Origin of the sequence: Thalassospira profundimaris (genome assembly GCF_003326675.1) — a bacterium.
Classification (GTDB): domain Bacteria; phylum Pseudomonadota; class Alphaproteobacteria; order Rhodospirillales; family Thalassospiraceae; genus Thalassospira; species Thalassospira aquimaris.
The window spans coordinates 1-335,082 of record NZ_JPWF01000005.1 but is presented as its reverse complement, the minus strand read 5'-3'; the positions used below and the strand labels follow the sequence as shown (position 1 = coordinate 335,082).

General features: G+C 53.4%; 310 protein-coding genes, 1 tRNA gene and 2 riboswitches. Of the genes, 174 read left to right on the top strand and 137 right to left on the bottom strand.

Going from position 1 to position 335,082, the window contains the following annotated elements; translation table 11 throughout:
* Positions 1-108: 108 nt before the first annotated feature.
* A complete protein-coding gene (locus TH19_RS09865) occupies positions 109-1,773 on the bottom strand; it encodes a thiamine pyrophosphate-binding protein (RefSeq protein ID WP_114102153.1) in 1,665 nt (554 codons plus the stop codon).
* 62 nt (positions 1,774-1,835) lie between these two features.
* Positions 1,836-2,534: a FadR/GntR family transcriptional regulator gene (locus TH19_RS09860; protein WP_114102152.1), complete on the bottom strand. Its 699-nt coding sequence runs from the start codon at positions 2,532-2,534 to the stop codon at positions 1,836-1,838.
* Between the two features lie 234 nt (positions 2,535-2,768).
* Here TH19_RS09860 and TH19_RS09855 point away from each other — a divergent pair, with 234 nt between their 5' ends.
* The 5 genes from TH19_RS09855 to TH19_RS09835 all read left to right on the top strand — a co-directional run bounded on the left by TH19_RS09855 (position 2,769) and on the right by TH19_RS09835 (position 7,052).
* Positions 2,769-3,677, top strand: coding sequence for an NAD(P)-dependent oxidoreductase (locus TH19_RS09855; RefSeq protein WP_181846376.1), 909 nt, complete (start codon positions 2,769-2,771; stop codon positions 3,675-3,677).
* 107 nt (positions 3,678-3,784) lie between these two features.
* Positions 3,785-4,786 carry a TRAP transporter substrate-binding protein gene (locus TH19_RS09850; protein WP_114102150.1) on the top strand — a complete coding sequence of 334 codons (1,002 nt, stop codon included), beginning with the start codon at positions 3,785-3,787 and terminating at the stop codon, positions 4,784-4,786.
* 116 nt (positions 4,787-4,902) lie between these two features.
* Positions 4,903-6,195 (top strand): TRAP transporter large permease, encoded by a 1,293-nt coding sequence (locus TH19_RS09845; protein WP_114102149.1) that lies wholly within the window; start codon positions 4,903-4,905, stop codon positions 6,193-6,195.
* Positions 6,195-6,695 carry a TRAP transporter small permease gene (locus tag TH19_RS09840; RefSeq protein ID WP_114102148.1) on the top strand — a complete coding sequence of 167 codons (501 nt, stop codon included), beginning with the start codon at positions 6,195-6,197 and terminating at the stop codon, positions 6,693-6,695. The genes TH19_RS09845 and TH19_RS09840 overlap by 1 nt, the downstream gene beginning before the upstream one ends.
* Before the next feature lie 27 nt (positions 6,696-6,722).
* Positions 6,723-7,052 carry an NIPSNAP family protein gene (locus TH19_RS09835; RefSeq protein ID WP_114102147.1) on the top strand — a complete coding sequence of 110 codons (330 nt, stop codon included), beginning with the start codon at positions 6,723-6,725 and terminating at the stop codon, positions 7,050-7,052.
* Between the two features lie 103 nt (positions 7,053-7,155).
* On the opposite strand, the gene TH19_RS09830 is transcribed toward TH19_RS09835, so the two are convergent.
* The 9 genes from TH19_RS09830 to TH19_RS09790 form a co-directional block, all read right to left on the bottom strand.
* Positions 7,156-8,763, bottom strand: coding sequence for a GMC family oxidoreductase (locus tag TH19_RS09830; RefSeq protein ID WP_114102146.1), 1,608 nt, complete (start codon positions 8,761-8,763; stop codon positions 7,156-7,158).
* 124 nt (positions 8,764-8,887) lie between these two features.
* Entirely contained in the window at positions 8,888-10,408 is a 1,521-nt protein-coding gene (locus TH19_RS09825; protein WP_114102145.1) for an FGGY-family carbohydrate kinase, read from the bottom strand.
* A gap of 4 nt (positions 10,409-10,412) precedes the next feature.
* A complete protein-coding gene (locus TH19_RS09820) occupies positions 10,413-11,261 on the bottom strand; it encodes a class I fructose-bisphosphate aldolase (RefSeq protein ID WP_114102144.1) in 849 nt (282 codons plus the stop codon).
* Positions 11,262-11,298: 37 nt separating this feature from the next.
* Positions 11,299-12,993 carry a glycerol-3-phosphate dehydrogenase/oxidase gene (locus TH19_RS09815; protein WP_114102143.1) on the bottom strand — a complete coding sequence of 565 codons (1,695 nt, stop codon included), beginning with the start codon at positions 12,991-12,993 and terminating at the stop codon, positions 11,299-11,301.
* Between the two features lie 11 nt (positions 12,994-13,004).
* Positions 13,005-14,000, bottom strand: a complete 996-nt coding sequence (locus TH19_RS09810) for an aldo/keto reductase (protein ID WP_114102142.1) — start codon at positions 13,998-14,000, stop codon at positions 13,005-13,007.
* Positions 14,000-14,962: a sugar-binding transcriptional regulator gene (locus TH19_RS09805; protein ID WP_114102141.1), complete on the bottom strand. Its 963-nt coding sequence runs from the start codon at positions 14,960-14,962 to the stop codon at positions 14,000-14,002. Before TH19_RS09805 ends, TH19_RS09810 begins: the two co-directional genes overlap by 1 nt.
* 20 nt (positions 14,963-14,982) lie before the next feature.
* On the bottom strand, positions 14,983-15,942 hold the full coding sequence (locus TH19_RS09800; RefSeq protein ID WP_258547897.1) for an ABC transporter permease: 960 nt from the start codon (positions 15,940-15,942) through the stop codon (positions 14,983-14,985).
* 92 nt (positions 15,943-16,034) lie between these two features.
* Positions 16,035-17,567, bottom strand: coding sequence for a sugar ABC transporter ATP-binding protein (locus tag TH19_RS09795; RefSeq protein WP_114102139.1), 1,533 nt, complete (start codon positions 17,565-17,567; stop codon positions 16,035-16,037).
* A 121-nt stretch (positions 17,568-17,688) separates the two neighbouring features.
* Positions 17,689-18,726 (bottom strand): substrate-binding domain-containing protein, encoded by a 1,038-nt coding sequence (locus tag TH19_RS09790; protein WP_114102138.1) that lies wholly within the window; start codon positions 18,724-18,726, stop codon positions 17,689-17,691.
* A gap of 532 nt (positions 18,727-19,258) precedes the next feature.
* Between TH19_RS09790 and TH19_RS09780 the strand changes: the two genes are divergently transcribed.
* From TH19_RS09780 to TH19_RS09740, 9 genes are read left to right on the top strand one after another with little or no spacing between them, the layout of a single operon-like run.
* Complete coding sequence (locus tag TH19_RS09780; RefSeq protein ID WP_114102136.1) at positions 19,259-19,639, top strand: hypothetical protein; 381 nt, start codon at positions 19,259-19,261, stop codon at positions 19,637-19,639.
* A gap of 4 nt (positions 19,640-19,643) precedes the next feature.
* Positions 19,644-21,911 carry a NosR/NirI family protein gene (locus TH19_RS09775; RefSeq protein WP_114102135.1) on the top strand — a complete coding sequence of 756 codons (2,268 nt, stop codon included), beginning with the start codon at positions 19,644-19,646 and terminating at the stop codon, positions 21,909-21,911.
* A complete protein-coding gene (nosZ, locus tag TH19_RS09770; protein WP_114102134.1) occupies positions 21,911-23,857 on the top strand; it encodes a TAT-dependent nitrous-oxide reductase in 1,947 nt (648 codons plus the stop codon). The genes TH19_RS09775 and nosZ overlap by 1 nt, the downstream gene beginning before the upstream one ends.
* Positions 23,858-23,862: 5 nt before the next feature.
* Positions 23,863-25,200: a nitrous oxide reductase family maturation protein NosD gene (locus tag TH19_RS09765; protein ID WP_114102133.1), complete on the top strand. Its 1,338-nt coding sequence runs from the start codon at positions 23,863-23,865 to the stop codon at positions 25,198-25,200.
* Positions 25,172-26,062 (top strand): ABC transporter ATP-binding protein, encoded by an 891-nt coding sequence (locus tag TH19_RS09760; RefSeq protein WP_114102132.1) that lies wholly within the window; start codon positions 25,172-25,174, stop codon positions 26,060-26,062. The genes TH19_RS09765 and TH19_RS09760 overlap by 29 nt, the downstream gene beginning before the upstream one ends.
* Entirely contained in the window at positions 26,059-26,880 is an 822-nt protein-coding gene (locus TH19_RS09755; protein ID WP_114102131.1) for an ABC transporter permease, read from the top strand. Before TH19_RS09760 ends, TH19_RS09755 begins: the two co-directional genes overlap by 4 nt.
* Positions 26,877-27,479, top strand: coding sequence for a nitrous oxide reductase accessory protein NosL (locus tag TH19_RS09750; protein ID WP_114102198.1), 603 nt, complete (start codon positions 26,877-26,879; stop codon positions 27,477-27,479). The genes TH19_RS09755 and TH19_RS09750 overlap by 4 nt, the downstream gene beginning before the upstream one ends.
* Positions 27,480-27,487: 8 nt before the next feature.
* Positions 27,488-28,420 carry an FAD:protein FMN transferase gene (locus tag TH19_RS09745; RefSeq protein WP_114102197.1) on the top strand — a complete coding sequence of 311 codons (933 nt, stop codon included), beginning with the start codon at positions 27,488-27,490 and terminating at the stop codon, positions 28,418-28,420.
* A gap of 6 nt (positions 28,421-28,426) precedes the next feature.
* Complete coding sequence (locus TH19_RS09740) at positions 28,427-29,608, top strand: NnrS family protein (RefSeq protein ID WP_114102130.1); 1,182 nt, start codon at positions 28,427-28,429, stop codon at positions 29,606-29,608.
* 23 nt (positions 29,609-29,631) lie between these two features.
* Here the strand turns inward: TH19_RS09740 and TH19_RS09735 are convergent, their stop codons facing one another.
* From TH19_RS09735 to TH19_RS09720, 4 genes are all read right to left on the bottom strand, one after another.
* Positions 29,632-30,327, bottom strand: a complete 696-nt coding sequence (locus TH19_RS09735; protein WP_114102129.1) for a Crp/Fnr family transcriptional regulator — start codon at positions 30,325-30,327, stop codon at positions 29,632-29,634.
* On the bottom strand, positions 30,305-31,045 hold the full coding sequence (locus TH19_RS09730; RefSeq protein WP_181846375.1) for a Crp/Fnr family transcriptional regulator: 741 nt from the start codon (positions 31,043-31,045) through the stop codon (positions 30,305-30,307). Before TH19_RS09730 ends, TH19_RS09735 begins: the two co-directional genes overlap by 23 nt.
* Positions 31,046-31,172: 127 nt before the next feature.
* Positions 31,173-31,844: a Crp/Fnr family transcriptional regulator gene (locus tag TH19_RS09725; RefSeq protein ID WP_114102127.1), complete on the bottom strand. Its 672-nt coding sequence runs from the start codon at positions 31,842-31,844 to the stop codon at positions 31,173-31,175.
* Complete coding sequence (locus TH19_RS09720; RefSeq protein WP_147250747.1) at positions 31,826-32,389, bottom strand: hypothetical protein; 564 nt, start codon at positions 32,387-32,389, stop codon at positions 31,826-31,828. Before TH19_RS09720 ends, TH19_RS09725 begins: the two co-directional genes overlap by 19 nt.
* A gap of 9 nt (positions 32,390-32,398) precedes the next feature.
* On the opposite strand from TH19_RS09720, the gene TH19_RS22415 reads away from it, so the two are divergent.
* From TH19_RS22415 to TH19_RS09670, 11 genes are all read left to right on the top strand, one after another.
* The gene (locus tag TH19_RS22415) at positions 32,399-32,599 is read left to right on the top strand and encodes a hypothetical protein (protein ID WP_147250746.1); all 201 of its coding nucleotides are present in this window, start codon (positions 32,399-32,401) and stop codon (positions 32,597-32,599) included.
* A 215-nt stretch (positions 32,600-32,814) separates the two neighbouring features.
* Positions 32,815-34,539: a nitrite reductase gene (locus TH19_RS09715; RefSeq protein WP_114102125.1), complete on the top strand. Its 1,725-nt coding sequence runs from the start codon at positions 32,815-32,817 to the stop codon at positions 34,537-34,539.
* A 73-nt stretch (positions 34,540-34,612) separates the two neighbouring features.
* Positions 34,613-35,440 (top strand): uroporphyrinogen-III C-methyltransferase, encoded by an 828-nt coding sequence (cobA, locus tag TH19_RS09710; protein WP_114102124.1) that lies wholly within the window; start codon positions 34,613-34,615, stop codon positions 35,438-35,440.
* Between the two features lie 4 nt (positions 35,441-35,444).
* The gene (locus TH19_RS09705) at positions 35,445-35,762 is read left to right on the top strand and encodes a c-type cytochrome (protein WP_114102123.1); all 318 of its coding nucleotides are present in this window, start codon (positions 35,445-35,447) and stop codon (positions 35,760-35,762) included.
* Positions 35,762-36,985, top strand: coding sequence for a cytochrome D1 domain-containing protein (locus tag TH19_RS09700; protein WP_258547896.1), 1,224 nt, complete (start codon positions 35,762-35,764; stop codon positions 36,983-36,985). The genes TH19_RS09705 and TH19_RS09700 overlap by 1 nt, the downstream gene beginning before the upstream one ends.
* Before the next feature lie 11 nt (positions 36,986-36,996).
* Positions 36,997-37,458, top strand: coding sequence for an Lrp/AsnC family transcriptional regulator (locus TH19_RS09695; RefSeq protein WP_114102122.1), 462 nt, complete (start codon positions 36,997-36,999; stop codon positions 37,456-37,458).
* Positions 37,449-37,976, top strand: a complete 528-nt coding sequence (gene ahbB, locus TH19_RS09690) for a siroheme decarboxylase subunit beta (protein ID WP_114102121.1) — start codon at positions 37,449-37,451, stop codon at positions 37,974-37,976. The genes TH19_RS09695 and ahbB (TH19_RS09690) overlap by 10 nt, the downstream gene beginning before the upstream one ends.
* A complete protein-coding gene (locus TH19_RS09685; RefSeq protein WP_114102120.1) occupies positions 37,963-38,412 on the top strand; it encodes an Lrp/AsnC family transcriptional regulator in 450 nt (149 codons plus the stop codon). Before ahbB (TH19_RS09690) ends, TH19_RS09685 begins: the two co-directional genes overlap by 14 nt.
* Complete coding sequence (ahbB, locus tag TH19_RS09680; RefSeq protein WP_114102119.1) at positions 38,409-38,933, top strand: siroheme decarboxylase subunit beta; 525 nt, start codon at positions 38,409-38,411, stop codon at positions 38,931-38,933. The genes TH19_RS09685 and ahbB (TH19_RS09680) overlap by 4 nt, the downstream gene beginning before the upstream one ends.
* Entirely contained in the window at positions 38,921-40,174 is a 1,254-nt protein-coding gene (gene nirJ, locus TH19_RS09675; protein ID WP_114102118.1) for a heme d1 biosynthesis radical SAM protein NirJ, read from the top strand. Before ahbB (TH19_RS09680) ends, nirJ begins: the two co-directional genes overlap by 13 nt.
* A complete protein-coding gene (locus TH19_RS09670) occupies positions 40,162-41,769 on the top strand; it encodes a nitrite reductase (protein WP_258547895.1) in 1,608 nt (535 codons plus the stop codon). Before nirJ ends, TH19_RS09670 begins: the two co-directional genes overlap by 13 nt.
* Before the next feature lie 12 nt (positions 41,770-41,781).
* Here the strand turns inward: TH19_RS09670 and TH19_RS09665 are convergent, their stop codons facing one another.
* From TH19_RS09665 to TH19_RS09635, 7 genes are all read right to left on the bottom strand, one after another.
* Positions 41,782-42,141, bottom strand: a complete 360-nt coding sequence (locus tag TH19_RS09665; protein WP_114102116.1) for a cytochrome C oxidase subunit IV family protein — start codon at positions 42,139-42,141, stop codon at positions 41,782-41,784.
* Between the two features lie 6 nt (positions 42,142-42,147).
* Complete coding sequence (locus TH19_RS09660; RefSeq protein ID WP_258547894.1) at positions 42,148-42,741, bottom strand: cytochrome c oxidase subunit 3 family protein; 594 nt, start codon at positions 42,739-42,741, stop codon at positions 42,148-42,150.
* 1 nt (position 42,742) lies between these two features.
* Complete coding sequence (locus TH19_RS09655; protein ID WP_114102115.1) at positions 42,743-44,716, bottom strand: nitric oxide reductase activation protein NorD; 1,974 nt, start codon at positions 44,714-44,716, stop codon at positions 42,743-42,745.
* A 17-nt stretch (positions 44,717-44,733) separates the two neighbouring features.
* On the bottom strand, positions 44,734-45,543 hold the full coding sequence (locus TH19_RS09650; RefSeq protein ID WP_114102114.1) for a CbbQ/NirQ/NorQ/GpvN family protein: 810 nt from the start codon (positions 45,541-45,543) through the stop codon (positions 44,734-44,736).
* Between the two features lie 128 nt (positions 45,544-45,671).
* The gene (locus TH19_RS09645; protein ID WP_114102113.1) at positions 45,672-47,015 is read right to left on the bottom strand and encodes a cbb3-type cytochrome c oxidase subunit I; all 1,344 of its coding nucleotides are present in this window, start codon (positions 47,013-47,015) and stop codon (positions 45,672-45,674) included.
* Positions 47,016-47,041: 26 nt separating this feature from the next.
* Positions 47,042-47,494, bottom strand: coding sequence for a c-type cytochrome (locus tag TH19_RS09640; protein WP_114102112.1), 453 nt, complete (start codon positions 47,492-47,494; stop codon positions 47,042-47,044).
* Between the two features lie 188 nt (positions 47,495-47,682).
* Positions 47,683-48,390 carry a DUF542 domain-containing protein gene (locus TH19_RS09635; protein ID WP_114102111.1) on the bottom strand — a complete coding sequence of 236 codons (708 nt, stop codon included), beginning with the start codon at positions 48,388-48,390 and terminating at the stop codon, positions 47,683-47,685.
* Positions 48,391-48,649: 259 nt separating this feature from the next.
* Here TH19_RS09635 and ubiT point away from each other — a divergent pair, with 259 nt between their 5' ends.
* Genes ubiT through ubiV form a run of 3 tightly spaced genes read left to right on the top strand, consistent with a single transcriptional unit; the run spans position 48,650 to position 51,275 of the window.
* Positions 48,650-49,360 (top strand): ubiquinone anaerobic biosynthesis accessory factor UbiT, encoded by a 711-nt coding sequence (gene ubiT / locus TH19_RS09630; protein ID WP_181846374.1) that lies wholly within the window; start codon positions 48,650-48,652, stop codon positions 49,358-49,360.
* Positions 49,361-49,383: 23 nt separating this feature from the next.
* The gene (gene ubiU, locus TH19_RS09625; RefSeq protein ID WP_114102110.1) at positions 49,384-50,361 is read left to right on the top strand and encodes a ubiquinone anaerobic biosynthesis protein UbiU; all 978 of its coding nucleotides are present in this window, start codon (positions 49,384-49,386) and stop codon (positions 50,359-50,361) included.
* On the top strand, positions 50,358-51,275 hold the full coding sequence (gene ubiV / locus TH19_RS09620; RefSeq protein WP_114102109.1) for a ubiquinone anaerobic biosynthesis protein UbiV: 918 nt from the start codon (positions 50,358-50,360) through the stop codon (positions 51,273-51,275). Before ubiU ends, ubiV begins: the two co-directional genes overlap by 4 nt.
* Positions 51,276-51,657: 382 nt before the next feature.
* On the opposite strand, the gene TH19_RS09615 is transcribed toward ubiV, so the two are convergent.
* The 3 genes from TH19_RS09615 to TH19_RS09600 all read right to left on the bottom strand — a co-directional run bounded on the left by TH19_RS09615 (position 51,658) and on the right by TH19_RS09600 (position 54,471).
* Complete coding sequence (locus TH19_RS09615) at positions 51,658-52,965, bottom strand: hypothetical protein (protein WP_147250745.1); 1,308 nt, start codon at positions 52,963-52,965, stop codon at positions 51,658-51,660.
* A 4-nt stretch (positions 52,966-52,969) separates the two neighbouring features.
* Positions 52,970-53,290 carry a plasmid mobilization protein gene (locus TH19_RS09605; RefSeq protein WP_114102106.1) on the bottom strand — a complete coding sequence of 107 codons (321 nt, stop codon included), beginning with the start codon at positions 53,288-53,290 and terminating at the stop codon, positions 52,970-52,972.
* A 227-nt stretch (positions 53,291-53,517) separates the two neighbouring features.
* Entirely contained in the window at positions 53,518-54,471 is a 954-nt protein-coding gene (locus TH19_RS09600; RefSeq protein ID WP_147250744.1) for a hypothetical protein, read from the bottom strand.
* Positions 54,472-54,574: 103 nt separating this feature from the next.
* Between TH19_RS09600 and TH19_RS23245 the strand changes: the two genes are divergently transcribed.
* Complete coding sequence (locus tag TH19_RS23245; RefSeq protein ID WP_044827109.1) at positions 54,575-54,793, top strand: helix-turn-helix domain-containing protein; 219 nt, start codon at positions 54,575-54,577, stop codon at positions 54,791-54,793.
* A 5-nt stretch (positions 54,794-54,798) separates the two neighbouring features.
* Here the strand turns inward: TH19_RS23245 and TH19_RS09590 are convergent, their stop codons facing one another.
* The 4 genes from TH19_RS09590 to TH19_RS09575 form a co-directional block, all read right to left on the bottom strand.
* Entirely contained in the window at positions 54,799-56,022 is a 1,224-nt protein-coding gene (locus tag TH19_RS09590) for a GIY-YIG nuclease family protein (RefSeq protein WP_181846373.1), read from the bottom strand.
* A 1-nt stretch (position 56,023) separates the two neighbouring features.
* Positions 56,024-58,042, bottom strand: coding sequence for a DEAD/DEAH box helicase (locus TH19_RS09585; protein ID WP_114102103.1), 2,019 nt, complete (start codon positions 58,040-58,042; stop codon positions 56,024-56,026).
* Positions 58,043-60,712, bottom strand: coding sequence for a DNA methyltransferase (locus tag TH19_RS09580; protein WP_114102102.1), 2,670 nt, complete (start codon positions 60,710-60,712; stop codon positions 58,043-58,045).
* 571 nt (positions 60,713-61,283) lie between these two features.
* A complete protein-coding gene (locus tag TH19_RS09575) occupies positions 61,284-62,576 on the bottom strand; it encodes a TetR/AcrR family transcriptional regulator (protein WP_114102101.1) in 1,293 nt (430 codons plus the stop codon).
* A gap of 171 nt (positions 62,577-62,747) precedes the next feature.
* On the opposite strand from TH19_RS09575, the gene TH19_RS23060 reads away from it, so the two are divergent.
* The 4 genes from TH19_RS23060 (at position 62,748) to TH19_RS09555 (ending at position 64,805) form a co-directional block, all read left to right on the top strand.
* On the top strand, positions 62,748-62,870 hold the full coding sequence (locus tag TH19_RS23060) for a hypothetical protein (protein ID WP_258547893.1): 123 nt from the start codon (positions 62,748-62,750) through the stop codon (positions 62,868-62,870).
* Positions 62,871-62,986: 116 nt separating this feature from the next.
* Positions 62,987-63,736 (top strand): hypothetical protein, encoded by a 750-nt coding sequence (locus tag TH19_RS09565; RefSeq protein WP_147250743.1) that lies wholly within the window; start codon positions 62,987-62,989, stop codon positions 63,734-63,736.
* Between the two features lie 49 nt (positions 63,737-63,785).
* Positions 63,786-64,199 (top strand): H-NS histone family protein, encoded by a 414-nt coding sequence (locus tag TH19_RS09560; protein ID WP_114102098.1) that lies wholly within the window; start codon positions 63,786-63,788, stop codon positions 64,197-64,199.
* A gap of 216 nt (positions 64,200-64,415) precedes the next feature.
* Complete coding sequence (locus tag TH19_RS09555; protein WP_114102097.1) at positions 64,416-64,805, top strand: hypothetical protein; 390 nt, start codon at positions 64,416-64,418, stop codon at positions 64,803-64,805.
* Between the two features lie 94 nt (positions 64,806-64,899).
* Here the strand turns inward: TH19_RS09555 and TH19_RS09550 are convergent, their stop codons facing one another.
* From TH19_RS09550 to TH19_RS09540, 3 genes are all read right to left on the bottom strand, one after another.
* Positions 64,900-65,934: an integrase gene (locus TH19_RS09550; RefSeq protein WP_114102096.1), complete on the bottom strand. Its 1,035-nt coding sequence runs from the start codon at positions 65,932-65,934 to the stop codon at positions 64,900-64,902.
* A 149-nt stretch (positions 65,935-66,083) separates the two neighbouring features.
* Positions 66,084-67,760, bottom strand: coding sequence for a site-specific integrase (locus TH19_RS09545; protein ID WP_114102095.1), 1,677 nt, complete (start codon positions 67,758-67,760; stop codon positions 66,084-66,086).
* Between the two features lie 84 nt (positions 67,761-67,844).
* Positions 67,845-67,930: transfer RNA gene (locus tag TH19_RS09540), tRNA-Leu, on the bottom strand.
* A 216-nt stretch (positions 67,931-68,146) separates the two neighbouring features.
* Here TH19_RS09540 and TH19_RS09535 point away from each other — a divergent pair.
* The 4 genes from TH19_RS09535 (at position 68,147) to TH19_RS09520 (ending at position 72,766) form a co-directional block, all read left to right on the top strand.
* The gene (locus TH19_RS09535) at positions 68,147-68,734 is read left to right on the top strand and encodes a YqaA family protein (protein ID WP_114102094.1); all 588 of its coding nucleotides are present in this window, start codon (positions 68,147-68,149) and stop codon (positions 68,732-68,734) included.
* Positions 68,735-68,777: 43 nt separating this feature from the next.
* A complete protein-coding gene (locus tag TH19_RS09530) occupies positions 68,778-69,293 on the top strand; it encodes a disulfide bond formation protein B (protein WP_114102093.1) in 516 nt (171 codons plus the stop codon).
* 254 nt (positions 69,294-69,547) lie between these two features.
* Complete coding sequence (locus TH19_RS09525) at positions 69,548-70,435, top strand: helix-turn-helix domain-containing protein (protein WP_114102092.1); 888 nt, start codon at positions 69,548-69,550, stop codon at positions 70,433-70,435.
* A 168-nt stretch (positions 70,436-70,603) separates the two neighbouring features.
* The gene (locus tag TH19_RS09520; RefSeq protein ID WP_258547892.1) at positions 70,604-72,766 is read left to right on the top strand and encodes a TonB-dependent siderophore receptor; all 2,163 of its coding nucleotides are present in this window, start codon (positions 70,604-70,606) and stop codon (positions 72,764-72,766) included.
* A 90-nt stretch (positions 72,767-72,856) separates the two neighbouring features.
* On the opposite strand, the gene TH19_RS09515 is transcribed toward TH19_RS09520, so the two are convergent.
* Positions 72,857-73,423, bottom strand: a complete 567-nt coding sequence (locus TH19_RS09515) for an HNH endonuclease (RefSeq protein ID WP_114097161.1) — start codon at positions 73,421-73,423, stop codon at positions 72,857-72,859.
* A gap of 370 nt (positions 73,424-73,793) precedes the next feature.
* Complete coding sequence (gene rpmB / locus TH19_RS09510; protein ID WP_008889909.1) at positions 73,794-74,087, bottom strand: 50S ribosomal protein L28; 294 nt, start codon at positions 74,085-74,087, stop codon at positions 73,794-73,796.
* Between the two features lie 486 nt (positions 74,088-74,573).
* Between rpmB and TH19_RS09505 the strand changes: the two genes are divergently transcribed.
* On the top strand, positions 74,574-74,762 hold the full coding sequence (locus tag TH19_RS09505) for a hypothetical protein (protein WP_114102091.1): 189 nt from the start codon (positions 74,574-74,576) through the stop codon (positions 74,760-74,762).
* Between the two features lie 147 nt (positions 74,763-74,909).
* Here the strand turns inward: TH19_RS09505 and TH19_RS09500 are convergent, their stop codons facing one another.
* Both TH19_RS09500 and TH19_RS09495 read right to left on the bottom strand, forming a co-directional pair.
* Entirely contained in the window at positions 74,910-76,991 is a 2,082-nt protein-coding gene (locus TH19_RS09500; protein ID WP_114102090.1) for a putative bifunctional diguanylate cyclase/phosphodiesterase, read from the bottom strand.
* 182 nt (positions 76,992-77,173) lie between these two features.
* The gene (locus TH19_RS09495; RefSeq protein ID WP_114102192.1) at positions 77,174-77,773 is read right to left on the bottom strand and encodes a short chain dehydrogenase; all 600 of its coding nucleotides are present in this window, start codon (positions 77,771-77,773) and stop codon (positions 77,174-77,176) included.
* A gap of 102 nt (positions 77,774-77,875) precedes the next feature.
* On the opposite strand from TH19_RS09495, the gene TH19_RS09490 reads away from it, so the two are divergent.
* On the top strand, positions 77,876-78,796 hold the full coding sequence (locus TH19_RS09490) for a LysR family transcriptional regulator (RefSeq protein WP_114102089.1): 921 nt from the start codon (positions 77,876-77,878) through the stop codon (positions 78,794-78,796).
* A gap of 13 nt (positions 78,797-78,809) precedes the next feature.
* Here the strand turns inward: TH19_RS09490 and gluQRS are convergent, their stop codons facing one another.
* From gluQRS to TH19_RS09470, 4 genes are all read right to left on the bottom strand, one after another.
* A complete protein-coding gene (gluQRS, locus tag TH19_RS09485) occupies positions 78,810-79,649 on the bottom strand; it encodes a tRNA glutamyl-Q(34) synthetase GluQRS (protein ID WP_114102088.1) in 840 nt (279 codons plus the stop codon).
* 18 nt (positions 79,650-79,667) lie between these two features.
* On the bottom strand, positions 79,668-81,593 hold the full coding sequence (cobT, locus tag TH19_RS09480) for a cobaltochelatase subunit CobT (protein WP_114102087.1): 1,926 nt from the start codon (positions 81,591-81,593) through the stop codon (positions 79,668-79,670).
* Between the two features lie 51 nt (positions 81,594-81,644).
* Positions 81,645-82,652, bottom strand: a complete 1,008-nt coding sequence (cobS, locus tag TH19_RS09475; protein ID WP_114102086.1) for a cobaltochelatase subunit CobS — start codon at positions 82,650-82,652, stop codon at positions 81,645-81,647.
* Between the two features lie 211 nt (positions 82,653-82,863).
* Positions 82,864-83,508: a J domain-containing protein gene (locus tag TH19_RS09470; protein WP_114102085.1), complete on the bottom strand. Its 645-nt coding sequence runs from the start codon at positions 83,506-83,508 to the stop codon at positions 82,864-82,866.
* 159 nt (positions 83,509-83,667) lie between these two features.
* Between TH19_RS09470 and TH19_RS09465 the strand changes: the two genes are divergently transcribed.
* From TH19_RS09465 to TH19_RS09455, 3 genes are all read left to right on the top strand, one after another.
* The gene (locus tag TH19_RS09465; protein ID WP_114102084.1) at positions 83,668-83,955 is read left to right on the top strand and encodes a BolA family protein; all 288 of its coding nucleotides are present in this window, start codon (positions 83,668-83,670) and stop codon (positions 83,953-83,955) included.
* Positions 83,956-84,103: 148 nt separating this feature from the next.
* Positions 84,104-85,357: a PQQ-dependent sugar dehydrogenase gene (locus tag TH19_RS09460; RefSeq protein WP_114102191.1), complete on the top strand. Its 1,254-nt coding sequence runs from the start codon at positions 84,104-84,106 to the stop codon at positions 85,355-85,357.
* A gap of 63 nt (positions 85,358-85,420) precedes the next feature.
* A complete protein-coding gene (locus TH19_RS09455) occupies positions 85,421-85,954 on the top strand; it encodes a c-type cytochrome (protein ID WP_220151719.1) in 534 nt (177 codons plus the stop codon).
* Between the two features lie 16 nt (positions 85,955-85,970).
* On the opposite strand, the gene TH19_RS09450 is transcribed toward TH19_RS09455, so the two are convergent.
* The 6 genes from TH19_RS09450 to TH19_RS09425 form a co-directional block, all read right to left on the bottom strand.
* Positions 85,971-87,260, bottom strand: a complete 1,290-nt coding sequence (locus tag TH19_RS09450; RefSeq protein ID WP_258547891.1) for a substrate-binding periplasmic protein — start codon at positions 87,258-87,260, stop codon at positions 85,971-85,973.
* A gap of 197 nt (positions 87,261-87,457) precedes the next feature.
* Positions 87,458-88,039, bottom strand: a complete 582-nt coding sequence (locus TH19_RS09445) for a DUF2889 domain-containing protein (RefSeq protein WP_114102082.1) — start codon at positions 88,037-88,039, stop codon at positions 87,458-87,460.
* A 176-nt stretch (positions 88,040-88,215) separates the two neighbouring features.
* Positions 88,216-88,665 (bottom strand): CBS domain-containing protein, encoded by a 450-nt coding sequence (locus tag TH19_RS09440; RefSeq protein ID WP_114102081.1) that lies wholly within the window; start codon positions 88,663-88,665, stop codon positions 88,216-88,218.
* Positions 88,666-88,875: 210 nt separating this feature from the next.
* A complete protein-coding gene (locus TH19_RS09435) occupies positions 88,876-90,150 on the bottom strand; it encodes an HlyC/CorC family transporter (RefSeq protein ID WP_114102080.1) in 1,275 nt (424 codons plus the stop codon).
* A 165-nt stretch (positions 90,151-90,315) separates the two neighbouring features.
* Positions 90,316-91,467 (bottom strand): 3-dehydroquinate synthase, encoded by a 1,152-nt coding sequence (gene aroB / locus TH19_RS09430; protein ID WP_114102079.1) that lies wholly within the window; start codon positions 91,465-91,467, stop codon positions 90,316-90,318.
* The gene (locus TH19_RS09425) at positions 91,436-92,047 is read right to left on the bottom strand and encodes a shikimate kinase (RefSeq protein ID WP_114102078.1); all 612 of its coding nucleotides are present in this window, start codon (positions 92,045-92,047) and stop codon (positions 91,436-91,438) included. Before TH19_RS09425 ends, aroB begins: the two co-directional genes overlap by 32 nt.
* A 430-nt stretch (positions 92,048-92,477) precedes the next feature.
* Between TH19_RS09425 and TH19_RS22725 the strand changes: the two genes are divergently transcribed.
* The 5 genes from TH19_RS22725 (at position 92,478) to TH19_RS09405 (ending at position 98,177) form a co-directional block, all read left to right on the top strand.
* Positions 92,478-92,615 carry a hypothetical protein gene (locus TH19_RS22725; RefSeq protein ID WP_181846372.1) on the top strand — a complete coding sequence of 46 codons (138 nt, stop codon included), beginning with the start codon at positions 92,478-92,480 and terminating at the stop codon, positions 92,613-92,615.
* 1 nt (position 92,616) lies between these two features.
* Positions 92,617-94,680 (top strand): antifreeze glycopeptide, encoded by a 2,064-nt coding sequence (locus TH19_RS09420; protein ID WP_114102077.1) that lies wholly within the window; start codon positions 92,617-92,619, stop codon positions 94,678-94,680.
* Positions 94,681-94,692: 12 nt separating this feature from the next.
* Complete coding sequence (locus TH19_RS09415; protein WP_114102076.1) at positions 94,693-95,643, top strand: site-specific tyrosine recombinase XerD; 951 nt, start codon at positions 94,693-94,695, stop codon at positions 95,641-95,643.
* Between the two features lie 215 nt (positions 95,644-95,858).
* Positions 95,859-97,697, top strand: a complete 1,839-nt coding sequence (locus TH19_RS09410) for a GGDEF domain-containing protein (RefSeq protein WP_114102075.1) — start codon at positions 95,859-95,861, stop codon at positions 97,695-97,697.
* A 126-nt stretch (positions 97,698-97,823) separates the two neighbouring features.
* On the top strand, positions 97,824-98,177 hold the full coding sequence (locus tag TH19_RS09405) for a hypothetical protein (protein WP_114102074.1): 354 nt from the start codon (positions 97,824-97,826) through the stop codon (positions 98,175-98,177).
* Positions 98,178-98,183: 6 nt separating this feature from the next.
* On the opposite strand, the gene TH19_RS09400 is transcribed toward TH19_RS09405, so the two are convergent.
* From TH19_RS09400 to TH19_RS09380, 5 genes are all read right to left on the bottom strand, one after another.
* Positions 98,184-98,834, bottom strand: a complete 651-nt coding sequence (locus TH19_RS09400) for a GDSL-type esterase/lipase family protein (protein ID WP_114102073.1) — start codon at positions 98,832-98,834, stop codon at positions 98,184-98,186.
* Positions 98,831-100,150, bottom strand: a complete 1,320-nt coding sequence (locus TH19_RS09395) for a CCA tRNA nucleotidyltransferase (RefSeq protein ID WP_114102072.1) — start codon at positions 100,148-100,150, stop codon at positions 98,831-98,833. The genes TH19_RS09400 and TH19_RS09395 overlap by 4 nt, the downstream gene beginning before the upstream one ends.
* A 64-nt stretch (positions 100,151-100,214) precedes the next feature.
* On the bottom strand, positions 100,215-100,502 hold the full coding sequence (locus TH19_RS09390) for a hypothetical protein (RefSeq protein ID WP_114102071.1): 288 nt from the start codon (positions 100,500-100,502) through the stop codon (positions 100,215-100,217).
* Between the two features lie 24 nt (positions 100,503-100,526).
* Entirely contained in the window at positions 100,527-101,171 is a 645-nt protein-coding gene (locus TH19_RS09385; RefSeq protein ID WP_114102070.1) for a CoA pyrophosphatase, read from the bottom strand.
* On the bottom strand, positions 101,168-101,749 hold the full coding sequence (locus tag TH19_RS09380; RefSeq protein WP_114102069.1) for a DUF1285 domain-containing protein: 582 nt from the start codon (positions 101,747-101,749) through the stop codon (positions 101,168-101,170). Before TH19_RS09380 ends, TH19_RS09385 begins: the two co-directional genes overlap by 4 nt.
* 113 nt (positions 101,750-101,862) lie before the next feature.
* Here TH19_RS09380 and TH19_RS09375 point away from each other — a divergent pair, with 113 nt between their 5' ends.
* The 4 genes from TH19_RS09375 to TH19_RS09360 are packed head-to-tail and all read left to right on the top strand — an operon-like array spanning position 101,863 to position 108,640.
* The gene (locus tag TH19_RS09375; RefSeq protein ID WP_114102068.1) at positions 101,863-102,903 is read left to right on the top strand and encodes an AAA family ATPase; all 1,041 of its coding nucleotides are present in this window, start codon (positions 101,863-101,865) and stop codon (positions 102,901-102,903) included.
* Positions 102,904-103,857: a DUF58 domain-containing protein gene (locus TH19_RS09370; RefSeq protein WP_114102067.1), complete on the top strand. Its 954-nt coding sequence runs from the start codon at positions 102,904-102,906 to the stop codon at positions 103,855-103,857.
* Positions 103,854-106,568, top strand: a complete 2,715-nt coding sequence (locus TH19_RS09365; protein WP_114102066.1) for a DUF4159 domain-containing protein — start codon at positions 103,854-103,856, stop codon at positions 106,566-106,568. The genes TH19_RS09370 and TH19_RS09365 overlap by 4 nt, the downstream gene beginning before the upstream one ends.
* On the top strand, positions 106,565-108,640 hold the full coding sequence (locus tag TH19_RS09360) for a hypothetical protein (RefSeq protein WP_114102065.1): 2,076 nt from the start codon (positions 106,565-106,567) through the stop codon (positions 108,638-108,640). Before TH19_RS09365 ends, TH19_RS09360 begins: the two co-directional genes overlap by 4 nt.
* Before the next feature lie 12 nt (positions 108,641-108,652).
* Here TH19_RS09360 and TH19_RS09355 read toward each other — a convergent pair whose 3' ends face one another.
* Positions 108,653-109,618 (bottom strand): LysR family transcriptional regulator, encoded by a 966-nt coding sequence (locus tag TH19_RS09355; protein ID WP_114102190.1) that lies wholly within the window; start codon positions 109,616-109,618, stop codon positions 108,653-108,655.
* Positions 109,619-109,793: 175 nt separating this feature from the next.
* Here TH19_RS09355 and TH19_RS09350 point away from each other — a divergent pair, with 175 nt between their 5' ends.
* Positions 109,794-110,756, top strand: coding sequence for a glutathione S-transferase family protein (locus TH19_RS09350; RefSeq protein ID WP_114102064.1), 963 nt, complete (start codon positions 109,794-109,796; stop codon positions 110,754-110,756).
* Between the two features lie 124 nt (positions 110,757-110,880).
* On the opposite strand, the gene TH19_RS09345 is transcribed toward TH19_RS09350, so the two are convergent.
* From TH19_RS09345 to TH19_RS09305, 9 genes are all read right to left on the bottom strand, one after another.
* Positions 110,881-111,384 carry a F0F1 ATP synthase subunit B family protein gene (locus tag TH19_RS09345; RefSeq protein ID WP_114102063.1) on the bottom strand — a complete coding sequence of 168 codons (504 nt, stop codon included), beginning with the start codon at positions 111,382-111,384 and terminating at the stop codon, positions 110,881-110,883.
* Positions 111,385-111,388: 4 nt separating this feature from the next.
* A complete protein-coding gene (locus TH19_RS09340; protein WP_114102062.1) occupies positions 111,389-111,874 on the bottom strand; it encodes a F0F1 ATP synthase subunit B family protein in 486 nt (161 codons plus the stop codon).
* A 74-nt stretch (positions 111,875-111,948) separates the two neighbouring features.
* The gene (locus TH19_RS09335) at positions 111,949-112,173 is read right to left on the bottom strand and encodes an ATP synthase subunit C family protein (protein WP_033068123.1); all 225 of its coding nucleotides are present in this window, start codon (positions 112,171-112,173) and stop codon (positions 111,949-111,951) included.
* Positions 112,174-112,233: 60 nt separating this feature from the next.
* On the bottom strand, positions 112,234-112,956 hold the full coding sequence (locus tag TH19_RS09330; protein WP_114102061.1) for a F0F1 ATP synthase subunit A: 723 nt from the start codon (positions 112,954-112,956) through the stop codon (positions 112,234-112,236).
* A 34-nt stretch (positions 112,957-112,990) separates the two neighbouring features.
* Positions 112,991-113,344: an AtpZ/AtpI family protein gene (locus TH19_RS23055; protein WP_068519788.1), complete on the bottom strand. Its 354-nt coding sequence runs from the start codon at positions 113,342-113,344 to the stop codon at positions 112,991-112,993.
* Positions 113,345-113,822: 478 nt separating this feature from the next.
* A complete protein-coding gene (locus tag TH19_RS09320) occupies positions 113,823-115,154 on the bottom strand; it encodes a class I SAM-dependent methyltransferase (protein WP_114102060.1) in 1,332 nt (443 codons plus the stop codon).
* A gap of 107 nt (positions 115,155-115,261) precedes the next feature.
* Entirely contained in the window at positions 115,262-118,795 is a 3,534-nt protein-coding gene (gene smc, locus TH19_RS09315; protein ID WP_114102059.1) for a chromosome segregation protein SMC, read from the bottom strand.
* Positions 118,796-118,868: 73 nt separating this feature from the next.
* Entirely contained in the window at positions 118,869-119,465 is a 597-nt protein-coding gene (locus tag TH19_RS09310; protein WP_114102058.1) for a thioredoxin domain-containing protein, read from the bottom strand.
* A gap of 244 nt (positions 119,466-119,709) precedes the next feature.
* The gene (locus TH19_RS09305) at positions 119,710-120,315 is read right to left on the bottom strand and encodes a DUF721 domain-containing protein (protein ID WP_258547888.1); all 606 of its coding nucleotides are present in this window, start codon (positions 120,313-120,315) and stop codon (positions 119,710-119,712) included.
* 92 nt (positions 120,316-120,407) lie between these two features.
* Between TH19_RS09305 and mutY the strand changes: the two genes are divergently transcribed.
* Positions 120,408-121,481 (top strand): A/G-specific adenine glycosylase, encoded by a 1,074-nt coding sequence (mutY, locus tag TH19_RS09300; protein WP_258547887.1) that lies wholly within the window; start codon positions 120,408-120,410, stop codon positions 121,479-121,481.
* Between the two features lie 80 nt (positions 121,482-121,561).
* Here mutY and TH19_RS09295 read toward each other — a convergent pair whose 3' ends face one another.
* A complete protein-coding gene (locus TH19_RS09295) occupies positions 121,562-121,771 on the bottom strand; it encodes a hypothetical protein (protein WP_114102055.1) in 210 nt (69 codons plus the stop codon).
* A gap of 141 nt (positions 121,772-121,912) precedes the next feature.
* Complete coding sequence (locus TH19_RS09290; protein WP_114102054.1) at positions 121,913-123,013, bottom strand: site-specific DNA-methyltransferase; 1,101 nt, start codon at positions 123,011-123,013, stop codon at positions 121,913-121,915.
* A gap of 488 nt (positions 123,014-123,501) precedes the next feature.
* On the opposite strand from TH19_RS09290, the gene TH19_RS09280 reads away from it, so the two are divergent.
* The 8 genes from TH19_RS09280 to TH19_RS09245 all read left to right on the top strand — a co-directional run bounded on the left by TH19_RS09280 (position 123,502) and on the right by TH19_RS09245 (position 132,885).
* Complete coding sequence (locus TH19_RS09280) at positions 123,502-124,506, top strand: BMP family protein (RefSeq protein WP_114102052.1); 1,005 nt, start codon at positions 123,502-123,504, stop codon at positions 124,504-124,506.
* A gap of 232 nt (positions 124,507-124,738) precedes the next feature.
* The gene (locus tag TH19_RS09275) at positions 124,739-126,337 is read left to right on the top strand and encodes an ABC transporter ATP-binding protein (protein ID WP_114102051.1); all 1,599 of its coding nucleotides are present in this window, start codon (positions 124,739-124,741) and stop codon (positions 126,335-126,337) included.
* Positions 126,334-127,401 (top strand): ABC transporter permease, encoded by a 1,068-nt coding sequence (locus TH19_RS09270; RefSeq protein WP_114102050.1) that lies wholly within the window; start codon positions 126,334-126,336, stop codon positions 127,399-127,401. Before TH19_RS09275 ends, TH19_RS09270 begins: the two co-directional genes overlap by 4 nt.
* A gap of 11 nt (positions 127,402-127,412) precedes the next feature.
* On the top strand, positions 127,413-128,354 hold the full coding sequence (locus TH19_RS09265; protein ID WP_114102049.1) for an ABC transporter permease: 942 nt from the start codon (positions 127,413-127,415) through the stop codon (positions 128,352-128,354).
* A gap of 47 nt (positions 128,355-128,401) precedes the next feature.
* On the top strand, positions 128,402-129,691 hold the full coding sequence (locus TH19_RS09260; RefSeq protein ID WP_114102048.1) for an amidohydrolase family protein: 1,290 nt from the start codon (positions 128,402-128,404) through the stop codon (positions 129,689-129,691).
* A gap of 46 nt (positions 129,692-129,737) precedes the next feature.
* Entirely contained in the window at positions 129,738-130,346 is a 609-nt protein-coding gene (locus tag TH19_RS09255; protein WP_114102047.1) for a flavin reductase family protein, read from the top strand.
* Between the two features lie 168 nt (positions 130,347-130,514).
* Positions 130,515-131,816, top strand: a complete 1,302-nt coding sequence (locus tag TH19_RS09250) for an esterase-like activity of phytase family protein (protein WP_114102046.1) — start codon at positions 130,515-130,517, stop codon at positions 131,814-131,816.
* A 97-nt stretch (positions 131,817-131,913) separates the two neighbouring features.
* Positions 131,914-132,885: an SAM-dependent methyltransferase gene (locus tag TH19_RS09245; RefSeq protein WP_181846371.1), complete on the top strand. Its 972-nt coding sequence runs from the start codon at positions 131,914-131,916 to the stop codon at positions 132,883-132,885.
* On the opposite strand, the gene TH19_RS09240 is transcribed toward TH19_RS09245, so the two are convergent.
* The gene (locus tag TH19_RS09240; protein WP_258547886.1) at positions 132,876-133,286 is read right to left on the bottom strand and encodes a GFA family protein; all 411 of its coding nucleotides are present in this window, start codon (positions 133,284-133,286) and stop codon (positions 132,876-132,878) included. The genes TH19_RS09245 and TH19_RS09240 overlap by 10 nt on opposite strands.
* Positions 133,287-133,521: 235 nt before the next feature.
* Between TH19_RS09240 and nadB the strand changes: the two genes are divergently transcribed.
* From nadB to TH19_RS09225, 3 genes are all read left to right on the top strand, one after another.
* Entirely contained in the window at positions 133,522-135,168 is a 1,647-nt protein-coding gene (gene nadB, locus TH19_RS09235; RefSeq protein ID WP_114102045.1) for an L-aspartate oxidase, read from the top strand.
* Between the two features lie 62 nt (positions 135,169-135,230).
* Positions 135,231-135,680 carry an MOSC domain-containing protein gene (locus TH19_RS09230; RefSeq protein WP_114102044.1) on the top strand — a complete coding sequence of 150 codons (450 nt, stop codon included), beginning with the start codon at positions 135,231-135,233 and terminating at the stop codon, positions 135,678-135,680.
* Positions 135,681-135,761: 81 nt separating this feature from the next.
* Complete coding sequence (locus TH19_RS09225) at positions 135,762-136,832, top strand: GAF domain-containing protein (RefSeq protein WP_114102043.1); 1,071 nt, start codon at positions 135,762-135,764, stop codon at positions 136,830-136,832.
* A 6-nt stretch (positions 136,833-136,838) separates the two neighbouring features.
* Here the strand turns inward: TH19_RS09225 and TH19_RS09220 are convergent, their stop codons facing one another.
* Complete coding sequence (locus TH19_RS09220; protein WP_181846370.1) at positions 136,839-137,453, bottom strand: DUF4269 domain-containing protein; 615 nt, start codon at positions 137,451-137,453, stop codon at positions 136,839-136,841.
* A gap of 134 nt (positions 137,454-137,587) precedes the next feature.
* Here TH19_RS09220 and TH19_RS09215 point away from each other — a divergent pair, with 134 nt between their 5' ends.
* On the top strand, positions 137,588-138,544 hold the full coding sequence (locus TH19_RS09215) for an AEC family transporter (RefSeq protein WP_114102041.1): 957 nt from the start codon (positions 137,588-137,590) through the stop codon (positions 138,542-138,544).
* Positions 138,545-138,604: 60 nt separating this feature from the next.
* On the opposite strand, the gene TH19_RS09210 is transcribed toward TH19_RS09215, so the two are convergent.
* Together TH19_RS09210 and TH19_RS09205 are read right to left on the bottom strand one after the other, a co-directional pair.
* The gene (locus TH19_RS09210; protein WP_220151717.1) at positions 138,605-139,711 is read right to left on the bottom strand and encodes a YHYH protein; all 1,107 of its coding nucleotides are present in this window, start codon (positions 139,709-139,711) and stop codon (positions 138,605-138,607) included.
* A gap of 114 nt (positions 139,712-139,825) precedes the next feature.
* Positions 139,826-141,688, bottom strand: a complete 1,863-nt coding sequence (locus tag TH19_RS09205) for an ABCB family ABC transporter ATP-binding protein/permease (protein ID WP_114102186.1) — start codon at positions 141,686-141,688, stop codon at positions 139,826-139,828.
* Between the two features lie 250 nt (positions 141,689-141,938).
* On the opposite strand from TH19_RS09205, the gene TH19_RS09200 reads away from it, so the two are divergent.
* From TH19_RS09200 to TH19_RS09170, 7 genes are all read left to right on the top strand, one after another.
* On the top strand, positions 141,939-143,225 hold the full coding sequence (locus tag TH19_RS09200; protein WP_114102040.1) for a glutamate-5-semialdehyde dehydrogenase: 1,287 nt from the start codon (positions 141,939-141,941) through the stop codon (positions 143,223-143,225).
* On the top strand, positions 143,222-143,830 hold the full coding sequence (locus tag TH19_RS09195; RefSeq protein WP_114102039.1) for a nicotinate-nucleotide adenylyltransferase: 609 nt from the start codon (positions 143,222-143,224) through the stop codon (positions 143,828-143,830). The genes TH19_RS09200 and TH19_RS09195 overlap by 4 nt, the downstream gene beginning before the upstream one ends.
* Positions 143,818-144,276 carry a ribosome silencing factor gene (gene rsfS / locus TH19_RS09190; protein ID WP_258547885.1) on the top strand — a complete coding sequence of 153 codons (459 nt, stop codon included), beginning with the start codon at positions 143,818-143,820 and terminating at the stop codon, positions 144,274-144,276. The genes TH19_RS09195 and rsfS overlap by 13 nt, the downstream gene beginning before the upstream one ends.
* Before the next feature lie 81 nt (positions 144,277-144,357).
* Positions 144,358-144,816 carry a 23S rRNA (pseudouridine(1915)-N(3))-methyltransferase RlmH gene (gene rlmH / locus TH19_RS09185; protein ID WP_114102038.1) on the top strand — a complete coding sequence of 153 codons (459 nt, stop codon included), beginning with the start codon at positions 144,358-144,360 and terminating at the stop codon, positions 144,814-144,816.
* Positions 144,817-145,018: 202 nt separating this feature from the next.
* Positions 145,019-146,791: a methyl-accepting chemotaxis protein gene (locus tag TH19_RS23190; protein WP_114102037.1), complete on the top strand. Its 1,773-nt coding sequence runs from the start codon at positions 145,019-145,021 to the stop codon at positions 146,789-146,791.
* A gap of 201 nt (positions 146,792-146,992) precedes the next feature.
* Positions 146,993-148,705 carry a methyl-accepting chemotaxis protein gene (locus TH19_RS09175; RefSeq protein WP_258547884.1) on the top strand — a complete coding sequence of 571 codons (1,713 nt, stop codon included), beginning with the start codon at positions 146,993-146,995 and terminating at the stop codon, positions 148,703-148,705.
* Between the two features lie 181 nt (positions 148,706-148,886).
* Positions 148,887-149,651, top strand: coding sequence for a DeoR/GlpR family DNA-binding transcription regulator (locus TH19_RS09170; RefSeq protein ID WP_114102036.1), 765 nt, complete (start codon positions 148,887-148,889; stop codon positions 149,649-149,651).
* An 11-nt stretch (positions 149,652-149,662) separates the two neighbouring features.
* Here the strand turns inward: TH19_RS09170 and TH19_RS09165 are convergent, their stop codons facing one another.
* The 3 genes from TH19_RS09165 to TH19_RS22410 all read right to left on the bottom strand — a co-directional run bounded on the left by TH19_RS09165 (position 149,663) and on the right by TH19_RS22410 (position 152,304).
* Complete coding sequence (locus TH19_RS09165; RefSeq protein WP_114102184.1) at positions 149,663-150,997, bottom strand: aspartate aminotransferase family protein; 1,335 nt, start codon at positions 150,995-150,997, stop codon at positions 149,663-149,665.
* Positions 150,997-151,995, bottom strand: a complete 999-nt coding sequence (locus TH19_RS09160; protein ID WP_114102035.1) for a phosphotransferase enzyme family protein — start codon at positions 151,993-151,995, stop codon at positions 150,997-150,999. The genes TH19_RS09165 and TH19_RS09160 overlap by 1 nt, the downstream gene beginning before the upstream one ends.
* Before the next feature lie 120 nt (positions 151,996-152,115).
* Positions 152,116-152,304, bottom strand: a complete 189-nt coding sequence (locus TH19_RS22410; RefSeq protein WP_147250742.1) for a hypothetical protein — start codon at positions 152,302-152,304, stop codon at positions 152,116-152,118.
* Between TH19_RS22410 and fabG the strand changes: the two genes are divergently transcribed.
* Positions 152,303-153,082 carry a 3-oxoacyl-ACP reductase FabG gene (gene fabG, locus TH19_RS09155; protein ID WP_114102183.1) on the top strand — a complete coding sequence of 260 codons (780 nt, stop codon included), beginning with the start codon at positions 152,303-152,305 and terminating at the stop codon, positions 153,080-153,082. The two genes, TH19_RS22410 and fabG, sit on opposite strands and share 2 nt — an antisense overlap.
* Positions 153,083-153,151: 69 nt before the next feature.
* Here the strand turns inward: fabG and TH19_RS09150 are convergent, their stop codons facing one another.
* Positions 153,152-153,691, bottom strand: a complete 540-nt coding sequence (locus tag TH19_RS09150; protein WP_114102034.1) for a dihydrofolate reductase family protein — start codon at positions 153,689-153,691, stop codon at positions 153,152-153,154.
* A 162-nt stretch (positions 153,692-153,853) separates the two neighbouring features.
* Positions 153,854-155,308 (bottom strand): L-serine ammonia-lyase, encoded by a 1,455-nt coding sequence (locus TH19_RS09145; protein WP_258547883.1) that lies wholly within the window; start codon positions 155,306-155,308, stop codon positions 153,854-153,856.
* A 199-nt stretch (positions 155,309-155,507) separates the two neighbouring features.
* Positions 155,508-155,602: riboswitch (glycine riboswitch) on the bottom strand.
* Between the two features lie 287 nt (positions 155,603-155,889).
* Here TH19_RS09145 and gpmI point away from each other — a divergent pair.
* From gpmI to TH19_RS09095, 10 genes are all read left to right on the top strand, one after another.
* Positions 155,890-157,482, top strand: coding sequence for a 2,3-bisphosphoglycerate-independent phosphoglycerate mutase (gene gpmI / locus TH19_RS09140; RefSeq protein WP_114102033.1), 1,593 nt, complete (start codon positions 155,890-155,892; stop codon positions 157,480-157,482).
* Positions 157,460-158,827, top strand: a complete 1,368-nt coding sequence (locus tag TH19_RS09135) for a murein hydrolase activator EnvC family protein (RefSeq protein ID WP_114102032.1) — start codon at positions 157,460-157,462, stop codon at positions 158,825-158,827. Before gpmI ends, TH19_RS09135 begins: the two co-directional genes overlap by 23 nt.
* Complete coding sequence (locus TH19_RS09130; RefSeq protein WP_114102031.1) at positions 158,824-160,125, top strand: S41 family peptidase; 1,302 nt, start codon at positions 158,824-158,826, stop codon at positions 160,123-160,125. The genes TH19_RS09135 and TH19_RS09130 overlap by 4 nt, the downstream gene beginning before the upstream one ends.
* 58 nt (positions 160,126-160,183) lie before the next feature.
* Complete coding sequence (locus TH19_RS09125; RefSeq protein WP_114102030.1) at positions 160,184-161,695, top strand: divergent polysaccharide deacetylase family protein; 1,512 nt, start codon at positions 160,184-160,186, stop codon at positions 161,693-161,695.
* Positions 161,696-161,738: 43 nt separating this feature from the next.
* Positions 161,739-162,284: an RNA pyrophosphohydrolase gene (locus tag TH19_RS09120; RefSeq protein WP_114102029.1), complete on the top strand. Its 546-nt coding sequence runs from the start codon at positions 161,739-161,741 to the stop codon at positions 162,282-162,284.
* Between the two features lie 83 nt (positions 162,285-162,367).
* The gene (locus TH19_RS09115) at positions 162,368-162,556 is read left to right on the top strand and encodes a hypothetical protein (protein WP_114102028.1); all 189 of its coding nucleotides are present in this window, start codon (positions 162,368-162,370) and stop codon (positions 162,554-162,556) included.
* 78 nt (positions 162,557-162,634) lie between these two features.
* Complete coding sequence (locus TH19_RS09110; protein ID WP_114102027.1) at positions 162,635-163,441, top strand: methyltransferase domain-containing protein; 807 nt, start codon at positions 162,635-162,637, stop codon at positions 163,439-163,441.
* Between the two features lie 35 nt (positions 163,442-163,476).
* The gene (locus TH19_RS09105) at positions 163,477-164,313 is read left to right on the top strand and encodes an alpha/beta fold hydrolase (protein WP_114102026.1); all 837 of its coding nucleotides are present in this window, start codon (positions 163,477-163,479) and stop codon (positions 164,311-164,313) included.
* Between the two features lie 163 nt (positions 164,314-164,476).
* A complete protein-coding gene (locus tag TH19_RS09100; RefSeq protein ID WP_114102025.1) occupies positions 164,477-165,151 on the top strand; it encodes a hypothetical protein in 675 nt (224 codons plus the stop codon).
* A 121-nt stretch (positions 165,152-165,272) separates the two neighbouring features.
* A complete protein-coding gene (locus TH19_RS09095; RefSeq protein ID WP_114102024.1) occupies positions 165,273-166,262 on the top strand; it encodes a squalene/phytoene synthase family protein in 990 nt (329 codons plus the stop codon).
* A gap of 81 nt (positions 166,263-166,343) precedes the next feature.
* Here the strand turns inward: TH19_RS09095 and TH19_RS09090 are convergent, their stop codons facing one another.
* The 3 genes from TH19_RS09090 to TH19_RS09080 form a co-directional block, all read right to left on the bottom strand.
* Positions 166,344-167,540, bottom strand: coding sequence for a phosphoglycerate kinase (locus tag TH19_RS09090; protein WP_114102023.1), 1,197 nt, complete (start codon positions 167,538-167,540; stop codon positions 166,344-166,346).
* 189 nt (positions 167,541-167,729) lie between these two features.
* The gene (dapF, locus tag TH19_RS09085) at positions 167,730-168,575 is read right to left on the bottom strand and encodes a diaminopimelate epimerase (protein ID WP_114102022.1); all 846 of its coding nucleotides are present in this window, start codon (positions 168,573-168,575) and stop codon (positions 167,730-167,732) included.
* A gap of 107 nt (positions 168,576-168,682) precedes the next feature.
* Complete coding sequence (locus TH19_RS09080; RefSeq protein WP_114102021.1) at positions 168,683-169,201, bottom strand: hypothetical protein; 519 nt, start codon at positions 169,199-169,201, stop codon at positions 168,683-168,685.
* Between the two features lie 417 nt (positions 169,202-169,618).
* On the opposite strand from TH19_RS09080, the gene ccoN reads away from it, so the two are divergent.
* The 4 genes from ccoN to ccoP are packed head-to-tail and all read left to right on the top strand — an operon-like array spanning position 169,619 to position 172,889.
* Entirely contained in the window at positions 169,619-171,076 is a 1,458-nt protein-coding gene (gene ccoN / locus TH19_RS09075) for a cytochrome-c oxidase, cbb3-type subunit I (RefSeq protein WP_114102020.1), read from the top strand.
* Between the two features lie 14 nt (positions 171,077-171,090).
* On the top strand, positions 171,091-171,822 hold the full coding sequence (gene ccoO / locus TH19_RS09070; protein ID WP_114102019.1) for a cytochrome-c oxidase, cbb3-type subunit II: 732 nt from the start codon (positions 171,091-171,093) through the stop codon (positions 171,820-171,822).
* A gap of 17 nt (positions 171,823-171,839) precedes the next feature.
* Positions 171,840-172,001, top strand: a complete 162-nt coding sequence (locus tag TH19_RS09065) for a cbb3-type cytochrome c oxidase subunit 3 (protein ID WP_114102018.1) — start codon at positions 171,840-171,842, stop codon at positions 171,999-172,001.
* A gap of 15 nt (positions 172,002-172,016) precedes the next feature.
* Positions 172,017-172,889: a cytochrome-c oxidase, cbb3-type subunit III gene (gene ccoP / locus TH19_RS09060; RefSeq protein WP_114102017.1), complete on the top strand. Its 873-nt coding sequence runs from the start codon at positions 172,017-172,019 to the stop codon at positions 172,887-172,889.
* A gap of 100 nt (positions 172,890-172,989) precedes the next feature.
* Here the strand turns inward: ccoP and TH19_RS09055 are convergent, their stop codons facing one another.
* Both TH19_RS09055 and TH19_RS09050 read right to left on the bottom strand, forming a co-directional pair.
* The gene (locus TH19_RS09055) at positions 172,990-173,457 is read right to left on the bottom strand and encodes an SRPBCC family protein (protein WP_114102016.1); all 468 of its coding nucleotides are present in this window, start codon (positions 173,455-173,457) and stop codon (positions 172,990-172,992) included.
* Positions 173,458-173,490: 33 nt separating this feature from the next.
* Positions 173,491-173,835, bottom strand: a complete 345-nt coding sequence (locus tag TH19_RS09050) for an ArsR/SmtB family transcription factor (protein ID WP_114102015.1) — start codon at positions 173,833-173,835, stop codon at positions 173,491-173,493.
* Positions 173,836-174,128: 293 nt separating this feature from the next.
* Between TH19_RS09050 and ccoG the strand changes: the two genes are divergently transcribed.
* From ccoG to rplS, 12 genes are all read left to right on the top strand, one after another.
* Entirely contained in the window at positions 174,129-175,622 is a 1,494-nt protein-coding gene (gene ccoG, locus TH19_RS09045; RefSeq protein ID WP_114102014.1) for a cytochrome c oxidase accessory protein CcoG, read from the top strand.
* A gap of 47 nt (positions 175,623-175,669) precedes the next feature.
* On the top strand, positions 175,670-176,176 hold the full coding sequence (locus tag TH19_RS09040) for a FixH family protein (protein WP_258547882.1): 507 nt from the start codon (positions 175,670-175,672) through the stop codon (positions 176,174-176,176).
* Entirely contained in the window at positions 176,173-178,599 is a 2,427-nt protein-coding gene (locus TH19_RS09035; protein ID WP_114102012.1) for a heavy metal translocating P-type ATPase metal-binding domain-containing protein, read from the top strand. Before TH19_RS09040 ends, TH19_RS09035 begins: the two co-directional genes overlap by 4 nt.
* 4 nt (positions 178,600-178,603) lie before the next feature.
* A complete protein-coding gene (ccoS, locus tag TH19_RS09030) occupies positions 178,604-178,792 on the top strand; it encodes a cbb3-type cytochrome oxidase assembly protein CcoS (RefSeq protein ID WP_114102011.1) in 189 nt (62 codons plus the stop codon).
* A gap of 78 nt (positions 178,793-178,870) precedes the next feature.
* Positions 178,871-179,569 carry a cyclic nucleotide-binding domain-containing protein gene (locus TH19_RS09025; RefSeq protein WP_114102010.1) on the top strand — a complete coding sequence of 233 codons (699 nt, stop codon included), beginning with the start codon at positions 178,871-178,873 and terminating at the stop codon, positions 179,567-179,569.
* Between the two features lie 224 nt (positions 179,570-179,793).
* Positions 179,794-180,636, top strand: coding sequence for a 3-methyl-2-oxobutanoate hydroxymethyltransferase (gene panB / locus TH19_RS09020; protein WP_114102009.1), 843 nt, complete (start codon positions 179,794-179,796; stop codon positions 180,634-180,636).
* Positions 180,637-180,680: 44 nt separating this feature from the next.
* Positions 180,681-181,550, top strand: coding sequence for a pantoate--beta-alanine ligase (panC, locus tag TH19_RS09015; RefSeq protein ID WP_114102008.1), 870 nt, complete (start codon positions 180,681-180,683; stop codon positions 181,548-181,550).
* A gap of 244 nt (positions 181,551-181,794) precedes the next feature.
* Positions 181,795-183,282, top strand: a complete 1,488-nt coding sequence (gene ffh, locus TH19_RS09010) for a signal recognition particle protein (RefSeq protein ID WP_114102007.1) — start codon at positions 181,795-181,797, stop codon at positions 183,280-183,282.
* 147 nt (positions 183,283-183,429) lie between these two features.
* Positions 183,430-183,840, top strand: a complete 411-nt coding sequence (gene rpsP / locus TH19_RS09005; RefSeq protein ID WP_114102006.1) for a 30S ribosomal protein S16 — start codon at positions 183,430-183,432, stop codon at positions 183,838-183,840.
* Between the two features lie 48 nt (positions 183,841-183,888).
* Positions 183,889-184,563, top strand: coding sequence for a ribosome maturation factor RimM (gene rimM / locus TH19_RS09000; RefSeq protein WP_114102005.1), 675 nt, complete (start codon positions 183,889-183,891; stop codon positions 184,561-184,563).
* A 3-nt stretch (positions 184,564-184,566) separates the two neighbouring features.
* On the top strand, positions 184,567-185,283 hold the full coding sequence (gene trmD, locus TH19_RS08995) for a tRNA (guanosine(37)-N1)-methyltransferase TrmD (RefSeq protein ID WP_114102004.1): 717 nt from the start codon (positions 184,567-184,569) through the stop codon (positions 185,281-185,283).
* A 3-nt stretch (positions 185,284-185,286) separates the two neighbouring features.
* Entirely contained in the window at positions 185,287-185,691 is a 405-nt protein-coding gene (gene rplS, locus TH19_RS08990; RefSeq protein ID WP_114102003.1) for a 50S ribosomal protein L19, read from the top strand.
* Positions 185,692-185,790: 99 nt separating this feature from the next.
* Here rplS and tam read toward each other — a convergent pair whose 3' ends face one another.
* Positions 185,791-186,570, bottom strand: coding sequence for a trans-aconitate 2-methyltransferase (gene tam, locus TH19_RS08985; protein WP_114102181.1), 780 nt, complete (start codon positions 186,568-186,570; stop codon positions 185,791-185,793).
* A gap of 654 nt (positions 186,571-187,224) precedes the next feature.
* On the opposite strand from tam, the gene leuC reads away from it, so the two are divergent.
* From leuC to leuB, 4 genes are all read left to right on the top strand, one after another.
* Positions 187,225-188,631: a 3-isopropylmalate dehydratase large subunit gene (leuC, locus tag TH19_RS08980; protein ID WP_114102180.1), complete on the top strand. Its 1,407-nt coding sequence runs from the start codon at positions 187,225-187,227 to the stop codon at positions 188,629-188,631.
* A gap of 11 nt (positions 188,632-188,642) precedes the next feature.
* A complete protein-coding gene (locus tag TH19_RS08975) occupies positions 188,643-188,831 on the top strand; it encodes a hypothetical protein (protein ID WP_114102002.1) in 189 nt (62 codons plus the stop codon).
* Positions 188,832-188,835: 4 nt separating this feature from the next.
* Positions 188,836-189,447, top strand: coding sequence for a 3-isopropylmalate dehydratase small subunit (leuD, locus tag TH19_RS08970; RefSeq protein ID WP_114102001.1), 612 nt, complete (start codon positions 188,836-188,838; stop codon positions 189,445-189,447).
* A 92-nt stretch (positions 189,448-189,539) separates the two neighbouring features.
* Complete coding sequence (gene leuB, locus TH19_RS08965) at positions 189,540-190,643, top strand: 3-isopropylmalate dehydrogenase (protein WP_114102000.1); 1,104 nt, start codon at positions 189,540-189,542, stop codon at positions 190,641-190,643.
* Between the two features lie 39 nt (positions 190,644-190,682).
* On the opposite strand, the gene sigJ is transcribed toward leuB, so the two are convergent.
* The 4 genes from sigJ to TH19_RS08945 all read right to left on the bottom strand — a co-directional run bounded on the left by sigJ (position 190,683) and on the right by TH19_RS08945 (position 194,030).
* Positions 190,683-191,633, bottom strand: coding sequence for an RNA polymerase sigma factor SigJ (sigJ, locus tag TH19_RS08960; protein ID WP_258547881.1), 951 nt, complete (start codon positions 191,631-191,633; stop codon positions 190,683-190,685).
* 100 nt (positions 191,634-191,733) lie between these two features.
* On the bottom strand, positions 191,734-192,168 hold the full coding sequence (locus TH19_RS08955) for a carboxymuconolactone decarboxylase family protein (RefSeq protein ID WP_114101999.1): 435 nt from the start codon (positions 192,166-192,168) through the stop codon (positions 191,734-191,736).
* A 126-nt stretch (positions 192,169-192,294) separates the two neighbouring features.
* Positions 192,295-192,684, bottom strand: a complete 390-nt coding sequence (locus TH19_RS08950) for a hypothetical protein (protein WP_114101998.1) — start codon at positions 192,682-192,684, stop codon at positions 192,295-192,297.
* A gap of 122 nt (positions 192,685-192,806) precedes the next feature.
* A complete protein-coding gene (locus TH19_RS08945; RefSeq protein ID WP_114102178.1) occupies positions 192,807-194,030 on the bottom strand; it encodes an SAM-dependent methyltransferase in 1,224 nt (407 codons plus the stop codon).
* 449 nt (positions 194,031-194,479) lie between these two features.
* Between TH19_RS08945 and TH19_RS08940 the strand changes: the two genes are divergently transcribed.
* From TH19_RS08940 to TH19_RS08905, 8 genes are all read left to right on the top strand, one after another.
* Positions 194,480-195,502 carry an aspartate-semialdehyde dehydrogenase gene (locus tag TH19_RS08940; protein ID WP_114101997.1) on the top strand — a complete coding sequence of 341 codons (1,023 nt, stop codon included), beginning with the start codon at positions 194,480-194,482 and terminating at the stop codon, positions 195,500-195,502.
* Positions 195,503-195,695: 193 nt separating this feature from the next.
* Entirely contained in the window at positions 195,696-196,646 is a 951-nt protein-coding gene (locus TH19_RS08935; RefSeq protein ID WP_114101996.1) for a sugar-binding transcriptional regulator, read from the top strand.
* A gap of 198 nt (positions 196,647-196,844) precedes the next feature.
* Positions 196,845-198,155 carry an ABC transporter substrate-binding protein gene (locus TH19_RS08930; protein ID WP_114101995.1) on the top strand — a complete coding sequence of 437 codons (1,311 nt, stop codon included), beginning with the start codon at positions 196,845-196,847 and terminating at the stop codon, positions 198,153-198,155.
* 154 nt (positions 198,156-198,309) lie between these two features.
* Positions 198,310-199,182, top strand: a complete 873-nt coding sequence (locus TH19_RS08925; protein ID WP_114101994.1) for a carbohydrate ABC transporter permease — start codon at positions 198,310-198,312, stop codon at positions 199,180-199,182.
* 10 nt (positions 199,183-199,192) lie between these two features.
* A complete protein-coding gene (locus TH19_RS08920; RefSeq protein ID WP_114101993.1) occupies positions 199,193-200,023 on the top strand; it encodes a carbohydrate ABC transporter permease in 831 nt (276 codons plus the stop codon).
* A 39-nt stretch (positions 200,024-200,062) separates the two neighbouring features.
* Positions 200,063-201,070, top strand: a complete 1,008-nt coding sequence (locus TH19_RS08915) for an ABC transporter ATP-binding protein (protein ID WP_114101992.1) — start codon at positions 200,063-200,065, stop codon at positions 201,068-201,070.
* Positions 201,071-201,148: 78 nt separating this feature from the next.
* Positions 201,149-201,919 carry an SDR family NAD(P)-dependent oxidoreductase gene (locus tag TH19_RS08910; RefSeq protein WP_114101991.1) on the top strand — a complete coding sequence of 257 codons (771 nt, stop codon included), beginning with the start codon at positions 201,149-201,151 and terminating at the stop codon, positions 201,917-201,919.
* Between the two features lie 407 nt (positions 201,920-202,326).
* Entirely contained in the window at positions 202,327-202,578 is a 252-nt protein-coding gene (locus TH19_RS08905; RefSeq protein ID WP_114101990.1) for a hypothetical protein, read from the top strand.
* A 28-nt stretch (positions 202,579-202,606) separates the two neighbouring features.
* On the opposite strand, the gene TH19_RS08900 is transcribed toward TH19_RS08905, so the two are convergent.
* Positions 202,607-203,866 (bottom strand): winged helix-turn-helix domain-containing protein, encoded by a 1,260-nt coding sequence (locus TH19_RS08900; RefSeq protein WP_114101989.1) that lies wholly within the window; start codon positions 203,864-203,866, stop codon positions 202,607-202,609.
* Between the two features lie 202 nt (positions 203,867-204,068).
* Here TH19_RS08900 and TH19_RS08895 point away from each other — a divergent pair, with 202 nt between their 5' ends.
* The 3 genes from TH19_RS08895 to TH19_RS08885 all read left to right on the top strand — a co-directional run bounded on the left by TH19_RS08895 (position 204,069) and on the right by TH19_RS08885 (position 208,012).
* Positions 204,069-206,027 (top strand): SLC13 family permease, encoded by a 1,959-nt coding sequence (locus tag TH19_RS08895; protein WP_114101988.1) that lies wholly within the window; start codon positions 204,069-204,071, stop codon positions 206,025-206,027.
* 141 nt (positions 206,028-206,168) lie between these two features.
* Entirely contained in the window at positions 206,169-207,176 is a 1,008-nt protein-coding gene (locus TH19_RS08890; RefSeq protein ID WP_147250741.1) for a hypothetical protein, read from the top strand.
* Entirely contained in the window at positions 207,170-208,012 is an 843-nt protein-coding gene (locus TH19_RS08885; RefSeq protein ID WP_114101986.1) for a hypothetical protein, read from the top strand. The genes TH19_RS08890 and TH19_RS08885 overlap by 7 nt, the downstream gene beginning before the upstream one ends.
* A gap of 91 nt (positions 208,013-208,103) precedes the next feature.
* Here the strand turns inward: TH19_RS08885 and folD are convergent, their stop codons facing one another.
* From folD to TH19_RS08870, 3 genes are read right to left on the bottom strand one after another with little or no spacing between them, the layout of a single operon-like run.
* Complete coding sequence (gene folD / locus TH19_RS08880; RefSeq protein WP_114101985.1) at positions 208,104-209,003, bottom strand: bifunctional methylenetetrahydrofolate dehydrogenase/methenyltetrahydrofolate cyclohydrolase FolD; 900 nt, start codon at positions 209,001-209,003, stop codon at positions 208,104-208,106.
* The gene (locus TH19_RS08875) at positions 208,996-209,331 is read right to left on the bottom strand and encodes a DUF167 family protein (protein WP_114101984.1); all 336 of its coding nucleotides are present in this window, start codon (positions 209,329-209,331) and stop codon (positions 208,996-208,998) included. The genes folD and TH19_RS08875 overlap by 8 nt, the downstream gene beginning before the upstream one ends.
* A 16-nt stretch (positions 209,332-209,347) precedes the next feature.
* Complete coding sequence (locus tag TH19_RS08870; protein WP_114101983.1) at positions 209,348-209,644, bottom strand: YggT family protein; 297 nt, start codon at positions 209,642-209,644, stop codon at positions 209,348-209,350.
* 326 nt (positions 209,645-209,970) lie between these two features.
* Here TH19_RS08870 and TH19_RS08865 point away from each other — a divergent pair, with 326 nt between their 5' ends.
* Together TH19_RS08865 and TH19_RS08860 are read left to right on the top strand one after the other, a co-directional pair.
* On the top strand, positions 209,971-210,558 hold the full coding sequence (locus TH19_RS08865; protein WP_114101982.1) for a DNA-3-methyladenine glycosylase I: 588 nt from the start codon (positions 209,971-209,973) through the stop codon (positions 210,556-210,558).
* A 52-nt stretch (positions 210,559-210,610) separates the two neighbouring features.
* Complete coding sequence (locus TH19_RS08860) at positions 210,611-211,780, top strand: glycosyltransferase (RefSeq protein WP_181846369.1); 1,170 nt, start codon at positions 210,611-210,613, stop codon at positions 211,778-211,780.
* Positions 211,781-211,799: 19 nt separating this feature from the next.
* Here the strand turns inward: TH19_RS08860 and TH19_RS08855 are convergent, their stop codons facing one another.
* The 7 genes from TH19_RS08855 to TH19_RS08825 form a co-directional block, all read right to left on the bottom strand.
* Entirely contained in the window at positions 211,800-212,846 is a 1,047-nt protein-coding gene (locus TH19_RS08855; RefSeq protein ID WP_114101980.1) for a LacI family DNA-binding transcriptional regulator, read from the bottom strand.
* Positions 212,847-212,957: 111 nt separating this feature from the next.
* Entirely contained in the window at positions 212,958-213,569 is a 612-nt protein-coding gene (locus TH19_RS08850) for an alpha-ketoglutarate-dependent dioxygenase AlkB family protein (protein WP_114101979.1), read from the bottom strand.
* Between the two features lie 190 nt (positions 213,570-213,759).
* Entirely contained in the window at positions 213,760-214,428 is a 669-nt protein-coding gene (locus TH19_RS08845; protein WP_114101978.1) for a hypothetical protein, read from the bottom strand.
* Positions 214,429-214,543: 115 nt separating this feature from the next.
* A complete protein-coding gene (locus TH19_RS08840) occupies positions 214,544-215,995 on the bottom strand; it encodes an efflux transporter outer membrane subunit (RefSeq protein WP_114101977.1) in 1,452 nt (483 codons plus the stop codon).
* Position 215,996: 1 nt separating this feature from the next.
* A complete protein-coding gene (locus tag TH19_RS08835; protein WP_114101976.1) occupies positions 215,997-219,191 on the bottom strand; it encodes an efflux RND transporter permease subunit in 3,195 nt (1,064 codons plus the stop codon).
* A 2-nt stretch (positions 219,192-219,193) separates the two neighbouring features.
* Positions 219,194-220,360, bottom strand: a complete 1,167-nt coding sequence (locus TH19_RS08830; RefSeq protein ID WP_114101975.1) for an efflux RND transporter periplasmic adaptor subunit — start codon at positions 220,358-220,360, stop codon at positions 219,194-219,196.
* A 338-nt stretch (positions 220,361-220,698) separates the two neighbouring features.
* The gene (locus TH19_RS08825; protein ID WP_114101974.1) at positions 220,699-222,819 is read right to left on the bottom strand and encodes a methyl-accepting chemotaxis protein; all 2,121 of its coding nucleotides are present in this window, start codon (positions 222,817-222,819) and stop codon (positions 220,699-220,701) included.
* Positions 222,820-223,206: 387 nt separating this feature from the next.
* Here TH19_RS08825 and TH19_RS08820 point away from each other — a divergent pair, with 387 nt between their 5' ends.
* Positions 223,207-224,073: an AraC family transcriptional regulator gene (locus TH19_RS08820; RefSeq protein WP_258547880.1), complete on the top strand. Its 867-nt coding sequence runs from the start codon at positions 223,207-223,209 to the stop codon at positions 224,071-224,073.
* Between the two features lie 77 nt (positions 224,074-224,150).
* Here TH19_RS08820 and speB read toward each other — a convergent pair whose 3' ends face one another.
* Positions 224,151-225,203 (bottom strand): agmatinase, encoded by a 1,053-nt coding sequence (speB, locus tag TH19_RS08815; protein WP_114102177.1) that lies wholly within the window; start codon positions 225,201-225,203, stop codon positions 224,151-224,153.
* Positions 225,204-225,502: 299 nt separating this feature from the next.
* Between speB and TH19_RS08810 the strand changes: the two genes are divergently transcribed.
* The 3 genes from TH19_RS08810 to TH19_RS08800 all read left to right on the top strand — a co-directional run bounded on the left by TH19_RS08810 (position 225,503) and on the right by TH19_RS08800 (position 227,696).
* Positions 225,503-226,411 (top strand): LysR family transcriptional regulator, encoded by a 909-nt coding sequence (locus TH19_RS08810; protein ID WP_114102176.1) that lies wholly within the window; start codon positions 225,503-225,505, stop codon positions 226,409-226,411.
* Positions 226,412-226,560: 149 nt separating this feature from the next.
* On the top strand, positions 226,561-227,373 hold the full coding sequence (locus tag TH19_RS08805) for an AzlC family ABC transporter permease (RefSeq protein WP_114102175.1): 813 nt from the start codon (positions 226,561-226,563) through the stop codon (positions 227,371-227,373).
* The gene (locus TH19_RS08800) at positions 227,370-227,696 is read left to right on the top strand and encodes an AzlD family protein (RefSeq protein ID WP_114101972.1); all 327 of its coding nucleotides are present in this window, start codon (positions 227,370-227,372) and stop codon (positions 227,694-227,696) included. Before TH19_RS08805 ends, TH19_RS08800 begins: the two co-directional genes overlap by 4 nt.
* A gap of 12 nt (positions 227,697-227,708) precedes the next feature.
* Here the strand turns inward: TH19_RS08800 and TH19_RS08795 are convergent, their stop codons facing one another.
* The 4 genes from TH19_RS08795 to TH19_RS08780 form a co-directional block, all read right to left on the bottom strand.
* Positions 227,709-228,719, bottom strand: a complete 1,011-nt coding sequence (locus TH19_RS08795) for an acyltransferase family protein (protein WP_181846368.1) — start codon at positions 228,717-228,719, stop codon at positions 227,709-227,711.
* A 35-nt stretch (positions 228,720-228,754) separates the two neighbouring features.
* Complete coding sequence (locus tag TH19_RS08790) at positions 228,755-230,350, bottom strand: peptide chain release factor 3 (RefSeq protein WP_114101970.1); 1,596 nt, start codon at positions 230,348-230,350, stop codon at positions 228,755-228,757.
* Positions 230,351-230,453: 103 nt separating this feature from the next.
* Positions 230,454-231,491 carry a permease gene (locus TH19_RS08785; RefSeq protein ID WP_114102174.1) on the bottom strand — a complete coding sequence of 346 codons (1,038 nt, stop codon included), beginning with the start codon at positions 231,489-231,491 and terminating at the stop codon, positions 230,454-230,456.
* 49 nt (positions 231,492-231,540) lie between these two features.
* A complete protein-coding gene (locus tag TH19_RS08780; RefSeq protein WP_114101969.1) occupies positions 231,541-231,900 on the bottom strand; it encodes an ArsR/SmtB family transcription factor in 360 nt (119 codons plus the stop codon).
* Between the two features lie 137 nt (positions 231,901-232,037).
* On the opposite strand from TH19_RS08780, the gene TH19_RS08775 reads away from it, so the two are divergent.
* The 7 genes from TH19_RS08775 (at position 232,038) to TH19_RS08745 (ending at position 241,485) form a co-directional block, all read left to right on the top strand.
* Entirely contained in the window at positions 232,038-232,409 is a 372-nt protein-coding gene (locus tag TH19_RS08775) for an ArsR/SmtB family transcription factor (RefSeq protein ID WP_404969481.1), read from the top strand.
* Between the two features lie 35 nt (positions 232,410-232,444).
* A complete protein-coding gene (gene arsB / locus TH19_RS08770) occupies positions 232,445-233,479 on the top strand; it encodes an ACR3 family arsenite efflux transporter (RefSeq protein ID WP_114102173.1) in 1,035 nt (344 codons plus the stop codon).
* A gap of 23 nt (positions 233,480-233,502) precedes the next feature.
* Positions 233,503-234,519 carry an ArsJ-associated glyceraldehyde-3-phosphate dehydrogenase gene (locus TH19_RS08765; protein ID WP_114102172.1) on the top strand — a complete coding sequence of 339 codons (1,017 nt, stop codon included), beginning with the start codon at positions 233,503-233,505 and terminating at the stop codon, positions 234,517-234,519.
* 11 nt (positions 234,520-234,530) lie between these two features.
* Positions 234,531-235,757 carry an organoarsenical effux MFS transporter ArsJ gene (gene arsJ, locus TH19_RS08760; RefSeq protein ID WP_114101967.1) on the top strand — a complete coding sequence of 409 codons (1,227 nt, stop codon included), beginning with the start codon at positions 234,531-234,533 and terminating at the stop codon, positions 235,755-235,757.
* A 338-nt stretch (positions 235,758-236,095) separates the two neighbouring features.
* Positions 236,096-236,857 carry a PhoH family protein gene (locus TH19_RS08755; protein ID WP_114101966.1) on the top strand — a complete coding sequence of 254 codons (762 nt, stop codon included), beginning with the start codon at positions 236,096-236,098 and terminating at the stop codon, positions 236,855-236,857.
* A 177-nt stretch (positions 236,858-237,034) separates the two neighbouring features.
* A riboswitch (cobalamin riboswitch) is annotated at positions 237,035-237,260 on the top strand.
* Between the two features lie 106 nt (positions 237,261-237,366).
* Entirely contained in the window at positions 237,367-240,321 is a 2,955-nt protein-coding gene (locus tag TH19_RS08750) for a ribonucleoside-diphosphate reductase subunit alpha (RefSeq protein WP_114101965.1), read from the top strand.
* A 12-nt stretch (positions 240,322-240,333) separates the two neighbouring features.
* Positions 240,334-241,485: a ribonucleotide-diphosphate reductase subunit beta gene (locus TH19_RS08745; RefSeq protein WP_258547878.1), complete on the top strand. Its 1,152-nt coding sequence runs from the start codon at positions 240,334-240,336 to the stop codon at positions 241,483-241,485.
* An 86-nt stretch (positions 241,486-241,571) separates the two neighbouring features.
* Here TH19_RS08745 and TH19_RS08740 read toward each other — a convergent pair whose 3' ends face one another.
* On the bottom strand, positions 241,572-242,591 hold the full coding sequence (locus tag TH19_RS08740) for a cation diffusion facilitator family transporter (RefSeq protein ID WP_114101964.1): 1,020 nt from the start codon (positions 242,589-242,591) through the stop codon (positions 241,572-241,574).
* Positions 242,592-242,796: 205 nt separating this feature from the next.
* On the opposite strand from TH19_RS08740, the gene TH19_RS08735 reads away from it, so the two are divergent.
* From TH19_RS08735 to TH19_RS08720, 4 genes are all read left to right on the top strand, one after another.
* Entirely contained in the window at positions 242,797-244,779 is a 1,983-nt protein-coding gene (locus TH19_RS08735; protein WP_114101963.1) for a heme lyase CcmF/NrfE family subunit, read from the top strand.
* Between the two features lie 22 nt (positions 244,780-244,801).
* The gene (gene ccmI / locus TH19_RS08730; RefSeq protein ID WP_114101962.1) at positions 244,802-246,034 is read left to right on the top strand and encodes a c-type cytochrome biogenesis protein CcmI; all 1,233 of its coding nucleotides are present in this window, start codon (positions 244,802-244,804) and stop codon (positions 246,032-246,034) included.
* Positions 246,035-246,502: 468 nt separating this feature from the next.
* Positions 246,503-246,949 (top strand): response regulator, encoded by a 447-nt coding sequence (locus tag TH19_RS08725; protein ID WP_114102170.1) that lies wholly within the window; start codon positions 246,503-246,505, stop codon positions 246,947-246,949.
* Positions 246,950-246,973: 24 nt separating this feature from the next.
* Positions 246,974-249,565, top strand: a complete 2,592-nt coding sequence (locus TH19_RS08720; RefSeq protein WP_181846367.1) for an ABC transporter permease — start codon at positions 246,974-246,976, stop codon at positions 249,563-249,565.
* Positions 249,566-249,775: 210 nt separating this feature from the next.
* On the opposite strand, the gene atpC is transcribed toward TH19_RS08720, so the two are convergent.
* From atpC to TH19_RS08690, 6 genes are all read right to left on the bottom strand, one after another.
* Positions 249,776-250,180, bottom strand: a complete 405-nt coding sequence (gene atpC, locus TH19_RS08715) for an ATP synthase F1 subunit epsilon (protein WP_114101960.1) — start codon at positions 250,178-250,180, stop codon at positions 249,776-249,778.
* A gap of 41 nt (positions 250,181-250,221) precedes the next feature.
* Positions 250,222-251,640, bottom strand: a complete 1,419-nt coding sequence (gene atpD / locus TH19_RS08710) for a F0F1 ATP synthase subunit beta (RefSeq protein ID WP_114101959.1) — start codon at positions 251,638-251,640, stop codon at positions 250,222-250,224.
* Positions 251,641-251,692: 52 nt separating this feature from the next.
* On the bottom strand, positions 251,693-252,583 hold the full coding sequence (locus TH19_RS08705) for a F0F1 ATP synthase subunit gamma (protein WP_114101958.1): 891 nt from the start codon (positions 252,581-252,583) through the stop codon (positions 251,693-251,695).
* Between the two features lie 30 nt (positions 252,584-252,613).
* The gene (gene atpA / locus TH19_RS08700) at positions 252,614-254,146 is read right to left on the bottom strand and encodes a F0F1 ATP synthase subunit alpha (protein ID WP_114101957.1); all 1,533 of its coding nucleotides are present in this window, start codon (positions 254,144-254,146) and stop codon (positions 252,614-252,616) included.
* A complete protein-coding gene (locus tag TH19_RS08695; RefSeq protein ID WP_114101956.1) occupies positions 254,146-254,703 on the bottom strand; it encodes a F0F1 ATP synthase subunit delta in 558 nt (185 codons plus the stop codon). The genes atpA and TH19_RS08695 overlap by 1 nt, the downstream gene beginning before the upstream one ends.
* A 409-nt stretch (positions 254,704-255,112) precedes the next feature.
* Positions 255,113-255,436, bottom strand: coding sequence for a nucleotide pyrophosphohydrolase (locus TH19_RS08690; RefSeq protein ID WP_258547877.1), 324 nt, complete (start codon positions 255,434-255,436; stop codon positions 255,113-255,115).
* Between the two features lie 65 nt (positions 255,437-255,501).
* Between TH19_RS08690 and TH19_RS08685 the strand changes: the two genes are divergently transcribed.
* Positions 255,502-256,335 (top strand): substrate-binding periplasmic protein, encoded by an 834-nt coding sequence (locus tag TH19_RS08685; RefSeq protein ID WP_114101954.1) that lies wholly within the window; start codon positions 255,502-255,504, stop codon positions 256,333-256,335.
* A gap of 27 nt (positions 256,336-256,362) precedes the next feature.
* Here TH19_RS08685 and TH19_RS08680 read toward each other — a convergent pair whose 3' ends face one another.
* Positions 256,363-258,594, bottom strand: a complete 2,232-nt coding sequence (locus TH19_RS08680) for a primosomal protein N' (protein ID WP_114101953.1) — start codon at positions 258,592-258,594, stop codon at positions 256,363-256,365.
* Between the two features lie 172 nt (positions 258,595-258,766).
* Here TH19_RS08680 and fsa point away from each other — a divergent pair, with 172 nt between their 5' ends.
* From fsa to TH19_RS08650, 6 genes are all read left to right on the top strand, one after another.
* Complete coding sequence (fsa, locus tag TH19_RS08675) at positions 258,767-259,423, top strand: fructose-6-phosphate aldolase (RefSeq protein ID WP_114101952.1); 657 nt, start codon at positions 258,767-258,769, stop codon at positions 259,421-259,423.
* A gap of 126 nt (positions 259,424-259,549) precedes the next feature.
* Entirely contained in the window at positions 259,550-260,239 is a 690-nt protein-coding gene (locus TH19_RS08670) for a DUF484 family protein (protein ID WP_114101951.1), read from the top strand.
* Positions 260,218-261,168, top strand: a complete 951-nt coding sequence (locus tag TH19_RS08665) for a tyrosine recombinase XerC (protein WP_114101950.1) — start codon at positions 260,218-260,220, stop codon at positions 261,166-261,168. Before TH19_RS08670 ends, TH19_RS08665 begins: the two co-directional genes overlap by 22 nt.
* 119 nt (positions 261,169-261,287) lie before the next feature.
* On the top strand, positions 261,288-261,893 hold the full coding sequence (locus TH19_RS08660) for a glutathione S-transferase family protein (protein WP_114101949.1): 606 nt from the start codon (positions 261,288-261,290) through the stop codon (positions 261,891-261,893).
* A 94-nt stretch (positions 261,894-261,987) separates the two neighbouring features.
* A complete protein-coding gene (locus TH19_RS08655; RefSeq protein WP_114101948.1) occupies positions 261,988-262,479 on the top strand; it encodes a class I SAM-dependent methyltransferase in 492 nt (163 codons plus the stop codon).
* 72 nt (positions 262,480-262,551) lie between these two features.
* Complete coding sequence (locus TH19_RS08650; RefSeq protein ID WP_114101947.1) at positions 262,552-263,940, top strand: glutamine synthetase family protein; 1,389 nt, start codon at positions 262,552-262,554, stop codon at positions 263,938-263,940.
* A gap of 13 nt (positions 263,941-263,953) precedes the next feature.
* Here the strand turns inward: TH19_RS08650 and TH19_RS08645 are convergent, their stop codons facing one another.
* Positions 263,954-264,775 (bottom strand): c-type cytochrome, encoded by an 822-nt coding sequence (locus TH19_RS08645; protein ID WP_181846366.1) that lies wholly within the window; start codon positions 264,773-264,775, stop codon positions 263,954-263,956.
* 232 nt (positions 264,776-265,007) lie between these two features.
* Here TH19_RS08645 and nadA point away from each other — a divergent pair, with 232 nt between their 5' ends.
* From nadA to TH19_RS08630, 3 genes are all read left to right on the top strand, one after another.
* Positions 265,008-266,030 (top strand): quinolinate synthase NadA, encoded by a 1,023-nt coding sequence (gene nadA, locus TH19_RS08640; RefSeq protein ID WP_220151716.1) that lies wholly within the window; start codon positions 265,008-265,010, stop codon positions 266,028-266,030.
* A 75-nt stretch (positions 266,031-266,105) separates the two neighbouring features.
* Positions 266,106-266,945 (top strand): carboxylating nicotinate-nucleotide diphosphorylase, encoded by an 840-nt coding sequence (nadC, locus tag TH19_RS08635; protein ID WP_114101945.1) that lies wholly within the window; start codon positions 266,106-266,108, stop codon positions 266,943-266,945.
* Between the two features lie 7 nt (positions 266,946-266,952).
* Entirely contained in the window at positions 266,953-267,369 is a 417-nt protein-coding gene (locus tag TH19_RS08630) for an NUDIX hydrolase (protein ID WP_114102168.1), read from the top strand.
* A gap of 8 nt (positions 267,370-267,377) precedes the next feature.
* On the opposite strand, the gene TH19_RS08625 is transcribed toward TH19_RS08630, so the two are convergent.
* Positions 267,378-269,981, bottom strand: a complete 2,604-nt coding sequence (locus TH19_RS08625) for a DUF3772 domain-containing protein (RefSeq protein ID WP_114102167.1) — start codon at positions 269,979-269,981, stop codon at positions 267,378-267,380.
* Positions 269,982-270,146: 165 nt separating this feature from the next.
* On the opposite strand from TH19_RS08625, the gene TH19_RS08620 reads away from it, so the two are divergent.
* From TH19_RS08620 to TH19_RS08580, 9 genes are all read left to right on the top strand, one after another.
* A complete protein-coding gene (locus TH19_RS08620) occupies positions 270,147-271,136 on the top strand; it encodes a CorA family divalent cation transporter (protein WP_114101944.1) in 990 nt (329 codons plus the stop codon).
* A 130-nt stretch (positions 271,137-271,266) separates the two neighbouring features.
* A complete protein-coding gene (zapE, locus tag TH19_RS08615; protein WP_114101943.1) occupies positions 271,267-272,394 on the top strand; it encodes a cell division protein ZapE in 1,128 nt (375 codons plus the stop codon).
* Positions 272,395-272,972: 578 nt separating this feature from the next.
* On the top strand, positions 272,973-273,923 hold the full coding sequence (gene mdh, locus TH19_RS08610) for a malate dehydrogenase (RefSeq protein ID WP_114097006.1): 951 nt from the start codon (positions 272,973-272,975) through the stop codon (positions 273,921-273,923).
* Positions 273,924-274,065: 142 nt separating this feature from the next.
* On the top strand, positions 274,066-275,295 hold the full coding sequence (gene sucC, locus TH19_RS08605) for an ADP-forming succinate--CoA ligase subunit beta (protein ID WP_228196313.1): 1,230 nt from the start codon (positions 274,066-274,068) through the stop codon (positions 275,293-275,295).
* Positions 275,296-275,297: 2 nt separating this feature from the next.
* On the top strand, positions 275,298-276,173 hold the full coding sequence (sucD, locus tag TH19_RS08600; RefSeq protein ID WP_114101942.1) for a succinate--CoA ligase subunit alpha: 876 nt from the start codon (positions 275,298-275,300) through the stop codon (positions 276,171-276,173).
* A 69-nt stretch (positions 276,174-276,242) separates the two neighbouring features.
* Positions 276,243-279,155, top strand: coding sequence for a 2-oxoglutarate dehydrogenase E1 component (locus TH19_RS08595; RefSeq protein ID WP_114101941.1), 2,913 nt, complete (start codon positions 276,243-276,245; stop codon positions 279,153-279,155).
* Between the two features lie 104 nt (positions 279,156-279,259).
* On the top strand, positions 279,260-280,528 hold the full coding sequence (odhB, locus tag TH19_RS08590) for a 2-oxoglutarate dehydrogenase complex dihydrolipoyllysine-residue succinyltransferase (protein WP_114102166.1): 1,269 nt from the start codon (positions 279,260-279,262) through the stop codon (positions 280,526-280,528).
* Positions 280,529-280,552: 24 nt separating this feature from the next.
* On the top strand, positions 280,553-281,959 hold the full coding sequence (gene lpdA, locus TH19_RS08585; RefSeq protein WP_114101940.1) for a dihydrolipoyl dehydrogenase: 1,407 nt from the start codon (positions 280,553-280,555) through the stop codon (positions 281,957-281,959).
* Between the two features lie 237 nt (positions 281,960-282,196).
* Positions 282,197-282,643 carry a methylglyoxal synthase gene (locus TH19_RS08580; RefSeq protein ID WP_114101939.1) on the top strand — a complete coding sequence of 149 codons (447 nt, stop codon included), beginning with the start codon at positions 282,197-282,199 and terminating at the stop codon, positions 282,641-282,643.
* A 6-nt stretch (positions 282,644-282,649) separates the two neighbouring features.
* On the opposite strand, the gene darG is transcribed toward TH19_RS08580, so the two are convergent.
* Both darG and TH19_RS08570 read right to left on the bottom strand, forming a co-directional pair.
* Entirely contained in the window at positions 282,650-283,690 is a 1,041-nt protein-coding gene (gene darG / locus TH19_RS08575) for a type II toxin-antitoxin system antitoxin DNA ADP-ribosyl glycohydrolase DarG (RefSeq protein WP_114102165.1), read from the bottom strand.
* Positions 283,687-284,355, bottom strand: a complete 669-nt coding sequence (locus TH19_RS08570) for a DUF4433 domain-containing protein (RefSeq protein WP_181846365.1) — start codon at positions 284,353-284,355, stop codon at positions 283,687-283,689. Before TH19_RS08570 ends, darG begins: the two co-directional genes overlap by 4 nt.
* Before the next feature lie 154 nt (positions 284,356-284,509).
* On the opposite strand from TH19_RS08570, the gene TH19_RS08565 reads away from it, so the two are divergent.
* On the top strand, positions 284,510-285,436 hold the full coding sequence (locus TH19_RS08565; RefSeq protein WP_114101937.1) for an AEC family transporter: 927 nt from the start codon (positions 284,510-284,512) through the stop codon (positions 285,434-285,436).
* Here the strand turns inward: TH19_RS08565 and TH19_RS08560 are convergent.
* Positions 285,383-286,171: an RluA family pseudouridine synthase gene (locus TH19_RS08560; RefSeq protein WP_114101936.1), complete on the bottom strand. Its 789-nt coding sequence runs from the start codon at positions 286,169-286,171 to the stop codon at positions 285,383-285,385. The genes TH19_RS08565 and TH19_RS08560 overlap by 54 nt on opposite strands.
* Before the next feature lie 152 nt (positions 286,172-286,323).
* Between TH19_RS08560 and TH19_RS08555 the strand changes: the two genes are divergently transcribed.
* Genes TH19_RS08555 through TH19_RS08545 form a run of 3 tightly spaced genes read left to right on the top strand, consistent with a single transcriptional unit; the run spans position 286,324 to position 288,343 of the window.
* A complete protein-coding gene (locus TH19_RS08555) occupies positions 286,324-287,136 on the top strand; it encodes a DUF6134 family protein (RefSeq protein ID WP_114101935.1) in 813 nt (270 codons plus the stop codon).
* Entirely contained in the window at positions 287,133-287,900 is a 768-nt protein-coding gene (locus TH19_RS08550; RefSeq protein WP_114101934.1) for an SDR family NAD(P)-dependent oxidoreductase, read from the top strand. The genes TH19_RS08555 and TH19_RS08550 overlap by 4 nt, the downstream gene beginning before the upstream one ends.
* On the top strand, positions 287,897-288,343 hold the full coding sequence (locus TH19_RS08545) for a nuclear transport factor 2 family protein (protein ID WP_114101933.1): 447 nt from the start codon (positions 287,897-287,899) through the stop codon (positions 288,341-288,343). The genes TH19_RS08550 and TH19_RS08545 overlap by 4 nt, the downstream gene beginning before the upstream one ends.
* Here the strand turns inward: TH19_RS08545 and TH19_RS08540 are convergent.
* From TH19_RS08540 to TH19_RS08520, 5 genes are all read right to left on the bottom strand, one after another.
* Positions 288,306-288,797 (bottom strand): DUF3833 domain-containing protein, encoded by a 492-nt coding sequence (locus TH19_RS08540; protein WP_258547876.1) that lies wholly within the window; start codon positions 288,795-288,797, stop codon positions 288,306-288,308. The two genes, TH19_RS08545 and TH19_RS08540, sit on opposite strands and share 38 nt — an antisense overlap.
* A 91-nt stretch (positions 288,798-288,888) precedes the next feature.
* Positions 288,889-290,217, bottom strand: a complete 1,329-nt coding sequence (locus TH19_RS08535; RefSeq protein ID WP_114101931.1) for an MFS transporter — start codon at positions 290,215-290,217, stop codon at positions 288,889-288,891.
* A complete protein-coding gene (locus TH19_RS08530; RefSeq protein WP_114101930.1) occupies positions 290,204-291,481 on the bottom strand; it encodes an SAM-dependent methyltransferase in 1,278 nt (425 codons plus the stop codon). Before TH19_RS08530 ends, TH19_RS08535 begins: the two co-directional genes overlap by 14 nt.
* A gap of 5 nt (positions 291,482-291,486) precedes the next feature.
* Positions 291,487-292,323 (bottom strand): DUF1365 domain-containing protein, encoded by an 837-nt coding sequence (locus TH19_RS08525; protein ID WP_114101929.1) that lies wholly within the window; start codon positions 292,321-292,323, stop codon positions 291,487-291,489.
* Positions 292,320-293,663 carry an NAD(P)/FAD-dependent oxidoreductase gene (locus tag TH19_RS08520; RefSeq protein ID WP_114101928.1) on the bottom strand — a complete coding sequence of 448 codons (1,344 nt, stop codon included), beginning with the start codon at positions 293,661-293,663 and terminating at the stop codon, positions 292,320-292,322. Before TH19_RS08520 ends, TH19_RS08525 begins: the two co-directional genes overlap by 4 nt.
* A 214-nt stretch (positions 293,664-293,877) precedes the next feature.
* On the opposite strand from TH19_RS08520, the gene TH19_RS08515 reads away from it, so the two are divergent.
* Both TH19_RS08515 and TH19_RS08510 read left to right on the top strand, forming a co-directional pair.
* The gene (locus TH19_RS08515) at positions 293,878-294,468 is read left to right on the top strand and encodes a sigma-70 family RNA polymerase sigma factor (RefSeq protein WP_258547875.1); all 591 of its coding nucleotides are present in this window, start codon (positions 293,878-293,880) and stop codon (positions 294,466-294,468) included.
* Positions 294,465-295,169 (top strand): ChrR family anti-sigma-E factor, encoded by a 705-nt coding sequence (locus TH19_RS08510; RefSeq protein ID WP_114101927.1) that lies wholly within the window; start codon positions 294,465-294,467, stop codon positions 295,167-295,169. Before TH19_RS08515 ends, TH19_RS08510 begins: the two co-directional genes overlap by 4 nt.
* A 71-nt stretch (positions 295,170-295,240) precedes the next feature.
* Here the strand turns inward: TH19_RS08510 and TH19_RS08505 are convergent, their stop codons facing one another.
* The 3 genes from TH19_RS08505 to TH19_RS08495 form a co-directional block, all read right to left on the bottom strand.
* Complete coding sequence (locus TH19_RS08505; RefSeq protein WP_114101926.1) at positions 295,241-296,128, bottom strand: 23S rRNA (adenine(2030)-N(6))-methyltransferase RlmJ; 888 nt, start codon at positions 296,126-296,128, stop codon at positions 295,241-295,243.
* Positions 296,129-296,134: 6 nt separating this feature from the next.
* Positions 296,135-297,004 carry an rRNA large subunit pseudouridine synthase E gene (locus TH19_RS23040; protein WP_258547874.1) on the bottom strand — a complete coding sequence of 290 codons (870 nt, stop codon included), beginning with the start codon at positions 297,002-297,004 and terminating at the stop codon, positions 296,135-296,137.
* Positions 297,005-297,078: 74 nt separating this feature from the next.
* Positions 297,079-297,813, bottom strand: coding sequence for an SIMPL domain-containing protein (locus TH19_RS08495; RefSeq protein WP_114101925.1), 735 nt, complete (start codon positions 297,811-297,813; stop codon positions 297,079-297,081).
* Positions 297,814-298,087: 274 nt separating this feature from the next.
* Here TH19_RS08495 and TH19_RS08490 point away from each other — a divergent pair, with 274 nt between their 5' ends.
* Positions 298,088-298,765, top strand: coding sequence for a D-lyxose/D-mannose family sugar isomerase (locus tag TH19_RS08490; RefSeq protein WP_114102163.1), 678 nt, complete (start codon positions 298,088-298,090; stop codon positions 298,763-298,765).
* An 89-nt stretch (positions 298,766-298,854) separates the two neighbouring features.
* Here TH19_RS08490 and TH19_RS08485 read toward each other — a convergent pair whose 3' ends face one another.
* A complete protein-coding gene (locus tag TH19_RS08485; protein ID WP_114101924.1) occupies positions 298,855-299,805 on the bottom strand; it encodes a TPR end-of-group domain-containing protein in 951 nt (316 codons plus the stop codon).
* A gap of 183 nt (positions 299,806-299,988) precedes the next feature.
* Between TH19_RS08485 and TH19_RS08480 the strand changes: the two genes are divergently transcribed.
* The 3 genes from TH19_RS08480 (at position 299,989) to TH19_RS08470 (ending at position 302,671) form a co-directional block, all read left to right on the top strand.
* Positions 299,989-301,101: a GGDEF domain-containing protein gene (locus TH19_RS08480; RefSeq protein ID WP_258547873.1), complete on the top strand. Its 1,113-nt coding sequence runs from the start codon at positions 299,989-299,991 to the stop codon at positions 301,099-301,101.
* 72 nt (positions 301,102-301,173) lie between these two features.
* A complete protein-coding gene (locus TH19_RS08475; RefSeq protein ID WP_114101923.1) occupies positions 301,174-302,358 on the top strand; it encodes a BaiN/RdsA family NAD(P)/FAD-dependent oxidoreductase in 1,185 nt (394 codons plus the stop codon).
* A 121-nt stretch (positions 302,359-302,479) separates the two neighbouring features.
* A complete protein-coding gene (locus TH19_RS08470) occupies positions 302,480-302,671 on the top strand; it encodes a PLDc N-terminal domain-containing protein (RefSeq protein WP_114101922.1) in 192 nt (63 codons plus the stop codon).
* A gap of 65 nt (positions 302,672-302,736) precedes the next feature.
* Here the strand turns inward: TH19_RS08470 and TH19_RS08465 are convergent, their stop codons facing one another.
* Both TH19_RS08465 and TH19_RS08460 read right to left on the bottom strand, forming a co-directional pair.
* Positions 302,737-304,503 carry a TRAP transporter permease gene (locus TH19_RS08465; RefSeq protein ID WP_114101921.1) on the bottom strand — a complete coding sequence of 589 codons (1,767 nt, stop codon included), beginning with the start codon at positions 304,501-304,503 and terminating at the stop codon, positions 302,737-302,739.
* Positions 304,504-304,576: 73 nt separating this feature from the next.
* The gene (locus TH19_RS08460; protein ID WP_114102161.1) at positions 304,577-305,539 is read right to left on the bottom strand and encodes a TAXI family TRAP transporter solute-binding subunit; all 963 of its coding nucleotides are present in this window, start codon (positions 305,537-305,539) and stop codon (positions 304,577-304,579) included.
* 431 nt (positions 305,540-305,970) lie between these two features.
* Between TH19_RS08460 and TH19_RS08455 the strand changes: the two genes are divergently transcribed.
* Positions 305,971-307,380 carry an MFS transporter gene (locus tag TH19_RS08455; RefSeq protein WP_114101920.1) on the top strand — a complete coding sequence of 470 codons (1,410 nt, stop codon included), beginning with the start codon at positions 305,971-305,973 and terminating at the stop codon, positions 307,378-307,380.
* Between the two features lie 261 nt (positions 307,381-307,641).
* On the top strand, positions 307,642-309,834 hold the full coding sequence (locus TH19_RS08450; protein ID WP_114101919.1) for a malate synthase G: 2,193 nt from the start codon (positions 307,642-307,644) through the stop codon (positions 309,832-309,834).
* Between the two features lie 104 nt (positions 309,835-309,938).
* On the opposite strand, the gene map is transcribed toward TH19_RS08450, so the two are convergent.
* From map to pcaH, 4 genes are all read right to left on the bottom strand, one after another.
* Positions 309,939-310,688 carry a type I methionyl aminopeptidase gene (gene map, locus TH19_RS08445; protein ID WP_114102160.1) on the bottom strand — a complete coding sequence of 250 codons (750 nt, stop codon included), beginning with the start codon at positions 310,686-310,688 and terminating at the stop codon, positions 309,939-309,941.
* Between the two features lie 111 nt (positions 310,689-310,799).
* The gene (locus TH19_RS08440) at positions 310,800-312,470 is read right to left on the bottom strand and encodes a GGDEF domain-containing protein (RefSeq protein ID WP_114101918.1); all 1,671 of its coding nucleotides are present in this window, start codon (positions 312,468-312,470) and stop codon (positions 310,800-310,802) included.
* 201 nt (positions 312,471-312,671) lie between these two features.
* Complete coding sequence (gene pcaG / locus TH19_RS08435; RefSeq protein ID WP_114101917.1) at positions 312,672-313,301, bottom strand: protocatechuate 3,4-dioxygenase subunit alpha; 630 nt, start codon at positions 313,299-313,301, stop codon at positions 312,672-312,674.
* A gap of 3 nt (positions 313,302-313,304) precedes the next feature.
* Entirely contained in the window at positions 313,305-314,018 is a 714-nt protein-coding gene (gene pcaH, locus TH19_RS08430; protein WP_114101916.1) for a protocatechuate 3,4-dioxygenase subunit beta, read from the bottom strand.
* A gap of 101 nt (positions 314,019-314,119) precedes the next feature.
* Here pcaH and TH19_RS08425 point away from each other — a divergent pair, with 101 nt between their 5' ends.
* On the top strand, positions 314,120-315,073 hold the full coding sequence (locus tag TH19_RS08425) for a LysR family transcriptional regulator (RefSeq protein ID WP_114101915.1): 954 nt from the start codon (positions 314,120-314,122) through the stop codon (positions 315,071-315,073).
* A gap of 10 nt (positions 315,074-315,083) precedes the next feature.
* Entirely contained in the window at positions 315,084-315,719 is a 636-nt protein-coding gene (locus TH19_RS08420) for a trimeric intracellular cation channel family protein (protein ID WP_114101914.1), read from the top strand.
* 119 nt (positions 315,720-315,838) lie between these two features.
* On the opposite strand, the gene phnF is transcribed toward TH19_RS08420, so the two are convergent.
* Complete coding sequence (gene phnF / locus TH19_RS08415; protein ID WP_114102159.1) at positions 315,839-316,552, bottom strand: phosphonate metabolism transcriptional regulator PhnF; 714 nt, start codon at positions 316,550-316,552, stop codon at positions 315,839-315,841.
* Between the two features lie 133 nt (positions 316,553-316,685).
* Here phnF and phnG point away from each other — a divergent pair, with 133 nt between their 5' ends.
* Genes phnG through phnN form a run of 8 tightly spaced genes read left to right on the top strand, consistent with a single transcriptional unit; the run spans position 316,686 to position 323,110 of the window.
* On the top strand, positions 316,686-317,201 hold the full coding sequence (gene phnG / locus TH19_RS08410; protein WP_114101913.1) for a phosphonate C-P lyase system protein PhnG: 516 nt from the start codon (positions 316,686-316,688) through the stop codon (positions 317,199-317,201).
* Positions 317,198-317,806: a phosphonate C-P lyase system protein PhnH gene (phnH, locus tag TH19_RS08405; protein WP_114101912.1), complete on the top strand. Its 609-nt coding sequence runs from the start codon at positions 317,198-317,200 to the stop codon at positions 317,804-317,806. Before phnG ends, phnH begins: the two co-directional genes overlap by 4 nt.
* A 2-nt stretch (positions 317,807-317,808) precedes the next feature.
* Complete coding sequence (locus tag TH19_RS08400) at positions 317,809-318,942, top strand: carbon-phosphorus lyase complex subunit (protein ID WP_114101911.1); 1,134 nt, start codon at positions 317,809-317,811, stop codon at positions 318,940-318,942.
* 4 nt (positions 318,943-318,946) lie between these two features.
* Positions 318,947-319,873, top strand: a complete 927-nt coding sequence (locus tag TH19_RS08395) for an alpha-D-ribose 1-methylphosphonate 5-phosphate C-P-lyase PhnJ (protein WP_114101910.1) — start codon at positions 318,947-318,949, stop codon at positions 319,871-319,873.
* Positions 319,873-320,655 (top strand): phosphonate C-P lyase system protein PhnK, encoded by a 783-nt coding sequence (gene phnK, locus TH19_RS08390; protein ID WP_114101909.1) that lies wholly within the window; start codon positions 319,873-319,875, stop codon positions 320,653-320,655. The genes TH19_RS08395 and phnK overlap by 1 nt, the downstream gene beginning before the upstream one ends.
* A 13-nt stretch (positions 320,656-320,668) precedes the next feature.
* Positions 320,669-321,373 carry a phosphonate C-P lyase system protein PhnL gene (gene phnL, locus TH19_RS08385; protein ID WP_220151715.1) on the top strand — a complete coding sequence of 235 codons (705 nt, stop codon included), beginning with the start codon at positions 320,669-320,671 and terminating at the stop codon, positions 321,371-321,373.
* Positions 321,366-322,508 (top strand): alpha-D-ribose 1-methylphosphonate 5-triphosphate diphosphatase, encoded by a 1,143-nt coding sequence (locus tag TH19_RS08380; protein ID WP_114101908.1) that lies wholly within the window; start codon positions 321,366-321,368, stop codon positions 322,506-322,508. The genes phnL and TH19_RS08380 overlap by 8 nt, the downstream gene beginning before the upstream one ends.
* Entirely contained in the window at positions 322,505-323,110 is a 606-nt protein-coding gene (gene phnN / locus TH19_RS08375; RefSeq protein ID WP_181846364.1) for a phosphonate metabolism protein/1,5-bisphosphokinase (PRPP-forming) PhnN, read from the top strand. Before TH19_RS08380 ends, phnN begins: the two co-directional genes overlap by 4 nt.
* Before the next feature lie 64 nt (positions 323,111-323,174).
* On the opposite strand, the gene TH19_RS08370 is transcribed toward phnN, so the two are convergent.
* From TH19_RS08370 to TH19_RS08345, 6 genes are all read right to left on the bottom strand, one after another.
* On the bottom strand, positions 323,175-323,873 hold the full coding sequence (locus tag TH19_RS08370) for a DUF1045 domain-containing protein (RefSeq protein ID WP_114102156.1): 699 nt from the start codon (positions 323,871-323,873) through the stop codon (positions 323,175-323,177).
* Between the two features lie 136 nt (positions 323,874-324,009).
* The gene (locus tag TH19_RS08365; protein WP_114101907.1) at positions 324,010-324,657 is read right to left on the bottom strand and encodes an LbetaH domain-containing protein; all 648 of its coding nucleotides are present in this window, start codon (positions 324,655-324,657) and stop codon (positions 324,010-324,012) included.
* Between the two features lie 4 nt (positions 324,658-324,661).
* Complete coding sequence (phnE, locus tag TH19_RS08360) at positions 324,662-325,474, bottom strand: phosphonate ABC transporter, permease protein PhnE (RefSeq protein ID WP_114102155.1); 813 nt, start codon at positions 325,472-325,474, stop codon at positions 324,662-324,664.
* A gap of 69 nt (positions 325,475-325,543) precedes the next feature.
* Positions 325,544-326,560, bottom strand: a complete 1,017-nt coding sequence (phnD, locus tag TH19_RS08355; protein WP_114101906.1) for a phosphonate ABC transporter substrate-binding protein — start codon at positions 326,558-326,560, stop codon at positions 325,544-325,546.
* Between the two features lie 69 nt (positions 326,561-326,629).
* Entirely contained in the window at positions 326,630-327,475 is an 846-nt protein-coding gene (gene phnC, locus TH19_RS08350; RefSeq protein ID WP_114101905.1) for a phosphonate ABC transporter ATP-binding protein, read from the bottom strand.
* A 301-nt stretch (positions 327,476-327,776) separates the two neighbouring features.
* The gene (locus TH19_RS08345; RefSeq protein ID WP_114102154.1) at positions 327,777-328,772 is read right to left on the bottom strand and encodes an Ldh family oxidoreductase; all 996 of its coding nucleotides are present in this window, start codon (positions 328,770-328,772) and stop codon (positions 327,777-327,779) included.
* Between the two features lie 270 nt (positions 328,773-329,042).
* Here TH19_RS08345 and TH19_RS08335 point away from each other — a divergent pair, with 270 nt between their 5' ends.
* Positions 329,043-329,498, top strand: a complete 456-nt coding sequence (locus tag TH19_RS08335) for an META domain-containing protein (RefSeq protein ID WP_114101903.1) — start codon at positions 329,043-329,045, stop codon at positions 329,496-329,498.
* 101 nt (positions 329,499-329,599) lie between these two features.
* Here the strand turns inward: TH19_RS08335 and TH19_RS08330 are convergent, their stop codons facing one another.
* The 4 genes from TH19_RS08330 to TH19_RS08315 form a co-directional block, all read right to left on the bottom strand.
* Positions 329,600-331,270, bottom strand: a complete 1,671-nt coding sequence (locus TH19_RS08330) for a BCCT family transporter (protein WP_114101902.1) — start codon at positions 331,268-331,270, stop codon at positions 329,600-329,602.
* 221 nt (positions 331,271-331,491) lie between these two features.
* Positions 331,492-332,436, bottom strand: a complete 945-nt coding sequence (locus tag TH19_RS08325) for an alpha/beta hydrolase (protein ID WP_114101901.1) — start codon at positions 332,434-332,436, stop codon at positions 331,492-331,494.
* A 72-nt stretch (positions 332,437-332,508) separates the two neighbouring features.
* The gene (locus tag TH19_RS08320) at positions 332,509-333,441 is read right to left on the bottom strand and encodes an L-lactate dehydrogenase (protein ID WP_114101900.1); all 933 of its coding nucleotides are present in this window, start codon (positions 333,439-333,441) and stop codon (positions 332,509-332,511) included.
* A 127-nt stretch (positions 333,442-333,568) separates the two neighbouring features.
* Entirely contained in the window at positions 333,569-334,486 is a 918-nt protein-coding gene (locus TH19_RS08315; protein WP_114101899.1) for a LysR family transcriptional regulator, read from the bottom strand.
* A 71-nt stretch (positions 334,487-334,557) separates the two neighbouring features.
* On the opposite strand from TH19_RS08315, the gene TH19_RS08310 reads away from it, so the two are divergent.
* The gene (locus TH19_RS08310; RefSeq protein WP_114101898.1) at positions 334,558-335,040 is read left to right on the top strand and encodes a DMT family transporter; all 483 of its coding nucleotides are present in this window, start codon (positions 334,558-334,560) and stop codon (positions 335,038-335,040) included.
* The last annotated feature ends 42 nt before the right edge of the window (positions 335,041-335,082 follow it).

The following is a 335,082-nucleotide window of genomic DNA, read 5'->3' as shown; positions in this document are numbered from 1 at the left end:
GCGGCTCCTGCAACCCAGTCGCCCGCGATCAAATGTTTTCCTGTCAGGGTATAGGACATGGAATTTCCCAATTTTGAGTGAACAGTCAGATGAACGTTAAAGCACGGATCATTGTGCACTTGCACGTAATTCGGACAAAGAAAAGCGCGGGGTCAAATCTTCGGGATCGGTGATCACTTCAATCACACCCGATTTGCCCGATGCTGCAATCGTATCAAAGGCATCTGCGAATTGACCGGTTTTCTCGACCCTTGCGGTCGCAAAACCATATGCCTCTGCCAGCTTGATGAAATCAGGATTAACAATATCGGTACCGCTGACACGTCCGGGATAGTTTTTCTCCTGATGCATGCGAATGGTGCCATACATGCCGTTGTTGCACAGAATAACAATCACACGCGCACCAAATTGCTGTGCCGTTGCCAGTTCCTGAAGGGTCATCTGGAAACAGCCATCACCTGCAAAGCAGATGCTGAGGCGATCCGGATGACGCAGGCTTGCCGCAATCGCAGCAGGCAAACCATACCCCATCGTGCCGGATGTCGGCGCAACCTGGGTTCTGAAACGACGATGCTGATAGAAACGATGCACCCAAACGGTGTAATTCCCCGCACCATTGGTCAAAATCGCATCTTCGGGCAGATTTTCATTGAGATGCTTGATCACCGAGGCAAGGTTAACCGGGCCATGTGCCGTCGGGTTTGGCGTCGACCAGACCAGATAATCTTCACGGGCAGATTTGGTCCAGTCCTGCCAGACCGGGGATGACGCCGGGGCATCAAGCTTTGCAAGTGCGAAAAGCGCCTGTTTCATGCCACTGCAAACACCCAGTGCCGGGGCATAAACCCGACCGATTTCATTCGCATCCGGATGAATATGCAGGATTTTCTGTTTGGCAACCGGAACATCAAGCAAGGTATAGCCAGACGTCGTGCAATCGCCCAGACGTGCGCCCAGAACCAAAAGAACATCTGCATCACGAATGCGTTTCGCCAATGCCGGGTTAATTCCCAGACCCGCGTCACCGATATAGGATGAATGCAGTGCAGACATTCGGTCCTGACTGCGGAAACTGCATGTGACCGGCAAGTTCCATGCTTCTGCAAAGCTGGCCAGATCGGCACAGGCCTGATCATCCCAGGTTTCACCACCAGCAATCACCAGCGGGGATTTTGCAGAGGAAAGAATGTCGGCAATGTCGCTGATCTGATCGGCTGCCGGGGATGCCTGAACCGGCGTGACCTTGGCAGGAAGCTGATCAATTTCAACCACATCACGCAGCATGTCTTCTGGCAAGCCAAGAACGACCGGGCCCGGACGACCGGACGTCGCCACCTGAAATGCACGGGTCAGAAGTTCCGGGATGCGGGCGGCGTTATCGATCACCGCGGTCCATTTGGTCTGGGTCCCGAAAATCGCCTTAAGGTCAAATTCCTGAAATGCTTCGCGTTCTTCGTCATCGCGGCTGATCAGGCCAACCATCATGATCAGCGGGGTGGAATCCTGATAGGCAACATGCACACCGGCATAGGCATTGGATGCACCGGGACCACGGGTTACCAAGACAATGCCCGGACGCCCCGTCAGTTTTCCGTCGGCATCGGCCATGAATGATGCCGCACCTTCGTGCTTGGTTGCGACAAATTCGATCTGCGGCGTATCGACCAACGCATCAAGAACGGCAAGGAAACTCTCGCCCGGTACTCCAAAAATTCGATCAACGCCTTGTTGAACCAAGACATTAGCGATCACTTGACCTCCCGTGCAATGCATCGGTGCCTCCACTAGACTGTTTCTGATTGATGTGTTTTGGCGGGGCGCTTGGCCCCGCTTATTTACGTGTCTGCCAGATCGGCACGATCCGCCAGACGCTGCGCAGCAAGCGTGTAGTGATAGCGCACCGCTTGCGATGCTGCATTTTCATCCTGTTGCCGGATCGCGTCGAGAACAGCCATATGTTCTGTCAGCACTTCCGAGCTCCATTCCGTCACGCGGGCGTTCTTAATCGCGACAGAGCGCAGTTCCAGATCAATGCGGGTATCAAGCATTGACAGGAATTCCTTGATGTATTGATTGCCGGATGCCTCTGCGATCCGCTGATAGAAGGCACGTTCGGCCAAAAGATGCTTTTCGGTTCCTTCGTCACCCTTCAAAAGCGAACTTTCCATCTCGCGATAGGATTGCGACATAAAATCGACATCCGCATCGGAACGGTGAAGGGCCGCAAGCCCGGCAGCTTCGGACGTGATCCCGGTACGCAACTGAAGAATTTCCAAAAGCTTTTGGCGCTTTTCAAAGCAGGCGGGGCTGATGCGAAACGCGCTGCGTGCGCTGGGTTCGGCCACAAAGGCACCGACACCCTGACGCGAATCAACCAGACCATCATGCTTAAGACGTGAAACGGCTTCGCGCACGACGGTGCGCGCCACGCCAAAACTTTCAGCAAGACTTTGTTCGGTTGGCAACTGCTCGCCTGCGGCAAGATCACCTTCGAGAATCATGCGGGAAAGCTTCTGCGAAACGTCATCAGCCAAACTTGGACGTCTGCTTAGTCGCGTAAAAGAGTCCACCGAAAATGCCCTTTATTGGTGAAGATCAATCAGCCGAGACTGATTTTTATGATGCGACCTTATGCATGGACAAGAATTATTTTGTCAACATAAAAACAGGTTGTCAGACAACATGGAGACATGCTATGTCGATTTTCAATGAAGAATGGCCCTGCATCACAACAAGCAGCGCCAACCAGCAGAAAATGGAGGAAATTAATGTTTCAGAAGACCGTCGGCTTTGTTGGTCTGGGTGGCATGGGCAGCGGCCTCGTCAAGAATATGCTCCTTAAGGGCGTAAAGGTTCATGTGCTCGACCTTGACCAGGAAAAGGTCAAACTTGCAGAAAGCCGCGGCGCAGTTGTTGCCACTTCTGTTCGGGACATGGCACGCGACTGTGATGTTCTGGCCTTTTGCATTGGCAGGGCAGAAGACGTTCAGAAACTGACCATTGATGCCGAAAGCGGTTGCCTTCAGGACATGAAGCCCGGTCAGATCATTCTGGATCACACGACCACCAGCCCCGATCACGTCGATCTGATGAGTGCCGCATGTGAAAAAATCGGCGTTCGTTATTGCGAAGCCCCGATGACCCGCACGCCGATCCATGCCGAACAGGGCTGCGTGAACGTGCTGTATGGCGGTGATAGCGACCTTCTCGAAGACCTGCGCCCGCTCTTTGATACCTATGCCGAAAACATCTTCCATGTCGGGCCAAGCGGCCACGCCATCCGCCTGAAACTGATCCACAACTTTATCGCCTTTGCCAATGTCGCCTCCTTCTGCGAAGGGTTTGCCCTTGCCGCCAAGGAAGGCCTCGACATGACCAAAGTCATCGACATCATTTCGGCGGCTGGCGGCAAAAGCGGCATGATGGACCTTTATGGTCGCAAAACGCTTGAACGCGATTTCACCCCCTATATGGCGCTTGAATGGGCCGAAAAAGATGTCGGCTACTATGTGCGCTGGCTCGAAAAGGCAGGCCTTCCGGGCTTTATGGCAAGTTCGGTTCACCAGACCTATTCACTGGCCTCGATCATGGGCTTTGGTCAGGAAGGCTGCACAGCCGTGATCAAGGCATATGAAAAGCTTTCCGGTGTCGAAGCGGCATTCCCGAAAGAATCCTGATCCAACCATCCCGCTTTCAAACATCCAAAACCTGATTACGGGGGCGTAATGCCCCCCAACAAAAACAAGCGTTCAACACGCAAATTCATTCCAACGGAGGAAACATCTTGAAAAACCTTAAAATCAAAAACGCAGCCCTGTCGGTTTGCGCTGTTCTGATGTCTGTAACGGCACTGTCCGCAGTCTCGCCAGCAGATGCAAAAACTGCTCTGAAGCTGTCGCATTTTGCAGCTGAAACCCACCCGGGCCACATTGCCGCCAAGCAATTCAAGGAACGGGTCGAAGCACGCACCAATGGCGAAGTTGAAATCCAGCTTTATCCGTCAAGCGAACTGGGCTCCCCGCCCGAACAGCTTGAACAGACCGTACTTGGCATCATTGACATGAACCTGCCAACGCAGGGTGCACTTGATAAATATGAAAAGGCATTCGGCACCGTGATGACGCCGTTTGCATTTGGCAGCTATGAACAAGCCCATCAGGTTCTTGATGGTCCGTTCATGGATTGGGCCGCACCCAAACTTGAAGAAAAAGGTTTGGTGATGCTGTCGAACTGGGAATACGGGTTCCGCAACGTGACGAACTCGGTTCGTCCGATCAACACCCCGGAAGACCTTGCAGGTCTTAAACTGCGTACGCCGCCAGAGTTGCAGATTGTTGCTGCACTTGAAGCCGCTGGCGCACAGACCACCCAGATCGCCTTCCCGGAATTGCCGGGCGCGTTGACCGCCGGTGTGGTTGACGGTCAGGAAAACCCGATTGGTGTCATCTATCACTACAAGATGTACGAACTTCAGGAAAACCTTGCCCTGACCCGTCACGTTTACAATTCCATGGTTCATGTCATGAACAAGAAAAAGTGGGATTCCCTGACACCGGAAGAACAGACCATCATCCGCGAGGAAAGCGTTTCTGCCGGTAACCTGATGCGTGAACTGGTTCAGCAACAGGAAGCCGACGAACTTGCCAAAATCAAGGCAGCGGGCGTCAATGTTACCGAACCTGACCTTGAAAAATTCAAGGAACAGATGGGCCCGGCCTATGAGCGCGTCAGCGAATATTCCGGCGAAGAGAATATGAAAAAGTTCCTCAGCTTTATCGGGAAATAACCGCTCGTTCGCGACATGCGAACGAGTGAACATCCCCAGAGAGAGGAAAGCTTGATCGTCAAGCTGCCCTCTCTCTGGCACCACATTCCCAATGTCTAATCTGAAAGTCTGAGATCATGCTTGCATTGATCGTGCTGCTTGCACTTGTGGGACTGATTGTTCTTGGCGTGCCCATTGCCATTGCACTGGGCGTAACAGCTGTCGGCACCTATCTTGCGCTGGGCGAACCGGCAATTCTGACCATGCTGCCACAGCGCATGTATTCGTCGACCACATCCTTTACGCTTCTGGCCATCCCGTTCTTTATTCTGGCCGGCAACCTGATGAATACCGGCGGCGTGACAGAACGTATTTTCCGGTTTGCATCCGCCCTTGTTGGTCACTTCCGCGGCGGCCTTGGACAGGTCAACGTTGTCGCCAGCCTGATCTTTTCGGGCATGTCTGGTGCGGCCGTTGCCGATGCAGCGGGCCTTGGTCAGGTTGAATTCAAGGCAATGCGTGATCGGGGCTATGACGAACGCTTCTCCGCAGCAATCACCGCAGCATCCTCAACAATCGGTCCGGTCTTCCCGCCCAGCATCCCGTTTGTCATTTTTGCCAGCCTGACGGGTATCTCGGTTGTTAAGCTGTTTCTTGCCGGAGTTGTCCCCGGCCTGTTGATGGCCGGCGCCTTGATGGTTGCGGTTTATGTTGTTGCGGTTATTCGCAAGTTCCCGCGTGAAATGCGCGCGAGTTATCATGAACTTTGGGTGTCGTTAAAAGGCGCATTTCTTCCGCTCGGCACGCCCTTCATCATTATTGCCGGGATTCTTACCGGTGTGTTCACACCGACCGAAGCAGGCGTCACTGCAAGCTTCTATGCCGCATTCCTTGGTCTTTTCGTGTATCGCGAAATCACCATGTCTTCGTTGCCCGGCATTCTTTGGGACACGCTTCTTCATACCATTCGCGTTCTGTTTGTCATCGCCGCGGCCGGTTTCTTTGGCTGGCTTCTTATTCATCAGCGCGTCCCGAACAGCGTGATCAACGGGCTTCTGGCAATTTCTGATAATCCGGCGGTCATCATGTCATTGATCGTTCTGATCCTGCTTGTCCTTGGCATGTTCCTCGAAGGTATTGCAGTCATTGTCATCACCGTTCCGATCTTTATGCCGGTCATGTCGGCAATCGGGATCGATCCGGTTCAGTTCGGCGTCATCATGATCATGTGTTCGATGATTGGTCTTCTTACGCCGCCGGTCGGCATGGTGCTGTTTGCGATTTCAAGTGTCACCAAAGTTCCGGTCGGGCCGCTTATTCGTGAATTGTGGCCTTATCTGATAGGGATCTTTGTCGTGCTTCTTCTGGTGATTTGCATTCCGCAAGTATCCACCTGGTTGCCCGATCTGGTGATGGGAGGTGGCCGATAATGCAAGCCATCTTCCGACTTGATCAGATCACCGGACGCTTTTTGCGCGTGGTCGCGATTTCCTGCCTGATTGTTCTGATGTTCATTCTGGGCGCCAATGTGATTTCACGCGTGACCGGCTGGTTTTCCATGGGCTGGTATGACGAGATTATCGAACTGTGCTTTGCATGGATGGTGTTCTTTGGTGCAGCCGAACTCTGGCGGGAAAACCAGCATTTCCGCATTGACTGGCTGTATTACACCCTGCCCTGGGCCAAGCGCCGCATTCATACCGCCGTCATTTCCGCGATCAATATCTTCTTTCTCGGGTTCCTGTTTGTCGAAGGCTGGAACCTGACCGAACGGAGCAGTGCACTGACGCCGATCATCGGTTTCCCGGTTGCGATCCTTTATGTCTGCATCCCGATCAGCGCCGGGATCATGCTCCTTTACGCCATCATTGACCTTTTCAGGCATTCGCCTCGGCACGCAGCCGAGACTGAAACCATCGACGACATCTAGTCATCGACCAATTCAAGGATTTCAAACATGATTTATGATCATCGCACTTATACTTGCCGCCCGGGCACGATCGGAAAGCACCTTAAGCTTTACGAAGCAGAGGGCTGGCAAATCCAAAAGAAACATCTTGGCGATCCGGCCGTTTACGCCGCGACCGAAACCGGTGATGTGAATTCCTATATCCATATCTGGCAGTACGAAAGTGCCGCTGATCGTGCAGAAAAGCGTGCCAACCTGAAATCCGATCCGGGATGGCAGGAATATCTCAAGAAGTCGGCAGAGGCCGGATATCTTGTCAGTCAGGTAAACAAAATCCTGACCCCGACACCGTTCTTCTCTGCGCTGAGCAAAGACTAACACCTGTAAGACACAAAATGCGCGGCAGTGATTTGACTGCCGCGCATTCTTTTACCCGCGATGCGCCATCTATCGGCCTTGATCAATTGTCACCTTTGGCAGATCACTTTCCGCCAATGATCAGCTCACTCGCCCTTTCGGCGATCATGACAACGGGTGCATGTGTATTTCCCGAAACAATGGATGGCATAACAGAGGCATCGGCAATCCGCAGATTTGCCATTCCGCGCACGCGAAGCCGGTCATCCACAACCGCCATCAGGTCATGCTTGGCCCCCATCTTCGCGGTTCCGACCGGGTGGAAGATTGTTGTTGCCACTTTGCCTGCGGCTTCGGCCAACGCATCGTCGCTTGTCACATGCGGCCCCGGGGCGAATTCGACCGGGCTGAACTGCTGCATACGTCTTGTCGCCATCAGTCTTCTGGCATGCCGAATTGATTGAACGGAAACCTGTCGATCCTGATCCGTACTAAGATAGTTTGGTGCAATATCCGGTGCCGAATACGCGTCTGATGATGTCAGAGTAACCCGACCGACACTGGTAGGGCGCAAATTACACACAGAAACCGTAATCGCCGGATAATCATGCAAAGGATCGCCGAATTTATCGAGCGACAAGGGTTGCACATGATATTCGATATTGGGCGTCTCAAATGTTGGATCTGACTTTGTGAAGATGCCAAGCTGACTGGGCGCCATGGCCATGGGCCCGCGACGGCGCAGCGCATAATCAAGTCCGATTTTTGCTTTTCCCCAAAGCGTCGACTGCATTTCATTGAGCGTCCTGGCACCCTTGATGCGAAAGGCAGTGCGAATTTGCAGGTGGTCCTGAAGGTTCTCCCCCACACCGGGAAGATCATTTACGACCGGAATGCCGTGGTCACGCAGTTCGGTTGCCGGACCGATGCCCGAAAGTTTCAGAATTTGCGGCGTTCCAATTGCCCCCGCGGAAAGAATAACTTCGCGCCCGGCCTTTACACATTCGGTTTTCCCATCCCGTTCGTAACGCACACCACGCACGGTTGCCCCGTCCAGCTCAAGCCCGACAACAGTTGCCTTGGTCAAAACCGCAAGGTTCGGGCGATGCATTACCGGTTTGAGGAAGGCACGGGACGCACTCCAGCGCACACCGCGTTTCTGTGTCACATCGAAATAGCCCGACCCTTCGTTGCTGCCGCCATTGAAATCATCTGTTTTCTGAATGCCAATTTCCTCGGCCCCGTCACGGACAGCATCCAGGACATCCCAGCGCAGGCGTTGTTTTTCAACACGAAGTTCCCCGTTACTGCCATGACCGTTTGCCGGGCTGTGATAACGTTCCGATTTGATGAAATACGGCAACACATCATTCCAGCCCCAGCCCGCGGCCCCCTCGGTGACCCAGCGATCATAGTCGGCTGCCTGTCCACGCATATAAATCATGCCATTGATGGATGAACATCCACCAAGAACCTTGCCCCGCGGATAGGCGATAGATCGACCACCCAGTCCTTTTTCGGCAGCAGTCCTATAAAGCCAGTCCGTGCGGGGATTTCCGATGCAAAACAGATAGCCGACCGGAATATGGATCCACGGGTAGGTGTCTTTTCCCCCTGCTTCAATCAGCAACACCCGGTTTTTTGGATCGGCACTAAGCCGATTGGCCAAGACACATCCGGCGGACCCGGCACCGATAATGATGAAATCAAAGGACGCATTGTCGAAAGACATCTGTTGTCTCCGGAAGGGATCAGGCATGACAAATCATCTGCCCGATAAACCGGGCATGTATTTGTCAGTATTTCGGGAATGCCCCCCTGTCACAATTTAGCGTAACAGGGGGATGTGTTTAAAATCAGGAATTCGCCGCAGCAAAGCGTGACCAGAAAGGCAACATTGCCTTTTCCAGGTCATGCCACATCACAAAACGTTTGCGATAAATCTCGGAAGCCTGTGGATCCGGACTGTAATGGCGGTCCATCGAAACCATGTGATCAGCGGCCTGATCATAACCATGATACATGCCCACACCAACAGCCGCGGCCATTGCAGCGCCCAACGCACCGGTTTCCTGGCATTTTGCGACACTCAAAGGCAGCTCCAGAATATCGGAGATGATTTGTGGCCAGATCGGACTGCGTGCCCCACCGCCAGACAGAATGATCTTGTCAAATGTGGCACCGGTTGCGCGCAGTTTGTGCAAATGCTGCAGATGGGCAAAGGTCACACCTTCATAAATAGCGCGCAGCATATCGCCCCGCCCGTGCCATCCGCCAACCCCGAAGAAGCCGGCACGCGCCGTACCATTACAGGGCGCCCCGTAAAGATATGGATGGTAATAGGGACCATCTAGATCAAAGGTGCTTTGGGCAACCAGTTCATTGGCAAGTTCAAACGGGGATTTCCCCTGTGCGACTTCGGCATCATGTTCAAGATATTCCCGAACCAGCCATTCAAGATTTACCGCCGATGTTGCCGAACTTTCGATCGACATGAAACGACCATCGGCATAGCCCGAAGACATGAAAATCTCGTTCTTGCTTTGGAAATCGATGTTTTCGAGAATGATCTGGTTGATGCTCCAGGTGCCGACAATCATCGATGCCTGCCCCGGCCGTGCCACCCCCGAACCAAGGGCACTTGCGATCACATCAAAGAACCCGGCGACAACCGGCGTGCCGGTCTTCAAACCGGTCCTGGCCGCGACTTCGGCCGTCACATGGCCGACAATCTCGCTTGGATGGGCAAGACGCGGAAGCTTGTCACGCGCATCAAGAATACCAAATGCATCAAGCAATTCGTCATCATAGACATTCTCGGGCATGCGCAACATGCCGCATCCGCCCATATCGGAGATGTCCGTAACCAGTTCCCCGGTAAGGGCATGCGTCACAATATCCTTGCACAGCAAGACCGCCCGGGTGGCATCATAAATGTCCGCACGTTCACGTTTGATCCATGCCAGCAGGGTCGGCGTTTGTGAAACCCATGGACGCTGTCCGGAAATCGGATAGCTGATGTCACCGACCCCGTCAGACGTAAGATGATCCACCAACGCGTTGGCCCGGGTATCCAGCGACTGAACCCCCAACAGAGCCTTGCCGCCTGCGCCGAGCAAATAAAGCCCGTTTCCATGCCCGGCACTACCGATCGCAGCAATATCGGAAGTATCAATGCCGGATTTATCGATAACCTTTGCAACCACTTCGAAAAGATCGCGGCGCATCTGATCGATATCACGTTCAACAAAACCCGGTGCCGGGCAATGCGAAACGGCCTCGCGCGCGGCATGAGCGATTTCATGTCCGCTGGCGTCAAACAACACGGTCTTTACGACCGTGTTGCCTGCATCAATTCCAAGAAAATAGCGTGCCATCGTCTTAGCCTTCGAACCCGGAATAGATATCCCATGCCTTGGAACCATCCGCGCCATCATGAATCATCGCCATCAGGGCCGCGACGACCGCCTTGGGGTTGTCATGTTGATAGATATTACGCCCGTAAACCATGCCATGCGCCCCCTGCGCCATCAGGGCCGCAGAGTTATCAAATACGGTTCGAAGATCGGCCTTGCCACCACCGCGGACCAGAACCGGGCAGCGTGCTGCCTGAACTACGTGATGGAAATCTTCGGGATCGTCGGTCGGGTCGGCCTTGATGATATCGGCACCCATTTCACGTGCCAGCCGCACAAGTGTGGTGACTTTTTCGGTATCACCATCAACCAGATATCCGCCGCGCGCGCTATTGGGCTGCATGACAAGCGGCTCGATCATCAATGGCATGCCATATTTTTCGCAATCATTGCCAAGCTTGGAGATATTGCGCACACACTGACGGAACAGGTCCGGTTCATCCGGAAGCATGAAAAGATTGACCACGACACAGGCCGCGTCCATCCGCAACGCTGGCAGAATAGGATCGCTTTCATTCTGCATTACTGCCCACATCGACCGGTGGCGTTCCTTGTTATAGGGGTTGCCCATATCAACGCGCATCACCAATGCCGGACGGTTTTCGCCGGGAAGCGTTTGCAAAAGATCGGACTGCCCGTAATTCATCTGAATGGCATCCGGACGTGCATCGACCAGTGTGTTGACGACGGACTGGATATCTTCAAGGCCAACCATAAAGCTCGGCTCGTTGCAGACGCCATGATCAATTGCCACATCCAGGCAGCGACCGTTTTTCATCAAGCGGTTAAGGCGTACTTTTTTTGATACGTACATGTTTCCTCCTCTGACCGGGGCGTTCCCGGATCTTCATTCAGACAATGCTGTGTTTTTTGCCGAGCTCTTCGCGCAGCAATTGTTTGTGATGATCAAGTTCGGTCTCTGACCAGCCCAGAACGCCTGACATCAGCGCTCCGATTTCCTCGATCAAATTCTGGGTAATTCCGCCTTCCAAACCAATGCCGGTGCGGCGCAAAAGGATGTCGGAAAGGCTTCGGACCTTTTCGTTTAGGATCAGATATTCAATCTCGCGCCGGGAATAGGTCTGTGCCGCGGCCAGCGGCCCGTCCGGCGCGATCTGACAGAACCGCGCGATATCAAGCGCCTTGCTGCCATATCGTTCGGCAAGCCGTTCAAGCGTTGAACGATCAACAGAAAGATCAATCAGTTCCGCACCGATCCAATCATCAAGATCGCTTTCCGAATTCGGGAAATCACGCCCACCGCCGATCTTGAGACGCCGGGTATCGCAAACGCGTTTGCGCCCCAGACGCTTCAAAATGACATCGGCAATTTCTTCGCCAAAGACCCGGAAGGTGGTCCATTTTCCGCCAATCAGGCTAATGACCGGGAAATCGCGCTTATCATTGGCTTCCTGTTCACGATGAGAATGATCGCGGCTGATCCGCCCGGTTGCATCGGCGTCACTGACAGGAAGGGGACGAACACCGGTAAAGACATGCACAATATCGTCACGTGCAATCTTGATATCCGGGAACACAAAGCGCAGCGCGCCAAGCATGTAGTCCTTTTCACTTTCCTCGCAGCGCGCAAGTTCCGGATCATCAATCAGGATATCGGTCGAGCCAACCAGCGACACACCAAGATAGTTAAAGGCAATGCAAATCCGCCCGTCGGCATTTTCGTAATAGACCATCTGGTCGCCAAGGGCGTTTGCCAGTTGGTCATTCCGGATCATCAGATGCGAACCCTTGGTTCCGCGGACAAATCGGGGCGTGTCGTTTTCGCGCCCGCCTGACAATGCAAGATTGGTGAAATCAACCCACGCGCCCGTCGCATTCACCACAAGATCCGGCGTTATCGTGCCACGTTCCCCTGTTAACGCGTCGCGCCAATGAAGTTCGCCACCATCGACTTTTTCAACGCCAACATAGGAATGCGCACTGGCATTCGGGCAGGCTTCTTGCGTATCAAGGATCATCTCGACACCAAGACGTTCGGGGTATTTCACCCAGGCGTCATAGTAAATCGCCCCGAATTTGGCATCCCTGGAAAGATCAGGGGCCATCGCACGAAGCTTTGTGCGCGAGACAAACTGATGGGCTGGCATCGTGCGGCTTTTGCGCGACAGCCAGTCATAGAGCATCAAGCCGATCTTGATCATCACCGCAGACCGTCTGGAAGGTCCACTGCCCAAACCGATGAAGCGTTTCAGCGATGCCATCGACCCGTTGAAGGCATCAAAGATCGGCACAAGTGTTGGCAACGGAAAGACATAGTGCGGGGCATTGCGAAGTAGGAAGTCACGTTCCTGCAAAGACTGCCGGACAAGGCGGAACTCGCCATTTTCCAGATAGCGCAGTCCGCCATGGACCATGCGTGACAGTGCAGCACTGGCACCGGAACAGAAATCCCTCTGTTCCAGCAACACAACATCTATCCCCTGCAAGGCAAGATCACGGAACACACTGATCCCGTTGATCCCGCCCCCGACCACAACAACGGTAGCCCGTTTCGGGATTGTTCTATCCTGTGAATTTTGTGTCATCACATGATCAATCAGGCAGCACGGGCAACCGGGCCAAGATGGGCCGAAATCGCCTGATCTATGATGGCAAGTTCATCTGCCCCCAGAACGATTTCGCCTGCCTTGGCATTTTCCACTGCCTGCTGGGCATTGCGCGCCCCGCAAAGCGAGAAGGTGATCCCCTTTTGTGCAATCGTCCACGCGATCACGATCTGGCCGGGTTCGACATTATGGGTTTCGGCAATCGGGTGCAGAACCTTCATGAAATCTGCAACGCGCTTGCGGTTTTCGACCGAGAATTTGGGGTTTTCACGACGAAGGTCATCACCCTCGAAAACGCGATCCGGGCCGATTTTGCCTGACAACAAGCCAAGCGCCATCGACGAATAGCTCAGGACCGCAACGTTATTTTCAACACATAGCGGCACAAGCTCATCTTCAAGCTGGCGTTCCAGCATATTGTAGCATTCCTGAATGCTGTCGAGCTGACCTGCCGCAAGATATTGCTTCATCTCCTCAGCATTGACATTACTGATCCCGATCGAACGGATTTTGCCTTCCCGCTTCAGATCCAGAAGTACGCCCATGGTTTCGGCAATCGGTGTTGTCGGGTCCTGCCAATGGGTGATGTAAAGGTCAATATAGTCGGTACGAAGACGCTTCAGGCTGGTTTCAAGTTCGGCACGAACGGACTCAGCCCCAAGATATCGGTGAATTTTCTTGTCATGTTCGTCGACAAAGAAATTGCCCTTGTCCGTATCCCAAACCATTCCGCATTTGGTCGCGATCACCACCTGATCACGTCGTCCTTCAATCGCTTTGCCAACCAGTTCCTCGGCACGACCAAGACCATATGCCGGCGCGGTATCGATCAGGGTAATGCCCGCATCAATAGATGCCTGAATGGCCTTGATGGAATTGGCGTCATCGTGACCGCCCCACATCCATCCCCCCATGGCCCACGTCCCAAGTCCGATTGCAGATGCCGATACACCGGATTTTCCAATTTCACGAATAAGCTGTGCCATCAGGCATCTCCTTTTAGTATGTCGCTGACCGCATAGGCGGTTTGCTCGTCTATCGCCAAAGTCGTCAGGAAATCGCCGCGCAGAATTGCTGCAATCGGTTCTGCCTTGTGCTGTCCGCTGGCAATGGCGAAGCGATGTGGAATCTGACGGAGTTCTTCAAGGGTAAGGGCAACCACGCGGTCATTGCCCGCATAGGCGCAAGGGGTTCCGTCCTGGCTGATCAGATGGGCCAGCAATTCACCGCTTGCCCCCGCGGCAAGGACTTCTTCGCGATCGATATCGTCATCAAGGGATAGGTATGTTGACGTACTGGCGCGGACGGAACCGATACCCATAACCGCAATGTCGGCCTTGCGTGCGATGTCAAAAACATCACGAATAGATCGTTCATCAAGCAAGGTATCCCGGGCTTCACGCGAACCGGCAATAATCGGCGCATGCAGTTGAAGCGCCCGTCCACCAAGCTTTTCGGCCATTGCCATCGAGACCTGATTGACGTCGGTATAATATTTGCCCTGCACCCCGCCCGTACCGGGAACAACTGTCACGTCATAGCTGCGCTTGGGCTTCATTGCCTCGACGATTGCGCTAACACCGACACCGCCTGATATCGCAATCGTCATACCGTCTTCGAGTTTTTCGAATAGTGCGGCTGCGGCGGCATCGGCTGTTGATTTGATGGTGATCTTGGGATCGGTTGAGACCTCCGGAACCACAATCGCATTTTCGATCCGGCCCATTTCGGCGATCAGGGCGCCGAGATCAAGCATATTGCCAAAGGGCGACTTTACCGTGATCTCGACCAGACCACGCTCCTGGCCTTCCTTCACCAACCGGTTGACTGTTGTGTGCGACAGTCCGGTCAGTTCGGCAATTTTGGCCTGGGAAATGTTCTGTTCGTAAAACATCACCAGGACCTTGTGCAGACGTCGCAGTCGCTCGAATTCTGTACTGTTGGTCATTCTTTTTATTCCTGACGCGATTACGATTTCGCCGATGCGCCGCGTTTGCGACGGTTGAGAAGATGGTCGGCTGAAACCGCGACCAGAAGGATCAGACCGCGAATGATGTCCTGCCAGTAAACCGGCACATCAAGCAGGATCAGGGAACTCGTCACCAGCGACAGCAAAGCCGCGCCAAGCACCGCGCCAAAAATAGTGCCCGAACCACCATTCAGGCTGGCCCCGCCAATCACCGCTGCGGCAATCACACTCAGTTCCATGCCGATACCAAATTGCGGCGTCGCAGCACCAAAACGCGCCATATAGACAACACCTGCAACACCGGACAAAAGCCCGCAAAGCGTCGCGCACAGGATTTTGATGTGCTTGGTTTTGATGCCGGAAAACAGTGCCGCTTTCTCGTTGCTGCCGGTGTAATAGACCTTGCGGAAGATCGTTGAATGCCGAAGCAACAGGTCAAAAAACACAACCAGTACAAAGAACAGGATGATGACAAACGGCATCCCGGCGATATCGCCCTGACCAATAAACTTGAAACTTGGCGGCAAGGTGAAAAGTGACTGCGGCGTACCCTTGGTGATCAACAGTGAAAGACCACGCGCAACCACCATGAAGGCCAGCGAAACGATAAAGAAATGAAGCCCGATACGGGTGACACATTGTCCCATCAGGAAGCCGATGAACCCGCAGGCCAGAATGGCAATCAAACTTGCCGACCAGGGATCCAGCCCCATCAGGAACAGCTTGCCGCCAATCACCATTGCCAGACAAACGACCGAGCCGACAGAAAGATCAATTCCGCCAACGATCAGCAGAATGGTCATGCCCACCACTACAATCCCCTCGATCGAGAAGGAAAGCAGCATGGCGCGGAAATTCTGCCAGGTCAGGAAATAAGGAGATGCAAAGCTCATGGCGATGCAGATGATCAGGATGATGGCAACAAGTCCGGCTTCGCGGGCCTTGAAAATTCCCAACATTCGGTTTTGCATACCCTTGTCCAACTGGGATGCCTCCACTTTATCTGTTTCGTTTTTTGATTTGGTTTCTGATTTGAACGCTTTGACCGATGTCATGACGCCATCTCCCTTTTCATCGAGGCGGCGTTCTGACAGGCAAGCCCGGATGCCAGTTTCATGATCTCTTCTTCGGTCATCTGATCGCCCGCGACTTCGCCTGCGATTTTGCCCTCGTGAAGCACCAGAATGCGGTCGCACAGGCCGATCAGTTCGGGCATCTCGGATGAAATAACCAGAACACCCACCCCGTCTGCGGCAAGGTTGCGAAGAATAGTGTAAATCTCGCTTTTCGCGCCGACATCAACACCGCGCGTCGGTTCATCAAAGATGATGATGTCAGGATGGACCGACAGCATTTTGGCAATTGCCACTTTCTGCTGATTGCCACCACTCAGGGCCGAAACCGGCTGACTGACATGGGCGCAACGCAGCGACAACAACCGCCCCAGTTCCTCGGCGCGCTTTTCTTCGGCCCGCTGACGCACAAATCCCTTTGAACTGACATGGCTAAGATCAAGGGCTGTTATGTTTGCCGCAATCGACAGATCAAGAAAGACACCCGATCCTTTGCGATCTTCGGAAAGATAGACCAGACCGTTTCGAATACTTTCGGCATAATTGTCGATGTCAAAAGGCTTGCCATGCATATTGATGGTTCCGGAAATCTTGCGGCTTAAACCACAGATCGCATGGGCAAGCTCGCTTCGCCCGGCCCCGATCAACCCGCCAAGACCAAGAACCTCGCCTTTGCGCAGATCAAAACTGACATCGTTCAAAATGCCGTCATCACAAAGATTGCGAACAGACATAAGCGGCGTTGCTGTCTGATCCTGTTCCGTATTTTTTGCCGGGAACTGATTAAGAATTTCGCGCCCGACCATCTTGGTCGCGATTTCATCGGGACTGGTATCGACCGTCATCAGCGTGTCGATGAAAGTACCGTCCCGGAACACCGTAATACGATCGGATATGGCAAAAATCTCTGCCATGCGATGGCTGATATAGATAATGCCAATATTACGTGCCTTCAAATCCGCGATAATCCGAAACAGGGCTTCGGCCTCGGTATCGGTCAGGGCGGCTGTGGGTTCGTCAAAGATCAGAACGTCACAATCAAGGGTCAGGGCCTTGGCAATTTCGACGATCTGCTGGCTTGCAATAGGCAGGTTGCCAACCTTTTCATCAACCGGAATGGGTACCAGATCGGCCAGAACTTTTTTGGCGCGTTCACGCAATTCGCGATCATTCATTAAAAACGAAGTCCGCGCATTGGTCGCTGCCATCAGGATGTTTTCAGCGACCGAGATATCGGGGCACAGGGCAATTTCCTGATGCACCAGACCGATGCCATGCGCCTGCGCCTTGGCCGGATTGGGCAGAACAATATCGCGTCCTTTAAAATGGATACGCCCCTGATCCGGTGGAAACACACCACTAAGGATATTCATCAAAGTGGATTTTCCGGCACCATTTTCCCCCATCAGGGCATGGACCTCACCGGGCATAAGCGACAGTTTCACCCCGCGAAGGGCCTGCACCGGGCCAAATGATTTATGAATGTCGTGAACTTCTAGAATGGGCTGCATAAAACCGAATGCCTTGCGATAAAAAGAAGGGCATCCCTTCCTTTCGACCAATTGAGAGTGGGAGGACCGAAAGGAAGGGTTTCCCGGTCGCCATGGGCACAGCGACCGGATGTTGATGTCCTTATTCTTCGATACCTTTGGTACCGCGACGTTTCAGGTAATCTTCCCAATAGAAGTCATCAGCATTCTTTGCCGTCACGACGGCATAGCCATTGTCGATATAGGGAACCATCATCGGGTTGCTGCCCGAACGCTGGTAATCGTTCATCGGATCAATCAGTTCCGGATGGGCGGCCAGGAACAGGGACATAAAGCCCATATATCCCTGAATGCCCTGGTTCGGGTTGATCGAACCAAACACTTCGCCCGCCTTGATCATATCGAGGATTTTGGCGTTCACATCGGCCGTCATGACCTTGATGTCGGCTTTGGTTTCGATTGCTGCCTGTGCCGCACCCAGTGCACTGTTTGCTTCGGGCATGAAGACAGCACCAAGTTTCGGATGGGCCTGATGCATGGTCAGAACAGCGTTATAGGCCTTGGTCGGATCCTGGTTTGAGGCCGCCCGGGCCACCAGTTTCATATCCGGGTATTTTTCTTCCATACGCGCAACGAAAGCCGAGACACGGCGATCGTGGTTGTCCTGACCCGGGTTTTCCAGAACGGCATATTCGCCGGTTCCGCCCATGGCTTCGGCGATGGCATCTGCAGCAGCAGCACCTTCGCGGTCGTTATTTGACGTGATGTATGCCGCGCGTTTTGAATTGGGGGAATCTGCTGCGAAGGTCACAACCGCAATGCCCTGTTCAACCGCACGGTTGATCGGTGCGATGAACGGATCGGAGTTCATCGGATGGACCATAATGCCAGCGGGCTGACGTGCCAGAACCTGTTCAAAGGTCGCAATCTGCTTGTTCACATCATATTCCGGGGTGCCGGTATAAACCGTGTCGCAGCCCATCTGATGTGCGGCCTGCTTGAACATCTCATAGACCGGGAACCAGTATTCAACGCCACTGACCATGACGTTCATGGCGTAAAGTTCGCCCGGCTCGCACTGGAATGCACTTTTCTTTGCATCATCGGCCATGGCGGAAGATGCGGTCACAGTCAGAAAAGCAGCTGCTGCTGTTCCCAGCAGCATTGATTTGATTTTCATGTTATCCTCCCTAATGCGTAACCAGTTCCGGGCTTTCCACGACACGGTGCGGTTCGCAAAATGTTATTTATGGTAGATATTTCATACTTCGAAATATCTACCAACCATTTGGATTGATCCCAATTCGGGAGTCAACATGAAATATATTTCAACCTTTTAGTTCGCCCGAAAAGCTTTCAAAACCAACGATCTCAGCAGGAAAAGAAAATTTTCCCGGATCGCGTTTTGCCGATTTTCATCGCAATGGTTCCTTGCGAATTCAGTCCCGCCGCATCGACCACGGATCAGCCAACACACATTGATGCCCACAGACCAGTTGTATGGAATCGCATCGGGCCGTTGATCGGGATAATCGAAAATGTGCCGTGACTTATCCGATGTTCCGGTGAACATCGACCAGATTTCAAAGTCTCTCACAGGCCTTCACATCACTTGATCGCCAACCGGAAATCCTGCCAGCTTCAAACAATTTCAACAGCGACTTGACCTCTATCAAGCCTGCATAAGCCGCTATGGAATAAAGAGAAGCATTATGAAAAACATGCTTCGCTCATTCCTGTCATTCTTGATTGCATTTTCCCTGATCGGAACAAGTGCCAGTCAGGCTTTTACGCAGATGACGAAGCATTCCATTGGCGGCAACATCACCGAAATCACAATATGTTCCGCTGACCAGCCCGCCAAAACCATCTTGATCGACCAGAATGGAAATCAGGTCCCGGAACCGGTCAAATGTGATTGCCCTGCCTGCCCGAACTGCCTGAACACTTCAGTTTTCAACCTTCCCGACGCCGTTCGCGCAATCGGACATGAGCGCACAGTCCTTTTGATCAACATTCCACAGCCATTTGATCTTGCAGATGCATTCACCAATGCGTCTGTGACGGCACGTGCGCCACCGCACAAGGTTTGAATTCATGAAAACGCCATCTGTCCAATTGCACCATCATGTCACAAAGCACGCTTCCCGCTCGCGTTTGTTCCTCGCTGGATTATGGGTTCTGGCGATTGCCTTCCTGCTGCCGGTTTTAACCGGCTTTGCTGCGGCACAGGCTCAGAACAACCCGGTTATTGCTCAACTGATCAGCAAGGTGCCCGCTGCGTCACTGGTCGCGGGCGCAGATGCCTATGGCCCCATTGACGAAGATATCCCGGTTGCACCGGTTCTGAGCAATGGAGAGCAGATTGGCTGGGCCTTTATCACATCGGATTTTGTCGGTACGACCGGATATTCGGGCAAACCGATCCATGTCATGATCGCGGTCGACAAAGATGCCAAGATCATTGGCGTCAAGCTGGTCAAACATTCTGAACCGATTGTTCTGATCGGCATTCCAGAAGCCCGCATTGCCGCCCTTACCGAAGGCTATATCGGGTTCGATCTGGTTGAAGCCGCCAAAGGGTCCGACCACGAACTCAACATCATTTCTGGCGCGACCGTTACCATTATGGTGATTGATGACTCGATCCTGCGATCCGGCATCAAAGTCGCGCGTGCCCTCGGCCTGGGTGGCCTGAGTGCACCGACCCAGTCCACAGCACCCCAATTTGAAATCGATCCGGATGCCGTCGCACCAGCAGACTGGTTTACGATGGTTGGTGACGGCACGTTGCGCCGCATGTCCCTTGATGTCGGGCAGGTCAACGAAGCCTTTGCCGCGATGGATGATCCGCGCGCACTCGAACGCCCAATCACAGCTGCACCTGACGCGACCTTTATCGACATGTATGCGACGTTGGTCAGTATTCCGGCGATTGGCAAGGCAACGCTTGGCGAACGCGGTTACAACAATCTGCGCAACTGGCTGAAGGAAGGCGAACAGGCCATCCTTGTTGCCGCCCGTGGCGAATATTCGTTTAAGGGATCAGGATATGTCCGCGGTGGCTTGTTTGACCGCATCCAGCTGATCCAGGGCGATATGTCGGTTCGTTTTCGTGACCGCAACCATCGGCGTGTTGGCGATATCATGGCCGAAGGCGCGCCTGAGCTGACCGAAATGGATCTGTTTAAAATCCCGGCGGCAAGCAATTTCGATCCAACCCAGCCATGGCGCATCGAACTTCTTGTTCATCGCGATATTGGTGCGATTGAACGCCTTTACACGACCTTTGATATCGGCTGGCAACCGCCTGCAAACTATCTGAAAAAGGTTGCGCCGATTGCCTCGGTTGCCAACCCATCAGAAGACACTGAAATCGCAAATGACGAACAGGCCGCCAAAGCAGCTCTGTGGCAAAGAATTTGGCGCGACAAAACCGTCGAGATTGTCGTTCTAAGCATCATGCTTGTGACCCTGACAGCGGCGTTCTTCTTCCAGGGTCTCCTTACCCGGTCGGCCAAAGTTACGTTCTGGTTCCGCATATGCTTCCTGACAGTCACACTTGTATTCCTTGGCTGGTACGCAAATGCGCAGCTTTCGGTCGTCAACCTTATGGCGCTGACCAATTCGCTGGTAACCGGGTTTACATGGGAAGCCTTCCTGCTTGATCCGCTGACTTTCATCTTGTGGTTCTCGGTTGCGGCTGCCCTGATTTTCTGGGGACGCGGGGCCTATTGCGGATGGCTTTGCCCGTTCGGTGCCTTGCAGGAACTGACCAACCGGATCGCCAAGTTTTTCCATGTCCCGCAATGGACGCTTCCATGGGGACTGCATGAACGCCTGTGGGCGGTGAAATACATCGTCTTTCTTGGGCTGTTCGGCACCATGCTGGCATCCATAGACCAAGCTGAAAAACTGGCCGAAGTCGAACCTTTCAAGACCGCAATTATCCTGAAATTTGACCGGTCATGGCCGTTCGTTCTTTACGCACTTGTTTTGCTTGGTGCCGGTCTTTTCGTTGAACGTTTCTATTGCCGGTATCTGTGTCCGCTTGGTGCGGCTCTGGCGATCCCGGCCCGCATCCGGATGTTTGACTGGCTCAAACGCTACAAGGAATGCGGCACCCCCTGTCAGAACTGTGCGCATGAATGCATGGTCCAGGCCATCCATCCAACAGGAGAAATCAACCCTAACGAGTGTCACAACTGCCTTCACTGCCAAGTGCTGTATCAAAGCGAAAAAATCTGTCCGGTCGTGATCAAGAAGCTCAAGCGGCAAGAAAGCCTCTTGGCGAGCATGGAAGGCGCGAAAAAAGCGCTGAACCGGACCCAGACGACAAAACCCAATCCCAAGGAGAATTCGTGATGTCAGACAATACCGAAAAAACCGGTGTTACACGGCGTGGCCTGCTTACCGCCGCCGCTGGCGGGGCAGCTTTTGCAGGGGCTGCGGGTGCAGCACGCCTTGCTATGGTCGGTGGCGCAACTGGTGCAGTATCTGCCCTTTCCATTGGAAGTGCACATGCCGCAACCGGCACTGAGGCAAGCCCAGCACCAGGACAGCTTGACGAATATTACGGCTTCTGGTCATCAGGCCAGACGGGTGAAATGCGTATTCTGGGCATTCCGTCCATGCGTGAACTGATGCGCGTTCCGGTCTTTAACCGTTGCTCGGCAACCGGCTGGGGGCAGACCAACGAAAGCCTCAATGTTCTAACCGAGAACATGCTGCCCAAAACCAAGGAATATCTTGCCGCCAACGGCAAGAAAATTCATGACAACGGCGACCTGCACCACGTCCATATGTCCTTTACCGAAGGCAAATATGACGGTCGCTACCTGTTCATGAATGACAAGGCAAACACCCGTGTTGCCCGCGTTCGCTGCGATGTCATGAAGGCTGACAAGATCCTTGAAATTCCGAACGCAAAAGCCATCCATGGTTTGCGTCCGCAAAAGTGGCCGCGCACCAACTATGTCTTTGCCAACGGCGAAGATGAAACCCCGATGGTCAATGATGGTTCGGTGCTTGATGATCCGTCGAAATACGTCAACTTCTATACCGCAATTGATGCGGATGAAATGAAGGTGGCCTGGCAGGTCATGGTATCGGGCAACCTCGACAATACCGATGCCGATTACGAAGGCAAATACGCCTTCTCGACCAGCTACAACTCGGAAATGGGCATGAACCTTGCGGAAATGACCGCTTCCGAGCTTGACCATGTTGTTGTCTTCAACATCAAGGAAATCGAAAAAGGCATCGCTGCGGGCGACTATATTGAACTGAACGGCGTCAAGGTCATTGACGGCCGTAAAGGTCAGAACAAGAATTACACCCGCTATATTCCGATCCCCAACAGCCCGCATGGCTGTAACATGGCACCGGACAAGAAACACCTATGCATCGCGGGTAAACTGTCCCCGACCGTTTCGGTGATTGATGTCACCAAACTTGATGCCGTGTTCTATGACGGGGCGGAACCGCGTTCAGCCGTTGTAGCAGAACCTGAACTGGGCCTTGGTCCGCTTCATACCGCGTTTGACGGCAAGGGCAACGCCTTGACCACCCTGTTCCTGGACAGTCAGGTGGTCAAATGGAACATCGAAAAAGCTGTTCGGGCCTATGCCGGCGAGCAGGTCGATCCGATCATCAAGAAGGTCGACGTGCATTACCAACCGGGCCACAACTCCACCTCGATGGGCGAGACACTTGAAGCAGACGGAAAATGGTTCATTTCGATGAACAAATTCTCCAAAGACCGCTTCCTGAATGTCGGGCCGCTGAAACCGGAAAACGAGCAGCTGTTCTCGATGCAGGGTGATGATCTGGTGTTGATGCATGATGGCCCGACTTTTGCCGAGCCGCATGATTCCATCATTGTTCACCGTTCGGTCGTCAATCCGCTCAGCGTCTGGAACCGTCAGGACCCGATGTGGGCAAAGACCCGCGCACAAGCCGAGGCCGATGGCGTCAATATCGACGAATGGGCTGAAACGGTTGTCCGCGACGGCAACAAGGTACGTGTCTATATGACCAGTACCGCACCAACCTTCAGCCTTGAATCCTTCACGGTCAAAGAAGGTGACGAGGTAACCGTTATCGTCACCAACATGGACGACATCGACGATCTTACCCACGGATTTACCCTGGGTGATCACGGTGTTGCATTTGAGATTGCCCCGCAGGCAACCGCATCGGCAACCTTTGTCGCCTCCAAACCCGGCGTCTATTGGTATTACTGCCAGTGGTTCTGCCATGCCCTGCACATGGAAATGCGCGGACGCATGTTTGTTGAACCAAGGAGCTAACCGCCATGCTGCGCCCCGTCCTGATGATTTTGGCCATGATCTTTTTACCGTTGCAGCTTTTTGCCGCAACGCGATCTGTGCCTGCAACAGACGGGGCGCTGTTATCTGCCATCGCCGGGGCATCCCCCGGCGATGTGCTTCTTCTTCAACCTGGCCGTCACCAGGGACCGGTTTTGCTTGATAAACCGATCACTGTTGATGGGGGTAATGCGGCAGTCCTTGACGGCAATGAAACCGGCAGTGTCATCACGATTACCGGGTCCGATATTACCATTCGCGGTCTTGAGATTGTCGGATCAGGATCGTCACATGAAACAATTGATTCCGGCATACAGCTTCAACGCGAAGCTGCCCGCATCCTGATCGAGAACAACCGGATCATCGGCAATCTGTATGGCATCGACATTCACGGGGCAAAGAACACCACCGTTCGCACCAATACCATTGTCGGACGTCGTGATCACAGAATGAATTCACGGGGTAACGGGATTTATGTCTGGAATGCCCCCGGAACACTGGTCGCAGACAATGACATTCGGTACGGCCGTGACGGCATCTTCGTCAATACGTCGAACCGGGGCATTTTCCGTGACAACCTGATGCGTGATCTGCGCTTTGCCGTGCATTACATGTATGCCCATGATTCCGAAATTTCGGGCAATGTTTCCGTTGGCAACCACCTTGGCTTTGCCCTGATGTATTCGAACCGGATCACCGTGCGGAACAATATGTCCCTTGCTGATCGCGATCAGGGACTGATGCTTAATTACACCAACAATGCCGATCTGGTCGGCAATCTGGTTCGCGGAACCGGGGACAAATGTCTGTTCATTTATAACGCCCACCGCAATCTTATCGGCGATAACCGGTTTGAAGGATGCGGTATCGGCATTCATTTCACAGCAGGTTCGGAAAAAAATGCGCTGACCGGCAACGCCTTTGTCGGCAACCAGACCCAAGTCAAATATGTCGGCACCCGCGATGTGGAATGGAGCTTTGATAGCCGGGGGAACTTCTGGTCGGATCATCCTGCCTTTGACCTTGATGGCAATGGCATCGCCGACAGCCGCTTCCGCCCGAATGATCTTATGGATCATATCCTGTGGTCACAGCCCGCTGCCGGTATGTTGCTCGGCTCGCCAGCGGTTCAGTTGATCCGCTGGAGCCAGGCCCACTTCCCTGCCACGTTGCCCGGTGGTGTCCTCGACAGTTTCCCGCTGATGGAACCGATCGAAATAGCGGTTCCGGAAACCATTACGTCACTTGAAAAGGTTGCTCGCGCCAATCCTGTATGGCTGCGTGAAAGGACTGAAAATGTGTCTGACCCTCTCGCAAGTCACTAAACGCTACGATGATCGCACGGTTCTTGACGCAGTCAGCTTTGACGTCAATGCCGGCGAACGTGTGGCATTGCTTGGCCATAATGGTGCGGGCAAATCGACCCTGATGAAAATCATTCTGGGGCTTATTCCCGCTAACGAGGGAACTGTCTCGGTTTTAGGTCACGCACCGGGCAGCATCATTGCGAAAACCGGAACTGCATATCTTCCGGAAAACGCAGCATTCCATCCGGCTCTGACCGGACAGGAACAGCTTTGCCACTATTTGCGGCTGCGTGGCGAACCGACAAAGCATGCGACACCCCTTCTTGAACGTGTCGGTTTGGGACCTGCGGCAAAGAGACGTATCGGAACATATTCCAAAGGAATGCGACAGCGTGTCGGACTGGCACAGGCCTTGATCGGCAAACCACGGCTTCTGGTTCTTGACGAGCCGACCAGCGGGCTCGATCCGGTTTCCCGGCGGGAATTTTATGTCATTCTTGACGAACTTGCGGCTCAGGGAACGGCGATCCTGCTTTCTTCCCACGCCCTGACCGAAGTAGAAGCCAGAACGGATCGCATCGTCATTCTTTCGTCTGGCGTCATGGTTGCGAATGACACGTTGGCGAATTTGCGGCGAAGGGCATCACTGCCGATCCGCTTGCAGGTCTCGGCCACGACAGGCAACGCAGATGAAGTCGCCAGCAAACTTTCCGGTGATCGTCGAAATGGCGTGATGGTCGATCTGGTTTGTAATTCCGAGGAAAAGCTTGCCCGTCTTGGCGATATTTCGGCCCTTGGGTCACTGGTCGAAGACGTCGATGTTATTCCGCCAAGCCTTGAAGATATCTATAGCCATTTCAGTAAAGGAGGTGGCGCATGAACCGTATCCTTGCTTCCAGCCGAACAGAATTTGTCATTGCCTTGCGCAATCGCTGGATCACGATTTCAGTCGTGATGATGGTCTTGTTCTCGCTTGTGCTGTCTGCTGCCGGGAGCGCGCCAACCGGCGCACTTGGTGCCGACAAACTTTCAGTCACAGTCGCCAGCCTGACATCGCTTGCAGTTTATCTTGTCCCGCTGGTTGCGCTTTTGATGTCATTTGATGCAATCGCAGGGGAAATTGAACGTGGAACCCTGTCGCTTGTTCTGACTTATCCGGTTGCACGCGGCGAATTGCTCCTTGGTAAATTTATCGCCCATCTTGCGATCCTTGCCATTGCCGTTGCCGCAGGATACGGCATTGCAGCACTTACCGCTGTTGTCAGCGACACGAATGCCCTTGTTGGACTGCCCGCACTCTTGCGGCTGTTCTGGTCATCCATCCTGCTTGGGGCTACTTTCCTTGGTATTGGCTATGGCATTTCGGCATTCTCGCGCCGACCCGGTGCAGCCGCCGGACTTGTGATCGGGCTATGGCTTGTGCTGATTGTCCTATATGACCTTGGTCTGCTTGCCGCAATTGTCGCCGATGATGGCGGGGCATTTACAACCGGCTATTTCCCGTGGCTTCTGATTGGCAATCCCGCGGATGCGTTTCGCATCTATAACCTTGCCATGTCCGAAGCTACCGCTGCCGCGGCCGGTCTTACCGGGGCGGCCAACAGTATCCCGCCGCTTTATGCCCTGATCTCTATTGCTGTCTGGCCGGTTATTGCCACAACCCTTGCATGGGCTACCTTCAGGAAGGTGACGCCATGACCCTCGGATCACGTACCATATCGGCAATCATATTCGCTGGCGGCCTTGTGGTTCTGGCCGGATGCCAGGAACAGGTCAGCGAAACGCTGCCACCGCCCATTGCCATGACAGAAGAGGCGGTCGGCTATTTCTGTCAGATGAACATTCTCGAACATCCCGGTCCCAAGGCGCAAATCCATCTTGATGGCTTGCCCTATCCACTGTTTTTCAGTCAGGTTCGCGACGGCATCGCATATGACCGTATGCCCGAACAGAACTACAAAATCCGGGTAATCTATGTGACCGACATGTCCAAGTCTGCGGACTGGAACAATGTCGGACGCGAAAACTGGATCGCAGCAACATCAGCACACTTCGTCGTCGGATCAAATATGGCAGGTGGCATGGGATCACCGGAACTGGTGCCATTTTCCAATCCCGACGATGCACAGAAATTTGCAGAACAACACGGTGGTCAAGTTGTGCGGCTCGCCGACATTGATGATGCCACTGTTCTGGACAATGCGGCACTGAATATGTCGCATCCATCTGACGAAATTGCACACACACCTGACGAGGACGACTATCGGGGTCGTCTTGAAAAACTCCGTAAAGAATGAGGCCCGCCATGCCAGCTATTTCACGACGCCGTTTTTTGAGTATTTGCGCGGCAACCGGTGCGCTTAGCAGCCTGCCCTTTACGTCGTTTGCACATACAGAACATCCGTTGCAAAGCTGGAAAGGGGTTGCAATGGGTTCTGCGGCCTCGATTACGCTCTCGCACCCGGATGCGCAAAACATCCTCGCCCGTGCCACACAGGAACTCGACAGGCTGGAGAATATTTTCAGCCTTTATCGTGCACATTCGACACTTGCGCAGCTAAACCGCACAGGTCGCATCGACACCCCACCGTTTGAGCTTCTGGAATGTTTGGGGCTTTGCGAGACAGTTCATCAGGCCAGTAACGGCCTTTTTGACCCAACGGTACAGCCACTTTGGCAGCTATATGCAGAAAGCTATGCCAAGGGACATAAACCCAAGGCGCAAGAAATCCAGCAGGTATTACAGCAAACCGGTTGGCGTCACGTCCGAATGGATCCTGATCAGATCACCTTCAAAATTCCGGCAATGGCCCTTACCCTGAACGGCATTGCCCAAGGGTATGTTGCCGACCGCATCGCATCGCTGTTGCGCAAGGAGGGACTGACCAATGTTCTGATCAATACGGGTGAATTCGCAGCAATTGGTGGACATCCTGAAGGCAATGGTTGGCCGGTGTCGATTGATACCGGCACCGATATCCGAAAAGAAGCTGTGATCCTGCATGACAACGCATTGGCCACGTCATCGCCCGGTGGAACATTCTTTGATCAGGATGGCCTGATCGGTCATATCCTTGATCCCAGAACAGGGATGCCCGCCACAGCACGCCAAGGAACGATCAGTGTCACAGCACCCAAAGCAGCCCTTGCCGACGCATTGAGTACGGCCATGTGCCTGGCAACTGACACAGAGATTGCAGCTATGCTACAAAGGTTTCCCACAGCAAAACTGGTCTAGGCCGTTATGCGCGTAATCCGGACAGCATTCGCCAACCTTTTCGTGATGGCCGGGGGTATTGCGATCGTCGCGGTCCCCCTTCAAGTCTTGCTCTGGATTCCGGACTATTTTTCGGTTCTGTCCGTTCTGCCGATACCACAAAGATCGTTTTGGCATGGCCATGCATTGCTTGTCGGATACAGCCAGGTCGTACTTGGTGGATATCTTCTGACACGACCGGGTAATCGCGTCATTGTGCCATTTTCCCTGTTTTGGCTTATTGCGCAGATCTCCATATTTATCCCGGAACCTGCGGGTATTTATATCGGTACTTTCGCAAGCATTTCGGTCTTTGCCCTGCTTTTCATCCATGCCGGATTGCAGTTTTTTCGGGCTGCCAAACGATGGAAGTCCGCACTTCCGGGACTTGTCATCGGTTTGCTTCTGCTGTCTGAAATCATCTTTCAGGCAGGGCAGGTTTTGCAGGAACCATCGGCAAGCGAAGTGGCACTTCGCGGGGTGATCTGGCTTCTGATCATTCTGGTTTTCCTGATGGGGGGTCGTATCATCGCGGCCGCCACATCTGGCGCGTTGCAAAAGCGCGATATGTACCAGCCCTATATGGCACAAGGACGTCTTGAGACGTATGGCGTAATTGCCCTGCTTGTCACAGGACTTTCCGATTTGCTTGTCCTACCTGTCGCAATCACCACCTTCTTTGGCGCCGTTGCTGCGACTATTATCGCACGTCGTCTATGGAATTGGCGGGTTTGGCGGGTTATTGACGCGTTTGATCTGACATCCCTTCATATGGGATATGCCATGTTGGCCATTGGACTGATTTTTTATATCTGTCAGATCAGTATCGGCGATGCACCATCACTTGTCGGATTACACGGGGTGATGATCGGCGGATTTGCATTGTTGTCGATCACGATCATGTGCCGAACTGTTCTGCAACGGTTGCGCTTTGCTCTGGTTCTTCCAATCACCATGCGCATCGCCAGTGTGTGCATTCTGGGGGCAGCAATCACCCGGATGGCAGCCTTTCAGACAGTTGGAACAACTGAATTTCTTATTGCGTCATCCCTGCTTTGGGTCGCGGCTTTCACCCTTTTTCTCAGCACACTGGTCGGCATTATCTGGCGTTTTTACAAACAACCATCATCAAACGGCCCACCCCAAAACGACCATCCATTCAAAACATAGCGCCGAAAGAAATGTGTTGATGATCAGCGTGCCAGTTCCAGCAACGCCGCCCGATCAATGATCTGAAGCTTTGGCCCTGATGCAATGGCACCGGCTGCTTCCAGTTTTCGCAAAGACCGGGAAAAGGTTTCTGGCGTAATACCAATCCGGCTTGCGATCTGGCGTTTTTCCGGGAAGTTGGTCCCGTTGGGATCATCAAGCTTTTCCCCGTTTCGATCTTCGAAATCGATCAGGAAAGAGGCAATACGCTGGATCGGGCGCGTGTGCCGCATTTTGTATATTTCTTCCATGAAGAACCGTTCCCACCGCAGGAAACCTGCAAGAACACTGCCTGCAACATCCGGTGCGCTTCGCAATATCGCAAGATAGGCATCACGTGGAATAGAAACAATTTCGCAGTCTTCAATGACCTGACATTCCACAGGATAGGAACGCCCGGCAAAGGAAACGGCCTCGGCAAATGATCCCGGTTCTGTGAGGAAATTCATCACCGTTTCCTCGCCTTGGGGGGACGTCTTCACAAGGCGAAGATGACCTGACAACAGAATGTAAAACCGATCTGCAATATCGCCCGCACAAAAAAGATGCGCACCGCGGGCATGACATTCGACCCGGCATTTTCCAAGCAAGCTTGTCAAACGCGTCTGACCAAGGGCGACCAGCAACGGGACTTGCGACATCACATCGCGATCAGCATCAGATAACGGCCTGGAATGCATTTTCCTGCCCCTCTTTACGTTCACTGTCCGAAAGGCCGCACCAGTCGGCTAACATCTCGGCATCGGAAATACGGATGATCCGTCCATTGGAATGTTGCGTCACGCCAAGCTCGGAAAGCTTTTTCAAGGCGCGAGAAAAGGTTTCACTGGTCATTCCCAGTTTCCGTGCAAGCGCAGACTTTTCGATGGTTAGCGGTGTCTCGTGGACATCGTCAATCGGCACGGCATCGGCAAGAAGATAGATACCCAAACGCTGAGCCGCCGAACGGCATTTGAGTTCTTCGGTCTGGCGTAACATCTGACACAAGCGTTCGGTCATGACAGACATCATCGTCAATGCCCGATCAAAATGCGCCGAAAGGAATTTGGAAAACAGAAGACCATCAATCCGAATAGCGGTGGTTGCTTCGAGCGTTTTTAGCGAAACAGCATAATGCCCGTCAGGGGCCAGCGCACATTCCCCGACCAATTGGCCGTCACCCAAAAGATCAATAACGCCGTTCTTGCCTTCACCATCCTTATAGGACAACTCTACATGACCGTTCACAATCAGATACAGGGCTTCGGCCGGTTCATCGGCACGGATCATCATTGTATCTGCTTCGAAACGAACCCATTCGCACAGGGAAGCAAGTTCAAGAATGTCTTCTTGTGGCCAGGTCCGAAAATAGCGCGCAAATCGCAATACGCCTGAAATGCGCTCAATATCTTTGGTCATGATATTGTCCATAGTGATACGGGAAACGTCACTCGATACTGGAACAACTCTAACAGTGAAGCCGGTCGAACTTTTTGTTCCAAATCAATTTCGGGGCGAGTCCTTGAAAACAATAAGTAGAAGCATGTCATTGCTGCTGCATAAACCGCTGTAACCCTTCAAGATCAAGGATACTCATCTCTGAGTCCCGGGCAATCAGCCCCTCGTCTGAAAGACGTCGCAATGCGCGCGAAAATGTCTCGGGTGTGACCCCGATCCGGTTGGCGATGATATGCTTTGCCACAGCCGTTTCTTCGCCGTTTCGGGATAACAGAAACTCGATCAGGCGCTGTATCGGGGTAAGCTGGCGCAAATCGTTCAATTCTTTAAAAAAGAACCGTTCACGTTCAATCAGTGTCTGCATCATACGTCCGACCAGAAGTGGATCTCGTTGCAGTCGGTTGATCAGCTGAAAGCGGCTGATCGCGGCAATTTCCGACTCTGCATCACATTCGGCCGAGACAGGATAATTTTGACCCGAAAGCACCACCGCTTCTGCAAAGGCCTCGCCCGGAGATACCAGATGAAACAAGGCGACCCTTCCATCATCAAGAACACGAAACAAGCGCACCCGGCCTTTGAGCAAGATGTAAAATTGATCGGCAACGTCCCCTTCGTTGAACAACAACTCGCGCTTGGGAAAAACAGATACACAAGACCCGCCAATAACAGTGGGGATTTCTGTTTTTGAGAAAGCAGACATTACCGGGATTTTCGAAATCAGACCAAGGTCAGCCTCAGTCAATCTTCGGTAAGACATGGCGCCAGTTCCCTTGTTTCAGAAGACTTGGATTTCCCGGTAACGCATCGGCAACTCAACCAATTGCGATTGACATAATCCGCCAGCAGGTTTGACAATTCCCACCACGTGCCGACCGGTGCAAGAATATCCACATGCTCATCAGAGCGGGCATTCACAGCATCGGGAATATCGTGCAAACAATGATCGCCATCACCGGCCATAAGCGGGATGAACAGCGCCTTGCGCAGATGGGTCATCGTGCGCCAGTTCTTCAACGAAACCGCGCCTTCAAGCTGGACATTATAGATTTCATCGAAGTCCGTGATATGGGCAACGGCCTTGCGTATTCCAGTCAGATTGGATGCCGGTTCCTTGTCGGTTTTCCGCCCATGTGAAATCAGGAAGATCGCGGTCCGTTCCCTGTTATAGCCATCCGAACCAAGGCGAGCCGAAATTCGGGATGCCAACATTCTTGGAAGTCCCGGCAGATCACCCGCAGCCGGCAAAACCCGAACCGGGCTTGAAATCACACGACGGACCTTTTCAGGCAGTTCTTTGGTCACCAGGGGGCTTTGCCCGAAGAACAGTGGAAAAAGCAAAATGTCTTCGGGGCTTTTCGCCTGAACATCGGCGAGAACCGCCGAAATATTTGGTTTCCCCCGCAAAAACCCAAGCCCGACATCAAAGTGTGGCAGGCGTTGATGAAGAAGTACTTTCAACAAACCACCGGGCGCACTGCAGGTATTTTGTGCACCATGCGCAACTATAATTAAGGTAGGGGCACAAAACGCCATTTGGGACCTCTCTTGCCGGGAGAGGACAGTCTTGTTCAGTTTCCCGGAACGGGTATTGACTCCGGTCAAACTTGAACAACTCAAAACCATAAATTCTGTATGGGTATTTGACCACCATCAAGGCTGCTTAGAGGGAATAGGTAAACTCTCCGCGCTTGGGAGCGATAGCTTTCAAGACCTTAATGGAGGGACGCATGTTACTCACAGCACGGCTAAGACGGACCGCAGCTCCGATTGCGCTTGGTTTTGGCCTTATCTTTGCTTCATCCGCTTTTGCCCAGGACACCCACTCCGAAGGCACCAGCACATATGAACCCAGTCTGGATTCACTCCCTACCGAGGGGAACCAGCCCGGCGTTCATGCGGGTGTACCGACCATGACAACCGAGGAGTTTGATCAGGGTCGCAAGATCTTCTTTGAACGTTGTGCAGGTTGCCACGGTGTTTTGCGCAATGGTGCAACAGGCCCGGCTTTGACCACGGACCGTACACGCGAACTTGGTTACGACTATCTCCATGATTTCATCACTTATGGATCACCTGCTGGTATGCCGAACTGGGGAACGTCCGGCGAACTCAGCGAAGAGCAGGTCGACATCATGGCACGCTATGTGATGCAAGACCCGCCCCAACCCCCGGAATGGGGTATGGCCGCGATGAAAGAAAGCTGGAAAGTCTTCATCCCTGTTGACCAGCGTCCAACCAAAAAGATGAACGATCTGGATATCGAGAATCTGTTCTCGGTGACATTGCGTGATGCCGGTCAGATCGCCCTGATTGATGGCAACGACTACAAGATCAAATATGTCATCGACACCGGATATGCTGTGCACATTTCCCGTGTTTCGGCATCCGGCCGTTATTTGTTTGTGATTGGCCGTGATGCCAAGATCGACATGATCGATCTTTGGATGAAAGACCCGAAAGTTGTTGCGACGCTGAAAGTCGGTCTCGAAGCCCGTTCTGTCGAAACATCGAAAATGAAGGGTTGGGAAGATAAATACGCGATTGCCGGTTCCTATTGGCCACCGCAATTCACGATCATGGATGGCGAAACACTCGAACCGCTTGAAATTGTGTCAACCCGCGGCATGACAACAGATGAAAAGGAATATCATCCAGAGCCACGTGTCGCCGCGATTGTTTCATCGCACTACAACCCGGAATTCGTGGTCAACGTCAAGGAAACCGGCCAGGTTCTTCTTGTGAACTACGAAGACCTTGATGCATTGCAAATCACAGCAATTGATGCTGAACGCTTCCTTCATGATGGCGGATTCGATGCAAGTGGCCGCTACTTCCTTGTCGCTGCCAACGCCCGCAACACAGTCGCGGTCATCGATACCAAGGATCGTGTTCTGACCAAACTTGTTGAGGTCGGAACCACGCCGCATCCGGGACGCGGTGCAAACTTCGTTCACCCGAAACTGGGACCGGTCTGGGCAACCAGCCATCTTGGTGACGAAACCATCGCCCTGATCGGTACTGACCCGGAAAACCACCCGGACAATGCCTGGAAAATGGCGGCCTCTATCGAAGGGCAAGGTGGCGGATCCCTGTTCATCAAAACCCACCCTAAATCCACAAACCTTTGGGTAGACACACCTTTGAACTCTGATGCCGAAATCTATCAGTCGGTTGCAGTGTTCAATATCAACGACCTTGATGCCGGATTTGACATCCTTCCGATTGCCGAATGGGCCGATGTCGGCGAAGGCGCGAAACGTGTCGTTCAGGGCGAATACAACAAACAGGGAACTGAAATCTGGTTCTCTGTCTGGAACGGCAAAGCTGAAAAATCGGCCATCGTCGTGGTCGATGACAAAACCCGCAAGCTCAAGAAAGTCATTAAAGATGATCGTCTTGTGACCCCGACCGGGAAATTCAACGTCTACAACACCCAACACGATATCTACTGACCGTGTGGCGCCGGGGACCCCAGTGGTCCCCGGACTTCCGTGCATTTGGATAATCCCCGAAAGGAAAACTGCCATGAGCAAACCGGGAAATATCTATCTTGTTGGTGCCGGACCAGGAGACCCGGAACTGCTGACAATCAAAGCCGCACGTCTGTTGGACCGTGCGGATGTTGTCGTCTATGACCGGCTTGTTTCTGAAGATATTCTTGATCTGGTCAATCCGTTTGCCGAACGCATTTATGTTGGTAAATCAACAGGGCGACATAGCCTGAAACAATGTGAAATCAACACATTGCTGGTTCACTTGGCGTATTCCCACCAACATATCGTCCGGCTAAAGGGCGGTGATCCCTATATTTTCGGGCGCGGCGGAGAAGAAGCTGAGCATCTCAGTTTTCATAACATCCCGTTCGAAGTTATTCCCGGCATTACCGCAGCTGCCGGTTGCATGGCGAAACTCAACCTGCCATTGACCCATCGCGGACTGGCAAGCGGTGTACGCTTTGTGACCGGGCATATGCAGGCCGATGCCGTTCCGAGCCATGACTGGCGATCACTGGCCGACCCCGATACGACACTTGCCATTTATATGGGGGTGAAAACCATGCCCCTGATCGCGGGCAAACTGATGGAACATGGCCTGTCAGACCAGACGCCGACAATGATCATTGAAAATGGCTCCACTTTGGAACAACGCCATTTACGCACAACGCTGGGGCGGCTTTGTACCGATCTGGAACGTATACAAATTTCGCCGCCCTGCATGATTGTCATCGGGCGGGTCATTTCCCTTGCCGATCGGTTGCAACCACCTCTTTGTGATTTGATCGCAGTGGACAGACTTGATCACCCGACCCCGGCACATTCCGACAAAGGCCTGCATTATGCGAAAACAGCATAAATACATGCTGCTTGCGACCTTGGGATGGAGCTTGGCGATACCCGCCCCGTCCCAGTCGCAGGAAATTGTGCACGACAAGGCACCAGCACAGCTTGAACGGATGGTGCGCCAAGATTGTGGTTCGTGTCACGGAATGACCTTCAAGGGCGGGCTTGGCTCGCCTTTGCTGCCCGAAAATCTGATCGCCTACAGCATCGATGATCTGACCACCATCATTCTTGATGGCCTTCCCGGAACAGCCATGCCGCCCTGGCGCGCCGTTGTCTCGCAACGTGACGCGATCTGGATGGCGCAATATCTGAAACAAGGAGGAAACAACTGATGGATCAATTACCTCCCACCCGCGAACGCCAGACAGTGGGCACAACCATGCGCAATTGTGTTGTTGCATGTTGCGTCCTGTTCCTTGGCGCGTGTTCATCAGCGCCTTCTTCATTACGTGGCACAGCCGATCTTGCCACAGTGATCGCCCGGGCAGACGGACAGGTCGCCATTCTTGATACAACCGCCCATCAATGGACCGGAAAAGTTGCGGGGCTTGGCGATTTGTCCCACGCATCCATCGTTTATTCCCGTAACGGGCAATTTGCGTTTGTGTTTGGCCGCGACGGCGGTCTGACCAAGGTTGATATCCTTAATCAGACGATTGTTGGTCGCGCCATGCAGGCCGGCAACAGCATCGGCGGCGCCATAAGCCAGGACGGCAAACTTGTTGCAGTTGCCAATTACGAACCCGGTGGCGTTCGGGTCTTTGACAGTCAAACACTCGATCTGGTTGCCGATATCCCGGCAACAATCGGCAAAGGTCCCGACCGTTCAAAAGTGGTCGGACTGGTCGATGCACCGGGCAACCGGTTTGTTTTTAGTCTTTGGGATTCCGGTGAAATCTGGATTGTTGATTTTTCGTCTGGCACGACACCTGAAATCACCCGCTTTGAGAATATCGGCACACAACCCTATGACGCTCTGATTACACCTGACGGTCGGTATTACATTGCCGGACTGTTTGGTGAAGACGGTATGGTGATGATTGACCTGTGGCATCCTGAAAATGGGGTGCGCCGTATTCTTGATCATTATGGCAAAGGTGAAACTCGACTTCCTGTCTACAAAATGCCCCATCTCGAAGGTTGGGCAGTGGCAGGAAAACAGGCATTTGTCCCGGCAGTTGGACGCCATGAAGTTCTGGTAATTGATACAGACAGCTGGAAAGAGACCGGTCGAATTGCAGTTCATGGGCAGCCGGTTTTCGTAATGGCGCACCCGGATGGCAAGCATGTATGGGTCAACTTTTCCGTACCTGATTATGACACCGTTCAGATCATTGATACCGAAAGTCTGGAAATCAGTGGCGAGCTCAAACCCGGAACCGGTGTTCTGCATATGGAATTCAGTCCGCGCGGTGATCAGGTGTGGCTGTCGGTTCGCGATGACAACAAGGTCATTGGCTATAACCCCTATACCTTAACCCGGTTTGCCGAACTTCCTCTGCCCAGCCCCAGCGGTATTTTCATGTCGCATCGGGCCGGTCAAACCGGCTTATAAGGAGGCAGATCGTGGACAAAACCCTTAGCCCGATCCAGCGTCGTCTGATTGATGTCTGTCAGCACAATTTTCCGATTGAACCCGATCCATATTCCACGCTTGCCACTAAGCTTGGATGCGATGAGGCCACCGTCATTGACGCGTTCAAAGACTTGAAGGCCAAAGGATATCTGGCACGTATCGGCGCGACCTATGCAACGGGTCGTATTGGTGCATCGACCTTGGCGGCGATGGAAGTTCCCGAAGCCGACATAGAAAAAGTTGCGCAAAAACTCGGCCGCTTTACCGAAATCAATCACAACTACGAACGGGAAGATAAACTCAATTTATGGTTCGTGGTCACAGCAGCCGACCAGCCAACATTGACCCGTACCATCCGCGATATCGAGATTGTAACCAGCCTTAAGGTTCATCGGATGCCAATGGTGGAACATTACAGGCTTGATTTGGGTTTTGCTCTGCAATGGAACTGACAGCACTGCAACATCAGCTGATTGAAGAACTTCGGAACGGACTTCCGATTTGTTCACATCCCTATCGGACCCTTGCCGACAGTATTGGCACGTCTGAAGCCGATGTCATGAATGCCCTTCATCAATTGATGCAGGACGGTTTGATCAACAGGTTCGGTGCCATCCTGCGTCACAGAGCATTGGGTTACCAGGCAAATGCAATGTGCGTCTTTGACATCCCCGATCAGGATGTCCGCGACATTGGCAAAAGGATGGCGGCACTGTCCTATGTCACCCTGTGTTATCAGCGCGAACGGGTCCCCGGCATCTGGCCGTTCAATCTGTATTGCATGATACATGGCCGCGAAAAAATGATTGTTCGGGCACAAATCCGACACATGGTCGCACAGCTCGGCCTGACAGATGTGCCGCAAAAAGTCCTGTTCAGCAAACGTTGCTTTGCCCAGCACGCAGGCAAATACAGCCTCTCTCCAACCAGCAGTGTTATTCCAGCAGGAGAGCAACATGAACCAGCTTGAACGTGATTTGCTTAACAATCTTCAGGGTGGATTTCCCATCTGCCCTCATCCTTTCCGACTTTTGGCAGAACGATTGGGATATTCGGAAGAAACCGTCATCAAAGGTGTCAAAAACCTAATATCAGACGGATATGTCAGCCGTTTCGGCCCCCTTTTCAACACAGAGAAACTTGGCGGTGCTGTCACACTTGCAGCAATGTCGGTTCCTCCTGAACGCTTTGATGCCGTTGCCGAGCAAGTCAATTCTTTTGAAGAAGTTGCCCATAATTACGAACGGGAAGACCATCTGAATATGTGGTTTGTCGTTCTGGCATGTGATGAAAACATGCTCGAAAATGTACTGCATCAGATCGAGGAAAAAACCGGTCTGAACGTCCTGAACTTCCCGAAAGAGAAAGAGTATTTTCTCGAACTCAAGCTGGAGGTTCCGCAATGAACATCCCGGATGATCTTCCTGAACTTGATGGAATTGATCAGGCCCTGATCCGTGCGACCCAAACCGGCCTACCGATCAGTTCAACCCCATATAGCGATATCGGACTTGGGCTTGGCCTTAGTCCCGATGTGGTAGAACAACGCATCCAACGGATGCTTGATGTCGGCATCATTCGGCGCATCGGGATCATTCCCAATCATTACAAGCTGGGTTACCAAGCAAACGGTATGAGCGTCTGGGACATAGAAGATCAGCTCGTTGATCAGGTGGGGGAACAGATCGGCGCGCTTGATTTTGTGTCCCACTGTTACCGCCGCCCACGGCATTTGCCCGAATGGCCGTTTAACCTGTTCGCAATGGTTCACGGTACATCGCGGGATGTTGTTGAGGCACATGTTGCCGAAATACGTGATCTTCTTGGTGATGCAGCACGTGATCATCGCATTCTTTACAGCCGCCGTATTCTCAAGAAAACCGGTCTGCGCTGGCACAAGGGCGGAGAACGCAAATGTTGCGACTAAGCCAATATATCCGAACCGCAATTCAGATATCTGACAGCTCTGTTCCGGAAATCCCCGATAGACGTTCACGTGCGCCGTTGCAAAATCGCGGTCCTGTGGTGATCTGGAACCTGATCCGGCGTTGCAATCTGACATGCCGTCATTGTTATGCATCCGCCGTCGATAAAGATTTCCCGGGTGAACTGACCACCGCGCAAGTTTTCAAAACGATGGAAAATCTGCGTGATTTCAATGTCCCGGTATTAATCCTGTCCGGCGGCGAACCTCTTATGCGGCCGGATATTTTTGACATCTCGGCATATGCCAAGGAACTTGGTTTTTATGTCGCACTTTCAAGTAACGGCACCCTGATTGACGACAAGAACATCGATCAGATCGCAAATGCCAATTACGACTATGTCGGGATCAGCCTGGACGGCCTTCACGAAACCCATGACTATTTTCGCCGTCTGGAGGGTGGTTTCGATCTGGCATTACGCGGTGCACGTCTTTGTCGGGATGCAGACTTGCCTGTTGGCATTCGTTTTACCATGACACGGGAAAACTATCAGGACCTTCCCGGCCTTCTTGATCTTGTTGAACGAGAACAGATAGACAAGTTCTATTTCTCGCATCTGAACTATGCTGGACGGGGAAATCACAACCGCAAGGATCATGCCTTCTACAACATGACGCGCGAGGCATTATTAATGATATTTGCCCGCTGCGAAGCTGAAATCAAAGCCGGCATTCACCGTGATTATGTCACGGGTAACAATGATGCCGATGGTGTGTTTCTGAAGTTCTGGATTGATCAAAATTACCCCGCCGCGTCCGAGAAAATTGGCAATCTGCTGAAACGCTGGGGTGGTAATGCGTCAGGCGTCAATGTTGCCAATATTGACAATCTTGGCAATGTCCACCCCGACACCATGTGGTGGCAACATACGCTTGGCAATGTTTTGCAACGTCCGTTTTCAGACATCTGGCAGGACACGAGTGACCCTTTGCTGGCCGGTTTAAAGCAACGACCGCGCGCCGTCGGGGGACGCTGCGGCGAATGCAAATATCTCGAGATTTGCGGCGGCAACACACGTACCCGCGCCTATCAGCTGACAGGTGATCCCTGGGCAGAAGATCCGGGGTGTTATCTTGATGATGGGGAACTTGGCATATCCGGACAGTACGAACGGATCAAAACAGTTCCCTTTGCTGCGACCAAACGACAGGGTCAGGTGGAGTACCCATCATGCCCAAGGTAACTTTTCAGCCATTCCGCTCGACACTGATGGCTGCGACAATGCTGATCTGCTTTCAGGCAGTGGCACGGGCCGATGATGCAGCATTAACATCATCACAATTTGCAGACGCCAACGCACTTTATGGAACGCATTGTGCCGCTTGCCACAACGGGGATCGACTTGGCGGGATGGGGCCAGCATTGTTGCCCGAAAGCCTTACGCGATTGCGCGGCAGCATGCTGAACGATGTTATTTCAAATGGACGGGCCGCAACGCAGATGCCGGCATTCGATCAAGTCCTGAACAAGACAGAGATTGATCTTTTGGCAAGCTGGTTGCGCCAACCACTTTCAGAAACGCCATCCTGGAATATGGCCAACATCATCGACAGCCACACCGTGTTCGTCGAACCCAATCAGTTGCCGGTCAAACCGAAGTTCACGGCCGATCCGTTAAATCTGTTTACCGTGGTCGAGGCCGGCGATCACCATATCACCATTCTTGATGGCGACACCTTTACGCCCCTTGATCGATTTCCTACCCGGTTTGCCCTTCATGGAGGTGCTAAATATTCCCCGGATGGCCGGTTTGTCTATCTGGCCTCACGCGATGGCTGGGTCCAGATGTACGATCTGTATTCCCTTCAAACCGTTGCCGAAATCCGCGTCGGGGTGAACACCCGCAACGTTGCGGTGTCGGACGACGGACGATACCTGATGGCGGGCAATATGTTACCCCATACACTGGTTTTGCTTGATGCCCGTGATCTACGCCCGATCAAACAGATCCCGGTGGATGGGGACCACGGCCAATCATCACGCGTTTCTGCGGTTTATACAGCACCCCCAAGACAAAGCTTCATTATCGCCCTGAAAGATTTTCCCGAAGTCTGGGAAATATCCTATGCCGATACTCCGCAACCGGTTTATCCAGGCTTTGTCCATAATTACGAAGCAAACATGGTCGAAGCACTTGATGTCCAATATGGCCCGTTCCCGGTTCGACGCATCCGGCTTGATGACGGGTTGGACGATTTCTTTTTTGATCAGGATTACCGTTATCTGGTGGGGGCGGCGCGCAATGGACGCGACGGACAGGTCATCAACCTGAATATCGGACGCAAAATTGCCGATATTGCCCTTGAAGGCATGCCCCATCTTGGTTCCGGCATTACCTTTGAGTATCAAGGTCGGCCGGTTCTTGCCACCCCGCACCTCAAAGATCCGAAAATCAGCGTCATTGATATGGAAAGCTGGGAAACGATCAAGGTCATCGAGACACTGGGCCCGGGCTTCTTTACCCGCAGTCATGAAAACACGCCCTATGCCTGGGTCGATGTGTTTTTCGGGCCAAACAAGGATGCCGTACATATCATCGACAAACGGACCCTCGAAATTGTCAAAACCTTGCGCCCGGAACCGGGAAAAGTGGCCGCCCATGTCGAATTTGATCGCAGTGGAACACACGCACTGCTTTCGATCTGGGATGATGACGGTGCGGTGATTGTTTACGACGCCAATACGTTTGAAGAAATCAAACGCCTGCCGATGAAAAAGCCGGTTGGCAAATACAATGTCTTTAACAAGATCACCTACTCGGAAGGCACCAGCCACTAGAGCTGAGCGCAATCAGCTTGCTGCTTGGGGCGTCATCAGGATCACCACGCCCTGAGCAGCAAGAACACCAAGAAAAATAACAATCAGAAATGCAATAAACATCGCCCGCCAACTGCCCGCGGCAGGGCCAAGACCAAGATAATATCGCAAAATCAACGCGGCCTTGATGCATCCGACCGCAACGATAAATCCTGTGGCAAACATGTTTAGCGTGATTGGTTCAACCGCATTGTCACCCAGTGCCAGAATGACTGCGATCAATGTTGTGATGCTTGCGATCCCCCAAACGACGCAAGCAGTGCGTACAGAGGCGATGCATGAACCGGCCATATCGATGGCCGCAACATCGGTGATCTCAAGACTCTTTTTCATATGCCCTTACCGCACCAGATAGATCACCGGGAAAACAAGGACCCAGACCATATCGACCATGTGCCAGAATGCCGCACCGGTTTCGACATTGATCCGGCTTGGCCAGATTGCAACAACCATCAATATTCCGATCCCCAGAACAACATGCAGGGCATGAAACCCGGTGATCAGAAAATAAAGTGTGAAAAACGTGCTGCTTTCAAGACCGATACCGGCATCAAACTTTGCCCTATACTCGATCATCTTGATGATAAGAAAGATTGCACCGCCAAGCGATGCCAGAACAAGCCAAAGCCGAGAACGGCATATGTTACCCGTATTCACCGCCTGGATGGCAAAGACTGCAAAAAGACCGCTGGTAAGAAGCACAAGTGTATTGATGCCACCGGCAAGACGATCAAGCTGCATCTGATCCTGAGCAAACCCTTGTGGATCAACAACGCGCGCGCCCGAAAATGTCAGAAGAAACGCGCCAAAAACCACCAGTTCCGACAAAATCAGAACCCACATGATCGGGTGACCGGGCAAAAGTTCCAGTCCACCCCAGGATGCCGTGTCGTTATCTTCTGCGCCTGAACTCAGTTGGGTTTGGGCCGTCATGTCAGCACACCAGTTGTCGATAGATGCGCGGCAATGCGGCCGGAAGATTTTCAAGCCGTGCAACGATGGCATGACCACCCGCACCAAAAATATAGGGGAAATAATCCTGGGCCCTGCGATCCACCGTCACACCGAAAAGTCCCAGCCCCGCTTTGCGACACTCGCGAACAGCGCGACGGCTGTCTTCGATGCCATAACGCCCTTCGTAATGATCAATATCGTTGGGCTTGCCATCGGTAATCACCAACATCAACCGATGTTGATGCGGACGTTCTTCGAGCAATTTTCCCATATGGCGAATGGCTGTGCCAAGGCGGGTATAGTAACCGGGTCTTAGTTTTTGAATGCGCTGCTGGCATAGCGGTGACCAGTTTTCATCAAAGCCCTTAATTGCATTGATGCGCACCCATTCGCGCCTGCGCGAAGTGAAACTGTAAACCCCGAAATCATCGCCACAGGCATCCAGTCCACTGGCAAGAACCGACAAGGCCTGCTTTTCAACATCAAGTACACGGTTGTCCTTGATCCAGGCATCCGTTGAAAGTGACACGTCGATCAAAACAGCCACCGACAAATCGCGAGCGCGACGGACAGTATTCAGATAAATGCGGTTATTAAGTTCCCCACTGCCCTGACGGTCACATTGGGCACGGACAAGGGCTTCAAGATCGAGTTCGGAACCATCGAACTGCCCGCGCAAAACTTGATGCCGGGGGCGGAATGCCTCGAACTGACGCCGGATCTTGCGGATCTGCTGACGTTCCAGTTCCCCCGGTTGCCAGATATCTGTGTCGCTGACGGTTTCATCACCCGATTGCATGACCACTTTACAAAAGTCCGGGCGATAGCTTTGTTGACGGTAATCCCATTCCGGATAGGTCCATTCACCTATCAGCTTGCCGTCATCCGCATCACGCGGCGGAAGATCAAGATCAAAGCGAAGCTTGGTAGCAGCTTTCCGTTTGCAGTCGGAAATCTCCATTTCCTCAAGCTCGTCTGCTGCCTTGCGGGCATCCTGTTCGTCTTCGTCATCCATTGGCCGGTTCACATTGACCATTTCAGCAATCGAAATGATTTTCTCAAACCGGTTCAGTGCCAGCGGATCATTGCGACCCGCCTGATCATTCTTGCGTCGACGGGCACGCTTTTTTCGTTCCTGATTTCCGTCTTGTGCCTGCTCATCCGTTTCATCGGGATCATTGTCGTTACTCCGACTGGAGGTTCCGACACAGATTGCCTCCCCCCATAAAGGAACCGGAAGGAACGGCGCATAACGGTGTGGCCTTAAGCCGGATGCAGCGATCAGTTCAGAAATTTCAGCTTCGTTTTGACAACATGCATCAAGCAAAGCCTGAAACGGGTTTTCTATCCCGGTATCCCCGCCGCGCAGAAATGCCAGAACACAGTCTTCAACTTTCTGTTCAAGTGCAGGCAAACGCCGAGCCGGTCGCAATTGACAAAACGCGGCGTAAAGTCGATTGCGCATCGCGGCAATACCGGGAAATACCTGTTGCAAGGCCCGGTCTGTTTGCATCGCATGAACAAGCCGCAAGATATCGGATGCAAAGGGATCGTGCTTTATCGCGTCCGGGACCCGTATCGGAGATGACGTCGCAAACCACGCCATATACCAGATATACAGATCACGATTAAGCGCAGGTGACGGAAACAATGCAATCGCAGGCGGCATTTTCACTGCAATCTCGTTCATTTCCGCCATTGCAATCTGTTCGTCCACCAGACCGATCCGTTGCCGCCAACCCAGTCTATGGGTTGAGACCCGTTTATCGATTTGAGAAAATTCAAGCGCAGGGTTACCGCCCAGTGCCCGAAACAGGACAGGTAAACTTGCCCGAAGTTCGGAAAAACGGACGGCACTTTCGGTATATTCGCGATAGCTTTCCTGATTGCGCGATGCAATCCGGTGCCACAACATCCCGACCTGTTCTTCAAATTCCAGAAAATCGAAACTCATGTCATCGCCCCCGGTGCTTAACCACGAATGATGCCAATGGCTTCATGCAAGCCAGCTTTGATGTCTGCATCATCGCTTAGCGGTTCTACGATGGCGGCCTTTACCGCATCATCAAAGGACACACCGGCTTTTAAAAGTGTCGCACAATAGATCAGCAACCGGGTTGAGGCCGCTTCTTCCAGATCAACACCGGCAAGGTTTCGGATTGCACCGGCAATACGCACCAGAATTTCGGCGGCATCGTGATCAATACCGGTTTCACGCATCAGAATATCGGTTTCGGTCCGGGCGTCCGGGAAATCAAACTCTGCGGCCAGAAAACGTTGACGCGTTGATGGTTTGAGCTGCTTGAGAAGGTTCTGATATCCGGGGTTATAAGACACCACGAGCATGAAATTATCCGGCGCCTCTAGAAGTTCCCCGGTGCGATCAAGTGGCAGCAAACGCCGGTCATCGGTTAAAGGATGAAGCACCACGGTAACGTCTTTGCGTGCTTCGACAACTTCATCCAAATAACAAATTCCGCCATGACGGACAGCCCGCGTCAAAGGCCCGTCAACCCAGACAGTTTCCCCGCCCTTGATCAGGTAGCGTCCCGTTAAATCAGCTGCTGTCAAATCGTCGTGACACGATACGGTATAAAGCGGGACGCCAAGTTTGGCCGCCATGTGCGAGACAAAGCGCGTCTTCCCGCATCCTGTTGGCCCCTTTAGCAAAAGCGGCAATTTACGCTGCCAGGCAGTTTCGAAAAGTTGCTCTTCGTGACCGGTGGCCTGATAGAAGGGAACATCGGCTTTGGGTGTGAATTCCTTAAGGGCGCTGGACATCTCTGTGCTCCTGTCGCTCGATAACCCGAAAAACATAACGGCCGGTTAGCGGGAACCAACCGGCCGTTATCCGCAGCATGTCTCGGCTTATAAAAAGCACGAAATACGACACACTGACTTGATTGCCGTCATTCGGCGGGTTGACTGATCTTTGCCCGGACAGAAGCGGCACGCGGCGGCACCACCAAAGCCCAGATAATGAAGGTCACCCCGATCAAAACAGCAATCCCCGATCCCAACCGCATCCAGTAGAACAAGGCGACCTGATCCTGGACGTCCATGTAATTCATGCCCAGAACACGTTGCAGGTGAGTTTGAACAACACCGGCAAAGGTCAGGGTAAAGGTCATGAATGCCATGCCACTGGTCGTAATCCAGAACCCCCACATATTGAGCTGCTGGTTATAGGGTTCGCGCCCGCGCAGGTAAGGAAGTGCATAGGTAAATATCGCGAGATTGAGCATCACATAGGCCCCGTAAAAGGCCAGATGTCCATGTGCCGCGGTTACCTGGGTGCCATGCGTGTAATAGTTGATCGACGACAGGGTATGCATGAAACCCCACACACCTGCGCCAAAGAACGCCATGACCGAACATCCCAAAGACCACAACAATGCGGACTTGTTCGGATGATCCCGCCCGCCTTTCCAAACCATGTAGAAACAGAACACCACCATGGCAAAGAATGGCACGACCTCAAGCGTCGAGAACACGTTGCCAATCCACTGCCAGTAACCCGGCGTTCCGATCCAGTAATAATGGTGTCCGGTACCCAGAATGCCGGTAAACAGCGTCAGCGAGACCATGACATAAAGCCATTTCTCGACCACTTCACGGTCGACACCGGTCATCTTGATCATCAGAAACGCCAGAATTGACGCCATGATCAGTTCCCAAACGCCTTCGACCCAAAGGTGAACGACGTACCACCAGTACATTTTATCCACCGCCAGATTTGACGGGTTATAAAATGCAAACAGGAACAACAGGGCGACAAACCACAGCGCGACCATCAACACGTTGGAAACAGCAGTTTTCCGACCTTTAAGCAAGGTCATGGTCGTGTTGTAGAGGAACATAAGCGCCACAACAACAATACCGACCTTGATCGGCAAGGGCTGTTCAAGGAACTCTCGTCCTTCGTGGATGCCAAAGATATAACCGACAACAGCCGCACCGGCTGCAATCAGGAACAACCAGAACTGGATGATTGCCAGTTTCGGGCTGTGGATTTCGGTTTCGCATTCTTCGGGAAGCAGATAATAAGCCGCCCCGAAATAGCCCATCAACAACCACACAATCAATGCGTTGGTGTGGATCATCCGGATAACGTTAAACGGCAATATTTCAGAAAACAGATTCGGCAAGACATAGACAGTGCCGGCAACGACACCAAACAGAATCTGGGCTGCGAACAATGCCAGTGCGCCATATATGTAATACAGCGCTACCTTTTGTGATTGATATTTCATTGTAGCCTCGTTTCCTTCAAAACCGGTTATCCCGCCTCGTTTGGCGGCCAGTTCTGGGTATCGATTTCACTGGTCCATTTCAGGAAGTCGACCAATTCATCAAGTTCCCGATCTGTCAGGTTGAACTGCGGCATTTGGCGGCGGCCCTCAATTCCGCTCGGCTGGGCTTGCATCCATGCTTTAAGCATGTCGCGTGCTCCTTCCGGGTCATCCTTTCCGCCATAACGCACCCAGACATTGCCAAGCTCGGGCGCGAAATAGGCACCTTCCCCCAACAATGTGTGACAATTGATGCAGGAATTGCGTTCCCAGATATGCTTGCCCGCCACTACCGATTCCGTCAGCGTGTCTTCGTTGGTTGACTCGTTAACGATGTAGTTGTGACTGTGCAAAGTCAGTCCAAGAAAGATGACCAGAAAGAAGATCGTCCCGCCGTAGAAAATGTTTCGGGCAGCAGATTTTGTCAGACGCTCCGACATGTGAACGAATCCTCACTCCGATTGACAACTCATTGCCGCTCTGTCCCCAAAACGGCATCGTCGCATCTTTTCCTGATCGAAGTTTTTCCACCTTGACGACCGTCAAACGAAAAAAAGCCCCGCCATAAGGCGGGGCAGAATGCAGCGGGGAAAACATCTGTAAACAGGGCCGGAGATACCTGAAACGGTCATTCAAATTGCGGAAACAGGATCGCGTTTTCCAGATACATGTGGGCAACCAGATCTTCGATCAGCTTGCCTGTTCCGCTATAAAGCGCGCGCCAGGAGGCGCATACGCCTTCTGGCACTGTGCAGTTATTTGTCAGTTCCTGCAGGCGGTGAATGGCCTGCCCGTGATCATCGTGCTCTTCTCTCATACAATGAATTGGCAATGCCAATGCGGGTGATATGACACCATTTTTGTGCATCTCGCGCATGGCGGGGAACAAAACTGCTTCCTCCTTGGCCATATGCATGTCGAGATTTTCGGCGGTCGCAAACAATTCATCTGCCAACCCGGCAGGAACATCGGGATGGTCGCCATGAACGGCTTCAACCTTGCGGGCCAGTAAGACCAGTTCGGCAATCTCGTCGCGATGGACCTGATGATAGCGGGTCAAAATGAAATCAATAAAGGCATCCGTATCATTCGGATTTGGCAAACTCACCGGCCCTTTGGGAAGTTGATAAAGCGCGTTGGCGACAAGATTGACATCCAGCCCCTTTTTTAGGGCCAGTTCACTCAATGTCTGGTCCGCGTGGCAGCAAAACCCGATCCCGTATTGTCGGAAAACCAATGTGGCCCCCGGGTAATAAGCGACCAGTGCGCCAATATTCTGATCAACAAGATCATCAGCGGTAAAGATTGTCTGACTAGTCCCCGACGCAGCGCACATGCGATTTTCCTCTCAAATCAGCGGCGAATGAACCATTAGACAATGCTGCATTCAGTCGGTTTCACTTTGACGATGGTCAAATTATCGTTGGCATAAAAAAATCCATGGCTTGTGGCTGGAAACCTTTTCTTTTGATCCAACGGGCTCAGCCCTTCTTGAAAGTTGGAAAAATACAAACCTTACAGAGGCTTGACAGACATCAACCACAAGTGGGCGGACAAACGCGATACTTCTGATCGTCAAAATTCCGGAGCACCCCGTGTCAGAAAGCCACCCGTCTTTCACCCCCTTTTTGCTGATCAGTCCCTTTGTCCGCAATGCGCCCAGGGCGCTGGTTCAGAAAATCTGTAACCATGCGATGGCAACCATGCACACACGCCATAAGGCGGTGTTCGAACGGGTGACAGAGCGTGAAACATTTGCCCTGCTGATTGCGCCAACTGATCTGGACATGATGTTCTATCTGAAAATCGATCCGGACCAGCCGGAACTCCGTCCGGTCTGCCATCCTTCCGAAGAACCCGTTGCCGCCCGGATTTCCGGGCCGCTGCCCGCCTTGCTGGAATTGCTTCAGGGCAAATCTGACGGGGATGCATTGTTCTTTTCGCGCACCCTTCGGATCGAGGGGCGCACCGATCTGGTTGTCGCCCTGCGCAATGCGCTTGACGGCGAGGAAATTGACCTTCGCACAGCTGTCAGTAACAGCTTTGGTGTAGCAAGCCCCGCCGCACGCGTCATGCTGCGCTTTGCCGAAACCCTCTATGGCCAAGTGCAACATGACATGGACCGATCTGCGCACGCCCTGACTGCGTCACTTGAAAGACGTTTGGGTGGTCTGGACAAGCGCACAACTGCGCAGGCAGAAGCCATGTCCCGGATCGAAAATTCCCTTCAACGCAATAGTCGTCGTGCAAAGCCCGCCCAGACCACCAGCCCCAAAGATGACTTTGCCTTTAACGACCACACCTAGTCACAGCCAGTCACAGGAACGATATGGAACTCGTTTGTCCGGCAGGAACCCCTGCCAGTCTTCATGCCGCCGTTGATGCCGGTGCCGATGTTGTCTATTGCGGTTTTCGCGACGCGACCAATGCGCGGAATTTTCCGGGACTGAATTTCTCGCGCGATGAACTTCGCGATGCTGTCAGATATGCCCATAAACACGATGTCCATGTTTACCTTGCGTGCAACACCTATCCACAGGCAGGTATCGAATATATCTGGCAGGCTGCGATTGATGACGCCGTAGCAATTGGTGTTGATGCGGTGATCCTTGCCGATATCGGTCTGCTGCGATATGCCCGCGACCGTCACCCGGACGCCCGGTTGCATCTCTCGGTTCAGGCATCAGCGTCGAACGAAGAGGCCATAAAGTTCTATCATCGGGAATTTGCTGTACGCCGGGTTGTTCTGCCCCGTGTTCTATCGCTTGAAGAAATCCGGTATCTCAATCACCGCATCCCTGTTGAAACCGAGGTTTTTGCATTTGGCGGCATGTGTGTGATGGCCGAAGGGCGTTGTTCGCTGTCATCCTATGCGACCGGGGAAAGCCCCAATATGAACGGTGTCTGTTCGCCGGCAGCCCATGTCCATTACGAAGAACGTGATGACATGACCGTTTCCAGGCTCGGCGATTTTACCATCAATATCTATGACCAGAATGAAAAGGTCGGCTACCCGACCCTTTGCAAGGGCCGTTTCCGCGCGATGAACAAATCGGGTTATTTGTTCGAGGAACCCACCAGTCTGGATGTCACAGCAATCTTGCCCGAACTGGCCGAGGCCGGTGTCACGGCGCTAAAGATTGAAGGCCGCCAGCGCGGCAAGGCCTATATTTCGCAGGTTGTCAGTGCGTTCCGGGCATCACTTGATCGCATTTCCCAAGGCCAACTAACGACCCGTTCAAGCCTTAGTACGCTTAGCGAGGGTCAAAGCGATACAACAGGCGCATATCGGAGAAGCTGGCAATGACAAAATCACGTTTGGTCATGGGGCCGATCCTGTTTCACTGGGACGAACAGCGAAAACACGATTTTTATGCACAAGTTGCCGATGAAGCCGACATTGATATTGTCCATGTCGGGGAAGTCGTTTGCGCCAAGCGCATGCCATTTTTCGACAAACACCTTCCCGACGTAATCGAACGGTTGCAGCGCGCCGGAAAAGAAGTGGTTCTTTCAACCCTTGCACTGGTGATGAATGGACGCGAAAGCGACCAGATCAAAGAAATCACCCAGATGCCCGACCTTCTTGTCGAAGCCAATGACATTTCGGCGGCGGGCCTGCTGGCCGGGAAGCCGCACGTCATTGGTCCCTACATCAATATCTATAATGAAAGTACGCTTTCATATTTTGAAGATCAGGGTGCAAAGCGCATTTCCCTTCCCTGGGAATTGCCGATGACGTCAATCGCGCGCCTGTGCGAAACACGCAAATCGGCAGAAATCGAAATCCAGATTTTCGGCCGGATGCCGTTGGCAATTTCGGCACGCTGTTATTCCGCACGCGCGCGTGGCCTGCATAAGGACGGGTGCAGATATGTCTGCGGCGACCACATTGACGGAATGGATGTCGCAACACTTGATAATGCACCATTCCTTGCCGTGAATGGCTTACAGACCATGTCGAGCCATTATGTCGAACTTTCCGACAGCATCGAGGATCTTCAAAATGCCGGCGTCAATGCGTTCCGACTTTCTCCGCACAGTCTCGATATGACCTGTGTGGCGCAACTTTATCGCCAGTTGCTTGATCGCCAAATCTCTGCGGATGAATTGCGCCAGAACCTGAAAAACATGTCACTGCCCATGGCATTTTCGGACGGCTTCCTGCATGGCATGGCCGGTGCAGAGTTGCGCAACACTTTGGGTCAAGGGGCTGAATAATCTTGTCGGGACGGGCCAAAAAACAAGGGCTGCGACGGAATACGCAGCCCTTCAACACATTGATGTTTTGGGGAGTCATCAATTCAATGCGTTGCTGACAATCAATCATAAAGAGATCCACCAACCCGACCTTGACGGTCGTCAAGTTGCCAGCCTGCTCGCTAGCCCCCGTAGCCCGATACACTTCGCCAGAAACAACAAAACCCAACCATGAACTGGCTGGGTTTGAAAAGCGATGGTGCCCCCGGGGAGAATCGAACTCCCTATGAGTATATTATACACCAATCATGTTCTTTGTTTCACAACGACTTAAACGACACTCAAAGCCGATTTGTGCGGCTCATTTAGTATTTGGTACACACATCCCATACGCATAGCAAGGTCAAAATGGCGGCAAGAACTTTGGGGCTGGCTTTATCGTTCTAACCTTATCCTCGGTTGTTTCCGCTTGAAGGGATGCACTATCTTGCGACGAAGCAAGAGGAAACGCGCTAGCCTGTATAGCATTCTCAACATTCCTGATAAGCCGATACACCTCCCCCTTTCCCTGGCTATCTTTAAAACGCTGGTAAGCTGCCAAAACTCTAGATGATGTTTCTTGAAAACTGGCGTAGTCCGCTTGATACGTTTCCTCGTCTAAAGGGGACCTATCACCCAATGAGGTAAAAAGCCGAACTATATCCTTCTTCCTCTTTTCAAGCCTTCTATCTGTGATTCGATTAAGTCCAACCTTTGACAAATCATTCTTTGCCCTGTGACGATTTCGGCAAGCAGGTCCATCATGAGATTGAGTGGGCTCTCGCCATCTTCCTGCTCCAAGATTTTTAGAATGTCGTCTGTATTCTTCTTCGTCTTCTGTATTGCGCCTGTGACGTTTTGCAATTGAGCCATTGTGTTCCTCCATTAAGTTGTCGAATTCCATTTTTCTTATTTTTAGTAATCTGTGACAGGCACCAACAAACGTGCCGTTTTCATGCTCAATGACAAAGGCTTTCTCTCCCCGCCTGAGCACAAGATTCATTTCACCCAGTTTCTCTGAGAAAACACTGATGTCAGATGCATCCTTGAATGCCTGCTTTACCTCTTGTTTGAGGGCAGGAAGTTGCAAGCCCTTCCTCTTAAGTTCTTGATGTTCTGCGGCCCCAAATGAGGCCACTGGGCGAGGTGTTTCTGCAATGTGAAGAAGGGTTTCTGGACAATCCCCCTGAGATGATAGAAATTGCGCAACAGAGCGGTTATGCCTGCCAACCGTCAACTGATGTCCGAATTCCAGTTCCAGTAGCCTGGATATCTTTTCGTTTCTCACTTTGAAAAATTTTGAATCCAAAGTTCTTCCCAAAAATCTCTCTGGCACAATCAGGTGAAGATGATTGTTAGGACTTCCATCAGACAGCTTCTTTGTATGACGAACCAGGATGTAAGGCCTTTCATTTGCATTAAACTCACTCAGGATAAGTTCAACGGCCCTATGCTCGTTTTTATCGTCCATCGGACGCCCAGCATTGATAGAAATGTGCCTCATAGAGAACTTGCAACCATCGAACTCTGCTTCTCGATGGAACTTTTCAAAATCTCCCTCCCACCCAACAAGAAGCTCAATACGTTCATTCTCCAAGTCTTTATGAAGCAGATGGTTTTTGAGGTTTCGAAAACCGCCTGAAGTCCTGATTCTCGTCGTATTCAAAATCATCAGGTTACCTCAGACTGTTTATCTTTTCAGACATCCCCTGAAGCAGGCATTTGATGTATACGAGGTCAGCTTGTTCATGTTTACTATGTGCGTAGCGGGTAAGCTGATTGATGTTGTTGCCAACACAATTTAACTCTGTCTGTACTGAGTAAATTGCTTGGATGAGTTCCCTGTAGCTCTCAATTGTTTTCTTGCGTGCTGCCAAGGCCAAAGACTGTCTGGCCCATACTGATAAATTCATCCCAGAGGTGTTCGCCCCTGATTTGAATAATTTCTTTTCTTGTTCACTAACCCTTATTTTTAAAAACCTATTTCTTGCAACCATAATACGTACCTCCGTTATTATTATTGGTTTTAAGGAGTCTACTCGGGGTCAACGGGGCAGAGCCCCTTGCCAGAATGTTTGAGTGCTGTGGGCACGATTAACACGGCTGGCTTACAAAAATAGGCACCTTAATTTTGCTAGGATTGCAAAACCTATGCATAGAACAAGAAATAAAAAAGCTCCCTTCAAATAGAAGGGAGCTCCATTAAAATAAGCACCTATTTTTATTACGATACCCGAGCGGCAGGAACAAACTCTGGCTCCACAACACTTGCAAGTTCGCCATTTTTCAAGCGGCTCATTATCTTACTCCAAGTTGCGGCCTGATAACTTTTCAGGGGTATTACGATGCGGTCATTTTCAAGGTCAGAAAGGTCGTATTCAAGATACAAACCAGTGTTCTGCGCGGCTTTGTTATGCTCCTGACCGTTATAGCTCATAACATCAATCGCTTCGGTTGTGCTTGTTCTGCCGATGGCCCGGATGGTATTTGCGACACTCTCTCGCTCTCCCCATTTTCTAATGTCATTCCAGGCGACGGTTCCAGACTTGGCTATTTTCTTTTTGTCCATGCGTACAAATGCAAACGTCTGATTATCTCTAGAAATTGCTATGCCGCCTCTATCACCGGCAACATAGTAGCCGATATCGTCACCAAGAAATTCTCTGAGCTTTGCTGTCACCGTAAGAGCATTTCTGACCTCGCGGTTTTCCAACCATTGGGGAATGAAGAAACGCCAACCCAAAACCATTGGAAGGGCAAAAAACCACACCATCTCGGTATTCGGAGATGTAATCGGGATAAGTATCAAACTCGGCAGAAGCCCGCCCAATAGCACAGCCATCGCCCATAAAATAACACCACTTCCTTTCATATCTTTTTCGAAGTGGAGCTTGGTTGCCCTGATTACGACTTTAGCAAGCGGGTCATTGGCTACCTTGTTTTCCAAAGGCTTTCTGGTCAGTCGATACGGCATCCAGAAAACCAGCGCAGCGGTAATCAACCAAGGTGTAAAAGGTGCCTCATAGAAAGACCTCTGTGACCAGCGCATCTCAGCGTATAGGCCCCCCAGAAGAAAAATCATCAGAGGGCCAACCACCACAAGAAATATCACCTGCAGTACCAATCGGTTTTTCAACCAACTACGTTTCTCTGGGATAAATTCACTCGCATTTTCCAACCTTCGTACTCCTCTGAGATTGTTACTCATTATCTAATCAGAAAGCACAAATCTTTTACTATAGTAAATGGTTAAAGGCCAATGAAAACACTACCGTCTCGCGATGGACATACGAGAGACGGTTGGCTCAAACTTACGTCGGATAAGGCTTAAAAGCGGTATGAGTCAGGAGGCTCTTTCGCATCGGGCAGGGCTTGCCCCGAGCTTTTTAAGCCAGATTGAAAACGGCAAACGCAGCCCTACAATAACCACGCTCGCTGCCCTTGCCGGGGCCTTAAATGTCGAAGTTGTCGAGTTCTTTGCGAAGCAAAAACAAGAGTGAACAACTCAAGTTTTACGAAACACAATTTCCCCATTTCCAGGGTCATATTCATAGTCAACTATGGTCCCAGCGAATAGCAACCGGATTGCTTTTTCCACTACGGGCAATGGCAAAAGGAACCATTCCCTTGGCTTCACAAACCTGCCAAACCTGTCCTGAATTTCGATATCAAGCCTTGCTTCGCTGAAAAAGCGATGTAGCAGATTTTCAACCTTTACCGGGTCAACATCCATCAACGCAAAACTGCGCAAAGGATGTACTGGAGCCATTAAAAATGTTGGGTCTTCAACCGCATTTCTAATCCTGTCCTCGAGGGTCCCCTTGGTAACACCAATCTTGAACAAATTCCCGTCCAATGCCTTGATAGACGGGTCATTTGACAAGCTCCTTACGACATATACAACACCAGTCAGGACACCTTTTTCAGTGTCCTCCACATCATCAAAGAGTGGTCCACTAACGGGTGACGATATACGCCTGCCATTCGGGTCTTTGTAAAGCTCGGTAGCAAGTGACCGGAGAAGGTTGTTTCCCTCCATCCCATTGTCAAAAATCACACGCAAACGCGCGTTTTTTTTCCCGTTTCGGATTTGGGTCTCACCGACTTCGGCGACAAAGACAGTAACCCCATTGAGAATGAAGAATTCGCCCGCTTGAATTTCTTGCTCTTTTTGAAACTCAATGGCCTTTCTGCGACCTGATTTAAGGTCTTTCATACACTCATCAAACAGCGGTTCGAATTTGTCGAAGTCCTCGCATTTTATACGCTCCGATTTCCAATCAGCCTTGGATACTTTTTTCTGCGCACTGGTCGGAACATTTTTTATATTAAAAATGTCGTCTGAGTCGGTAGATAAAAGCTCGTCATCAGAATCAAGAATTTCGTCAAGACTCATTGCTGGAAATTCATCTTCGTCGGGCGAGCTTACCGACTGAATTTCAGCATTTTTTTTCTCAACATCCTTCAACAGATTATGCCGGTCATGAGATGCAAGTATCTCAAGTGCGTTTCTGTCTTTCAGAAGCCCTTTTAAGCGCAACTGCAGATTTCTCTCGGATACAGAGGGCTTTAACTCTGCACCTGCACCAGGAACATGGCCATACCGGTCAATAAACCGGTTTATCTCTTCGAAACTTGACAGAATCCGCGTTGCTTCGGGGTCAACTTCTTTAACCTTGACCTCGACTTCACCAACAAGCTCATCGTCAAATATGTCATCAAGAGACATCTTAGGCATTGTTCAAACCTGCGGCCATTTCAGCAGCCTTCTTCTTCCGCTTGGCTTCCCTAATCCAGGCCAAGGCCTCCGCCATCCGCTTTTCCATTGGGTTTTGCGAAGCCAAATCCGGTTCACGGCCATGCTCTGCGTGAAACTTTTTGATACGTGGATAGAGGACTTCTGCTTCCTCCTTAGACATTGCAATTTTCTTTGCAGTAATAGTCTGATGGATACGACTTAGAACTGCAGCGTCTACAGATTTGGACATGACCTCATAGGCCAATTGGAACGGATTGATGCTATCAATCAAATCAATATCGAGGTCATCAAGATTGATAAATTTCTCTGCTATCCGCACAAAACCAAGGTTTTTCTTTGTCTTGGCTTCCTCATCATCAATTTCATCATTGGTATTCGTGAAAACGGCATTGGCAACGACATGTTGACGGATTTCTTCAATCTCTTCCTCCGTCAAATCTTTGTATTTTTGCTCAATCACCTTTGGAATGAACACCTGATTGACAACTTCCGGGGCAATTTCATCGGGATTCATCGCAGCCCGAAGAACGTCTTCGTTTTGGAAAATTGCTGCCGTAAGGTCGGCAATATCACTTTCAATGATTTGCTTTACCCTGTCACTGCTTGGCTCCTTAAAGCCTTTAATCGCAATTTCCGGTCCGTCACCTGTTGTCGAAACATCAACATCGGGCCTTGAACCATCAATTTCATCATCGCCTTTATGGGTCTTGAACTTGAAATTTGGCGCAAGCACCTGCTCCATCAACAAGGATGCTGCTATCGCCTTCAGCATGTTGTTAACAGCATCTGTCACCCTGTCCTGGGTCGCATCAGGCTCGGCTATCAAATTGGTAAATTGTGCATGTTCTTTGCCAGGAGCATCGCGGGTCGTTCGCCCGATAATCTGAATTACTTCAGTCAAGGACCCTTTATAGCCAATGGTCAGAGCATGTTCGCACCAAATCCAGTCAAAACCTTCCTTTGCCATACCCAAGGCAATAATAACGTCAAGGTCTTCACGCTTTTCTATTGTCCGAAGGCCTTCAATAACCTTCTCTCGCCCATCCTCAGTAACCAAATCAGCAACTTTGATAACAGCGCCACTTTTGGTTTGGACGCGATAAAATCCCGTCACAGGGTCTTGTTGGCCCAGAATGTCTCCTAAATGGTCTATGATACGGTCTGTTTCATCGTATTTGTTACCCAAAGCCGCAGCCGCACCTACATGAGGAATATGCACAATCGTTTTCTTGGCTGGGTCCAGAATTTCATTAATCGCGTCGATATATCGGCCTCGATAAAAATGATAGCCTATTCCAAGCGTTTTAAGGTGCGTGTAGCCATTCAACTGCTCATAATAGGTGTAGGACACCCGATTGAATTTTTCTTCGTCCTCTGGCCTTAAAACAGGCGTAGCATCGCCCCTGAAATAAGAACCTGTCATTGCAACCAGATGAGCATTATCTGCCTGAATAAGCAATCTTACCAGTTCACCCAGCTTACTGGTCGCATCTGCTGACACATGATGAAACTCATCAATTGCCAGCAAGCAGTCATCAAAAGCACCGATACCTTTTGTTGCTATGATTTCGTCAAAGGCGAAACGCAGCGTCGAATGCGTGCACACCAGAATTTCATCATCCGAGTCCATAAAACTCAGAAATGACTGAACTTTGCCGTTTGCAACGCCTGCCTTGCAAAGGTTCCATTCATCTTCAACTTGCCAGTCCCTAAAAAACCCATGCTCAGTCAGGTTGGTATTCTTGAAAGAAGAACCAATGGAACGCTCGGGAACAGCAACAATAACTTTTCGAATGCCCTGATTTTCAAGCTTATCGAGACCAATAAACATCAACGCACGGGATTTTCCTGATGCAGGTGGGGCTTTCACAAGAAGATACTGGGAATGCCTGTTTTGAAAGACTCTGGCCTGCATTGCCCGCATGCCCATCTCATTAGAAGTCTGGCTTTCTCCAGACTGGGCATAATTTACTCTGACAAAATCCTGCATCTATCCAGCCTTTTTCCTGGTCATTTTTGCGTACATCTTGAAAAGGTGCTCAAGGCGTTCTGTATCATTCTTGAAGGGCCTACCGATATACAAGGTCTCTAATGCGTCATCGAGCTCCTGATGAACTTTCAGAAGGTTGAGGGGCATCTTCTTAGGGTCATACAAGTCTGCCATTGTTTTGCCAGGATGCTGCTCTCTGGCTTCAATAACCCTCCAAGCCAATTCTTCAAGCGACTCTATGTCTTTTTGATACAGCTTAGGAACTGGGAACGTGTTGTATCCTAGTGTGTTTGAATATCGAATACGTGTTTCGAGCTGCCCACATACTGCCTTAATCCAAACGACATGCAACTTAGAAGATATGATAGCAAAGAGATAAAGCGGCGCGTCATAAAGGGCAAAAGCAGAGTCACTTATGATGGTTTTTCCATCAAGCAATCCTACTTGAACATAAGGCCTAGATTCTGATGTAACGCGAGGGACTATAATGGAATGTTCACTTGCGATATTCATCTCTCGAAATTGATGGGGAGCTTCAGACAAAGATTTTGTCCCTGCATCCACGCTATTCAATCTCATTTCTTTGGTTCTTATTATCCTCTCTTGAATAGGAGGAATTTTCAAAGCGGCGTTGAGATTTTTGTCGTCAATCCACAGACACCACCTGTCCCTTTTTTTAATAAACTCTTTTGAACCCATTATTCTTCTAAACAGGAAATCTGCCTCAGGAAATGAATTTAAAATTTCATTCTTCTCTTCTGTCGATAAAAGGAGATTCCCCCCATCGGCTGGCATATTTCCGAACTTCATAACTTCTTTTTTTGTTTTAGCATTACTAATTGGTTCAATATATATATCTGAGTAATCAATTAGATACCCATTAATGTTACTCACTCTGTAAGCAACATCGTTCACATACATTGTCTTAGGACCGCCTTTCTTCCCTCTCACACCAACTACAACGCATGTGACGCCTGCATTTCCTGAAGCAAGATTTTTCCATTTAAAAGATTGATGCGCAAAATAGATTTCGCGTGTATCTCCCAAAACATGCGGCCAAAGCAAGGGGACTTGCTCCCCCTGACAAACAGAGTTAGTTGCCACAAACGCAAAAGATATATTCTTATTTTCTCCAGTATATTTAGCGGCTTTAATCAGCCAGCAAGCAACATAATCCAGTTTCTTGTATTTTTTTGAAATATCAGAAAATACAAAAGATATATCTTTTTTGTGTTCTTTCGTTTGTTGCGCCCTCCCTAGATATGGAGGATTACCTACTATGTACGTTTCAACGTCATTTTCGGCAGGAGGACAGATATCCTCCCAGTCAGTCGTTAACGCATTTCTGTGATGAATATTACCACCGTCTTTTAGAGGTAATGCAGGTGGTGCATCCCCAAAAACTTCAGCGAACTGCCTGTTGACTTGGTATTCCGCAATCCACAGCGATAGCTTTGCAGTTTCAGCGGCAAAATCGGCGTATTCAATTCCATAGAAGTTCGAGAGCGTAACCTCAGACCATTTCCAACCAAGCTCGCCAGTTAGCTCTCTGAGACGCTTGTAAATTCGCATTTCAAGCTTACGCAGCTCTCGATAGGCAATGATAAGAAAGTTTCCAGAACCACAGGCAGGGTCAAATACCCGTATTTTTGCCAGCCTTTGATGCAACTTATTCAGCTTGCCTACACTGTCCTGGCTGTCTGCGAATTGCTTTTCCAAATCCAGCAAAAACAAGGGCTGAAGCACCTTCATAATATTGGGGACAGAGGTGTAGTGCAAACCCAAGTCACCACGCATTCCAGGCTCAACAACCGCCTGAATCATGGAACCAAATATATCTGGATTAATTTCCCGCCAGTTTAGGCGTGCTGCCTCAATCAGCAGACGGCGTGACAACCGTGTAAACCTTGGTGTTTCAATGCGGTCTTTGAACAATCCTCCGTTTACGTAGGGGAAAGCACGTATAAAGCCCGGAAGATTGGCTCTTTCTTTATCAGGCGTATCCATGACCGCGAAAATCTGGTCAAGAAAACTGCCTACGTCTCCACCATTAATATCAGTATATTCATTCAACGATTTGGAGAATAAATCCTGCTCAAATATCCCGGTATCTTCTGCAAACATGCAAAACAGAATCCGGGTCAGAAACAGGTTTATCGTGTGAACGTGACCTTCATCGTTCCAATCAGGATTATCGGCTAGTACAGCGTCATAAAACTTTGCCAGGCGGCCAGCGGCCCTGATGTCCGCCAGAGCTTCTTCAACAGCTTCGTAACGCTCAATACCGGCAAGCGACAAGAAGAAGTCGAAACTCTCATTCAGCCCTGAAAAATCACCATGTTGATAAATTTCTCTGCTCCGGTCATAGGCAGAGAATTTTACTCCATCTGTCACCAATAGGTATTGTGGTTTATGGGTCTTGGTCAGACCTTCATCCATCATGCCATCGAGTGCTTGCTCTACATCACCTTCTTTACAGGGCTTGTAGTAGAGCTTCTTGGGCCACAGGAGCTCCCCCTGCACCGAAGCCTTATTCAGGGTTCCTTTGAGCTTCGTGACAGTTGCTTTTGGGACCTTAAAACATTCGATGAACTGAAATGGGAACCCTGCCTTATCAAATTCCTGTTCTGCGATGGTAGCCAGAGCCATTTCAATTTCAGCAATATTCATTCTTCTTTGGTCCTTGGTAAGCTTGATGCTTCTTAAAGAAATAAGGTGTCACAGAACTAAGGGTATTGGAGAGCTTCAATCTTCCCCCGATAAGGATGACCTTGAAATGGTAGGCTCTCTCAATTCAAAAGATAAGATGACAGCACCATAACGCAGACAGTCTTTGCAACCTAAAAGATACCGGTTATCCGTTATCTCACTCTGTTTTGCTGACATGCCCCGTTGCTGGACTCCCCCCCCTACCCTGAAGAGGAGGACGGAACCTCCCTTTCAAAAACCCAACTAGACAAACAACGGCTACCTAATTATATTTTCTAAAACATTTACTACAACATTGGAATCATCATTATTTTATATCAGGATTCAAATCAATACATTAAAACAAATAAATCATATTTTGATATTTATTACGTAACTATCGGAGGTTATACTCCTTCTATGCTTCGCATATATATTAGTTACAGACCATATTTGACACCACAAACATAACATGTGACAAAATAAATACGCTGAAAACATTAAAAACCAACATATACAGAATAATTAAATATCATAAACAAATCAAAACGGTTTATAATAAATTATCGACATTTCTAATAACGGTGCTTTTTGATACGCCCGCTTCCGCCGCAATAGCATCCACAGTAGCGTCTCCACCATTTGCAACAATTCTGCCAATCGCCGCCCTTATAAGTTCAATATTATTTGTTTTCCTTCTTTTCTGATTTTTTCTTTCGTATTTTGTTCTGGTATCAATCAGAACATTTAAATTAAGCCCACTCATTTCAGAGCTCTCGACCTTAAGTTTATCTATCAGAGTATCCTTCCTGTAGGTGTAAACCGGAGTAATTAGCTTCCCCCTGAATTCGACTTTTTCGCCCCTTCGATGACGAGACACTCGGTCAAGAAGACTGGACAGATAGTGTTGAAACTCATCATCAACATAACTGCAAGCAAGCCACTGTTTAGCCCAAGTGAGTATTTCTTGCTTAACGTCAGCCGCCTTGTCGTCAGCAAGGGCTGTAGATATCTGACAGGCCCCGATGAAACCATAGAGGTCTCTGTATCTCTCGGGAACCGTAGCTCCTCCAAAACGGGCTTTAATCAAGCTTTCAATATCGCACAGAACCTTCCACGCGAAGTCTTGTCGTGTGAAATTCCCGGCAGAAATAACTCGTCTTTTGGCATTTTCACTCCTGAAGGAAACGACCTTGCAACGCTTCGCTTCCGAAGAAGCCTCATATGGCTCAAAAACCTCATCACAAAACATTTCAAAATCGTGGAATTCGGAAGTTTGATGAATAATCCTGACTGCCGCACCGGTCTTTGTATTGATACTTCCAACGACACGAAGAACCCTGGACACGTCGAATGCCACTGGGTCAGCGCCGAAATGTGAAAATTTTTTAATCAATGCCTTATTGAGGGCCTCCAGCTTTCTGCCAGCCTGTTTCTGAATATAGCTAGAAAATGCCCATTTTAAATATATCCCCTTCCCGGAATCGATAATGCTCGTAGGAAAAGGAATAGCTTCATCACGGATAAAGTCGATAATCTGCCCAACCACTTGGTCTTTGGATAACCCCGAAAGCACTGGAACATTATAATAATCAATATCCACCCAAGCGTGATTGAAATACTTTAGATTTATCTTCTTCCTGCTTTTCCCGTCAAATACACTTTGAGTGATATAGAAATCATCCAAATTCTGCTTGTTCTCATATATAAAATGCATCTGTTTCATATGGTAAAATTTCTGAAACATACCCTTTTGTGTTTTTTGCAGGGTTGCAAACATACCACCTTCTGGATACTTAAAGTCCTCTATTTGCAACACATTTTCTGTTTTTAATAACGCAACCATTTAAATCTCCTTTTTATTATTGATTTAATCATATATTAAATTATAATAAAAATCAATTAATAAAAAGGATGAAATAATATGGATATAATTTCAAAAAAGAGAATAAAAAGATTTGAACATGAGGTTGAGCTTCTCGTTCTGTCCTTAAGAAGCACAACCAACAAATTCGAAATGAAGTTTTACGATGGAAGCTGGAAGCAAAGTGACGAGGACACATACACCGATTTACACGACACACTGGACAGCATGACCGCCGATATCAAAAAGCTGGCAGAAGCACTGGACAAGCTGTAACCCGTCGACAGGTTCAAGTTATCCCAATTTCTCAGCTTGAACCATTCTATCCAAAGAAGTTTGACAGCAATGCATTCCTGAATTTACTATTAATATCAATTATTTGATTGATGCGTATGAGTTCAAGTGCAACGGCAGAGCAAATGTCACTGATACAAAAAACTTACGAAGGCTTTATCGGCCTTACAGAACAATCAACAAAATTTTCCTTCTGCCTGGCGCTCTCCAGCTTGGCTCTTTTTAGCGACCTGACTTTGGCAATAACCGGCAAAGGAAACTTGGCCTCTCTGCGACTGGATGATTTTGGGACATCCCTAAATATTGGCTATATAATTTTATTTATAATCGGATACTCGATTTTTATGTCGTGTTTTGTCAGCGTGACAAAAGTGATAGTGGATTGGTTTGCCATTTCAATTTTCATGATTTTTAAAATACCGCTCATCCTTCATGACCGCCCGTCAAAGTATTCCTATGTCAACGAAGACGAGCTTCTGGATTATGCTCAGAAAACTCAAGACAGCATAGCTTTCCAGGTTCTTGAGAAGGAAAAGGAAGTGCACGAAAACGAACATGCCAACATGCAGAAGGCATCATATTTATCATTTTCCTGCTTAATCTTGATTTTTCTGCACTTAATAATCCCAGAGCAGCAGAGCTCCCTGAAATTAGCTTTTTGGAATAGCTTTGCACTCGCTGATGAGCAGAATTCCAATAGCAGCATTATAATCTCACAATTATTTTTCCTGGGAAGCCTAGCATTAACCGTGCCTTGGGTATTCAGTCTGTTTTACTCACAGAGAACGCTCTGGATTAAATATCCAGCAGCAGCAAAACCTAATGAGAAATCCAGCATTGAATTGTGAGAAAAGATAATCTAAAACAGGTTTATATTAATTATATTTGGAGAAAATTATGGCTAAAGTTGATATTTCAAAACTCAGCTACCAGGAACTTAAAGATTTAATGGCACAAGCTGAGAACGAAGTTGAAAACCGCAAAGAACAAGCGATTAAAGACCTTCGTGGAGAATTTGACCAAAAACTCCATGACGCCGGTTTCTCAATTCGTGAACTTTATCCTGAGATTTTCAAGTTCTCTGGCACGACTTCGGTATCCAGCCCCAAAGCCAAACAGTCAATAACCCCCAAATATCGCAATCCAGATAACCACGATGAAACCTGGACTGGTCGTGGTCGTGTTATTGCTTGGGTGCTACGTGTAGCAGAGGAAAAGGGTGTGTCTGTTGAGGAAATCAAGAACGACCCTGAGTACCTGAATCCTGAACATCCGAACTTTGAGGCTCATAAGAAATCCCTTAAAGCTTAAGAAGAACCTCTACGGGTGCCTCCAACTAACCTTAATTACAAATTATGAAAGAAAAGAGGAAAAAAACCTGCCCCTCTTTTACATAAAACAAGTTTGCCAATGCCTAACTTCTTGAGGCACTTCATAAAATAGTTGGAAATCTTTGGTAGGATGTTGTTTCATGCTATCTACATGGTAAGATAATATTTAACCAAGCAAACCGGGTAAGGTGAAACTATGTTTGAGCTAGGAAAACGTTACGAACTAGAAGAAATAAAAAAAGCATTAGGTGTGAAAAATGGAGGTTCTATTTTAAAAAAAGGAAATAGTTTTGTTGCACTGACGATGGGTAAGCAGAGTTTCATAGAACCTAACGTATTTTTAGTCGGCAATGGAAATCTTATAAGGAAGGCTGGCCGGGATTTAGCAAGTGAAAAGAAACCAATTCATATCTTTTTTCAAAACAAGTACAAAGGATTGGCTTGTATAGAAAACACCAAAACAGCTCCAAGCAGTATAAAGGCCAAGCTCTCTGATTACCCTCATTTAAATTCTAAAGATTTTTCAAGAATGGTATTTCTTAACTTTAATTACAATGAATCTTCAGAAGAAAAAACAACCCCCTAGGGGATAAAATATAGTAATATATTTTCCGCCACATTCATAGCTGCTGCATTCTTGATAGGAACGTCATTAAGTTTAATTTATTTTCTATATAAATTCACCCCACTAACATCTTCCTAACATCGTCATTTGTTGGGTGGGTATACCTCATAAGCATATCAACAGATTTGTGACCTGATTGCCTCATAATGATTTTGAGGTTTGCTCCTTTGGCAACCATACGGCTTAGAGCTTCGTGTCTCAGGTCATGAATTCTCAGATTGCTGATTTTGGCCTCTCTGAGTGCCATTTTCCATCTGTACTCCACTTTGTCCTTATTCAGGCCAAAGATGTCACCAGAGAGCCTTAAATGAAGGTTTTGGATAGCATCTAATGCCTTCTGTGAGAGTATGACATCTCTACTGGTTCCGTTTTTGGTATCCGGTAGGGATAATACATCACCTTTAAGCCATGCTCGTTTCGCTCCAAGGATTTCTCCAAGTCTCATTCCAGTTTCCAGAGCAACTATGATGATAGCTTTCATTTCTTGGCTATCATGTCCTTTCTCAATGGCTTCCATGAGACGATGCTCTTCATCACCTTCAAGCCTTCTCTCACGGCCTGGAGCCGGTTTGGGCAAGCTGTTCTTTCTTTGTCGTAATATCTCGACAGGATTTTCCAGACTGGAATAACCCCAATCAAACTTGGCTACCTGAAACACATTGGACAGAATGAAAATTTCATTTCGGATGGTTGATGCTGCTTTGCCCTGCTTGAGCAATTCATCACGAATATCAGCAATGTCAGAAGATTTGATTTTATATAGAAATTTCTGCCCTATCGGATGGGCCATATATTTCTTAATACGACCGATTTCCTTATCATGCCCCTTCTTATGGACACTGACCTCTTTGAGGTATCGGTTCAGAACATCCATAAACAGGGTATCCTGTTCTTTATCTTCATCAAGAAGCCTTGGATCCCTCCAAGCCCCCAACTTCATTGAATCATGTGTATGCCTTGCCCAAAACAGGGCATCTTTTTTACTATTAAATGTTTTTGAGAAAGTTTTAGCATATACCTTATATGGATAATCTCGCGGAACATTAATTGTGATTGTGAATTTACCTTTCCTCTTTCTGATACTTGCCATTATATTTTCCTTTTTATTGTTTATTTAAAATTAAGAAAAATAAATGCAAAAGGCAACAATATAATAACAAAACATATCAACCTTCTAAAACCCAACAAACAGAGGGGTTTCAGAAATTACACCTGCCGGAGAATCCGATGTATAGTATTTTACTTTACATAAAGGTGGGAAAAATCGAGCGTATCATAACTGATATTATTTATTTCCTCAGAATGCTTTTTCTGAAGTTTGTCAATTCCATATTCCTCATTAACATCGTTCAAAGAATGTCCCATGAATTTTCTCTGAACACCATAGGGCAAATCTGCACGCCTCATTGCATCCTTGAAAGTATGACGGAAACTATGGAATGAAATAGCTTGTGTTTTTATTCCAGATTTATCAAGAAGATATGAAAACCTTTCAGCCATCAAAGTAGAATGCCTGCCATACTTATCTGCGTACCAATCAGGAAATAGCTGCTCCGAATGACTTTGACACTCTGACTTCCGTTTCTCTAAATAATCGAGAAAACCCATTTTAATTAATTCGTTATGAACCGGAACCAACCGAACTGACTTTTTGTTCTTGGTTCTCTTGTTTATTTCATCCAATTCCTCTTCGCTGATATTTAAATCATAATCCAAAACATCTTCATAGGTATATTGGTCAACGATATGAAAATGAGGAATATTATTATAATTGACAACATCCATGATAAGGAGTTGACCGATTTCACTTGAACGAGCTCCCGTAAACAATCCAATCAAGATACCCCAAAACTTAAAGTCCCTGATTGGATAATTCCCTGGTGTCATCCAGTTAACCGAATTCAGACAGGAATGAAAAAGAGGAACGTTAAATATTTTAACAAGCTCTTCATTCTTGAATGACCTTTTAGGCTTTCTTCTGGTAGCTGTATAATCATATACTGGCTCCTCCAACTTAAAGTCACTCATTGGGTTATATTCTAATATTTTATGTTTTTTAATATAATCAAAAACAACCCTGATAGAGCTAGCATGCTTACCTTTAAATGTTTTCCATTTATAAGTGTCGTATTTTTGCCCATCAGGTAAATTGTCATTAACTTCAATTGCTTTCAGCGGATTACCTGACGCAATTTTCTGGTAGTCTAGCGGCACCCTCAGAAAGAGGGACTGATACTCTTCAAAGTCTGACAGTTTATATTCATGAACTGGTTTGTCCCCAACCAGACCTGTAAAGAGGCTTACCGCCCTTCGATATTGAGGCAGGCTATGGTCTAGAATTTTGCCTTTCTTGTTTTTTTCAACCTTATCAACAAAGTACATCAGCTTCTGATTTGCCTCTGGATTTCTCTTTTTTATATCCAGTTTTCCGTCTTCAATTTCTTTCAGTTTTCTCTTTTCATACTTCAGGTCATCACCAACTTTTTCTAATTTTCTGGATTTCTGATTGCTGTAATATGTTTGCCTTCTTAGCTCGGCATCCTGAAGGACGTTCTGAAGATACAAATCGAGATTTTTCATCTCAACTATTCGTAGCTGCATTTCTGCTGAATATTCATCTATGATAATTTTCTGAGCCAGAATTTTAGCAAGCCCTTTATGCTTCTCATCAAGCATTTCTTCCAATTTGGCTTCGAGTTGTTCTTTCTCTGATTTGTCAGACATTCGTATCTCATCAAAAAACATCAACATGTGTCGAGATACGATAGCAGCCTTTCGCCTTGCACTGGAAGGTTCTGCTGTTCGCAGTGCAATCTTGTAAGCCTGACGTTTTAGGTAAGGTTTGATGTCTTCTGGGATGCGGCAACGAAAATAATATCTGCCAGCAATCCTAACTACGTTTGTAGCCAATGACATAAGGAACACCTGATTGGTACACACAATAGGTACACAACCAACTTTGAACGTTCGTTAAGTCATTATAAAACAATGGAAAAGCGATGGTGCCCCCGGGGAGAATCGAACTCCCACTCACTAAGTGAAACAGATTTTGAGTCTGCCGCGTCTACCAATTCCGCCACAGGGGCAGGCAATTTGGGTGCATGTGGCACCCTCCATCGACGGGCGGGATAATAGCTGTAAATTTCGCGGGGTCAATGGGGCTTTATGCAAAAATGTTGCAGAATTTGCGTTCGCGAACTGCATCATTGCGATTAGCCCCGAAATGCGCTTTGATCGCGCCGATATTCAAGGCCCTGCGCCATTCACCACAAGACCCACAAACAAGATAAGGCGCACCTGCCGTGATCCGCAGCCTGTATGACTGGACCATGAACCTTGCAAGCCACCGTCATGCAGGCTTGGCCCTTTTCTTCATTGCGCTGATTGAAAGTTCGGTCTTTCCGATCCCGCCTGACATTCTGTTGATCCCGATGATCATTGCCGCCCCGACCAAGGCATGGCGCTATGCGCTGATCTGCCTGGTTGGATCGGTTCTGGGCGGTATGATCGGCTACGGGATCGGCTTCTTCCTGTTTGAAACGGTCGGACGTCCGGTGCTTGAACTTTACGGCTATGGCGCAAAGTTTGACCAGTTCCGCGATTATTATAACGAATGGGGGGCTTGGGCTGTACTGATCGCCGGTATCACACCGTTCCCCTATAAGGTCATTACCATTCTGTCTGGCGTCACGGCACTTGACCCGCTTGTCTTTACCCTTGCCTCGATTGCGGCGCGCGGATTGCGGTTCTTTGTGATTGCCGCCCTGATCTGGAAATTCGGCCCCGCCATTCGCGATTTCATCGAAAAGCGACTGGGCCTCGTTTTTACCATATTTATCGTGGTTCTTGTCGGTGGGTTCGCCGCGATCAAACTGATCCCGCACGGATGATCCCATGAACAGTTTTCAAGGAAGACGAGATTCGGATCCGCAGATGCTTAAATTGCTTCGTCCACACTATGCCCCGGCCCTTGCGCCAATCATCCTGTTTCTGGTCTCTGCGGGCAGCATCGGTTTCGCGCTTTATGCGCAATATGTTCAGAAACTGCTGCCCTGCATTCTGTGCCTGTATCAGCGTAAGCCGTTTTATGCCGTGATCGGCCTGTCACTTCTGGCGCTGGTTCTGGTGCGCTTCCCCAAAGCCGCCCGCGCGATTGTTTATTTGTGCGGTGTGACCTTTGCGGTTGGCACTGGCATTGCGATCTATCACGTTGGCGTTCAGGAACTCTGGTGGCAGGGACCGGCCATGTGCGGTGGTGTGCAAAGTGGTGCAAGTTCCCTGGCCGAACTTAAGGCACAGCTTTTGGCACAGCCGATCATTCGCTGTGACAAGATCGACTGGACCTTGTTTGGCATCACCATGCCAACCGTGAATGTGTTCTTCTCCGCCGCCCTGACGGTCTTTTGCTTTATCGCACCGTCGCGCTGGATGAAACAGGACAACGCATAAGGCATTTTGCCGACCCACGTGTTCGCATTCCCATCCAGACAACACCGACATAAGTAAACCCGCCCGGCATCCTGGGCGGGTTTCTTTTTGGAAAACACACGCGCGACGCGATCATTTGATCAGAAAATGAACAATTCAACCAATGATAATGAGAATTGTTATTGTTTGCAGCCGATTCCGGGTTATAGTCGCGCCCAGATTCTCAACCACGCCAACCACACAGAATACCAAGGACCCGCGCAGGATTGCCCGACATGACGTTCCATCCGCAAATGACCAGCCAAATCGAGGGGATCTCCCTTCTGGATGATTTGCGTTTTCGTCGCTGGAACGCGGCCATTACCGACCTTTGGCATGTCGAATGCGAACCCGATGCAGGCGGAACCTATGTTTCGCATGCCCCCCGCCTTGTTGCATTTCTTGATTGTGTTGGCGACGGGAATGTTGAAGTTCGGGCATCCGATGGGGTCAACCGCCCCGGACCGCGCGGACAAGGATGCCTGTCCTATGTCCCTGCCGGGATGGAAGTATCGTCCGAGGTCCGCGGCAAATGTCGATTGCGACATCTTGATATCCATCTTGATATCGATGCCCTTGAAAACAGTATTGGCAATGCGTTTGATCGCGTTGCCCTTGAAACACCGCGGATCGGCTTTTGCGATCCGCGCATCAACGCGCTGGTTCGCCTGCTTGCCGATGACCTTGAAAGCGGCATGACAAGCCCGCAAATCTATGGCGAAAGTCTGGTAACGGCCTTGGTCACAGCACTTCTTAGCCCGGTACAGGCCATAGAACCGCAGCGCAAGCGCGGCAAACTTGCCCCCTATCAGCTGCGTAAGACCGTCGATTACATCGAAGAAAACTGCGGGCGGACCATCCGGCTTGATGAATTGGCGCAACTGACCGGTCTGTCGCAATCCTATTTCTGTTCGGCCTTTCGGGAATCCACCGGAATGCCCCCACAGCAATGGCAAATGAAAGCCCGGGTTGAGCGCGCCAAGAACCTGCTTAAAAAAGGTGATACGCCGCTGGCCTCGGTTGCGGCCGGTGTCGGCTTTGCCGATCAGGCCCATTTGACCCGGGTGTTTCGCAAGATCGTTGGAACAACCCCCGGTGCCTGGCGTAAGGAACAGCTTGCCTGATTTTAGCCAAAATCCGTTCAATCCACCAAAATCCGGTTCAATATTTCCCCGTCGCGCGCGTGATAACCAATGGCCCATCATAAAAGATGGCCGGCCGGTTCCCGCCCAGCAGGTCGTCGTCACAGACAACCGACACAGGGAATCCAGATGTTTTACGCAGGACAGAAATTGTCTAAGACCCTTTTGCTCAGTACCGCATTCGCATTGAGCTTTGCAGCCTCGAACGTTGCGATGGCGCAGTCAGGCGATGATACGGCAACCGCAGAAGACCAGGGAATTGCGCTTGAACCGTTGCTGATCGAGACCGACCGGGCATCTGCAAGCGCACCGGTCAACGGCTATGTCGCGACCCATAGTGCGACGGGTTCAAAAACCAGCACCTCCATCGAGGAAATCCCGCAATCGGTATCGGTCATCGGCCGCAAGGAAATGGACAGCCGGGGTGTCGACAAAGTCGATGAAGCATTGCGCTATACCGCAGGCGTATTCACCCAGCCCTATGGTTCGGATTCGGATACCAACTGGTTCTTCATCCGCGGCTTTGAGGCCACCCAAAGCGGGGCATATCTTGATGGCCTGCAAAACTACGCCTATGGCTTTGGCGCGTTTCAGATCAATGATTACAATCTTGAACGGGTAGAAGTTCTGCGTGGTGTTGCCTCTGTCCTCTATGGCAGCAGCAACCCGGGCGGCATGGTCAATTATGTCAGCAAACGCCCGACGGATGAGCCGCTGCGCCGTCTTGAGTTTTCCGTCACCGAAACCGGCAAATACGGCACCGGCGTTGATTTCAGCGACAAGCTCAGTGATGTTGCCGCCTATCGCCTGACCGGTAACTTTACCAATGGCGACGAACAGGCCGACGACAACGAAGGTTTTCAGGGAACAGTCGCGCCAAGCTTTGCCTGGACCCCGAACGAAGATACCAGCCTGACCCTGCTGAGCAGCTTTACCTTTGTTGACGGCAAGCATAATGGCGGTCTGGGCTTCCTGCCCTATTTCGGTACGGTCAAAGACGCGCCTTATGGCAAGATTGACCCGGAAACCAATTTCTCGGAACCCGATCTTGATAAGAACCTGCGCCGTCAGGTCATGGTCGGATATGAACTTGAACATGATATCAATGACGACCTGACCTTCCGCCAGAATGCGCGGATTGGCCATGCCGACATTCATGAAATTTATTATTACCCAAGCGGCTATGCCACCGGCGGGACAACGCCCACCACCACCAATTACGATCTTGATCGCTGGGGCTTTGAACATCGCACCCAGATCACGTCAATCGGTCTTGATAACCAGCTTGAACAGCGCTTTGCGACCGGTGCGCTTAACCACACCCTATTGGGGGGCATCGACCTCAAACGCTTTGACATGTCGCGCAAGGAATATTCCGGTGCAGGCACCGATATCGATCCGCTGAACCCTGTTCACGGCACGACACAGGTCGCACGGTCCGCCTATCTTGATCAGGACATCGTCATGAACCAGATCGGTGTCTATGCACAGGATCAGATCCGGTTTGGTGACGGCTGGATCACCACCCTTAACGGTCGCTATGACTATGTCACGACCGATGGCGACGATCCGATTTCCAAATACAACAATTACGGCGAAACCGCTGGCGAATGGAGTGGCCGTGCCGGTCTTGCCTACAGCTTTGACAACGGGCTGACCCCCTATGTCAGCGTTGCGACCTTCTTTAACCCGGTTCTTGGTTCAAGCTCCAAGGGTGTCTATGAACCTGAAACCGGCAGCCAGTACGAAGCAGGCCTGAAATACGTTCCAAAAAGCTTTGACGGCCTGTTCACCGTCGCGGTCTTTGACCTGACCCGTCAGAACGTCATCACCGGCACCTTCCAGAACGAACGCCAGCTTGGCGAAGTCAGCTCCCAGGGCATCGAATTTGAAGCCAAGGCCAACCTTACCGAAAACCTTCTTCTCAGCGCCAGTGCAACCGCCTATGACCTTGAAGTCACCAAAGACGAAGACACCAGCGTGATCGGCAAACAGCCGGTCACCGTCCCGACCGAAATGGCAACCCTTGGGCTTGATTACACCATCCGTCAGGGCACGCTTAGCGGCCTTCGTCTCGGTGGTGGTGTCCGCTATCAGGGGGCTTCCTATGCCGATGAAGCCAACCAGTACGAAGTACCGGCCGTCACTCTGTTTGATGCGGGCCTTGGCTATGGCGTCGAGAACCAGTGGAACCTCAGCCTGAATGTCAACAACCTGTTTGATAAGGAATATGTTGCCGGTTGTAGCTCGGCCACGGCCTGCGGTTACGGCGAAGGACGTAGTGCGCTGCTGAAGCTTACCCTTGATCTGTAAGTCTTCCTGAACCACCGCACAAAACAAAGCCGACGGTCCTGCCGTCGGCTTTTTTGTTGTCTGGCCGTTCTGTGCAAAAATACAGGCCGATCAGAAGTCGTATTCGAGTTCCGTATCCCAGTACAAAAAATCCCGCCAACTTTCATGAAGATAGTTTGGCGGGAAACGGCGTCCTGTACTCTGCAGTTCGTGCATACTGGGCTGTCCCGGCGTCCTGCGCAGCCGCAGGCCCGCTTCGCGCACCGAACGGCTGCCCTTGAACAGGTTGCAGTCCGAACAGGCCGTAACGATGTTTTCCCAGTTGGTACGCCCGCCGCGCGCGCGCGGGATCACGTGATCAAAGGTCAGCTCGTTGGTCGGAAGCCGGTCACCGCAATACTGGCACGAAAATTCATCCCGCAGAAAAACGTTAAAACGTGTGAATGCCGGGCTGCTTTTAAGCGGGACATATTCCTTAAGCGAAATGACGCTGGGCAGCTTCATTTTAAAGGAAGGGGAACGCACTTCGCGGTCGTATTCCGAAAGAACATCGACGCGTTCAAGAAAGACCGCCTTGAGCGTATCCTGCCATGACCATAGAGACAGCGGGAAGTAGCTCAACGGCCGAAAGTCGGCGTTAAGAACAAGTGCCGGACACGCATTGGGCGATAAATGCATATCATCCGCTCCACCGTGTTTACCGAGTCGCTTGCCTTGTTTAGCAGGTTCGGGAATCGCTGGTGATGAAGAAATCGTGACGTTTCACCAAACCGGGCGACGCGGCGACGTAAACCACTGATAGAGCAAAGTATAGACCAATTTCGCAAAAGCGCAAAGGCCGCGTTCTGCCGAGTCGCCTTTTCACCGTTCAAGAACACGGCAAACCTTGCGACTCCGGCCTTTTCCGATTGCCGCACGGCACAAAAAAAGCCGCGCCATCCACGATGGTGCAGCTTGTCTTGTGGCTTTAAAAGCCCTGCGATCAGATAAACGAAAGGCCCGCCAGAAGCGAGCCTTCGTATATCTGTCTGTAAAGCAGAAGCCTGAATTAGGCAGCTTTTGCTTCAACAGCTTTGGCGACCTGGCGTTTGATTTTCACCAAATCTGCCGGCAGCTTTGCATTTGCAGTGCTGAGCAGATATGCATCCAGACCACCACGTTTTTCGATGGTGCGGACAGCATTGGTGGTCAGACGCAGACGCACCGAACGACCGAGCGACTCACTAAGCAGCGAGGTCGGCTGCAGGTTCGGGAGGAAACGACGTTTGGTACGATTGTGGGCGTGGCTCACATTCATGCCGACCAAAACGCCTTTGCCGGATACCGGGCAGCGACGTGCCATGACCTGATCTCCTGGTCTATAAATTCGCAAAAGGACGCTTGGCCTGAACATGCAGGCCCGCGCTTGGAGCCGGGTTATTACCTGCTCTGACCAATGTCGTCAAGCCTTCATCAACCGAAATCTGCGACAAAAACGCTTATCCGAGCTGTTTTCACAATAATCCTTGGTTTGGGTCGGTTTTTACCCAACTCAACCGCACGGAATCTGCGCCTTTCCAAACCAGCACGACAATATCTGGCATGGTTATCACCGGCCAAACAGACCGATCAGAGCCTTGTAAGAAATCGATTCTCGGCCAATATCGCCGATCTTTTATATCAACAGGGGTTAAAGGGATATGACGATTCCCGCAAGTACGGTCCTGACTACGCACACCGGTACACTTAATCTCTAGCGTTGATTGACACGGATCAAAACGCAAAGCTGCAAAGAATGCTAGCTTCAACACCATGAGTTAAAAAATCCGTTTCGGGAGCATGACGGGATATGAAAACAGATAGCAAAGTATCTTTGCCGTTGTTGGGCATACTGCTGGTCGCAGTGGTTGGTCTGGTACTTTATCTTGCCGGTTACGTTCTGGCGCATTTCGGCGTACCGGTCGCATCCTTCTGGATTTATGTCGCACTGGCGCTGGTGCCGGTCTGCTTCCTTGCTCTGATTGATTTCAGCCGCTGATACTGCCCCCCAAAAACAGATCAGCACTTAAAACGGCCCATCACTGATGTGACAGGCCGTTTTTTTTATTTCCACCGGGATGACGAGCTTGCCCAACGTTCCATGTCACCCCCAAACCAATGCAAGGAACCCGAGGGCAAAAACCTCCTAGAGATCGGTCTGCGACATCAACGATACATTTGGGCTTTGCCAATGACATTCCACACATGGAATGGCTCCTGGTCGGGCAAAATAGTATCCCTGATAGGCGTCAACCCCCATATCGTTAAGCATATCACGTTGCTGTTCTGTTTCGACCCCTTCGGCAACGACCTGCAAGCCAAACCGATGAGCGATCAAAATCGCCCCTTCGATGACGACGCGGGCATTTTCATCCATCTTCAAAATGAATGATTTATCGATCTTGACCGCATCGATCTGGATTTGATGCAGACGCGACAGGGACGAATATCCGGTCCCGAAATCATCAATATGAATGCCGATCCCCATATCAAACAGTTGGTCAATCACACCGGCAATCTGCGATCTTTGCCGTTCTTCAAAGATTGATTCGGTAACTTCAAGGATCAAACGGGTCGACGCCAGTCCGGTTTCATGAAGAATACGCGAAACCGTCTCGGCAAATCCCGGTGCGACGAGCTGGCGGATCGACACATTGACCGCAATCTTGGTTTCATCATCTGTCGGCAAGGCCCGCGCAATTGCCAAACATGCCGTGCGAAGGCACCATTCGCCGATCTCGACAATCAGTGCACTTTCCTCGGCAATCGGGATGAATTCATCGGGCGGGACAGAACCAAGCTCATGACTGTTCCACCGCAGAAGCGCCTCATAGGCGACGATATTGCCATCCTGTGCATCTATTACCGGCTGATATTCAAGATGGAACTCGTTGGCACCAAGTGCCCGACGCAGGGCCTGATTGATCACCAGACGCCGTTCCTGTTCGGTCAACAAAGTGCGATCATAACTGCGTACATTGCCTCGCCCGGATCGTTTGACCTCGGCTGCGGCAAGGTCGGCCCAATGGATCAGCTCGGAAATTCCGGGATTACGGGCGGCGGCAAAGGCAACCCCCGTGCTGAAACCGACATGCAGGGAATGCCCACAAATCATGATCGGTTCCCCCACAGCAATCCGCGCCTTTTCAATTGTCTCCTCGACAAGCTCAGGCAAGGCATCATGCGAGGTAGCCAGCACCATCAGGAATTCATCACCGCCCCATCGTCCGACTGCGCGTTGATCATCGGCATAAACCTTAAGCCGGTCGCTCACGATCCTCAGAACCTCGTCCCCGATCGCATGGCTTAGTCCGTCATTGATCTGTTTGAACCGGTCAAGATCGATAAACAGAACCGCATAATCAAGGTTGCGGTCGGACTGACGTTTCTGATTGAACCAGCCGACAATTCCGTCACGATTCAAAATGCCGGTCAGGGTATCGTGTTCGACAAGTTTTCGAAGTTCTTCCGTGCGTTCCGCCACCCGGGTTTCCAGGGTCGCGTTCCAGTTTTCCGTAATTCTGTTTTTCTGGCGCAAATCTTCGACCAGATGATCATTCTGATGTTTAAGCACCAAGGACCGGAACAAAACAGCATGGTTGTTGCGGTGTGTCACCAGCATAACAAACAGGAAAATCAGCGTCAGGAAGGCAAGAACATAATTTGAGTCCGCCATGATCGTCAGGATGACAGCAGGCGGGAACAATAATGCAATCAGGTAAATCCGCCCGACCAGGAAGACCGGGGCAAGAATACCGGTCGCACCGCCCGCCAGACCGGCAATGATGATCAGTGTCATGAACTGGCTTTCGCCACGTACTGTCGGAATTTCCAGTATTCCGATCACCGACCACAAAAAGCCCGCACTTAGAACACCAACCACATACCGCTGGTGCCATTTTTTGAAATCTGACGGATCAAGCTCGGAGACAGCCTTACGCGCGCGTCGGAAAAGGTAACCGCCCCACAGGCGGATGGTACACAACACCGTAACAATGACCGCCCACCATACGGTAAGTTCGACCAAATCCCCCTGAAGCCATAACACAGCAACCAGCCCACCTGCCGCCGCAAGGTTGACCAGGATATTTGCCCAATTGTTTCGATAGGCAAGATCAAGAAGATCGCACCGCACCTTGCCGGTCAGTTCATCACCAGCTTTTAGTGCAATCCGGGGATCAATAAATCGACTTGCGATTCGCCTGACCAAACTGGTGTGTTTTTCCATCTGGTCTTGTTGCCTCTGCCCTCATCGCTTGAATAGACAATCCTATACATAGGTACTATCGAACACCAACGAGAATAGCGAGAAGCACAAAAAACCGGGGACCTGTTTTTGCCCGCACAGCCGCAAGATGATCAGGGGAAACCGGACCATGCGTCCGCTCCCCCGACCCTCATTTCAGAAAATTAAAATATTTCAAACACCTGCCCGGTCTGAAGCCCCTCGACCGATTTGGCGTAACCAAGGGCTGCACGTGCTGCCGGAACCGGATCATGCCCGCGGAAATAGGGGGCATATCCTTCCATTGCCTCGGTGATCACACCGGGACTGACCGCGTTGATTCGAAGTCCCGGCGTCATTTCGATTGCCGCGGATTTGACGAAACCCTCAATCGCACCATTCACCATCGATGCCGAACTGCCATACTGGATCGGATCCTTGGCCAAGATGCCTGTGGTCAGGGTAAAGGACCCGCGTGCGGACACATAGTCACGCCCGATCAGCACCAGATTGATCTGCCCAAACAGTTTGTCATCAATCCCGATACGGTATTTGTCCTCGTCCATTTCGGCGAAATCACCGAAATGCACCTTACCGGTGGTCGAGACAACGGCATCAACCGTTCCGACCTTTTCAAACATCGCGCGAATGGATGCCTTGTCTTTCAGATCGACATTCACATCACCGCTGCTGCGCGATGCCCGGATAATTTCGTGACGTGGCGACAATTCGGCATCAACACCTTTGCCGATAATCCCCGATGCCCCAATCAACAGAACCTTCATATCATCCTCCATCCATGGAAACTGTAATGACTGGATGATTTCACAGAACAGTTCATCCGATAATCTGGATAATATCGAACCATTCGTTTAATATTTTAAACAATGAAAGATTATCTCAGCGAAATGCGCAGCTTTGCGGCCATCATCGAACAGGGCAGCTTTACCGATGCCGCCCGCGCCACCGGTGTGTCCAAGGGCCTGATCAGCCAGCATGTCAAACGCCTTGAAGATGTGCTGGGTGCGCAATTGCTGTTTCGGTCGACCCGCAAGCTTGAACTGACCGAAATCGGCGCGACCTTTCTGGGTTATTGCCAAAGCATCACCCAAAGTGCAGATGCCGCATTCGAGGCCGTCGAAGCCCTGCGCGGCGAACCGGTTGGCACTGTGCGTATCACCGTCCCGGTTTCCTTTGGCGAGATGTTCCTGCATGACATCATCGTCGCCTTTCAACAGACCCATCCGCGCATTCAGATCGAGATGGAGCTGGAAAATACATTCCGTGATTTGCAATCCGCCCATATTGATCTGGCAATCCGGGCGGGCCTGACCGATGACCCGGATCAGGTCGCCATTCCGCTAGGGCAGCTTTCCGAACTGATTTGCGCCAGCCCGGCATATTGGAAAACCCACCCCAAACCGCAAACGCCCGCAGACCTTGCCAGTCACAATTGCCTTGTCAACTTTCAGTATTACAAGGACCGCAAGTGGGTGTTCTTTTCCGATGACGGTCCGACTTCGATCACAGCCGAAGGCAACTTGCGCCTGAACCACTATCCCCTGATCCGCAATGCCACGGTTCAGGGACTGGGCGTTGCCCGTTTGCCGCGCTATGTCGCAATGCCGGAAATTCGCGCCGGTCGGATTGAAACAGCACTTGAAGGTTATCGGTCCCCCTTGCGGCCGATCTATCTGGTTTATCCCTATCAGGGGAACCTGCCGATCAAGAACCGGCTGATGATTGATTTTATCCGCAACTGGTTTACCGAACGCCCGGACCTGCTTGAAACCACATCACCAGCATAGGTCCGGCAAGGCATCAGAACTGATCGGCAAGGTCCCGCACGGCTTCCGGTGTCATGCCCTCGTCGCGCATCGAACGCAGGGTTTTGGATTTATCACGCTTGGCAAACCGTTTGCCGTCCGGCCCGGTCAAAAGCCCGTGGTGGTGATATTCCGGCACGTCATAACCGAGCAATTCCTGCATCAAACGATGCAGGTGGCTGGCAAAGAACAAATCCTGACCACGGGTGATCAGATTGATGCCCTGAAGATGGTCATCATGGGTGACAGAGACATGGTAGCTCGTCGGCGTATCCTTGCGGGCCAGAACCACGTCGCCAAAGATCTCCGGCGTGGCAATCTGTCGTCCGGCGGATCGATCAAACCATACAAGGTTCGATCCAACCCGATTGATCGCGCCGCTCATATCAAGCCGCAGGGCATAGCTTTCGCCCGCAGCGATCCGGTCTGCGCGTTCCTGTGCCGAACAATGACGACATGTTCCCGGATAAAGGGCCCCATCCGGCCCATGCGGGGCATTTCCGATCCGTTCGATCTCGGCCTGAATGTCCTTGCGGGTGCAGAAACACGGATACAGCAATTCCATATCCGTCAGGCGATCAAGGACCGCCTGATAGTCTGCGAAATGATTGGACTGAACACGCACCGGCTCTTCCCAACGCAGTCCGATCCAGGAAAGGTCTTCGTAAATCGCATCAAGATATTCCGGGCGGCACCGGGTTTGGTCGATATCTTCGATCCGCAAAAGAAAACGGCCATGTGGCCCAGCCTGTTTCATTGAAAACAGTGCCGAGGCCGCATGGCCAAGATGTAGATATCCGGTCGGACTAGGTGCAAATCGGGTGATCGCCGTCATCCTGAATGCACCCTGCCCTTACCAGCGATCCCGGTCGCCGGCCGCACGGTCACGTGCCTGTCCACCATCGGCGGGGACATGGCGCATCGGACGCTTCGGCTGACGCGCACCCTGTTCATCAAACAGGTCCGACAATTCAGCAAGCATCGTACCGCCAAGTTCTTCGGGATCATTGATCGTCACCGCACGACGGTAATACCGCGTCACGTCATGGCCAATACCAATCGCCAAAAGTTCGACCGGTGATTTGGTTTCGATCCAGCTGATCACTTCACGCAGATGACGCTCCAGATAATTCCCGGAATTGACCGAAAGCGTCGAATCATCGACTGGCGCACCATCGGAAATAACCATCAAAATCCGGCGCTGCTCGGAACGGCCAAGCAAACGTTCATGCGCCCAAAGCAATGCTTCGCCGTCGATATTTTCCTTAAGCAGCCCTTCGCGCAACATCAGGCCAAGGTTCTTGCGGGCGCGACGCCAGGGCGTATCGGCCGCCTTATAGATGATGTGACGCAGATCGTTCAACCGACCGGGTTTGGGCGGCTTGCCCGTATCGACCCAGCGTTCCCGCGATTGACCGCCTTTCCACTGACGGGTGGTAAAGCCAAGAATTTCGACCTTCACCCCGCACCGTTCCAGCGTACGCGCCAGAATATCCGCCGACAGGGCAGCAATGGTAATCGGACGCCCCCGCATCGAACCGGAATTGTCGATCAGAAGGGTCACAACCGTATCGCGGAAATTGGTATCCTGTTCCTGCTTGAACGAAAGCGACGTCGAAGGCGTTGCCACAATACGGGCAAGCTTCGCTGCATCAAGAATGCCTTCTTCAAGGTCAAAGTCCCAACCACGGTTCTGCTGCGCCATCAGGCGACGCTGCAAGCGGTTGGCAAGACGTGACACCACGTTCTGAAGGTTGGCAAGCTGCTTATCAAGCATGGCCCGCAAACGCGACAGTTCAAGGTTTTCGCAAAGGTCATCTGCGGTTACGACTTCGTCGAATTCACGCGTAAACGGCTCGTAACCACGTTCAAGCGGCTCGTTACGACCATCAAATTCCGGCTGTTCACCCGGTCCGGCAGGTTTTTCTTCCTGGGACATGGCTTCAAGCTGCTGATCGTCGATATCACCGTCACCGGCTTCGGCATCTTCGGAACCGGCATCCTGTTGCTGATCACTTCCGTCAGGCTCGGAATCGTCATTCTGGCCCTGCTGGCCGCCCTGACTTTCCATATCTTCCTGTTCGGGATCGGTTTCGCCTTCTTTTTCCTCGTCATCCTCGCCCTCTTCCTCGGGCGGGACATCATCAAGGTCTTCTTCCAGCGAAAGATGATCAAGCAAACGGCGCATGCCGCGTGCAAAGGCGTCCTGATCGTCAAGAACGTCGCGCAAATCCGAAAGATCAGCCCCGGCGTTTTCTTCGATATGGGTGCGCCAAAGATCAATCAGCGGACGGGCACTTTCCGGTGCGCGTTCGCCGGTAAATATCTCGCGTGCCAGCATCCCGATTGCGTCAGCAAACGGGGCATCTTCACGCGATGTCAGGCGATGATAGTTTTTGGCGTGGCAATCCTGCTGCGCATGATCACGCAGGTTCTTGCGTACACCGGGGAAATAACGCGATCCCACCGCCTCGCAGCGTGCCGTTTCAAGCGCATCGTAAACAGCCTGAGCCTCGGCTGTTTCGGGCATACGCTTGGCGTGCAGGACTGCGTCATGGTGGCGCATCTTAAGCGCCCAGCCATCAGCAATGCCACGCAGGTCTGCGACTTCATCCTTGGGCAAAACCTGTTTGGGCATTGGCAAACGCACATGTTCGCCATAGCCCCCCGGACGCCCGCCTTTGACAAAGCCGACTTCCAGATCATTGCGCCCGGCAAGCGCACGAAATGTCGCTGCCGTGCCGCGCAAGAAGCCGGAAAGAGCCTCATCATTCTTCATCTTACTACTCGCTTGTGGAACCAGCTCGCCAAGCTGCTTTAAAGACACGCCCTAGCGAACCATCACATTGATGGCTTCTTCAGGCAGTTCTTCGCCAAAGCAACGCTGATAATATTCCGCCAGAATAGGACGTTCGACTTCATCGCAACGATTAAGGAACGTGACCCGGAAGGCATAGGAAACATCACCGAAAATCTTGGTGTTTTCCGCCAGCGTGATCACCGTACGCGGGCTCATCACGGTTGAAATATCGCCCGACACGAACCCCTGACGGGTCAGGTTGGCAAGCGCAACCATTGCCTCGATCTTCTGACGGCCTTCGGCGTTATCAAATGCCGGAACCTTGGCAGCAACGATGTTGGTTTCATCGGCAACCGACAGATAGTTCAGCGTCGCTACAATAGACCAGCGGTCCATCTGGGCCTGGTTGATCTGCTGGGTGCCGTGATAAAGGCCGGTGGTATCGCCAAGGCCAACCGTGTTTGACGTCGCAAACAGGCGGAAATGCGAATGCGGATGGATGACCTTGTTCTGATCAAGAAGGGTCAGCTTGCCATCGACTTCCAGAACACGCTGGATCACAAACATGACGTCCGGACGACCGGCATCATATTCATCAAACACCATCGCGACCGGACGCTTCAGTGCCCAGGGCAAGATGCCTTCGCGGAATTCCGTGATCTGTTTGCCATCACGGAGCACAATTGCGTCCTTGCCGATCAGGTCGATACGGCTGATATGGCTATCAAGGTTCACACGCACACATGGCCAGTTCAGGCGCGAAGCCACCTGTTCGATATGGGTCGATTTACCTGTGCCGTGATAACCCTGAATCATCACACGGCGGTTGTGGGCAAAGCCCGCAAGAATTGCCAATGTGGTGTCACGGTCAAAACGATAGGTCGGATCAGCGACCGGCACGTGTTCACTGCCCTGGCTGAATGCCGGGACTTCCATATCAACATCGATCCCGAACGTTTCACGTACGGAAATGGTGGTATCAGGCGTATCCAGCGGATGTTCAGCCGCCGCACCCGTCGCTTCGTAACCTTGGCTCATAAGTACTCGCGCATTATCTCGGACCGGCATGGTGACGCGGTCGTTTCATTAAACTTGCTCATTAATAGCGGTTTAGTCGCATCACACAAAGGGAAGATGCGCAAAAATTCACTATTCCGGCAAAAGGTTCCGTCGATAAGACATCTCTGTTGCGCAAACCGCAACCAGAATGACCGGATTTTTTGAAATTATCGGAAGATAGCCGACCCGATCAAAGGGTCACGCGGGCTTCAAGATCACGGATATAGCTCATAAGCGAACTATAGGCCGCGCTGATCTTTTTAAAGCGTTCCTCGGAACCCTTGTCCCCGCCATTGGCATCGGGATGATACTTTTTGGAAAGCGCCTTGTATTTGGCTTTCAGCTCGTCCCGGGTAAACGGCCAGCCAAGATCAAGGGTCGCCATTGCCTGTTGCTGTTCGCTTGGCATCCCAAGGGCGCCGGCGCGACGCTGGGCTTCTTCACGTTTGCGTTGACGTTCGGCACCGGCATCGCCACCCGGACCATGATGGGTCTGGTCGCCTTCTTCGTTAAAGAACCCGAACCCGTCCTTGAACTTGAAGTTGAATGGCTTCTTGGAGCCGCGGATATGGCCGAACTTCCATGTCGGGCGCTGCCAATGGGTATCACGACGCATATCGTCCTCGATATCCTCGGCCTTCATACCCTCGTAATAGTTCCAGGATTTGTTGTATTCGCGAACGTGATCCAGACAGAATTTGTAATAGTCCCGCAGCTTGCGATCCTTGGGCGCACGAAACTCACCATGCCCCTCGCAACCCGGCCAATCGCAATCGGGCAGGATGGGTTCATTGTGATAAAGCGTCTTGCGCTTGTTGCGGTGTCCTCGGTTCATCTGCGTCTATATGTTCTGGAAAACGATGCACGCAATATCATACGGATCGATTAAATGCGATAAAAGGCTTGAAAAACTGCCATCGCGTGACAGAACCTGACGCTCAGATTCGTTTTTTGCAGCGATTTGCAAACATCCCAGAGAATAGAGACCCTTATCATGCAGGTAGCCAATCAGATCCGCGACATCCTGACCGAACAATTCGCGCCGGTCGAATTGCAGATCATCGACGACTCTTCCAAACATGCCGGTCATTCGGGTGCAGACCCGCGTGGCGAGTCCCATTTTTCGGTGCTGGTTGTATCGGAAAAGTTCGAAGGCCAAAACCGCGTCAATCGTCAACGACTGGTCTATGGCGCGCTTGATACCCTGCTTAAGGAACGGGTACATGCGCTTGCCCTGAAAACCATGACACCGGCCGAATATCAGGCTGCATTGGGCAACTGAACCAATTCTATACATTTTCACATCGTGAAATCAACCTAGACGTTTATTCCGATTGCGCGCAATGCTTGCATACAAGCCGTCCGCACGCATTGCAGGAACGGCACGGGTGCCGGCCAATGGCACCCGTTACAATCGGGAGGACTACGTAATGACGAAACGCCTGCTTATGGCGAGTATTGCGCTTGCCATTTCCGGAACCGCCCACGCGCAAGCACCGGCACCGGACAATCTCGAAAAACTCTCTAACTTCCAATCTACCGGAATCACCGAATTCACCCGCATCGAACAGGGCGGTGATTATGCCGAAGGCATCAAAAGAACGCTTGAACGCATCAAGCTTCCTGATGGCTTCAAAATCGGGCTTTATGCGGTTGTCCCCGACGCCCGTCACATTGCGGTCGGACCACAGGGTGTTGTCACCTTTGTCGGCACACGCAAGGACAAGGTCTGGTCAGTCACCGACCGCAACAAGGACCGGGTTGCCGACGAGGTAAAGGACTTTGCACCATCCCTTCGCTTCAGCATTCCAAACGGCCCCTGCTTCTCGCCTGACGGGATGCTGTATATCGCCGAACAGAACCGTGTTCTGACCTTCCCGGCGGCCGAGTTCTTTTATGAAAGCCCGGACGTTGCGGCCTTCAATGTCGTCAAACAGGGCGATCTGATCCCGCCGTCAGAGGAAAGCTATAACCACACGGCGCGCGTCTGCAAAATCGGACCGGATGGCAAACTTTACATCTCGCTGGGTCAGCCGTTTAACGTTGCCCCGGAAAACAAGCTGGACCTTTATCGTGAAGTCGGGATTGGCGGCATCATCCGCATCAAGACCGATGGCACAGAGCGCGAGGTTTATACCTATGGGGTGCGCAACTCGGTCGGGCATGACTTCCATCCCGAAACCGGCGAATTGTGGTGGACCGACAACCAGGTCGATGGCATGGGCGACGATATCCCGCCCGGTGAAATCAACCGCCAAACCGCTGCCGGTCAGCATTTTGGTCATCCATGGTATGGCGGCGGTGATATCCGCACCAATGAATATGCCGGACAGGAAGTCCCGTATGACGTGGTAATGCCGGCGGTTGAAACCGTTGCTCATGCTGCTGATCTTGGGATGTCGTTCTATTCGGGCAAGATGTTCCCGGCAAAGTACAAGAACGCGATTTTCTCGGCCCAGCACGGGTCATGGAACCGCACCACCCCGGTCGGGGCGCGTGTGATGGTGACCTTCATTGATGCCGAGGGCAATGCCACCACCGAACCCTTTGCCGAAGGCTGGATCGACGAGAATGATGAATATCTTGGTCGTCCGGTTGACGTTGCCCAACTGCGTGACGGCTCCATCATCGTGTCCGATGATCTTGCCGGTGCGCTCTATCGCATCTGGTACGAGGGCAATTGATGCGGATTTTAATGATCGCACTTCTCGGCGGGCTTTTGCCGGCTTTTGCCCGCCGGGACTTTATTGGCCCAGGATGCCACCGAGCTTAAAGACGGGCGCAAGGTTGCCGGTATGTGCCGGACCTGTCACGGGCTCGATGGCAAGGCCCGTATTCCAATTGCCCCGCATATCGGCGGCGAGCCGATTGATTATCTGATCGCACAGCTTCAGGCCTTTAAAACCGGCACCCGCGAACATGAAATGATGACGGTTGTAGCCCGCGGCCTGTCTGATGATCAGATCAACAAGGTCGCAACATGGTTTAACCACTTTACGGTCGAAGCAACCCTGCCTTCTGGCAAGACAGAGGATGATGCGCCGGAACTGTGTGTCGCTTGCCACGGCGTAACCGGTATTTCGGAACTCGAAGATGCCCCCAACCTTGCGGGGGAAACCAACATCTATATTGAAACGCAGCTGAAGGCATTCCGTACCGACAAACGGACACATGACATCATGTCCCAGATTGCCAAAGATCTCAGCGAAACCGAAATGCAGGAAGCCGCCGACTGGTATAGCAACATCACAATTGCCATCACCGATCCCGACGCAAAATAAGCTGGCTGATAAAAGATCAGCTTTCCGGACGCAGGGCCGCCGACACATCAAGCCCGACGGTCAGAACCGCAAGGGTCTGACCGCTTTCCGGATCAAGGATCGGCACCGTGATTTGCGACAGGAAAGTCCGGGTAGAAGCATCAAAGCGGATATCATCAATCAGGGCATGATCGCGATTAATGCTTTGGGCCATCTGATATTGTGGTTCATCGGATTGATCGAAATCCGATGTCAGGCGGTTCATGCCGATGGTTTGCCCATAAACATCAAACACAAATGCCTCGGCAACCTGATCACCATTCGAAACCTTGAACTCCCTCAGAAATTCGGACAGTTCGTTACCCAGAATTCCGCGGGCCTTCATGCTGGGTTGGCCAAGACGCCCCATTGTCGTCCATTCTTCATCGACCAGACGACGCTGATCGGCGGGTAACTTGCCGCCACCAAGTGACGCGCGAACATGTGCAATCAGTTCCGGGGATTTCGCCAACTGACGCACGATGGGCAGTTGCACCCGTTCAATCGCGTCGCGTTCCCAAGGCTCGAGCGTCATCGGATTGGCTTCGCAAAATTCCAGAACCGCATTCAGACGGTCAATAAGATCAGGGAACTGCGCCACATAACGCTTGGAGAAGTAAACAACGAGCGGGGCATAGCGTTCAAATTGAACGTTAAACTGTTCGGCACCAATCCCCTGTTCGGTTCGGGCAATTTCAAAGCTGTGTTTATCGACCAAGGCAAAATCAACGCGTCCGGCCGCGACCTGTCCAACCAGCGACGCAATTGATGGCGCCCGAACCAGATCGCTGTACCCTTGTTCGCTAAGCCATTCGGCTTCGTTCGAACCAAGGATTGCCCCGATAGTTGCAACACCGTCGGGTTTGGGAACTTGATGACTGCCGATTTCGATTGCGCGGCGAGACGGTGATACCCACACCCATTTTTCAAGAGTCAGTGGGTTTGAGGCGACGGCATATTCATCCATAAACTCGCTGATACGGGCCAAAAAGAACCCGTCAGCCTGTCCATTACGGACCATTTCACGGTTGCGTTGCCGCGGGGCAACAGCAAGTCCGTACCCCACACCAATCCGCTCGAACGCACAATTCAACACCGAGACGGAGTAACCGCTGAGCGTCCCGTTATGAAGCTCCTGATAAGGGGGATGCAGATTGGTTTGCAGGATCAGGAAATTGTCGAGAGCCTCACCATCAGCTTGCCCAACCTCGATCGGGCGGGAAAGCAGTTCCGAGGCCACCGTATCTGACTGCGCAAAGACCAAACCGCCCAAGGACAACCCTACCACCAACGCCCATCCGGTGATGTGGCGCTGTGGATCGTTTCTTCCCTTATTCTTGTTTTTAATTATTCCAGCACGGCGTGGTACGGTCATGAACAACCTGCAAAAACACGTGACGGACTGAATGTGATATTGGGCTGGCTTGCAAAGGTTACAAGATTGCCGCAACAGCAATCCCGTATTTCAGGCAAGCCTTTGGAAACCTATTTGTCACCAGTATAAAAGTCGGGTGCGATACGCTTGACCGCCGGGCCGTCGCTGCGCCACCCATGACAGGTATTGATCAACGGCATACGACGTGGCTTGGCGTCTTCTTCGGTGGCTTTGCCCGTTTCTTTGGCGACAAGGGATTCACGTGCAAGGATCGGAAATACGGTCTGAAATGCCGTGGTGGCCACCGGGCCCATCAATTCGTTCAGATGCGTGCAGCCGTGGATACCACCGACCCGTTCCCGGATCTGTTTGCGCAATCCCGGCCCCAGCTTAAGCCCAACCAGATTTTCATAGTTGGGCGCAATTGCGTCACATCCGTTGAACGGCGCATAGTCGGTTACAGCCTCGACCGCACGTATCACCAGATCATCACCAATGGTTACCCGTATCCACATTTCATGAACCGGTTCGCCGGGTGGGATTTCGCCGCGATCATCATTAGTAAAGGCATATGTTTTGATGTCGGTGATATGACCTTCGATATCCCACAATCCGTCTTTGCGACGGAACCCCTGGCAGGTCACGGTGCGGGTATGAATATGTTCGCGATCAGCGGGGCGGGACAATGGCATGGGAATTCTCTCCTTTACGTAAACGTAAAGACATTCCCCTATACGCTGTCAAGCAACAAAGCATGTCGCCCGATCACAAGGAATGGTTTCGGGGCACAAACGCGCCCCGAAAACCTGCTTTCCTGACAATCCCTAAGGCCGGATTGATTTGATCCAAACTGGATGATTTCCGGCCATCAGGCCACGCCATAATCCGAACCGAAAATGAAGTTCTCGCGTTCGCGGACGTCTTCTTCAAGCTGGGCCTTGACCACATTAAACAGGTCGCGGATCGATACCATCCCGACAACTGTATCACCATCAACAACCGGAAGGTGGCGATACCGCCGAGCACTCATAAGATCGAGCGCATTCATTGCTGTATCGTTCGGTCCCAATGTATCCGGGTTTGCCGTCATGACCTTTGAAAGCGGCACGCCTGCCGCATCAAGCCCCTTGGCGACGACACGGTTCACAAGGTCGCGTTCGGTAAAAATCCCTGCCAGTTTTGCTGAATTATCGACGATGATCACGGCACCGATCTTGCGTTCGGTCATCAGGTTCACTGCATCCATCACGGAATCGGCGGGATTGAGTGTTGCAAGGGATTGCTCCTTGATCACACCTGGTACGATTTTCGTATCCATACATCTCTCTCTGCAGATTGCTGTTGCCACATGCCCAAACCCGATTGGATCATCTGGTTCTGTGTTGCGTATCACCGCAAAACACAGGGGCCCTTATTTGCAAGTGGCCCTGCAATCCTTTGGGTCAAGACCTTGAGACAAGATTTTAACCCATAAGTGGAGAAAGCTGAAACTGTTTGCACGAAAATGGTTTTTCGGTGCTCGGACGGATTATTCCTGATCTTCCGTTGCAAGTTCGGTCACCTCGCTCATACGAACGCGGGTGATCTGGTTGCGGATACGGCGCAAGATTTCGAACTCGAACCCGTGGAACCGGAACTGCTGTCCAACATCGGGGATACGGCGGGTTTCATACAACAGAAGCCCGGCAACTGTCGCTGCTTCCTCGTCTGGCAAACGCCAGCCAAACCGGCGGTTCAGGTCACGGATTGTCACATCACCACGCACAATCACCGAACCGTCTGCCTGCGGCAGGACACCGACAACCTCGACATCGGTTTCATCGGCGATATCGCCAACGATCTCTTCAAGAATATCTTCCAACGACACAACACCTTCGAACGCGCCATATTCGTCAACGACGATGGCAAAATGTTCGTGCCGTTCCTTGAATGCCTTGAGCTGATCGGCAAGGGTGGTTGAATCCGGGATGAACCATGGCTCGGCACTAAGGGCGCGCACATCCGCGGCATTTGCCGGTTTTGCACCACGAACAATCGCCTTAAGCACCTCGCGGGCATGAAGAACCCCAACGATATTGTCCGGGTCTTCTTCATAGATCGGGATACGGGTGTGCGGACTTGCCAGAACGGTATCAAGAATTTCTTCCATCGGGCGGGTGATATCAATCATCTGCACCTTGCGGCGATGCACCATGATTTCCCAGACACCGACATCTTCAAGATCAAGCACGCCATGCAACATGGTACGTTCAGCGTGATGATTGCCAACCACAACATCGTCGGCATGAAGTTCAATCGCGCCACGCAATTCACGTTCGCTGTCCAGTCCCGGGCCTTCGCCGCTGCCAAACAGACGCAAGGTCGCCTGCACGATCACCTGAATGCTTTGGGTGATCGGCGCAAAAATCACGACAAGAATGCTCATCGGGCGCGCAACCCGCAATGCCATGGTATCGGCATGTTGCAGCGCATAGGTCTTTGGGAGAATTTCCGAGAAAATCAGAACAAGTGCCGTCATCACGGCGGTCGCATAGACAACCCCGTTTTCCCCGAACAATTCGATCATCACCGATGTTGCAAGGGCAGAGGCGAGAATATTGACCATGTTGTTGCCCAACAGGATCGCGCCCAGAAGACGTTCCTGATACTGGCGCAGTCTGTTGACGATCCCTGCCCGCTGGTCACCATCCTGTTCCTTGTGATGCATCACCGGACGCGACGCAGCGGTCAGCGCGGTTTCCGAGCCAGAAAAGAATGCCGACAACATCAGCAGCAAAAAAATCACGATAATCGTGATTGTCATTCAGGGAAGTCTCCAAAGGGTGATCACAACAGAATTACTTTGTCCTGTGTTCACCTATAAGGTCAATTGGCGTTAAACAAGTTAACGACATCACAAATTATGTAAAACAGTCAAAATGCCCGGATCACCGTGACGCGGCACCGGGCACTTGGACACAATCATCGCTCAGCCGCGGCAGGACCGGGTGATGGCCGCGCGCATTTTTTCGACATCCATTGCCTTGGATGTGAATGCCTTGCCGATACCCCGGGTCATGACAAAGGTGATCTCGCCGTCGCGGACTTTTTTGTCACGCGACATATGCCCGATCACCTTGTCGATATCCCAATGCATACCCGTTACTTCCGATGCTGTAACCGGCAGACCGACCGACTTCAGATGGGTAACAATGCGGTCTTTTTCACCGGCCGGTGCCATGCCCATGGCACCACAAACGTCATGGGCAATTACCATGCCCATGGCAACGGCTTCGCCGTGCAACAGCTTGTCGCCATAACCGGTTTCGGCTTCGAATGCGTGACCGAATGTATGGCCAAGGTTCAAAAGCGCACGCTTGCCGCCTTCGCGTTCATCCTCGGAAACAATACGGGCCTTCGCCGCACAGCTTTTGATCACGGCCTGACGACGTTCTGCACCGTCCTCGGCCAGAACAGCCTGCCCGTTTTCTTCAAGCCAGGTGAAGAATTCAGGGTCATCGATCAGGCCATATTTAACAACCTCGGCATAGCCCGAACGAAGTTCGCGCGCCGGAAGGGTATCAAGAACCGCCGTGTCGGCCAGAACCAGACGTGGCTGATGAAACGCCCCGACAAGGTTTTTACCCGATTTGGAATTGATCCCGGTTTTACCGCCAACCGAACTGTCGACCTGTGACAGCAGGGTGGTCGGTATCTGAACGAAGTCAAGCCCGCGCAGCAATGATGCCGCAACATACCCGGCAAGATCGCCGACCACGCCACCGCCAAGTGCGATGATCAGGGTCGACCGTTCAATGCCCATGGCCAGAATCTGTTCAACAACGTCTTCAAACACGGCAAAGCATTTGGACTTTTCACCAGATGGAACAATGACTTCACGGTGTCCAATACCGGCCCCGTCAAGCGACGCCAGAACCGTTGCAAGATGATGGTCGGCTACCACCGCATCGCTGATCACAACAACACCGGCCTTTTTGACAAACGGTGCGATATATTTAGCGGTATCAGCCAAAAGGTTGCTGCCAACAAGGATGTCATAACTGCGCGCGCCAAGTTCAACGCGAAGGGTGTCGTGATTACGCACTCTGTCAGGTTCCTGTCTTGATAAGCTGACCGTCATCGTCAAAGGATTTCGCCAACAGTTCGAGAACGGCGTCCCGTGTTGCTTCCTTCGACGATTCATCACAGTCAAAAACAATGTCTGCGCCCGCATAGATCGGGTAACGCGTTTCGATCAGATCAGCCAGAATCTGGCGTGGGTCGCCACTATTAAGCAACGGCCGGTGGGTACGCCCACTCGTACGATGCAACAGCAACTCAAGATCGGCACGCAGCCAGACAGATATGGATTTTTCAAGAATAAGGTCGCGGGTGCGTTCACGAATAAACGCGCCACCACCGGTTGCCAACACAATCGGTTCGCCTTCAAGCAAACGGGCTATTACACGTTCCTCGCCATCGCGAAATGCCTCTTCGCCATACAGCTTGAAGATATCGGCAATCGAGCAGCCAGCGGCTTCTTCGATTTCGCGGTCGGCATCGACAAAATCCAGTCTCAGTTCCTTGGCAACCATCCGGCCGATGCAGCTTTTACCTGCGCCCATAAGCCCGATGAAAACCAGGGTCCGGCCCCCAAGGCCGTTCCGGATTCTGGCGATTACGTCTTCGTGCAAACCCGACTCGGCAATGTTGCTGTCCATGTTCGGTTTGCAGTCCTGTCGTTCATTCGGTTGATATACAAATTACCCAATTCTTTAGGGCAGCTGAACCCCGAACGCAAGCAAACCGCACAAAGTGGACGACAAAAAACCTCACTTATTTTGCTGTCCCGGTTCGATGCGACATGACGATCCGACAAATTGGCTAATGATATTGCGGGGATGTTTATTAACCCTCTGTGAGGAACAGCACCCTATACTGCCTTGAAGTTGACGAATTGAAATGTCATCCACCGGGCCAGATAACGCCAAGACACGGTCGGCCGGGCGGGGGATAACAAACATGTAAAACGGTAAAGCGATCATTTGTCGCAAATGATCGAACGGTACTTTCCGTTTCTTGCATCTTTGGGTTTCGTCAGCATACTGGTAGCTGCGTCATTCGCTTAAACGCTTCGAAGTCTGGATTAAAATGAGAATTATATCGCGCATCATTCTGTTGCTGATCATCGCCATCATTGTTGGCGGTGCGACCTTCCTTGTTACCTGGGATATCCCGGCACCGACCACCCAAATCGAAGAAACCATCCCGAATTCGAGGTTCAACTAAGATGACGTTGCGTTCCCGCCTGCTGATACAGACCTGTTTACTGGCAATGATGACGGGAACGGCTGCGTTTGCCGTATCTGCCAATGCCCAAACATCGGCACCTGTACCACTGTTCTTGAAACAGGAAGCAGAACGGGACGCAGAACAACAGGCTGCTGATACGGCTGCCACACCAAATGCCGCCCCCCTGTCACAAGGCGGTCTGGGTGCAACCGGTTCATCCAGTACGCAAGGCAATGCCTTTCCGTCTGATCCGAATGCGGTTCAATCCCTGTCACTTGGGGCTGTTGATGTAGAGGCGGTTGGAACGCTTGACCGGTCGCGTGGTGGCCTTGGCATTGATATGTGGAATGGCAGCACGCGCAAATCCGCGGCCCAACTGGTTTCCGAACTGCCGGCAACACCCGCCACCCACGCCGCACGTGACCTGCAAATTCGTCTTTTACTTTCAGCTGCCGCCTTACCGCAGGGTGCAAAAGACATCAGCCTTCTTGATGCCCGCGTCGCCAAGCTCATCAATATGGGCGCACTTGACGAGGCGATTGAACTGGTCCGTGCCGCCCCGCAAGGATCGCGCGGCGAACTGCTTGCCGAGGCCGAAGTAAATGCATTGATGATCGCAGCCCGTCTCGACGAGGCCTGTGCTGCCACCGAAAGCTATGGCGCAAGTTACGATCAGATGTTCTGGCTTAAGGCCGCTGCCATGTGCGCCTTTTATGCCAATGATCCGACGTCGGCTGCCTTTTCAGTCGATCTTGTTCGCGAAATGGATGGTGAAAACGACGCGACTTTCTTTGGTCTGGTTGCCGCCATTCGCAGTGGCACCGCCATCAAGCCCGACCTTTTGGCTGAACTTCGCCCGATTGACATTGCCCTTTTGGCCGTTGCCAAACAGTCCATTCCGACCAGTCAGCTTGAAACAGGCAATGCCGCTGCGATCATTGGCATCGCCAATGCAAATGCCACCGCCGCAGATATCCGCCTCGAAGCGGCCCGCAAGGCCGAAAACCTTGGTCTGATTGATGCAGACAAGCTTGCCGAGATTTATCAGTCGGTAAACTTCGCCCCCGACGCACTTGAAAATGCACTGGATGACGGGGCGGAAGGTGTTCAGGCCCGCCAATATGCCAAGCTGTATCAGGCCGCCGCCAAAAGCGACGTTCCGGCAGCACGGGCCGAAATTCTTGCCGCCCTGTTTGAAGCCGCCCAGATCGAGGGCGATTTCATGCAGGCGGCACGTCTAAGCGCGCCTCTTTTGGCTGACATCCCGATCAATGGTGACTTTTCCTGGTTTGCGGTCGATGCGCTTAAGGCATCGATTGCTTCAAACAATTTTGAACGCGCGAATAACTGGCTTCAGGTTGCCAAAGGTGCGGCAAATTCGGGCAATGACATCGCATTTCGCATAAGCCTTCTTTACCCGATCCTGGCAATTTCAGGTCTCGAAGACACCGGCATACCGCAACCAGCCCCGCAAACGGCTGATGCTTCAAATGGGATGCCGGCAGGTTTCGGGGCCGCTAACCCGGCACAGCCGATGATGACCCAGAACTTTGGTTTGGGTGGTGCGGTAAGTGCACCGGGCAGCACCATGGCATCGGCAACAGTTATGCCCAATTCCGCCGCCCCCGAGGATATCCAGAAGGCAACAGATCAGGCCGCAGCCCTTGCCCGCCATCGTGCACGCATGGCTGAATGGGATGAAATGCAGGCTGCGCGTGGCGATCAGGCTGCGGCGAAACGTTTTGCCGAATTGACCTTTGCCCTGTTTGAAGGATTCGGGATCGAGGTTCCCGCCGGACTTTGGGACAATCTTCTGAGCGCCCCCTATGCCGAAGAACGCCTGACCATCAACAGTGCGGTTGCCCACAACATGATGGCTTCGGCAAACGCACAGCAAAAGGCAAAGGCGGTTGCCATGGCCATTCAGGCACAGCAAATCGCCAGTGCCCCGAATGCAGATCCCAAGGCACTGGCAGATACGGTTGCCGCCCTTGAGACATTGGGTCTTCACGAAGATGCCAGAAATCTTGCGACGGAACTGTTGCTGTCATTTGATCAGTAACGGGCACCTGTGATGGCCAAGGCACTTACCAGTTCGCTGATATCGGCCTTCCTTGAAATGATGGCAGCCGAGCGTGGCGCGAGTGCGCACACGCTTGATGCCTATCGCCGCGATCTTGACGATTATTCGGCCTCGCTGATTGCCGGGAAAACCGATCCGGTCGGGGCAACGGATTCTGATCTTCGCCGTTATATGGCCGAACTTGGTGCGGCGGGCCTTGCCCCGCGCACGCAGGCCAGACGTCTTTCCGCCCTGCGGCAGTTCCACAAGTTTCTCTATGCCGATGGCTATCGGAATGATGATCCGTCTTCAAATATCGACAGCCCGCAACAGGGACAGGCATTGCCAAAGTTTCTGTCGATTGATGAAATTGACCAACTGATTGCCCAAGCCGCAAGAAATCCCGGTATCAAGGGCAAACGCCTTTTGGCAATGGTCGAGCTGATGTATGCCACCGGCATGCGTGTATCCGAACTTGTCGAACTGCCCTATGCCGCCGCCGCCCGTGATCCACAGATGCTGATCGTACGCGGCAAGGGCAGCAAGGAACGGCTTGTTCCGTTATCTGATCCGGCACGTGACGCCCTTCGCGATTACCTTGATGTTCGCGATGCATTCATTCCATCAGACAAATCAGACGGGCATGCAGATCGGCCCGGGCAATCCTCATACTTATTCCCATCGCGCGGGAAAACCGGGCATTTGACCCGTCAGATGTTTCTGAAAATGATCAAGGATCTGGCAATAGAAGCCGGGATTGCGCCATCGCGTGTATCGCCACACGTTCTGCGCCATTCCTTTGCCAGTCACCTTTTGGCCAATGGGGCAGATTTGCGCAGTTTGCAAAAGATGCTGGGCCATTCAGATATCTCGACCACACAGATTTATACCCATGTTCTCGAGTCTCGTTTGCGCGGGCTGGTTCAGGAACATCATCCACTTGCCCGCGTCAGCACGATCTGATTGCTCGACATATCGCAGGAAGATTTGTCTAATACCTCTGCATAGGTAAAAGTCGAATTTTTGACAAAAAAACGGACGTTTTCTGCGGATGTCACATATTCGTAATCTAACTGTCATCAAGTTGTTGTCGATCCTGAGCTACCAGCAAGACCGGAACTAATTGTGACTCCTTCATTCCGGGAATTCAGGCCATTTTTGAAGATCGGGGAACTGCATTGGCGTTTGATGCAGAAGATGAATTGATAGCGGATCGTCCCAAAACAAAACCGGTTATGCTGCGCAATTGGCAGCAGGTCGTTGAAAAGGTCGATTTCGCATTCCAGCCTATTGTCAGTCCGCATACGGGTCATATCTTCGGCTATGAGGCGCTTTTACGCCGCTGGGAAGATGCCGGTTTTCCGTCGATCCAGGCCCTGTTTGACACCGCTTGGGATACCGGAAACCTGCATACCGTCGATATGTTATTACGTGCCAAGGCGATCAAAAAGTTCGCCCGGATGCCGGACGCAAAACGCCTGAAACTGTTTTACAATTTCGACAATCGTGTTGTTCGGACCGAGGATTATCAACCCGGTCAAACCGCCGCATTGCTTGCCGATGCCGGACTTGAACGCGATACCATTTTTCTGGAAATCTCTGAACGGCACGACATCAGCAATGCCGATTATCTGAAAGATATTCTGGTTCGATATCGCAGTCAGGGCTTCAAGATCGCGATTGACGACTACGGCAGCGGCTTTGCCCAGTTGCGTGCCCTTTATGAATGCGAACCCGATATCATTAAAATTGACCGGTTCTTTATTGACGGGATTGATCGGGATCGCCGCAAGGAACTGTTCGTCACCCAGATCACCGCATTCGCCCATATGATTGCCGCACAGGTCGTCGCCGAGGGCGTTGAAACCCGCGAGGAATTCCTGTGTTGCCGCCGGTTGGGTTGCGATCTGGTTCAGGGGTTCTTTATCGCCCGCCCGTCGGTTGAGCTGCCCGAACGTACCGACCTTGTGCCTGTCGCGGCCGACATTGCGGCAGACACACGCCGTCAATCAGATCGCGACGATGATGTTGTCCGATCCTACCTGCTTGATACCCCGGCAATCCCCAGTGATATCAACCCGGTCGATATCCTGACCTATTTCCAACAGAACCCCGACATCACACTGGTTCCGGTGGTCAATCATGATGGGGAACCGTTGGGGGTTGTGCGCGATTCCGAGTTCAAGGCGTTCATCTACACACCATTCGGGCGCGAGTTACTTCAAAACCCCGCAAACCGCGCCAATATCAAGCGGTTCCTGCGTCGTTGCCCGATTGCCGATATCCGCACCAGCCTTTCGGAACTTCTGGAAACCTTTGTCGCGACCAATGCGCTTGACGGGGTGATCCTGACGGAAAATGGACGCTATCTGGGTGTGCTTGATCAAAGTGCGCTGCTTCGCGCGGTGAACGAACGCAATACCCTCAATGCCCGGGATGAAAATCCGCTGACCCGCCTTCCGGGCAACAGTGCGATCTATCGTTATGCAGCGCGGGCACTTTCCGAACCGCGCAAGCGCCGCTTTGCTGTCTATTTCGATTTCGATAATTTCAAACCGTTCAATGACCGGTACGGTTTCCGGCAGGGCGATCGGGCCATCCTTTTGTTTAAGGATATTCTGGGCAAGGCATTAAGCCAGAATGACTGGTTTGTCGGCCATATTGGCGGCGATGATTTCTTTGCCTATGTGCAATCGATTGATTTCGAGGTTGCCGTCGAAGCCGTTCAGCGCGCACAGGCCATGTTTGATGCCCAGATCAAAAGTTTCTATGACCAGGAAACCCGCGATCTTGGTTATCTGATTGGCAAGGGCCGAGACAACAATGTCACCAAGTTCGATTTGATGAGCGTCAGCGCAGCCCTTGTCCGGATTCCGCCCGAGCGCACCGACATCACGCTTGATCATATTTCGGTCGAAGCTGCCAAGCTCAAAGCCATTGCCAAAAACAGCGAAAGCCGTTTTGCCAGCGGCCTTTATGACAGTCCCTGCGCGCCCCTGCCGGTCAGCGGGAAGTAGATAAGGTGATCATCGGATAACAAGTTTGTCACAACGGCAAATTAACACTTCAAATTCTAGAATTGCCGGGTAATATTCCGATCAAATAATAGAACAGCAACGATACCCAACGAGCAATCCGCATAAATGGTCAGCGTTTCTTCGTCATCCGATATCCAGACGGCAATTCCGGTTCGCCCGACGAGTCCGATTGCGCAGCGTCAGCAATCCGAACTGGAAAATCAGCGGCAAAGCCAGCTTGTTGAAAACAACAACCGCGCGACCCAGACGTCTGATCAGGAAATTCAACGCGCTGTTCAGGCCTTTGAACGCGACCGTAATGCGCAACAGCAGTTCGTCAAGGAAGGCGTGCAAGACACCATCCTTGAAAACTATATCGATCAGTTTGATCCGACCGGTTACGGACAAAACGGAACCGCGAATTCTGCCAGCGCCAATAACGCGGCGGGCCGCGGCCAGTATATCAATATCCTGGCCTAAGCACGATCAGTCGATCAGGCCGACGGCACGTTTCCAGCCATCCCATTCCCAGATCAATTCTGCAACGCGATCATAGCCCGCCTTGTCCGGATGATACCCATCCCCGCGACGCAGCGCCTTTTGCCATGTCTCGTCGGCAAGGGTGATCTTGAACAGATCAAGGTACGGCACATCAAAACCGCGCGCGGTTTCCAGATAAATCTGGTTCAGGCCTTCGAGACGTTCATTGATTTCCTGACTGGACTTGCTGCCATCAATCACCGCTTGCGGACCGATCCACAGGGTCGGGGCAAGTTTGACCGCTTCGCCGATAATCTCGGCGGCATTTGTCGCCGACTTTGCAGGCGACACCCGCATGGTGGTTTCTTCACCTCGGTCTTCGGCATGGTTGGCATCATTGACGCCAAAGCTGAACATCAAAACATTCGGAAACTCGGTAACCATGCGCAGTTCGGCCTCGAACTTCCAGCGGGCTTTCAACCCTTCGGTGGTTTCGGCGCGAATGCCAAGGTTATAGATGGTGACTTCGCGTTTGGCCTCATCAAGCAACCTCCGCCCAAGACGCATCGGCCAACCGCCTTTTTCGCCGTCGCGCACACCATTGACCAGACTGTCCCCAAAACAGCAAATACGATGTCCGATTGCGCCCGTGCTCATTCTGTCTCCTGTTCGCCAGCCGAAATCAGACTGGCAAGATAAGTCATCAATTCTTCCTGATCGGGCTGGAAACCGCGATCAAGCCAATATTCTTCGGCCTGTTTTAGCAATTCGCCAATCCGCGGCCCCGCCGGGACCAAACCGGCACTAAGAATATCGCGCCCTTGTATCGGCAAACGAACCGGTTGCCAATTTGCTGCCGCATCAATCAGGCTTTTCCATTCTTCATTTTCGGTACGCGAACAACGCGGCGGAACAGATGCCCGCGTGCTCCATGCCAGCAACACGGCATCACGAAAGGCATCCGCCCCCATACGATACAAATCGCGTCGAATATCTTCGCCCGACAATCCCGGATCAATCAGGGGCGCATGCGCCACCATACTGGCAAACCGGTCGGTTTGTTCGTTGGATAACCGCAATTGCCGAGCAAGGCGTTCCGCCGCCGCCAGATTGTCATCCGTCCCGTTATCACCGGTCACAAACAAGGCCGCCAACCGACGCAGCGGATCAGGCGTAATCGCCGGATCGGCAAGGGCGGTACTATCAAGCCACTGCATGATCCGAAGGCAATCGGTCCGCGCCAATTGGGGCAGGATCACGGGCAGGATTGAAAAGCCGATCATATCGCCAACCGTTCCGGCCGGACTTTTGGACCGCAACAGTTTGAACATCTCGTCGCGGATACGTTCCGCCGAAATATCAATCAGGCCTTGCGCCCCTTTGCGACAGGCCTCCGCGCCAATCGGATCAACCGGCGGGCGCCCGAACCATGCCTGAAACCGGAAAAACCGCAAGATGCGCAGGTAATCTTCGGCAATGCGATCTTCGGCAACACCGATGAACCGCACCCGGCCTTCGCGCAAGTCGGTTTCCCCGTCAAACGGGTCATACACGGTTCCATCCGGGTCGCAATAGATCGCGTTGAAGGTAAAATCACGCCGCTTGGCATCGGCAAGCCAACTATCGGTAAAGGCGACTTCGGCATGGCGACCATTGGTCTGAACATCAACGCGCAGCGTCGTGATTTCATAGGCCCCGGCATCGGTAATCGCCGTGATTGTTCCGTGTTTCAAGCCCGTCGGGATGACACGGATACCAACCTTTTCAAGGGCGTTCCGGGTTTCTTCGGGAAGCAGGTCACAGGCAATATCAACATCGATCAGATCCCGTTTAAGCAACGCATCGCGCACGATCCCGCCAACATAACGGGCCCGTCCACCATGCCGGGCAATGGCGTCAAATACGCGGGCCGTATCATCGGCAACCATAATCCCGTATGGCTGCAATCTTCCGGTTGGTTCGAGTGCTGTCATCGCACGCCTTGGCTTCTAACGCTTGGTCTGTCTTGATCTTACCGACTGATATTGCGGTCGGGTGCTATTTCTTGGGCTCAAAATAGCCCGGTTCGACAACACCATCGCGCAATACCGGCGCATGATAGATGGAATCAGGCGGCGCACCAGTCCCAAGTGCTGTGAAAATCAGAATGACCGCCGTCAGCGCCACACCAGCCCCGAACAGCAATAGCCAGGGCCCCTTGCTCCAGGGCGGGATAATGTCGTGACCTTCGCGGATGGCCTTGGCGCGCGCCCATTTCAGCCAAATCCCGTACAGGACAAAAGGCAGGATCAAAGGAAGGCCGATCTGGATAATCTGTCGCAACATGAAACGGAATTCCTGACACTGGGTTTAAGGTTGGAGGGTCTGTGTATTGGCACGGACCACTTCACTGAAATTCACAAGCATCCCGGCCGTTGCCCCCCAGATGTAATATTCCCGATATGGGATGGCAAAGTACCTTCTGCGTGTGCCTTCAAATGTCACGGTTTGCAGCTTCTGATTTCTTGGGTTGAGGATAAACTCAAGAGGTACTTCAAACACTTCGGCAACTTCATGATCATCCGGCGACAGATCAAAGGGCGGTGTTACCAAACCAATCACCGGCGTCACCTGATATCCGGTAACGGTGTAGTAATCATCAATGCGACCGATCAGATCGATATGCCTGCGTGAAAGACCTATTTCCTCTTCGGTTTCGCGAAGGGCCGTTTCTTCAAGAGTTGCGTCTTCTTCTTCCTGACGCCCCCCCGGAAAACTGATCTGACCGGCATGGTCGCTAAGATGATCGGTACGTCTGGTCAGAATGACCTGTAACCCGGTTTCGCGTTTGACAAGCGGCACCAGAACGGCCGCAGGGCGTGATATCAACTCACCTTCGGCAAAGGCGCGGGCACGCGATTGCGACCCCGGATAATCCACGGCATGATCGCCCCGGCGCTGCAGGATATCGGTCTTGGGCGCACGCAGAGCAGCAATGATATCATCGGGTTTCATTCAACCGTCTCCATGCGGCCAATCTCGAAAAACTGACCGTGACTATAAACGCCGATACGCGTCATGTTGCTTGCGGGATCGCTGATCTCGTCGGCCAGTTCAACCAGTTGATAGAATACAGCCCGGTTCAGACGTGCCTCAAGCCCGCGTTCAAGCGCGATATAGGGTGATGGCTCGTCGGTTTCGGGATCATGTTCAACCCGCAAGGGATAGGCAGCATCCAGTTCGACCCATTGGTCGATATTGGTACGAAAACGGATGGTCTGATCCTGTCCGCTGCCTTCGTTTTGCATCTCGACCGCGATGAAAGCGACGTCTTCAACCTCGATCCGGGCCATCTCGGCGGGGGTCACCAACCAGTGCCCGCCTTCATCATCTCGTTGCAAGACAGATGAAAAAAGTTTCACCAGTTCAATTCGGCCAATCGGACCACCTTGATAGAACCATGTTCCATCCCGACCTATAGACATAGGAATATCGCCGCAGATTTGCGGATGCCGCCCGTTCCCGGGCTTTTGCCCGCGCAGGCGCGACCACAATTTTTCGGCAAGATCTACGGTTTGTTGGTTTTCACTCATGCTGTAAAGTTGATCCCGAGCCAGACGTTTTCCCGTAAGGTTTATTCAAAACCACCTGCGTTCAACATACTGCCAGTATCCAAACTGCAACAAAGGAAGCAAAGTTTCGCATCATGACAAACGCGCCACGTTTCCCCGAAGAAATGGGATTTTCCCAAGATAGCAGTCTGGAACGCGACGCAGCGCGCTTGGACGAGTGCGTCGCCCGATTGGCCGAAGCCCGCAAAATGGTTTCGTCTGTTATATTTGGGCAGAATGAGGCTGTAGAGCAAACACTTATCGGTATTTTATCGGGTGGCCATGTTCTGATGGTTGGTGCGCCGGGCCTTGGCAAATCGCTGCTGGCCCACACATTGGGCAAGGTATTGGGCCTGCTCGACAAACGTGTTCAGTTCACGCCCGACCTGATGCCAGCCGATATTCTGGGTTCCGAAGTCCTTGAAGAGGGGGCTGATGGCAAACGGGCCTTCCGATTCATCAAAGGTCCGGTATTCTGTCAGTTGCTTCTGGCCGATGAAATCAACCGTGCAAGCCCGCGCACCCAGTCTGCCCTGCTTCAGGCCATGCAGGAACGCGAAGTATCGGTTGCCGGTTACAGTCACAAACTACCCGAACCGTTCCACGTTCTGGCAACCCAGAACCCGCTGGAACAGGAAGGCACCTATCCCCTGCCCGAAGCACAGCTTGACCGTTTTCTTCTCGAAGTGCGTCTTGGATATCCAAGTGCCGAGGAAGAACGCAAGATCGTCACCGAAACCACCGGCCGCTATCCGACCCGCCCGCGGCAGGTTCTTCAGGCCGATGATCTGGTCGAGGCACAGGATTTTGTCCGTCGTCTGCCGATGCCGGATCGGGTTCTTGATACCATCATCGCCCTATGCCGCGAATGTCGCCCTGAAAGCACATCACTGAACGATATCCGCGACAATGTCGCCTGGGGCCCCGGTACCCGTGCCGCACAGGCACTTTCGCTGGCATGTCGGGCGCGGGCAATGTTGTTTGGGCGATTTGCCCCGTCTTACGAAGATATTGAAGAACTGGCTGTTCCTGTCCTGCGGCATCGTTTTGGCCTGACTTATGGTGCCCGTGCCGAAGGTTTCACTGCCAAAGCCCTGATTACCGATGCCCTTGCCCACTTGCAGGAGAAATCATAATTGGCCGTCACCGCCGTGCATGATCATGTTGCCGCAGCACGCGCCCTTGCGGCCCGGCTGCCCCAGCTGATTGATGAGTCGCGCAGAACGGCCATCAGCTTGCGCAGTGGTTTGCATGGCAACCGCAAGGTCGGCCCGGGAAGTGATTTCTGGCAATTCCGCCCCTATGTCCCCGGCGATCCGACCAACCAGATCGACTGGCGCAGATCAGCACGCAGCGACCATACCTTTATCCGTCAAACCGAATGGCAGGCCAGCCACAATTACTGGATCTGGCCGGTTCTTTCGCCCTCCATGTACTGGTCTTCGGATAACAGCATTCCGTCCAAGGCCGAACGCACCCTGATCATTTCCATCGCGCTTGCTGATCTTTTGATCAATAACGGCGAAACAGTTGGCACGTTTGATGGGGAACGAACGCGAATTACATCAGCCGAACATCTGGAAAAGCTGGCCCATGCCATGCTGGCAACACCGCAAAGCATCACCCAACAGGGTGCCGGTATTCATGCCGGGCGCAAACATTCGGTTCTGTTGCTTGGCGATTTTCTGGAGTTTTCCGACCAGGCCGAGCAAAGCAGCAGTATCGTTCGTCGTCTTGGGCAATATCAGAATGACGGTGCACTGGTTCAAATCCTTGATCCCGCCGAGATTTCCCCGCCATTTCGGGGGCGCGTCAATCTGTTTGATACCGATGATCAGATGATCTATCGCAGCGAAAAATTTGAAGATGTGGCAGACGGTTTCAAACAACGTGCACGTGTCTGGCGGGCAGCGGTACGCGATGCTGCCCGTCACAATGACTGGCTTTATGACCGGCATGTCACATCGGATAGTGCCAGCCCGACATTGCTGGCGCTGTATCAGCATCTTAGCGAACGGCAAAATCAAAGTGGCTCCAACGGGCGTGGACGCCCGACCCTGCACCGCAATAACCAGCAGGAGATGTCATGAGCCTGTCGGCCATCACATTCCTCTATCCTGCGATGCTGGCTGGCCTGATGGTTCTGCCAATTGTCTGGCTTTTGATACGTTCAGCCCCGCGGTCCCCGAAAAATGTGATTTTCCCGGCTGCCCGGCTGCTGCGTGGTCTTAAAAGTCAGCGCCGCGACATTCAACGCGCCCCGATCTGGCAGACCATCTTGCGGTGTCTGATCCTGACGCTGCTGATCATTGCAGCCGCCCGCCCGGTGATGAACCGCAATGATTTTGCCCAGAATGACGGGGCTGTTCTGATCATTGCCGATAACGGCTGGGAAAGTGCCGCCAACTGGACCCAATATCGCACAGCCCTGCAACAGATCGCCAATCAGGCGCGCTTTGATCTGCAAACTGTTTATCTTGCGCAAACAGCACCGGAAGCCGCCGGTGCATCAACCTGGAAACTGCCCGAAATTGTCGGCCCGGTATCTTCGCAAGATACCGTCAATCTGATAGATCGCCTGCATCCGCGTCCCTGGAATGCCGATTACACAGCCCTTTCTGATCTGATTGCCGAAAAGCCGGAAATGAACAATGCCATCGGCAGCATCATTTGGCTGACCGGCGATATGGATGGTCCCGGCAAGGCAAGCCTTGCGCATGAATTGCAAGATATTGCGCCGATAACGGTCCTGTCACCGACAAGATCGGACAGGCTGGCCATCACGTCCCTTACCCGTACACGCACAGGGATGGTTGCGACCATTGCCCATGACCGCAATGACAACCCGCGTGTGATCAATCTGTTGGCGCGCGGCGAACGGGGTACTGTTCTGTTACGCCACAATGCCGAACTTGCCGCCAACTCCGATCAAAGCGAAACCACGATCTTTTTGCCAAGTGATATCGCCAATGCCATCCAGTCCGTGGGCATTGAGGGTGTCGAAAGTGCCGCAACCATGTTTCAGACCGGCGCCCGATGGCAGCAACGCCGGGTTGGTGTAATTGTCAGTTCCGGGGACAGCCCCGGTGTGCTGTCCGATCAGTATTTCTTCCTTGATCGCGCATTATCGCCCTATGCCGAAGTAACCTATGAACCCCTTGGCAAACTTCTGGAAAAGAAGGTCGACATTCTGGTCGCTACCGGACCGATTTCGGGACTTGGCAGCCAGTTTGACGCCCTTGAACGCTGGGTCAATGATGGCGGAATGCTGGTCCGCTTTGCCGGGGATAGTTCGACCGAGATCGGAAATGAATTCCTGCCGGTGACACTGCGTCTGGGCAATCGGGATTTTGGCGGTTCCATGTCATGGGAAAAGCCCAAGCGCCTGCTTGATTTCCCCGATAACAGCCCGTTTTACGGTATCCCTGTTCCAAATGACATCACGGTTAACCGACAGCTCCTTGCCGAACCGGACCCTGACATCCTTGGCAAGACTTGGGCGCGACTTACCGATGGCACGCCCCTGATCACCAGTGCCCCGCGCAATTCCGGGCGTGTGGTCCTGTTCCATGTTACGCCGTGGGCGGACTGGTCGAACCTTCCGATGTCAGGGCTGTTTGTCGAGCTGTGGCAAAAAATTCTGCCACTTGCCAGCCCAAGCAACCGCAACGACGCCGAACTCAGCACCAGCCTGCCCCCACAGGCCATCATGGACGGGTTTGGACAAACCCATCAGCCCGATGCACTTATCCTGCCGGTCCGTGCGCCTCTTCCTGTCCCAAGCCCGCGTCATCCGCCGGGCATTTACGGCGAGAACGGACAGGCGGTTGCGCTTAATCTTGGCCCTTCCCTGACAAATGTTGCCAATACCGTGACTTGGCCATCAGGTGTCAGCACCCGAAAAATTACCGATCGCAATCAGGTCGACCTGGCCGCCTTGTGTCTTCTGGGGGCCTTGTTGCTGTTGCTGTTCGATGCACTGATTTTGCTTGCCCTTCATCACCTGACCTTGCGCCGGAACCGGAGGAGCAATGCATTTGGCTCGTTCCTTTTACTGATTGGGGTTGGCGGAATTGCGGCCGGACTATTGGCCGTGTCCCCGAATAACGCCCGTGCATCCACGATCCAGGAAGCTGCCCTGCAACCGCGTCTTGCCTACCTTAAGACCGGCGTTCCCCCGGTTGACCGGCTTAGTCAGGCTGGAATGACCGGTTTGACTGAATATCTGCGTCGGCGCAGTGCTGCGGACCTCAACACTGTTGACGGAATTGATCCGGAAACCGACGAGCTTAGTTTCTATCCGCTGATCTATTGGCCACTGGTGGATGGGCAGGAACCGTTTTCCGAACGGGCGCGCGAACGCCTGAACAGTTACCTTAACAACGGGGGCATGATCCTGATCGATAGTCGGGATCGCGAAGTCCAACCCGCCCGTCTAAGGCGATTGCTGGCCGGGCTTGAAGTGCCGCTTCTTGATCGGGCACCGGGCGACCATATCCTGTTTCGCAGTTTCTATTTGCTTGATCATGCCTATGGACGGTTTTCGGCCCCGCTTTGGCTTGATGCCCGCCCCAATCAGCGCCTTGACGGGGTGGCATCGGTTTTGTTTGGCGGCAATGACTGGGCATCGGCCTGGATGATCCCCGAAGGTCGTGACGAAATCCGTACCGAAGACATTGCCCCGCGTCAGCGCGAAATGGCCGTCCGGTTTGGCATCAATCTGGTGATGTATGCCCTGACCGGAAGTTACAAGGGCGATCAGGTTCACCTGCCCGCCATTCTTGAAAGGCTGGGCCGATGAAACAAGGGTGGCAAAACTTTCAAATCGCGCCGTTGCTTGATATCACCCTGCTTCAGGGGCTTGCGGTTCTGTGTCTTGCCGCAATCGTTTTGTTTACCCTGTTTCGCCTGCGCGGCACGGTCTGGCGCGGCGTTGTAATGGTGCTCGTGCTTCTGGCCCTTCTGGCCCCGCAATTCACCGACCGCGAAAGTGAGAAACTAAGCGATATCATTCTGGTGCTGGTCGACCGGTCTGGCAGTCAGCGTATCGCCAACCGAACCGAGCAAACCGACGCCGCCATTACCGACCTGAAAGAACGCTTTGCCGATGACCCGTCGGTCGAGTTGCGGTTTGAAGATGTCGCAGGCGAAGCCGACACCCGGATGTTTGCCGTACTTGACCGGCTTTTGGGGGGCATTCCGCGCGAACGTCTGGGCGGAGTGATGATGATCACCGATGGACAGGTGCACGACGTTCCGACCCGCCTTGATCTTGGTGCCCCCCTGCATGTTCTGATCAGCGGGGCACGTGATGAACGGGACCGTCGGCTTGTCATTCGTCAAAGTGCCGATTACGGCATTGTCGGCAAAAAAGCCGATTTCATGATTGAGGCCGTTGATCATGACCTGCCACCGGGCACCATCATTCCGGTTCGTATGCTTCTTGAAGACGGCACCGAAGAACAAATCCTGCTGCCCGCCAATGAGCAAAGCCGGGTCAGCATTCCGGTCCCCCATGCCGGTTCGGTTCTGGCGGAATTGCGCATGGATGATACGCCCGAAGAAACCGATAAAACCAATAACCGGCTGATCCTTGAAACCACGGGGGTGCGTGATCGCTTGCGGGTATTGCTTTTATCGGGTGAACCCCATCCGGGTGAACGTGCATGGCGTAATTTGTTGCGCGCTGATCCCGGTGTCGATCTGGTGCATTTCACCATTTTGCGTCCACCGGAAAAGGGCGATGATACCCCGATCAATGAACTGGCCCTGATCCCGTTCCCGATCCGCGATCTGTTCGAGGTGCGCCTGCGTCAGTTTGATCTGATTATTTTTGACCGCTATCAGATGCGGGGCGTTTTGCCGCCCCACTATCTTGAAAAGGTTGTCGATTACGTCCGTTGGGGGGGCGCTGCCCTTGTGGTTGCCGGGCCCGAATATATCGGCCCGGATGGCTTGGCCAGTACCGCGCTTGATAAACTGATGCCCGCCGAGGTGACCGGCCGCATTGTCGAGCAACCCTTTGTTCCGCGGGTAAATGCCGCAGGCCGCCTGCATCCCGTTACCGCCGCTATGGCCGGATCGCCCAGTACGCCCCCCAAATGGGGCCGCTGGTATCGTCAGATTGAAACACGTGTTTCCGATCCCGATGCCATGACCTTGTTAACCGGGGTCGATGAAATGCCGTTGCTGACCTTGCAACGGGTTGAAGAAGGCCGGGTCGCGATGCTGAGTTCCGATCAGATGTGGCTTTGGCAACGCGGCCATGATGGTGGCGGGCCGGTGGCCGAACTTTTGCGCCGTCTGTCACATTGGCTGATGAAGGAACCGGCCCTTGATGAAAACACGGTGACGACAACTCGAAGTGCTGATGGACAAAGCCTTGTTTTGAACTGGCGGAAAATCGGGGCCGCCCCCGAAGCCGCCAGCGTCATCAACCCGGAAACCGGCGATCAGATCAATGCCCGGTTTGAACAGCTTCCCGATCAGTCATGGCAGGCAAATGTGCCGATTGCCGAGCGCGGCCTGATCCGGGTCAGCGTGCGTGATCAGAACCGTCGACAGCAAACGGCCCTTCATGTTGATCGCGACGTCCTGACCCCGGAAACGCAGAACACCAATTCAACGCCCGAACTTCTGGATGCGCTGGTATCCGCCAATGGCGGTTATATCGGTCGGATCGAAGACGGATTACCGGAATTCCGGCATATCCCGACCGAACGGGGATGGCATGGCAATAACTGGGCCGGCTTTATTGAGACCGACAGCTATAAAACCGTTATTGGCGGGATCACCAACCTGCTGCCTTTGCCGATCATCGCCCTTTTGATCGGTGCAATTTGCCTGTTGGGATGGCGGGTCGAAAGCAAGTGATGCAAGATGTCCTTAAGGTGCGGGGCGCTGCCTGCCCAAACCTTCGCGGTATTCCTTGCAAGCTGCTTCGTGGAAGTTGCACAACCCGCCCCGGAACTTTTCGGCCAGAAAATCGATAAAGACACGGACCTTGCTGGGCAGGTGACGACGTTCCGGATAGACCGCGTAAATTCCGCCATTATTCAGCGGATCATAATCCTTAAGGATGCGGACAAGTCTGCCTTCGCTTAACGCCTCGGCAACAATGAATTCCGGTTCGCGGGCAATACCAAGTCCACGAATGGCGGCAATCGATGTGAATTCACCGTTATTGCACGACATGACCGGATTGACCCGCACCGTCACCGGGCCTTCCGGCCCTTCGAAATCCCAGATATTCGGACTGGAAACGTTGGTATATGCAAGCGTCTTGTGATCGGCCAGTTCCTGAGGCGTTTGTGGTTCGCCATGCTTTTCGAGATAGGAAGGGGCGGCTACAACATGCCCGGTAAAATCGGCAAGCTTGCGCGCGATCATGCTGGAATCCTTAAGCCGGGTAATACGGATCGCCATATCGAACCCTTCGGCCACCAGATCGACCATATGATCGGCCAGATGGATATCCACATGCAGGCCCGGATACATTTCCATGAATTCCGTCACCAGTTGCGGCAAATACATCTGGCCGAACGTCAATGGTGCCGAAATACGCAAGGTCCCGCGCGGTGTTCCGCGCAAATCGGTCAGGGCATGTTCCGCTGTTTCGATTTCCTCTACCACCCGTGCACAGTGCTGATAGAAGGTTGAACCGGCATCGGTCAGGCTGAGACGACGGGTCGTACGGTTCAACAACCGGATACCCAGACTGTCTTCCAGCTTGGTGACATGCTTGCTGACAGCGGATTTCGACATACCAAGCTTGCGCGCAGCGCCAGAAAAACTGGCTTCTTCAACCACGCGGGCGAACACCGTCATCCCGTCCAGATTACCGATCAACATCACACTTCTCCTGACCGCGGCGCAACCCGACTGTTGCGAATGGGGAAACAAATAAATCTCATAAGACCGGATTGTCTTCAACGCGGAAATGGCAACAATGGGCGAAACAGCAATATTTACGGTTCCCTGAAACCTGCCCGTACAGGATCAGCCGAACCCAAAGTCGGAGGATGAAATGGGCCAGTTGGTAAATGGCGAATGGCAAACAGAAGCCCTGCTTGCAAAAAACCAGAACGGAAAATTCAAACGCCAGGATTCCGTGTTTCGTAATTGGCTTTCAACCGGTCCCGCAGCCCCGTTCCCGGCAGAGACAGGGCGCTATCATCTTTATGTTTCATATGCCTGCCCCTGGGCACATCGCACCCTGATTTTCCGGGCGCTTAAGGGCCTGGAAGACATGATTTCGGTATCGGTCGTACATTGGCATATGGGGGATTTCGGCTGGAAGTTCTCAAACGAGGATGGCCTGATCGACGATCTAGGCGGACGCGAATTCCTTCATCAGGTCTATTCTGCGGCCAAACCGGATTATACCGGACGCGTGACGGTTCCGATCCTGTGGGACAAGAAAACCAATCAGATCGTCAGTAACGAATCCTCTGACATCATCAGGATGTTAAACGCCGCCTTTGACGGTCTTGGCGCAAAGGAAGGCAATTATTATCCCGAACATCTGCGTGCTGAAATCGATGCGGTCAATGAACGCGTTTATCACGATGTGAATAACGGCGTTTACAAATCCGGCTTCGCAACCAGCCAGTCCGCCTATGAAGAGGCCGTCACGACCCTTTTTGACACGCTGGACTGGCTTGATAATCGGTTGGTCACCCAACCCTACCTTGTAGGTGATACACTAACAGAGGCCGACTGGCGGCTATTCCCGACCCTGTTGCGTTTTGATGCGGTCTATCACGGACATTTCAAATGCAATCGCAAGATGATCCACGAATATCCGAACCTGTGGAACTATACCAAGGCGCTTTATCAGCATCCCGGCGTCAAGGAGACGGTGTTTTTCGATCATATCAAAAAGCACTATTACCAAAGCCATCCGTCGGTGAACCCGTCTGGCGTGGTTCCGGTTGGGCCGGTGCTTGATTTCGATCGACCCCATGATCGGGACAGGTTCGGGAAATAGGGAATAATGGGCGCGAAGGATCCAGCGTGATCAGGGTTTCTCGCTTGCCGGCCCTATAAACCGAACAAACAAAAACCCCGCAAGCGATGCTTGCGGGGTTTTCAATTTCCGAAACCGGAAAATCTTAGTTCAGGCGACCTTTGATTTCCGCGATCGCGCCGTTCACCAACTCGTCTGCCTTGGCACCAGAAACCTTGTCAGTAACAAGGGCGGTGGTTGCCTTTGCTGCGATTTCGGCGACATGCGCACGAACTTCAGCAACAGCCTGGCTTTCCAGGTTGGAGATACGTTCCAGAGCCTGCTGTTCACGGCGTTTGAGTGCCGCTTTCAGCTCAGCCTGGGCGCTTTCCAGCATACGATCGGCTTCTGCCTTCGCATGTGCGCGGATCTCGTCAGCTTCCTTCAGGGCTTCACGCTGTTTGGCCTGATAATTGGCCAGAAGCTCCTGAGCTTCTTCGCGAAGACGCTGAGCTTCGTCCAGCTCGTCAGAGATTTTCTGTGCACGTTTATCAAGTGCGGCAGAGATACCCTTAACGGCCTTGAAACCGCCGAAACCGGCGACGAGGACGAAAGAAAGCGTAGTCCAGGTGTATGGATCGGTAAGGAAAGTAACCTCGTGGGTTGCCATTGTCTTACTCTCCTACAATCGCCGAAACAGCCTTGTCGGCAGTTTTGGCCTGAACCTTGACACCGATAAGTTTTTCGGTTGCTTCACGGGCAATCTCGGATGCTGCTTCTGCAACACCGGTCAGTGCTTCCGTTTTCGCATCCGCAATTGCCTTCTCGGCATCAGATGTCTTTTTCGACAGCTTCTTGACCAATGCCTCGGTTTTCTTGGCTTGCTCTGCAGCAGCCTTTTCCGAAGCTTCGCGAATATCAGCCTGGGCTGCGTTACGAGCTTCTGCCAAAGCAGCCTCGTATTTCGCGATGGCGGCATCGGTTTCGTCTTTCAACGCCCGAGCCTTGCCAAGGTTGTCTTCGATGGTTTTCTGACGGCGTTCAAGCACTTCACCAACTTTCGGCAGCGCGATTTTCGACATCAAGACATACAAGACGGCGAAAATGACGAACAGCCAGAAGATCTGTGCGGAGAACGTCGCAATATCAAACTGCGGCATAGCCTACTCCCGAATTCAACGACACCGGCGAGGGTATTCCTCGCCGGGCCGTGTATTCGCTCAAAAGGCGCCGATTAGACGAACAGAACGATCAGCGCAACGACGAGTGCGAACAGTGCAATAGCTTCGGTAACAGCAAAGCCGATCCAGCCATACAGTTCAACGTCGCCTTTTGCAGCCGGGTTACGGCCAACAGTCGCAATCAGGCTCGACCAGATGTTACCAACACCAATACCGGCACCAATCATGCCAATAGCAGCCAGGCCAGCACCGATCATCTTAGCAGCATCGAGTTCCATAACTTCACCCTTTCGAATTTCTTAAAGGCAATCAGAAGAGATCACACCAAACCACACACATTAGTGCATGTGGATTGCATCATGGAGATAGATGCAGGTGAGAATTGTGAACACATAAGCCTGAAGCGCAGCAATGCCGAACTCCAGAACAGTAATCCCCGTCAGCAGAGCGAACGGAAGCACGCCGAGAATGCCAATCAGGCCGACGAACCCACCGATAACTTTCAGCATGATGTGGCCGACAGTCATGTTTGCAAACAGTCGGATAGCCAGGCTGAACGGACGAGAGAAATAGGAGATGATTTCAATCGGGACCAGAATGATCGCAGTCGCAATCGGCGCACCTTCAGGGAAGAACATCCGAAGGTAATGCGTGCCATGACGCATGAAGCCGATGACCGTCACACCGATGAAGATCACCAGAGCCAGCGCGAAGTTAACCGCGATGTGGCTCGTAAAAGTAAAGCTGTGCGGGATCATGCCAAGCAGGTTCCCGAACATAACGAACATGAACAACGTAAAAATGAACGGGAAGTACTTGCGACCCGCGCTTCCAACGTTATCTTTGAGCATATTGGCGACGAATTCGTACATCACCTCGGCAGCACCCTGCCAGCGGCCCGGAACCAATGCACCGCGACGCATGGACAGCGTCATAAAGCACGTTACGAGAACGGCTGCGAATACCATCCAAAGGGCGGAGTTGGTGAAGGAAATATCAATGCCGCCAAGCGAAAGCTCGGCCAAGGGCTTGATTTCAAACTGCTCTAGCGGTCCAGCCACCGTAATCCTCGCTCAATATTATAAGGCTTCGGGATTATTTCCCGTCCCCCTGCTTGTGCTCCCTCATCGCACGCCCAAGACCGACAGCACTGTCATAGCCCTTTGCAACGCGATAAGCGTTCAAGCCTCCGGCACCTGCTCCGAGAAATACAAACAGAACAAGCAGCCAAGGCGTCGTATCAAGCACCCTATCCAGCGCCCAGCCAATCAGCAAGCCAACAAGAACCGCAGCGATCATTTCCGCCGAAATTCTCATGCCAAGTGCCATCCCTTGGGACGGTTTGCCAGTCGCCCGGTTCGGGCCGTGCTTTTCTTCGCGTTTGCCTGCAACTGCTGCCAGCTTGCTTTCAAGCTCTTCTAATGAAGCGCGATCTTTGTCATCGCTCATTGTCGTGAACCCCGCTTTGGCAACCTTGCAAACGTCACAAGGAAATGCGCGGGCAACATACTTAGCACCCCATGGGCTGTCAAGCTGTAAAACCCCGCCCCGCAACCCGCCTTGAAACAGGTATAAATTGTTTTATTTCAAATATTTATCACTAATTATGTGAAGGAAAACACTTTTGCACTTAGGCAATAGTCGCAGACGATTATGCTGCCAATCTGATATTGGTTCTGGCTGCAACCGGCAGTTTCCCTTGGTTCCCATGCATTTGGCCTGCAAAAGTGCAGAAGATTACAATGTGATCTAATTTCACCCGGCCCGGCGATTCTTGGAGATTCTGGTCGATATTTTACGGGCTTGGTGTGACTTTCCGGGGCCAATTGCACCGCGGGTTGGTCGATTCACCCCAAACACAACCGGTTGGCGGGAATCACAATTGCCCCGTGATATCCAAATTGGCGCTTTGCGATAGGAAGGGTGCCTAAACCTTGCGGATGCTGAGTTGACGCTCGCACTCGGTCTTTTGCCAGCCGCCCGGGCGGCTGGCCAGCATCCAGTCAAACTTGTGGAACAATGCCCAGACTGCGCCCAGGGTGTTGATGGCAATTGAATTCATATCAATTGGCTGCTTGACCAAAATATCATCGCGCAGAATCCGTACCAGATCGGCAACCGTATTCTTGCCGTCAAAGGCCGCGAGTAACCGGGCAAGGTCCGGCCCACCTGTCAGATCAACCGCATTCCCGCTGCCATCTTCAATCAGGACCGGCTTGCCAGCCAGTGCGACCAGATCATCAAAGAACGTCTGGCAGGGCTTCACAAAGAAGTAAGGCGCAAGTTCGCCATCGGGCAGCATTTCACTGGCCTGCGCGCGATCATCGCGGGTCAGATAAAACGCATGAAGCGGCATCGCACCGCTATAGCGTTCACAAAATGCCTGCTGATCGCGAAGCGGCTTTGCCGAAAGTTCGCGCAGCAATGCCGGATCACGCACCAGATTACCAATCGCGTAATGCGCCTTGCCCGTTCCGCCAAATCCGAAAAATCCGGTAAAGGCCGCAACGTGCAGATTGGCCGAGGCTGCAAAATCATAGACCCCGTGCACGTCATAGGCACATTCCACCGGATGGAGCAGCAGATCGACAATCTCGGGATCGTTTTCAAGCAATCCTTTAATGAAGCCTGGGCCACCGCCCATCTTAAGCAGCATATTGTCGTCGGGAAGGGTGCCCAGCAACTTGCGCGTCATTGCAAGCTGTTCACTCAGATCCTTGTCGACCAAAAGGGGCTCGATCATCTTGCGCCATTCGGTGACGGCAAGACGCCCATGTTCGCCATAGACCATAATCCCCATCGCCCCGTCGGCCTTTAACACCGATGTCAGATCACGAAGCCCTTCTTGCGGGTCTTCAAGATGATGAAGGACGCCGGCACAATTGATATAATCAAACGGTTCGGGTTTTGATCGGGCAAATTCGGCGATGGTCGCGCGAACATAGGTAACATTTTCAAGTCCACGGGCCTCGGCCCGTGCGCGCGCAACCTTGGTGCTGGCTTCGGACGGTTCAAGATAGGTTACCGATCCGCCAACATCGCGAAGCTGCTCTGCAAGCCAGATCATGGCGTCCCCGGTGCCGCCCCCGGCAACAAGGGCGCGAAACGATGCGTCAATATCCCTGGTGCCGCCAAAACCGTAATGGTTAACCCGCGAAAGATGATCAAGCGGCGGCATCAACAAACGGTCTTTTTCCTCCTGCGGGTTGCGCAGGGGATAGGGAAACTGTTCGTAAAGTTCGCGCACTTTCTGGGACATCAATCTCTTACCGTCATTGCATTTCAATGTCGGTGTAACATTGACGGCCCTATCAGTTCATTAATTTTTGCTACTCTAGTTACATACGGGCTCTGCCGTAAGGGGCGTCAGCTTGAAAAATCAAGCTCGGTCTGCTCTTTCTTGGAATAGACTTCTGCCTGATGCAGGTCGACCGATACCAGCGACGAAACACCGCGTTCGGCCATGGTCACACCAAACAGACGGTTCATGCGGGCCATGGTCATACGGTGGTGAGTGATGACCAGGAAGCGGGTATTGGCGTGGCGACCGATGGCTTCAAGCAATTTGCAGAAACGGTCAACGTTGGCGTCATCAAGCGGTGCGTCAACTTCGTCGAGGACGCAAATCGGTGCCGGGTTGGTCAGGAAGACCGCAAACAGCAATGCAACCGCGGTCAGTGCCTGCTCCCCACCTGACAGCAGTGACAGATGCTGAAGCTTTTTACCCGGCGGGGATGCCATGATTTCTAGTCCGGCTTCGAGCGGATCATCCGCCTCGGTCAGCATCAGATGCGCACCACCGCCGCCGAACAGACGCACAAACAGTTGCTGGAAATGTTTGTCGACTTCGTCAAACGCTGTTTTCAAGCGGGCGCGGGCTTCGCGGTTGAGCTGATTGATGCCATTGCGCAGCTTATCAATGGCAGCAATCAAATCATCGCGTTCAGATACCATCGTATCTTTCTGTTCCTGCAACTCGGCCAGTTCAACTTCGGCACGCAGGTTAACCGCGCCAAGGTTTTCGCGTTCACGTGACTGGCGTTGCAGGCGGGCTTCGATATCAATCTCGGTCGGAAGGTCCTTGGTCAGATCAATCTGTCCAAGTTCAACCAACTGGTCCGGTGTCGCGTTAACGCGTTCGCGAATACGTTCGATCAAATCGCGACGATGCTGTTCAGCCTGTTCAAGCAGGGCTTCGCAGCGCACGCGACCTTCGCGGGCCTCGGCCAGTTTCTGTTCGGCCTCTTTCAATGTTTGGTCGGCTTCGCGCTGGGCATTTTCGGCCTTTTGCAATTCATCGGCCGCATCCTTGCGCGTCTGATCGGAAAGCTCGATCCGGTCTGAAAGGATCGCACGGCGTTCTTCGATCTCGTCGGGCTTGAGTTCAAGCTCCTCGATCTCCATGCGGGCTTCTTCCTGACGGTCACGCAATTCCGCAACACGTTCTCCCGCACCGGACGCACGTTCGTTCCAGGTAGAAATTTCGTTCTCGACGAATTCCAGACGCTTGCGACGGCCCGACATCGCACTTTGCATGCGTTCAAGCATGCTTCGTGCTTCCATCTGATCGGCACGCGCATCGGAAAGATTGGCGCGCTGTTCGATCAGCTCGGCCTTGATTTCCATAAGACCTTCGCTGCTTTCTTCAGGAAGGGCAGACAATTCTTCCTGCTCGGCGATGACTTCATCAAGGTCCTGCTTGGCGCGTTTTTCGGCCTCTTCGGCGTTTTGCAGGCGGCTTTCAATGGCACTTGCATCGCGTTTGATATTGGCGATTTCTTCGCGAGCCCGCGAAAGCGTACCTTCGGCCTCGCGCACCGCCCGGTGGGCTTCCTGTTCCCCGGTACGTGCTGCTTCGATTTCCTCATCAAGCCGTTCGACATTTTCGCTGGCGATTTCGGACCTTTCGAGGGCGGCTTCCACAACCGCATCGGCTTCTTCAAGCTCGCCGCGCAATTCTTCAAGACGGTTGCGTTGACGCAAACGCACTGCTGCGGGCAATTCCGCACCGGCAAGAATGCGATAACCATCCCAACGCCAAAGCGCCCCTTCGCGGGAAACCAGTCGCTGCCCGACTTTCAGGTTCTTGGACAGGAAATTGCCCGTGGCTTCGTCATCCACAATCCCGATCTGCCACAGACGGCGGTTCAAAAGTGCCGGTGCTTCGACAAATTTGGCCAGGGCCGTGACACCATCAGGCAAGGCCGGATCATCGGTGGCCGGATCAATCGCCGCCCAATGCATGGCAGCATCCGGGGCATCCGGCGCATCAAGGTCTTCGCCAAGGGCCGCGGCCATTGCCAATTCAAGACCGCTTTGTACCGTGATGTTTTCGATCACGCCGGGATATGTATCGTCATCCCCGCCCTTAAGCAGACTTTCAAGGGCTTCGATCTCGGCCATCAGACGGGCCTTGCGGCTTTCGGCATCGCGCAGGGCATCGCGCGCATCGCTTTCGGCGGTTTTCAGACTGTCTTCGCGGTCACGCATTTCGGCCAGACGCATTTCGGCTTCTTCGACCGCCATTTTGCGCTGTTCGCAAAGCTCTTCGCATTCCTCAAGATGCATGTTTGCTTCTTCAAGGGCCTCGGTAAAATCGGCCTCGATGCGAATATCATCAAGCTTTGCCACCGCTTCGTCATGACGTTCGGTCAAACGATTACGGCGGGTATTCAATTCACTCAGACGCTGCTGAACGGATTTAAGACGGGCTTCTTCCTCGGCAACGCGATTGGTCAGGGCATCAACCGTGCCTTCAAGCTCTTCAACCCGGATGGCCTTTTCAGCGACCATTTCCTTGGCCTCATCAAGCTCGTCATCCTCGCCGCCTTGGGCTTCGCTCAGTTCTTCACGTTCGCGTTTAAGCTTTTCAAGCGCACCTTGCGCATCACTTGCCAATTCGGCTTCGCGCGCAAGGTCGGCATCAATCTGCTGGATGCGCGCACGCAGCTGGCTCATCTGGGTTTCGATCTGGGCCTTGTCTTTATCAAGGCCTTCGCGTTCGATCAAAAGACGCTGAAGGGCCGCGGCTGCATCAGCTTCTTTTTTGCGCAAATCGGGAAGGCTTGCGGCAATATGGGCCTGAACCGTGGTAGCCTCGGTCACCGATGATGTCAGATCACGGACGGCACTTTCACCCGCCACCAGCAATTCGCGCGCGTCATTCTGACGTTTCTGCGCCTCGGTCCAGCGGATGTGGAACAGCAATGCCTCGGTTTCGCGAATGCTTTCGGACAGTTTGCGATACCGTTCGGCCTGACGGGCCTGCTTTTGCAAACTTGCCAGTTGGGCATCAAGCTGCACCAGAACGTCTTCCAGACGTTCCATATTCTGTTCGGCGTTTTTAAGACGAAGTTCGGCTTCGTGGCGTCGTGAATGCAGACCGGTGATGCCGGCTGCTTCTTCAAGGATCAGACGACGCTGGATCGGTTTGGCACCGATCAGCGCACCGATTTTGCCCTGCGAGACCATGGCGTTGGACCGTGCGCCGGTCGCAGCATCGGCAAATAGCAACTGAACGTCACGGGCACGGACATCCTTGCCATTGACCTTGTAGTTCGATCCGCCGCCGCGCTCGATACGACGGGTGACTTCCAGAAGCTCGAAATCATTGAACATGGCCGGGGCCTTGCGTTCACTGTTATCAAGCGTCACGGAAACTTCGGCCACATTTCGGGCAGGACGGGACGATGTCCCGCCGAAAATAACGTCGGACATGTCAGAGCCGCGCATCTGCTTGGCTGATGTTTCACCCATCACCCAGCGCAATGCTTCGACAAGATTGGATTTGCCACAGCCATTCGGGCCGACAACACCTGTCAGCCCGTCTTCAACCAGCAAGTCTGTTGAATCGACGAAGGATTTAAACCCCGTCAGCTTAAGCGATTTAAACTGGACCAATCATGTCCCCCGGTCCGACCTCTGCCCCTGTTGCCGGACACCGTTCCCACGGTATCCGGCAGAATTGTTTTATTTAGTCGATAAGGTCTTCGACTTTTTCAATGAAGAATTCGGCGTCACGGGCACCGGCAATGGTTTCACCATCAAGGATGAAGCTCGGTGTAGACGAAACGTTGAATTCCTGTTCGCCTTTCATGCGCGAAGCAACGATGGCGTCAATCATGGCCTGATCTGCAAGGCAGGCGTCAACGGCATCCCCATTCATGCCACCGAAACGCACAACCTGTTTGATGCCTTCGATCGGGTCTTCCGAACGTGCCCAGTTAAGCTGCGATTTGAACAGCATGCTGAGAACACCGAAATAGCGGTCATCACCGGCGCACTGTGCAACAGCTGCTGCACGAAGGGCGACTGCATCAAGCGGATAGTCACGGAAAACCAGCTTCAGCTTGCCAGTATCAATCAGCTTTTCCTTGATCTCGGGCAGCACTTCAGTGTGGAAGGCCGCGCAATGCGGGCAGGTCAAAGAAGCATATTCAATCATCGTGACCGGCGCATTCTCGTCGCCGAGTACATGTTCTTTCCATTCTGTTGCATGTGCCTGCTGGGTCGTGCCGACACCAAGTGCAATCAGAAACGCACCTGCAAGAAACTTAACCGCCTTTAGCAAGGAAACCTCCGTTAAAACAAAGTTTTGTGATTACAAGCCTGTTGCAGCGCGGGAGTCAACACACCCGGCAAAACTGCTATTGCACCAACGAGTCGCCAAGGTCGCGCGGAAATGCGGCAACACCGTGTTCGTTCATTTCAGGAAACTGATTCGATAATTGTGCCCGCAAACAAGGCATTAACACCCAAGGCGATCCACCCGCAAAGCGGCATTATCCATGCAGGTTCAGAACAGTCAGGGTTGATTACTTTTTGCCCGATCCGGGCTTGATACCGCCTTGCGCACCGGCGATGTGACGCCCCAATCGCGTCAGGACTTCGCGAAGATGCGGGTCTTCGATCTTGTCGATATTGACCTGACTGCTGCGCGCAATCTCGCCTTCGGGCACGACAGTCGGGCGGTGCACAGTTCGTTCGGGGCGTGAAATATCGCCCTGCATCATCTTGATGCGATCCACCGCCCGATACCCGAAATAGGTATTCACCCGGTCAATGATCTGCGGCATCCGGTGTTGCAGTTCAATCGCGACCGGTCCGGTCACACGAATGACCAGCGTACCGCCACCGGCATTTTCGCCGCGTGGCGGGGCATATTTCACCGGCATGGTGAATTGTTCAAGATCGCGTCCGACGATTTCGGCCCAATGCAGGATGATTTCCGTTTGAAAGAAACCGCGTTTACGCACAAGCGGGCGTGTCAGATTGCCGACCAGTGGCGCGACATTCCGAAGACCCATACGGCGTTCTGAACTGCCCATCGGGGTAATGTTCTGGCGCTTTTTGACGGCATTTTTCGCAGCCACAGACGCAGATCCCTGATCCACACCCGCCGCCGTTTTCGTACCAGTCATATCTTTTTGCTTGCTCACGCCCGGTTCTTTCGTAGGGTCACGCGTTAACGCAACAGACTTAAATCCTTATAACAACATAACACGGGACCGCCGTGCATTTCACCACTGACGATATTTCCCGCCTCGGTCGTACGATGCTTGAATGGTATGACCGGCATCACCGCACCTTGCCATGGCGTTCGGAACCGGGCGACACGCCCAATCCCTATCATGTCTGGCTCAGTGAAATCATGCTGCAACAGACCACGGTTCAAACCGTGGGACCGTATTTTGCAGCCTTTCTTGATCGCTGGCCGACGGTGACAGATCTTGCCAATGCCGAGCTTGATGATGTTCTGCATGCCTGGCAGGGGCTTGGATATTATGCCCGTGCGCGCAATCTGCATAAATGCGCCAAGGTGGTTGCCACCGAATATGACGGCATTTTCCCCGATACCGAGGAAGGCTTGTTAAAGCTGCCCGGTATTGGCCCCTATACCGCCTGTGCGGTTGCCGCCATTGCCTTTAACCGTCATGCAAGTCCGGTCGATGGCAATATCGAGCGGGTGATTTCACGCCTGTTTGCCCTTGAAACGCCCCTGCCCGACGTCAAACCGGAAATCAAGGAAAAGTCCGCAGCCCTGACCCCGTCAAACCGGCCCGGCGATTATGCCCAGGCCCTGATGGATTTGGGGGCAACCGTTTGCACACCGCGCAATCCGGCCTGCGGCATTTGTCCATGGCAAGCCGATTGCGAAGGTCGGAAATCCGGGATCGCCCCCGATCTTCCGAAAAAGCGCAAAAAAGAACCGAAACCAACCCGGGTTGGTTATGCCTTTTGGATCCGGCGCGAAGATGACGGACGCATTCTGGTGCGCCGCCGCCCGGAAAAGGGATTGCTTGGCGGACTTTACGAAGTGCCGGGCAGTGACTGGCGGGTGATTGATGCCCCCGATGACGTCATGTTGTCCGAAGCACCGATTTCCGCAACATGGTCAGAGTTGGACGGCACCGTCGGGCATACCTTCACCCATTTCCATCTGAATGTCAGTGTTTTGGCAACGACCATCCCCGCCAGGGACGCCGATCAGCTTGATGGCAGCTGGACGACGATTGACGGTTTGGCAGATTTTGCCCTGCCCACCATCATGAAAAAGATTGTGCGTCACGCCCTGAAATACCGCTAGGCTGCGACGCCGATCCGAAAACTTAAAAGGCCCGTGATTTTCATCACGGGCCTTTTGTTTTTTTACCTTGCGCGGCGCGATCAGGCGTAAATGTCGATTACCTGTCCACGTCCCTCGGTCGGGGCGGGTGCCGCCTGCTGCGAGGTTTGCGTTTCTGCTGTTTGCTCGATCCGCTGCGTCGATGGCGAATTCAGGTCATTATTCCCGGTCTCAGCAATCGGGGCTGCCGCCTGCTGAATTTGAATCGGGTTCGGTGCATATCCTGCACCACCTACTGCACCTGCTTGCATTGCCTATCTCCATCTATCCTTGCGGATAACATCTCGTCGTCAATTCATAGCAAGTTTTCGCGCAGAAAGCAAAAGCCGGTGCAATTTTTCAATCGCACCGGCCTTTAGGCATCAATGATTTATCGGGTTTTCCGATCCGGTTCAGGCGGGGACCTGACCCATTTCCTTGCGCAGCTGGGTGCGCAAATTGTCGATCGAAACCAGACGTCCGTCACACTTGTAATGCCAGAAAGTCCAACCATTACAAGCCTGTGCGCCCTGAACATGTGCACCGATCTGATGGATCGAACCGGCATTGTCCTTGTGGCTGATCGAACCATCAGCACGGACCATCGCCGCAACATTTCCACGGTTGTCATAGATTTTGTCGCCTGGCGCCAAAAGACCGCGTTCGATAACCGCACCGAACGGAATCCGCGGCAAAGAGCGTTTCGATTCGGTCAGCTCAAGGCTGTCGCCATCAAGCATCTGGACCTTGGCGATACGATCGCGCGCTGCTTCGGCATAGGTATCTTCGCGCTCAAGCCCGATGAAGTGACGGCCAAGACGACGGGCGGCAGCACCGGTCGTACCTGTACCAAAGAACGGGTCAAGGACAACATCACCCTGACGGGTCGTTGCCATCAGAACACGCTGAAGCAATGCTTCGGGTTTCTGGGTCGGATGAACCTTCTTGCCTTTTTCATCCTTCAGACGCTCCGAGCCCGAACAAATCGGCATCAACCAGTCAGAGCGCATCTGCAAGCCTTCATTCAGCTGCTTCATCGCTTCGTAGTTAAAGGTGATTGCCTTTTGCTCTTCGCTTTTGGAACACCACAGAAGCGTTTCATGCGCATTGCAGAAACGTTTGCCGCGGAAGTTCGGCATCGGGTTGGTTTTGCGCCAGACGATGTCATTGAGGATCCAATAACCGATGTCCTGAAGCATGTTACCAACGCGGTAAATGTTGTGGTACGAGCCAATCACCCAGATCGCGCCGGTATCCTTCAACACCCGGCGTGCGGCGGTCAGCCAGTCACGGGTGAACTCGTCATAGTGACGGAAGCTGTCAAACTGATCCCAATGATCGTCGACAGCATCGACTTTGGAATTGTTCGGACGCAGCAGGTCACCGCCAAGCTGAAGGTTGTAGGGCGGATCGGCAAAAATCAGATCGACGGATTTTTCCGGCAGACTGTTCATCAGTTCGATGCAATCGCCCACCAGGACCTGATCGAGTGGTAAAGTTGTTTTTTGAGTCATGATGCCTTCTAGGTTCCCCCTTGAAATCTTGATGAAAGCATCAACTGAAATAGTTAATGAAAGAGTTAACCGACTCCGAAATTTTTCAAGGATTCGCATTGTGTTAGAAAGTGCGCATTCTGTTTAGACAATCTTAACCGGTATGCTCCAAAAACCGGAAGATTTTGGTCCTGCTTTGCCACGGGCCCACCAAATCGCAATCCCCCGGTCAGACCGGGTGGACTCCGCACCATCCGGCCCGGCACAATCAGCACATTCAGACCGCCACAAGTGCTCGGATCACCCTTTAGGTGAATAAACAAGGCTTTACACACGCCCAAAGCCATTTGAATGCGGCCAAACATCCCAAATAACTATACCAAACGATAAAAACTGACCATTTGGACAGAACAGACTTTGCCTCATTTCTGATCGTGTATACAATCTGCCCACGATATATGCATAAAAGTTGAACTTCGCATAACGGCAATAACCTGCAGGGGGACATAATGAAGTCTGGTACTTTCCGCCTTTCCCGCCGCGCACTGCTTTCGGCCATGGCAGCCGCAGCAGCAGTGGTTTCCTTTGGCTTTGGCACACCGGCACAGGCAGATCCGCTTAAAGTTTCAGCGATCTACACCGTTCCGGTCGAGCAGCAGTGGGTTTCGCGCATTCACAAGGCGCTGACCGCAGCCAAGGAACGTGGCGATATTTCCTACGAGTTTTCTGAAAACGTCGCCAATACCGACTATGAGCGCGTCATGCGCGAATATGCGGAAAACGGTTCGAACCTGATCGTTGGCGAAGTGTTCGGCGTTGAACGCGCAGCCCGCAAGGTTGCAGCGCAGTATCCCGAAACCGCCTTCCTGATGGGTTCAAGCTTTGCCCCGGATGGCGACAATTTCTCGGTGTTTGACAACTTCATCCACGAGCCAAGCTACCTTGTCGGCATGGCAGCCGGTGCGGCAACCAAGTCGAACAAAATCGGCATGGTTGGCGGCTTTGCCATTCCGGAAGTGAACCGTCTGATGCATGCCTTCATGGAAGGTGCCAAGTCGGTCAATCCGGATGTCGAATTCATGGTGACCTTCATCAACAGCTGGTACGACCCGCCCAAGGCAAAAGAAGCATCCTTTGCGATGATCGATAAGGGCGCGGACATCATGTACGCAGAACGTTTTGGCGTTTCCGATGCGGCCAAAGAACGCGGCATTCTTGCAGTTGGCAACGTGATCGACACTGCGGCTGATTATCCGGGCACGATCCTTGGTTCGGCTCTGTGGCACATGGAAGCAACCGTCGACCATGCCATCGAAGCGATCAAAGCTGGTAACTTCAAGGCAGAAGATTACGGCAAGTTCAGCTACATGGAATTTGGCGGCGGCAGCGTTGTTCTTGACGCAAGCCTCCTTCCGGAAGGCACCGTTGCCAAGGTTGAAGCCAAACAGGCTGAAATCCTTGGTGGCAAGTTCTCCGTCACTGTGAATGACGAAGAACCGAAATCTTCGATGTAAGATTTGCTTAATTTCCGGGGGCAGTTCGGTGTAGAAGCCGGACTGCCCTTTTCTGTTTGGCCCTGTTTTGCAGGGTCATCGTAATTTGGGGTCGTCACTGCACACCCATTATGCCGTGGTTACCAACCCGATGATGTGACTGGTTCGTTGAACTTGCGCTTTGTCCCCGGGTCCCGCACCATCGGTATTTCGCCCCACAGCGTGACGCAAAAAAACAAAACGGATTACCCGGATGTCATCTGCTGCGCAAACATCACAAGAAACGTCCCAAGACCTGCTGCTTGCGCTTGCAGGCATCACCAAACGATTTGGCCCGCTGATCGCCAATGACGCCATCGACCTTATGGTCCACAAGGGCGAAATTGTTGCCCTGCTTGGCGAAAACGGTGCGGGCAAGACAACATTGATGAACATTCTGTTCGGTCACTATGTCGCGGATGAAGGCACCGTCACGGTTGCCACGCGCGACGGCAACCTTGAACAGCTTGAACCGGGCGCCCCGCAGGCTGCCCTTGATGCCGGGATCGGCATGGTTCATCAGCATTTCACCTTGGCCGAAAACCTTACCGGGCTTGATAACATCGTTCTGGGTACCGAGCCGATTTTCCGCCTGCGCCGCGACCGCACCAAGGCCCGCGCCAAACTGGCAGAATTGATGGCCGGATCGGGTTTGAATGTCGATCTTGATCAACCGGTTCACAAACTGACCGTTGGTGAAAAGCAGCGCGTTGAAATCCTTAAGGCCCTTTATCGCGATGCCCGGCTTCTGGTTCTGGATGAACCGACCGCGGTTCTGACCCCGCAAGAAGCCGACAGCCTGTTTGCCGTTCTTCGCAAACTGGCCCAGAACGGTCTGGCCGTGATTATCATTGCCCATAAACTGGCCGAAGTTCTGGCCGTATCGCACCGGATTGCGGTTTTGCGTGGCGGCAAGAAGGTCGGTGAAATGCTGACAAGTGACGCCGATCATCGTTCCATCGCCGAATTGATGGTTGGGCGCGAAGTTCCGGTCAGTCGCCGGGTCGCACGCGAACCGGGCAAACCGGTCATTACCCTTTCCGATGTCACGATTGATCGTGGCGATTCAAGACGATCCCTGCATGGTGTTTCCATCACTGCGCATGAAGGCGAAATTCTCGGCATTGCCGGTGTATCGGGCAATGGTCAGGCCGCCCTTGCGCAACTGATCGCAGGCCTTGATAAACCCGATCAGGGTTCGGTCGAGTTTTTTGGCGAAAAGGTCGTAAAATTCGACGCCCATCAATTTGCGCAAAACGGCATCGCCCGCATCCCCGAAGACCGTCATCATGATGGCATGGTCGGATCGATGACGGTGGCGGAAAATATCGCCATCGAAGATGTCCGCAATGCCGGTTATCAGAAATTCGGTTTCCTTGATTTTGATGCGATCCGCAAACGCGCCGAACACGCCATCACCGATTATGATGTGCGTTGCCCCGGCCCGGATGCCCCGGCGCGCCTGTTGTCGGGCGGCAATATCCAGAAACTTATTCTGGCACGCGTTTTGGAAAAATCACCGAAACTGATCCTTGCCAATCAACCGTCCCGCGGTCTTGATGTCGGCGCACAGTCCGAGGTCCACCGCCGTTTGCTTGAAGCCCGGCAAAACGGCGCAGCCGTGATCCTGATTTCCGAAGACCTTGATGAACTTCTGACCATTTCCGATCAGATCGCCGTCATCCATGCCGGTCACATCACACCGGCCATGACGACCGATACCATTGATCGATCCGAGCTTGGATTGATGATGGCCGGCCAGAAGAAAACCCATCATGCCTCGACCAACGCACATTCGGGAGAAACGGCATGATCCGCTTTGAACCCCGCCCCAATCCGGGTCCTGTTCTGACATATGGCGTTCCGGTCATTGCCGCCGCCATTGCCATTTTGCTTGCCGCCATTCCCCTTGCGTTGGCTGACGCCCCGATCATCAAGGCATATGGCCTTATGATCAGCGGTGCATTCGGGTCGGTCTTTTCGATTTCGGAAATGCTGACACGCGCAACGCCCCTGATCCTGACTGGGCTGGCGGCTGCTATCGCATTCCGTGCAAAACTTTGGAATATCGGTGCCGAGGGGCAGCTTTACATGGGGGCCATGGCCGCCGTTGCAGTTGGTGCCGGTGTGATTGACGGTCCAAGCTGGATCATGATCCCGGTCGTGATGATTGCCGGTGCAATTGCCGGTGCCCTGATGCTGATCGGGCCGACATTGATGAAAACCCGTCTGGGTGTTGATGAAGTCGTCACCACGCTTCTTTTGAACTTCATCGTGCTGTTGTTTGTGCAAATGATGCTTGAAGGTGCCCTTAAAGACCCGATGTCGATGGGGTGGCCGCAATCAGAACCGATTATCGATAGTGCGGTTTTCCCGCCGCTGATTGAACGGATGCGTGTGCATTTTGGCCTGGTCATCGCGCTGGTGTCGGCCATTGCCCTGGCGGTTTTTGTAAAACGCACCGTTTGGGGCTTTGAAATTCGTGCTGTCGGTGAAAATGCCGCTGCGGCGAAATTCGCCGGTATCTCGGTCACCAAAACCATGATCCTTGTTGCCGCCCTTTCGGGCGGTTTGGCCGGATTGGCCGGGGTTGCAGAAGTGGCCGGAACACGCGGTTATCTCGCAACCGACCTGTCACCGGGTTATGGCTATGCCGGAATTGTTGTTGCCATGCTGGCGCGTTTGTCGCCGGTCGGTGTGATTGCATCGGCCCTGTTTGTGGCATCGGTGTTTGTCGGTGCAGATTCCATGAGCCGCGCGATTGGCGTTTCCAGCTATCTGGCTGATCTGATTGTCGCAATGGCGTTGCTTTGTGTTTTGATTGGCGGCTTCTTGACCCGGTTTACGGTTCATTTTGATCGCAATACAGCCGGTTAAGGAGAACAGACATGGAAATCATCGACATTCTTCTTGCCGCCAGCTTCTGGGAAGCCGCCATTCGGATCGCAACCCCGCTGATCTTCGGGGTGCTGGGTGCGCTTGTTTGCGAACGCGCCGGGGTTCTTAACCTTGGTATCGAGGGGATCTTTACCGCGGGGGCCATGGCCGGATGGATGGCTGTTTGGCTGGGTGCCGGTCTTTGGGGCGGTGTGCTTGTTGCCGCCTTGGCCGGTGCGTTCTTTGGCCTGATCCATGCGATCCTGACCGTACCGCTCGGCCTTAGTCAGCACGTATCAGGTATTGGTGTGACGCTTCTTGCGACCAGCCTTTCCTATTTCACCTATCGCACGGCCCTGCCCGATGTGTCATCACCGCCGCGCATCGAGCCGTTCCGTCCGCTTGATATTCCGTTCCTGTCAGATTTGCCATTCATTGGTCAGGCGCTGTTTTCACAAACCGCGATGACGATGCTGGCCCTTGTTCTGGTGTTTGTTACCGGCTGGGTTCTGTATCGCACACCACTTGGCCTTGCGATCCGTGCGGTTGGCGACAACCCGTCCTCGGTCGAGGCGCAGGGGCTTTCGGTTTATGGTCTGCGTATCGGTGCGGTTGTTGTCGGTTCATCCCTGATGGCATTGGGCGGCGCGTTCCTGACCATGTCGGCCTTTGATGCGTTCTTCTTTGGCATGATCAATGGCCGTGGATGGGTTTGCATTGCGCTGACCGTGTTTGCAAGCTGGCGTCCGGGCAAGGCATTGATCGGTGCCCTGCTGTTCGGGGCCTTTGATGCGTTTCAGGTTCGCCTGCAAACCGAAGTGGGCGCATTCCTGCCATCGCAGGTCTTCCTGATGATGCCTTATATCCTGTCGATCATTGCCCTGATTGTTGTTGCCCGTAAGGCCGATTATCCCAAGGCACTTCTGGTGCCCTGGTTCAAAGGCCAGCGTTAATCACAACAATCCGTTTAAGACCGCCCCCCAAGACCAAGGATGACGCCATGCAAGCCGATCTGATTTTGAAAAATGCCAACATCGCCAACGGACAGGCCGGTGTTGATATCGCTTGTAGCAATGGAAAGATTGTCGAAATCGGCCACAACCTGAACATCCCCGCGACCGAGGAAATCGATTGCGGCGGCATGCTGGTCAGCCCGCCTTTTGTCGACAGTCACTTCCATATGGATGCCACCCTGTCGCTTGGCCTGCCGCGCATGAATGAGTCGGGCACCCTTCTGGAAGGCATCGCACTGTGGGGCGAACTTAAACCGCTTTTGACACCCGAAGCCGTGATTGAACGCGCCCTTAAATATTGCGACCTTGCAGTATCCAAGGGGCTGCTTGCCATCCGCAGCCACGTTGACGTTTGCGATGACCGGTTGCTGGCCGTTGATGCGTTGCTTGAAGTCAAAAAGCAGGTCGCGCCCTATATCGACCTGCAACTGGTTGCTTTCCCGCAGGATGGCTATCTGCGCAGCAAAACCGCGAAGGAAAACACCATCCGCGCCCTTGATAAGGGCGTTGAGGTTGTCGGCGGCATTCCGCATTTCGAACGGACCATGGCCGACGGCGCGCAAAGTATTGCGGAACTGTGCGAAATGGCGGCTGATCGTGGCCTGATGGTTGATATGCATTGCGATGAATCTGATGATCCCTTGTCACGTCATATCGAAATGCTAGCGTACGAAACCCAGCGTCTTGGGCTTCAGGGGCGCGTTGCCGGATCGCATCTGACATCGATGCATTCGATGGATAATTACTATGTGTCCAAGTTGATTGCGCTGATGGCCGAGGCCGAAGTTTCCGCCATTGCCAATCCGCTGATCAACATCACCCTTCAGGGCCGCCATGATACCTATCCGAAACGCCGTGGCATGACCCGCGTGCCGGAACTGCGCAAAGCGGGCCTGACCGTTGCATTCGGCCATGATTGCGTCATGGACCCCTGGTATTCGATGGGGTCGGGTGACATGCTTGAAGTCGCATCAATGGGCCTCCATGTTGCCCAGATGACATCGCGTGATGATATCCGGGCGTGTTTTGATGCCGTGACCAAGGAACCGGCCAAGATTTTGGGACTTGAAGGTTATGGCATCGAGGTCGGCAACAATGCCGATTTCGTCGTGCTGCAAGCTCGCGATACCATCGAGGCCATCCGCATGCGGGCCAATCGTCTATTCGTTATCCGTCGCGGCAAAATCATTGCCGAAACGCCAATGACCCAAACCCGCCTGCATCTGGCAAATCGCCCAGATCATGTGCGTGAGCATGAATATGCCCCAGGCCAGTAATTGATCTGGCCAGAATTTAAAGACCACCTGCAAAACGGACGCAGCCATGTTTTACGAACCCGGAAAAACGCCGCATAACCTGCCCCATGATCCGTTCAAGGCCTGTGTGGCACCGCGTCCGATTGGCTGGGTTTCGACCCTTGATAAGGACGGGCGTCCCAATCTCGCACCTTATTCGTTTTTCAATGCGGTTCTTGGCACCCCGCCGATGGTGATGTTCTCGTCTGGTGGTTCGATTGACAGCCTGCAAAACGCCCGGGATACCGGCGAGTTTGTTGTTGGCGTTGCCCCGCGTGCGATGCTTAAGGAGCTTAATTTCTGCTCCTCCCCGCTTCCACCGGGTGAAGATGAATTTGAATATGCCGGGCTTGAAAAGCTTCCGGCGAAATGTGTCAAACCGCATCTGATCAAGGGTGTGCCGATCCATATGGAATGCATGGTCTATCAGATTGTCGATTTACCCAGTGCCTTTCCCGATAAACGTCCCTGCGCGATGGTAATCGGCAATGTGGTTGGTTTGCATATTGATGATGACATCATTCGCGATGGCATGGTCGATATCACCCTGTTTGAACCGCTCGCCCGGCTGGGCTATCAGGAATATGCCAGCGTGTCGGAAACCTTCACGGTGCGCCGCGAAGATTTCTGGAAATAGAAAAAACGTTAACCGCCTGATCGGTTTCATCAAAACGACCCGCAAGCGCAAACAAACTGTCACAGAGAACATCTAATGTGAACAGGAACACAGTTCGCTCGAACATTTCCGGGCTTGAGCTGTGCCTTTTTGTACATTTTTCAGATTTTTCTGTGGGGGATCCATTCCATGAAACGGACGTTTGCAGCTGGTATTGCCGGCTTTGCCGCATTGCTTCTTGCCAGCTCGGCGATGGCAGGCGAGGCCAAGGTTTTTGAAACCAAAAGCGCGATCAACAATCTTTCAACCGTGATGGTTGATGGCGGCAAGGCCCGTGACCTGACCGTTGGTCTAGGTTCTGGTGCATATCGTCGCCCGGGTGATCCTGCCAACATGTTCTATGCCGTTTCCGACCGCGGTCCGAACTTTGTTTGTGGTGACGTTCAGGACGTTCTTGGTGTTGCCGAAGACGTCGTTTGCAAAGGCAAAAAAGTCCGTATCTATCCGACCCCGGATTACTCGCCGTCAATCTACACCATCTTCCTTAATGACGATGGTAGCTTTGACATCAAGGACGTCATCACCATCAAGGATCAGAACGGTGTTCCGCTGACCGGCCTGACCAACAAACTGACCGTTGCCAAAACCGAAAAGCCGGTTGATGCAAACGGCAATCCGCTTGAACAGTCGGTGTCTTCGATCGATGCCGAAGGCATCATTCGTCTGGCAGACGGTTCATACTGGATCGGTGAAGAAAACGGCCCGTCCGTTTTGCATGTTGCAGCTGATGGCACTGTAAACGAACGTATTGTCCCGGCCGGTTCGGAAAAGGATTTCGAAGGTGCGGCCTATAAGGTATCGGGCGGTCTTCCGGCCATTCTGGTCACCCGTCAGACCAACCGTGGCATTGAATCCATGGCCGTTTCGCCAGACGAAACCAAGCTGTATTTCATGGTTCAGAACCCGCTTGCAAACCCGAATGCCGATGCCTACAAGGCCGCCAAGAACACCCGCCTGTTCGTTTATGACCGCGTGGCAGAGAAGCTGACCGGCGAATATATCTATCAGCTTGATGATCCGCAGACCTTCCGCAACGATCCGTCCAAGAAACAGAATGCCCCGCGCATCTCCGAGGTTCTTGCCCTTGGCAATGACCGCCTTCTGGTTCTGGAACGCACCGACAAGACCACCAAGCTGCATGAAATCAAGCTTGATGGTGCAACCAACATTCTTGCGACCCGCTGGGATGACATGTCCACCAGCCCGTCGCTGGAACAGGAAAACGATCTTTCCAAGATTGATCTGGTTGCTGTGAACAAGACCCTGCGCTTTGACAGTGCCGATTACCCGGAAGCACCGAACAAGCTTGAAGGTCTTGCCATCATGGGCAATGGCGCGCTTGCCATGATCAATGACAACGATTTCGGCATCAAGGGCGACCCGACCAAGGTCATCCTGATCGAAGGTCTGGTTCAGGCCGACAAATTCTGATTTGCCACCTTTTGACCTGGCACATCACTGCGGGAAAGCTGTTATGCAGCTTTCCCGCTTTTTTATTGCCTGAAATGGGCGTAAAAGCAGGCCCATGATGACAAACACACAGACATTCGACACCCCGGACGGCATTGATGCCGTCATTGAACCCATGGATGCCACCGGCTACCTTGCCCCTGTCGGGTTTGAGGAACAGTTGTTCAATGAACTTGGCGATGTGATTGAACGCCATGACCGGTTGATGTTCGCACCCGGTCCGGAACGGCGTGTCTTCTGGGCTCAGAATGTCTGGCGCAATCCGGTCAGAATTGCCATTCCGTCGATCAAGGGTGCCGCCAAAATCCTGAAATTCAATCAGCGCAACTGGGCAATGTTCAAGTTTGATCATTTTTCCCGTGCCAAGCTGATCGAGGCAAATCTTCCCCATGTTTCGGCCAAGCGTCAGGTATTTGGCGAACCGGCCCCGACCGCGCCACTTGGTTCATGGACACTGATTGATCCTGATACGATCATTGCATCGGCGGATTGTTCAAGCCAGTGGAAAAATGGTGAAGTCGAGTTTGAAGAAGACAAGATCACCCCGCCAAACCGCGCCTATCTGAAACTTTGGGAAGCCTTCACCCGGCTTGGCGCCTATCCGCAGGCCGGTGACCGGACCATGGATCTGGGCGGAAGCCCCGGCGGCTGGACCTGGGTTCTGCATGAATTTGGCACCGATGTGATTTCCATCGACAAGGCCCGACTTGATCCCAAGATCGCCAACCTTCCGCGCGTTGATTTCCGTCAGGAAAGCGCATTTGGCCTGAACCCGGAAGAAGTCGGCTATATCGAATGGCTTTGCTCGGATGTCATTTGCTATCCGGATCGCCTGTTCACACTGGTCAATCAGTGGATGGATGCAGGCATGGCGACCAATTTTATCTGCACCATCAAATTGCAGGGCGATACGGATTATTCCGCAATTACCCAGTTTGCCGACATCCCCGGATCAAAGGTCGTGCATCTTTATAACAACAAGCACGAACTGACCTGGTTGAAGGTGCCCGGCGTTACCGATCAGGATTGATCAAGGTCCCTGATCGCCGGATCAATCGGGTAATAGTCACCCTTGTCCGCACAGAAAATCTGGCCGCCTGTCTTGATGTTAGCGCTATCATCAAGGGTGCCGGGCGTAACAGCCATATGATCGGCGCGCACCGGACGCCAGAACAAGCCGGTGCCGCATTCCTTGCAAAAACCACGATCGGTTTTTTCAGACAGCCGATACCAGCGCAATCCGTCATCGCGGATCAGAACCAGATCATGCCGGTTAAACCGGGCATAGGAACTGACATGTCCGTGCAATTTGCGACACAGATTGCAATGACACATCACCGTGTCATTAACCGGACCATTGATTTCATAGCGCACAGCGCCGCAATGGCAGCCACCGCAATAGTCGGTTTTCGTATCTGATTGTGCGTTCACCGCGACCTCCCCTGATCGGTGATGAATGGTTCTTTTTTATCTGTCACGGTCGGGAAATAATGCAACCATCCCCTTCCGTAGTTTTACCGATATCCTTATTCGTCACACTATTTCAGACAAATATGTTTGAGATTGGCGAAAAGCAGTCCTATTCTGCGCCATCTGTTCGGAGCCGGATGATGACGCCACCGCGCCAGTTCCGCCATCTGGCACCGCCCGAAAGTGATGGGATAAAATGTCCGAAAATTCTTTCCATTATGATGTGCTTGTCATCGGAAGTGGTGCGGCGGGTCTGTCCACTGCCCTCAAACTTGCCCCGCATGTAAAAGTCGCCGTTCTTTCCAAGGGAAAGATCGATGACGGCTCCACCAACTGGGCACAGGGTGGCATTGCCGCCGTGCTTGACGCGACCGACAGCATCGAAAATCACGTCCGTGATACGCTGATTGCCGGTGCTGATCTTTGCAAACGCGAAACCGTTGAATTTGTTGCCACCAATGCGCCGCGCGCCATTGCATGGCTGGATGAACTTGGTATTCAGCTGACCCGCGATCCGGACGGCGACAACAGCCAGCCATTTCACCTGACGCGTGAAGGTGGCCACAGCCACCGCCGTATCGTCCACGCAGCCGACGCGACAGGGCGGGCGGTTCAGACCACCTTGCAAAGCCAGGCGGTCAATCATCCGAACATCAAGATTTTTGAAAACTATCTTGCGATTGATCTTGTCACTGATCGCAAATTCGGGGGCGAAGGCCGCCGTTGTATCGGTGCCTATGCGCTTGATCTGGAAACCGGCAAGGTAAAATCCTTTAACGCCCGTACGGTCATTCTTGCGACCGGCGGTGCCAGCAAAGTTTACCGTTTCACATCCAACCCGGATGGATCGACCGGCGATGGTATCGCCATGGCATGGCGTGCAGGCTGCCGGGTGATGAACATGGAGTTCAGCCAGTTCCACCCGACCTGTCTGTATCATCCGCAGGCCAAATCATTCCTGATCACCGAAGCGGTTCGAGGTGAAGGCGGCAAACTGTTGCTGCCTGATGGCACACGTTTCATGAACCGGTTTGACGAACGGGGTGAGCTGGCCCCGCGTGACATTGTTGCACGCGCCATTGACCATGAAATGAAACGTCTTGGTGCAGATTGTGTTTACCTTGATATCACCCACAAGGGTGCGGATTTCATCAAGGAACATTTCCCGACCGTTTACGAGACCTGCCTTGGTTATGGCATCGATATGACCAAGCAGCCGATCCCGGTTGTTCCGGCCGCTCACTATACCTGTGGCGGGGTTCTGACCGATCTGCGCGGACGTACCGATCTGACCGGGCTTTATGCCATCGGCGAATGTGCAGGCACGGGCCTTCATGGTGCGAACCGTCTTGCATCCAACTCGCTTCTGGAATGTCTGGTGTTTGGCGAAGCCGCGGCCAATGACATTATCGATGCCCTGCCGGTCGAGGATCATTTCAAACCGATCCCCGATTGGGATGAAACCGGCATCACTGATTCCGATGAAGAAGTCCTTGTTGCCCATAACTGGGAACAGCTTCGCAACGTGATGTGGGACTTTGTCGGCATTGTCCGCACGACAAAACGCGTGCAGCGTGCCCAGCACCGCGTTGATTTGCTATTGTCCGAGATCGACGAATATTACGGCAATTTCCGCGTTACCAATGATCTTCTGGAACTGCGTAACCTGTCGGTGGTGGCCAAACTGATCATTCAATCGGCCTTGTGGCGTCGCGAAAGCCGCGGGCTTCATTACACCACCGATTATCCGGAACTTGATCAAAGCGGATCGCCGCGCCAGACCATTCTGGTGCCCGAAAACTTTGCCGGACGCTGGGTTATTTCCGGTCAGTGGAAAACCTGACCGGAATTCACAAATCACAGGGGACCTTTCAGGTCCCCGTTCATCTGTCATAGAGGGCCGCCATGGCACAGAATGCCGAACTGATCGGGATTGCCCGCAAATCAAAATCCCGCGCCCCGATGGAAACGCTGGAACAGGTCACCGTCACCACCGAGCTTGGCGTGGATGGTGACTTTCGGGGCAAATTGCGCCGCCGTCAGGTCACCATTCTGGCCGAAGAAGGCTGGCAGGCGGCGATCAATGATATTGCAAGGCCCGACCTTTCATGGACCACCAGACGGGCCAACCTTTTGGTGCGTGGCATTGATCTGCCCCGCGAAAAAGGCAGCAAGATCACCATCGGCACGGTTACATTTGAAGTGACCGGCGAAACCGATCCCTGCACCCGCATGGACGAAGCGGCACCGGGCCTGAAAGATGCGATGACACCCGACTGGCGCGGCGGCATTACCTGTCGCGTGATTGAAAGCGGCCAACTTTCGGTTGGAGATCAGGTTTGCCTGAAAGCCTAGAACAAAAGCCAACTTGATCGACCGCCAGAAACAACTAATATTCCCGCCGCAAGGAACCTGATCAACCGGGGATATGGTCGCATGAAAAAAGCCGAGCTGCCGGAAAACGAAACAGCCCGACAGAAGTCGCTTGAAAGCATGGGCATTCTGACCAGCGTTGCCGATCCCGAACTTGATCGTATCACCCGTGTTGCCCAGCGTATTTTTGGCTCGGAAATCGTTGCGATTTCGCTGCTTGATAATGATCGACAATTCTTCAAGTCCAATATCAATCAGCCAAGCTCGGAAACGCCGCGCGATATCTCTTTTTGTGGCCACGTGATCCTCGGCGACACGGCCTTTGTCGTTGAAGACGCCCAGCAGGATGAACGTTTCCATGACAATCCGCTTGTCACCGGCATCCCGAATGTGCGGGCCTATGCAGGCGTGCCGCTAAGCAATCCGGACGGCTACAAGATCGGTGCCTTGTGCGTGGTCGACACCCAAACCCGGCAGTTCAGCCAAGAGGATCTTCAAATCCTTGAAGACCTTGGGCACTGGGCAGAAACAGCAATTGCGCTTCGTTACGGGTCTCGAACCCCGCAACAGGTTCTGGATGATCTTGATCCGGCCAAGCATGACATGCTGATCGATCCGGAAACCCGGACGTGGAACGATGTCGGGATGCGAGAATTCCTACATCGCGAATTGATCAATGCCCGCCTGAAGCATAGTACGATTGCGATCTATCGGTTTGAAATTGATGACCATGAACGCCTTGCCAGCACCTATGGCAATGATACCCTTAAGCGGATTGTCCAGGCCATTGCATCGGCAACCAAGTCGTCGCTTCGCGACCGTGATGTTGTCGGGCGGGTTGATGAATGCGGCTTTGCCTGTTTGATGCCCAATGTTCGTCAGGAACAGACAAGTTTTCTGGGCTTCAAACTGTGCGATACCGTGCGCGAACAATGCCGCTTTACCGACATGAACGGCGATCCGGTCCGCATTACGGTCAGCGTCGGGGCAACCTGGGCCGAACCCGAAGCCAAACAGCATTTCAAATCAAACGAAATCCTTGAATTTGCCGCCGCAGCAATGGAACAGGCCAAGTCCGAGGGGATCGAGAATGTGGTTTATCGCGCCCTGCCGGTCCCGGCAGAAACCGCGTAACATCACTCAATCACGCGTGACATGTAACTTTGCCGCCAACTGATCAGGCGACAGGTCGATCATCTCTGCCAGTGCGATATAGGGGTCTCCCGATATTTCCAGCAACCGGGCAAAAGCCGGTTCCGTTTTAATGCCGCTTTCTTTAAGCGCACGGACTTCATCTGCAAACCCGCCCCCCATAAGGGCCAGAATACGGGCTTCGACCAGCATATGAATGAACCCGTATTGCGCGGTGCTTGGATGGTTGGTTGCAAATATCTCGATTGGTAAATCATCACAGACAAAATTCACCACCACAGCCGCCCCGACATTGGCCGTCGCTGATCGTTCATGACAGGAAAACTGGTCAAATGTGCCAAACTGACCTTGGCAAAACTCCCTGAAAGTTTCCAGATCAGTTACGTGACACAGAATGTCGATGTCCGACGTTGCAGTATCAATCGCGATCGGCAATGTCCCGGCGATCACCGGATCAAAATCCGCCAGAAGGTCGAGAATACGGTACTTCCGAACGATGCCAGCAGCAGCCAAGCCGCGTGCGGATGCCTTTCCCAGCCGGTCAAGACCACGAAAATCCGCAGCACTCAAACCATGCGACCAATCCATTACTGTTTGGTTCATTGACAAAACCATTCCGTTTCTTGACCCGACAGACCTTTGCGTAGATATCTGATTGTTGCAGGCATTCCAATTGCTTCTGCACCTGCCATCTACGCGCATCCAAACGCGTACCAACCAGAAAGCCCGTAAACCCTATGCTTGATATTCTGGCGATCACGTCACCGATCTTCATGATTATCGCAATCGGATATTTTGCCGTTCAACGCAACATTGTCCCGCAAAGCATCACCCGTGGCATGAGCGCCTTTGTGATGAACTTTGCGCTACCTTGCCTGTTGATCAGGGCGCTGGCCCAACGTGATCTGGCCGAGGTCATCGAACCGGTTTATCTTCTGGCCTATGGCAGCGGGTCACTTTTACTGTTCGGGTTTGGTTATCTATACGCATTGAAAGTCGCCGGTAAGGGACAGGCAAACGCCACCCTGCAAGGTCTTGGCATGTCGATGTGCAACAGTGGCTTTGTCGGTTATCCGGTTGTGTCACAGGTTCTGGGCCCGACCGCCGAAATTGCACTTGCCCTGTGCGTTCTCATTGAAAACCTTGTGATGATGCCCCTTGTTCTCGTCCTTGGGGACAGCGCCCAGAATAATGGCCAAAGCCGGATGCAGGTTCTCGGCAAGGCATTTATCAATCTGGGACGAAACCCGATCATTCTTGGCATTCTCATCGGATTGGTGATTTCGCTTTCCGGTGTCACCCTGCCCGGTCCGATTTTCAAAGTGATCGACATGCTGGCATCGGCGTCCGGGCCGGTTGCCCTGTTTGTCATCGGTGGCGGGTTAGTCGGCTTAAAACTTAAAGGTTTGCGTACCGATATGGCACGCATCGTCAGTGCCAAGCTTTTGCTGCATCCGATTGCCGTCTTTGTCCTGATTTATTTCCTACCGGAAATTGACCCGACTTTGCGCATTGCCTGCGTTGCCTTCGCCTGTTCCCCGATGCTGAGCATCTATCCGATTTTCGGGCAGCGCTATGGCCACGAAGGCCTTTGTGCCGCATCGCTTATGATGGCGACCTCCCTGTCATTTATCACCATCAGTACCGCCTTGTGGTTGCTTGATGCGACAAGTGTCTTTGGGCCGCTGAACTAAAAGAAAAAAGGAGCGCCATAGCCAAAGCGCCGCTTTTATCCTTAACCTGAATTCACGCCATCACCGGGGCGGCTGCCCGAACGGTGGACGCTGACCCGGGAAACCACCACCGGGTGGCGGCCCACGTCGACCATCTGGTCCACCACCACCGGGACCGCCGCCGCCAGGACCACCATTGCCACCAGGCATCATCCCGCCAGGCATTTTGGCAAAGCTTTGATCGCCGGCCCCCGCCAGCAGACGGGGAATGAACGGGAAGCTTTCCGTCACGAAATAGGCATAGGTTCCTTGTGGATATTCGGGGGTGACGGTTTCGCGGCCATTGGCCTCGTCCAGATCGCCAAGACCGGGCACAAATTCGAAATCCTCGCCATATGTTCCATCATATTTGCCACCGGGGCCACCGGACCGCGTGCCATTTTTGACCCGCCATGAACTGCGCAATGCCGTCACCGGTGATCCCGGATCGTTCGGGTTGGTATAACCAAACATTGCATAGATCGGGAAACCGTCGGCGGCAAAACCGATGCGAATGGAATGCTGGCTGGGTGACCAGCTTGTAATCAGGCCCTTGGGCACGCCGTGATAATGATAGGTACCATCGGGCTGCACATGGGCGTTATTTTGATCAAGCCCCAGATCAAGGGTCGGAGAAATCGCCTCGTAACGCCAACCGGACTGACGATCGCGTTGCCAGAATTCGGCAGTATAGGGATCAAACGGCACCCCGTTTACGGCCACCCCGAATGACAAGTGATCAATCGGTGCAAACCGCCCGGTTCGAACCGGGTTCAACGGCAAACGAAATTCAAGGGACTGCGCCTTGATCGAATTCGGATTGCTGCGGTTCGGGAAACTGCCCGTGGCATGATCAGGGATCGCATTCGACGAGATATATCGATACCGACCATCTTCGCGAATATTGACCTCGTTTGACAATGCCCAGGCCTGTTTGGTCGGATTAAGGACCATTCCCGCAAGTGGCAACATGCCAAGACCGACCAGAATATTGCGGCGCATCCGGTCGACTTCTTCGCGTGTATCACCGGCATATCGGCCTTCATCGACCGGTTCATGATGATGATGGTGGTCATGATGGCTGTGATGATGGACATGCGCATGTCCAAGTTGTTGATCCTGAAGCGCATGCAGTTCGCTTCTTGTCATTTTCGGCACTGGACTTTCCCCCAAAAGCAAATGTGACGTTATCCTGATATTTGGGGATAACGTCACACTGTTCCAGTGAAAAAACGTTCAGATGCGAAATCCGGCCAATTTACCCTAGTTCGGCTTTTCGCCTGCATGGGCCAGAATTTCCTCGGCCTCGCGGATTTCCTGTTGTTGCGCCCACATTTCGGAATACAGGCCTTCCTGTGCCAGCAATTCCTGATGGCGGCCGCGTTCGGCAACCTGTCCATCACGCAAGACGATGATTTCATCGGCATCAATGACCGTCGACAACCGGTGCGCAATCACAAGGGTCGTATGCCCACGTGACACATCGCGCAGGGCCTGCTGGATGTCCTTTTCCGTTCGGGTATCAAGGGCCGACGTTGCCTCGTCAAAGATCATGATCTTGGGGCGTTTCAACAACATGCGCGCAATCGAAACACGCTGTTTTTCCCCGCCCGACAATTTCAGACCGCGTTCGCCGACCATGGTTTTAAAGCCGTCGGGCAACGCACGTACAAACCCGTCGATACTGGCAAGTTTGGCGGCTTTTTCGATCTCGTCATGTTCGGCACCGGGACGGCCATAGGAAATATTATAGGCAATGGTATCGTTAAACAGGACCGTATCCTGCGGCACGATGCCTATTTCCTGACGCAATGAGTTTTGCGTCACATCGCGGATATCCTGCCCGTCAATCGTGATCCGCCCGCCCGATACGTCATAGAACCGGAACATCAGGCGTGTCAGGGTCGATTTACCCGCCCCGCTTGGTCCGACAACGGCAACGGTTTTGCCCGCCGGAACCTCAAAACTGACACCCTTCAGGATATTGCGATCCGGATTATAGGAGAAATGCACATCCTCGAACCGGATCGCCGCGTCCTTGCAGGCAAGGGCATTGGCATCTGCCTTGTCTTCAACTTCCTTGTCGACATCAAGCAACGAGAACATACGTTCCATATCGGTCAGCGATTGCTTGATCTGGCGATAGACAAAGCCAAGGAAGTTCAGCGGCATGTAAAGTTGCAGCAAATAGGTATTCACCAGAACGAAGTCGCCCACGGTCATGTTGCCGTCTTTGACGCCCTGTGCGGCAAGCAACATATTCAGGACAAGCCCCACCGCAATGATCGCACCCTGCCCGACATTGAGCTTGGAAAGCGAGACTTGTGACTGAACGGCGGCAACTTCGTACCCGCGAAGGGCGGCGTCATAACGCTTGGCTTCGTGGGGTTCGTTGTTGAAATACTTGACCGTCTCATAGTTGATCAGGCTGTCGATAGCCTTGGTATTGGCTTCGTCGTCGCGCTTGTTCATTTCGCGGCGGAACTTCATGCGCCATTCGGTCACCACCAGCGTGAAAACGATGTAAATCACGATGGTGACAAAGGTGATCAGCGCAAACCAGACATCATACAGCACCCACAGGATGACCGAGACCATAACGATTTCAAGCAAGGTCGGCAGGATGTTGAACAGCATGAAAGACAGCAAGAATTCGATGCCCTTGACGCCACGTTCAATCGCGCGGGAAAGCCCGCCCATCTGACGATCCAAATGGAATCGTAACGACAATCCGTGCAGATGTTGAAAAACACCAAGCGCCGAGGTCCGAATGGCCCGTTGTGCAACCTTGGCAAAAACCGCATCGCGCATCTCGCCAAAGGCCGATACCAGAATACGGACAAGGCCATATCCAATGATCAATGCCACCGGCACGACAATCAGCGATGTGGTGTCACCGCCCGTTGACTGGGCTGCGGCCCCGGCCTTCTCGCCGCCGCCAAGCGCATCAACCGCATATTTATACAATACCGGGATGTAAACGTTTGCGACCTTGGCACCGACAAGAAAAAGCAATGCGACGACAACGCGTGTTTTAAGCTCAAACTCGCCGCGCGGCCATAAATAGGGCAGGAATGTCTTGATAACGCCGAACTCTGCACGCGCAGTCGGCTGATCGGAACCCATATTTTTCAATTTCTTATCCCCAAACAGGTACCGAACAGCATTGCGGGATGTGCCGGTATATCTTTTCATTCTGTATCCAACAGATGGACCGGAAAGCCCGGTTTGGCAAGCACACCTGATCCTTTATATGCTTAAGAACATTGCGAACTGAGGGTTTGATGTCTATTTTGCCAATTTGTTGATAAAATCTCAAAACGACGGGTTTGACGCAGGTGCGATCAAACCGCTTTCTAGGAACGGAACCAGGACCATGACGGCGCTTGCCAGTATCGAAAGTCAGAACATCGCTGCACTTATGCGCGAAATGGGCATCAATGCCCGCAAAGCTGCACTCGAACTTGCACAGGTCCCGGCCGAGCCAAAGAAAGCAGCCCTTCTTGCCGCCGCAGCCAAGCTGCGTGAAAATGCAGCCATCATTCTTGAAGCCAATGCCAAGGATATGGAAGCAGGCCGTGCAAAGGGGCTGACAAATGCCCTTCTGGATCGCCTTGCCCTTGATGAAGCCCGGATCGAAGGCATTGCTGCCGGTGTTGAAGCCGTTGCCGAACTGCCCGATCCGGTTGGTCGTGAACTTGCCCGCTGGAGCCCGGAACATAACGGACTTGATATTGCCCGTGTGTCTGTACCGCTTGGCGTGATTGGCATCATTTATGAAAGCCGCCCGAACGTAACGGCCGATGCCGGTGCCATGTGCATCAAATCGGGTAATGCCGCGATCCTGCGTGGTGGTTCGGAAAGCTTCCATTCATCGCGTGCGATCTTTGATTGCATGGCGGCTGGCATCATCGAGGTAGGCCTGCCCGAACATGCCATCCAGATGATCCCGATCACTGATCGCGCCGCCGTTGGCGAGATGTTGAAACTTTCCGACTATATCGATGTCATCGTCCCGCGCGGAGGCAAGTCGCTGATTTCACGCATCACCGATGAAAGCCGCATTCCGCTGTTCAAACATCTTGAAGGCCTTTGCCACACCTATGTCCATGCCAGCGCCGATCCGCAGAAGGCCGTGGACATCGTGGTCAATGCCAAGATGCGCCGTGTTGGCATTTGTGGCGCAACCGAAACCGTCCTGATTGACAGTTCGGTCGCCGGTCGCCTGTTGCCGCGCATTGCCGAGGCACTGGTTGCCAAAGGATGCGAATTGCGCGGTGACGAAACCGCACAGGCCATTGATGGCCGTATCAAACCGGCAACGGCTGATGACTGGGTCACCGAATATCTTGATGCGATTGTCTCGATCAAAGTCGTGTCGGGCGTTGCAGAAGCAGTCAATCACATCAACACATTCGGCTCGCACCATACCGATGCGATCATTGCCGAAAATGCCACCGCGACCACGACCTTCCTGAACGGGGTCGATTCCGGGATTGTGATTGTCAACGCATCCACCCAGTTTGCCGATGGTGGTGAATTTGGCATGGGCGCGGAGATCGGCATTTCGACCGGCAAGCTTCATGCGCGTGGTCCGGTCGGAGTCGAACAGCTTACCAGCTATAAATACATCGTTCGCGGCCAGGGTCAGACCCGTCCATGACCGCAAACGCGCCGCGATCACATGTCGCACCAAAACGCGTCGGACTACTGGGCGGGTCGTTTAATCCCGCCCATGAAGGGCACCTGCATATTTCGCTGGAAGCCTTGAAACGCCTGCAGTTGGATGCGGTTTGGTGGCTGGTGTCGCCGCAGAATCCGTTGAAGTCGACAACCGGAATGGCCGATCTTGCAGATCGCTTTGATTCTGCACTGATGATGGCAAAGCATCCCCGCATTGTTGTTTCTGCAATTGAAACCAAGCTCGGAACCCGTTATACGGCCGACACTCTTGCAGCCTTGCAACGTCGTTTTACCCAAACAAGGTTCGTTTGGCTGATGGGAGCAGACAACCTGGCCCAGTTTCATAAATGGAAATGGTGGGACAGGTTGATTTTACGTGCTCCCATTGCGGTTATCGACCGTGAGGGGTATTCTAACAAGGCATTGTCCGGGACCGCTGCGCGCCGTATGGAACGCTGGCGTATTCCCATGGACAGGGCGGGTTTGCTGGCCGATCTCGATGTTCCGGCCTGGGTATACCTGCCAATCAAGCGCCATCCGGCATCTTCGACCGCAATTCGCGCCGAAGGCAGATGGCAGGTGTAAGCAACACGGCGATTGCGGCCATCGGTTCATACCGGGCCATCGCGTGGAAATTTAAGGTGGCGACCATAGGTACCGCAAAACAAACTCTGAAGCCCGGCGAGATGCTTGCGCTTATCAAGAGTACGCTCGAAGACGACAAGGCCGAAGACCTTGTTACCATTGATCTGACCGATAAAACCTCCCTTGCCGACCATATGGTCATTGCAACGGGTTCATCCTCGCGTCGTGTGGCTGCCATGGCAGAACACATTGTCGAGGCAATCAAGGATGCAGGTCAGGGCCGTGCCATGGCAGAAGGCAAGGAACAGGGTGACTGGGTTCTGGTTGATACCGGCGATGTCATCGTTCATCTGTTCCGTTCGGAAGTTCGCGCCTTCTACAACATCGAAGAGATGTGGGGCGTTGAAAACCCGGCACTGAAACAGCAGGCAGCGCGACTGTACTAACAGTTCGCGCCGCTTGGCCGCGCTCGGCAATGGCCGGGCGCAATACGGCCTTCTATCTGCGTAACGGTCTGGATCCGAGACATGCAAATCACCCTTGCGGCCGTGGGACGGATGAAAGTCGGCCCCGAAAAAGATCTGTTTGACCATTACGCTGCCCGACTGCGCTGGCCCTTTGTCGTGCGCGAAGTCGAAGAAAAGAAAAAACTCCCGCCCAATCAGCTTAAAGACCGCGAAGCAGAATTGCTGCTTGGCGTCATTCCCGACAATGCCTTTCTGATCGCTCTTGATGAACGCGGAAAGGAATATGGCTCGATCGAGTTTTCGCAAAAGCTTGAAGGCTGGATGGATCAATATGCCGGGAATATCGCCTTTGCCATTGGCGGGGCGGACGGGCATGGCGCGGCACTCAAGGCGCGCGCCAACACACTTTGGTCATTGGGCAAGGCCACCTGGCCGCATATGCTGGTGCGGGCATTGATCGCCGAACAATTGTTCCGCGCACATGCCATTCAGACCAATCATCCCTATCACCGCGAATAATCGCACCTGATACAGTCCGCTTCTGGCCTGTTTGCCTTTTCCATATATTTTGATTTCAACTGTTGACCGAGGGAAGAAACACCTTCTCTCGTTTTTCGGGTATGTTGCCTTGCAACATTCCTCTGTCACCGCTAATATTTCACTTAAAGAAACAAAAATTCCTTAAATCAAAAATATTAATGGGCAGTGGCAGGGCTTCAAAATGGAACAAACCGTCTTTTCGGCACAGAAACCCAAAGATCTAACGGGGCCACTAAACGACACCGGATCACAGGCGCAGATCAAAGATCTGATGCGCGGCATTTCAAGTGCGCTTGACTACATTCAGCATCTGCTGGAATTTGCCAATACGGCCGGTGAAAGCCAGGACAGCCTGATGCGCGAAATTGACGTCCGGTCAAACAATCTGCGCACTGGTCTGGATGAAACCCGGCGTGAAATTGCCAACAGCACCGATGTCGCCCAAAACGTCCAGTCAACCACGCGCGCAACCGTTGCCGACAAGACCAAGGCCATCCGCGCCGATCTTGAACGCATCAGCACCGAACTTGATGCCAAGGCTGAAGGGGCCAACAAGGTCCTGCGTGCAATTGAAGATATCGGCAAAGGCATCAAGCTGCTTGCCCTGAACGCAACCATTGAAGCAGCACGCGCAGGTGAACATGGTCGCGGATTTGCCGTGGTCGCCAAGGAGGTCGGAAACCTTGCCCAAAGCACCATGCAACGCACCAACGAGGCGGTCGATCTGATTGACCTATCCGACGTCACCAATGCACTGCGTCAAAGCATGGCCAATATCGGCAGTGACCTTGACAGTCTCGGCAATGAAATCGAGGCATCACTTGGCACCTTGCAGGAACGCTTTGCCAGCATGTCCGACCGCCTGTCCGATATTTCCGAACATAACCAGGTGGTGTTTGAACTGCTTTCCGGCAGCAAAGATGCATCGGCCCGCACCCGTGGCAAGGTCACCTGGGCCCGGACCGATACCCGGAACCTTGCCGACAGCTTGTCTGATGCAAGCCTTGCACCGGAAAAGCTGGGCCGGTTCCTGAAAACCAGTCATCTGCATGATGACCCCACCTATGACCGGTTGGCCGATATCAAGGCACGCGGCAAAATCCGCATCGCGATTGAACCGGCCTTTGTCGGCCTGTCGTTCCGGCTAAAACCGGGCTCTCCTCTGCGCGGGCTTGATGCCGACTATGCGCGTGCGCTGGCTAAATGGCTTGGTGTGGAATGTGAATTTGTCGAACATCCGTGGGACTTGCTGACCGAACTTTTATTTGTCGGCACCAAGCCCGGCACCCCAACTGCCGACGTGGTCTGGAGCGCCCTTCCCCCAAGCGAATTTTACAAAGGCGTCGCCTATTCCGACACCTATACCTATTTGAATTTCGCCCTATGTCGCCGGGCCGGAAATACAGGCATCAACCGGCTGGCAGACCTGAACGGCAAGGTTCTTGGCATCATCAATGACCCGGTCGCTTTCATGGTTCTCGAAGAACAGGGGTTACGCTGGGCCGGGAATGAAAACAAGCCGGGCGGTATCGCCAAACTTTCCAACCTGATTGCCTATAGCGACCAGACGCGCCTGCATGATGCATTGGCCGACGGGGCGGTTGATGCCTTTGCCGTTGATCAGCCGATCTTCCACTGGGCGGCCAACAACCCCGAAAGCCCGTGGCACGGACGCATTGAAGTCCTGCCGGGCAGTATCCTGCCTTTGCCCTATTACTATACCGCTGCGGTTGCCGCTGATCCGGCATCCTATAATCTGCTGCGCGCAATCAACGACTTCATCACCGCATTTCGCAAAACACCGGAACGGGCCGAAATTGAAAAGCTGTGGCAGGGTCAGGCGATCAATCATCACCTGACTTACAAGGATGAAGCAGGCAGTCTGATCGGCGCGGATGAACTCGAAACCGCCTATCATGCCCATTGCCGAAAACACGGCATAACACCGAGCTGATCGACCTTTGCTGCGTGGAACATCATCTGCAAATCAATTTGCACCAATGTGATGTTCCCGCGGCGGCTGCGCCTTTTGGTCACAATTCCTGTTTCCCGATTTCACAATATGCTGCCTTGCAACATAACTCACCCGGCGGTAGTGTTTCCCTATAAGAAATAAATATTCACAATATTAACGGGAAGTGGTGAGGCTAAAAGCATGGAAGAGACCATTCTGACGCCGCGCAACAGCAACCTTGCGCGCGAAAATCACGTTTTTTCGTCTGACCACTATACCCAGCCCAAATCGCCGGAACAAACGAACGCCACGGAAATCGCGGCTTTGATGCGCGGGATTTCGTCGGGCCTTGATTATATCGAGCATCTCCTGAAATTCGCCAATACGGCGGGCGAAAGCCAAGACAGCCTGATGCGCGAAATTGATGTCCGGTCTCATAATCTGCGTACCGGTCTTGATCAGACACGTCGTGAAATTGACGAAAGCACCACCACCGCCAACGCCGTTCAGGACGCAACAAGAACAACAGTTTCTTCCAAAACTGAAGCCATTCGCAGTGACCTCGAAAAAATCAGCCAAGACCTTGAAACCAAGGCCGAAGGAGCCGCCAAGGTCCTGAGTGCGATTGAAGATATCGGCAAGGGCATCAAGCTTCTTGCCTTGAATGCTGCCATCGAAGCAGCACGTGCCGGCGACCACGGGCGCGGCTTTGCCGTGGTCGCCAAGGAAGTCGGCAACCTGGCGCAAAGCACGATGCAGCGCACAAACGAAGCTGTTGATCTGATTGATTTGTCCGACGTCACACGGTCACTGCGCGACAGCATGGCAAATATTGATACGGATCTCGACAGTCTGGGCAGCGAGATCGAAGATGCACTGGGCGGTTTGAAGGACCGCTTTGCCGCAATGGCCGGACGCCTTGAACATATCAGCGGTCACAATCAGGTTGTTTTCGAACTCCTTGATGCCAGCAAGGAATCATCTGCACGCACCCGAAGCAAAGTTGCCTGGGCCGCCACCGAAATCACCGGCCTTGCGACATGTACCCGTGACAGCACCAATGTTGCAGGAAAGCTTTCCCATTTCCTGCGCAGCAATCACATCCACGAAGACCCGGGCTATGACCGGCTGGCAGACATTAAGTCACGCGGCAAAATCAGGATCGCGATTGACCCGGCACTGGTTGGTGCATCTTTCCGCCCTCAGAAAAATGGCCCCTTGCACGGGATCGATATCGATTATGCCGAGGCCTTTGCGAAATCAATCGGGGTGACGTGCGAGTTTGTCGAACATCCGTGGGACTTGCTGACCGAGTTGTTGTTTGCTGGCAAAAAGGCCGGGCAGCCAACCGCTGATGTTGTTTGGTGCGCCCTGCCGCCAAGCGATTTTTATAAGGGTGTCGCCTTCTCCGATACTTACACCTACCTTAACTTTTCGCTGATCCGGCGTCCGGAAAATACGGCAATCAACACCATCGCCGATCTTGGAGGAAAGGTCCTGGGCACCGTCAACGACCCGGCCGCCCTTGCCGTTCTTGAAGATGTCGGACTGCGATGGGCAGACAATGAAAACAAACCCGGCGGCATCGCCAAACTTTCAAACATGATCGCCTATGGCGATATTTCGCGCGTCCATGACGCGATTGCCAGTGGTGCAATTGATGCCTTCGCCGGGGATCATCCCGTATTTCACTGGGCATCCAGCAACCCCAAAACCCCTGGCACGGCAGGCTCGAAGTTCTGCCCAAACCGATCCTTCCCCATCCGTTTTTCTATGTCGTGGCCGTCGCCGCCGACCCGGCAACCTATAATCTGTTATGCGCAATCAATGACTTCATCGCAGCGTTCCGCAAAACACCGAAACGGGCCGAAATTGAAAAGCTGTGGCAGGGTCAGGCGATCAACCATCACCTGACTTACAAGGACGAGGCTGGCAACTTGATCGGTGCGGACGAGCTTGCCCCAACCTATCACGCCCATCGCCGGAAAATCGGGTTGGATCGTCCCGAATAATATCGGCAATCACATCCGTGATAACAACGCATGGAACGCATAAGCCACTGGCGTAACGAGGGTATCAGCACTATCATCACGCCATGGCAGCAAACAAAAAATCCCTGCGACAACAACGCATTCTAAGCGAGCTTGATCTTGAACCGTCCTTGCGGATCATTGATCTTGCCGAACGTCTTGCCGTGTCGACCGAAACCATCCGGCGCGACTTTGACGAACTGACGCAACAGGGATTGATCAACCGGACCTATGGCGGTGCTGTTCGTCGGCAATCAAGCGAACCGGGCCTGAATGAACGCCACAAACTGCATATTGCCGAACGCGAACAGATCGCACGCCTTGCCATGCCGGTACTGGCCGGATCGCGCCACATCATGATCGGTTCGGGGGCGACCACGGTTCATGTCGCCAAACGTCTGGCGGTTACCATGAACGATCTGACCGTGATCACCCATTCCTTTGGCGTGGCAACGGTTCTTGCCATAAACCCGACCATTCAGGTGATCATGGCACCGGGCCTTTATCATGCGCAGGAAGGGTCCATGCATGGCGCACAAACCATCCGGTTTCTTGAAAACTATCGGGTGGAATGGGCAATTCTTGGGGCAAGCGGCCTTGATGGTGACGGCGCAAGTGACGCCCTGATCGAGGCATCGGACGTTTATGCCGTTATGATGGAACGCGCAACGCGCAGCATGATTGTCGCCGACCACACCAAATTCAATCAGGCCTTCCCGGCGCGGTATTGTGAATGGGAAAATGTCGATGTTCTGGTCAGTGATCAAACCCCGCTGGGGGCGCTTGGCGACACCGTCCGCAAAGCAGGCTGCGTCATCACATCCGGGTAGTTTGACTTGCACTAGCCACAGGTGCGCAGTGATTTACCCAGTGCTTCGATGAAGAAATCAACCTCGGACCGGGTAAGGCATAATGGCGGACGGATTTTAAGGGTCTGGCCATATTTCCCCGCCGCCCCGATCAATACGCGATGCCGACGCATTGCATTGATCACATCCCCGACAAGCTGCCCGCCGGGTTCCGACGGATCGCCATTGGCAGACAGATCAACCCCCATGAACAATCCCGCACCGCGGATGTCAGTGATCCGGGCATCCATCTCGGCAAGATGCTGCAACCCTTCGCGCAGATATGCCCCGCAAACTGCCGCATTGTTTTGCAAATCCTCGTCGCGGATAACATCAAGAACCGCAAGCCCCGTGGCTGCTGCCACCGGACTGGCAGCAAAGGTATTGAAATAGCCAACATCTTCACAAAATGCGGCCAGCAACTCCGGTCGTACGGCAATGCCCGCCATCGGGAAACCATTGCCCATCGGCTTGCCCATACTGACAATATCGGGCGCCACATCGTGACGGGAAAATCCCCAAAAGGCATCGCCGGTGCGCGCAAAGCCCGGTTGGACTTCATCGGCAATAAACAATCCACCTGCACGTTGCATCACGGCCACTGCCAGACGCAAAAAGCCCTTTGGATTGGAAAAGACCCCGTCACTTGAAAAGATGCTGTCAACAATCAGGGCCGCCACCCCATAGCCCCGATCTTGCAGGGTTGTGATTGCCAAATAAACCGCATCGGCAAATCCGGCGGCAACATTGTCGCCATAGGCCTGCTTACTGGGCGGCGGAACGGCAACAACATGGTCTGGCAGTCCACCGCGCTTGATTGCCGATGGTGATATTTCCGTCACCGCACTGGTATTCCCGTGATACGCACTTTCGGTCACGATGATGCCGCGGGCCCCGGTTGCACGTTGTGCAATTCGGATCGCAAGATCATTGGCCTCGCTACCACTGCAGGTCAGGACAATATTTTCCAGATGATCGGGAAAAGTCGCCTTAAGCCGATCAAGGTATGTTTCCACCGTCTGGTGCAAATACCGGCTGTTGATATTTAGACGCGCGGCCTGTTCTGCCATTGCGCCAACCACGCGTGGATGACAATGCCCGACCGATGGCACATTGTTATAGAAATCAAGATAGCTGGTGCCATCAGCCGCGGTCATCCAGCAGCCCGATGCAGATACCATTTCAATCGGATCGCGATAAAACAGCACCGATGCCGCCCCGATATTGCGCAAACGCCGATCCAAAAGATCACTCTGTGCATGGCCCCCCGGCGCAGAAGACTTTCCGTCAAAAGCATTCATATCAAGGATGGGGCGAACGTCGCTCATCACGCGCCCTCCGCCGACAGGTATGTTTGGGCCATGGCAATGGTTCCGGCAGTAAAACCGGGGCCCATTTCCTGCGCGGTTGGGGTTTCCGGGTGGCTTGCGATCCAGGCTGTCAGCAACAACCGCCGCAACATCACAAAGCTTTCAAGCATCTGGTAATCAGTACTCGAAAACGGGGCAATGGTGCGATACCCCTCGACCCACGCTTCTTTCAGGGCCTGTACAATCGGATCAAGCTCGATGAAACTGATGGCGGCGGCAAAGTCATAACCAAACCAGCCAAAGCCACAATCATCAAAATCAATCACTCCCAGTCGATCCGCGTCGACCAGAAGGTTCGCCAAACGCAAATCCGCATGGATCAATCCAAATTTCTCGCGTCCCATCCCGAATACCAGAAGCTTTTGGTTCAGATGGCGGCAAACCTTTTCAAGCAAAGCCAGTCCATCTTCACCCAGCCCCCGTGCAGCGCGCCAATTCCCCCAATGGGGCGTCGCGCCAAGGGTCGTATCAAAGGTCCAGCTTTTGCGCACAAAACTGACCGAGCGCGACCATTGTTTTGCATGATGATGAAGACGCGCACTGATCACGCCCAGCTTGAAAAATCCGTCAACCAAACCATCCCCGGCCGCTGGTTCATCCCCGGTCATGAAATCAAACGCAACCACATGACGACTGACACCATCATGATCGAATTCGGCGACCAGTGATCCGTCGGTGCGCAGGCGCGGTTTGGGTGTGGCGACCACATCAGCCGCGCGAAGGGCATTGATCCAGGCAAGCTCGGATTCAATTTCCGAACGGGTGTGATAGCCCGGACGATGAACCCGCAAAATCAGTTTCGCGCCATTTTCCGGGTCCGTCGCTACAAAGGTCGCATTTTCCGACACGGTCAAAAGCGACACTTCGGCATCCGACCCAATTCCCCAACCGGGCAACACCGAAACAGCACCGGCCCGCAGGCGACCAATCAGTTCGTCATCATAAATTCCGCCCAAGACTGATCTCCTTCCTTACGAACCAGACAACCCGCACCGACATCAGCGCGCACCGGGCCACCCGCACAGCGATCAACTGGCTCTGACCCAGACTTGCGATAACCGCCCGTCCTCGACGCCCTATGCATCCCTTGGTGAATACTGCGCTTTAAAATGTGTAACTTGCAACATTTTTTGTTGCATCACGGAAAAATCAAGCCAATCATCATGAAACGCATTGCGCTGCACCATCCCACCAGGATGCCGTGCCCATTTGATGACCTGTTGAACCCTGACGGTCATGAACGACTTCACGAAAGGATCAACCATGCTGACTTCGATTTCCGGCAAAAGCGTCATCGTCACCGGCGGCTCAAAGGGCATTGGCAAAGGCATCGCAAGTGTCTTTGCCAGCAAGGGGGCCAAAGTCATGGTTGCGGCCCGCACCGAACAGGATGCGGCAATCACGGTCGAGGAAATCAAGGCCGCAGGCGGCACCGCCGACATGGTTCTGTGCGATGTATCGGATTGGGATCAGGTTCTTGGCATGGCGGAATATACCGCAAAGACCTTTGGCGGGATTGATATCCTGTGCGCCAATGCGGGTATCTTCCCGCAGGTCAAAATGATCGAGATGGAAGCAGATGACTGGGATCAGGTCATGGCCACCAACCTTAAAAGCAGCTTCCTGTGCGTGAAGGCCTGCATTCCCTATTTCGCAAAGGCAGGCAAAGGCCGGGTTGTGATCACATCATCGATCACAGGTCCGGTTACAGGCTATCCCGGCTGGTCACATTACGGTGCGTCAAAGGCCGGTCAGCTTGGCTTTATCCGAACTGCGGCAATGGAACTGTCGCGCTACAACACGACGATCAACGCCGTGATGCCGGGCAACATCATGACCGAAGGCCTTGCCGGTCTGGGGCAAGAATATCTGGACTCGATGGCCAATTCGATCCCGCTCAAACGACTGGGCAGCGTCGAAGATATCGCCAATGCCGCCCTGTTCTTCGCATCCGACGAAGCCGCCTATATCACCGGACAATCCATCGTTGTCGATGGCGGTCAAATCCTGCCGGAATCCCTGGATGCTCTGGGCGAGATTTAATCGCCTGCCTGTGCCCGGCCAGAAGTCAAAAACGCGCTGACCAATGTCAGCGCGTTTTCATTTTCCGGTTCAGATATCATGCAATCCGTACTGGCTGCGCACCACGCCGGAATTATAGCGTTCTGATGCCAGAAGCCGTGGCTTGATGCCGCTGGCGTCCCGCCCGAACAGCGATATGCCATCACCCAGAACTTCGGGGACGGTAAAGATATCAAGCTGATCGGCAAAACCGCCAAACAGAAACTGTGTCACCACACTTCCGCCACCGACAACCCAGATATCACCATCGCCATTGCGGCTGTCGCGTAACTGGTCAACCAGTTCGATAATACTGCCACCATAGGCCTCGGTATTTTCCGGGCGATCTTCGGGAAGGTCGCGGGATGTCAAAACGATGGTCCGGCGGGCCTCATAGGGCCAGTCGCCAAATGCCATGACCTGATCAAAGGTATTTCTGCCAATGATCAAGGTGCCCACAGAGTCCAGAAAGTCATCAAAGCCAAACTCGGCGGGATCATATTCATCCAGCCAGTCAACCGCGCCATTTGTGCGTGCAATGAAACCATCCAGACTGACCGCGATATATATGCGGAACAGCTTTTTGTTCATCTCTATGTCCAACCTTTGGTGGGGTCTTTGCCCCTTGTTTGCTCGCCCTGATCATAACAGATCACCGGCCAACAGGGACAGGAAACAAGCATTCCCCCACCAACGGCAAGATACGAAATTGGTCGAACCCCTTGATTTCAGGGAACTAACCTCAAACCCGGGTCAACATTCAACCACGTTGACATTGACCGCAAGGCCACCCTGACTGGTTTCCTTGTACTTGCTTTGCATGTCGAGTCCCGTCTGGCGCATGGTTTCGATCACACGATCCAGCGACACGGTGTGCTGCCCGTCACCGCGCAGGGCAAGACGCGCAGCATTGATCGCCTTGACCGCGCCCATAGTGTTACGTTCGATACAGGGCACCTGTACCAGACCACCAATCGGATCGCAGGTCAGACCAAGATTATGCTCCATCCCGATTTCGGCGGCATTTTCGACCTGTTCGGGCGTCCCGCCCAGAACCGCGCAAAGCGCGCCCGCCGCCATCGAACAGGCAACACCAACCTCGCCCTGACAACCAACTTCGGCGGCCGAGATCGAAGCACGCTTTTTATAGATCGATCCAATTGCTGCTGCGGTCAAAAGGAACTCGCGAATTTTGGCCTGGCTGGCATTGGCCCCGAACCGTTCGTAATAGCGAAGAACCGCCGGAATAACGCCCGCCGCCCCGTTGGTTGGTGCGGTGACCACACGCCCGCCCGCAGCATTTTCTTCGTTCACTGCAAGGGCATAAAGGTTTACCCAGTCAATCACGGTCAGTGGATCACGAAGGCCCGCCTCGGGCTTGTCCATCAGTTCGTGATAAAGCTTGGATGCGCGCCGTTTGACATTCAATCCACCGGGCAGGATGCCATCGGTTTTGCAGCCGCGATCAATGCAATCCATCATCGCACGATGAACACGATCAACGAATTCATAGGTTTCATCCGCACTGCGCCAGCTTTGTTCATTGGCCATCATAATTTCGGCAATCGAACGGCCTTCGCGCTTGCAGATCGCCATCAATTCATCGGCCGATGAAAACGGATGGGGAAGTGTGATGTTATCACCGGAATATTCCGCCCCGCGATCATCACCGGAAACAATAAACCCGCCCCCGACCGAGAAATATTCCTGTGCGTGGATTTTAACCCCGTCACGGTCAAAGGCGGTAATGCGCATCCCGTTGGGATGCTGCGGCAGCGTTTCGGTAAAATGAAAAACAAGGTTGGTGTCACGGTTAAAGGCCACCGGATACTGGCCATAAAGCTGCAACTCGGCACTGGCATCAATGGCGGCAACCGTGGGCGCGACATCATCGGGGTTAACACTGCGCGGGCGCTGGCCCGAAAGCCCCATAATCACAGCGGTATCTGTTGCGTGGCCTTTTCCGGTCAGCGCAAGCGACCCATAAAGGTCCACAACCACGCTTCCGGCTTTGGGCAAAAGATTGCGAGCTTCAAGTTCAAGACAAAACCGGTATCCGGCCCGCATCGGACCGACCGTATGCGAACTCGATGGTCCGATCCCGATGGTATAAAGATCGACAACAGAAAGGTTTACGTCCTGAACAGATCCGTCTTGCGATCCCGAAGCGGAACCGGTGGCGGTATTGGTGGTCTTATCGGTAGTCAAAGGGGCCTCCTTCACGGCTCTTGACCGCGCGAAAATCGCGCCGTTTACGAACCGGTGTATTGCCCCCTCTGTCCCTTGACCTGAGATTGTATTCCATTGGCCCGAAAACAATATCGACCCAATGGTTTTCATCCTTCGGTGGAATCCGTTTGACGCATGCGATGCTGCTTGCGCCAAACGGTTTCTCTCTCCAGAGCCTCTATCCGCGACGGTCCATGTGCCTGAGAGTGTTATGGGGCAATTGCTCCTTCGGCGCCGGTTATGCGGATAACCGGGCTCTCCCGTCGCGGTGCAAGACGCCATTTCTGCCGCCTCTGAGGATCACCGTTGGAGGGCAGATTATCCGTGTCTGCAAACCCTGTCAAAAAGCAGCTTTGCACCTGCAAAAAATTCCCGGTGCAGGTGCTGTTTCGCGGGCACAATCGTGCTAGATTGCCGAAATTATGCATATGCCTGTTGTGAGTAACGGTTGACCCACCCTGCCCGCATAACAGGATTGATGGCAAAACGCCCTGTAAGTCACCATATTTGTTGGTAAATATTTACGGGTAATTCAGCCTTTATCTCTATCAGTGGGGTTTATGAACGTGACTGTATCGAATTCCGTAAAGCGCCCGCGCCCTGTGGTGCTCTGTATTCTGGACGGCTGGGGTTATCGCGAAGAAACCAAGGACAACGCCGTTGCCTTGGCCAACACGCCTGTCTGGGACGCGCTTTATGCCAATTATCCGACCGGTTTCCTTAAGGCTTGCGGTCTGGATGTCGGCCTGCCCGAAGGTCAGATGGGCAATTCGGAAGTCGGTCATATGAACCTTGGCGCCGGTCGCGTGGTCATGCAGGAACTGCCGAAAATTGACGAAGCCGTCAAAACCGGTTCCATTGCCGATACCGATGCGGTCAAGAAAATCATCGCAACCCTGACCGATACCAAGGGTGTTTGCCACATTGCCGGACTTCTGTCCGAAGGTGGCGTGCATTCCCATCAGGCCCATATGGCTGCCCTTGCCAAAATCATCGCGGGCGCCGGAGTGCCTGTCAAAATTCACGCCTATCTTGATGGCCGCGATACCGCACCGAAAAGTGCAGCTAAATTCCTTGAAAAATTCCGCGCCCTGATCGGCGATGCCAATGTTGAAATTGTCACCGTGACCGGGCGCTATTACGCCATGGACCGTGACAACCGTTGGGAACGCGTAAGCCAGGCCTATTTCACCATGGTTCAGGGCAAGAACTATGCGGATGGTCGTTCGGCTGAAAGTGCCGAGGCGGTAATTGCCAATGCCTATGCAAACGACACCACCGACGAATTTGTCCTGCCGACCGTGATCGACGGCTTTGACGGCATCAAGGATGGCGATGGTCTTTTGATGACCAACTTCCGTGCCGACCGTGCGCGTGAAATCCTTGCGGCCCTTTGCGCCCCGGAATTTGATGGCTTTGATCGTGGCACCGCACCGAAGTTTTCAGTTCAGGCCGGTATGGTCGAATATTCATCCGAACATGCAAAATACATGGATGCGATCTATCCGCCGCAAACCTTGCCGAATATTTTTGGCGAAGTGGTTTCCAAGGCTGGCCTGAAACAGCTTCGCATCGCCGAAACAGAAAAATACCCGCATGTCTCGTTCTTCTTTAACGGTGGTGAAGAACAGGTCTTCGAGGGCGAAGACCGTATTCTGGTCGCATCCCCGAAAGTCGCGACCTATGACCTTCAGCCGGAAATGTCCGCACCTGAAGTCACTGAAAAACTGGTTGCTGCCATCAAGTCGGAAAAATACGACGCGATCATCCTGAACTTTGCCAATCCCGACATGGTCGGACATAGCGGTATTCTGTCTGCGGCCATGAAGGCGGCCGAAGCGGTGGATACCTGCCTTGGCAAAGTCATTGATGCGATCAAATCGGTTGGCGGCGTTGCCTTTGTCACCGCCGATCACGGCAATTGCGAAGTGATGGTCGATCAGGAAACTGGCGAACCGCACACTGCACATACCCTTAATCTCGTTCCGACCATCCTTGTTAACGGTCCGGAAGGAGTAACATTGGAGAATGGGCGTCTTGCCGACGTTGCACCGACCCTGTTGCAGCTTCTCGGCGTGCCGCAACCAGCCGAGATGACCGGCAAACCGTTGCTTAAGGGCCTGAAACAGAATGACGCGCTTCTTGCGAGCTAAGTTTGCTTACAGGATAGCCCTGCCTGCGCTGACTGCTTTTGCAGTTCTTGTCGCAGGCGGGGGGGGGGCAGCGCCTTCTTTTGCCCAATCGCTGCAAAAAGTTGACAAAAAACTCGACCAACTCGAAAGCCAGCTTTCCAAACAGCAACAACAGGAAGAATTCCTGTCCCGCAAATCGCGTGAGCTTTGGACCGAAGAACAGGCCCTTCAATCCGAGGCCATTTCGGTTGCCCGCCGGACCCAGCGCCTTGAAACGACCCTGACCGATCTTGAAGATCAGCTTCAAACACTGGAATCCCGTGAAAAGGTTGCCGCCACCAGTCTTGAAGACAAGGCCGGACAATATGCCCGCATTCTGATGGCGCTTCAGCGGTTGTCCACCACCCCGCCTGAAGCAGTCATAGCCCTGCCAACGTCACCACAAGATACCCTGCGGTCTGCCGTGTTGCTCAAGGCAGCCTTGCCCGGTGTGGAACAACATGCGCGCGACCTTCGCAAGGAACTCGAAGAAATCGCGACCCTGCGTGAAGATATCCGCGACCGTCGTTCTGACCTGACCGAGGCTACCAAGCAATTGCAAAGCGAGCGTTCAGCACTTGCTGCCCTTCTGGATGAAAAACGTCGCCTGCGCTCCGAAACCGAGGCCGAAGCCCTTGCCGCGGCCAAAGCTGTCAGCGCCTTGGCCGACGAAGCCAAATCGCTTGGCGATCTTTTAAGTACCCTGCGCAAACGCGCAGAAGGCTTGCCAAAGCCGCGCCCGCGCCCGGAAGTCGAGATTGCCAGCCGCACGGAGCCGGATTCCGATACGCTCGGCGCGACCACGATTGCACGAAACACCCCGCCCGAGACGCCCGCGCAGAAGGAAGAAACATCTGCGACGCGAGATAAAAAGAACGAAACCAGTGACGAAGAATTTGCTGTTGGAAGCTCTATCACGCTGGCACACGGTAATTTGAGGATGCCAGCCAGTGGCAAAGTCGTCACACTGTTCGGGGAAAAATCACGTGGTCCGGACGGATTAACAGTCACAAGATCCAAGGGAATTGAGATCAGCACCCGCGCAAATGCGCAGGTTGTCTCACCCTTTGATGGTAAAGTTGTCTTTGCAGGCCCCTTCCGCGGGTACGGCCGACTCTTGATTATCGAACACGGCGAAGGATACCATAGCCTTATCGCCGGTTTTGATCGGCTCGACAGTGTGGTAGGACAATATCTATTGGCGGGCGAACCTGTTGGTATTATGGGTGAAACTGCGCCAAAACTATATCTGGAGATGCGCCAGGACGGAGAAGCGATTAATCCGCTTCCGTGGCTGGCCTCGAAAAACGGCAAGGTAAGTGGATGAAAACCTCTCGATTGGCAGTACTCGCACTCGCGACCGGCATGACTTTCGGCCTTGCGTCCCCAAGTCTGGCGCAATCTTCAACCTCCTCGGCTGAGACCTATCGGCTTCTCAATCTGTTTGGCGATGTCTTTGAACAGGTCAAAGCCAAATATGTCGAGGAAGTTGATGACAAACAGCTGATCGAGGCGGCAATCAACGGCATGCTGACCTCGCTTGATCCGCATTCCTCGTATCTGAACATGGATAATTTCGAGGAAATGCAGGTCGATACCCGCGGTGAATTTGGCGGGCTTGGTATCGAAGTCACGATGGAAGACGGCTTTGTCAAAGTCATTTCTCCGATCTATGACACGCCGGCGGAAAAAGCCGGACTTCAGCCGGGCGACTTCATCACCCATATCGATGGCACAGCCATTCGCGGCTTGACCTTGAATGACGCCGTCGAAATGATGCGCGGCAAGGTCAATACCGACATTGTCCTGACCATCATCCGCAAGGGCGAACAGGCACCGTTTGATGTCACCCTGACCCGTGCTGTCATCAAGATCCAGTCGGTTCGCGCCGAAGCCAAGGAAGATATCGGTTACATCCGTATCACCAAATTCAACGAACAGACCTTTAGCGGCCTGCAACGTGCAATTGGCGATATGCGCGATCAGATCGGTCCGGAAATCAAGGGTCTGGTCATTGACCTGCGCAACAACCCGGGCGGATTGCTTGATCAGGCAATTTCGGTTTCCGATGCCTTCCTTGATAAAGGCGAAATCGTTTCGACCCGTCCGCGCGACACCCAGAATACCGAACGTTATAACGCCCGTTCCGGTGATCTTGCCGAAGGCCTTCCGGTTGTTGTCCTGATCAATGACGGTTCCGCATCGGCATCCGAAATTGTTGCCGGTGCCCTCCAGGATCATCGCCGTGCGATCATTATGGGCACGCGTAGCTTTGGCAAGGGATCGGTTCAGACCATCCTGCCGATGCCGGGCAATGTGGCACTTCGTCTGACCACTGCACGCTATTACACGCCATCGGGCAAATCCATTCAGGAAGTCGGTATCGTTCCTGATATCATCGTCCCGCAGGCCCGTGTCGAAAGCATCGAAGGTGACACCCGTCGTTCCGAAGCATCCCTGAATGGTGCCCTTCGCAACGAAGACGCACACACCACTGATGCAGAAAAGGATGCAAATTCCCGCCGGGATCAGGCCGAACAGCTTGCGATTGACGATTATCAGTTGTCGCGGGCGCTGGACATGATCCGGGGCATTTCCCTGTTTGGTCCTCGCCCGCAAGGGTAAGGACCAAGCGGACACAGTGAGAGACTAGCTGTTCGTGTTCAGGAAAATCCTAAATTCCTTGCCATTCCGAAAGAAGAAGAATGGCGGTAACGACGAGGACATGGCTGGTGCGCTGGCTGACGACCTTGGCGACGGGATGTCTGACGCTGGTGCTGTTGATCTCGATGATTTGCCCTTTAACGAACTTCCCATTGAAGTTCAAAGTAAACGCCTTCCAAAACGTCCGAAATCGCGGAGAAGCTGGACATCCAAACTGCTGATCATCACCTTGTTCTTTTCGCCCTTCGGGGCGACAGCGGTTGCAATGATCCCGGTTCTTGATCCGGAAACCGGATGGCGGCTGTTTCATACCGGCGGGCCCGAGGCACTGGTGGCCGTACCGGGTTCGGAACGTGAAGTTCAGGAAGAAATTGCGCGTGGTGTGCGCGATATGCAGGAACGCGAACGCGCCCAGCAAAACGCCACAACCAATCCTGATGGCACACCACAATCGCCAGAGGATATCGCAAATCAGCTTTCAGGCGTTTCCGATCTGATGGGCACCCCCAATCCGGACGGAACGCCCCAGAACGATCAACCGACGCCCGAAGAACTGGCCGCCCTGATCGCCGAAGAAGGATCGATTGATGATCCGATAGAACCTGATCCTCTGCGCGCAGCCCCCTTGCCGGGCCTTGATGAAGAGGGCAGTTTTGGTCGGGTTCCGCGCATCGCCGATGATGGCACCACACCGTTTGATGCCTATAAGCGACCGTTCGAGAAAACCGAAGGGCAACCCTATGTCGCGATCATCCTGACCGGTGTCGGCCTGAATGATGCGCGTACCCAGACGGCTATTAATGATCTGCCTTTGAATATCTCGCTTGCGATATCGCCCTATAGCCGGGATATCAAAACCGTCGCGGCACAAGCCCGCCAGATGGGGCACGAGGTGTTTCTTGAACTGCCAATGGAACCGGCCGACTTCCCGCTTTCTGATCCGGGCCCCCGCGCGCTTCTGACATCCCTGTCCGAAGGTGAAAACCTTGTGCGGCTTGAATGGCTTCTGGCCCAGTTCCCGGGCTATGCGGGACTTGTGACCAATGAAGGATCAAAATTCGGAAGCCTTGATAGTGCGATCCGGCCGATCATTGAATCCATTTCGCGTTCCGGACTGATGTATGTCGAAGGAACGCGCAGCGGCATGGCAAGCTATGGCGCGCAACTGGCTTCAAATGCCGGTACACCAAATGCAATCGGCAATTCCCTGATTGACCATATCCCAAGCCGCCGCCAGATCGATGCCAGACTTGCCGAACTTGCAGAAACGGCAAAACGGAACGGTGTCGCCATCGGCTTTGCTCAATCCTATCCGGTAACGATCCAGCGCTTGCGCAACTGGGCACTTCGCCTGAAACGTCTTGGCGTCGAACTGGCCCCGGTCAGCGCAGTTGCCAACATACAGGTCCCGCCGCAATCCGCAGTCGAAGCCGAAGCAGCCCGCCGTCAGGCCGAAGAACGCGAACGTGAGATTATGGCACAGGACGCTGCCAACAATTCAGAACCCGCTGCCACCATCGAAGGTCAGTGACGACATACCGGCCCCAGCCGGTTCCAGTCACCCAGGAGAAATCATGGCTGAGAAATCCGCAAATCTGTCAGACAAGACACCGGACGAAACCACCAAAGTACGGGCCGAAGACTTGCCCTATCGCCCTTGCGTCGGCATTGCCCTGTTCAACCCGGATGGTTTGGTCTGGATGGGAAACCGCTATGGTTTTGAAGGGGCATGGCAATTACCCCAAGGCGGCATTGATGATGGTGAAACACCCGTCGAAGCCGCCCTTCGCGAACTCAAGGAAGAAATCGGCACCAGCAAGGCCGAAATCATTGCCGAAACGCCCGATTGGCTAACCTATGACCTGCCGGATCATTTGATCGGCAAGGCGTTCAAGGGCAAGTATCGCGGCCAGAAACAGAAATGGTTCGCCATGCGTTTCACCGGCAAGGACAAACATATCAAGATCGATGTCCCCAATCCGGAATTTGATGACTGGCGCTGGAATGATCTGGCGACCTTGCCCGATCTGATTGTTCCGTTCAAACGGCCTGTTTATTTGCAAATTGCCGATGCATTTCGTGATGTACCGCAAAGAATTCGCGAATTGAAGTCGATATAAGGTCGAGGATGCGGCTTGATCGCTGTGTTCTTTACGTTAAATTTTACGAATTAACAGACACCTATCGCTTAGAGGAGCTACAAATGGGTATCGATCGTTTCATCTTTGGGATTTTGACCATTGTGGTCGCTCTTTTCGGCCTGTTCTATGCATCAGGCTCGCATGACGGTTATTCCTATTTTGTCGGTTTGACCCTGTTTATTGGCGCTGTGCTGTTCATGTTCCATCTGATCAAGGGCCATTATGATCAGCTTGAAGCAGCCGATCATTGATCTTGCGATCTGCCCGAGGCAGCCGTAACCGGCATCAATGCTTTTAAATTAACCCAAAAGGCTCTAGGACTTATCTCTATGAGCAATACATATTGGGATCCCGCCCGTTACGGTCTGTTTGGCAATGAACGCCTGCGACCTGCCATCGACCTGATTGGCCGCCTGCCAAAAGCGGCCAATGGTTTTTCGCCACGTCATATTGTCGATCTGGGCTGCGGCCCGGGATCGGTGACTGCTGTTCTTGCGGATGCCTACTGCACGCAGGATGCAAACAGCCCGCGCATTGTTGGCATTGATTCATCGGAACAGATGCTTGAAACCGCGCGCAAACGTGACGAAGCCATCGAATGGCAGCAGGGCGATATCGCAACCTGGCAACCCGACGAACCGGTCGATCTTCTGTTTTCGAATGCTGCCCTGCATTGGGTGCCGGATCATTCCAACCTGTTCCCGCGTTTGCTTGAACATGTGCGGCCCGGTGGCATGATCGCCATTCAGGTCCCCAACAATTTCCTTGCCCCAAGCCACCAGTTGATCGGCGAAGCCGGTATTGAATGGCGCAAGGAAGTTGACGAAGCCATGCACACCGCGCGCATCATGCGCCCGGGGGATTACTTTGATGTTCTGTCCCCGTCCTGCGATGAAATTGATTTGTGGCAGACGCAGTATTGCCATGTGCTGACCGGCCCGGATGCGGTTTATAACTGGACCAGTTCAACCATTTTACGTCCGGTTCTGGCCGCCCTTCCCGATGACGAAGCACGTGCCCGCTTTACCACGAAATACAAGGAACGCCTTAATCAGGTCTATCCGATCCGCGATGACGGACGCACACTGTTTCCGTTCAACCGTCTTTTCATGGTTGCGTGCAAACGTTCCAATTAAGGCCAACCGATCCATCCCAGACAAGGAGCCGAACCGTGGCAGAATTTCGCGAACATTTCGTCAAATGCTGTGGCTACGAGCTTCATGTCAGGGCATGGGGTGATCCCACCAAACGACCACTGATCATGATGCATGGCCTTGCACGGCTTGCAGATGATTTTGATCATGTCGCCCCACATTTCACCGATCAGTATTATGTGTTGTGCCCGTCGATGATCGGGCGCGGGTTTTCGGGTTGGGCCAAAAATCCGGACACAGAATATACCGTCCCGTTTTATGTCGCCCAGATGTTCGAACTGCTTGACCATTTCGGCATTGAAACCTGCGACTGGATTGGCACATCGATGGGGGGCCTCATTGGTCTTTATGCCACCGCCGAAGTCGCCGGACGGATTGAAAAGCTGGTATTGAATGATATCGGCCCCGAACTTGATCCTGATGCAGTTGCGCGGATCAAATCATATGTCGGGGCGTCACCGGAATTTGAAACCATTGATGATGTCGAGCAGCTGGTCCGGCTGGTCTATGCCCCTTTCGGGGTGGCAGATGATGCGACATGGGCATTTCTGGCATCACGTTCGGTTCGTCGCCTGCCCAATGGCAATTTCATGATGCATTATGACCCCGAAGTCATGCGTATCTTTGCCGAACATATTGATTCCTTTGACGCCTGGGATGTGTTTGACGCCCTGCCCTGTCCCGTGATGCTGATCAGCGGCGAGAAGTCAGACCTGATCCCCAAGGCCATTGTCGAGAAGATGAAAAATAAAAAACCCGAAATGCCGGTTTTTGCAGTGGCGAACTGCGGACATGCACCCCATCTGAATGACAAAGCACAAATCAACGCAATCCGGGACTTTCTGGGCAATTAACGCCAACCAACCGCGACGAAGAACGCGGGCTGTTTGAACGAACTTCACCAAAGTCCCCTGATCAGGTTTGAACTGTGACCTGTGCTGGCATTGTCGCAAGCACTGAAATTTGACCAACGCGCTGATTGCTGTAGCTTTGTGATCACTTGTGGGAACAGGCGGCATGATGACGAAGTCGCATTTGATGGCAACATTGCTGTATCCGGCATTTCTGGCCGCCCTGATTGCGACAGGGTTCGGTCAGGGATCGGTTGCGCATGCGCAGTCAAATCCCGTTCCCGATATCTCGCAGACAGAACCGACATCACGTTTGGCATTTGGGGGAAGCCCCGGTATTGGCATTCTGCCCCCTGCCGGTCAGAACGGTATCAGCCGCTATTTTTCGGGTCGTGCGCGCAATAGCATCTTGCTGGGTACTGAACCCGATGACACCGAACAAGGCAGCCTGCTTTGGCTTGAACTCGACAGCACCAGAACGCTGCAAAATCGGTTCAGCACCCAAATCGGATTGGGATATGCACCAAGCCCTGAATTCGGCTTTGCCGTCGGACCATTTATTGATCTCAGCGCGGCCAAATCCGAGAATATCGGTATTTACCAAACCGGCGGCTATGCGTTTGATGAAAACCGTAATCGGGTCTTGTTGTCAGAAGGTGGCAACAGCTTTAACGATGCCGGTCTGGCTGCTTCATTGTCCTATATGCCGCTTCAAGATATCTGGATCGGTCTGCATGGCAGTGTATCGCACAACCTGACCCCGGTGCAGCCCGATCAAAGCATCCTTGACGGGATTGATGCGATGCTTGGCTTGACCGCAAGTTACCGGATCGAATTTTGATCCTGTCGGGTTGCGCCCTTGCCCCGGTCATTTCGGGATAAACGGGGAAATCCCTGTTGCACAGACCCCGCAGTCCTGTATGACTCTTTGAAAGGCAACCCAAAGGGACATATAGACGCGTATGAGCCACTCGCTCCCATCTGAACATGCTAATCTTGGTGCACCATTTGATGCGTGCAACACCCTTGCAGCGGCCAAGAATGCCAATCTTTACCGCGCAGCCATGCGTCTGTCTCCGGAACGCCAGCATTTCTTTCTGGCAAGTTATGCGTCGATGCGCGTCATTGATGACATAGTTGATGACGGTTTTCTTGAACTGTCTGATGCCGAACGCGATCTTCAGCGTGAAACTGTCCTTGAAACCATCGATCAATGGCAGGCCCAGATTATTTCTGCCAAGGCAGGGGCAGAAAATCCGCTGCCTGAAACCGGCCCGCTGAATGGCGACCTTTACGAAGCTTTGCGCGTTACCCTTGGCCGAAGTGACCTTTCAACCGAACCATGGGGCGCACTGGCCGATGCACTTCATCGTGACGTCGCCGAAGAACCGATGGATGAATGGGGCGATTTCATCGCCTATTGCGAAGGCGCAACTGCCGCACCGGCATCGATTTTTGTCTATCTGCTATCCGCACGTTACGACTCCGAAATCGGCTATACGTCGCCACTGACCAACCCGCCGCTTTATCATGCGCGGGATATGGCGATTTTCTGCTATATCATTCATATCCTGCGCGACCTGCCCGAAGATATCAAAGGCCCGGACCGCCTTGTCACCATCCCCGATGAAATGCTGATTGCGGCCGACATCACCCTTGGCGAAATTCGCAATGCCATTGGTCAGGGCAAGTATGAAGACCTCGATTATCTTGGGAAAATCATGCTTGAACATGCATGGGAACATTTCGAAACCGGTCAGGCCCGATCCGGCGAATTGCTGTCCGTTCTTGATACGGACGAGGCCGATACGCTTTCGCGCCTGTTCACGGTCTATATCGAACTTGGCGGGGCGATGATGGAAAATGGCTATGCCAGCTTCCTCAAAGATCGCAAATCGATCATGGAAACCACCGCCCAGAACAGCCTGCCTGACGTCAAAAAACCTGATTGATCATCTCGAAATCAGGGTCCCTGCCAAAAGAAAACCCCGCCAGTTCGGCGGGGTTTATCGTTTCAGCCTGGTGCTGAGATCTTATTTTGCGCGAAGCGCTGCAACACCCGGAAGAGTCTTGCCTTCCAGCCATTCAAGGAAGGCACCACCCGCGGTCGAGACATAGGAAAATGCCTGGTCGGAATCCGCATGACGAAGGGCAGCCACCGTATCACCACCACCGGCAACCGACAGAAGTTTGCCTGCCTTGGTCAATGCAGCCGCGTGCTGGGCAACCGAAACCGTCGCGGTATCAAACGGGGTGATTTCAAACGCACCCAGTGGTCCGTTCCAGACCAGCGTTTCACAGGACTCAAGGCGCTTGTTCAGATCCTTGATGGTTTCCGGACCGGCATCAAGGATCATGCCGTCACTTGCAACATCGTTGATGTCAGAAACATCGTGCGGTGCGTTGGCGGCGAATTCCTTGGCGACAAGTCCATCAACCGGCAGAACGATTTCGCAATTGGCGGCTTCGGCCTTGGTGAAAATCTCGCGCGCGGTTTCAAGCAGGTCATGCTCGCACAACGATTTACCAACATTGACGCCCTTGGCAGCCAGGAAGGTATTGGCCATGCCGCCACCAATCACCAGCTGATCGACCTTGGCAACAAGGTTCCCAAGAAGATCAAGCTTGGTCGAAATCTTGGCCCCGCCAACAATTGCCATAACCGGGTGTTTCGGTGCTTCAAGTGCATTGCCAAGTGCTTCGAGCTCGGCCTGCATCAAGCGACCGGCATAGGCCGGAAGTGCACGTGCCAAACCCTCGGTCGAGGCATGGGCACGGTGCGCGCATGAAAACGCGTCATTGACGTAAACATCACCAAGTTTTGCCAGTTCGGTGACGAATGCCGGGTCGTTCTTTTCTTCTTCTGCGTGGTAACGCAGGTTTTCCAAAAGGGCGATCTCGCCATTTTCAAGGCTGTTGACCACGCTTGCCGCTGCTTCGCCAATGCAATCATCGGCAAATTTCACCGGACGACCCAGCTGTTTGGCGAGGGCCTCGGCAACCGGTTTCAACGACATTTCAGGAACGCGTGCGCCTTTCGGACGACCGAAATGGGTAATCACCACCAGTTTGGCACCGGCATCGGCCAGTTCAATCAGACCGGGAACGGTACGTTCGATACGAGTCGTATCGCCGACAACACCGTCCTTCATCGGAACGTTAAGATCAGCGCGCAGCAATACGCGCTTGCCAGCGACATTGACACCGTCAAGCGTATTAAAGTCAGCCATTATCTGAACCTGCTTTTGAGTTTCACAAAAGACGGGAGGCGGGTGTCCCGACATGGATCGAACCAAATCCTGTTGGGCCCTGTTTTGCCCGATCAGAACAATCGACGCAAGGCCCGAAGGGGTCCGTAAAAGTACCTGTAAAAAATAACCGGCCCAACATCATCATGCGGACCGGTTACAAATGTTTGATCAGTGACCACCCAGCAGGGATGAATGCAGGAAGCCCTGGAAACTGGTTGCGACCGGACCGGTCATCAGAACATGGTCATCGGGCAACCATTCGATGGTCAGTTTGCCACCATCAAGAATGATATCGGTCTTGCGCCCGGTCAAACCGCGGCGTGCCGCCGCAACCCCGACCGCACAGGCCCCGGTACCGCAGGCACGGGTCACACCGACACCACGTTCCCAGACCCGCATTCTGATCTGGTCTTCACCGATGATGCTGCACACTTCGATATTGGCGCGTTCCGGGAACATTTCATGATGTTCAAGCACCGGACCAAGCTTTTCGATATCAATCGCCTCGGCATCATCCACAAAGAATACCGCATGCGGATTGCCGACATTCACGCCAACGGCATCGGAAAGCGGACCAAGCGACAGCGGAATATGGTTGGTATCAACCGCCTCGGACAACGGAATATCGCGCCAGTCAAGCCGCATCTGCCCCATATCAACCGTTACCAGACCATCCGACGCACCATTCGCATCAAGAAGCCCGACAACCGTTTCAATGATCGCATCATTGCGGCCCAGTTCACCCATCAGGATGCTGGCGACACAGCGGGTCGCATTGCCACAGGCCTCGACTTCGCCGCCGTCATTGTTGCGGATACGCATAAAGGCATCTGCAAGATCATCGCGGGCCGGTTCAATAACGATCAACTGATCGCAGCCAACCCCGGTCTTGCGATCAGCAATTCTGGCGGCTGTTGCGTTATCAAGATCAAGCACGGCGGGATCGCGTCGTCCGTCAAAGACAACGAAATCATTTCCCAAACCATGCATTTTGACAAAAGGAATACCGTTCATAACCGCCTTATAGTCCTGTTTCCAAAACCCGTCCACATATCGCTTACCGGGATGTAGCACGAATACATCCCGGCGCAAGCAGGCAGTTACAAAGCTTGAAAATCAGATCAGGCAGAAAGTCTTGGCGTAGCGGGCGCGCAATAACGCACCTTGCTTGGCACATAACCGGCCTTGGAGAAATAGTCGCGCAGCCGGTCGTCACACTCTCCGAGCGAGACATAGACATTTGCGCATTTATGATCACGGGCCAGTCGGCTCATGGCATCGCGCATGGCGTCATATACATAGGCACCGGCAACGATTTCCACCGCCATCACGTTGTCCACATGAAGAACAAGCCCATCGGCCATGTCGTCACGGACATAGTACGAAAACAGCCCGTGGATATATCCGCGTTCATTGGAAAAGACGATAATGCCGCGCTGGCGCTGCCAAAGAATCTGGTCGGCATCAACGTTGCGGCCTGCCCTTTTTTCTGCCTGACTGTCTCCAACCGGAAGGCAATACCGGCCCACAAAGGCACGCCATCGATCAAACGACATATCGACCTGCATCATCTGCACCAGCGGATAGGTCATATCCGCAGTCTGCGATGTAAGGGGATGTGCCTGATAGGCTTCTGACATGATTTGTTGTCCTCTGGAATTTACCAAATCATGCCGCAAATAAATCCAGTCAACCTTGATGTGCATCAACACCTTCGGGTGAGTTGAAGCGCATAAACTGCCGCAACACTTGAGGTCCCTCTCAACCAGCGATACGATTCCTATAATTGAATTTCTGGCAGGTAGTGCGCGCCGATATTGACGTACATCAATGGCTTTTAGGCCGCTTGCCCGCATACTCGCGACATTGATTGGGAACCTCGCCATTACCGATTTGCTTTGTCTTTCAAAAGCGGCACATCGTGGGTGAGGCTTCAAGTGCAGGTGAATAACCATTCGAATGTCAGGTTATTCATGGGGACGGATGAAACTGTCTGAGAGAGTCTGGGCAGTTGCCCCGAACACCTTGAACGGGAGTCAAGCATGGGCCAAGGGAGCATGGCACAGGCAGCATCGCCTTCTGTTGCTGTCAATTACAATATGGACGTTGTGCGCTGGGCCGCACTCGCGACCGTATTTTGGGGAGTCGTCGGATTTCTGGTGGGCGATGTCATTGCATGGCAGCTCGCATTTCCGGCACTCAATTTCGATAACGAGTTTCTGAACTTTGGGCGTCTGCGCCCATTGCACACCTCGGCAGTGATTTTTGCCTTTGGCGGTAACGCGCTGCTGGCAACTTCCTTCTATGTGGTTCAACGCACCTGTCGCGCCCCGCTTTACGGCGGCACGGCATTACCTGCATTCGTATTCTGGGGTTATCAGCTTTTCATCGTGATGGCTGCTATCGGTTATGTTACCGGCACCACGCAGGGTCGCGAATATGCCGAACCGGAATGGTTCGTCGACATTTGGCTGACCATTGTCTGGGTTTGCTATCTGGCGATGTTTGTCGGCACCCTGCTGAAGCGTCAGGAGCCGCACATCTACGTGGCGAACTGGTTCTACCTGGCCTTCATCGTCACGATTGCGATGCTCCATCTTGGCAACAACCTTGCCATTCCGGTCTCGCTGACCGGCGCGAAATCCTATTCGATGTTCTCTGGTGTTCAGGATGCCCTGACCCAGTGGTGGTACGGCCATAACGCGGTTGGCTTCTTCCTGACGGCCGGCTTCCTTGGCATGATGTATTACTTCATTCCGAAACGCGCCGAACGTCCGGTTTATTCCTATCGCCTGTCGATCATTCACTTCTGGGCGCTGATCTTCCTCTATATCTGGGCTGGTCCGCACCATCTGCACTACACCGCACTTCCGGACTGGGCACAGACCCTTGGCATGACCTTCTCGATCATGTTGTGGATGCCGTCCTGGGGCGGGATGATCAACGGCCTGATGACCCTTTCGGGGGCCTGGGACAAACTGCGCACTGACCCGGTTCTGCGTTTCATGGTTGCCGCTGTCGGTTTCTATGGCATGTCGACCTTCGAAGGCCCGGTTATGTCGATCAAGGCGGTTAACGGTCTTTCGCACTATACCGACTGGACCATTGGTCACGTGCATTCCGGTGCGCTTGGCTGGGTTGCCTTCGTATCGTTCGGTGCGATCTACTTCCTGATCCCGGTTCTGTGGAACCGCGAGCGCCTTTATTCGATGCGTCTGGTTTCCCATCACTTCTGGTTGGCGACCATCGGGATTGTCCTTTACATCACCTCGATGTGGGTTTCGGGGATCATGCAGGGCCTGATGTGGCGCGCCTATGACGAGTTGGGCTTCCTGCAGTATTCCTTCATCGAAACCGTTGAGGCGATGCATCCCTACTACATCATTCGCGCAACTGGCGGCCTGCTGTTTGTTCTTGGTTCGCTGCTGATGGTCTGGAACGTCTACAAGACGATCAAGGGCGATCTGCGTAACGAAGCTCCGATCGGCACTCCTGCCACTGTTGCTGCCGAATAAGGGGGGAACGAGATATGCTTCTTAAAAAACACCATATCGTTGAAAAGAACGTCTTTGTTCTGATCCTTGGTATCTTCCTGACCATCATCATTGGTGGCATCGTGGAAATCGTACCGCTGTTCACAATGGAACAGACCATCGAGAAAGTTCAGGGTGTGCGTCCGTATTCGCCGCTCGAACAGGCTGGTCGTAACATCTATATCCGTGAAGGTTGCTATAACTGCCATTCCCAGCAGATCCGTCCGTTCCGTGACGAGGTCGAACGTTATGGCCATTACAGCCTTGCCGCGGAATCGATGTATGACCACCCGTTCCAGTGGGGTTCGAAACGTACCGGTCCGGATCTGGCACGTGTTGGCGGAAAATATTCCAATGCCTGGCACGTTGCCCACATGGTTGACCCGCGCGCAGTTGTGCCGGAATCGATCATGCCGGGTTACCCGTTCCTTGCTGAACGCAAACTGAACTTCGATGACGCCCAGGCTCACCTCGAAACGCTCAGAATGGTTGGGGTTCCCTATACCGACGAGATGATCGAGGCCGCCAAGGCAGACCTTTACCTGCAGGCCAGCGAAGATGCGGCTTATGACGATGACTTCCTTGCTCGTTATCCGAATGCGGCAACAGGTGATTTTGACGGCAACCCGGAAAAGCTGACCGAAATGGATGCGTTGATTGCGTATCTCCAGGTCCTTGGCCGGATGGTCGACTTCACCACCTACAATCCGCAGATGAACCTGCGCTAATTGCAAAGGGGAACGTGATGGAATTCTTTACGCAACTCGCTGACTTTTTCCGCCCGCTTTGGGGAATGTGGCTGATGCTGTTGTTCAGCGCGATTATTGCCTGGGTCATGTGGCCAAGCAAAAAGCGCAATCAGGACATGGAAGCACACGCCCAGATTCCTTTCCGGGATCAGGATTAAGGGGAGAACTGAGCAATGTCGACAAAAGTCGAGAAAGATCAAGTGTCCGGGCGCGAGACCACCGGCCACGAATGGGACGGCATCAAGGAGCTTAATACGCCTCTGCCGTCATGGTGGGTCTATGTCTTCTGGGTCACCGTTATCTGGTCGATCGGTTATTGGGTCGTTTACCCGTCCTGGCCGACTGCCAATGACTACCTCAAGGGGATGTTTGGCACCACCAACCGTACCCAGCTGCATGAAACCATGAACAATGTTGCAGCTGAACGTGCACCTTACATGGAACGCCTTGCGGCTCTGGATGTTTCGGAAATCACCAATGACCCGGAACTTCTGAACTTCTCCATGGCAGGCGGCAAAGCCATCTTTGCTGATAACTGCGCACCGTGTCACGGTACGGGCGGATCGGGCAATCCGGGCTTCCCGTCACTTCAGGATGACGCATGGCTTTGGGGTGGCTCGCTTGAGGCCATTAACCAGACGATCCATGTCGGTGTCCGCTGGGATGCCAACGAAGATACCCGCATCAATGATATGCCGGCATTCGGACGTGATGAACTGCTTGAACGCGATCAGATCGAAGATGTCGTTCAGTATGTTCTGAACTTCACCAATCACGCCGATGACAAGGCTGCTGTCTCGCGTGGTGCCGTCGTCTTTGAAGAAAACTGCGCATCTTGCCATGGTGACAATGCCAAGGGCATTCAGGAACTCGGCGCGCCGAACCTGACCGATGCGATCTGGCTGTATGGCGGCGACAAGGCCACCATCACCGAAACCGTAACCAACTCCCGCCGGGGCGTCATGCCGGCATGGAGTGGTCGTCTTGACGAAGAAACCATCAAGATGCTGACGGTTTATGTCCACTCTTTGGGTGGCGGCCAGTAAGTTCGGCAGTCTTTAAGACGGAATATATCTGACAAAAAGGGCCAGCGATTTATCGTCGCTGGCCCTTTTCGTATTTTGCATTGCGCTTTCACCGCCGGGTTCAGGTCGATCCCTGTTCGACCCCAGCCAAATGCACATCAAGCTTTTGCAAAGTCTGCGCCCCGTATTCCACCGCCCCGAAGCCGATCACAATTGCGCGGCGTGCTGCACTTGGATGCAGTTGGCGCAGGGTCACAACGGTTTTGCCATTTTCCTGCGGATCAAATGTCACAAGCAACCGGAACCGGTCCGGATCATTATCAATGTCGGCCCCGTGCAACGCTTCGATCATCACGGGAAACGTCACCCGGACAAATTCCATCCGGTTGGAATAGCGCGTGCCATCCGGTGTCACCATATCGAACCGCCAGACGCCACCACTGCGTATGTCAATTTCCCGGGTTTCAAGTCGCATTCCATCGGGCCCGAACCATTTCACAATTTGTGTGGCATCGGACCACGCACGAAAGGCAAGTTCGACAGGTGCATTCACGACGCGCGCCAAAACAACTTCCCGATCGAGCGCCATTCTTGCCAGTCGGCGATATGGTCAGTACCGCGATCAGTCATCTGCTTGTTCCTTTTTCATGGTTTCAAGATGTGCCTCAAACCGGTCAAGACGGGCTTCCCATTGCGCACGATGTGACGCAAGCCAGTCTTCGGCTTCCTGAAGCGTTCCCGGATTAAGGGCACAAATCCGTCGCCGCCCTTCGCGATGCGACACAATCAGCTTGGCGTCTTCCAGAATGCCCAGATGCTGGGTGAAGGATGGCAATGCCATCGCAAACGGCTTGGCCAGCTCGGAAACCGATACCGGACCACTGCTGAGTGCTTCGATCACAGCACGCCGGGTCGGGTCCGAAAGCGCATTGAATGTTGTTTCGATGGTTTGTTTTTCGATCATCATGGGTCGAACCATAGCCAATTCCATTACTTAGGTAAATACCTAAGTAATGGAATTGGGATCAACACATCACTACGGCGACAATTCACACGAATATCGCTGCGTAAATTGACATGTATCATGGTGCGTTTTTCGCCTGTCTCGTACTTTTCTGCCTGAGATTTGAATAATTAGAGTTTGCTTCGTAAAGCTGCCGGAAATTGAAAATTCTCTGGCTGTTTAACCGATTGAAACAACTGGCGGTTCACCGCGACGAGAGCAGTTGTTCGGACGAAAGCAACAACCAGGTAGCGAACATGGCCATGTCCAATTTGCAAAGTCCCGATATCGAAACGGCCCCGATCATTGACGAAGACGACCGTGATCAACCCCTCTATAAAACGCGGGACAAAGTTTATCCGAAACGCGTTTCGGGTCGGTTCAGAAACCTGAAATGGTTTGCGCTGATCACACTACTGGCAATTTATTGGCTGGTGCCGTGGATTCGCTGGGACCGTGGCCCAAGCGCGCCGGATCAGGCCGTTTTGATCGACATGGACCTTGGCCGCGCCTATTTCTTCTTCATCGAAATCTGGCCGCAGGAAGTCTATTACATCACCGGCATCCTGATCATGGCGGCAATTGGCCTGTTTTTGGCAACCTCGCTGTTTGGACGTATCTGGTGCGGTTATGGCTGTCCGCAGACGGTCTGGACCGACCTGTTCATGCTGGTTGAACGTTATATCCAGGGTGATCGCAACGCACGTGTGCGCCTCGACCAATCAAAATGGACGTTCGAGAAACTTTGGAAAATCGGCGCAACCCATCTGGCATGGATTGCCATTGCGATGGCAACCGGTGGCGCGTTTGTTCTGTACTTCAACGATGCCCCGACCGTGATCGTCGACGTCTTTACCGGTCAGGCCAGCTTGGCCGTCTATGTCACCATCGCCTTCCTGACATTCTCGACCTATCTTCTGGCCGGTTGGGCCCGCGAACAGGTCTGCACCTATATGTGCCCCTGGCCCCGTTTTCAGTCAGCAATGCTTGATGATGAAAGCCTGATCGTCACCTATGAAGGATGGCGTGGCGAAGACCGTGGCCCGCTTAAACGCAAAAACCTGACCCGTGGGGAAGTCCCGGAAACCGGTCATTGCGTTGATTGCCGTGCCTGTGTGAATGTCTGCCCGACCGGTATTGATATTCGTGACGGTTTGCAGATGGAATGCATCGGCTGTGGCCTGTGCATTGATGCCTGTAACGACATCATGGACAAAATCGGCTTCCCGCGTGATCTGGTCCGGTTTGATTCGGTTCAGAACACCCAGCTTCGCGCCCAGGGCAAGGCCACCCGCGTGCGCATCGTTCGTCCGCGCACCATCTTCTACAGCGCGATCCTCGTCATTGTTGCATCGGTGATGATGTTCGGGATTTTGAATCGCTCGGTTCTTGAAATCAACGTTCTGCGTGACCGCAATCCTTTGTTCGTCACCCTTTCCGATGGCGATGTGCGCAATGGATACACGGTTAAGTTGCTGAACAAGGAACAGGCTGCCAAGACTTATCAACTGACCGTCAATGGTTTGCAAATCTCTGATTTCCAGATCATCGGCCAGACACCCAATCAGCAAGGCAACTTTGATCTTGAAGTGGCACCGGATCGGGTTGGCAGCTTCCGCGTATTCCTTGCCGCAAGCCCGGACAAGCTTGATGGCGACGCAACCGCCTTTGAATTCACGGTAACCGATCAGGAAACCGGAAATTCCGAAACATATGATACAGTATTTGCTGGTCCCAAGACCAACCGCTGATCGTGCAAACGCTTTGGCACAGGAAAGACAAACCAATGGCAACGCAAATGACTTCACCTTCTTCTGATCCCAATGGCCCGCGTAAATCGGACCGATGGATTCCCTGGTACTTCGTTGGTGGCTTTGCGATCATGCTGATTGCCAATATCTCGCTGATCACCTTTTCGATGACCAGCTGGAATGGTCTTGTGACCAAGCACGCCTTTGAAGAAGGCAATAACTACAACGCGGCGATTTCCGGTGCGGCCCGTCAGGCAGAACTTGGCTGGCGCAGCAAACTGACCGTTGGTGGTGTCATCAATCAGACCGGCACCGTCACCGTCCTGTTCCGCGACAAGGAAAGTCAGCCGATCAGCGGTGCAAAAATGTCAATTGTCCTGACCCGCTCGGATCGTGACGATATGGATCAGACCATCCCGCTAGCAGAAATTGCACCGGGCGAATACCGTGCAAGTGCCTCTTTCCCGGTATATGGTCGCTGGCAAGTCCGCACCATCGCCCACGCCATGGGCGACGATTACCAAACGCTTGAGAATATCGTCATCAATCCATGACCCAACCCGCCCTTTGTCGCCATTGCCAGGAACCGGTAACAGCCACGTCACCGGCCGGGCCGGACTTTTGCTGTTCGGGCTGTGCCGGTGCCTATGAGTTGCTGGGCGAATTGGGCCTTTCTTCCTATTACAAGCGTCGCGCGATTGATCCGAAAATCCGGGCTTTACGCCCCGACGAAGACACAGCAGGCAACGTTGACTTCACCGAACTTGCCAGCACCGATGATACCGGTATCCACCATCTTAACCTGATGGTGGATGGTATTCATTGTGCGGCCTGTGTCTGGCTGATTGAAACCCTGTTGCAGCGAAACGAAACCGTCCTTAAGGCGCGGGTGAATATGACAACCCGCCGCCTGCATCTGAGTTGGCAGGGGGACAAGGCCGATATCGGCACCATCGTCGCACCGGTAACCCAGATGGGTTATCGACTGATCCCGTTTGATCCGGCCGCCCTTGAACAGGCAACCCTGTCACGCAACAAGGAATTGCTGCGCTGCCTTGCGGTTGCCGGGTTTGCCGCGGGCAACGTGATGTTGCTGTCGGTTTCGGTCTGGGCCGGCTATTTTCAGGGCATGGGTGGGGCAACCCGCGATCTGTTTCACTGGCTATCGGCGCTGATTGCGTTGCCGGCCGCGGCCTATGCCGGGATGCCGTTTTACCGTTCTGCTCTTGGCGCGATCCGTAATCGGCGCGTGAATATGGACGTGCCGATCAGTCTTGGCGTCATTCTCGCGCTGGGCATGAGTCTTGCCCAAACGATCCGAAGCGAACCGCACGCCTATTTCGACAGTGCCATCACCCTTTTGTTCTTCCTGCTGATCGGCCGTTATCTTGACGGTCGTGCACGCGGACAGGCACGATCGGCGGCCGAACATCTTTTGTCGCTAAATGCGCGTTCGATCACCGTGATTGACGAAGACGGTTCACGACGCCTGATCGCACCGCAAAAGGCCGAACCGGGCATGATTGTCCTGACAGCCGCGGGCGAACGCATCGGCATTGACGGCGAAGTCATCGAAGGCCAATCCGACATCGATACAAGTGTCATTACCGGCGAAAGCATCCCGGTTCTGATCAAGCCGGGCAAAACCGTCTTTGCCGGAACAACCAATATTTCGGCCCCGCTGCGGATCCGGGTGACGGCAACGGGCGGCAACACCTTGCTGTCTGAAATCGTCCGCCTGATGGAAAATGCCGAACAGGGACGCGCCAAATATGTCGCGATTGCCGACCGGGTTGCCAAATCCTATGCGCCGGTTGTCCATTTCCTGTCTTTGGCAACCTTTGTCGGCTGGTGGCTGATTGGCGGTCTGCCGTGGCAGGATGCCCTGATGAATGCCATTGCCGTTCTGATCATTACCTGCCCCTGTGCACTGGCCCTTGCCGTGCCGGTGGTTCAGGTAATTGCCACGGGGCGGTTGTTGCGCGCAGGCATTCTGGTCAAATCGGCAACCGCACTGGAACGTCTGACCAAGATTACCGGCGTCATTTTTGACAAGACCGGCACATTGACCACCGGCAAACCGGAACTGGTTACCCAGACCCATCCCGATGCGCTGGAACTTGCCGCCCGGATTGCCGCCAACAGCAACCACCCATTATCACGTGCGCTGGTGCGCGCCGCATCCGGTCCGGTCATGCCATATCCGAATGTGACCGAACAACCGGGTCTTGGTTTGATGGCCCAAGGTCCAACCGGACCGGTTCTTCTGGGCAGTCGGGCCTTCTGCAATATTGCCGAAAATGCCGACTTGCCATCCGATGTCACAGGACCGGAACTGTGGTTTTCTGAACCGGGCAAATCACCGGCGCGGTTTGTATTTCGCGATATGCCCCGCAGTGACGCGTCACAGGTGATTGATACCCTGCGTGCGCGCGGCTTTGACATGACATTGCTGTCTGGCGACCGCAACAGTACCGTCCGTCAACTTTCCGAATCCCTTGGCCTGCGTGACTGGCACGCCCGCATGTCGCCCACCGACAAGGCCACATTTGTTCAGGCCCGCGCCGATAAAGGTAAATTTGATCTGATGGTCGGGGATGGCATCAACGATGCGCCGGCACTGGCCTGTGCCCACGCATCCATGTCACCGGCAACCGCGGCCGAAATTTCGCAAAATGCCGCCGATATCGTGTTTCAGGGAGATCGATTGGGTGCCGTGATCGAGGCAATCGACGTGGCCCGCAAGGCGGACCGGCTGGTTCGACAGAATTTTGCCCTGTCCTTTGCCTATAACCTAATTACCATACCGCTTGCGGTTTCGGGCTTTGTAACGCCGCTGATTGCGGCTGTTGCGATGTCGTCATCGTCCCTGATTGTTATTGCCAACGCATTGCGCCTGCACGCAAAATCTGTAAAACCATCAGGTGACCGGGTGTTCGAAAACCGCCCGCAAGCATCCCAACAGGCAGGAGCCTAATGGCATGAGCAACCTTCTTCTCTTAATTCCGATTGCGCTGTTTCTCGGTTTGCTGGGCCTTGGTGCGTTTCTGTGGTCCCTGCGTTCCGGGCAGTTTGACGATATGGAAGGGGCGGCCAATCGCATCCTGTTTGACGACGATGATGACCAGTTTTCTCGTAAAACCAAGAATTTCCAACAGAATGATAGTTAGAATAGCTTGAAACCTCCCTATCTGTTCGCATAAATTACCCGTACTCAACGTATCGGGTCACCAGCATCGGAGTCTGCGATGGCAGTCCGCCCCCAACTTTGCGAAGCCTGTTCTATCAAGGACCTGACATTCTGCTCCTCATTGCACGGGGCTGAACATGATCAGCTGCGTCAGTTACTGACTCATGTCCAGTTTGATTCGCACAGCACCATCTTCCACGAAGCCGAAGAAGCAGATTACGTCTTCAACGTCACTTCCGGCTCGGTGAAGCTTTATAAATTGCTGGGCGACGGCCGCCGCCAGATTACCGGCTTCCTGTTTGCCGGTGACTTTCTTGGCTTGGCGCTGAACGCCAATTATAGCTACACCGCCGAGGCCGTCGAACCGGTGACCGCGTGCCGTTTCCCGCGCCAGAAACTCGAAAAGCTGTTTGATCAGTTCCCGCATCTTGAAAAACGTATGCTGGGCATGGCGGTTGACGAACTTGCTGCCGCACAGGATCAGATGCTTTTGCTTGGCCGCAAAACCGCCAAGGAAAAGGTTGCGTCCTTCCTGTTGATGCTGGCCCGCCGCCAGGAACATCGCGGTGAAAAGACCGACATGATCAATGTCCCGATGAGTCGTTCCGACATCGCCGATTATCTGGGGCTGACCATCGAAACTGTGTCGCGCACCCTGACACAGCTGCGCAAGGAATCGACGATTTCACTTAAGGATAACCGTCATATCGAGGCAGTTGGTCTTGATATGCTCGAAGACCTTGCCGAAGGCCTCTGATTTTTTGTGCATTTGCACATAAAGCCGATTGCGTGCCTTAAACGGACTCTGATTTCGGACAAGAATGCCGGGTGAATTTGGCCAATCGATAAACTATTGGCCAAATTGCTTATTTCGCGATTGCGAAAAAATATTTCCCGAATACCGTCATCATATTGTAAACATGACGGCACGCCCGACACAGATCGGGCAGCCAAATCCGGTCAAACCGGGGGAGAAACGTCATGAGTGCCACCAAAAAAATGGGGCGGGTTTCCGTCCCGGAACTTCGCGCCCGCAAGGGTGGTGAACCCATCGTCTGCCTAACTGCATATACAATGCCGATGGCCCAGCGCCTTGATGAACATTGCGACCTGCTTTTGGTCGGTGATTCATTGGGCATGGTTCTCTATGGGATGGACAGCACCCTTGCTGTCAGCGTCGATATGATGATCAATCACGGCAAGGCTGTGATGCGCGGCTCGAAAAATGCCTGCGTTGTCGTCGACCTGCCCTTTGGCAGCTATCAGGAATCCAAGGAACAGGCCTTCCGGACAGCATCGCGCATTCTGGCCGAAACCGGCTGTGCGGCGGTCAAACTTGAAGGCGGCGCCGAACTGGCCGAAACCATCGAGTTCCTTAATCAGCGTGGCGTGCCCGTCATGGCCCATATCGGCCTGATGCCCCAGCAGGTCAACACCATGGGCGGCTTCAAAAGCCAAGGCCGTGGTGAAGAAGGCGCTGAAAAGGTCGTCAATGACGCCATCGCCGTTGCCAAGGCCGGTGCCTTTTCGGTTGTGGTCGAAGGCACCGTTGAACCGGTTGCCCGGCGCATCACCGAAACAATCGATATTCCGACCATCGGCATTGGCGCATCGGTTGCCTGTGACGGTCAGGTTCTGGTGACCGAAGACATCCTTGGCCTGTTTTCCGATTTCACACCGAAATTCGTCAAACGCTATGCCAATCTGGGCGACGAGATTTCCAAAGCCGTTGGCGAATATGCCAGCGAAGTGCGCACCCGTCAGTTCCCGACGGATGAACATTGCTTTGGTGTTGCCAAAAAAGGTAACTTGCGCGCGGTCTGATATAGATCGCCGCAACTTGTAGAAATTTCGATACGACGAATACGATGTCCCTTACGACTGTTCACACCGTCGCAGATTTGCGTGCGACTGTTGCCGACTGGCGCGCCCAGGGCCTGCGTGTTGCCCTTGTTCCGACCATGGGCGCATTGCATGATGGCCATATCAGCCTGACACGCCTTGCCCGCGAACATGCGGACCGTGTGATCGTATCGATCTTCGTCAATCCGACCCAGTTCGGCCCGAACGAGGATTTCGGGGCCTATCCCCGCACTCTGCCCGACGATCAGAAACTTCTCGATGCGGCCGGGGTTGAGTTGTGCTTTGCCCCCTCGGTCGATGAAATGTATCCGGACGGCTTTGCCACCAAGGTCTGCGTCGATGGTGCAATGACCAATGTTTTGTGTGGCGCGGCCCGCCCCGGACATTTCGACGGTGTCGCCCAGATTGTCACCAAGCTTTTGCTGCAATCCATGCCCGATTGCGCAATTTTCGGCCAGAAAGACTATCAACAGCTGATGGTGATCCGCCGGTTCAGTGCCGATCTGAATATCCCCGTCGACATCATTGGCGCCAAAATCCTGCGCGAAGAGGATGGCCTGGCCATGTCATCGCGCAACCGGTATCTGTCGCCCGATGAACGCGCTGTTGCCCCGACCCTGAACCGGGTTTTGGCCGAAATCACCGCACAGGCCAACAAGGGTGCCGACCTTGCACCGCTTCTGACCAAGGGACGCGAAGATATCCTAGCAGCGGGCTTTGCCCCGATTGATTATCTCGAAGTCCGCGATGCCCAAACACTTGAACTGGTCAGCAACACCGTCACCAAACCGGCACGAATCTTCGTTGCTGCCCGGCTTGGCAAAGCACGCCTGATTGATAATCACGCGATTATGCCGGACGGTGTTACGGTCTAAACATCTGGTTGGAACGACCAAGTTCCCATTGGAATCAGTGATTGGGTGCAAATTGACTCGAAAAGCGCAGAACATCGCGCTTTTGCGCCCGATTGCGCTTGACTCCCTTCCCCCGATCCAATAAACCCTCCCCACCAAAGGTCGCCCAAGGGGTGACTCCCCCAGTCCTCGAGTTTTCGAGCACTGGGTTTTAGTTTTTTGTGCGTACGCGGTGGAAACACCGGCAACACAGACGGGATTTGGAATGTTTGAAGGACTAAGCGATCGCCTTGGCGGAGTTCTCGATAAGCTGCGCAAACGTGGCGCGCTGAAGGAATCCGACGTCAAGGAAGCCATGCGCGAAGTACGCGTCGCCTTGCTTGAGGCTGACGTCGCGCTGCCGGTCGTTAAAACCTTTATCACCAATGCAACCGAACGTGCGGTTGGTCAGGATGTTCTGCGCTCGGTCACTCCGGGTCAGATGGTCGTCAAGATCGTCCATGACGAACTGAAAAACATGCTGGGCGAAGGCGAAGACATCAATCTTGCGTCGACCCCGCCGGTTCCGATCCTGATGGTTGGTCTTCAGGGTTCGGGTAAGACCACCAGCTCTGCCAAGATCGCGCTGCACCTGACCAAGAAGCGCAACAAGAAAGTTCTTCTGGCATCGCTTGATATCTATCGTCCGGCCGCCCAGCAGCAGCTGAAGGTTCTGGCCGACGATAACGGCCTGGGTGTTCTGCCGATCGTTCTTGGCGAAAAGCCGGTTTCGATTGCAAAACGCGCCATGGATACCGGTCGCAAGGAAGGCTACGACGCCGTCATCCTTGATACCGCGGGCCGCCTGCATATCGACATGGAACTGATGAGCGAAGTCGCCCAGGTCCGTGATGCGGTCAACCCGGTCGAAACCCTGCTGGTCACCGATGCGATGACTGGTCAGGACTCGGTCAATGTGGCCAAGGAATTTGCCGAAAAGGTTGGCATTACCGGTATCGTCCTGACCCGTGTTGACGGTGATGCACGTGGCGGTGCGGCCCTTTCGATGCGTCAGATTACCGGCTGCCCGATCAAGATGATCGGTGTTGGCGAAAAAATCGACGAGATGGAAGCTTTTCATCCTGATCGTATCGCCAACCGTATCCTTGGCATGGGCGACGTTGTCAGCCTGGTTGAAAAAGCCGCTGAGACGATCAAGGCCGAAGACGCCGAGAAAATGGCGAAGAAGCTGCGTAAAGGTCAGTTTGACCTGAACGATCTTCTCGCACAGCTCAAACAGCTTCAGAAGATGGGTGATCTTTCCGGCATCATGGGGATGCTGCCGGGCATGGGCGCGCTGAAAAAACAGATGTCGCAGACCAAGCTTGATCCGAAACTTCTGACACATCAGGAAGCTATCATCCTGTCGATGACGCCGAAGGAACGTGAAAACCCGGCCCTGATCAAGGCATCGCGCAAAAAGCGTATTGCTGCGGGCTGCGGGCTGAGCGTTCAGGATGTGAACAAGCTGCTTAAACAATACCAGACCATGTCCACCATGATCAAAAAGATGGGCAAGATGGGCAAAAAGGGTCTGTTTGGCGGCATGCCGAAAATTGATCCGGCAATGCTTGAGGGCGGGGATATGCCCGACCTTGGCAACTTGCCAAAAGGTTTCCCCGGTGCCGGGGGCGGTTTACCGCCCGGGTTGCCGGGATTGGGAGGCGGCGGTGGCTTGCCTCCGGGATTCCCGGGATTTGGCAAAAAGAAATAGCCAGATCCCAGGTTCTTAAACGGGTTCTCAAGAATTCCTCTTAGGAACCAAAACGGTCGCAAGACCGATGACTACAAGACTAAGCGAATAGGCCCCAAGGGGCCGTGATTTAAGACTACAAACCCAAGCTGAAAGGAACTTATCCGAATGGCTGTCAAGATTCGTCTTTCCCGTGGCGGTGCCAAGAAGCGTCCGTACTACCGTATCGTAGTCTCTGACGCTCGTGCTCCGCGTGACGGCAGCTTCATCGAGAAAGTCGGTACCTATGATCCGATGCTCCCGAAGGATGCCGGCAACCGCGTTACCTTCAAAGAAGAACGCATTAAATATTGGCTTTCTGTTGGCGCACAGCCGACCGATCGTGTTGCACGTTTCCTCGGCAAGGCTGGCCTTGCTGACGCGTTCAAACCGACCGAGCAGTCGAAGAAATCCGCTCCGAAAGCAAAAGCTCAGGAACGTCTTCGCGAGAAAGCTGAGAAAGCTGAAGCTGCTGCTGCCGCTGCTGCGGAAGCCGCTGCCGAAGCAGCAGCACCTGCTGAAGAAGCTGCTGGCGAGTAATTCGCTGAACGCACGCTTTGATCAGATACCAAAAACTTGTGAACCGAAATGGCTGATACCCGCAAATCCAAAAACGACGAAGCTTATGTCTGCGTCGGCATGATCACCGCCCCGCACGGGGTGCGTGGTGCCGTGCGCGTCAAAAGCTATACCGTCGACCCGGATAACCTTGTCGGTTACGGCCCGTTGTTCGACGCCAAGGGGCATGTGAAATACAAGCTCTCTCCTGTCGGACATGTCCGCGACCAGCTGATCGCCAAGATCGAAGGTGTGGACGACCGGGACGCTGCCGAACGGCTGCGGGGAACCAAGCTTCATGTACCGCGGACGGCACTGCCGGAAACGGAAGATGACGACGAATTCTATCTTGCCGACCTTGTCGGTCTGAAGGCTTTCCACATTGATGGATCGCTGTTCGGGACCGTACGTGGTGTGGCTGATTTTGGCGCAGGCGACGTAATCGAAGTCGCGCTGGAAGAAGTCCGGGGCAAGGTTGTCGTTCTTCCGTTTACCAAGGAAGTTGTTCCCGATGTGGTGCTTTCGGAACGCAGGCTGGTGGTAAATCCGCCCGAGGGGCTCCTTCAGGATGAAGATGGACCCGGCAATCGCAGCCGTCGTCCGAACAAATCCCGCAAGGACTCTCAGGCCGACCGCGATTCTGATGCCGTCACTGCCGATGCAGTAGGCGCGGAAACCGCGACCGGCAGCGGAAAGGAGGCCTGATCGATGTCTGTGTGGCAGGCAAAAGTTGCAACCCTGTTCCCGGAAATGTTTCCGGGCGTGCTTGGACAGTCTCTGGCTGGCCGTGCGCTTGAGAACGGGATCTGGTCGCTTGATGTCAAAGACATCCGTGATCATGCAACCGACCGCCACCGCACTGTTGACGACAATCCTTTCGGGGGCGGGGCCGGTATGGTCATGCGTCCGGATATTGTCGACGCCGCCCTGCGTGAATTGCGTGCAGATGCACCGCACTTGCCGCTGATTTATCTCAGCCCGCGGGGAAAAGTGCTGAACCAGAAACGTTGCCGCGAATTGGCAGCTGGTCCTGGTGCCATCCTGCTTTGCGGTCGTTACGAAGGTATCGACCAACGGGTTCTGGATGAACATCAGGCCGAGGAAATCAGCATCGGTGATTACATCCTCATGGGCGGCGAATTGCCGGCCATGGTCCTGATTGAATCGTGCATTCGCCTCATCGAGGGGACGGTCAACAAGACCGAGTCCGTCGACGAGGAAAGCTTTGAAACCGGGTTGCTTGAATATCCGCATTACACGCGCCCGGCCAATTGGAACGGGCGTGACGTGCCGGAGATCTTGCTTTCCGGACATCATGCCAAGGTACAAGCCTGGCGGCATGCACAGGCAGAAGAAATTACTCGTGAGCGACGCCCGGACCTTTGGGACCAGTATGTCGCAAGCGGGAACATCAAAGAGGGTTAAACCATGACCAACATCATCCAGCAGCTCGAAAATGAGCAGCTCGACAAAATCGCGGCACAGCGTGAAGTACCGGAATTCGACGCAGGTGATACCGTTCGTGTACACCTGAAAGTCGTTGAAGGTACCCGTGAGCGTATCCAGCAGTTTGAAGGCGTTTGCATCGCCAAGAAAAACCGCGGCCTGAACTCTTCCTTCACCGTACGTAAAATTGCGTCGGGCGAAGGCGTTGAGCGTATCTTCCAGTCGTACTCCCCGGCCATCGACAAGATCGAAGTCGTTCGCCGCGGTGACGTACGTCGCGCGAAACTGTACTACCTGCGTGGTCGTACCGGTAAGTCTGCACGTATCGCCGAGCAGACCACTGGCCACAAAGGCAAACTGACCGCAGCAGAACGCGCGAAGAAGTAATTCTTCGCTGATCTGAGCATCAGAATGAAGACGGGCTCACCTTCGGGTGGGCCCGTTTTCTTTTGCTCGATTTTAATTGTGTTCGCTTCTGGCCATGGCCTAGCCGCCCTGTGCAACGATGAACAACCGGGGAAATGGCAACAAAACCGTTCCGTCCTCAAAGGCCGGATAATGAATTGCGATCTCTTTGCGGTATTGCGCCAGAAAGTCTTCCTGTTCCGTCCTATTCAATGCTGACAGGAACGGACGCAAGGCACTGCCCTTGAACCATTCCACCACCGCATCACTGCCACCCTTTAACACATGGAAATAGGTTGTCCGCCACATGTCGATTTTTGCGCAGTGCGACGCCAATATTTCATAATACCGGTTCGCGGACAGACGCGGGGTGCGCTTTACACCTGAAAGCTTTGACACCCAGGGTCCGTTCGTCGCAAGTTCACGCAAAAGATGATGTGCCGGTTCATCAAGATTATCGGGAAGCTGAACAGCCAAACATCCGCCTGATCTGACCTTTGAAATCAAACTTGGAAACAGGATTTCGTGATCAGCCAACCACTGCAATGACGCGTTGGCAAGAACAAGGTCATATGCCTGTTCCGGCGCCCACCCGGCGATATCACAAACATCAAATCGAAGGTCGGGCAATCGTTTGCGCGCAGCTTCGATCATATCGGGAGAAGCATCAATACCCGAAATCACCGCATCCGGGTACTGCACCGACATCACTTCGGTCGAATTACCCGGGCCGCATCCCAGATCCATCGCGTGTTCGACATTCCTAAGCGTTACGGCAGCCAGCAAATCACGAACCGGACGGGTTCTTTCATTTTCAAACTGACGATATTGGGCGGAGTAGTTTTCAGGATTAACAGTCACAACCTGCTCCTTTGCTTTTGGCCATACCGTTCCACAGCAACCGCACACACGACATGACCGAAATTATTGCGACTTAAGTATTAAATCGAAAAAAGCAAAGCTTAAGTTGTATTTCCCTATTGCAGCCATGCAATAGATTGCATTGACGCAGCCGGGTCTGGCTTCCTGCACCGAGCGACCTCAAACTCTAGCGATCAAGACGCCAAAAGAACACTCATAAGTTGCATTATAGCGAATCGCTGGAAAACCGGGCTGATAAACAGAAACCGCAGAAACCGTCACATTATTTGATCAGCTTTTTTTATATCAGATATCCCTAACCTATATTGAATTCGGGTGTTTTGGCTACTCTGGGGTGCTGTATTTTTCCAAACTCAATTTCAGGATGTAAAACCGGGAAAAACACGCGCTCTGCGCCTTGCGATTTAAAGGCTGCGGTGTATAAAGGCACTCCCGCGGCACAAACAATCAAACCCGCGTGGTTCTGGATAATAAAATTTCGCAAATCGGGTCAAACCGGTTGCGTCGGAGAAAACGCCAAGTCCTCGGCCGAAACCGGCAATCTGACTTGTCACCCTCTTCGTCAATATCCGAACCACAAAGACGGCACGATTGCAGCTGCTCAAAAGATCGATGTTTTATGAGGAGGTCGAGATGGGTCAACCTAAAACCCTTTTTGACAAGATTTGGGAAAGTCATGTGGTCGATACGCAGGATGATGGCACCTGCCTGCTGTATATTGACCGTCATCTCGTCCACGAAGTAACCAGCCCGCAGGCATTTGAAGGTCTTCGTAATTCCGGCCGCAAAGTGCGCCACCCCGAGCTGACCCTTGCGGTTCCGGACCATAACGTCCCGACCTCTGATCGCACCGAGGGCATCAAGGAAGAAGACAGCCGCATTCAGGTTGAAACCCTTGACCAGAACGCCCGCGAAACCGGCATCCATTATTTCCCGATGAACGACCTGCGTCAGGGCATCGTTCACATCGTCGGTCCGGAAGAAGGCTTTACCCTTCCCGGCGTGACCATGGTTTGCGGTGACTCGCACACCTCTACCCATGGCGCATTTGGCGCACTGGCATTCGGTATCGGCACGTCCGAAGTTGAACATGTTCTGGCAACCCAGACCCTTGTTCAGAAACCAGCGAAAAACATGCTGGTCAAGGTTGAAGGCGATCTGCATCCGGGCGTTACCGCCAAGGACATCACCCTTGCCATTATCGGTCGTATCGGTACGGCTGGTGGCACCGGCTATGTCATCGAATATGCGGGCTCTGCCATCCGTTCACTGTCGGTCGAAGGCCGTATGACTGTCTGTAACATGTCGATCGAAGGCGGCGCACGCGCAGGCCTGATCGCACCGGACGAGAAAACCTTTGAATATATCAAAGGCCGTCCGATGGCACCCAAGGGTGCGGCATACGAACAGGCTGTTGAATACTGGAAAACCCTGCCATCTGACGAAGGCGCACATTACGACAAAATCGTCGAAATCAATGCAGCCGACATTGTCCCGCAGGTTACCTGGGGTACCAGCCCGGAAGACGTCGTTCCGGTTACCGGTGTTGTTCCGGCACCGACCGATGCAAAGGATCCGGGCAAGCAGAAGGCCATCGCCCGTTCGCTCGAATATATGGGTCTGGTTGCCGGCACCCCGATCGAGGAAATCAAGATCGACCGCGTCTTTATCGGTTCTTGCACCAACGGTCGTATCGAAGACCTTCGTGCTGTTGCCGAAGTCGCCAAAGGCCGCAAGGTTTCCGCATCGGTAAACGCCATGATCGTTCCGGGTTCCGGTCTGGTCAAGGAACAGGCCGAAGCCGAAGGTCTGCATGAAATCTTCATCGAAGCAGGCTTTGACTGGCGCGAGCCGGGCTGCTCGATGTGTCTTGCGATGAACCCGGACCGTCTGGCCCCGGGCGAGCGTTGCGCTTCGACCTCGAACCGTAACTTCGAAGGCCGTCAGGGCCGTGGTGGTCGTACCCACCTCGTCAGCCCGGCCATGGCAGCAGCCGCTGCTATCACCGGTCATCTGACCGACATTCGCAAACTCGGTTAAGGACAGTACCCATGGCCGACAGTGCATTCATCAATTTCCGCGAAAGCGCCCCGCGTCTGGGACGTGCCGCCGTGCTTGAGCAACTTCTGCCGCAGCTGACCGGGATCAACCTTCCCGATTTTGTCGCGCAGGAGCTTGATGCCACCGAAGAATTGATCGAAGCACTGGGCCTGGCCTGGGAAACTGGAAGCAAGGGATAAGATAATGGATAAATTCACCAAGCTCACCGGTGTTGCAGCACCGCTGCCGATGATCAATGTCGATACCGACATGATCATCCCCAAACAGTTCCTCAAGACCATCAAACGTTCGGGCCTTGGCAAGAACCTGTTTGATGAGATGCGTTACGACGATAACGGCAACGAGATCGCTGATTTCGTTCTGAACAAACCGGCCTATCGCAATGCGCAGATCCTGGTATCTGGCGATAACTTTGGCTGTGGTTCGTCGCGCGAACACGCACCTTGGTCGCTGCTTGATTTCGGCATTCGTTGCGTGATTGCACCGAGCTTTGCTGACATTTTCTATAATAACTGCTTCAAGAACGGCATCCTTCCGATCCGTCTGCCGCAGGAAGATGTCGACAAGCTGATGGCTGATGCAGAACGCGGTGCCAACGCCACCGTCACTGTTGACCTTGAAAAACAGGAAATCACTGGTCCGGACGGCGGCTGCATCAAGTTTGAAGTCGAAGAATTCCGCAAGCATTGCCTGCTGAACGGTCTCGACGATATCGGCCTGACCCTGCAGAAAGCCGATGCGATCAACACTTTCGAAGCCAAGCGCGCTGCGTCGCAGCCCTGGTTGTCGCTCTAATTCAAAAAGGGGCGGTGAACGGTTTCGTTTGCCGCCCCTTTTCTATCGCTACGGGGTGAGCGGCCCCGAAAATATCTGGGAAGGATTCTTTTATGACCACCACCAAAAAAGTACTGATGCTGCCGGGCGACGGAATTGGCCCGGAAGTCATGCGTCAGGTTCAGCGCGTCATGGACTGGATGGCCAAGAAACGCGATGTGAATTTCGAAGTCACCGAAGGTCTGATTGGCGGCGCGTCGATCGATGCGCATAACAACCCGCTGACCGACGAAACCCTTGCTGATGCAATGGCTGCTGATGCCGTTCTGCTTGGCGCTGTTGGTGGTCCGAAATGGGACAACCTTCCGTTCGATATCAAACCGGAACGCGGTCTTCTGAAAATCCGCAAGGAAATGGGCCTGTTTGCCAACCTGCGTCCGGCACTGGTGTTTGATGCGCTTGTTGGTGCATCGACCCTGAAAGAAGACGTCGTCAAGGGTCTCGATATCATGATCCTGCGCGAACTGACCGGTGGCATCTATTTCGGCCAGCCGCGCGGCATTGAAGAACGCGATGGTGTTCGTTATGGCTACAACACCCTTGTTTATTCGGAGCCGGAAGTCGAGCGGATCGCACGCGTTGCTTTTGACATGGCCATGAAACGTGACAAGCGTCTGTGCTCTGTCGACAAGGCCAACGTTCTGGAATCCACCGTTCTGTGGCGCGAAGTTGTTGAACGCGTTGCCAAGGACTTCCCGGAAGTCGAAGTCAGCCACATGTATGTCGATAACGCATCCATGCAGCTGGTTCGTAACCCGAAACAGTTCGACGTGATGGTCACCACCAACATGTTCGGCGACATTCTGTCTGATTGCGCTGCCATGCTGACCGGTTCGCTCGGCATGCTTCCGTCTGCATCGCTTGGTGCAGCGGATGCCGATGGCAAACGCAAAGCACTCTACGAGCCGGTACACGGTTCGGCACCGGACATCGCAGGCCAGGACATCGCCAACCCGCTGGCAACCATCCTGTCATTTGCCATGATGCTGCGTTACTCGTTCGATATGGGCGAAGACGCAACCATGATCGAAACCGCTGTTCAGAACGTCCTCAAAGGCGGCCTTCGCACCGGCGACATCATGCAGCCGGGCATGGCAAAAGTTTCGACCACCGTCATGGGTGAGTCACTGATCAGTGAACTCGACAAACTTGTCTGATCGTTCGATCTGATCCTGAATTTGAAAAGGCCGGGTGTTTCACCCGGCCTTTTCGTTTATCAGATCAATTTCCGTCGCATTGGCAATCACGTCTTCAAACAGCGCCAGCTTGTCGGGGTTGCGATGAACAAACAGATCAACGATCCGGCCATCGCGTTCCGATGCGCTGATCCCGGTAACGACAACACCATTTGACTGCATCAACAGCCAGCATTCCCCGTCAATGGTGATATGAAATGCCCGTTCAAGCGGGTCACGTTTGCCCCATATCCCAAAGAAGAACCGTGCGACATTGTCTGAACCAAATAGCGGGTTGGCCGTTGCCTGCGCCTTGCCACCGCCATCGGAATGCAGGATCACGTCCGGGGCCAACTGACTAAGCAACTGGCTGATATCACCAAGACTAAGTGCCTTGATAAAGGCCTCGATCCTTGGCTGTTCACATTGCCGGCCTTCGGGTACCGGGGTCGCATCCCGATCACTTTCGCGCTGCATTTTGCTGCGTGCCCGAAACAGGATTTGCCGTGTGTTGTTGCTTGTACGTTCGATGACGGGTGCGATGTCATCATGGGCCCAGTCAAAAACTTCGTGCAGCACAAGTGCAACACGCTCCACCGGCGACAACCGTTCCAGCATCAAAAGATAAGCCTGCCCCAAACCATCCTGCTCAATCAGGTTGGTTTCGGCTTTGGGTGGTTCGGGTGGCATCCAGGGTTCCGGCAACCAGTTCCCGACATAGTTTTCACGCTGGCGCCTTGCTGATTTCAAAACATCAAGACAGATATTGCTGCAAACCCGCACCAGCCAGCCGGTGGCATCCCTGATTTCGGCATGATCCTGCTCTTGCCATCGCAGCCACACATCCTGTACCGCGTCTTCGGCATCGGCATGACTGCCCAGCATCCGGAACGCCAATGCATTCAGACGAGGACGGAGCTGTTCAAAAATCTGGTTGGGCATATCAGGTCCATCAAACGCATGAAGCGACACAGGAATTTCCTGTGTCGCCTTATATGATTTTCGGGCAATCGTCATCCTGCCCGAAAGGGGGCGGAGATGCAAAGGGGCGAGGTCACCCCCGCCCGGGGAATTACGCAAGCGCATGCTGCGCAATACCCAAACGGTTCCAGGCATTCATGGTCGAAATGATGCAGGTCAGTTCGGAAATCGCATCTGTTTCGAAATGCGCGACAAGCTGACGATGGCTTTGCGCAATCCGTTCCTGACTTTCAATACCGGTCAGGCATTCCGCCCAATCAAGTGCGGCGCGTTCGGCATCGTCAAAATCCTTTGCTGCACGCCAGACTGCCAACATGGTCAGTTTTGTCTGATCGCCACCATCCTTGGCAAAGCTGTCACTATGCATGCGCAGGCAATAGGAACATTGATTGATCTGCGACACGCGGCATTCGATCAGGTGACGCAACAGGACCGGAACCTTGGCGTTGTCACCAAGTGCGGTTGCCAATGCCAACATCGGTTTGAACAGGTTCGGGGTCGCATCCGGGAAAGAAAAGCGGCTCATGGTAAATCTCCTTCTGGGTACGGGATCAATTCCCTTCTGCCCACAAGGACGAAACACAAACGGACCGCGTTACACGGCCCGTTCGATTTTTCCGATTTTTCTTTCAACGGCCCAAAGGCAGCACGATCAAACGATACCAAGCTGCCTTAAGGCCCCGGCAACCGGTTCATGCATTGTCCAGTTCCAGTCTTCACCATCCGATTGCACGCCATCGGCAAGGGTAAAGATCGCCGCAAGATAATCACTGACATCGGTCTGGCAGGCTGGCAATCCGGCCGCAGTCGCGATTTTTACCGCCAAGCGCCCATATTTTTTGTGCCCCATGCGACACCCGAAATGACCAACCGCTTCGGCCAGCTTCAACCCGGTTATTTCACGCCCCGGCGCCTTGGCATGGGCACGCAGCATATCGCGTTCGCAACTTGAAAGTTCGATGGCGCTTAACGCCTTTACATAATCCTCGACCGCACCGATATGCGGGGCCTTGATATCATCCCAGTCCATCACTTTAAGCATGTCGTTTCCTCCCGACAAAGTGGCCAATTGATCGGTTTTTCACATCTGTCGCCCCGGCCGTCGCGCGATGTGTCTTGAAAACAAAAAAGGGCGGACAACCTGCGCTGTCCGCCCCTGTTCATTTAGGCATAGTCAAAGCCCGGCTTGGTAAAGACAAACTGGCCAACCCGCATGCCACCGCCCCCTTCAGAATCGTCAAAGGCATTGATGCAGCCCGCCAGATAAAATTCCCACATGCGCCGGAATTCCTCGTCATATTTGGCAGGATCGAGTTCATCCCGTACCGCCCGGAACCGGTCCCGCCACTTGATCAGGGTGTTAGCGTAATTTCGTCCGGGGTGGAAATGCGATGCCTCGACCATCAGCTTGGCATGTTCGGCCGCCTCGATAACTTCATGCACAGCCGGAATATAACCACCGGGAAAGATATATTTATCGATCCAGGGCGATGTGAACTCCGCACGCGGCTTGATGATGGTGTGAATAACCGCCCGGCCACCGGCCTTAAGCAATTCCCCCACCTTCTCGAAATAGGTTTTGAACTGATGGCGCCCAACATGTTCAAACATGCCAACCGATACCACCCGGTCATATTTCCCGGCATTGGCATCGGCAAAAATCCGGTAATCCAGAAGATGGTAATCAAGACCGGCCTTCGCATTGTCGCCCATCTGGTTGCGCTTTTCCTGCGCCCAGTTGAACTGTTCGGTCGACAGGGTAATACCATGCACCTCGGCCCCGGTTTCACGATGGATAAACCGGCTCAACCCGCCCCAGCCACAACCGATATCAACAACCCGCAATCCCGGTTGATTGATCTTCAGACGCTGGGTAGTCAGGCTCATTTTACGGTGCTGGGCCTCCTCAAGGGTTTGCGCACCATCATCCCAGAAGGCACAGGAATATTGCATCTCCGGGTCAAGGAACCGGGTGTAAAGATCATTACCGATATCATAATGATGGCGCACACGTTTCGATGCGGCCTTGACCGTGGTGAACTGCGCGATCTGGAATTTAAGGGCCTGCAATTTCTCGATAAAGGTCCCGAACCCGTTGGCCGAATGCCCGCCTTCAAAATTCAGGCGCAACACCCGGATCAGGTCTTCCATCTCGCCGCTGACGACTTCGAAGCCGCCATGCATATAGGCTTCGCCAAACCCCGGATCGGGGCTAAGCGCCATTTTAAGGGTTTTGGCCCAATCGGGCACCGTCATTGCTGCCCGTGGTAATGAACCATCCCCCAAAACGATTTCATGTTTTTCGTCCACGCGGAAAACCAGTGTTCCGCGCGTGACATGTTCCCGAAAGAAATCGAGAACCTTTTTTTGTGTCCAATCCAAACTCATCGGGTACGTCATCAGGCCGTCCTTTTTGCAAAAGTCGGAATAAAGATCGCCCCATATGCAGTTTGACTGCATATCTGTATCGAATCCTTGTGCAGGACCGTTCTATATCGCCGTTCGGAAGGTCATCAGGTGGTGGCTGCGGTGACGTGTTATAGACCAAGCCGAAAAACAGAAATCAACCAAGCAGGATGCAAAACGATTCTGATTTCGGGTTCGACACATGAACCCCACCGATAATTCTGCCAGAAATTTCTGCGATCTCAAGTAGTAATCATAGGTGGAATGCCAAGGATACGCTTGCGCATTGGCTTTGAAAGCCTTACATCTCGCGCCAGATTATCAGACATTATCCACAGGCATGTGCCTGCGCCGTCCGAACCGCCACGCGGCTTTTGCCCGACCGGCCCGGGACCGGCCACCATGCTGTCCAGACTGAAAAGAGGCACCTGATGGGCTATAAAATTGCCGTTGTCGGCGCGACCGGAAATGTCGGGCGCGAAATGCTCAACACTCTTGCCGAACGTAACTTCCCGGCTGATGAAGTCTTTGCACTGGCATCGTCGAAATCAATCGGTCGTACCGTCTCTTATGGCGAAGACGATGATCTGAGCGTATCGGACGCAGCGAATTTCGATTTCTCGCGCGTTGATATTGCCCTGTTCTCGGCCGGTGGCGAAACCGCCAAGAAACTGGCCCCCAAGGCCGCCGAAGCAGGCTGCGTTGTCATCGACAATTCCAGCTATTGGCGTATGGAGCCGGGCGTGCCGCTGGTCGTGCCCGAGGTCAATGGCGATGCTCTTGCCGGTTACGCCAAAAAGAACATCATCGCCAACCCGAACTGTTCGACCATTCAGATGGTCATGGCGCTTAAACCGCTTCATGACATGGCCTCGATCAAGCGTATCGTTGTGTCGACCTATCAGTCGGTTTCGGGTGCCGGCCGCGCTGCCATGGACGAGCTGTTTAACCAGACGCGCGGTATCTATGTGAACGACCTTCCCAAGAAAGAAGAGTTCACCAAACAGATCGCCTTTAACGTCATCCCCCATATCGACAATTTCATGGATGATGGCGCGACCCGCGAAGAATGGAAAATGACGGTCGAAACCCGCAAGATCCTTGATCCGGAAATTGCCGTTCACGCGACCTGTGTCCGCGTTCCGGTCTTTGTCGGTCACGGCGAAGCGGTCAATATCGAGTTCGAAAAACCGATCACGGTCGAAGATGCCCGCAAGGCAATGAAAGACTTCCCGGGCGTTTCGGTTGTTGATTACCGTCAGGACGAAGGTTATGTCACCCCGCAGGAAGTCCAGGGTGAAGACAACGTCTTTGTCTCGCGCGTGCGCAAGGACCCGACGGTTGAAAACGGCCTGTCTCTGTGGTGTGTCGGTGATAACCTGCGCAAGGGTGCCGCCCTTAACGCCGTTCAGATTGCTGAAAAACTTGTTGCGGAATTCCTGCCGAAAAAATAAGGCAAACCGCCAGAAAACATCTTCAGAACCCGCCATTGATCCGGCGGGTTTTGTTGTTTCCGGGTATCCGTATGATGGTAAGAGTTTCCAAAAGCCCCCAAGGAAAAGTATAAGACTGGGTCGATAAAATCGTGTGTCCCTGTGTTGTTCCCTTTGGAACGGGGCACATAAAAAGAAATATCGGGGGAATCGGATGGTAAAACGAACCCGCAAGGAAGCGGCCCGTCTGGATGAAGCAGCCCGCGCTGGCTGGCTTTATTATTGTGCCGGAAACACCCAGGACGAAATCGCGCAAAAGCTTGGCGTGTCGCGTCCCACTGCACAACGACTGGTCTCTGCCGCGGTAAGCGAGGGACTTGTCAAAGTCCGTCTTGATCATCCGATCACCCGCTGCATGGAACTGGGCAAAGCCATCTGCGAGACCTATAGTCTGGCAAGTTGCGATGTCGTGCCGACCGATCCATCCGCCCCCGAAGCCATGTTTGGCATGGCGCAGGCCGCCGCCACCTATCTTGAACGTGCCCTGCAATCAACCGATCCCAAAATCATCGCCCTTGGGACCGGTCGTGCGATGCGGGCCATGGTCGATGAAATCGGCCGTATTGATGGCAGCCACCACAAGATCGTATCGCTGGTCGGCACCATCGCCCATGACGGGGCAGCCAGTTTCTATGATGCGGTCACCGATCTGGCCGACCGTACCCGCGCCCCGCATTATCCGTTGCCAATTCCGGTCATCATCGAAGACCCGCAAATGCGCGAACGGATGCAGGAACAGCCGCCGATGGACAATATCCTGAAGCTCGCCCGCGAAGCCGATATCCGCTTTATCGGTGTCGGGCATCTCGGCGATGACGCGCCGCTTCATATTGACGGCTTTATCACCAGGGATGAATTGATGTCGCTGCGCAATAGTGGCGGGATTGGTGAAGTCATCAGTTGGTCCTTTGATCAGGACGGCCAGATCCTTGATCATCCGGTCAATCATTGCGTGACCAGCGCGCCTGCGGTGCAGCCCGCCACCAACACGATTGCGGTCGCAAAGGGCGCAAAAAAAGTTGCCGCGATTCGGGGTGCAATGCGCGGAAAGCTGATCACGACCCTGATTACCGACGAGGCAACAGCAGAAGCTTTGCTGCGCTAGCAACCCGCCTCTTCATACAACATTCCAGCATATTAGAACCCTGTCAGACCTTCTGGCAGGGTTTTGTTTTGTGCGCCGCAAAAACGATTTCGTTTGACAACACATACCGAAATTGAGTGAATGCTCATTACCTGAACAAATGATCAATACGGACAATTCAAGTTGTCCAACGGGTAGACAGTCCTTTTGGGAGGAAATATGAAACGCGTAATGGGAGCAGCGCTGTGTGCGCTGTTGGCAGGCGGCATCGCGCATGCCAATGCTGAAACGAAACTGACCATCGCAACCGTGAATAACGGTGACATGATCCGCATGCAGAAGCTGACGGATGATTTCACCTCCAAAAACCCGGACATCTCGCTTGAGTGGGTTACGCTGGAAGAAAACACCCTGCGTCAGCGCGTCACCACCGACATCGCCACCAAGGGCGGTCAGTATGACGTCATGACGATTGGCACCTACGAAGTTCCGATCTGGGCTGAAAAAGGCTGGCTCGCACCGCTTGACAAGCTTGGCTCTGACTATGATGTCGATGACATCATGCCGGCAATCCGTTCCGCAGTATCCAAGGATGACGCACTCTATGCTGCACCGTTCTACGGTGAAAGCTCGATGATGATGTATCGCAAGGATCTGTTTGACGCAGCCGGCATCAAAATCGATGGTCGCCTGACCTGGGATCAGACCCTTGAGATCGCCAAGAAACTCCACAAGCCTGACGAAGGTGTCTATGGCATCTGCCTGCGTGGCAAGGCGGGCTGGGGTGAAAACATGGCGCTGATCACCACCATGGGCAATGCTTATGGCGCGCGTCTGTTTGATGAAAAATGGAACCCGACCTTCGACAGTGCCGAGTGGAAAGCAGCACTCGACATGTATACCAACATTCTTGGTAACTACGGTCCTCCGGGCGCAACATCGAACGGCTTTAACGAAAACCTGTCGCTGTTCAACTCGGGCAAATGCGGCATGTGGATCGATGCAACTGTTGCTGCATCCTTCGTAACCAACCCCAAAGAATCCAAAGTTGCGGATAAAGTCGGCTTTACCGAAGCACCTTGTGCTGCAACCTGCACCGGCGCCAACTGGCTCTGGGCTTGGAACCTTGGCATTCCGATGGGTTCCCAGAAAGTAGAAGCCGCCCAGAAATTCATCGCTTGGGCAACTTCGAAAAACTATCTGGAACTGGTGGCATCCAAAGAAGGCTGGGCAAACGTACCGCCGGGCACCCGTATGTCGCTTTACCAGAACCCGAAATACCTCGAAGCCGCACCGTTCGCTGACGAGACCCTTCTTGCCATCGACAGTGCTGACCCGATCAACTCGACCATGCAGCCGAAACCCTATGTTGGCGTTCAGTTCGCTGCGATCCCTGAATTCCAGGGTATCGGCACCACGGTTGGTCAGCAGTTCTCTGCCGCACTTGCCGGTCAGATGACTGTCGATCAGGCCCTTGCTGCTGCACAGTCGGGAACCGACCGCACCATGCGTAAGGCTGGTTACTACTGATGCACCACAGGCCGGAATTCATCTCAACGCACATCTGAAATGATTTCTGGCCTGCGCCTCCTTGACCTGATGAACTTGGGGCGGTGGTTGCAAAACGCACCGCCCCCTTTCCATCTGGAAAAGGATCAGCAACATCAAAATCGGGGAGCACATCATGTCGACACGGGCCTCGACCCTGACCGGGCGCATTATGTCCGCACCGTCGATCATTGTCTTGTTCTTGTGGATGGCCGTCCCGCTGGGCATGACGATTTACTTCTCCTTCCTGCGCTACAATCTGTTGTCGCCGGGAATGGAAGAATGGATCGGTACACTTAATTACGAATTTTTCCTGACTGATCCGGCATTCTTTGCATCGCTTGCAAACACGCTTTTGCTGGTTGGATCGGTTCTTGTCATCACCGTGGTTGGCGGCATCTTGCTTGGCCTGATGCTTGATCAACCAATCTTTGGTCGCGGCATTCTGCGCCTTCTGGTGATTGCACCCTTCTTTATTATGCCGACCGTGAATGCACTGGTCTGGAAAAACCTTTTGATGGACCCGGTTTCGGGGATGTTTGCATGGCTTGCCAGCTTGCTTGGCCTGCCCGCAATTGACTGGTTTACCAATGTACCCCTGACATCAATCATCATCATGGTGTCATGGCAATGGCTGCCCTTTGCTGTTCTGATTTTGCTGACCGCCTTGCAGTCACTTGACCGCGACCAGAAAGAAGCCGCCCAGATGGATGGCGCCGGTCCGGTTGCCATTTTCTTCTATATTACGCTTCCCCATCTCAGCCGTGCGATCACGGTTGTGGTCCTGATCGAAACCATCTTCCTGCTGACCGTCTTTGCCGAAATCTTTGTGACCACCGGTGGTGGCCCGGGTCTGGCAACGACCAACATTGCCTTCCTCGTCTATACGCAGGCACTTCTGCAATACGACGTTGGTGGCGCGTCCGCGGGCGGGATTGTTGCGGTCATTCTGGCCAATATCGTGGCGATCTTCCTGATCCGCCTTATCGGCAAAAACCTGGATAAGTAAGGGGCGCGTTATGGAAAACAAACAATCACCCCTTGGCTATATCAGTTTCTCGATATTTGCCTGGATCGTGGGGCTTCTGATCTTCTTCCCGATCTTCTGGATGGTCCTGACCAGCTTCAAGACCGAACTTGAAGCGGTTTCTATCCCGCCCAGCTTCATCTCCTTTGACTGGACGCTGGAAAACTATGCCGAAGTTCAGGAACGGTCGAACTATTTCAAGTTCGCCATGAACTCGATCATCCTTGCGGTTGGCTCGACACTGGTTGGTCTGGTCTTTGCCGTGACCTGTGCATGGGCGATGGCCTTTAACCCGACCAAACGCACCAAGGACGCACTTCTCTGGATGCTGTCGACCAAGATGATGCCGCCGGTCGGTGTTCTTGTGCCGATCTATCTGGTGTTCCGTGACTGGGGACTGCTTGATACGCGCTTTGGTCTGATCATGGTTCTGTTCCTGATCAACCTGCCGATCATGGTCTGGATGCTTTACACCTATTTCAAGGAAATCCCGACCGACATCCTCGAAGCCGCGCGTATGGATGGCGCAACCCTGCCCAAGGAAATCATCTTTGTGCTGTTGCCCATGGCCGTACCCGGCATAGCTTCGACCATGCTGCTTAATGTGATCCTGGCCTGGAACGAAGCGTTCTGGACACTCAACCTCACCACGTCTGATGCCGCCCCGCTGACAGCATTCATTGCGTCCTATTCCAGCCCCGAAGGGTTGTTCTGGGCCAAGCTTTCAGCCGCATCGACGCTCGCGGTTGCCCCAATTCTGGTCATTGGCTGGTTCTCTCAGAAACAGCTGGTACGTGGTCTGACATTCGGCGCGGTCAAGTAACCGCAAGCCCGTGAAAATAGAGAAAGAAGGAACACCAAAATGGGTGCTATCCGACTGGAAAAAGTCAAGAAAAGCTTCGGAACGCTGGATGTTATTCCCGGTGTCGATCTTGATATCAATGATGGTGAATTCGTTGTCTTTGTCGGCCCTTCGGGCTGCGGGAAATCAACCCTGCTGCGTCTGATTGCCGGCCTGGAAGACGTCACTGATGGCAAAATCCTGATTGACGGCACCGATGTTGCCAACGAAGCACCGGCCAAACGCGGCCTGTCGATGGTCTTTCAGTCCTATGCGCTGTATCCGCATATGACGGTCTATAACAACATTGCTTTTGGTCTGAAAATGGCGGGCGAAAGCAAGGATGTGATTGACCAGAAAGTCCAGTCCGCAGCCAAAATCCTGAACCTGACCGACTATCTCGAACGTCGCCCCGGCGCACTTTCAGGTGGTCAGCGCCAGCGTGTTGCCATCGGTCGCGCCATTGTGCGCAACCCGGCCGCCTTCCTGTTTGACGAACCGCTTTCAAACCTTGATGCCGCCCTTCGCGTCAACATGCGTCTTGAAATCACCGGCCTGCATCAGGAACTTAAAACCACAATGATCTATGTGACCCACGATCAGGTCGAAGCCATGACCATGGCCGACAAAATCGTGGTTCTCCAGGCCGGCCGGGTCGAACAGGTCGGCAAGCCGATGGATCTTTATAACAACCCTGCCAATAAATTTGTCGCCGGTTTTATCGGCTCACCAAAAATGAACTTCCTGGGCGGGGAGCTTGCAGCAAAACATAACTGCCATGAAATTGGCATCCGTCCCGAACATCTGACGGTCAGCACCGAAAGCGGCGTCATCGCTGCAACGGTCAAGATCGCCGAACATCTTGGGGCCGAGACATATCTTCATGTCGAAGCCGATGGCCTTGGCCCGATGACGGTCCGCGCCACCGGCGAAATGCCCCTTGGTGAACATGACAAAATCTTCCTGACCCCAGAACAGGATCGCATCCACCGCTTTGACGCCCATGGTCTTGCGCTTGGACCTTCCTGATACGTGAACAATCCGGGCCGCATTGCCCCACACGGATTGCGGCCCCGCCTTACCAATCAAGCTAACTGTGAGTCCAAAATGTATCTTAAAAAGTTCGATCTTTCCGGGCGTCGCGCCTATGTCACCGGTGGCGGCCGTGCCATCGGTCTGTCCTGCTGCGAAGCACTGGCCGAGGCCGGTGCCCATGTTGTCATCGGCGATATCAGCCAAGAAGTCGCCGAAGAAGGCCGTGATTACCTGAAATCCAAGGGTTATTCGGCCGACATCGATATCATGGATGTCACCAACACCGATCAGGTCCGCGCCAGTGCCGAAAAAATGGCGAAGCAGGGCGGCATCGATATTCTGGTCAACAATGCCGGGATTGCCCGTTCGGAAACCCCGGCGGAAACCGTCAGTGATGAACATTGGCTCAATGTCATTGACGTCAATCTGAATGGTACTTTCTGGTGCTGCCGCGAGTTCGGCAAACAGATGCTGGCCAAAAAGAACGGCGTTATCGTCAATGTCGGTTCCATGTCGGGCTTTATCGTCAACAAGCCGCAGGAACAGGCCTATTACAACGCCTCCAAGGCCGCAGTTCATCACCTGACCAAGTCCTTGGCTGCTGAATGGGGCGGTCGTGGTGTGCGCGTCAATGCGGTTGCACCGACCTATATCGCAACCCCGCTGAATGAATTCGTGAAATCCAAGCCGGAAATGTATGACGCCTGGATCAACGGCACCCCGATGGCACGCCTTGGCGAAACCGAGGAAATCGGATCGGTCGTGCTGTTCCTGGCATCCGATGCATCAAGCCTGCTGACCGGATCCATTGTTCTGGCTGATGGGGGTTACACCTGCTGGTAAGGCCAGGTGCAACTAATGGCTACAATGTCCTGAAGTTATTTGTAGCCAGGTCCGAACAATGGTGAAACGGGGCGCGGATGTGGGACCTGCGCCCCGTTTACCTTTTTGCAGGATCTATTTCGGATTGAGTAAATCTTTTTGCGGCGCATGTTCGTCTGTTCAGATAAATCCTTACATGCTCTCAGACAAACAATGGTAGCATCCAATATCTGAACAGGAAGGAACTCGTATAGTTGTCGTTTAACGCGATTGAACTGATTTTCCGATGTGTCGAAATCAACCCAGTAAAATTTATCCAATCATGCAATAATATTATTCCAAACAATTATTTAAAATCACTGCATTCATCTCAACAATAACACATACAACACATTGATTTCACTTACATTAAAATAGGATATAAAAATATGATTGATTCAATTACCGGAGAGAGAATCACTGTCTTAATCGATGACAATGAAGAACCTTACATCAGAGTTTCAGACTGGAATGATGCTGATGCATTAGAAGACCTATTTTCAGATAAATACAATGTATTATACGAAATGAAAACACCCGAGGACTTAATAGAAAACGGAGGGAAGGAGTATTATTTCGGAAATATTGCCGACCCAGAGAAGCTACAAAAAATTCTAGATGAAATAGTTCTTCAATTCTGAATGAACGAACACCCCATTTACTGGAATATCAGGGGGAAGTTCCAGAAACAGCACTCCATACAATACCCAAATAGCGTGAAAACGCAGCATCACCTACGACCTCAACCCCATTTTCAAGGCCCAGGAACGCTGCCAGACGCTGCAAATGCGTCATCAAGGGGCCTGCGACATCACTTTGGGCATATCCATCTTCCAGATGTGCGCTTTGTACCAGAAGAACGCCTTTTTTTCGTTCGGACTTCAAATCGACCCTTGCAACAAATTCGCCGTTTAACATGAATGGCAGGACGTAATACCCGTATTGGCGCTTTTCGGCCGGAACATATATTTCGATACGGTAGTTAAAGCCGAATATCCGCTCTACCCGGTCGCGTTCCCACATCACCGGATCAAACGGTACCATCAAACAGGTTGGCTTGGCTCGCGCACGCGGATTGACTTTGGGGCACAGATATCCGGCCTGCTTCCAGCCTTCGACATCGGCGCGCAGCAACCGCCCCTCTTCGACCAGTTTGATCAGGCAGTCCTTTACATCTGCGGTCGGCAGGCGGAAATACTTGCGCAAATCGGCCTCGGTGGCGATGCCCATCGCCGCAATCCCCTTACAGATCAGGTCTGATTGCGCCTCCAACCGATCTGGTGCCCGATCATGGGCGGCATCCCCGATAATCCGGTGCGGCAGATCATAAATCCGCTCGAAACTGGATCGGCGCTTTTGCGCCATCACCTGTCCGCTCCAGAACAGATATTCCATGGCGGTCTTGGTTTCTGACCATCCCCACCATTCCGAACTGCTGTCCCCTTTTTCCTCAAGGTCGCTGGAACCGACCGGGCCATTGCGTTCGATATGATCAAGAATGCCTTTGATCAGTTCGGGTTTTTCACGCTGGATACGGGCAATCCGCCCCCAGGTCCCCTTGCCCTGTTCGGCATCCTCCATGCGCCAGCGATATAGCGGATAATCCTCGACCGGGATCATCGATGCTTCATGGCCCCAATATTCGAACAGTTTCCGGTCACGTGATTTGCCCCAGACAATGTCATCAAGCATCGCCGGGTCATACACACCCAACCGGCTGAAGATCGGCATGTAATGGGCACGGGTAAGCACATTGACGCTATCGACCTGCAACATATTGGTCTGGCGGATCGCCTTCATGATCCGGCGTTTGGTCACAGGTTTGCTGTCATTCTGATCAAACCCCTGCCCGCAAAGTGCAAGGTTACGCGCCTGCTTTATCGAAATCGCGACCGAGGCATCGGGCATGGGAATACTGTCAACTGGCATGATCACTCGGGAAAATTGGCAAATGAAAACAGGGTGATGCTACCACATCATCCTGACAAATATGGCAGGAGCCTGCAACAACGTGAAATTCCCTAAACCCGCGTCATTTCAACCTGTATTGCGCGCGACATTTCTTGACCAATCCCATCCTCACCGCCTAGGCTTTTGATCAAAACCGCCCCACAAAACAGGACCGGCACATATGGACAGCCCGCAAATCATGATCCTGACGGTTCTTGTCGGCACGGTCATTTTATTCCTGTGGGGGCGTTGGCGTCATGACATGGTGGCGATGGCATCCCTTCTGGTCTGTGTGATCCTGGGGCTTGTCCCGACGGATGCCGCCTTTGTCGGTTTTGGCCATCCCGCTGTCATCACCGTTGCCTGCATCCTGATCCTGTCATCGGCGCTGCAACAATCGGGCGCGGTTGATACCCTCACCCGCACGGTCCTTCCGCAATCTGCAGGTCCCTTCATCACCCTTGCCGCACTCAGTACACTGGCCGCCATTCTATCGGCCTTTATGAACAATGTCGGCGCATTGGCCCTTCTGATGCCGGTTGCCCTTCAGATCGCCAACAAACAGGGGCTGCCGCCCGGCAAAATCCTGATGCCACTTGCTTTTGGCTCGATCCTTGGCGGCATGACAACCCTGATCGGGACGCCTCCGAACCTGATTGTGTCGGGTTTCCGTGCCGGGATTGATGGCAGCGGCTTTTCGATGTTTGATTACAGTCCGGTCGGCCTTGCCATTGCCGCGTCCGGTCTTACCTTTGTCATCCTGCTTGGACGCTTTCTTGTCCCCACCCGCGAACGCGCTGGGGCCGAGGGATTTGAAACCGGCTCCTACCTGACCGAAGCCAGGATCACCGAGGGCAGCAAATCGGTCGGCATGTTACTCAGCGATCTGAATAACGAACTGGAAAAGTCCGACGCACAGGTCATCGGCCTGATCCGTCACGAACGCCGGATCCCGGCCCCAAGCCCCTATCGCGAACTGCATCAGAACGACATCCTTCTGATCGAAGCCGAACCCGAAAGCCTCGCCTCTGCCCTGTCCGCCCTTGATCTGACCCTTGAAGCCGAATGGCGCAGCGCCGAGGCCGAACGCCGGGCCCAAGAAGCAGCAAAGCAAGCCGGGAAAGACACCAAGCAGGAAGATAAAGAAACCACCAAGGCCCAGAAAGCCAACACTTCGGAAAAGACGATCAGCACCGACAAAACCCAACAGGACAGCCCCCAAGACGATATCAGGGAAGACGGCGAAGACGTCGTCATCCCGCCGGAAAAGGCATTGAAATCAGATGACGTCTCCCTGATCGAAGTTGTGGTTTTGCCAAATGCCGCCTTTATTGGCCGGTCTGCGGCGGATATTCGGATCAGAAACCGATTTGGCATCAACCTGCTTGCCCTGTCGCGTCAGGGGCAGCGTTCCATGACGCGGCTGCGCACCATGAAAATGCAGGCAGGCGATGTTCTGTTGATGCAGGGAACCCCGCACGCTGTTGCCGAATTTGGCAATCGCATGGGCTGTGCCCCGCTTGCCGAACGCGCCCTGCATCTGACCGACAAGTCACAGGCGCTTAAGGCCAGCGTTATCATGGCAATTGCCATCCTGCTGGCCGCATTTGGCATCCTGCCCGCCGCCATTTCCTTTGCACTCGGGGTGCTGGCCAGTTTGCTGTTTTCGGTGGTTTCCCCACGTACACTTTACGACGCGGTTGACTGGCCGGTGGTTGTCCTGCTGGCCGCCCTGATCCCGGTTGCCAATGCGATGGAAAGTACCGGCAGTGCCGATCTTATTGCCCGTTTCCTGCTTGAAACAATCGCACAGGGTAATGCGGTCATTGCGCTTGGTCTGATCCTTGTTGTGACCATGACCCTTTCGGATTTCATGAACAATGCCGCCACCGCCGCGGTCATGTGCCCGATTGCAATTGGCAGTGCTGCCCAACTTGATGCCAATCCCGACGCCTTCCTGATGGCGGTTGCGATTGGCGCATCCTGCGCCTTCCTGACCCCGATCGGTCACCAGAACAACACCCTGATTCTCGGCCCCGGCGGCTTCCGCTTTGGCGACTACTGGAAACTCGGCCTGCCGATTGAGATTATCGTTGTGGCAGTTGGGGTGCCGATGTTGCTGTGGATGTGGCCGTTGTGATTTTGGTCTGCTACAGAATCACGGTGAATTAGCATGCTGCTACTCCCGCAATGAGATAACTTGTCGACACTAACATTGAAATTGAACACTAACACAAACAATGTTAGTATTTGGATCATGACGTTAATGAGAGGCCCATCCATGTCTGAAAAAGGATTACTTCTCTATAATCTGGACAAGTATCTATCGAAAACTTTGCACGTCCACATTTCACATACTGCTCTGGAAACAGAAAGCATCCCATTAGGAATTTCTGCAGCTTATTCTATTTTGGGATGCAACATTGCTTCCAGAGAATGCGTTCTAATGATCGAAAAAATCTCTAACGAAAAAACGCCTGCCAATATCGCTGGCGATGTTCAAAAGGTCGAAGAAATCACAGGATGCCTTGCAATTTTCGTGACCGATGCAATGAGCGCTTATTGGCGTGAACAGCTAATCTCGAAGATTACAGCCTTCATTCAAATAGGGTATCAATGCTACATTCCACAACTGGCAATTGACCTGAGGGAACACTTCCGCAAGCGTTCGATTCGAAGCCAAGAAGTCGCATTTTCACCAATAACTCAACTAGTTTTATTTTACATCCTCCTACAAGCTACACCAGAATCCCAGGAAGGCTGCACACCGTCTTTTTTGGCTCAAAAACTCGGTTATTCGCCAATGTCTATTGGCAGAGCTTATCAGGATCTATCAGCACATACACTCTGTGAGATTGAGCGCCGAGGTCGGGAAAAGCACATACATTTAAGTAGCTCAAAGAGCGATATAATTAATCGCGCAAGCCCTCATCTAATATCACCTGTTCGTAAAACACTTTATTTAGATGTATTTAGGGAACTTATTCCTCGACTGCATATAGCGGGGGAGTCTGCAATGGCGAAATACACAATGTTATCTCGCCCGAGAATACCTGTCTGGGCAATCGCTTCAGATAGATGGAAGCAGGGAACTTCAAACGAAGCCTGGCATTACGCCCGCGACGCAGAAGAAGCAACCAATATAGTCGAAGTCTGGCATTATAACCCAAGTTTATTGAGCAACAATGACATTGTCGATCCACTTTCATTGTATGCTCAATTCATTTCATCTGATGACCCACGCCTACAAGGTGAAGCCGAAACACTTTTGGAGGAATTCCTTTGGTAAGTTCTTTAGAAGATATAGTTGTGGGATTGAACCGCTTTGCAGACCATTTTGCTCCGTATATTGATCGGTTTGTCATTATTGGTGGAACAGCTTGTAAAATCATCTTAGATGAGAACGCTGTTACAGCTCGTACAACAAAAGACTTAGATATCGTCCTTTGTCTGGATACAACAGAGACAGTAGACGAAGACTTTGCTGCTGCGATATTAAACTTCATCGAAGATGGTGGCTACAAGGCTAGAACCCGCGCTACAGGAGAACAAGAATACTATCGGTTTGAAACCCCTAGCAAAGAGGGGTACCCGATGATGCTCGAATTCTTCTCAAGGCGCCCCAACAGCCTTCCATTAACTGACGAACAAATAAAATGCCGCCTTGTAGTTGAAAGTGATTTACTGAGCCTTTCGGCCATTCTTCTTGACGAAGAATACTACTCCGCACTACTTGCGAACAAAACTCTTATGCGAGGTCTCCCAATTTTAAATGAGGACCTTTTGATCCCCTTCAAGGCAAAGGCACACGTTGACCTTGAACACAAAAGGGCAAACGGTGACCCAACGGCCAAACAGAGAGATATAAACAAACACCGTGGGGACATAATTCGCCTTCTGGCCCTAATCCCACCAAACCGGCGTGTCACATTGTCTGAACCTATTAAGCGCGATGTAGGTTTATTCACCAATAAACTCTGGCAAGAACAATTCCCCGTACAGGATATTCTTGGAGGCTTAGAACTCGAAGCCGTGGTCAAAACTCTTGAGGCTATGTATCAGTTCGATAGAAATGATTATCAGTACGAAGAAAAAACAAAAAACATAGCCAAACCAATTAATTGAAAGGCAAGCACCACGCATTGAGGATAGGGCAAATCGAAAAAAAGGGGCAGTCCATGGACCACCCCTTTTCCATCTCTCCGAGTTGTCGCACTTAGCAATCAAACCCAAGGTTCGGTACGTCAAGGCCGTTCGCGCGGCAGGCCGAGATCAGGGTATTGTTCAGCAAACATGCAATGGTCATCGGGCCGACACCGCCCGGCACCGGGGTGATGGCACCGGCGACTTTTGATGCGGCCTCAAACTCGACATCGCCGACCAGCTTCATTTTGCCCTCGGCCCCTTCAACGCGGTTGATGCCCACGTCAATCACCGTGGCACCCGGGGCAATCCAGTCGCCCTTGACCATTTCCGGGCGGCCAACAGCGGCAACAACGATATCGGCACGGCGGACTTCTTCGGGCAAATCGCGGGTCCGCGAATGGGCAATGGTAACCGTGCAGCTTTCTTTAAGCAGAAGCTGCGCCATCGGCTTGCCAACGATGTTCGAACGGCCAACCACAACGGCGCGTTTGCCCGAAAGATCACCAAGGGTGTCCTTAAGCAGCATCAGGCAGCCATAAGGCGTGCACGGGGCAAAGCCCTCGCCACCGGTGGCCAGTGCGCCAGCATTAACAACGTGGAAACCGTCCACATCCTTGGCCGGGTCTATGGCGGCCAAGATCGCCTGTTCGTCGATATGTTTGGGAACTGGCAACTGGCACAGAATGCCATGAACGTTTTCGTCCGCATTCAGCTTGGCGATCAGGGCCAGAAGATCTTCCTGGCTGGTCTCGGCCGAGAGCTTGTGCTCATAGGAATTCATGCCGCATTCAAGGGTCTGTTTGCCCTTGTTGCGCACATAGACCTGGCTGGCCGGGTCTTCACCGACCAGAATGACGGCAAGACCGGGGGTCACACCGTGGTCCGCTTTCAGCTTGGAAACTTCTGCGGTGATGTCTTCGCGCAGTTTGGCCGCGAATGCCTTGCCATCGATGATTTTTGCGTCACTCATGTGTCTGTCCGCCCGTAAGTTCGGTAATTTGCGTCATCAGCTCTGCGGGATTGCCGGAAATCACCAGCACCTTGTTGCGGTCTGTATGACCGGCAACGATCCCGACCGAGGATTTAGGCCATTTGGCCGCTTTTGCCAAAAGTTTTATCAGGGCCTGATTGGCTTTGCCGTTTTCCGGCACCGCCGTGACCGATGCCCTAAGCCACAAACGCCCGCTGGCATCTTCGATCAGACCGTTGATCGCATTACGCGAAGCCTTTGGCGTCAAACGCACAAACAGACGGATCCCGGTTTGATCCGAGAGTATCTCGCAAACGGGATCAGTCATTGTCTGATTGAGACATCTAGTAACCTAAAAGAGCCATCCGTACATCGGTCTGGATCAGCATATTGGCAAATTGCAGCACCAGAATCAAAATGATCGGCGAAATATCAATCCCGCCAAGGTCGGGCATGATCCGGCGGATCGGGCGCAGGACCGGTTCGGTCACACGATACAGGAAATCACCGACCATATAGACGAATCGGTTGCTGGTATTGATGACGTTGAATGCCACAAGCCATGACAGGATCGCAGAAGCAATCAGCATGAAAATGTAGATACCAACTACTGTATCAATAAGCCAAAAAATCGCCAGCATCGCCGCTCCTTACTATCGCCGGGGCATATTCGCTTTTTGCCCGGTAAGATGTTTGCACGCTGCAAAACCTAGTCGGCAATGGCCGGTAACGCAAGCGCAGAGCGTTGATTTTACCCATTCCTGCCGCAAGTTTTCATCGCTTTGTGATCCCGCTCACCTGACAGACGGGGTTAAGCTGCGTATAGCGTCACCGGCTGGTTGCATTCCCCCCTGCCAGAAACTGTCAGGAGATGTCAGTCACAAACCGCTATCAGCTTGCGATATCGGGATGTTCTTGCCAAGAATGCGCCAACATACTGCGCCATCCCCTGACACAAGGAAGCATCATGTCTGATTGTAATCATCGTCGCTGCGGCTGGGCTGACATCCATCTTGATAAGCCGTTTTACCTTGATTACCACGACACCGAATGGGGTGTTCCGGTGCATGATGACCGGCTTTTCTTTGAAATGCTGATCCTTGAAGGCGCGCAGGCCGGGTTAAGCTGGCTGACGGTTCTGGCACGGCGCGATACCTATCGCGCGGCATTTGACAATTTCGATGTTCACAAAGTCGCGGCCTATGACGAGGCCAAGCAGGAAACCCTGATGGCCGATCCAGGGATTATTAGGAACAGACTAAAAATCGCTGCGACTATTAAAAATGCCCAAACATTCATTGCAATCCAGAAAGAGTTCGGAAGCTTTGATAACTATATCTGGGGCTTCGTTGACGGCAAGCCGGTGATCAATCACTGGAAAACCATGGGCGACTGCCCGGTTTCGACCGAACTTTCAGATCGTATTTCCAAGGATTTGAAAAAGCGCGGCATGAAATTTGTCGGCACCACCATCATCTATGCCTTCCTTCAGGCCACCGGCCTTGTGATGGATCACACCACTGATTGTTACCGCTATGATCAGTTGGTGAAATAGCCATCTGTTCTGACAGACCAAGGCCTGCTATAGCCTTGGTATGGCAACCGTAATGCATATCATCAATGAACTTGGTGCGGGTGGCGCGGAACGCGTTATGACCCGGATCGCGTGTCATAACACCCAAAACGCCGGACCGGACATTCCGCGCCAGATCGTCGTATCCCTGATGGATGAGGGTGTTTATGGCGCGGACCTGATTGATGCCGGGGTGGAGCTGCATTGCCTTGGCATGAAATCGGGCATTCGCGATTTGCCCGGTGCGATCATTGGCCTGACCCGACTGATGCGCAAGGCAAAGCCCGATGCCATCATGTCCTGGCTCTATCATTCCGATTTCATCGCGACCCTTGCCGCCACACTTTCAGGATGCGGGGCCAAACGGCTGGCCTGGAATATCCGTTGTGCGGAAATGAACCTTGAACAATATGGACGTTCGACCCGCATTGTTCTTGGACTTCTGGCAAAACTGTCCGGGCGTCCGGCGGTGATTGCCGCCAATTCCCATGCAGGTCAGCAACATCACATCAAATGCGGTTACCACCCGAAGAAATGGGCCTATCTGCCCAACGGATTCAACACCGAAGAATGGCATCCCGATCCCGGTGCAAAGAACAGATTGTGCAAGGAACTTGGCATCACGCCATCCAAACATCTGATCGGGATGGTTGCCCGCAAGGATTTGGCCAAGGATCACGCCACCCTGTTTGACGCGCTTGGTCTGCTGCGCGCCAAGGGATATGACGCCCATCTGGTTCTGATCGGTCACAATACCGAAGAACTAACATTTGCCGACGCGCTGGCATCGCATGTTTCTGCACTTGGCCTGCGTCGCGATGTCGCAAAGCTGGTTCCGGCATTTGACATCGCGGTCCTGGCATCAAGCTTTGGCGAGGGGTTCCCGAATGTCATTGGCGAGGCCATGGCATGTGGCGTCCCGGCAATTGGCAATGATGTGGGTGATGTGGCCGATATTCTTGGCGGGACCGGGAAAACCGTCCCCCAACGGTCGCCAGAAAAACTTGCCGAGGCGATCAAGGAACTTCTGACCGAAGATAGCGACAGCCATACCTATCGCAAGATGGCATCGCGCAAGCGGATCATTGATCATTACAGCCTTGATGCGATGAATGCCCGCTATCTGGCCCTTTGGGACGGGTTGGCCGGCAATCGTCCCATTCCCGATTTTGAATTTCCAGGCGGCATAAACCACCCCGAATAAAGCCACGTGAAAAGCGACCTCAAGAAACCTTGCTGGAACCGCGGACAAGCAGGCTGGTCTCAAGGGTGATGGTTTTACCCGAACCATCGGACAGGGCCATTTCGGCGGCCAGTCGTCCCTTTTCGACTGTGTCCTGATACATCGTGGTCAGCGGCGGGTCGGTGCGTTCGCCGGCCGCAATACCGTCAATACCAATGACTTTAAGGTCGTCAGGAACCTTGCGACCCACAGCACGCGCAGCATCAATAGCACCGATGGCAATCACGTCGGACATGGCAAGGATGCCGTCGATTTCCGGATGCCGGGCAAGCAACTCTGCCGTCATTTTTGCACTGTGATCAGACTGGTTGTCGCATTCGACATGGACGATATCAGTCGGAGCAATGCCAACCTGCTTCAGGGCCGCATAATAACCGCCAAGACGTTCGCGCACCACACGGTGGCTGGCTGCGCCCAGACGCCCCGCCGTGACCGGGCCGAAATGATCATGTTCGGTTGCCTGCAAAGACAGAATGGCAAATTTCCGTGCCCCGCAATCAAGCAAATGCTGCGCAGCATTTTGCCCGGCCGCGAAATCATTAAGGGCAACAGTGCCCGCCGCCCCCTCGATGTCGGTATCGATGCTGATCAGTGGCTGATTGCGGCGCTGAATGGCAGCAATGATATCGTTATTGTCGGAATAGCAATGCACGAGAAAGGCATCAACCGCCGCATTGTTGACCGCCGCAATCGCCTGTTGCTGGTTCTCGGCCGAGATGATCATGACATTAACGCCCTGTTGCGCACATTCGCGCCCGATCCCGCGCAGCAATTCAATCGCCACCGGATCGGTAAAGGCATATTCAAGATTGTCGGGAAACACCACGCCAAGCGCCCCGGCCTTGCCAGTGCGCAACATCCGCGCCATGACATGCGGCCCGCGATAGCCAAGCTCCTTGGCAGCGGCAAAGATCCGTTCACGAACTTCGGCGCGCACCAGATCGGGTTTGCCAAAGGCATTTGACGCTGTTCCCTGCGAAACCCCGGCCGCCTTGGCGACATCCAGAAGTTTTACGCGTTTTGCCATGCGTCTGTTTCCCCGAAACCGTGTGTGTTTCACACTGATATTGATCTGATTTGGCTACACTATAGCCAAAATCAGCACATCACTACCAGAACGCATTATTCCGGTCGGGGACTATCTGGTTTCGGGTTGGGTATTGCGGAATGTCAGGTTGATGCGGCCATCTACCTGACGTGCGGTTTTGGGAATTTGATGCAGCCAGCAATGTTGCGTTTCGCCTGCCATGATCAGGGCCGAGTTATGGGGCAAATCAATGCTGATACGATCCCCGGTCTTTTTATGGCGCAAATGAAAACGCCGTTCCTCGCCAAAGGACAGGCTGGCAATCACCGGATTTTGACCCAGAACTTCTTCATCATCGGCATGCCATGACACACTGTCACGTCCATCCCGGTAATAGTTCAGAAGAACCGTATTGAATGCCGCCCCCGACAATTCTTCGGCCAGCTTGCGCAAAGGTGCGATCACCGAAGGAAACGGCGCAGCGGGATGATAGACCCCGCTATAGCGATAGGCGACTTCGCCATACCATGCCGTCAGGCGCGGCACCGGGATTTCCTTGCCGTGGATTTTGGCAATTTCCTGTTTCCAGACGATGGTGCCTTTCAAACGGGCCAACGCACGATCCGCATCATCAGGTGCCATGATGTCACGCAACAGCAAAACTTCGCCGTCAAACGGCAAAAGATTACGCGGTGGTTCATTGGCAAACAGATCGCCGGTCATGGTTTTCCCCCGGAAGCAATACAGCCCAAGACCTAGGCCCAACCGGTGATAAACTCAAGCCACAGTTTGCTGATATATCAGCTCATAAGGTGATCGGGGACACATCAGGAAAGTGATGAGAAGATTTTTGGCAGTTATCGTGTTGCCGGTTGCCTGTCGGCCTCTTTGGCATTGCCAAGTATCTCGCCAATCAGGCGGATGCGTTCACGGTTATCGGGTTTGTTGCGAAGCGCAATAACAGTGGTGCCAATCCCAGACTTTTGGAAACTTCGACCGGCGGCATTGCATATTTCTCGCTGAGATACATCATCACGGTCGGGTCGGATATCGCCACTTCGAACCGTTCGGCATTCAACATTTTCAACAACAGAACTTCGGAAACGGCTTCGGTCACATTATCGGGGTGGTTTTCGGCCACCCTTTCGATGAAAGGCGGGTATTGATAGGCACTGACGATCCCGACCGTATGGTTGCTAAACAGGTCATCAAGACCGTGGAACTCAACCCTTTTGCCCGGCACGGTTACCGCGGCCAATTCGGAATAATCGACCGGCGGCGACGCAACATATCCTTCGTTGATTTCAGAAAGCCAGGCCGGGAAGTAACCGATAAAGTCCGGCTGTTCGGCCAGAACGATGGCCCGTTTCCACGGATAGAATTCGACCTGAAGCTCGATCCGGTGCGGCTGCAAAAGCGTACGCAACTTTTGAACAAGATTGCCCTCATTGGTCATGCGGGCATCGGTGTAGGGCGGCCAATTCAAAGAGGCCACTTTCCATATTTCTGCCATTGCCGGCGCATTGCCAAGCAGCAGCGTAACAACCAAGGATGCAGAATAAACCCAAATGCGTTTCAGCATTCCTGATGACCATATGACGACGTTCAAGAACACATTCATCATACGATTGCCGTGACGTTAGGGCAACGCAGATTTGAAAACATCAAATTCAAAACTGCGCAACAAAACCCTGAATTTAGCCGGTCGTCAGTTCGACACCTTGCTGTGTAGCGTAGCGTTCGACGTCTTCAACACTGAGCCCCGCAGCACTGTAAAGATTGATGGTTTCAAGTTCGAGATCGGTTTCAGCATCAGCCAGTGACTGCAAGGAACCGGTCAGACTGCGTTGTGAGTCAAGTACGTCAAGAAAATCCGAAAGCCCCTGCACATAACGCACACGCGACTGTTCAAAGGCATCCCGATGATATTGAACCGAGGCGATCAGGGAATCACGTTGTTGCATCGCGCCGACATAACCATAGATCGCGCTTTCGACTTCCTCGATCGCGGCAAGCAGGGTCTGGCGATATGTCTGGAAGGCCTGTTCGGCTTCTTCTTCGGCGACTGTGATATTGGCACGACGTTCGCCACCATCATAAAGGGTCGCATCCAAAAGTGCGCCGATGGCCGCCATTGCGGTACGGACAATCGGCCCGCTGCCATAGCCAGTTGCCCCCAATGCCAAAGACCCATTGAGTGTCAGTTCGGGATACAGGGTTGCTGTTTCAACGCCGATTTGTGACGTCGCCCCGATCAGGGCCAGTTCCGCTGCACGGACATCAGGCCGACGGCGCAGCAAATCTGCCGGGATGCCAATCGGCGGGCTGCTTTGGAATTCCGGCAAGGGTGACGCATCAAGCAACTGGTCACGATGTGATCCCGGTTGCGCCCCGACAAGAATCGAAATTGCATTGATGGAACGATCAATCGTGGTTTGCAGGATCGGTACGGTGGCCTCGAGATCGGCAACCTCGGCGCGGGCACGCGACAGATCGAGTTCTGATCCAAGACCGGTCTGCAATCGAACCTGCACGATGTTGCTGGTCTGGCGTTGCAAATCCAGTGAGTCCTGTAAAAGAGCCAGGCGTTTCTGTGCCCCGCGCAGTTCGATGTAATTGCCGATGATATCGGAAATCATCGTGCGATAGACATCTTCGCGCAAATAGACCTGACGCAGATAGCTTGCCTCGGCGACTTCTTCCTCGCGGGTTTGACCACCCCAAAGGTCCACGGTCCAGGAAAGATCAATTCCGGCACCAAACCCCAAATCATCGACATGATCGCCACTGGCCCGGCTTGACGTCGAACGATCTGCCGAACTGTCAAACGACCCATCAATAGTCGGACCATTTGCCCCCGCGACACCGCGCGCAGTGGCGGCCGCCGCCCGAATACGGCTGATGGCGATTTTAAGATCGATATTGTTGGCAACGCCTTCTTCGATCAGGCCCTGCAATACAGGGTCGGTTGTACTTTCCCACCAGCGGCCATGATCAGCCTGTGAAGCAGCAATGACCGGAATTTCCGGGGTATATGCCCCGACCAGATCAAAGTTCGGTGCAGTATAATCCGGACCGACCGACTGGCATCCGGCAAGGGCGGTCAGAAGTGCAACACCTGAAAGTGTCAGAAGACGATTTTTATTCATGTTATTTCGCACTTCCTTCAATGCCACCCGGGGCATCTGACCCATGGGAAAATTCGTCGGGAATTTCACCGGTATCGGGAATGGATTCCGCGGCACGCAACTGGGTTTGCAGTTTGTGTCCACCATCGGCACGTGCCGAAACAAGGGGTGCCAGCAACAGATACAGAACCGGGGTCAGGAACAGGGTAAAGACTGTTGCAAAGCCCAATCCCCCGAATACGACCCAGCCGATTGCGGCACGGGCTTCGGCACCGGCACCGGACCCAAGAACCAGTGGCAACCCGCCCAGAACCGTCGAAATCATCGTCATCATGATCGGGCGTAAACGTACCATCGCCGCGTCATGCACGGCTTCGCGCACGGATCGTCCGGCATCACGCAACTGATCGGCAAACTCGACAACCAGAATGCCGTTCTTGGCCATCAGGCCGACCAGCATCACAAGCCCGATCTGGCTATAGACGTTGATCGAAGTCCCACTAAGACTAAGCGCAAAGATCGCAGCCGCAAGACCAAACGGCACGGTCAGAACAACCACCAACGCCGACATGAAACTTTCGAACTGGGCGGCCAGAACCAGAAGCACCACAAGGACAGCAATCAGGAAGGTGATTTGAACATCGTTTGATGTTTCGCCAAGGGCCGCGGCATCGCCAAGGAACAGGACACCAACACCGGGTGGCAGAACCTTATCCGCCGCAGAAGTCACATCATTAACCGCCTGATCCAGGGTATAACCCGGCGCAAGGTTTGCAGAAACACCAACTGCACGCTGTTGGCCTTCGCGTTCCAGTTCGGATGCCACTGCCTCTTCGCTAAGAGTGATCACCGAGGACAAGGGCAGAATGCGGCCATTGGTTCCCGAGACAAACAGATTTTCAAGATCAGACGGGTCATTGATGCTGCCCACGGCACTGCGCAGTTTGACCGGGATACTTTGGTCATCGACATTGATGTCCGTGACTTCATATCCCTCGATCATGGCGCGCAAAGTGGTATCGAGCTCGTCAATTTCGATGCCCAGATCAAAGGCCCGCTTGCGATCAATATTGACCAGAAGCTGTGGCTGGGTTGTCTGATAGGACACCCGGATACCGGTCAGGTTCGGATTGTTTGCTTCGATCTCGGCCTGAAGAGCGCGGGCATTGGCCGCAAGATTACGGTAATTGGTCCCGGTCAGGGCGAATTGCAATCCTTCGCCCGTACCACCCCGCAGACCAAGGCTGTTTGGTTGCCAGACAAAGGCTTGTACACCCGGCAGGGCATTGAGCTTGCCACGGATCGTGTTGGTAATTTCCTGCTGGCTGCGTTCACGTTCGTCCCACGGGACAAGCGGCGCAATCACCAAGGCACGGTTCGGGTCCCAAAGGCCGACGATGGTGTAGATATTATAGGCATCACCGGCATCGACAATCGGACGCAGAATGTTTTCAACTGCTTCGACCTGACGATCCATGTAATCGATGCCGACACCATCCGGCCCGCGCAGGGAAACAAGAATACGGCCACGGTCTTCGTTGGGCAGCAATTCCTTGGTCACGGTGTTATAGGCACCGAACGCCAAACCACCGGCAACAATACAAATCATCAATGTGATGACCGGATTGCGCAGGACCCATTCCAGAATGACGCGGTAAATTCCGGCAAAGAAAATCCCTATCCGTTCAAGCATGTTGGGTTCAACATTTGTGTCCCCGTCATGTGGATCGATATGTTTCAGACGCGATGCCAGCATCGGGCACAGTGTCAGTGCGACAAAGGATGACACCGCCACCGAAAAGGCCAGAACAAAGCCGAATTCACGGAACAGGCGTCCCGCCGTGCTGGGCAGGAAGGAAATCGGCACGAACACCGAAATCAGGGTCAGCGTAGTTGCGATAACCGCAAAGAACACCTGACGCGAGCCAAGAACCGCCGCCGCCATGGAACCAAGCCCCTGATGACGCCGGCGCTGAATATTTTCAAGCACCACAATCGCGTCATCAACGATCATACCGGTTGCCAGCACAAGTGCCAGCAAGGTCAGGATATTGATCGAAAAGCCCATTGCCCAGATCGCCGCAACCGTCCCGATCAGGGCAATCGGAATGGTCACTGTCGGGATCAGGGTTGCAGTGAAGGACCGCAAGAACAGATAAAGCACGCCAATCACAATGATGATAGCAAGTGCAAGGCTATAGATCACTTCCCACAGCGCACCTTCAATAAAGACCGCATCGTCGGAGTTCACGAAGATTTCGATATCGTCATACTGCTTGTTCAGACGTTCGACGGCCTCGCGAATGCCATTGGAAATCGCAATCGTGTTTGACTGTGCCTGACGGACAACGCCAAGACCAATCACCGCACGACCATCGAGACGGACATAGGATGACGCATCATCCGGCCCGTAATAGATATCGGCAATATCGCCAAGCAGGATGCTGTCACGCACCAGCATCTGGTTCAGCTTGTCGACCTCCCAAACCGAAGCATCGGCACGAACAAACAGTTTCTGATCGGTGGATTCAAAGCTGCCCGCCGGGATATCGAACTGTGCAGTCCGCAAAACGTCGGCAATGTCTTTGACCGACAGGCCATAACTTGCGATGCGCAGCGGATCGACGCGCACATGCAGGACCTTTTCCCGGTCTCCGTTTACCGTAATTTCGGCAACACCAGGCACCGCCAGCAAGGCCGGCGTGATCTGGTCTTCGACGATATTGGCCAGTTCTTCTTCGGTCAGGCGATTGGTGACCACCGCCATACGCATGATCGCACTGGCATCCGCATCGGCCTTGACCACCCGGATTTCTTCGACTTCGTCGGGCAGGCTTCTTGAAGCACGACTGACGGCTTCGCGAATATCGCTGGCGGCATCATTGATTTCGACATCGGGGTAAAATTCGATACGAACGCGCGAACTGCCTTCCTCGCTTTGCGAGTTGATGTTCTTAACACCACTGACACGTGACGCAGCACTTTCAAGAACCGAGGTGACTTCGGCGTCAACGGTTTCAGGCGACGCACCGTTATAGGTCGCACTGATGGTAACTGTCGGTCGATCGACGTTGGGCAGTTCGCGGATTTCGACGCCAAGCATCGCCGCAAGACCGGCCAGAATAATCAGCAGCGATACAACACAAACCAGCACCGGACGGCGGATACTAAGCGATGCAAGATCATTCTGATCGTGATTACCGGATTGATCGGACATGATCAGGACCCCTCACCGTCACCCTCGCGGGCGGCAACACCGGGTTCTTCTTCCTTGTTGCGGATGCTTGCCGCAACCGTGCGGCCCGGGCGCAGACGCAGGACACCTTCGACAACGATCAAATCACCCTTGGCAACCGGACCGTCAATCAGGATGCGACCACCGGTCCGTTTGACAACACGAACCGGTACACGGGTTACCTTTTCATCAACGATCCGCCAGACATAGGTCCCGCCATCCCCCCAGAGCACCGAAATTTCCGGGACCGAGGGATATTGCTTGCCTTCGATATCGACATAGACAGCAAAGGACATCCCCGCCAACAGACGACTGTTGGGGTTCGGAACGCGGGCGCGAACGCTGAAGGTACGGCTTTCGGGGTCAACGCGGCTGCCGATGGATTCAACGACGCCGGTAAACAGTTCGCCCGGCAGGCTCCAGGTTTGAACGCGCAATGATTGTCCGGGTTTTACGTTATCAAACCGGGTTTCGGCGACTTCGAAATCGACCAGAATGCTTTCGATATTATCAAGCGTCAGAAGAACAGTGGAACTGTCAACACGGTCGCCAGCCTCGATTTGCGGAATGCCTACGATGCCGTCAAACGGGGCCATGATGGTGCGGTCGGCCAGATCAACTTCGGCCTGATCTAACTGAATTTTGGCTTCAGCCAGGGCAGTGCGGGCAGTATCAACCTCGCTTGCGGCAACCGCGCCAAGCGGCCGGGCCTGTTCATAGCGTGCCAGAAGCTGTTCGGCATCCTTGACCTGAACGGCTGCCAGGTTGCGGGCAAGACGTTCACGTTCGGCAGTAAGAATGACAAGAACCTGTCCTTTGGTGACCTCGTCGCCGGCGCGGACCAACACGTCGGACACTTCACCAGATACCGCCGGATAGATCGAAACACCGAGGGCCGATTTACCGGTTCCGACTGACTCAACGACGGTTTTTTCATCCATCAGGCTGGCATATTCTGCAATGACCGGTAGGGCGCGTTCGCGGCCATTTGCTCCGCCTCCGCCGCCTTGGCCACCGCGATCTGCGGTCTGCTGGGATTGACCACCAGACGACACAAATGCCGTGATCTCGTCTTTGGCAAAAATATACGCAGACGCCGCCGCTGCTACCAGCACGACACCTGCGATCAGAAGCGTTGATTTACGCGCCATCGCATTGATACTTCCAAGTCGGGCAGATCAGATGACCTTAACCCAGAGAGCCCTGTTCCCGTTCGGGAAAATTTCTGTATTTCAACTTGTTACCCGAATGGGCTGTTTTTTTTGTTTTTGAAACACTTGTGGCTAAAACGATATTGCAACCGTCAGGCCAGAACCACCGAAAAAGTGTATCAGAAACGTCGCAGTTTGTATCCCGGTCCCGATAAAATTGGCGGTTTCACGCACGATTTTCGCACAAACAGGATGACCCGCGCATCAGGATCGACGCGCGGGCCCTAAAATATTGATCTGCCTTGTTCAAATTGAACCGTCGGCAATCGCCTGACGGATCAGGCCGCCCCGAGCATTTCGGTTTTCGGGAAGACAACGAGATTGTCTTTGCGCCAGGTTTCAACGACGTCTTCGACCTGATCGGTTGCATCATCAGATGCCGCCTCGTCATCTCCGGCAGCGGAGGCGACCGCACGATCAAGCGATGCCGTCAGTTCCGTTACATTGCGTTCGACTTCGTTGGCACGACGGTTCAAATCAAGGCTAAGTTTCCGGGTGACTTCAATGTCGTTGGAGACTTCGACAATTGCCGCGCCAACGTAACGCACCGCATCCCCGGCAAGCGAGATTGCGCCAGTGATTTCCTCAGTCTCGCGGCGCTGGTGTTCAACATCCCCGGCGACTTCATCGGAAATGGACATCATCGAACGGACCGTTACGCCGACTTCTTCCATCGAGGCAACACAACGATCGGTCACCGCCCCCATGGCATTGACATGTTCGGTGATCTGTTCTGTTGCGCGCTCGGTCTGACCGGCAAGGTTTTTGACCTCGGCCGCAACCACGGCAAAGCCTTTGCCCGCTTCGCCTGCACGGGCGGCTTCGATGGTGGCATTCAGGGCCAGAAGGTTGGTTTGGCCCGCAATGCCGCGGATCAGATCAACGATCTGTTCGATGCTCAGCGCCACTTCACGCAGATCATCAACCGCTTTTGCCGATTGTTCGGTGGACCCGACCGCGTTCTGGGCAATTTCACGCTGATGTTCGACCCGGTTGGCGATGGAACCGATGGCATCGGTCAGGCGGATTGCCGCATCACTGATCGCGATTGAATGCGACTGGCTATCCTGTGCGGCACCGGTTGCGGCCTGTGTCTGGGTGGTGACACGTTCGGCAGCGGCGGCAACCTCGGTCACGGCTTCGCGCATGCGGGTGACCTGATGGTTTACCGATTTCACCAGACCGGTGGTTTCGCCTTCGATGGTTTCGGCCATGGCACCCAGTGATGCACGGCGCTTTTCTTCTTCGATGCGCTGAAGGGTGATGCGTTCTTCGGCCATCTGTTCGATCTTCAGTGCGTTTTCACGGAAGATCGCAACCGTACGTGCCATTGCGCCAAATTCATCACGACGATTGACATCGGCAAGATCGATATGGGTGTCATTTTCGCTCAGACGTGTCATGTCACCATTTACACGTTTCAGCGGACGCAGGATGCTCATGGCAATGCCAAGGGCCAGCGCCAGGGCAACCACAACACCGATGGCCGCAACCACGATATTGGTCAGGGCCGAGTTTTCGGACTGTGCGTGGGCGGCATCGACCAGAATGGTCTGGTTGGCGACGGCCTCGGCACGGATATTCTGGGTGATGGCCTGAACTTCGCGGACGGCAGACTTGAAATCATCCATCGACTGACGGAACCCGCCAATCGATCCTTCAAGCTGATTGGCCCCCTGTTTCAAAAGATCATTATCGCGTACCGCGTAGGCAAACAGCTTTTTGTCGTTACGCGACAACTTGCCCACCGCGGTTTTGATTTCTTCCTGAAGATCGGTCAAAGACGATGTATTGGTTCGCGCCAGATCAAGGGATTCGGGCGTGCGCAGGATCGAATATTGCAGGCTGTTGACGATGGCGGCCAGATTGGCTTCGCCCAGCTTGTCGGCAAATTTGGTGACAATTTCCGGATCGCGTTTGGCGATAAACTCTTCAAGCTTTGCCGCAGATTGACCAAGCTGATTGGCCCCAAGCAGCATCGTATCAGATGCCGCAGTAAGGTTTTCAGCACGCAGGACCAGTGGTTCCAGCGTTGCAATGTAATCGGCACTCAGACTTTCGAGCGTATCGGCGCGTTCAACATCACCCGAAACACGAAGGGCTTCCACCAGCGTCGCGCCGCTTTGTTCGGCACTTTCGCGGATGGTGGCGATGCCTTCGCGATCCAGCGGGTCGACGGTTTGTGCAAACAGCAGAACCTGATTTGAAAGACGTTCAAGTTTAAGGGCGTAATCATTGGCAAGACCGACAAGGCCGGTGCTTTTGGCGATGCGGTCCGCATGCGCGCCAAAACCAAGAAGATAGGTCGAAGACAATGCACTAAGGCCAACCAGCAGGACCACAAGCACGAAGAAGCCTGCGAAAATGCGTGAACCGATGCGAATTCGATCAAGAAACATGTAAGTTCCAAACAGAAAATGGGACGTTTGGCGCGATCCTTACAGCAGCGCAGGGCTCAGTTTTGTAACACTTAGATGAAATCCGCATTTGTCTAGGGATTGACGATCATTCCACGCACGATAAATGATCAAAGCAACAGGCAGACACAGATGAAATGTTCATATGAACATCGACCTATACACCTGTTGAGGGCGTCTTATCCCTGTCCTTTGGGCCCGATTTAAGGGTTTGTTCATGTATCGGGTGCGAATCGCCGGAACTTCCCGCCCGAAAGGCCCCACAGGCGCCTTGTCGCTCCTAAAATGTCACCATGACAATATTGTACAAGCCGGGCAGTTTTTTGGCGCTATACTTGGGTTATGGCATCAGCTTCGCAGCATAACACTGTGCCACAGCGCCGCCTGAGTGCGGCCAGGCGCCCCCGCGAGATTGCCCGTCACTGGCGGGCAGCCGACGGGATTGATTTGTTCGAAGCCGATTACAAGAATTTCAGCTTTCCCAAACACAGTCATGACTATTACGCGTTTGGCACCATCCTGAACGGGGCCGAACAATTCATGACACGCGGCACCAATTATGTGGCTGCCCGTGGACAGCTTTTGATGATGAACCCGATGCAGGTTCATGATGGCCGGTCGGCATCCGATGATGGCTATCAGTACCAGATCATGTTCATCGCCCCGGAAATCTTTGGCAATCTGGTCCAGGAACTTTCACCAAAAAGCAGCGGGCTTCCGTTCTTTGGGAACTGTGTTGTTGATGACCCGGAACTGCATTTGCAGCTGCAACACCTGCATCGCATGTTCCGCCCCGACCTTGCCACGACGACAAGCATCCTCGAGCGCGACAGCACCCTGCTTTATAGTGCTGCGCGCCTTTCGCTCCGTCATGCCGATGCCCCACCTTTTATCTATCGACCGGGATCAGAGGATAAACGCGTTAAAACCGTGATTGATTACATGGCAGCCCATCTTGATGAAAATATCGCGCTTGAAGACCTTGCCACGATTACGGGACTAAGCCGGTTTCATTTGCTGCGTGTCTTTCGCGATGCCACCGGCCTGCCCCCGCATACCTATTTCAATCATATGCGCCTGCGCCGTGCCAAACGCATGCTGTTTGACGGATCAAGCATCGCCGATGCCGCCGCGGCGACCGGCTTTGCCGATCAAAGCCACCTGCACCGGCATTTCAAAACCATGTGGGGTGTCAGCCCCGGTGCCTTTATCGCAAGCCTTGATCACAAATCCTGATCTTCGGCCAAGCAAGTTCTCCAGTCTGTCAGCAACGGCAGATCACCCGTACTGACAGACTGGCAATCTTTCGTACCTTATGCGCCCGCCTTGCGACGTTTCAGCGCATCGGTCACCAGGCACAATTCTTCAAACAGGATTTGCGCACCAACATGGGCTGTATTTGTGGTTGCGTCATATTGCGGGGCGACCTCGACAACATCGGCGCCAACAAAATCCAGTCCCTTCAACCCACGCAAAATTGCCAGTGCCTCGCGCGAGGTCAGACCACCGATTTCCGGTGTGCCGGTGCCCGGTGCAAAAGACGGATCAAGGCAATCAACATCAAAGGACAGATAAACAGGGCCATCACCCACCACTTCACGGGCCTTGGCAATCACCGCCTCGACACCCATTTGCGGGACTTCTTCGGCATGGATCACGGTCATGCCGCTGTCATAGGAGAACTCCCACAGATATTCAGCGCCACCGCGAATACCGATCTGAATGGTGCGTTCCGGGTCGAGAACCCCGTCCATCACCGATTGACGGAACGGCCCGCCATGATGGAACTTCGCACCTTCATATTCACCGCTGGTGTCGCAATGGGCATCAAGATGGATCATGCCAACCGGGCGACCCTTGCCCACGGCGCGCTGGATCGAATAACTGATTGAATGGTCGCCACCAACGGCAATCGGAATGACACCGGCATCAACAATCCTGGAGAAATAATCGACGATATCCTCATGACAGCTTTCAAGCGAGAAACGGCTACGGAACGGTACATCGCCAATATCGGCAACATTGCAATGTGCGCCGGGCACCATGTGCAGAACATGCTCATACGGGCCAATACGTTCGATATTGCGCACCGCACGCGGACCAAGACGCGCCCCGGCCCGGTTGGTCACACCCAAATCCATCGGCACACCAACAAGTGCGACATCAAGGCCGTCAAAATTGGTTTTCGCGGCATCGGGGGCAAAGGGCGCATCAAGGAAGGTCGGCACACCGGCAAACGGCCATTTGCGTTCGCCACTTGATGAAAACTGGGTATCGGCCACTTCCTTGAAATGCGGATCGAACATATCGCCGCCTTTGGCGTTGCCGTATTTTTCGCGCAGTTTTGCAAGCTTTTCACTGTTCACGATGCTGGCCTCCTTGGACCCTTTTGGATATCGCTGATATCGGGGACGTCTGTGACGTTTCTGATTATTTGAACTATCGGGTTCAGGGTGCTGCATCTGTCCACATGACAGAATTGAAATCTGGAAAACTGCCCAGAACTCAAACAGTCCCGGCCTTTCCAGCCATCGATCTGCCGCCATGACATATGCAGGCCTGAAACCACCTGCACAGCAGATCAAATTGCGCGGGTTAGAAAAATCACGTAATGCTGAACTTTACTTTGGTATTTTCCAAAGTAATTAATACGGAACCGCATGTCATGGCGATGGAACAAACCGATCTCAAGCTTTTGCGCATCTTCCTGACCATCGTCGAGGCGGGCGGATTTGCGGCTGCGCAAAGCGAACTTAACCTGTCGCTTTCGACCATCTCAAGCTATGTCACGGCACTTGAAACCAGACTTGGTTTTGTCCTTTGCAAACGCGGACGCAGCGGATTTTCCCTGACCCGCGAAGGTCAGGTGGTGTTTGAAGAAGCCCACCGGCTGTTCAAATCCGTGGCACATTACGAAACCAGAATGCGGTCGCTGCGTGACAAGCTGAACGGTACGTTGACCATCGGACTGACCGACAACACCATCACCGATCCCGGGGCGCGCCAGATCGAACAAACCATTGCGCGCTTTGTGCAACACGCCCCCGATGTGACGCTGAATATCGTCACATATCCGCCCAATGATCTGCTGCGCGAAGTCGTCACTGGCGCCATTCAGGTTGGCATTTGTGCCTTTCCCAAAACCGTTCTCGGCCTCAGTTACATTCCACTTTACCCGGAAATGCACCGGTTTTATTGCGGGGCGGACCATCCGCTTTTTAAAGTACCAGACAGCGACATCGACATTGATGAAATCCGCCGTTTCAGGATTGTCGGGCGGAAATTCTGGCTCGGCCGGGACCTGAAGGATTTTGCAATTGCCCGCCCGCATGCCACCGTTTCGGATATGGAGGGCGAGGCACGCCTGATCCTATCCGGGGCTTTTTTGGGATATCTGCCCGAACATTACGCCAAACAATTTGTTGATACGGGCCGGATGCGCCCGATCCGCCCGGAACAGTTCTGTGTCGAAGCCCTGTTTCAGGCCAGCTTTGATTCCAACAAGCAGCTTGATCCGGTCGCCGAGCTGTTTTTGGACCTTCTGATCAAGGATTTCGGGGCGACACGGAATTGAAAATTCGACAATAGCAATATCGTCCAATACGCCCTATCTCCTATCTCTCATATTGGAGCCTGTAAAAACTGGCTCCTCGCCCACCATCACTGAAAATGGCCGGTCGCCCCAAAATGAACCGGCCTTTAAAACCATAGGAAATGTCGGAAATGTCACGCCCCGGACCTGCCCAGATCGGGCATTTCGACCCTGACACCATCAGACGCGGCGCGATTGCCTGTCTGCCGCTTTTGCCCAGCACCATCATCTTTGGTGCGGTACTTGGTGTGCTTGCGTCCCAGCGCGGATTGTCGCTGGGCGAACTTCTTTTCATGAGCCTGACGGTCTTTGCCGGATCAGCCCAATTTGTATCGGTTGATCTGTGGCGTGAAACCATTCCGGCCGCGACCATCATCGTCGCCACTGCCGTGATCAATATGCGCTATATCCTGATTGGTGCCTCCCTGCGCCCGGTATTCAAGGGCCGCCCGCTGTGGGTCAAGATTTGCGGCATGCATATGGTTGCCGATGAAAACTGGGCTGTGACCATGACCCAGGAAAATCTTGCCAATCCCGGCTTCCTGCTGGGTGGTGGTATCTTCCTTGGTGTTGTCTGGGCAGCGGGCAATATCGCCGGTTACCTGCTGGGTGGTGGCATTCCCGACCCCGAAGTCTATGCGCTTGATTTCGCCTTTACCGCTGTGTTTGCGGCCCTGACCATCGGCATGTGGAAGGGCAAGGTTGACCTTTTACCGTGGGTGGCCGCCGCCATCGGATCCATCATCGGGCATTACACCCTGCCCGGCACCTGGTCAATTTTGGCCGGTGCGGGTGCCGGTGTTGTCACCGCCGCCCTGACATGGCGTCCCGATATGGATGATGACAGCCTAGAAGCCGAAATTGCCGTTGAAGGCCGTGAAGCCTATGGCGCGCCGGAAGGTACTGGCACCACAGGCTCCCTCAGCCCGGAGGCCAGCAAATGAACCAGTTCCCTGATCTGACAAGTTTCAGCCTTGAAGCCGTTCTGACCATCCTTGGCATGGCGGCCGTAACATATGGCATGCGTCTGGGCGGACTTTTGATGGCGGATCGTTTGCCGCAACATGGCCGCTGGGCCCATGTGCTTGAACGTCTTCCCGGTGCGGTTCTGATTTCGGTCTGGGTGCCAAGTGCGCTTTCGGCCGGTGCGATTGGCATTGCCGGTGCGGTTGCCACCGTCGTTACCATGGCGCTTGCACGTAACCTGTTTGCGGCAATGGCTGTCGGGATGGTTTTGGTGGGTATTGGCCGATATTTCTTCGGCTAGTTACCCCACCTATTACGCAGGCTGTTTGGCCAACCGGTTGAGTTTGAGGATAGAGAATATCTTTTCAAACAACTGGTTGGCCGCCTTGCGGATGGTGCGATTTTCAAAGGCGAAATACAACCCCACCGACAAAGCAAGCGTTCCGGTCGCCGCACAGGCAACGGCCAGTGCATCGCCAAATCCGGCATCGGTCGCAGCACGAATGATCACCAGGCCGATATTCTGATGCAGCAGATACCAGCTATAAGAAATCAGGCCGACCGGCCAAAGAATACTCAGTACCGGCAAGCGCCGCGTGGCGATAACAACAATACCAACCAAAAGCGTCACAGCCGCATAAGGCACCACCGCGTCATAGGCGCCGGTGGTGAAACTTGCGAGATAGGCCAGAACAGCAAGCAGGGAATAACGACGCTTCTGCGCGTCTGAATCCCGGGTATGGGCAAAGAACAGGGCCGCCCCGATCAGGAACAGGATGATATGTTCCGGCCGGATGATCCGGTCAAAATGATCAATCCCGACAAGACGTAATCCAAGCCCGACGGCAAACAAACCAACCATTCCGCCCAGAATGATCGACGGGCGGCGGCTGATGCACAGCAGGAAGCCATAGATAAAGTAGAATTTAAGCTCGACGATCAGGCTCCAATACACGCCATCCACGGGCGGCATGATGGCGGCATTAAGGAAAAGAAGATTTCCCAACGCCTGAACAATCGTAACTTCCCTGTCCGGCAGGCCAAAATAGCTGACCAGCGCAAAGGTCAGGATCACGCCCGCGACATAGGCCGGATAAATTCGCCCGAAACGCCGTCCCCAGAATGTTGCAAGTGATCCGGTCCGTTCCGCCGTCATGGCAATGCAATAGCCACTGATGACAAAGAAAAGATCAACACCAAGCCAGCCAAATTCAAACATCGGCGCAAATGAAAGCCCGGTGAAATCATTGGGCCAGCGGCCAAGATAATGAAAAGCTACCACCATCAAAACAGCGATGGCGCGCAATCCATCGATTGCCGCCATCCTGTTTTGTTGTGTCTGTGCCGGCATGTTCATGCCTAGGCAGCGACCATGTTCTGTTCGCGGGTGGCTTCGAATTTCAGGTTCGGCCAGTCGCGCTGTGTGGTTTCAAGGTGCCAGGCGTTACGTGCGATGAAGACCAGTGTTTCGTCATGGTCTTCAAACAGTGCCGACTGGTTTGAATCACGGAACTTTTTAATCTCAAGGGGATCATCACCAACAACCCAGCGTGCCGCATAGGCCGGGGTCTGTTCGAAATGAACCTTGATGCCATATTCAGCCGAGATGCGTTCTTTCAGAACTTCAAACTGAAGCTGTCCGACCACACCGACGATCCAGTCTGCACCCATCATCGGTTTAAAGACCTGGGATGCACCTTCTTCGGCAAGCTGTTCAAGGGCACGCTGAAGATGTTTGCCCTTAAGCGGATCATCAAGACGAACCTTTTGCAGCAATTCCGGGGCAAAGGCCGGAACACCGCGGAAGCGAAGGTCTTCGCCCTCGGTCAGGGTATCACCAATACGCAATGTGCCGTGGTTCGGAATACCGATAATGTCACCCGGCCATGCTTCCTCGGCGATGTCACGCTCATTGGCAAAGAACAGCATCGGGTTATGCACCGCCATCTGTTTGCCAGCACGGACATGCTTAAGCTTCATGCCGCGTTTGAAATGACCGGAACACAGACGAATGAATGCAATGCGGTCACGATGGTTCGGGTCAATATTGGCCTGAACCTTGAACACAAAGCCCGCCACCTTTGGCTCGGCCGCATCAACCAGTCGCGTTGCCGCTTCCTGCGGGCGCGGGGTCGGTGCGATTTCGCCAATGCCGCGCAACAATTCGCGCACGCCAAAGTTATTGACCGCCGACCCAAAGAAGACCGGCGTCAGATGCCCTTCGCGGTAGCTTTGCAGATCAAATGGCGGGCAGATTTCGCGCACCATTTCGACTTCTTCGCGAAGCTTCTCAAGAAGGTAATCCGGGATCAGTTCATCAAGCTTGGGATCATCAAGGCCTTTGATCGGAATGGCTTCCTTGACGACATTGCCGCCTTTTTCCATGAACAGAAGCTGATCATTGACCAGATCGTAACAGCCATGGAAATCACGACCCGACCCGATCGGCCATGTTACCGGCGACACGTCAAGTGCAAGGTCCTGTTCGATCTGATCAATCAGTTCGAACGAATCACGGGCTTCACGGTCAAGCTTGTTAACAAATGTCGTGATCGGCACGTCACGCAGACGACAGACTTCAAACAGCTTGCGCGTCTGGGCCTCGATGCCCTTTGCACCGTCAATCACCATGACAGCGGAATCAACCGCGGTCAGAACGCGATAGGTATCTTCGGAAAAGTCTTCGTGGCCCGGCGTATCAAGCAGGTTGAAGATATTTTCTTCAAACTCGAAGGTCATCACAGCCGAAGACACGGAAATACCGCGATCCTGTTCGATCTTCATGAAGTCCGAACGTGCGCCACGCTGTTCCTTTTTCGCCTTCACCGCACCGGCCATCTGAATGGCACCCCCGAACAGCAGCAGCTTTTCGGTCAGGGTCGTTTTACCCGCATCCGGGTGGGCAATGATGGCAAAGGTACGGCGACGCGATACCTGCTGGTCAATCATCGACATGGTTATCAACTTTAATCCGATATGAATTTCTTGGCGCGCAATGTAGCGATTTTTACAGCCATTGCCACCGTGAAATCATCATATCGGCCATGTATCGGGCCGTTCAGGCCAGCCAAACCCGCGAAACCACCCCGATTACAAACGATCCGACCAGTGCATAGGCCAGATAAAGGGCAAAAACCGGCCGTTTCACAAGCGCAAAGACCGCAATTGCCGCCGGGATCGATGACACGCCGCCTGCGACCAGAAACGCCATCGCCGCGCCTGACTGCATCCCTTGGGCAATAAGTCCCTGCATCACCGGAAGGGCGGCATAGCCGTTCAAATAGGCCGGAACACCGACAAGGGTTGCAATGGCAATCGGCCCGACACCTTCGCCACCCAGCAGACCACTAACTCCTTCGGCCGGGATATAGGCAACCATCATGCTTTCAAGCAAAAAGGCAAAACCCATCCACTTTCCAAGAAAAATCACGTTGGCAATGGCCGATTTGCGGAACTTGGTCACACGGTCGCCATCCTGCCAGAATTTCCACACGACATCTTTGGGGGCGCGGATCTTTGCCCCGCCGCAGCCACCATTGCCAACCCCTTCGCGCAGCGGATCAGACAGGAAGCCGCGTCCCATCAGCCACATGGTGACAAACCCGCCCATCAGACCAAGCGCGATGGCAGCAATCAGCTTGATCACCGCAAAGTCGGTTCCCAATGTACCCGCCGTCAAAACAAACATCGCCGGATCAATCACCGGCGACGCCAGCCAGAATGCCATAACCGGGGCAAGCGGAACCCCCATGGCAAGCAGGGCCGCAATTAGCGGAATAACCCCGCAAGAACAGAACGGTGACAAGGCCCCAAAGGCGGCAGCGGTAAAGACCATACGCACCGGATGCCCGGCGAAGGCCCGCGAAATCAGATTATCGGCTCCGCTTGCCGTGGCATAGGCCGCAATCCCGATGGAAAGCAGCAAATAGGGCGCGGTCCCGATAAAGGCATCAAAGGTAAATTCGATGCTTGGCACCAGTTGAACAGGATCAAACAGATAGACCGCCAACAAAATGGCCAGTCCCGCCAACAAAACCCGATCAAAACGTCGGGCCGAAACGCCGATACGGCGAAGTTGCAATGTCAGGGCAGTCATATCCATATCCCTAGAAAATTAGTTATATTATCCCAAATAAAAGGCCCATCTATGCAGGGGCCTTGGAATCCTTGTTGTTTGCGGTTTCCGACGTGGAACCGTGTGGCGACAAGGGTGAAAGATCAACACCGCTGCAACATTCATCGGCGATGAAGCCGACAATATTCTGCATCACGTCAAAATCCGCACGATTGCGGGTTTCACGCCCCTGTTTTTCCTGTGTCACCAGACCGGCCTGAACCAGCGTGCCCAGATGATGCGACAGGGTCGATGCCGGCAGGCCAAGCAAGCGGCCAATATCGCCAATATTCAATCCATCACGCCCGGCCTTGACCAGTTGGCGATAGATTTTCAAACGGGCTTCGTGCCCCAGTGCCGCAAAGGCAGGTGCGATGTCTTTTTCTTTCATGCCTCAATCATAACTATATTTCTAGTTATTTAAACATATTTCTTCGATAGCCCTTCAACCAACTGAATAACTGAACTATTTCCTGAGTTTTCCGCGCGTGACCCTTTCCCGTTAGCAGCCTGACACGGAAATGTCACTTGCCAGAAAGCAAATATGTCGATATTTCCCGACATATGGAAACAAAACAAGCAATCAGCGCCCTAGGCGCATTGGCACAGGATCACCGACTGGCGGCATTTCGTCTTTTGGTGCGCGCAGGGAATGACGGTATCGCCGCAGGTGAAATCGCGCGCCTGATCGCCATTCCACACAATACGATGTCATCGCATCTGACGACACTTAGCCAAGCCGGACTGATCAGCAGCACCCGGGAAGGCAGGTCGATCATTTACCGGATTGTGCCCGAGGTCATGCGCGATCTTTTGGGATTTCTGGCCGATGATTGCTGTCAGGGACAACCCGAACTTTGCGGTCTTCCGACCAGCAAAACCAAAACAGGATGTTGCTAGCCATGGCCGCAGATCGTGAAAACACCTCGTCGCCAATGGGCATCTTTGAACGGTATTTGACCGTCTGGGTCGCGGCCAGCATCGTTGTTGGCATCGTTCTGGGACAACTTTTGCCCGATCAGTTTCAGGCGATTGGCAATCTGACAGCCTATGAAATCAATTTGCCGGTGACGATTCTGATCTGGTTGATGATCGTGCCGATGCTGATGAAGGTCGATTTTGGCGCATTACATGAAGTAAGCCGCCAGTGGCGGGGCATTGGCGTGACGCTTGGCGTCAACTGGCTGATCAAACCGTTCACCATGGCCGCCCTTGGCTGGCTGTTTATCGGATTTCTGTTCCGCCCGCTTTTGCCCGAGGCACAGATTGAAAGCTATATCGCAGGCCTGATCCTTTTGGGGGCAGCACCGTGTACAGCGATGGTGTTTGTCTGGTCGCACCTGACCAAGGGGGATGCGAATTTCACCCTGACGCAGGTTGCCCTGAATGACACCATCATGATTTTTGCCTTTGCCCCGATTGTCGCCCTGTTGCTTGGCATTTCGGCAATTACCATTCCTTGGGAAACCCTGACCATTTCGGTTGTCGCCTTTATCGTCATTCCGGTGATTGTCGGTCAGGTGATCCGAAACCGGTTGATGACGGGCGGGATTGATCGGTTCAATGCATTTGATGCCAAGCTTAAACCGCTTTCGATGATTGCGTTGCTTGCAACACTGGTCTTGCTGTTTGCCTTTCAGGGGCAACAGATCATTGCCCAGCCAATGATCATCGCCCTTTTGGCTGTGCCGATCATTTTGCAGACCTATTTCATTGCCGCCATCGCCTATGTAGCCAACAAGATTCTTGGGGTCGAACACAGGATCGCCGCCCCCTCGGCAATGATTGGTGCTTCGAACTTCTTTGAGCTGGCGGTTGCGACCGCGATTGGCCTGTTCGGGTTTTCATCGGGTGCTGCGTTGGCCACTGTGGTTGGCGTTCTGGTCGAAGTGCCGGTGATGCTGTCACTTGTCGCGATTGCCAACCGGTCACGTGACTGGTTCGCACATGCCCCCACCAAACCAAACTGATTTCCTGTTTTTGGATGACCGATATGAACAAGAAAATCCGCATTGGCATTAACGGTTTTGGGCGTATGGGGCGGCTGGTTCTGCGGGCGGGCTGGGACCACCCGAACCTTGAATTTGTCCATATCAATGAAATCAAGGGCGGGGCGAAAACCGCGGCCCATCTTCTGGAATTTGATTCCGTGCATGGCCGCTGGCCCAACCGCGTTGATTACATCGACAATCAGGTGGTGATTGGTCAAACCCACAAGATTTCATTTTCAGAAAATGCCACACCGGGCGACACCAACTGGGTCGGGATGGGTTGCGATATTGTTCTGGAATGTACCGGCAAATTCAAAACACCCGAAACGCTTCAGCCCTATTTTGATCAGGGTGTGAAAAAAGTAATTGTCGCCGCCCCGGTCAAGGAAGGTGCGCTTAACATCGTCTATGGGGTCAATGATGATCTTTATGATCCGGCGATCCATCACCTTTTAACCGCGGCAAGCTGCACCACCAATTGCCTTGCCCCGGTCGTCAAGGTCATCCACGAAAAGCTTGGCATTGTGCATGGATCTATCACCACCATCCATGACGTTACCAATACCCAGTCGGTGGTCGACTTGCCCCATAGCGACCTGCGCCGGGCACGGTCGTGTCTGCAATCACTGATCCCGACCAGTACCGGGTCGGCGACCGCAATCACGATGATTTACCCGGAACTTAAGGGCAAATTGAACGGGATTGCGGTACGTGTACCACTGCTTAATGCGTCACTGACCGATTGTGTGTTTGAAGTTTCCTGCGATACCGATGCGGAAACTGTCAATGACCTGATGCGCGAGGCATCGGAAACCTATCTTGCCGGTATTCTCGGCTATGAAGACCGGCCTCTGGTCAGCGTTGATTACCTTAATGACAGTCGTTCTTCGATCATTGATGCCGGATCGACCATGGTAATCGATAAACGTCAGGTCAAAATACTGGCCTGGTATGACAATGAGTGGGGGTATGTCTGCCGGATGGTTGATCTTGCCGTCAAAGTTGCGCAGTCGCTTTAGGAACGCCGATCATGTCAGCCGCCATTCGCAATTACGCACTTGTGACCGGGGCCTATTGGGGCTTTACCCTGACCGACGGGGCGTTGCGGATGCTTGTCCTGTTGCATTTTCATGCGCTGGGCTATTCGGCGTTTGAAATCGCCCTTCTGTTCATCCTTTACGAATTTGCGGGGATCATTACCAACCTTGTCGGTGGCTGGCTGGCGCAGGCACGCGGATTGCGCTTTACGCTTTATAGTGGCCTGATCCTTCAGATTGCATCGCTTGCTGCCCTGTCCCTGACCAGTCCTGACTGGCTTCCGGCGGTTTCGGTTGCCTATGTCATGGGGCTTCAGGCGGCATCCGGGGTGGCCAAGGACCTGACCAAGATGTCGAGCAAATCGGCCATCAAGGTTCTGGTTCCGGCTGATGCCAAGGGCGCATTGTTCAAGTGGGTTGCGATCCTGACCGGGTCGAAAAACGCGCTTAAGGGTGTGGGCTTTTTCATGGGGGGGGCGCTTTTATCCTGGCTTGGTTTTTCCGGGGCGCTGATTGCCATGGCGATCGGGCTTGCCATCACACTGATTGCGGTTGCGCTATCACTCGGGGATACGATGACCGGACCGGCGGGCAAGATCAAACCGAAATTCCGCGATGTATTTTCCCGTGATCGCAAGATCAATGTCCTGTCGGCAGCACGCCTTTTCCTGTTCGGGTCACGCGATATCTGGTTTGTGGTTGGTTTGCCGGTCTTTTTGGCTGCCGAACTGGGCTGGAGCCATATCGAGGTCGGCAGTTACATGGCGCTTTGGGTAATCGGATATGGTTTCATCCAGACCATCGCACCGAAAATGCTACGTGCCGGATCACATGAACCAGATGGCCGTACTGCCCGTTTCTGGATTGCGGCATTGATTGCCGTGACCACGGCAATTGCCGCGGCAGTGACACAGGGCATTACCCCTGAGTTTGCAGTTCTGGGCGGACTTTTGGTGTTCGGGATTATATTTGCTGTCAATTCATCGCTGCATTCCTATCTGATCCTGGCCTATGCCGAAGGCGACAAGGTCGCGATGAATGTCGGGTTCTACTATATGTCAAACGCCATCGGGCGGCTAAGTGGCACCATTCTTTCGGGGGTTGCCTATTACTATGGCGGACTGGTCGGATGCCTTGTGACATCAATCGTGTTTTTGACCATAAGCTGGATCATCAGTGCCGCCCTTCCGACCCGAATGCCCGCCACACCGCAAAGTTGAACAAAAAAGTTCTTTCGCAGATGCGGGATAAACATATGAAAAGACTCATTTTCCAGATTCACGAAAATTTCATCGCGTAAAAAATCGTGACAAGCCACTGCATATAGGGGTACGATTCCAAGTAATGGTCAATCACTTGACCTTAGGAGGGGTTCCCGAGTGCCGCGAAAAAGCGTCTTACAACGAGAATTTTCGCCCCCCGGATCGCACATGCAACATGTTGTGACCGGCGGAAACTCCTACCGCCACTTCCATCGCAAGATGAAAATTGAATGCGCGCCCTTCCATGACGGAATGGCGCGTTTTGCTTTTTTGGCACATTTGATGAGGTGATCGTCATGGGTAAGCGCGCAGCACGCCGTCGTAATCGTCCGCAGCAGTCCGACAACAATGTCCATGAACTGTTCGATGAAAAGAACGCTGACTGGCACCCGCTTCAGGGGGAAGCAGCAGAACCGAAAGGACAACGCGATCAAAGCTACCGCCGTAATATCCGCCCGAAAAGTGAAAACCAGGCCGCATTGATGGAGGCGATTGACGCCTTTAACCTTGTCCTTGCCCTTGGCCCGGCGGGGACAGGTAAAACCTATATCGCTGTTTCCAAGGCGGTCGAGGCCCTTGACCGCGGGGATATCGGCCGCATCGTTCTGGCCCGCCCGGCTGTTGAAGCCGGCGAGAATATCGGCTTCCTGCCCGGCGATGTCGAAGCCAAGATGGCCCCGTATCTTCGTCCACTTTATGACGCACTGAATGATCGCCTCGGCACCAAGCGCCTGCGCACTTATCTGTCGGACGGCACGATTGAAATTGCCCCGATTGGCTATATGCGTGGCCGTACCCTTAACAACGCGTTCGTCGTCATCGACGAAGCCCAGAACTGCACATACGGGCAGCTTAAAATGCTGGTCACCCGTCTGGGCTGGAATTCCACCATGATCCTGACCGGCGACCCGGATCAGACCGACCTTCTGCCGGAAATGTCAGGCCTATCGGAAATGTCCGAGCGGCTTGAAAATGTCGAGGATGTCGCCTGTGTCCAGTTGCGTGACAAGGACATTGTCCGTCACCCGCTAGTCGCAAGCATGTTGACGGTGCTTTAACCCTCATATCAAGTTCCGACACAGCAAACCAAAGAAGACCAAGGCGGGCCCGAAAGGGCCCGTCACTTTTTTTGATCTGCTTATATAGGCTGATAAATCTTGGCTTCGCGGTAAATCGCCCAACCGCGCAAAATCTGTCAACAAAACATATATATTGACGAAATAACCAACCAAAACCCAATATATAGACATCACGGTCCTTCTGAAGGATGTCATATCACTCAGAAGGCTAAGAGGGAATTCGGTGCGTTTTGCATAAGCACAACAATGCCGGAGCTGCCCCCGCAACTGTAAGCGGTGAGCTTTGATCCAATCATGGTCACTGAAATGCATGGCATTTCGGGAAGGCCGGATAAAGCTTTGACCCGCAAGCCAGGAGACCTGCCGTGAGCGAACTTAACATTCACGGGCGGGGTGTCCCGGTGGAGTGCTTGCGATGTGGCCGCACTGTGCCACCTATCCCTGCATACCTCCGTTTGGCCTTTGCCCCCATTTGATTGGGGCTTTTGATGTCAGCAACTGTTGAAATGGAACGGCCTGCCGTTCCCGAACCGGCACTAAATTCACACAATGGCTTTCAGGTGATCCGACGCAACGGATCGGTCACATCCTTTGACCCTGCCAAAATCAAGGCGGCCCTGACCAAGGCCTTTCTTGCGGCAGAGGGCGAAACCGCGTCGGGATCACATCGTGTACATGATATTGTCGATGGATTGGCCGATCAGGTGACAACCACCCTGTTAAAACGGGTTGCACCGGGCCGCACCCTTCAGATCGAAGATATTCAGGATCAGGTGGAACTGGCCCTGATGCGCAGCGAACATCACAAGGTCGCGCGCGCCTATGTTCTCTATCGCGAAGATCGCGCGCGTGAACGTACCAAACTTGACGCCCGCAAGAAAAAGAAAAAGGCCGATATCCCTGACCTTCACGTCACCCTGCCAGATGGAAGCAAAACCCCGCTTGATTTTGACCGTCTTGCGACCGTCATCGCCGAGGCCTGTGCAGACCTTGATGGTGTCACCCCCGCCCCGATCATGGAAGAAACACGTCGCAATCTTTATGACGGTGTCACAACCGGCGAGCTCGCCCTTGCCCCGATAATGGCCGCCAGAACACTGGTTGAGCGCGAACCGAATTATGCCTTTGTCAGTGCCCGCCTGTTGCTTGATAAACTGCGCGCCGAGGCATTGAGCTTTGTTTCAGGTCGTCAGGAACAAGCCACCCAGGCTGAAATGGGCAAACGATACGCAACCTATTTCCCCGCCGCCCTTAAAGCCGGAATCGAAGCTGGTTTGATCGATGGGGAACTTGCAAAGTTTGATCTGAAAAAGATTGCATCTGCGATTAAGCCCGAACGTGATCTGAATTTCCAGTATCTGGGGCTTCAGACCCTTTATGACCGTTACTTCCTGCATGTCAAAGGGGCACGCTTTGAATTGCCACAGGCCTTTTTCATGCGGGTTGCCATGGGTCTTGCCATCCGCGAAATCGACCGCGAAGCCAAGGCAATCGAATTTTATGATCAGCTTTCCACGTTTGTTTTCATGGCATCGACCCCGACCCTGTTCAACGCCGGAACATGCCGCCCGCAACTGTCTTCCTGCTTCCTGACCACGGTGCCCGATGACCTTGATGGCATTTTTAAATCGGTCAAGGACAACGCGCTTTTGGCGAAATATTCCGGTGGTCTTGGCAATGACTGGACCCCCGTGCGTGGTCTTGGCGCGCATATCAAGGGCACGAATGGCCAAAGTCAGGGGGTGGTTCCGTTCCTGAAAGTCGCCAATGACACGGCCATTGCGGTCAATCAGGGTGGCAAGCGCAAAGGGGCTGTCTGTGCCTATCTTGAAACGTGGCACATCGACATCGAAGAGTTCCTTGATCTGCGCAAGAACACGGGCGACGACCGCCGCCGAACGCACGATATGAACACGGCCAATTGGGTGCCGGACCTGTTCATGGAACGGGTGATGGCAGATGGCCCATGGACCCTGTTTTCCCCCGATGACACGCCGGACTTGCATGATCTTTATGGTGCAAAGTTCAAAACCGCGTACGAGGCATATGAAGCCAAGGCCAATAGCGGACAGATTTCCAATTTCAAAACCGTGCGCGCGATTGATCTGTGGCGACGGATGTTGACCATGTTGTTTGAAACCGGTCACCCGTGGATCACGTTTAAGGACCCGTGCAATATCCGGTCCCCGCAACAGCATCGCGGCGTGGTGCATTCATCAAACCTGTGCACGGAAATCACGCTGAATACGTCGGCGGACGAGGTGGCCGTCTGTAATCTTGGCTCGATCAACCTTCTGGCCCATGTCACTGAAAACGGCCTTGATCACGACAAGCTGGCGCAAACGGTCAAAACCGCAATGCGGATGCTTGATAACGTGATCGATATCAACTTCTACACCATCCCGGAGGCACGCTATTCCAACCTGCGCCATCGTCCGGTTGGTCTTGGCCTGATGGGTTTTCAGGATGCGTTACAGAAACTGAAAATCGCTTATGCCTCGTCTGAGGCCATCGCATTTGCCGATGAAAGCATGGAAGCCATTTCCTTCCACGCCATTTCCGCATCCGTTGATCTGGCGGCCGAGCGCGGCCGGTATGAAAGCTTTGACGGGTCGCTTTGGTCAAAGGGCATCCTGCCAATTGACTCGCTTGACCTGCTTGCCGACGTTCGTTCGGAATTCACTGTCGACCGAAGCCATCGCCTCGACTGGGGTGGTCTGCGCGAACGGGTCATAACCACTGGAATGCGCAATTCCAACACCATGGCGATTGCCCCGACTGCGACGATTTCCAACATCTGCGGTGTCAGTCAATCGATTGAACCGGCCTATCGCAACCTGTTTGTGAAATCAAACATGTCGGGTGATTTCACGGTGGTCAATGCCGCCCTTGTCCATGACCTTAAAGAACGTGGTCTTTGGGACGAGGTGATGATTTCCGACCTGAAATATTATGACGGCAGTATCGGCCAGATTGATCGCATTCCCGATGACCTGAAGGCACTTTATGCGACCGCGTTTGAACTTGATTCTTCATGGTTGATCGAGGCGGCATCACGGCGTCAAAAGTGGCTTGATCAGGCGCAATCTCTGAACCTTTATATTGCCAATCCGTCTGGCAAGAAGCTTGATGATCTGTATCGTCTGGCATGGTTGCGCGGGCTTAAAACCACCTATTACCTGCGATCAAGTGCCGCAACCCATGTCGAGAAATCGACACTTAAAGGCACAGATGGCCGACTGAATGCTGTGGGGAATACCCCGCAGACAGCAAGCTCTGACCTGTCGCCAGTTGCTGCTACCCCACCAGCACCAACGCCCGACGTCAGCAATCGCCCATCCGCCGTCATTGACGCAACCCCCGCATCCGATGCGATTACCGGCGGGGAAGTCTGGGGCAAGGCCTGTTCCCTTGATGATCCCGACTGCGAAGCCTGCCAGTAACCAGAAACCGGAATGAAAACCATGCTTGACTGGATTGAAAACGACACCCCCTCTGCGTCCACCAACGCAACCGACGCCGCGGCTTCATCAGACACCGGCAATGGCACCGCTGATGCCACCGGCCTTGGCGAAATCGACCGTTTTGGCGGTCGCGTCACGGTCAGCGACAAGGCAATGATCAATTCGCGGGCCGATGTGAATCAGCTTCTGCCGCTGAAATATGGTTGGGCCTGGGACAAGTACCTTGCGGGCTGCAACAATCACTGGATGCCGACCGAGGTTTCCATGCAGGCCGACATCGCACTTTGGAAATCACGCGATGGTCTGACCGATGATGAACGCCGGATGCTTAAACGCAATCTGGGTTTCTTTGCTGCATCCGAAAGCCTTGTGGCAAACAACATTGTTCTGGCAATTTATCGTCATCTGACCAACCCGGAATGCCGTCAATATCTTCTGCGACAGGCCTTCGAGGAAGCCGTTCACACCCATACGTTCCAGTATATCGTTGAAAGCCTTGGCCTTGATGAGGGCGAGCTTTTCAACATGTATCGCGAAGTTCCATCGATTACCGACAAGGCCGCATGGGCGCTGCATTATACCCGCCACCTTGATGATCCGAATTTTGCCACCGGCACGCCCGAACGCGATCAGGATTTCCTGCGCGATCTGGTGGCGTTCTATGTCGTGTTTGAAGGCATGTGGTTCTATACCGGCTTTGCGCAAATCCTGTCACTTGGCCGTCGCAACAAGATGCTTGGTATTGCCGAGCAATATCAGTACATCCTGCGAGACGAGAGCATCCATCTCAATTTCGGGATCGATGTCATCAATCAGATCAAGGCGGAAAACCCGCATCTCTGGACCGCAGAATTTCAGGAAGAAATTCGCGCCATGTTGCGCGACGCCGCCGAACTGGAGGCCGCCTATGGGCGCGACACCATGCCCAACGGTTTCCTGGGCCTGAATGCCCAGCTATGTGAGCAATATATGCATTTCATCGCCAACCGTCGTTGTGGGCAGCTTGGCCTTGCCCCGGTCTTTGCCGAGGTCGAAAACCCGTTCCCCTGGATGTCAGAGGCCATGGATTTGAAAAAGGAAAAGAACTTCTTTGAAACCCGGGTAATTGAATATCAGAACGGCGGCGCGCTGAGCTGGGATTAACGTTCAATCACTGTAAATCGACACAAAAAATGGCTGGGAACATTCGTTTCCAGCCATTTGCTTTGGTCCGTTGTGCGACTGGCGGCCTATCGGCCCATTGCAGCAATTTCACCACCGGCATTCGAGACCGGAATATCATGTTGTCCGGCACGTTTGGCGCGGCCGGTGTGCCAGAATTCAGGATCCTCGGTATAGCCGCTATATTCATCAAGATGGATGTCTTCGGGCGGTTCAGGATGGATCGTGATATCCAGATCAGGGTATTCCGAACGGATGCTGTCCATCACCTGATGACAAATGGTGTGTGCTTCGCGCATCAACATTCCGCCATCCATAATCAGCTCGATCTCGGCAAAGCGATGCACGCCCGACGACCGGGTCCGCAGTCGGTGAATGCCGATGACCGAGGCATTTTTCATCGTCAGTTCAATGATACGCTGGCTGTCCGAATCCGGAAGTTCCGCATCCATCAGAACCTTGACCGAGTTGCGGCCAACCTTGACGGCGGAATAAAGCAGGAAGCCAGCCACCAGCGCACCAATCGCCGGATCGGCCCAGTTAAAGCCCGACACACCGGCCAGCAGGGCAACAATTACCGCAAGGTTTGCCAGAATATCGCTGCTGTAATGCATGGAGTCGGCATCAACCGCCAGCGAACCTGACATGCGAACGGCCTTGCGCTGCAACAGCACCAAGCCAATCGTCATCACCAGTGAAACCGCCATAATCCACACGCCTTCAACGGCAAAGGAAATGGCTTTGGGTTCGTTGATGCGTGATGCAGCCTCTGCCAGCACCAGAACAGCCGCCCCGATCATAAAGGCGGACTGGAAAAGACCTGCAAGCGGTTCGGCCTTGCCATGACCAAAACGGTGATCATGATCGGCCGGACGCCAGGCAGACCGCACAGCCATGAAGTTGATCACAGACGTACCAACATCAAGCATACTATCAATCATGGAGGAAAGGAGGCTTACGGAATCGGTCAGAAACCAGCCAACAGCCTTGATGATAATCAGGGTCGTAGCAATGATAATGGAGGCCGTCGTTGCACGACGCGCCCACATTTCTTTCTGCGCTATGTCAATGACGGGACATTGACTCATACGTTGTTAACCTCTGGCCTACCAATCTGCCACCTGACAGCGGTTTTATAGCCTGTTTGAGCATAATATGTAATGACTATTGCCATATTTTCGCCCAGCGTTGTGCAGCAAATAGCGCATATTTGATATTCCGCAAGGTTTCCAAGCCTGTTTTAAGGGATTATATCTCGCAACAAGGCACATAAGAGAAAGCCATAGGCTACCCATGATTGTAGAGATCGGACACTACGCCCTGATACTGTCGCTTGTTGTGGCTCTGGCCCAGGCGACATTGCCATTTTTGGCTGCATCTCGCAGGGATCCTGTACTTTTGGCCGTTGCACCGCGACTGGCCATTACCTGTTTTGCATTGGTCGGCACCAGCTTTATTGCGCTGACCTATGCCTATGTGACGTCCGATTTCTCGGTTCTGAACGTTCTATCAAACAGCCACACATCCAAACCGATGATCTATAAGATCACCGGGGTCTGGGCCAATCACGAAGGGTCCATGTTGCTTTGGGTGATGATCCTGACGCTGTTTGGCGGGGCGGTTGCCGCATTTGGCCGGAATTTGCCACCGTCACTTTTGGCCCGTGTAGTCGGAGTCATGGGGCTGATTGCTGTTGGCTTTATTCTGTTTATCATTTTGACATCCAACCCGTTTGAACGCGTGATCAACCCGCCCCTTGATGGCGAGGGGATGAACCCGCTGCTTCAGGATCCGGGCATCGCCATTCATCCGCCCTTCCTGTATCTGGGTTATGTCGGCTTTTCCGTTGCCTTTGCCTTTGCGGTCGCGGCCCTGATTGAAGGCCGGGTCGATCCGGCATGGGCCCGCTGGGTTCGTCCTTGGACGCTGGCGGCCTGGGTGTTTCTGACCGCCGGTATCGGGCTTGGTTCCTGGTGGGCCTATTACGAGCTTGGCTGGGGCGGCTGGTGGTTCTGGGACCCGGTGGAAAACGCATCATTCATGCCATGGCTTGCCGGTACCGCACTTTTGCATTCCGCGATTGTTGTTGAAAAACGTGACGCACTTAAAAGCTGGACGATCTTTTTGGCGATCCTGGCCTTTTCGTTCTCGCTTCTTGGGACGTTCCTTGTGCGGTCCGGCGCACTGACATCGGTTCATGCCTTTGCAACCGACCCGACACGCGGCGTGTTTATTCTGTTCTTGCTGTTCATCGCGGTTGGCGGATCGCTGGCACTTTATGCATGGCGTGCCCCGACCCTTAAGGGCGGCGGTTTGTTCCAGCCGATTTCACGCGAAGGCGCGCTTGTTTTCAACAATGTGTTGCTGTCGATTGCCGCTGCGATGGTGTTGCTTGGCACGCTTTATCCGCTGTTGCTGGAAACCGTAACCGGCGAGAAAATCTCGGTCGGCGAGCCGTTCTTTAATGCAACCTTTGTCCCGATCATGACCCCGGTCATCATTGCCATGGCATTTGGTCCGCTGATGCCGTGGAAACGCGCCGACCTTATGGGTGTGTTTAACAAACTTCGGATCGCGCTGGCGGCAACCGTGGTGATTGTGCTGATTACCTTGTGGCTGTCGGGTGGACCGGCCTTTGCCCTGTTTGGTATGGGTCTGGCGACATGGTTGCTGGTCGGATCGATCATTGAATGGGCGGGGCGGATCAAACTGTTCCGCGAACCGTTTGGCACCAGTTTGCGCCGGATGCGCAATCTTCCGCGCTCGGCGCATGGGACGATGTTGGCCCATGCCGGTGTGGCGATTGTGGTTGCCGGGATTACCGGATCACAGGCATGGACCGACGAAGCCGTTCAATCGCTTGGCATCGGGGAAAGTGCCCATATTGCCGATCATACCTTTACCCTGTCTGATATCCGCGAATATCAGGGGCCGAACTTTGTCGCCCGTGAAGCCACGATTACCATCACGACACCGGGTGAACGCACTGTCATTCTGACACCTGAAAAACGTGTTTATACCGTCGAAGGCATGCCGACCACCGAGGCCGGAATTCAATCGAGCTTTACCGGCGATATCTATGCCGTGATCGGTGATCAGGATGAAAGCGGCAAGTGGATCACGCGTTTCTATGTCAAACCGATGATCCCATGGATGTGGGCAGGCGGTTTGATCATGGTATTTGGCGGCCTGATGTCGCTTTCGGATCGACGTTACCGGATCGGGGCACCTACCCGTTCGCAGAAATCAGCGGCCAAGGCCGTTCCCGCAGAATAAGCGTCAGGAACAGGATACCTTCATGACCATCTGGATTGTTCTTGCCGCCATTACGCTTCTTGTTGCGGGCTTTATTCTTTGGCCGTTGGTGCAAAAGCGCCCCGTATCAGGAAATGACGCCATACCGCAAGACGACACCGATATCGAGATTGATCATGATCTTGCGGTTTATCGCGATCAGCTAAGCGAGATCGAGCGTGATATCGAACGCGGCGTTCTGAGCGCCGAACAGGCCAATGCCGCCAGGATCGAAGTCCAGCGCCGTATCCTCAATGCCGATCAGCGCATCCGCAGCAAGTCCGAACATCTTCCTGTGATTGCCAAGACCTCACCACTTCGGACAGTATCGGCGATTGCAGTTGTCGTATTTTTGCTTGGCGGCCTTGGCCTTTATCTTGATCTTGGCCGACCGGATCTTCCTGATCGTCCGATTGCCAGCCGTGCCGAAGAAATCGCGGCCATTCAGCATGCCCAGTCGGTGAACAGTGACCGGATCGATGTTCTTAACCGTGCGGTCAGTGATCTTTCGCAAAAACTGATCCAGGACCCGACCAATCTTAAGGGATGGGAACTGCTTGGTGCCAGCCTGATGGCGCTTGGTCGCCCGGTCGAAGCACAGACTGCCTTCCTTGAGGCCATCAAACTTTCGGACCGTGATGGTGATTATCTTGCCATGTATGCCGAAAGCCTGATTCGCGGTGACAATGGCCAGATCAATGCCACGGCACGCGGTGTCCTTAAAGAAGCCGCAACATCAAACAGCACCGACCCGCGCATCCAATATTACCTTGGCCTGTCGGATGCACAGGACGGCAATATTGCAGCTGCGGTTGATCGCTGGATTGCACTTGTCAATGATGCGCCAGGCGATGCCAGCTGGGTTCCGATGGTGGTTGCCCGGATCACTGATGCGGCCCTTGCCCAAGGGATTGATATCGAGGGGCGCCTTAATGTCGCCAAAGCCCCGCAAATGCGCGGCCCGAGTGATCAGGACGTTGCCAACGCCCAGCAGATGACACCCGAAGAACGCCAGGAAATGATCAATTCAATGGTCGACGGTCTAGCAGAGCGTCTTGAAAGCGAACCCAATGATCCTGATGGCTGGGCCCGCTTGATGCAGGCCTATATGGTTCTGGGCAAGACTGACGATGCACAAAATGCCTTGAAAAAGGCATCCGGAGTCTTTGCCGATCAGCCCGAACTGGTTGCCCGATTTGATGCCCTTGCCAAAGAAATCGGAATTATTGCGAATTAGAAGCGATTTCGCTTTTTAGCCCCTTTAAACACCCGATCCGAATTCCCAGATCAGGTTGGCTGCGGCGATGCAGGCGGCAATATAGCTGTGCGCCTGCATCCCTTGCATTCCGCGGCTTTCTCGGGGTTTAGGGACACAAGACCAGTGGCTGTTTCTTCCAAAATATAAAGCCACAAAATTTAACCATCTTCCCCTTTTTCCTGCCCCAAAGTGGCATTATATTCCATACGTAAGGATAATAATTTCTACTTTAACAGACCCTTATTGGATTGATTTTCGTGTCAAAGTATGAGAACCAGTCTTAAGGGTAGCTAATTTAGAAACTTGCTATTCGTCTATATGGGGGTGCGCTTTGGATGGTTGGGGGACCATTGAACTTTTTATTCTTATAATTCAAAGAGTTTAACAAAGCAGGAAAACAGGGAGGGGGTATAGTATAAATACCCACCTGAATGGATAATGGGTGCAATGTCTGCTCACGGTAATGGCATAACAAACAATCTGTTGTTGATCGAAGACAACCCGGGTGATGCACGTCTTGTTCGTGAAGCTCTGCGCGAATTCAAACGTCCAGTCGAACTTCATCACGTCAAGGATGCGATGACGGCCTTGCAGTTCCTCCAGCAGGATGGCCCATACCGCAATGCACCGCGTCCGCGCTTGATCCTGCTTGATCTGAATATGCCGCGCAAAGACGGGCGCGAGATGCTGCGCGATATTCGCAATGATCCCAATTCTGCATCCATCCCGGTAATAGTCCTGACGACATCGGGTGCCGATCACGATGTTGATCTTTGCTATGCGGCCGGCGCAAACTGTTATTTGCGCAAACCTGTTGATGTGACAGAATTCATCGATCTGATGAAAATGATCGAATCTTTCTGGCTGGGGCTGGCTTTAACCCCGACACCGTAACCCACCTTCCGATACGAGATGCGCATGTCCGGCCTGACAACATCACAATCCGGAATGCGGCATTATGTTGCGGGCCTGTCCTTTGCACTGCGCTTGCTTCGCAAACCCGGCATTCCGATCTGGGCGCTGTTTGCCACGCTTGTTTTTGCCATCACCACCCTGACCCTGACGGTGAGCCTTACCCATTCAGTGCGCGATGCCCTTCGTCAATCTGCCGAACAGACGATTGGCGGGGATATATCCCTGCGCCTTTTTCATCGACCGCCTTCTGCACCTGAACTCGATTTCCTGAAGACGTTCGGCACACTAAGCGTCAGTGCAGAACAACGGATCATGGTCCGATCAAATTCCGAAGACGCCGGAATTTTGTCGGAGTTAAAGGCAATTGACCGGAACTATCCGTTATTTGGCGATCTTTCCCTAACAGACGGCATCGCAATTCAAGATGCTCTTGCCGTTCAGGACGGCATGCCCGGTGCAGTCGTCGACCAAACACTTCTGGATCAAAGCGGCCTGACGCTTGGCGACGAAACCACCATCGGCAACCAGCCCTATCAGATCCGGGCGGTCCTTTTGGCGGAACCCGAACGCAAGTTTCGCCTGTTTTCGCTTGGCCCGCGTGTTTTGGTTGGCCTTGCCCCTTATCAGGCAAATCTTCTGTCCTCATCGGGCAAGCAGATTTACTGGTATAGTCGGCTAAAACGTCCAAATGATGCGCCATTTTCCAACGACCAGATCATCGCAAAGATCGAACAGAAATTTCCTGATAGTGGCTGGCGCATCGTCAATGCCGCTGATGGCATTCCCGGCATTGAACGCATTGGTGAATTTGCATCGGCCTTTGTCAGTCTGACTGGCATTGCGATTTTCGCCATCACAATGACCGCGATCAGTAATGCATTGCGTGCGGACCTTACCGCCCGACAGCAACAATTTGCCATATTGCGCAGCATCGGCACCCGCCCAGCCCAGTTGCGCTTTGCCATTGCCTGCCAGATCACGCTGATTACCTTGGCTGCAATGATCACGTCATCGGCCCTTGCCCTTGTCATCCTGCATGCAGTTTCTCCAACGCTGACCGTACAGCTTGGCATCGACATTGCCCCGTCGCTGACCGACCGCATGTTGATCACAGGGTTTGTTGCCTGTTTCGTTTCCCTGATCGCAATTCATCCGGTTCGCGAAGCGTGCGCGACCAGCCCGGCAACCCTGTTCCGTCATCAGGCGACCAAAACCGGTCTTGAACAATCACCACCAAACGCCCGCACCTGGCGCCGATATCTGTTGCCGGTTTTTCTTTGCATCGCCGCAACGGGCTTCGCTGTCAGGATGATTGATCTTGGCTGGTTTGCCCTTGTCCTGATCGTCATACTCGGTTTTTGCGTTGCGGGCTTTACCGGCTTGGGCCTTCTGATCCGCAAAGCAGCCGATATCCTTGCTACGAGGTACAAAGCAGCGCCTGCGACCCGCCTTGCCCTTCGCAACATTGCACGAAAAAGTTCTCCCACGGTTACAATTACTGCCTCATTCGGACTGGCTGTCAGTTGCCTGTTTGCGGTGATCCTGTTCGGAACCATTGCAGGTCACCATTTGAAATCTGTGTTGCCCGCGACAGCACCCGACCTTGTCTTCTTTGACCTGCCGCCCGATCAAAGTAATGCGTTCCGGGCAGCGGCCCTTGCAGACCCGGCAGTCCAGTCCATCAACCAGATGCCGTTTCTCCATGGGCGGGTTACCCGGATTAATGACATTCCAACCCATCTTGCCGATATTCCGCGGCGCTTTGACTGGTTTATCCGGGGGGATCGTGGACTTTCATGGGCTGCCGAGCCAACCGGCGCGATGCAACATAACCCGCTTGTCACCGGGCAATGGTGGGCGTCGGACAGTATCAATGAACAACTGGCATCTCTTGATGTCGAAATTGCCAATGCACTTGGGATCGGCGTCGGGGATCACATCACGGTCAATATTCTCGGCCAGCAAGTCCAAGTCACAATTGCCAACCTGCGCCAGATTGACTGGACGCAGCTTGACCTTGATTTCCCGATGATCCTTTCCCCCATGGACCCGCCATTTGATCATGGCGTGATCAGTGCGGTCAGACTTGTGCAGTCTCCACATGCGGCAGACCCGGTTGCTGAAAGATTGCAAACCCTGTTTCCGGGCACCCCCATGATCAAGGTGCCTGATGTCCTTGATCGATTGTCTGCACTGTTCGATCAGGTTTTGATGGCACTGGTGATCGTGACCGTGTTGGCGACCGTCGGGGCCGTTTTGGTGATTTTGACGGGACTGATTGCGTTGCGAGGACGGGCCACAGGTGATCTTGCCATGCTCCGTGCGCTTGGTATTCAACCAAACCAAATCGCCCGAACAGGGGCACTTGAAACCGGCATCGTCGTGGCGGGCAGCGGAATATGCGGGATGGTTGCCGGTACGTTTATCGCCCTGATTGCTGCGTTTTCGATCGGGTCGGTTAAGGCAGGTGAACTTGCCGCTCTGATCGGTCCGGTCGGACTGGGCAGTTTTGCGGTAATATGCATGATCGGTTTTGGTGGCGGCTGGATGTTGCAGGCATCTTCGCTGCGATCACAGCCGGGCTGGCGCGGCTAGAGCTCGATTGAGGTCACATTCTTATGTGCTAGGGCGCGCTTTGGCTATGCCCGCCATAGCAGAAACTTGCGCCGACAGCTTGGATGACAACAAGCCCCGAGTGCGACGATCTTAACCACGCAACGTAGAATTCATTTGCTTGGCTTATTCGCAGCGAAACAAAAAAGGCCGCCCGGATGAGCGGCCTTTTTAATCATTTTCAACTGACGATCAGTTGGTCAGGGCAGCAATCTGTGCACGGGCAATGTCAAGCGCGCGCTCGGCATTTGCCTTGTCGTGGGCAGTGCTGGCTGCCTTGAGGTCGGCAGTTGCCTGCTCAAGACGTGCCTGTGCTTCGTCAGCTTTCAGATCGGCAACCGGTACCGCTTCTTCTGCCAGAATGGTGCAACGCTCGGGATTAACCTCTGCAACACCACCGGCGACGAAGATACGTTCGGAAACCTTACCACCTGCATAGATGTCGATGACACCCGGACGAATGGTCGAGATCATCGGCGAATGCTTCGGCAGCACGCCAAAATTCCCGTCCGTGCCCGGAACAACGACCATCTCGACCGGCTCTGATTTGAGCAGGGCAGACGGCGAAACAAGTTCCAGTACAGTCGTATCAGTCATGACAATCCTCGCTCCTTAGCCGGAGGGGGACCGAAACTGCCTTAGGCAGCTTCGGCCATCTTCTTGGCTTTTTCGATGGCTTCTTCGATGGTGCCGACCATGTAGAATGCCTGTTCCGGCATGTGGTCGTATTCACCAGCGCAGATCGCTTTGAAAGCCTTGATGGTGTCTTCGAGCTGAACGAATACGCCCGGAGTACCGGTAAAGACTTCTGCAACGTGGAACGGCTGCGAAAGGAAACGCTGGATCTTACGGGCACGTGCCACAACCAGTTTGTCGTCTTCCGAAAGCTCGTCCATGCCGAGGATGGCGATGATGTCCTGAAGACCTTTGTAGGTCTGCAGAATACGCTGAACTTCACGAGCGGTCTCGTAGTGTTCCTTGCCAATCACGCCCGGATCGAGTGCACGCGAGGTGGAATCGAGCGGGTCAACTGCCGGATAGATGCCGAGTTCGGCGATCTGACGGTTCAGCGTGGTGGTTGCATCAAGGTGAGCAAACGAGGTTGCCGGTGCCGGGTCAGTCAAGTCATCGGCCGGAACATAAATTGCCTGAACCGAGGTAATGGAACCTTTTTTGGTCGAGGTAATACGTTCCTGCAGCGCACCCATGTCGGTTGCCAGCGTCGGCTGATAACCCACAGCAGACGGGATACGACCGAGAAGTGCCGACACTTCCGAACCAGCCTGGGTAAAGCGGAAGATGTTATCGACGAAGAACAGAACGTCCTGGCCTTCTTCATCACGGAAGTATTCCGCAAGGGTCAGACCGGTCAGAGCAACACGTGCACGTGCTCCCGGGGGTTCGTTCATCTGGCCATAAACCAGTGCGGCTTTGGATTCGCCTTCCGGATTGATAACGCCCGATTCCATCATCTCGTGATAGAGGTCGTTACCTTCACGGGTACGTTCACCAACACCTGCGAAAACAGAGTAACCGCCGTGGCCTTTGGCAACGTTGTTGATCAGTTCCATGATCAGAACGGTTTTACCAACACCTGCACCACCGAACAGACCGATTTTACCACCTTTGGTGTACGGAGCGATAAGGTCGATGACCTTAATGCCGGTAACCAGAATTTCGGTGTCGGTTGCCTGATCGATGAAGTCAGGTGCTTCACGGTGAATCGGAGCGGTCTTGGTTGCTTTAACCGGACCACGTTCGTCAACCGGCTCACCGATAACGTTCAGAATACGACCAAGGGTTTCCGGACCAACCGGAACCGAGATCGCGTCGCCGGTGTCGACGACTTCCTGACCACGCTGCAGACCTTCGGTGGTGTCCATTGCGATCGTACGAACCGCATTTTCACCAAGGTGCTGTGCAACTTCGAGAACCAGACGCTGACCGTTGTTGTCAACATGCAGCGCGTTCAGAATGGGAGGCAGATCGCCGTCGAATTTAACGTCGACGACGGCGCCCATTACCTGGGAAATTTTCCCCGCCTTCTTGTTCGCCATAGGTATTGTCTCCTGCTCGGACAAAACTATCCGTTAACTTCCTGCGACCCGCTTACAAAGCCTCGGCGCCGGAAATGATTTCAATCAGTTCATTGGTGATCTGAGCCTGACGTGAGCGGTTGTACTGGATGCTCAGTCGGTCGATCATGTCGCCGGCATTGCGGGTTGCGTTATCCATCGCGGACATACGCGCACCGTGCTCGGATGCGCTGCTTTCAAGCATTGCACCGAAGATCTGGACGCCAACGTTACGCGGCAGCAAATCAGCCAAGATGGCTTCTTCGGACGGTTCGTAATCGTAAACCGCAGAAGTACCAGCAGCTTCTTCCTGCTCAGCAGCTTCTTCACCCACGAACGGGATCAGCTGTTGTGCTGTTGCCACCTGCGAAATCGCGGACACGAACTTGTTGTAGAAGATCGTGCAGACGTCGAATTCGCCTTCGTCATACAGCGCCAGAACTTTATCGCCAACTTCGGAAGCAGAAGAGAAATCAATGCCCTTCTTGCCTTCGATGCCGGTATACCGGGCGACAATATTGTCACCAAATTCACGCTTGAGCGCATCTGCGCCTTTGCGGCCAACACAGATCAGCTTCACAGTCTTGCCTTCGGCAGCAAGTGCCTTGGCTTTCAGACGGGTCGCTTTGACGATCGATGCGTTGAAACCACCGCAAAGGCCACGGTCAGCGGTGAAGACAACGAGCAGATGCACATTGTCTTTACCCGTACCGGCCAGAAGCTTTGGAGCGCCTTCATTGCTACCGACGGCGGTTGCAAGACGACCCAGCATTGTCCCCATGCGTTCAGCATAGGGACGGGCTGCTTCGGCTGCATCCTGTGCACGACGGAGCTTGGAGGCTGCCACCATCTTCATCGCCGAGGTAATCTTCCTCGTCGATTTGACGCTGGCAATGCGCGAGCGCAGATCCTTCAAACTAGCCATTGCGTTTCCTCCTTCGCCTAAGTTTCAGTCTTACGCGAAGGTTTTCGCGAACTTGTCGAGGAACGCTTTAAGCTTGGTTTCGCTGTCAGCCGACAGAACCTTCTCGGTGCGGATCGCGTCGAGGATGTCAGCACCAGCGGAACGGATTTCCGACAGGAACTGGTCTTCGAATGCGCGAACTTTGTTCACCGGAATACCGTCGAGGTAACCTTTAACACCAGCATAGATCACAACGACCTGCTCTTCGACTTTAAGCGGCGAGTACTGCGGCTGCTTGAGCAGCTCGGTCAGACGTGCGCCACGTGCCAGAAGTTTCTGGGTCGCCGGATCAAGATCCGATGCGAACTGTGCGAATGCTTCCATCTCACGATACTGAGCGAGTTCCAGCTTGATTGAGCCAGCAACCTGCTTCATCGCTTTGATCTGTGCGGACGAACCAACACGGGAAACCGACAGACCAACGTTCACAGCCGGGCGTACGCCTTTGTAGAACAGGTCGGTTTCAAGGAAGATCTGACCGTCGGTGATCGAGATCACGTTGGTCGGAATAAACGCGGAAACGTCGTTACCCTGGGTTTCGATAACCGGCAGAGCGGTCAGCGAGCCAGCGCCGTTTTCGTCATTCATCTTCGCAGCACGTTCCAGCAGACGGGAGTGCAGATAGAAGACGTCACCCGGGAATGCTTCACGTCCCGGCGGACGGCGAAGCAGAAGGGACATCTGACGATATGCAACTGCCTGTTTGGACAGATCATCATAGAAGATGGTTGCGTGCATGCCGTTGTCACGGAAGTACTCGCCCATTGCGCAAGCAACGAACGGTGCAAGGAACTGCATCGGCGCCGGGTCGGACGCGGTAGCTGCAACAACGATGGTGTTTTCCATCGCGCCGCGCTCTTCGAGAACCTTAACAACCTGTGCAACGGTCGAACGTTTCTGACCAACTGCAACATAGATGGAGAACATCTTGTCGCTGTCGGTTTTCGCTGCATCGTTCACCGGCTTCTGGTTCAGAATGGTGTCAACGATGATGGCGGTTTTACCGGTCTGACGGTCACCAATGATCAGCTCGCGCTGGCCACGGCCAATCGGGATCAGGGAGTCAATCGACTTGATACCGGTCTGTACCGGCTCGTGAACCGACTTACGCGGGATGATGCCCGGTGCCTTGACGTCGGCAAGGCGACGTTCGGAGGTACCAAGATCGCCTTTGCCGTCGATCGGGTTACCCAGTGCGTCTACAACGCGACCGAGAAGTTCTTTACCAACCGGAACGTCAACGATGGCGCCAGTACGTTTAACCTGGTCACCTTCTTTGATCGAACGGTCAGAACCGAAGATAACGACACCAACGTTGTCTTCTTCGAGGTTAAGGGCCATGCCCTTAATGCCACCCGGGAAGTCAACGAGTTCACCAGCCTGAACATTGTCCAGACCGTAAACACGGGCAATACCATCACCGACGGACAGAACCTGACCGACTTCGGCAACTTCGGCTTCAGCGCCAAAATTGGCAATCTGATCCTTAAGAATAGCGGAGATTTCCGCGGCGCGGATTTCCATCACGCAACCCCTTTCATAGCGAGCTCGAGCTTCTGAAGTTTAGTGCGAAGCGAGGCATCAAAAACCCGGGAACCGACCTTGACGACAAGACCGCCAAGAACCGCCGGATCAACTTTAAGGTCCACTTTGACAGTGGCGCCAACAACTTCTTTGAGAGCGCCGGTAACGGCTTCGATTTGCTCTTGTTTCAGCTCGGACGCCGAGGTGACCTGTGCGGTTACTTCGCCATTATGAGCTGAGAGCATGGAAAGGTAGGAATCGATAACACCCGGCAGGGCAAACAGACGACGCTTCTGGGACAGAAGTCCAACGGTCTTCTTGGTCAACTCGGAAACGCCAAGCTTGTCCAGAAGAGCCGCCATCGCCTTGGCCTGCACGTCCCGGGAAATCACGGGACTGCGGAGTACATTCCGGAGGTCATCGCTGTTTGCGATGGCCTGGTCGAGCAATTCAAGATCGCTTTTGACAGCATCGAGCTGCTTGGCCGATTTGGCCAAATCAAAAAGTGCTGTGGCATAGCGCCCTTGGAGCCCGGTCGCGGCAGTATTTTGGGACACCGGTGAAAGCCCTCAATTCTGGTTATGAGAACGACTCGGATACGTATAAAAAAATGGTCTCCCGAAAGGGTCTCCTTCCGGGAAGCGAGCGTTTGGTATCACATGTCCATGGCATGGGCAACCCCCGCGCAAGCGCATTTGGCTGCTCTTTTTCATTCTTTGGCAAAGAAGGGCCAAAACACCGCGAAAACACCCGTATTTAGAGGGGTTGTACGACTATTTTATAAGGCGTGATCCACAACCGCCCGGCACTTTGGGCGTCCTGTCACACTATTTTCGCGACGAATCCCCCGATTTGAATGAGCATTCTTTTCATAAGACCAACCTGAAACAGGTAAAACATCCGCGAAAGTGTAACCGAGTTCACACCAGATCAGGTTTTCCCACCTCAGAACCGGCACATCAGTCTTTATATATGTGACCCCGTGCCATCGCCCTTGGATGACCATTTGCGTGCACGGTTGATCGCCATTTTGGCATCAAGCTCTGCATCGAGATGCAGACCGAACTGGTCAACCAGCCGATAGAGAAGGATCAAAACGTCGGATGCTTCCTTGCCGATCTCGGAGATGTCACGATCTGCAACCGCCTCGCCCAGCTCGGCCATTTCAAGCATGGCCCGATCCCAAAGAGCCTTGGGATCGCTGACCGGGCCAAAGGTTTGTTCTGCCCAGTCACACATAGCTTGTTGGGTTTCGATCCTGGCGGTATTGTTTTTACAATTCTTTTTCACGACAATTTTCTCGCTATAATAATAATGTACGGCCTTAAGCGATGCCTCGTAACCGGACGGCAGGGATGAGAAGACTGACCGACACAGCGCCACAAACAAACGCCATCGTTAAAATGGTCCTTGTTTGCCTTGTGCTGTGTGTTGCCCTGTTTACCATTCGTCCCGCAGCCGCCCGAACATTGATCATCGAATGCCTGACCGAGCCACCTTTGAAATGGTCATCGAACAATACCGCACGCGGCATTGATGTCGACATAATGACCACTGTCCTTCACGAAATGGGCATCACAGATTTTACGTTCCGTTTTGTCGACACCGGTAACCGGCTGCTTCATAACGCGGAACAGGGCAATTCCGATATAATTCTGACCCTGTCGATGAATGACGAGCGCAGCCAGTATCTTCTATATCCCGAAGAAGCGCACCTGTTGCTTGATTGGCGGTTTGCTGTGCGCAAGGAAGACGCCAATCACATCCGGTTTTCAGATTTCTCGGATTTATCCAATGTGCGGATCGGGGCGGCAGCCGGATATTCCTATACAAAGGCCTTCTGGGAATCCGGGCTTGATATCGAAACCGTTGCCCGCAATGACCTTTTGATTCCAATGTTGCTGCAACAGCGCTTTGACGCGGTACCGGTCAATTATCTGAGCACGGTTTTTGAAACTATTCAGTCCGGCGAGCGGGCGAAAATCGCCTTTCTGTATCCGCCGCTTCGCCGGGCCGCCTATTACAATACGTTTGCCCGCGCTTCCGACTATCCGGACAAGGAACGGTTTCTGAGCGAATATGACGGGATCATTCGAAAGATGCGCACAGACGGGCGGCTGCGCGATATCTTTGAACGCTACCTTGGCCCGGACGGACTGGAATGGTGGCAGTCGCAATATTCCCAATAACGACTGCCCAGAAGCTTCAATCAGACGTTACATAAAGCTGTAAGGGTCGATATCGACCTGCACCCGGACACTGCCCGGCGTCTTGACCTTTGACAGCCAGTCATGGATCAGGGCCTGCATTTTAACAGCCTTGTCCGCACGGATCAGAAACCGTCGGCGATAACGCCCGCGCAGCAACGAAAGCGGTGCCGGTGCCGGACCCAAAACCATCAATCCATCGCCACGTGGTGCCGCCCGCCCGATCCGCCAGGCGGCTTCATCAACTTCGTTTTCTTTTTTACCACTTATAATAAGAGCAGCCAGTCGGCCATGTGGCGGCATGCCATGCGTCATGCGCTGGGACAATTCAACCTCGTTAAAGGCATCGCGATCCCCCGCGGCAATCGCCTTGATCACCCGGTTGGCCGGATCGGCGGTTTGCAGAATGACCGTCCCCGGCCTGTCCCCGCGACCTGCACGACCAGCCACTTGGGTCAGCAACTGATAACTGCGTTCGGCGGCCCGCAAATCCCCGCCCGCCAAACCAAGATCGGCATCAACAACCCCGACAAGGGTCAGCATCGGGAAGTGATAACCCTTGGCAAGAATCTGGGTGCCGATCAAAAGATCAACTTCGTGATTATGGACGCGCCTGACCAGATCGGCGGCCGCCTTTGGTCCCATGATGTTGTCGGATGTCGCGACTTCGACCTTGATATCGGGGAAAGTTTCCACCGCCTCTTCGAACAACCTCTCGACACCCGGTCCGCAAGGGGCAAGCTTGCCCTCTGCCCCGCATTCAGGGCAGGCATCGGGGGCCTTGGCCTGATAGCCGCAGTGATGACATTGCAATTTGCCCCAGGCACGGTGTTCTACCAGCCAGGCCGTGCAGTTCGGACACTGGAACCGATGTCCGCAGGCTCGGCACAGGGTCAATGGTGCATACCCCCGCCGGTTCAGGAACAACATCGCCTGTTCGCCATTGGCAAATGTTTCGGCCAGACGTTTTTTCAGGGTCGGCGTGATCCAGCGATTGCGTTCGGGTTTGTCAGAACGGATATCGATGATCTCGACACTTGGCAAAACCGCCGCCCCGTGACGATTACCAAGCTCCACCCGCTGATAACGGCCGGCTTCGACATTGGCCAAAGTTTCCAGTGACGGGGTTGCCGATGCCAAGACAACCGGGATCGATCCAAGATGGGCCCGTGTTACCGCCATATCGCGGGCATGATATATCACGCCGTCTTCCTGCTTGAACGCATGTTCATGTTCTTCGTCGACAACGATCAGACCAAGATCATGATAGGGCAAGAAAAGCGCCGAGCGCGCGCCAACGACAAGGCGTGCAGATCCATCTGCCACCGCACGCCATGTATCGCGGCGTCGCGCCTGTCCGACCTCGGAATGCCAAAGGGCCGGAATCACCCCGAATCGGTCCCGGAATCGCTGCAACCACTGGGCTGACAGGGCAATTTCAGGTAACAGAACCACCACCTGCTTGCCCTGTGCAAGGGCGGCGCGGATGGGTTCAAAATACACCTCGGTCTTGCCCGACCCGGTGATGCCATCCAGAAGCGTACAAGAAAAACCACCGCTTTCGACCCGTGCGCACAGCTCATCGGCGGCCTCGGTCTGTTCATCAGAAAGATCGGGACGGGGAATTTCAAGATCGGGCAAATCAAAGGGGGATGGCGGGGTTACCATCAGCCGTTGCACGGCGCCGGCTTCAACCAATCCCTTGACCACACTGGCCCCGGCGCCGGTTTCGCGCAGGATATCGCCCTGCTCCATCGGCGGATGGGAACCAAGGAACTCCAGAACCCGTTTGCGCGGCGGCGTCATGCGCAAAGACGCGCTGTCAAAATCCGGATTTGCGGTAAATCTGAAAATCGGTTTCGGGGCTTCAAGCGCATCAGGCACACTCATGGCCATGCGCAAAACCGCCCCTTGCGGGGCCATGGTATAGGCCGAAACCCAGTCAACGAACCGGCGGGTTACATCGGCCATCGGCTCGGTCGGCAGGACACCATAAATCTCGCGGAGTTTGGACGACTCGACATCGCCCTTGGCCGGTCCCCAGACAACACCACGCTGGGTTTGACGCCCCAGCGGGATTTCGACGAAATCACCGGGCGCCACAGAAATGCCTTCTGGCACCAGATAATCATACGGGCCCGCCAAAGGCAGCGGCGGCAACACAGAAATCGTCTGTGCGGTTACCTGAAAGGCCGGATCATCAGCAAACAGATTTCCAGATGTGGCCTTTGCGGCACTCATATATTATAAACCCCGTGAGATTGCCTGAAGCGCCGAACCTGTTTGCGGGTTCCGGGCCGTCAGGCAAAGACATAAACGGTCCCACAGCCAAGGGTTAGGTCCCGTCATAAGATGGCTCTGACCCTAGCAGCTAACCGCATCATTGAACAACAGGTCCTAAACAGGAAATCCAATGAAGTTTTTCATCGATACCGCTGACATCGACGCAATCCGCGAACTCGCCATGTCCGGCCTCGTGGACGGTGTCACCACCAACCCGTCGCTGGTAGCAAAAACAGGCCGACCGTTTCTCGAACTGATCAAGGAAATTTGTGAAGTTGTCGATGGACCGGTCAGCGCAGAAGTTGCTGCGACCGATTACGACACCATGGTCGCAGAAGGCCGCAAACTGGCGAAAATTGCTGACAATGTCGTCGTCAAGCTTCCGCTGACGGCTGATGGCCTCAAAGCTTGCCGCACCTTCACCGACGAAGGCATCCAGACCAACGTAACCCTTTGCTTCTCGGTTGGTCAGGCAATCCTGGCTGCCAAAGCCGGCGCAACCTATGTTTCGCCGTTCGTTGGCCGTCTTGATGACATCTCGTCTGATGGCATGCAGCTGATTGCTGACATCGTCGAAGTTTACAACAACTATCCGAACTGGACGACCGAGGTTCTCGTTGCTTCGGCACGCGGTCCGCAGCACGTTGTCGACTCGGCACGCCTTGGCGCAGATGTTGTAACCATTCCGCCGCAGGTTCTTGGCCAACTCACCAAACACCCGCTGACCGACAAAGGTCTTGAGACCTTCCTTGCTGACTGGGAAAAAACCGGTCAGTCGATCCTTTAATTCGGCCTTTTGGCCAAATCGGATCGATAAAACCGCCCTTTGCGCCGGTTTTTAACATGCATTTAACCCGGCTGCCCGCATTGTGGCAGCCGGGTTTATTATTTCTCACTTTTCAAGCCGGAACCGATGGAAAAGACAGCTTTGCGCGCCGACGATGTCGTCAACTACCTTGCCGAGAATCCAGACTTCTTTACGACGCGCCCCGACTTGCTTGAAAGTCTTGAACTTCCGGTGCGTGAACTGGGCAATGGCGTTGCCGACATGCAACAATATGTCGTCGCCCGCCTGCGCGATGAACGCGAAAAGTTGCGCGGCGCGACCAGCGAACTGATCAATATTTCCAAGTCCAACCTTGAAACCCAAAGCCGCATCCATCGTGCGGTTCTGGCATTGCTCAATGCGCGCGGCTTTGAAACCTTTGTCGAAGCTCTTCAGGATCTGGTGCCGGAACTGCTTGATCTTGATGCGATTGCCCTGTGCTTTGAAGAATGCGACGAAGCCCCGGTGCCCAGTTGCGACGGACGGGTGCGCCGTCTCGTGGTCGGTGCGGTTGATCAGGTTCTGGGCGAAGAACAGGATGTCTGGCTATTGCCTGATGATGCCGGGGACGAGGCGATCTTTGGCCCGCGCGCCGAGGATATCCGGTCTGCGGCGATTGTCCGTCTGGCACCGTTTTATGGCGACCCGGTCGGACTTGTTGCCTTTGGCGTCAAGGAACCCGGATATTTCAGTCCGGCACAGGCCAATGACCTGATCATGTTCCTGGCATCGGTGATCGAATTTGGTGTGCGCAGATGGCTGACCCAAACGGTCTGATTGCCCTTACCCTTCCAAGTGACCTGCGCGAAGCCATCACCGACTGGCGGGGATGGCTTTCCAACGAGCGGCGCGCATCAGATCACACCACGGAAAACTATCAGGCCGATCTTTATGCCTTTTTGGGGTTTGTGACCGGGCATCTCGGCGATGTTCCCGATCTTAAAGATTTGCTGCGCCTCAACCCGCGGGATTTTCGAAGCTGGCTGGCCCGGCGTAGCATGGATGGCTTAGCCAAGACATCAACTGCGCGTGCACTTTCATCCCTTCGGAATTTTTACCGATTTCTTGAACGGTCCGGGCGCGGACAAAATGCCGCGGTACAATCCATCCGCAACCCGCGTCTTCCGCAATCTACGCCCAAGCCTTTGGCGCCTGCGGATGCGATGGCGGTTCTTGAAAATGCCGATGCATGGCAGGATGAACCGTGGCTGGGAAAACGCAATATCGCGCTTTTCACCCTGCTTTATGGCTGTGGGCTTCGCATTTCCGAAGCACTGGACTTGAACGCCAATCAGCGCCCGACACGGGATTCGATGGTCATCACTGGCAAAGGCAACAAACAGCGTCTTGTGCCGGTTTTACCCATCGTGCGCGAAGCCATCGAAGATTATGTGCGCGCCTGCCCCTTTGCCCCGGATGGTGATGAACCGCTTTTTGTCGGGGCACGTGGCAAACGGTTGATCGCACAGGTGGCTCAGCGTGAAATGCGCAAGGTTCGCGAACTTTTGAACCTGCCCGATACGGCCACCCCGCACGCGCTGCGCCATTCCTTTGCCACCCATCTTCTGGCCGGTGGCGGGGATTTGCGCACCATTCAGGATTTGCTGGGTCATGCGTCGCTTTCGACGACACAGCGCTATACCGCCGTGGATACCGAACAATTGATGGCGGTTTATAACGGCACCCACCCGCGCGCACGGCGCTAAATTCGGTTGTGCCGGATACTTTGCCACCCGGATCACTTATTTAAGAAAATTTCAGTTCCTCCGACTTGCAGTTCCCCCTTACACTGCGCGCAAATAATTGATCTGCACGGAGGAAAATCATGATTCTGCGTTCCAGCGGCCCATCCCCGTTTGGCCGGAAAGTTAAAATCGCTGCCAAGATTCTTGGGATTTATGACCAGTTGACGGTCGAGATGTCCAACACGGCCGACCCGGAAGATTCCCTGCGTCAGCAGAACCCGCTGGGTAAAATTCCGATCCTGCTTCTTGATGATGGTCGCAAACTTTTTGATTCGCGCGTCATCTGTGAATATCTCGACGCACAGGTTGATGGCGTAACCCTGCATCCGACCGAAAGCGACGCACGCTGGGAAGCACTGACCCTTCAGGCCCTTGGTGATGGCATCATCGATGCCGCCATTCTTCAGGTTTACGAAACCCGCCTGCGTCCCGAGGAAAAACAGTTCGCAGACTGGCTTTCCTATCAGGGTGACAAGGTCAAACGTTCCCTTGATCACCTTGGCAACAACGTCCCGTCGCTTGATGGGGACCTTACCATTGGTCACGTGGCGATTGCCTGTGCGCTTGGTTATCTTGATCTGCGCTTTGATGGTGCATGGCGGGCGACCTATCCGGGTCTTGTGACCTGGCTTGATGCCTTCCGTGCCCGTGTCCCGGCCTTTGACGCCACCAAGTTTGAAGGCTGATTGCCTGATGGTACCCTGCACATGAAGGCATGTGCAGGGTACCATCACACAACAAGAACAAACCCGATTATCAAAACCCGGAGCTTCACCCGATATGTCACGTCTGAACAGCGTTATCCGCCGCCTGCAAGCCCAACGCGATTGCCTGAACGCAGCCGCAGAAATGATCAAGGATCAGGACGGCATCGTGCTGGAAGTCGGGCTTGGCAACGGGCGCACATTCGATCATCTGCGTGAAATCATGCCCGATCGTGAAATCTATGTGTTTGATCGTCAGATCGCCGCCCATCCGAAATGCATTCCCGATGATGATCACCTGTTCCTTGGCGACATTTTCGAAACCCTGCCGATGGCGGTTGAACGTTTCAAAGGCAAGGTTGCCCTTGTGCATTCCGATGTTGGAACCGGCGACGAAGCCCTGAACGCCAAGATCGCAGCCTTTATCGGGCAGACCCTGCCACCCGCACTTAAGGTTGGCGCGATTGTCGCGTCCGATCAAAAGATCGACGTCCCGGGCACGATTGCCGAGCCGCTCCCCGAAGGTGTACCGCAAGATCGCTATTTCTTCCGGCGCTTTCAGGGGTAATAATCCCCCAACAGTTTGACTTGGCCGCTATTAAATTTGGCCAACACCATTCCACGATCAGGATGCCAAGCCGTGACCACCAGTAATGCCACATCGCCCAGCGGATCTCAGCTTTCCGAAGCACAGGATTTTCTGGCCAAGTACCCGGATGTCGAGGCCATCGATATTATCCTGACCGATTTCCATGGCATTGGTCGCGGCAAGATGATCCGTCGGCACGAACTGGAAGGCATTTATAAATCCGGGCGCGGCTTGCCGAGTTCCCTGTTCGGGCAGAATGTAACAGGCGAGGATGTGGATGATTGCGGTCTGGTACAGACCGGGGGTGGTGGCGATTGCCGTTGCTGGCCGGTACCCGGCACACTGGGTTACTTGCCCCATACCGGCCGCGGACAGCTTCTGATTGCCATGTATGAAGAAGATGGCAAGCCCCACGATGTTGACCCGCGCAACGTATTTGAAGCCCAGATCAAACGGGCCGAGAAACTTGGCTTCCACCCGATGGGGGCGTTCGAGCTGGAATTTTATCTGGTGGATCACACCCCGGATGCATCAGGTCTTTATCAACCTGCATCCTATGCGATGACCAAACGGCGCAGTACCCTTCGCAACACCATGTCGGTCGACGAGATTGATGAAATGTCGCCACTGTTTGATGCGATCTATGAAGGTGCGAAGCATCTTGATCTAACGCTGGAAACCCTGATTTCGGAATATGGGCCGGGTCAGTATGAAATGACCATTCGCTATCGCGAACTGATGCGCGCAGCCGATGACGTGATCATTGCCAAACGCCTGATCCGTACCTGTGCGCGTCGCTTCGGGCTTGAGGCTGTCTTCATGCCAAAACCGTTCGGCAACGAAGCCGGGTCGGGCATGCATCTGCATCTGTCGCTGGCAGATGAAAACGGCAACAACCTGTTTGCCGATCAGGCAGACGGATCTCTCAGTCCGCTGATGCTCAATGCCATTGGCGGCATTCGCGGCACAATCGGCGAAACCATGTTGCTCTTGGCCCCGTTCATGAATTCATGGCGTCGCTTTGCATCGGCCATGTATTCACCGGCCTCCGATGATTGGGGCGTTGAAAACCGCACCGTGGCGCTGCGCGTTCCGGGCACACCGGGCAAGACGCGCCATTTCGAACACCGCATTGCCGGTGTAGATGCCAACCCGTACCTTGTGGCCGCTGTGACCCTTGGCGCGGCCCTTGATGGCATTGAAAACAAAATCGATCCGGGCAAGCCCAGTAAAGACGAAATCGGCCACGCCAAGGCCCCGAACGATCTTCCGCGTCACTGGCTTGAAGCAATTGACCGGTTCGGCGCATCGGAGTTCAACAAACGCACCCTTGGACCACGTTTCCACACTGCCTTTACCAAGATCAAACAGGCCGAATACGAACATATGGCCCTGAAAGTATCGGCAGCCGAGTGGGAATATTACGCGTTTTCGGTCTAGACCGTTTATCCGCTTACCGACTTGCCATTGCCGTCAAATAAGCAATCACATCATGGATTTCGCCATCTGATAGCTGATCGTCGGTAAAGCCGTGCATCTGCATTTCGGGCCAATGGCGCACCGTTGCCGGATCGCGGATCAGCATGAAAAGCGCATCGGGCATGAAGTATTCGACCGGGTTCATCGGCAAATTCAAATCCGGGCCCAATTCCGTGATGCCCGCCCCGTTCATGCGGTGGCAGGCAAAGCACTGATCAATGAAGATGGTTTTGCCGTGCTTGGCATTTTCCGTGGCGTCCTCGGCCAATGCCAATTGCGGCCAGCGGGCGGTGGGGAACTCGGCATAACCGATTTTGGCCACCTGATAGGGCCATTGTTCGGATCGGATATTGGATGCCGGGCCATCAATCCAGACCACCGAAAACGGCCCGGCGGAAACGTTCTTGCCCGGCAGGTTCGGCCAAGGTGATGCTTCGGGTTCGATGGCAAGCCAGGCTTGTGCGCCTTCATCCCTGTCGCGCAGAACCAGCGGCACCGGAATATTGGCAACAAACCCGTCAAGCGCGATGACTTCAAGCCCGGTCTGATCATCGACCGCGCTTGCATCCCCGATCACTGCTGCCAGTGGCACCGCGCGATAGGTCATGTCCTGACCGTAACCGCCATCATTGGCAACTACGATGTCGCGCGCCTGCGGATGAGAAAGCAATTCATCGGTTTGATAAACCGAAACAACCCCGGATGGAGAGGTAAGCTGTAATTCTGCGGCCTGCGCCGTCACTGGCAGAAAAAGACATAACAGCACCCAAAGCGCATGTTTCCCATACGATTTCATACCCCTGCCCTCTGCTTTTATATTGTCCTGCAAACAGAGTAGCATAGTTGCGCAATTCAGTGATTTCTCAATCGCGTGGGGCGTTCATGACGCATGGCTGCCTTTCTTTGCCGCCCATTTCCTTGCCATCCTTGCACAATGGCGATATTCAGGTTCCAAACTGTCATTAACTTGCAATGCCGGGCCCCGCGACTTATCTCCGGCTTGCAAACAGGCGAGATGAGACGACGCCATGAATGAAATGATCACCATTGCCGAAGCTTCGGCGGACGCAATGTCGGAAATGCAGATTGATCCGACCCTTGATCTGGAAGCTGAGATTCAGCGCCTGAAAAAGGAAAAGAACGCGATCATTCTGGCCCATTACTATCAGGATGGGGAAATTCAGGACCTTGCCGACTTTGTTGGCGATAGTCTGGACTTGTCGCGCAAGGCTGCCGAAACCGATGCCGATGTTATCGTTTTCTGCGGCGTGCGTTTCATGGCCGAGGTTGCCAAAATCCTCAGCCCGAACAAAACCGTTCTGCTGCCGGATTCGAAAGCGGGTTGTTCGCTCGAAGATTCGTGCCAGCCCGAACCGTTCCGCAAATTCCGCGAACAACATCCTGATCACGTATCCATCACCTATATCAACTGCTCCGCAGAGGTGAAGGCCGCGTCCGATATTATCGTGACCTCGTCCAATGCGGCCGAGATCATTGATCAGATCCCGGCAGATCAGCCGATCCTGTGGGCACCGGACCGCCATCTTGGCACTTACCTTGCCAAGAAAACCGGCCGTGACATGACGCTTTGGAATGGCTCGTGCATCGTGCATGAACAGTTTTCCGAACGTGAACTGATCCGCCTCAAGACCCAGAACCCGGATGCCAAGATCGCAGCCCACCCGGAATGCCATGACGGTATTCTGAAACATGCCGATCACGTCGGTTCGACCCGTGCGATTCTGGAATATGTGATTAACGGCCCGGATCAGAAATATCTGATCGCGACCGAACCCCACATCATCCACCAGATGGAAAAGTCTGCCCCGCACAAGGAATTCATTCCGGTACCGGGTGCTGACGGATCATGCGCGTGCAATAACTGCCCGTTCATGGAGCTTAACACGCTTGAGAAGCTCTATCTGTGTCTGGTCAATAACGGTCCGCAGATCGTCATGCCCGAAGACCTGCGCATTGCAGCGGTCAAACCGCTTGAACGCATGCTTGAAATGTCAAAAAACATTCCGGTCAAAAAAGACACGGCGGCCTAAGCCAAACCTTCTCACAGCCCCGCAAATTTTGCGGGGCTGTTTGCCATTCCAATCGACCAAAAAGCGGCACGCATCATGACCGTACTGACCCAGGCTGAAATTTCGGAATTCATCGACCGCGCCTTTGCCGAGGATATCGGAACCGGCGACATCACATCTGATAACGTTGTGCCCGCCAATGCGCGCTTGCGTGTTGCCCTTGAAACCCGCGAGGATATTGTGGTTGCCGGGCTTGATATCGCCCTTGAATGTTTCCGCAAGCTGGTCCCCGATGCCAGGATTGAAAAGCATTGCGAAGACGGCGATGCTATTGCGGCCAAGGACGTTCTGGCCGTGGTCGAAGGCAACGCGCGCGGCATCCTGACCGCGGAACGTACCGCCCTTAATACCCTTCAGCATCTTTCGGGCATTGCCACCACCACGCGCACCTATGTTGCGGCGATGGGGGAAACATCGGCAAAGCTTCTTGATACCCGCAAAACACTGCCGGGTTGGCGCAAGATGGAAAAATACGCAACCCGCATGGGCGGTGCGCAGAACCACCGCATGGGCCTGTATGACGGGGTGATGATCAAGGATAACCATATCGGTGTTGTCGGATCGATCACCAAATGCGTCGAAGCAGCTCGTACCGCCAATCTGCCAAAAATCGAAGTCGAATGCGACACCCTTGATCAGGTGGCAGAGGCCACAACAGCCGGTGCTGACATCATCCTGCTTGATAATATGGGTCCGGATATGCTGCGCGAAGCAGTTGCGATCGTTGATGGCCGTTGCAAGACCGAGGCATCGGGTGGCGTCAACCTTCAGACCATAGGCGCGATTGCCGCCACCGGCGTTGATTACGTATCGGTTGGTCGTATCACCCAATCGGCCCCGGCGGTCGATATCGGGCTTGATGTGGCGATCCTGTGATCGCCTGATGGAAGATCGCGTCACAAATCCCCCGACCACCAAGGTCATCGAAACCGCGAACTGGATTTTGCGCGACGGCGATAAAATACTGTCCGTGCGCAGCCACGGCCGGGACAGGTTCTACCTGCCCGGCGGCAAGGTCGATCCGGGGGAAACGGCGCGTGATGCCATCATCCGTGAAGTCGCAGAGGAACTTGGTGTCACCCTGCTTGATGACAGCATCCGAAAGATCGGCACCTTTGCCGGGCGCGGACATAATCAGCCCGATGGCGCGATTGTCCGCATGACCTGTTTTAGTGCCGACTATCGCGGCACGCTTGCCCCGGCACACGAAATTGCCGAGCTGCGCTGGCTGAACCAGCGCGAGCGTGATCTGATGGCCCCGATGGGCCAAAAGATCACCGCTGCACTTTTCGATATTTAAACCCGGCTTTACCGCGGGGCATCCCCGTCCGGATCACCACCAGCATCGGGTATATCCCGGCTCGACGCATCCTGATCGCGCGAAATATCCTTGGCTGCCGACGGCGGCGTTGGCTGCTGATCGGCCCCGTGTTCGGTCCCGTCATCAACTGCCGGTGGCTCGTCTGATGCCAAGGGTTCCGACACAGGTTTGGATCGTGCTGATCCCTTGCCTGCATCGCGGATCGCATCGGTCAGTTTGTCGATATCGCGCAAATTAAGGTCACGCTGCGGGAACGGAATTTCGATACCTTCTTCCCGGAAACGCTGCACCAGTTCAAACCGAACCGAACTTGCAACGGCCATGACATCGCCGATATCGCGCAGGAAATACCGCAATTCGAAATCGAGCGAACTGGCGCCGAAATCCATAAAGACAACCTGTGGCGCCGGATAACTCAGAATTTCGCGGCGTTTGTCCGCCATTTCGAGAAGGATTTCGCGCACCTTGTCGACATCGGCCCCGTATGAAACACCAATCTTGATGATGCCACGGCCCGAGCGTTCCTTAAGTGTCCAGTTCAGAACCCGGTTGGAAATCAGTTCGGAGTTCGGAATGACAATGGAGGATCGGTCAAAGGTTTCGATCTCGGTCGCACGTACCCGGATGTCTTTGACAAGCCCCTGATCGGCGCCAACCACGATCCAGTCACCAACCTTGATCGGGCGTTCGACCAAAAGGATCAGGCCGGAAACGAAGTTGTTGACGATACTTTGCATGCCAAAACCGATACCGACCGAAATCGCACCGGCAATGATCGCAAGATTGGACAAATCCATCCCGGCCGCAGAAATCGCCAACAGCACCGCAAGGCAAATCCCGGCATAGCCAAAGATCGCCGAAACCGAATGTTGCAGCCCCTGATCCAGCTTGGTGTTGGGCAACACACGTGTGCTGAGCATCCGCTGGAAAAACCGCATCAGACCCAGAACAATCACAAACATCAGGGCCGCAAGCAGGATCGAACGCAGAGAGAAATGAATGCCGCCAACCTGAATACCAACAAAGGCCTGCTGAACCGCAAAAATCAAATCCGCCCAGGCAATGTCGGTAAAGATCATCACCGCCACCGGCACAGCGACGGTCACCATCACCACGTCAATCAACACCCGGAGCCAGAAATACAGCGTGCCGTGAACAGCATCGCTGGTTTTGCTTTCTTCGCTTGGCTCGGGACGGACCAGATATGTATGCATCAAAGCCCGGAAATAGCCACGCAGCAGCCAATAGCAGGTCAGAAATGCCAAGCCCATCATCAGGTTTTCAAGGATAAATCGCGCCAGCGCGACATAGCCCAAAACCATCAGAACCGGCATCAGAATGGCAATTGCTTTAAGCCCCCGGCGGCTTCGGCGTTCAAGTTTGGGCCAGAATTCATGCCGGTCCTGTTCGTCATGTACCCAGAAAACACCAAGCGATGACACAAACAGCAATACCGAGATCACCAGAACGTTGGTGATACTTTGCACAAGGGCAATTTCAAGCGACGTACCAAGCGTTGTTGCGCCCTGCAAAAGGATCATGTCCCAGGCAAAGATCACTGCAACGACAAGGGAGGATATTCCGACAATCCGCGCCCCGCGATCCGTTGTACCGGCTCGGCGCAAAGGTGGTGAAAATGGCGAATGCACGCTTCGGATGGCGGCGCCGACAAATAGCAGGAACAAAGCCGCCGCAAAGCATTGATGAATGAAATCCCCGATCGCACCGCTCAGCAAAACCTGTCGGGAATCAAGAACACCATAGGCCACCAGCAGGGCAAGGCCGGGGACCATTGCCGTGAACAGGAAGCGGGTTCCCGATATCAATGCCACCCGGTCCTGGTTTGGCATTTCCTTCCAGTGGGCCGGCATATAACGCAGCACAAGGACTTCGCCACCGATCAAAGCAGCGATGACAATAAAGGTCAAAAGCACCAGACCGGGCGCAATTTCCGTAAGCTCGTCGGCCGCCTGACCTTCAATTTCAAGGTTCGCATAGCGGGCCTGAACCATACTGGGCAGCTGGACAATTTCACCCCAGGCTGAAAGCCAGACACCGGGATCAAGTGGCACATCAACGCGGCCAAGAATCCTGCGGGTAAACCGTTCACGGGCAAGACCGGCCAATTGATCGGAGAGCTCGGTCGCACGGAAGTCAACCAGCTCAAGCTGTTTGATCACACCGGTCACACGGGCAATATCCTGACCGATCTTTTCACGTTCGCGGGCAACTGCGGGAACTTCTTCCTGCCCTTCTGCTGGTGGTTCACCGAGCTTGCCAAGGGCGGCTTTGAAACGCTTCAGACGTTCGTCGGCACGGTCATGCAAACTGCTGACACCAAGATGGATATTCTCAATCCTGTCGCGACCATCTGCAATGAAGCGGTTGGTCACCTCATCCCGGGCCATGATCTTTTCAAGATCATCAAGTGCACCGTCCCATTCCGATATCAGCGCCTGTGCATTTTCCAGTTCAACTTTCTGAACTGCGTCCTGTCCATTGCCATTGCCTTGCGCAGAGACATTTTGCGCAGCGATCATCGCAAACAGACAGATTGCAAAACCTGCGAACACGCGACGAAGAGTAGTCATGCCTGATGATCCATTTGATGCCCGATAAGCGGTATTTGACCGTTTTTCCCGATTTGTAAACAGGTTACACTGAAGATCATAACGAATCACCAAACGTTTCGTTCCAGAGATCTGGCAACAACACCGTCCTGAATTGTGCCCAATGCAGGCATGCGAGGAGCCCCCATGAGCAAAACCGCCCTTATCAACGCCTTTGAAATGAACCCGGATGGATCGGCAAACCCAATTGACTGGGCAACGCTTCAGGGTGGCCTTCCAACCATTGCCGAGGACAGGTTTTTATGGGTGCATCTTGACTGGATGGGTGAAGGGGTTCGGGAATGGCTGATTGATATCGCAGGCATTGATCCGACCATCGCCGACACACTTTCAACACGCGGCACACGACCATCTGTATTCTTTTACGATCCGGGCTATACGCTGAACCTGCGCGGGGTCAATCTGAACGCGGAAAACGATCCGGCTGACATGATTTCGGTTCGCTTCTGGATCACCAATAATATGGTAATCACCCTTCGCAACCAGTCGCTTAAGGCATTTGATGACATCCGGGCAATGATTGCGCGCAACGATGCCCCGCGCAGCATTGATGATTTCGTCCTGACCATTGCCGAGCGGCTGGCCTTCCGTGTGGAAAACATCGTGCGCGGCATCGAAGAAGAGGTCGAAACCATCGAAGATGACCAGGAAAACGTCGCAGAAGGCAAAACATTACCGCTGCGCAAACGCGGTTCGGACATCCGTCATCAGCTTTCGCGTCTGCGCCGCCATCTTGCCCCGCAACGCGATGCCCTTGCCAATTTTGTCGAACAGAAACCGACATGGTCAGACAAACGCTTTAAACGTCGTGCCCGGGCCCTGACCGATAAAACCGTCCGGCTGGTCGAAGAATTTGATTCCCTGCGCGAACGCATCCAGATCGTGAATGAACATCTGATGGCGATCGACACCGAACAGATGAACCGCACCATGTATTGGCTGACGGTGATTGCCGGCTTGTTCCTGCCAATCAGTTTTGTCACCGGCTTGCTGGGCATCAATGTCGGCGGTATCCCGGCCGCCGACAACCCGCTTGGCTTTGCCACCGTGGTGGTAATCCTGACGGCAATCACTGCATTTGAAATCTGGTTGTTCAAGAAAATGCGCCTGATCTGACGCGCGCACGCATCCAGTCTGCAAGATCAAAGAAGCAGCAATGCAAAGGCCCTTGTTGCATTGCGATGCTTCTTGGCGCTATGACATTGGCCGTTGATCTGATTTCTTTCACTGCATCCGAGACTTGTTGATGACCGACGGCCCGCTTTCCCGTTATCGCGCGAAAATCACCAATGGTGAGCTGTCTCATGACCCGATGCAGGAATTATGCGCAGAAAAGCTGCAAAGCCTTAAGAACGCGCTTGCCCATTATGAACCGGCAACCGGAACTGGTGGCTGGCGCGAACGGTTTGGCCTGACGCGCCGCCGCGATGAACCGACCCCGCCGCTGGGACTTTATATTTACGGCGAAGTCGGACGTGGCAAATCCATGTTGATGGACCTGTTTTATGAAACCATCGACATTGAAAAAAAGCGTCGCGTGCATTTCCACGATTTCATGCAGGATGTGCATGAACGGATGCACCGTTTCCGCCAAACCAAGAAAAAGGACGATGCCGACCCAATCCCGCCAATTGCCAAGGATCTGGCCGATGGCGCCTGGCTTCTGTGCTTTGACGAAATGCAGGTCACCGATATCACCGATGCGATGATCCTTGGCCGGTTGTTCGAACATCTGTTTGAACATGGTGTGGTGATTGTGACCACGTCCAACCGTGTGCCCGACGACCTTTACAAGGACGGGCTACAGCGCCAGAACTTCCTGCCATTCATTGACATGATCAAGCGCAAGCTTGATGTGCTTGAACTGGCAAGTCCGACCGATTACCGCATGCGCAACCTGACCGCAGCCGATGTTTATCTGTACCCAACGGCCCGCGAAGAGGCGGTTGCAAAAATCGACGAGATGTTTGCAACCCTGACCGAAGGGGCCCGCGTCGCACCGGACAGCCTGACCGTCAAAGGCCGCAAGATCGAAATTTCGGCCGCGGGTGCCGGTGTCGCCAAATTCAGCTTTGATGAATTATGCACCCGTCCGCTGGGTCCGGGGGATTACATTGCCCTTGCCACCCATTTCCATACGATTGTCATCGACTTCATTCCGAAATTGCCGGATTCACGCCGCGACTGGGCCAAGCGTTTCGGAACCCTGATCGATGCCATGTATGAACATAAAACCAAGCTGATCTGTGCGATTGAATGCGACCCGAACGATATTTATACCGACGGGGATTATTCGTTCGAGTTCCAGCGTACCGTGTCGCGCTTGACCGAAATGCGCAGCCAGGAATATCTCGATATGGCGCATTTGACCTGATTTTACCTGTCTAACGGCTGGTCTGTATCCTGTCATTGCGACATGTCAAAAACGACTCCACCCATCAGAGTTTAAATCCGCCGCAACAATTCGCCATATGGTCGCGCATCATCGGGTGATTCTTGCGTGAGGCATGTCACAAACGCACAATCGCGCAAATTTCATCGTATTAGCGTTTTTTCGAATACGTGCACACCGCATGGCAGATGGGCATTTCCTGCAATGCTTGGGCGGTTCCGGATGGATCACACGCCCGAATTCGCAGCAAACGCGCAGACTGCCTTTCCTTTAGGCAGGCCGCAATCGCAAACAGGCTTTGGTTTTGCTGCGCATCCATCCGCCTTCGCAATCGCAACATGACCGGTTTTTAAGCGTTTAGACCATAGTTGCAATAAACCCCGAACCGGCGGTTTTCCTCGTGAAAACAGCGGGGTTTCCCCTTGTAAATCACAACGATTCAGTTTACGACACTCGGTGTTTACGAACGAATATTTCGCGTTCGCAGGTTTAAATTTTCAATCGCGCTCCCAAGTTGAGTTTCGACCCCCAGGAAGCGTAATAGGGAAGAAGGTAACGGAATGGCCCGCAACAAGATCGCGCTCGTCGGTGCTGGCAACATTGGTGGCACCCTTGCTCACCTCGTCGGCCTGAAAGAGCTTGGCGACGTCGTCCTTTTCGACATCGTTGATGGAATGCCACAGGGCAAGTCGCTTGACATTGCTGAATCCTCCCCCGTCGACATGTTTGATGCCGACCTCAAGGGTACCAGTGACTATAAAGACATCGCAGGCGCTGATGTTGTTATCGTCACCGCAGGTGTAGCTCGTAAACCGGGCATGAGCCGTGATGACCTCATCGGCATCAACACCAAAGTCATGACCCAGGTTGGTCAGGGCATCAAAGAACATGCACCGAATGCATTCGTCATCGTCATCACCAACCCGCTTGATGCAATGGTTTGGGTGATGCAGCAGGCAACCGGCTTCGATCCGAAGAAAGTTGTCGGCATGGCTGGCGTTCTGGACTCGGCACGTTTCCGTTACTTCCTCGCAGAAGAATTCAAAGTATCGGTCAAAGACGTTACCGCATTCGTTCTTGGCGGACACGGCGACACCATGGTCCCGTCCATCCGTTATTCGACCGTTGCCGGTATCCCGGTTCCTGACCTGATCAAAATGGGTTGGACCACGCAGGAGAAAATCGACGAGATCGTTCAGCGCACCCGTGATGGCGGCGCCGAGATCGTTGCTCTTCTGAAAACCGGTTCTGCTTTCTACGCACCGGCTGCTTCGGCAGTTGCAATGGCTGAAAGCTACCTGAAAGACCAGAAACGCGTCATGCCGGTTGCTGCTTATCTGAGCGGCGAATACGGCGTTGATGGCATTTACGTCGGTGTCCCGGTTGTTCTGGGTGCTGGCGGTGTTGAGCGTATCGTCGAGATCAATCTTGACGAGTCCGAAAAAGCAAACTTCGACAATTCCGTGAACGCAGTTCGCGGTCTCGTTGAAGCTGCTAAGGGCATGCTCTAAGAACGCGAAGCGGGCTGGTCAGTGACCGGCCCGTTTTTCAATCATTGTTGTTTTTATAACTTCAGTGATCGCGGGCCTCGCATACAAAGTCCCTCCCGCAAGTTACGGGGACATTGAAATCCCGATTTCTGACCCACAGGAAATCGTACGGAAGGCAAGAAAGCGACCGAACATGAATATTCATGAGTACCAGGCGAAAGAAATTCTTCGCAAATACGGTGTGACCGTGCCGAATGGCAAAGTTGCATATACCGCTCAGGAAGCCATTGAAGCTGCCCAGTCCCAGGCTGGTCCGGTTTACGTGGTAAAGTCCCAGATCCATGCAGGTGGCCGCGGTAAAGGCACCTTCAAGGAAGCCAAAGCAGGCGATAAAGGCGGCGTTCGCGTTGTCAAAAGCGTCGAAGAAGTTGGCGCCAACGCTGAACAGATGCTCGGTTCGACCCTGGTGACCCACCAGACCGGTCCGGAAGGCAAAGAAGTCAAACGCGTTTACATCGAAGAAGGCTGCGATATCGCACGCGAACTGTATCTTTCGGTTCTCGTCGACCGCGCTTGCTCGCGCGTGATCTTCATGGCTTCGACCGAAGGCGGTATGGACATTGAAGAAGTTGCAGAAGCAACCCCGGAAAAGATCGTCACCGTTGACATCGATCCGGCTGCTGGCTTCTCGGGCTTCCATGGCCGTAAACTGGCATTCGCACTTGGCCTCGAAGGCAAGCAGGTTTCCAAAGCTGTCAAATTCATGTCGGCAATGTACCAGTGCTTCCTCGACACCGATGCAGCCATGGTCGAGATCAACCCGCTGGTCGTGACCGGCGAAGGCGATATCATCGCTCTCGATTGCAAAATGAACTTCGACGACAACGCGCTGTTCCGTCATCCGGACATCGAAAACCTGCGCGACGAAGACGAAGAAAACCCGGCTGAACTTGAAGCTGCAAAACACAGCCTCAACTACATCAAGCTCGATGGCACCATCGGCTGCATGGTTAACGGCGCAGGCCTTGCCATGGCAACCATGGACATCATCAAGCTTTATGGTGGTGCACCGGCAAACTTCCTTGACGTTGGTGGCGGCGCAACCAAAGAACGCGTTACCACTGCCTTCAAACTGATCCTGTCTGATCCGAATGTCGAAGGCATCCTGGTCAACATCTTTGGTGGCATCATGCGTTGTGACGTGATTGCAGACGGCGTTGTGGCAGCTGCCCGCGAAGTCAGCCTGAACGTTCCGCTGGTTGTTCGCCTTGAAGGTACGAATGTCGAACTTGGCAAGAAGATCCTCGAAGAATCGGGTCTGCCGATTGTTTCGGCTGACAACCTTGCCGATGCCGCCGAGAAGGTGGTCAAAGCTGTGAAGGAGGCCGCGTAACTATGGCTGTTCTCGTCGATAAAAACACCAAAGTTATCTGCCAGGGTTTCACTGGTTCGCAGGGTACCTTCCACAGCGAACAGGCAATTGCCTATGGCACCAAGATGGTTGGTGGTGTTACCCCGGGTAAAGGCGGCACCAAGCACCTTGACCTTCCGGTCTTCAACACCGTTGCCGAAGCGAAACACGTTACCGAAGCAAATGCTTCTGTAATCTATGTTCCGCCGCCCTTCGCAGCAGACGCAATTCTCGAAGCCATCGATGCCAAAATCGAACTGGCTGTCTGCATCACCGAAGGTATTCCGGTTGCTGACATGGTTCGCGTCAAGCGCGCGCTCGAAGGTTCTTCGACCCGCCTGATCGGTCCGAACTGCCCGGGTATCATTACCCCGGACGAATGCAAAATCGGCATCATGCCGGGTCACATTCACCGTCGCGGGAAAATCGGTATCGTTTCGCGTTCCGGCACGCTCACCTACGAAGCAGTTGCACAGACCACGGCCGCTGGCCTTGGTCAGTCGACCTGTATCGGTATCGGTGGTGACCCGGTTAACGGCACCAACTTCATCGACTGCCTCGACCTGTTCCTGAAGGATCCGGAAACCGAAGGCATCATCATGATCGGTGAAATCGGTGGTTCGGCCGAGGAAGAAGCATGTGAATTCCTGCAGGCTTCCAAAGTCAAGAAACCGGTTGCTGGCTTCATCGCCGGTGTTACCGCACCTCCGGGTAAACGCATGGGCCATGCCGGTGCGATCATCTCGGGTGGCAAAGGCACCGCGGATGCGAAAATGGAAGCTATGCGCAGCGCTGGCGTTCTTGTTGCCGATTCCCCGGCAAGCCTCGGCTCGACCATGCTGAAGGCTTTGAAGGGCTAATCTGGGTAGTCAGAGGAAAGGCAAGGGGGGGCGTGGTCCTGTCTTGGGGACCATGCCTTCCGACCACAAATGAAACCTCAAGATCTCGACACGATTCTTAACGAGTCGAACGCAACCTACATCGCTCAAATCTATGCCCGGTATCTGGAGAACCCGTCTGCGGTTGACCAGAGCTGGGCTGAGTTTTTTGACGGGTTGCAGGACGACGCCTCCGAACTTCTCGCAGAAATGCGCGGGCCGAGCTGGCAGCCACGGGAAACCAAGGTTGTTGGCGGCATGGAGGGATACGACGTCTCACAGGGACATGCCGAACGTCCGGCCCAGGTGGCCTACGCACCGGCAGCCCTCGCAGCACCAGCAGCTGGCCCGGTAAATACCGACGCCATTCGCTCTGCTGCCAATGATTCCATTCGCGCCCTGATGCTGATCCGTTCGTACCGTGTACGCGGCCATCTCGAAGCGAATCTCGATCCGCTGGGCCTTGCCCCGCGTGAACCGCACCCGGAACTTGATCCGAAGACCTATGGCTTCACCGAAGCCGACATGGACCGCCCGATTTTCATCGCGAACGTTCTGGGTCTTGAAACCGCGACCATCCGCCAGATCGTTTCGCTGGCGCGCAAAACCTATTGCGGGTCGATCGGTATCGAATTCATGCACATTCAGGAACCTGAACAGAAGTCATGGATTCAGCAGCGGATCGAAAGCATCGGCAACCAGACGCAGTTTACTGCACGCGGCAAGGAAGCCATCCTTGAGCGCCTGGTCGAAGCCGAAGGCTTTGAAAACTATCTGCATACCAAATATGTCGGCACCAAACGTTTCGGCGTAGACGGTGGCGAAGCCCTGATCCCGGCCCTCGAACAGATCCTCAAACGCGGCAGCCAGCTTGGCATCCGTGAGGTTGTCTTCGGGATGCCGCACCGTGGTCGTCTGAACGTTCTTGCCAACGTCATGAGCAAGCCGTTCCGCGCGATCTTCTCGGAATTCATGGGCAACCCGTCCAAGCCGGACGACGTGATGGGCTCGGGTGACGTTAAGTATCACCTTGGTACATCTGCCGACCGTGAGTTTGACGGCAACGTCGTTCACCTTTCGCTGACGGCAAACCCGTCGCACCTCGAAGCGGTGAACACTGTTGTCCTTGGTAAGGTCCGCGCCAAGCAGTCCCAGCGCAAAGACACCAATCGCGAGCAGGTTATGGGTATCCTCCTGCACGGTGATGCTGCCTTTGCCGGTCAGGGCCTTGTCGCAGAAACCTTCGATCTGTCGCACCTCAAAGGTTATCGTACCGGTGGTACGATCCACTTTGTTGTGAACAACCAGATCGGTTTCACGACCAAGCCGACCGATTCCCGTTCTTCGCCTTATTGCTCGGACATTGCCAAAGTCGTTCAGGCCCCGATCCTGCACGTCAATGGTGACGATCCCGAAGCAGTGGTTCATGCGGCCCGCATCGCGACCGAATTCCGTCAGGAATTCAAACAGGACGTCGTTATCGACATGTTCTGCTATCGCCGCTTTGGCCACAATGAAAGCGACGAGCCGGCCTTCACCCAGCCGATTATGTATGACGTGATCGGTAAACATCCGACCACCAAAGACCTCTATGCACAGCAGCTGGTGAAGGAAGGCCTTCTGACCGAAGAACGCGCCAAGGCACTGGACAAGTCGTTCCAGGATTACCTTGATGAAGAGTTCAAGGCATCGGAAAGCTATCGCCCGAACAAGGCTGACTGGCTTGAAGGCAAATGGTCAGGTCTTGCATCCTCGCATGGCGAAGATGCCGACTGGATCGGAAAAACCGGCGTTGACGACGACCTATTGCAGGAAGTCGGCCGTGCCCTGTCGACCCCGCCAAGTGACTTCGACATTAACCGCAAAATCCTTCGTCAGTTGAAGGCCAAAGCGAAGATGTTCGAAACCGGCGAAGGTATTGATTGGGCGACCGCCGAAGCATTGGCGTTCGGTACGCTGATGTGCGAAGGCACCCCGGTCCGTCTTTCGGGTCAGGATTGCCAGCGCGGTACCTTCTCGCAGCGTCATGCCAAACTGGTCGACCAGACCTCCGAGGCAAAATACACCCCGCTCAACAACATCCGTACCGGTCAGGCCGAGCTTGAAGTTCTCAACTCGCCGCTGTCCGAAGCCGGTGTTCTGGGCTTTGAATACGGGATCACCCTTGCAGAACCGCACTCGCTGGTTCTCTGGGAAGCCCAGTTCGGTGATTTTGCCAACGGTGCACAAGTCATCATTGACCAGTTCATCAGCTCGGGCGAAGCCAAATGGCTGCGTATGTCGGGTCTGGTGATGTTGCTGCCGCACGGTTACGAAGGCCAGGGTCCGGAACACAGCTCCGCCCGCCTGGAACGTTACCTGCAGCTTTGTGGTGAAAATAACATGCAGGTGGCGAACTGTACGACACCGGCAAACTATTACCACATCCTGCGCCGTCAGATCCGCCGCTCGTTCCGCAAGCCGCTGGTTCTGATGACGCCGAAGTCGCTTCTGCGTCACAAGCAGTGTGTGTCGAACCTGTCCGAGTTTGCGGCTGGTACGACCTTCAAGCCTGTGATCGAGGAAACCGGCAAGCTGGTAGACGGCAACAAGGTCAAACGCGTCGTTCTGTCGTCGGGCAAGGTCTATTACGATCTTCTCGCCGAGCGCGAAAACCGTGGCATCGAAGATGTTGCGCTTGTGCGTGTCGAACAGCTTTATCCGTGGCCGGAAAAAGAACTGGCAACGGAACTGGCCAAATATCCGAATGCTGATGTCGTATGGTGTCAGGAAGAATCAGAGAACATGGGTTCCTGGTACTTCGTCGATCGTCGTATCGAAGCCACCCTGTCGAACATCTCGCATAAGGCGGGTCGTCCGGTTTATGTCGGTCGCGCAGCATCTGCTTCGCCGGCAACGGGTCTTCTGAAGGCCCACCTGCGCGAGCAGGCTGATCTGGTCGACGCGGCACTTAGCGTAAAATAACTTTTCCGGACGGGCGAGAAATCGCCCGTCCGATCTGTTCATTTGAATTCATTCGCATCATGGCAGACCCACACTGCCTGATTGAAAAAACGGTCGAGGAAAAAATGGCGACTGAAGTTAAAGTTCCCGCGCTGGGCGAGTCTGTATCTGAAGCCACGGTGGCAAAATGGTACAAAAAAGTCGGTGATGCTGTTGCAGCCGATGAACCGATTGTCGAACTTGAAACCGACAAAGTGACCGTTGAAGTCAACGCACCGGTTGCCGGCGCGATTGCTGAACTGGTTGTTGGTGAAGGCGACGAAGTCGAAGTTGGCGCCCTGATCGCCATGATCAACGAAGGTGCTGCTGGTTCTGTTGCTGCTGCTCCGGCAGAAGCAAAAGCAGAAGCTGCACCGGCCAAGGAAGAGAAAGCGGCTCCTGCTGCTGCTCCGGCACCTGCTGCTGCCCCGGCCGCTGCAACCACTGCAAATACTGACCATCCGCTGCCGCCGGCAGTTCGCAAACTGGTCGAAGACAACAACCTGAACCCGGCAGTCATTCCGGCATCTGGCAAAGATGGCCGTCTGACCAAGGGTGACGTCATGAACTATCTTGCTGGTGGTGCACCGGCACCGCGTGCGGCTGCACCGGTTGCTGCGGCTCCGGCTGCTCCGAAGCCGGAACGCGCACTGCGTGATGGTGAAGAGCGCGTCAAAATGTCCAAGCTGCGCCAGACCATTGCGCGCCGCCTGAAAGAAGCCCAGAACACTGCGGCCATGCTGACCACTTATAACGAAGTGGACATGACCAACCTTCTGGCTTGCCGTAACCAGTACAAAGACGGTTTCGAGAAGAAACACGGTGTGAAGCTCGGCTTCATGTCCTTCTTCATCAAAGCCTGCACCACGGCACTGAAAGAATGGCCGGCTGTTAACGCCGAAATCGACGGCAACAGCTTCATTTACAAAAACTACTGCGACATCGGCGTTGCCGTTGGCACCCCGCAGGGTCTTGTTGTTCCGGTTATCCGTTCGGCAGAAGAAAAAACCTTTGCTGATCTGGAAAGCACCATTGTCGATTTCGGCAAACGTGCACGTGACGGCAAACTCGGCATGGACGAAATGACCGGCGGTTCCTTCACCATCTCCAACGGTGGTGTATTCGGATCCCTGCTGTCTTCGCCGATCCTGAACGCACCGCAGTCCGGTATTCTCGGCATGCACAAAACCCAGATGCGCCCGGTCGCAATCGACGGCAAAGTCGAAATCCGTCCGATGATGTATCTGGCACTGTCCTATGACCACCGTATCATCGACGGCCGCGAAGCTGTGTCGTTCCTGGTACGCGTCAAGGAATGCATCGAGAACCCGGAACGCATCCTGCTCGACATCTGATCAGACAAAAGGATCAAAGAACTCATGAGTGAGAACTACGACATTGTCGTGATCGGTGGCGGCCCTGGCGGTTATGTTTGCGCCATCCGCGCCGCACAGCTCGGTCTTAAAGTTGCCTGCGTTGAAAAACGTGGCGCACTTGGTGGTACCTGCCTGAATGTCGGTTGCATTCCGTCCAAGGCACTGCTGCATTCTTCGCACCTGTTCGAAGAAGCTTCGGAACATTTCGATACCCACGGCATCGAAGTTTCCAAGCCGAAGGTCAATCTTGAAAAGATGATGGCCCGCAAGGACAAGGTCGTTGACAGCAACGTCAAGGGTATCGAATTCCTGTTCAAAAAGAACAAGGTTACCTATGTCAAAGGTGCCGGCGAGATCACCTCGCCGACCACTGTCAAGGTTGCCCTTCTTGATGGCGGTGAAGAAACCCTGACGGCCAAGAACATCGTCATCGCGACGGGTTCGGAAGTCACCCCGCTGCCGGGTGTTGAAATTGACGAGAAAAACATCGTCTCTTCGACCGGCGCGCTGACTCTTCCGACCGTCCCGAAAAAGATGGTTGTTATTGGTGCAGGCGTCATCGGTCTGGAACTTGGTTCCGTCTGGCGTCGTCTGGGTGCCGAAGTCACCGTTGTTGAATTCCTTGACCGCATTCTGCCGGGCATGGATGGCGAGCTGGTCAAACAGACCCAGCGCATCTTTGCCAAGCAGGGTCTGGACTTCAAACTCGGCCACAAGGTAACCGCTGCCAAAACCGGCAAATCCGGCGTGACCCTTACTGTTGAACCGTCCAAAGGCGGCGATGCAGAGGAACTCAAAGCCGACGTCGTTCTGGTTGCGATCGGCCGTCGTCCTTACACCACCGGCCTTGGCCTGGATAAAGTTGGCGTTGAACTCGACGAACGTGGTCGTGTCAAAACCGACGAATACTTCCAGACCAATGTTGGCGGCATCTTTGCAATTGGCGATACCATTGCCGGTCCGATGCTGGCCCACAAGGCTGAAGAAGACGGCGTTGCCCTTGCAGAAATGATTGCCGGCGAAGAAGGCCATGTCGATTACGGCAAGGTCCCGGGTGTTGTTTACACCTGGCCGGAAGTTGCTTCTGTTGGCAAAACCGAAGAACAGCTTAAGGAAGAAGGCGCAGAATATTCTGTTGGTAAATTCCCCTTCACTGCCAATGGCCGTGCGAAGGCAATGGAAAGCACCGATGGTTTCGTCAAGCTGCTTGAAGACAAGAAAACGCACCGTGTCGTCGGCGCGCATATTGTCGGTCCGGCTGCAGGCGATCTGATTGCCGAAGTGGTTCTGGCGATGGAATACGGCGCATCTGCCGAAGACATCGCACGCACCTGCCACGCCCACCCGGCCCTTGGCGAAGTCGTCAAGGAAGCCGCACTGGACGCAGACAAGCGCGCAATCCACATGTAATTGATCAGCTATCTGATCTGCAAACGGCCGCCCCATTCATTCATTCATTTGGGGCGGCCGTTTTGTTTTGGGGATGTGCATAGGATGTAACTTTTAACCCTACCCGACGGATTGCCAGACATCCCTAAACCATTCCGGCAAGGCAGCTTTGCATATTTGTCCGACGATTGCCGCGTGACGCGATGCGGCATTGGGGATTAGTATGATAAATCAATATCAAAGGCCGGGAGACCCTCTATGACCCTATCCATCGGCGTTGTTGCCCATGACCGTCGCAAACGTGAAATGGCCGACTGGCTGGCCAAGCATCAGGCAAGCTTTGCCAATACCCGTATCTTTGCCACCGGCACCACCGGGCGCGTTTTGCAGGAACGGTTTCCGGCATTTGATATTCATCCGCTTAAAAGCGGTCCGTTTGGCGGTGATCAGCAATTGGGTTCAATGATTGCCCATGGTCAGTTGCAAGCCATGTTCTTCTTCACCGATCCGATGACGCCACACCCCCATGATGTCGATGTGCGGGCCCTGATCCGGTTGGCCAACCTTTATGAAGTGCCGATTGCGTGCAATCAAAGCACCGCAGACCTTTTGATCAGCAATCCGCGCTTTGAAGAAATCTGCGAACAATATCGCAACCATTCCCCCGAACAGGTCTTTGCCGATTATAGCAATCGCAAGGTCTGAGGGTTTTCAGGCACAGTTCAACAAACCGTCTACCTGAAGGCGTTCATAGGCTACGCGTATTGTATCACTACTAAAGATATTTCTCTTGTTTTCATTCCAGCTGTTCATCTCTTTGATAACTTTCTCAAGAGGATAGCAGTTTTCATGATGAGCCAACCAATGAACAGAAGAGAGCAATTCCAAACCGTACGGGCTTTCGTAACCCTGCACTAACTTACCTAAGCGTTCGATTGTCCGATCCGCAACATCGTTGGAACTTAGATACTCGTCCGCAACCGCATAACCACTTGGGGTTACATGGGCCTGTCTATCACCAGTTTGAAAACCAGAAATCATCTTGTGATGCTCAAGAGCAATGAATGCCTTTTTTAGAGCTTCCGAATATGGCCCATGCAAATTTCGAGAGAATTTTAGGTTAAAGTTCACACCTATTGCCTGCAAAAAATAGACTATTTTCTGCAGTGAGATTCTATCGAATGATCCGTCAAAATATGGTTCCAAATCCCCTAGACATTTGAGAAGCACCGCCCGTTCAAAGGTCATTGCAAACTTGGGATGACTATACTCTGGTTCATCGAATGCTTCTTTCGGATAAAATACGCGTACGTCAACATTTGAGAGTGTCTCAAGCTTCTCGATGATCAATGGTTTTACGTCGGACCAATCCAATCCGCCGTTTCCGCATCCTAACGGCGGAATAGCGATAGATTTGATGCCATAGTTCTCAATCGCCTCGACGAGTGCGTCCAAACCTGTTCCAACATAATCGAGTTTGGATTTAGCTCTCCAATGATCCTTGGTCGGAAAATTGACCAAAAACCGAGGGCCATTTGTAGGGAAAAGCTGCTTGGTATCAAATACAAAAACTTTACCTGGCCTTAAGCCATTTGAAGAACATAATTTTTTGTACTCTTTGTAATTTTCTGGCCAACGCTTTTTAAACTCAAGTGCAACACCTTTTCCCATCACCCCGACACAGTTAACCGTGTTCACAAGAGCATCCACTGTCTCGGAAAACATGTCACCTTTTTTGAATGAGATGGTCATTGATAATAGCATCCGGGTTTTACATATATCGGGATATCCCAAACTGAGGCATCCATTATAGGCTTGAGCTTATCTCTCATCGCCTCTGATTTGACAATCAAGCAATCAATGAGGCTAAGCGGGACTGCAGAGCGAACCAAGAACTCAGCCATACGCTTTTGGCTGCGGGTCATACGTTCTGGTGGACGGTCCATACTTTTGAAGTATTGGCAAACACCCTTGTATCCAAGTTCGTCGATTCTACCCTTGTAAGGATATTCGTCAAACATATCCCAATGGATATGATCATCTATCCTATCCAAGTCACTACATAGAGTTGGCAATGGTGCATTTGAATTTAAGGCGAAATCGCTGAAACAGAAATCTAGTCCGCTATTGCGAAATCCTTCAACCTTTGCAACCAAAAATACTCTATCTTCCTCGCAAGCAGGTCCTAAATTTTCGCCATCAGGCGACATCAAATCTACGTTCCCCCTAAAAATTGTAAAAGTGAATGATGTTATTGGTGAAAAATAGAATGGAACATAATCATTAACAACGCCTCCACCAGGGATCTGAAACAGTGGTGTTCCTCGTCGATCAACTATGCTCTGATAGGAAGCTTGATGACACAACTGAGGCTGCTCATGATTCTTTGAGCGAATCTCTCCGTCGACCAAGAACACTTCGATATCCTTGTAATACACTTGACGAAAAATAAATCGATCCGGCAAATTACACCTCAGATTTTGCGACAAATGCCGTTAGCCCAATATTTGCGACGAAGCAACTTAGCAATCCATTGTCCCCAACCATAGCAATTTCTAAGTCATTCTCTACATGAATTTCGCTAATGAACTGATTGCCGCGATCTTTCCGATCTTTGCCGCCATCCTCGTTGGCGCGGCACTAAAGCGCTATTTGATCAAGGGATCGGACATCTGGGCCGGGATTGATCGGCTGACCTACTATTTGCTGTTGCCGTCGCTGCTAATTGTCGAGATTTACCGGGCGGATTTTTCCAGTGGCAATGCCGGCAAGGCGGTTGGCATCACACTTGCCGCAACACTTGGTCTATCGGCTGCCTTGTTACTATTGCGGCCTTTGATCACGCGCGACACGCCCCTGTTTACATCCATCTTTCAGGGGTCGGTGCGATATAACAGCTATGTGCTGCTTGCCGTGGCTGATGCGCTTTATGGTGCCGAGGGCCTGGCACTTGCCATCGTGTTTGTTGCGGTCATGGTGATTGCCACAAACATGTTGGGCGTTGTGGTTTTAAGTGCGTTTAGTGGTGGCAAAAGCAGCGTGAGCCGGATCATCAACGGGATTGTCAAAAACCCGATCATCATTGCCGCAGGTGCGGGCGCCATCCTGAATGTGAGTAATATTCACGTTCCGCTGCCCATCGAAAATACCGCCGCCCTTTTCAAGACAGCGGCCCTGCCCCTAAGCCTGCTTTCGGTTGGTGCCGGTCTTAAATTTATCCTGAGCAAAAAGGCGATCTGGGCCATCACACTGGCCACCACGATCAAGCTTGCCGTGCTTCCGCTGATCACCGGCATCTGCCTGCATCTGGCCGGGGTCGATGGCATGGTTTTGGCGATGGGCGTGTTCTATGCCGGAATGCCGTGCGCCGGGAATGCCTATATCCTTGCCCGTCAGCTTAATGGTGATCCCGATGCGATGGCATCGATCATCACGCTTGAGACATTACTCTCCGCCTTCAGCGTCGCTGTCATCGCCGGTATATTGAGCATCAATTGAGCTTGCATGCGCGGCATAATCACCGTCATAGCCACAAGCCGAAAGCCCGGCCCGCATCAATTCAGGCGGCGGCGCATCGACTACGACCGGGTCGCGGTCGGCATGGAACGGCACAATGATCTGGCGCGATAGCAGCATCAGGGTCGGCGGCGCGCCAAAGATCGGCGGCTCGTCGCCGCGTCCGTAAAACGGATCGCCAATCACCGGATGCCCGACATGATCAAGATGTACACGCAGCTGATGGGTACGCCCGGTATGGGGCACCAGTGCAAGCCAGGTGATATCATTGCCGTCGTCATCCTTGCCACGACCAAGGACCTTGTATTCGGTCTTTGACGGCTGTCCGTCTTCATGGACGACCATCTGCCAGCCACTTTCATCATTGATCTTGCCAATCGGCGCATCAATGAAGCCGTGATCATCTTCCATCGCACCGCGCACCACCGCCCAGTAGGTCTTACCGATGAGTTTTTCGGTAAAGAGACGGGTAATTTTCTTGGATGATTTCGGATGACGACACAGTAACAGACACCCGGCCGTATCGCGATCAAGACGATGGGCAAGCGTCGGTTCGGGCTGAATGCCGAATTTCAGATCAGGAAGATAGGCATCAACGTGGAAATAGGTTTTCGGCCCGCCATGCGATGCCAGCCCCGGTGGCTTGTTCAGCACGATGACGTTGGAATCACGGTGCAACACATGCGCAATAAGATCTTCGGCAATCGGATGGGTCATTGATACGGCCTTTCATATAAGCCCCTGCTTTACCCCATCATGGGCCATGCGGCAATGATGATGACATTTGATCTGGCGATGCCGCGGTTGCGTAACAAGAACAGGTAATCAGTTGTTCAACCTGTCTGAATGCAATCGGGAAATGATTGATCATGATCGATCTTGGCAAGTCTGTGCGCACCGTCTTTCTTAGTGTTCCCTTATTCGGGCTTGTTGCGGGTGCCGGGCAACAACAGGTATTGGCCAATCCTGCACAGTCTGGCGGGTTGCAGCACAATATAACGGGCATGATTGGCAATGCCGCATTGTCCGAGGCATTCGAACGCCCTGATACCTGTCAGGGGTTTGATCCGGTGAAACGGTACGGGCATGAATTGCAATTTCAAATCCGCCGCAATGATGCCCCGGTCGGGCGACATACTGTGACATTCAATCAGGGCCGTGACGGGCTTCAGGTTGTTGCGCAGACCAATATCGATATCAGCATTCTGGGCTTTAATGCCTACAGCTTTGCCTATCGATCCGAAAGCATATGGCAGGACAATCAAATGATGCGTCTTGCGGTCAGTATCGATGATGATGGCGACAAGAGTGAAGTCCGCGCCAGCCGCGACCAAAACCGTCTGATCGTTGACGGGCCGGATGGCAGAAACAGCCTGCCACCGGACATCTTTCCGACCGATCACTGGCATTGCGGTGTATTGGCCGGGCATTCGGTCCTGAACACGATCACCGGCAAGGCAAATGATGTCGAAATCACATCACAGCGCTGCGAAATGCTGCGCACAACAAATGGCCCGGTCAAGGCGACCGAATTTGTCTATGACGGGGAGCTGAAAACCAATGCCTGGTACGACAAACAGGGTCGTTGGGTCGGGCTGCAATTCAAGGCGCGGGACGGGTCAACAATCACCTATCGCTGCATGAATTGCCAAACACGCACCGCGCACAAGGATCAGGAATGACAAAGCAGTTCACAACCATCTGGATCGTCGGTGCATCGGCAGGGATCGGGGCCGCTTTGGCGCAAAAGTTCCATCAAACACCCACGTCCAGTTCCCAAAACATCATTGTTTCCGCACGAAACACCGAAAAGCTGAACGAATTGGCGACTGAAATGCCGGGTATTACCCCGGTAGCCATCGATATTACCGACCCCAATGCCGTGAAAGCAGCCTTAAACACCATCGAAAAACAGTTCGGATTACCTGATCTTGTGGTTCTGGCAGCAGGTATTTATTCGCCAATGAAGGTCGCACATTTCTCGGCCGAGACGGTCCGGAGCCATATCGACACCAACTATATGGGCATCGTGAATTGTCTGGAGCCCCTTTTAAGCCGTATGCGCGCCCGCAAATCGGGCGAGATTGCCGTGGTGGCATCAGTCGCGGGATATCGAGGCCTGCCCAACGCGGCGGCCTATGGCCCGACAAAGGCCGCACTGATCAATTTGTGCGAAACCCTGTATGCCGAATTGCGCGGAAGCGGAGTTTTGTTGCGCGTTGTAAATCCCGGTTTTGTCAAAACGCGACTTACCGACAAGAACGATTTCGAGATGCCCTATTTGCTTTCACCTGAACAGGCAGCAGAGTTCATGTATCGTGATCTACGCAACAACGATAAATTCGAAATCGCCTTTCCACCGCCCTTTGTCCGGCAGTTGAAACTGGCGCGTATTCTGCCCTATGGGCTGTTTTTCAAATTGATGGGTAAACTGGTGAAGGCATGAGTGAAGACATCGACAGAAAGCGCCATTTGCTTGCGGCATATGGTGCCTATTTCGAAAACCTGTCACCCGACACAGTCAACGAACTTTCGGGCATGGTAACGGATGATTTCAAATTTGCCGATCCATTCACCACCCTGCATGGCCCTGACAAAGTCTGCGCTTATCTTGCAAAGACATTCACCGAAACCGAACACCCCAACTTTGTCGTCACCCACGAAGCCGTCGATGATGATCGTGGTTTCCTGCGCTGGCAGTTCAGTGCAAAGGTGCCAGTGATCGGGCAATGGGAATTTACCGGCTTGACCGAGGTCAGCTTTAATGAAGATGGCAGTTTACTGGCATCCCATATTGATTACTGGGATTCCGGCCAGCATTTTTATGCCAAACTTCCAATCCTTGGCTGGATCATTCGGCGGCTTGCGCGACGTGTTGCGGCTTCCTGAAAAATAGGGTCACCTCGCCAATTTCCAGACCCCATTTCCGAACCCGTGCGCGATTGACCAGAACCCCGTCCGGTTGCAGGAACATCCAGTCATTGAAGCTGACACGCCAGGTCCCGTCCCCGACTTTAAGGTCCATGTCATAGACCCAGTTCAGGGCATTGCCATACTGGCTTCCCGCGGCTGTTCCGATCACATCATCAGCACGGCCTTCATAGGTGTGCTCGCCAATCTTTGAGATCACCCATACCCGACGGTCGGTTTCGCCATCGTCATAGACGAAATCTTCTTCAAGGGTGAGGACACCATCGTTAATCGTACCGGTGATATCGACGGTGAACTGCCGGCGCAATGTGCCAAACCGGTCTTCAAAAATACCCCAAGCCCGGCTGCTGCCTTCGAAATAGTCGAACACATCGAAGACGGGTTCCTTTTGCGCAAAATCCTGCGGTTTCATTGACCCACATCCGGTTAGTAACACCAATAAGCACAGCGCAATTGTCCTACGCAGCATGGGCTTGCTCCTGATTGTTGCCCCAAGATCAAACTCAGCGACGTGAAAGGCGCCGACATATTGCAATCTGATGGGCACGTTCGAGTGGAAAGCGCCACATCATCCCGATTGCTCCTGCTTTCAATACGACAGGAAGAACCGCATAGATCAGAACCAGCACAATCAAAGCGGTGCTTTTATCCCCATCAGTTTCCGTAAGCCCGAACGCCCCCAAAACCGGCAAGGCAATCCCGGCCGACAATGCCATGGCGAGCTTGTTCGTCACGTTCCAAAGCGCAAAAAGAAGTGCGGTTCGCCGCGCCCCGAACCGGTAATGGTCCCAGTCATCAACATCGGCCTGAATGGCAGGCGGCAAAGAAAGATCCGCCCCCAAGGCAGCCCCGGTCACAAGACAGATAATTCCAAACGAAACCGCATCCCCGGCAGACAGCAAAGGCACAAAGCAAAACGCCGCGATGGCCATGATCATGGCAATGCACCAGACCCGGTGTTTTCCCATCCTTGCGGCCAGAAGCACCCAGACCGGGATTGCAAGAATGGCGGCTGCGAAATAGACAAGGATCAGGACATTTTCGACATCCTGATCCAATTCCAGGTAATAGCGCACAAAAAGCGGAAAACAGACCGCCGGAAGTCCCGCCGCCAGACCATTGATCATCCAGGCGCCAAGCAACCGCATGAACAATCCGTTCGAACGCAGGCTTTTTGCACCCAACCGCAAGAACTGAACAACGCTGCGCGCCGCCATGACCTTTGCATGTTTTTGCTGCGCAAAAGGATCGGGCACCTGCCACATCAAAAGGGCGATAAAAACCGCCCCCAGTGTCAGAGTTACGATGCCAAGTGTTTGCATTTCCTGGGACCGGTTGGCTGCACTGATGATCACCGGGATGCCACCGGCCAATACAATGCCGATCAGTCCAGCCCCTTCGCGATATGCTGTCAGCATTGTGCGTTTGCTGTAATCACCTGAAAGTTCGGCACCCCAAGCCAGATAAGGCACCTGAAAAAGCGTCCAGCCCAGAAACAGCACACTTGCCCAGATCAGAAGGTAAAGTGCACCCGGTCCATCCGGTGGCGTAAACAGTTGCCATAAACCAACGCCCGCGACCACCGCACCAAGCCCGACCCAGATTTTGCGTCGGCCACTACGATCCGATATCCACCCGACAAGCGGATCGGTCGCCATATCAACAAGGCGGACAAGCAACAAGACAATGCCCGTAACCGCAAGACCCAGCCCAAGATCATCGCCATAAAAACTTGGCAACAGAACATAGGCCGGGATTGTCGGCACGGCTGCCGCCATCGCCGGAAGCGCATAGAAAATTGCGGTTTGACGGGAAATATCAGGCCGGGGCATTGTTGGGGTGTTCAATCACGAACAGGCCAACATCAATCGAGCCGCAATCAAAGCCGGTTTCGCAATAGGCAAGATAGTATTCCCACATGCGTTTAAAGCGTTGATCAAACCCTTGCTTGGCAATTGTGTCCCAGCCATGCTGGAAACGGCGCTGCCACTCGGCAAGGGTGCGGGCATAGGATTTGCCAAAGAACTCGCTATGGTGCAGTTCAAGCCCGGCTTTGCTGACTGCGGCCGAGAATGCCTCTGGCGAGGGCAGCATTCCACCGGGGAAGATATAGCGTTGAATGAAGTCCGCACCCTTGCGATAGGTTTCGAACCGTTCATTATCGATGGTGATGATCTGTAGAACCGCACGCCCACCCGGACGCAAACATTTGCGGATCATTTCGAAATAGGTTGGCCAGTGTTCTTCGCCGACGGCTTCGAACATCTCAATCGAGACGATCTTGTCAAACTGGCCTTCCTGATGGCGATAATCGCGCAACACAATATCGGTGCGGTCACAAAGCCCCTGCATCACCAAACGTTCCCGGGCATAGGCATGCTGTTCTGTCGAAAGTGTCAGACCGGTAACGTTGCACCGATATTTTCCTGCCGCCAGCTCGGCAAACCCGCCCCAGCCACATCCGACTTCCAGAACCGTTTCGCCGGGTTGAAGGTCTGCCAGATCGCAAATCCGCAGGAATTTTTCCGTTTGAGAGTCTTCAAGTGACATATTTTCACGGGTGTAAAGACCCGACGAATATGCCATGCCGGGATCAAGCCATTCGCGATAGAACGCGTTGCCAAGGTCATAATGATAGGCAATGTTGCGCTTTGATCCTTCGACCGTGTTGGCATTCTTCAGATGGCCGATGCGCGCAATTGTCCGCGACAGAAAACCACCGGCCAAACGTGCGCGCACAATATTTTCATTAAGCATCGCAACCCGCATCAGACGGGTAATGTCCGGGCTGCTCCAACTGCCATCCAAATAGGCCTCGGCAAAGGCGACGTCGCCGCCGGTCGCAAGTTTGCGGATGGCCTGCCAGTCATGGATATGAATAAGCGCCTGCAAGTCCGTGTTCTGGGAACCCGTGCAATTCAATCGATCCCCGTCAGGCAACACGATGGTCAGCCGACCGTGACGAAGATGGGCCAAAACCCGGCGCAACATGACCTTCAGCACACTGCGATTGCCCGTCACACTGCCCAAAAGCGGAACAAGACGATCCCGAAGGGGAATGGAGAGTCCGGAAGCCATGGAATTGCGGTTTGGCATTGTTGTTATCTCTTTCCTGCTTGGGCTGCTGCCGTCCCGGTTTCCAGCACATAGGTAACCGCACTTTGCGGAGGTGCCGGTCTTTTATGGAATGTCATTCCCTTGCGCCAAAGATGAAGCGCCTCCCAGTGGATACCCGCCACAACCTTAAGGGTCATGAGCGGATAGCGGATGAATGCTCCAAACAGTTTACGGTCGGAAAGTGAATTGCGATCACCAACAAATGCGGCATTCAGGAATGCGCCCTTGGCATCTGTTTCGCGGATGACCACCGCAACATTTTCGCCAGGCACCCGAATACGAAAATGATAATCGGCCACCATGTCGATGAAGGGCGAAACATAGAATCCCTTTGCGCAGGACTGCCGCAACACACCCTTGTCATCAAGCGCATCATCGCTTACCGGGATCAGGTAACTGTGACGATCCCCGAATGTGTTCGATACTTCGTAAAGCACCGCACCGATTGTGCCATCCGCGCGATAACAGAAATAGACCGACAACGGATTGAACACAAAACCCAGCAAACGCGGATAACACAGCAACCGGATTTTATCGGCACAATCGCCCAATCCATGATCGGCCAGAATTGAACCAAGCCGGTCACGCAAATCCTTGCCCGAACCATCTGCGTAATCATCATCATGAAATGAAAACAGATTAAAACGGTTGCGGCTGAACAGCTTCAGACGGCTGGCGATGTCATCAATCTCATCAAGATCGAGCAAAAAGGAAAATACCGAATAGCGCAACTTGTGCTCTTTCGGGCGCAAACGATGATGGGTCACGACCCCTTCATAAAGGCCGGACGCCCAGTGTTCCTTTTGCGACGATCCCGTCATGCCGCCTCGCTCGATTGCGGGGATACAGGCTTTGTGACATGGATGCGCCCGCTTTCATTTTCAACATTCCATGGACGCCGGACATTGCCAAGTGCCTCGGCCACTGCCAATCCCGATTGCAATCCGTCTTCGTGGAAGCCGTATCCGAAATAGCTTCCGCAATACCAAAGATTATCAACACCCTGTATGGACCAAAGGTCTTTTTGCGCAGCCATGGCACCGGCATCAAACAAGGGATGATCATACAGGAATGACCGGATCACGGTGCCTTCGGCAGGATGGTGTGGCGGGTTCAATGTCACAAAAAGCGGCTGGTCATTATCAAGGTGCTGCAACCGGTTCATCCAGTAGGTCACACAGACCTTCTGTTCGCCGTCGCGTTCCTCGGCCAGATAGTTCCAGCTTGACCACACCTTTTTGTTCTTGGGCATCAGGCTGTGATCATTGTGCAGGATCGCAAGGTTGCGTTCGTATTTGAATGCACTCAACAATTTCTGAACCCGTGGCGCAGGCATATCCTGAAGACCAAGAGCCTGATCACCGTGACAGGCAAGAACCACGTGATCAAAAACTTCGCGGTTGCCGTATCGATCTTCGACAAAGGCACCACCCAACGGGTTCGGCCCGACCTTGGCAATCGCGCGGTCCAGAACCAGACCGCCAGACACACCGGCAGTCATGCGTTTTACATATTCCCGTGAACCACCAACAACCGTACGCCATTGCGGACGGTCCTTGATCTGCAAAAGACCATGATTCTGACAGAACCGGACAAACGCCGCCAACGGATAGGCCAGCATGGTATCGACCGGGGTCGACCAGATCGCAGCCCCCATTGGCAGCAAGTGATCATTGATGAATGCTCTCGAATAACGCTTTTCGCGCAGATAATCGCCAAGACTGATGGCTTCGGCGGTTCCATCGCGGAGGGCTTCGGGGGCTTCGCGGTAAAAGCGCAAGATATCGCGCACCATCTTCCAGAAACGCAGGCGCAGCAAATTGCGTTTTTGCGCAAACAGGGATTTCAAATCCCCGCCACCATATTCAAGCCCGCCATCATCCATGGATGCGGCAAAGGACATGTCCGTTGGTGTGGTCGCGACACCAAGATAATCGAACAGGGCGCAAAGGTTCGGATAACAGCGCGTATTATAAACGATGAAACCGGTATCAACCGGCGTTTCACCGGCTTCGACCGTATTGGAATGTCCGCCGGGCCGGTCATCCTTTTCAAACAATGTGACATCATGTGACTGACTTAAAAGCCATGCCGCGGACAATCCGGAAATACCCGATCCAACGACCGCTATCTTCAGCTTTCCCGATGTTACATTGTTCATATGAGCCCGGCCTGCTTGCAGTTGTCTGTTCAAAACTACATATCAATACGCATGGCATGACCATGTGGATCACAGGGCACTTTGCGCGGACAGCCATTGTAAGTATTTGGTAGAAAACGTACAATTTTCTTCTGATCCAAAAGAACACGGCCGCCGTACGAATATCATGATGAACATGATCTTGGCGCGGCCCCAACGGGGACCTGAAACCAGAATGAACGGCACCACATCCAAGCGCCCCGGTCCGGCGGACCCGGCCGAGGCGAAAAAATGTGCCGATTGGATCGTTTCCGTCGCGGCGACCCGCGACCGGGAAGCGTTTGCGCAACTGTTTGCGCATTTTGCACCGCGCGTTAAGGCCTACATGTTCAGGTTTGGCGGCAACCCGGAAACCGCCGAGGAGCTGGCGCAGGAAGCGATGATGCAGGTGTGGCGCAAGGCCCATCTGTTTGATCCGTCCAAGGCCGCGGCCAGCACATGGATCTTTACCGTTGCAAGGAACCTTCGCATTGACCGGTTCCGGCAACGCAAACATATCGAGGTGGATGATTCCGACCCGACGCTGGTCGTTGATGAAGACCCGCTTGCCGATGAAGTCGTCAGTCGCGACCAGGAAGCCGTTCTTGTCAAAGCAGCGATGGACGAATTACCCGCCGATCAAAAGGTAGTTGTTGAATTGTCGTTTTTTGAAGATTGCTCACATAGTGAAATTGCCGAGCGTCTGAATATCCCGTTGGGAACGGTGAAATCCCGGCTGCGTCTTGCCTTGGGCAAGTTACGCGGTGGACTGGAAGGTGTCGCATGAATATCAAGCATCATCCAACTGATCAGACCCTTATGGATTATGCCAGCGGATCGCTTTCGCAAGCGATGGAATTGCTTGTGGCGACCCACATGACCGTCTGCCCGCATTGCCGCGACAAGGTTGTTGAATTTGAAACAATGGGCGGTGCTGTGCTTGAAAATGCCGACAGTATGGCGATGGGTGACCAGTCACTTGATCACGTGATGGCAATGCTTGAACGTGAAACAAGCAATGAAAACATCGTTACGGAAAAGCTTCCTTCCTTGCGCCGTGTGGCTGTTGGCGAAAGCATTTCGGGAAGCACGATGACGTCGCTTCCGCGTCCATTGGCCGATCTGCTGCCCGAACATGTCAATTCGCTTGATGATATTCCGTGGAAGACGCTTGCGCCCGGCGTGAAGCATTTCCAGCTTAAGGCGATCGAAAGCAAAGGCACCGTCAGATTGCTTAAGATCGCACCGGGGATTTCCATCCCCGATCATGGTCATCATGGCCATGAAATGACGCTGCTGATCAAGGGGTCTTATATCGATGAAATTGGGCGGTTCCGGGCAGGTGACGTTGCCGATCTGGATGATGATGTCGATCATCAGCCGATTGCCGACACGGCCGAGGAATGCATTTGCCTGATCGCAACCGACGCCCCGATGAAATTCAACGGGTTGCTTCCGAAATTGCTGCAACCATTCTTTGGAATTTAAAAGAACAACACCGCGTTCCACTGCGTCCCAACGCACAAAGCCCCGCAGACATCTCTGTCGCGGGGCTTTTTTTATTCGGCGGCAACCAGCCAGCGTGTTGAATGCTTTGCCGGACCGGGAAGTTTGCAGGTCTTTGCCAACCAGTTTCCGATTTCTTCAAGTTGCTGATCGAACTGCCAGGGCGGATTGATCACCAGCAATCCGGTTCCGCGCATCCGTCCCTTGGCCCCGCCCTGGTCCGTGGCAAGCTCGGCGCACAAAACGCCGCCAGATGATTTGATCGCCCCGAATGATCGGCGCAATTCGGCATCAAAACCGTCTTCAAGGATCGGATACCACAACATGAAAGTCCCGGTCGGCCATTTATCCCATGCCTGACGAATGGCCGTGGCGGCCTTTTGATAGTCCTGTTTGACGTCATAGCTTGGATCCATCAGGACCAATCCGCGACGAATGGCAGGTGGCATCATGGCGACCAGCCCTTCATATCCATCACGTTTGTGCAGATGAATACGCCCGTCACGCTTGACGCGATGATGCAGGACTTCGTGTTCGCGCGGATGCAATTCCATCAACACAAGTTCGTCATCTTCGCGCAGCATTTCGCGCACAATAAAGGGTGATCCCGGATAAAACGGCCCACGATAATCATCATCTTCGCGCACTCCATAATCCCGGCCCATTGCCACCGGATCAAAGCGCGCAACGTGATCAAGATATTCCGCCAGCATTTCCGGCGGATTTGATCCGGCCTTGGCCCGTGCGTAACCGTCTTTCCATTCGCCGGTTTTGGCTGCCTGTTCACTGCCAAGATCATACCAGCCCGATCCGGCATGGGTATCGATCACGCAGAACGGCTTTTTCTTTTTGCGCAGATGGGAAAGGACAAGCCACAGTGCCGCATGCTTATGCATATCGGCAAAGTTCCCGGCATGAAATCCGTGCAGATAACTCAGCATGTCGGTTTATCCTTTCCTGGGGCGGGAATTTCCGCGCCCACCGCCCTTGGCGGGATGTGATTTTGATCCACGGTGTTCCGGCCGCCGGTTCCCCGATTTGGCGTTGTCAGAACGCGGTCCTGTGTTGCGACCCGATGCCGATACGTTCCCCGTCTCGCCGTCATGCGATGCGCCATGTCGCTGCCGGGCGGATTTATACCCGCCCTTGCGGCGCACTGGTCGAACCGGATGTTCAGTGTTGCCATCCCCATTCGCCAATGCATCCAGTTCTGCGCGCTTTGGTGGCTTGGCAGAGCCCGGCGACAAACGGCGATGGGTTGCCGGGGGTGCTTCGACCTCGATCACTTTCCATTCACCGGGCGCCAGACCATCCAATGTCCAGTCACCGATGGCATGACGGATCAGACGCAAGGTCGGGAACCCGACAGCAGCCGTCATGCGACGGACCTGACGATTGCGGCCTTCGGTGATGCTCAGTTCGATCCAGCTTGTCGGGATATCCTTGCGAAAGCGCACCGGCGGGTCACGTTCCCAAAGATTGGCGGGTTCATCGATACGACGCACCTTGGCAGGCAAGGTCATGCCATCTTTCAGCTCGACCCCGCCACGCAGGGCATCAAGTGCTTCGTCGGTCGGGATTCCATCCACCTGCACCAGATAGGTTTTGGGCTTTTTGTATTTCGGGTGGGCAATCTGGGCATTCAGTGGCCCGTGATCGGTCAGTAACAGTAAACCTTCGCTGTCACGATCAAGCCGACCGGCGGCATAGACACCGGGCAGATCGATATAGTCAGCCAGCGTCGCCCGGCCGTTTTCGAGGTCGGTAAACTGGGTCAGAACCCCATAGGGCTTGTTAAACAGGATCAATTGCGCCATGGCGCGCATAAAACCAGCTTTGGCCGCACTGTCAACAGATCGCTTTGGAAATCAGATATCCGAACGAACCGGGCCTAGTCGGTAATCAGATATTCCATCGTGGTAACAACACGGACAGTTTTATTGATCTGCGATGATTCATTCATGTTTGGCGCACCGTCGCCTGCCATGATCTGAAACAGTCCCTGATTGGCACGACGGATACCACCCAACTGCCCGCCGGAGTCCGTGGCAAATTGTTGGGCGGCTTCGCGGGCATTGGCGGTTGCAGCCGCAATCATTTCCGGTTTGATGTCATTAAGGCCCGTGAACAGGAAGCTTGGCCCGGCGCTATATCCCTGCCCGCCCAGAACGATGCCACCCTGAAGCAATTTGCCGATATCCTGGGATGCGGCCACCACAGCATCGACGTCATCAGAACTTACCTGAATGGTCTGATTGACGATAAAGCGGCTTTCAACCGGACCTGAACGATAGGCCTGTGCAAGTTGATCCGTGACTTGCAGGTTTTGCAATTCGGTCTGTTGGCGGGTGATGCCATGTGATGCCAGAAATTCGAAAAGAGTCTGGGTGTCGGCATCAATCTTGGCCTGTGCGGTTTGCAACACATCATCGGTTGCAACATAGGTGATTGGCCAAACTGCCTTGTCCGCCTTGACGTCGCGTTCGGCCAAGCCCTTGACGGTTACAAAGCGGTCAAGCGATCGCATATTTTCGATACCCTTGCCGACCATCCAGCCAGCCGTACCAATGCCACCAGCAACCAGAATTGCGGCGACGACTTTTACAAAGCCTGACGATTGCGACATGTTACCGATCCTTTGCAACCACATCCATGAAGTGAATTCAGGCACCCCGAAGAGTACCTTTAATTTCTATCTATCAACAGAAAAAGCGGCAATTGAGAGGCAAGCTTGATCGGCAGGGATATGTAGATCCCCGTTTCAAACCATGTTTTTGAATGCATTCAAAAACGGTCGCTTTCTGCAAGACATCATGATAAAAGCGCGCCAACATTTTCAGGGATCAGGATACACTCATATCGTTCTGATCCGCGCAATCACACGTCACAAGAGGTCTTCCATGCTGCGTTCTGAAATCAATGCCTGCATTGAACACGCCAAAGAGCTGTACGCATCCATTTCCTTCAAACTGCCCGAATGGGCACATTACAGCCCGGCACAGTGGGACGCAGAACCCGACTTGGCAAAATGGTGCCGCGGCCATCAGATGGGCTGGGACGTTACCGATTATGGCGAGGGCAATTTTGAAACCCGCGGCCTTATTCTTTTCTGCCTGCGCAATGGCATCCTGCGTCAGCCGGGCGAAGTTCCCTATGCCGAAAAGATCATGATCGTTGGTGAAAACCAAGAATGCCCGTGGCATTACCACAAGGTCAAAATGGAAGACATCATCGTCCGTGGTGGTGGCAATCTGGTGATTGAACTTTGCAATCTGACCGAAGACGGGCAGATGGACCGCGTCAATGACGTGCATGTCCGCACCGACGGCAAACTCAATATCCTGCCGGCTGGCGGCAAGGTCGTGCTTGAGCCCGGGCAGAGTGTGACGCTTCCGCGCACCCTTGTGCATCGTTTCTATGGCGAAGAAGGCAAGGGCCCGGTCATCGTCGGCGAAGTTTCGCAGGTAAACGACGATCTTGCAGACAACTATTTCTTTGATTGCGATGCACGCTTTACCGAAATCGAAGAAGACGTGGCGCCGATCCATCCGCTTTGGAACGAGCTTCCGACCGAATAAGGTCGAAACATTCCGAAAAGCAAAAGCCCCGCAGCATCCGTTGCGGGGCTTTTTTGTTTCACGTCGGCACAAGCAACACCGAACGGAATTTATTCCGCCGGTTTCAGGTCCTTCTTGTCGCCAAGAATTTCTTCGAATTCGGACATGTCGCGCAGCGGTTCGAACTCTTCCTCGGTCCAGGCCGGTTGGCGCATGGATTCTGACAGTTCAACAGCGCGCTGCAAATCGGCAAGGGCTGCTTCGCGGAAGCCCAGCCCGGCATTCGCACAGGCGCGCTGGTAATGGCCATTGGCGCTGTCAGGGGCCTCTGCCAGCAAACGATTGCACAGGCTTAGCGCCCAGTCCCGATCCCCAAGCTGCAATGCCGCATCGGCCTTATAGGCCATAACTTCCGGATCGCCCGGCGCCAGTTCAAGGATCTTGTCATAGGTTTCGATCTTGGAACGCGGATTGGACAGCTGGTTGGCCTGAAGCCACAGCGCATGAATGGTTTGGGTCCGTTCAATTTCATGCTGATGTTCGTTAATCACCTTGGATTTCAGGCGCAACTCGTCTTCAAGCGAGGATAAACGTGCCTCGAATTCTTCGGACAGACGATGCAATTCGGTGTCCGCCAGATTTCGGACACTTGATTTCAGTTCGCGCAGGGACTGCCATCCAAGCATGGTCAGAAGCGCACCAACAGCGGCCACGAAATAGAAGAAATATGTAACCGTGTTCGAGGAATAGGAAATCGCCTTGTCGATGGCTTCCAGCTGGCGGTTGACGACTTCGCGCAGAAGTTCGGCGCGCATCCCCTGCATTTCCGTGCGCAGGTTCTTAAGCTCGTCGAGAACATAGCGTTCCATCAAAGGCGGCATGTTTGATCGTTCAGCAGGGTCAAGCGGCCGGAAATCAATTCCGTCAGGCGGCAACGTGGTTTCGGCATGCTGTGCCGTTTTGTCCGGCTCTGTCTGGGAATATGCCATCCGAGGCGTTGCAGTGACTAAAATCATCCCCATCATCAAAGCTACAACAAGGATATTGCGCCGTTTTGACATTGTTCCCTTATCCCTTTTTTTCCTGCCCTGTAGTTGATCAGAACATATGATCAAGCGATGAACAAACCCTAAAACCGGCGTTGAAACCATTAGCATCGACTGATCCATATCAACACAGTATCCCGCAAAGCAGCGTAACCTGTCCGTTAGGAATTCATATCGCGATTCTCCACCAGGTTGGTCATGCACACCTACGGTCTTCGTCACGATCATGCTCAAGAACATTCTCAACATGCCCTTGCCATGATGGCAGAGCTTGGCGTTGTTCCGCATCCGGATAACTTCCTGATCTTTTATTCCTATCTTGCGGGTTCCCACCCCGATATGAGCCAGATGATCGATATCCTGCGCAGCAATCATCGCGAGTTCGATGAAATTCAGTGCAAGGCAATCCATGACCGTTACTTTAGCACCGAACGCGAACGCAAAATCACCGATCAGATTACGGCGGATCTGCGTTGCCAGCTCAATACGGCACTCGACAGTGTGAAAAAGATCGGCGTTGATACGACGAAATATTCCGAGGCGCTGGATCATTTCTGCGACTTTATTTCCAGCAAGGATTTCAGCAATCTCGAACAATCCATTCATACGCTGATTGGCGCCACCCGTCAGATGGAAGGTGTCAGTCAGGCGTTTGGACAAGGTCTTGAAAACAGTTCGTCCGAGATTTCCCGCCTGCGTCAGGATTTGGCAAAACTCAAACACGAAGCCATGACAGATGGTTTGACGGGGATTGCGAACCGCAAGGCATTCGACGAGAAACTGCGCGAAGAGGCCATGGCCGCCATGGAAAATGGCAAGGCGCTGAGCCTTTTGATCCTTGATATCGACCATTTCAAAAGCTTCAACGACAACCATGGGCATCAGGTTGGCGATCAGGTTCTGCGACTGATGGCCAATGCGTTGCAACGTAATGTCAAAGGTCAGGATTTCGCAGCGCGTTATGGCGGCGAGGAGTTTGCGATTATTTTGCCGCAAACGACCCTTGGCTGTGCAAAGCAGGCGGCGAACATGCTGCGGCACAATGTTGAAAGCCACAATATTGTCAGCAAATCAAACCAGAAGAACCTTGGACACATCACCGTTTCCATCGGCGCTGCAACTTTCCAGTATGGCGAACCACTTGCGCGATTGATCGAACGTGCGGATGCCGCCCTTTATCTGGCCAAATCGCGTGGCCGAAATCAGGTTGCAAGCGAACGCGATGTCGAACGCGAAGAAGAAGCAAGCAAAGCCGACCAGGAAAGCCTGAAGTCACCCGATGGCAAGGCAGCAAAGCAGTATTGCGCCTGAGAACGCTGACAAGGATCACGTTTCCACGTATAAGGCAGACCAATTCATCCAATTCAAGCTGGTCTGGTTTACGTGAAAAAAATTGATGTTCTGATCATTGGCGCTGGTGCCGCAGGCCTGATGTGCGCGATCGAAGCGGGCAAACGCGGCCGTTCCGTCGTTGTTGCCGATCATTCGGCAAAGCCTGCGGAAAAGATCCGTATTTCCGGAGGCGGGCGCTGTAATTTCACCAATATCCATACCAGCCCGGAGAACTTTATCTCCGAGAACAAGCGGTTTTGTGTTTCCGCCCTGAAACGCTATACGCAGCACGACTTCCTTGAACTCGTGAACAGCTACAACATTGCCTGGCATGAAAAGACACTGGGGCAGCTTTTCTGTGATGAATCATCATTCCAGATCATCGATATGCTTCTGGATGAATGTGAGGACGCAAATGTTGAAATCCGTCTGAATACCGAGATTTCAAACATCATTCGCCGCGATGATGGCGGATTTGATGTGACAACCCGTACCGGCGCGCAATGGACCTGTCAGTCACTTGTTGTTGCCTGTGGCGGCCTGTCGATCCCCAAGATCGGAGCCACCGGGTTTGGCTATCAGATTGCCCGTCAGTTCGGCATCAATGTCATTCCGACCCGTGCCGCCCTTGTACCCTTTGTGTTTGATCCCGATCTTCGCGCAAAAACCGGCGAGCTTTCCGGCATTTCGGTCGATGCGATTGTCGGCTGTAACAAAAAGCAGTTCCGCGAAGGGTTGCTGTTTACCCATCGCGGTCTTTCCGGCCCGTCGATCTTGCAAATCTCGTCTTACTGGAATGAAGGTGACAGCATTACGGTCAACCTTAACCCGGAAGAAGACGCGTTCGAGCTTTTGAAATCAGCCAAGGCCGAAAATCCGAAGCAAGCCGTGCACAATGTCTTGTCGCGTATTCTGCCAAACCGACTTGCGCAAATGATTACGGAACGTCACGGGCTTGATCGCCCGATTGGCGAAACCGGTGACAAGGCACTTCGCAAACTGGCGATGGATGTCAATCAATGGTCGGTCATGCCAAGCGGCACCGAAGGATATCGCACGGCCGAAGTTACGGTGGGCGGGGTTGATACCAATGCCCTGTCATCAAAAACCATGGAAGCCCGCGACGTTCCCGGCCTGTATTTCATCGGCGAGGTTGTCGATGTGACCGGTCATCTTGGCGGGTTTAATTTCCAGTGGGCATGGTCTTCTGGCTGGTCGGCCGGACAGTTCGTTTAAGCAACTGTTCCGATCCGTTATCAGGCCACAGCATCACACAACCGGGAACAACACCGATCTTCAACCGTTTATCAATCAAGCGCGGCCGGATTTGCCGCAGCAATAATGACGAGGTTGGAACATGGTTGAGTATGGTGGAATTATTGGCCTGTTGGTCCTGATTGCCGATGTATGGGCCATCGTCAATGTCATGGGCAGCGGCGCAAGCACCGGATCGAAAGTGATCTGGACAGTTCTTATTCTGGTCCTGCCGGTACTGGGTTTGATTATCTGGTTCTTTGCAGGCCCCCGCAGCGGGCGCGTTTCCGCCTAGCAAAAGCATTCAGGCACGTGCAAATCAAAAAGGTCGACAGGAAAACCTGTCGACCTTTTCTTTATTCAGATCCCGGCAACAAAGATCGCCAGACCACCCGCAGCCACTAGTGCAGCTCGCACCACAGCACGGCGCGGAGAAATCAAACCGAATGAAATGGCGGTCAAACCAACTGCAACCTTAAGCCCCGCAGCAATCGCCCAGACCGGATCATTGCCAAGATCAATCAGCGATGCATTGGCAACCATTGCCAGTGGCACAATGTAAAGCCCGACACCAAGCGCCATTGCCGTTCCGGCAACCTTAAGCCAGTTTTCTTCGACCATGCCCGCTGCGATAAAGACTGCCCCACAGACGGGCGGCGTGATGGTCGACAGCAAGGCAAACCAGAAAACAAACAAATGTGCCTGAAGCGGTTCAAGGCCAAGTTCGATCAAGGCCGGACCCGCAACGGAAACGCAGATCACATAGGCGGCCGTGGTCGGAACTTCCATGCCAAGGATCAGACAGGCGAGTGCCGTTAACAGCAGTGCCGGCCACAACATCCCGCCGGAACCTGACAGCAGAAGCGACGTGATTTTGACCCCAAGTCCGGTCAGCCCCAAAACACCAATTACAATCGAGGCACAAAGAATGATCGAACCGATCATCGCAACCTGTCGCCCGCCGCTAAGGCACACATCGGTAAAGCGTTCTTTGGTCCGGTTGAGATCAAACTTCAAACCTGCATCAAAGAACAGCAACGCCGCCCCGGCAATCAGTGCAATACAGGCCGCATATTGCGGGGTGTAACCGCCACCGAACATGCCCCAAAGTAAAATGCTGAACGGGACAAGGAAGAAGCAGGACGTAATCACCACCGCCCGCAGTTCCGGGCGATCCTTTTCCGGAACACCGGGAAGGTCATATCGCTGGGCAAAGGCATTGATCCCCACCCAGACCGCCAGGAAATAGAGAACTGCCGGAAGAATAGCGGCAACCATGATATCGACATAGGGACGACCGGTCAGTTCGACCATGACAAAGGCACCAGCCCCCATCAGGGGCGGCATGATCTGCCCGCCCGATGATGCCACCGCCTCGACCGCCGCAGCCAGACGTTTGGGATATCCAAGGCGCGTCATGGCCGGAAGGGTAATCGCACCGGTTGACGCCACATTGGCCGATGCCGATCCGGAAATGGATCCAAACAGCGCCGATGAAATCACAGATACCTTGGCCGCACCGCCCTTAAGGCGACCGGCCGCCGCACCGGCGACATTCATGAAACCCTGCCCGGCTTCGCCTGCATTCAGGACAGCGCCGAAAATCACAAAGATCGCAACGATATTGACCGAAACGCCGGTAAGACTTCCCCAAAGGCCACCTTCGGCAATCGTCAGAGTACCAAGAAGGCTTTCAACCGGAAGCCCTGCATGGCCAAACTCGCCCGGAATATATTCACCGTAGAGTGCATAAATAAGGGCAATAGCGGCCACCAATGGCAGCGGCCAGCCAATCGCGCGACGCGCCATTTCAAGCACGACAAGCAAAAGCGCCACCGCAATCGCGATCTGGCTATTACCCATCAGGAACCCGTACTGATCACCAAGGGATGAATGATTGGCGACAAGCCATCCACAGGCCAGCAACCCGATGATGGTCAGGATGATGCCGGAAACTTTTTGTGCAGGTGTTTTCGCAACAAAAATCAGCGCCCAGGGCAGCGCAAGCGCCATATGGATCGGACGACTGACAAGGTTGGGAACAAGGCCTGAAAAAATCAGCCACAGGTGAAATGCAATCGAAATTGCACCAAGGGTAATCCAGAAGGGGCGAGAAATGGCCGACATGTTTATTCAGTATGTTTGATAAAGAATGGCCCGGCATGACTGCCGGGCCTGTCATATGGGATACGATCAGAACTTAGCGCTGATCATCACGGATCGGGAAGCCTGCCTCGGCGTAATATCGCAGCGCACCGGCATGGATTTTGCCGGAAATGTTCGCAAGCATTTCCGGTGCAACACCGTTCCACCAGGACGAGCTTTCACCCATCTTGGCTTTCTGTTCCCAGAAGGTTTTGGTCATCTGATAGGCAGTGTCATCATCCATCTGGGTGGTCGTAAAGGCGACAACCGTCAGCGATGCAGTGGTGATGTCCTTGTCCTGACCATTATAGGTGCCCGCCGGAATAACGGTCTTGTCCCGTTTGGTCTGGGCAAGCTGATCTTCAGATAGCGACAAAACAGTAACGTCGGTACCAGCCGCTGCTTCGATAACGTTCGGCGCAGGCCAGGAGCCAGCAGTTACAAAACCGTCGATCTGACCGTTTTTAAGGGCAGCAACCGCGTTGGACAGTTCGGCATCCGCCAGATTGACCTTGCCTTCAAGGCCAAACAGATTGAGGTATTTTTCACCTTCGCTGGCGCCAAATGACCCTTTGCCAAGCAGGATGGTTTTGCCTTCCATGCCGGCAAAATCATTCACGCCGGAATCAGCACGCATGACGAAATGCATTGTCAGGGACGGGATCGGGAAAAGCGCACGAACACCTGCAAACTTTTCAGCCGGGCGATCCTTGAACGGGCCTTTTGCGGCCTGTGCCAGGCCAACCAGACCGGGCGGTGACGTGAAGACATAATTGCCCGGACGCACCATGGCTTCCATCACGTTCTGGACCGAGCCCTGGCTTTCTTCGACGGTGACGATCACGTCACCGTTGGTTCCGGCTTTCATCGCCTCGGCGAACTGGGCAGCCATCTGGTAATAGGACGATGCGGCCTTGGCCGATTTCAGGGTCACACGGGTTTCGGCCTGTGCAGCAGTCGCCATGGACAGTGCCATGACACCGGCAGCAATTGCGCCAAGAGTACGTTTTATTTTCAAGGTTTCCTCCCCTTGTATGGTGATCCGCCGGTCGGCATTGGACTGCCGAACTTCAGTACGAACCGTTTCGCTGGTGGCGAATACGCGCAAAAACCAGCCCTGTTTACGAGCCGTTTTGGCAAAAAGAACCAATTTCCCGGTCATAGAAAGCATCAAACGCGCCAAGGTCAAGCAGCTTGTGCCATTCCATTGATCTTCATGCGCGGCCAAGCGACCCGGATTTTACATGACAGTTGCGCAAAACCGGCACTGTTCGCGGCCAGGCTTCCCCCTTATGGGATGCTTTGAAATTGCCGGGGAACTTCTTGTGCAAACGGGCGTTAGCCCCAAAATGCATGACAATCCTTGTGTCTCAAGGACTTGTTTGGATTGACATGCTTCGTCCCCTTGCCGCAGGGTAGCCCTGCCCCACCAACTCAGACGAGGAAGCCATGCCGCGCTCGCCGGTCGCACTGATTATTGCATTGTCCGCCACCCTGTTTGCAGCTTTTGCGCTTAACAGTGGTGCGTCATTGCAATCATCCCTTTTGGCGTTGCGTGCATCCGCCGAAGGATTCGCACCGATCTTCACCGGTATTATCATGGCGTCCTATTATATCGGCTTTGTCGCCGGGATTATCTGGGGGGCAAGTCTTGTTAACCGGGTCGGGCATATTCGAACCTTTGCCGCGCTGGCATCAACCGGTTCGGCCATTACGTTGCTGCATGCGGTTTTTGTTGATCCGATCACCTGGTCACTGTTTCGTGCGCTGACCGGGCTTTGTGTATCGGGGCTTTATCTGGTGATTGAAAGCTGGCTGAATGCGCAGGCGGACAATACGTCGCGCGGCGGCACAATTGCCATTTACATGACTGTATCACTTGGCGGTCTGGCAATTGGTCAGTTGCTTCTGAATGTCTCCCCGATCAGCAGTTTTGAGCTGTTTACGGTTGCGTCTGTTCTGTTGTCCCTTTCGTTGGTACCGCTTGCCCTGACCCGTCAGCCACCACCCACCGCGGTCAGCGGCGAACGCATGACATTCCGCCGCCTTTACAATATTTCCCCGCTTGGATTTGTTGCCGCATCGGGGGCCGGTGTGCTGTCCGGTGCTATTTACGGTGTCGGTCCGGTCTTTGCCGCCAGTCTCGGCTTACCGACCCATGACGTTGCGTATTTCATGTTCTTTGTCATTCTGGGTGGCATGATCATGCAGTTCCCGATTGGCAAAATTTCCGACATGGTGCCGCGCCAATATGTGATGATTGTTGTGCTGTTCGGGCTCGCGATTTGCGGATTGTTGCCGCTTGCGGCACCCGAACTGATCCGCAGCAATTTGACACTTTGGGGCGGCATTACGGGCGTATTCATTATGCCAATCTATGGATTGGCCGTGGCCTATGTGAACGATTATCTCGAACCCGAGGACATTGTTCCGGCATCGGGCGGGCTTCTGATCATTTATGGCGCATCGGCGGCAACCGGCCCGCTTTTGGGGGCAAGCGCCATCGGCCATATGGGACCTTGGGCGCTTCCGGTATTTTTTGCGATTGTCGGCATTTGCGTTGCAAGTTTTGCAATCTATCGCGCCGGTTTTGGCCGTCGCATCAGCATCGAGGAACAGGGCCAATTCGTTGCCGTGCCGCGCACAACGCCCATGGCATTTGAATTGTCCCCGATCACGGATGATCCCGGTCAGACTCCGCACGACAATGCTGCATCAACCTCTGTTCCGCGTGATCCGGACGAAATTGCCGAAATGATGACACCTGATGGCACAGCCCATCCCGATGATATCGGTCAGGTTCCGGTCGAGGGTGAAGATCAACCATCTGATTCGGCGGACAAAACCAATTCCAAATAAGGATGGTCGCGCATGTGAAGTAACCGGATTCAATCCGGTCATTGCGTCCCCCTTGCTGCCACATGCCTGACATCAACCAGCCGGATCGTTTTCCATAATACGGAAAACATCCCATAATAATGAAACCGGCTGTGGACCCGCCGGGTCTCCAACCCATATGTTGGGGCAAATGAAAGCGCGGGCAGGTAACAGGGATCATATCCCGACATGCGGGCACAGTCCCGACACCCGCGGCGGTTCCAAGTCTGGTGAGAGAAACACATGACCCAACGCATTCAAAAAGGTGGCCTTCAGATTGCAACTGTTTTGCATGATCTGGTTGCCAACGAAATCATTCCCGGCACCGGGATCAGTGCAGATCAGTTCTGGGCGTCGTTTGAGAAACTCGTTACCGAGCTTGGCCCGCGCAACAAGGCGCTGTTGGCAAAGCGTGACGAGCTGCAGGCAAAAATTGATGAATGGCACCTGTCGCGTCAGGATCAGGCACGCGATCCTGCGGCCTATAAGGAATTCCTGACCGAGATCGGCTATCTGCTTCCGGAAGGCGAAGATTTCTATATCGGAACCACCAATGTGGATCCGGAAATTGCCCGCGTTGCTGGCCCGCAGCTTGTGGTTCCGGTCATGAATGCCCGTTACGCACTGAATGCGGCGAATGCGCGCTGGGGCAGCCTTTATGACGCGCTTTATGGCACGGATGTCATCGACGAAACCGACGGCAAGGAAAAGTCCAAGGGCTTTAACCCGAAACGCGGCGCAGCAGTTGTGGCCTATGCCGCAGAGTTCCTTGATAAAGCCATTCCGCTTGCCAGTGGCAAACATGCCGATGCCGCAAAATACGAAGTGCGCGAAGACGGTTCAGGATGGTGGACGCTTGTCGTGACCCTTACCGATGGCAGCGAAAGCGCATTGGCACAGCCGTCGCAATTCATCGGTTATAACGACAAGGACGGTGTCCTTTCGGAAATCCTTCTGCGCAACCATGGTCTTCATGTCGAAATCCGCATTGATCCAACCCACCCGATTGGCAAGGAACATGCCGCGGGCGTCTGTGACGTCATTCTGGAATCGGCTTTGACCACCATTCAGGATTGCGAAGATTCGGTTGCCGCTGTTGACGCCGAGGACAAGACCCTTGTCTATCGCAACTGGCTTGGCCTGATGAAAGGCACGCTGGAAGAAAAGTTCGACAAGGGTGGCAAGACCGTTACCCGTCGCCTGAATGCTGATCGTTCGTATCAGGGCTTTGACGGCAACGAAGTTGTTCTTCCGGGTCGCAGCCTGATGCTGGTGCGTAACGTCGGTCATTTGATGACCTCGGACGCGATCCTTGATGCCGATGGCAATGAAGTGCCCGAAGGCTTCCTGGATGCGATGATCACCGGCCTGATTTCCAAACATGACGTTGAAGGCAAGAACGAACTTTCGAATTCCCGTCATGGCAGTGTCTATATCGTGAAGCCGAAAATGCACGGCCCCGAGGAAGTCGCCCTGACCAATGATCTGTTTGCCTTTGTCGAAGGCGCGATCAATGTTCCGGAAAATACTCTTAAGGTCGGCATCATGGACGAGGAACGCCGCACCACGGTGAACCTTAAAGAATGCATCCGCGCTGCCAAGGACCGCGTTGTTTTCATCAATACCGGCTTCCTTGATCGTACCGGCGATGAAATCCATACCAGCATGGAAGCAGGCCCGGTTGTCCGCAAGGAAGCCATGAAGGACCAGTACTGGATTTCGGCATATGAAAACTGGAACGTTGATGTCGGCCTTGAATGCGGCATGAAGGGTATTGCCCAGATTGGTAAGGGCATGTGGGCCAAGCCGGACCGTATGGCGGAAATGATGGTTGCCAAAATCGGCCATCCGAAAGCCGGTGCGAACTGTGCCTGGGTTCCATCCCCGACGGCGGCAACCCTGCATGTCATGCATTATCACCAGATTGATGTGCGTGCCGTACAGGACGAAATCGGCAAACGCGGACGCGCAAGCCTTGATGACATTCTGGCGATCCCGCGCATGGGTGACACCAAACCGATGCCAAGCGAAATTCAGGAAGAACTTGATAACAACGCACAGGGCATCCTCGGTTACGTTGTCCGCTGGATCGATAGTGGTGTGGGTTGTTCCAAGGTTCCGGACATCAATGATGTCGGTCTGATGGAAGACCGTGCGACACTGCGTATTTCAAGCCAGCACATCGCAAACTGGCTCCATCATGGTCTCTGCACCGAAGAACAGGTGATGGAAACCATGAAGCGTATGGCCGCCGTCGTTGACAAACAGAATGCCGGTGACCCGACCTATCGTGATATGGCCCCGAATTTTGATGACAGCGTTGCCTTTGCTGCGGCCTGTGATCTGGTGTTCAAAGGTCGCGAACAGCCGAACGGCTATACCGAGCCGGTTCTTCATGCCCGTCGCCGCGAAGCCAAGGCGAAATACGGCGCATAAGCCACTGTTCGTCTATGCCAAAACAAAAGCCGCCCGAATCATACGGGCGGCTTTTTTGCTGCAAAAAGACGCTGCAACATGAATTGCAGCATTTTGCAATATGGTTACCCGCCCAGCGTCATGATCTCATAACCCTTATCGGTGACAACAAGGGTATGTTCATACTGCACTGTGGCATCGCCGGTATCGGCAAACAGGGTCCAGCCATCCTCCCCATCAAGTGCCCATTTCGCACCATAGGACAGGAACGGTTCAATCGTAATCACCTGCCCCTTTTTCAGCGACCGGCGTTCCTTGGGATCATCCCAAGTCGGAATGGTATGGGGATGTTCATGCAGGGACTTGCCAATGCCGTGGCTGGCCAAATTACGGATCAGGGTATAGCCGCCCTTGCGCGCAAAGCTCTCGATCTTTAGCCCGATTTCGCGGATCGGGGCCTTGTCACGTACGACTTTGATCCCGGCCCACATCGCCTTTTTGCCGTCTTCGCACAGCTTGACGATTTCGGGCTTGGCTGTGCCACAAATGAAGCTGGCCCCGGTATCGGAAAAATAGCCATCAAGGGATGCAGACACATCAATATTGACCAGATCGCCATCGGCAAGAACCTGATCACCGGGAATGCCGTGTGCCACCGCTTCATTCACACTGATGCAAGTCGCACCGGGGAATTTATATTCGCTTTCCGGCGCAGAAATCGCCCCCGCATCTTCAAGCACCTTGCGGCCGATATGATCAAGTTCGGCCGTGGTAATTCCCGGAACAGCAGCAGCCCCCATAATATCGCGGGCGCGCGCACAAATCCGGCCAATCCGACGCATATGGTCGAGTTCTTTTTCTGATGAAACTGTCATGAAATGCTTATTGCGACGCCCTGTTGCAAAGTCAAGAAAACCTGAATGATACGGCGTCATTCAGCAAAGAAGATCACAGTTTGGATGAATTTGGATAAAAAGCATACGCGGTCAGGCCCGCGACGGTTTGATTTCTTGCTGGGCCATGTCATCCGAATACAGGACATAACCATTCTTGCCACGCGCCTTTGCCACATACAGGGCAGAATCTGCATTTTCAAGAAGCTGATCAGGCTGTTGGCTGTGTCCGGGATATAGCGAGATACCGATACTCATATTGATCGATACCCGGTTACCACCGGTGATGAACGGCATAAGAATTTCGTGCAATATCCGTTCGGCCAGCATGGTGGCCTCGGCGGCACCGTCCTGCTCGACGTTGCAGACAAGAACCATTTCATCGCCGCCAAGACGGGCAACAAGATCACCACCGCGCACACAACGGCGCAACCGTTTGGCGACTTCGCGCAGGACGTCATCCCCCGCCGCATGACCGAAGCGGTCATTGATCGGTTTGAAGTCATCCAGATCAAGCATCAGGACGGCAAGTTCACCTTTTTTGCGGTCGGCACGGGCAATCGCATGTTCGAAATAGACGTCCAGCGCCAAGCGGTTGCCAAGCCCGGTCAGCTTGTCGTGATGGGCGATATGTTGCATCTCGCCAAGGGCCGCGTCCTTCTCTGTCAGTTTTGCCAACAGGGCCTGCAAGCTTCTGGACAGAATATTGATTTCGCGAGCACCTTGGACATCGGGCAATTTGTCGATCTCGCCGCGTTTCATTGCTTCGATCGCATTGGCCATTTTGCCAATCGGCCCGACCAGGAAACCCGCCGCCCACCAGGAGATGAAACTGAACACGGCCGCAAGAACAACGCCCCACAACAGAATATCGCGGCGCAATTGATGCACGGGTGCCAACGCATCGTCGACATGCTGCCGGACAAGGATCGACCAGTTCAATCCGTCATAGTCAAGATGACCATCTGCGGGGGCATAGCCGGTCAGGTATTCTTCGCCATCCGACCATGTATTGATTTTCCAACCGATATGGTTGCGCTGCGCTTCGCCGAGCGCATCAAGATCAAGCTTGGCCCCGACCAACCCGCCATCAGCGCCAAGCAAAACAGTTCCATCCTGAGCAACCACGAAAATATCGACATTCTGATGGATGCCCTGCCCACTAAACAGGGATTTGCGGACGGTATCGGCCCATTCCCAACTGAGATGCGTTGCCAGAACGCCGGTAAATTCGTCATCCTCGTTATAAAGGGGCACCGCGATATCCACGAACTGGATCGGTTCGCCATTATAAAGCGGGAACTTTTCCGCCAGCAATTTGGCGTCATGGACATCACCAATGAACTGACCGTTTTTGCCATACTGAAAGACAGGGCGCTGGGCGATATTCGCCCCGACCAAAAGGTCCCCAGTTGCGGCAACCACCGTACCGTCGCGATCCAGCACCCCGATCCAGGTAAAGATCGGAATTTCCCGGCGCAGACGGTTGATGATCGAACTGATTTCCTGCGTATCTTGCAGCTCACGAAGGACGCTTAGCGTGCTGAGAACCGATACCTCGCCACGATGCGTCCACATGGTGCGGTCAAGTTCGTCAGCCATCTGACGGGCAATGTCAGAAACACCCAAGCCAATCTGGTTTTGCAAATCCGAGCCAGAGCGTTTGCCGACGACAAAGCTCATCAACGCCGCCAAGCAAACAACCATCAGCGCGGTTGCCAGTGCGACTTGCACACGGATCCCGACCTGCAAGATCTTACCCAAGGCTTATCCTCTCACTCTCCGAAACCGGGACATTTTTTGAATTTCGGCTGTCCTCGGTGCGACAAACTTTTTCAGTTTGCCGACATTGTCCGGGATATGGGAACGAGCGCTACTGTTTTTAAGAAGCAAATCCAACAAAAAAAGACGGTCCATAAACAGGACCGCCTTTTTCATTGTCGTTCGAACCGTTTTGAATGTCGATCAGACATCAAAGAACACGGTTTCGTTTTCGCCTTGTAGAACAATATCAAAACGATAGACCGGCATAGGCCCGCTATCATCGCGCGTCGCGATCAGGGTTTTACGGCGTTCGGTTTGCTCGATCAGGTTCAAAACCGGATCGACTGCATTGGCATCCTGTTCGTCGTCAAAATACATCCGGGTGTTAAGCCCGATATTGATGCCACGCGCCACAATCCAGAAATTGATATGCGGGGCCATATCACGTCCGTTACGTCCACCAACCACGCCCGGCTTGATGGTTTCAAAGCGATAAATAGCCGTATCAAAATCAATGCCCGTACGGCCCCAACCGCGAAAATCGGCATCAACCTCGCCTTTACGCTGGCGGTCCAGTTCATGGTTATAGCGACCGTCCGAATTAGCCTGCCATATTTCAAGAAGGGCATCGCGAAGCGGCGTACCCGTTCCATCAACAACCCGCCCTTCGATGACAATCCGTTCTCCGCGGGTGTTTTCATCGGCCATGATATTGGTGAAATTGTTTTCAAAGATATCAAAGCCCGCCTGTTTCGGGATCAAGCCGATATGGACATAGGGGCCCGCCGTCTGGGATGCCGTTTCTTTGAGATAATCGAGTGACTGCACCATGGATCAGTTCCCTTCCAGACGGTTTTCGAACAGGGTCGAACGGCGACCGCGCAACACGATATCGAATTTGTAGGCGATGGTATCAAGCGGGATTGATCCATTCAGATCAATCGGAGCAATCAGGCGATTGATTGCATCTTCATCCGGAATCACATGCACAATCGGGCATTCCTTGATCAGCGGATCGCCTTCGAAATACATCTGGGTAATCAGACGCTGGGCAAAGCCGGATCCAAATACCGAGAAATGGATATGGGCCGGGCGCCAGCTGTTGACGTAGTTGCGCCATGGATAAGGACCCGGCTTGATGGTGCGGAAAAAGTAATAGCCGTTTTCGTCAGTCAATGCGCGACCACAACCGCCAAAGTTCGGATCAATCGGGGCCAAATAGGTATCTTTTTTGTGGCGATACCGTCCGCCGGCATTGGCCTGCCAGAATTCAACCAGCGTATGGGGCACCGGACGGTTGTTTTCATCAAGAACCCGGCCATGAACGATGATGCGTTCTCCAATCGGATCGCCATCCTTGGCATAGTTGCGGATCAGGTCATTATCAAGCGGACCCAGTTCGTTTTGCCCAAAGACGGGTCCGGTTGATTCCGACAATGATCCCTGAAGCGACAACATCGCCTGACGCGGCGAACGTGCCACCGAGGTTTTGTAAATCGGGGTATAACCCGCGGGCTGAAGCGTTCTGTCACGCTGATAGAATTCCATTGATCTTCCTCCGCAAAATGTTTGTTCCGGTTTCTGCCGGTGTTGCGATCATCCTGCGCAGCCGATTGCATAAAATAAATGCATGATTTATCATTTAATTCATGAGCAATTTTGATCATTTGGAACTGGACGGCCATGCTTTACGGTTGTTTCTGGCCGTCCTTGAAGAAGGATCGGTCACAGCAGCCGCCGAACGGCTTGGCGTGACGCAATCAGCGGTCAGCCATAACCTGACCAAGCTGCGCCGGATCATGCGCGATCCGCTTTTCACCAAATCCGGGCGCGGCATTGTCGCCACCGCCCATGCGCAAAACCTTGCCGAGCAGGCCCGTTTTCTTCTTGATCAGATGCAGGCCTTTGCCAGCGGTGCGGATTTCAATCCGCACGATGCCCGCATGTCCCTGACCATTGCGGCAAATGATCTTCAACGCGATCTGTTGCTGCCCAGCCTGTTTACCAGCCTTGAAAGGCAACTCGCCGATACTCGGATGACGGTTGTGCCATCCCTTTTGCCCGGCCCCGCATTACTGCGCGAAAATCGCTGCGATCTTCTGATTTCTCCGCGCCCGCCCGAAGGTGTTGATATCGTACAAAAACGCCTTCTGACCGATCACTACATGGTGTTTTACGATCCCGGGATGCGCGATACCCCGGCAAGCAGCGATGCCTATTTATCGGCCCGCCATATCACCGTGCGATATGGCAATAACCGCACTCTTGAATTCGATGATATGCTTGAAAATCAGGGGATTATTCGTAACATCGTCTTGCGGGTGCCAAACTTTACCGCCATTGCCGAATTTCTGCGGGGCAGTCAGATGATCGCAACTTTGCCAAGCCTTTTGCAACAACATGCCCTGCGTGATTTTGCACGTGCGCCAATGCCACTCGACACGCTTGCCCCCGGCACAATCGATCTTCCGATCTTTATGTGCTGGCACCAAAGATATCAGCATGATCCGTCGCACAGATGGCTTCGTGATCAGCTTGAAGATGTTGTCGCCGCCAAACTGCGCACACCTTCAAACCAGCCGCTTTCGCAACAGACAAGCTAGACAGGGCGTCATGACCATTACCCAGATCATCTATTGGCTTGAACTGGCAGGTGTTGCCGTTTTTGCAATTACCGGTGCACTCGAAGCATCCCGGCGTCAGATGGATGTTGTTGGTTTCATCCTGATCGCGACCTTTACCGGGATTGGTGGCGGCACGGTGCGCGATGTCATCACCGGGGCAACTCCGGTATTCTGGATCAGGGACCCGGCCTGGGTAATCACCTGTATCGGGGCAGCTGTCTTTACCTATTTCACTGCCCATCTGGTGGAACGACGTTATGTCGCCCTGATCTGGCTTGATGCGCTGGGCCTTGCGATGTTTGGGGTCACGGGGGCGGCAATCGGCCTTAATCTTGGCGTTTCGCCGCTTGTTGCGATCATCCTTGGTATGATTTCGGCAACCTTCGGCGGCATGGTCCGCGATGTGGTCTGTAACGAAATTCCGCTTATTTTGCGCCCGGAAATTTATATCAGTTGCGCGCTTTTGGGCGCCAGCATCTATGTGGTTGGCACAGCCATACTGGAACTGCCGCGTGGCCCGATCGCCTTCATCGCATTCTTCTGCGCCTTTATGCTGCGGGCCTGCGCCATCAAGTTCAAACTAAGTTTTCCGGTCTACAAAGCCCGCCCCGGTCGGGAATATTAATTCCCGTTTCCTTGGTGAAACGCGGCAACTCAGGGCATCAAATATATTAAAGTGAGTTAACTGACTTTTCGCAAAAGGGTTGTTTTACAATCACCGTCTCCTCGACCGAAAGCCCGTAATTATTCGACGATCAGTTGCACGCGATCACTGGAAAACGCCGTTACACCATATTCAATTGGCACCCCGGCAGAATCGACATCGACGCTTTCAGTCGAAATCACCGGACGGTTTTTGACCTGCTTTAACAAGCTTGCGACACGTGATGACGGCAGGGCTGCAGAAATACGGGTCGTTTTGCGGCTGTAATCATCAATGCCAAACCGTTTAAGCGCCTCTGTCAGGGATTTGGTTTCGGTGAAAATCTCGACAATTCCGTCAAAACGGGCTGCGGGCAGATAACTTGTTGCCACCGCAAGCGGCACACCGTCTGCCTCGGAAACCGAGAACAGCTCAATCACCCGCGTGCCCGGTTTGACATCAAGGAACTGGGCGACTGTCACACTTGCCTTCAACACCTCGGACGAGATCAACCGTTTATCGGGAAGACGATGACGCCCTGACACGATCTGGGAGAATCGGGTCTTCGATCCCAACGGGTAATCAAGGATCTGTTCCTGCACGAAGGCGCCACGCCCCTGCTCTACCCGGACAACATTGGTATCGACAAGTGCCGACATGGCGCGGCGCACCGTGTGGCGATTCACCCCGAAACGACGGACCAATTCCATCTCGGTCGGCATTTTGTCACCTGGAGAAAACACACCTTCGGCAATATCCGCCAAAAGCTGTTTTTCAATTTGTTTCCAGATAGATAGCCCCGGCTCCCAATCCATCATTTTTCCCCGTTCATAAAACTTTCACCGCAAGACCTTTGCCAAGCTCGATAAATCGTCTTATAACGTGAATATGTATAGACGTCTAGACAAATTTTGAATTTGTCGACTTGCTGGAAAAAGGATCAGACAGATGACGGCGCACACCGCCCGGACAGACGGGCCCGGCCAGGATCAAAATCCCACCCATCAGAACAAGACAGCGCCTGTTGATCAGGCGACTGCTGCCCGGCAACGCTGGATGTCGGTTCTTGCACGGACCCCACGCGCGAGCCTAGAAGCGAGATGGGCGGCCAGTTATGGCGATCAGAAATGGTCCATGCTGCGCGAACCGCAGATCGGCATGGTGATGGTGCGTGGTCGCGCAGGTGGCGCGGGGCAGCGTTTCAACCTTGGTGAAATGACCGTAACCCGCTGTGCTGTGACCCTTTCGGACGGCACGGTTGGACATTCCTATGTCAAGGGACGCGACCGTTTGCAGGCGCAGTATGCCGCACTGTTTGACGCGATCATGCTGCGCGATGGTTCAGCCAGTGATTTCATTGATGACCTTGCTGCCGCTCAGGCCGAAGCCAAACGCGACCATGCCCGCAAGGTTGCGGCCACCAAAGTTGATTTCTTTACCCTTGTCCGCGGAGAAGACGAATGACCCTGCAATCCCAGACAAGTGAATTGCTGCCGGGGTTTGAGCATACCGCCTTTGACTCGAACGCTGTTTTCCGAGTTCTGCTTGATGCCCTTTCACGTCCCGGCCGCATTTATGACCTGCCGGTTTCGGTTGCCACACCAGATGGCCTGAACGCGACAACCACGGCAACACTTCTTGCCATGGCCGATATGGACACCACCATCTGGCTGTCACCGTCCTGCAAGACCAAGGCCGCAAATGATCACCTGAAATTCCATTGCGGCTGCCCGATCAGTGATGATGTTGTAATGGCCGATTTTGCCGTTGCCCGGATGGATGATGATCTTTCCTTCGTCAGCCGTCTTTCGGTTGGCAATGCCGAATATCCCGATCAATCAGCAACCCTGATCCTGATGGTGGATGAAATCAGCAACGCACCGGCGATGAAACTGACCGGGCCGGGGATCAAGGACAGCCATGATCTTGAAATCAAAAACCTTCCGGCAAGTTTCCATGTCTGGCGTGCGGAAAACCATCACCTGTTCCCGTGCGGGGTTGATGTGATTTTCACAAGCCCGACCCAGATTGTCGCCCTTTCGCGCACCACCCGGATTGAGGTCATTTAACCATGTATGTTGCCGTTAAAGGTGGCGAACGCGCCATCAATAATGCACACCGGCTGCTTGCCGAACAGCGCCGTGGTGACAAAAAGGTCGCTGAAATCCAAACCGATCAGATCGAACAGCAATTGTCGCTGTCGGTGACCCGCGTCATGGCCGAAGGATCGCTTTATGACCGCGATCTGGCCGCCCTTGCCATCAAGCAGGGACGCGGCGATTTGATCGAGGCGATTTTCCTGATGCGCGCCTATCGCACGACATTGCCGCGCTTTGCTTTTTCCAAGCCGATCAAAACCGCCGAAATGGATGTATCGCGCCGCATTTCGGCAACCTTCAAGGACTTGCCAGGCGGGCAGATTTTAGGCCCAACCTTTGACTATACCCATCGTCTGCTGGATTTCACCTTGATGGCCAATGGCGAAGAACTGCTTGATGCGCCAAGCGGCGACCAGCCCGTTGATGAACATATGCCCCGTGTTCTGGACGATATCCTGAATGATGAAGGCCTTATTCAGGACGAACCGGTGCCGGGCGATGACACTGCGCCCGTTGCCGATTTGACCCGCGAACCGATCAAGTTCCCGGCAGGTCGTGACCTGCGCTTGCAGAATCTGAGCCGCGGGGACGAGGGGTTTGTCCTTGCCCTTGGATATTCGACCCAGCGCGGTTACGCCAACAGCCACGCCTTTGTTGGTGAAATCCGCTATGGGACCGTATCGGTTGAAATCGAACCCGAGGAACTCGGCTTTGCCATTGATATTGGTGATATCGAACTGACCGAGTGCGAAACGGTCAACAAATTCAAGGGATCGAAAACCAAACTGCCGCAATTCACCCGTGGCTATGGCCTTGTTTTCGGCCAGAACGAGCGCAAGGCAATTTCGATGGCGCTGGTTGATCGCGCCATGCGCGCCGATGAAATGGGCGAACAGATCATGGGCCCGGCACAGGATAGCGAGTTCGTGATGGAACATAGCGACAATGTGCAGTCCACCGGCTTTGTCGAACATATCAAGCTTCCGCACTATGTCGATTTCCAGGGCGAACTTGAACTTGTTCGCCGCATGCGTACCGAAGTCGAAGAACGACTGGCCAAGCTTGAAGCCGAAAGCGCCCAATCCCAACCCGAAGCCGCAGAGTAAATCCATGGAACAGACTGTCAATTATTCGGCGGATGGGGCAACGGCCTATAATTTCGCCTATCTCGATGAACAAACCAAACGCATGATCCGGCGCGCGTTGCTTAAAGCCGTTGCAATTCCGGCATATCAGGTCCCGTTTGCCGGGCGCGAAATGCCGATGCCTTATGGCTGGGGTACGGGTGGGGTACAGGTAACCGCCGCCGTCATTGGCCCGAACGATACCCTGAAAGTCATCGACCAAGGTGCGGATGACACCACCAACGCGGTTTCAATCCGTCAATTCTTTGCCAAGACGGCAAATGTTGCGACGACCGAAAAAACCACCGAGGCATCGATCATTCAAACCCGCCACCGCATCCCCGAAAAGGAGCTGCGCGAAGATCAGGTTCTTGTCTATCAGGTGCCGATCCCCGAACCGCTTCGGTTCCTTGAACCGCGTGAAACTGAAACGCGCAAAATGCATGCACTTGAAGAATATGGTCTGATGCATGTGAAGCTTTATGAAGACATTGCACGTCACGGCCACATCGCCACCACATATGCCTATCCGGTGATGGTGGATGATCGCTATGTGATGGACCCGTCACCGACACCCAAATTCGACAATCCGAAAATGAACGATATGGCGGCCCTTCAGCTATTTGGGGCGGGACGTGAAAAACGCATCTATGCCCTGCCCCCCTACACCAAGGTCAAAAGCCTCGATTTCGAAGATCATCCGTTCGAAGTTCAAACCTGGAAAGATGAATGCGGCATGTGCGGCGCGCACGACAGTTACCTTGATGAAGTCATTCTCGACGATCAGGGCAACCGGATGTTTGTCTGCTCGGACACCGATTATTGCACCGAACGACAGGAAGCAGGCCATCGCGGCCCGCAACATCATGACCAGCCCCTTGGCAATGCAGCACGCGAAAAGGCAGCAGAATAATGACCCAGATAAGCAATCCGCTTTTGCGTGTGGACAACCTGACCATGATGTATGGCGACCGGGTTGGTTGCAAGGATGTCAGTTTTGAACTCCGCCCCGGCGAAGTTCTTGGCATTGTTGGGGAATCCGGTTCGGGGAAATCCACTTTGCTGCGCAGCATTTCCGCGCAGCAAGAACCGACCAAAGGGACGGTCCAATACAATACCCGCATTGACGGCGTGTGTGATGTCTATCAGATGTCCGAAGCCCAGCGCAGGCTTTTGATGCGTACCGACTGGGCGTTTGTTCACCAGAACCCGCGTGACGGGTTACGCATGAATGTCAGCGCCGGGGCCAATATTGGCGAACGCCTGATGGCGATCGGGGATCGTCATTATGGCAATATCCGAAGCAATGCCGATGCATGGCTTGGCAAGGTCGAAATTGCGTCCGAACGCATTGATGATCTGCCATCAACCTTTTCGGGCGGTATGCAGCAACGTCTGCAGATTGCCCGCAACCTCGTAACCAGCCCGCGCCTCGTCTTCATGGACGAACCCACGGGTGGCCTTGATGTCTCCGTCCAGGCCAGATTGCTCGATCTGCTGCGCGGGCTGGTTCACGACCTTAATCTTGCGGTGATTATCGTCACCCACGATCTGGCGGTTGCCCGACTTCTTTCGCATCGGCTGATGGTGATGCAACAAGGCAAGGTGATTGAACATGGCCTGACCGACCAGGTTCTTGATGACCCGCAGCATCCCTATACCCAGCTGCTTGTTTCTTCCATTCTTCAGAACTGACCGGGGCGAGAAAATGTCTGAAATGCTTCATGCTCAAAACGTCGCCAAAAGCTTTACGCTCCACACACAGGGCAGTGTAACAATTCCGGTTTTTCAGGGTGTTGATTTCACCCTTTCGGGCGGGGAATGCATTGCGCTGACCGGTGAATCGGGTTCGGGGAAAAGTACCTTTATGCGGATGCTTTATGCCAATTACACATGCTCGGACGGGTCCATCAGGGTGTTCCATGATGGTGACTGGCTTGACATCACCACCGCCAGCCCGCATTCGATCCTTGAGGTTCGCAAACGCACCATGGGATATGTCAGCCAGTTCCTGCGCGTGATCCCGCGTGTTCCGACCCTTGAAATCGTGGCTGAACCGCTTGTTGCACTGGGTGCGGCACGTGATCACGCCATGGACAAGGCGCGTGATCTTTTAACCCGGCTTCGCATTCCGGAACGTTTGTGGCAACTTTCGCCCCTGACATTTTCCGGGGGCGAACAGCAACGCGTGAATATTGCGCGTGGTTTTATTGCCGATTATCCGATCATGTTACTTGATGAACCGACCGCATCGCTTGACGCCCAAAATCGTGCCACTGTTTTGGCATTGATTGAAGAAGCCAAGGGACGTGGCGCGGCAATTGCCGGTATCTTCCATGACCATGAAACCCGGGATGCAGTGTGCACCGGGTCGTTTGATGTGACTTCGTTTAAAGTTGGGGCCAATGACTGAACAGATTTTTACCAATGCCAAACTCGTTCTGGCAAATGAAGTCATTGATGGTGCCGTTCAGATCAAAGACGGACTGATTACAGATGTTTCCGACCGGCCATCCAACATTGCCGGTGCCGAGGATATGGGTGGCGATTACCTGATGCCCGGGCTGGTGGAACTTCATACCGACAACCTTGAAAAGCACCTGACCCCGCGTCCCAAAACCCGCTGGCCTGCCACGGCCGCCGTTGTCGCCCATGACAATCAGGTTGCCAGTGCCGGCATCACTACGGTGTTTGATGCCATTTCAGTTGGCGATGTGACAGATGGTTCGGAACGTATCGAACGTCTGATTGAATCGGTCACCGCCCTGGAACATGCCCTTGAAAACAAGCTTCTTCGGGCAGACCATAAACTGCATCTGCGGTGCGAGACGTCCTATGGCGGTCTGGTCGAGGCACTCGACAACCTTGTTGATCTGCCTTTGGTCAAGATGCTCTCGGTGATGGATCACACCCCGGGGCAGCGCCAATTCGTCAGCCTTGATGCCTATTATACCTACTATCAGGGCAAATACGGTATGAGCGACGAAGAGATGCGGAAATTCATCGCATCGCGCAAACGCGATTCCGAACTTTATTCCGTCAAACATCGCCGTCATGTCGTGGATTTGGCACATGCCAAGAACCTTGCCCTTGCCAGCCATGATGACGCAACTGCCGAACATGTTGCCGAGGCCGTGCAGGACAAGATGACCGTGGCTGAATTCCCGACCACCCTTGAAGCAGCCAAGGCATCGCATGAAGGCGGACTTGGTGTGATGATGGGCGGACCGAACCTTGTACGTGGCGGGTCACATAGTGGCAACGTTGCCGCAAGCGATCTGGCAAAGAATGGTTATCTCGACATCATTTCAAGTGATTATGTCCCGCACAGCTTGTTGCACGGGGCGATGAAGCTGTTTGATGATTTTGACGGCTATGATCTGCCACGCGCAATTCGCACTGTATCACTTAACCCGGCAACGCAAGTCGGCCTGACGGACCGTGGTGAAATTGCCACTGGCAAGCGCGGCGATCTGATCCGGGTACATCATTCACCGCATCATCCGATTGTACGCGGTGTCTGGCGTGAAGGTGTCCGTGTGTCATGACCGAACGCCATACCCATGATGGCGCAGTAAAAACCGGACTTCTGGTCCTTGTTGTCGGCCCCAGTGGCGTTGGCAAGGACACCCTTCTGGATGCCGCACGGGAACGGCTCAAAGGTGCAGCGCATATCTGCTTTCCGCGACGCTGCATCACCCGCCCGGCCGGATCGGTCGGTGAGGTTCACATTCCCGTTCGGGCCGAAGATTTCGGTCAAATGGCACGGCAAGGCGCCTTCCTGCTCAGCTGGAAGGCACATGATCTGTGTTATGGCATTCCGCGTCATGTGCAGGATGATGTGGCAGAGGGGAAAACCGTCATCGTCAATGTATCACGCAGTGTGATTGACGATGCCCGATCCCTGATCGGCCATGATCAGGTCCGGATTCTGAGCATCCGGGCCAGCCGGGAAGTTTTGCGCAAACGTCTGGAATCCCGCGGGCGCGAAGATGCCCTTGATATCGAACGACGTCTTGCGCGTGCATCGGCTTATCAGGTGGATGGCAACAATATCGTCCATGTCGATAATGATGCCGATCTTGAAACCGGGATTGCGCGCTTCATCGCCGCCATCGAGATTGATCAGGCCATCGCCAATCGGGCTTGAACCTTGGCTTTCCGATGAAACCTTATAAGCAAAAATGCTGCAGCAAAAACTGCAGCATTTTTGTTTACCCCTTAAGCGCAAATCTTTGCAAAAACCGGAATGGTTTTCCGTCGCCCGGATCCCCGAACAGGCAGATATCGGTGACTTCAAACGGCTCCGCACAGAACGGCGCAACAACGGGTGCCAATGCGTTTTCAAATCGCTCAGCCTGCCCCGGTTCAAGCTTGTTGGTCAGGGTCAGATGAAACCGGAATTCTTCCATCACATAGGGATATCCCCATTCAACCAGATAGGCTTCCTGTCGATCTGTAAGGCCGACCGCGCGGCGTTTGTTCATCGCTGCTTCGTCTTCGGGTTTGCGGAATGCATCAAGATCACGCACCAGCAATGCTGCAAGCGCGCCAAGCCCTTCAATCGGCTCCGTCGGCACAAGCGCCAAAAACCGACCAATTGCCTTTAACGTCAAAGGGCCGCAGCTGAACGGTTTGATATGCGCGGCAACATCCCTGATCGCGGCTTCAAGATCAGCTTGGCCCTGCCCGTCATTAAGGGCAAAGGGGGGCTTTAAAGTCCCGTGAAAACCGTATCGCACGGGGGATGTGGTTGCCGTAATGATTTCGCCCCCATCAAGACCTTCGACAATCAGTCGTGCAACGTCCTGGCCCGTTGTTGCATCACGCCCCAACCAAGCGTCCCCAAACATCCCAAGGTCGCTTTGCGGCGCAGGCGCATAATAAAGTGCATATCGTTGATATTCTGACATGATTTCTCTTTGACAGAATGTCTTGGGGCCAAGCCCCATCTTGGGAATTGTTGCGCCGCCGCGCAACACCCGTTTAACGAAAAACGCCGAAGAATGACATCTTCGGCGCATCACAAGATCAAACACGCATAACAGATCAAACCGTATCGTATTTCAGGCAGAATTCACGCACCGGAAGACTGCGGAAGTCATCAAGCCGATCCCGCAACAAATCATGGGACCAGTCCCACCACTGAATGCGCAAAAGGGCATCAATGATATCGGCCTCGAACCGGGGGCGAAGGGGACTTGCCGGTATGCCCGTTACAATGGTGTATGGCGGCACATCCTTGGTCACCACCGCACCGGAACCGACAACCGATCCAATCCCGATGGTCACCCCACCCTGCACAATCGCACCGTGCCCGATCCAGACATCATGATGAAGCGTCACGCGTTTTTCCCGACGCCAGTCAAAGAATGCCGGATCGTCATCACCAAGCTGATAGGCGCTTGATCGATACTGGAAGTGATGCATCGATGCCCGGTCAATCGGATGTTGACCGGGATTGATACGGGTATGCGCCGCAATATTCACGAATTTGCCGATATCGGAATAGATGATCTCGCTGTCATTCACGACATAGGAATAATCATCCATTTTCGTTTCACGCATGGATGTCCGCGGACCAACTTCAGTCCAGACACCCATTTCGCAATCAACAACTGTTGCACTGGCATCAATCGTCGGTGCTTCTGACAGGGACTTCATGGCAGGCTTGGCCTGCGAAATTTGAAAGCTCATTTAATCAGGTCACCAGTTTGCGCAGACGCTGGGAAACCATATCAAGCAGGCTGACCGAAATGATGATGATGATCATGACCGCGGCGGTTTCCGCGTAATAGAACCCGCGAATATATTCCCAAAGCACCATGCCAATGCCGCCCGCACCAACAATGCCAAGAACGGTGGCCGAACGCACATTGCTCTCAAAACGATACAACGAATAGGAAATCCAAAGTGGCAGGACTTGCGGGATCACGCCGAAAATAACTTCCTGAAGCGCATTGGCCCCCGTTGCGCGAATGCCTTCGACAGGTTCAGGATCAATGGCCTCGACCGCCTCGGAAAAAAGTTTGGCCAACACACCGGTGGTATGGATCCAAAGCGCGAGAACACCGGCAAAAGGACCCAGCCCGACTGCCACAACGAACAACATGGCAAAGACCATTTCGTTAATCGCGCGGAAGGAATCCATCAAACGGCGAACAGGCTGATACACCCACACCGGCACGATATTTTCGGACGAAAGAATTCCAAACGGGATGGAACACACAATCGACAATGCCGTTCCCCAGATCGCGATCTGGATGGTAATCCACATTTCTTCGACATACGTCTTCCACATCAGGAAGTCCGGCGGGAAAAAGCCCTCGGCGAAGTCGACCATATTGCCGCTGTTTTCAAACAGCGCCATCGGGCGCATATCCGCACCTTCCCACGACATAGCCAAAAGGCCGAAAATAATGGCCCAAAGCAGGAAGCTGGATGCAGACCGTTTCAGGTCCTTCGGCGGAAGCTCCGTTGCGACAGACGATGCGGAAGAAATGCTGCTGTTCATCATGTTAATCCCGGAAGGTAAATGCAAACAGGGAGCACCTGTTACGGGTGCTACCTGTCGAAAGGCGGATTATTCGTAGGAAACCAGAATGTCGAGTTCAGCCAGCTTCTTGTCGATAACAGCAATACGGGCTGCTTTTTCGTCAGCGGACAGTTCTTCGGTGTTCTGGATTTTCAGCTTGTCTTTGTACAGAGCAAGCTGACGGATCGGGTAAAGCTGTGCGTTCGAGCTTTCCATGAATTTGCCCATACCGTCCTGGATACCTGCCAGAACCTTGTTGGCACCTTCAACGTCGCCCATACGGCCATAACCAAGGAAGAAGGCCTTGATTTCGGATTTCAGTTCACGCGACAGATCTTTACGATAAACCATCGGGTCAGACGGGATCAGCGGCGAGGTCCAGATCACTTTGACCTTGTCGGTGATTTCCGGCTTGTTCATTTCGGTACGTGCAAGCTGCTCGGAGTTGTTGGCAGCAACATCAACCTGTTTGTTGGCAGTCGCCATCAGGTTGGTTTCGTGGTTCGCATTGCGAACGGTTTTGAAGCAATCCTTCGGATCAACACCGTTCTGCGCGAAGACGTAATAGGTCGGAACCAGGAAGCCCGAGGTCGAGTTCGGATCACCGATACCGAAGTTCAGCGAACCATCACATTTCAGCATGTCGGCAAGCGTATTGAGCTTGTCGTTATCAGCCTGGGTGATGATGTGGGAATAATAGCCGTTGGTGCCATCGGACTTGGAGGTCTGAACGAAAACTTCGCCACCGGCGCGGTCAACGGCTTCCATTGCCGACTTGTTACCGAACCAGCCAACGTGAACCTTGCCAAAACGCATGCCTTCGATGATGCCGGCATAATCCGGTGCAAAGAATGCCTCGATCTCTTTGCCGAGTGCTTTTTCCATGTCATCGATCATCGGCTGCCACTGGGCTTTGAGGTTCGAGCTCGATTCAGTCGAGATAAAACCGAAAACCAGTTTCTCCGGGTCCTGTTCAAGCGGCTTGTACTCGACGTCAGCCGCGGCAATACCGGATGCCAGCAATGTTGCAGCCAGTGCTGCGGATGCAATTGTCTTACGGATCATAGGAAGTCCCCTGTCAAATATGAATTGGACGTGTTTCGATGAGGTAAGGCAGTCAGAAATTCGACCCGGCTAGCTTGACGCCACGGCCAGATCCTTTTTCGCAACGGGCTCTGCTGCGGGACGCGGCGCGTCCTCGGAACCGTCTGCAAAAAGCTCGGAAGAATATTCGCCGTAAAGTTCGCGCAGGAATTCCGGCGTCAACTGGGTTGATGGCCCGTCAAAAACAACAGAACCATCGCGCATGGCGATGGTTCGTTTGCAATAATCCTTGGCGTAATCGACCTGATGAAGGGAGACGATAACGGTCACGTTGTCTTCGCGGTTTACACGATCAAGGGTGTTCATCACCTTGCGCGAGGACGCCGGATCAAGGGATGCGATCGGCTCATCCGCAAGGATAAGGCGCGCACCCTGGGTGATGGTGCGCGCAATTGCGGCACGCTGCTGCTGACCACCCGAAAGGTTGCGGGCCTTTTTTGATGCATCCGCATCAATGCCAACGCGATGCAGGGCCGCCATGGCACGCATTTTTTCCGATTTGGTAAACAGACCAAGCGACCCGCGCCAGGCTGGCACGCGGCCCAGCAGCCCCATCAAAACATTGGTCAAAACCGAAAGGCGGCTGACAAGATTGAATTGCTGGAAAACAACACCGATTTCCGCACGAACCTTGCGCGCGCCACGGGAAATTTTACCGTTTTCCTGAATCGTTTCACCAAACACAACGATTTTGCCGCCGTCGCGATCCCCGCGCAGCAAACCGGCAATATGACGGATCAGTGTTGATTTACCTGAACCTGACGCACCGATCAATGCGACCATCTCGCCTTCCCGTACCTGCAACCTGACATCGTTCAGTGCACGCTTGTCACGGGTAAAGCTTTTGTTCAGTCCAGAAATATCTACAACCAGCATCAAGAAATCGCCTGCATGTGTTTCACTGGATGAAGAAACTACGCATGAATGGCGACTCTACAGTGACACTGATGTTACAGTTCGATGATTACGGCGCTTGATTTACACCAACAACAATCAAACTTGTCTATACATCAAATATTCATCAAAATAAAAACGATGCATACTTAAATAAAAACTGAAATATTATTGAAAAATATCAGAATAATTTTCTTATTGATGCAGGACATGAGCGCACGCGAATTTAATTCCGCATGCGTTCACGCACAGATCACCTGCTATTATCGTGTGATACCCGGTTCTAGATGATCGCGTTGATTGCGGCCATAACATCGTCTTCGATCTCAATGCCCTCGGCTTCGGCGGTAAGACGCGCCAACTTGCCGCGACGTCCCGGAAGACGTACACCTTCTTCAGACGCGATTTCATTGGCGATTGCCGCAAGATGATCAACAACACCGGCCCTACCGGTTGCAACCGGGTCAATCGCAATGATCATTTGCCCCAATGCAGGTGGCTTGCCCTTGTCATCAAACAGCGATGACGACTGATGACCAAACTGTGCCCCGGTCATGCCAGCTGCCAGCAATTCAACCATCATGGCAAGTGCCGCGCCCTTGACCCCGCCTGCCGGAACCATCGTCCCATCCAGTGCTTTGACGGGATCGGTTGTCGGATTACCCTCGGGATCGAATGCCCAGTCATCGGGGATATCAACACCCTTTTGCTTGGCGGCCATGATCTTGCCACGGGCGACTTTCGACAGGGCCAGATCAATAATGATCGGATCACCGGCATCGCCAACCGGAATACCGAACGCAATCGGGTTGGTGCCAAACATCGGACGCCGCCCGCCCCATGCTGCCATCGCAGCCGGTGCGTTGGCAAACATCATTGCGGCAAGCCCCTGCTCCGCCAGACGTTCTACAGTCAGCCCCATGACACCGGCATGGTGGGATTTATGGAACGAGGCAATCGCGATCCCTTGGCGCCGTGCCATGTCAGGCAGATGATCCATCATCAGATCAAGTGCCGGATAGGCAAATCCATATTGCGCATCAATGCGCAGCACACCCGGTGCTGTGCGCTCCAGAACCGGGGTTGCATGGCCATCAACCTTCCCGGCGCGGGCCTGCGCGGAATAAGCCGGAACCCGCCGAAATCCGTGACCACCTTGCCCTGATGCCTCGGCTGTGACCAAGGCCGTGGCAACGGATGCCGCATTGGCCTGACTGACATGGCAGCGCATCATTGTATCACGAACAAGCGCGTGGGCATCGGAAAGTGAAATCTTCATGGTCATCTTTATCCTGGATATCGGCTGAAACAGCCACGGGCGGGTTTTCCACAATAATCCCATGTCGCGCCATCAGGCAAAGACGTTTTCAGAACCCTCCCCCCTGCCAGAGTATTGATGGAGCTTATAAATATGGAACTTTGTGCTAAAATCCTGCCGCAAACGTGCTTCAGACTCCCCCGGTAACAAGAATTCAACGGCCCAGATCATTTTGGGTACCGCAATCAAATTTCCGTAAAACGGGATCACGATCAAACAAGGAGCCCAGATATGCGCCGCATCAAACCGATCATGTTTTCATCGATGGCTATGGCAACGGCGTTGCTTGTCTCTGCCTGCAACACAACCGGACAAAGCACCATGACCGCAGATTGGTCTTCTGTTGTTGGCAAGGAATGGCAGCTCACCATTCTCACGGACGGGAACAAAACCCTGACACCAACCGCACCAATCAAGGCCAGCGCCAATTTCACCGAAGACGGCAAGGTTAATGGCATAAGCGGGTGTAACAACTACTTTGGTACCTATAGCCAGGATGCAGGAAAACTGACTTTCTCGCCACTCGGCGCGACCCGAAAAATGTGTTTTGGTGACGCGATGGACATCGAAAACACGTTCAATTCTGCAACCACGCTGGTAACCGCCTGGCAGCTTGATGGTGGCAATCTTGTTCTGAATGATGCCAGTGGCAAACCGGTCATGACCTTTACATCCCCGGCTCCTTGATCAAGGCTGCTTCGCACACGACGTCTCCGAAACGCAAAGAAGGGTGCCACATTGGGCACCCTTCTTTATTTCCTGATCACAAAGGCGATCATGTGAAGCAGCTAGTCCTCTGAGGGTGTTGCTTCGGAATTGGGACCAACCGCGGCTGGCTCGGTTCTCAATCCCTGAATGATCGAATAGCACGCCAGAAGCAGAACAATCGCAAACGGGAACCCGGTTGAAACCGCCATTGCCTGTAGCGACCCAAGGCCGCCGCCCAACAACAGGGCAATCGCAACCAGCCCCTCAAAGGTGCACCAGAACACACGTTGCGGTACCGGCGCATCGACCTTGCCACCGGCTGTGATCGTATCAATCACCAGCGACCCGGAATCCGATGACGTGACAAAGAATACAATCACCAGAATAATGCCCAAGAACGACGTAATGGCATGCAACGGCAATTGTTCCAGCATGATGAACAGCTTGATCGGTAAACCTGCCTCGGCAATTGCCGTAACGCCTTCACTGACTATGTGAACTGCGGTTCCACCGAATGCTGTCATCCAGAACACACAGACCAGTGACGGAATGATCAGAACGCAGGTGATGAATTCCCGCACCGTCCGGCCCCGCGAAACGCGGGCAATAAACATCCCGACAAACGGCGACCAGGAAATCCACCAGGCCCAATAAAACGACGTCCAGCCCTGGCTGAAGTTGGTGTCTGCACGATCAACCGGATTTGACAGGGCCGGCAGATATTCGACATAGGCCACCAGCGAGGTAAAGAACCCCTTGATGATGTCCATGGTCGGACCGACCAAAACAACAAACAGCAACAACAATGCCGCCAGAACCATATTGATTTCCGACAGGCGCTTGACCCCGGCATCCAGTCCGGCCAAAACCGAAATCAGGGCAACACCGGTAATCGCAATGATCAGGAAGACCTTTGAACCATCCGTAACCGAAATGCCAAACAGGAAATCAAGACCGGCATTGGCCTGTTCTGCCCCGAAGCCAAGCGACGTCGCCAAACCAAACAGGGTGGCAAAGACCGCCAGAATGTCGATGACATGACCGGTCCAGCCCCAGACACGCTCGCCAAAGATCGGATAGAATACCGAACGCATGGTCAATGGCAGGCCCTTGTTAAACGAAAACAGGGCCAATGCCAGTGCAACCGTTGCGTAAATAGCCCAAGGATGAAGCCCCCAGTGGAAAATGGTCGCAGCCATGCCAAGCTCGAACGCAGCATCGGGATTGGCCGCGGCGGCCCCCAGCGGGGCCCAATCCGTACGCAAGCCATCATCGCCAACCGCAACTCCGCCCAGCGAAGTCGAGAAATGCGAAATCGGCTCGGACACGCCATAAAACATCAGGCCGATCCCCATGCCCGCGGCAAACAGCATCGCAAACCATCCGGAATAGGAATAATCAGGCACTGCATCCGCACCGCCCAGACGCACCCGACCGAGGGGCGAGACAATCAGGAACAGGCATAACAGCACAAAGATGTTTGCAGCTGACAGGAAGAACCAGTCAAAGGTCGAGGTAAGCCAACCGCGCAAATCATTAAACATCGGTCCGACACTTTCCTGAAACGCAAGCGTCAGGAAAACAAAGGCCACAATCGACAAACCGGAGATCAAAAAGACCGGGTTATGGACATCAAGTCCGAAAGGCCCGATCTCGGTCTGGATATTATCTTGCCCGATTTCATAATCTGTTTCGATCGGGTTCGCTGCACCGTCCGGGCTTTCAATGCCCGTCTCTGCTTCTGACCCCATGTCAAACTCCCAAGAATTGTGAACGGACAGCTACCCCTAGCTGTCCTTACTCAAAGACACGGTTGTTTAACGCACGAAGTCCCCGAATGATCCGGATGCACGGCAATATATCTGCCAGAAACTCAGGAAGGTGATCGGAAATACCCATATTCCTGACATCCAAGAACCAAAAAGGACCGGTTTCCCGGTCCTTTCACATGCTGCTATCTCTATTTCTGTCCTTAATCCTGCGTGACCATCTCCCGAATGGCACTGCACAGATGGGCAAAGCCCTCCTTTGCCCCGGCACTCATTCGACGCGCCCGTAGCCAACCGTGGATCATCTGGGGTTCTTCACGGTATTGAACCGATATCCCTGCCCGTGCCAACCGCGCTGTAAACTCCCGCCCATCATCGCGCAGCGGATCAAAATATGCTGTGGTGATATAGGTTTGTGGCAAATCGCGCAGGTCATCGGCCGACAGAACATGGGCAAAGGGATCATCCATCGGCGCCTTAAGGACATCACGGTAATAAATCACATCATCGGTGCTTAATCCGGGTGCATTTGCCATCTGGCCATAACTTGGCCAGTTCAAATCACCGCCAAGTGCCGGATAAATCAGGGCCTGACCCAGAATTTGTTTACCGAAACCGTCTTCACGTGCCCGCACAGCCAACCCTGCGGCAAGCATTCCACCGGCACTGTCCCCGACCAGAACAAGTTTCTGGCCGGTTGCCAACAGATGCTGCATGACCTGTCGGCAATCATCATGCTGATGCGGCCAGATGAATTCGGGTGCCAAGCGATAATCGATTGCGGTTAACTCGGCCTGTGCCGCATACGCAATATCAGCACAAATTGCATCGTGACTATCGCGTGATCCGACGACAAAGCCCCCGCCATGCATATAAAGAATACGGTTTGATGTTGTCAGCATGGCCGGGCGGTAATGGCGCACCGGCACATCACCGATCACCTCGTCACGCACTTCCATGCCATCGGGATGCGGAAAGGAGAATTGTGCACAAAGTGCGTCGTACCAGATGCGCTGTTGCTCAATCGTCGCGGCAACTGCATCCGGCGGGAAAAAGCTGTCGCATTTGGTAATAAAGGACCGAATGCCCTCTTCATCAGGCATTTGGCCATAGCTGATCTCAAATGAAACCGGGTCGGACTCCGACATCTGGAAAACCTTGCGCGTTGGGACAGGTCGAAATTAACGCGGTTCCCCGACCTTTAAAAGAATTCTCTCAGTCTACAGCGCAATGCTTTCGACGCTGTCTTTCAAAAGCTGCGCACTTTTCTCAAGCTCTTCAAACTCTTCGCTGCTCAGATCGGGCATCAAATCCGCACTGATCCCGTCTACACCAATAACCCGCGGAATTGACAAGGCCACATCCCGCACGCCGCCAACTTCCGGCATCACACAGGATACGGTTAATACATCATGCTGATCACGGGCAATCGCCTTTACAATCCGGGCCAGACCTGCACCAATCCCGTAATAAGTCGCTCCTTTGCCCTTGATGATTTTGTATGCAGCGTTGCGCACACCATCATCGATCCGCGCGCGGACATCGCGGGTAATCGGGGAACCGACCTGTGCGGCAATTTCGGCCAAGGACAACGATCCGACTTTCGCATTCGACCAGGCCAAAACTTCGCTGTCACCATGTTCGCCAAGAACATAGGCATGCACTGATTGCGGCGATATTCCCAGGTGCCGACCTAAAAGGCTCCTGAAACGTGCGGTATCAAGGATGGTTCCCGAACCGATCACACGACCAGCAGGCAACCCTGAAATACGTTGGGTAATCTGGGTCATGATATCGACCGGGTTCGATGCAATCAAAAGGATGGCCTCCGGTGCGACTGATAAAACCTTGCCGACCACATCCTTAAAGACCGCTGCATTGCGCTCCAGCAACGCCAAACGGGTTTCTCCGGGCTTTTGACTGACCCCGGCGGCCAGAATGACAACCTTTGCCCCAACCAGCCCGTCATAATCTGCGGCCTCCACTATGGTCGAGGACATAAAGGGCACGGCATGGGCGATATCTTCGGCTTGGGCGACCGCAAGGTCATGATTGTGATCGACCAGAACCACCGTGCTGGCAAGTCCCATGACGGCAAGCGCATAACCCGCCGAGCTTCCCACCATACCTGCGCCGACAATCCCGACCTTCATCACACGTTCTCCTGATTTCTGTAGTCCGATCAAAAAGATAATGCCATTTCAGCAAGACAGATAAAAGTGAGGATGATCTCTTTGATGTCACAGGTGGCATAACGTGTTTGGGAACACCTTCCGCCCCCTACTTCAATGACATTGCAAGACTTGCCACAACATCGCGAAGCCATTGGTGACCGGGATCACCATTGCGCCGCTCATGCCATATCTGAACAAATGAAAATGACGGGATCGAAAAGGGCGGTTCAAAAATGGCAAACGCCGGATTGCCATCCATATGCTGTAGCGCCTTGTGTGCAACCGTAAGAATCAGATCGGTTCCCCCAATCAACCGAGTTGCATTTGCCCAATGAGGCAGCGTCACGGCAATCCGGCGGGTGTGGCCGCAAGCAGCCAAGGCCGCATCTATCTCGCTGATGTTTTCATCTTTCATCGTCACCAAGATATGGGGTCGCGCAAGATACCCTTCCAACGCACGCGGGTCATGACCGCTCAACTGTGCCTGATCTGCCAGACAAGCAAAATGTTCCACGAACAGTTGTTGGGCTTCGATCCGGTCGGGCAGTTTCGGGAACACACCCAAAGCAAGATCGCATTCTCCGTCCCGCACCATTCCCTGCATCACATCTCGGCTTGAATGAACGATCTCCACATCAATTCCCGGTGCATCACGTCGCAGCACATTCAAAAGCCCGGGCAAAATGACAGATGAACCATAATCAGACATCGCCAGTCTAAACGTCCGCTTTTCCCTTGCCGCATCAAAGCCCTCGGGTTCAAGGACTTCCTGCATTTGCCGAAGGGCTTCGGTCAGTATCGGCGCAATTTCGAGTGCCTTCGCACTGGGGATAAGCTTCCCGCCGCGACGGATCAGCAAGGGATCATCAAACAGATGCCGCAAACGACCAAGCGCATGGCTAACCGCTGGCTGGCTCATATTGAGGCGTGTCGCGGTACGCGAAACATGCTGCTCAGCCAGCAAAGCATCAAGGACAACCAGTAGATTAAGGTCAACGCCGCGAAGAGAATTCGTTTCATGCATAACTTGGATAATATATCGGAATTTCCATTAGTGAAATAAATAGCGTTTCTGGTCTGCATTGGAGGTTCATCATGCAAACCAGCTCACTCTTTCTAATCCTTGCTGCCATCGTCACCGGTGCCGTGGTTCCGTTTCAAGCCGGTGCCAACGCCGCTCTTGGGCGCTCGCTCGGCCATCCCCTGTGGGGAACACTGATATCTCTTTGCATCAGTTTTGCCTGCATCCTGCCTGTCATGGCTTTTGCGAAAGTCGGCATACCAACTCTGTCCAATCTCACGCACACTCCGCGATGGATTTGGATCGGGGGTATCGTCGGCGTTGTTTACATTACCGGCGCGTTGATGCTCGCACCAAAGCTTGGCGCTGTCGGCTTCATCATGGCTGTCATTGCCGGGCAAATGCTTGCCTCAACCATCATTGATCAATGGGGCCTTGTAGGACTGCCCCAGAAACCCGTCACCTGGTCCCGTCTGGTCGGCCTTGGTTTGATCCTTCTTGGACTGATTGTCATGCAGGTACAGTTGCTTGGTTCAAAACCTGCCATCAAGTTATGAGCACAGGTTCTAATGCTGACCCAAGACTAAAACGACAAAACC

Coding starts and splice junctions, on each gene's coding strand:
- TH19_RS08680 (WP_114101953.1), bottom strand. CDS start 258,594: ATGAGTGCCGCAAAGGCCACATCTGGAAATCTGTTTGCTGATGATCCG.
- rsfS (WP_258547885.1), top strand. CDS start 143,818: ATGGCAGGTGTAAGCAACACGGCGATTGCGGCCATCGGTTCATACCGG.
- TH19_RS08320 (WP_114101900.1), bottom strand. CDS start 333,441: ATGAAGGTCGGGATTGTCGGCGCAGGTATGGTGGGAAGCTCGGCGGGT.
- TH19_RS09660 (WP_258547894.1), bottom strand. CDS start 42,741: ATGACGGCCCAAACCCAACTGAGTTCAGGCGCAGAAGATAACGACACG.
- TH19_RS09640 (WP_114102112.1), bottom strand. CDS start 47,494: ATGTCGGAGCGTCTGACAAAATCTGCTGCCCGAAACATTTTCTACGGC.
- TH19_RS08510 (WP_114101927.1), top strand. CDS start 294,465: ATGAATATCAAGCATCATCCAACTGATCAGACCCTTATGGATTATGCC.
- TH19_RS09435 (WP_114102080.1), bottom strand. CDS start 90,150: ATGACAATCACGATTATCGTGATTTTTTTGCTGCTGATGTTGTCGGCA.
- TH19_RS09320 (WP_114102060.1), bottom strand. CDS start 115,154: ATGTCCCAGAAAGTGCGCGAACTTTACGAACAGTTTCCCTATCCCCTG.
- TH19_RS09740 (WP_114102130.1), top strand. CDS start 28,427: ATGCGCGTAATCCGGACAGCATTCGCCAACCTTTTCGTGATGGCCGGG.
- TH19_RS09250 (WP_114102046.1), top strand. CDS start 130,515: ATGAAACGGACGTTTGCAGCTGGTATTGCCGGCTTTGCCGCATTGCTT.
- TH19_RS09735 (WP_114102129.1), bottom strand. CDS start 30,327: ATGCATTCCAGGCCGTTATCTGATGCTGATCGCGATGTGATGTCGCAA.
- TH19_RS08740 (WP_114101964.1), bottom strand. CDS start 242,591: ATGAGTCAATGTCCCGTCATTGACATAGCGCAGAAAGAAATGTGGGCG.
- TH19_RS08530 (WP_114101930.1), bottom strand. CDS start 291,481: ATGCCAAACCGCAATTCCATGGCTTCCGGACTCTCCATTCCCCTTCGG.
- TH19_RS08550 (WP_114101934.1), top strand. CDS start 287,133: ATGACAAAGCAGTTCACAACCATCTGGATCGTCGGTGCATCGGCAGGG.
- TH19_RS09755 (WP_114102131.1), top strand. CDS start 26,059: ATGAACCGTATCCTTGCTTCCAGCCGAACAGAATTTGTCATTGCCTTG.
- TH19_RS09260 (WP_114102048.1), top strand. CDS start 128,402: ATGCAAGCCGATCTGATTTTGAAAAATGCCAACATCGCCAACGGACAG.
- TH19_RS09350 (WP_114102064.1), top strand. CDS start 109,794: ATGGGCCAGTTGGTAAATGGCGAATGGCAAACAGAAGCCCTGCTTGCA.
- TH19_RS09345 (WP_114102063.1), bottom strand. CDS start 111,384: ATGGCAACCCACGAGGTTACTTTCCTTACCGATCCATACACCTGGACT.
- zapE (WP_114101943.1), top strand. CDS start 271,267: ATGACCGACGGCCCGCTTTCCCGTTATCGCGCGAAAATCACCAATGGT.
- TH19_RS09835 (WP_114102147.1), top strand. CDS start 6,723: ATGATTTATGATCATCGCACTTATACTTGCCGCCCGGGCACGATCGGA.
- TH19_RS09265 (WP_114102049.1), top strand. CDS start 127,413: ATGGAAATCATCGACATTCTTCTTGCCGCCAGCTTCTGGGAAGCCGCC.
- TH19_RS08780 (WP_114101969.1), bottom strand. CDS start 231,900: ATGAAAGAAAAAGACATCGCACCTGCCTTTGCGGCACTGGGGCACGAA.
- TH19_RS09390 (WP_114102071.1), bottom strand. CDS start 100,502: ATGTTGCGACAGATTATCCAGATCGGCCTTCCTTTGATCCTGCCTTTT.
- TH19_RS09135 (WP_114102032.1), top strand. CDS start 157,460: ATGACGCGCTTCTTGCGAGCTAAGTTTGCTTACAGGATAGCCCTGCCT.
- TH19_RS09635 (WP_114102111.1), bottom strand. CDS start 48,390: ATGTGCGCTGCGTCGGGGACTAGTCAGACAATCTTTACCGCTGATGAT.
- TH19_RS09380 (WP_114102069.1), bottom strand. CDS start 101,749: ATGAGTGAAAACCAACAAACCGTAGATCTTGCCGAAAAATTGTGGTCG.
- TH19_RS09670 (WP_258547895.1), top strand. CDS start 40,162: ATGCCCAAGGTAACTTTTCAGCCATTCCGCTCGACACTGATGGCTGCG.
- TH19_RS09685 (WP_114102120.1), top strand. CDS start 37,963: ATGAACCAGCTTGAACGTGATTTGCTTAACAATCTTCAGGGTGGATTT.
- TH19_RS09855 (WP_181846376.1), top strand. CDS start 2,769: ATGTTTCAGAAGACCGTCGGCTTTGTTGGTCTGGGTGGCATGGGCAGC.
- TH19_RS09515 (WP_114097161.1), bottom strand. CDS start 73,423: ATGCATTTATCGCCCAATGCGTGTCCGGCACTTGTTCTTAACGCCGAC.
- cobS (WP_114102086.1), bottom strand. CDS start 82,652: ATGAGCCAAGGTTACGAAGCGACGGGTGCGGCGGCTGAACATCCGCTG.
- ubiV (WP_114102109.1), top strand. CDS start 50,358: ATGACAAAATCACGTTTGGTCATGGGGCCGATCCTGTTTCACTGGGAC.
- TH19_RS08540 (WP_258547876.1), bottom strand. CDS start 288,797: ATGAAACCGCAGGATTTTGCGCAAAAGGAACCCGTCTTCGATGTGTTC.
- phnK (WP_114101909.1), top strand. CDS start 319,873: ATGACCCAGATAAGCAATCCGCTTTTGCGTGTGGACAACCTGACCATG.
- dapF (WP_114102022.1), bottom strand. CDS start 168,575: ATGAACGGTATTCCTTTTGTCAAAATGCATGGTTTGGGAAATGATTTC.
- ccoP (WP_114102017.1), top strand. CDS start 172,017: ATGTCGACAAAAGTCGAGAAAGATCAAGTGTCCGGGCGCGAGACCACC.
- ccoN (WP_114102020.1), top strand. CDS start 169,619: ATGGCACAGGCAGCATCGCCTTCTGTTGCTGTCAATTACAATATGGAC.
- TH19_RS08670 (WP_114101951.1), top strand. CDS start 259,550: ATGGAAAAGACAGCTTTGCGCGCCGACGATGTCGTCAACTACCTTGCC.
- TH19_RS09825 (WP_114102145.1), bottom strand. CDS start 10,408: ATGGCACGCTATTTTCTTGGAATTGATGCAGGCAACACGGTCGTAAAG.
- TH19_RS09815 (WP_114102143.1), bottom strand. CDS start 12,993: ATGACACAAAATTCACAGGATAGAACAATCCCGAAACGGGCTACCGTT.
- ahbB (WP_114102119.1), top strand. CDS start 38,409: ATGAACATCCCGGATGATCTTCCTGAACTTGATGGAATTGATCAGGCC.
- TH19_RS08660 (WP_114101949.1), top strand. CDS start 261,288: ATGATTCTGCGTTCCAGCGGCCCATCCCCGTTTGGCCGGAAAGTTAAA.
- TH19_RS08565 (WP_114101937.1), top strand. CDS start 284,510: ATGAATTTCGCTAATGAACTGATTGCCGCGATCTTTCCGATCTTTGCC.
- TH19_RS09210 (WP_220151717.1), bottom strand. CDS start 139,711: ATGACAAGAAGCGAACTGCATGCGCTTCAGGATCAACAACTTGGACAT.
- TH19_RS09795 (WP_114102139.1), bottom strand. CDS start 17,567: ATGCAGCCCATTCTAGAAGTTCACGACATTCATAAATCATTTGGCCCG.
- TH19_RS08920 (WP_114101993.1), top strand. CDS start 199,193: ATGGAAAACAAACAATCACCCCTTGGCTATATCAGTTTCTCGATATTT.
- TH19_RS09830 (WP_114102146.1), bottom strand. CDS start 8,763: ATGTCTTTCGACAATGCGTCCTTTGATTTCATCATTATCGGTGCCGGG.
- TH19_RS09065 (WP_114102018.1), top strand. CDS start 171,840: ATGGAATTCTTTACGCAACTCGCTGACTTTTTCCGCCCGCTTTGGGGA.
- TH19_RS09845 (WP_114102149.1), top strand. CDS start 4,903: ATGCTTGCATTGATCGTGCTGCTTGCACTTGTGGGACTGATTGTTCTT.
- TH19_RS09530 (WP_114102093.1), top strand. CDS start 68,778: ATGCTTAAATTGCTTCGTCCACACTATGCCCCGGCCCTTGCGCCAATC.
- TH19_RS09550 (WP_114102096.1), bottom strand. CDS start 65,934: ATGGCAAGTATCAGAAAGAGGAAAGGTAAATTCACAATCACAATTAAT.
- ffh (WP_114102007.1), top strand. CDS start 181,795: ATGTTTGAAGGACTAAGCGATCGCCTTGGCGGAGTTCTCGATAAGCTG.
- TH19_RS08370 (WP_114102156.1), bottom strand. CDS start 323,873: ATGTCAGAATATCAACGATATGCACTTTATTATGCGCCTGCGCCGCAA.
- ccoS (WP_114102011.1), top strand. CDS start 178,604: ATGAGCAACCTTCTTCTCTTAATTCCGATTGCGCTGTTTCTCGGTTTG.
- TH19_RS08345 (WP_114102154.1), bottom strand. CDS start 328,772: ATGAAGATTTCACTTTCCGATGCCCACGCGCTTGTTCGTGATACAATG.
- TH19_RS08835 (WP_114101976.1), bottom strand. CDS start 219,191: ATGTCCGATCAATCCGGTAATCACGATCAGAATGATCTTGCATCGCTT.
- TH19_RS09650 (WP_114102114.1), bottom strand. CDS start 45,543: ATGTCCAGCGCCCTTAAGGAATTCACACCCAAAGCCGATGTTCCCTTC.
- TH19_RS08365 (WP_114101907.1), bottom strand. CDS start 324,657: ATGAGCTTTCAAATTTCGCAGGCCAAGCCTGCCATGAAGTCCCTGTCA.
- TH19_RS08335 (WP_114101903.1), top strand. CDS start 329,043: ATGCGCCGCATCAAACCGATCATGTTTTCATCGATGGCTATGGCAACG.
- TH19_RS09730 (WP_181846375.1), bottom strand. CDS start 31,045: ATGACCAAAGATATTGAGCGCATTTCAGGCGTATTGCGATTTGCGCGC.
- TH19_RS08535 (WP_114101931.1), bottom strand. CDS start 290,217: ATGCCCCGGCCTGATATTTCCCGTCAAACCGCAATTTTCTATGCGCTT.
- TH19_RS08625 (WP_114102167.1), bottom strand. CDS start 269,981: ATGACTACTCTTCGTCGCGTGTTCGCAGGTTTTGCAATCTGTCTGTTT.
- nirJ (WP_114102118.1), top strand. CDS start 38,921: ATGTTGCGACTAAGCCAATATATCCGAACCGCAATTCAGATATCTGAC.
- TH19_RS09090 (WP_114102023.1), bottom strand. CDS start 167,540: ATGGCTGACTTTAATACGCTTGACGGTGTCAATGTCGCTGGCAAGCGC.
- TH19_RS08400 (WP_114101911.1), top strand. CDS start 317,809: ATGTATGTTGCCGTTAAAGGTGGCGAACGCGCCATCAATAATGCACAC.
- phnC (WP_114101905.1), bottom strand. CDS start 327,475: ATGCTGGTTGTAGATATTTCTGGACTGAACAAAAGCTTTACCCGTGAC.
- TH19_RS08420 (WP_114101914.1), top strand. CDS start 315,084: ATGACCATTACCCAGATCATCTATTGGCTTGAACTGGCAGGTGTTGCC.
- TH19_RS09655 (WP_114102115.1), bottom strand. CDS start 44,716: ATGAGTTTCGATTTTCTGGAATTTGAAGAACAGGTCGGGATGTTGTGG.
- TH19_RS09490 (WP_114102089.1), top strand. CDS start 77,876: ATGAAAGATTATCTCAGCGAAATGCGCAGCTTTGCGGCCATCATCGAA.
- TH19_RS09575 (WP_114102101.1), bottom strand. CDS start 62,576: ATGGTTGCGTTATTAAAAACAGAAAATGTGTTGCAAATAGAGGACTTT.
- TH19_RS09545 (WP_114102095.1), bottom strand. CDS start 67,760: ATGTCATTGGCTACAAACGTAGTTAGGATTGCTGGCAGATATTATTTT.
- TH19_RS08525 (WP_114101929.1), bottom strand. CDS start 292,323: ATGACGGGATCGTCGCAAAAGGAACACTGGGCGTCCGGCCTTTATGAA.
- TH19_RS08450 (WP_114101919.1), top strand. CDS start 307,642: ATGACCCAACGCATTCAAAAAGGTGGCCTTCAGATTGCAACTGTTTTG.
- TH19_RS08595 (WP_114101941.1), top strand. CDS start 276,243: ATGAAACCTCAAGATCTCGACACGATTCTTAACGAGTCGAACGCAACC.
- TH19_RS09605 (WP_114102106.1), bottom strand. CDS start 53,290: ATGGTTGCAAGAAATAGGTTTTTAAAAATAAGGGTTAGTGAACAAGAA.
- TH19_RS09840 (WP_114102148.1), top strand. CDS start 6,195: ATGCAAGCCATCTTCCGACTTGATCAGATCACCGGACGCTTTTTGCGC.
- TH19_RS09505 (WP_114102091.1), top strand. CDS start 74,574: ATGAAAACAGATAGCAAAGTATCTTTGCCGTTGTTGGGCATACTGCTG.
- TH19_RS08910 (WP_114101991.1), top strand. CDS start 201,149: ATGTATCTTAAAAAGTTCGATCTTTCCGGGCGTCGCGCCTATGTCACC.
- phnE (WP_114102155.1), bottom strand. CDS start 325,474: ATGAACAGCAGCATTTCTTCCGCATCGTCTGTCGCAACGGAGCTTCCG.
- TH19_RS08795 (WP_181846368.1), bottom strand. CDS start 228,719: ATGGCGGCAATCGATGGATTGCGCGCCATCGCTGTTTTGATGGTGGTA.
- TH19_RS08905 (WP_114101990.1), top strand. CDS start 202,327: ATGATTGATTCAATTACCGGAGAGAGAATCACTGTCTTAATCGATGAC.
- leuD (WP_114102001.1), top strand. CDS start 188,836: ATGGATAAATTCACCAAGCTCACCGGTGTTGCAGCACCGCTGCCGATG.
- TH19_RS08395 (WP_114101910.1), top strand. CDS start 318,947: ATGGAACAGACTGTCAATTATTCGGCGGATGGGGCAACGGCCTATAAT.
- TH19_RS08330 (WP_114101902.1), bottom strand. CDS start 331,270: ATGGGGTCAGAAGCAGAGACGGGCATTGAAAGCCCGGACGGTGCAGCG.
- TH19_RS09175 (WP_258547884.1), top strand. CDS start 146,993: ATGGAAGAGACCATTCTGACGCCGCGCAACAGCAACCTTGCGCGCGAA.
- TH19_RS09245 (WP_181846371.1), top strand. CDS start 131,914: ATGACAAACACACAGACATTCGACACCCCGGACGGCATTGATGCCGTC.
- TH19_RS08315 (WP_114101899.1), bottom strand. CDS start 334,486: ATGCATGAAACGAATTCTCTTCGCGGCGTTGACCTTAATCTACTGGTT.
- cobT (WP_114102087.1), bottom strand. CDS start 81,593: ATGAAGAATGATGAGGCTCTTTCCGGCTTCTTGCGCGGCACGGCAGCG.
- TH19_RS09820 (WP_114102144.1), bottom strand. CDS start 11,261: ATGTACGTATCAAAAAAAGTACGCCTTAACCGCTTGATGAAAAACGGT.
- TH19_RS23060 (WP_258547893.1), top strand. CDS start 62,748: ATGAAGTTTTACGATGGAAGCTGGAAGCAAAGTGACGAGGACACATAC.
- ccoG (WP_114102014.1), top strand. CDS start 174,129: ATGGCCATGTCCAATTTGCAAAGTCCCGATATCGAAACGGCCCCGATC.
- TH19_RS09765 (WP_114102133.1), top strand. CDS start 23,863: ATGCTGCGCCCCGTCCTGATGATTTTGGCCATGATCTTTTTACCGTTG.
- TH19_RS09470 (WP_114102085.1), bottom strand. CDS start 83,508: ATGAACCGAGGACACCGCAACAAGCGCAAGACGCTTTATCACAATGAA.
- darG (WP_114102165.1), bottom strand. CDS start 283,690: ATGACCATCTCATTCAAAAAAGGTGACATGTTTTCCGAGACAGTGGAT.
- TH19_RS09465 (WP_114102084.1), top strand. CDS start 83,668: ATGCAGGTAGCCAATCAGATCCGCGACATCCTGACCGAACAATTCGCG.
- TH19_RS23190 (WP_114102037.1), top strand. CDS start 145,019: ATGGAACAAACCGTCTTTTCGGCACAGAAACCCAAAGATCTAACGGGG.
- TH19_RS09810 (WP_114102142.1), bottom strand. CDS start 14,000: ATGGCACAGCTTATTCGTGAAATTGGAAAATCCGGTGTATCGGCATCT.
- TH19_RS08925 (WP_114101994.1), top strand. CDS start 198,310: ATGTCGACACGGGCCTCGACCCTGACCGGGCGCATTATGTCCGCACCG.
- TH19_RS09400 (WP_114102073.1), bottom strand. CDS start 98,834: ATGAGCACGGGCGCAATCGGACATCGTATTTGCTGTTTTGGGGACAGT.
- TH19_RS08560 (WP_114101936.1), bottom strand. CDS start 286,171: ATGACCCATCCGATTGCCGAAGATCTTATTGCGCATGTGTTGCACCGT.
- TH19_RS08495 (WP_114101925.1), bottom strand. CDS start 297,813: ATGTCGCAATCGTCAGGCTTTGTAAAAGTCGTCGCCGCAATTCTGGTT.
- TH19_RS09130 (WP_114102031.1), top strand. CDS start 158,824: ATGAAAACCTCTCGATTGGCAGTACTCGCACTCGCGACCGGCATGACT.
- TH19_RS08310 (WP_114101898.1), top strand. CDS start 334,558: ATGCAAACCAGCTCACTCTTTCTAATCCTTGCTGCCATCGTCACCGGT.
- TH19_RS08735 (WP_114101963.1), top strand. CDS start 242,797: ATGATTGTAGAGATCGGACACTACGCCCTGATACTGTCGCTTGTTGTG.
- TH19_RS08380 (WP_114101908.1), top strand. CDS start 321,366: ATGACTGAACAGATTTTTACCAATGCCAAACTCGTTCTGGCAAATGAA.
- TH19_RS09590 (WP_181846373.1), bottom strand. CDS start 56,022: ATGTCTCTTGATGACATATTTGACGATGAGCTTGTTGGTGAAGTCGAG.
- TH19_RS08975 (WP_114102002.1), top strand. CDS start 188,643: ATGGCCGACAGTGCATTCATCAATTTCCGCGAAAGCGCCCCGCGTCTG.
- TH19_RS08855 (WP_114101980.1), bottom strand. CDS start 212,846: ATGGCAAAACGCGTAAAACTTCTGGATGTCGCCAAGGCGGCCGGGGTT.
- TH19_RS09120 (WP_114102029.1), top strand. CDS start 161,739: ATGGCTGAGAAATCCGCAAATCTGTCAGACAAGACACCGGACGAAACC.
- TH19_RS08745 (WP_258547878.1), top strand. CDS start 240,334: ATGAAAACCATGCTTGACTGGATTGAAAACGACACCCCCTCTGCGTCC.
- TH19_RS08645 (WP_181846366.1), bottom strand. CDS start 264,775: ATGAAATCGTATGGGAAACATGCGCTTTGGGTGCTGTTATGTCTTTTT.
- TH19_RS09365 (WP_114102066.1), top strand. CDS start 103,854: ATGAGCCTGTCGGCCATCACATTCCTCTATCCTGCGATGCTGGCTGGC.
- TH19_RS09580 (WP_114102102.1), bottom strand. CDS start 60,712: ATGAATATTGCTGAAATTGAAATGGCTCTGGCTACCATCGCAGAACAG.
- TH19_RS08455 (WP_114101920.1), top strand. CDS start 305,971: ATGCCGCGCTCGCCGGTCGCACTGATTATTGCATTGTCCGCCACCCTG.
- TH19_RS09375 (WP_114102068.1), top strand. CDS start 101,863: ATGACAAACGCGCCACGTTTCCCCGAAGAAATGGGATTTTCCCAAGAT.
- TH19_RS09080 (WP_114102021.1), bottom strand. CDS start 169,201: ATGTCAGAAGCCTATCAGGCACATCCCCTTACATCGCAGACTGCGGAT.
- TH19_RS09255 (WP_114102047.1), top strand. CDS start 129,738: ATGTTTTACGAACCCGGAAAAACGCCGCATAACCTGCCCCATGATCCG.
- TH19_RS09665 (WP_114102116.1), bottom strand. CDS start 42,141: ATGAAAAAGAGTCTTGAGATCACCGATGTTGCGGCCATCGATATGGCC.
- TH19_RS09405 (WP_114102074.1), top strand. CDS start 97,824: ATGGTCAGCGTTTCTTCGTCATCCGATATCCAGACGGCAATTCCGGTT.
- TH19_RS08840 (WP_114101977.1), bottom strand. CDS start 215,995: ATGAATAAAAATCGTCTTCTGACACTTTCAGGTGTTGCACTTCTGACC.
- TH19_RS09035 (WP_114102012.1), top strand. CDS start 176,173: ATGACCCAACCCGCCCTTTGTCGCCATTGCCAGGAACCGGTAACAGCC.
- ubiU (WP_114102110.1), top strand. CDS start 49,384: ATGGAACTCGTTTGTCCGGCAGGAACCCCTGCCAGTCTTCATGCCGCC.
- TH19_RS23040 (WP_258547874.1), bottom strand. CDS start 297,004: ATGGCGCAATTGATCCTGTTTAACAAGCCCTATGGGGTTCTGACCCAG.
- cobA (WP_114102124.1), top strand. CDS start 34,613: ATGAGCAAACCGGGAAATATCTATCTTGTTGGTGCCGGACCAGGAGAC.
- nadA (WP_220151716.1), top strand. CDS start 265,008: ATGAATGAAATGATCACCATTGCCGAAGCTTCGGCGGACGCAATGTCG.
- atpC (WP_114101960.1), bottom strand. CDS start 250,180: ATGACTGATACGACTGTACTGGAACTTGTTTCGCCGTCTGCCCTGCTC.
- TH19_RS09725 (WP_114102127.1), bottom strand. CDS start 31,844: ATGTCTTACCGAAGATTGACTGAGGCTGACCTTGGTCTGATTTCGAAA.
- rimM (WP_114102005.1), top strand. CDS start 183,889: ATGGCTGATACCCGCAAATCCAAAAACGACGAAGCTTATGTCTGCGTC.
- rplS (WP_114102003.1), top strand. CDS start 185,287: ATGACCAACATCATCCAGCAGCTCGAAAATGAGCAGCTCGACAAAATC.
- TH19_RS09560 (WP_114102098.1), top strand. CDS start 63,786: ATGGCTAAAGTTGATATTTCAAAACTCAGCTACCAGGAACTTAAAGAT.
- TH19_RS09230 (WP_114102044.1), top strand. CDS start 135,231: ATGGCACAGAATGCCGAACTGATCGGGATTGCCCGCAAATCAAAATCC.
- leuC (WP_114102180.1), top strand. CDS start 187,225: ATGGGTCAACCTAAAACCCTTTTTGACAAGATTTGGGAAAGTCATGTG.
- TH19_RS08325 (WP_114101901.1), bottom strand. CDS start 332,436: ATGTCGGAGTCCGACCCGGTTTCATTTGAGATCAGCTATGGCCAAATG.
- TH19_RS22410 (WP_147250742.1), bottom strand. CDS start 152,304: ATGGTTGATCCTTTCGTGAAGTCGTTCATGACCGTCAGGGTTCAACAG.
- TH19_RS08800 (WP_114101972.1), top strand. CDS start 227,370: ATGAACCAGTTCCCTGATCTGACAAGTTTCAGCCTTGAAGCCGTTCTG.
- TH19_RS09420 (WP_114102077.1), top strand. CDS start 92,617: ATGACGTTGCGTTCCCGCCTGCTGATACAGACCTGTTTACTGGCAATG.
- TH19_RS09115 (WP_114102028.1), top strand. CDS start 162,368: ATGGGTATCGATCGTTTCATCTTTGGGATTTTGACCATTGTGGTCGCT.
- TH19_RS09050 (WP_114102015.1), bottom strand. CDS start 173,835: ATGATGATCGAAAAACAAACCATCGAAACAACATTCAATGCGCTTTCG.
- TH19_RS08870 (WP_114101983.1), bottom strand. CDS start 209,644: ATGCTGGCGATTTTTTGGCTTATTGATACAGTAGTTGGTATCTACATT.
- TH19_RS09165 (WP_114102184.1), bottom strand. CDS start 150,997: ATGAGCGACGTTCGCCCCATCCTTGATATGAATGCTTTTGACGGAAAG.
- TH19_RS08480 (WP_258547873.1), top strand. CDS start 299,989: ATGCACACCTACGGTCTTCGTCACGATCATGCTCAAGAACATTCTCAA.
- TH19_RS08555 (WP_114101935.1), top strand. CDS start 286,324: ATGATCGATCTTGGCAAGTCTGTGCGCACCGTCTTTCTTAGTGTTCCC.
- TH19_RS09615 (WP_147250745.1), bottom strand. CDS start 52,965: ATGATTTTGAATACGACGAGAATCAGGACTTCAGGCGGTTTTCGAAAC.
- TH19_RS09805 (WP_114102141.1), bottom strand. CDS start 14,962: ATGACCAACAGTACAGAATTCGAGCGACTGCGACGTCTGCACAAGGTC.
- TH19_RS08830 (WP_114101975.1), bottom strand. CDS start 220,360: ATGGCGCGTAAATCAACGCTTCTGATCGCAGGTGTCGTGCTGGTAGCA.
- TH19_RS09355 (WP_114102190.1), bottom strand. CDS start 109,618: ATGTTGATCGGTAATCTGGACGGGATGACGGTGTTCGCCCGCGTGGTT.
- TH19_RS09195 (WP_114102039.1), top strand. CDS start 143,222: ATGACCGCAAACGCGCCGCGATCACATGTCGCACCAAAACGCGTCGGA.
- TH19_RS09780 (WP_114102136.1), top strand. CDS start 19,259: ATGAAAAACATGCTTCGCTCATTCCTGTCATTCTTGATTGCATTTTCC.
- TH19_RS09040 (WP_258547882.1), top strand. CDS start 175,670: ATGACTTCACCTTCTTCTGATCCCAATGGCCCGCGTAAATCGGACCGA.
- gluQRS (WP_114102088.1), bottom strand. CDS start 79,649: ATGACGGCGATCACCCGATTTGCACCTAGTCCGACCGGATATCTACAT.
- TH19_RS09440 (WP_114102081.1), bottom strand. CDS start 88,665: ATGGATACGAAAATCGTACCAGGTGTGATCAAGGAGCAATCCCTTGCA.
- TH19_RS09415 (WP_114102076.1), top strand. CDS start 94,693: ATGGCCAAGGCACTTACCAGTTCGCTGATATCGGCCTTCCTTGAAATG.
- TH19_RS09565 (WP_147250743.1), top strand. CDS start 62,987: ATGAGTTCAAGTGCAACGGCAGAGCAAATGTCACTGATACAAAAAACT.
- phnH (WP_114101912.1), top strand. CDS start 317,198: ATGACCCTGCAATCCCAGACAAGTGAATTGCTGCCGGGGTTTGAGCAT.
- nosZ (WP_114102134.1), top strand. CDS start 21,911: ATGTCAGACAATACCGAAAAAACCGGTGTTACACGGCGTGGCCTGCTT.
- TH19_RS09100 (WP_114102025.1), top strand. CDS start 164,477: ATGATGACGAAGTCGCATTTGATGGCAACATTGCTGTATCCGGCATTT.
- TH19_RS09790 (WP_114102138.1), bottom strand. CDS start 18,726: ATGAAAATCAAATCAATGCTGCTGGGAACAGCAGCAGCTGCTTTTCTG.
- TH19_RS08755 (WP_114101966.1), top strand. CDS start 236,096: ATGGGTAAGCGCGCAGCACGCCGTCGTAATCGTCCGCAGCAGTCCGAC.
- pcaG (WP_114101917.1), bottom strand. CDS start 313,301: ATGGTGCAGTCACTCGATTATCTCAAAGAAACGGCATCCCAGACGGCG.
- map (WP_114102160.1), bottom strand. CDS start 310,688: ATGACAGTTTCATCAGAAAAAGAACTCGACCATATGCGTCGGATTGGC.
- TH19_RS08950 (WP_114101998.1), bottom strand. CDS start 192,684: ATGCTTAAAGTGATGGACTGGGATGATATCAAGGCCCCGCATATCGGT.
- nadB (WP_114102045.1), top strand. CDS start 133,522: ATGTCCGAAAATTCTTTCCATTATGATGTGCTTGTCATCGGAAGTGGT.
- TH19_RS09275 (WP_114102051.1), top strand. CDS start 124,739: ATGTCATCTGCTGCGCAAACATCACAAGAAACGTCCCAAGACCTGCTG.
- TH19_RS09500 (WP_114102090.1), bottom strand. CDS start 76,991: ATGGAAAAACACACCAGTTTGGTCAGGCGAATCGCAAGTCGATTTATT.
- TH19_RS09205 (WP_114102186.1), bottom strand. CDS start 141,688: ATGGGTTCCGATCAGCCGACTGCGCGTGCAGAGTTCGGCGTTATCAAG.
- phnF (WP_114102159.1), bottom strand. CDS start 316,552: ATGGATTGGGAGCCGGGGCTATCTATCTGGAAACAAATTGAAAAACAG.
- TH19_RS09335 (WP_033068123.1), bottom strand. CDS start 112,173: ATGGAACTCGATGCTGCTAAGATGATCGGTGCTGGCCTGGCTGCTATT.
- lpdA (WP_114101940.1), top strand. CDS start 280,553: ATGAGTGAGAACTACGACATTGTCGTGATCGGTGGCGGCCCTGGCGGT.
- odhB (WP_114102166.1), top strand. CDS start 279,260: ATGGCGACTGAAGTTAAAGTTCCCGCGCTGGGCGAGTCTGTATCTGAA.
- leuB (WP_114102000.1), top strand. CDS start 189,540: ATGACCACCACCAAAAAAGTACTGATGCTGCCGGGCGACGGAATTGGC.
- TH19_RS08685 (WP_114101954.1), top strand. CDS start 255,502: ATGAGAAGACTGACCGACACAGCGCCACAAACAAACGCCATCGTTAAA.
- rlmH (WP_114102038.1), top strand. CDS start 144,358: ATGCAAATCACCCTTGCGGCCGTGGGACGGATGAAAGTCGGCCCCGAA.
- TH19_RS08725 (WP_114102170.1), top strand. CDS start 246,503: ATGTCTGCTCACGGTAATGGCATAACAAACAATCTGTTGTTGATCGAA.
- TH19_RS09385 (WP_114102070.1), bottom strand. CDS start 101,171: ATGAAACCCGATGATATCATTGCTGCTCTGCGTGCGCCCAAGACCGAT.
- arsB (WP_114102173.1), top strand. CDS start 232,445: ATGGGCATCTTTGAACGGTATTTGACCGTCTGGGTCGCGGCCAGCATC.
- TH19_RS08860 (WP_181846369.1), top strand. CDS start 210,611: ATGCATATCATCAATGAACTTGGTGCGGGTGGCGCGGAACGCGTTATG.
- TH19_RS09745 (WP_114102197.1), top strand. CDS start 27,488: ATGCCAGCTATTTCACGACGCCGTTTTTTGAGTATTTGCGCGGCAACC.
- TH19_RS08810 (WP_114102176.1), top strand. CDS start 225,503: ATGGCGATGGAACAAACCGATCTCAAGCTTTTGCGCATCTTCCTGACC.
- TH19_RS08890 (WP_147250741.1), top strand. CDS start 206,169: ATGTCTGAAAAAGGATTACTTCTCTATAATCTGGACAAGTATCTATCG.
- TH19_RS09775 (WP_114102135.1), top strand. CDS start 19,644: ATGAAAACGCCATCTGTCCAATTGCACCATCATGTCACAAAGCACGCT.
- TH19_RS08520 (WP_114101928.1), bottom strand. CDS start 293,663: ATGAACAATGTAACATCGGGAAAGCTGAAGATAGCGGTCGTTGGATCG.
- TH19_RS09585 (WP_114102103.1), bottom strand. CDS start 58,042: ATGCAGGATTTTGTCAGAGTAAATTATGCCCAGTCTGGAGAAAGCCAG.
- TH19_RS09290 (WP_114102054.1), bottom strand. CDS start 123,013: ATGACTCAAAAAACAACTTTACCACTCGATCAGGTCCTGGTGGGCGAT.
- TH19_RS09445 (WP_114102082.1), bottom strand. CDS start 88,039: ATGCCATTGTCCCGCCCCGCTGATCGCGAACATATTCATACCCGCACC.
- aroB (WP_114102079.1), bottom strand. CDS start 91,467: ATGACGGTCAGCTTATCAAGACAGGAACCTGACAGAGTGCGTAATCAC.
- TH19_RS08790 (WP_114101970.1), bottom strand. CDS start 230,350: ATGTCGATGATTGACCAGCAGGTATCGCGTCGCCGTACCTTTGCCATC.
- TH19_RS09395 (WP_114102072.1), bottom strand. CDS start 100,150: ATGACAGCACTCGAACCAACCGGAAGATTGCAGCCATACGGGATTATG.
- TH19_RS09800 (WP_258547897.1), bottom strand. CDS start 15,942: ATGTTGGGAATTTTCAAGGCCCGCGAAGCCGGACTTGTTGCCATCATC.
- TH19_RS09715 (WP_114102125.1), top strand. CDS start 32,815: ATGTTACTCACAGCACGGCTAAGACGGACCGCAGCTCCGATTGCGCTT.
- TH19_RS08785 (WP_114102174.1), bottom strand. CDS start 231,491: ATGACTGCCCTGACATTGCAACTTCGCCGTATCGGCGTTTCGGCCCGA.
- sucD (WP_114101942.1), top strand. CDS start 275,298: ATGGCTGTTCTCGTCGATAAAAACACCAAAGTTATCTGCCAGGGTTTC.
- TH19_RS09865 (WP_114102153.1), bottom strand. CDS start 1,773: ATGCATTGCACGGGAGGTCAAGTGATCGCTAATGTCTTGGTTCAACAA.
- phnD (WP_114101906.1), bottom strand. CDS start 326,560: ATGATCCGTAAGACAATTGCATCCGCAGCACTGGCTGCAACATTGCTG.
- gpmI (WP_114102033.1), top strand. CDS start 155,890: ATGAACGTGACTGTATCGAATTCCGTAAAGCGCCCGCGCCCTGTGGTG.
- TH19_RS08545 (WP_114101933.1), top strand. CDS start 287,897: ATGAGTGAAGACATCGACAGAAAGCGCCATTTGCTTGCGGCATATGGT.
- TH19_RS09760 (WP_114102132.1), top strand. CDS start 25,172: ATGTGTCTGACCCTCTCGCAAGTCACTAAACGCTACGATGATCGCACG.
- pcaH (WP_114101916.1), bottom strand. CDS start 314,018: ATGGAATTCTATCAGCGTGACAGAACGCTTCAGCCCGCGGGTTATACC.
- TH19_RS08825 (WP_114101974.1), bottom strand. CDS start 222,819: ATGTTTCTTGATCGAATTCGCATCGGTTCACGCATTTTCGCAGGCTTC.
- TH19_RS08505 (WP_114101926.1), bottom strand. CDS start 296,128: ATGCTGAGTTATCTGCACGGATTTCATGCCGGGAACTTTGCCGATATG.
- TH19_RS08620 (WP_114101944.1), top strand. CDS start 270,147: ATGAGCAAAACCGCCCTTATCAACGCCTTTGAAATGAACCCGGATGGA.
- TH19_RS09025 (WP_114102010.1), top strand. CDS start 178,871: ATGGCAGTCCGCCCCCAACTTTGCGAAGCCTGTTCTATCAAGGACCTG.
- TH19_RS08935 (WP_114101996.1), top strand. CDS start 195,696: ATGGTAAAACGAACCCGCAAGGAAGCGGCCCGTCTGGATGAAGCAGCC.
- TH19_RS09705 (WP_114102123.1), top strand. CDS start 35,445: ATGCTGCTTGCGACCTTGGGATGGAGCTTGGCGATACCCGCCCCGTCC.
- ccoO (WP_114102019.1), top strand. CDS start 171,091: ATGCTTCTTAAAAAACACCATATCGTTGAAAAGAACGTCTTTGTTCTG.
- TH19_RS09055 (WP_114102016.1), bottom strand. CDS start 173,457: ATGGCGCTCGATCGGGAAGTTGTTTTGGCGCGCGTCGTGAATGCACCT.
- TH19_RS08915 (WP_114101992.1), top strand. CDS start 200,063: ATGGGTGCTATCCGACTGGAAAAAGTCAAGAAAAGCTTCGGAACGCTG.
- TH19_RS09555 (WP_114102097.1), top strand. CDS start 64,416: ATGTTTGAGCTAGGAAAACGTTACGAACTAGAAGAAATAAAAAAAGCA.
- TH19_RS08750 (WP_114101965.1), top strand. CDS start 237,367: ATGTCAGCAACTGTTGAAATGGAACGGCCTGCCGTTCCCGAACCGGCA.
- TH19_RS08655 (WP_114101948.1), top strand. CDS start 261,988: ATGTCACGTCTGAACAGCGTTATCCGCCGCCTGCAAGCCCAACGCGAT.
- TH19_RS09110 (WP_114102027.1), top strand. CDS start 162,635: ATGAGCAATACATATTGGGATCCCGCCCGTTACGGTCTGTTTGGCAAT.
- TH19_RS08865 (WP_114101982.1), top strand. CDS start 209,971: ATGTCTGATTGTAATCATCGTCGCTGCGGCTGGGCTGACATCCATCTT.
- TH19_RS09425 (WP_114102078.1), bottom strand. CDS start 92,047: ATGGACAGCAACATTGCCGAGTCGGGTTTGCACGAAGACGTAATCGCC.
- TH19_RS08470 (WP_114101922.1), top strand. CDS start 302,480: ATGGTTGAGTATGGTGGAATTATTGGCCTGTTGGTCCTGATTGCCGAT.
- nadC (WP_114101945.1), top strand. CDS start 266,106: ATGACCGTACTGACCCAGGCTGAAATTTCGGAATTCATCGACCGCGCC.
- fabG (WP_114102183.1), top strand. CDS start 152,303: ATGCTGACTTCGATTTCCGGCAAAAGCGTCATCGTCACCGGCGGCTCA.
- TH19_RS08515 (WP_258547875.1), top strand. CDS start 293,878: ATGAACGGCACCACATCCAAGCGCCCCGGTCCGGCGGACCCGGCCGAG.
- TH19_RS08630 (WP_114102168.1), top strand. CDS start 266,953: ATGGAAGATCGCGTCACAAATCCCCCGACCACCAAGGTCATCGAAACC.
- trmD (WP_114102004.1), top strand. CDS start 184,567: ATGTCTGTGTGGCAGGCAAAAGTTGCAACCCTGTTCCCGGAAATGTTT.
- TH19_RS09170 (WP_114102036.1), top strand. CDS start 148,887: ATGGCAGCAAACAAAAAATCCCTGCGACAACAACGCATTCTAAGCGAG.
- TH19_RS08895 (WP_114101988.1), top strand. CDS start 204,069: ATGGACAGCCCGCAAATCATGATCCTGACGGTTCTTGTCGGCACGGTC.
- TH19_RS22725 (WP_181846372.1), top strand. CDS start 92,478: ATGAGAATTATATCGCGCATCATTCTGTTGCTGATCATCGCCATCATT.
- ahbB (WP_114102121.1), top strand. CDS start 37,449: ATGGAACTGACAGCACTGCAACATCAGCTGATTGAAGAACTTCGGAAC.
- phnG (WP_114101913.1), top strand. CDS start 316,686: ATGACGGCGCACACCGCCCGGACAGACGGGCCCGGCCAGGATCAAAAT.
- folD (WP_114101985.1), bottom strand. CDS start 209,003: ATGAGTGACGCAAAAATCATCGATGGCAAGGCATTCGCGGCCAAACTG.
- TH19_RS08705 (WP_114101958.1), bottom strand. CDS start 252,583: ATGGCTAGTTTGAAGGATCTGCGCTCGCGCATTGCCAGCGTCAAATCG.
- TH19_RS09750 (WP_114102198.1), top strand. CDS start 26,877: ATGACCCTCGGATCACGTACCATATCGGCAATCATATTCGCTGGCGGC.
- TH19_RS08425 (WP_114101915.1), top strand. CDS start 314,120: ATGAGCAATTTTGATCATTTGGAACTGGACGGCCATGCTTTACGGTTG.
- rpsP (WP_114102006.1), top strand. CDS start 183,430: ATGGCTGTCAAGATTCGTCTTTCCCGTGGCGGTGCCAAGAAGCGTCCG.
- TH19_RS09340 (WP_114102062.1), bottom strand. CDS start 111,874: ATGCCGCAGTTTGATATTGCGACGTTCTCCGCACAGATCTTCTGGCTG.
- TH19_RS09150 (WP_114102034.1), bottom strand. CDS start 153,691: ATGAACAAAAAGCTGTTCCGCATATATATCGCGGTCAGTCTGGATGGT.
- TH19_RS08945 (WP_114102178.1), bottom strand. CDS start 194,030: ATGAGTTTGGATTGGACACAAAAAAAGGTTCTCGATTTCTTTCGGGAA.
- TH19_RS09095 (WP_114102024.1), top strand. CDS start 165,273: ATGAGCCACTCGCTCCCATCTGAACATGCTAATCTTGGTGCACCATTT.
- TH19_RS09305 (WP_258547888.1), bottom strand. CDS start 120,315: ATGACTGGTACGAAAACGGCGGCGGGTGTGGATCAGGGATCTGCGTCT.
- TH19_RS09495 (WP_114102192.1), bottom strand. CDS start 77,773: ATGAAGGTTCTGTTGATTGGGGCATCGGGGATTATCGGCAAAGGTGTT.
- phnL (WP_220151715.1), top strand. CDS start 320,669: ATGTCTGAAATGCTTCATGCTCAAAACGTCGCCAAAAGCTTTACGCTC.
- TH19_RS09360 (WP_114102065.1), top strand. CDS start 106,565: ATGAAACAAGGGTGGCAAAACTTTCAAATCGCGCCGTTGCTTGATATC.
- TH19_RS09215 (WP_114102041.1), top strand. CDS start 137,588: ATGCTTGATATTCTGGCGATCACGTCACCGATCTTCATGATTATCGCA.
- TH19_RS08465 (WP_114101921.1), bottom strand. CDS start 304,503: ATGTCGGCCATTTCTCGCCCCTTCTGGATTACCCTTGGTGCAATTTCG.
- TH19_RS09280 (WP_114102052.1), top strand. CDS start 123,502: ATGAAGTCTGGTACTTTCCGCCTTTCCCGCCGCGCACTGCTTTCGGCC.
- panC (WP_114102008.1), top strand. CDS start 180,681: ATGTCCCTTACGACTGTTCACACCGTCGCAGATTTGCGTGCGACTGTT.
- mdh (WP_114097006.1), top strand. CDS start 272,973: ATGGCCCGCAACAAGATCGCGCTCGTCGGTGCTGGCAACATTGGTGGC.
- TH19_RS09220 (WP_181846370.1), bottom strand. CDS start 137,453: ATGAACCAAACAGTAATGGATTGGTCGCATGGTTTGAGTGCTGCGGAT.
- TH19_RS23245 (WP_044827109.1), top strand. CDS start 54,575: ATGGACATACGAGAGACGGTTGGCTCAAACTTACGTCGGATAAGGCTT.
- TH19_RS08490 (WP_114102163.1), top strand. CDS start 298,088: ATGCTGCGTTCTGAAATCAATGCCTGCATTGAACACGCCAAAGAGCTG.
- TH19_RS08845 (WP_114101978.1), bottom strand. CDS start 214,428: ATGCTGAAACGCATTTGGGTTTATTCTGCATCCTTGGTTGTTACGCTG.
- TH19_RS08930 (WP_114101995.1), top strand. CDS start 196,845: ATGAAACGCGTAATGGGAGCAGCGCTGTGTGCGCTGTTGGCAGGCGGC.
- TH19_RS09200 (WP_114102040.1), top strand. CDS start 141,939: ATGACGGCGCTTGCCAGTATCGAAAGTCAGAACATCGCTGCACTTATG.
- TH19_RS08580 (WP_114101939.1), top strand. CDS start 282,197: ATGACCCTATCCATCGGCGTTGTTGCCCATGACCGTCGCAAACGTGAA.
- TH19_RS08765 (WP_114102172.1), top strand. CDS start 233,503: ATGAACAAGAAAATCCGCATTGGCATTAACGGTTTTGGGCGTATGGGG.
- TH19_RS08900 (WP_114101989.1), bottom strand. CDS start 203,866: ATGCCAGTTGACAGTATTCCCATGCCCGATGCCTCGGTCGCGATTTCG.
- panB (WP_114102009.1), top strand. CDS start 179,794: ATGAGTGCCACCAAAAAAATGGGGCGGGTTTCCGTCCCGGAACTTCGC.
- TH19_RS09460 (WP_114102191.1), top strand. CDS start 84,104: ATGACGAAACGCCTGCTTATGGCGAGTATTGCGCTTGCCATTTCCGGA.
- TH19_RS08875 (WP_114101984.1), bottom strand. CDS start 209,331: ATGACTGATCCCGTTTGCGAGATACTCTCGGATCAAACCGGGATCCGT.
- ccmI (WP_114101962.1), top strand. CDS start 244,802: ATGACCATCTGGATTGTTCTTGCCGCCATTACGCTTCTTGTTGCGGGC.
- TH19_RS09225 (WP_114102043.1), top strand. CDS start 135,762: ATGAAAAAAGCCGAGCTGCCGGAAAACGAAACAGCCCGACAGAAGTCG.
- TH19_RS08485 (WP_114101924.1), bottom strand. CDS start 299,805: ATGTCAAAACGGCGCAATATCCTTGTTGTAGCTTTGATGATGGGGATG.
- TH19_RS08955 (WP_114101999.1), bottom strand. CDS start 192,168: ATGAGCCGCTTTTCTTTCCCGGATGCGACCCCGAACCTGTTCAAACCG.
- TH19_RS09270 (WP_114102050.1), top strand. CDS start 126,334: ATGATCCGCTTTGAACCCCGCCCCAATCCGGGTCCTGTTCTGACATAT.
- rpmB (WP_008889909.1), bottom strand. CDS start 74,087: ATGGCACGTCGCTGCCCGGTATCCGGCAAAGGCGTTTTGGTCGGCATG.
- atpD (WP_114101959.1), bottom strand. CDS start 251,640: ATGGCGAACAAGAAGGCGGGGAAAATTTCCCAGGTAATGGGCGCCGTC.
- TH19_RS23055 (WP_068519788.1), bottom strand. CDS start 113,344: ATGAGCGATGACAAAGATCGCGCTTCATTAGAAGAGCTTGAAAGCAAG.
- TH19_RS08805 (WP_114102175.1), top strand. CDS start 226,561: ATGTCACGCCCCGGACCTGCCCAGATCGGGCATTTCGACCCTGACACC.
- TH19_RS08720 (WP_181846367.1), top strand. CDS start 246,974: ATGTCCGGCCTGACAACATCACAATCCGGAATGCGGCATTATGTTGCG.
- TH19_RS09295 (WP_114102055.1), bottom strand. CDS start 121,771: ATGCAAGCAGGTGCAGTAGGTGGTGCAGGATATGCACCGAACCCGATT.
- TH19_RS09525 (WP_114102092.1), top strand. CDS start 69,548: ATGACGTTCCATCCGCAAATGACCAGCCAAATCGAGGGGATCTCCCTT.
- TH19_RS09645 (WP_114102113.1), bottom strand. CDS start 47,015: ATGAAATATCAATCACAAAAGGTAGCGCTGTATTACATATATGGCGCA.
- fsa (WP_114101952.1), top strand. CDS start 258,767: ATGAAGTTTTTCATCGATACCGCTGACATCGACGCAATCCGCGAACTC.
- TH19_RS09700 (WP_258547896.1), top strand. CDS start 35,762: ATGGATCAATTACCTCCCACCCGCGAACGCCAGACAGTGGGCACAACC.
- atpA (WP_114101957.1), bottom strand. CDS start 254,146: ATGGAAATCCGCGCCGCGGAAATCTCCGCTATTCTTAAGGATCAGATT.
- TH19_RS08850 (WP_114101979.1), bottom strand. CDS start 213,569: ATGACCGGCGATCTGTTTGCCAATGAACCACCGCGTAATCTTTTGCCG.
- TH19_RS08665 (WP_114101950.1), top strand. CDS start 260,218: ATGGCTGACCCAAACGGTCTGATTGCCCTTACCCTTCCAAGTGACCTG.
- arsJ (WP_114101967.1), top strand. CDS start 234,531: ATGTCAGCCGCCATTCGCAATTACGCACTTGTGACCGGGGCCTATTGG.
- TH19_RS08940 (WP_114101997.1), top strand. CDS start 194,480: ATGGGCTATAAAATTGCCGTTGTCGGCGCGACCGGAAATGTCGGGCGC.
- phnN (WP_181846364.1), top strand. CDS start 322,505: ATGACCGAACGCCATACCCATGATGGCGCAGTAAAAACCGGACTTCTG.